This window comes from Pseudomonas sp. FP1154, from assembly GCF_030687245.1.
GTDB classification, from domain to species: Bacteria; Pseudomonadota; Gammaproteobacteria; order Pseudomonadales; family Pseudomonadaceae; genus Aquipseudomonas; species Aquipseudomonas rhizophila.
Genome location: NZ_CP117465.1, coordinates 3,960,560 through 4,421,932, shown reverse-complemented (window position 1 = coordinate 4,421,932; position 461,373 = coordinate 3,960,560). Strand labels below are relative to the sequence as shown.

398 protein-coding genes, 20 tRNA genes, 3 rRNA genes and 8 pseudogenes (1 of these 429 running past the window's edge) are annotated in these 461,373 nt (G+C 60.6%); 268 read left to right on the top strand and 161 right to left on the bottom strand.

What is annotated here, in order from left to right:
• The 3 genes from PSH91_RS19850 to PSH91_RS19840 all read right to left on the bottom strand — a co-directional run.
• A protein-coding gene (locus PSH91_RS19850; protein ID WP_305466555.1) for an OmpP1/FadL family transporter crosses the window boundary here: on the bottom strand, positions 1-709 show its 5' portion. 575 nt of this gene lie to the left of the window's left edge; only the first 709 of its 1,284 coding nucleotides appear in the window; the start codon lies at positions 707-709; its stop codon lies beyond the left edge, outside the window.
• Positions 710-853: 144 nt separating this feature from the next.
• Positions 854-1,336 (bottom strand): hypothetical protein, encoded by a 483-nt coding sequence (locus tag PSH91_RS19845; RefSeq protein ID WP_173406659.1) that lies wholly within the window; start codon positions 1,334-1,336, stop codon positions 854-856.
• 277 nt (positions 1,337-1,613) lie between these two features.
• The gene (locus PSH91_RS19840) at positions 1,614-1,838 is read right to left on the bottom strand and encodes a hypothetical protein (RefSeq protein WP_007898912.1); all 225 of its coding nucleotides are present in this window, start codon (positions 1,836-1,838) and stop codon (positions 1,614-1,616) included.
• 966 nt (positions 1,839-2,804) lie between these two features.
• Between PSH91_RS19840 and PSH91_RS19835 the strand changes: the two genes are divergently transcribed.
• Positions 2,805-3,128 carry a hypothetical protein gene (locus tag PSH91_RS19835; protein ID WP_076383767.1) on the top strand — a complete coding sequence of 108 codons (324 nt, stop codon included), beginning with the start codon at positions 2,805-2,807 and terminating at the stop codon, positions 3,126-3,128.
• A gap of 178 nt (positions 3,129-3,306) precedes the next feature.
• Positions 3,307-4,689, top strand: a complete 1,383-nt coding sequence (gene rmuC, locus PSH91_RS19830; protein ID WP_196304611.1) for a DNA recombination protein RmuC — start codon at positions 3,307-3,309, stop codon at positions 4,687-4,689.
• Positions 4,690-4,747: 58 nt separating this feature from the next.
• Here the strand turns inward: rmuC and PSH91_RS19825 are convergent, their stop codons facing one another.
• Both PSH91_RS19825 and PSH91_RS19820 read right to left on the bottom strand, forming a co-directional pair.
• Positions 4,748-8,218 carry a PAS domain-containing hybrid sensor histidine kinase/response regulator gene (locus PSH91_RS19825; protein WP_047228702.1) on the bottom strand — a complete coding sequence of 1,157 codons (3,471 nt, stop codon included), beginning with the start codon at positions 8,216-8,218 and terminating at the stop codon, positions 4,748-4,750.
• A gap of 252 nt (positions 8,219-8,470) precedes the next feature.
• Positions 8,471-9,010 carry a TetR/AcrR family transcriptional regulator gene (locus PSH91_RS19820; RefSeq protein WP_076383769.1) on the bottom strand — a complete coding sequence of 180 codons (540 nt, stop codon included), beginning with the start codon at positions 9,008-9,010 and terminating at the stop codon, positions 8,471-8,473.
• 103 nt (positions 9,011-9,113) lie between these two features.
• On the opposite strand from PSH91_RS19820, the pseudogene PSH91_RS19815 reads away from it, so the two are divergent.
• The 4 genes and pseudogenes from PSH91_RS19815 (at position 9,114) to PSH91_RS19800 (ending at position 13,856) form a co-directional block, all read left to right on the top strand.
• A pseudogene (locus tag PSH91_RS19815) lies at positions 9,114-10,300 on the top strand (MFS transporter).
• A gap of 37 nt (positions 10,301-10,337) precedes the next feature.
• The gene (locus PSH91_RS19810) at positions 10,338-10,649 is read left to right on the top strand and encodes a cupin domain-containing protein (protein ID WP_076383771.1); all 312 of its coding nucleotides are present in this window, start codon (positions 10,338-10,340) and stop codon (positions 10,647-10,649) included.
• A 103-nt stretch (positions 10,650-10,752) separates the two neighbouring features.
• Complete coding sequence (locus tag PSH91_RS19805; RefSeq protein ID WP_305466553.1) at positions 10,753-11,901, top strand: TDT family transporter; 1,149 nt, start codon at positions 10,753-10,755, stop codon at positions 11,899-11,901.
• 80 nt (positions 11,902-11,981) lie between these two features.
• On the top strand, positions 11,982-13,856 hold the full coding sequence (locus tag PSH91_RS19800) for an MFS transporter (RefSeq protein WP_160894119.1): 1,875 nt from the start codon (positions 11,982-11,984) through the stop codon (positions 13,854-13,856).
• Between the two features lie 145 nt (positions 13,857-14,001).
• On the opposite strand, the gene sugE is transcribed toward PSH91_RS19800, so the two are convergent.
• The 3 genes from sugE to rdgC form a co-directional block, all read right to left on the bottom strand.
• Entirely contained in the window at positions 14,002-14,316 is a 315-nt protein-coding gene (gene sugE / locus PSH91_RS19795) for a quaternary ammonium compound efflux SMR transporter SugE (RefSeq protein WP_047228696.1), read from the bottom strand.
• 118 nt (positions 14,317-14,434) lie between these two features.
• Positions 14,435-15,400, bottom strand: coding sequence for a bile acid:sodium symporter family protein (locus PSH91_RS19790; protein WP_274091112.1), 966 nt, complete (start codon positions 15,398-15,400; stop codon positions 14,435-14,437).
• Between the two features lie 145 nt (positions 15,401-15,545).
• Positions 15,546-16,466 (bottom strand): recombination-associated protein RdgC, encoded by a 921-nt coding sequence (gene rdgC / locus PSH91_RS19785; protein WP_047228694.1) that lies wholly within the window; start codon positions 16,464-16,466, stop codon positions 15,546-15,548.
• Between the two features lie 160 nt (positions 16,467-16,626).
• On the opposite strand from rdgC, the gene PSH91_RS19780 reads away from it, so the two are divergent.
• The 4 genes from PSH91_RS19780 (at position 16,627) to PSH91_RS19765 (ending at position 17,143) form a co-directional block, all read left to right on the top strand.
• Positions 16,627-16,702 (top strand) — tRNA-Val (locus tag PSH91_RS19780).
• Between the two features lie 20 nt (positions 16,703-16,722).
• Positions 16,723-16,799, top strand: a tRNA-Asp gene (locus PSH91_RS19775).
• Between the two features lie 174 nt (positions 16,800-16,973).
• Positions 16,974-17,049 (top strand) — tRNA-Val (locus tag PSH91_RS19770).
• A 17-nt stretch (positions 17,050-17,066) separates the two neighbouring features.
• Positions 17,067-17,143: transfer RNA gene (locus PSH91_RS19765), tRNA-Asp, on the top strand.
• Positions 17,144-17,302: 159 nt separating this feature from the next.
• Here PSH91_RS19765 and PSH91_RS19760 read toward each other — a convergent pair.
• Positions 17,303-17,812, bottom strand: a complete 510-nt coding sequence (locus tag PSH91_RS19760; RefSeq protein ID WP_047230462.1) for an Lrp/AsnC family transcriptional regulator — start codon at positions 17,810-17,812, stop codon at positions 17,303-17,305.
• Between the two features lie 198 nt (positions 17,813-18,010).
• Here PSH91_RS19760 and PSH91_RS19755 point away from each other — a divergent pair, with 198 nt between their 5' ends.
• A complete protein-coding gene (locus PSH91_RS19755) occupies positions 18,011-19,027 on the top strand; it encodes a 1-aminocyclopropane-1-carboxylate deaminase (protein ID WP_047230463.1) in 1,017 nt (338 codons plus the stop codon).
• A gap of 117 nt (positions 19,028-19,144) precedes the next feature.
• On the opposite strand, the gene PSH91_RS19750 is transcribed toward PSH91_RS19755, so the two are convergent.
• From PSH91_RS19750 to PSH91_RS19715, 8 genes are all read right to left on the bottom strand, one after another.
• Positions 19,145-19,609: a hypothetical protein gene (locus PSH91_RS19750; RefSeq protein ID WP_047230464.1), complete on the bottom strand. Its 465-nt coding sequence runs from the start codon at positions 19,607-19,609 to the stop codon at positions 19,145-19,147.
• Positions 19,610-19,645: 36 nt separating this feature from the next.
• Entirely contained in the window at positions 19,646-20,800 is a 1,155-nt protein-coding gene (locus PSH91_RS19745; protein WP_047230465.1) for a M20 family metallopeptidase, read from the bottom strand.
• The gene (locus PSH91_RS19740; protein WP_047230466.1) at positions 20,797-22,221 is read right to left on the bottom strand and encodes a M20 family metallopeptidase; all 1,425 of its coding nucleotides are present in this window, start codon (positions 22,219-22,221) and stop codon (positions 20,797-20,799) included. The genes PSH91_RS19745 and PSH91_RS19740 overlap by 4 nt, the downstream gene beginning before the upstream one ends.
• Positions 22,218-23,207, bottom strand: coding sequence for an ABC transporter ATP-binding protein (locus PSH91_RS19735; protein WP_076383777.1), 990 nt, complete (start codon positions 23,205-23,207; stop codon positions 22,218-22,220). Before PSH91_RS19735 ends, PSH91_RS19740 begins: the two co-directional genes overlap by 4 nt.
• Positions 23,204-24,220: an ABC transporter ATP-binding protein gene (locus tag PSH91_RS19730; protein ID WP_107321749.1), complete on the bottom strand. Its 1,017-nt coding sequence runs from the start codon at positions 24,218-24,220 to the stop codon at positions 23,204-23,206. The genes PSH91_RS19735 and PSH91_RS19730 overlap by 4 nt, the downstream gene beginning before the upstream one ends.
• Positions 24,221-24,242: 22 nt before the next feature.
• On the bottom strand, positions 24,243-25,145 hold the full coding sequence (locus tag PSH91_RS19725) for an ABC transporter permease (protein WP_047230469.1): 903 nt from the start codon (positions 25,143-25,145) through the stop codon (positions 24,243-24,245).
• 9 nt (positions 25,146-25,154) lie between these two features.
• On the bottom strand, positions 25,155-26,072 hold the full coding sequence (locus tag PSH91_RS19720) for an ABC transporter permease (protein WP_047230470.1): 918 nt from the start codon (positions 26,070-26,072) through the stop codon (positions 25,155-25,157).
• A 102-nt stretch (positions 26,073-26,174) separates the two neighbouring features.
• Positions 26,175-27,695 carry an ABC transporter substrate-binding protein gene (locus PSH91_RS19715; protein ID WP_047230471.1) on the bottom strand — a complete coding sequence of 507 codons (1,521 nt, stop codon included), beginning with the start codon at positions 27,693-27,695 and terminating at the stop codon, positions 26,175-26,177.
• 187 nt (positions 27,696-27,882) lie between these two features.
• Between PSH91_RS19715 and PSH91_RS19710 the strand changes: the two genes are divergently transcribed.
• Entirely contained in the window at positions 27,883-28,800 is a 918-nt protein-coding gene (locus tag PSH91_RS19710; RefSeq protein WP_076383779.1) for a LysR substrate-binding domain-containing protein, read from the top strand.
• A gap of 91 nt (positions 28,801-28,891) precedes the next feature.
• Here the strand turns inward: PSH91_RS19710 and PSH91_RS19705 are convergent, their stop codons facing one another.
• Together PSH91_RS19705 and PSH91_RS19700 are read right to left on the bottom strand one after the other, a co-directional pair.
• Positions 28,892-30,028: a catalase family protein gene (locus tag PSH91_RS19705; RefSeq protein ID WP_288913221.1), complete on the bottom strand. Its 1,137-nt coding sequence runs from the start codon at positions 30,026-30,028 to the stop codon at positions 28,892-28,894.
• Positions 30,029-30,059: 31 nt separating this feature from the next.
• Positions 30,060-31,865, bottom strand: a complete 1,806-nt coding sequence (locus PSH91_RS19700) for a di-heme-cytochrome C peroxidase (RefSeq protein WP_047230474.1) — start codon at positions 31,863-31,865, stop codon at positions 30,060-30,062.
• Positions 31,866-32,136: 271 nt separating this feature from the next.
• Here PSH91_RS19700 and PSH91_RS19695 point away from each other — a divergent pair.
• From PSH91_RS19695 to PSH91_RS19665, 7 genes and pseudogenes are all read left to right on the top strand, one after another.
• Positions 32,137-32,851, top strand: a pseudogene (locus tag PSH91_RS19695) (FKBP-type peptidyl-prolyl cis-trans isomerase).
• 292 nt (positions 32,852-33,143) lie between these two features.
• On the top strand, positions 33,144-33,599 hold the full coding sequence (locus PSH91_RS19690; protein ID WP_047230476.1) for a YkvA family protein: 456 nt from the start codon (positions 33,144-33,146) through the stop codon (positions 33,597-33,599).
• A 113-nt stretch (positions 33,600-33,712) separates the two neighbouring features.
• On the top strand, positions 33,713-34,054 hold the full coding sequence (locus PSH91_RS19685) for a helix-turn-helix domain-containing protein (protein WP_047230480.1): 342 nt from the start codon (positions 33,713-33,715) through the stop codon (positions 34,052-34,054).
• A complete protein-coding gene (locus tag PSH91_RS19680) occupies positions 34,051-34,422 on the top strand; it encodes a hypothetical protein (protein WP_003179080.1) in 372 nt (123 codons plus the stop codon). Before PSH91_RS19685 ends, PSH91_RS19680 begins: the two co-directional genes overlap by 4 nt.
• A complete protein-coding gene (locus PSH91_RS19675) occupies positions 34,423-34,824 on the top strand; it encodes a hypothetical protein (protein WP_047230478.1) in 402 nt (133 codons plus the stop codon).
• A gap of 213 nt (positions 34,825-35,037) precedes the next feature.
• A complete protein-coding gene (locus PSH91_RS19670) occupies positions 35,038-39,837 on the top strand; it encodes an RHS repeat-associated core domain-containing protein (protein WP_305466548.1) in 4,800 nt (1,599 codons plus the stop codon).
• Entirely contained in the window at positions 39,834-40,253 is a 420-nt protein-coding gene (locus PSH91_RS19665; protein WP_274091327.1) for a hypothetical protein, read from the top strand. The genes PSH91_RS19670 and PSH91_RS19665 overlap by 4 nt, the downstream gene beginning before the upstream one ends.
• Positions 40,254-40,303: 50 nt before the next feature.
• Here PSH91_RS19665 and PSH91_RS19660 read toward each other — a convergent pair whose 3' ends face one another.
• Together PSH91_RS19660 and PSH91_RS19655 are read right to left on the bottom strand one after the other, a co-directional pair.
• The gene (locus PSH91_RS19660) at positions 40,304-42,085 is read right to left on the bottom strand and encodes a bifunctional diguanylate cyclase/phosphodiesterase (RefSeq protein ID WP_305466547.1); all 1,782 of its coding nucleotides are present in this window, start codon (positions 42,083-42,085) and stop codon (positions 40,304-40,306) included.
• 130 nt (positions 42,086-42,215) lie between these two features.
• A complete protein-coding gene (locus PSH91_RS19655; RefSeq protein ID WP_305468567.1) occupies positions 42,216-44,294 on the bottom strand; it encodes a carboxy terminal-processing peptidase in 2,079 nt (692 codons plus the stop codon).
• Positions 44,295-44,433: 139 nt separating this feature from the next.
• Between PSH91_RS19655 and PSH91_RS19650 the strand changes: the two genes are divergently transcribed.
• Positions 44,434-45,396 (top strand): zinc-binding dehydrogenase, encoded by a 963-nt coding sequence (locus PSH91_RS19650; RefSeq protein WP_305466546.1) that lies wholly within the window; start codon positions 44,434-44,436, stop codon positions 45,394-45,396.
• A 72-nt stretch (positions 45,397-45,468) separates the two neighbouring features.
• Here PSH91_RS19650 and PSH91_RS19645 read toward each other — a convergent pair whose 3' ends face one another.
• A complete protein-coding gene (locus PSH91_RS19645; RefSeq protein WP_155417192.1) occupies positions 45,469-47,052 on the bottom strand; it encodes a hypothetical protein in 1,584 nt (527 codons plus the stop codon).
• 487 nt (positions 47,053-47,539) lie between these two features.
• On the opposite strand from PSH91_RS19645, the gene PSH91_RS19640 reads away from it, so the two are divergent.
• Both PSH91_RS19640 and PSH91_RS19635 read left to right on the top strand, forming a co-directional pair.
• A complete protein-coding gene (locus PSH91_RS19640) occupies positions 47,540-48,175 on the top strand; it encodes a DUF1326 domain-containing protein (protein ID WP_047229653.1) in 636 nt (211 codons plus the stop codon).
• Between the two features lie 2 nt (positions 48,176-48,177).
• Positions 48,178-48,966, top strand: a complete 789-nt coding sequence (locus tag PSH91_RS19635) for a DUF2182 domain-containing protein (protein WP_305466543.1) — start codon at positions 48,178-48,180, stop codon at positions 48,964-48,966.
• A gap of 105 nt (positions 48,967-49,071) precedes the next feature.
• On the opposite strand, the gene PSH91_RS19630 is transcribed toward PSH91_RS19635, so the two are convergent.
• From PSH91_RS19630 to PSH91_RS19605, 6 genes are all read right to left on the bottom strand, one after another.
• Positions 49,072-49,725 (bottom strand): HAD family phosphatase, encoded by a 654-nt coding sequence (locus tag PSH91_RS19630; protein ID WP_107321754.1) that lies wholly within the window; start codon positions 49,723-49,725, stop codon positions 49,072-49,074.
• Positions 49,726-49,771: 46 nt separating this feature from the next.
• On the bottom strand, positions 49,772-50,761 hold the full coding sequence (locus PSH91_RS19625; protein WP_047229650.1) for an ABC transporter ATP-binding protein: 990 nt from the start codon (positions 50,759-50,761) through the stop codon (positions 49,772-49,774).
• Positions 50,758-51,558: an ABC transporter permease gene (locus tag PSH91_RS19620; RefSeq protein WP_047229649.1), complete on the bottom strand. Its 801-nt coding sequence runs from the start codon at positions 51,556-51,558 to the stop codon at positions 50,758-50,760. Before PSH91_RS19620 ends, PSH91_RS19625 begins: the two co-directional genes overlap by 4 nt.
• Positions 51,545-52,381, bottom strand: a complete 837-nt coding sequence (locus tag PSH91_RS19615) for an ABC transporter permease subunit (RefSeq protein ID WP_160893164.1) — start codon at positions 52,379-52,381, stop codon at positions 51,545-51,547. The genes PSH91_RS19620 and PSH91_RS19615 overlap by 14 nt, the downstream gene beginning before the upstream one ends.
• Before the next feature lie 5 nt (positions 52,382-52,386).
• Positions 52,387-53,193 carry an alkaline phosphatase family protein gene (locus PSH91_RS19610; RefSeq protein WP_047229647.1) on the bottom strand — a complete coding sequence of 269 codons (807 nt, stop codon included), beginning with the start codon at positions 53,191-53,193 and terminating at the stop codon, positions 52,387-52,389.
• A gap of 213 nt (positions 53,194-53,406) precedes the next feature.
• Positions 53,407-54,474, bottom strand: coding sequence for an ABC transporter substrate-binding protein (locus tag PSH91_RS19605; protein WP_047229646.1), 1,068 nt, complete (start codon positions 54,472-54,474; stop codon positions 53,407-53,409).
• 349 nt (positions 54,475-54,823) lie between these two features.
• On the opposite strand from PSH91_RS19605, the gene PSH91_RS19600 reads away from it, so the two are divergent.
• Positions 54,824-55,555 carry a UTRA domain-containing protein gene (locus tag PSH91_RS19600; protein WP_047229645.1) on the top strand — a complete coding sequence of 244 codons (732 nt, stop codon included), beginning with the start codon at positions 54,824-54,826 and terminating at the stop codon, positions 55,553-55,555.
• A 7-nt stretch (positions 55,556-55,562) separates the two neighbouring features.
• Here PSH91_RS19600 and PSH91_RS19595 read toward each other — a convergent pair whose 3' ends face one another.
• The 6 genes from PSH91_RS19595 to minC form a co-directional block, all read right to left on the bottom strand.
• Positions 55,563-55,745, bottom strand: coding sequence for a hypothetical protein (locus PSH91_RS19595; protein WP_047229644.1), 183 nt, complete (start codon positions 55,743-55,745; stop codon positions 55,563-55,565).
• 272 nt (positions 55,746-56,017) lie between these two features.
• Positions 56,018-57,307: a M18 family aminopeptidase gene (locus PSH91_RS19590; RefSeq protein WP_047229643.1), complete on the bottom strand. Its 1,290-nt coding sequence runs from the start codon at positions 57,305-57,307 to the stop codon at positions 56,018-56,020.
• Between the two features lie 207 nt (positions 57,308-57,514).
• Positions 57,515-58,150: an RluA family pseudouridine synthase gene (locus PSH91_RS19585; RefSeq protein ID WP_018612476.1), complete on the bottom strand. Its 636-nt coding sequence runs from the start codon at positions 58,148-58,150 to the stop codon at positions 57,515-57,517.
• Between the two features lie 105 nt (positions 58,151-58,255).
• Positions 58,256-58,510 carry a cell division topological specificity factor MinE gene (minE, locus tag PSH91_RS19580; RefSeq protein WP_003179111.1) on the bottom strand — a complete coding sequence of 85 codons (255 nt, stop codon included), beginning with the start codon at positions 58,508-58,510 and terminating at the stop codon, positions 58,256-58,258.
• Entirely contained in the window at positions 58,510-59,322 is an 813-nt protein-coding gene (gene minD / locus PSH91_RS19575) for a septum site-determining protein MinD (RefSeq protein WP_042728954.1), read from the bottom strand. Before minD ends, minE begins: the two co-directional genes overlap by 1 nt.
• Positions 59,323-59,522: 200 nt before the next feature.
• Entirely contained in the window at positions 59,523-60,260 is a 738-nt protein-coding gene (minC, locus tag PSH91_RS19570) for a septum site-determining protein MinC (RefSeq protein ID WP_047229642.1), read from the bottom strand.
• A 118-nt stretch (positions 60,261-60,378) separates the two neighbouring features.
• Between minC and PSH91_RS19565 the strand changes: the two genes are divergently transcribed.
• Together PSH91_RS19565 and PSH91_RS19560 are read left to right on the top strand one after the other, a co-directional pair.
• The gene (locus PSH91_RS19565) at positions 60,379-61,311 is read left to right on the top strand and encodes a lipid A biosynthesis lauroyl acyltransferase (protein ID WP_047229641.1); all 933 of its coding nucleotides are present in this window, start codon (positions 60,379-60,381) and stop codon (positions 61,309-61,311) included.
• Between the two features lie 35 nt (positions 61,312-61,346).
• Positions 61,347-62,507 (top strand): patatin-like phospholipase family protein, encoded by a 1,161-nt coding sequence (locus PSH91_RS19560; protein WP_047229640.1) that lies wholly within the window; start codon positions 61,347-61,349, stop codon positions 62,505-62,507.
• Positions 62,508-62,581: 74 nt separating this feature from the next.
• Here PSH91_RS19560 and PSH91_RS19555 read toward each other — a convergent pair whose 3' ends face one another.
• The 6 genes from PSH91_RS19555 to puuE all read right to left on the bottom strand — a co-directional run bounded on the left by PSH91_RS19555 (position 62,582) and on the right by puuE (position 68,370).
• Positions 62,582-63,367 carry an outer membrane protein OmpK gene (locus PSH91_RS19555; protein ID WP_107321760.1) on the bottom strand — a complete coding sequence of 262 codons (786 nt, stop codon included), beginning with the start codon at positions 63,365-63,367 and terminating at the stop codon, positions 62,582-62,584.
• 507 nt (positions 63,368-63,874) lie between these two features.
• On the bottom strand, positions 63,875-65,176 hold the full coding sequence (locus PSH91_RS19550) for a urate hydroxylase PuuD (RefSeq protein WP_107321761.1): 1,302 nt from the start codon (positions 65,174-65,176) through the stop codon (positions 63,875-63,877).
• A 52-nt stretch (positions 65,177-65,228) separates the two neighbouring features.
• Positions 65,229-65,732, bottom strand: coding sequence for an ureidoglycolate lyase (locus PSH91_RS19545; protein ID WP_305466536.1), 504 nt, complete (start codon positions 65,730-65,732; stop codon positions 65,229-65,231).
• Between the two features lie 121 nt (positions 65,733-65,853).
• Positions 65,854-66,849: an allantoicase gene (alc, locus tag PSH91_RS19540; RefSeq protein ID WP_139049413.1), complete on the bottom strand. Its 996-nt coding sequence runs from the start codon at positions 66,847-66,849 to the stop codon at positions 65,854-65,856.
• A 67-nt stretch (positions 66,850-66,916) separates the two neighbouring features.
• On the bottom strand, positions 66,917-67,432 hold the full coding sequence (uraD, locus tag PSH91_RS19535; RefSeq protein ID WP_047229635.1) for a 2-oxo-4-hydroxy-4-carboxy-5-ureidoimidazoline decarboxylase: 516 nt from the start codon (positions 67,430-67,432) through the stop codon (positions 66,917-66,919).
• Positions 67,429-68,370 (bottom strand): allantoinase PuuE, encoded by a 942-nt coding sequence (gene puuE / locus PSH91_RS19530; protein ID WP_305466533.1) that lies wholly within the window; start codon positions 68,368-68,370, stop codon positions 67,429-67,431. The genes uraD and puuE overlap by 4 nt, the downstream gene beginning before the upstream one ends.
• Positions 68,371-68,782: 412 nt before the next feature.
• On the opposite strand from puuE, the gene uraH reads away from it, so the two are divergent.
• Positions 68,783-69,136, top strand: a complete 354-nt coding sequence (uraH, locus tag PSH91_RS19525) for a hydroxyisourate hydrolase (RefSeq protein ID WP_139049414.1) — start codon at positions 68,783-68,785, stop codon at positions 69,134-69,136.
• 97 nt (positions 69,137-69,233) lie between these two features.
• Here uraH and PSH91_RS19520 read toward each other — a convergent pair whose 3' ends face one another.
• From PSH91_RS19520 to PSH91_RS19500, 5 genes are all read right to left on the bottom strand, one after another.
• On the bottom strand, positions 69,234-70,637 hold the full coding sequence (locus PSH91_RS19520) for a hypothetical protein (protein ID WP_305466531.1): 1,404 nt from the start codon (positions 70,635-70,637) through the stop codon (positions 69,234-69,236).
• A 266-nt stretch (positions 70,638-70,903) separates the two neighbouring features.
• Positions 70,904-74,620, bottom strand: coding sequence for a calcium-binding protein (locus PSH91_RS19515; RefSeq protein ID WP_305466529.1), 3,717 nt, complete (start codon positions 74,618-74,620; stop codon positions 70,904-70,906).
• Between the two features lie 138 nt (positions 74,621-74,758).
• Positions 74,759-75,388, bottom strand: a complete 630-nt coding sequence (locus tag PSH91_RS19510; RefSeq protein ID WP_305466528.1) for a LysE family translocator — start codon at positions 75,386-75,388, stop codon at positions 74,759-74,761.
• A 61-nt stretch (positions 75,389-75,449) separates the two neighbouring features.
• Positions 75,450-76,799, bottom strand: coding sequence for an NCS2 family permease (locus tag PSH91_RS19505; RefSeq protein ID WP_076383799.1), 1,350 nt, complete (start codon positions 76,797-76,799; stop codon positions 75,450-75,452).
• A 343-nt stretch (positions 76,800-77,142) separates the two neighbouring features.
• Positions 77,143-77,583 carry a MarR family winged helix-turn-helix transcriptional regulator gene (locus PSH91_RS19500; protein WP_160893128.1) on the bottom strand — a complete coding sequence of 147 codons (441 nt, stop codon included), beginning with the start codon at positions 77,581-77,583 and terminating at the stop codon, positions 77,143-77,145.
• 82 nt (positions 77,584-77,665) lie between these two features.
• Between PSH91_RS19500 and PSH91_RS19495 the strand changes: the two genes are divergently transcribed.
• Entirely contained in the window at positions 77,666-78,832 is a 1,167-nt protein-coding gene (locus tag PSH91_RS19495) for a PLP-dependent aminotransferase family protein (RefSeq protein WP_305466526.1), read from the top strand.
• A 143-nt stretch (positions 78,833-78,975) separates the two neighbouring features.
• Here the strand turns inward: PSH91_RS19495 and PSH91_RS19490 are convergent, their stop codons facing one another.
• The 5 genes from PSH91_RS19490 to PSH91_RS19470 form a co-directional block, all read right to left on the bottom strand.
• On the bottom strand, positions 78,976-79,347 hold the full coding sequence (locus PSH91_RS19490; protein WP_047229660.1) for a glutathione S-transferase N-terminal domain-containing protein: 372 nt from the start codon (positions 79,345-79,347) through the stop codon (positions 78,976-78,978).
• 104 nt (positions 79,348-79,451) lie between these two features.
• Complete coding sequence (gene folE / locus PSH91_RS19485) at positions 79,452-79,997, bottom strand: GTP cyclohydrolase I FolE (RefSeq protein ID WP_003204506.1); 546 nt, start codon at positions 79,995-79,997, stop codon at positions 79,452-79,454.
• 77 nt (positions 79,998-80,074) lie between these two features.
• Positions 80,075-80,632 (bottom strand): Smr/MutS family protein, encoded by a 558-nt coding sequence (locus tag PSH91_RS19480; protein ID WP_025214971.1) that lies wholly within the window; start codon positions 80,630-80,632, stop codon positions 80,075-80,077.
• Positions 80,633-80,706: 74 nt separating this feature from the next.
• Positions 80,707-81,027: a hypothetical protein gene (locus PSH91_RS19475; RefSeq protein ID WP_047229627.1), complete on the bottom strand. Its 321-nt coding sequence runs from the start codon at positions 81,025-81,027 to the stop codon at positions 80,707-80,709.
• 131 nt (positions 81,028-81,158) lie between these two features.
• On the bottom strand, positions 81,159-81,749 hold the full coding sequence (locus tag PSH91_RS19470) for a cysteine hydrolase family protein (RefSeq protein WP_047229626.1): 591 nt from the start codon (positions 81,747-81,749) through the stop codon (positions 81,159-81,161).
• Positions 81,750-82,015: 266 nt separating this feature from the next.
• On the opposite strand from PSH91_RS19470, the gene prmB reads away from it, so the two are divergent.
• Positions 82,016-82,924, top strand: coding sequence for a 50S ribosomal protein L3 N(5)-glutamine methyltransferase (gene prmB / locus PSH91_RS19465; RefSeq protein ID WP_047229625.1), 909 nt, complete (start codon positions 82,016-82,018; stop codon positions 82,922-82,924).
• A gap of 161 nt (positions 82,925-83,085) precedes the next feature.
• Here prmB and PSH91_RS19460 read toward each other — a convergent pair whose 3' ends face one another.
• Entirely contained in the window at positions 83,086-83,874 is a 789-nt protein-coding gene (locus PSH91_RS19460) for a hypothetical protein (RefSeq protein WP_107321767.1), read from the bottom strand.
• A gap of 99 nt (positions 83,875-83,973) precedes the next feature.
• Positions 83,974-84,939: an alpha/beta hydrolase gene (locus tag PSH91_RS19455; protein WP_107323240.1), complete on the bottom strand. Its 966-nt coding sequence runs from the start codon at positions 84,937-84,939 to the stop codon at positions 83,974-83,976.
• 143 nt (positions 84,940-85,082) lie between these two features.
• Here PSH91_RS19455 and aroC point away from each other — a divergent pair, with 143 nt between their 5' ends.
• Genes aroC through mtnC form a run of 5 tightly spaced genes read left to right on the top strand, consistent with a single transcriptional unit; the run spans position 85,083 to position 89,223 of the window.
• On the top strand, positions 85,083-86,174 hold the full coding sequence (gene aroC / locus PSH91_RS19450) for a chorismate synthase (protein WP_047229623.1): 1,092 nt from the start codon (positions 85,083-85,085) through the stop codon (positions 86,172-86,174).
• Positions 86,175-86,208: 34 nt separating this feature from the next.
• Positions 86,209-87,354 carry an MFS transporter gene (locus tag PSH91_RS19445; RefSeq protein WP_047229622.1) on the top strand — a complete coding sequence of 382 codons (1,146 nt, stop codon included), beginning with the start codon at positions 86,209-86,211 and terminating at the stop codon, positions 87,352-87,354.
• Positions 87,351-87,971, top strand: a complete 621-nt coding sequence (locus PSH91_RS19440; protein WP_107321768.1) for a methylthioribulose 1-phosphate dehydratase — start codon at positions 87,351-87,353, stop codon at positions 87,969-87,971. Before PSH91_RS19445 ends, PSH91_RS19440 begins: the two co-directional genes overlap by 4 nt.
• 18 nt (positions 87,972-87,989) lie before the next feature.
• Positions 87,990-88,535: an acireductone dioxygenase gene (locus PSH91_RS19435; RefSeq protein ID WP_047229620.1), complete on the top strand. Its 546-nt coding sequence runs from the start codon at positions 87,990-87,992 to the stop codon at positions 88,533-88,535.
• Positions 88,536-88,539: 4 nt separating this feature from the next.
• On the top strand, positions 88,540-89,223 hold the full coding sequence (mtnC, locus tag PSH91_RS19430) for an acireductone synthase (protein WP_274091340.1): 684 nt from the start codon (positions 88,540-88,542) through the stop codon (positions 89,221-89,223).
• Between the two features lie 42 nt (positions 89,224-89,265).
• On the opposite strand, the gene PSH91_RS19425 is transcribed toward mtnC, so the two are convergent.
• Positions 89,266-89,544 carry a DUF3509 domain-containing protein gene (locus PSH91_RS19425; protein ID WP_042732342.1) on the bottom strand — a complete coding sequence of 93 codons (279 nt, stop codon included), beginning with the start codon at positions 89,542-89,544 and terminating at the stop codon, positions 89,266-89,268.
• Positions 89,545-89,898: 354 nt separating this feature from the next.
• On the opposite strand from PSH91_RS19425, the gene PSH91_RS19420 reads away from it, so the two are divergent.
• The 4 genes from PSH91_RS19420 to PSH91_RS19405 all read left to right on the top strand — a co-directional run bounded on the left by PSH91_RS19420 (position 89,899) and on the right by PSH91_RS19405 (position 93,276).
• Positions 89,899-91,725: a long-chain-acyl-CoA synthetase gene (locus PSH91_RS19420; protein ID WP_305466522.1), complete on the top strand. Its 1,827-nt coding sequence runs from the start codon at positions 89,899-89,901 to the stop codon at positions 91,723-91,725.
• A 94-nt stretch (positions 91,726-91,819) separates the two neighbouring features.
• On the top strand, positions 91,820-92,338 hold the full coding sequence (locus PSH91_RS19415; RefSeq protein ID WP_047229617.1) for an ankyrin repeat domain-containing protein: 519 nt from the start codon (positions 91,820-91,822) through the stop codon (positions 92,336-92,338).
• Between the two features lie 144 nt (positions 92,339-92,482).
• Positions 92,483-93,013, top strand: coding sequence for a hypothetical protein (locus PSH91_RS19410; protein ID WP_274091342.1), 531 nt, complete (start codon positions 92,483-92,485; stop codon positions 93,011-93,013).
• Between the two features lie 71 nt (positions 93,014-93,084).
• Complete coding sequence (locus PSH91_RS19405; protein WP_047229615.1) at positions 93,085-93,276, top strand: PLDc N-terminal domain-containing protein; 192 nt, start codon at positions 93,085-93,087, stop codon at positions 93,274-93,276.
• Between the two features lie 63 nt (positions 93,277-93,339).
• On the opposite strand, the gene PSH91_RS19400 is transcribed toward PSH91_RS19405, so the two are convergent.
• From PSH91_RS19400 to gcl, 9 genes are all read right to left on the bottom strand, one after another.
• Positions 93,340-94,545 carry an MFS transporter gene (locus PSH91_RS19400; protein ID WP_305466520.1) on the bottom strand — a complete coding sequence of 402 codons (1,206 nt, stop codon included), beginning with the start codon at positions 94,543-94,545 and terminating at the stop codon, positions 93,340-93,342.
• A gap of 161 nt (positions 94,546-94,706) precedes the next feature.
• The gene (locus PSH91_RS19395; protein WP_047229613.1) at positions 94,707-95,705 is read right to left on the bottom strand and encodes a sulfate ABC transporter substrate-binding protein; all 999 of its coding nucleotides are present in this window, start codon (positions 95,703-95,705) and stop codon (positions 94,707-94,709) included.
• A 94-nt stretch (positions 95,706-95,799) separates the two neighbouring features.
• Positions 95,800-96,621 (bottom strand): ion transporter, encoded by an 822-nt coding sequence (locus tag PSH91_RS19390; RefSeq protein ID WP_047229612.1) that lies wholly within the window; start codon positions 96,619-96,621, stop codon positions 95,800-95,802.
• Between the two features lie 21 nt (positions 96,622-96,642).
• Entirely contained in the window at positions 96,643-97,545 is a 903-nt protein-coding gene (locus PSH91_RS19385) for an urea transporter (protein ID WP_305466518.1), read from the bottom strand.
• A gap of 124 nt (positions 97,546-97,669) precedes the next feature.
• Positions 97,670-99,085: a pyruvate kinase gene (gene pyk, locus PSH91_RS19380; protein WP_305466517.1), complete on the bottom strand. Its 1,416-nt coding sequence runs from the start codon at positions 99,083-99,085 to the stop codon at positions 97,670-97,672.
• Positions 99,075-100,355, bottom strand: a complete 1,281-nt coding sequence (locus PSH91_RS19375; protein ID WP_047229609.1) for a glycerate kinase — start codon at positions 100,353-100,355, stop codon at positions 99,075-99,077. The genes pyk and PSH91_RS19375 overlap by 11 nt, the downstream gene beginning before the upstream one ends.
• A gap of 150 nt (positions 100,356-100,505) precedes the next feature.
• Complete coding sequence (locus PSH91_RS19370) at positions 100,506-101,396, bottom strand: 2-hydroxy-3-oxopropionate reductase (RefSeq protein WP_047229608.1); 891 nt, start codon at positions 101,394-101,396, stop codon at positions 100,506-100,508.
• Positions 101,397-101,551: 155 nt separating this feature from the next.
• The gene (gene hyi / locus PSH91_RS19365) at positions 101,552-102,334 is read right to left on the bottom strand and encodes a hydroxypyruvate isomerase (protein WP_047229607.1); all 783 of its coding nucleotides are present in this window, start codon (positions 102,332-102,334) and stop codon (positions 101,552-101,554) included.
• Positions 102,335-102,471: 137 nt separating this feature from the next.
• On the bottom strand, positions 102,472-104,247 hold the full coding sequence (gcl, locus tag PSH91_RS19360) for a glyoxylate carboligase (protein ID WP_047229606.1): 1,776 nt from the start codon (positions 104,245-104,247) through the stop codon (positions 102,472-102,474).
• 266 nt (positions 104,248-104,513) lie between these two features.
• Here gcl and PSH91_RS19355 point away from each other — a divergent pair, with 266 nt between their 5' ends.
• Positions 104,514-104,951: a heme-binding protein gene (locus PSH91_RS19355; RefSeq protein ID WP_173406678.1), complete on the top strand. Its 438-nt coding sequence runs from the start codon at positions 104,514-104,516 to the stop codon at positions 104,949-104,951.
• 214 nt (positions 104,952-105,165) lie between these two features.
• Positions 105,166-105,624: a transposase gene (locus tag PSH91_RS19350; RefSeq protein ID WP_305466513.1), complete on the top strand. Its 459-nt coding sequence runs from the start codon at positions 105,166-105,168 to the stop codon at positions 105,622-105,624.
• Between the two features lie 215 nt (positions 105,625-105,839).
• Here the strand turns inward: PSH91_RS19350 and PSH91_RS19345 are convergent, their stop codons facing one another.
• On the bottom strand, positions 105,840-106,448 hold the full coding sequence (locus PSH91_RS19345; protein ID WP_305466512.1) for a TetR/AcrR family transcriptional regulator: 609 nt from the start codon (positions 106,446-106,448) through the stop codon (positions 105,840-105,842).
• A gap of 131 nt (positions 106,449-106,579) precedes the next feature.
• On the opposite strand from PSH91_RS19345, the gene PSH91_RS19340 reads away from it, so the two are divergent.
• Positions 106,580-107,494 (top strand): DUF808 domain-containing protein, encoded by a 915-nt coding sequence (locus tag PSH91_RS19340; protein WP_076383808.1) that lies wholly within the window; start codon positions 106,580-106,582, stop codon positions 107,492-107,494.
• A gap of 133 nt (positions 107,495-107,627) precedes the next feature.
• Here PSH91_RS19340 and PSH91_RS19335 read toward each other — a convergent pair whose 3' ends face one another.
• Positions 107,628-108,416 (bottom strand): VacJ family lipoprotein, encoded by a 789-nt coding sequence (locus PSH91_RS19335; protein WP_076383809.1) that lies wholly within the window; start codon positions 108,414-108,416, stop codon positions 107,628-107,630.
• A complete protein-coding gene (locus tag PSH91_RS19330) occupies positions 108,409-109,707 on the bottom strand; it encodes a serine/threonine protein kinase (protein ID WP_160893106.1) in 1,299 nt (432 codons plus the stop codon). Before PSH91_RS19330 ends, PSH91_RS19335 begins: the two co-directional genes overlap by 8 nt.
• A gap of 429 nt (positions 109,708-110,136) precedes the next feature.
• On the opposite strand from PSH91_RS19330, the gene PSH91_RS19325 reads away from it, so the two are divergent.
• The 3 genes from PSH91_RS19325 to PSH91_RS19315 all read left to right on the top strand — a co-directional run bounded on the left by PSH91_RS19325 (position 110,137) and on the right by PSH91_RS19315 (position 113,265).
• On the top strand, positions 110,137-110,991 hold the full coding sequence (locus tag PSH91_RS19325; protein ID WP_076383810.1) for a glycine betaine ABC transporter substrate-binding protein: 855 nt from the start codon (positions 110,137-110,139) through the stop codon (positions 110,989-110,991).
• Between the two features lie 307 nt (positions 110,992-111,298).
• Entirely contained in the window at positions 111,299-111,610 is a 312-nt protein-coding gene (locus PSH91_RS19320) for a DUF485 domain-containing protein (RefSeq protein WP_047229599.1), read from the top strand.
• Positions 111,607-113,265, top strand: coding sequence for a cation acetate symporter (locus tag PSH91_RS19315; protein WP_047229598.1), 1,659 nt, complete (start codon positions 111,607-111,609; stop codon positions 113,263-113,265). Before PSH91_RS19320 ends, PSH91_RS19315 begins: the two co-directional genes overlap by 4 nt.
• Before the next feature lie 306 nt (positions 113,266-113,571).
• Here PSH91_RS19315 and gltA read toward each other — a convergent pair whose 3' ends face one another.
• Positions 113,572-114,861, bottom strand: coding sequence for a citrate synthase (gene gltA / locus PSH91_RS19310; RefSeq protein WP_003204440.1), 1,290 nt, complete (start codon positions 114,859-114,861; stop codon positions 113,572-113,574).
• Between the two features lie 364 nt (positions 114,862-115,225).
• Here gltA and sdhC point away from each other — a divergent pair, with 364 nt between their 5' ends.
• The 12 genes from sdhC to PSH91_RS19250 all read left to right on the top strand — a co-directional run bounded on the left by sdhC (position 115,226) and on the right by PSH91_RS19250 (position 130,547).
• Positions 115,226-115,600: a succinate dehydrogenase, cytochrome b556 subunit gene (sdhC, locus tag PSH91_RS19305; RefSeq protein WP_024780620.1), complete on the top strand. Its 375-nt coding sequence runs from the start codon at positions 115,226-115,228 to the stop codon at positions 115,598-115,600.
• The gene (gene sdhD / locus PSH91_RS19300; protein WP_047230490.1) at positions 115,594-115,962 is read left to right on the top strand and encodes a succinate dehydrogenase, hydrophobic membrane anchor protein; all 369 of its coding nucleotides are present in this window, start codon (positions 115,594-115,596) and stop codon (positions 115,960-115,962) included. The genes sdhC and sdhD overlap by 7 nt, the downstream gene beginning before the upstream one ends.
• Positions 115,963-115,965: 3 nt before the next feature.
• Positions 115,966-117,738, top strand: coding sequence for a succinate dehydrogenase flavoprotein subunit (gene sdhA, locus PSH91_RS19295; RefSeq protein ID WP_047230489.1), 1,773 nt, complete (start codon positions 115,966-115,968; stop codon positions 117,736-117,738).
• Between the two features lie 11 nt (positions 117,739-117,749).
• Positions 117,750-118,454, top strand: coding sequence for a succinate dehydrogenase iron-sulfur subunit (locus tag PSH91_RS19290; RefSeq protein ID WP_047230491.1), 705 nt, complete (start codon positions 117,750-117,752; stop codon positions 118,452-118,454).
• Between the two features lie 262 nt (positions 118,455-118,716).
• Positions 118,717-121,548: a 2-oxoglutarate dehydrogenase E1 component gene (locus PSH91_RS19285; protein WP_047230488.1), complete on the top strand. Its 2,832-nt coding sequence runs from the start codon at positions 118,717-118,719 to the stop codon at positions 121,546-121,548.
• Between the two features lie 42 nt (positions 121,549-121,590).
• Positions 121,591-122,814, top strand: a complete 1,224-nt coding sequence (gene odhB, locus PSH91_RS19280) for a 2-oxoglutarate dehydrogenase complex dihydrolipoyllysine-residue succinyltransferase (protein WP_047230487.1) — start codon at positions 121,591-121,593, stop codon at positions 122,812-122,814.
• A gap of 109 nt (positions 122,815-122,923) precedes the next feature.
• A complete protein-coding gene (gene lpdA / locus PSH91_RS19275; protein ID WP_047230486.1) occupies positions 122,924-124,369 on the top strand; it encodes a dihydrolipoyl dehydrogenase in 1,446 nt (481 codons plus the stop codon).
• 196 nt (positions 124,370-124,565) lie between these two features.
• Positions 124,566-125,732 (top strand): ADP-forming succinate--CoA ligase subunit beta, encoded by a 1,167-nt coding sequence (gene sucC, locus PSH91_RS19270; RefSeq protein ID WP_003179235.1) that lies wholly within the window; start codon positions 124,566-124,568, stop codon positions 125,730-125,732.
• Positions 125,732-126,616, top strand: a complete 885-nt coding sequence (gene sucD / locus PSH91_RS19265; protein WP_014339581.1) for a succinate--CoA ligase subunit alpha — start codon at positions 125,732-125,734, stop codon at positions 126,614-126,616. The genes sucC and sucD overlap by 1 nt, the downstream gene beginning before the upstream one ends.
• Positions 126,617-126,932: 316 nt before the next feature.
• Positions 126,933-128,246: a branched-chain amino acid transport system II carrier protein gene (gene brnQ / locus PSH91_RS19260; protein WP_047230485.1), complete on the top strand. Its 1,314-nt coding sequence runs from the start codon at positions 126,933-126,935 to the stop codon at positions 128,244-128,246.
• Positions 128,247-128,391: 145 nt separating this feature from the next.
• A complete protein-coding gene (locus tag PSH91_RS19255; RefSeq protein WP_047230568.1) occupies positions 128,392-129,417 on the top strand; it encodes an IS110 family transposase in 1,026 nt (341 codons plus the stop codon).
• Between the two features lie 392 nt (positions 129,418-129,809).
• Positions 129,810-130,547 carry a DUF599 domain-containing protein gene (locus PSH91_RS19250; protein WP_047230329.1) on the top strand — a complete coding sequence of 246 codons (738 nt, stop codon included), beginning with the start codon at positions 129,810-129,812 and terminating at the stop codon, positions 130,545-130,547.
• A 74-nt stretch (positions 130,548-130,621) separates the two neighbouring features.
• Here the strand turns inward: PSH91_RS19250 and PSH91_RS19245 are convergent, their stop codons facing one another.
• On the bottom strand, positions 130,622-130,885 hold the full coding sequence (locus tag PSH91_RS19245; protein WP_047230330.1) for a hypothetical protein: 264 nt from the start codon (positions 130,883-130,885) through the stop codon (positions 130,622-130,624).
• A 158-nt stretch (positions 130,886-131,043) separates the two neighbouring features.
• Here PSH91_RS19245 and PSH91_RS19240 point away from each other — a divergent pair, with 158 nt between their 5' ends.
• The 4 genes from PSH91_RS19240 to PSH91_RS19225 all read left to right on the top strand — a co-directional run bounded on the left by PSH91_RS19240 (position 131,044) and on the right by PSH91_RS19225 (position 134,769).
• Complete coding sequence (locus PSH91_RS19240) at positions 131,044-131,520, top strand: PaaI family thioesterase (RefSeq protein ID WP_047230331.1); 477 nt, start codon at positions 131,044-131,046, stop codon at positions 131,518-131,520.
• Positions 131,517-131,978 (top strand): PaaI family thioesterase, encoded by a 462-nt coding sequence (locus PSH91_RS19235; protein ID WP_107322000.1) that lies wholly within the window; start codon positions 131,517-131,519, stop codon positions 131,976-131,978. Before PSH91_RS19240 ends, PSH91_RS19235 begins: the two co-directional genes overlap by 4 nt.
• 87 nt (positions 131,979-132,065) lie before the next feature.
• A complete protein-coding gene (gene htpG, locus PSH91_RS19230) occupies positions 132,066-133,970 on the top strand; it encodes a molecular chaperone HtpG (protein WP_047230356.1) in 1,905 nt (634 codons plus the stop codon).
• A gap of 70 nt (positions 133,971-134,040) precedes the next feature.
• Positions 134,041-134,769 (top strand): dienelactone hydrolase family protein, encoded by a 729-nt coding sequence (locus PSH91_RS19225; RefSeq protein ID WP_047230333.1) that lies wholly within the window; start codon positions 134,041-134,043, stop codon positions 134,767-134,769.
• Between the two features lie 160 nt (positions 134,770-134,929).
• Here PSH91_RS19225 and PSH91_RS19220 read toward each other — a convergent pair whose 3' ends face one another.
• Entirely contained in the window at positions 134,930-135,790 is an 861-nt protein-coding gene (locus PSH91_RS19220) for a pirin family protein (protein WP_305468565.1), read from the bottom strand.
• Positions 135,791-135,923: 133 nt separating this feature from the next.
• On the opposite strand from PSH91_RS19220, the gene PSH91_RS19215 reads away from it, so the two are divergent.
• Both PSH91_RS19215 and PSH91_RS19210 read left to right on the top strand, forming a co-directional pair.
• Complete coding sequence (locus tag PSH91_RS19215) at positions 135,924-136,934, top strand: amidohydrolase family protein (protein ID WP_047230335.1); 1,011 nt, start codon at positions 135,924-135,926, stop codon at positions 136,932-136,934.
• Between the two features lie 151 nt (positions 136,935-137,085).
• Positions 137,086-137,550: a DUF3859 domain-containing protein gene (locus PSH91_RS19210; protein ID WP_047230336.1), complete on the top strand. Its 465-nt coding sequence runs from the start codon at positions 137,086-137,088 to the stop codon at positions 137,548-137,550.
• A 188-nt stretch (positions 137,551-137,738) separates the two neighbouring features.
• Here PSH91_RS19210 and fabB read toward each other — a convergent pair whose 3' ends face one another.
• The 5 genes from fabB to PSH91_RS19185 form a co-directional block, all read right to left on the bottom strand.
• The gene (fabB, locus tag PSH91_RS19205) at positions 137,739-138,959 is read right to left on the bottom strand and encodes a beta-ketoacyl-ACP synthase I (protein WP_047230337.1); all 1,221 of its coding nucleotides are present in this window, start codon (positions 138,957-138,959) and stop codon (positions 137,739-137,741) included.
• A gap of 11 nt (positions 138,960-138,970) precedes the next feature.
• Positions 138,971-139,486: a 3-hydroxyacyl-[acyl-carrier-protein] dehydratase FabA gene (gene fabA, locus PSH91_RS19200; RefSeq protein WP_047230338.1), complete on the bottom strand. Its 516-nt coding sequence runs from the start codon at positions 139,484-139,486 to the stop codon at positions 138,971-138,973.
• A 248-nt stretch (positions 139,487-139,734) separates the two neighbouring features.
• A complete protein-coding gene (locus PSH91_RS19195; protein ID WP_076383815.1) occupies positions 139,735-141,642 on the bottom strand; it encodes an ATP-binding protein in 1,908 nt (635 codons plus the stop codon).
• Entirely contained in the window at positions 141,639-142,571 is a 933-nt protein-coding gene (locus tag PSH91_RS19190) for an ABC transporter substrate-binding protein (RefSeq protein WP_281459940.1), read from the bottom strand. The genes PSH91_RS19195 and PSH91_RS19190 overlap by 4 nt, the downstream gene beginning before the upstream one ends.
• Positions 142,572-144,731 carry a TonB-dependent siderophore receptor gene (locus PSH91_RS19185; protein ID WP_230682659.1) on the bottom strand — a complete coding sequence of 720 codons (2,160 nt, stop codon included), beginning with the start codon at positions 144,729-144,731 and terminating at the stop codon, positions 142,572-142,574. It abuts the gene before it with no gap.
• Between the two features lie 164 nt (positions 144,732-144,895).
• Between PSH91_RS19185 and PSH91_RS19180 the strand changes: the two genes are divergently transcribed.
• The 8 genes from PSH91_RS19180 (at position 144,896) to PSH91_RS19145 (ending at position 151,213) form a co-directional block, all read left to right on the top strand.
• Positions 144,896-145,921 (top strand): NAD(P)H-dependent glycerol-3-phosphate dehydrogenase, encoded by a 1,026-nt coding sequence (locus PSH91_RS19180; protein WP_047230341.1) that lies wholly within the window; start codon positions 144,896-144,898, stop codon positions 145,919-145,921.
• A 30-nt stretch (positions 145,922-145,951) separates the two neighbouring features.
• Positions 145,952-146,299, top strand: coding sequence for a DUF4389 domain-containing protein (locus tag PSH91_RS19175; protein WP_047230342.1), 348 nt, complete (start codon positions 145,952-145,954; stop codon positions 146,297-146,299).
• Positions 146,296-146,748, top strand: coding sequence for a phosphohistidine phosphatase SixA (gene sixA / locus PSH91_RS19170; RefSeq protein WP_047230343.1), 453 nt, complete (start codon positions 146,296-146,298; stop codon positions 146,746-146,748). Before PSH91_RS19175 ends, sixA begins: the two co-directional genes overlap by 4 nt.
• Positions 146,749-146,802: 54 nt before the next feature.
• Positions 146,803-147,246 (top strand): hotdog fold thioesterase, encoded by a 444-nt coding sequence (locus tag PSH91_RS19165; protein WP_047230344.1) that lies wholly within the window; start codon positions 146,803-146,805, stop codon positions 147,244-147,246.
• Between the two features lie 274 nt (positions 147,247-147,520).
• Complete coding sequence (locus PSH91_RS19160) at positions 147,521-148,315, top strand: alpha/beta fold hydrolase (protein ID WP_047230345.1); 795 nt, start codon at positions 147,521-147,523, stop codon at positions 148,313-148,315.
• Positions 148,312-149,163: an alpha/beta hydrolase gene (locus tag PSH91_RS19155; RefSeq protein WP_047230346.1), complete on the top strand. Its 852-nt coding sequence runs from the start codon at positions 148,312-148,314 to the stop codon at positions 149,161-149,163. Before PSH91_RS19160 ends, PSH91_RS19155 begins: the two co-directional genes overlap by 4 nt.
• Before the next feature lie 143 nt (positions 149,164-149,306).
• Positions 149,307-150,113, top strand: coding sequence for a DUF4892 domain-containing protein (locus PSH91_RS19150; protein ID WP_047230358.1), 807 nt, complete (start codon positions 149,307-149,309; stop codon positions 150,111-150,113).
• A 62-nt stretch (positions 150,114-150,175) separates the two neighbouring features.
• Positions 150,176-151,213: an AI-2E family transporter gene (locus tag PSH91_RS19145; RefSeq protein ID WP_047230347.1), complete on the top strand. Its 1,038-nt coding sequence runs from the start codon at positions 150,176-150,178 to the stop codon at positions 151,211-151,213.
• Between the two features lie 117 nt (positions 151,214-151,330).
• On the opposite strand, the gene xopAW is transcribed toward PSH91_RS19145, so the two are convergent.
• The 3 genes from xopAW to PSH91_RS19130 all read right to left on the bottom strand — a co-directional run bounded on the left by xopAW (position 151,331) and on the right by PSH91_RS19130 (position 154,003).
• The gene (xopAW, locus tag PSH91_RS19140; protein WP_139049443.1) at positions 151,331-152,056 is read right to left on the bottom strand and encodes an EF-hand domain-containing protein; all 726 of its coding nucleotides are present in this window, start codon (positions 152,054-152,056) and stop codon (positions 151,331-151,333) included.
• Positions 152,057-152,201: 145 nt separating this feature from the next.
• Positions 152,202-153,245: a HAMP domain-containing sensor histidine kinase gene (locus tag PSH91_RS19135; protein ID WP_047230349.1), complete on the bottom strand. Its 1,044-nt coding sequence runs from the start codon at positions 153,243-153,245 to the stop codon at positions 152,202-152,204.
• Positions 153,245-154,003, bottom strand: a complete 759-nt coding sequence (locus tag PSH91_RS19130) for a response regulator (RefSeq protein WP_305466504.1) — start codon at positions 154,001-154,003, stop codon at positions 153,245-153,247. The genes PSH91_RS19135 and PSH91_RS19130 overlap by 1 nt, the downstream gene beginning before the upstream one ends.
• Positions 154,004-154,294: 291 nt before the next feature.
• Here PSH91_RS19130 and pyrF point away from each other — a divergent pair, with 291 nt between their 5' ends.
• A complete protein-coding gene (gene pyrF, locus PSH91_RS19125) occupies positions 154,295-154,993 on the top strand; it encodes an orotidine-5'-phosphate decarboxylase (protein ID WP_160893102.1) in 699 nt (232 codons plus the stop codon).
• A gap of 121 nt (positions 154,994-155,114) precedes the next feature.
• Here the strand turns inward: pyrF and PSH91_RS19120 are convergent, their stop codons facing one another.
• Positions 155,115-156,119: an NADP-dependent oxidoreductase gene (locus PSH91_RS19120; protein ID WP_305466502.1), complete on the bottom strand. Its 1,005-nt coding sequence runs from the start codon at positions 156,117-156,119 to the stop codon at positions 155,115-155,117.
• Positions 156,120-156,345: 226 nt separating this feature from the next.
• Between PSH91_RS19120 and PSH91_RS19115 the strand changes: the two genes are divergently transcribed.
• The 4 genes and pseudogenes from PSH91_RS19115 (at position 156,346) to PSH91_RS26820 (ending at position 160,786) form a co-directional block, all read left to right on the top strand.
• A complete protein-coding gene (locus tag PSH91_RS19115; RefSeq protein ID WP_047230352.1) occupies positions 156,346-157,107 on the top strand; it encodes an SDR family oxidoreductase in 762 nt (253 codons plus the stop codon).
• Positions 157,108-157,313: 206 nt separating this feature from the next.
• The gene (locus PSH91_RS19110; protein ID WP_076383818.1) at positions 157,314-158,711 is read left to right on the top strand and encodes a PLP-dependent aminotransferase family protein; all 1,398 of its coding nucleotides are present in this window, start codon (positions 157,314-157,316) and stop codon (positions 158,709-158,711) included.
• 110 nt (positions 158,712-158,821) lie between these two features.
• Positions 158,822-159,877, top strand: a pseudogene (locus PSH91_RS26825) (HAMP domain-containing protein); the annotation flags it as partial.
• A 27-nt stretch (positions 159,878-159,904) separates the two neighbouring features.
• Positions 159,905-160,786: a methyl-accepting chemotaxis protein gene (locus tag PSH91_RS26820; RefSeq protein ID WP_370695205.1), complete on the top strand. Its 882-nt coding sequence runs from the start codon at positions 159,905-159,907 to the stop codon at positions 160,784-160,786.
• Between the two features lie 79 nt (positions 160,787-160,865).
• On the opposite strand, the gene PSH91_RS19100 is transcribed toward PSH91_RS26820, so the two are convergent.
• On the bottom strand, positions 160,866-161,624 hold the full coding sequence (locus PSH91_RS19100; protein ID WP_076383820.1) for a hypothetical protein: 759 nt from the start codon (positions 161,622-161,624) through the stop codon (positions 160,866-160,868).
• Positions 161,625-161,995: 371 nt separating this feature from the next.
• Between PSH91_RS19100 and PSH91_RS19095 the strand changes: the two genes are divergently transcribed.
• The 4 genes from PSH91_RS19095 (at position 161,996) to PSH91_RS19080 (ending at position 162,409) form a co-directional block, all read left to right on the top strand.
• Positions 161,996-162,071: transfer RNA gene (locus tag PSH91_RS19095), tRNA-Glu, on the top strand.
• A 2-nt stretch (positions 162,072-162,073) separates the two neighbouring features.
• A tRNA-Gly gene (locus tag PSH91_RS19090) sits at positions 162,074-162,149 on the top strand.
• A gap of 105 nt (positions 162,150-162,254) precedes the next feature.
• Positions 162,255-162,330, top strand: a tRNA-Glu gene (locus tag PSH91_RS19085).
• A 3-nt stretch (positions 162,331-162,333) separates the two neighbouring features.
• Positions 162,334-162,409 (top strand) — tRNA-Gly (locus PSH91_RS19080).
• 59 nt (positions 162,410-162,468) lie between these two features.
• Here PSH91_RS19080 and PSH91_RS19075 read toward each other — a convergent pair.
• Positions 162,469-163,338: a DNA-binding response regulator gene (locus PSH91_RS19075; protein ID WP_047228158.1), complete on the bottom strand. Its 870-nt coding sequence runs from the start codon at positions 163,336-163,338 to the stop codon at positions 162,469-162,471.
• 292 nt (positions 163,339-163,630) lie between these two features.
• Between PSH91_RS19075 and PSH91_RS19070 the strand changes: the two genes are divergently transcribed.
• The 12 genes from PSH91_RS19070 to PSH91_RS19015 all read left to right on the top strand — a co-directional run bounded on the left by PSH91_RS19070 (position 163,631) and on the right by PSH91_RS19015 (position 173,915).
• A complete protein-coding gene (locus PSH91_RS19070) occupies positions 163,631-163,825 on the top strand; it encodes a Flp family type IVb pilin (RefSeq protein WP_008070254.1) in 195 nt (64 codons plus the stop codon).
• 156 nt (positions 163,826-163,981) lie between these two features.
• Entirely contained in the window at positions 163,982-164,176 is a 195-nt protein-coding gene (locus PSH91_RS19065; protein WP_047228300.1) for a Flp family type IVb pilin, read from the top strand.
• Positions 164,177-164,202: 26 nt separating this feature from the next.
• A complete protein-coding gene (locus tag PSH91_RS19060; RefSeq protein ID WP_047228159.1) occupies positions 164,203-164,733 on the top strand; it encodes a prepilin peptidase in 531 nt (176 codons plus the stop codon).
• A 2-nt stretch (positions 164,734-164,735) separates the two neighbouring features.
• Positions 164,736-166,064, top strand: a complete 1,329-nt coding sequence (locus tag PSH91_RS19055; protein ID WP_047228160.1) for an ATPase AAA — start codon at positions 164,736-164,738, stop codon at positions 166,062-166,064.
• A 15-nt stretch (positions 166,065-166,079) separates the two neighbouring features.
• Positions 166,080-166,892, top strand: a complete 813-nt coding sequence (gene cpaB, locus PSH91_RS19050) for a Flp pilus assembly protein CpaB (protein WP_047228161.1) — start codon at positions 166,080-166,082, stop codon at positions 166,890-166,892.
• A gap of 76 nt (positions 166,893-166,968) precedes the next feature.
• The gene (locus PSH91_RS19045) at positions 166,969-168,306 is read left to right on the top strand and encodes a TadE/TadG family type IV pilus assembly protein (RefSeq protein ID WP_370695166.1); all 1,338 of its coding nucleotides are present in this window, start codon (positions 166,969-166,971) and stop codon (positions 168,304-168,306) included.
• 8 nt (positions 168,307-168,314) lie between these two features.
• Complete coding sequence (locus PSH91_RS19040; RefSeq protein ID WP_047228162.1) at positions 168,315-168,794, top strand: TadE/TadG family type IV pilus assembly protein; 480 nt, start codon at positions 168,315-168,317, stop codon at positions 168,792-168,794.
• Positions 168,794-169,288: a TadE family protein gene (locus tag PSH91_RS19035; protein WP_305466496.1), complete on the top strand. Its 495-nt coding sequence runs from the start codon at positions 168,794-168,796 to the stop codon at positions 169,286-169,288. The genes PSH91_RS19040 and PSH91_RS19035 overlap by 1 nt, the downstream gene beginning before the upstream one ends.
• Complete coding sequence (locus tag PSH91_RS19030) at positions 169,282-170,502, top strand: AAA family ATPase (RefSeq protein WP_047228164.1); 1,221 nt, start codon at positions 169,282-169,284, stop codon at positions 170,500-170,502. Before PSH91_RS19035 ends, PSH91_RS19030 begins: the two co-directional genes overlap by 7 nt.
• Before the next feature lie 3 nt (positions 170,503-170,505).
• Entirely contained in the window at positions 170,506-171,939 is a 1,434-nt protein-coding gene (locus PSH91_RS19025) for a CpaF family protein (protein ID WP_047228165.1), read from the top strand.
• Positions 171,936-172,922 (top strand): type II secretion system F family protein, encoded by a 987-nt coding sequence (locus PSH91_RS19020; RefSeq protein WP_047228166.1) that lies wholly within the window; start codon positions 171,936-171,938, stop codon positions 172,920-172,922. Before PSH91_RS19025 ends, PSH91_RS19020 begins: the two co-directional genes overlap by 4 nt.
• A 27-nt stretch (positions 172,923-172,949) precedes the next feature.
• A complete protein-coding gene (locus PSH91_RS19015) occupies positions 172,950-173,915 on the top strand; it encodes a type II secretion system F family protein (RefSeq protein ID WP_047228167.1) in 966 nt (321 codons plus the stop codon).
• Between the two features lie 585 nt (positions 173,916-174,500).
• Here PSH91_RS19015 and PSH91_RS19010 read toward each other — a convergent pair.
• From PSH91_RS19010 to PSH91_RS18995, 4 genes are all read right to left on the bottom strand, one after another.
• On the bottom strand, positions 174,501-174,770 hold the full coding sequence (locus tag PSH91_RS19010) for a DUF3613 domain-containing protein (protein WP_047228168.1): 270 nt from the start codon (positions 174,768-174,770) through the stop codon (positions 174,501-174,503).
• Positions 174,771-174,792: 22 nt separating this feature from the next.
• Positions 174,793-175,503, bottom strand: coding sequence for a tetratricopeptide repeat protein (locus PSH91_RS19005; protein WP_047228169.1), 711 nt, complete (start codon positions 175,501-175,503; stop codon positions 174,793-174,795).
• A 56-nt stretch (positions 175,504-175,559) separates the two neighbouring features.
• Positions 175,560-176,783, bottom strand: a complete 1,224-nt coding sequence (locus PSH91_RS19000; RefSeq protein WP_305466492.1) for a type II and III secretion system protein family protein — start codon at positions 176,781-176,783, stop codon at positions 175,560-175,562.
• A 407-nt stretch (positions 176,784-177,190) separates the two neighbouring features.
• Positions 177,191-177,829 (bottom strand): LysE family translocator, encoded by a 639-nt coding sequence (locus PSH91_RS18995; RefSeq protein WP_305466491.1) that lies wholly within the window; start codon positions 177,827-177,829, stop codon positions 177,191-177,193.
• A gap of 163 nt (positions 177,830-177,992) precedes the next feature.
• Here PSH91_RS18995 and PSH91_RS18990 point away from each other — a divergent pair, with 163 nt between their 5' ends.
• On the top strand, positions 177,993-178,949 hold the full coding sequence (locus PSH91_RS18990; protein ID WP_139049453.1) for a LysR family transcriptional regulator: 957 nt from the start codon (positions 177,993-177,995) through the stop codon (positions 178,947-178,949).
• A gap of 30 nt (positions 178,950-178,979) precedes the next feature.
• On the opposite strand, the gene PSH91_RS18985 is transcribed toward PSH91_RS18990, so the two are convergent.
• Positions 178,980-179,387, bottom strand: coding sequence for a PA2817 family protein (locus PSH91_RS18985; RefSeq protein ID WP_047228173.1), 408 nt, complete (start codon positions 179,385-179,387; stop codon positions 178,980-178,982).
• An 88-nt stretch (positions 179,388-179,475) separates the two neighbouring features.
• Positions 179,476-181,923: an acyl-CoA dehydrogenase gene (locus PSH91_RS18980; RefSeq protein ID WP_305466490.1), complete on the bottom strand. Its 2,448-nt coding sequence runs from the start codon at positions 181,921-181,923 to the stop codon at positions 179,476-179,478.
• 382 nt (positions 181,924-182,305) lie between these two features.
• On the opposite strand from PSH91_RS18980, the gene PSH91_RS18975 reads away from it, so the two are divergent.
• The 4 genes from PSH91_RS18975 (at position 182,306) to PSH91_RS18960 (ending at position 185,476) form a co-directional block, all read left to right on the top strand.
• The gene (locus PSH91_RS18975) at positions 182,306-182,965 is read left to right on the top strand and encodes a transglutaminase family protein (RefSeq protein ID WP_076383822.1); all 660 of its coding nucleotides are present in this window, start codon (positions 182,306-182,308) and stop codon (positions 182,963-182,965) included.
• 45 nt (positions 182,966-183,010) lie between these two features.
• Entirely contained in the window at positions 183,011-183,634 is a 624-nt protein-coding gene (locus PSH91_RS18970) for a glutathione S-transferase family protein (protein WP_047228176.1), read from the top strand.
• A gap of 133 nt (positions 183,635-183,767) precedes the next feature.
• Positions 183,768-184,700, top strand: a complete 933-nt coding sequence (locus PSH91_RS18965; protein WP_047228177.1) for an ABC transporter ATP-binding protein — start codon at positions 183,768-183,770, stop codon at positions 184,698-184,700.
• Positions 184,697-185,476, top strand: a complete 780-nt coding sequence (locus PSH91_RS18960) for an ABC transporter permease (protein WP_047228178.1) — start codon at positions 184,697-184,699, stop codon at positions 185,474-185,476. Before PSH91_RS18965 ends, PSH91_RS18960 begins: the two co-directional genes overlap by 4 nt.
• Before the next feature lie 100 nt (positions 185,477-185,576).
• Here the strand turns inward: PSH91_RS18960 and PSH91_RS18955 are convergent, their stop codons facing one another.
• On the bottom strand, positions 185,577-186,092 hold the full coding sequence (locus PSH91_RS18955) for a DUF2062 domain-containing protein (RefSeq protein ID WP_047228179.1): 516 nt from the start codon (positions 186,090-186,092) through the stop codon (positions 185,577-185,579).
• Between the two features lie 145 nt (positions 186,093-186,237).
• Here PSH91_RS18955 and PSH91_RS18950 point away from each other — a divergent pair, with 145 nt between their 5' ends.
• From PSH91_RS18950 to PSH91_RS18895, 12 genes and pseudogenes are all read left to right on the top strand, one after another.
• The gene (locus PSH91_RS18950; protein ID WP_305466486.1) at positions 186,238-188,478 is read left to right on the top strand and encodes a DNA internalization-related competence protein ComEC/Rec2; all 2,241 of its coding nucleotides are present in this window, start codon (positions 186,238-186,240) and stop codon (positions 188,476-188,478) included.
• Positions 188,479-188,580: 102 nt separating this feature from the next.
• Complete coding sequence (locus tag PSH91_RS18945) at positions 188,581-189,216, top strand: MotA/TolQ/ExbB proton channel family protein (RefSeq protein ID WP_160893079.1); 636 nt, start codon at positions 188,581-188,583, stop codon at positions 189,214-189,216.
• Positions 189,213-189,641 (top strand): biopolymer transporter ExbD, encoded by a 429-nt coding sequence (locus tag PSH91_RS18940; protein ID WP_047228182.1) that lies wholly within the window; start codon positions 189,213-189,215, stop codon positions 189,639-189,641. Before PSH91_RS18945 ends, PSH91_RS18940 begins: the two co-directional genes overlap by 4 nt.
• Positions 189,641-190,651 (top strand): tetraacyldisaccharide 4'-kinase, encoded by a 1,011-nt coding sequence (lpxK, locus tag PSH91_RS18935; protein WP_305466482.1) that lies wholly within the window; start codon positions 189,641-189,643, stop codon positions 190,649-190,651. Before PSH91_RS18940 ends, lpxK begins: the two co-directional genes overlap by 1 nt.
• A gap of 23 nt (positions 190,652-190,674) precedes the next feature.
• Positions 190,675-190,860 (top strand): Trm112 family protein, encoded by a 186-nt coding sequence (locus tag PSH91_RS18930; RefSeq protein WP_003179363.1) that lies wholly within the window; start codon positions 190,675-190,677, stop codon positions 190,858-190,860.
• A complete protein-coding gene (gene kdsB / locus PSH91_RS18925) occupies positions 190,857-191,621 on the top strand; it encodes a 3-deoxy-manno-octulosonate cytidylyltransferase (RefSeq protein WP_076383826.1) in 765 nt (254 codons plus the stop codon). The genes PSH91_RS18930 and kdsB overlap by 4 nt, the downstream gene beginning before the upstream one ends.
• Positions 191,621-192,085, top strand: coding sequence for a low molecular weight protein-tyrosine-phosphatase (locus tag PSH91_RS18920; RefSeq protein ID WP_092400061.1), 465 nt, complete (start codon positions 191,621-191,623; stop codon positions 192,083-192,085). Before kdsB ends, PSH91_RS18920 begins: the two co-directional genes overlap by 1 nt.
• Positions 192,082-193,101: a UDP-N-acetylmuramate dehydrogenase gene (gene murB, locus PSH91_RS18915; protein ID WP_305466480.1), complete on the top strand. Its 1,020-nt coding sequence runs from the start codon at positions 192,082-192,084 to the stop codon at positions 193,099-193,101. Before PSH91_RS18920 ends, murB begins: the two co-directional genes overlap by 4 nt.
• A 256-nt stretch (positions 193,102-193,357) precedes the next feature.
• Entirely contained in the window at positions 193,358-193,828 is a 471-nt protein-coding gene (locus PSH91_RS18910; protein WP_047228187.1) for a (2Fe-2S)-binding protein, read from the top strand.
• A pseudogene (locus PSH91_RS18905) lies at positions 193,825-196,142 on the top strand (molybdopterin cofactor-binding domain-containing protein). Before PSH91_RS18910 ends, PSH91_RS18905 begins: the two are co-directional and overlap by 4 nt.
• The gene (locus PSH91_RS18900) at positions 196,142-197,113 is read left to right on the top strand and encodes an XdhC family protein (protein ID WP_305466478.1); all 972 of its coding nucleotides are present in this window, start codon (positions 196,142-196,144) and stop codon (positions 197,111-197,113) included. Before PSH91_RS18905 ends, PSH91_RS18900 begins: the two are co-directional and overlap by 1 nt.
• A 20-nt stretch (positions 197,114-197,133) precedes the next feature.
• Positions 197,134-197,724, top strand: a complete 591-nt coding sequence (locus PSH91_RS18895; protein ID WP_107322015.1) for an NTP transferase domain-containing protein — start codon at positions 197,134-197,136, stop codon at positions 197,722-197,724.
• 308 nt (positions 197,725-198,032) lie between these two features.
• Here PSH91_RS18895 and rne read toward each other — a convergent pair whose 3' ends face one another.
• Positions 198,033-201,227 carry a ribonuclease E gene (gene rne / locus PSH91_RS18890; RefSeq protein ID WP_305466476.1) on the bottom strand — a complete coding sequence of 1,065 codons (3,195 nt, stop codon included), beginning with the start codon at positions 201,225-201,227 and terminating at the stop codon, positions 198,033-198,035.
• A 699-nt stretch (positions 201,228-201,926) separates the two neighbouring features.
• Here rne and rluC point away from each other — a divergent pair.
• From rluC to PSH91_RS18875, 3 genes are read left to right on the top strand one after another with little or no spacing between them, the layout of a single operon-like run.
• Positions 201,927-202,883, top strand: coding sequence for a 23S rRNA pseudouridine(955/2504/2580) synthase RluC (rluC, locus tag PSH91_RS18885; RefSeq protein WP_047228192.1), 957 nt, complete (start codon positions 201,927-201,929; stop codon positions 202,881-202,883).
• Positions 202,873-203,535: an HAD-IA family hydrolase gene (locus PSH91_RS18880; protein WP_047228193.1), complete on the top strand. Its 663-nt coding sequence runs from the start codon at positions 202,873-202,875 to the stop codon at positions 203,533-203,535. The genes rluC and PSH91_RS18880 overlap by 11 nt, the downstream gene beginning before the upstream one ends.
• Before the next feature lie 21 nt (positions 203,536-203,556).
• On the top strand, positions 203,557-204,546 hold the full coding sequence (locus tag PSH91_RS18875; RefSeq protein WP_076383829.1) for a S49 family peptidase: 990 nt from the start codon (positions 203,557-203,559) through the stop codon (positions 204,544-204,546).
• A 159-nt stretch (positions 204,547-204,705) separates the two neighbouring features.
• On the opposite strand, the gene PSH91_RS18870 is transcribed toward PSH91_RS18875, so the two are convergent.
• A complete protein-coding gene (locus PSH91_RS18870; RefSeq protein ID WP_139049462.1) occupies positions 204,706-205,284 on the bottom strand; it encodes a nucleoside triphosphate pyrophosphatase in 579 nt (192 codons plus the stop codon).
• Between the two features lie 105 nt (positions 205,285-205,389).
• On the opposite strand from PSH91_RS18870, the gene PSH91_RS18865 reads away from it, so the two are divergent.
• The 23 genes from PSH91_RS18865 (at position 205,390) to araH (ending at position 225,587) form a co-directional block, all read left to right on the top strand.
• Positions 205,390-205,917, top strand: coding sequence for a YceD family protein (locus tag PSH91_RS18865; RefSeq protein ID WP_003204262.1), 528 nt, complete (start codon positions 205,390-205,392; stop codon positions 205,915-205,917).
• A gap of 13 nt (positions 205,918-205,930) precedes the next feature.
• A complete protein-coding gene (rpmF, locus tag PSH91_RS18860) occupies positions 205,931-206,113 on the top strand; it encodes a 50S ribosomal protein L32 (protein WP_003179396.1) in 183 nt (60 codons plus the stop codon).
• 3 nt (positions 206,114-206,116) lie between these two features.
• A complete protein-coding gene (gene plsX, locus PSH91_RS18855) occupies positions 206,117-207,127 on the top strand; it encodes a phosphate acyltransferase PlsX (protein ID WP_076383831.1) in 1,011 nt (336 codons plus the stop codon).
• Between the two features lie 123 nt (positions 207,128-207,250).
• Positions 207,251-208,189, top strand: coding sequence for an ACP S-malonyltransferase (gene fabD, locus PSH91_RS18850; protein WP_305466474.1), 939 nt, complete (start codon positions 207,251-207,253; stop codon positions 208,187-208,189).
• 15 nt (positions 208,190-208,204) lie between these two features.
• Positions 208,205-208,948 (top strand): 3-oxoacyl-ACP reductase FabG, encoded by a 744-nt coding sequence (gene fabG / locus PSH91_RS18845; RefSeq protein WP_107322019.1) that lies wholly within the window; start codon positions 208,205-208,207, stop codon positions 208,946-208,948.
• 191 nt (positions 208,949-209,139) lie between these two features.
• Positions 209,140-209,376 carry an acyl carrier protein gene (gene acpP / locus PSH91_RS18840; RefSeq protein ID WP_047228199.1) on the top strand — a complete coding sequence of 79 codons (237 nt, stop codon included), beginning with the start codon at positions 209,140-209,142 and terminating at the stop codon, positions 209,374-209,376.
• Positions 209,377-209,485: 109 nt separating this feature from the next.
• The gene (gene fabF / locus PSH91_RS18835; protein ID WP_047228200.1) at positions 209,486-210,730 is read left to right on the top strand and encodes a beta-ketoacyl-ACP synthase II; all 1,245 of its coding nucleotides are present in this window, start codon (positions 209,486-209,488) and stop codon (positions 210,728-210,730) included.
• Positions 210,730-211,545 carry an aminodeoxychorismate lyase gene (gene pabC / locus PSH91_RS18830; RefSeq protein ID WP_305466472.1) on the top strand — a complete coding sequence of 272 codons (816 nt, stop codon included), beginning with the start codon at positions 210,730-210,732 and terminating at the stop codon, positions 211,543-211,545. Before fabF ends, pabC begins: the two co-directional genes overlap by 1 nt.
• Positions 211,546-211,548: 3 nt before the next feature.
• A complete protein-coding gene (gene mltG, locus PSH91_RS18825; RefSeq protein ID WP_274090959.1) occupies positions 211,549-212,643 on the top strand; it encodes an endolytic transglycosylase MltG in 1,095 nt (364 codons plus the stop codon).
• 19 nt (positions 212,644-212,662) lie between these two features.
• Positions 212,663-213,295: a dTMP kinase gene (gene tmk / locus PSH91_RS18820; RefSeq protein ID WP_047228202.1), complete on the top strand. Its 633-nt coding sequence runs from the start codon at positions 212,663-212,665 to the stop codon at positions 213,293-213,295.
• Positions 213,288-214,274, top strand: coding sequence for a DNA polymerase III subunit delta' (locus PSH91_RS18815; protein ID WP_092458737.1), 987 nt, complete (start codon positions 213,288-213,290; stop codon positions 214,272-214,274). Before tmk ends, PSH91_RS18815 begins: the two co-directional genes overlap by 8 nt.
• Before the next feature lie 42 nt (positions 214,275-214,316).
• A complete protein-coding gene (locus PSH91_RS18810; protein WP_047228204.1) occupies positions 214,317-214,673 on the top strand; it encodes a PilZ domain-containing protein in 357 nt (118 codons plus the stop codon).
• A gap of 11 nt (positions 214,674-214,684) precedes the next feature.
• Complete coding sequence (locus PSH91_RS18805; RefSeq protein WP_047228205.1) at positions 214,685-215,479, top strand: TatD family hydrolase; 795 nt, start codon at positions 214,685-214,687, stop codon at positions 215,477-215,479.
• Between the two features lie 384 nt (positions 215,480-215,863).
• Positions 215,864-216,502 carry a TetR/AcrR family transcriptional regulator gene (locus tag PSH91_RS18800; RefSeq protein ID WP_003204240.1) on the top strand — a complete coding sequence of 213 codons (639 nt, stop codon included), beginning with the start codon at positions 215,864-215,866 and terminating at the stop codon, positions 216,500-216,502.
• Positions 216,503-216,640: 138 nt separating this feature from the next.
• Positions 216,641-217,609 (top strand): GTP 3',8-cyclase MoaA, encoded by a 969-nt coding sequence (locus PSH91_RS18795; protein ID WP_047228206.1) that lies wholly within the window; start codon positions 216,641-216,643, stop codon positions 217,607-217,609.
• A 185-nt stretch (positions 217,610-217,794) separates the two neighbouring features.
• Entirely contained in the window at positions 217,795-218,400 is a 606-nt protein-coding gene (locus PSH91_RS18790; protein ID WP_047228207.1) for a DUF4823 domain-containing protein, read from the top strand.
• A gap of 16 nt (positions 218,401-218,416) precedes the next feature.
• Entirely contained in the window at positions 218,417-218,977 is a 561-nt protein-coding gene (locus tag PSH91_RS18785; RefSeq protein WP_047228208.1) for a DUF1285 domain-containing protein, read from the top strand.
• Between the two features lie 168 nt (positions 218,978-219,145).
• Entirely contained in the window at positions 219,146-219,892 is a 747-nt protein-coding gene (locus PSH91_RS18780) for a FadR/GntR family transcriptional regulator (RefSeq protein ID WP_047228209.1), read from the top strand.
• Entirely contained in the window at positions 219,889-220,764 is an 876-nt protein-coding gene (locus PSH91_RS18775; protein ID WP_305466469.1) for an SMP-30/gluconolactonase/LRE family protein, read from the top strand. The genes PSH91_RS18780 and PSH91_RS18775 overlap by 4 nt, the downstream gene beginning before the upstream one ends.
• A 226-nt stretch (positions 220,765-220,990) precedes the next feature.
• Complete coding sequence (locus PSH91_RS18770; protein ID WP_047228211.1) at positions 220,991-221,809, top strand: SDR family oxidoreductase; 819 nt, start codon at positions 220,991-220,993, stop codon at positions 221,807-221,809.
• Between the two features lie 175 nt (positions 221,810-221,984).
• Entirely contained in the window at positions 221,985-222,989 is a 1,005-nt protein-coding gene (locus PSH91_RS18765) for a substrate-binding domain-containing protein (protein ID WP_047228212.1), read from the top strand.
• Between the two features lie 75 nt (positions 222,990-223,064).
• Positions 223,065-224,609: an L-arabinose ABC transporter ATP-binding protein AraG gene (gene araG / locus PSH91_RS18760; protein ID WP_047228213.1), complete on the top strand. Its 1,545-nt coding sequence runs from the start codon at positions 223,065-223,067 to the stop codon at positions 224,607-224,609.
• Positions 224,610-224,618: 9 nt separating this feature from the next.
• Complete coding sequence (gene araH, locus PSH91_RS18755) at positions 224,619-225,587, top strand: L-arabinose ABC transporter permease AraH (protein ID WP_076383836.1); 969 nt, start codon at positions 224,619-224,621, stop codon at positions 225,585-225,587.
• A 178-nt stretch (positions 225,588-225,765) separates the two neighbouring features.
• Here araH and PSH91_RS18750 read toward each other — a convergent pair whose 3' ends face one another.
• Positions 225,766-226,146: a Rho termination factor N-terminal domain-containing protein gene (locus PSH91_RS18750; RefSeq protein WP_107322024.1), complete on the bottom strand. Its 381-nt coding sequence runs from the start codon at positions 226,144-226,146 to the stop codon at positions 225,766-225,768.
• A 67-nt stretch (positions 226,147-226,213) separates the two neighbouring features.
• Positions 226,214-226,555: a hypothetical protein gene (locus PSH91_RS18745; protein WP_047228216.1), complete on the bottom strand. Its 342-nt coding sequence runs from the start codon at positions 226,553-226,555 to the stop codon at positions 226,214-226,216.
• 179 nt (positions 226,556-226,734) lie between these two features.
• Between PSH91_RS18745 and PSH91_RS18740 the strand changes: the two genes are divergently transcribed.
• Positions 226,735-227,217 (top strand): GNAT family N-acetyltransferase, encoded by a 483-nt coding sequence (locus PSH91_RS18740; RefSeq protein WP_047228217.1) that lies wholly within the window; start codon positions 226,735-226,737, stop codon positions 227,215-227,217.
• A 5-nt stretch (positions 227,218-227,222) separates the two neighbouring features.
• Here the strand turns inward: PSH91_RS18740 and PSH91_RS18735 are convergent, their stop codons facing one another.
• The gene (locus tag PSH91_RS18735) at positions 227,223-227,855 is read right to left on the bottom strand and encodes a glutathione S-transferase family protein (RefSeq protein ID WP_305466464.1); all 633 of its coding nucleotides are present in this window, start codon (positions 227,853-227,855) and stop codon (positions 227,223-227,225) included.
• Between the two features lie 187 nt (positions 227,856-228,042).
• Between PSH91_RS18735 and PSH91_RS18730 the strand changes: the two genes are divergently transcribed.
• The 5 genes from PSH91_RS18730 to PSH91_RS18710 all read left to right on the top strand — a co-directional run bounded on the left by PSH91_RS18730 (position 228,043) and on the right by PSH91_RS18710 (position 233,224).
• Positions 228,043-229,026, top strand: a complete 984-nt coding sequence (locus PSH91_RS18730; RefSeq protein ID WP_076383839.1) for a 2-dehydro-3-deoxygalactonokinase — start codon at positions 228,043-228,045, stop codon at positions 229,024-229,026.
• Between the two features lie 17 nt (positions 229,027-229,043).
• Positions 229,044-229,664 (top strand): 2-dehydro-3-deoxy-6-phosphogalactonate aldolase, encoded by a 621-nt coding sequence (locus tag PSH91_RS18725; protein WP_047228220.1) that lies wholly within the window; start codon positions 229,044-229,046, stop codon positions 229,662-229,664.
• Positions 229,665-229,713: 49 nt separating this feature from the next.
• Complete coding sequence (gene dgoD, locus PSH91_RS18720; protein ID WP_047228221.1) at positions 229,714-230,862, top strand: galactonate dehydratase; 1,149 nt, start codon at positions 229,714-229,716, stop codon at positions 230,860-230,862.
• A 188-nt stretch (positions 230,863-231,050) separates the two neighbouring features.
• Positions 231,051-232,361 carry an MFS transporter gene (locus tag PSH91_RS18715; protein ID WP_047228222.1) on the top strand — a complete coding sequence of 437 codons (1,311 nt, stop codon included), beginning with the start codon at positions 231,051-231,053 and terminating at the stop codon, positions 232,359-232,361.
• A gap of 59 nt (positions 232,362-232,420) precedes the next feature.
• Positions 232,421-233,224: an IclR family transcriptional regulator gene (locus PSH91_RS18710; protein ID WP_013693986.1), complete on the top strand. Its 804-nt coding sequence runs from the start codon at positions 232,421-232,423 to the stop codon at positions 233,222-233,224.
• A 6-nt stretch (positions 233,225-233,230) separates the two neighbouring features.
• On the opposite strand, the gene PSH91_RS18705 is transcribed toward PSH91_RS18710, so the two are convergent.
• On the bottom strand, positions 233,231-234,283 hold the full coding sequence (locus PSH91_RS18705; protein WP_047228223.1) for an NAD(P)-dependent alcohol dehydrogenase: 1,053 nt from the start codon (positions 234,281-234,283) through the stop codon (positions 233,231-233,233).
• 179 nt (positions 234,284-234,462) lie between these two features.
• Between PSH91_RS18705 and PSH91_RS18700 the strand changes: the two genes are divergently transcribed.
• Positions 234,463-235,353 (top strand): AraC family transcriptional regulator, encoded by an 891-nt coding sequence (locus tag PSH91_RS18700; RefSeq protein ID WP_107322025.1) that lies wholly within the window; start codon positions 234,463-234,465, stop codon positions 235,351-235,353.
• Positions 235,354-235,536: 183 nt separating this feature from the next.
• Here the strand turns inward: PSH91_RS18700 and PSH91_RS18695 are convergent, their stop codons facing one another.
• Positions 235,537-237,201, bottom strand: coding sequence for an electron transfer flavoprotein-ubiquinone oxidoreductase (locus PSH91_RS18695; protein WP_076383842.1), 1,665 nt, complete (start codon positions 237,199-237,201; stop codon positions 235,537-235,539).
• A gap of 546 nt (positions 237,202-237,747) precedes the next feature.
• On the opposite strand from PSH91_RS18695, the gene PSH91_RS18690 reads away from it, so the two are divergent.
• The 11 genes from PSH91_RS18690 (at position 237,748) to PSH91_RS18640 (ending at position 245,682) form a co-directional block, all read left to right on the top strand.
• The gene (locus tag PSH91_RS18690; protein ID WP_007908338.1) at positions 237,748-238,497 is read left to right on the top strand and encodes an electron transfer flavoprotein subunit beta/FixA family protein; all 750 of its coding nucleotides are present in this window, start codon (positions 237,748-237,750) and stop codon (positions 238,495-238,497) included.
• 1 nt (position 238,498) lies between these two features.
• Positions 238,499-239,428, top strand: a complete 930-nt coding sequence (locus PSH91_RS18685) for an electron transfer flavoprotein subunit alpha/FixB family protein (RefSeq protein ID WP_107322026.1) — start codon at positions 238,499-238,501, stop codon at positions 239,426-239,428.
• A 90-nt stretch (positions 239,429-239,518) separates the two neighbouring features.
• Positions 239,519-240,343: an ABC transporter substrate-binding protein gene (locus tag PSH91_RS18680; RefSeq protein WP_076386580.1), complete on the top strand. Its 825-nt coding sequence runs from the start codon at positions 239,519-239,521 to the stop codon at positions 240,341-240,343.
• A 9-nt stretch (positions 240,344-240,352) separates the two neighbouring features.
• A complete protein-coding gene (locus PSH91_RS18675; protein WP_047228227.1) occupies positions 240,353-240,712 on the top strand; it encodes a DUF4398 domain-containing protein in 360 nt (119 codons plus the stop codon).
• Positions 240,709-241,518 carry an OmpA family protein gene (locus PSH91_RS18670; protein ID WP_047228228.1) on the top strand — a complete coding sequence of 270 codons (810 nt, stop codon included), beginning with the start codon at positions 240,709-240,711 and terminating at the stop codon, positions 241,516-241,518. Before PSH91_RS18675 ends, PSH91_RS18670 begins: the two co-directional genes overlap by 4 nt.
• Before the next feature lie 201 nt (positions 241,519-241,719).
• Complete coding sequence (locus PSH91_RS18665; protein WP_305466460.1) at positions 241,720-243,159, top strand: PLP-dependent aminotransferase family protein; 1,440 nt, start codon at positions 241,720-241,722, stop codon at positions 243,157-243,159.
• Between the two features lie 89 nt (positions 243,160-243,248).
• The gene (locus tag PSH91_RS18660) at positions 243,249-243,725 is read left to right on the top strand and encodes a translation initiation factor 2 (protein WP_107322028.1); all 477 of its coding nucleotides are present in this window, start codon (positions 243,249-243,251) and stop codon (positions 243,723-243,725) included.
• 138 nt (positions 243,726-243,863) lie between these two features.
• The gene (locus tag PSH91_RS18655; protein WP_107322029.1) at positions 243,864-244,118 is read left to right on the top strand and encodes a YkgJ family cysteine cluster protein; all 255 of its coding nucleotides are present in this window, start codon (positions 243,864-243,866) and stop codon (positions 244,116-244,118) included.
• Between the two features lie 37 nt (positions 244,119-244,155).
• A complete protein-coding gene (locus tag PSH91_RS18650) occupies positions 244,156-244,764 on the top strand; it encodes an START domain-containing protein (protein WP_047228232.1) in 609 nt (202 codons plus the stop codon).
• Between the two features lie 138 nt (positions 244,765-244,902).
• Positions 244,903-245,139 (top strand): hypothetical protein, encoded by a 237-nt coding sequence (locus PSH91_RS18645; protein WP_047228233.1) that lies wholly within the window; start codon positions 244,903-244,905, stop codon positions 245,137-245,139.
• 201 nt (positions 245,140-245,340) lie between these two features.
• Entirely contained in the window at positions 245,341-245,682 is a 342-nt protein-coding gene (locus PSH91_RS18640) for a ribonuclease E inhibitor RraB (protein ID WP_047228234.1), read from the top strand.
• A gap of 95 nt (positions 245,683-245,777) precedes the next feature.
• On the opposite strand, the gene PSH91_RS18635 is transcribed toward PSH91_RS18640, so the two are convergent.
• Positions 245,778-246,590 carry a cytochrome c gene (locus tag PSH91_RS18635; protein ID WP_047228235.1) on the bottom strand — a complete coding sequence of 271 codons (813 nt, stop codon included), beginning with the start codon at positions 246,588-246,590 and terminating at the stop codon, positions 245,778-245,780.
• A 617-nt stretch (positions 246,591-247,207) separates the two neighbouring features.
• Here PSH91_RS18635 and PSH91_RS18630 point away from each other — a divergent pair.
• From PSH91_RS18630 to PSH91_RS18620, 3 genes are all read left to right on the top strand, one after another.
• The gene (locus PSH91_RS18630) at positions 247,208-248,413 is read left to right on the top strand and encodes an acetyl-CoA C-acetyltransferase (RefSeq protein ID WP_107322031.1); all 1,206 of its coding nucleotides are present in this window, start codon (positions 247,208-247,210) and stop codon (positions 248,411-248,413) included.
• 25 nt (positions 248,414-248,438) lie between these two features.
• A complete protein-coding gene (locus PSH91_RS18625; protein WP_107322032.1) occupies positions 248,439-250,583 on the top strand; it encodes a 3-hydroxyacyl-CoA dehydrogenase NAD-binding domain-containing protein in 2,145 nt (714 codons plus the stop codon).
• 90 nt (positions 250,584-250,673) lie between these two features.
• Positions 250,674-251,408 carry an amidotransferase gene (locus PSH91_RS18620; protein ID WP_047228238.1) on the top strand — a complete coding sequence of 245 codons (735 nt, stop codon included), beginning with the start codon at positions 250,674-250,676 and terminating at the stop codon, positions 251,406-251,408.
• A 99-nt stretch (positions 251,409-251,507) separates the two neighbouring features.
• On the opposite strand, the gene PSH91_RS18615 is transcribed toward PSH91_RS18620, so the two are convergent.
• The 3 genes from PSH91_RS18615 to PSH91_RS18605 form a co-directional block, all read right to left on the bottom strand.
• Positions 251,508-252,479 carry a magnesium and cobalt transport protein CorA gene (locus PSH91_RS18615; protein WP_047228239.1) on the bottom strand — a complete coding sequence of 324 codons (972 nt, stop codon included), beginning with the start codon at positions 252,477-252,479 and terminating at the stop codon, positions 251,508-251,510.
• A gap of 213 nt (positions 252,480-252,692) precedes the next feature.
• Positions 252,693-253,415 carry a 1-acyl-sn-glycerol-3-phosphate acyltransferase gene (locus PSH91_RS18610; protein WP_281459956.1) on the bottom strand — a complete coding sequence of 241 codons (723 nt, stop codon included), beginning with the start codon at positions 253,413-253,415 and terminating at the stop codon, positions 252,693-252,695.
• Between the two features lie 214 nt (positions 253,416-253,629).
• A complete protein-coding gene (locus tag PSH91_RS18605; protein WP_047228241.1) occupies positions 253,630-254,319 on the bottom strand; it encodes a crotonase/enoyl-CoA hydratase family protein in 690 nt (229 codons plus the stop codon).
• Between the two features lie 307 nt (positions 254,320-254,626).
• Here PSH91_RS18605 and PSH91_RS18600 point away from each other — a divergent pair.
• Together PSH91_RS18600 and PSH91_RS18595 are read left to right on the top strand one after the other, a co-directional pair.
• Positions 254,627-254,716, top strand: a tRNA-Ser gene (locus PSH91_RS18600).
• Positions 254,717-254,985: 269 nt separating this feature from the next.
• On the top strand, positions 254,986-255,486 hold the full coding sequence (locus tag PSH91_RS18595) for a nuclear transport factor 2 family protein (protein WP_274090953.1): 501 nt from the start codon (positions 254,986-254,988) through the stop codon (positions 255,484-255,486).
• 77 nt (positions 255,487-255,563) lie between these two features.
• Here the strand turns inward: PSH91_RS18595 and PSH91_RS18590 are convergent, their stop codons facing one another.
• From PSH91_RS18590 to PSH91_RS18580, 3 genes are all read right to left on the bottom strand, one after another.
• A complete protein-coding gene (locus PSH91_RS18590; RefSeq protein WP_274090952.1) occupies positions 255,564-256,631 on the bottom strand; it encodes an alpha/beta fold hydrolase in 1,068 nt (355 codons plus the stop codon).
• 179 nt (positions 256,632-256,810) lie between these two features.
• Complete coding sequence (locus tag PSH91_RS18585) at positions 256,811-257,287, bottom strand: GNAT family N-acetyltransferase (protein ID WP_305466452.1); 477 nt, start codon at positions 257,285-257,287, stop codon at positions 256,811-256,813.
• Between the two features lie 104 nt (positions 257,288-257,391).
• Positions 257,392-257,742, bottom strand: coding sequence for a hypothetical protein (locus tag PSH91_RS18580; RefSeq protein WP_047228245.1), 351 nt, complete (start codon positions 257,740-257,742; stop codon positions 257,392-257,394).
• Positions 257,743-257,879: 137 nt separating this feature from the next.
• On the opposite strand from PSH91_RS18580, the pseudogene PSH91_RS18575 reads away from it, so the two are divergent.
• The 3 genes and pseudogenes from PSH91_RS18575 to dapF all read left to right on the top strand — a co-directional run.
• Positions 257,880-258,263 (top strand): annotated as a pseudogene (locus PSH91_RS18575) (GNAT family N-acetyltransferase); the annotation flags it as partial.
• Positions 258,264-258,359: 96 nt separating this feature from the next.
• Entirely contained in the window at positions 258,360-258,923 is a 564-nt protein-coding gene (locus PSH91_RS18570; RefSeq protein WP_305468561.1) for a GNAT family N-acetyltransferase, read from the top strand.
• A 63-nt stretch (positions 258,924-258,986) separates the two neighbouring features.
• Positions 258,987-259,808: a diaminopimelate epimerase gene (dapF, locus tag PSH91_RS18565; protein ID WP_305466450.1), complete on the top strand. Its 822-nt coding sequence runs from the start codon at positions 258,987-258,989 to the stop codon at positions 259,806-259,808.
• Here dapF and PSH91_RS18560 read toward each other — a convergent pair.
• Complete coding sequence (locus tag PSH91_RS18560; protein ID WP_107322040.1) at positions 259,790-260,527, bottom strand: GntR family transcriptional regulator; 738 nt, start codon at positions 260,525-260,527, stop codon at positions 259,790-259,792. The genes dapF and PSH91_RS18560 overlap by 19 nt on opposite strands.
• A 167-nt stretch (positions 260,528-260,694) precedes the next feature.
• Here PSH91_RS18560 and PSH91_RS18555 point away from each other — a divergent pair, with 167 nt between their 5' ends.
• Together PSH91_RS18555 and PSH91_RS18550 are read left to right on the top strand one after the other, a co-directional pair.
• On the top strand, positions 260,695-261,519 hold the full coding sequence (locus PSH91_RS18555) for an amidohydrolase (RefSeq protein WP_076386584.1): 825 nt from the start codon (positions 260,695-260,697) through the stop codon (positions 261,517-261,519).
• A 34-nt stretch (positions 261,520-261,553) separates the two neighbouring features.
• Positions 261,554-262,852: an SLC13 family permease gene (locus PSH91_RS18550; protein ID WP_047228249.1), complete on the top strand. Its 1,299-nt coding sequence runs from the start codon at positions 261,554-261,556 to the stop codon at positions 262,850-262,852.
• Between the two features lie 266 nt (positions 262,853-263,118).
• On the opposite strand, the gene PSH91_RS18545 is transcribed toward PSH91_RS18550, so the two are convergent.
• Positions 263,119-263,280, bottom strand: a complete 162-nt coding sequence (locus PSH91_RS18545) for a DUF2986 domain-containing protein (protein ID WP_139049487.1) — start codon at positions 263,278-263,280, stop codon at positions 263,119-263,121.
• A 102-nt stretch (positions 263,281-263,382) separates the two neighbouring features.
• A complete protein-coding gene (glcC, locus tag PSH91_RS18540; RefSeq protein ID WP_047228250.1) occupies positions 263,383-264,156 on the bottom strand; it encodes a transcriptional regulator GlcC in 774 nt (257 codons plus the stop codon).
• Positions 264,157-264,407: 251 nt separating this feature from the next.
• Between glcC and glcD the strand changes: the two genes are divergently transcribed.
• The 12 genes from glcD (at position 264,408) to PSH91_RS18480 (ending at position 278,579) form a co-directional block, all read left to right on the top strand.
• Complete coding sequence (gene glcD, locus PSH91_RS18535) at positions 264,408-265,907, top strand: glycolate oxidase subunit GlcD (protein ID WP_305466447.1); 1,500 nt, start codon at positions 264,408-264,410, stop codon at positions 265,905-265,907.
• Between the two features lie 5 nt (positions 265,908-265,912).
• Positions 265,913-266,971 (top strand): glycolate oxidase subunit GlcE, encoded by a 1,059-nt coding sequence (glcE, locus tag PSH91_RS18530; protein WP_171061339.1) that lies wholly within the window; start codon positions 265,913-265,915, stop codon positions 266,969-266,971.
• Between the two features lie 2 nt (positions 266,972-266,973).
• Entirely contained in the window at positions 266,974-268,191 is a 1,218-nt protein-coding gene (gene glcF, locus PSH91_RS18525; RefSeq protein ID WP_047228252.1) for a glycolate oxidase subunit GlcF, read from the top strand.
• A 12-nt stretch (positions 268,192-268,203) separates the two neighbouring features.
• Positions 268,204-268,605: a heme-binding protein gene (locus PSH91_RS18520; RefSeq protein ID WP_047228253.1), complete on the top strand. Its 402-nt coding sequence runs from the start codon at positions 268,204-268,206 to the stop codon at positions 268,603-268,605.
• A gap of 79 nt (positions 268,606-268,684) precedes the next feature.
• A complete protein-coding gene (locus PSH91_RS18515; protein WP_305466443.1) occupies positions 268,685-270,862 on the top strand; it encodes a malate synthase G in 2,178 nt (725 codons plus the stop codon).
• 250 nt (positions 270,863-271,112) lie between these two features.
• Positions 271,113-272,810, top strand: a complete 1,698-nt coding sequence (locus PSH91_RS18510) for an L-lactate permease (RefSeq protein WP_047228255.1) — start codon at positions 271,113-271,115, stop codon at positions 272,808-272,810.
• 505 nt (positions 272,811-273,315) lie between these two features.
• A complete protein-coding gene (locus PSH91_RS18505; RefSeq protein ID WP_305466441.1) occupies positions 273,316-275,508 on the top strand; it encodes a response regulator in 2,193 nt (730 codons plus the stop codon).
• A 681-nt stretch (positions 275,509-276,189) separates the two neighbouring features.
• The gene (locus PSH91_RS18500) at positions 276,190-276,606 is read left to right on the top strand and encodes a glycine zipper domain-containing protein (protein WP_047228264.1); all 417 of its coding nucleotides are present in this window, start codon (positions 276,190-276,192) and stop codon (positions 276,604-276,606) included.
• Between the two features lie 192 nt (positions 276,607-276,798).
• Positions 276,799-276,966 (top strand): hypothetical protein, encoded by a 168-nt coding sequence (locus PSH91_RS18495; protein WP_171061338.1) that lies wholly within the window; start codon positions 276,799-276,801, stop codon positions 276,964-276,966.
• Positions 276,967-277,035: 69 nt separating this feature from the next.
• Complete coding sequence (locus PSH91_RS18490; protein WP_305466439.1) at positions 277,036-277,239, top strand: hypothetical protein; 204 nt, start codon at positions 277,036-277,038, stop codon at positions 277,237-277,239.
• An 89-nt stretch (positions 277,240-277,328) separates the two neighbouring features.
• Entirely contained in the window at positions 277,329-277,688 is a 360-nt protein-coding gene (locus PSH91_RS18485) for a hypothetical protein (RefSeq protein ID WP_305466437.1), read from the top strand.
• 195 nt (positions 277,689-277,883) lie between these two features.
• Entirely contained in the window at positions 277,884-278,579 is a 696-nt protein-coding gene (locus PSH91_RS18480) for an HAD-IA family hydrolase (protein ID WP_305466436.1), read from the top strand.
• A 208-nt stretch (positions 278,580-278,787) separates the two neighbouring features.
• Here the strand turns inward: PSH91_RS18480 and PSH91_RS18475 are convergent, their stop codons facing one another.
• Entirely contained in the window at positions 278,788-279,516 is a 729-nt protein-coding gene (locus PSH91_RS18475) for an aspartate/glutamate racemase family protein (RefSeq protein ID WP_305466434.1), read from the bottom strand.
• Between the two features lie 143 nt (positions 279,517-279,659).
• Positions 279,660-280,400 (bottom strand): phosphoadenylyl-sulfate reductase, encoded by a 741-nt coding sequence (locus PSH91_RS18470; protein WP_047228271.1) that lies wholly within the window; start codon positions 280,398-280,400, stop codon positions 279,660-279,662.
• A 173-nt stretch (positions 280,401-280,573) separates the two neighbouring features.
• Between PSH91_RS18470 and thrH the strand changes: the two genes are divergently transcribed.
• Positions 280,574-281,191, top strand: a complete 618-nt coding sequence (thrH, locus tag PSH91_RS18465; RefSeq protein ID WP_047228272.1) for a bifunctional phosphoserine phosphatase/homoserine phosphotransferase ThrH — start codon at positions 280,574-280,576, stop codon at positions 281,189-281,191.
• A 138-nt stretch (positions 281,192-281,329) separates the two neighbouring features.
• On the opposite strand, the gene pabB is transcribed toward thrH, so the two are convergent.
• The 4 genes from pabB to PSH91_RS18445 form a co-directional block, all read right to left on the bottom strand.
• On the bottom strand, positions 281,330-282,673 hold the full coding sequence (pabB, locus tag PSH91_RS18460) for an aminodeoxychorismate synthase component I (RefSeq protein WP_305466431.1): 1,344 nt from the start codon (positions 282,671-282,673) through the stop codon (positions 281,330-281,332).
• Positions 282,674-282,943: 270 nt separating this feature from the next.
• Positions 282,944-283,930 (bottom strand): alpha-L-glutamate ligase-like protein, encoded by a 987-nt coding sequence (locus PSH91_RS18455; RefSeq protein ID WP_047228274.1) that lies wholly within the window; start codon positions 283,928-283,930, stop codon positions 282,944-282,946.
• A complete protein-coding gene (locus PSH91_RS18450; protein ID WP_047228275.1) occupies positions 283,930-285,462 on the bottom strand; it encodes an inactive transglutaminase family protein in 1,533 nt (510 codons plus the stop codon). Before PSH91_RS18450 ends, PSH91_RS18455 begins: the two co-directional genes overlap by 1 nt.
• A gap of 5 nt (positions 285,463-285,467) precedes the next feature.
• Positions 285,468-286,004, bottom strand: a complete 537-nt coding sequence (locus tag PSH91_RS18445; protein WP_047228276.1) for an ATP-dependent zinc protease — start codon at positions 286,002-286,004, stop codon at positions 285,468-285,470.
• A gap of 284 nt (positions 286,005-286,288) precedes the next feature.
• Between PSH91_RS18445 and PSH91_RS18440 the strand changes: the two genes are divergently transcribed.
• The 5 genes from PSH91_RS18440 (at position 286,289) to prpF (ending at position 293,083) form a co-directional block, all read left to right on the top strand.
• A complete protein-coding gene (locus PSH91_RS18440) occupies positions 286,289-287,002 on the top strand; it encodes a GntR family transcriptional regulator (protein ID WP_139049499.1) in 714 nt (237 codons plus the stop codon).
• Positions 286,999-287,883, top strand: a complete 885-nt coding sequence (prpB, locus tag PSH91_RS18435; protein ID WP_047228278.1) for a methylisocitrate lyase — start codon at positions 286,999-287,001, stop codon at positions 287,881-287,883. The genes PSH91_RS18440 and prpB overlap by 4 nt, the downstream gene beginning before the upstream one ends.
• 43 nt (positions 287,884-287,926) lie before the next feature.
• Positions 287,927-289,054 carry a 2-methylcitrate synthase gene (gene prpC, locus PSH91_RS18430; RefSeq protein ID WP_047228279.1) on the top strand — a complete coding sequence of 376 codons (1,128 nt, stop codon included), beginning with the start codon at positions 287,927-287,929 and terminating at the stop codon, positions 289,052-289,054.
• A gap of 200 nt (positions 289,055-289,254) precedes the next feature.
• Positions 289,255-291,846, top strand: coding sequence for a Fe/S-dependent 2-methylisocitrate dehydratase AcnD (gene acnD, locus PSH91_RS18425; RefSeq protein WP_305466428.1), 2,592 nt, complete (start codon positions 289,255-289,257; stop codon positions 291,844-291,846).
• A 43-nt stretch (positions 291,847-291,889) separates the two neighbouring features.
• Complete coding sequence (gene prpF, locus PSH91_RS18420; protein WP_305466426.1) at positions 291,890-293,083, top strand: 2-methylaconitate cis-trans isomerase PrpF; 1,194 nt, start codon at positions 291,890-291,892, stop codon at positions 293,081-293,083.
• A gap of 305 nt (positions 293,084-293,388) precedes the next feature.
• Here the strand turns inward: prpF and PSH91_RS18415 are convergent, their stop codons facing one another.
• The 10 genes and pseudogenes from PSH91_RS18415 to soxR form a co-directional block, all read right to left on the bottom strand.
• Positions 293,389-294,288: a metal ABC transporter solute-binding protein, Zn/Mn family gene (locus tag PSH91_RS18415; RefSeq protein WP_305466424.1), complete on the bottom strand. Its 900-nt coding sequence runs from the start codon at positions 294,286-294,288 to the stop codon at positions 293,389-293,391.
• Positions 294,289-295,188: a metal ABC transporter permease gene (locus tag PSH91_RS18410; RefSeq protein ID WP_047228283.1), complete on the bottom strand. Its 900-nt coding sequence runs from the start codon at positions 295,186-295,188 to the stop codon at positions 294,289-294,291. It lies immediately after the preceding gene.
• Positions 295,188-295,941, bottom strand: a pseudogene (locus tag PSH91_RS18405) (metal ABC transporter ATP-binding protein). The gene PSH91_RS18410 and the pseudogene PSH91_RS18405 overlap by 1 nt, the downstream one beginning before the upstream one ends.
• Positions 295,938-296,864, bottom strand: a complete 927-nt coding sequence (locus tag PSH91_RS18400) for a metal ABC transporter substrate-binding protein (protein WP_047228285.1) — start codon at positions 296,862-296,864, stop codon at positions 295,938-295,940. Before PSH91_RS18400 ends, PSH91_RS18405 begins: the two are co-directional and overlap by 4 nt.
• Before the next feature lie 35 nt (positions 296,865-296,899).
• Positions 296,900-297,475: a DUF6162 family protein gene (locus tag PSH91_RS18395; RefSeq protein ID WP_139049503.1), complete on the bottom strand. Its 576-nt coding sequence runs from the start codon at positions 297,473-297,475 to the stop codon at positions 296,900-296,902.
• Positions 297,472-297,798 (bottom strand): hypothetical protein, encoded by a 327-nt coding sequence (locus PSH91_RS18390; RefSeq protein WP_173406721.1) that lies wholly within the window; start codon positions 297,796-297,798, stop codon positions 297,472-297,474. The genes PSH91_RS18395 and PSH91_RS18390 overlap by 4 nt, the downstream gene beginning before the upstream one ends.
• Positions 297,795-298,334 (bottom strand): hypothetical protein, encoded by a 540-nt coding sequence (locus tag PSH91_RS18385; protein WP_047228288.1) that lies wholly within the window; start codon positions 298,332-298,334, stop codon positions 297,795-297,797. The genes PSH91_RS18390 and PSH91_RS18385 overlap by 4 nt, the downstream gene beginning before the upstream one ends.
• The gene (locus PSH91_RS18380; RefSeq protein ID WP_047228289.1) at positions 298,331-299,545 is read right to left on the bottom strand and encodes a PepSY domain-containing protein; all 1,215 of its coding nucleotides are present in this window, start codon (positions 299,543-299,545) and stop codon (positions 298,331-298,333) included. The genes PSH91_RS18385 and PSH91_RS18380 overlap by 4 nt, the downstream gene beginning before the upstream one ends.
• A 267-nt stretch (positions 299,546-299,812) precedes the next feature.
• Entirely contained in the window at positions 299,813-300,274 is a 462-nt protein-coding gene (locus PSH91_RS18375; RefSeq protein ID WP_305466422.1) for a VOC family protein, read from the bottom strand.
• A gap of 105 nt (positions 300,275-300,379) precedes the next feature.
• Positions 300,380-300,832 carry a redox-sensitive transcriptional activator SoxR gene (soxR, locus tag PSH91_RS18370; protein ID WP_305466420.1) on the bottom strand — a complete coding sequence of 151 codons (453 nt, stop codon included), beginning with the start codon at positions 300,830-300,832 and terminating at the stop codon, positions 300,380-300,382.
• Between the two features lie 96 nt (positions 300,833-300,928).
• Here soxR and PSH91_RS18365 point away from each other — a divergent pair, with 96 nt between their 5' ends.
• The 4 genes from PSH91_RS18365 (at position 300,929) to PSH91_RS18350 (ending at position 304,311) form a co-directional block, all read left to right on the top strand.
• Positions 300,929-301,294, top strand: a complete 366-nt coding sequence (locus PSH91_RS18365) for an antibiotic biosynthesis monooxygenase (protein WP_047228291.1) — start codon at positions 300,929-300,931, stop codon at positions 301,292-301,294.
• A gap of 116 nt (positions 301,295-301,410) precedes the next feature.
• The gene (locus PSH91_RS18360) at positions 301,411-301,677 is read left to right on the top strand and encodes a hypothetical protein (protein WP_047228292.1); all 267 of its coding nucleotides are present in this window, start codon (positions 301,411-301,413) and stop codon (positions 301,675-301,677) included.
• 101 nt (positions 301,678-301,778) lie between these two features.
• Positions 301,779-302,393 (top strand): LysE family translocator, encoded by a 615-nt coding sequence (locus PSH91_RS18355; RefSeq protein WP_076383868.1) that lies wholly within the window; start codon positions 301,779-301,781, stop codon positions 302,391-302,393.
• A gap of 109 nt (positions 302,394-302,502) precedes the next feature.
• Entirely contained in the window at positions 302,503-304,311 is a 1,809-nt protein-coding gene (locus PSH91_RS18350; protein WP_305466417.1) for an aminopeptidase P family protein, read from the top strand.
• A 9-nt stretch (positions 304,312-304,320) separates the two neighbouring features.
• On the opposite strand, the gene PSH91_RS18345 is transcribed toward PSH91_RS18350, so the two are convergent.
• Positions 304,321-304,911: a 2-hydroxychromene-2-carboxylate isomerase gene (locus PSH91_RS18345; protein ID WP_076383870.1), complete on the bottom strand. Its 591-nt coding sequence runs from the start codon at positions 304,909-304,911 to the stop codon at positions 304,321-304,323.
• 35 nt (positions 304,912-304,946) lie between these two features.
• Positions 304,947-305,675: an SDR family oxidoreductase gene (locus PSH91_RS18340; RefSeq protein WP_047228296.1), complete on the bottom strand. Its 729-nt coding sequence runs from the start codon at positions 305,673-305,675 to the stop codon at positions 304,947-304,949.
• Positions 305,676-305,765: 90 nt separating this feature from the next.
• Here PSH91_RS18340 and PSH91_RS18335 point away from each other — a divergent pair, with 90 nt between their 5' ends.
• Positions 305,766-306,335: a TetR/AcrR family transcriptional regulator gene (locus PSH91_RS18335; protein WP_076383872.1), complete on the top strand. Its 570-nt coding sequence runs from the start codon at positions 305,766-305,768 to the stop codon at positions 306,333-306,335.
• Between the two features lie 8 nt (positions 306,336-306,343).
• Here PSH91_RS18335 and PSH91_RS18330 read toward each other — a convergent pair whose 3' ends face one another.
• The gene (locus PSH91_RS18330) at positions 306,344-306,625 is read right to left on the bottom strand and encodes a hypothetical protein (RefSeq protein ID WP_047228298.1); all 282 of its coding nucleotides are present in this window, start codon (positions 306,623-306,625) and stop codon (positions 306,344-306,346) included.
• A gap of 166 nt (positions 306,626-306,791) precedes the next feature.
• Complete coding sequence (rhtA, locus tag PSH91_RS18325; RefSeq protein ID WP_076383873.1) at positions 306,792-307,679, bottom strand: threonine/homoserine exporter RhtA; 888 nt, start codon at positions 307,677-307,679, stop codon at positions 306,792-306,794.
• Positions 307,680-308,351: 672 nt separating this feature from the next.
• On the opposite strand from rhtA, the gene PSH91_RS18320 reads away from it, so the two are divergent.
• The 5 genes from PSH91_RS18320 (at position 308,352) to rrf (ending at position 313,539) form a co-directional block, all read left to right on the top strand.
• A 16S ribosomal RNA gene (locus tag PSH91_RS18320) occupies positions 308,352-309,887 on the top strand.
• Between the two features lie 65 nt (positions 309,888-309,952).
• A tRNA-Ile gene (locus PSH91_RS18315) sits at positions 309,953-310,029 on the top strand.
• Positions 310,030-310,056: 27 nt separating this feature from the next.
• Positions 310,057-310,132 (top strand) — tRNA-Ala (locus PSH91_RS18310).
• A gap of 248 nt (positions 310,133-310,380) precedes the next feature.
• A 23S ribosomal RNA gene (locus PSH91_RS18305) occupies positions 310,381-313,273 on the top strand.
• A 150-nt stretch (positions 313,274-313,423) separates the two neighbouring features.
• Positions 313,424-313,539 (top strand): 5S ribosomal RNA (rrf, locus tag PSH91_RS18300).
• The 16S, 23S and 5S rRNA genes sit together here with 2 tRNA genes alongside, the layout of an rRNA operon.
• Before the next feature lie 102 nt (positions 313,540-313,641).
• On the opposite strand, the gene PSH91_RS18295 is transcribed toward rrf, so the two are convergent.
• Positions 313,642-314,043 (bottom strand): lysozyme inhibitor LprI family protein, encoded by a 402-nt coding sequence (locus PSH91_RS18295; RefSeq protein WP_047230566.1) that lies wholly within the window; start codon positions 314,041-314,043, stop codon positions 313,642-313,644.
• A 123-nt stretch (positions 314,044-314,166) separates the two neighbouring features.
• Here PSH91_RS18295 and PSH91_RS18290 point away from each other — a divergent pair, with 123 nt between their 5' ends.
• Positions 314,167-314,625, top strand: coding sequence for an SRPBCC family protein (locus PSH91_RS18290; protein ID WP_047230567.1), 459 nt, complete (start codon positions 314,167-314,169; stop codon positions 314,623-314,625).
• Between the two features lie 251 nt (positions 314,626-314,876).
• On the opposite strand, the gene PSH91_RS18285 is transcribed toward PSH91_RS18290, so the two are convergent.
• Both PSH91_RS18285 and PSH91_RS18280 read right to left on the bottom strand, forming a co-directional pair.
• A complete protein-coding gene (locus PSH91_RS18285; RefSeq protein WP_370695165.1) occupies positions 314,877-315,257 on the bottom strand; it encodes a hypothetical protein in 381 nt (126 codons plus the stop codon).
• A gap of 163 nt (positions 315,258-315,420) precedes the next feature.
• Positions 315,421-316,368, bottom strand: coding sequence for an AraC family transcriptional regulator (locus PSH91_RS18280; protein ID WP_076383875.1), 948 nt, complete (start codon positions 316,366-316,368; stop codon positions 315,421-315,423).
• Between the two features lie 202 nt (positions 316,369-316,570).
• On the opposite strand from PSH91_RS18280, the gene PSH91_RS18275 reads away from it, so the two are divergent.
• Entirely contained in the window at positions 316,571-317,308 is a 738-nt protein-coding gene (locus PSH91_RS18275) for an SDR family oxidoreductase (RefSeq protein ID WP_047230449.1), read from the top strand.
• 96 nt (positions 317,309-317,404) lie between these two features.
• On the opposite strand, the gene inhA is transcribed toward PSH91_RS18275, so the two are convergent.
• Positions 317,405-318,091, bottom strand: a complete 687-nt coding sequence (gene inhA, locus PSH91_RS18270; RefSeq protein WP_305466408.1) for an isonitrile hydratase — start codon at positions 318,089-318,091, stop codon at positions 317,405-317,407.
• 98 nt (positions 318,092-318,189) lie between these two features.
• Here inhA and PSH91_RS18265 point away from each other — a divergent pair, with 98 nt between their 5' ends.
• Positions 318,190-319,182: a GlxA family transcriptional regulator gene (locus PSH91_RS18265; RefSeq protein ID WP_305466406.1), complete on the top strand. Its 993-nt coding sequence runs from the start codon at positions 318,190-318,192 to the stop codon at positions 319,180-319,182.
• Here the strand turns inward: PSH91_RS18265 and PSH91_RS18260 are convergent.
• Both PSH91_RS18260 and PSH91_RS18255 read right to left on the bottom strand, forming a co-directional pair.
• Positions 319,151-320,053 (bottom strand): alpha/beta fold hydrolase, encoded by a 903-nt coding sequence (locus PSH91_RS18260; protein ID WP_274091399.1) that lies wholly within the window; start codon positions 320,051-320,053, stop codon positions 319,151-319,153. The genes PSH91_RS18265 and PSH91_RS18260 overlap by 32 nt on opposite strands.
• Before the next feature lie 28 nt (positions 320,054-320,081).
• Positions 320,082-320,459: a hypothetical protein gene (locus PSH91_RS18255; protein ID WP_305466402.1), complete on the bottom strand. Its 378-nt coding sequence runs from the start codon at positions 320,457-320,459 to the stop codon at positions 320,082-320,084.
• Between the two features lie 604 nt (positions 320,460-321,063).
• On the opposite strand from PSH91_RS18255, the gene PSH91_RS18250 reads away from it, so the two are divergent.
• Entirely contained in the window at positions 321,064-321,426 is a 363-nt protein-coding gene (locus PSH91_RS18250) for a DUF6124 family protein (protein ID WP_305466400.1), read from the top strand.
• Positions 321,427-321,593: 167 nt separating this feature from the next.
• Here the strand turns inward: PSH91_RS18250 and PSH91_RS18245 are convergent, their stop codons facing one another.
• From PSH91_RS18245 to tam, 4 genes are all read right to left on the bottom strand, one after another.
• Positions 321,594-323,417: a glycoside hydrolase family 15 protein gene (locus tag PSH91_RS18245; RefSeq protein WP_305466398.1), complete on the bottom strand. Its 1,824-nt coding sequence runs from the start codon at positions 323,415-323,417 to the stop codon at positions 321,594-321,596.
• On the bottom strand, positions 323,410-324,210 hold the full coding sequence (locus PSH91_RS18240; protein WP_305466396.1) for an SDR family oxidoreductase: 801 nt from the start codon (positions 324,208-324,210) through the stop codon (positions 323,410-323,412). The genes PSH91_RS18245 and PSH91_RS18240 overlap by 8 nt, the downstream gene beginning before the upstream one ends.
• A gap of 267 nt (positions 324,211-324,477) precedes the next feature.
• Positions 324,478-325,611, bottom strand: a complete 1,134-nt coding sequence (locus tag PSH91_RS18235; protein WP_047230457.1) for a cupin-like domain-containing protein — start codon at positions 325,609-325,611, stop codon at positions 324,478-324,480.
• 72 nt (positions 325,612-325,683) lie between these two features.
• Positions 325,684-326,454 (bottom strand): trans-aconitate 2-methyltransferase, encoded by a 771-nt coding sequence (gene tam / locus PSH91_RS18230; RefSeq protein ID WP_047230458.1) that lies wholly within the window; start codon positions 326,452-326,454, stop codon positions 325,684-325,686.
• Positions 326,455-326,599: 145 nt separating this feature from the next.
• On the opposite strand from tam, the gene PSH91_RS18225 reads away from it, so the two are divergent.
• The 5 genes from PSH91_RS18225 (at position 326,600) to PSH91_RS18205 (ending at position 359,960) form a co-directional block, all read left to right on the top strand.
• Complete coding sequence (locus tag PSH91_RS18225; protein ID WP_305466393.1) at positions 326,600-327,334, top strand: thioesterase II family protein; 735 nt, start codon at positions 326,600-326,602, stop codon at positions 327,332-327,334.
• A gap of 263 nt (positions 327,335-327,597) precedes the next feature.
• Positions 327,598-340,116, top strand: a complete 12,519-nt coding sequence (locus tag PSH91_RS18220; RefSeq protein ID WP_305466391.1) for a non-ribosomal peptide synthase/polyketide synthase — start codon at positions 327,598-327,600, stop codon at positions 340,114-340,116.
• Complete coding sequence (locus tag PSH91_RS18215) at positions 340,116-353,771, top strand: non-ribosomal peptide synthase/polyketide synthase (RefSeq protein WP_305466389.1); 13,656 nt, start codon at positions 340,116-340,118, stop codon at positions 353,769-353,771. Before PSH91_RS18220 ends, PSH91_RS18215 begins: the two co-directional genes overlap by 1 nt.
• Positions 353,768-356,998 carry an amino acid adenylation domain-containing protein gene (locus PSH91_RS18210; protein ID WP_305466387.1) on the top strand — a complete coding sequence of 1,077 codons (3,231 nt, stop codon included), beginning with the start codon at positions 353,768-353,770 and terminating at the stop codon, positions 356,996-356,998. The genes PSH91_RS18215 and PSH91_RS18210 overlap by 4 nt, the downstream gene beginning before the upstream one ends.
• A 493-nt stretch (positions 356,999-357,491) precedes the next feature.
• Entirely contained in the window at positions 357,492-359,960 is a 2,469-nt protein-coding gene (locus PSH91_RS18205) for a TonB-dependent receptor (RefSeq protein WP_305466385.1), read from the top strand.
• 1,209 nt (positions 359,961-361,169) lie between these two features.
• Here the strand turns inward: PSH91_RS18205 and PSH91_RS18200 are convergent.
• The 5 genes from PSH91_RS18200 to pvdM all read right to left on the bottom strand — a co-directional run bounded on the left by PSH91_RS18200 (position 361,170) and on the right by pvdM (position 370,786).
• Positions 361,170-365,327 carry an amino acid adenylation domain-containing protein gene (locus PSH91_RS18200; RefSeq protein ID WP_305466383.1) on the bottom strand — a complete coding sequence of 1,386 codons (4,158 nt, stop codon included), beginning with the start codon at positions 365,325-365,327 and terminating at the stop codon, positions 361,170-361,172.
• 14 nt (positions 365,328-365,341) lie between these two features.
• Positions 365,342-367,000, bottom strand: a complete 1,659-nt coding sequence (locus PSH91_RS18195; protein WP_305466381.1) for a cyclic peptide export ABC transporter — start codon at positions 366,998-367,000, stop codon at positions 365,342-365,344.
• A gap of 238 nt (positions 367,001-367,238) precedes the next feature.
• The gene (locus tag PSH91_RS18190; protein ID WP_047229293.1) at positions 367,239-368,114 is read right to left on the bottom strand and encodes a formylglycine-generating enzyme family protein; all 876 of its coding nucleotides are present in this window, start codon (positions 368,112-368,114) and stop codon (positions 367,239-367,241) included.
• Positions 368,115-368,138: 24 nt separating this feature from the next.
• Positions 368,139-369,419 carry an aminotransferase class V-fold PLP-dependent enzyme gene (locus tag PSH91_RS18185; protein WP_305466378.1) on the bottom strand — a complete coding sequence of 427 codons (1,281 nt, stop codon included), beginning with the start codon at positions 369,417-369,419 and terminating at the stop codon, positions 368,139-368,141.
• On the bottom strand, positions 369,416-370,786 hold the full coding sequence (gene pvdM, locus PSH91_RS18180; RefSeq protein WP_160891250.1) for a pyoverdine-tailoring dipeptidase-like protein PvdM: 1,371 nt from the start codon (positions 370,784-370,786) through the stop codon (positions 369,416-369,418). Before pvdM ends, PSH91_RS18185 begins: the two co-directional genes overlap by 4 nt.
• Before the next feature lie 313 nt (positions 370,787-371,099).
• On the opposite strand from pvdM, the gene PSH91_RS18175 reads away from it, so the two are divergent.
• Positions 371,100-372,716, top strand: a complete 1,617-nt coding sequence (locus tag PSH91_RS18175; protein WP_305466375.1) for a PvdJ/PvdD/PvdP-like protein — start codon at positions 371,100-371,102, stop codon at positions 372,714-372,716.
• A gap of 200 nt (positions 372,717-372,916) precedes the next feature.
• Here PSH91_RS18175 and PSH91_RS18170 read toward each other — a convergent pair whose 3' ends face one another.
• The 4 genes from PSH91_RS18170 to PSH91_RS18155 all read right to left on the bottom strand — a co-directional run bounded on the left by PSH91_RS18170 (position 372,917) and on the right by PSH91_RS18155 (position 377,846).
• The gene (locus PSH91_RS18170) at positions 372,917-373,222 is read right to left on the bottom strand and encodes a DUF6124 family protein (protein WP_305468560.1); all 306 of its coding nucleotides are present in this window, start codon (positions 373,220-373,222) and stop codon (positions 372,917-372,919) included.
• 96 nt (positions 373,223-373,318) lie between these two features.
• Positions 373,319-374,713 carry an efflux transporter outer membrane subunit gene (locus PSH91_RS18165; RefSeq protein ID WP_305466373.1) on the bottom strand — a complete coding sequence of 465 codons (1,395 nt, stop codon included), beginning with the start codon at positions 374,711-374,713 and terminating at the stop codon, positions 373,319-373,321.
• A gap of 10 nt (positions 374,714-374,723) precedes the next feature.
• Positions 374,724-376,694, bottom strand: coding sequence for a MacB family efflux pump subunit (locus PSH91_RS18160; protein WP_305466372.1), 1,971 nt, complete (start codon positions 376,692-376,694; stop codon positions 374,724-374,726).
• Positions 376,695-377,846: an efflux RND transporter periplasmic adaptor subunit gene (locus PSH91_RS18155; RefSeq protein ID WP_076383897.1), complete on the bottom strand. Its 1,152-nt coding sequence runs from the start codon at positions 377,844-377,846 to the stop codon at positions 376,695-376,697. It lies immediately after the preceding gene.
• Between the two features lie 122 nt (positions 377,847-377,968).
• On the opposite strand from PSH91_RS18155, the gene PSH91_RS18150 reads away from it, so the two are divergent.
• The 9 genes from PSH91_RS18150 to PSH91_RS18110 all read left to right on the top strand — a co-directional run bounded on the left by PSH91_RS18150 (position 377,969) and on the right by PSH91_RS18110 (position 388,273).
• Positions 377,969-378,286 carry a hypothetical protein gene (locus PSH91_RS18150; protein WP_155417191.1) on the top strand — a complete coding sequence of 106 codons (318 nt, stop codon included), beginning with the start codon at positions 377,969-377,971 and terminating at the stop codon, positions 378,284-378,286.
• Between the two features lie 27 nt (positions 378,287-378,313).
• Positions 378,314-378,796 (top strand): sigma-70 family RNA polymerase sigma factor, encoded by a 483-nt coding sequence (locus tag PSH91_RS18145; protein ID WP_047229286.1) that lies wholly within the window; start codon positions 378,314-378,316, stop codon positions 378,794-378,796.
• A gap of 145 nt (positions 378,797-378,941) precedes the next feature.
• The gene (locus PSH91_RS18140) at positions 378,942-380,276 is read left to right on the top strand and encodes a lysine N(6)-hydroxylase/L-ornithine N(5)-oxygenase family protein (protein ID WP_188251376.1); all 1,335 of its coding nucleotides are present in this window, start codon (positions 378,942-378,944) and stop codon (positions 380,274-380,276) included.
• 197 nt (positions 380,277-380,473) lie between these two features.
• Positions 380,474-383,758, top strand: coding sequence for a transporter substrate-binding domain-containing protein (locus PSH91_RS18135; RefSeq protein WP_305466367.1), 3,285 nt, complete (start codon positions 380,474-380,476; stop codon positions 383,756-383,758).
• A 128-nt stretch (positions 383,759-383,886) separates the two neighbouring features.
• Positions 383,887-384,321: a response regulator gene (locus tag PSH91_RS18130; protein WP_139049544.1), complete on the top strand. Its 435-nt coding sequence runs from the start codon at positions 383,887-383,889 to the stop codon at positions 384,319-384,321.
• Between the two features lie 115 nt (positions 384,322-384,436).
• Positions 384,437-385,051, top strand: coding sequence for a response regulator transcription factor (locus PSH91_RS18125; RefSeq protein WP_047229283.1), 615 nt, complete (start codon positions 384,437-384,439; stop codon positions 385,049-385,051).
• A 180-nt stretch (positions 385,052-385,231) separates the two neighbouring features.
• Entirely contained in the window at positions 385,232-386,098 is an 867-nt protein-coding gene (locus tag PSH91_RS18120) for a pirin family protein (RefSeq protein ID WP_047229282.1), read from the top strand.
• A 180-nt stretch (positions 386,099-386,278) separates the two neighbouring features.
• Entirely contained in the window at positions 386,279-387,721 is a 1,443-nt protein-coding gene (locus PSH91_RS18115; protein ID WP_047229281.1) for a mechanosensitive ion channel family protein, read from the top strand.
• A 111-nt stretch (positions 387,722-387,832) separates the two neighbouring features.
• A complete protein-coding gene (locus PSH91_RS18110; protein WP_047229280.1) occupies positions 387,833-388,273 on the top strand; it encodes a carboxymuconolactone decarboxylase family protein in 441 nt (146 codons plus the stop codon).
• Positions 388,274-388,285: 12 nt separating this feature from the next.
• Here the strand turns inward: PSH91_RS18110 and PSH91_RS18105 are convergent, their stop codons facing one another.
• Positions 388,286-389,050: a helix-turn-helix transcriptional regulator gene (locus PSH91_RS18105; protein ID WP_173406740.1), complete on the bottom strand. Its 765-nt coding sequence runs from the start codon at positions 389,048-389,050 to the stop codon at positions 388,286-388,288.
• Between the two features lie 95 nt (positions 389,051-389,145).
• Between PSH91_RS18105 and PSH91_RS18100 the strand changes: the two genes are divergently transcribed.
• From PSH91_RS18100 to PSH91_RS18085, 4 genes are all read left to right on the top strand, one after another.
• On the top strand, positions 389,146-390,288 hold the full coding sequence (locus PSH91_RS18100; protein WP_047229278.1) for an MFS transporter: 1,143 nt from the start codon (positions 389,146-389,148) through the stop codon (positions 390,286-390,288).
• A 170-nt stretch (positions 390,289-390,458) separates the two neighbouring features.
• Positions 390,459-390,959 carry a sigma-70 family RNA polymerase sigma factor gene (locus tag PSH91_RS18095; protein WP_047229277.1) on the top strand — a complete coding sequence of 167 codons (501 nt, stop codon included), beginning with the start codon at positions 390,459-390,461 and terminating at the stop codon, positions 390,957-390,959.
• 37 nt (positions 390,960-390,996) lie between these two features.
• Positions 390,997-391,980, top strand: coding sequence for a FecR family protein (locus tag PSH91_RS18090; RefSeq protein ID WP_305466362.1), 984 nt, complete (start codon positions 390,997-390,999; stop codon positions 391,978-391,980).
• Between the two features lie 98 nt (positions 391,981-392,078).
• The gene (locus PSH91_RS18085; protein ID WP_305466360.1) at positions 392,079-394,517 is read left to right on the top strand and encodes a TonB-dependent receptor; all 2,439 of its coding nucleotides are present in this window, start codon (positions 392,079-392,081) and stop codon (positions 394,515-394,517) included.
• A gap of 194 nt (positions 394,518-394,711) precedes the next feature.
• Here PSH91_RS18085 and PSH91_RS18080 read toward each other — a convergent pair whose 3' ends face one another.
• A complete protein-coding gene (locus PSH91_RS18080) occupies positions 394,712-395,863 on the bottom strand; it encodes an MFS transporter (protein ID WP_305466359.1) in 1,152 nt (383 codons plus the stop codon).
• Between the two features lie 177 nt (positions 395,864-396,040).
• On the opposite strand from PSH91_RS18080, the gene PSH91_RS18075 reads away from it, so the two are divergent.
• On the top strand, positions 396,041-397,033 hold the full coding sequence (locus tag PSH91_RS18075; RefSeq protein WP_160891267.1) for a diaminopimelate epimerase: 993 nt from the start codon (positions 396,041-396,043) through the stop codon (positions 397,031-397,033).
• 125 nt (positions 397,034-397,158) lie between these two features.
• On the opposite strand, the pseudogene codA reads toward PSH91_RS18075, so the two are convergent.
• The 5 genes and pseudogenes from codA to PSH91_RS18050 all read right to left on the bottom strand — a co-directional run bounded on the left by codA (position 397,159) and on the right by PSH91_RS18050 (position 402,294).
• A pseudogene (gene codA, locus PSH91_RS18070) lies at positions 397,159-398,408 on the bottom strand (cytosine deaminase).
• A 14-nt stretch (positions 398,409-398,422) separates the two neighbouring features.
• Positions 398,423-399,694: a cytosine permease gene (gene codB / locus PSH91_RS18065; RefSeq protein WP_305466358.1), complete on the bottom strand. Its 1,272-nt coding sequence runs from the start codon at positions 399,692-399,694 to the stop codon at positions 398,423-398,425.
• Positions 399,695-399,865: 171 nt separating this feature from the next.
• The gene (locus PSH91_RS18060) at positions 399,866-400,696 is read right to left on the bottom strand and encodes an alpha/beta fold hydrolase (RefSeq protein WP_305466357.1); all 831 of its coding nucleotides are present in this window, start codon (positions 400,694-400,696) and stop codon (positions 399,866-399,868) included.
• A gap of 78 nt (positions 400,697-400,774) precedes the next feature.
• Positions 400,775-401,131, bottom strand: coding sequence for a 6-carboxytetrahydropterin synthase QueD (queD, locus tag PSH91_RS18055; protein ID WP_047229269.1), 357 nt, complete (start codon positions 401,129-401,131; stop codon positions 400,775-400,777).
• A gap of 83 nt (positions 401,132-401,214) precedes the next feature.
• Positions 401,215-402,294: a patatin-like phospholipase family protein gene (locus tag PSH91_RS18050; protein WP_305466356.1), complete on the bottom strand. Its 1,080-nt coding sequence runs from the start codon at positions 402,292-402,294 to the stop codon at positions 401,215-401,217.
• 163 nt (positions 402,295-402,457) lie between these two features.
• On the opposite strand from PSH91_RS18050, the gene PSH91_RS18045 reads away from it, so the two are divergent.
• From PSH91_RS18045 to PSH91_RS26810, 7 genes and pseudogenes are all read left to right on the top strand, one after another.
• Positions 402,458-402,763, top strand: coding sequence for a PepSY domain-containing protein (locus tag PSH91_RS18045; RefSeq protein ID WP_047229267.1), 306 nt, complete (start codon positions 402,458-402,460; stop codon positions 402,761-402,763).
• Positions 402,763-403,074, top strand: coding sequence for a PepSY domain-containing protein (locus PSH91_RS18040; protein ID WP_047229266.1), 312 nt, complete (start codon positions 402,763-402,765; stop codon positions 403,072-403,074). Before PSH91_RS18045 ends, PSH91_RS18040 begins: the two co-directional genes overlap by 1 nt.
• Positions 403,074-403,742, top strand: a complete 669-nt coding sequence (locus PSH91_RS18035; protein WP_076383909.1) for a response regulator transcription factor — start codon at positions 403,074-403,076, stop codon at positions 403,740-403,742. Before PSH91_RS18040 ends, PSH91_RS18035 begins: the two co-directional genes overlap by 1 nt.
• Entirely contained in the window at positions 403,739-405,052 is a 1,314-nt protein-coding gene (locus tag PSH91_RS18030; RefSeq protein ID WP_305466354.1) for an ATP-binding protein, read from the top strand. The genes PSH91_RS18035 and PSH91_RS18030 overlap by 4 nt, the downstream gene beginning before the upstream one ends.
• A 248-nt stretch (positions 405,053-405,300) precedes the next feature.
• Positions 405,301-406,617, top strand: coding sequence for a Na+/H+ antiporter family protein (locus tag PSH91_RS18025; RefSeq protein WP_160891366.1), 1,317 nt, complete (start codon positions 405,301-405,303; stop codon positions 406,615-406,617).
• Positions 406,618-406,836: 219 nt separating this feature from the next.
• Positions 406,837-407,610, top strand: a pseudogene (locus PSH91_RS26815) (cache domain-containing protein); the annotation flags it as partial.
• 84 nt (positions 407,611-407,694) lie between these two features.
• Positions 407,695-408,516: a methyl-accepting chemotaxis protein gene (locus PSH91_RS26810; RefSeq protein WP_370695204.1), complete on the top strand. Its 822-nt coding sequence runs from the start codon at positions 407,695-407,697 to the stop codon at positions 408,514-408,516.
• A 269-nt stretch (positions 408,517-408,785) separates the two neighbouring features.
• Here PSH91_RS26810 and yegQ read toward each other — a convergent pair whose 3' ends face one another.
• Entirely contained in the window at positions 408,786-410,111 is a 1,326-nt protein-coding gene (gene yegQ, locus PSH91_RS18015) for a tRNA 5-hydroxyuridine modification protein YegQ (protein WP_076386590.1), read from the bottom strand.
• A 146-nt stretch (positions 410,112-410,257) separates the two neighbouring features.
• Here yegQ and PSH91_RS18010 point away from each other — a divergent pair, with 146 nt between their 5' ends.
• Positions 410,258-411,319, top strand: coding sequence for an AI-2E family transporter (locus PSH91_RS18010; protein ID WP_047229261.1), 1,062 nt, complete (start codon positions 410,258-410,260; stop codon positions 411,317-411,319).
• On the opposite strand, the gene PSH91_RS18005 is transcribed toward PSH91_RS18010, so the two are convergent.
• The 3 genes from PSH91_RS18005 to PSH91_RS17995 form a co-directional block, all read right to left on the bottom strand.
• Complete coding sequence (locus PSH91_RS18005) at positions 411,316-411,498, bottom strand: hypothetical protein (protein ID WP_139049555.1); 183 nt, start codon at positions 411,496-411,498, stop codon at positions 411,316-411,318. The two genes, PSH91_RS18010 and PSH91_RS18005, sit on opposite strands and share 4 nt — an antisense overlap.
• An 88-nt stretch (positions 411,499-411,586) precedes the next feature.
• Positions 411,587-411,781, bottom strand: coding sequence for a hypothetical protein (locus PSH91_RS18000; RefSeq protein WP_047229259.1), 195 nt, complete (start codon positions 411,779-411,781; stop codon positions 411,587-411,589).
• A 245-nt stretch (positions 411,782-412,026) separates the two neighbouring features.
• Positions 412,027-412,102 (bottom strand) — tRNA-Asn (locus tag PSH91_RS17995).
• Positions 412,103-412,336: 234 nt separating this feature from the next.
• Between PSH91_RS17995 and PSH91_RS17990 the strand changes: the two genes are divergently transcribed.
• The gene (locus PSH91_RS17990; RefSeq protein WP_047229257.1) at positions 412,337-412,564 is read left to right on the top strand and encodes a hypothetical protein; all 228 of its coding nucleotides are present in this window, start codon (positions 412,337-412,339) and stop codon (positions 412,562-412,564) included.
• Positions 412,565-412,672: 108 nt separating this feature from the next.
• Here PSH91_RS17990 and PSH91_RS17985 read toward each other — a convergent pair whose 3' ends face one another.
• A complete protein-coding gene (locus PSH91_RS17985; RefSeq protein WP_047229256.1) occupies positions 412,673-413,869 on the bottom strand; it encodes an amino acid aminotransferase in 1,197 nt (398 codons plus the stop codon).
• 332 nt (positions 413,870-414,201) lie between these two features.
• On the opposite strand from PSH91_RS17985, the gene uvrB reads away from it, so the two are divergent.
• The 11 genes from uvrB (at position 414,202) to PSH91_RS17930 (ending at position 422,484) form a co-directional block, all read left to right on the top strand.
• Positions 414,202-416,217 carry an excinuclease ABC subunit UvrB gene (gene uvrB, locus PSH91_RS17980; RefSeq protein ID WP_076383911.1) on the top strand — a complete coding sequence of 672 codons (2,016 nt, stop codon included), beginning with the start codon at positions 414,202-414,204 and terminating at the stop codon, positions 416,215-416,217.
• A 231-nt stretch (positions 416,218-416,448) separates the two neighbouring features.
• Positions 416,449-417,930 carry a glutamate--tRNA ligase gene (gltX, locus tag PSH91_RS17975; protein ID WP_076383912.1) on the top strand — a complete coding sequence of 494 codons (1,482 nt, stop codon included), beginning with the start codon at positions 416,449-416,451 and terminating at the stop codon, positions 417,928-417,930.
• 146 nt (positions 417,931-418,076) lie between these two features.
• Positions 418,077-418,152 (top strand) — tRNA-Ala (locus PSH91_RS17970).
• Positions 418,153-418,231: 79 nt separating this feature from the next.
• Positions 418,232-418,307, top strand: a tRNA-Glu gene (locus PSH91_RS17965).
• 53 nt (positions 418,308-418,360) lie between these two features.
• Positions 418,361-418,436: transfer RNA gene (locus tag PSH91_RS17960), tRNA-Ala, on the top strand.
• A 75-nt stretch (positions 418,437-418,511) separates the two neighbouring features.
• Positions 418,512-418,587 (top strand) — tRNA-Glu (locus PSH91_RS17955).
• Positions 418,588-418,767: 180 nt separating this feature from the next.
• On the top strand, positions 418,768-419,307 hold the full coding sequence (locus tag PSH91_RS17950) for a TetR/AcrR family transcriptional regulator (protein ID WP_076383913.1): 540 nt from the start codon (positions 418,768-418,770) through the stop codon (positions 419,305-419,307).
• A 28-nt stretch (positions 419,308-419,335) separates the two neighbouring features.
• Complete coding sequence (locus tag PSH91_RS17945; protein WP_047229252.1) at positions 419,336-420,169, top strand: alpha/beta fold hydrolase; 834 nt, start codon at positions 419,336-419,338, stop codon at positions 420,167-420,169.
• Between the two features lie 85 nt (positions 420,170-420,254).
• Positions 420,255-420,704 carry a thioesterase family protein gene (locus PSH91_RS17940; RefSeq protein ID WP_047229251.1) on the top strand — a complete coding sequence of 150 codons (450 nt, stop codon included), beginning with the start codon at positions 420,255-420,257 and terminating at the stop codon, positions 420,702-420,704.
• Positions 420,705-420,951: 247 nt separating this feature from the next.
• Positions 420,952-421,911, top strand: coding sequence for a tRNA-dihydrouridine synthase (locus PSH91_RS17935; protein WP_305466351.1), 960 nt, complete (start codon positions 420,952-420,954; stop codon positions 421,909-421,911).
• A gap of 120 nt (positions 421,912-422,031) precedes the next feature.
• Entirely contained in the window at positions 422,032-422,484 is a 453-nt protein-coding gene (locus PSH91_RS17930; RefSeq protein WP_047229249.1) for an Hsp20 family protein, read from the top strand.
• A 75-nt stretch (positions 422,485-422,559) separates the two neighbouring features.
• Here PSH91_RS17930 and PSH91_RS17925 read toward each other — a convergent pair whose 3' ends face one another.
• Both PSH91_RS17925 and PSH91_RS17920 read right to left on the bottom strand, forming a co-directional pair.
• Entirely contained in the window at positions 422,560-425,838 is a 3,279-nt protein-coding gene (locus PSH91_RS17925) for an EAL domain-containing protein (RefSeq protein WP_047229248.1), read from the bottom strand.
• Between the two features lie 69 nt (positions 425,839-425,907).
• Positions 425,908-426,798: a LysR family transcriptional regulator gene (locus PSH91_RS17920; RefSeq protein WP_047229247.1), complete on the bottom strand. Its 891-nt coding sequence runs from the start codon at positions 426,796-426,798 to the stop codon at positions 425,908-425,910.
• Positions 426,799-426,954: 156 nt separating this feature from the next.
• Between PSH91_RS17920 and leuC the strand changes: the two genes are divergently transcribed.
• From leuC to PSH91_RS17825, 19 genes are all read left to right on the top strand, one after another.
• Positions 426,955-428,373 (top strand): 3-isopropylmalate dehydratase large subunit, encoded by a 1,419-nt coding sequence (gene leuC, locus PSH91_RS17915; protein ID WP_076383915.1) that lies wholly within the window; start codon positions 426,955-426,957, stop codon positions 428,371-428,373.
• 11 nt (positions 428,374-428,384) lie between these two features.
• Positions 428,385-429,029: a 3-isopropylmalate dehydratase small subunit gene (gene leuD / locus PSH91_RS17910; RefSeq protein WP_281459986.1), complete on the top strand. Its 645-nt coding sequence runs from the start codon at positions 428,385-428,387 to the stop codon at positions 429,027-429,029.
• Between the two features lie 135 nt (positions 429,030-429,164).
• Complete coding sequence (locus PSH91_RS17905) at positions 429,165-429,929, top strand: class I SAM-dependent methyltransferase (RefSeq protein WP_076383916.1); 765 nt, start codon at positions 429,165-429,167, stop codon at positions 429,927-429,929.
• Positions 429,930-429,980: 51 nt separating this feature from the next.
• Positions 429,981-431,063 (top strand): 3-isopropylmalate dehydrogenase, encoded by a 1,083-nt coding sequence (leuB, locus tag PSH91_RS17900; protein ID WP_047229243.1) that lies wholly within the window; start codon positions 429,981-429,983, stop codon positions 431,061-431,063.
• 54 nt (positions 431,064-431,117) lie between these two features.
• Complete coding sequence (gene asd, locus PSH91_RS17895) at positions 431,118-432,230, top strand: aspartate-semialdehyde dehydrogenase (protein WP_047229242.1); 1,113 nt, start codon at positions 431,118-431,120, stop codon at positions 432,228-432,230.
• Between the two features lie 250 nt (positions 432,231-432,480).
• Positions 432,481-433,491, top strand: coding sequence for an aspartate-semialdehyde dehydrogenase (locus tag PSH91_RS17890; RefSeq protein WP_076383917.1), 1,011 nt, complete (start codon positions 432,481-432,483; stop codon positions 433,489-433,491).
• A gap of 208 nt (positions 433,492-433,699) precedes the next feature.
• Positions 433,700-436,264 (top strand): FimV/HubP family polar landmark protein, encoded by a 2,565-nt coding sequence (locus PSH91_RS17885; protein WP_047229240.1) that lies wholly within the window; start codon positions 433,700-433,702, stop codon positions 436,262-436,264.
• A 304-nt stretch (positions 436,265-436,568) separates the two neighbouring features.
• Complete coding sequence (truA, locus tag PSH91_RS17880; protein ID WP_047229296.1) at positions 436,569-437,393, top strand: tRNA pseudouridine(38-40) synthase TruA; 825 nt, start codon at positions 436,569-436,571, stop codon at positions 437,391-437,393.
• Positions 437,394-437,455: 62 nt separating this feature from the next.
• Positions 437,456-438,079: a phosphoribosylanthranilate isomerase gene (locus tag PSH91_RS17875; protein WP_076383919.1), complete on the top strand. Its 624-nt coding sequence runs from the start codon at positions 437,456-437,458 to the stop codon at positions 438,077-438,079.
• A 264-nt stretch (positions 438,080-438,343) separates the two neighbouring features.
• Complete coding sequence (accD, locus tag PSH91_RS17870) at positions 438,344-439,264, top strand: acetyl-CoA carboxylase, carboxyltransferase subunit beta (protein ID WP_047229238.1); 921 nt, start codon at positions 438,344-438,346, stop codon at positions 439,262-439,264.
• Positions 439,261-440,568, top strand: a complete 1,308-nt coding sequence (gene folC / locus PSH91_RS17865; RefSeq protein WP_305466346.1) for a bifunctional tetrahydrofolate synthase/dihydrofolate synthase — start codon at positions 439,261-439,263, stop codon at positions 440,566-440,568. The genes accD and folC overlap by 4 nt, the downstream gene beginning before the upstream one ends.
• Positions 440,552-441,220, top strand: a complete 669-nt coding sequence (locus tag PSH91_RS17860; RefSeq protein WP_047229236.1) for an SPOR domain-containing protein — start codon at positions 440,552-440,554, stop codon at positions 441,218-441,220. Before folC ends, PSH91_RS17860 begins: the two co-directional genes overlap by 17 nt.
• A 99-nt stretch (positions 441,221-441,319) precedes the next feature.
• Positions 441,320-441,880: a CvpA family protein gene (locus tag PSH91_RS17855; RefSeq protein ID WP_039593931.1), complete on the top strand. Its 561-nt coding sequence runs from the start codon at positions 441,320-441,322 to the stop codon at positions 441,878-441,880.
• A gap of 41 nt (positions 441,881-441,921) precedes the next feature.
• Positions 441,922-443,427 carry an amidophosphoribosyltransferase gene (purF, locus tag PSH91_RS17850; RefSeq protein ID WP_047229235.1) on the top strand — a complete coding sequence of 502 codons (1,506 nt, stop codon included), beginning with the start codon at positions 441,922-441,924 and terminating at the stop codon, positions 443,425-443,427.
• Positions 443,428-443,483: 56 nt separating this feature from the next.
• Entirely contained in the window at positions 443,484-444,695 is a 1,212-nt protein-coding gene (locus PSH91_RS17845) for an O-succinylhomoserine sulfhydrylase (RefSeq protein WP_047229234.1), read from the top strand.
• Positions 444,692-445,465: an SDR family oxidoreductase gene (locus PSH91_RS17840; RefSeq protein WP_047229233.1), complete on the top strand. Its 774-nt coding sequence runs from the start codon at positions 444,692-444,694 to the stop codon at positions 445,463-445,465. The genes PSH91_RS17845 and PSH91_RS17840 overlap by 4 nt, the downstream gene beginning before the upstream one ends.
• 102 nt (positions 445,466-445,567) lie before the next feature.
• Positions 445,568-445,643 (top strand) — tRNA-Val (locus PSH91_RS17835).
• Between the two features lie 58 nt (positions 445,644-445,701).
• Positions 445,702-445,778 (top strand) — tRNA-Asp (locus PSH91_RS17830).
• Positions 445,779-445,867: 89 nt separating this feature from the next.
• Positions 445,868-445,944 (top strand) — tRNA-Asp (locus PSH91_RS17825).
• 208 nt (positions 445,945-446,152) lie between these two features.
• Here the strand turns inward: PSH91_RS17825 and PSH91_RS17820 are convergent.
• Positions 446,153-447,436 carry an FAD-binding oxidoreductase gene (locus PSH91_RS17820; protein WP_047229232.1) on the bottom strand — a complete coding sequence of 428 codons (1,284 nt, stop codon included), beginning with the start codon at positions 447,434-447,436 and terminating at the stop codon, positions 446,153-446,155.
• Positions 447,437-447,619: 183 nt separating this feature from the next.
• On the opposite strand from PSH91_RS17820, the gene PSH91_RS17815 reads away from it, so the two are divergent.
• Positions 447,620-447,696 (top strand) — tRNA-Val (locus tag PSH91_RS17815).
• Between the two features lie 129 nt (positions 447,697-447,825).
• Here the strand turns inward: PSH91_RS17815 and PSH91_RS17810 are convergent.
• On the bottom strand, positions 447,826-448,113 hold the full coding sequence (locus tag PSH91_RS17810) for an antitoxin (protein ID WP_305466342.1): 288 nt from the start codon (positions 448,111-448,113) through the stop codon (positions 447,826-447,828).
• Positions 448,114-448,644: 531 nt separating this feature from the next.
• On the opposite strand from PSH91_RS17810, the gene PSH91_RS17805 reads away from it, so the two are divergent.
• The 14 genes from PSH91_RS17805 (at position 448,645) to PSH91_RS17740 (ending at position 456,871) form a co-directional block, all read left to right on the top strand.
• Positions 448,645-448,968, top strand: coding sequence for a DUF2388 domain-containing protein (locus PSH91_RS17805; protein WP_047230558.1), 324 nt, complete (start codon positions 448,645-448,647; stop codon positions 448,966-448,968).
• 71 nt (positions 448,969-449,039) lie between these two features.
• Positions 449,040-449,321 carry a hypothetical protein gene (locus PSH91_RS17800; RefSeq protein WP_076383936.1) on the top strand — a complete coding sequence of 94 codons (282 nt, stop codon included), beginning with the start codon at positions 449,040-449,042 and terminating at the stop codon, positions 449,319-449,321.
• A gap of 298 nt (positions 449,322-449,619) precedes the next feature.
• A complete protein-coding gene (locus PSH91_RS17795; RefSeq protein WP_107322247.1) occupies positions 449,620-449,751 on the top strand; it encodes a YHYH domain-containing protein in 132 nt (43 codons plus the stop codon).
• A gap of 541 nt (positions 449,752-450,292) precedes the next feature.
• A complete protein-coding gene (locus PSH91_RS17790) occupies positions 450,293-450,625 on the top strand; it encodes a transposase (RefSeq protein ID WP_237149625.1) in 333 nt (110 codons plus the stop codon).
• Positions 450,622-450,957 carry an IS66 family insertion sequence element accessory protein TnpB gene (gene tnpB / locus PSH91_RS17785; protein ID WP_158273383.1) on the top strand — a complete coding sequence of 112 codons (336 nt, stop codon included), beginning with the start codon at positions 450,622-450,624 and terminating at the stop codon, positions 450,955-450,957. Before PSH91_RS17790 ends, tnpB begins: the two co-directional genes overlap by 4 nt.
• Positions 450,958-451,039: 82 nt before the next feature.
• On the top strand, positions 451,040-452,566 hold the full coding sequence (locus PSH91_RS17780; RefSeq protein WP_159285544.1) for an IS66 family transposase: 1,527 nt from the start codon (positions 451,040-451,042) through the stop codon (positions 452,564-452,566).
• A 68-nt stretch (positions 452,567-452,634) separates the two neighbouring features.
• Entirely contained in the window at positions 452,635-453,123 is a 489-nt protein-coding gene (locus tag PSH91_RS17775) for a GNAT family N-acetyltransferase (protein WP_159285545.1), read from the top strand.
• Between the two features lie 208 nt (positions 453,124-453,331).
• Positions 453,332-453,715 carry a hypothetical protein gene (locus tag PSH91_RS17770; RefSeq protein ID WP_305468559.1) on the top strand — a complete coding sequence of 128 codons (384 nt, stop codon included), beginning with the start codon at positions 453,332-453,334 and terminating at the stop codon, positions 453,713-453,715.
• Positions 453,716-453,922: 207 nt separating this feature from the next.
• Positions 453,923-454,123: a hypothetical protein gene (locus tag PSH91_RS17765; RefSeq protein ID WP_007895617.1), complete on the top strand. Its 201-nt coding sequence runs from the start codon at positions 453,923-453,925 to the stop codon at positions 454,121-454,123.
• A 112-nt stretch (positions 454,124-454,235) separates the two neighbouring features.
• Positions 454,236-454,742, top strand: a complete 507-nt coding sequence (locus tag PSH91_RS17760; RefSeq protein ID WP_305466338.1) for an AAA family ATPase — start codon at positions 454,236-454,238, stop codon at positions 454,740-454,742.
• Between the two features lie 181 nt (positions 454,743-454,923).
• Positions 454,924-455,121, top strand: a complete 198-nt coding sequence (locus PSH91_RS17755) for a hypothetical protein (protein WP_047228562.1) — start codon at positions 454,924-454,926, stop codon at positions 455,119-455,121.
• A 204-nt stretch (positions 455,122-455,325) separates the two neighbouring features.
• On the top strand, positions 455,326-455,694 hold the full coding sequence (locus PSH91_RS17750) for a hypothetical protein (RefSeq protein WP_305466337.1): 369 nt from the start codon (positions 455,326-455,328) through the stop codon (positions 455,692-455,694).
• 161 nt (positions 455,695-455,855) lie between these two features.
• Positions 455,856-456,566: an AzlC family ABC transporter permease gene (locus PSH91_RS17745; protein WP_047228560.1), complete on the top strand. Its 711-nt coding sequence runs from the start codon at positions 455,856-455,858 to the stop codon at positions 456,564-456,566.
• Positions 456,563-456,871: an AzlD family protein gene (locus PSH91_RS17740; protein WP_076383940.1), complete on the top strand. Its 309-nt coding sequence runs from the start codon at positions 456,563-456,565 to the stop codon at positions 456,869-456,871. Before PSH91_RS17745 ends, PSH91_RS17740 begins: the two co-directional genes overlap by 4 nt.
• 49 nt (positions 456,872-456,920) lie before the next feature.
• On the opposite strand, the gene PSH91_RS17735 is transcribed toward PSH91_RS17740, so the two are convergent.
• Together PSH91_RS17735 and PSH91_RS17730 are read right to left on the bottom strand one after the other, a co-directional pair.
• Positions 456,921-457,127, bottom strand: coding sequence for a hypothetical protein (locus PSH91_RS17735; protein WP_305466335.1), 207 nt, complete (start codon positions 457,125-457,127; stop codon positions 456,921-456,923).
• A gap of 204 nt (positions 457,128-457,331) precedes the next feature.
• Positions 457,332-458,546 carry an MFS transporter gene (locus PSH91_RS17730; RefSeq protein ID WP_305466334.1) on the bottom strand — a complete coding sequence of 405 codons (1,215 nt, stop codon included), beginning with the start codon at positions 458,544-458,546 and terminating at the stop codon, positions 457,332-457,334.
• Positions 458,547-458,671: 125 nt separating this feature from the next.
• Here PSH91_RS17730 and PSH91_RS17725 point away from each other — a divergent pair, with 125 nt between their 5' ends.
• A complete protein-coding gene (locus PSH91_RS17725; protein ID WP_107322251.1) occupies positions 458,672-459,190 on the top strand; it encodes an anti-virulence regulator CigR family protein in 519 nt (172 codons plus the stop codon).
• 99 nt (positions 459,191-459,289) lie between these two features.
• On the opposite strand, the gene PSH91_RS17720 is transcribed toward PSH91_RS17725, so the two are convergent.
• Positions 459,290-461,134 (bottom strand): sigma-54-dependent Fis family transcriptional regulator, encoded by a 1,845-nt coding sequence (locus PSH91_RS17720; RefSeq protein ID WP_288912827.1) that lies wholly within the window; start codon positions 461,132-461,134, stop codon positions 459,290-459,292.
• Positions 461,135-461,373: the final 239 nt, after the last annotated feature.

Genomic DNA, 461,373 nt, shown 5'->3' with positions numbered 1-461,373 from the left:
TTACCTTGGTGTGGCCTTCAAGTTTGTACTTGACCTTGGAGTGGTAGGTCAGGCCAACACGAGTGGTGTCGGTCGCCTGGACCAGCACGCCGATATTGTAGCCATAGCCAATGTCGTCGCCCTTGATCTTCACTTCGCCATCGTTCGGTGAAAGCGGCGTGGTCAGGGTTGATTCCAGTGCGCCGGAAATGTGGTTGATGGTCGGGCCGAAACCGATCGACACCTTGTCGTTGAAGGCGTAGCTGACGGTGGGCTGGAAGGCGACGACTTTCACTTCGCTCTTGCTGCCGAAGTTGCGACCCTGGAAGCTGCTTTCGTAATCGGTGATCAGGCCGAACGGTGCGTATACACCCAGGCCGAAAGCCCATTGATCATCGATAGGCTTGACGTAATAGCCCATCGGAACGGCAGTGAACGGCACCATGTCGCCCTTGTTGGTGCCCGATTGGCTACCGCTGGCGTCGTTGATGTCGGTGGACGCGTCGATAGCGGCCATACCGCCCGTAACTTGCTGGCGCTTGAGGCGCGACATGCCGGCCGGGTTGCCAAACACAGTGCTTGCATCATCGGCAGAGGAAGAACGCCCAGCGAAACCGGTGCCCATGCCACTGATGCTTTGTTCGTTCAAGGCAAAGCCACTGGCGAAAATCTGCGTGGATGCCAAGGTAACGGCAAGGCCAAGGGTGGTTTTGAGCATCATTTTTTTCATTGTTAGAACTCCAGGTGATCACCGGGGCGAAAATTACCAACATTTTCGTTTAAGCGCTATAGGCTGTATGGCTTGATTTAGAGCGGTTTTGTAGGACAATCAGACCAAATTCGCGGCTGTTGTAGGAACTTTCCAGATCTGACCTTAGCAGGCGACCTGATTCAGCGGCGAAACACAACTTTGCCAGGCGCAGGTGAAATCCCGCAGGCGCCCTTGAGGGTGAAATGTCTGGCGCCAGATCCGGGCCATGCCTAACAGGTCATCGGCGTCAGGAAGCGCGAGGTTCTGTTCCTCCACCAAAAGCCAGGCAATGGCGGTGGCGTAACGCAGATTGACGGTCAATTCCAGGTGCGGGCCGCTGAGAAAGGCGTGCTGGCTGGCCAGGCCCCGAACCAGGCTGGCTCGTTCCGGATCCAGAGCCAGGTAATGGTCCCAGAGCGCCCGGTGGCGGGGTTCGGGAATGCGGTACAGGCCGTGCCCGCGACGGTCATGCAGGGCTGATCCCAGGGCGGACTGGCTGGCGGCAATCCCCAGCAACAAGGATTCCGCCGTTGCACTGTGGCGCTCCAGGTACAGGAGCGTCGGGCGGATCACATATCGACACAGTTCGCTGGCAGCGATACCCATAAAACCCTCGAAACGTGAAAGGGGCAGAGCCTGAAATGGGTGTGGGCTTGGCAGCAGTGGTTCGGTTCAGGCTCCGCCGGAAGCGGATCATGCCGCTTGACTTGAAGTGTAGTGTCATATTCCCGCTGTAAAGGACTGTTTTTAAAACATCTTCGCCGAACGGTTATAACCGTTATATCCCCCGGTGCTTAAGCCGTTGCGCTTTATCGAGAAATTCTGGGCAATAAAAAACCCCGCTTTTGGGGCGGGGCCTTAGGGTTTCAGCCTTTGCGGCGTATCAGGCAACCAGTGCCTGACGGGTACGCTCGATCACGGCCTGCAGCGGTTCTGCGCTGGAGTACTGATCGGGGTACAGGCGTTCGCTGTGACGGGCGATGCCATGTTCGTTGACCAGCGTGAAGCTGAAGCAGCCTTTGCGAGCGGCCATGATCAGGCAGTTCATTGGGGCAAAAGCGTTGGTTAGGGTGCGGATGGCATCCTGTGTATGGATTTGAGTCGACATGTTATGGGTGTTCCTACAAATGACACGGTTAAGAACCGTGCAACGTTAAAACGTTCCAGTAACGTCGACCACCATTGGTCGAACGAAGAACCCGACTGGAACAAAGCAGCCAGTTTGAGCGCTATATAAAGTGCGCGCTTGGGCTGGCAGGTAGGTACTTAGGAGGGCAGGCAACACATCAAGGGCAAAGGTTCTGGGCCCGGGGTGAAGATCCTGATCAATTTTGCAGGCTGGTTCGGTCAGAGTAACGAGTCTGGCAACATCCTTTGCAATCGATCAAAGGCAGTGTTGACGCAAGAATTACCTGGAAACCATCGAGGGGGTCGGTCTCTTTTTGTCGGTGAGGCTTCTCTTGAAGAAGGCTGACCGTGGAGATGTATTCGACCCGGAATTGACTTTCAGCTTGGTACTAACGCCGCGGATAGTAACGGATCGAGTGGTCGAAGGGAAGGACGATGGGAAAAAAAGATCCTGCCTGGTCGCCGACTGATCGTTTGTTTGCCCATCGGTGATCGGCCATAGCACAGGAACCGATCAATGGTTTTGCGCTTAGCCGACGGACAACGGCCCGCACGTCGTCAGGTTATCCCCAGGTTTTACCGCGCAAATGAGTCAAAACGGCGCAACCATATAACCATTTCACGTGTTACTTGTGCACACTCGATGCGGTGGTTGTCACCGTATTGTCATGTGGAAACAATCTGGGGTGGGTGCCTGTATCCAAAATTTAAGTCAATGAAAAACATCGCTTTTTTTTACTGGTGAAAAAATCGTCAGTTTGAGCGCAGGCCCCGTTCCACAGGGCTTACGGCGACTTCAGGGGGGGTTGTCCACTGAGTTATCCACAGCTTCTGTGGATTGTCCCAAGCGCTTGCTCTAGCACGGGCGTGCCGGATTTTTTCGACTTTACCCGTGCGAAAAAAGGAGTAGAGTGGCGCGCCTTCCTGATCTGTCCCACAGTGCTTTATGAAGTTTCGCTCAGTATCAAATCCTGTTACCTCCACACCCGCCGGTGTTACCCCACCCAAACGCATTTCGATGCGCGTGGCCGAATGGCTGCTCGACAGCCCGCGCCTTGGGGAAAACACCAGTGTCAAACACTTGGCCGGCCGTTTACTCAAGCAACCAGCCCGGGAAGGCGTGGTAGCTGCGCAAAGTCGCCTCGGTCAGCTGATGTGCCGTGAGTGCGGGAACGCGCGCGATCGCCGTATCGGCCAGGATCTGCTGCGTCAGGCTGCCAGGGCCGGGGATCATCGTGCGCGCCAGGCGCTGGGTGAAATCGAAGACTGAGCTGGGCATCCCCTGGCCGCTTGGTTAACCTGCGGGCTTTATTTCATCGGCGGGAATTGTCATGGCTATGGATTTGACCAGCCTGTTGTTTGGCCTGGCGGGTGCTGCGGTGCCGTTGCTCGCCCTGGCCTGGCACCTGCAACGCCAGGCCAGCGCCGCGCAAACCGAACTCGCGTTAATGGAGGAGCGTCTGGCCACCGCCCACATGGCCCACGACGGTTTGAACGCCCAGCTCGATGCGTGCCGCGATGAAATCAGCGACCTGGGCCAGGCCAACGCCGCCCGGCAAGCCGAGCTTGCCGCCGCTTGTCGCGAAGTCGAGTTGTTGCAGATCGAACGCGACAATGCCCGAGACGCAGCCCACGCCTGGAACTTGGAGCGTGCCGGAAAAGAAGCGGAATTGCGGCGTCTTGATGCCCAGGCGGCTTCGTTGCATGCCGAACTGCGTGAGCAACAGGAAAGTCATCAGCAACGTCTGGACGACCTGCAAGGTTCGCGAGACGAGTTGCGGGCACAGTTCGCCGAGCTGGCAGGAAAGATCTTCGATGAGCGTGAGCAACGCTTCGCGGAAACCAGTCAGCAGCGGTTGGGGCAGTTGCTCGACCCGCTGAAGGAGCGCATCCAATCCTTTGAAAAACGTGTCGAGGAAAGCTATCAAGCCGAGGCGCGGGAACGCTTCTCCCTGGGCAAGGAGTTGGAACGGCTGCAACAGCTGAACCTGCGCCTGAGCGATGAAGCGACCAATCTGACCCGTGCCCTCAAAGGCCAGAAGACCCAGGGTAACTGGGGTGAGCTGATTCTGGAGCGGGTGCTTGAACACGCCGGCCTGGAGAAGGGCCGCGAGTATCAGACCCAGGTCAGCCTCAAGGGCCCGGACGGCGAACGGTTCCAGCCGGACGTGCTGATTTACCTGCCCGGCGACAAGCAGGTGGTGGTGGATTCCAAGGTCAGTCTTACGGCCTATCAACAATATGTGGCCGCCGAGGACGACAGCATCGGCCAACTCGCTCTCAAGCAGCACGTGGTGTCTTTGCGGGCCCACGTCAAAGGTCTGGCCGGCAAGGATTACAAGCGCCTGGATGGTTTGCACAGCCTGGATTTCGTGTTGTTGTTCGTACCGATCGAGGCCGCGTTTTCTGCCGCGCTGCAAGCCGAACCGAACCTGTTCCAGGAAGCCTTCGACCGCAACATCGTGATCGTCAGCCCGACGACGCTATTGGCGACGTTGCGGGTGATCGACAGCTTGTGGAAACAGGAGCGCCAGAGTCAGAACGCCCGGGAAATCGCCGAGCGGGCAGGGTGGCTGTACGACAAGTTCGTACTGTTCATTCAGGACCTGGACGAAATAGGCAGCCGTTTGCAGCAACTGGACAAAGCCTACAGTGCGGCGCGCAACAAACTCACAGAAGGGCGTGGCAATCTGATCAGCCGCAGCGAACAACTCAAATTGCTCGGCGCCCGAGCCAGCAAAAGCCTGCCAGCCGAACTGCTCGAACGGGCAATGACCGATGTCGATGGGCTGCCCGAACTGCCTGAAGAGACCGAAAAGCCTCAGGCTTGATGTAAAAACCTGGGCTTGATGCCAGGCAGTGTGTGCCTGACAGTGGGAAATCGATTCTCTACAACGGCAAATGCCGACTCAACAACGCCCTCAATGCGGCCGGTTTCACCGGTTTGGCCAAGTAGTCCAGACCCGCCGCATGCACCTGCGCCACCGTCTCGGGGCGGCCATCGGCGCTGATCACCACGCCTGGTATAGGTTCACCCATACGGCTGCGTAACCAGGCCATCAGCTCGGTTCCGGTTTCTCCATTGTCCAGGTGAAAATCCACCAGGGCCAGTTGCGGTCGGCCTCCCTCGCTGAGCAAACGCTCGCACTCCTGGCGGTTGCGCGCCGTCCACACCTGGCAGCCCCAGCGAGTGAGCAGGCTGTTCATGCCGATCAGAATGCTGTCTTCGTTATCGACACACAGCACCTGGGCGCCTTTTGGTAAATGACCGTTGAGTTCGGCTGCGGGCTTGGGCAAGGCAGTCTGCGCCTGGGCCAGCGGTACGCTGACGCTGAAGACACTGCCGCGCCCCGGCCAGGAACGCACCCGCAAGGTGTGACCCAGCACGCGGCACAGCCCGTCGGCGATCGCCAGGCCCAGGCCCAGGCCTTTTTCCGCACGAGTCTGATGGCTGTCGAGACGTTTGAACTCTTCGAAAATGACCTGCAGTTTGTCTTCGGCGATGCCCGGGCCGCGATCCCACACCTCCAGGCACAATTCGCCATTGCGACGGCGAACGCCCAGCAGTACCGGGCCTTTGGCATAGCGGAAGGCATTGGTGAGGAAGTTCTGCAACACACGACGTAGCAACTTGATGTCGCTGTCGACCCGTAGTCGTGAGCCCCGCACCCGGAATTTGAGGCCTTGTTCCTGGGCCAGTACCTTGAACTCGGCGCCCAGGGTATCGAACAGTTCGTTGAGGGCAAATGGATTGCGGTCAGGGTTGATCTTGCCGTTTTCCAGGCGGGAAATGTCCAGCAGATCGGTGATCAGGTCTTCGGCCGAGCGCAGCGAACTGTCCAGGTGGTGTACCAGTTGCCGGGCCTCGCTCGGCAAGGCGTCGTGCTGATGGGACAGCGCTGCGGAGAACAGGCGTGCGGCGTTGAGCGGCTGCATCAGGTCATGACTGACTGCTGCCAGGAAACGGGTCTTGGATTGGTAGGCCGACTCGGCGGTGCCTTTGGCTTCGGTCAGGGCCATGTTCAGTTGCGACAGTTCCCGGGTGCGTTCCGCCACCCGTTGTTCCAATCCTTCATTGGCTTCCGTCAGGGCCTGTTCGGCTTCGCGGAAAGCGGTGATGTCGGTAAAACTCATGACAAAACCGCCGCCGGGCATGGGGTTGCCGATCAGCTCGATCACCCGGCCATTGGGAAACAGCCGTTCAGAGGTGTGTGCACGGCCCTGGCGCATCCAGTGCAGGCGTCGAGCGACATGGACCTCTGCTTCGCCCGGGCCACAAAGGCCGCGCTCGGCGTTGTAGCGGATGATGTCGGCGATGGGCCGACCCACACTGATCAAACCGTCCGGATAGTTGAACAGCTCCAGGTATCGGCGGTTCCAGGCCACCAGCCTGAGGGACTGATCGACCACGCTGATGCCTTGGGTGATGTTTTCGATGGCACCTTGCAGCAGTGCACGGTTGAATTGCAGCACTTCCGAGGCTTCATCCGCGATTCGGACCACATCCTCCAACTGCATCTCCCGACCTTCAATCGCGGCTTTTACTACTGCGCGCGTCGACGAAGCCCCCAGCACACCCGCCAGGAGCCGTTCGGTGTGGGCGATCCATTCGCTGTCGGCATTCTGGTTCGGGTTGAAGCCTTTGCCCTGGCGGTAGGCAAAGCGAATGAAACTCTGGCGCGCCCGTTCTTCGCCAACGAAGCGCGCGGCCAGTTGCAACAGGTCATCTATGTGCACCGCCAGCATCGAGCGGGGGTTGGGGCGGGCGCTGATTTCCTGGCCGATGAAGCGTCCGGCCTGCCAGTGTTCCGACACGCGGGTGCGCGACAGCACGGAGATCCAGGCAAACAGGGTGAAGTTACCGGCCAGGGATAACACGACCCCTTGGGTCAGCGGTGAAATCGGCAGGTTCAAGGGGTTGCCATGCAGCCACGCAAGCCCCGGGAAACTGTTCAGCGACCAGCCCAGGCTGTGGGCCGCGATCGGCAACACCAAGGTGTAGAACCACAGGAAAATCCCCATGGCGAGGCCGGCGAACACCCCGCGACGGTTGGCCTGTTTCCAGTACAGCGCGCCGAGCATGGCAGGCGCCAGTTGGGTCACGGCGGCGAAGGCGATCTGGCCGATGGTCGCCAGGCTCGCCGTCGACCCCAGCAGGCGGTAGCTGACATAGGCCAGCAGCAGGATCACCACAATGCTCACCCGGCGAACCGACAGCATCCACTGGCGAAACACTTCAAAGGGCCGCTCGGCGTTGTTGCGGCGCAACAGCCAAGGCAGCAGCATGTCGTTGGACACCATGGTGGAGAGCGCGACACTCGCCACGATGACCATGCCGGTGGCCGCCGAGGCGCCGCCAATGAACGCAAGCACCGCCAGCGCCGGGTGGGCCTGGGCCAACGGCAGGCTGATGACGAATGAATCCGGCAGCACCGAGTCGGGCAGCATCATTTGCCCGGCGAGGGCGATGGGCACCACGAACAACGCCGCCAGGGCCAGGTAGGCGGGGAATACCCACTTGGCCAGGCGCAGGTCCTGGGGCTCGATGTTCTCGACCACGGTCACGTGAAACTGCCGCGGCAAGCAGATGATCGCCATCATCGCCACCCCGGTCTGCACCACCATGGACGGCCAGTTGATGGTTTCTTTCCAGTATTGCTCCAGCCGCGGCGCGAGCATCGCCTGGTTGAACAGATCGTCGAATCCGTCGTAGAGCCCGTACGTGACAAAGGCGCCAACGGCAAGGAAGGCGAACAGCTTGACCAGCGATTCAAAGGCAATGGCCAATACCATGCCTCGGTGGTGCTCGGTGGCGTCCAGGTTGCGGGTGCCGAACACGATGGTGAACAGCGCGAGGATCAGTGAAACGATCAGCGCCGTGTCCTGGGCGCGGGTGCCCGTGGTGTCGGCCCCGGCGCCGATGAGCAGGTTCACCCCGAGCACGATGCCCTTGAGCTGCAAGGCAATGTACGGCAACACACCCACCAGGCAAATCAGGGCAATCACAATCGCCAGGGACTGGGATTTGCCATAGCGGGCGGCGATGAAGTCAGCGATGGAGGTGATGTTTTCCTGCTTGCTGATCATCACCATTTTCTGCAAGACCCACGGGGCCAGCACCAGCAACAGGATCGGCCCGAGGTAAATCGGCAGGAATGACCAGAGTTGTTCGGCAGCCTGGCCCACCGCGCCAAAAAATGTCCAGCTGGTGCAATAGACCGCCAGCGACAGGCTGTAGACCCACGCCCGCACCCGAGGGGGCAACGGTGTGCTGCGCCGGTCGCCGTAGAAGGCGATGGCGAACAGGATGGCCATATAGGCCAGGGCAACAACGGCAATCAGCCCGCTGGACAACGACATGGAAGCTCCTGAACGAAAGACCCCGGGGGCAGTGCCCGGCAGAACAGTCTCGCATGCCCGCTCGGGTTCGTCAGTGTCGACCAAGGTCGAGGCGTGTCGAGGTATCGCCGGTTGCGCTCAGCAATGGGGCATGGGGTGTGCTGGTCGGCCTCATCGCGAGCAGGCTCGCTCCCACACTGGATCTTCGGCGAAGATGGATTTTGTATTCACAACTGCTCAAATGTGGGAGCGAGCCTGCTCGCGATGGCGGTATTACTGGGCCAACGCGATATCCACCAACCGATACAACTCCTCAACCGCCAACGGCGCGGTGGCAAAGAGGATGCGAAACACCGTCGGCGCGACCACCACATTGATCAGTCGCTCGACCCCGGGGTTTGGCTCGTCAGGATAGCGATCCAGGATGGTCTGCAACTGGCCGCTGATGATTCCCACGCAATAGCCCGGGGTGGCGCAGGCCTGAATGTCGCGCATCATGTTGCGACCGGGCTCGGAGCTCATTTCGTCCAGGTACTGTTCGGCCCAGGCGCGAAGATCCCCGCGCAGGCTGCCGGTGTCCAGCGGTGCGCAGTCCGGGCGCATGCGGGCAATCGCGACGTCGCCCAGCAATGCCGGCAGGTCGCCCCAGCGCCGGTAAATGGTGGACGGGGTTACGCCTGCGCGGGCCGCGATTTGCGGCACGGTCAGGGTGGCGCGGTCCTGCTCCTGGAGCAGGCTGCGAACCGCCGAATGAATCGACTCTTGTACCCGGGCGCTTCTGCCGCCGGGACGTAAACCTTCTTTAATAGCCATGGATCGGACCTTAACACAAAGAATTTGCTTTAAGCGCGCGTCGATAGCACACTCCGCAAAAGCAAAAAATTAGCTTTTGTGGATCGCCTTGTGGAGTGTGCCCATGTCCCGTCCAGCTTCGACCCGTGCCAGTCTGATATTCCTGGCGATCACCCTGCTCGGTTTCCTCGCAGCGTCCAGTGCGCCAACCCCGCTGTATCACCTCTACCAGGAACAAATGCAATTTTCCCCTGGGGTCCTGACGCTGATTTTCGGTGTCTACGCGTTCAGTCTGTTAGCGGCGTTGCTGACCGTGGGTTCGTTGTCGGATTATCTGGGACGCAAACCGGTGATTTTCGTAGCGCTGTTTGCTCAACATGCTGGCAATGCTGCTGTTTATCAACGCCGACAGTATCGCCTGGTTGATCGGTGCGCGGTTGATTCAGGGCTTCGCGACGGGCATGGCCACCAGTGTGCTTGGCGCTGCCTTGCTGGACTTCGATCGTCGGCAAGGTCCGCTGATCACCAGCGTCGCGCCCTTGCTGGGCATGGCTTGCGGAGCATTTGGTTGCGGGATGTTGGCCGAGTTCGCGCCGTTGCCCCTGCAACTGACGTACTGGATTCTGCTGGGATTGTTCCTGATCCAGGCCATTTACCTCTGGTTTCTGGCCCGAGAGCGTCAGCCCGCAGCCGGGTGCCTGGCGATCTTTGCGCCCCACCTTGCATGTGCCGATCCAGGCACGGCGCGCCTTGTGGCTGATACTGCCCTTGAACCTGGTGGCCTGGGCGGTGGGCGGCTTCTACTTATCACTGGCGCCGTCATTGGTGCGGGCCGCAACCGGCACCACCTCCAACCTGATTGGCGGCGCGCTGGTGGCGGTGCTGACGCTCACCGGAGCGTTGAGTATCTACACGCTGCGCAACCAGATGGCCGACAAAATGCTGCGCCTGGCCGCCAGCCTGTTGATGGTCGGTCTGGTGCTGGTATTGCTCGCAGTGCACGCTGCTAGCTTGCCGTTGTTCTTCGTCGGCACGCTGGTCACTGGCAGCGGTTTCGGCGCGGGCTTTCTGGGAGCATTGCGCAGCATCATGCCGTTGGCCTTGCCCCATGAACGGGCCGGGTTGATGTCAGCGTTTTATGTCCTCAGCTATCTGGCTTTCAGCCTGCCGTCGCTGCTGGCGGGAAGCCTGACCCGGGTCTTTGGGCTGATCCCGACCACCGATGGCTATGGCGCGGTGTTGATTGTGCTGTCGACCGTCGCCTTGCTCGGGCTGTCGCGTCAGGCGCGGCCAGCGCCTGGTTTGGGTTAACCTTGGCGCCTGTGTGTTTCCTTTGGGGCGATCTGGGTTGAACATCATCCGCAGCAAATCCTTCACCGGCGACCGCGCCTGGGCGGCGTTGGATATCGCCGACATGAACGGCATTACCACGCGCCTGCACTGGACCGATCAGCCCTACAAATGGCACATCAATGAAGGTCAGGAAGTCTTCGTGGTGCTCGATGGGCAAGTGCAGATGTGCTATCGGGAAGACGGTATCGAAAAAGATACCTTGCTGAGTGCGGGGGATATTTTCTATGCATCGGTGGGCACCGAACATCTGGCCAAGCCATTGGGAGAGGCGAGAATTCTGGTGATCGAGACCAAGGGCAGTATCTGATCAATATTTGCATAATCGATAATATATAGAGAAATTACCCGTTATATAGATATTCGATTTGAATCTAGCATGGCTCTATCTCGTCCCAGAGCAGGAGTTCGCCATGCCATGCTGTGCTGCGCCCAACCGTTTGCGCCCACTCAGTCATTTGCCCAGGCCATTGGAAGCCATTCGCCAGTTCACACCTAACTGGTTTGCTGTCGTCATGGGCACCGGCGTATTGGCCCTGGCCCTGGCGCAATGGCCGGGGGATGTCCCAGGCCTGCGCGTCCTGGCCGAAGGGGTATGGTTGTTCAATGTCCTGTTGTTCATGTTGTTCACCGGGCTGTACACCGCTCGTTGGGTGTTGTTCTTCGACGAGGCCCGGCGGATTTTCGGTCATTCAACGGTTTCGATGTTTTTCGGCACCATTCCCATGGGGCTGGCAACCCTCATCAATGGTTTGTTGGTATTCGGTTTACCGCGTTGGGGCGAGGGCGTAGTGCTGTTGGCTGAAACGTTGTGGTGGATCGACGTGGCGATGGCCCTGGCCTGCGGCGTGCTGATTCCGTTTTTGATGTTCACCCGTCAGGAACACCGGATCGACCAGATGACCGCCGTGTGGCTATTGCCCGTGGTGGCCGCTGAAGTCGCCGCCGCCAGTGGTGGGTTGTTGGCACCGCATTTGGCAGACGCTCATTCGCAACTGGTGATGTTGGTCACCAGCTATATCCTCTGGGCATTTTCCCTACCCGTAGCGTTCAGCATCCTGACGATTCTGCTGCTGCGCATGGCCCTGCACAAACTACCCCACGAAAACATGGCCGCCTCGAGCTGGCTGGCCCTCGGCCCGATCGGGACCGGTGCTCTGGGTATGTTGTTGCTGGGAGGCGATGCGCCGCTGATTTTTGCCGCCAATGACTTGCCGGGCTTAGGTGAGGTCGCCGCCGGCTTGGGGGTGGTGGCCGGTATCACCCTGTGGGGCTTCGGGTTCTGGTGGATGCTGATGGCGCTGCTGATCACCGCACGCTATTTGCGCACTGGCATCCCGTTCAACCTCGGGTGGTGGGGCTTTACCTTCCCCTTGGGCGTGTATGCGCTGGCAACGCTGAAGCTGGCGAGCTTGCTGAGCCTGGGTTTTTTTACTGTGTTCGGTTGTGTACTGGTGGCGATGCTGGCGGTGATGTGGCTGATCGTCGGCCGCCGCACGGTGCTCGGCGCCTGGCACGGTGAGCTGTTCGTGTCGCCATGCATTGCGGGGCTGGCGAAATAATCGTTAAAGACAGGTAATGTGTGGCCTGGATCGAAAAACCTCATTCCAATAAGCGACCACGCCACTCAGGAACATGGAAGATGAGTCACCCCTCGCAGTTCACCTTGCTCCGCACGCGGCGTTTCCTGCCGTTTTTCATCACACAGTCCCTTGGCGCGTTCAACGACAACGTGTTCAAGCAGTCGTTGATCCTGGCGATTCTCTATCGGCTGACCATCGAGGGCGACCGCTCGATCTGGGTCAATCTGTGTGCGCTGCTGTTTATCTTGCCGTTCTTCTTGTTCTCGGCACTGGCAGGGCAGTTCGGGGAAAAATTCGCCAAGGATGCGTTGATTCGTCTGATCAAGTTCGGCGAAATCGCCATCATGGCGATCGGCGCGGTGGGTTTCCTGTTCGATCACTTGTGGTTGATGCTGGCGGCGCTGTTCGCCATGGGTACCCAGTCGGCGCTGTTCGGGCCGGTGAAATATTCGATCCTGCCGCAAGCGCTGCGCGAGGACGAACTGGTCGGCGGCAATGGCCTGGTGGAGATGGGCACATTCCTGGCGATCCTCTTGGGCACTATCGGCGCTGGGATCATGATGTCCTCGGCGCATTACGCGCCGGTGGTGGCAACGTCGATTGTCGTTATCGCCGTAGCCGGTTACCTGGCGAGTCGCGGCATTCCGCGGGCGGCGGCAGCTTCACCGCAGATGCGCCTGAACTGGAACATTTTCAGCCAGTCCTGGGCCACGCTTAAACTGGGCCTGGGACAAACCCCTGCGGTGTCCCGCTCCATTGTCGGCAACTCGTGGTTCTGGTTTGTCGGGGCGATTTATCTGACACAGATCCCGGCCTACGCCAAGGACTGGATGCACGGTGATGAAACCGTGGTGACCTTGATCCTGACGGTGTTCTCGGTGGGGATCGCCGTGGGTTCGATGCTGTGCGAGAAGCTGTCCGGGCGTAAAGTCGAGATCGGCCTGGTTCCCTTCGGCTCGTTCGGCCTGACCGTATTCGGGCTGCTGTTGTGGTGGCATTCCGGCGGAATTCCTGGCAGCGCCGAGGGCTACGGCTGGCTCGAAGTGCTCGGTTTCGGCCACGCCTGGCTGGTGCTGATCGACATCCTCGGGCTCGGTGTCTTTGGTGGTTTCTACATCGTGCCGCTGTACGCACTGATCCAGTCGCGCACCGCCGAGAATGAGCGGGCGCGGGTCATCGCCGCCAACAACATTCTCAACGCGCTGTTCATGGTGGTCTCGGCGATTGTCTCCATTGTCCTGCTGGGCTTGCTGGAACTGTCGATTCCCCAGCTGTTCCTGGTGGTGTCACTGCTGAACATTGGCGTGAACACCTACATCTTCAAAATCGTCCCTGAGTTCAGCATGCGTTTCATGATCTGGCTGCTGAGCCATTCCATGTACCGCGTGGAACATCGCAACCTGGATGCGATTCCCGATGAAGGCGCCGCACTGCTGGTCTGCAATCACGTGTCCTTCGTTGACGCGTTGCTGATCGGTGGCGCGGTGCGTCGGCCGATTCGCTTCGTGATGTACTACAAGATCTACAACCTGCCAGTGCTCAATTTCATCTTTCGCACCGCCGGGACGATTCCGATTGCCGGGCGCCAGGAAGACATTCATATCTACGAAAGCGCCTTTACGCGCATCGCTCAATACCTGCAGAACGGCGAGTTGGTGTGTATCTTCCCCGAAGGAAAATTGACGGCCGATGGTGAGATCAATGAGTTCAAGGGCGGACTGACGCGCATTCTTCAGGAAACACCTGTGCCGGTGATTCCCCTGGCGTTGCAGGGATTGTGGGGCAGTTTCTTCAGTCGTGACCCGAACAAGGGGCTGTTTCGCCGGTTGTGGTCGCGGGTGACGTTAGTGGCGGGGCCGGCGGTCGCCGTTGAGGTGGCGGAACCGGCGAAGTTGCAGGCGTTGGTGGGGGAGTTGCGCGGGGCTGTCAGATAACGAGAGACGCCTTGTGAAAGTAGGTATGTGAGAGCAAAGCTTGCTCGCGATAGCGTCGTTGAGACCGCCTCGCGGGCAAGCCTTGCTCCCACAGGTCCAGCCCTACAAGCCTCTGTGTCTACAGATATTGTTCCTGCAGGTGAGTTCAGGCGCTGGCCTTAAGTCCGATCAACCCGGCAACGATCAACGCCACACTGGCTAGCCGAACCAGCGCCATGGATTCACCAAACAGAATGATTCCGGCAATCACCGTGCCCACGGCACCGACACCGGTCCAGATGGCATAGGCCGTGCCCAGGGGCAACTCCTTCATCGCAAGGCCCAGCAGGCCAAGGCTGATAGCCATGGCCGCAACGGTCAATACGGTAGGGAGCGGGCGGCTGAAACCGTCGGTGTACTTCAGGCCGACAGCCCAACCGACTTCGAACAGGCCGGCAAAAAACAGAATGATCCAGGACATCACACACCTCCATCGATGGATGGGGTCGTCCCCGGATTTAGGTCGATCGAGTGGCGGGGTCGTCCCCGCGATGGGCATATAGATTGCCCATTATTGACCACTCGATCAAGTCTGTCTTTCAGTCCGCCGCTTGGCGGGCGAGCAGTTCACGGTCCTGCTTTTCGCTCATACGGCGGAAATACGTCGAGAGCAGCGCCCCGGAAATATTGTGCCAGACGCTGAACAGCGCGCTGGGCACCGCCGCCAGCGGCGAGAAATGCGCACTGGCCAGGGCTGCGCCCAGACCGGAGTTTTGCATGCCCACCTCCAGAGACAAGGTCTTGCGCTGGGCCAGTGGCAACCCGAACAGGCGAGCGGTGAAGTAACCCAACAGGTAACCGAAGCTGTTATGCAGCATAACGATCGCCATGATCAGCAGGCCGGACTCGGCGATCTTCGCCTGACTGGCCGCCACTACCGCAGCAACAATGATCACGATGCTCACTACCGAGATCAGCGGCAGCACTTCCACCGCGTGACGCACCCGCGCTCCCAGCAGGCGTTGAGCAACGATGCCCAGCACGATAGGCAGCAGTACGATCTGCAGGATCGACCAGAAAAGCGCCGAGAACGACACCGGCAACCAGGCGGAAGCCAGCAGCCAGATCAGCGCCGGGGTCAGCAAAGGCGCGAGCAGGGTGGTGATGGCCGAAAGCGACACGGCCAAAGCCAGGTCGCCGCGGGCCAACCAGGTCATGACATTGGAGGAGGTGCCGCTCGGACAGCAACCCACCAGAATCACCCCGACGGCAATCTCCGGTGGCAGGCTGAATACTTGGCAGAGCAGCCACGCCACGCCGGGCATGATGACAAATTGTGCAATCACCCCCAGGACCACCCGCCCTGGATGACGGCCCACTTCGGCAAAGTCCTCCAGCTTGAGCGCCAGGCCCATGCCGAACATCACCAGCCCCAGCAAGGGGACGATGGCGACTTTCAGGTCGACGAACCATTGCGGTAGCAAGAATGCCAGCACGGCAAAAAACAGCACCCAGTAAGCGAAGGTATTGCCGACAAAACGACTCAATGCAGCCAGTGCGCGCATGACCTGATCCTTATTATTAAGTAGCACCACAAAAACACTGTGGGAGCGAGCCTGCTCGCGATAGCGGAGTATCAGGCAACCTGTCGGTAACTGTCACTCTGCCATCGCGAGCAGGCTCGCTCCCACAAGGGTAATCATTGGGCTGTCAGATCCCCTGAGGCATCTCTTCACCACCCAACGCTTCTACCAGCGCCGGCAGGAACTCGCCAAACGTCAACATCATCAGCGTGAAGCTGGCGTCCAGTTGGCCGAGGGCCTCGTCGCCGCCGTCCTGTTCCGCCTGATCCTGCAGCAAGTCTTCGAATTTCAGGCGCTTGACCACCATTTTGTCGTCGAGCACGAAAGACAGCTTGTCCTGCCAGGCCAGCGACAGTTGGGTCACCACCTTGCCGGTGTTCAAGTGCAACTGGATTTCGTCGCTGGTCAGGTCCTGACGCTTGCAACGCACAATGCCGCCATCTTCGTGTGTGTCGCGCAGCTCGCATTCATCCAGCACGAAGAAATCGTCGGCGGCTTTCTGAGTCTTGACCCAGTCGGTCATGATGGCGGTGGGTGCGGTTTTCACGGTCAGTGGGCGCACCGGCAGCGAGCCGAGGACTTCGCGCAGGGTGGAGAGCAGGTCCTCGGCGCGTTTCGGGCTGGCGGAGTTGACCAGGATCAGACCCTGTTTCGGTGCGATGGCAGCGAAGGTGGACGAGCGACGAATGAACGCGCGAGGCAGAAACGCCTGGATGATTTCATCCTTGAGCTGGTCCCGTTCCTTTTTATAGACCTTGCGCATTTGTTCGGCTTCGATCTCTTCGACCTTTTCTTTCAGGGCATCGCGTACGACGCTGCCTGGCAGGATGCGTTCTTCCTTGCGCGCGGCGATCAGCAGGAAATCCTGGCTGATGTGCACCAGAGGTGCGTCTTCGCCTTTACCGAACGGCGCGACGAAACCGTAAGTGGTCAACTCCTGGCTTGCACATGGACGCGCCAGTTTGCTGGCCAGTGCAGTTTCCAACGCCTCGGCATCAAAAGGCAGATCTTGGGTCAGGCGATAGATAAGCAGGTTTTTGAACCACATGGGGTGAGTCTCTCCTTTATACAAAGGGGGGCATTATTCTCTTCGCGGCGCCATAGGCCAACCCTTCGCTAAGCCTTTGGAAGGCCTGAAAAAATTAAATTAAAAAGTGCTTGCCAGCTTTGAGGACGCTCCGTAGAATGCGCGCCACACCGAAAGCGAAGGGTGATTAGCTCAGCTGGGAGAGCGTCTGCCTTACAAGCAGAATGTCGGCGGTTCGATCCCGTCATCACCCACCATTCGCTCCAAAGTGTTACGCGCAGCGGTAGTTCAGTCGGTTAGAATACCGGCCTGTCACGCCGGGGGTCGCGGGTTCGAGTCCCGTCCGCTGCGCCATATTCGGTAATCTGGAACACTGAACGCCAGATCACCACAGAAAGCCCGCTAACGCGGGCTTTTTGCTGTTTGCAGTTCCTGCGGTGCACGTTAATCACATTTTTTGCTGAATAGTTAATTAAATCAGCACGTTACGAAAATTTGTGAGAGAATGCGCCCCGCATCGAAAGTGAAGGGTGATTAGCTCAGCTGGGAGAGCGTCTGCCTTACAAGCAGAATGTCGGCGGTTCGATCCCGTCATCACCCACCAAGCTTTCAATGTTACGCGCAGCGGTAGTTCAGTCGGTTAGAATACCGGCCTGTCACGCCGGGGGTCGCGGGTTCGAGTCCCGTCCGCTGCGCCATATTCGCTTCCACTTAGGCCCACTGAACGCCTGGAAGCTACCGAATAAGCGGCCTTTGGCCGCTTTTTTCGTTTATGGCGTTTCATCGCAATCCATCAGCAGCCCAGCAAACGGCACGGCCGTGATATAGCAGGTGCTGCCCCTCGGCGGATATGAGCATCAAATGGGTATGTGGGTCGTCGACAAGACCTGGCGCAACCCCATGAACGAGCGGATCTGCCGAACACCGGGCAGGTAAAGCAACTGTTCGGCATGCAGTCGATTGAAGCTGTGGCTGTCCTTGGTTCGCAGCAACATGAAATAGTCGAATTCTCCCGTCACCACATGGCATTCCATACAGCCGGATACCTTTTGTGCGGCCGCCTCGAAATCTGCAAAGGATTGCGGTGTGGAGCGGTCCAGTACCACGCCGATCAACACCACCATTCCCGCGTCCAGCGCCTCACTGTCCAGCAATGCGACGATGCCCTTGATCAGGCCGGCCTGCTTGAGCCGTTCGACGCGCCTGAGGCAAGCCGGCGCGCTCAGTTTCACCTTCTCTGCAAGCGCCACATTGGAGATGGAGGCATCGCGCTGCAGGGTCTTGAGAATCGCTCGGTCGGTTCGATCAAGCGGTTGCGGCGCCGCAGCTGTTTCTTCAGGCTTCTTGTGATTATTTGTTGCGCTCATCTCTCTTCCCGAACAACTAAAGTATGTTCTGTAATTGTTTGCGTAAATAATAGTTCTTTAAGTACCTTAAACTTGCAACACATATTTTTCATATTCTTCTTAATATTGAACTCATCGAAGCCCCCCTGAAATAGCCTGGAAGGCAGCCTTTGTCTTTCGGCCTGGTGCTTGGATATTCAATACACAAGGAGCAGAGTCATGAACCTGAATCGTTTCGAACGTTATCCGCTGACCTTTGGTCCCTCTCCCATCACCCCCTTGAAGCGTCTCAGCGAACATTTGGGCGGCAAGGTGCAGTTGTATGCCAAGCGTGAAGACTGCAACAGTGGCCTGGCTTTCGGCGGGAACAAAACCCGCAAGCTTGAATACCTGATTCCCGAAGCGCTTGAGCAAGGCTGCGATACCCTGGTTTCCATCGGCGGAATCCAGTCGAACCAGACCCGCCAGGTAGCCGCCGTCGCTGCTCACCTGGGCATGAAGTGCGTACTGGTGCAGGAAAACTGGGTGAACTACTCCGATGCGGTGTATGACCGGGTAGGCAATATCGAGATGTCCCGGATCATGGGCGCAGAGGTACGTCTGGACGCCGCCGGGTTTGACATCGGCATTCGTCCCAGCTGGGAGAAGGCCATGAGCGACGTGGTCGAGCGAGGTGGCAAGCCATTCCCGATCCCGGCGGGGTGTTCCGAGCATCCCTACGGCGGCCTCGGGTTCGTGGGTTTCGCCGAAGAGGTACGGCAGCAGGAAAAAGAACTGGGCTTCAAGTTTGATTACATTGTGGTCTGTTCGGTGACCGGTAGTACCCAGGCCGGCATGGTGGTCGGTTTCGCTGCCGACGGCCGCTCGAAGAACGTCATCGGTATCGACGCCTCGGCCAAACCGGAGCAGACCAAGGCACAGATTCTGCGCATTGCCCGGCACACCGCTGAGCTGGTGGAGCTGGGTCGGGAGATCACTGAAGAGGACGTGGTCCTCGATACGCGCTTCGCCTACCCGGAATATGGCTTGCCCAACGACGGCACGCTGGAAGCTATCCGACTGTGCGCGAGCCTTGAGGGCGTACTGACAGACCCGGTGTATGAAGGTAAATCCATGCACGGTATGATTGATATGGTGCGTCGTGGTGAGTTCCCTGAAGGCTCGAAAGTGCTTTATGCGCATTTGGGCGGGGTTCCCGCTCTGAACGCCTATAGCTTCCTGTTCCGCAACGGATGATTGCGCTTCAAGTCCGTAAAGCGTTGACGCTAGCGGTGAGTAAGCTGTGGCGGGGAGCAATCTCCCTTGCCACAGGTTCAATGTCGCACTTGCTGAGCAGCGCGGGACCCGGCTCCATCAGGCGCTATAGCGCTCTTGCAAGACACTTTTTGCCAGGTCCCTGGCCACCGACAAGATCTCCTCCACCTGCTTATCCATCGCGGCATCGGTTAACTCGACTTTACCCAGTTTAACGAAGCGCAATGTGTGGCCGCAGACAGATCCCAGCCAAGTCAGGCTGGGCAATGGGCTGACTTCGACATCAAGCAGGTAGCAGCCTTTCGATACTGAGCGCAGCAACTGGCTGGCATGACACAGGCTGGATGGATTCGATTCCGATGCCTCAGACCCGGCTCTGAGCCAGTCGAGCATGAACTCATGCGACTGCTTGACGACCAGATAGGCCACCTGGTCCCAGTCCTTGATCGCCAGCTGCAACGTGTCGATGAAGTATTCGGGCAGTTCGGCACTGGTGACAATAACGACACCCACATCCGTTAATGGCGCTTTTATCCAGACTGCGGATTGCGAAATCGTATGCATGAAAGTACTCCCGGTGATGGGTAGAGGCTAATTGCCTCAACGGTTCTCGCCGACGGCCAGAATGGTTGCCACCAAGGCCTGGGCGCGTGGAACCAGCGTGTCCAGTTCCAGGTATTCACGATCGGTGTGGACTTTGCCACCCACCGGCCCCAGACCACACAGGGTTGGAATGCCCAAGCTGGCGGTGAACCCGGAATCGGCGCAGCCGCCGGTGAATTCGCCCTCGACACTGAAGCCTAGCGCCAGTGCTTGTTGTTGATAGATGTGCAGCAGTTGCTCGCTGTGCCGTGCTTCCATCGGCAGGAAGGTCGTCGCTTCCTTGAGGATGGCGCTCGTGCCGGGCAGTTCCTCTTCAGCGACGATGCCTTGGATGGCGGCGAATATCTGCTCCCAGTGTTGCGACTCGATAAACCGTACATCCAGCTTGGCCGAGGCGTTGGGCGCGACAGTGTTGCTGGAGGTGCCGCCGGCGATCAGCCCGATATTGGTGGTGATGCCTGCGGGGTAATCGGTCAGGGCATGCAGTTTGACGATCTTTCGGGCCAGCGCCTCGATGGCGCTGGCCCCGTCGGCATGGTTGACGCCGGAGTGCGCAGCGCGGCCGCTGACTTCGATGACCAGTGTGGCCCCGCCTTTACGGGCGCTGACCACATTGCCGCTGGCCCGTCCCGGCTCGGTATTGAGTACGGCGCGGGCTGATTTGGCGGCGCTTTCGATATGGCTGCGGGCGCTGCCAGAGCCGATTTCTTCGTCACCGGTATAGAGCACCTGCACCGGGCAGGGCAAAGGACCGACGCGCTTGAGTGCCTTGAGGGCGAAGCAGTTGAGCACCAACCCACCTTTCATGTCGGCTACGCCGGGGCCGTAGGCGAGGTCGCCATCGCGGCTGAAGCCACGGGTGGTGGTCGTGCCCTTGGGGAATACCGTGTCGCGATGGCCCAGCAACAGCACCGGCTTGCCAGCCTCGCCGGGTACTTGGGCAAGCAGTACGTCGCCAAAACCTTCGACCGGCATACGCTTGAGCTCGATACCGTCGGCCTCCAGTTCCGCTGCGAGCAATGCGCCCACGGCATCGACCCCCGCCTTGTCATAGCTGTTGGAATCGGTATCGACCAGACGCTGCAACAACGACTCCATGGCGGGGCGCTGGCCGGCGAGCCAGTCCAGCGCCTGTTGGTGGGTCTCGCTCATTGCGCACGCTCCCGTGCCCGATGTTCCTCGCTCAGACGTGCCGCATCGTTGCCCAGGTCCCAGAACAGCCCGGCCATGATCTGCAGACTTTCTTTGACCACCGGTGCCAGCAAGTGCTCGTTGGGCGCATGTTGTGAACAGGCCGGGTACGAATGCGGCACCCACAAGGTCGGCAGGCCGAGCACGTCGGCAAACACGTCGTTGGGCAAGGAGCCGCCAAGGTTGGGCAGCAGCGCCGGTTTCTTTCCGGTGGTTTGCGTCAACGAGTCGAGCGCCCAGTTGACCCATGGGCTTTGCGGGTCCAGCCGGGTGGCGTGCATGACATCGATGCGGCTTTGCTTGACCTCGACATTGTTGAAACCATGGGCATCCAGGTGAGCGCGCACGGCGGGGATAAAGGTCGTGTAATCGCTGTTTACCACAAAGCGGATATGGCAGTGAGCGTTGGCCTTGCCGGGGATTGCATGCACCGGGGCGTCTGGATTGCCAGTCTTGAAGGCAATGACATCGAGGGTGTTCCAGCCAAAGACTTTCTCGCTCAGCGACAGATCCGGGTGGCCCCAGTTGGCGTCGATTTGCGGATCATCCGGCCCGCCACCGACTTCGATGTCGGCCAGCGCCTGTCGCACCGAATCCGGCAGTGCGCTGGGCTGCAAGCCCTCGACTTTTACCCGGCCATGTTCGTCGATCATGCTGGCGATGGCGTTGGCCAGGATGATGCCGGGATTGGCCAGCAGCCCGCCCCAATTACCGGAGTGGTGTGCGCCTTCGCGCAGATTGACCGCCAGCTCGAAGTTGAACACCCCGCGTGAGCCTAGAAAAATGGTAGGCCGTGTTGCGGCCAGACGCGGGCCGTCCGAGGCGATGAAGATATCCGCCGCCAGCTCCTTGCGGTGGGCGGCACAGAACGCATTGAGGCCGGGGGAACCTTCTTCTTCGCCCATTTCCAGCAGCAGTTTGACGTTGAAGCCGAGCTTGCCTTCGCGGGCCTTGAGGGTCTGCTCCAGCGCGGTGATGTTGATCAGGTGCTGGCCTTTGTTATCGGCGGTGCCGCGCCCGTACCAGCGATCACCTTCGACGGTGACTTGCCACGGTGACAAGCCTTCACGCCATTGTGCCGCATAGCCGCGCACCACATCACCATGACCATAGCTGAGTACGGTGGGCAGCTGCGGGTGTTCAATGCGCGTGGCGATCATGAATGGTCCGCGTTCCGCTACCGGGTTGTCGTAGATTTTTACGCTGAAACCCAGCGCCTCGACATGCGGAGTGATGAACTCGTTGAGGTAGCGATACAACTCAGGTTGGCTGTCTTGCGCCTGGCTTTCGGTGGGCAGGGCGACACTACGTTCGAGCAGGTTGAAAAAAGCACCGTTGTCGAACTGTTCGAGGGTGTTGCTGATGGCCTGGGAACGACTCATGAGTGGACAAGCTCCAGTGTTTGGGTGGGACTGTCGTGCAGGTGGCAACGTACGTTGCCGCCGATAATTGGATCGTTGGCCGGATAGGCCGTTTTGCAACGGTCCATGCAGTTCGGGCAGCGCGGGTGAAAGGTGCAGCCGGTTGGCGGGGACATCGGGTTGGGGAAGGCGCCGTGCAGGCCGATGTCTGGAATGCCCAAGCGCGGATCGGGGGTCAGCACCGAATCGAGCAATGCGCGGGTATACGGATGGCCGGGTTCGGCGAACAGCGACTGGCGGGTGCGTTCTTCGACAATACGCCCCAGATACATCACGGCCACCCGGTCGGCGAGGTGCTCGATAACCGCCAGGTTGTGGCTGATCAGCAAATAGGTCAGGCCGAATTCGCGCTTGAGGTCTTGCAACAGATTGAGGATCTGCGCCTGCACTGACACGTCCAGCGCCGAAGTCGGCTCGTCGCAGATCAACACATCAGGACGCATGACCAGCGCCCTGGCAATCGCCACGCGCTGGCGCTGGCCGCCGGATAACTGGGCTGGATAGCTATCGATCACGCGCTTGGGAAGGCCGACTACATCCAGCATTTGTTCGGTTTTCTTGCGGCGCTCGGTGGCCGTGCCGATGTCGTGGACGATCAACGGCAGGGTGATGATTTCGCGCAGGGTCTTGCGGGGGTTCAGCGATGAATACGGATCCTGGAAGATCGGCTGGATACGCCGGGACATCTCCTTGCGATCTGTCGCTGCCAGATGTTTGCCATTGACCAGCACGTCGCCTTGAGTGGGCTGTAGCAGGCCGAGCAGGATCTTGGCCAGGGTGCTTTTGCCGCAACCGGACTCACCCACCAGACCGAGGGTTTCACCGCGCATCAGGCGCAGTGATACGCCATCAACCGCTTTCAGTGTGGCGGCAGGTTTGAAAAAGCCTTTGCTGATACGGAACTCGCGACGGATATCGCACAGCTCCAGAGCGATGTCTTTTTTCATGAGCGGGCACTCTCTTTAACCAGCATCGGTTTCAGGCCGGAAGCCGCCAGCAGGCAGCGCGCCATATGTCCGTCCTGGTGCACTTCGGGCACATCCCGGGCACACGCCTGGACGGTGTGCGCGCAACGATTGCGAAAGGCACACCCGTGTTGTTCACCCACCAGGCTCGGCACCAGACCGGGAATCGAACCCAGCGCTTCGCCCGGTTTGGTCCGCCCTGGAATCGGGATGCTGGCCAGCAGGCCACGGGTGTACGGATGCCGCGGGTTCTCGAAGAGTTGTCGGGCGGGAGCGCTTTCGACGATTTCCCCGGCATACATCACGGCAACCCGGTCGGCGATGCGGGCCACCAGGCCAAGGTCGTGGGTGATAAAGATCACCGCCAGCCCCAGTTCTTTCTGTATATCGCGGATCAGGCGCAGGATTTGCGCCTGAATGGTCACGTCCAGTGCGGTGGTCGGCTCGTCAGCGATGATCAGGTCGGGCTCGCACATCAACGCCATGGCGATAATCACCCGCTGGCGCAACCCCCCGGAGAGTTGATGCGGGTACTGACGCAGACGCTCGCCGGCATTGCTGATGCCGACCTTTTCCAGCATTTGCGCGGCGCGGGCCAGCGCATCCTTGCGCGACACCTTGCGGTGTCGGGTCAGCACTTCACTGAGCTGGTCGCCAATGCTGTAGGCCGGGTTCAGCGCGGTCATGGGCTCCTGGAAGATCATCGCCAGGCGGTTGCCGCGCAGGTCGCACATGCTTCGCTCGCTCTGGCCGAGCAGGTCGATGCCGTCCAGTGTCAGTCGGCTGGCGGTGCGCTTGGCCTTGCGGGGCAGCAGGTCCATGAGTGCCAGCGAGGTCAGGGATTTGCCGCAGCCGGACTCTCCGACAATGCACAGCATCTCGCCGCGCTCGACCTGAAAATCCAGGCCGCGCACCGCATGCAGCATGTCATCCGCTGTCGGGTTATGGCCCATGGGAATGTCCACCCGCAGGTTTTCAACATGGAGTAGTGCCATGTCCGGTACTCCTCTATCAGTCTCAGTTGCGGCCATCGGGCAGGATCAGATCGCGCAGGCCGTCGCCGACCAGATTGATGCCCAGCACCAGAATCATCAGGGCGATGCCTGGGATGGCGATGACCCACGGGGAAAAGAACATGTAGGGTTTGCCCTCTGCGATCATCAGTCCCCAGGACGGCGTCGGCGGTTGTACGCCCACCCCGAGGAACGACAGCGCTGACTCCAGCAGGATCGCGTGGGCCATTTCCAGGGTCGCGACCACGATCAGCGCGCCAACCAGATTGGGCAGGATTTCACTGACCAGAATGCGCAGGGTCGAACAGCCCAGGGCTTGTGCCGAGGCAACATATTCGGCATCGCGAATTTGTTGCACCGAGGCCCGAACCACCACGGCGAAGCGGTCCCAGAGCAGGCAACCGAGCAGAATGATCACCACCTTCAGCGAGCCGCCCATCAACGAGGCAGAGGCCAGGGCCACCATGACCACAGGCAGCGCCAGCCGAGTGGTGATCAGGTAGCTGATAAACGCATCCACCTTGCCACCGTAGTAACCGGCCAGCAGACCCATGACGGTGCCGATGACGCCGGAAATCAGCGCCGCCGCAACGCCGATAAACAGTGAAATACGGGCGCCGTAGAGCAACCGTGAGAGGTAATCGCGGCCCAGCTTGTCGGTGCCCAAGACATATTCCCAAGTGCCGTTAGCCATCCAGACCGGAGGCTTCATGCGCAACATCACGTCTTGCGCATAAGGGTCATAAGGCGCCAGCCATGGCGCGAACAGCGCACCAGCAAAAATGATCAGCAGCAACGCACTGCCGATGGCGAAGCCGCGGTGGCGAAAGCTTTTGCCAAGCACCCGGCTCAGGCTACTTGGTGGGGGCAGGTAGTCGTTGATCGCGAGGGTAACGGGGGTACTCATGAAGGGCTCCTAGCGCACGCGAATGCGCGGGTCGAGCAGTGCGTTGAGCACATCGGCCAGCAAGGTGAGGATGATGTAGATCACCGCAATCAACAGGACCACGGCCTGGACTACCGGGAAGTCGTCACGGGCGATGGCGTCCCAGGCGAGTTGTCCGATGCCTTGCAGGGAAAACACGGTTTCGATCACCACCGAACCGCCGAGCATGAAGCCGAACTCCACCGCTGCCAGTGCGACGACCGGAATCAATGCATTGCGCAATGCATGCTTGAACAACACCTGCGCAGGGCGCAGCCCCTTGGCGCGAGCGGTGCGGATGTAATCGCAACTGAGCACATCCAGCATGCCTGCGCGGGTCAGGCGCATGATGGCCGGCGTTGCGTAGTACCCCAAGGCAATGGCCGGCATGACGAAATGCAGCATGCTTGAGTTGCCGGAGACTGGCAGCCACTTGAGCGTCACCGCAAACACTACGATCAACATCAGCGCAAACCAGAAGCTGGGCATTGCCTGGCCCAGTACCGCGATGCTCAAGGCCAGTCGATCAACCCAGGTGTCGCGTTTGATCGCGGCCAGTACGCCCAGGGGAATCGCCACCAGCAAGGCGATTCCCAGCGCCATGGCACCTAATCCGAGAGTAATCGGCAAACGGCTGGCGACGAGGTTATAGACCGACTCCTGAAAGAAAAAGGAGTTGCCCAGGTCCAGCCGCAGCAAACCGCCCAGCCAGTTGACGTACTGGGTGGGAAGCGGTTTGTTCAAGCCGTATTGCACACGGATCTGTTCGATCTGTTCGCTGGTGGCTTCCGGCCCGCCAATGGCCGTGGCCAGGTCGCCGGACAGATGCAACAGAGAGAAGCTGATCACCGACACGGTAATGGCGACGCAAAAAGCGATGCCCAGACGGCGTAGAAGGAACCCAAGCATGGCAAGTTTCCTCATGTTCAATGGATGACAGGTGGAGGACGTGGCCGTGGGGGGCTGGCCCACGCGCCACGGAATCGCTCGCTCAATCCGCCCGGTTGCGGATTACTTCCAACTGGACTGAACGAAACGCGGCAGTTCATCCGGATACGGCGTGAATGCCAGTTCGGAGGTGTAGGCGTAGTTCATCGAGTAGTTGAACAGCGGGGCCCAGTACGCCTGTTCGCTGATGCGCTGCAACGCCTTGCGGTAGTTGTCCTTGCGCACTTGCGGATCGAGGGCGTTATCGGCGCTCTGCAACCAGTTTTGGACTTGCGGGTCTTTGATGTTGTCGTCCGGATTGCCCTTGAACCAGGTGCCGGCCGACGCCGAAGTGTCGAGGATCGAGAACGAGCCCCAGGCCTGGAACGACATGGGCACCTTACCGCCACGTTGCTGATCTCGTAGGGCGGCGTACTTCAAGTAGCGCAGCTTGGCGTTGATGCCCACCGCGCGCAGGTTGCCGATGATGGCTTCGACGTAATCACGGTCGCGATAAGCGAATATTTCCGTCTCGAAGCCATTTGGGTAACCGGCCTCGGCGAGCAGCGCGCGGGCTTTGGCCGGGTCAAAGTTGTAGACAGTGGCCGCAGAGGTATCGCAACCGAACTGGCGTGGATAACACGCAACCTGTAAGGGCTTGGCTTCGCCACCCACCAACTGCGTCGCCAGTGCCTCGCGGTTGATTGCATGGTTGATCGCTTGACGCACCTTGAGGTTTTTCATTGGCGAGTTTTCGCTGGAGGTGCCTCGAGCATCAAGAATCAGGAAACCGATGCGCATGGTTTCGGCGCTGGTCACGGTGAGGTTCGGTATACCTTTGAGGTCGATTGCCTGATCCGAGGTGACGCGCCAGATCCAGTCGACACCGCCGGTCATCAACTCGGCCAGGCGAGTTTCTGCATCCGGGATTACCCGAAACTTGAGGTGAGCGATATGTGGCTTGCCTTGTGGGCTGTCCGCAAAGTAGTCCTTGTTGATCGCCATGCTCACGCCTTCGCCGGCCACCACCGACAGGGCCTTATACGGTCCGGTGCCCACTGGCTTGCGACTGAATTCGGCCAGGCCGACCTTCTCGAAGTATTGCTTGGGGAACATCGGAACGGCGTTGGACAGGTATTCCAGCGCAGGAGGGAAAGGCTTCTTCAAATACAGGCGGACACTGTAGTCACCGGTTTTTTCGGCGCTCTTGATCCAGTCTACGTTTTGCACGGTCACGACTTTCGCTTCGGGCGACACCACGTAGTTGAGGGTGAACACCACGTCGTCGGCGGTGAAGGGGTCGCCGTTGTGAAATTTGACGCCTTTGCGCAGCTCAAGGTCGATGGTGGTGTCGTCGACCTGTTTCCAACCGGTGGCCAGCATGGGTTTGTATTCGCCGCTGGTGGGATCGCGGTAGATCAGGTTGTCCCAGATCAGCCGGCCGAGAATCACTCCTTCGCGGAGATCGTTGTGATAGGGGCTGACGTTTTCAGGTTCGCTGTCGGAAGCGTAAACCAGGGTGTCGTTGGCTTTGTCGGCATGAGCCGCAAAGCTGTTGATCAAACCCATCAGCGCGATACTGCAGGCGAAACCTTTGATGCCCATGCCGTCGTCTCCGTTGGCGAGAGTGGTTGAATCAAAGGGCAGCGAATCGCAAATGCGGTAAATGAGGAGGAGAAGCTCAGGCGATGTTTTTTTTGGTCTGGACACGAATGTAGGGAAAGGCTATCAATGCCACAAGTACAATCTTTCGATACTTTCTTTGCCAAAAAGGCAATGCTCGGAGGTTCCGATGCAGCTGTATGGCGTGCAGTCCACGGCATTGCGCTATTTCCTGGAAGTAGCCAGGTGCGGATCGGTCAGTGAAGCTTCGCTGCGGCTCAATGTTGCGGCGTCAGCGGTGAGCCGACAGATTTCCAAGCTTGAGTTGGCTCTGGATGCCAGCCTGTTTGAGCGTCGTGCCCGAGGCATGGTGCTCAGCGAGGCCGGGACGCGATTGGCGGCATATGCGCGCAAGTCGCAACTTGAGGCAGAGCAGGTGGTGCTGGAAATTACCGAGCTGCATGGCTTGCAGCGGGGGCATGTGCATGTCGCCTGCTCGGAAGGTTTTGCATTGGAGTACATGCCCAGGAGCATCAGCGCATTCAGGCGTGAGTACCAGGGCATCCATTTCACATTGGAGGTTTGCGCGCCTGCGCAAGCGACTGAAAAAGTACGTTCCGGCGAAGCCGATCTGGCGATGACCTTCAGCTTGTCACCGCAGAAGGAAATCAAGGTTGAACATGTCTTGAGCGGGGCGATTTTTGCGGTGGTTTCCAATTCCCACCCCTTGGCCGGGCGTGAAGCGGTCAGCCTCGCCGAGTTGCAACCCTGGCCCATTGCGTTGCCCAAGGCCGATACCACGATACGGCAACTGTTCGACATTTGTTGTGGTGTACAGGGGTTGTTGTTCGATCCGGTACTGACCACCAATTACGTGGCCGCGCTTTACAGCTTCGTCCGCGAGGAAGGCGTCATTAGCCTGGCCAGCGAGATGACCTTGCACAAACAGGTGGCGGACAAGCAGTTGCAGTGCCTGCCAATTCTGGATGAAGGGATGCAGGCACGGCGCATCGAACTGCAAAGCATGGCTGGACGCAATTTGCCGGCGGCGGTTTCTGCGTTCAAGGATTTTCTGATTGCAGAACTGGTGAACACCAAGCACGGTTGAAGTGGCGAGGCAACGGCGCAAGGCTGTTCGCTTATCCCCGATGGGCTGCGCAGCAGCCCCAAAAAAAAGATTGAATCCCACGCTCCGTTATTTACTGCTCGGCATTGCGGCTATGACGGTAATCGCTGACCGCCTCATACACCGCTTTGCGCAAACGGTTGATGCCGCCGATGGGGCGATGGGCCTCAATGCCGAACCACGGGTTGAAGGACTGGTTGTCGCAGGCCAGGTTCAGCTTGGGCGTATCGAAATCCTGGGCCGGCACGGTGATTCGCGCCACTGTCTCGAACGGTGCGTCACTTTCTCGCCATTCAATACTGGTGTCTTCGATCGGCATGAACTTGCTCGGGTCCTGGCGCTGGATCTGCAGGACAAAACACGCCGGTATCCGGTCTGTGGATAACTGTTGCGTCAGTGCACTTCGCAAGAAATTCGGCAGTGCCTGGTTTTGTGCGGGCAGGGTGTAGCTCGGGCAGTTATCCGGGTCGGGCGCTACGCGAAATTTCGCGTTGGCCTCGCCAAACTTGTAGGGCGATACCGAAAAATACGTGGTCTGGGTCGGGCTGTCAGGGGCCGGTGAAAGTGTCTCCAGGGCGATGAACAGGTGGCGGATCTGCCAGCTCCGGGGATCCAGGCTCGGAAAGAACGCCATCGCCTTTTTTCCATCGGCCTGGGCGGCTACATTCTGACGATATTCGGCGACATCGCTGACGAAGAAGTTCGGATGATTGAACATCACAAAATCCTGTTCACCTTGTGACAGTCGGTCCCCCAGCAATTGTTTGCCCGGCACGCCCAGCAGCTTGATCGCCATCCCTCGCGCATCGCGCAGGCTGTCGAACTGTGGGTAGGCGTTGCCGTTGGACAAGCGAATCGTCGCTTGCCAGACCTTCCCCGGCTCGGCAAATACACCCTGGCGCAACGGTGCTGGCAGATTGTCCGGCACCTGCACTTGCGCCATGACGCAGCCGTGGGCTTTGGCATGGGCATCACGCAGGTAGCGCGTGCCTTCGCGGTGCTGATCGACGATACGGATGGCGGTCTGGATGATGTCCTGGGTCATGGCCGCTTCGCCGGGTGGAATCTGCTCTTTATCCGAGACCGGCCCGCTGTGTTGCCAGGCGAACCAGGCCGTGGCCAGCGCCCAGCCGAGCAGCCCGATGCCCAGCAACCACAGGAGCGTCTTGCCCAAAAAGGCGCCGAGGCGCAGCCAGAGCGTAATCAGCATGGGTCAATCCTTTTGCCTGAGGGGTTCATCATCACAGTTGCGACTCCAGCGGCCCGCCCAGTACCTTGAGGTACTCCAGCAACGCCCAGCGTTCCTGTGGCTGCAGCAGCCGACCGATCACGCCGTTACCCCGCTCACCAGCGCGAAACTCATGACCACTGTTGTGGTTGCCGGTAATCCGGGTGTCGAACAAAAAGCCATTCGTGAAGGCTTCTGTGCGATAGCCCAGGTGCCGTGGGTCGTATTCGAAGCTGCCTTTATAGAAGGTGATCGCCCGTTCGTCCTGAGGGGACAGCAACTGATAGATCGTCGGCACCGAGCCGTTATGCAGGAAGGGCGGCGTGGCCCAGACGCCAGCCAGGGGCCGGGCTTTGTAGGCGCGCAGCTCGCGCACGCCGATGGGCAGGCCAAAACCGTCCAGCGCCGGACGCTCCAGCGGTGTGACGCCCGCGTCACGGTAAGCCCGCTCTTCCACGAACGCGGTAACGTAGGCCAAGCCTTTGGCGACTGAAACCTGGCTCAAATCCAGCGGCGTCGTCGGGGTCGGATGCAGTTGTACGTCCAGTTTGGCCAGTTCGGCCGGATTCCATTGCAGGCTGGTCAGATCGAAACGGTGGTCGGCAATGTTGTTAGCGGTACCCGGATCGGTGCCGATCACCTTCACCGGCAACATGTTCAGGTGCTGGACGGGCCTGTCAGGACCTTGAACCACGTTGGGGACATGGCAGCCGGCACAGTTTTCGACGAACAGCGCCCGGCCTTGTGCGGCCAACGGCATATCGATAGCGCCAAGCAGTTCCTGAGGCCACTCCGGGGCCTTGAGCAACTGCAGGGTTTCTTCAATCTTGTGCAGATCGCGAACGCGCACGCTGGAGGGGTATCGCGCATCACCTTGCAATGGTTTGCCCTGGGCGTCGAAGAAATTCAACGTGGCGCCGACACCCAGTGCTTCGCCGACGTTGCGGGCCATCGGTTGCTGGGCCGAACCGTTCCACTGCACCCAGTCGAATGTCCATATGTCCCACAACTGCGGGTAATCCACAGGTGCGTTGGCGACCCGGTAATTCTTGTCGGAGATGGCATCGCCGAAGCTGGCATTGGCAATCCGTCCAAAGGCATCTGTACGGCCAGGTCCTTCTTCGGTGGGGTAGAGGCCGCGATGAGTGTCGTTCCAGGCCACGCGCAAGAATGTATCCAAGGAGGCTTTGAATGATTTGCGCAGCTGTTCATGGCGGGCGTCGTAGTCCTGCCCCAGTACCTGGCGGGCAAAGCGTTCGAATTTCCAGGGGTTGTAGTAGGTCGAGGCCAGGCTGGCGACCAATGCTTGTCCGAAACTGCCACCGCGTAATGTAGGAACGCTGGAAGGCAGGACGTGCTGGGCCGAGCCCCCGTCGATCCGTATCGCCTGGCCCTTGAAGCGCAGCTCACCGGTGTGACAGGCGGCGCAGGTGATATCCAGGAACTGGTCGGCGCTGCCCGGATTCTGGTGGCGGGTGAAACCTACGGGCAGATTGCCGGGATTGTCCGCCGAGGGTTTCTGCGCCGGGTCCACCAGAAAGCCGAATCGAGCCAGGTATTCAGGCGAAGCGAAGCGCTGTTGCGAGAACGGCAATTCGAGGGCGGTGAACCAGTCGTAGCGCAGGCCTTTGACTTGAGTGCCCTGAGGGGTGAAATAGTACGTCTGGCGTTCGGCGGCGCTCCATTGATCCAGATAATGCACCTGTTCCACCGGTGTATAGGTCGGCAGACGAGGATTGGCAACGTAATAGAGCACCACGGCCACGGCAATGACGAGCAGCGCAAGGAGCAACAAGAGAAGGCGAGATAGCAGGCGCACAGTAACGTCCTTGTTTTTTTTGATATGCCCTTATGCCTCAGTGCCGCGTGGCCGGCAAGTGGCCATTACCGATGGGGCTGCGGGGGAGTGGCAATTTGTCCCTGTACGTAATAGATGACAGATGCTTCATCCGCCCAGGATTAAAAAGCGTTTGGGACCGTGAACTTATCAGTGCTTTGCTGCTCACATGCCGGTAGCCATTGGTCGTGGCCGCCTGATAAGCTCGCGGCTTTACTCGATTGCCCTTTTGGCGCATGAACAAGGAAATAGCATGAAACAGCATCGGTTGGCGGCGGCGGTGGCCCTGGTTGGCCTGGTACTCGCGGGTTGTGACTCGCAGACCAGCGTAGAGCTGAAAACCCCGGCGCAGAAAGCTTCCTACGGCATTGGTCTGAACATGGGCAAAAGCCTGGCTCAGGAAGGTATGGATGACCTGGATTCCAAAGCAGTGGCCCAGGGCATCGAAGATGCCGTCGGCAAGAAAGAACAGAAGCTGAAAGACGAAGAACTGGTCGAAGCCTTTGCCGCACTGCAAAAGCGTGCCGAAGAGCGTATGGCCAAGATGAGCGAAGAGTCGGCAGCCGCCGGCAAGAAATTCCTCGAGGAAAACGGCAAGAAGGAAGGTGTTACCACCACCGCTTCCGGCCTGCAGTACGAAGTGGTCAAGAAAGCCGACGGCCCTCAGCCTAAGCCGACTGATGTCGTGACTGTTCACTACACCCGGTAAGTTGACTGACGGTAAGGTGTTCGACAGCTCCGTGGAGCGTGGCAGCCCGATTGACCTGCCGGTCAGCGGTGTGATCCCGGGTTGGGTCGAAGGCCTGCAACTGATGCATGTCGGCGAGAAGTACAAACTGTACATCCCGAGCGAACTGGCCTACGGCGCCCAAAGCCCGAGCCCGGCCATCCCCGCCAATTCGGTTCTGGTGTTTGACCTGGAACTGCTGGCGATCAAGGATCCGGCAAAAGAAGACGCAGCCAAGTAACCTCGGCTGCTATAACGACAACGCCTCGCTTATGCGGGGCGTTGTCGTATCCGGGCGTTGGTAAACGGCAAAAAACCGAACGCTCGGCGCGGGTTATAGTCATAGGCAATACAGACGCTGTGCTAGACCCAGTCGGGCCGTCAAGTCAATGAAATATTGGGTTTTTTTATGTGAGTAAAAAACGCCCGATCTGACTGGGGGCCTTATTTGACGGGGGCTTCAGCGCGTAAATGCAGCTCTGTTCACAAGGTTATCCACAATTTGTGTGGATAACATTTCAGTGGGAGAAAACATGAAGGCTCCGTGGAATTTTGCGCGTTTTCTGCCGCTGGCAGGACGACTGCTGGCCCGCGGTCGATTGCCGACGTTGTTGTTTGCCGTCGCCAGCAAAGGCGCCCGAGAGGGCGGTCGGTTAGGCAAGCTCAAGGAGGATCTGCGTTTGCTGCAGGCCCTGTGCCTGGCCTACTGGCGTGGCGAATATCGGGCCGTCAGCGCCAAGTCGCTGCTGTCGATCGTGGCCGGGCTGATGTACTTCCTCAGCCCCCTGGACGCGATTCCGGATTTCCTGCCCATGTTCGGCATGATTGACGATATCGCCGTACTGGCGTGGATCATGAAGACCCTCGACAGTGAACTCGAAGCCTTCCGCGCCTGGCGTTATCGGCAATCCCCCGAAAAGCTCGCTCAAGTCGAGCGGCTTCCCGACACCCCGGAACAGCTCCAGCTCCAAGGGCAGAAAAAGCACTGATCCGGTTGTGTTTGCCTTATGAGATTGATCGCCCCGCGACCTTAGCCGCTATTAGGATTACACTTCCAAGGAAAAAGCTGACTCGCTAAGTGTTGTTGTCCTACGGGGTAGACATGGATATTCAAATAATCACACGCGACGGAGAGCCCGAATACGCGGTTTTACCGTGGGATCAGTACCAGTCGCTATTGAAGGTAGCCGGCATCAATCAAGCTCCGCCGCAGGAAGCCACAGTCCGTCATGCGGCGGCACCCGGCCAGGTTCTTCCTGGTCTGGATCAACTACGCAGTTTGCGCGAAGGGAAGGGCATCGCCATTGAGGCGTTGGCCCGCACAGTAGGTATAAGCCCGTCTTATCTGGCCATGATCGAAAGTGGCGAGCGTCAGCCCGATGCCGCGATTCGGCGCAGTTTGGCCTGGGAGTTGACGGTGCCGGGTTGGAGGGATCAATCGTGAGTGTTCGTATCAGTCGGCAGCATTGGGATGGGTTGTTGGGTGAACTGGATCAGGCGCGTCGCCAGCGCCATTTGTTGACGTACCGGGCCTTGCTGGAGCGTTTGCAGCTTCCCAGCCCGGCCATGCAGACCTTGACTGCGGCCCTTGAACACTTGGCAGCACTGGATGCCCGGGCTGAACAGCCGCTGCGAAGTTCGTTGGTCATCAGCCAGGGGGCAAGCCGGTTGCCGCGTACCGGCTTCTTCGAGTGCGTTGAGCGTCTTGGGCGCTTTTCCGGGCCTTCCGATGGTGTCGCGGCCGCTTCCTGGCACGCCTCGGAAGTGGTCCGGGTATTCGAATACGAGTACCCCGAATCAGCGGAGGCCTGAATGCTCTGGCGCATCAAGGCGCGGGCCGGTTACTGGCTGGCGCGTCGATTGTTTCATTGGTCCTGGTTTGTTCGACAGCCCCGTGGCTGGTCCTGGCTGGAAGGTCAATTTGCCCGCATGGCGAACCTGGGGGACGTCGGCGCGCAAAGTTTCTATGGGCATATCCTGACGTTCCGCGGCCAGGGCCTGGGTGCCCGGGAAGAAGGTGTTCGCCTGTTGCGCCTGGCGGCGCTGGCCGGTGATGGCAAGGCTGCCTATCAAGTCGGTGTGATCAGCCTGGCCGGTTCCGCCAGCAAGGCGCCGGATCCGATAGAAGCGGCGCGCTGGTGGGGTTTGGCGGCAAAAGCCGGCCATCCGTTGGCGGAGGTCAAGCTCAAAGCGCTCGAAGGCTACGACCAGTAGTTTTATCCACAGGCATTTTTGAACCCTTCTTTCCTTTCGGCTGTTCGTTTGTCGAGTGGGGCTATTTAGCGAATCGCCCTACATTCACCGCCTCCTTACCTGACTTATTTCCCCAGGCATCCCCGGCAAAGTCTCGCGCTCCCTGAGTGCTGCGAGACGTCTGCCCATGTTCGATCGTTTTTCCCTGCCGGCCCCTGATCGAGCCGTGTCCTGATGGATCAGGTGCACCGTATCGAGCAGGAACTCGACAGCTTCAAAGACACCCTGACGCTCTACCGCGAGCAGCTCGACCGCTGGTACAGCCAGACGGCGGACCGCGCCAGCCATGCGGCCGACCTGCCTTCGCTGATGGGCATGGAGCGGCTGATTCGTTTCGGTGACAGCAGCTCCGCTGTCAGCATCGGCGATGATGATTTCCTCTCCACCGTTGTCCAGTGCCCCTCGGCCGGGCCGATGACCATCGAGAGCAAACTGGAGTCGGTGTACGACATTCCGCTGGGCGGCATCGTGGTGGATGTGGTGGCCGTGGACAGCGGCGAGGTCACGCCCGTCACCCTGAATGCCGAGGGCCTGGGGACTTTCCAGGGGACGGCGGGTAAGTCCTATCGGGTTCACGTCCAGGACAAAGTATCCCCCCAGACAATCGCCGACCTGTTTTCTTCCTACGACGGCCTGAACAACGATCTGACGCAGTGGCTGCGCGGGCAGTGGCAGGGCTTCAAGCCGCAGTGGGCGCAGCAATCATTGGCGACTTCGGCGGCCGCGGTGGGCAATGGTTTGCTCGCAGGCAGTTGGGCGGCGATTGAGGGGGTGTGGGACAGCATCAGTCTGCTGTCGGACATCCTCAAGAACCCTGGCGAGTTTGTAGACCGGCTGGGCGAAAGTGCGGATCAGCTAAGCGCCATGGCGGAAAAAACGCCGTTGCTCATGGCCAGGCTGCAATTGCTGGCCAGCGACGAAGCGGCGTTGTGCCTGCTGGTGCGCACCGCCAGCCTCTGGCTGGAGATGCTGCCGCCCAGTGAGGTTGCCGGTGAAACCGCTGAAGCGCTCGCTACGGCGGTGGTGCAACTGGTGATCGACTTGCTGATCGGCGTCGTCCTGACCTTCGCCGGGGCGGGGACCGGTGTTGCTTACCTGGCCATGCGTCTGGGCCAGTTTGGCGGGCGTCTGCTGAGCGCCGCGCAGCGATTCATCAACGCGATCTTCGCGGTGGTCAACGGTTTCATCACCTATGTGGACCGCTACAAAACCGTGGCGGCGCGGGGGATCGCGGCTGGAGTGAAGAAGGGCCGGATGCAACTGCGCTGGGACGCGCAGCGCAATACCACACTGCAAAAGGACGAATCCTACGACGACGCCCCCAGCCAATCGAAAAACCCCAACGGTGATAGCGCCGACACCGCGGCCCTGACCCAGACCAGCGGCTGCCCGGTGTCGATGGTCACCGGCGAGGAGCTGCTGACCCTGGACGACGGCACCCTCGATGGCCGACTGCCGTTTGTCTTCACCCGCTTGTACCGCACCAGCGCGGTGGACCTGGACATCGGCCTGGGCCGCGGCTGGAGCCATGCCCTGGCGCATCGCCTGTTGCTTGAAGGCGAGCAGGTCATCTGGATCGACCAGGAAAACCGCCGTACGACGTTTCCGCTGCCCAGCGAGCAACGCCCGGCGATCCACAACAGCCTGGCCCGCGCAGCGATTTACCGGGGGGCCGAGCCGGACGAACTGATCATCGCCCAGTCCGGCGAAGGTGCGCTGTTCCTACACTTTCGCGACGGCCATCTGACCGTCCTCAGCGACCGCTACGCCAACCGCCTGACGATCAAGCGCAACATCCACGGCGACATCAGCCGCCTGGACAACGGCGCCGGACGCGCCCTGCGCTTGCGTTACGCGCAGCGTCACCTGGTCGCCATCGACTACCAGAGCTTCCACCCGGCCCTGACCCTGGACGACGCCTGGCGCACCGAACAGACCCTGGTGGCTTACCGCTACGACGCCCGCTGGCGACTGATCGAAGCCACCAACGCCGCCGGCGAAAGCGAACGCTACGACTACGACGACCAGCACGTCATCCTGCAACGGCAACTGGCCGGCGGCGCGAGTTTCTTCTGGGAATGGCAAGGGGCAGGCCGCGCAGCCCGCTGCGTGCGGCACTGGGCCTCGTTTGCGCAGATGGACAGCCGCTACACCTGGGGCGAGGACGGGCAGGTCACGGTCCAGCACCTGGATGGCAGTCAGGAAGTGTACGTCCACGACGAGCGGGCACGGCTGGTGCGCAAGGTCGAGCCCGATGGCGGCGAGCACCTCAAGGCCTATGACCCCCAGGGCCGGCTGATCGCCGAACAGGACCCGCTGGGCGCCGTCACCGAATACCGCTACGACGAAGCCGGACGGCTGGTGGCGCTGATTCCGCCGGACGAGGAACCGACGTCCTACGAATACCGCCACGGTTTCCTGCACGCCCGCTCGCGCGGCAAAGCCGTGTGGCAATACCGGCGCAACACCCAGGGCGATGTAATCGAGGCCATCGATCCGCACGGCCAGAGCACCGGCTATGACTACGACGCCCAAGGACAATTGCTGGCGATCCGTTACCCCGACGGTGGCGAGCATCGGTTTACCCGCAATCAGCTGGGCCAACTGACCGAAGAAACCCTGCCCGACACGGGGCGCCGGTGTTTTTCCTACGACGCCCTGGGGCGTTTGCTGACCCGCCAGGACGAACACGGCGCCCTCACGCACTACCAGTGGGACGCGGTGGGCCGCCTGCTCGAAACCACCTTGCCGGGTGGTGCGACCCGCGCCTGGCACTACAACGCCTACGGCAAGGTCACCGCCGAGCGCGATGAGCTGGGGCGGACCACCCGCTATGAATACGCCGAGGACCTGCACCTGATCAGCCGTCGCCTCAACCCCGACGGCAGCGAACTGAAGTATCGCTACGACTCGGCGCGGCTGTTGCTGACTGAAATCGAAAACGAATCCGGCGAAAAATATCAGCTGGACTACACGCCTAACGGATTGATCCGACAGCAGATCGGCTTTGACGGCCAACGCACCGCCTACGCCTACGACCTCAATGGCCACCTGCTGGAGAAAACCGAGCACGGCGCGGACGGCGCCCAATGGGTCACCCGCTACCAGCGCGACGGGGCCGGGCGGCTGCTGGTCAAGACCTTGCCCGACGGCCAGGCCATCGAATACCGCTACGACGGGCTGGGCCGGCTGGTCCACGTCAACGACGGCACCGATCACCCGCTGGCCTTCGAATACGACGCCCAGGACCGGCTGATCAGCGAACACCAGGGCTGGGGCACCCTGCGTTATCGCTACGACGCCTGCGGACGCCTCAATCACCTGCGCCTGCCGGACAACAGCCAGCTCGACTACCACCACGCCCGGGGCGGCGCGCTGACGGCCATCGACCTGAACGGCTCGCGCCTCACCGAACACCAGCTCAGCGGCGGGCGCGAACGCCAGCGCCGCCAAGGCCTGCTGCTCAGCCAGTACGACTACGACGAACAGGGCCGGCTCAAGGCCCAGACGGTGTGGCAGAACCAGCAGCAACTGTTCTGGCGCGATTATGCCTACAGCGCCAATGGCAACCTGCAGTCCATTTCCGACAAGCGCAACCGCCGCCATTACCAATACGACCCGCTGGATCGCCTGATCGGCATCGACTATTCCCACAGCGAGCCGCCGGAACACTTCGCCCACGACCCGGCCGGCAACCTGCTGATGCAGGACCGCCCCGGCCCCACCCGCCTCAAGGGCAACCGCCTGCTGATGGAGGGCGACCGCCACTACGACTACGACGCCTTCGGCAACCTGATCCGCGAACGGCGCGGCAAGGCCCAGTGCCTCGTCAGCGAATACCGCTACGACAGCCAACACCGACTGATCGGCGTCACCACGGCGCACGGGCGCGAAACGTCCTACCGCTACGACGCCTTCGGCCGACGCATCAGCAAGACCGTGGACGGCCTGACCACGGAATTTTTCTGGCAGGGCGACCAGGTCGTCGCCGAAAGCAGCCCGCGCCACCACCGCAGCTACGTCTACGAACCGGGCACCTTCCGCCCACTGGCCCTGCTCGACGGCAAAGGCCCGAACGCCTGCCCGTTCTACTACCACCTCGACCACCTGGGCACACCCCAGGAATTGACCAACTACGGCGGCACCATCGTCTGGTCGGCACGCTACAGCGGCTACGGCAAAACCACCGAACTGGTCCACGGCGGCGGCGAACAGCTGGAACAACCGTTGCGTTTCCAGGGCCAATACTTCGACCCCGAAAGCGGCCTGCACTACAACCGGCACCGCTACTACAATCCGGAAACCGGCCGCTACCTGACGCCTGACCCGAGCAAACTGGCGGGTGGCCTCAACGGGTATCGCTACACCCTGAACCCGACGGGGTGGGTGGATCCATTGGGGTTGGTGGATTGTCCGGGGAAGGGTGGGTGCCGGTCGGCGGTTGGTAGTCAGGATCCGGCGGCTAAGGTTGGGTTGAATGAGGGTGAGCCGGCGCTGCCGATGACGGCGGAGCAGCGGCGGGCGCGGATTGACGCGTTTGGGGAGGCAAATGCTAAGAGACGGGTGGTTGCTATGGAAGAAAAATACCGTATGCACACTGTTGAAAAACACAGTTCGGAAATATCAGACGTAGCGCTAAAACAGCGTGCCATTAACGGTGCGAATCCGCACACGGGTGAAGTTCCCAAGGGAGCTAATGGAAGCCTAAGCTCCCAATTCAGCAACTGGCGAATTCATTTGAATGCGCTAAATAAAGCTATGACAAGAGAAAAGCTTGGACTGGATCCGTTTACTGGTGTGGACCACAAAAACGATAGAGTTGTCAGGCAGGAGTTGTCGGGAGCAGGGCGTGGCTACAAACCAAATAAAAAAGATAAGCAAAATCCTAAGTTGAACGAGGATTTAAATTGGTTTGAAGTGAAGTTTAGTAAAGATGGCGTACCTTACACTGGATTTCCTACGGAGAAAAAATGATGCTGATGCACCCTTTTATAAATGAGGAGTTTGTTCCTGATCTGACGTGGTTTATTGGTCAATTTGATGTGTATGACCGTGAAGAAACACTCGGGGCAATACTGGAAGTCTACAATCCTGAGAATAAGCGTGACAGATCAGAGTTGATTGTTAAATATGGCCTGAATTTAGAGTGCCTGTCCTATAGGCATAAATATGTATTGGTGAGGTTTTTGGGTGACAAGCTTAATGATCCGGATTTTGACTTTAAAAGTTTGTTTGAGATAGACGAAGATTGCGCGGGTAGCTGGCCTCGAGGGGAATGGTACAACTTACAAAGTCCTAAAGAATTTCTTCAGGATGTTTATGTGTTGGCAAAAGAAACTTGGAAAGAAGATCTCAGAAAAGCCGCTCTTGAAGATCCATCTACGTGGTAGGCCACAGGGTTAACGCCAAGCGTTCGGGCCGTGGTGAATGGGGAGTCCGCTCACACCGACAACCCCACCACAACCTCCCGCCCAGCCAAACCATCAACCAAGTACACGCTCCCCCCCAAAATCTCCTTGGCATGATGCTTGGCCTGCGAAGCCAGTTCCGCCAATTGGCTGGCATCCAGTTCCCCACAGGCTTCAGCCCGCAAATGCACCACCCCAATCGACAGCGACAGCAAGGCAAATTCCTGTCGAACGCCCTGCCGATTCAGCGCGGTGAAGCAGCCGGCTTCCAGATGCTCGGGGCGGTAGAAGCGGCGGCAGTGGGTCTGGAAGTCGCTCAGTAATTGATTCAGGCGTTTGCGCCAGTCTTCCGGACCGAGGACCAGCAGGAAGTCGTCGCCGCCGATGTGACCGACGAAGTCGCGGCTGGGATCGATGCGTTCGTTCAGGCATTGGGCCAGGCACAGCAGGACTTCGTCGCCGCGACCGTAGCCGTAGATGTCGTTGAAGGGTTTGAAGCTGTCGATGTCCACGTAGCAGATCACTGATTCCTGTCGTTGTTGCAGCAGGCGTGTCAGGCATTGTTGGATCGGCACGTTACCCGGCAGCAGGGTCAGCGGGTTGGCGTAGCGGGCCTGTTGGATTTTCAGTTCGGTGATGAGCTTGAGCACGTCGATCACCCGGCCCAGGCCCAGGTAACTGCCGTTGAGGGTGATGATGAAGTCTTCTTCGATGCGCTGTCGGGCGCGGCTGGTGATGAGGCGGCTGACCTGTTGCAGCGACTGGTTCAGTTCCACCGCCAGGAAGTCATCGCTCATCAGGCGGCTGATGGGTTTGCGGGCGAACAGGTCGGTGGCGAAGGGTTTGAGCAAGGCATCCGAAAGGGAGTGACGATGGACGATGCCGCAGGGCTGGTCCTGATCGTCCAGTACCGCCAGAGAGTTGAGGTTGGCCTGGCGTCGAAACGCCTCAAGCACGCTGGCCGTCGGCGTGTCGTGGGCCACCGCCGGTTGTTCGTTGAGCAGCGCCCCGAGGTCGTTGACTTCGTCGGTCAACGCCACCGCGCCGGCGTCCTGCCGGGGCATCAGCGCCCTGGCGTCACGGGAGGGCTGCTCCTGTGGGCGAGCGAGCAGATAACCCTGAACCAGGTCGACGCCCATCTCTATCAATACTGCCAGTTCTTCCGGCAGTTCGATTCCCTCGGCAATCACCTGGGCGCGGGAAGCCCGGGCGATTTTGAGGATCGAGCCGACAAATTCGCGCTTGAGGGCATCCTGGTGAATACCATCGATGAAGTGCCGGTCGATCTTCACATAATCGGGGCGCAATTCGGACCACAGCCGCAGGCTCGAATACCCGGCGCCCAGATCGTCCAGGGCGATGGAGAAACCCATGGCCCGATAATGATGCAGGGCGGTTTGCAGGAGTTGGAAGTCATCGATCGGCGTTTGTTCGGTCAGTTCGATCACCACCTGGCTGGGCGGGATGCCGAAATCTTGCAACAGTTGCAAGGTGCGTCCGGTCTGGTGGGCGGCTTCGAGCAGGGATTCGGGCGAGACGTTGAGGAACAGCTTGCCCGGCAGTTTCTGCTCATTGAAACGTTGGCAGGCGCTGCGTCGGCAGGCCAGTTCCAGCTCACTGAGGCGTCCGGCCTGGCGGGCCACCGAAAGTAGGGCGATGGGCGAGTGCAGCGGGCTGTTGGACGGGCCCCGGGTCAGGGCTTCATAACCGACGATGCGCCGTTCGGAAAGGCAAATGATGGGTTGGAACAGGCTGTGTAAACCGCTTTGAGCCAGGATCGAACTCAAGGCACTCAGCTGTTCTGTCGTGGTCATGGCAATCTCTGGCGATAAAAAAAGGACTGGGCGCCACCCGTTCAAGGGGGCGCCCGGTCCTGTATTTCACGACAGAATGATGTCAGTTTGATGACGCTCCGGGGAGCGTCAGCATTAAATGGCCATCATGTCAGTGCTTGGCAATCGCCGTGTTGAGTTTCAGGTAATCGATGAGGATACGACCGGTCTCGCTCAGGTAGGCATCGTCTTCCGGTTTGGTTTTTTCCGGCTCGGCGATCAGGTCTTCATCCTCTTTCTTCAGTTCCTTGAGCGGCTCTTCACCCTTGGCCTTGCGCCGCAGGTTTTCCATGGTCAGTTGCTTGGCTTCGATGTCGGCATGCTGTGCGCGACGCTCGGCTTCGTTGAGGGTGACGGTTTTCTCCAGCATCAACTTTTGCGCCAAAGCCAGCTTGTCGCGGATGAAGACAAACTCCGCGTCCTGGGACGTGCGAGCGTCATGATCGGACTTGAGTTGCGCCAGGAATGGCTTGAACGGATCCACGGCCGGCTTGATCGCAGGCCGGATGGTGTCCCACGGCATGGCCTCGGGCAGGGCGCTTTCACCGATTTCCTTGGTGTCGATGATCGACGGGTAATCGATGTCCGGCAGTACACCCTGGTGCTGGGTGCTCTGGCCGGAAACCCGGTAGAACTTGGCCAGGGTCAGCTTCAGTTCGCCATGGTTGAGCGGCTGGATGGTCTGCACGGTGCCTTTGCCGAAGGTCTGGCCGCCGATGATCAGTGCCCGGTGATAGTCCTGCATGGCGCCGGCGAAAATCTCCGAGGCCGATGCCGACAGACGGTTGACCAGCAAGGCCATCGGGCCCTTGTAGAACGCCCCCGGATTTTCATCCTCAAGCACATCCACGCGGCCATCGGCGTTACGCACGAGCACGGTCGGGCCCTTGTCGATGAACAGGCTGGTCAGTTCCGTAGCTTCCTGGAGGGAGCCGCCGCCGTTGTTGCGCAAGTCGATGACGACACCGTCGACTTTTTCCTTCTGCAACTCGGTCAGCAGCTTCTTCACATCGCGCGTGGTGCTCTTGTAGTTCGGATCACCGGCGCGGAAGGCCTTGAAGTCCAGATAGAAAGCCGGGATCTCGATCACACCGAGCTTGTAGTCCTTGCCATCCTGTTTCAGTTTGAGGACAGATTTTTTTGCAGCCTGCTCTTCCAGCTTCACCGCTTCACGGGTGATGGCCACGACTTTGCTGGTCTGGTCGTTCGGCGCATTGCTGGCCGGGATGACTTCCAGGCGCACTACCGAGCCTTTCGGGCCGCGGATCAGCTTGACCACTTCGTCCAGGCGCCAGCCGACCACGTCGACCATTTCCTTGTTGCCCTGGGCGACACCAATGATCTTGTCCGCCGGGCCGACCTGTTTAGTCTTGTCGGCAGGTCCTGCCGGCACCAGGCGCACGATCTTCACTTGATCGTTGTCGCTCTGCAGCACCGCGCCGATGCCTTCCAGGGACAGGCTCATGTTGATGTCGAAGTTTTCCGCATTATCGGGCGACAGATAATTGGTGTGCGGGTCGTAGGACATGGCGAAGGTATTGATGTACGCCTGGAAGATATCTTCGGCGCGAGTCTGGTCCAGACGGGCCAGTTGGTTCTTGTAGCGTTTGGTCAGGGTTTCCTGGATCTGCTTGGAGTCCTTGCCGGCGATCTTCATGCGCAACACTTCGTCCTTGACGCGTTTGCGCCACAGGTCGTCAAGTTCAGCGGTGCTTCTGAGCCAGGCGGCGTCCTTGCGATCCACCTGCAAGGTTTCCTTGGTATTGAAGTCGATCTTGTCGACGCCTTTGTTCAACTCGGCAAGGGTGTAATCCAGACGCGCCTTCACGCGATCCAGGTAGCGCTTGTAGATGATGAACCCGGCGTTCAGGTCGCCGCTCTTGAGGAAATCGTCGAACTGGGTTTTCCACTTGTCGAATTCAGCGATGTCGCTGGCCATGAAATAGCTGCGCGAGGGATCAAGCAGCTTCAGGTAGCTGTCGTAGATGATGACCGAGCGCGCGTCATCGAGCGGCGGCTTGCTGTAATGATGGCGCTTGAGCAATTCAACGACGTTGAGGCTGGCAATCACCTCGTCGCGATCGGGCTGAAGCTTGTCCCAGCTATTGGCTGCGAACGTATCGCTCGACAGCGGCAACAGACCGAGGCCAATGACAAGCGCGAGGGCGGTGCTGGGGAACAGGTGCTTCATGCTGATTCGACGCAGGGACAATTGATAACGCATATTAGGCCGTCTTTGAAGTCGCCGGTTCCATGTGGCCCGGGCGCATAATGCAAGAAAGCCCGGCGTTACAGCAGCGGGCCCAGTCGAGACTCACTATGGAGGCACCGTGAAAGCATTGCAAGGCGTTGAAGGCCAAGTGGTATGGGCAGATGAGCCAAGTCCGACGTGTGATGTAGGGCAAGTCCGCATCCGTGTGGCGGCCGCCGGTCTGAATCGAGCCGATTTGTTACAAAAGGCCGGACATTATCCGCCGCCGCCCGGTGCCAGTCAGGTGCTAGGCCTGGAGTGCGCCGGTGTGATCAGCGAGGTCGGAGCGGGCTCCTCGTGGCAGATTGGCGATCGCGTTTGCGCCCTGCTGGCCGGCGGCGGGATGGCCGAAGAGGTGGTGGTCGATGGCCGGCATGTCCTGCCGGTGCCCGAAGGGTTATCCCTGGCTGAGGCGGCCGCGCTGCCTGAGGTTTACAGCACCGCGTGGCTCAATCTGTTTCAGCTGGCTACACTCAAACCGGGGGAGAAAGTGCTGCTGCACGCCGGGGCCAGCGGTGTCGGTTCGGCCGCGATCCAGTTATGCAAGGCCTTTGGCAACCCGTGCTGGGTCAGCGTCGGTTCGGCTGATCGTCTGAGTTATTGCGAGGCGCTGGGGGCCCAGGGCGGCGTGATACGCACCGATGGCCTCGAGAGCCTGAACGACTTCGCCCCCTTCGATGTGATCCTCGATCCGGTGGGCGCGAACTACGCTGCATTGAACGTGAAACTTTTGTCAGTTGACGGCCGTTGGGTGTTGATCGGCCTGATGGGCGGGCGCTCGACCGAACTCGATCTGGCGCAGGTACTGGGCAAGCGTATCCAATTGCTCGGCTCGACCTTGCGCAGTCGTGACGATCAGTTCAAGGCCGACCTGATCAGTGAGCTGGGGCACCAGGTGTGGCCGCTGTTCACCGACAAACGCCTGAGCCCGCAACTGGCCAGGACCTTTGCGATCAAGGATGCCGAAGCGGCGTTTGCCGAGCTGGCGAGCAACAAGGTGTCAGGAAAGTTGGTGTTGGTGATCGATGAAAGCCTGGGCTGATTCCGGGGAGTCGAACCCAGGCTTTGCGGTACCGCCTGAATGTGGAAAACCACGTGCTGCTAAAGGGTTGACCTAGAGGTTAACCCTTAGGACCTGAGAGAACATCCGTTGCTCGTTGCTGTTTTTACGGACAATCGAGTAGTTGATCAGGACGGTTTTTCCGCTGTTTTCGGATACCCAGGCACTGGGAATGTCAAAAACGTTGGCTTGGCCGGACGTCACATCCTGGTTTTCAGTATCGTGGGTGGTGACACCGGCCCAACGAACCCTGACGGTGTAGCCTGTCTCACCGCCGTAGTTCACGCTAACCTTCAAGTTGGAATAACTCGGTGCCGGTAATGGATCCACCGCTTGCGGGTCGATATGCAGCGTCAACCTGTCTGACTCTATCGTCTCGCCAATCCCTTTTTCCTTGACGGAATAGCCGACCACGACAGATCGACCGATATTGTCGACGACTTCCAGACGAGGAATCGGGATCAGTCTTTTCCCGGGGGGATCACCCACTTCGATAATTGGACTGTTGTAGTTGACCCGACCCTGCCAGCGCGCCCGGATGGTATCGGTAGCATGCATACCGGTGTAGTGAGGTACTTCAACATCCACATACGTGTCGGTGTAGATATCACTCATTTTCAGATGGTCGCCCGCTGCGTTATAGGCTTTGGGAACCTTGGGTTTGAGTTTCCCCGGGGTGATGGGAAGGACAGCCTGGTCCGCGGCGTTATAGACAAACGTGGCATCTGCAGACGGGGTGCCGGGTATGGTCAGACGAATGATGGGGACCACCATGCCCCCGGTGCGGTCGTAATATTTCTGTTGGTCGATTTGGGCATTCGCCAGCCCTGTGTCGATGTAGAAGAAGGCCTGAATTGGCAATACTCCGGGCTCATTTTCAGGCCAGGCTTTGATGCGCAGCTCGTTGTGATCGGCAAAAGCCTCATCGGGGATCAATGAACGAACCCGAATGGCCTGGTTGAAGCCTTGGACTGCTTCTGCATCCAGGCTGCTCGTTACCATAAAGGCGCAGGAGTGCGCGGTTCTATATTGAGAGACCTTTCGATAATGGGCCACCCATTGTTCCGCGGTGGTAATGTTTTGTTCTCGACAAGGCGTGCTGTCAGCAAATACTCGCGGAGGCACGATACTGTCTCTGCATCCATACTGCCCCGCGGCATCGCGATAAAACGTAGCGCCGTCGAGTGGAAAGTAACAGATAACTTCGGGTTTTATTTTTCCGGCGGGGGCGTTGAGATAAGGATAGAAAATCAAGCCATTGACACCATACCAGGGGGTGCGAACAAACTTTGTATCGGCTCTCAAATAAGAAAATGAGACTGCGTCGGTTTTTCTTGAGAAGTCGCTATGATCCCATGGATCGTAATTATTGCTGGTTTTAGTGATGCGTAGCGTTACCCCTGAGCAGAGAAAGGCTGGTGTGGTGGGCGTGCCGCAGTTGGCGGCGGTATTGTGATACGCCGTGGTCAGCTTTCGGGCTGTTTCCTCACCGGAGCGTTCATAACTACTGGAAGACTGAATGTCGGGTGGTGGCGACGGCAGTTGAGTTGCGCAACCAAATAATACGGCGAGCGCGAGGGCCGTAAGTGCCTTTATGCTGGTGTGGGTAAAAATCCACTGTTCAAGGTACTTGTTCATGAGGGCTCCCGTCGCGGGGCGACTGTCGAGTAAAAACAGGGCGTGGAGTTATTAACCTGCGGATACAGCCATGCGTCTACTGTTAGAAATAACAGGTCAAAGGAAGAACAAGCGCCATCTGTCGGTTAGTCTGAGCGACCTGTAAAGTCTGACAGTAGACATCGCATAAAAAACGCTTTAGAGAAGTTTCGAGAGTAATAGATGTCTCTCTGATTAGTGTCCTGACAGAAGAGATGTTGTGATGACTGCAAAGTGACTCCGCATGATCCATGAACATATTGGCTCAGTAAAAAACGCATGCCCCAGCAGGCTTGAATGGCACCCTCATGCCTATCGCCGGAGGCTTCCACCTCTGACCGGCGAACCCAGGCAAACCGACCTTTGGTCGGCAGCCCATAGCCGATGCGCGCACCCTGCTAGCGTTAACTAATGGAGGGATGGGGGTAACCGCAGCTTTCATTTCACCCGCCAGGTGAAGAGGTTGATCATGACCATCGCCGAATGGCGCATGCAGGGCGTCGAATTCATTGCCTGCAACTGCAATTGGGGCTGTCCCTGTCAATTCGACGCGCCACCGACCCATGGCCACTGCCACGCGGTGGCGTCGATGCGAGTGGAACGCGGGTATTTCAATCAAGTGGCGTTGGGAGGCTTGTGTTGGGCCGCCACCTTCGCTTGGCCGGGCGCCATCCATGAGGGCAACGGCAGTTGTCAGGTGTTCATCGATGAACGCGCCGACGAGGCGCAACGCCAGGCCCTGCTGACCATCCTCTCTGGTCTGGAGAGCGACCCCGGGGCCAACGTGTTTCAGGTGTTCAGCAGCACCATGAGTGAAATGTTCGAACCGCAGTTCGTGCCCATCACCCTGTCCATCGATGTCGATCAGCGTTTGGCGCACCTGGACATTCCCGGCGTATTGCAGGCCAGCGGCGAGCCGATCCGCAGCCCGATCGACGGTTCACCTCATCGAGTCCGCCTGTCCCTGCCCAACGGCTTCGAGTTCCTTGAGGCTGAAGTGGCCAGCGGCAGCTACCAGACGCATTCAGCGCTCAAGCTTCAATCCCAGGACAGCCATAGCCACCTCGCCCACGTGCATTTCACCGGTCATGGCATAGAGCCGTAAAGATGGCAGAACCCCAGGCGGCGGCGCAGAGCAAGCGACTGACAGGCGAGCAGTTGTTGTTCCTGCTCTGCCTGCTCGCGCTGACCGCCTTGGCTTGGCTGGTGCTGCTGCAGATGGCCCGTGACATGAGTGCGCCGGGCGGCATGGCCGATGCGGCAATGGCCGGTATGCTCATGCCCTGGAGCCTGGGCGATGCGCTGCTGATGTTCGCCATGTGGGCGGTGATGATGATCGGCATGATGCTGCCCAGCGCCTTGCCCATGCTGCTGATCTACCAGCAGATGCTGCGCAAGCGTATGCCGGCACCGCAGCGACACCTGGCCCTGCTGCTGTTCTGCAGCGCCTATGGCCTGGTCTGGGTTGGTTTCGCCCTGGGCGCCACGGCGCTGCAATGGGCGCTCGAGCGGCTGGCCTTGCTCAGTCCGGGGATGCGCAGCAGCAGTACCGCGCTGGGCGCTGGCCTGCTGCTGGTCGCAGGCATCTATCAGTGGTCGCCAAGCAAGGCGGTCTGCCTTGAGCATTGTCGCGGGCCGCTGCATTTTCTTCTCGGCTACTGGCGCCCCGGCGTGCTCGGCGGCTGGCGCATGGGGCTGGCCCATGGCGCTTACTGCCTGGGCTGCTGCTGGGCCCTGATGGGCCTGCTATTCGTGGTCGGCGTGATGAACCTGCTCTGGGTGGCAGTGATCGGTGCCTTCATCCTGCTGGAGAAGAACCTGCCGCAGGGACTCTGGCTCAGTCGTATCTGCGGTGTGTTGTTGCTCTGCTGGAGCCTGTGGCTGCTGCTGGGCTAGGCTAAACCTGTGTGGGAGCGAGCCTGCTCGCGATTGCGATGGATCAGCAGGCATTGATTTAACTGACACACCGCAATCGCGAGCAGGCTCGCTCCCACAGGGGGCTTATTTCCAGGTATGAATCGGCCACCCGGCCGATTCGGCATGGGCCTTCAACACCGCATCCGGGTTCACCACATGGGGATAATCCACCCGCTGTAGCAGCGGCAGGTCGTTGCGCGAGTCAGAATAGAAACTTGCGCCCTCAAGGTTTTCTTCCTCGGCATCCAGCCAGTCCAGCAGCCGTGCGATCTTGCCTTCGCGATAGGTCAGGGTGCCGACGGTCTTGCCGCTGTACACCCCATGACTCACCTCAAGCTCAATCGCCAGGATCTCATCGATGCCCAGCCGTTCGGCAATCGGCTTGACCAGGTGCGTGCCGGAGGCGGAGATCACCAGGATCCGGTCACCGGCCTTGCGGTGTTCGGCGATGGTTTTGGTGGCGTCGCTGAAGATGATCGGTTCGATGAAGTCTTCCACCCACGGCGTCACCAGGTGTTCGATTTCTTCCGGGGTGCGGCCGATCATCGGTTCCAGGCTGAAGTCCATGTATTCTTCCATGCGCAGCTTGCCGTGGCTGTAGGCGTCCATCAGCTCATTGTTGCGACGCATGAACGACTCTGGATCGACCCAGCCCAGGCGCCCCATCTGCTCGCTCCAGAGGGTGGCGCAATCGCCGTGGATCAGGGTTTCGTCCAGATCAAAAATTGCCAGGGCCATCAGCGCGTTTCCCTTTTAAAAATCAACTTCAAAATCAATAAAGCCATCAGGCTACCTCACACAGCGCCGTCGAATCGATGGAAAGTGACAGTCGTGTGCCATCGGGGTGCAAATCGGCGGCGGAACGATTGAGCACGTCGACCACCAGCTCTACGCCGCGAGCCTCGACCCGGTAGCGGATCACGTTGCCCAGCAGGCTGTGGCTGCGGATCAGTGCATCGGGCTCGCCGCTGCGGCTCAGTTCAATGGCCTCCGGGCGAATGGCGATGCGACCGGTCACTGGCCGTTGCAGCAGTTTGCTGGCGCTGTCGGCGTCCAGCAGGTTGTAGTTGCCGATGAAGCCGGCGGCAAAGACATCGACCGGCGCAGTGTAAAGGGTTTCGGCATCGCCGCTTTGTACGATCTTTCCCTGGTTCATCAGGAAAATCCGGTCGGACATGGTCAGCGCTTCTTCCTGATCGTGTGTGACGAAGATCGTGGTCAGGCCCAGTTCGCGTTGTATCTGTCGGATCTGCTCGCGCAAATGTTTACGAATCCGTGCATCCAGGGCCGACAGCGGCTCGTCCAGCAGCAACAGGCGCGGGCGGGTCACCAGGGAGCGGGCCAGGGCCACGCGCTGGCATTGGCCGCCGGAAAGTTGATGGGGGTAGCGAGCGGCGAAGTCGTGCAGCTCCACCAGCCGCAAAATCTCCAGTACCCGTTGGCGGCTGTCCTCGGTCGCAACCTTTTGCATGCGCAGGCCGAAGGCGACGTTCTGTTCCACGGTCATGTTGGGAAACAAGGCGTAGCTCTGGAACACCATGCCGATCCCGCGTTTCTGCGGGCTCAGCGGGACGATGTCCTGTCCGTCCAAAAGGATCTGTCCGGCATCCACCGCGGTCAGGCCGGCAATGCAGCGCAGCAGTGTGGACTTGCCGCAGCCGGAAGGGCCGAGGAGGGTGACGAACTCGCCCTTGTGGATTTCGCAATTGATGTCGCTGAACACCGGTGTGCCGGCATAGCTTTTTTGCAGGTGTTGGACGCTGACGTAGCTCATTGGCTTTTGTCCTTGTTCAAGATGTTGGCCGCCCAGGTCAGGACCAGTACGAAGAAGAAGTAGGAAATCACCAGCGCACTGGTGAAGTGACCGCTGCTGTTGCGCATGTTGTTCAGGTACACCTGCAGGGTTTCATAGCGGGTGCCGACCAGGATGTTGGCAAACACGAACTCACCGAACAGAAACGAGAAAGACAGCAGCAGCGCCACCATCAAGCCCTTGCGCAAGTTCGGCAGTACCACCAGCAAAGCCGCCTGGAACGTGCTGGCGCCTAGCAGTTGGGCGGCGTCCATGAGGTCGCGCAGGTTGATGGCTTGCAGGTTGTTGGTGATCGCCCGATACATGAATGGCAGGGCAACGGTGAAGTAGCAACCGATCAGGATCCACGGCGTGCCCACCATCGCCAGCGGCCCGGAACCGTAGAGTTGCAACAGCCCCACTGAAGACACTACCGGCGGCACCGCGAAGGGCAGCAGGATGAGGATGTTCATCAGTGCGTCGAGCTTTGGAAAGTGGTAATGCACCACAAACAGCAGGGGCAGGATCAGTACCACGGACAGCACCAGCGCCCCGACGCAGACGATCAGCGATTGACCGAAGGCGTTGAGAAAACGCGGATCGCTCCACAGCTGCACGTACCACTTGAAGGTGAAACCGCTGGGCAGCACGGTGGCCGACCAACTGCTGGCGATGGAGTAGATCAGCGTGCCGGCCAGGGGCAACAGCAGGATGGCGAACAGCAAATACACCACCAGCCGATGATAGAGCCCGGCAGAGCTCGATTCAGCGCGAGACATGGTAGCTCCTCTTGAGCAGCAACTGATGGACGACGGTCACCAGGGTCATCAGCGCCACCAGCACCACGGCCAGGGCGCTGGCCATGTTCGGGTCAAGGGAGATGTCCCCGGAGACCATGGCGGCGATGCGAATCGGCAGGACGTTGAAGTTACCGGTGGTTAGCGCATACACCGTGGCGTAGGCACCGAGCGCATTGGCCAGCAGGATCACGAACGTGCCCAGCAGCGCCGGGGTCAGCACCGGCAAGCCGATGTGCCGCCAGAACTGCCAGCCGTTGGCGCCCAGCAGCGCAGCGGATTCGCGCCAGTCCTCGCGCAGCGCGTCGAAGGCCGGGTAGAGCAGCAGTACGCCCAGGGGAATCTGGAAGTAGGTGTAGAGGATGATCAGCCCGGTTTTCGAGTACAGGTTGAAATCTTCAATGATCCCCGCCTGTTTGAGCATGATCGTGATGCTGCCGTTGAACCCCAGCAAAATGATGAAGGCGAAGGCCAGGGGCACGCCGGCGAAGTTGCTGGTCATGTTGGCGAAGGCGTTGACGAAGTTGCGCAGGCGCGAATCGACCCGACGCAGGGAATAGCTGCCGAGCACGGCGATGATGATGCCGAACACGCTGGACCAGAAACTGATTTCCAGGCTGTGCTGGATCGCTTGGCGGTAGAACTTCGAACTGAAAATCTTGCTGAAATTGGCCAGGCCCCAGCCGAACTCTTCCGATTCCAGGCTGTTGACCAGCACCCAAAGCAGCGGCGCGATCTGGAACACGATGAAGAAAATCGCGAAGGGCACCAGGCACAACGCTGCCAGCCATTTGCCGCGCGTCATGGCATTCACTTGAGCAACTCCTGGCAATAGGGTTTGTCGTGGGCAACGCCGAGCAACTGGCAAATGGTGCCGCACAGTTCGGTCTGTCGGGGTGCGGCGTCGGGGTTGAGGCTGAAGCCGTTGCCCAGCACAAACAGTGGCACTTCCCGTTCTTCAGCCAGCAGGCCGTTGTGGGAGCGGTCGTTGTTCATGCCGTGGTCGGATGTCACCAGCACCTGGTATCCGGCGTCGAGCCAGGCTTGCAGGTAAACCGCCAGGTTGATGTCGGCCGAGCGGGCGCTGTTGCGGTATTGCGGGGTGTCGAGGCCGTGCTTGTGGCCGGCATCGTCGATGTTCATGGGGTGCACCAGCAAAAAATTCGGCAGGTAGCGCTGACGCAGGTGTTCGGCGTCGGCAAACAGATGAGAGTCGGGGTAGTGGTCATTCCAGTAGAAATGCCCGTATTGAATCGGCAGCTCGGGGTTGTCGGTATGACGATCGCGACCGGCCACGAACGGCGAAGCGTTGTACAGCTCGCTGACCCAGTGATAGGCCGCGGCTGCCGTACTCAAGCCGCCTGCGGTGGCGTAGTGGAAGATGCTGCGCTGGTTCGACAGGCGCGAGACATTGTTGTGCACGATCCCGCTGTCGAGGGGCACGACGCCGGTGAGAATGCATTCATAGAGCGGACGGGACAGGGCGGGCAGTTCACATTCCAGTGTGTAGAGCGCCGCGCGTCCTGCGCCGACATAGGCCTGCAAATGCCCCATGGCATGCCGGGCGACCTCGTAGTTGAGGCCGTCGAGCACCACCAGGATGACGTTGTGCTTCATGGGTAGCGGGACTCCGGACAGATACCAGGAAACTCGGATTCACCAGGGACCTGATGTGGAAGCCAGCTTCTGTGGGAGCCGAGCTTGCTCGCGATGAAGGCGACACGGTTCAACTGCAAGACCGTGTCATCGTTCATCGCGAGCAAGCTTTGCTCCCACAGTGCTCGCTCCCACAATTGGATCTCCAGTGGATTTCCAGCGGGAGCTATTGCCTCACTCCATATTGATGATCACTTCTTCCTGCCACTTCTGCGGCAGTGTCTTGGAGGTTTTTTCCCACGCATCCGCATCCTTGATCGGGGTCACGCCTTTGTACTGCTCGTTGGGCAGCAACTTGGCCTTGACCTCTTCAGGCAAGGTCAGGTGCTCGGCGCGGATCGGACGGGCGTTGCCCTTGGCCAGGTTGATCTGGCCGGCATCGCTGAAGATGTACTCGCGAGCCAGTTTGGCGGCGTTCGGGTGCTTGGCGTATTTGTTGATGATGGTGGTGTAGCCGGAGATGACCGAGCCGTCGGATGGAATCAGTACGACGTAATCATCCGGGTTGGCCATCTTGGCCTTGTAGCTCAGGCCGTTGAAGTCCCAGACCACGCCGACCTCGACTTCACCTTTCTCCATGGTGGCGATGGTCGGGTTGGCCATGGACAGACGCCCTTGCTTGGCGATCTCGGCGAACATCAACAAGGCCGGTTGAACGTTTTTCTCGTTGCCGCCATTGGCCAGGGCCGCTGCCAGCACACCGTTGGCGGCTTGGGCGGCGGTGCTCACGTCACCAATGGAAACCTTGTATTTGCCGGTTTTCAGGTCGGCCCATTTGGTTGGCACTTCGGAGCCGTGCAACAGCTTCTTGTTGACGATGAAAGCAATGGTGCCGGTGTAGGCCAGGGCCCAGTTGCCGTCCTTGTCCTTGGCCCAGTCCGGAACCTGTTCCCAGGTGCTCGGCTTGTAGGGTTGAACCACGCCTTGCTTGACCGCGATCGGGCCGAAAGCTGCGCCGACGTCACCGATATCGGCGCTGGCGTTGTCTTTCTCGGCGGCGAACTTGGCGATTTCCTGGGCCGAGCTCATGTCGGTGTCGATGTGTTTCAAGCCATAGATTTTGGCCAGGTCATCCCAGGTGGCTTTCCAGTTCGCCCAGTCATCGGGCATGCCGACGCTGTTCACGGTGCCTTCCGCTTTCGCAGCGGCTTCCAGTGTTTTCAAATCGGTGTCAGCGGCCATGGCAACAGTGCACATGGCAATGGTCGAGCCTAACAGTGATGCCAGGAAAAACTGTTTCATCCGAAGCTCCTATGGGCGTTTTCAACGCTGCGATTGCGGTTGTGTTGGTCTAGGTCAGCAATACCTGAGCCAATGTAGGCGAGCCCTGTGACATTTTGATGTCGGTGCAGGAGATGCCGGCATGTGTCAGGCGGGGGCAAAGTGGCTGCCAACTAAGCGTAGACCATGGTTAACCGGCTGATCTGCAAGGAGTTGGCCGCTAACTTGCAGGGATGGCAATGAACCGTTCGGCGGTTCTGTCATCTATCAGTCATGTGCAGTGCCTAGGCTTGCAAGCATGAGAAACGGATGGATGCTCCATCGATTTCGCCCCGAAAGAGTGCTGGTCTAGTCCAGATAGGTAACGTTGATGCGCATCGAGACAACCAAAGCGGTGACAACCATTGGGCAAGTCCTGCAGGAGCAGCTCGACCATGGCTTGCTGGCGCCCGGTAGCAAGTTGCCGGCCGAGCGCAAGCTCAGTGAATTGTTCGGCACCACACGCATCACCGTGCGCGAAGCGCTGTTACAGCTCGAAGCCCAGGGGCAGATCTATCGCGAGGAGCGCCGTGGTTGGTTTGTCTCGCCGCCACGCTTGGCCTATAACCTGATGCAGCGCAGCCATTTCCACGCCATGGTGACTGCCCAGGGGCGAGTGCCTTCCACTCAAGTGATCTCGGCCCGTCTGCAGCCGGCTTCGGCAGCAGTGTGTGCCTGGTTGCAATTGCCGGCACTGTCCAGTGTGATCCAGATCTGCCGCGTGCGGCGTATCGATGAGCGGCTGGTGCTGTATGTCGAGCACTACCTGAACCCGCAGTACTTCCCGGACATCCTCGAATTCGACCTCAATCAGTCCATCACCGAGTTGTACGCCCGTCATTACGACTTGCACTACGGCCGGGTGAAGTTCGAGATTGTGCCGACCTCGCTACAGCCTGAAGCGGCGGCGGCGTTGAAAGTCTCGGTTGGCAGCCCTGGCTTGCGGATTGCCCGGGTCAATTATGACCAGCATCAGCGGTTGATCGATTGTGACCTGGAGTTCTGGCGTCACGATGCGATTCACGTGGGGGTGGACGTGCCGGAGCAACCGTCGGCTGCCTGAGGTGAGGTCAGATCGACTCGTTGAGTTTGGCCAGGATCCTGAACACCACCGTGGCGAGGATCAACAACATGCCGATCCACATGGCAAACACCCCGACGTTCTTGTCTCGGAAGTTGAAGCCGATGGCCAGCAGGATCATGCCGGCGATGATGGGCACCAGCATGGCATTGAACGCAGACATCGGAATCATGGCGACGGCCTTGTCGGAGGGGATAAGGTCAGTCTAGTTGGGGTTTTGCCGGGGTGTGATGATGTATGTCATGGCTCCCCCCAATCCGGAGGCGAGCACTGTTGTGGCGAGGGGATTTATCCCCGCTCGGCTGCGCAGCAGACGCACTTGGGCCGTTACTGACATGTGAAGTATTGCGGTGACTGGGCAAAGGGCTGCTCTGCAGCCCTACGGGGATAAATCCCCTCGCCACAGGGGTAAGCATTTCCCGGTTCAAACAGGTGCTGCTGTGGTTACGGCAACTCACGACAGGCATAAAACGCGCTCAACACCTTCACCAGGTGCGCCAGGTCATGACTGCCGCACAGCTCGCGGATCGAGTGCATGGCGAAGGTCGGCAAACCGATGTCCACCGTGCGTACACCCAACTGACTGGCGGTGATCGGGCCGATGGTCGAGCCGCAGCCCATGTCGCTGCGCACCACGAAGCTCTGCACCGGTACTTCCTCGGCCATGCACAGGTGACGGAAGAACCCGGCGGTTTCGCTGTTGGTGGCGTAGCGCTGGTTGGTGTTGACCTTGATCACGGGCCCGGCATTGAGTTTCGGGCCGTGGTTGGCGTCGTGTTTGTCGGCGTAGTTGGGGTGCACGCCGTGGGCGTTGTCCGCGGAAACCAGCAGGGATTTCTGGATGGTCCGTACGAACTCTTCACCTTCAGGCAGCAAACGACGCAGGGTTTGTTCCAGCATCGGACCGTCGGCGCCACAGGCCGAGCAAGAGCCGACTTCCTCGTGGTCGTTGCACACCAGCACGCAGGTCTCTTCGGTGTCGGCGTTCAACAAGGCTTGCAGGCCGGCGTAGCACGACAGCAGATTGTCCAGGCGCGCGCCGGCAATGAAATCACCATGCAGGCCGATGAGCGCGGCGCTTTGGGTGTCGTAGAAACTCAGCTCGTAATCGAGCACCACGTCCGCATTCAGGCCGTGTTCGCGGGCCAGTTGATCGGTGAGCACGGCGCGGAAGTCGACGCGCTCATCACCGGCGAACTGGGCGAGAATCGGTGGCAGCTCATTCTGTGGGTTGATCGCCCAGCCCTGGTTGGCTTCGCGATTGAGGTGGATGGCCAGGTTCGGAATCGTGGCGATCGGCGCCTTGAAATCGATCAGCTGGCTTTCGACCTTGCCATCGCGGCGGAAGGTCACGCGCCCGGCCAGGGACAAGTCGCGGTCAAACCACGGCGCCAGCAGCGCGCCGCCATAAACTTCCACGCCCAGTTGCCAGAACCCGTGGCGTTGTAGTTCCGGCTGGGGCTTGACCCGCAGGCAGGGGCTGTCGGTGTGGGCGCCAACCAGGCGGATGCCGTCGTGCAGCGGTGAGTTGCGCCCCAGTTTGAAAGCGATGATTGAAGAGTCGTTGCGCGTGACGTAGTAACGACCGTTGGCCTCGGTGGCCCAGGTCTCGCGTTCGTCAAGACGCTGATAACCCTCTGCCTCCAGACGTTGGGCAAGGCTGGCGGTGGCGTGGAACGGGGTGGGGGAGGCCTTGAGAAAGTCGATCAGGCCTTGGTTCAACTCTTCGCGCATAAATAACTCCAGACAGCAATGCGCGGGAGTTTACCGTATTGGGGGGCGATGAGGAGGGTGGCCAGTGATTGATATACGCGTTGAATGTGCCGTCCCCTTCGCGAGCAGGCTCGCTCCCACAGGGGACTCAGGGTGAACACAAAACTTGTGTAAGCCTGCAATCCAATGTGGGAGCGAGCCTGCTCGCGATGGGGGGGACGCGATGCCTCAGAACGGCGCCGGGCACTCGAAGCGTAGGCGTTCGCCGCTTTGCGGGTGCGTGAAGCTGAGCATGCTGGCGTGCAGGCACAGCCGTGGCCACGCAGCGAGGGCCTGGGGGTGGGCGTAGAGGCCGTCGCCCAGGAGCGGATGACCAATGGACAGCATGTGCACGCGCAACTGGTGCGAGCGTCCGGTAATCGGCGTCAGTTCGACCCGGCACCAGTCGCCGCAACGCTCCAGCACGCGCCAGAAGGTCAGGGCGTGCTTGCCCTGCTCATGATCCACCACGTGGCGCGGTTTGGTCGGCGGGTCGTAGCGCAGGGGCAGGTCGATGCTGCCGCTGTCCAGCTCCGGTTGGCCCCAGCACAATGCTGTGTAGGCCTTTTCGGTTTCCCGGTCATGAAACTGCCGAGACAGTTCGCGATGGGTGTCCGGATCCCGGGCCAGCAGGATGATGCCAGAGGTTTCCCAGTCCAGCCGGTGCACGATTCGCGCTTCCGGATAGCCGTTTTCCTGCAGGCGGGTGATCAGGCAGTCTTTGTTGTCGTCGGCCCGGCCGGGCACGGACAGCAGCAGGGTCGGCTTGTCGACCACCAGGACGGCGGCGTCCTGATGGATGATGCGGATGTTGGACAGGGGCATTCAAACAGTCTCGTAACAAACGCCAACGGCGGCTCGGGCCCTTTTTCCTAACCCTGTGGGAAGGACTTTGGGACCCGGAGCCGCCGTGGGCACCTGCAGGATCGATCAGCGATCCGGCAGGGTGATATTGAGTTCCAGAATCGAGCAACTGCCCTGGCTTTCCAGCGCCACATGCACATCATCGGACCCGATGTTGACGTACTTGCGGATCACTTCCACCAGTTCTTTCTGCAAGGCTGGCAGATAATCAGGGGTACTGCGCTGGCCGCGCTCGTGCGCCACGATGATCTGTAGACGCTCTTTCGCGACCGAGGCGGTACTTGGCTTTTTGTTGGCACGAAAGAAGTCAAAAAGATTCATTACCTACCTCCAAACAGGCGCTCGAAGAAACCTTTCTTCGTTACATCGAGGAATCGATGCTCTACGGTTTTGCCCAGCAGGCGATCGACCGCATCGCTGTACGCCTGACCGGCGTCGCTCTGATCGTCGAGAATCACCGGCACACCCGAGTTGGAGGCCTTGAGTACCGCTTGGGATTCAGGAATCACACCCAGCAGGGTAACAGCGAGGATTTCCTTGACGTCTTCGACGCCCAGCATTTCGCCATCGCTGACCCGTTGCGGGTTGTAGCGGGTCAGCAGCAGGTGCTCCTTGATCGGCTCTTCGCCGTTCTCGGCGCGACGGGATTTGCTCGCCAGCAGGCCGAGCATGCGATCGGAGTCGCGTACCGACGAGACTTCCGGGTTGGTCACGACGATCGCTTCGTCAGCGAAGTACATCGCCAGGTGGGCACCTTTCTCGATACCGGCCGGGGAGTCGCACACCACGAACTCAAAGTCTTCCTTGAGCTGCATCAGCACTTTTTCCACGCCTTCCTGGGTCAGCGCGTCTTTGTCGCGGGTCTGGCTGGCGGCCAGCACGTACAGATTCTCAAGGCGCTTGTCCTTGATCAGGGCTTGCTGCAGGTTCGCTTCACCGTTGACCACGTTGACGAAGTCATAGACCACGCGACGCTCGCAACCCATGATCAGGTCCAGGTTACGCAGGCCGACGTCGAAGTCGACGATGACTGTTTTGTGGCCGCGCAGAGCGAGGCCGGTACCGATAGCGGCGCTGGTGGTGGTCTTACCCACACCACCCTTGCCGGATGTAACCACGAGAATCTTGGCCAAGGTGTTTCACCCCTAAGGAAAAAGGACTTTTTCAGCCCCTGAAAAACATCTCTTGAAACTGCTGCAATTGGACAGGCTTGGCTGGAATCGGATGCGGGACGGGGTCTACCTCCGGTAAACACTGCCTTATCCTTTTTCCTACGTCGTTTAAGCCGTTTTCGCTACGTTTTAGAGATGCTTGGAAAATGCGGCAGTATCCGTTAAAGCCGAATGATGTTCAACACGTCGCCCGACAGGCTGACCTGGACACCGGCCCCCCACAGCGGGTCGCGACGCAGATCCTCGGAAACCTTGTACTGCCCGGCGATAGAGACCAGTTCAGCGCTTAACTGCTGACAGAAAATCCTGGCTTTCGTATCGCCCTTGACACCGGCCAGGGCACGGCCACGCATCGGGCCGTATACATGGATGTTGCCATCGGCCAGAAGTTCCGCGCCCGGGCTGACCGAGGACACCACGACCAGATCGCCACCCTGGGCATAGATCTGCTGCCCGCCACGTACCGGAGAGGTGATGACTCGGGTCGGCTTGATGGTCGGTTCTGGTGGCTTTTCCGGCTTTTTCCTGGTCTCGACCGGGCTCAGTTCCAGCACCCGTTCCCGGGCGCCGGAGGGCGGCAGCACCGGAATGTCCACGGCGATGGCGGCGGCGATGTCTTCGATACGGCTGGCCCGGATCGCCAGGGTGCGCAGGCCGTGCTGGCGACAAACCCGCATCAGGCCCGGCAGATCCACGGCACCTTCGCCGGCCGGCAGTTTGTCCAGCGCCAGCACCAACGGGGCATTGCTGAAGAAATTCGGGGCCTGGGCGACTTTTGCCGCCAACTGTCGGTCAAGGCTCTCCAGGTCGTTGCGGGCCAGCTCCAGCACCGTAATGGCGAGCATGCTGCCCTTCAGCTGGAACACGGGATCTTGGTCTAGCGATTCGGTTTGGCTCATGGTCGGCGTACAACGGCTTGTCACTAAAAGTGCCGAGACTTATAACGAGATCGTCCCCGGGCCGCAAGCCGGGTCGAACGATGTAGAATGCGCGGCCCATGTCTTTATGGAAGCTGTAATGGATCGCCCGCGTTTTCGAGCTGCATTTTTTCATCCGCGTTTCTGGCTGCTGTGGTGCGGTCTGGGGCTGTTGTGGCTGATCGTTCAGCTGCCCTATCCGCTGCTGCTGCGCGCCGGTCGTGTATTGGGTGCGCTGATGTATCGTGTGGCCGGCGACAGACGGCGCATCGCCCAGCGCAATCTGGAACTGTGTTTTCCTGAAAAGTCCGCTGCCGAGCGCAAGCGCCTGCTCAAGGAAAATTTTGCCTCCACCGGTATCGCCTTCTTCGAAATGGCCATGAGCTGGTGGTGGTCGCGCTCGCGCCTGGCGAAGCTGGCCCATGTCGAAGGGCTGGAGCATCTCAAGCAGGCCCAGCGCGAGGGCAAAGGGGTGATCTTGATGGCGCTGCACTTCACCACGCTGGAAATCGGCGCGGCATTGCTCGGCCAGCAGCACACCATCGACGGCATGTACCGCGAGCACAAGAACCCGCTGTTTGACTACATCCAGCGTCGCGGGCGCGAGCGGCACAATCTTGATTCCCTGGCGGTGGAACGCGACGACGTGCGTGGCATGCTCAAGCTGCTACGGGCGGGGCGGGCGATCTGGTACGCGCCGGACCAGGACTACGGCGCCAAGCAAAGCGTCTTCGTGCCACTGTTCGGCATCCAGGCCGCGACGGTCACGGCCACCAGCAAGTTCGCTCGCCTGGGCAAGGCACGGGTGGTGCCATTCATCCAGGAACGCCTGGCTGATGGCAGTGGTTACCGTTTGGTGATCCAGGCGCCGCTGGAAGATTTTCCAGGGGAGACCGAAGAGGCCGATTGCATCCGTATCAATCGATGGGTGGAGGAGTCGGTCAGCAGATGCCCCGAGCAATACCTCTGGGCTCACCGGCGCTTCAAGAGTCGTCCGCCGGGCGAGCCGAAGCTGTATGACAAACGCGGTTAAGCCTGTAGTCCACTTAATGAACACGGAGTGTTGCGATGACCCCACTTGAACCGGTGACAGGTTTGATTCTTTCCGGCGGCGGGGCTCGGGCAGCGTATCAAGTGGGGGTATTGGCCGCGATTGCCGAACTGTTGCCGGACGGGGCGGATAACCCGTTCCCGGTGATTGTCGGCACCTCGGCCGGGGCAATCAACGCGGTCAGCCTGGCCAGCGGGGCGATGGACTTCAAAACGGCCATCGAGCGCCTGACTGCCTTCTGGCAAGCGGTGCGCAGCCATCAGGTGATGCGCAGCGACTGGTGGGGCGTGATTGCCCAGGCGACACGTTTTATCAGCCACAGCCTGCTAGGCCTGGGCGCCCGGTTACCAGTGGCGCTGATCGACAGTTCGCCGTTGCGTGAACTTCTCCAGTCTCAATTCCACGCCTCGGGCATCGAACAGGCGATCGCGCAGCAGCAACTGCGGGCCGTGGCGGTGACTGCGTTCGGTTATGAGTCCGGCCAGGCCGTGACCTTCTACCAGGGCCGCGGCACCATCGAATCCTGGCTGCGGCACCGGCGCATCGGCGTGCCGACCCAGTTGTCGGTGGAACACCTGCTTGCCAGTTCGGCGATCCCCCTGCTATTCGCGCCGGTCAGGATCGGCCCGGAATATTTCGGCGACGGCGCGGTGCGTCAATCGGCTCCCATCAGCCCGGCCCTGCACCTGGGGGCCAATCGCGTGCTGGTCATCGGGGTCAGCGGCAATCCGCGTGGACTTGGTTCGCCAGAGCCGTTGCAGCGCAGTTACACCGGCCAGCAACCGACGCTGGCGCAGATCGGTGGCCACATGCTCAACAGTACGTTCATTGACAGCCTGGAAAGCGACATCGAACTGCTGGAGCGTCTGAATGGCTTCAGTCATCTGCTGCCCGATGACGTGCCGGCTCATGCGCTGGGCGCGGCGCCGGTGGAGGTGTTGGTGATTTCGCCGAGCCAGCCGATCGACGAAATCGCCGCCCGCCATCGCCTGGAATTGCCCCGCGCGCTGCGCATGTTCCTGCGCGGGCCGGGCGCGACCAAGACCAGCGGCGCCGGGGTGCTGAGTTATCTGCTGTTCGAAGCGGGCTATTGCAGTGAACTGATCGAGCTGGGACGCCAGGATGCGTTGGCCCAGCGCGAGGAGTTAAGCCGGTTCTTGCGGGTGACGGCGGGGTGATGCAGTAGCCTCCAGCGCCATCGCGAGCAGGCTCGCTCCCACAAGATTCCCTGAGCATCGAGGATCGATGTGGATCAGAAATGATACTTCAGCAAGAAGCTGGTATTGCTCTGATTGGTCTTGAAGCCTTCGCTGTCTTCGATCCCGTATTTGTTCTTCCAGTAGTCGTATTCCACACCCACATACAACTGTTTGGCGCCCAGCTTCAGTGCCTTGCCCAAGTCATACTTGATCTGCGGGTTGATGTGCAGGTTGGCGTGGTAGGTGCCTTTGGAGTTGCTGTCGTTGTCCACCACCCAGTCGATGAAGCCGTCGATCAGGATGTCGGATGAGCCCACCGGGAGGGTGTAGGCCCAGGTCGGTGTAATCTGCCAGACGTTGTCGCCAGCGCGCGGACCTTCGGTCTGGCGGTTGTAGAAATTCAACTGGAAGTAATCGAAACCGGGAATCGCCAGGTCGAAGCCCGGACCGATCAGGTATGACTCGTTGTCACCCTCACCGAACTCATAGGTCATGGCCAGCAACACATCTTTGATCGGACCCAGTTCCAGCTTCTGGTCGAAGATTTTGCCGAACGACAGGCGTGGGCTGAACTCACCGTAGTAGGTGTTCGGGCCGGAATTGCTGTCGTCCTGGCCGTTGTAGAAAATCCGGTCGAGGAAGAAGAAGTTGTCGCCGTATTTCCAGGCATCGGCGTGCTCGAAGGTCACGGTTTGCTGGATGCGCGGGTTGACCTGGAAATCCTTGCCATAGAGGTAGGTCAGGCTGTTGTTCTGCCATTGGAACAGCTCGTCGGCCATCGCTTGGCCAGCGGTCAGCAAAGATCCCGCAAGTATCAGGCTGGTGCACGTATGTTTCATTCGGTTTGCTCCCAAAGGTAAGTGGTACTGCATTTTTTTTAAGATCAGCGCTCTGGTGTGGCGCTTTTTTCTACGGAAAAACCATCCGTTCGGTCAGCTTTTTGTTTGTGGCAAGCGCTGACAGCAAGAGCTGAGCCAAGACCGGGATAAATCGGAAAAATGGCTTGTTCAGTGGTTTGAAACGCTCGAAAAAGTGTGTTCAGCGCAAGCCGATATCTGCCAACACTGCAATAGTTGGCGTATCGGTCAGGATCTGCTGGTTTTACGCGGCACCGGACTCAAACGGCCGCGCAGGATACGGCCCTGCATTCATGGGCTCAAGTGCCCTGCAACGGCGCATTCGTGGCGAATTTGGGGCGTGATGGCGGGGCTGGGTCATCTGGTGCTTTCCTCTTGTTTTTATTGTTGAGGCGCAGGCAGTCGCTGACGGGCGACCGGTCGTGTGCCGGTCTGCCTGTCAGCGGTATTACGTGTAGCGGGTGATGTCAGGTTTGATGTCGGCGGGACTCAGTTGGTCCGCGCCCCCTGGCTGATCCACGCGCCGATCAGGTCGCGTTCCTGTTGGGTCATCTGGGTGATATTGCCCAGGGGCATGATCTGCGTGGCCACGGCCTGGGCCTGGATGCGCGCGGCTTGTTGCTGGATCTGCTGCGGGGTATCGAACATCACCCCGCCCGGCGCGGCGCTGAACAACGGGCTGGTGGGTTTTGCCGAATGGCAGACCGAGCAGCGCTCCTGAATCACGCTGTGGACCTTCTCGAACGAAGGGCCTTGGGCATTGGCGGTCTGGGCCGGCGTCGATGCCGGTGCGGCCGCTGCCGTCGCCGGTTTTGCGCCGCCGCCCACCGCCGTTTCCGGCAACGGTTGGTACTCGATCACACCAGGGGTTTTGGCGACTTCCGGCGCTGTGGTCATGGGTTTTGGACCCGTGACATAAGCCAGGCAGATCATCGCCAGAGCGCCGACCGGCAGCGTCCAGGCATACTTGTTGCTGTCGTGGCGGGTATTGAAATAGTGCCGCACCAACACCGCCGCCACGGCGATCCCGGCCAGGATCAACCAGTTGTACTGGCTGCCATAGGTGCTCGGGAAATGGTTGCTGATCATGATGAACAGCACCGGCAGGGTGAAGTAGTTGTTGTGGCGCGAGCGCAGCAGGCCCTTGGCCGGCAGCGCCGGATCCGGCGTGCGGTTCTCGGCAATGGCCGCCACCAGCGCGCGTTGGGCCGGCATGATGATGCGGAACACGTTGCCGACCATGATCGTCCCGATGACCGCCCCGACATGCAGGTAGGCACCGCGACCGCTGAACACCTTGCTGAACCCGTAGGCCGCGGCGATCAGCAGCACGAACAGGATCAGGCCGAGCAGGGCAGGGCGTTTGCCCAGGGCCGAGTCGCAGAGAAAGGAATACACGAACCAGCCGACGAACAATGAGCCGATGCCCAGGGCGACGCCTTCGGGCCCGCTCAGGCTGCTGCCCGGTGCCAGCAGGTACAGGGTCGGGTTCCAATAGAACACCAGGCACAGCAGGGCGACGCCCGACATCCAGGTGAAGTAGGCTTCCCATTTGAACCAGTGCAGGTTGTCCGGCATGGACGGCGGCGCGAGTTTGTATTTTTCCAGGTGGTAGATGCCGCCACCGTGGATGGCCCACAAATCACCGGCCAGACCGCTTTTAGGGTTGACGCGATTGAGGTTGTTTTCCAGCCAGACGAAGTAGAACGACGCGCCGATCCAGGCCACGCCAGTGATCATATGAACCCAGCGCACGCTCAGGTTCAGCCATTCCAGCATATGTGCTTCCACAGTCTTTACCTCTCGCCCGTCACGCTTGTTTTCGCGTGATCGGACGCTTCTCTTATTGGTGGGGGGCGAGGATCAACAACTCATCCTCTTTGAAAAAATGCTCATCGCAGTTATTGCCTGTGCCACTGCGATCAACCACCAGGAAGTCATCCCGCTTTTCGATCGTCAGCACCGGGTGGTGCCAGACGCCGCGATGGTAATTAATGCCCTGCCTGCCGTTGGTGACGAAGGCGCGGACCAAGCCTGATACAGGTACATCGCCAAGTGGCGCGACCACGATCAGAAAGGGGTTGCCGAGCAGCCCGATGAAAGCCTGGCTGCCCAGCGGATGGCGCTCCAGCATGCGTACGGTCAACGGCATCTCCAGCGCCTCGGCGCGGAAGATGCTGATGATCGCCTTGTCGTCCGGCTCGGCGGTTTCAACCGTCGCCAGGCGATGGAAGCGCATGGTCGAACCATTGTTGATCATGAAGCGATCGCTGCCGTCGGTTTCGATCACGTCACCGAACGGGGCGAAGGCTTCTTTGGTCAACGGTTCGATCTTGAGTGTGCGCATGCTGGTCTTCTTACCTTGAATTCTGTGTTGTTTGTTGTGCCGCCATCGCGAGCAAGCTCGCTCCCACAGGGGAATGCATTTCAAATGTGGGAGCGAGCTTGCTCGCGATTCGGGTTCACTCTTATTTCGACACCTTGCCAAGCACCCGCAGGCGACTCACCCCACCATCCGGAAACACATTCAGACGGATGTGGGTGATCGGCCCCAACGCCTTGATCTGCTCGGCGAAGGTGTGTTCGGCGTGCATCTCCAGTTTCTGGCTGGGCAGTAATTCGCGCCAGAACAGCGACTGGGTTTCGATCTGGCTGTCGGTGCCGCCCTTGACGAATGCGCCCTGGATCGAGCAGCTGTCCGGGTAGTTGCCCTTGAAGTGCAGGGTGTCGACGATGACTTTCTCGACCTCGCCGGCATGGCCTAGGGCGACGATCACCCAGTCATTGCCCGGGGTGCGACGTCGGGCGGTTTCCCAGCCGTCGCCCATGTTCACCCCGCGACCGGGGTTGAGGATGTTGCTCATGCGACCGAAATGTTCGTCGGAACAGGCCAGGGCGCGACCGCCATTGAGGGCCGCGGCGAGGTCGATCTGTTCGTTGTCGCCCACGGCCGACCAGTCGCGGTACGGAATGCCGTAGACCCGCAGGCGGGCCACGCCACCATCGGGGTAGATGTTGAAGCGCAGGTGGCTGAAGGCCTGGTCATTGCTGATTTCATGGTAGTGGTGGCTGTTGCCTTGCAGTTCCACGGCCGACAGCACTTCAGTCCATTGGGTATGTTCGTCTGGCTCGCCGGAGGCCAGGAAGCAGGCTTCCAGGGACGCCGAAGGCGGGTAGTTACCGGTGAAGAATGAAGTGTCGATGTCCACGCCTTTGATCGAACCCGGCACGCCCAGGCGGATCACCGCGCTGTCGTAGCCTTCGAAGCGCTTGCGGCGCGACTCCCAGCCGTCCATCCACTTGCCGTTGTCATCGAACACGCCCTCCTTCCATACGGCCGGAGTCGGCTGGAACAGACGGTTGGCGTCGGCGAACCAGTCATCGGTGACCGAAATGATCTTGGTGCCCAGGCGGGCGTCGGCCAGGTTGACGAACTTCTCGAAGGGTACGGCGTAAGCTTTCATTCTTCTTGTCTGCCTTTAATAAGTTGGCTGGGGATGCTTGCAGGGGCCTGGGCCTCAGGGCTGCTTGCTAAAGAGTCAGTAATCGGAACAACGCGATCTTGTTGATCTCTGCCAGCGCGCATTTGAACTCGGTATCTGCCGAGTGGTGAATGCGCGTTTCGAACGCCGCGAGGATCTGATGCCGGTTGCTGCCTTTTACCGCCATGATGAAGGGAAACTTGAACTTGGCTTTGTAGGCCTCGTTCAGCTCGGTGAAGCGTTGGAACTCATCGCTCGAGCATTGGTGAATACCGGCGCCAGCCTGTTCGTTGGTGCTGGCCTCGGTCAGTTGGCCCTGGACGGCGGCTTTACCGGCCAGGTCCGGGTGTGCGTTGATCAGCGCCAGTTGGCTGGCGTGATCGGCGCACAGCAGGATGTCGCTCATGCGCTGGTGCAGGGTTTCGATCTGGTCGATCGATGGGTCCTGGCCCAGGTCGAAAGCCTTTTCGGCCACCCACGGCGAATGTTCGTAGATGTCGGCGAAGGCTTTGACGAACGCTTCGCGGCTCAAGGTCGAAGGCTTGAGGGTCTGGAATGCGGTCATTTCGAAGCCCCTGATTTCAAAGCGCCCGGATGTGGGTGGGTCTGCTGCCAGTGGCGGGCGATGTCGACGCGACGGCTGAACCAGACCTGCTCATGACCCTTGGCGTATTCAAGAAACCGCTTGAGGGCCGCGAGACGGGCAGGCCGGCCGATCAGGCGGCAGTGCAGGCCGATGGAAAGCATCTTCGGCGTCTCGCTGCCTTCGGCATACAGCACGTCGAAGGCATCCTTGAGGTATTGGAAAAAATCGTCGCCCTTGTTGAAACCCTGGACCTGGGTGAAGCGCATGTCGTTGGTGTCCAGGGTGTACGGAATCACCAGGTGCGGCTTGCCGGTGGGGGTGTTCGGTTCCCAGTAGGGCAGGTCGTCGTCGTAGGTGTCGCTGTCATAGAGAAAACCGCCTTCTTCCATGACCAGCCGGCGGGTGTTGGGGCCTGTGCGGCCGGTGTACCAGCCCAACGGACGTTCGCCGGTGATTTCGGTGAGGATACGGATCGCTTCGAGCATGTGCTCGCGTTCCTGGGCTTCATCCATGTATTGATAGTCGATCCAGCGATAGCCATGGCTGCAGATCTCGTGACCGGCGGCGACCATGGCACGGATCACATCCGGGTGGCGCTGGGCAGCCATGGCCACCGCGAAGATCGTCAGCGGAATATCGAATTCCTTGAACAGCTTGAGGATCCGCCAGACACCGGCGCGGCTGCCATATTCGTAGAGCGATTCCATGCTCATGTTGCGCTCGCCCTGCAGCGGTTGCGCCGAAACCATTTCCGAGAGAAACGCTTCGGACTCCTTGTCGCCATGCAGCACGTTGCGCTCGCCGCCTTCCTCGTAGTTGAGCACGAAGGACAGGGCGATACGGGCGTTGCCCGGCCACTGAGGGTGGGGAGGGTTACTGCCGTAACCGATCAGGTCGCGTGGGTAGTCAGCGCTCACTGCAGTTTTCCTTCTTGTTCGAACCATGTAGGTGGCGCCTGGGCGATGAATCACAGGCTGGCGTCACAGCGATGGGTTGATTGTATACAACTTTATGCGCACTTTGTAAGCCTGATTTTTTGCATTTTTCACTGCTGCCTCTGGCGTGTCTACACTGCAAGAAACCTGCCCATTTGGTCAGCTAAGGTATGACAATCCTGTGTGTCTGTTGGTTTTATTACTGATCGGGTCTGAACCCTTCTCGAATATGGCAGGCGATAAATTTCTGTTTTTTATTGTGTACAATTTTCATTTAAAGTGTCTTAATTCGCTCATCGCCGCAGCGTTTCGTGCTCCGAAACGGTGCGGCCTGTCTTTCAACTGATTCAGGAGGCGTCGGGCCGAACTGCTTGCAGCGAGGCGCGCACAATCAATGGGACGTTTGACTACTCACGTTTTGGATGCCGCGCACGGCTGCCCGGGCAGCTCGATCAAAGTCGAGCTGTACCGCGTCGAAGGTACGCAACTGCAATTGGTCGCCAGCGCGCTGACCAACAGCGACGGCCGTTGCGATGCACCGTTGTTGCAAGGGGATGACTACCGTAGCGGCGTCTATCAGATTCAATTCCATGCCGGCGATTACTACCGTGCCCGTGGCGTCCAGCTGTCCGAGCCGGCGTTCCTGGATGTGGTGGTGCTGCGCTTCGGCATTTCGGCCGAGCAGGAGCATTACCACGTGCCCCTGCTGATTTCGCCCTACGCCTACTCAACGTATCGAGGCAGCTGATCCCCCAAGCAGTTGCCTTGTCCTGGAAGCGACTGCGCATGTAGCTTCTTTGGTTTTTCGCCCGCTCACACTGCGGGCTTTTTTTTGGGCCATGTATTTACAGCCTGGAATTGTCATCCCGGATGATAAAAATCGTGTCTGCAACGCCGGGACGGATTTCAGTACCGCCCTTGAGCCAGATGATTTTATTGGCACTGTGGGCATCGTTGACGGCTTTCGCAGCGACTCCGCCAACCTGGGTTTCCAGGCGCAGCTCGGCTGTCTTGGGATCCATATACATGGGGAGGGAAATCTTCGGAATTCTGGTGCGGTGCAGGCTCATGAAAAATACATAGTCATGCCCTGTGCGGCGAAATACCAAAGCGGGAAAACTGTTGAAAGAGTTGGGCTCAATGACTGTATAGCCATTACGCGTCAGAAGGGCGGCCATAAAGCGTTTGAATTCCACTGGCGAGTACGACGTCAGATAAAGAAGCCACTGTCGCTGGAACCGCAGGGGATCAAAATCCAACCGATTCAATATTCCTGTTGAGAAGGGGTTAGGCAAGGCTATCGAGCGGGCAGCGCCTCGGGACGCCGAAGAGGTTGGAAGAATCGGAAGCATCAACAGTGGATCGGACCATTGCGGATGTGGCGAGTGGGTCGCGTTTTCCCAACTGCTGTAAATCTGCCGGAGTGCGGTCAAACCCGCAGAGTCGGCGAACGGCGAATCATTGCTGAGTTCAAATTGCCTTCTTGCGATATTTTCCAGGGTGACGGTCGTGACTTCTGGAAAAAAATCCCTGACGTAGGCCGTCAGTGTTTTTTCAAAGGGTAGCCTGGCGTCAATTTCCCAATGGTTGTCCGGCGGAACTTGTATTGCGCCTCGGGGTTGCTCGTCAGGCAGATGCCTGAGGGTGGCTTCCAGCAAGTCAAAATCATAGATGGGATGAGCGGGTGATTGAATGTAGGTGATCGGGGATTCTCGCGCGTCGGAACGTGTCACCACCTTATAGTGAACATTGTTTATGGTGATCAATTCGGACAGCGTGAATCTTGGGTCAACCCCCCAGTTTTTCCTGAATGCCCGTGTAGGCGGGAGATTGAAGTCGCCCTGCTGCGTCTCACGGTGTGCAAGTCGACGCCATAGGAGGCTGCCCTCCACTTGTTCCAGGCGTGGTCCGGAGGCAACAAGTTCAGTGCCTGATCGGGCTCTGTAGTTCTGTTCGGAATCGCGTCCAAGCAGCACCGTCCCTCCCTCTGCAAGCTCAACGTAGGTGCGTGTCTTGAACGTGCGGATCCCAGAGGTTGCGTCCGGCTCCGATAACAGGGGCACCAGCTCGGGTGAAAGGTAATAATTGTCCAGCGATACCGACAGGGAGCCATCACTGATGGCTGTTGCGGATGCGATTTCGGATACCTGAACGGTCGGGCGCCGCGATTCAGTCGCTTCAGTTTGGCGTCCGGTTGGCGAGCCGGACGCCTGATCGGTTTCTGCGCCTCTCAGGGGATTGCCGAGCATTGTGTCCAGTGACGTATCGCGACTGGAGTGAGGCGTATCAGGGGACGACTTTGTAAGCGTGGGTCGGGTGTTTCGTCTTGGACTCATTGAAAATGTCTGCTCTTGAGTTTGAATATTGATGATTCAAGTAGGTATCAAGCTAATGGCCTGTCGTAGAGCCGGAGGCTGACAGGCCCTGGGTTCCAGGATGTTCGTGGAAAACCAGCAGACAGGTGCACTACATATGTATGGCGTGTGAAAGAAACCGTCGAAGACGTTCTTCAAGGTCAGGTAGGTTCGGGAGACGCCTCAGCCAATGAGAGGAACCAGCTCAATTGCGAGAGCCTTATGCCGAAGACCGCGCTCAGCGCTAACGCCCGCGCAAACATCACTGAGTTGTCCAAAGTGAAGCCTTCTATCAGCTCCACGCATTTTTCCCGCAACAGACGAAGTGTGTCATCACTCAGGGGCGGCGTCTGATTGAGCCCCTCGCGGGCCAGATCCTGATAGATCTTGAGGGCGTGGTCACACAGGTCCGTTTTTCTCAGGTTCGCCGCCTCAATGACTCGGGACTTATCGGTGTCAAGGATCCATTTACGGGTTCTGAGGTTGTAGCTCAGTGTGCCGGGAGACCCATCTTTGACAGCAACGTGAAGAACCTTCAGTTCTTCGGATGTCAGGCTCGACAGTTCGCTGGGCAATGGGATGTTGGGGTCAGTGAGCGGGGCAAAATACCGGCCATCAAGCGCTTCTACATAAACCCGCTCAAACAGGCTGTCGACAGCATGAACAACGCCTTGTGCAGTGATGACTCGTATCGGGTCGACAAGGTCATCAGCTTCATAGACGGGAAGATGGATGGTCGTTCCACCTATTTGCAGCAGGTTGGAGGACAGTTTTATCTCGACTTGGCCCAGGCGCGTGGCATCCAACTCCCATAGGGAGGCACGGGGTAACCGAGGATTGGCGCCGGCCAATGCACCTGGCGTGGACAGGCGTAACGTCATGTTCGGGCTCAGGTGAACCAGGTAGGTGGCGCCTTCGCCAATCAGGACTTCGATACCCGTTTGTTCCGTGGGCGATGTCAGCAGGGCGCAGGTTGCCCAACTGCGCATGTAATAAGGTTTTTTGTCCAAGGGTTGTAGATAGGCGTACTTCTTTTTGGTAGGCGTCAATGGCAATGGAACGTCTGTTTTCCATTCCACCGGATCTTTCCCTATGAATGTTTCGTCCAGCAACAGGCCATAGTCGGGCGAGGGTTGGACCATACGGTACGACGAGCCGTCGTTCAGGGTGAGGATAAAAGTATGATGCGAACCGAGGGCGGAAAATGCACGCCGACCGGTCTTCGCGTTTTGCGCGCTATAGCGCTCATCGGAACTTGCCAGATTTTTCAATACGACTTGGCGAACACCAAAGTGCAAGGTCAGGCCACATTCGCCATATTTGATGCTGTCCCCTTCATCTTTCTGAGTGACATGAGCCTTGTAGTAGGCCTCGATACGGGTCAGCTCGGCGTTGGCGTAGTTAAGATGAAGGGTGGTGGAAAATTCGCTTTTTTGTTTGACCTTGAGTGTGGTCAGTTCATTGAGATGTGAAACATAGTAGCTGGTGTCTTTGTCATGGCTGATCGGCTGCTCGCTTCGATCAGGCAGGATAGCCGGGTTGCGGGGTGTGCCTGGCTGCACCACAACTGTTTCAATGTCGAGCGGGCTGCTGGATTCGATCGTATCGGGCAGGTCGGGTACCAAATGGTAGCCATCCTGGGTGATGAACGTCAGTCTGTTGTTTTGTAAGGCTCTTGGAAAAGCAGAGTCTTCATAGACTTCCCTGATGGTGACTTTGCGAAACTCCCGGTCGCTTGCATCAAAGCATGAAGTAATGACCAGATGACCGTCTTCAATTCGCCAGCTTTCAATCAGGTCAGCTCTCCAGTCCAGTGCGATGACGCTATTGTCCACACCATTTTCGGTGATGGAAACGTGGCCGGGTTTATGAGCGATGGCATAGATATCCTCACCCGGTCCGCCGTCTGCGTTGCGGTTATTTCCATTGAGAATGAAAATTCGGTCATCTCCCGCGCCGGCGTCGATTGAATCGTTGCCGCGGGACCTGATGATGTTTGGGCCGGCTGTCCCCTTGATGATGTTGGCACCACCCTCGGGAATTTCTACGTTTTCAATGCTTTCAAGGTCCGCATGGCGATGAGGCTTGCTCTGCGTGTCATGACTTTTTTGAGTGATGATGGACACTTGCCCGGCGTCCAGGTCGACCTGGTAACCCAGACGCGGCTCCTGATGACTGCTGCTACGGCCCGACAACACCACGGTGTCGTTGCCCAAGCCACCCACCAGGTTATTTGCTGACGTTTCACTGAGGGTTTCCGTGGAGCCTTCAAAGATAAACACGTCGTCTTTTGTGCCCCCGGTCAGTTTTTTAACGCCCGCCCCGTAGTGAAAGACGTTTGGCTTGTTTTCGACGCCTTCAACGATGTCGTTGCCGCCGCCGATGTACCAATGGATAGCTTTATGTTCGGCCGACGTTTCAATGACTGCGCCGGGCGTCTGAGCCGTAACGCCTTTACGCGCATCGATCCGGTCGTCGTTGTCTTTGATCTTCGGACGGACTGTCGTCGCCCGGTACCTGGCACCGGTCCACCAGTTCCAAGTGTTGTAGGGCACCGGTTCAAGCTCCACGGTGAATGTACCGTTTACGATTGCCTCAGTGCTGTCTTTCAGTGGGCCTTTGAGCAAGTGCGAGGCATTGGCCTGCAGCAGCTTTGTATGTTCGGCGGTAGCCTTGGCGATGGTGTAGCGATCCTGGATATCTTTATCAGGGCCCATTGCCCAGAAGGCCAACCAACCAGTGCGCAGACGCTCGTGTACGGTGAGTTCTATGTAGTCGTCGATGTCATCGACTTGACGAACCGCGCCCCAGATTTGTGAGCCAACCACCAGGATAAGTCCGGCGGCAAGGCCCGCAGGACCGGCTGAACCAAACCCCGCCAGCGCCGCTATGCCAATGGTTAAGGTCATCGCGGCGCTGGTGACGCTCAAGGCTGCGCTGACATAGTGGTCGGTGGCTTCTTTGCCAGTGGCGTGGGCAGCCGCCTTGAAAGAATCGACCGCGGCGATGATATCGAAAGGAAGTGTCAGGACGCTGGCAATCAGCCCACTTCCACGGGCGAGGCGCGTGGCAAAGGTCGTTTTGGCAAAGCCCTCGAGGGAGCGTTGGCCGGCCCTGATCATCTGAGAGGCTTGTCTGGTCACCGCAGCTTCGACACCGATTGAAGCGACTTCGGCGGCCACGCTGGTCCCATTGAAAATGGTCTGGTAGGAGTCCTTGTTACGGATGGCGTCTTGCAGGCCGCGCAGACCGCTATAGATTCCGAAGGCCTGAAGTCCAAGCCCTGTAGGGATGAGGATATTGCTCTTGGTTGTATTTGCCCAACTGAATGCTCCATGGCTAAGCCCTTGTATATCGAGCCTTTGGGCCGATTTCAGGAGTTTTTCCAGCGTTCTCCGATGGCTGGCGGGTTCGGCCTGTGTTTCAGGCGTTTGCCTCAATAATGGGGGCGCGGCGGGTGAGCGCTGGCTCGCCATTTCAAACAGCAACGTGGGCAGCCGATAGTCGTTTGCGTCGGCGGTCAGTTTGAGCCGTGTTTCAATATTGTTTGCGTTGAACTGTAACGAGTTCACGAAAAAACGATTGAGGCTGCGGAAAAAAGTATTGTCGCCGTTCAGCGGCTGTCCATCGGTGGTTGCGCCTAACGTATCCAGGGCTGAACGGGTGACAGTCACGGAACCGATGTGCAGCGGGCCGTAAAGTTTGTCGACGATTTCGAGTTGGGCTTGTCTATGTTTGTGCTCCGAACTCAGCTGCGTCCCATCGGCAGTCTTGAAATCGAGTGTTTCGATGGTGTGCTTATTTGTAGGCACGCCTAAGTCGGTAATGACTACGGCATAGTCGTCGGGCACCGGGCCGGGCTGGAAAATCTGGGCCATTGTGAACGTCCTTGTTCAACGATGATTGAGTGGCCCTATATGTAAGATGCTTCCTGGCGGGGTGTATATCGATGGGTTGTTTCTACGTTTTGCGAAAGCCTCGAGTAAAAGATGAGGCTGTTTCGCAAAGTCAGGGACTCAGTGAGTGGACATCAAAGAGGCCGCGCCCGCACTGCCAAAGAGTCCTGCGCTGATGCGGTTGAACCAACTCTGGCCTTTACCCGTTCGCAGATACCGCGCCGCGCCGTGGGCGCCGAGACCGTAAGCCAGCTTGCAGAGCAGGTCAAGAACGGTCCAGGTGGCGATCATGATCAGCAGTTGCGGCAGGAACGGTTGTTCGGCGCTCAAGAACTGCGGCAGGAAAGCGGCGAAGAACAGAATGTCCTTGGGGTTGCTGGCACCCAGCACGAATGCCCGGCCGAACAGGGCGCGAAAGCGCGGGATGGCTGCGGCCTGGGGCACTTCGGCACCCTGGGACGGCTGGCGCGATTGCTGCCAGCTCTGCCAGGCCAGGTAAAACAGATACAACGCGCCGACCATCTTCAGGGCGCTGAACAGTTGCTCTGACGCCAACAACAGTGCGCCGAGGCCCAGCGCCGATGCGCTCAGCAGGCAAATCGAGGCGATCACGCCACCCAGAAACGCCGGATACGAACGGCGCAGGCCATAGTTCAGGCTGTTGCCGATCATCAGCAACGACAGTGGGCCGGGGATGAGGATCACCACCAGAGCGGCGCCGCTGAACAACAGCCAGGTTTCCAGATTCATTGCTTTGCTCCTGATGCAAGAACGCCTCACCCGACGGGGTGAGGCTGATGAATAATCCCGCCTACAAGAAGATGAACTTGGCGATGAAGATCGCGCAGAGCACCCACAGACTGACAGAAATTTCCTTGTGTTTACCCGTGCCGGCCTTAAGCACCACATAGGTGATGAAGCCCAGCGCAATACCGTCGGCGACCGAAAAGGTCAGGGGCATCATGATGGCCGTGACGATGGCCGGGATGCTGTCGGTCGCTTCGTCCCATTCGATGTGGGCCATGCCCCCCATCATCAGCATGGCGACATAGATCAAGGCCCCCGCGGTAGCGTAGGCGGGGATCATCCCGGCCAGGGGTGCGAAGAACATCGCGGCAATAAATAGCACACCAACCGTCACGGCGGTAAGCCCTGTACGGCCACCCGCCGCGACACCGGCGGCGCTTTCCACGTAGCTGGTTACCGGCGGCACGCCGACCATGGCGCCGAACACGCTGGAGGCGCTGTCGGCTTTCAACGCCTTGGACAGGTTCTCGATCTTGCCATCAGGTTTGACCAACCCGGCACGCTGGGCAACGCCCATCAGGGTGCCGGCGGTGTCGAACATGTGCACGAACAGGAAGGCCAGCACTACGCTGATCATGCTGACGTTGAATACGCCGACCACATCCATCGCCATCCAGGTGGGCGCCAGGCTCGGAGGCGTCGACATGACCCCGTTGTATTGCACCAGTCCCAGGCCCCAACCGGCCAGGGTCACGGCGATGATGCTGATCAGGATCGCGCCGAACACGCGGTGATAGCTGAGCACGGCGATCATCAGGAAACACACCGCAGCCAGTAACGGGCCGGGCTCGTGCAGGGAGCCGAGCTTGATCAGGGTAGCGGGGCTGTCCACGACGATGCCGGCGGTCTTCAGGCCGATCAGTCCGAGGAACAACCCGACTCCCGCACCCATGGCATAACGCAGGCTCACCGGAATGCTGTTGAGCAGCCACTCACGCACCCGCGACAGGGTCAGGAACATGAACAGCACCCCGGAAACAAACACCGCGCCCAATGCGGTTTCCCAGTTGTAGCCCATGGTGCCGACCACGGTGTAGGTGAAAAACGCGTTCAGGCCCATGCCCGGTGCCAGGCCCACCGGCCAGTTGGCGTACAGGCCCATCAACAGGCAACCCAGGGCGGCGGCGATGCAGGTCGCGACGAATGCGGCGCCGTGATCGATGCCGGCGTCGGCCATGATGTTGGGGTTGACGAAAATGATGTAGGCCATGGTGATGAAGGTCGTCAGACCGGCAATCAGCTCGGTCTTCACCGTGGTGCCATGCAAGCTGAGTTTGAAGATGCGCTCCAGCCAGCCAGTGCGTAGTGGCGGCGAGAGGTCCAGCGTCCGGGCTTCGGGTTTGCGGCTTTCCACAGCGAGTACTCCTCAAGAGTTTTATTGTTATTTCCAGCACGCCCGCCCCCTGAGGGTGGCGGCGTTGCTTTGAGGCAGGTAAGGCCGGCGAGGTTTTTTGACCTTATGGTCAAGAACTCGCACGAAGCGAATTATGCTTTTGTATACAAATAAAGCAAATAATGTTTTCTATGTTGTCGACGAAAAGTCTGGGAGGTAGGGATATATCGACTGTGAAGACGCCATCGCGAGCAGGCTCGCTCCCACAGGGGAGCTGCGTCGTTCACAAAATTTGTGCGCATGGGGGATCCATTGTGGGAGCGAGCCTGCTCGCGATGGCGCCGGTTCTGACGCTACAAATCCCTCAGCTCGCCGAACCCTTGCCCAATCCCAGGTTCACCGCCAACCACCCATCCACCGCCTCCTCCCCAGCCTCGGCAAACACCCGCTCGAGCAATTTCACCTGCTCGCGACGCAACGCCTGTTCGAAGCGCTCGCCCTCGGCCGTCAGTTCCAGCAGCCGCTTACGCTTGTCGGTCTCGGACGCGACGCTGTTCACCAAATGCATTTCCATCAGCTGCCGCAACGGCATGTTCAACGCCTGTTTGCTCACGCCGAGCAGCGTCAGCAATTCCTTCACGCTCAGGGATGGGTAACGGGCGATAAAAAAAACGATGCGCTGATGCACCCGGCTCAGCCCGCGACGCTCAAGCATTTCATCGGCCTTGGCGGTAAACGCCTGGTAACCGAAGAAGAACGCTTCCATGGCCATTTGCTGGGAGGCCGGGTTTTTAAGGTCAAGCATGTTGACGTATCCAGAGAGGTCGGAGTAATTTCGGTCAACTAGTTTGACTCATTTTTCCAGTGACCCGCTACAGGTGACCCCCATGGCTTTTTCCGAACGTGTCTCGCGCCTCAAAAGTTCTTTGATTCGAGAAATCCTCGCCGCCGCGCAGCGTCCTGAAGTGATGTCGTTCGCCGGTGGCCTGCCGGCCGAAGCCATGCTGCCGAAAGTCGAATGGGCGGCCATGCCGGTGTCCATGGGCCAATACGGCATGAGCGAAGGTGAACCGGCCTTGCGCGAAGCCCTGGCGGCACAGGCGCGGTCATTGGGCCTGGCGTGTGAAGCCAGTCAGGTGCTGGTGGTCAGCGGCTCCCAGCAAACCCTCGACCTGGCGGCCAAGCTGCACATCGATGTCGGCACTCAAGTCATGCTGGAAGCGCCGACCTACCTGGCCGCGTTGCAGATTTTCCAGCTGTTTGGCGCCGACTGCATCACGGTGCCCCTGGAGGCCGATGGGCCTGATCTGAAACAGTTGCGAGCCCGACTGGAACAGTATCGCCCCGCGTTTATCTACCTGATTCCCACCTTCCAGAACCCTTCGGCGGTGCGCTACAGCGAGGCCAAGCGCGATGCCGTGGCGGCGCTGCTGGATGAGTTCGGCGTGACCTTGGTGGAAGACGAGCCCTACCGCGAGCTGACCTTCGACGGCGGCAGCGCCACGCCGATTGTCAGTCGCTTGAAGAAGGCCAGCTGGATCTACACCGGCACTGTGTCGAAAACCTTGTTGCCCGGGCTACGTGTGGGTTACCTGATCGCCAGCCTGGATCTGTTCCCACACCTGCTGCGGCTCAAGCAGTCGGCGGACCTGCACACCAATCGCATCGGTCAGTGGCAGGCATTGCAATGGATCGGTACCGAGCAGTACCAAAGCCATTTGAGCGAGTTGAGGGATTTTTACCGGGATCGTCGGGACCGGTTCCAGGCGGCGCTGCAAACACATTTTTCCGATATCGCGCATTGGAACGTGCCTCAGGGCGGGCTGTTTTTCTGGCTGACCCTCAAGCAACCGCTGGACACCCGCACCTTGCTCGACGCCGCGCTGGCTGCCGACGTCGCGTTCATGCCGGGAGAGCCGTTCTTTCCCGAGCCGGACAAGCATCCGGGGCACCTGCGGTTGAACTTCAGCCACATTGACCCGGCGCGGCTGGATGAGGGGCTTAAGCGGTTGGCGGGGGTGGTGCGGGAGGCTTTGGCGGTAAAAGCAGCCTGACTTATGTGGTGACTGGACTGGCCCCATCGCGAGCAGGCTCGCTCCCACAGGGTTCAGAGTCGATCACAAAACCCAGTTATCCACAGTTCCATTGTGGGAGCGAGCCTGCTCGCGATAGGGCCCGCAAATACACCATAAAACTATCAGACTGCCGCAAACCGCTTATCCAGATAATCAATGATCACCTTGGACTCATACATCCAGGTGGTCTCGCCGTTCTCTTCGATGCGCAGGCACGGTACTTTGATCTTGCCGCCTTGCTCCAGCAGCGTCTGGCGATCCTGCTCGTTGTTTTTTGCATCCCGCAAGGCCACCGGCACGTTGAGGCGGTGCAGGGTGCGGCGGGTCTTCACGCAGAACGGGCAGGCGTGGAACTGATAGAGCGTCAGGCTGCGGGCGGCCTGATTGACTTGCGCCTGGGCTTCGGCCGGACGTTGCTTCTTGCCGGGGCGGGTGATGAAGTCGATGAAAATAATCAGCTGGCCCAGGCCAACTCGCAGCGCTTTGACGATCACGGTATTAAGCCTCACGACAGGGAAGAAGAGGGCGCGCAGCTTACCTGATTTTTCACGGGCGAAAAAAAACCGGCGATCAATGCCGGTTTTTTTCATGCGGGGGGTTACTTGATCAGGCTGAGGAACTCGCTGCGGGTCGCGGCGTTTTCGCGGAACTCGCCAAGCATCACCGAGGTGATCATCGAGGAGTTCTGCTTTTCCACACCGCGCATCATCATGCACATGTGCTTGGCTTCGATCACCACCGCCACGCCCAGGGCACCGGTCACCTGTTGGACCGCGTCGGCGATCTGGCGGCTGAGGTTTTCCTGGATCTGCAGGCGACGTGCGTACATGTCGACGATGCGTGCGACTTTCGAAAGCCCCAGCACCTTGCCACTCGGAATGTAGGCCACATGGGCCTTGCCGATGAAGGGCAGCAAATGGTGCTCGCACAGCGAGTACAACTCGATGTCCTTGACCAGCACCATTTCGCTGTTGTCGGAGCTGAACAAGGCACCGTTGGTGACTTCTTCGAGGGTCTGTTCGTAACCGCGGCAGAGGTACTGCATGGCCTTGGCAGCGCGCTTGGGCGTGTCGAGCAGGCCCTCGCGGGAAACGTCCTCGCCCAGTTGGCCGAGAATCGCGGTGTAATTCTGTTCCAGAGACATGAAACTACCTGTGGGATTTTACGCAAAGGGCAAGGGTACGGTGGCGGACACGGCGCTGCAAGCTCGGCAATCGGGTGCTACTCGTCGCGGCCTTCCATCATGGTGCGCTTGAGCATCACGTACACCGCCCCGGCGCCACCGTGTTTCGCCTGGCAGGAGGTGAAACCCAGCACTTGCGGGTGCTGGCGCAGCCAGGTGTTGACGTGGCTCTTGATCATCGGCCGCTTGCCGTCCAGCCGCACGGCCTTGCCGTGGGTGACGCGCACGCAGCGGATTTCGAATTTGGTGGCTTCGGCCAAGAAGGCCCAGAGGGTTTCCCGGGCCTTTTCCACGGTCATGCCGTGCAGGTCGAGGCTGCCTTCGAAGGGAATCTGGCCAACCTTCAGCTTGCGCATCTGGCTTTCCTGAACGCCGTCGCGAGCCCACATCAGCTCGTCTTCAGGACCTACGTCGATCACGAACTGGTCGGACAAGCCATCCACGGTGGTGGCGTCGGTGCGCACCGTGGCGGCCTGGCGCAGCTTGGCGATTTGTGCGCGATCCGCCTTGGGTTTGCCGGTTTCGGCACGGTCGTGCTTGATCGGTTTAACACCCTGGATCGCACTTTTGAACAGGGAAAAGTCGTCGTCTTGCATGTCAGCCTCCGCGAAGGCCGGCCAGTTTACCCAACTCCTGCGGGATCCGGCGCGACAAAACGTCGGGCGGCGGGTCAGTCGTGCTTTTTCATCAAGTGCGGAGCCATGGCCAGCTCCAGGGATTGGCGGGCCCGACGGCGGCAAAGACGCCACAGCCACACGCCCAACAGCAGTACCAGCAAGCCGATCACCAGAATGATCGTTGAGCCGAGCGGGGTTGCGTTCAACTCGCCCAGGGCGGGCGGGCGACCCAGCAGGCTGGCGGCGCCGGCCATCGACAGCAGTACACCGAGCGTTGCCAGGAGCGCCGCGAGCGCGGCACCGAAACGCAAGCGCCAGTTGCTCGGGCCTTTGGGCCGCAAGCGACGTGCGTCAAAACCATCGGATAACTTCATTCCGACCTTCCTCAATGGGTATCGGCCCTTCGACCGGAAGATGTTCGGGTTGTTCCTGACACTACGGCAATTGCGGCAAATGAGAGGCTTTTGCGGATAAGCGGCGCAACGGGCCGCTTATCGAAGGGGTGTCAGATGAAATCGCGGGTCAGGGCCAGGGTGGCGAAGTTGTCCGCCATGATCGCCATTTCGGTCTGGTGCACGTGTTCGGCGCTCAGGACTCCGCCCTTGTGCGGCAGATCGCGAGTGGCGCAGGCGTCTTCGACCAGGGTGCAACGAAAGCCCAGGTTCTTGGCGGCACGCACGGTGGTGCTGACGCTGGAATGGCTCATGAAACCACAAACGATCAGGTCCAGGGGGCCGAGGTCCTCCAGGCGCTTTTTCAGTTCGGTGCCGTGAAACGCGCTGGGCAGCAGTTTTTCCACCACGGTTTCGTCCCCCTGGGGTTCCAGGCCGCTAATGAACTCCCCGCGTTCGCCCTGTGGGTCGAACAGCCCGCCATGGGTGCCCAGGTGACGCACATGCACGATCGGCCGGCCGGCAGCACGGGCCGCGCCGAGCAATTGCTTGATGTTCGCGACCGCCGCATCCATGCCACTCAACGCCAGGGGGCCGGCGAGGTATTCTTTCTGGGCATCGATGATGATCAGCGTCGCTTGACTCAGATTGGCCGCCGCGTAACCGCGACCGCTGAGTTGAAACATCGTTTTTGGAACGGACATTCTGGGGCTCCTTCGAGTGGGGCTTTTGCGACATTCTCCTCTGGCTGAGCGGTTCTGTGAATCGCTTCCATCGCAAGGGCCGTCGTTGCTGGCCTACAGCCTTGTCAAGATGTCTGTCTTGTTCAATAGTCAGCGCGAAAAACGGATAAATCCTACATCTGCCCCGTCCTTTTTCGTGCGTGTTTGAGGTGTGTTTGAGGCGTGCTTTGGTGAGGGGAGTGTTTGGCTGGTAGACTCGCCAGTCGTTTTTTCTGGAGTTTGCCGCCGTGATCACTTCCCGTCTCCGTACCCTGCGCGACCATATACGTTGGGCCGTCAGTCGTTTCCATGGAGAGGATCTGTTTTTCGGCCATGGCACCGACAATGCGTGGGATGAAGCCCGGCAACTGGTGTTGGGCGCGTTGCATCTGCCGTGGGAGATTGCCGATAGCTACCTGGACTGCCGTCTCGAAGATGAAGAGCTGGTCCATGTGCAACGCCTGCTGCGCCGACGCATCGCCGAACGCATCCCGGCGGCCTACCTGCTGGGTGAAGCCTGGTTCTGCGGAATGTCTTTCATCGTCGACGAGCGCGTGCTCATTCCACGCTCGCCCATTGGTGAACTGATCGAAAACCGTTTTGCGCCCTGGCTGGGTCAGGAACCGGCACGGATTCTCGACCTCTGCACCGGTTCCGGCTGCATCGGCATCGCGTGCGCTTTCGAATTCCCGGAGGCGGAGGTGGTGCTGGCTGACCTGTCGTTCGAAGCGTTGGAAGTGGCCAACCAGAACATCGAGCGTCACGGCGTCGACGAGCGCGTGTTCACTGTCCAGGGGGATGGTTTCGAGGGCTTGCCGGGCCAGCGTTTCGACCTGATCGTGTCGAACCCGCCCTATGTCGATGCCGAAGATTTCGCCGACATGCCCCAGGAGTATCAGCACGAGCCGGAGCTGGGCCTGGCCTGTGGCGATGATGGCTTGAACCTGGTACGTCGGATGCTGGCCGAGGCCGCCGACCATCTGACCGAGAAGGGTTTGTTGATTGTCGAGGTGGGCAACAGCCAGGTCCACGTCGAGGCGTTGTATCCGGAAGTCGATTTTGCCTGGCTGGACTTCGAACGCGGCGGGCATGGTGTGTTCATGCTCAGTGCCGAACAGTGCCGTCAGCATCAGGCGTTGTTTGCTTCGCGGGTTTGACGACAATTGATCTGACGGGCGCGCCCGGGTCTGTCACCGAGGATGCAAACCTGTGGGAGCGAGCCTGCTCGCGATGAGGGGGTGTCAGTCAGTTTGAAGACTGCTGACACGACGCCATCGCGAGCAGGCTCGCTCCCACAGGGGTTAGGCGGTGTTCAGTCTTAGCTACGCGTCGCAATCCAGATCAACAACCCGGCCTGGAACATGGCAAATGCCACCAGGCAGGTGATGGTGAAACGCAGGCCGTTGTCTTCGCGTTTGAACTTGGCGACCTTTTCTTCCTGCTGCTTGAGTTTGACTTCCTGCTCCGCCAGGTTCTGCTCGGCTTGCTGGAGCATTTGCGCGGCTTCGAGAATTTCCACGAACTGCAGTTTTTCGGTGTTCCAGTCCCCCAGCAGATTGCCAACCTGGGCTGGCTTGACGCTGCCTTTGAGGTGCTGGGCGTCGGCGTAGACCACTTCGAAACCATGAGCTTTCAGGAAGTGGTCGCGGCGCAGGCGGGTGTCTTCGTTCAGCGCGTCCTTGTTATTCAGGTCGCTGCCATCGACCCGGTAGCTCGACCAGCGCTTCTTGGCCCAGGTAATGCCCTGTGCGGCGAGGAAGCGGCCAATGCCACGGTTCAGCGGCTCGACCTGCAAGCTGTCCGGGGAAAAATACAGGCGTTTATCGACGTGGTCGGCCCAGACGTCCAGGTGATTCTGTTCCTTGCGCACCCGCTGGCCCGGCAACTGGATGCTCATGCGCAGCAAACTGCGCTCCTTGCTGTGGCGCTCGGCATAGCTGAATTCGACAAACCGCAGCGGCCGCGCACCCGTGGCACGGTCGGTCTTGAGCGGTGCCAGCCGGAGCATTTTATGGTGCTCGGCCTGCACATCCGCCCAAGGCAGCTCCGCCGCTGGAGCGGCGGGCGTTTCGGCGGGGGTGTCGGGTGAAGTTTGAGTGTCAGTCATAACGGCAAAATCCTGTCCAGGCCGGCCCGTCGGCAGCCATGGCGCTGTCCGACACCGGTCTATCGGCCGTTTTTGCCAGGACTGGAGGGGAAAAACCGCTTATCGAGCGGGTAATGAGCTAATAAAACCCAGAATGTGTGTGCCCAGTTCGGCCGCCAGGGGCAGGTTTGGATTTTTGTAGGAGGCCAATTGCAGCTCCATGTCGTTGGGGACGATGCGCATGACATGGTTCATGCCCTTGATCAGCGCCAGCTCGGCGTCGGGTTTGGCGGCTTGCAACTGCCTGGCGTCATCGACGCTGACTTGAATGTCATGGCTGCCCTGGATAATCAACGCTGGCATCTTCAGCGCCGCGAAAGCCTGGGCCGGCGTCTGGCGGAACAGCGAGATCAGGTAGGGCTGCACGCTAGGGCGAAAGATGACCTGCAGTTGCGGCGGGACATTTGGGTCGAGCCGACCGGCCTTGAGGCTGTCCAGCAGCTCATTGGCGCGCACCATCAGGGGGGGAGGGAGGCGGCTGCTCAGTTGTTGACGCAGCACCTGGTCGATCGGCCGGGCACTGCCGGACAGCGAGATGACCGCAGCTGCATTGGCCTGGGGCGCGGCGAGACTGGCGATCAGTGCGCCTTCGCTATGACCCAACAGGATCAATGGACCCATTCGCGGATCGGCAGCCAGTTTGCGGCTCCAGGCCACGGCGTCGGCCACGTAGGCTTCGACGCTCAGGTTGCGTTCGTCCGGGGTCGCCGCAAGGCTGGCGGCCACCCCGCGTTTGTCATAGCGCACGCTGGCGATGTTGTGCTTGGCCAGCACCCAGGCCAGGCGCTTGAGGCTATCGTTGCGCCCGCCGTCGGGGTTGTTTCCGTCACGGTCGGTAGGACCCGACCCGGAAATGATCAGGACAACCGGCACCGGTGCGTCGGATTTGGGTAACAGCAGCGAGCCGAAAAGCTCGCCGTTGCCGGTGTCGAGGCTGATCGGTCGTTGCAGGACGGTGGCCTGGGCCAGGCTGGAAAGCAGGCCGGTCAACAGGGCAAGGCTCAAGGCAAGCAGTTTTAACATCATCACGCCATTAGTTACGAAGGTGCCGGTTGGACTGACAGGCATCGATAAGGTTCGAGGATGAACTCGTCGGGGAGCCTGCGTATACTGGCGCCCACTACGAATCCAAGGTTGAGTCTCTCAGCGTTTTTCACGGAGCACCCTGCATGTCCGGCAATACCTACGGCAAGCTGTTCACCGTTACCACCGCGGGCGAAAGCCATGGCCCGGCGTTGGTCGCCATTGTCGACGGCTGTCCGCCGGGCCTGGAGATTACCCTGGACGATCTGCAGCGTGACCTGGACCGGCGCAAGCCGGGCACCAGCCGCCACACCACCCAGCGCCAGGAAGCCGATGAAGTCGAAATCCTCTCCGGCGTGTTCGAAGGACGCACCACCGGCTGCGCCATTGGCCTGCTGATCCGCAACACCGACCAGAAGTCCAAGGACTACTCGGCCATCAAGGATCTGTTCCGCCCGGCCCACGCCGACTACACCTACCACCATAAATACGGCGAGCGCGACTACCGTGGCGGCGGCCGCAGTTCGGCCCGGGAAACCGCCATGCGCGTGGCGGCCGGCGCGATTGCCAAGAAGTACCTGGCCAGCCAGGGCATCGTGATTCGTGGCTATATGAGCCAGTTGGGTCCCATCGAAATCCCGTTCAAGACCTGGGAGTCGGTGGAACAGAATGCCTTCTTCTGCCCCGACCCGGACAAGGTGCCGGCCCTTGAGGCCTACATGGACCAATTGCGTCGCGACCAGGATTCGGTCGGCGCGAAGATCACCGTGGTGGCCGAAGGTGTGATGCCGGGCCTGGGCGAGCCGATCTTCGACCGGCTCGACGCCGAACTGGCCCACGCGCTGATGAGCATCAACGCGGTGAAGGGTGTGGAAATCGGCGCCGGTTTCGCTTGTGTCGCCCAGCGTGGCACCGAGCACCGCGACGAGCTGACCCCGCAAGGTTTCCTCAGCAACAATGCTGGCGGCATCCTCGGTGGCATTTCCTCGGGCCAGCCGATCGTGGCGCACCTGGCATTGAAGCCAACCTCCAGCATCACCACGCCGGGGCGCTCCATCGACATCCATGGCAACCCGGTGGACGTCATCACCAAGGGCCGTCATGACCCGTGCGTCGGCATCCGCGCCACGCCAATCGCCGAGGCGATGATGGCGATCGTGCTGATGGACCACCTGCTGCGTCATCGCGGCCAGAACGCCGATGTGCGAGTCAGCACCCCGGTGCTGGGCCAGCTTTGATGGCTGACCTGCCGACCGCCGTGGCCTGACGACCATGGCGGCTCTGCCGTACTGGCGGCTCTCCAGTTTCTATCTGTTCTATTTCGCGCTGCTTGGTTCGACGGCGCCGTTTTTGGCGTTGTATTTCGATCACCTGGGGTTCAACGCGGCGCGCATCGGCGAGCTGGTGGCTATCCCCATGCTGATGCGCTGTGTGGCACCGAATATCTGGGGCTGGCTTGGGGATTACACCGGTCAGCGCCTGGCGATCGTGCGTTTTGGCGCCATTTGCACGCTGCTGACGTTCTCGCTGATCTTCATCGACCAGAGCTACGCCTGGCTGGCGCTGGTCATGGCGCTGCACGCGTTCTTCTGGCACGCGGTGTTGCCGCAGTTCGAAGTCATTACCCTGGCCCACTTGAGCGGGCAAACTTCGCGCTACAGCCAGATCCGCCTGTGGGGCTCCATCGGCTTCATCATTACCGTGGTCGCGCTTGGCCGGCTTTTCGAATGGTTGAGCCTGGACATTTACCCGGTGGCGCTGGTGCTGATCATGGGCGGCATCGTGCTCGCCAGCTTCTGGGTCCCCAATGCCCAGCCGACACAGGGGCCGCGAGTCGCGGGGGAAGGTTTTCTGCGGCAACTGCGCAACCCTGGGGTGCTGGCGTTTTATGGATGTGTGGGGCTGATGCAGGTCAGCCACGGGCCGTATTACACCTTTCTGACGCTGCACCTGGAAGGCCTGGGTTACAGCCGCGGGTTGATCGGTATGCTCTGGGCCATTGGCGTGGTCGCGGAAGTCTTGATCTTCCTGCTGATGAGCCGGATCCTGGCGCGGTTTTCCGTGCGTCGGGTGCTGCTGGTGAGTTTCCTGCTGGCGGCGTTGCGTTGGCTGCTGCTGGGCTCACTGGCCGAATTTCTCTGGGTCCTGTTGTTTGCCCAGGTGCTGCACGCGGCGACCTTCGGCAGTTTTCACGCCGCTGCCATCCATTTCGTGCAACGTAGCTTCGGCCCACGCCAGCAAGGCCAGGGCCAGGCGTTGTACGCCGCCCTGGCCGGCATGGGCGGGGCGTTGGGCGCGTTGTATTCCGGCTACAGCTGGAACGCCCTGGGTGCCAGTTGGACTTTCAGCATCGCCAGCCTCGCAGCCTTCGCTGCAGCCGTTATCATTGCCACACGTATGCAAGAGGACAGGCCATGAGCCTTACCCGTGAACAGCTCGCCCGGGAAATCATCGACGCCGGGCGTTTTTTGTATGGCCGCGGCTGGTCCCCGGCCACCAGCAGCAACTATTCGACCCGGCTTGCCCCTGATCAGGCCTTGCTCACCGTGTCCGGCAAGCACAAGGGGCAACTGGGCCTGGATGATGTGCTCGCCACCGACCTGGACGGCAACAGCCTGGAGCGCGGCAAGACACCCTCCGCCGAAACCCTGCTGCACACCCAGCTGTATCGCTGGCGCCCGGAGATCGGCGCGGTGCTGCACACCCATTCCGTGAATGCCACGGTGTTGTCGCGCCTGACCCACCAGGCTTTCATCGACTTTGAAGACTACGAACTGCAAAAAGCCTTCAGCGGTGTGTCGACCCACGAATCCTGTGTCCGCGTGCCGATTTTCGACAACGACCAGGACATCGCGCGCCTGGCCGGCCAGGTGCAGCCGTGGCTCGAGGCTCACCCCGATTGTGTCGGCTACCTGATTCGCGGGCATGGCCTGTATACCTGGGGGCCGAGCATGAACGATGCCCTGCGCCAGATCGAAGCGTTCGAGTTCCTGTTTGAGTGTGAGCTCAAGACCCGCGCACTCCTGAACCGTTAATTTGCTGGAGCCCTAACCATGAGCAGCCTGTCCGTCTATCACGTCTCAAGCCCCGACATTCCGAACAAGGTGCTGACCCATTTCGAAGACATCGCCGCGACCCTGGCCGATAAAGGTGTTCGCTTCGACCGCTGGGAAGCGGCAACGAAAATCCAGCCAGGCGCCGGCCAGGACGAAGTGATTGCCGCCTACAAGACCCAGATCGACCGGTTGATGACCGAGCGCGGCTACGTCACGGTCGACGTCATCAGCCTCAACAGCGATCACCCGCAAAAAGCCGAACTGCGGGCCAAATTCCTCGATGAACATCGCCATGCTGAAGACGAAGTACGATTTTTCGTCGCCGGTCGTGGCCTGTTTACCCTGCACATCGACGATTACGTCTACGCCGTACTGTGCGAAAAGAATGACCTGATCTCGGTGCCTGCGGGCACGCCGCACTGGTTCGACATGGGCGAGCATCCACATTTCGTTGCCATTCGCCTGTTCAACAACCCGGAAGGTTGGGTCGCGAAGTTCACTGGCGACGACATCGCCAGCCGTTTCCCGCGCCTGGAGGACTGAGCCTGTGTCGATCAAAGCCATTCTCACTGACATCGAGGGCACCACCAGTGCGGTGAGTTTCGTGTTCGATGTGTTGTTTCCCTATGCCGCCAGGCATCTTCCGGATTTCGTTCGTCAGCATGCCAACCGCGCCGACGTCGCCGAGCAATTGGCAGCGGTGCGGCAGGACAATGGTGAGCCGGGGGCTGACACCGAGCGCGTCATCGCGATTCTGCTGGAGTGGATCGCCGAAGACCGCAAGGCCACGCCGCTCAAGGCGTTGCAGGGCATGGTCTGGGAGCAGGGGTATCAGGCGGGGCAGTTGAAAGGGCACGTTTACCCGGACGCGGTGCAGTCACTGCAGCGCTGGCATCAGCAAGGTTTACGGCTGTTCGTTTATTCCTCGGGCTCGATCCAGGCACAGAAGCTGATTTTCGGCTGTTCCGAGGCTGGCGATCTGTCGCCGTTGTTCAGTGGTTATTTCGACACCACATCGGGACCCAAGCGGGAAGTCCAGTCCTACCAGCGCATCAGCGCGGCGGTGGGCGTAGCCCCGGAGGAGATTCTGTTTCTGTCGGACATCGTCCAGGAACTGGATGCGGCCCGTGATGCCGGCATGGCTACGTGCGGAGTGGCGCGCGAGGGCGGTGAGCTGCAAGGGCATGTCACGGTGGACAGTTTTGCCCGGATCGATCCTGCGCGTTTTTGATAGAGGACTGTGGGAGCGAGCAAGCTCGCTCCCACAACACGATCAGGCGCTGTGATAGGTCGGCAGCGCAAAACGATGCTGGCTTTGCAGCATGGCGATCTGCGGCAACTCGCTGGCCTGTTCCGCCAGGTCGCGACGGATTGCGCTGATTGCCCAGGACAGTTGGTCCCCGGCGTGCAACTGGGCGTAGGAAATTGTGCGTTTAAACAGTTTGCCTTCGCTGTTGCGCAAGGTCAGCAGGATACCGCCATCCGGGCGGGCCTGAGTGGTCACTTCGTAGTTGGAGAAGAGGGACGCAAACTTTTCTTGAATCATGTTCATATTTGACTGCTCCATGGTGGTGGCAAACCGTGGAGAGGTAGTTGCAGTGTCTGTGCCAGCGTTGGGCTTGATTAAAAAACGTTATAAAACAATCAGTTAACAATTCCTCCTATTTTTGCTTTCGTGCAACTTGCATGAATGGCCATCGTGCATCCTGCATTTTGCGTGGTCGGCTGATCTTTTGTTGAACCAAATGGATTTCTGGCGCTCATGCTCCGCCTGTCCGGAACGGTGGATACAAAACATTGCAAAAACCGCATGTACAGCGCCGGAATCGCTGGCGTAATTTCGAGCGCAATTGAGCTCCAGCCCGACAACAAGAACCCAGACCCACGAGGTCGAACGGGAGTGACCATGAGTCGTACATCCAGCGACGCCATTACCTGGGGCAAGATGCTGCGCAAGCTACCCACTATTGCCAGGGCCATTCCCCGTATCGTCAAAGGCATGAAGCTCGCCAACGTCCAGGACCCGACCCAGCCTTGCGGCCTGGGCTGGTGTTTCGAACAGGCCACCCAGCGCAATCCCCAAGGGCCGGCGTTGTTGTGTGGCGACACGGTATTGAGTTACGCGCAGGCCAACGAACAGGCCAATCGCATCGCTCATTACCTGTTGGCACAGGGCATCGGCAAGGGCGACTGCGTGGCGATTTTCATCGAGAATCGGCCAGAGATGCTGGTGACGGTGCTGGCGGTGGCGAAGGTCGGGGCGGTCAGCGCCATGCTCAACACCTCGCAGACCGGGGACGCGCTGGTGCACAGCCTGGCGTTGGTCACGCCTGTCGCGGTGGTGGTCGGGGCAGAACGGGTCGCGGCCTTCAACGACGTGCGAGCCCGCACCTCACTGTCCGGCCACCGAACCTGGTGGGTAGCCGACCAGGACGGCGCCGCCGCCCCTTCCGATTACCTTGACCTGATAAGTAGCAGCGCCAGCCATCCAGGTGACAACCCGGCCAGCAGTCAGCAGGTTTTTTTCAACGACCCATGTTTTTATCTCTACACCTCGGGCACTACCGGGCTGCCCAAGGCCGGGGTGTTTCGCCACGGGCGCTGGATGCGCACTTCCACCAGTTTCGGCCTGATCGCCCTGGACATGCAGCCCGCGGATGTCTTGTATTGCACGCTGCCGCTGTACCACGCCACGGGCCTGTGCGTGTGCTGGGGAGCGGCGATCTGCGGCGCCTCGGGGTTTGCGATCCGGCGCAAGTTCAGCGCCAGCCAGTTCTGGAGTGACGTTCGCCGTTACCGGGCCACCACCCTGGGCTATGTCGGTGAATTGTGTCGCTACCTGGTCGACCAGCCCGCCAGTGCCGAGGACCGGCGGCACGAGGTCCGGAAGATGATCGGCAACGGCTTGCGCCCCGGGGCATGGTCGGCCTTCAAGACGCGTTTTGGTGTCGACCATATCTGCGAGCTGTACGCGGCCAGCGACGGCAATATCGGCTTCACCAATGTGCTGAATTTCGACAACACCGTCGGATTTTCCCTGATGGGCTGGGAATTGGTGCAGTACGACCATGACAGCGGGGCGCCGTTGCGCAACCTGCAAGGCCGGATGCAGAAAGTACCCAAGGGAGAACCGGGCCTGCTGATGGCGCGCATTGACGACAAGGCGCCGCTGGACGGTTACACCGATCCGGCCAAGACCGAAAAAACCATCTTCAAGGACGTCTTCGTTCCTGGTGACCGTTACTTCAATACCGGTGACCTGCTGCGCAACATCGGCTTCGGCCATGGGCAGTTCGTTGATCGCCTCGGTGATACCTATCGCTGGAAGGGCGAGAATGTCTCCACCACGGAAGTTGAAAACGTATTGCTACAGCACGCGCAAATCGCCGAGGCGGTGGCTTATGGCGTCGAAATCAATGGCACCAATGGCCGCGCCGGCATGGCGGCGATTACTCCGTCCGAATCCCTGGCTACCCTGGATTTTGCTGAGCTGTTGCAATTTTTGCAGTGCAAGTTGCCGGCCTATGCGGTGCCGTTGTTCTTGCGCATCAAGGTAAAAATGGACACCACCGGCACCTTCAAATACCAGAAAAACCGCCTCAAGAGCGAAGCCTTCGACCCGTGCGCCACGGACGATGAGCCGGTCTACGCCTGGCTGCCCGGCACCGCGACCTATGTGCGGGTCGACCGGCAACTGGCGGCGCAGATTCAGCAGGGACAGTACCGTTATTGATTCTGACTATGCACGGTGCAGAGAAAAAAGGGATGACAGGCCTGGAGTCCCTCGGGAAACTAGTCGCTTTGCGAAGACTTAAGTGGAGTTTCCCATGTCCGATACAAGCCGCCAGATGACCCCGGAAGAGGCTGCGGAGTTTGCCGAACAGGTGTTCAATGTCGCACGCCAGGGTGACGCCGCCATGATGGCCGCCTTGCTGAGCAAAGGTTTGCCCCCCAACCTGCGCAATCACAAGGGTGACACCTTGCTGATGCTGGCCGCTTACCACGGGCATGTGGAGACGGTGAAGGTATTGCTGGAAAACAAGGCCGATCCGGAAATCCGCAATGACAATGGCCAGAGCCCGATTGCCGGTGCGGCGTTCAAGGGCGACCTGGCCGTGGTCACCGCGCTGGTAGACGGCGGGGCGCAGGTGGAAGGCTCGTCCTTCGATGGTCGCACCGCGTTGATGATGGCGGCGATGTTCAATCGTGTGGAGATCGTCGATTACCTGATCAGCAAAGGCGCCGACCCCAAGGCCAAGGATGCAAACGGCGTCTCGGCGCTGGATGCAGCCAGGACCATGGGCGCGGTGGATACCACGGCGCAGTTGGAGAAGTTGTTGGGTTGATCCCTATCTTTTAGGGCTGCTTTGCAGCCCAGCGGGGATAAATCCCCTCGCCACAAAAGCTCCCAGGCCACAGCTTTCTGACTCAATCAATGTGATGCGCTATCCTGCGCGCCCTCAAAACCCAATCGCCACAGGATTTTCCCCATGAAAGCCGCACTCGTCGAACTCATCAGCAAAATAAGCTCCGGCTGCCTGGGCGATGCGGACGTTGCGAAAATCGCTGACGAAGCGGCCCAGGCCTACGCCGACCCGGCGGCTTTTCTGGCGGCCAACCCGGACATCAACTACGACGACAGCTTCCCGATTCCACTGGGCGAGTGGGTGGTGGTGGGTAGCCTGCCGGACACCGTGTTGTTTCAGGCCGACACTTATGTAGAGCTGTTCGAACAGATCGTTGCCTCGTTCGGCCCCGGTGTGGCCTTCAACCTCAAGCCCAAGCAACTGGCGAAAACCGAAGCCCTGACGGCGCTCAATCGCATCCAGATCCAGATGAGCAGTCTGAACAAGGAAAACGGCGCTTATGTGCTGATGAATTTCAGCCAGTTGCTCGACGATGAACTGCAAATGGTTCTGGTGTATGGCAACGACGTGCCGCGCGTGCTGGAGCTGTGCGCCGAAGTCGGCATCGCCGCCGCGCCGGCCCTGGAAGCGTTGAAGGTTGCGATCCACGTCTGACGCAATAAAACGGAACCCTCGCCGGGCCCCCGCTATCCTAAGTGGGCATATCACCATCTGGGAGCGACACCATGGGTTCCACCTTCAACGGCCTGATTGGCCTGATCATCCTGGCGCTCGATATCTGGGCGATCATCAATGTGCTCAAGAGTGGCGCGGGAACGGGGGCAAAAGTCCTGTGGGTGCTGTTGATCCTTCTGTTGCCGGTGCTGGGCCTGATCATCTGGGCGATTGCCGGGCCGCGAGGCAACGTGCGGATCTGACCGCTTTTTGATGTTGCCCGGCAGGCCTCGGCCGCCGGGCATTGCGACCCTGTCGCGACGGTATCAGGCCGTCGCCAGTGCGTGTTTTTTCGAGGTCTTCAGGAAACTCAGCAAGGCCAGCAGCGGGAAGCCGCTGCCGACGATCACCACCCATAACCAGCCGCCGCGCTCGTACACCGCGCTGGCAATCGATGAACCAAACGCGCCGCCGACGAAGATGCTGGTCATGTACAGCGCATTGAGACGACTGCGGCTTTTGGCATCGAGGGCATAGATGGTGCGCTGGCCCAGGACCATGTTCATCTGCACACAGAAATCCAGCACCACGCCCGTAACCGCCAGGCCGATGACGCTGTAGAGCGGATGGATGAACGCTGGCAGAAAACTCAGGCTGGCCAACAGCATTGCCAGCAACGAAGCGATGCGGGTATGACCGGCATCCGCCAGGCGACCGGCAATGGGCGCGGCGATGGCGCCAATGGCACCGACCAGGGCGAACAGGGCGATTTCAGTTTGCGACAGGCCATGATTGCGCGACAGCTCCAGCGGCACGGCGGTCCAGAACAGGCTGAAGGTGGCGAACATGCAGGCCTGGTAAAAGGCTCGTTGGCGCAACAATGGCTGCTGGCGCAACAGGGTGCCGAGCGAGCCCAGCAGCTGGCCATAAGAGGCGCTGTGGTCGGGTTGGCGCTTGGGCACGGTCAATGCGAGGACGATGCTGATCGCCGCCATCAAGGCGGCGGCGATCATGAACATCGCCCGCCAGCCGAAGTGATCGGCCACCACGCTTGAGATCGGCCGCGCCAGCAGAATCCCCAGCAGCAGGCCGCCCATGATCCCGCCCACGACCCGCCCTCTGGACTCTTCCGGGGCCAAGTGCGCGGCCAGCGGGATCAGGACTTGCACCGACACCGAACTGAACCCCACCAGCAGCGAGACCAGCAGGAACACGTTCGGCTGGTCGGTGAACGCTGCCGCCAACAGACTGGCAATCGCCACAACGGTGGTGAGGATCATCAGGCGCCGGTTTTCCAGCAGGTCCCCCAGTGGCACCAGGAAAAACAGGCCCAGGGCATAACCGATCTGAGTCAGCGAGACGATCAGGCTGGCCATGGTGCTGCTCAGGCCGACGTCGGGTGCAATCAGTTCGATGATGGGTTGGGCGTAGTAGATGTTGGCGACAATGGCGCCGCAGCAGAAGGCGAAGAGCAGGACCATGCCGCGAGTCAGGCTTGTACCGGCGGGCACGGAGGAGGGATGGGCACTCATGGCAATCTCATTAGTAGCTTGAAAGGATGGCGTGAGGCTAAAGAGTTAGCGGGCTCTGGAACAGGCTTTGTGGCTGATATCGGACATGCTTGCTATTGATGATGAAACAGGCGTGATCGTTCCCACGCGGGGCCTGGGAACGATCAAATGTGGATAGGACGTTATTGCCCGCTGTAGATCTGGTCGAAAACCCCACCGTCATTGAAGTGAGTCTTCTGCACTGTGCGCCAGTCGCCGAAGGTTTTTTCCACGGACAGGAAGTCCACTTTCGGGAAACGGTCGGTGTATTTGGCGAGTACCGCAGGGTCCCGTGGGCGCAGGTAGTTGGCGGCGGCGATTTCCTGGCCTTCGGGCGACCACAGGTACTTGAGGTAGGCCTCGGCGGCCTCGCGAGAACCTTTCTTCTCAACCACTTTATCGACCACGCTCACCGGTGGCTCGGCTTCGGCAGAAACGCTCGGGTAGATCACCTCGAACTGGTCGCGGCCAAATTCGCGGGCGATCATCTCGGCTTCGTTTTCAAAGGTCACCAGTACGTCGCCGATCTGGTTGGTCATGAAAGTGGTCGTCGCGGCACGGCCACCGGTATCCAGTACCGGCGCCTGCTTGAACAGTTTGCCGACGAAGGCTTTGGCCTTGTTCTCGTCACCGCCATTCTTGAGCACATACCCCCAGGCCGACAGGTAGGTGTAGCGACCGTTGCCGGAGGTCTTTGGGTTGGGCACGATCACCTGCACGCCGTCCTTGAGCAGGTCGGGCCAATCTTTCAGCGCTTTCGGGTTGCCCTTGCGCACGATGAACACGGTGGCCGAGGTGAACGGGGCACTGTTGTTCGGCAAGCGGGTGACCCAGTTTTCGGGCACCAGTTTGCCGTTATCCGCCAGGGCATTGATGTCGGTGGCCATATTCATGGTGATGACGTCAGCTGGCAGCCCGTCGATCACCGAGCGTGCCTGCTTGCTGGAACCGCCGAAAGACATCTGCACGATGATGTTTTCGTTGTGCTCGGCCTGCCAGTGTTTCTGGAAAGCCGTGTTGTAGTCCTTGTAGAAATCGCGCATCACGTCATAGGAAACGTTGAGCAGGGGCGGGGCGGCGTGGGCCAGGCTGCCAAAGGTCAGGCCAGCGGCGAGAAGGGAGGCACCAAAGAAGTTCTTCACTGCGAATTCCTTTTTATTTGAAAGGGGTTCCGGGCAATTAGCCGGCACACTAGCGGCAAGCCAATAGGCCATCAAGCATTAAAAAGTGCTTTGCTTATTCCAATTTCTTAAACAGCGCATTGCCGCAACGGGAGCAGAACGCAGCTCCATGATCGTGGTTGTTTTTGCTGCAGACCGGACAATCATGCTTGAGCTGGTCACCGCGCATGGCCGTGGCCAGCTCAGCGGTGAAAATGCCCGTCGGCACGGCGATGATCGAGTAACCGGTGATCATCACCAGGGACGAAACCACCTGGCCCAATGCCGTCTTGGGCACGATGTCGCCAAAGCCCACGGTGGTCAGTGTGACGATGGCCCAATAGATGCCCTTGGGAATGCTGGTGAAACCGTTCTCGGGACCTTCGATGACGTACATCAAGGTGCCGAACACGGTCACCAGGGTCGAGACGCTGACCAGGAACACGATGATTTTCTGCTTGCTGCCCCGCAGCGCCGCCAGCAGGTAGTTGGCTTGCTTGAGGTAAGGGCTGAGCTTGAGCACGCGGAAAATCCGCAGCATGCGAATGATGCGAACGATCAGCAGATACTGGGCGTCGCTGTAGTACAGCGCCAGGATCCCGGGCACGATCGCCAGCAAGTCCACCAGGCCGTAGAAGCTGAACGCATAGCGCAGGGGCTTGGGCGAGCAGTACAGGCGCAGGCCATATTCGACGATGAAGATGAAGGTGAACCCCCATTCGATGGCGGCCAGCAGGGAGGCGTAGTTCTGGTGCACGCTGTCGATGCTGTCGAGCATCACGATCACCAGGCTGGCGAGGATGATCAACAGCAGTGTGCTGTCGAAGCGCCGGCCGGCCACGGTGTCGGTCTGGAAAATGATCACGTAGAGGCGTTCACGCCAGTTGCTGCTATCCATAACCTTCGCCTGAACCAATAGTCAGCGAAGCCTAGGGTGATTGCCCCGCAAAGCGCAAGGCGCAGTGTCCCGACTGGCCTGTTGCCACACGCGGTGGGTGGCATGAACCAGCCAGCCGGCCAGGATGAAGGGCGCGGTCAGCGGCGCCAGACCGAGGGCAAGAAAGCCCGGTGTGAGCATGACCGCCAGCACAATACCCGCCAGCGGCAACCATCGCTGGCGGCGTTGTTGGCTGAGGGCCAGCGCCACCAGGGCCGGGTTATAACCGCCGAGCCCCGACAGGGCTTGGGTCGTGTCGTGATGCAGCAGGGAGAACGCCAGGCCTGCGGCTGAACCCAGCATCGCCCACCCGGCGGCGCGTGGATTGGCAATCAACAATCCCACAGCGATCAGCGCACCGGCGAATGGCTGGTCGAGAAACATGACCTGACCGAGTCCGCTCCAACAAGCGGCCAGCAAATCGGGCATCGTCAGTTCAACTGAAATGGGTGAGGGCTGTGCCGGGGCAAAACTCAGCAGCAACCAGCCCAGCGCCACGAACGGCGCGGTGTAGGCGGGCAGGCACTGAGGGCCACGGCTGCGCTTGAGCCATTGCTCGGTCAACATCGCGCTGAGGCCGCCGCTGGCAATAATCAATGGCGGCAACACGGCTGACCAGGGTAACGCGAGGCTCAATAACAGGCCCAGCAGGATGCCGTTGTAACTGAACAGTCCGGCCTGTCGATCAACCTTCGCATAACCGCGTCGCTGGGCGGTGAGCAACCCGGCCACGCCGCCGAGCAACGCACCGCCAAACAAGGCGGGTGCGGTGAAGAGAATCGCCAGCAGGCACAGCAGACCGCACAGCGGATGACGCTGGAGGAAAATCTGGCTGAAGCCGTTGAGCAGGGCTGTGGCCCAGTCGGGGCAGTGGGTGTAGGGCATGGCTAGGCGTGTCTGAGAGACCGAGTGGGTTTCATCGCGAGCAGGCTCGCTCCCACACTGGATCTGTGGTGTTCACAAAACCCCTGTGGGAGCGAGCTTGCTCGCGATGAGGCCAGTACAAACGCTAGATCAACGTCTCGATGCGCAACGAATTGGTCGACCCCGGCTGCCCGAACGGCACGCCGGCTGTGATCAGCAGGGTGTCGCCACGCTGGGCCATGCCCTGGGCCTGGGCAATTTCCAGGGCGGTGGAACAGACTTCATCCACTTGCTTCAACCGGTCATTGACCACCGAGTGCACGCCCCAGGCCACGGTCAGACGGCGGGCTGCTTGCAGGTTGGGCGTGAGGTTGAGGATCGGCACCGTCGGCCGCTCCCGCGCCGCCCGCAGGCTGGAGCTGCCCGATTCGCTGTAGTTCACCAGCACCGCTACCGGCAGTACATTGCTGATACGCCGGATTGCGCAACTGATGGCGTCCGACGCCGTGGCTTCGGCCTTCGGCCGGCTGACATCCAACTGCGCCTGGTAATCCGGGCCGTTCTCCACCTGGCGGATGATCTTGCTCATCATCTGCACGGCTTCGAGGGGGTAATCGCCCGACGCGGTTTCCGCCGACAGCATCACTGCATCGGCCCCTTCAGCCACGGCGTTGGCCACATCGGTGACTTCGGCTCGGGTGGGTGCGGGAGAAAAACGCATGGATTCGAGCATCTGCGTGGCCACCACCACCGGTTTACCAAGGGCGCGGCAGGTGCCGATGATGTTCTTCTGGATCTGCGGCACGCTTTCGGCCGGCACTTCGACACCCAAGTCACCCCGGGCAACCATGATCGCGTCGCTCAGTTCGGCGATCTCCCGAAGCTGGGTCACCGCCGACGGTTTCTCGATCTTGGCCATCAGGAATGCCTTGTCGCCAATCAACGCACGCGCCTCGCGGATGTCCTCGGGGCGCTGCACGAACGACAGCGCCACCCAGTCCACGCCCAGCTCCAGGCCAAAGCTCAAGTCGCGACGGTCCTTGGCGGTCAGCGGGCTCATGTCGAGCACGGCCTGGGGCACATTCACGCCTTTGCGGTCTGACAGTTCGCCGCCGTTGAGCACTTGGGTGTCGATGGCATCGGCGTGTTTGGTGGTCACACGCAGGCGCAGCTTGCCGTCGTCCAGCAGCAGGTCCATGCCCGGCTCCAGGGCCGCGATGATCTGTGGGTGGGGCAGGTTGACCCGCTGTTCGTCGCCGGGCGTGGCGTCCAGATCCAGGCGCAGGGCCTGGCCGCGTTGCAGCTGCACTTTGCCGTCGGCGAATGTGCCTACTCGCAGTTTCGGGCCCTGCAAGTCCATCAGAATGCCCAGTGGGTAGTTGAGTTGCTGCTCGACGTCACGAATCCACCGGTAGCGCTGGGCGTGGTCGGCATGCTCGCCGTGGCTGAAGTTCAGGCGGAAAATATTCACACCGGCCTGCACCAGTTCACGGATGTCATCGATCCCACGGGTTGCGGGGCCAAGGGTCGCGAGGATCTTGACCTTTTTATCAGGCGTCATGTTTAGGGTTCTCAAGAATCAGGATGGCGCGAAAGTCGTTGACGTTGGTACGCGTGGGCTCGGTGACGATCAACGCCTCCAGCGCGGCGAAGTAGCCGTAGCCATTGTTATTGTCCAGCTCGTCGCTGGCGCTCAGGCCCAGTTCGGCGGCTCGGCGATAGCTGTCCGGGGTCATGATGGCGCCGGCGTTGTCTTCGGAACCGTCGATGCCGTCCGTGTCACCGGCCAGTGCGTAAATGCCGGGATGGCCCTTGAGGCTGTCGGTCAGGCTGAGCAGGAATTCTGCGTTGCGTCCGCCCCGGCCATTGCCGTGCACGGTGACTGTGGTTTCGCCGCCGGAGAGGATCACGCATGGCGCCGCCAGAGGCTGGCCGTGCAGGGCGATTTGCCGGGCGATACCGGCGTGGACTTTGGCCACTTCCCGGGATTCGCCTTCCAGGTCGCCGAGGATCAACGGGCTGAAACCGGCCTGGCGGGCTTTCACCGCCGCCGCTTCCAGTGATTGTTGGGGACGGGCGATCAATTGGAAGTGACTGCGGGCCAGGCGCGGGTCGCCGGGTTTGACGGTTTCCGATTCCGGGCTTTGCAACCAGTTGCGCACCGAGGCCGGTACTTCAATGTTGTAGCGCTTGAGGATCGCCAAGGCTTCGGCCGACGTACTGGGGTCGGCCACGGTGGGGCCGGAGGCGATGACCGTGGCGAGGTCGCCGGGCACATCGGAAATCGCGTAGGTGTAGACCGTCGCCGGCCAGCAGGCCTTGCCCAGGCGCCCGCCCTTGATTGCCGAGAGATGTTTGCGCACGCAATTCATCTCGCCGATGGTGGCACCGGACTTGAGCAAAGCCTTGTTGATCGATTGCTTGTCGGCCAGGGTGATGCCAGCTGCCGGCAGCGCCAGCAACGCCGAGCCGCCGCCGGACAGCAGGAAAATCACCCGGTCGTCTTCGTTGAGGTTGCTGACCAGCTCCAGCACCCGTTGGGCCACCGCCAGGCCCGCCGCATCAGGCACCGGGTGAGCGGCTTCCACTACTTCGATCTTCTGGCAAGGCGCGCCATGGCCGTAGCGGGTCACCACCAAACCGGTGACGTCGCCCTGCCAGCAGCGCTCGACCACCTGCGCCATCGCCGCGGCGGCCTTGCCGGCGCCGATGACGATCACCCGGCCGCTGCGATCGCTGGGCAGATACTGTTCAAGGACATGCTGCGGATGGGCCGCATCGATGGCTGTGGCAAACAGCTCGCGCAGCAATTGTTGCGGATCGACCGACATGGCGGACTCCCGATTTTTATTATTGGATGAAGCGACTCGATTCCCTGTGGGAGCGAGCCTGCTCGCGATGGCGTTAATCCAGTCACTTTATGTGTTGAATGTAAGACCGCTATCGCGAGCAGGCTCGCTCCCACAGGGGTTAGTGCAGGTTTACTTGTCGCGAATCGAGAAATTCGCCATGTGCTCCAACCCCTTGATCAACGCCGAGTGATCCCAGTTGCTGCCGCCGATGGCCGCGCAGGTGCTGAAAACTTGCTGGGCGTTGGCGGTGTTGGGCAGGTTGATGTTCAGCTCCTTGGCGCCTTGCAGGGCCAGGTTCAGGTCCTTCTGGTGCAGGCTGATGCGGAAGCCCGGATCGAAGGTGCCCTTGATCATGCGCTCGCCGTGTACTTCCAGGATCTTCGAAGAGGCAAAACCGCCCATCAACGCTTCGCGAACCTTGGCCGGATCGGCGCCGTTTTTCGCGGCGAACAGCAGGGCTTCGGCCACGGCCTGGATGTTCAGCGCGACGATGATCTGGTTCGCCACTTTCGCGGTCTGGCCGTCGCCGTTGCCACCCACCAGGGTGATGTTCTTGCCCATGGCCTGGAACAGCGGCAGGGCGCGCTCGAAAGCGCCGCTGTCGCCGCCGACCATGATGCTCAGTGTGGCGGCTTTGGCGCCGACTTCACCACCGGACACGGGGGCATCGAGGTATTGCGCGCCTTTTTCATTGATCCTGGCCGCGAACGCCTTGGTGGCGGTGGGGGAGATCGAGCTCATGTCGATGACCACCTTGCCCGTGCCCACGCCCGCCGCGACGCCATCGGCGCGAAACAGCACGTCATCGACCTGCGGGGTGTCCGGGACCATGACGATGATGAACTCGGCTTCCTGGGCGACTTCCTTCGGGTTGGCCAGCGCCACCGCGCCGCCGGCCAGCAGATCGGCGGGGGCCGGGTCGTGGTGCTGGCTCAGGAACAGACTGTGCCCGGCCTTTTGCAGGTTCATTGCCATGGGGTGGCCCATGATGCCGGTGCCGATGAATCCGATTTTAGCCATGAGAAAATCCTCTTGTTTTTATTGCCGCTTCAGCAAATGAGACTGCTTTTCTGTGGGAGCGAGCCTGCTCGCGATGTCGGTTTCACATTCAACGAATAGGTTGGCTGGACTACAGCTATCGCGAGCAGGCTCGCTCCCACAGGGGATTTTTTGGGTCAGACTGCGTTATGGCTTTTCAGCCACCCCAGACCCGCTTCCGTGCTGGTCAGCGGCTTGTATTCGCAGCCGACCCAGCCCTGGTAACCGATGCGGTCCAAGTGTTCGAACAGGAAGCGGTAGTTGATCTCGCCGGTTCCCGGCTCGTTGCGTCCCGGGTTGTCGGCCAGTTGCACATGGTTGATCTGACCCAGGTGCGCCGACAGGGTCCGGGCCAGGTCGCCTTCCATGATTTGCATGTGGTAGATGTCGTATTGCAGGAACAGGTTGGCGCTGCCCACCTGCTCGCGGATCGACAGGGCCTGGGCGGTGTTGTTCAAGTAGAAACCGGGAATGTCGCGGGTGTTGATGGCTTCCATCACCAGCTTGATGCCTTTGGCCTGCAGCTTCTCGGCAGCGTATTTCAGGTTGGCGACGAAGGTTTTCTCCACCAGGGCCTTGTCGCAGTTCTGCGGACAAATGCCGGCCAGGCAGTTGACCTGGGTGTTGCCCAGCACCTGGGCATAAGCGATCGCCAGGTCAACGCCCGAGCGGAACTCTTCAACCCGGTCCGGCAGACAGGCAATGCCGCGCTCGCCCTTGGCCCAGTCGCCGGCCGGCAGGTTGAACAACACCTGGGTCAGGCCATTGGCCTGGAGCAGCGCCTTGAGCTCGGCGGAGCTGTAGTCATAAGGGAACAGGTATTCGACACCCGTGAAACCGGCCTTGGCGGCCGCTTCGAAACGGGCGAGGAAATCCTGCTCGGTGAACAGCATGGACAGGTTGGCTGCAAAACGCGGCATGGTGGTCTCCTATAAATAGTTGGCAGGCCCCCTGTGGGAGCGAGCTTGCTCGCGATAGCGGTGTGTCTGCTTGCATCCATGTTGAATGTAGCGCCGTCATCGCGAGCAAGCTCGCTCCCACAGGAGTGCGTCGGCATTCAATCGAGCAACGAAATCGCTGTCGGCGCATCGTTGCCCACCAGCGCCAGGTCTTCGAATTCGTTGACTGCGTTGATCTCGGTGCCCATGGAAATGTTGGTCACCCGTTCCAGGATGATCTCGACGATCACCGGCACCTTGAACTCCTCGATCAACTCCTGGGCCTTGCGCAGCGCCGGCTGGATGCCGGACGGTTCGAACACCCGCAGCGCCTTGCAACCCAGGCCCTCGGCCACGGCGACGTGGTCCACGCCATAACCGTTGAGTTCCGGGGCGTTGAGGTTGTCGAAGGACAGTTGCACGCAATAGTCCATGTCGAACCCGCGCTGGGCCTGGCGGATCAACCCCAGGTAGGAGTTGTTCACCACCACGTGGATGTACGGCAGCTTGAACTGCGCGCCTACCGCCAGCTCTTCGATCATGAACTGGAAGTCATAGTCGCCCGACAACGCCACGACCTTGCGGCTCGGGTCGGCCTTGACCACCCCCAGTGCGGCCGGAATGGTCCAGCCCAACGGGCCGGCCTGGCCGCAGTTGATCCAGTGGCGCGGTTTGTAGACGTGCAGGAACTGCGCCCCGGCGATCTGCGACAGCCCGATGGTGCTGACGTAGCAGGTGTCCTTGCCGAAGACCTGGTTCATTTCTTCGTACACACGCTGGGGTTTGACCGGCACGTTGTCGAAGTGGGTCTTGCGCTGCAGGCTGGCCTTGCGCTGCTGACAGTCCTGCAGCCAGGCGCTGCGGTTTTTCAGTTTGCCGGCGGCTTGCCATTCGCGGGCGACTTCGATGAACGCCGTCAGTGCCGAAGCGGCGTCGGACACGATGCCCAGGTCCGGGGTAAACACACGGCCGATCTGGGTCGGCTCAATGTCCACATGAATGAAGGTGCGGCCTTCGGTGTAGACATCCACCGAACCGGTGTGGCGGTTAGCCCAGCGGTTGCCGATACCCAGCACCACGTCCGATTTGAGCAGCGTCGCATTGCCATAGCGGTGGGAGGTTTGCAGGCCGACCATGCCGACCATCAGCGGGTGATCGTCAGGGATGGTGCCCCAGCCCATCAAGGTAGGGATGACTGGGATGCCGGTCAGCTCGGCGAACTCCACCAGCAGCTCGCTGGCATCGGCGTTGATGATCCCGCCGCCGGCCACCAGCAAGGGGCGCTCGGCCTGATCGAGCATGGCCAGGGCCTTTTCGATCTGTACGCGGTTGGCGGCGGGTTTGGCCAGGGGCAGCGGTTGGTAGGCGTCGATGTCGAATTCGATCTCGGCCATCTGCACGTCGAACGGCAGGTCGATCAACACCGGGCCCGGGCGACCGGAGCGCATCTCAAAGAAGGCTTTCTGGAAAGCGTACGGCACCTGGCCCGGTTCCAGAACGGTGGTGGCCCACTTGGTCACCGGTTTGACGATGCTGGTGATATCCACAGCTTGGAAATCTTCCTTGTGCAGGCGGGCGCGGGGCGCTTGGCCGGTGATGCACAGGATCGGGATCGAGTCGGCCGAAGCGCTGTAGAGCCCCGTCACCATGTCGGTCCCCGCCGGCCCCGAGGTGCCGATGCACACGCCAATGTTACCGGCCTTGGTGCGGGTGTAGCCCTCGGCCATGTGGGAGGCGCCTTCAACGTGGCGAGCGAGGACATGATCGATGCCACCCACCTTTTGCAGGGCAGAGTACAGCGGGTTGATCGCGGCACCCGGGATGCCGAAGGCGGTGTCCACGCCTTCACGGCGCATCACCAGAACGGCGGCTTCGATTGCTCTCATTTTGCTCATTGTTTTGTGCCTCTTACGTTTTGTAATTGTATACAAGTGGCTTTGCGCTGAGTGTATTCACGGCGGACGGCGCAGGTCAATCCATTTCCTCAAGCACCTGTTTCATTCGTCGGAAGGCCGTAAATGCTGTGGCTTTTCGTCGATAAGGTTACGTTGTTGGATTTATTGTATACAAAAAATATTATCATTGTGTTCTATTGTTTGCATCTGGTTTTGCCAAAGGCAATGCCAGGAACGTTTCCCACAACAAAGAAAGGACAGCACCCATGAGCGCTTTAACCTTGAAAGTCGCCGTCAGCCTGACGGGGCAAGCCCTTGCCGCAGGCCGTGAAATCAGCGCTGCACCGCTGACCATTGCGGTCCTGGACAGCGGCGGCCATCTGATTGCCTTGCAACGCGAAGACGGCGCGAGCCTGCTTCGCCCTCAGATCGCTTTCGGTAAGGCTTGGGGCGCCATCGCCCTGGGCAAGGGCTCACGCTTGCTCGCCCAGGACGCCCAACAACGCCCGGCGTTCTTTGCCGCTTTGAATGGGTTGGGCCAAGGCAACGTCGTACCGGCCCCGGGTGGGGTGTTGATCAGGGATCAGGAGGGGAGGGTGCTGGGCGCCATTGGCATCAGTGGCGATACCTCGGATGTTGATGAGCAGGTTGCGATCAGGGCCGTGGAGGGAGTGGGGTTGATGGCGGATGCGGGGGTGGCTTGATTTTGTATTGACTGACCTATTGCTATCGCGAGCAGGCTCGCTCCCACAGGTGGACTTGGGCGGACACAATATGTATGGGCACCGCAAATCCCCTGTGGGAGCGAGCCTGCTCGCGATAGCCATCCAGCAGACACATCCAGCTAAAAGTTTGCCTCCTATCCAGGCATGCACAGATCTAGCCTTCTTCATGAGTCAATCATCAAAGGGGCAAGGAATGCCTGGTTCACCTGCTTCACATAGACTGCGCCTCGGTCGCTACGCCGAATCCAGTCGGGTCTATTTACTGACCACCAACACATTTGGCCGCATACCAATTTTTAAGGACGTTATCCTGGGTAGATTGGTCGTTGAGCAATTTCGAAAAGCTCAGGAGCAAGGCTGGGCCGACTCATTGGCTTGGGTGGTCATGCCTGATCATTTCCATTGGTTGATCGAGTTGCGAAGGGGATCTTTGAGTGAGTTGATGCAAAGGATCAAATCATTGAGTACCAAAGCTGTAAATCTGCGCCTGGGTAATAAAGTCAGCCTTTGTCAGCAAGGATTTCATGACCGCGCACTGCGGCGGGAAGACGAGTTGATCATAATGGCGCGCTATGTCGTCGCTAACCCGTTGCGGGCAGGTCTCGTGAAGCGGCTTGGCGATTATCCGCTGTGGGATGCCATTTGGCTTTGACTCGAAATCGAGTTGCCGCTATCGCGAGCAGGCTCGCTCCCACAAGGGATTTAGGTTGCTCGCAGAATCTACATTCACAGCAGAACCCTGTGGGGCGAGTCTGCGCGAGAAAGCCCGTTCCCACAGGGTTTATGTGATGGACACAAAATGTCTGAACACAGAAAATCCCCTGTGGGAGCGAGCCTGCTCGCGATGGCCGCGGCACGGTTCTGAGCCTAGCGATCCACCTCACACCCCTTCAACACCAACCGAATAATCGTCTGCGCCGCCGCTTCGTAATCCGCCTCAACCAGCTTCGCCTTGCCGGTCACGGCGCTGATCTGCCAGTCGAAATCGGCATAGGTCTGGGTGGCCGCCCAGATGCTGAACATCAGGTGGTTGGGGTCGATGGGGGCGATCTGGCCGCGGTCGATCCAGGTCTGGATGCAGTCGATGTTGTGCCGGGCCTGGGCGTTGAGTTGTTCCACCAGGTCGGCGCTCAGGTGCGGGGCGCCGTGCATGATTTCACTGGCGAAGACTTTTGAGGCGAAGGGCAGGTCGCGGGAGATGCGGATCTTGGAGCGGATGTAGTGGCTCAGCACTTCGCCGGGCACGCCGTCGGCGTTGAACGGGGTCGAGGCCTGGAGGATTGGCTCGATGATACTTTCCAGTACCTCGCGATAGAGGTTTTCCTTGGATTTGAAATAGTAGTAGACGTTGGGTTTTGGCAGGCCCGCCTTGGCCGCGATATCGCTGGTTTTGGTCGCCGCGAAGCCCTTGTCGGCAAACTCTTCGCTGGCGGCACGCAGGATCAGTTCTTTGTTGCGCTCGCGGATAGTGCTCATAAACCCAGGGGTTCCTTGCCTGTTCTGGCGGTTGCGCATGGTAGCACCGGCCTCGCGAAGCGCTCAAGAATGCCCCGCGGCCACGTCGGGCGCGCTATGCTGCGCAGCATTATTGTTCAAGGAGTTCCTCCATGGCCGGAAGCAGTTTGCTGTTACTGATCGACGATATCGCCACAGTGCTCGACGATGTTGCATTGATGACCAAGATGGCCGCCAAGAAAACCGCCGGCGTGCTCGGCGATGACCTGGCGCTCAATGCCCAGCAGGTGTCAGGCGTGCGTGCCGAGCGGGAAATACCGGTGGTCTGGGCGGTGGCCAAGGGGTCGTTCATCAACAAACTGATCCTGGTGCCGTCGGCGTTGGCCATCAGCGCTTTCGTGCCCTGGCTGGTGACGCCACTGCTGATGGTGGGGGGCGCCTACCTGTGCTTCGAAGGGTTCGAGAAACTGGCCCACAAGTTCCTTCACAGCAAGGCGCAAGACCAGGCCGAGCATGCGCAACTGGTCGAGGCCGTGGCGAATCCGGCGGTCGATCTGGTGGCCTTCGAAAAGGACAAGATCAAAGGTGCGATACGCACCGACTTCATCCTCTCGGCGGAAATCATCGCCATCACCCTCGGCACCGTCGCTGATGCACCGCTGACCCAGCAGGTGATCGTGCTGTCGGGTATCGCCATCGTCATGACCGTCGGCGTCTATGGTTTGGTGGCCGGGATCGTCAAGCTCGATGACCTGGGGTTGTGGCTGACGCAGAAGCCGGGGCAATGGGCCAAGAGCGTCGGTGGCGCCATCCTGCGCGCCGCGCCCTACATGATGAAAGGCCTGTCGGTGATCGGCACGGCGGCGATGTTCCTGGTGGGCGGCGGCATCCTGACCCATGGCGTGCCGGTGGTGCATCACTGGATCGAAGGTGTGACGGCCAGTGCTGGCGGCGCCGGGTTCATTGTGCCGTTGCTGCTTAATGCGGTGGCCGGGATTGTGGCGGGGGCGCTGGTGTTGGCGGGAGTGATGGTGGTTGGCAAGGTCTGGAAGGCGCTGAAAAGCTGAATCTGACAACACATGACAACTGTGGGAGCGAGCCTGCTCGCGATAGCGGTCTACCAGCCAACATAAATGTTGAATGGCAGGCCCTCATCGCGAGCAGGCTCGCTCCCACAGTGGGTTTTGGGGTGGCCGGGAGTTACTCGGCAATCTGCAACTTGCGCGACTCGGTATACACGTAACGCACCTTCTCATATTCGAATGGCGAGTTCAGTTGGCCATAGCGGAAGCTGGTCTGGTGGCGCTTGTCCACGGCGCGCAGGAGCAGCAGTTCCGGGTGGTTGCCGCTGACTTCTGAAACGTTGAGGAAGTTGATCGCCGATTCAGCCGTGTAGTCCACCAGCAATCCCGAGGTGTCGCGAAGGTTCGAAGGGCCGAAGATCGGCAGTACGAAATACGCACCGCCGGGCACGCCATAGAAGCCCAGGGTCTGACCGAAGTCTTCGCTCTGGCGCGGCAGGCCCATGGCGGTGGCCGGGTCCCACAGGCCGGCGATGCCGACGGTGGTGTTGAGCAGCAGGCGTGCCGTGGTTTCCATCGAACGCTTGCCCTTGAATTGCAGCAGGCTGTTCATCAGGTTCGGCACGTCTCCCAGGTTATTGAAGAAGTTGCTCACCCCGGTGCGCAGGAAACCTGGCGTGATGTAACGGTAACCATCGACGACTGGCAGGAAGACCCACTGATCGAATCGATAATTGAAGTGGTAAACGCGGCGGTTCCAGGACTCCAGCGGGTCATAGACGTTCAGGGCGTTGAGGGTCGAGCGCTCGAATTCGCGCTGGTCCAGCCCGGGGTTGAACTTGAGCTTGCTCAACGGTTCCTTGAAACCGTCGGAGTCCACCACCACAGGCGCGTTGGCCTTGCTGTTATCGGCGTGGACCATGCCAGCACTCATTAACGCGGCGATAAGCAGGAGATATTTAGCCACGGAAGAACTCCAGCATGGCGTCGCTGTTGACGCGGTAGTTTAGGTTGCCGCAGTGGCCGCCCAATGGGTAAACCGTCAGGCGGTCGCCAAAGGTCTTGCGCAAGAAGCCCAGATCGCCCGGGCCGAGGATGACGTCGTCGGCGTTGTGCATGACGGCAATCTTCGGACTGTCGTGCAGGTAATCCTTGAGCGCATAAAGGCTGACCTGATCGATCAGTTGCAACAGGCTGCCGCCGTCGGTGCGCGCGCGCCACATCGGAATCACCTGCTCGGTGAGATAGCAGTCGAAATCGCATTGCAACGCGCGCTTGAGGAACGGCGTCAGGCTGGTGCTTTCGGTAATCGGGAATTTGGGCGGGATGATCAGGCCGCGACGGTTGATCAGGTCCGAGGTGAATGCAATGTCGGCCGCCGAGAAGCGGAACGAAGTGCCGATCAGCATCGCCATCTGCTCGTTGGTCAGGTGTTGCTTGGACTGCTGGAAGTCATAGAGCAGGGCATCGTTGAGATCGATGTAGCCTTTTTGCTGGAAGTAACGAGTCAGCTTGTTGAGCACCAATTCATAAAAAGTGGTGGTGTTGTTGATGCCCTTGACCTCGGTCTGGACCAGTTTGTCCAGGTTGGTGATCGAGGTATAGAGGTTGACCGGCGGGTTGAGCAACAGCACTTTCTTGAAGTTGAAGCTGCGTCGGGTTTCGTCCAGATGGGCGACGAAGGCCGCGTCCAGGGCGCCGAGGCTGTAGCCGGTGAGGTAATACTCGGTCACGGGCAACTTGGGGTTCTGCGCCCGCACGGCCTGCATCACCCGGTACATGTCTTCGGCGTCTTCCTTGGTGATGCCGGGTGTGGCGAAGCGCGAAGCGGCACTCATGAAGTCAAAGCTGGTGGGCGACGACAGCTGCACCACGTGGTAACCCGCCTTGTAATAGAGGCGCTTGAGGTATTCGTTGAGGCTGCTGTCGTATCGCGCGCCGGTGCCGGCGATCAGGAAGATCAGCGGCGCGGGCTTGTCCTGGGTCGCCATGCGGTAGGTGAGGCTTTTCACCGGCCAGAAATTGTCTGGCAGGATGAACTCGCGTTCCGGGCGCAGGGTCAGGCTGTGGTCCGCCTGGTCGATATCTTCGATCGGGGGCAGTTCCGGGCGCAGGTCCGGTGGCGTAGTGGCGATGGTCGCCTCGAACGGGTTGGTCAAGGGGTAGCCATAGCTGGCGGCATCGATGTCCACCGCCAGCGCGGACGCACTCAGAATAAGGCCGCCGGCGAGGGCAGCGAAGCGCAAGGAATGGAGCATGACTGGATCCCTTAAAGGAAGATGCCGATTGAAGTTCGCAGGCTATGACCGCCGAAGTGAAGCCAAGTGCCATGATTGGCACAAAACAGGCACAAACGGGGCGCGATAGTAGCGCGAAGATACACGTTCACGCGTGGTAGCGGCTAGTTATCTGGCGGTTTGCCGAATTCGGGCGTGACCGGCAGGAGAGCATTTTTGTTGGCCCGAATGGCGCAGGCAGGTAGCTGGCGTTCTGATGTCGTTTCTCGTTGCTTCAACGTCGCAGGCAGAGCAGGTTCCAGATCGGCGCAGGTTGATGATCAACGAGTCAGTACTCCACTGACGTTCGAACCGGTTTTGCAGGCGAGCGTGATGGGGGCGCTGTGCACCATAACAATACGTTGACGCCGCTCGGCATCCGTCGGGCGCAGCACTTTCGGGGAAGTAACGATGAGAATGCGACGACTCTTGGGCGCAGGTGCCGCACTGGTACTGGCGATCAGCTCCACACTGGCCAGCGCCGAAACCAAAACCCTGAGCATCGGTTATGTCGATGGCTGGTCCGACAGCGTCGCGACCACCCATGTGGCGGCCGAAGTCATCAAGCAGAAACTGGGCTATGACGTGAAGCTGCAAGCGGTTGCGACCGGGATCATGTGGCAAGGCGTAGCCACTGGCAAACTCGACGCGATGCTCTCGGCCTGGCTGCCGGTGACCCATGGCGACTACTGGACCAAGAACAAGGATCAGGTGGTCGATTACGGTCCGAACTTCAAGGATGCAAAAATCGGCCTGATCGTGCCGGAGTACGTCAAGGCCCAGTCCGTGGCCGACCTCAAGACCGATGACAGCTTCAAGAACCGCATTGTCGGTATCGACGCCGGTTCAGGTGTCATGATCAAGACCGAGCAGGCCATCAAGGATTACGACCTGACCGGGTATCAACTCAAGGCCAGTTCCGGCGCCGGCATGATTGCCGAGCTGACCCGTGCCGAGAAGAAAAAAGAATCCATCGCCGTCACCGGTTGGGTGCCGCACTGGATGTTCGCCAAGTGGAAACTGCGCTTCCTGGAAGACCCGAAAGGCGTTTACGGCGCGGCTGAAACCGTGAACAGCATCGGCAGCAAGGAGCTGGACACCAAGGCGCCGGAAGTGGTCGCGTTCCTGAAGAAGTTCCAGTGGAACTCGAAAGACGAAATCGGCGAGGTCATGCTGGCGATTCAGGAAGGCGCCAAGCCGGACGCCGCTGCCAAGGATTGGGTTGCCAAGCACCCGGATCGCGTGAAGGAGTGGACCGGCAAGTAATCCGCCCGGTTTAACATCCTCGAAACCGCATGACGTGGCGTCATGCGGTTTTTTTATGCCTGCGTTTTTTAGCCTCGCCCACGTCCTTGTGGGAGCGAGCCTGCTCGCGATGACGACGGTACATTCGACAGGTGCACCCACAGACCCACCGCTATCGCGAGCAGGCTCGCTCCCACAAGGGGTAACGGTGCTCGTCATCAATCGATAAACGTCATGTCGTTCTAATACTAAGGTCGTCTGGAACCTGGCCTTCAGCCGCATAGAGTAGAGCTGTTCCAATTAAATCTGTGCTGCGAGGATAAAAACAATGAACGACAGCATTTACCTCTCGATTCAAAACAGCCCGCGCTTCAAGGAGCTGGTGAGAAAAAGAGAAAAGTTCGCCTGGATTCTCTCGGCGATCATGCTTGGGTTGTATTCAGGCTTCATTCTTCTGATTGCCTACGGGCCGCATGTTCTCGGGGCCAAGATTTCGCCCGAGTCCACCATTACCTGGGGTATCCCCATAGGTGTCGGCCTGATCGTCTCGGCCTTCATCCTGACCGGTATCTACGTGCGACGCGCCAACGGTGAGTTCGACGATCTGAACAATGCGATTCTCAAGGAGGCTCAGCAATGATCCGGCGTCTAATGGCTCTGTTGAGCATCGCAGCTTTCGCACCGGGGGCCTGGGCGGCTGAAGCCCTGACCGGTGCCGTGCAGAAACAACCGCTTAACGTTTCGGCCATTGTCATGTTCGTGGCTTTCGTTGGCGCGACCTTGTGCATTACCTACTGGGCGTCCAAGCGCAACAACTCGGCAGCCGACTACTATGCTGCGGGCGGGCGGATCACCGGTTTCCAGAACGGCCTGGCGATTGCCGGTGACTACATGTCGGCCGCGTCCTTCCTGGGGATTTCCGCGCTGGTGTTCACGTCTGGCTACGACGGTCTGATCTACTCCATCGGCTTTTTGGTCGGCTGGCCGATCATTCTGTTCCTGATCGCCGAGCGCCTGCGTAACCTGGGTAAATACACCTTTGCCGACGTGGCGTCCTACCGCCTGGGGCAAACCCAGATCCGCACCTTGTCTGCCAGCGGCTCGCTGGTCGTGGTGGCTTTCTACCTGATCGCGCAGATGGTGGGTGCCGGTAAGCTGATCCAGCTGCTGTTCGGCCTGGATTATCACGTTGCGGTGATTCTGGTCGGTATCCTGATGTGCCTCTACGTGCTGTTCGGCGGCATGCTGGCCACTACCTGGGTACAGATCATCAAGGCGGTGCTGTTGCTGTCGGGCGCTTCGTTCATGGCGCTGATGGTCATGAAGCACGTCAACTTCGACTTCAACATGCTGTTCTCCGAGGCGGTCAAGGTTCACGCCAAGGGTGAAGCGATCATGAGCCCTGGTGGCCTGGTCAAGGATCCGATCTCGGCGTTCTCCCTGGGTCTGGCGCTGATGTTCGGTACCGCTGGCCTGCCGCACATTCTGATGCGCTTCTTCACCGTGAGTGACGCCAAGGAAGCTCGCAAGAGCGTGCTGTACGCCACTGGCTTCATCGGTTACTTCTACATCCTGACCTTCATCATCGGCTTCGGCGCGATCCTGCTGGTCAGCACCAACCCGGCCTTCAAGGACGCGGCAGGTGCCTTGCTGGGTGGCAACAACATGGCGGCGGTGCACCTGGCTGACGCGGTGGGTGGCAGCATCTTCCTGGGCTTCATCTCGGCCGTAGCCTTTGCCACCATCCTGGCGGTAGTGGCGGGTCTGACCTTGGCCGGTGCCTCGGCGGTGTCCCATGACCTGTATGCCAGTGTCGTCAAGAAAGGCAAAGCCAACGAGAAGGATGAGATCCGCGTGTCGAAGATCACCACCATCGCCCTGGCGGTGCTGGCGATCGGCCTGGGCATCCTGTTCGAGAAGCAGAACATCGCGTTCATGGTGGGCCTGGCGTTCTCCATCGCGGCAAGCTGCAACTTCCCGGTACTGCTGCTCTCGATGTACTGGAAGAAGCTGACTACCCGTGGCGCCATGATCGGCGGCTGGCTGGGCCTGGTCAGTGCGGTGGGCCTGATGGTGCTCGGTCCGACCATCTGGGTGCAGATCCTGGGGCACGAGAAGGCGATCTTCCCGTATGAATACCCTGCGCTGTTCTCGATGGCCATTGCCTTCGTCGGCATCTGGTTCTTCTCCGTCACCGACAAGTCGGCTGAAGGCGTGAACGAGCGTGCACTGTTCTTCCCGCAGTTTGTGCGTTCGCAGACTGGTCTGGGGGCGAGTGGGGCGGTTAACCATTGATGTAGCGAGAAGTGCTTGAAGAAATACCCCGGTCGAGAGGCTGGGGTATTTTTTTGTGCCGGGTTTAAGGATGGCAGGGCTGCCGTCATCGCGAGCAAGCTCGCTCCCACAGGGGATTTTCAGTGAGTACAGGTTCTGTGTTCACAACAGGTCAACTGTGGGAGCGAGCTTGCTCGCGATGACGTCGGACCTGTCAATGCCGCTTCTGGATCAGATGAAAAGAGGCACAAACAAAACAGCCCCTGCTCTTATATAAGAAGCAGGGGCTGTTTCGGTGCAGCTCAAGACCTCATTGCAAGGCAGGTCTTACTTGCGGTCTTCCAGCTGGGTGATGTCACGCGACTCGTAGCCGGTGTACAACTGGCGCGGGCGGCCGATCTTGTACGGGCTGGAGAGCATTTCCTTCCAGTGGGAGATCCAGCCCACGGTCCGCGCCAGGGCGAAGATCACGGTGAACATGCTGGTTGGAATGCCAATCGCTTTGAGGATGATCCCCGAGTAGAAGTCGACGTTCGGGTACAGCGAGCGCTCGATGAAGTACGGGTCGGTCAGGGCGATCTCTTCCAGGCGCATGGCCAGTTCGAGTTGCGGATCGTTCTTGATCCCCAGTTCCTTGAGCACTTCGTCGCAGGTCTGCTTCATGACGGTGGCGCGCGGGTCGCGGTTCTTGTAGACCCGGTGACCGAAGCCCATCAGCTTGAACGGATCGTTCTTGTCCTTGGCCTTGGCGATGAACTTGTCGATGTTCGAGACATCGCCGATTTCATCGAGCATGGTCAATACCGCTTCGTTGGCACCGCCGTGGGCTGGGCCCCAGAGTGCGGCGATACCGGCGGCGATACAGGCGAACGGGTTGGCACCCGAGGAGCCGGCCAGGCGCACGGTGGACGTGGAGGCGTTCTGCTCGTGGTCGGCGTGGAGGATGAAGATCCGGTCCATGGCCTTGGCGAGCACCGGGCTGATCGGTTTGATCTCGCACGGGGTGTTGAACATCATATGCAGGAAGTTTTCTGCATAAGTCAGGTCGTTGCGCGGGTACATCATGGGCTGGCCCATGGAGTACTTGTAGACCATGGCTGCCAGGGTCGGCATCTTGGCCACCAGGCGGATCGCGGAGATTTCGCGATGCTGGGGGTTATTGATGTCCAGGGAGTCGTGGTAGAAGGCCGAGAGGGCGCCGACAACGCCGCACATGACGGCCATCGGGTGGGCATCGCGACGGAAGCCGTTGAAGAAGGTCTTCAACTGTTCGTGAACCATGGTGTGGTTCTTCACGGTGCTGACGAACTGGGCCTTTTGCTCTGCGGTTGGCAGCTCGCCGTTGAGCAGCAGGTAGCAGGTTTCCAGGTAGTCCGACTTTTCAGCCAGTTGTTCGATCGGGTAGCCGCGGTGCAGCAGGATGCCGTTGTCGCCGTCGATATAGGTGATTTTCGACTCGCACGAAGCGGTCGACATGAAACCCGGGTCAAAGGTGAAACGGCCCGTGGCCGTCAGGCCCCGTACGTCGATTACATCGGGACCAACGGTGCCGGTTAAAATGGGCAGCTCGACGGGGGCTGCGCCCTCGATGATCAACTGCGCTTTTTTGTCAGCCATGTGGCCTCCTATTAATGCTTGGAATCATCAGACAGACCCCCCACGCAGGGCCCGCACCACTATAGTGAGATAAATTCGAATGTCAATTTGCCTAAAGTCTTGCTCCAGAAGGCTTTAACCGGACTTTTTCCGCGAAATTGCCTGCCGTTTACGCCTTTTGCTTCATATGTGCAATGCGCTATTAGGGGAAGGTGAACGCGTTGTCATTAGTAGCCTAACTGTCTATACTCGGCCACCGACCGCCAGGGGCTTTTGGGCCTGCTTTCTTGGGGGTCGTCACTCCCTGGGTGGTGAGTACCTGACCAGTGCGCGCCCCAACAACTTTGCCCTGATTGTTAGGGGCTCTTCAGTGTGAAAAAAAGCCGTGAAAAGCCAACGACCTGTAAACCTAGACCTAAGGACCATCAAACTCCCAGTCACTGCTTACACGTCCATTCTTCACCGTATCTCCGGTGTCATTCTCTTCGTCAGCCTGGCCATCATGCTTTATGCATTGGACAAGTCGCTCGACTCGGAAGAAGGCTTCGGTCAGGTGAAAGCGTGTCTGACCAGTCCGCTAGCCAAGCTAGTGATTTGGGGCATCCTGTCCGCCTTGCTGTATCACCTGGTTGCCGGTGTGCGCCACTTGATCATGGACATGGGCATCGGTGAGACGCTGGAAGGCGGCAAACTGGGCTCGAAAATCGTTATCGCCGTTTCCGTGGTGGTAATCGTTCTGGCAGGAGTCTGGATATGGTAACCAACGTCACGAACCTTTCCCGTTCGGGCCTCTATGACTGGATGGCGCAGCGTGTGTCTGCGGTCGTTCTCGCGGCTTACTTCATTTTCCTGATCGGATATGTCGTAGCAAACCCTGGCCTTGGCTATGCCCAATGGCACGAACTGTTCGCAAACAACTGGATGCGTATCTTCAGTCTGCTGTCGCTTGTCGCACTGGGCGCTCACGCCTGGGTCGGCATGTGGACCATCGCGACCGACTACCTGACGCCGATGGCGTTCGGCAAGTCGGCGACTGCCGTACGTTTCCTCTTCCAGGCAGTATGCGGCGTCGCGATGTTTGCGTACTTCGTCTGGGGTGTGCAGATTCTTTGGGGTATCTGATTCATGGCTAACATTCCTACGATTTCTTTCGACGCCATCATTATTGGTGGCGGCGGTGCCGGCATGCGCGCTGCGCTGCAACTGGCACAGGGCGGTCACAAGACTGCCGTGATCACCAAGGTTTTCCCGACCCGTTCGCACACTGTTTCCGCCCAGGGCGGCATCACCTGTGCCATCGCTTCGGCTGACCCGAACGATGACTGGCGCTGGCACATGTACGATACCGTCAAGGGTTCCGACTACATCGGTGACCAGGACGCTATCGAATACATGTGTCAGGAAGGTCCGGCTGCGGTTTTCGAACTGGACCACATGGGCCTGCCGTTCTCGCGTACCGAAACCGGCCGTATCTACCAGCGTCCGTTCGGCGGTCAGTCCAAGGACTACGGCAAGGGCGGCCAGGCTGCGCGTACTTGCGCGGCGTCCGACCGTACCGGTCACGCACTGCTGCACACCCTTTATCAGGGCAACCTGAAAGCCGGTACCACGTTCCTGAACGAGTACTACGCCGTTGACCTGGTGAAAAACCAGGATGGCGCTTTCGTCGGGGTGATCGCGATCTGCATCGAAACCGGCGAAACCACCTACATCCGCGCCAAGGCTACCGTGTTGGCGACTGGCGGTGCCGGCCGTATCTACGCGTCCACCACCAACGCCCTGATCAACACCGGTGACGGTGTCGGCATGGCGCTGCGTGCTGGCGTGCCGGTACAAGACATCGAAATGTGGCAGTTCCACCCGACCGGCATCGCCGGCGCCGGTGTACTGGTCACCGAAGGTTGCCGCGGTGAAGGCGGTTACCTGATCAACAAGCACGGCGAGCGTTTCATGGAGCGTTATGCTCCGAACGCCAAAGACCTTGCCGGTCGCGACGTAGTTGCCCGTTCGATGGTGAAAGAAATCATCGCCGGCAACGGTTGCGGTCCGAATGGCGACCACGTGATGCTCAAGCTCGACCACCTGGGCGAGGAAGTGCTGCACAGCCGTCTGCCAGGCATTTGCGAACTGTCGAAGACCTTCGCTCACGTCGACCCTGTCGTTGCGCCGGTTCCAGTAGTTCCAACCTGCCACTATATGATGGGCGGCGTTGCCACCAACATTCACGGCCAGGCGATCACCCAGAACGCCGAAGGCGTGGACGAAATCATCCCTGGCCTGTTCGCAGTGGGTGAAGTGGCTTGCGTATCGGTTCACGGTGCCAACCGTCTGGGCGGCAACTCGCTGCTCGACCTGGTGGTATTCGGTCGCGCTGCCGGCCTGCACCTGGAAAAAGCGCTGACCGAGGGTATCGAGTATGACGATGCCACCGACGCCAACATCGAAGCCGCCCTGGCGCGTCTGTCCGCTCTGAATGAGCGTACCGAAGGCGAAGACGTGGCGACCCTGCGTCGCGAGCTGCAAAACTGCATGCAAAACTACTTCGGTGTGTTCCGTACCGGCGAGTACATGCAGAAGGGTATCGCTCAGCTGGCTCAATTGCGTGAACGAATCGCCAACGTGAAGATCAACGATAAGTCGCAGGCGTTTAACACTGCACGTATCGAAGCGCTGGAACTGCAGAACCTGCTGGAAGTGGCCGAAGCCACCGCCATCGCGGCAGAAGTGCGCAAAGAGTCCCGTGGTGCCCATGCCCGCGAAGACTTTGAAGACCGTGATGACGAAAACTGGTTGTGCCACACCTTGTTCTTCCCGGGTGAAAAACGTGTCGCCAAGCGTGCGGTGAACTTCTCGCCGAAGACCGTTCCGACGTTTGAACCCAAGATCCGGACTTACTAAGGGTGGCCGCCATGTTGCAAGTCAGTGTTTATCGCTACAACCCTGATCAGGACGCCGCGCCGTTCATGCAGGATTTCCAGGTCGATACCGGTGGTAAAGACCTGATGGTGCTGGACGTGCTGGCCCTGATCAAAGAGCAGGACGAAGGTTTTTCCTACCGTCGTTCCTGCCGCGAGGGCGTTTGCGGCTCCGACGGCATGAACATCAACGGCAAGAACGGCCTGGCGTGCATCACGCCGCTGTCCGCCGTGGTCAAGGGCAACAAGCTGATCGTTCGTCCGCTGCCAGGTTTGCCGGTTATTCGTGACCTGGTCGTCGATATGAGCATCTTCTACAAGCAATACGAGAAGGTGAAGCCATTCCTGCAGAACGATTCGCCGGCTCCGGCCATCGAACGTCTGCAGTCCCCGGAAGAGCGTGAAAAGCTCGACGGTCTGTACGAGTGCATCCTGTGCGCCTGCTGCTCGACCTCGTGCCCATCCTTCTGGTGGAACCCGGACAAATTCCTGGGCCCGGCCGCTCTGCTGCAAGCGTATCGCTTCCTGGCAGACAGCCGCGACACCAAGACGTCCGAGCGTCTGGCTGCACTGGATGACCCGTTCAGCGTATTCCGCTGCCGCGGGATCATGAACTGCGTCAACGTCTGCCCGAAAGGCCTGAACCCGACTAAGGCCATCGGTCACGTACGTAACATGCTGCTGCAAAGCGGCGTGTGATTCAGCTGCTGTACCCGTAGAACCGCTGTACCCGTACAGGTCGGGGCGTGGGCTTCAACCCGCGTCCTGGCTATAACCAGAACCGCCGCTCACAAAGCGGCAGTTCTTATTTTGAAGAAATGAGACAAGCAGGGGCATCCGGGCTGGTACCCGGACTATCAGCGTGATCCTAAGTGGCTTGTTTTGGTCGCTGCATTCGGACTTCTGCAAGTTTGCTCGGTGTTTTCGCCGATGGTGTTCCCCAAATCGAGGGTGACCAAGCATGCAAGAAAGCGTGATGCAGCGCATGTGGAACAGTGCCCACCTCTCCGGTGGTAACGCTGCCTATGTGGAAGAGCTCTACGAGCTCTACCTGCACGACCCTAACGCTGTGCCAGAAGAGTGGCGCACCTACTTTCAGAAGTTGCCGGCTGACGGTAACTCTGCCACTGATGTTTCGCACTCGACAATTCGCGATCATTTCGTGCTGCTGGCAAAGAACCAGCGCCGCGCTCAACCGGTGTCTGCCGGCAGCGTGAGCAGTGAGCACGAGAAGAAGCAAGTTGAAGTGCTGCGACTGATCCAGGCCTACCGGATGCGCGGCCACCAGGCAGCCCAGCTGGACCCGCTGGGGCTGTGGCAGCGTCCTGCACCTGCAGACCTGTCGATCACTCATTACGGCTTGACCAATGCCGATCTTGATACGACCTTCCGTGCCGGCGACCTGTTCATCGGCAAAGAGGAAGCGAGCCTACGCGAAATTCACGAAGCGTTGCAGCAGACATATTGCCGCACCATCGGTGCCGAATTTACGCACATCGTCGATTCCGAGCAGCGCCAGTGGTTCCAGCAGCGTCTGGAAAGCGTTCGTGGCCGTCCGACCTTCTCCGCTGACGTCAAGAGCCACTTGCTCGAGCGCGTCACTGCCGCCGAAGGCCTGGAAAAGTACCTGGGCACCAAATACCCGGGCACCAAGCGTTTCGGCCTGGAAGGTGGCGAAAGCCTGATCCCGCTGCTGGACGAACTGATCCAGCGCTCCGGTTCCTACGGCACCAAGGAAGTCGTCATCGGCATGGCCCACCGCGGCCGTCTGAACGTGCTGGTCAACACCTTCGGCAAGAACCCGCGCGAGCTGTTCGACGAGTTCGAAGGCAAGAAGAAGGTCGAGCTGGGCTCCGGTGACGTCAAGTATCACCAGGGTTTCTCGTCCAACGTGATGACCACCGGTGGCGAAGTTCACCTGGCGATGGCCTTCAACCCGTCCCACCTGGAAATCGTTTCTCCGGTGGTCGAGGGTTCGGTCCGTGCCCGTCAGGATCGTCGCAACGACCCGACTGGCGAAAAAGTCCTGCCGATTTCCATCCACGGTGACGCTGCATTCGCAGGTCAGGGCGTGGTCATGGAAACCTTCCAGATGTCGCAGACTCGCGGCTTCAAGACCGGCGGTACCATTCACCTGGTGATCAACAACCAGGTCGGCTTCACCATCAGCAACCCGGAAGACTCGCGTTCCACCGAGTACTGCACTGACGTTGCGAAGATGATCCAGGCGCCGATTCTCCATGTGAATGGCGATGACCCGGAAGCCGTGCTGTTCGTGACCCAGTTGGCCATCGACTACCGCATGCAGTACAAGCGTGACGTGGTGATCGACCTGGTCTGCTACCGTCGTCGCGGCCACAACGAGGCCGACGAGCCAAGCGGCACCCAGCCTCTGATGTACCAGCAGATCGCCAAGCAGCGCACCACCCGTGAGCTGTATGCCGAGCGCCTGACCCAGAGCGGTGTGCTGGACGCTGAGCGCGTCCAGGAAAAAGTCGATGAATATCGCAATGCCCTGGACAATGGCCTGCATGTTGTAAAAAGCCTGGTCAAAGAGCCGAACAAAGAGCTGTTCGTCGACTGGCGCCCGTATCTGGGTCATGCCTGGACCGCTCGTCACGACACTCGTTTTGATCTCAAGACCTTGCAGGAACTGTCCGCCAAGCTGCTGGAAATTCCGGAAGGCTTCGTGGTTCAGCGTCAGGTCGCGAAAATCTACGAAGACCGGCAGAAGATGCAAGCCGGCGGCCTGCCGATCAACTGGGGTTATGCCGAAACCATGGCATACGCGACCCTGGCGTTCGAAGGTCACCCTGTGCGCATCACCGGCCAGGACGTAGGCCGCGGCACTTTCTCGCACCGTCACGCGGCGTTGCACAACCAGAAAGACGCCAGCACCTACATCCCGCTGCAACACCTGTACAAAGGCCAGCCACGTTTCGACCTGTACGACTCGCTGCTGTCCGAGGAAGCCGTCCTGGCGTTCGAATATGGCTACTCCACCACCGAGCCGAATGCGCTGGTGATCTGGGAAGCCCAGTTCGGCGACTTCGCCAACGGTGCCCAGGTGGTTGTCGACCAGTTCATCACCAGCGGCGAGCACAAGTGGGGCCGTCTCTGCGGTCTGACCATGCTGTTGCCACACGGTTATGAAGGGCAGGGGCCGGAGCACTCTTCGGCACGTCTGGAGCGTTACCTGCAGCTGTGCGCCGAGCACAACATCCAGGTGTGCGTACCGACGACCCCGGCTCAGATCTACCACTTGCTGCGCCGTCAGGTGATTCGCCCGCTGCGCAAGCCGCTTGTAGTGCTGACACCGAAGTCATTGCTGCGTCACAAGCTGGCGATCTCGACTCTGGAAGATCTGGCCGAAGGCTCGTTCCAGACCGTTATCCCGGAAATCGACGCTCAGGATCCGGCCAACGTCGGTCGCGTGGTTCTGTGCAGCGGCAAGGTCTATTACGACTTGCTGGAAAAACGCCGTGCCGAAGGCCGTGACGATATCGCCATCGTGCGTCTCGAGCAGCTGTACCCGTTCCCGGAGGACGACCTGGTCGAAATCCTGGCTCCGTACAAAAACCTGAAGCACATCGTCTGGTGCCAGGAAGAGCCGATGAACCAGGGTGCGTGGTACTGCAGTCAACATCACATGCGCCGCATCATCAGCGCTCACGACAAGTCGCTCGTACTTGAGTACGCCGGCCGTGACGCTTCTGCTGCACCTGCTTGTGGTTATGCATCGATGCACGCCGAGCAGCAGGAACAACTGCTGCAAGATGCCTTTACCGTTTAATGCCTTCGCGCACCTGAAACCGAATTTAAGGAACCACAGATAATGGCTATCGAGATCAAAGCCCCCACTTTCCCGGAATCGGTTGCCGATGGCACGATTGCCACCTGGCACAAAAAACCGGGCGACGCGGTCAAGCGCGACGAACTGATCGTCGACATCGAAACCGACAAAGTTGTCCTGGAAGTGTTGGCCGAAGCTGACGGCGTCCTGGGCGCCATCGTCAAGAACGAAGGCGACACCGTTCTGTCGGCCGAAGTGCTGGGCTCCATCGAAGCGGGCGGCGCTGCTGCCGCTGCTCCGGCTGCTGCTGCCGCACCGGCCGCCGCTCAGGCTGCTGCTCCTGCCGCTGGCGGCGAAGACGATCCAGTCGCCGCTCCCGCTGCTCGCAAGCTGGCTGAAGAGAATGGCATCAACATCGCTTCCGTTGCCGGCACCGGCAAGGGTGGTCGTGTGACCAAGGAAGACGTGGTTGCCGCGGTTGCCGCCAAGAAAGCCGCTCCGGCCGCTGCGCCAGCCAAGGCTGCCGCGCCTGCCGCTGCCGCTCCGGTGTTCGCTGCCGGTGATCGCGTTGAAAAACGCGTTCCGATGACCCGCCTGCGCGCCAAGGTTGCCGAGCGTCTGGTTGAAGCCCAGTCGAACATGGCGATGCTGACCACCTTCAACGAAGTCGACATGACCGAAGTCATGGCCCTGCGTTCGAAGTACAAGGACCTGTTCGAGAAGAGCCACAACGGCGTACGCCTGGGCTTCATGTCGTTCTTCGTCAAGGCTGCCACTGAAGCACTCAAGCGCTTCCCGGCCGTCAACGCGTCGATCGACGGTTCCGACATCGTTTACCACGGTTACGCCGACATCGGTGTCGCGGTCTCCAGCGACCGTGGCCTGGTGGTTCCGGTCCTGCGTAACGCCGAACTGATGAGCCTGGCTGAAATCGAAGGCGGCATCGCCACCTTCGGCAAGAAAGCCCGTGACGGCAAGCTGTCCATCGAAGAGATGACCGGCGGTACGTTCACCATCACCAACGGTGGTACATTCGGTTCGATGATGTCGACCCCGATCGTCAACCCGCCACAAGCGGCGATCCTGGGCATGCACAACATCCTGCAACGCCCGATGGCGATCAATGGTCAGGTCGTGATTCGTCCGATGATGTACCTGGCATTGTCCTACGATCACCGTCTGATCGACGGTAAAGAAGCCGTGACTTTCCTGGTAACCATCAAGAACCTGCTTGAAGATCCGGCTCGTCTGCTGCTGGATATCTGATTCGCCGCAAGGGCCGGTCGGTTGACCGGCCTCTTGCTGAAATAACCGGTTTCGTCCCACGACGGTCTCCACAAGTGACCGTCCGGTTTGATTCGAGAAGGAATGACTCATGACTCAGAAATTCGACGTGGTAGTGATTGGTGCGGGCCCTGGCGGCTACGTAGCGGCCATCAAGGCTGCGCAACTGGGCCTCACCACTGCCTGCATCGAGAAATACACCGACAAGGAGGGCAAACTGGCCCTCGGCGGTACTTGCCTGAACGTCGGTTGCATTCCGTCCAAGGCGCTGCTGGACAGCTCCTGGAAGTTCCATGAAGCGCAGGATGGCTTGGCCATCCACGGCATTGGCGGTGTCAACCGCGAAAACGTCACCATTGACGTACCTGCCATGGTTGGCCGCAAGGCCAACATCGTCAAAGGCCTGACCTCTGGCGTTGCCACCCTGTTCAAGGCCAATGGCGTGACCTCGATCCAGGGCCACGGCAAGCTGCTGATGGGCAAGAAGGTCGAAGTGACCAAGCCAGACGGCTCGGTTGAAGTGATCGAAGCCGAGAACGTCATCCTGGCACCGGGCTCGCGTCCGATCGACATTCCGCCGGCTCCGGTGGACCAGAACGTGATCGTCGATTCGACCGGCGCTCTGGAGTTCCAATCCGTGCCAAAACGCCTGGGCGTGATCGGCGCGGGTGTTATCGGTCTGGAGCTGGGTTCGGTCTGGTCGCGCCTGGGCGCGCAAGTAACCGTCCTCGAAGCACTGGACACCTTCCTGATGGCCGCCGACACCGCGGTTTCCAAGGAAGCGCTGAAAACCCTGACCAAGCAAGGCCTGGACATCAAGCTGGGCGCTCGCGTGACCGGCTCCAAGGTCAACGGCGAAGAAGTCGTGGTGAACTACACCGACGCCAACGGCGAACAGACCATCACCTTCGACAAACTGATCGTTGCGGTTGGCCGTCGCCCAGTGACCACTGACCTGCTGTCCGCCGATTGCGGCGTGACCCTCGATGAGCGCGGCTTCATCGCGGTTGACGAGCAATGCGCAACCGACGTTCCGGGTGTCTACGCCATCGGTGACGTGGTACGCGGCATGATGCTGGCGCACAAAGCGTCCGAGGAAGGCATCATGGTGGTCGAGCGCATCAAGGGCCACAAAGCCCAGATCAATTACGACCTGATCCCGTCGGTTATCTACACCCACCCGGAAATCGCATGGGTTGGCAAGACCGAGCAAACCTTGAAAAACGAAGGTGTTGAAGTTAACGTCGGCACCTTCCCGTTCGCAGCCTCCGGCCGTGCCATGGCAGCCAACGATACCGGTGGTTTCGTGAAAGTCATCGCTGATGCCAAGACGGATCGCGTATTGGGCGTTCACGTGATTGGCCCAAGCGCTGCCGAGCTGGTACAGCAAGGCGCGATCGGCATGGAATTCGGCACCAGCGCTGAAGATCTGGGCATGATGGTCTTCTCCCATCCGACCCTGTCCGAAGCCTTGCACGAAGCGGCCCTGGCCGTAAATGGCGGTGCCATCCACGTGGCCAACCGCAAAAAGCGTTAATAGACAATAAGAAACCACGGCGGTATGGCCCGTCGTGAGCCTTGCGAGCAAGACTCACCGCGGAATATCCGCTGGACGCAGCCTTGCGTAGCGGCACCGGTCAACCGGAACGCTACGCAAGCAGCAGTCACAGGTGGTGCGGCACCATAACGGTGCAGCACCGAATGCGCAGTACCTAACGAAGACGGTAATAAGCATGAATCTTCACGAGTATCAGGGTAAGCAGCTGTTCGCTGAGTACGGCCTGCCAGTATCCACCGGCTACGCGGTAGACACCCCGGAAGCGGCAGCAGAAGCTTGCGACAAAATCGGCGGCAGCGAATGGGTTGTCAAAGCCCAGGTTCACGCCGGTGGTCGCGGTAAAGCGGGCGGCGTCAAGCTGGTTCGCAGCAAAGAAGACGCCAAAGCCTTCGCACAGCAGTGGCTGGGCAAGCGTCTGGTGACCTACCAGACTGACGCCAACGGTCAGCCAGTCACCAAGATCCTGGTTGAATCGTGCACTGATATCGCTAAAGAGCTGTACCTGGGCGCTGTCGTTGACCGTTCGAGCCGCCGTATCGTGTTCATGGCTTCCACCGAAGGTGGCGTGGACATCGAGAAAATCGCTCACGATACCCCTGAGAAAATCCTCAAGGCTACCATCGATCCACTGGTTGGCGCCCAGCCATTCCAGGGTCGCGAGCTGGCATTCCAGCTGGGCCTGGAAGGCAAGCAGGTCACTCAGTTCGCCAAGATCTTCGTAGGCCTGGCCAAGCTGTTCCAGGACCACGACCTGGCGCTGCTGGAAGTGAACCCGCTGGTGATCAAGGCCGACGGCGATCTGCACTGCCTCGATGCCAAGATCAACATCGACGCCAACGCCATGTACCGTCAGCCTAAGCTGAAGACTTTCCACGATCCGTCGCAAGACGATCCGCGCGAAGCGCACGCTGCCAAGTTCGAACTGAACTACGTGGCCCTGGAAGGCAACATCGGCTGCATGGTCAACGGTGCTGGCCTGGCCATGGGTACCATGGACATCGTCAACCTGCATGGCGGCAAGCCAGCCAACTTCCTCGACGTGGGCGGTGGTGCTACCAAGGAACGCGTAACCGAAGCGTTCAAGATCATCCTGTCCGACACTAACGTCGCTGCAGTACTGGTCAACATCTTCGGCGGCATCGTTCGTTGCGACATGATTGCCGAAGGCATCATCGGCGCCGTGAAAGAAGTCGGCGTGAAAATCCCGGTTGTTGTTCGCCTCGAAGGCAACAACGCTGAGCTGGGCGCTAAAGTACTGGCAGAAAGCGGTTTGAACATCATCGCTGCTACCAGCCTGACCGACGCTGCTCAACAAGTCGTTAAAGCTGCGGAGGGCAAATAATGAGCGTCCTGATCAATAAAGACACCAAGGTTATCTGCCAGGGTATTACCGGTTCGCAAGGTAGTTTCCACACCCAGCAAGCTCTGGAATACGGCACCAAGATGGTTGGTGGCGTAACGCCGGGCAAAGGCGGCACCGAACACCTGGGCCTGCCTGTCTTCAACACCGTCAAAGACGCTGTTGCTGCCACTGGCGCCACCGCCAGCGTGATCTACGTTCCAGCTCCTTTCTGCAAGGATTCCATCCTTGAAGCAGCGTTCGGCGGCATCAAGCTGATCGTCTGCATCACCGAAGGCATCCCGACCATCGACATGCTGGAAGCCAAGGTCAAGTGCGACGAGCTGGGTATCACCCTGATCGGTCCTAACTGCCCAGGCGTGATCACTCCAGGCGAATGCAAGATCGGCATCATGCCAGGTCACATTCACTTGCCAGGCAAGGTCGGTATCGTTTCCCGTTCCGGCACCCTGACTTACGAAGCCGTCAAGCAGACCACTGACGCCGGTTTCGGTCAGTCGACTTGCGTCGGCATCGGCGGTGACCCGATCCCGGGCTCCAACTTCATCGACATCCTGAAGCTGTTCCAGGAAGACCCGAAGACCGAAGCGATCGTCATGATCGGTGAGATCGGCGGTTCGGCTGAAGAAGAAGCGGCTGCCTACATCAAGGCTAACGTGACCAAGCCGGTTGTTTCCTACATCGCGGGTGTGACTGCTCCTCCGGGCAAGCGCATGGGTCATGCTGGTGCAATCATCTCTGGCGGCAAAGGCACTGCGGACGAGAAATTCGCCGCTCTGCAAGACGCAGGCGTGAAAACCGTGCGTTCGCTGGCAGACATCGGCAAGGCCCTGGCCGAGCTGACTGGCTGGGAAATGAAGAAGTAAGCTTCGGCTGACTTTTTTGTTCCAGCAACAAAGGCCACCTTCGGGTGGCCTTTGTCGTTTTCGGATGAGGGAATTGCAATCAGCAACCCATTTAGATGCAAAAACGCGACACGGAAATGTCGTGTATCGGATAGTTCGCCCTGTAACAGTGCGTTATTCGCACTAATTCGTTAGGCTAGCCGCCATTTTTGCGACTGTGGCTCACAAGGACGCGGTGCGCTAAACGGGTTGGTCTTATACGGATCGGCAGCATTTCCCTCCACCCTCAAGGGAAGTCCCTCTCTAAATTCCGATTCAGCAGTGTGGTTTCCTTAAAATGAAAGTGTTGAAAGGCCAGGACATCCTGGCGCTTGGTTTCATGACCTTTGCCCTGTTCGTCGGGGCTGGCAACATCATCTTCCCGCCGATTGTCGGTTTGCAGTCCGGGCCCCATGTCTGGATGGCGGCGCTGGGCTTTCTGGTCACGGCGGTCGGGCTACCGGTCATCACCGTCGTTGCGCTGGCCAAGGTCGGTGGGGCGATGGATGCCTTGAGCAGTCCTATCGGCAAGGTGGCCGGTGGCCTGCTGGCGGCTGTGTGCTACCTGGCCGTCGGGCCGCTGTTCGCCACTCCGCGCACCGCCACAGTCTCCTTCGAAGTCGGGCTGGCGCCGTTGACCGGTGAAAGCCCGCTGGCGCTGTTTCTCTACAGTGCGGTGTATTTCCTGCTGGTGTTCTTCATCTCGCTCTATCCCGGTCGCTTGCTGGACACCGTCGGGCGATTCCTTGCCCCGCTGAAAATCATCGCCCTGGCCGTGCTGGGCATTGCCGCGTTTGCCTTGCCCGCCGGCGATATCGGCGTGGCGACACCGCAATACGTGGCCGCGCCATTCTCCCAAGGGTTCATCAACGGTTACCTGACCATGGATACCCTGGGCGCATTGGTGTTTGGCATCGTCATCGTCAATGCGATCCGTTCCCGGGGCGTTGAATCGCCTGCCTTGATCACCCGCTACGCCATCATCGCCGGGCTGATCGCCGGGGTCGGGCTGGCGCTGGTCTATGTCAGTCTGTTCCGCCTGGGGTCTGGCAGCCATGAAGTGGCTGCGGGCGCGACAAACGGCGCGGCTGTGCTGCATGCCTATGTGCAACACACGTTCGGCAGCCTGGGCAGCGGTTTCCTCGCAGTGCTGATTTCCCTGGCGTGCCTGGTCACTGCAGTTGGCCTGACGTGTGCCTGTGCCGAGTACTTCAGCCGTGTCTTGCCGCTGTCGTACAAAACATTGGTGGTCATCCTGGCGGCGTTTTCGCTGCTGGTGTCGAACCTCGGACTGACCAAGCTGATCGCTTTCTCGATCCCGGTCCTGACCGCGATTTACCCACCGTGCATTGCCTTGGTGGCCCTGAGCTTCTGCAAGGACTTCTGGCATGAGCAGGGGCGCATTGTCGGCCCGGTCATGCTGGTGTCGTTCCTGTTCGGCCTGATCGATGCGCTTAAAGGCGCCGGACTGGCGGATTGGATGCCGACGCAAATGGCCCACCTGCCATTGAGCGAGCAGGGCCTGGCCTGGCTCGTGCCGTCGGTGATGACCCTGGCGGTTGCGTTGGTGTGTGATCGTCTGCTGGGCAAGCGCAGCGAAGCCTTGGCCTGAGTTGCCGCGGCCTGCCACGAGTGGGCCCACCGGTAAAAAACCAATGCCCCGTATCCATCGATACGGGGCATTAATGAGATGGTCACCCCCACACCCTGCGAGGGCTACGCTTTCGCAGGGTGTTTTGTTTTCGGAGGCCATCATTATGAGCGAGTCAGCGCTGATCGGGATCGATCTCGGTAAACACAGTTTCCACCTGCACGGCCAAGACAAATTGGGCCGAGAGGTGTTTCGCAAGAAGTTCTCGCGTCAACAGATGATGACGCTCTTCGGCAATCTGCCGGCCTGTACCGTGGTGATGGAAGCTTGTGCCGGGGCGCATTTCGTCGCTCGCCAGCTGATGGCCATGGGGCATGAAGCCAAACTGATTTCCCCGCAATTCGTCCGCCCCTTCGTCAAAGGCAACAAAAATGACTTCGTGGATGCCGAAGCCATTTGCGAGGCGGCTTCGCGTCCATCGATGCGCTTCGTTTCGCCTAAAACCGAGGCACAGCAGACGCTTTCCGTTCTGCATCGCCTGCGCGAGTCGCTGGTACGCGATCGCACCAAAACCGCCAATCAAATGCATGGTTTCCTACTGGAGTTCGGCATCAGCCTGCCCAAGGGCCTGGCGATCATGAAGCGGTTGGCGAGTATTTTGGCTGAGCATGAGTTGCCCGTTCGGTTGACAGTGCTGTTACAGCGCTTGCATGAGCATTTCTGTTATCTGGATGAACAGATCAAGGCGCTGGATAAAGAGCTGGCAAGCCAACTGGCCGACGATGATCTCGGCAGCCGCTTGCTGAGCTTGCCGTGTGTCGGGCCGATCACCGCCAGCCTGCTGGCTGTAGAGATGGGGGACGGCAGGCAGTACCGATGCAGCCGTGACTTCGCCGCCTCCGTGGGCTTGGTGCCCAGGCAGTACAGCACCGGCGGCAGGGCTAATTTGCTGGGTATCAGCAAGCGCGGCGACAAGCACCTCAGGCAGTTGCTGGTTCAATGTGCTCGGGTCTATATGCAGAGGCTAGAACACCAGAAAGGGGCTCTGGCCGACTGGGTGCGCTCATTGCTTGGGCGACGACACTCGAACGTGGTGGCCTGCGCCCTGGCTAACAAGCTGGCGCGGATCGCGTGGGCGCTAGCGGCTCACCATACGCAATATGAAGCAGGGCCAGACGCGCTGAACGCCTGACCCTGCGGTTGTTGCAGTACCACGAATCACCCTTCAGGTTTTGCGATAGCTGAACAACGGATGACGTGAACGGCCCACCGGCCTGACGAAGAACCTGACATAAAAATCGGCTTCAGAAGCCGCGGCATTTTTCAGGATCGTCAGGCGCGACTCTCATCGTGGCGCGGGGCATGCCCTGGATCGACGCCGGATAGATTTAAGCAAGCCAACCACTTCACCCATTAATCAGTATTGCAAAAATGGGGGTGACCATAGATTTTTATGGCGCGAGTGCAGTGTCTTTTTCCTTGGACTAACGTCGAAGCATTGTCTTGAAAGGCTTGTGCCGGCCCTGTGGACTGAGCAAGGTCAATCGCAAGCTGCTCCATGTTCTTCGTCAGATAAGGAATTACATGTCATTCATCCAAGCCAATCTGATCCATCTTCTGGCCGCGGTCTGGTTCGTCGTCTGCTGGGGCGGCTACACCCGTTATGCGTCGTTGAAAGCTCGCGATACGGCCTGTCTGGCCAGCGTCATGCACTTGTATCGCGAAGACTGGATGCGCCGCATGTTGCTGCGCGAAAACCGTATCGCCGACGCCAGCGTGATCGGCAACCTGGAGCGCAACGCGTCCTTCTTCGCCTCCAGCACGCTGATCATCCTGGCGGGCATCCTGACGGTGCTTGGGGCGTCCGATCGTGCGGTGTCGTTGTTGGCCGACTTGCCGATGGTGCAGCAGGCGTCCCAAGGCATGTCCGAGGCCAAGTTGCTGTGCCTGGCGCTGGTGTTTGTGTATGCCTTCTTCACCTTCAGCTGGTGCATGCGCCAATACAACTTCGCAGCGGTTCTGGTGGGGTCGGCGCCGATGATCGGTGAGCGACATGTAACGGCGCAGGAGCGCAAGGCCTTCGCGCTCAGGGCGGCGCGGGTGATCTCCATGGCGGCCAACCAGTTCAATTTTGGCCTGCGCGCTTATTATTTCGGCATGACCATGTTGGCGTGGTTCGTCAGCCCCTGGTTGTTCATGTTGATGAGTGCAGGCGTGGTGTTGGTGCTGTACCGCCGGGAGTTTCACTCCGACGTGCTGCAGGTCATGGTTTACACCCCCACCGAGGCGCCATTGCCTGATGTAGGCAAGGACCCGGCCTGACAGAACGGTTACTACCAAATCGCAGACAAAAGAAAACCCGCGCTAGGCGGGTTTCTTTATATGCCCAAACCGTATTAGTTGGTTGCCGGTGCGGTGGCGGGCGCTGTTGCAGGTGCTTGTTCCTGTGTAGCAGCTTCGTTCGATTCGGCCTGATCTTTGGCGGCTTCGGCGTTTTCTTTCGCTGCGTCGTTCACTTTATCCTGTGCTTCGCTCATTTTTTCCTGAGCTTGCTCAGCGTGTTCGTTGGCATCTTGAGCTTTGTCCTCGGATTTTTTATCGCAGGCAGCGAGACCGAGGGAGGCGGCCAACATCAAGGCAATAGCTAAAGTCTTACGCATGGGGTGTTTCTCCTTATGGAAATAACTACTGGCCTTTTGAACGCCCCCCCTTGGATTAAGTTCCTCTTTTGCTACAGATATATAACTTTGTATGGGAACGGAACTTTACAGGGCATGCTTGTTACCGCGACTGCTCATTAATAAAGGCGTTAAATCCAATGGCGCAAGACCCCGTTTTTGAGCGTGCGACACGCTTTCTGTCCGCACTGCGACATTGTCAGGTGCTGGGCTTGAAGTTGCACAGTGCCAGTCCCGAGGGGCTGACTGTGATCCTGCCTTACAGCCCCCAGATCGTCGGCAACCCCCTTACGGGCATCATCCATGGTGGCGCGTTGACGTCGTTGATGGACACGGCGTGTGGCATGTCGACGTTGTGTGTGTTGCCGCAGTTCGAGGTCTGTCCGACTTTGGACCTGCGCATCGACTACATGCACGCCGCTGAACCGAACAAGGATGTCTATGGCTTTGCCCAATGCTATCGGGTCACTCAGGACGTGATCTTCAGCCGTGGATTTGCCTATCAGGACGACCCCGAACAACCCATCGCCCATGTGGTGGGCACCTTCATGCGCCTGGGCCAGCACGCCAAGGGAATCAAAAGGGGTGGCCCGCTGGCTGCCGTAGACAAACCATGAGCGATATCACTCAGGAACAACTGCGCCAAGCCTGCGAGCGGGGCGACTACGCGCTGCTGCTGGCCTCGATTCCTTATGCGCGGTTGATCGGCGTGGAATGCTCGCGTCAGGGCGAGGAGCTGCTGTTTCGCCTGCCGGCCAACAAGGACAACATTGGTAACCCTTTATTGCCGGCCATCCACGGCGGCGTCATCGCCGGTTTCATGGAGTTGTCGGCCGCGGTGTATCTGTTGATTGCCACCCGTGCGACGGGCGTGCCGAAAATCATCGATTTCTCCCTGGATTACCTGCGCGCCGGGCAGTTTCGCGACACTTTCGCCAGATGTCAGGTCTGGCGGCAGGGGCGCCGGGTAGCCAATGTTGCGATCACCGCCTGGCAGGATCTTGAGGCCGAACCCATTGCCACCGCCCGGGCGCATTTCAAGATTCAGGAGTCTTCAAAAGCGCATAGCCCTTGAAATCATCAGCGTTGCCCCCACCTTGAGGACATCCCGCCGCCAATCTCAGCGAGGCGGACACCACCATCCACTTGGAGTTTGATGACCATGAGCGTGGAAACTCAAAAGGAAACCCTGGGCTTCCAGACCGAGGTGAAGCAACTGCTGCACCTGATGATTCACTCGCTGTATTCGAATAAGGAAATTTTCCTTCGCGAGCTGATTTCGAACGCCTCTGACGCTGTCGACAAATTACGTTTCGAAGCGCTGTCTAAGCCAGAGTTGCTGGAAGGCGGCGCCGAACTGAAAATCCGCGTGAGCTTCGACAAGGACGCCAAGACCGTCACCCTCGAAGACAACGGCATCGGCATGAGCCGCGAAGAGGTGATCACTCACCTGGGCACCATCGCCAAGTCCGGCACCGCCGATTTCATGAAGAACCTCTCCGGCGACCAGAAAAAAGACTCCCACCTCATCGGCCAGTTCGGTGTCGGTTTCTATTCCGCGTTCATCGTCGCTGATCAGGTCGAAGTGTTCAGCCGCCGTGCCGGCCTCGCTGCGAGCGAAGGTGTGCATTGGTCGTCCAAGGGCGAGGGCGAGTTTGAAGTCGCCACCGTCGACAAGGCTGATCGCGGTACCCGCATTGTGCTGCACCTCAAGTCCGGTGAAGACGAGTTCGCCGATGGCTGGCGCCTGCGCAACATCATCAAGAAGTACTCCGACCATATCGCGTTGCCGATCGAGCTGCCGAAGGAAGTCGCCGCTGCCGAAGGCGAAGAAAAGCCCGAAGTGGAATGGGAAACCGTCAACCGCGCCAGTGCCCTGTGGACCCGTCCGCGCACTGAGGTGAAGGACGAGGAATACCAGGAGTTCTACAAGCACGTTGCACATGATTACGAGAACCCGCTGAGCTGGAGCCACAACAAGGTCGAAGGCAAGCTGGAGTACAACTCACTGTTGTACGTGCCGGCCCGTGCGCCGTTCGACCTGTACCAGCGCGAAGCACCACGCGGCTTGAAGCTGTACGTGCAGCGTGTATTCGTGATGGACCAGGCCGAATCGTTCCTGCCGCTGTACCTGCGTTTCATCAAGGGCGTGGTCGATTCCAATGACCTGTCCCTGAACGTTTCGCGGGAAATCCTGCAGAAAGACCCGATCATTGACTCCATGAAGTCGGCGCTGACCAAGCGTGTTCTGGACATGCTGGAAAAACTGGCGAAAAACGAGCCCGAGCAGTACAAGAGCTTCTGGAAGAACTTCGGCCAGGTGATGAAGGAAGGCCCTGCCGAGGACTTCGCGAACAAAGAAAAAATCGCTGGCCTGCTGCGCTTTGCTTCGACCCAGGGTGATGATGGCGAACAGATCGTTGGCCTGGCCGATTACCTGGCCCGCGCCAAGGAAGGTCAGGACAAGATCTACTACCTGACCGGTGAAACTTATGCACAGGTCAAGAACAGTCCGCACCTGGAAGTCTTCCGCAAGAAAGGCATCGAAGTGCTGCTGCTGACCGACCGCATCGACGAATGGCTGATGAGCTACCTCAGCGAGTTCGACGGCAAGAGCTTTGTCGACGTGGCCCGTGGTGATCTGGACCTGGGTAACCTGGACTCGGAAGAAGACAAGAAAGCCGCCGAAGAAGTCGCCAAGAGCAAGGAAGGCCTGGTTGAGCGGATCAAGACTGCCCTGGGCGATGCCGTCAGCGAAGTGCGGGTTTCTCACCGCCTGACGGACTCCCCGGCGATCCTGGCCATCGGTGAACAGGACCTGGGCCTGCAGATGCGGCAGATCCTTGAAGCCAGCGGCCAGAAAGTCCCGGACTCCAAGCCGATCTTCGAATTCAACCCGGCTCACCCGCTGGTGGATAAGCTCGACAACGAGCAGAGCGAAGAGCGCTTCGGCGACCTGTCGCACATCCTGTTCGATCAGGCCGCCCTGGCGGCGGGTGACAGCCTGAAGGACCCGGCGGCCTATGTGCGCCGCCTGAACAAGCTGTTGGTTGAACTGTCAGCTTAATCAAGTGCAGGAAAAACCCGCTTCGGCGGGTTTTTTCATTTCTGGTGTTCCGTTTCAAGAGGAGTCCGTCATGAGTCAGGTTACGGTTAGTTCGCTGGAGTATCAGATCGATGGTCGAACCTATGAGGGCCGCCTGGCCTTCGACGTTAGCCAGCAGGGCTCGCGCCCGGGTTTGCTGATGGCGCCCAATTGGATGGGCGTAGGGGCGGGGGCCGAGGAAATCGCCAGGTCGGTGGCGGCCAACGGCTATGTTGTGTTGATCGCCGATCTTTACGGCCAGGACGTGCGCCCGACCAATGCCGATGAAGCCGGGGCTGCGATGATGCCGCTCAAGAATGATCGTGCCTTGTTGCGCAAGCGCATGCAGGCGGCATTCGAGCAACTGCAAAGTCAGGGTGAGGCGCAGGTCGATGCGTCGAGACTTGCTACGTTCGGTTTCTGCTTTGGCGGCTGCTGCTCCCTGGAGCTAGCACGCACAGGCGCACCGTTGAAGGCCGCTATTTCGTTCCATGGCACCCTGGACACACCCAATCCGGCGGATGCGCAGAACATCAAGGGGGCGGTGCTGGTCATGCATGGCGCCTCGGACCCATTGGTGCCCAAGGAGCAACTGCCGGCTTTCGAAGACGAAATGAACGCCGCCGGGGTGGATTGGCAACTGCTGAGCTACGGTGGTGCGGTGCATTCGTTCACCGATCCACAGGCCAATGTCCCGGGCAAGATGATGTACGACGCCAAGGTTGCCGCACGGGCGTTCAGGTCGATGCATAATTTGCTGGATGAAGTGCTCAGGGGCTGAGATCGGGCCTGGTGCTGAATAGGCTGTCGCCTGCCAGACTGCTATCGCGAGCAGGCTCGCTCCCACATTTGACCGAGGTGTTCGCGCCATTTGCGAATGGCAACGATCCAGTGTGGGAGCGAGCCTGCTCGCGATGGCGGCCTGTCAGACACCGCTGAATTCAGGGCAATTCGATCCGCTCACTTTCCCCCGGCACGGTCGGCCAGTCCCCGGCCGCCCAACGCTGGCGGGCTTCGTCTATTCGCGCCGGATCGCTGGAGACGAAATTCCAGTTGATCCGACGTGGCCCATCCAGCGGCGCGCCGCCGAACAGCACCGCATGGCAGTCGCTGTCGGCGAACAGTGTCATTTGTTCCCCGGCCGGGAGCACCACCAACGAGTGGCGCTCCAGCGGTTCACCGTCCAGCTGCGCCTCGCCGCTGAGCACATACAGTGCCCGCTCTTCATGCTCGGTGGGAATCAGCAGGGTCGTTGCGGTTTGCAGGTTCAGTTCGGCGTACAGGGTCGGGGACAGCGTCGGCACCGGTGATTCCAGGCAAAAACCCGACCCGGCGATCATCCGGATCTTTACCCCCAGGTTATCGCTGACCGGCAGGGTGTGCGCCGGATGATGGCTGTAGTGTCCAGGCCCCTGTTCGTGGGATTGGGGCGAGGCCAACCAGACTTGCAAGCCGTGCATGACGAAGTCGCTGCCCAGCAGTGATTCGGGCGTGCGCTCGACATGGGCGATGGCGCTGCCCGCGGTCATCCAGCTGACGTCCCCGGCGTCCACCACTTGATCGGAGCCAAGGCTGTCCTTGTGCTGGAGCTGCCCTTCGAACAGATAGGTGAGGGTCGACAACCCGATATGGGGATGCTGACGAATGTTCATGCCTTGACCGGCTTTGTAGGAGGTTTGCAGCATGTGGTCGAAAAAAACGAACGGTCCGACGCTGCGACACTTGGCGGACGGCAGCGGGCGAAGAATCGGCTGGCCTTCCACATCTTCTGCGCGTGGGCGAATGGTCAGGGGCGTGATCATGATGTCTTCCAGGTTGAGCAACGGATGGGCAAAGCATAACCCGCCGTGACAACTGACGGCACATGCGCCGTGAACCCGGACGCGACGGTCGGGGTCTATCCTGTTCATAACTTTCTGGAGTCCGCCCGTGCCCATGACCCGTCTGATCTTCGCCTGGCTGCTGGCCGTTTCGAGCAGTGGCGTCATGGCCCGCGAATATGCCTACAGCGATGCACACCTGCATTACGTCGATTTCTTTCAGGAAACCGCCGGCATGCCCGAGTTACTGAAGGCGATGGCCGACAATCGCATCGAGCATGTGATGATTTCAGGCATACCGGTGGCCAAGAAATGGCATGAGGATGAGCCCAAGCGCCCGCGTTACTACGCCGGTGACGATGCGGACGCCTATTGGTACAGCGCCACCGATGTGATTGTCGCGGCGGCGGTGAGCAAGTTGACCGCTGAACAGCGCCAGCACTTTCATCCTTTTTTGTCCGGTTTCAACCCCAACGACAAAAACTCCGCCATGCACATCCAGCGCATGCTCGATCTGTATCCGGGTTTGTGGCAAGGCATTGGTGAGGTGTTCACCCGCCATGACGACCTGACGGCACTGACGTCGGGGGACACCCCGCGGGCCAACAACGAGGCCATGACGCGGATCTATCACCTGGCGGCGGAGAACGATCTGCCGGTGCTGCTGCACTCCAACATCACCTCCAAGCGTGAGAAAAACGCGCTGTATTTGCCGGAAATTGAAGAGCCGTTGCGCAACCATCCCCACACGCGGTTCATTTGGGCCCATGCCGGCACCAGCATGGAGATCCATCGTCACCAGACGCGGCTGGATTTTCTGTTGCCGACACTGACCCGGATGCTGGAGACCTATCCGAACCTGTACATCGACCTGTCCTGGAGCGTGCTCACGCCTTACCTGCTGGACGAGGCGGGCAAACCCCGCGAGGCGTGGCTCAAGCTGGTGGAGCGCTTCCCGGAGCGTTTTATGTTGGGGTCGGATGTAGTGGGGCGTTTCGACAATGTCGGTAAGGAATTACGCAGCTTCGATCCGTTCCTGGATGCGTTGCCGGAAGAGGTGGCGAAGAACGTAGCTCGGGATAATTTCCTGGCGGTGTTGTGTGGGAGCAAGGCTTGCCCGCAATGAAGGTATTGCAATTTCGCAATTGAGGGCGCCTGCAGCGCGAGCAAGCTTTGCTCCCACAGAAGCTCTCAGTGCACAAGGTGACCATCGCCTTGTCATCAGCCTGTCACCGCCGCGTCATACCCTCGCGCTCATCACAATCAAGGAGCGCACTATGCACCTCACCCGTTCAAGCGCACTGGTCGCGCTGTTGTCGGTCTGCGGCCTGGCCCAGGCGGAAGTCCGTGTCGAAGGCCCGGTGGAGTACGGTATCTTCGAAGGGCCCCAAGCCGAACTGCAATCAGGGGAGCGGGTTCTGCGCCGCAGCAACGAGCAGATCCGGCAGACTGAAAGTGTACCGGCCAAGCTGGGCACCAAGTTCGGTCTGCGCTACCGCTTGGCGGACAAGGTGGCTGACGACCAGCCATTGACCTTGTTGTATTTCACCCCAGGCATTCGCACCCCCGATGGCGTGCGCCACGATAAATTCGAAGTCACCCAGAAACTGGTGCCCGGTGCACCGCAGGATGTGATGGCCTACGAGTTCACCGAAAGCCACGAAGTGGTGCCGGGGGAGTGGCGGTTCATGGTGTTCCAGGGCGATCGATTGCTGGCGCAGCAACGGTTTGTCGTGCGCTGAATCTGTGAGAGCGAGCCTGCTCGCGATAGCAATCTGTCAGCCAACATAGATGTTGAATGTCAGGGCCTCATCGCGAGCAGGCTCGCTCCCACAAGGGAATTATCCACAGGGAATGTGGTGTGCAGAGCAGACAAAAAAAACGCCCCGAACCAGTCGGGGCGTTTTTGTGTGTGGCGTTGCGGCGGGGCTTACTTGCCCTGCCAGCGCTTCAATACCAGGGTGGCGTTGGTGCCGCCGAAGCCGAAGCTGTTGCTCATCACGGTGTCGATCTTGGCGTCTTCGCGAGTCTTGGTCAGGATCGGCAGGTCGGCCACTTCCGGGTCCAGTTCGTCGATATTGGCCGAGCCGGCGATGAAGTTGCCTTCCATCATCAACATGCAGTAGATCGCTTCGTGAACGCCTGCGGCGCCCAGGGAGTGACCCGACAGGCTCTTGGTGGAGCTGATGGCCGGGGCGTTGGCACCGAACACTTCGCGCACGCCTTTCATTTCCGCGACGTCACCGACCGGGGTCGAAGTGCCGTGGGTGTTCAGGTAGTCGATGGGCGTGTCGACGGTGGACATGGCCATCTGCATGCAGCGGATGGCGCCTTCGCCGCTTGGAGCGACCATGTCATAGCCATCGGAAGTGGCGCCGTAGCCGACGATTTCCGCGTAGATTTTCGCGCCACGGGCCAGAGCGTGTTCCAGCTCCTCGACCACCACCATGCCGCCGCCGCCAGCGATGACGAAGCCGTCACGGTCGGCATCGTAGGCGCGGGAAGCTTTTTCCGGGGTGTCGTTGCGCTTGCTGGACAGGGCGCCCATGGCGTCGAACAGGAACGACTGGCTCCAGTGTTCTTCTTCACCACCGCCGGCGAACACGACGTCCTGCTTGCCCATCTGGATCTGCTCCATGGCGTTGCCGATGCAGTGCGCACTGGTGGCGCAGGCAGAGGCGATGGAGTAGTTCAGGCCCTTGATCTTGAACGGCGTGGCCAGGCAGGCGGAAACGGTGCTGCTCATGGTCCGAGTGACGCGGTACGGGCCGACGCGCTTGACGCCTTTTTCGCGCAGGATGTCCAGCGCTTCCATCTGGTTCAAGGTCGAGGCACCACCGGAACCGGCGATCAGGCCGGTGCGCGGGTTGGACACCTGCTCTTCGGTCAGGCCGGAGTCAGCGATGGCGTCCTTCATGGCCAGGTAGGCGTAAGCCGCCGCATGGCCGACGAAACGGTAGATCTTGCGATCGATCAGCTCTTCGAGGGGAAGGTCAATGGAGCCGGAAACCTGGCTACGCAGACCCATTTCGGCATATTCCGGATTGAACCGGATGCCAGGGCGACTTGCACGCAGGTTAGCGGAGACGGTCTCTTTGTCATTGCCCAGGCACGAAACGATGCCCAGACCAGTGATAACGACGCGGCGCATGCGGATAACCCTTAGAAGTTGTCAGTGGAGGTGAAAACGCCGACCCGAAGGCCTTCGGCGGTGTAGATCTCGCGACCATCCACAGCCACTGAACCATCGGCAATGGCCATGTTCAGCTTGCCCTTGAGGACGCGTTTGATATGAATGTTATAGGTAATCTTCTTCGCGCTCGGCAGAACCTGACCGAAGAACTTCACTTCGCCCGAACCCAGGGCGCGACCGCGGCCCGGCAGGCCTTGCCAACCGAGGAAGAAACCGACCAATTGCCACATGGCATCCAGGCCCAGGCAGCCCGGCATCACCGGATCACCTTCGAAGTGGCAGGCGAAAAACCACAGGTCAGGAGTGATGTCCAGCTCGGCGACCAATTCACCTTTGCCGTACTTGCCACCCTCTTCGCTGATATGGGTGATGCGATCCACCATCAGCATGTTCGGGGCGGGCAGTTGCGCGTTACCTGGGCCGAACAGCTCACCGCGACTGCAGCGCAGCAGGTCTTCCCGAGTAAAGGCGTTTTGTTTGGTCATGCGAGCTCCTCAATAGTCCCATGCGGCAGGGTGGGGCAAATCTTCCCGGCCGATCGAAGCGTTCATGCCTCGAATCGACAGCCTACTCATAGACTATTGCGTTGTAGTGAAAGTCACAGCACACGGGAAATGAATGTACACCTGTGCACTGAAATTTTTATTCAAGCCCCAATCGGGACTTGTTCGGGTGGTTAAGACTGCCGCACTTTCGCCTTTCACGCCAGTCGCAGATGGTCGAAACGCCTGCACTAACGCACCCAGCGCTGCAGAATTTGCTGCAGGTCAGCTCTTTTGAACGGTTTGGCCAGGTAATCGTTCATGCCCGCCGCGAGACAGGCTTCGCGATCGCCCTGTAGCGCATTGGCCGTCAGAGCGATGATGGGCACCTCGCCGCAGCCGGGTAACTGGCGGATCTGTCGCGTGGCTTCGTAGCCATCGATGATGGGCAACCGGCAATCCATCAGAATCGCCTCGAAAATCAGACTTTCGGCACTGCGGATGGCTTGGGCGCCGTCGGCGGCGATGCTGACGGTGAAGCCCAGGCTGCGCAGCATGGCTTCGATCACGGTCTGGTTCACCGGATTGTCTTCTACCAGCAGCACGTTGCGGCCCTCGCCATGACCGCTGCCGATGCCGTCGGGGAGCTTTGGCGCCAGGGCTATCGGTGCCTTTTTCGACAGGGCCAGAGGGATCTCCAGGGTAAACACCGACCCCTGGCCTTCTTCGCTCTGGGCGCGCAATGTGCCCCCCATGCGCTCAGCCAGGGTGCGGGCAATCGGCAGCCCCAGGCCGGTGCCACCGTAGCGCCGGGAAATCGAACTGTCGGCTTGCTGGAAGGCATCGAACATGCGCTCCAGGCTTTCGGTCGCGATCCCGATGCCACTGTCGCGCACCGTGCAGGTAAACCACAGGAGTTCGTGATCCAGTGCCTGCCACTGGCATTGCACGGTGACGCGGCCTTGTTCGGTGAATTTCAGGGCATTGCCGATCAGGTTGACCAGGATCTGCCGGATCCGCGTCGGGTCGCCTTGCACCTGCAAGGGCTGCATGTCATCAGGGATCAGCAGGTCCAGGCCCAGCTTGCGTTGCGCGGCGCTGTGCTGGAACGACTGGGCGCAACTGGCGACCAGCTCCGCCAGATTGAACGGGATGTGTTCCAGTTCCAGGGCCGAGCGTTCGATGCGCGAGAAGTCGAGGATGTCGTTGATGACTTTCAGCAGGTGCTCGGTGGATTCGCTGGCCAGCGCCGTGTACTCGAATTGCTCCTCCGTCATTTCGGTGGTTTCCAGCAGTTGCAGCATGCCCAGTACACCGTTCATGGGGGTGCGCAGTTCATGGCTCATCATCGCCAGGAATTCGGACTTGGCGCTGTTGGCCTTCTCCGCTTCTTCCCGGGTTTTGATCAACTGCGCCATGGCCTGGTGCTGTTCACGGCTGGCTTGCTCGAGACCGTCGGCCAGATTGTTGATATGCCGCGACAAGGCCCCCAGTTCGGCATCGTCGACGATGGGCAGCGGCGTGCCGTAGTCGCCTTGCTGGATCGCCATGACTGCGTTGCCGATGTCGCGGATCGGCCGGGACAGGTTGGACGCCAGGCGACGCGCCACCAGGAAGGTGAACAGCAGGGCGAACAGCGCCAGGATCGCGGCCTTGAGGAGGATTTCCTGCTGCCGCTGGCTGAAGGCGTCACTGGACATGCCGACGATCACCCGGCCCAGGTAATCCTCATCGGGCGCCTCGATGGTCATGCTGTTGCCTTGCAGGAAATCATTGTTCAAGGCAATGCGCTGCAAGCGAACCGGCGCCTGGAAAACTTCGATCTGCTGGGAATGCTTGCGGCCTTGCGCGGGCTGCTCGACATACACCACAACCCGGTCCGTGCTGTCTTGCACCTCCAGAAAACGCACATGAGGCGTGGCCAGGGTGGCAGTGAGCAGATTTTCCAGCACCTCGTTATTGCCCGATATCACCCCATATTCCGTGGCCGGGGCCAGTTGGTTGGCGATCAACTGCCCGGTGTGGTTGAGTTCCTGGCGCAGGTCCTGGATTCGCACGAAGGTAAAGAAGCTGATCAACAGCACCGTCAGCAGCAAGGCCGGGCCGAGGGCGATAAGCTGGGTGCGGGTATTGATGTCCCAGCGGCGACGCAAGGTCATGGGCGTTGTTCTCCTTCGGCCAGCTGTGCAGCGACGGATTCGGCGTCAATCGGCTCGATCCCCAGTGAGCGGGCGACCTGCTGGTTGCTCAGGACTTTGAAGCGGGCCGGATACAGGGTGCGGGGCCAGGTGGCGGCGGGGCGGTCCAGCAAATCGTCGAGAATTGCCAGCCAGTCCTCCTGGTCGCTGTAGGTGCTGGCCAGGCTGCCGGCCTTGACGAAAGCGGCGTTGGGCCCGATCAGCGCACGTTGCCGGGCGTAGCTGCTGAGCAACAGATTCTTTACCGTCTTGGGGTTGTACAGATCGGGGTCGTCGAGCCCCAGCAGCACATCGCTGCGGCCCAACAGCTTTTGCAGAGGGCGACTGTCACTGGTGTCGTCCCAGCGTTCACTCACGATCTCCAGCCCCAACGGCGTCGCTGCCTGGCGGATTTCCTTGAGCAGGAACTCGCTATGCCCGTCGAACAGCACGCCGACCCTGCGCATTTGCGGAAGGATCGCGCTAATCAGGCGCAATTGCCGCGTCAGCGGCGGATCGCTCCACAACAGGCTCAGGTGATCGGGCGTTGTCTCGCCCAGGCGGTCCCTGGCTTGTTGGCGGCTGATTCGCAGTACCAGGGTGGCGGGCCCGTGGGTTTCCTGCAGGCGCCAGTCAAGGCTGGGCAGGTCAAGCAAGATCAGGCGGACATTGCGGGGCAGTTTGCCGGGCGCCGGCAGGCTGGCCAGCGGAGTAAAGCTGACGTTGTCCTCGGGGCGCAGGGCCTTCAGGGCCTGGGTGAATGACTGAGCGCCAGGGCTGTTATGGGCACCGGTCAATAGAATGTCGGCGGCGCGGGCCTCGATCGTTGCCAGCCAGCCTGCAAACACCAGGCACAGCGCCAGCGGCAGGCGGCCACGAAAGGGCGTCTTGCGCGATTGACCCCGGAACATCTAGAACGACAACTCCGCAGTGAAATACAGGACGTGACGGGAGTCGTAGTGGTTGTCGACAAACGTAGTGGGCTGGTTGTCGAGACGCTGCTGCAGGATGCCCGCCAGTTCCAGGTTGGCCTTGCCCAAAGAAATGCGTTTGGCCAGGCGGGTGTCGACTCGTTCAAAGCGATAGCCGTTAAGGTCGTCGGCGCCATAATAGAACACCGCACTGTTCCAGCCTCGGCCCCAGTCTCGCAGCCAGCCGGCCGAACCGCTATTGCGGGCGGTCGGCTGTTCGTCGAGGGCATTGCTGGCCAGCGCATCGACGTAGGCATAGGTCAGGCGCAGGCGGTCGGCGCTGGTGATGCGCCAGTCGAACTGGGTTTCGGCCCCGGAAAACTGTGATTCATTGGCGTTGCTGGCAATGTACTGATTGTTGCGCAGGGGTTCGCTGATCATGCCGGTGATTTCGTCATGGAACAGCTTCACATCGACGCTCAGCCCCAGGTTCATGAAATAACCGTTGTAGCCCAGTTCCCGGGAGCGCATGTGCTCCTGGTCCAGGTTTCCCGGCCCTCGGGTCTGGACAAAATAACGGGCACTGCTCTGGCCGAAGGCGGTGGGCTTGAGGTTGGTGACCTGATAACTCCAATTGACATTGTTCTCGAACATGTCCGGCGAGCGCACCGCCTCGGAGTACACCGCCCGCAGGCCATGGCGTGGCGTGATCAGGTAGTTGACCGCCACCCGCGGCGTCAGCGAGCTGCCGGTCAGGTGGGTGTCTTCGAACATCGCACCGCCCTGTACCAGCCAATGTTCGCTGGCCCGCCACTCCAGTTGGCCGAACAGGCGCCAAGTGGTGTCGTCCAGCGTGCCGTTGAAGTACGTCTCGGAGTCGGCCCGGTCGTAGCGATAGTTTGCCCCGGTGACCAGTCGCAGGCTGTCGGACAGGCTCAGGGTGTCCTGGATTTCCAGGTCGTAGCGCGACTCACGGGCGCTCTGGTCGATATCGCCGCACAGGGTTTGCGAGGCGCCGTTGCGCCATTGATCGAGCACCTGATTGGCCAGCGCCTGTTCTTGCGGGGTGCCGGGCGGCGCACCGGTGCCGGTGAAGCTGGGAATATTGCGCGCCAGCTTCTCGGCGTAGTTAGGGTTGAGCAACCACAGATCGGTCAACTGCGGGCTGAAGGAGACCTCGGCATCGCAGGCGCGCCAGGTCTGCTGGCGATCCCAATGCTGGAGCGAGCCTTGTACATAAAGGCTGTGGTTGGGGTTCAGGTCCAGGTTCCAGCGCAGCGAACCGGCGTAGTCCTTGGCGACGACATCGGAGTTATCCCCGGCGGCCGTAATCCCGGCGAACACTGGACGGTAGGTATAAGGCCGCTGATTGGTCCCGTCCTTGGCGTTCAGTTGCCAGTCGATGCTCTGCTGTTCGTTCAGGGTCTGGCTGACGGACAGGTTGAAACGGTTCAAGCGTCGACTGTCGCGGTAATCGGCGCCGGTGCGGTTGCTGTCAAAGCCGTCGTCTTCCTGGCCGGACAGTGACAGCCGCAGGTCACCGCTCTCCCAACCGCTGCCCTGGCTGGCGTACCAGTCGCTGATGCCACGCTGGCCTCGGGTGATTTTCAGGCGGGTGCCGTGGCTGTCGGCCGGAGCGCGGGTGATGATATTGACCACCGCCATCAGTGCATTGGCGCCGTAGCTGACGGTGTTGGGGCCGCGGAAAACTTCGATCCGCTCGATGTCTTCCATGGCCACTGGAATATCGCTCCAGTCCACCGTGGCCAGGCCGGCGCGATACACCGAACGGCCATCGATCAGCACCTGCATGCGCCGCGCTTCGGTGGCGTTGGTGCCGTGGTAGTTCACGGCGGCCTGGTTCCCGCTGATATTGCCGACCATCATGCCCGGCACCAGGCGCAGCAGTTCGCTGATGTCCCGGGCGCCACTGGCCTTGATCAATTCGCTGTCCAGCACGGTCATGCTGCCGGGGACCGCCGCCGGCGATTGTTTCAGGCGCGTGGCCGTCAACACTTGGGGCAGGGGCTGACTGTCGACGAACAAGTCGTCGGCCAGCACTGGCGGGCTGATGAACAGCGCCAACACGAGCGACGAACCTGAACGGGAAGGGCCAACGAACACGGCACAGCCTTTGATTAGGGAAAGGATGGCCGGCATGTTAACCGAGGTGAGCGACTTTTCCATTCACGTTGACAGCATTTTCCTAGGAATTGATGGTCAGCTTCCTACAACTGCCGGTAATTGTAGTCGGGGCTGGTCGCGGTGTGGCCGCTCCGTATAATGCCCGGCATTGCCACTTGGTATGGATGAACGGATTGCATATGACTGAACAGCGCCCGATTGCGGTCCTGGGGGGTGGGAGTTTCGGTACCGCCGTGGCCAATCTGCTGGCCGAGAACGGCCACCCGGTGCGCCAATGGATGCGTGACCCGGAGCAGGCCGAGGCCATCCGGGTCAATCGCGAGAACCCGCGTTACCTCAAGGGCATCAAGATCCGCCCTGAAGTTGAACCGGTGACTGATTTGCAGGCCACCTTGCAGGACTGCGACCTGTTTTTCGTCGCCTTGCCGTCCAGCGCCCTGCGCTCGGTCCTGGCGCCCCATGCCGAACGCTTGAGCGGCAAATTGCTGGTGAGCCTGACCAAGGGGATCGAAGCCCAGACCTTCAAGCTGATGAGCGAGATTCTCGAAGAAATCGCCCCAAAGGCTCGAATCGGTGTGATTTCCGGGCCGAACCTGGCGCGCGAGATCGCCGAGCATGCGCTGACCGCCACCGTGGTCGCCAGTGAAGACGAAGAACTGTGCCAGCGGGTCCAGGCCGCGCTGCATGGGCGAACCTTCCGGGTCTACGCCAGTGCCGACCGTTTCGGTGTGGAACTGGGCGGGGCGCTGAAGAACGTCTATGCCATCATCGCCGGCATGGCGGTGGCGCTGGGCATGGGGGAGAACACCAAAAGCATGCTGATTACCCGGGCGCTGGCGGAAATGACCCGTTTTGCCGTCAGCCAGGGTGCCAATCCGATGACCTTCCTGGGGTTGGCCGGGGTCGGCGATTTGATCGTCACCTGTTCCTCGCCTAAAAGCCGCAACTACCAGGTCGGTTTCGCCCTCGGTCAGGGGTTGAGCCTGGACGAGGCTGTGTCGCGCCTGGGTGAAGTGGCCGAAGGAGTGAATACGCTCAAGGTGCTCAAGGCCAAGTCTCAGGAGTCCGGGGTCTACATGCCACTGGTCGCGGGGCTGCATGCGATTCTGTTCGAAGGGCGCACGCTGGAGCAGGTGATCGAACTGTTGATGCGCGGCGAGCCCAAGACCGACGTCGATTTCATTTCCACCAGTGGCTTCAACTGAGCCTCTATTGATCAGAAGCGGGAGCAAACCATGAGCGATCCAAAAGAGCAGGCCCGATACGAGTCCATCCTGCTGCGTGTGTTGTGGATGGTGATTTATCTGCTGGTCTGGCAGGTGGCGCAGTTCATCCTGGGCGCGGTGGTATTGGTGCAACTGATCTACCGGCTGATCTATGGCGCGCCCAGTGCCAGCCTGATGAACTTTGGTGACAGCCTGAGCCAGTTCCTGGCGCAGATCGGCCGTTTCGGCACCTTCCACAGCGACCAGAAACCCTGGCCATTCGCTGACTGGCCCACCCCGCGCACGCCGGAAGGTGAAGCGCCGCACGTGGTGGCGCCGGCTCCGCATCCGGTCCGGGACGAGGAGCCCAAGCTATGAAATTGTGGGTATTGCGTCATGGGGAAGCCGAGCCATACGGTGCCCGTCCCGACCCTGAGCGGGCGCTGACCGCTCACGGTCGCGAAGAAGCACTGCGCAGTGCCGCCGCGCTGATCGGCCAGCCGCTGAGCGCCATTTATGCCAGCCCGTACCTGCGCGCCCAACAGACCGCCCAACTGGTGCGCGAAGCCTTGGGCTTCGCGCCTGAGTTGATCACTGTTGATTGGCTCACGCCGGAAACCCGCCCGCAAAAAGTCCTGGAACAGCTGGTTGATCAGGGCGACGTGCTGCTGGTCAGTCATAACCCGCTGGTGGGCAGCCTGCTGGGCTTTCTGCAACACGGTCACCTGCAACAACCCGAACAGGTTAAAACGGCTGGCCTGGCCGAGCTGGAGGGTGACCTGCCGCTGGCCGGGGCGATGCAGCTCAAGGGCATTCAGCATCCCTGAGAGGTCTCTGGTCGCAGGGTTGAGCACAACAAAAAACATAAAGGAAGGACAACGATGAGTCTGTGGCGCACCACCCCCAACATCGAGCAACTGAACGCCGCCGGTAAAAACACCATCAGCGAAGTGCTGGACATTCGTTTCGAATCTTTCGACGACGAGTCCCTGACCGCCAGCATGGTGGTCGATCACCGCACCCACCAGCCATTCGGCCTGTTGCATGGCGGTGCATCGGTGGTGCTGGCTGAAACGGTCGGGTCCATGGCGGCCTATCTGTGCGTGGACACCAGCAAGTTCTATTGCGTGGGCCTGGAGATCAATGCCAACCACTTGCGCGCTGTGCGCAGCGGTCGGGTGACGGCCACGGCCCGGATGGTCCATCTGGGCCGCACCACCCAGGTCTGGGATATCCGCCTGACCAACGACGAAGGCAAAGTCAACTGCGTGTCGCGCCTGACCATGGCCGTGGTGCCGCTGGGTGAACAGCCGCCGGCGCGTTGACGCTCTAGCTGGACGCAATCCTGCGGTGAGGGATCTTCTGTGGGAGTAAGGCTTGCCCACGATGGTGTCGACGCGCAACACCTGATCCACCCCAGCGCCTGCATCGCGGGCAAGCCTTGCTCCCACACGTCTCCTTCGCCACATGGGGCAGTGCTTACAGCTAGATAGCCTCATAGCCCAAGCCCGACTGTCATCATTGCTGTCAGTTACGGTCATTGCCGCGCCACCGGGATGTGCGGACAATCGGTTCCAGTTTCCCCATGGATCCACTGTCATGTCGCAACAGGTGTTTTTCGCCCACGCCAATGGTTTTCCCTCGGCCACTTACGGCAAGCTGTTCGCCGCGTTGGCGCCGCAGTACGAGGTCGCGCATCTGGAATTGCACGGCCATGACCCGCGTTTTCCGGCAGACGATAACTGGCACAACCTGGTGGACGAGCTCATTCATCACCTGGAACAACAACCTGAACCGGTGTGGGGCGTCGGCCATTCCCTGGGTGGCGTTCTGCATCTGCATGCCGCATTGCGCTGTCCACAGTTATATCGTGGCGTGGTAATGCTCGATTCGCCGGTGCTGACCCGCGCCGATCAGTGGGTGATCCTGGCCGCCAAGCGCCTGGGGTTCATCGATCGTCTGACTCCAGCGGGACGGACGTTGGGCCGGCGTGAAGAGTTCGCTGACCTGGAGTCGGCCCGGCAGTATTTTTCCGCCAAGACGCTGTTCCGCGGGTTTGACCCGGAATGCTTCGACGCCTACCTGCAACATGGCTTGCAGCAAGTCGGCGACCGCTTGCGGCTGCGCTTCGATCCGGCCACGGAGATCAGCATTTACCGCGGCGTGCCGCACACCAGTCCCGGCCGGGCCCGTATGCTCAAAGTGCCGCTGGCGGTGGTGCGCGGTCGGCAGAGTCGCGTGGTGATGCGCCATCACACCCGTTCGGTGGGTCGAATGCCCCATGGTGAATCCCTGAGCATGCCCGGCGGCCACATGTTTCCCCTGGAACGTCCGCAGGACACGGCCAGGTTGCTCAAGGATCTCTTTCAGCGCTGGGAAGGGCGCAGCTTATGAGTGGGGTTGAAGAAGTCCGTCTGAGCCTGCCCCACATTGAACTGGCGGCCCACCTGTTCGGGCCGGAGGATGGCCGGCCGGTCATCGCCTTGCACGGTTGGCTGGACAATGCGAACAGCTTCGCCCGGCTGGCTCCACGGCTTGAGGGCCTGCGGGTCATTGCACTGGACATGGCCGGTCACGGTCACTCCGGGCATCGCCCACCCGGTGCTGGCTATGCCCTGTGGGACTATGCCCATGATGTGCTGCAAGTCGCCGAACAACTGGGCCTGGCGCGTTTCGCCCTGCTGGGGCATTCCATGGGCGCCATCGTCTCGCTGGTGCTCGCCGGAGCCTTGCCCGACCGGGTCACGCACCTGGGGCTGATCGACGGGGTGATCCCTCCCACGGACAAAGGCGACAACGCCGCCGAGCGCATGGGCATGGCCCTGCAGGCGCAGCTGGATTTGCAACAAAAACGAAAACCGGTCTACAAAACCCTCGACCGGGCCATTGAGGCCCGCATGAAAGGCCTGGTGGCGGTCAGTCGCGAAGCCGCCGAATTGCTGGCCCAGCGCGGCCTGATGCCGGTGCCGGGAGGGTACACCTGGCGCACCGACAATCGCCTGACCTTGCCATCGCCGCTTCGCCTGACCGATGAGCAGGCCATGGCCTTCGTGGCGCGGGTCGCTTGCCCCGCGCATCTGGTGGTGGCTGCTGACGGCATGCTTGCCCGACACCCCGAGTTGCTGGAGCGTCTACCCTTCAGTCATGAACGGTTGCCCGGCGGTCATCATTTGCACCTGAACGACGAGGCTGGCGCCGCGCTTGTAGCAGACTGTTTCAATCGGTTCTTCACCGTTTCTTGACTTGCGCCTGGCAACTGTCGAGGCTGGGCGGGTTGAAAAAGGGAGACAACCATGACAGATCTCTGTTTAGCGGCCTCGCAGTGCATCGATGACACCGGCCTCACCCCAGAGACCCAGGCCATGCCGATCCGATGAAATTATCCATTCATTCACTCGCCTTGCTTACGCTGGCCTGCTTCAGCCCGGCATCGTTTGCCGCCGATGTTCCCGGCAGCCGGGACCTGGAGCGGGTGCCCCGCATGCCCGACGCGCAAATTGTCGATTACCGGCAAACCACTGACCTGGAACGAATTTATCCCCTGGGTTCGATCCGCAAGATCAGCGGCCAGTTGCGCTTCGATGGGCAGGTCGATGCCCGTGGCAACACCACGTCGGTGACTTACGAACTTCCGCCGGAACACTCCGCCATCCAGGCCTTTACCGCTGCCCGCGAAGCCTTGCAGAAGCAGGACGCGCAACTGTTGTTCTGGTGCCAGGCTCGTGATTGCGGCGAAAGCAGCCTGTGGGCCAACGAAGTGTTCGGCAATGCCAAGCTCTATGGTGCCGATAACGGTCAGTCTTATCTGCTGCTGCGCCTGGCGCCGCCCGCGGATAACACACTGATTGCGCTGTATGGCATTACTCGCGGCAATCGTAAGGCTTACCTGCATGTCGAGCAGTTCGAGGCAAACGCCTCGCTGGGGAACCTGCTGCCCACATCGGCCACGCTGTTGCGCCAGCTCAAGGACACCGGCGTGCTGGACTTGCCGCGTCTGGTCGGCGAACCGGACGAAACCTGGTTGCGCCTGCTATCCCGGGCGCTGAACCTGGACACGGGTCTTCGAGTCACTGTCGCCGGACCCCAGGCCGAGGCCTGGCGGCAAGCATTGATCGATCAGGGTGTCCGGGCGGCGCGAATGGAGGCCGCCAGGGGCGATGCGGCGGGCCTGCATCTTGAGCTGTTGCGTTAAGCTGTTTCGGGTGACGTGCTTCACGCCGTCAGCCCGGCCCTGTTTTTTTTTCGAGACCTGACATGCTCAATAACGATCGGCTGTTGGTGCAGATCCTGCTCCTGGTGTTGTTCGGTGCAAGCTTCTGGGTGATGGCTCCGTTCTGGTCGGCGCTGTTCTGGGGCGCGGTGCTGGCGTTTGCCAGTTGGCCGCTGATGCGCCTGTTGACCCGCTGGGTCAATGGTCGTGAGTCGCTGGCGGCGGCTTTGCTGACCGTAGGCTGGATGGTGCTGGTGGCGGTGCCGCTGGTGTGGCTGGGCTTCAACCTGGCTGATCATGTACGCGACGCCACGGCATTTATCAAGAACGTGCAGGTCGATGGCCTGCCTGATCCCCCGGTATGGCTGGCGGGCTTACCGCTGGTGGGGGGGCGGTTGGTGGGCATCTGGAACAGCATCGATCAGCAAGGTGCAGCCATGATGGTGTCCGTCAGGCCGTACCTGGGTCAGGTCGGCAACTGGCTGCTGGCTCGCAGTGCCCAAATCGGCGGTGGCATTCTCGAACTGACCCTGAGCATTGTGTTTGTGTTCTTTTTCTACCGTGACGGCCCGCGTCTGGCGGTGTTCGTGCACGGGTTGCTGGAGCGTCTGATCGGCGACCGTGCCGGTTACTACATCGAACTGGTGGCCGGTACGGTGCAGCGTGTGGTCAACGGCGTGATCGGCACCGCGGCGGCCCAGGCGGTGCTGGCGCTGATTGGTTTCCTGATCGCTGGCGTACCGGGGGCATTGGTGCTGGGCATCGTCACCTTCCTGCTCAGCCTGATTCCCATGGGGCCGCCCCTGGTCTGGATCCCCGCCACGGCGTGGCTGGTGTGGAAGGGCGAATACGGGATGGCGGTGTTCCTGGGGATCTGGGGCACCTTCATCATCAGCGGTGTGGACAACGTGCTCAAACCCTACCTGATCAGCCGTGGCGGAAACCTGCCGTTGGTGATCGTATTGCTGGGGGTGTTCGGTGGCTTGATTGCCTTCGGCTTCATCGGACTGTTCATTGGCCCGACCCTGCTGGCGGTGGCCTACAGCTTGCTGACGGACTGGAGCAAGAGCCAGGCGCGATAACCCCACTCCTGAGACCAGCAGCAACCTTTTTGTAGTGAGGGGATAGATCCCCTCGCCACCAATGGGCTTCGATCCAGCAGGCAAGCCTGGCTCTGAAAAACCAGGCTTGCCGGTCAATCACGTCGCCACGTTCAGGTATTTCCCCACGGGGGCGACATCATCCAGCGAGTATTGTCGACTGAGGTTGGCGATCATCCTGTTCAGCGCTTCACTGACATTGGTCTGGTCGGTGGAGCTGTCGCTGGTGCGGTTGGCCTGTACCGCGCTGGTCAGTTCGCTGGTGCCGGTGTTGCTCTGACCATCGGCGTCGAGCTGGCTGAACAACGCCTCACTGGAGGCCTGTTGTGGCGGTGGCGGGGGGAGGCTGGCGGCGAGTTCGTCGAGGCTGACGGTACCGTCTTCATTCTCGTCCAGGGCCGAGAACAGTTCCTGGCTGTCGGCAGTGCTGCCGGCGCTCGCCAGACCATTGCTCAGCTCCTCGCTACTTACCTCGCCATCACCGTCGGCGTCCAGGGCGCTGAGCAGCGCATCGGCCAGTTCGGTCGTCGGCGCCTGGTCCCGTGGCGGCGGAGGCGGTGGCGCCATCGCGGCTATCTCATCACTGCTCAGGTCGCCGCTACTGTCGCTGTCCAGGTCGCTGAAATTGTCGCTCAGGCTGACCAGGATGCCGTCGTCACTCTTCTGCGACAGGGCCGTGCTCAATTCTTCCTGATCGACCGAGCCGTCGGCGTTGCTGTCGAGTTTGCTGAGCAGCTCCTTTTGAAACTGCTGGCTGCGGGCACTGCTGGTCGCGGTACTGCTGGTGCTGGTATAGGGCGAGTAACTGCTGACGCTACCGATCATGGGCGCTCTCCTTGGGCTGGAATGCCGGTGGGTGCACCGGCTTATGCAGCGTCGGCGGGGCAGTTGTCGTGGGTGTGTGGAGTTTGTACCGGCGGGTGTACAAACTCAGCCCCCGACGCGGCTCCCACATGGGATTGAGGTGGTTTCAGGCGCGGGGCAAACGGATCACCGCCGTCAATCCGCCCCCTGGCGTTTCTTCCAGGCTCAATTGCCCGCCCAAGCGTTCGGCGGCTTCCCTGGCGATGGTCATGCCCAGGCCGACACCGCCGGAGTTGCGGTTGCGTGAGCCTTCCAGGCGATAGAAGGGCTCGAACACTGCTTCGCGTTTATCCGCCGCAATCCCGGGGCCGTGGTCAATCACCCGAATCACTACCTGGTCGCGCTGGTCTTGCAGCGTAATCAACGCATGGCCGGCGTAGCGCAAGGCATTGTCCATGAGGTTGTTGATACACGAGCGCAACGCCATCGGCTGCACCTGTAACGGCGCGCAACCACCGCTGGCTTGCACGTCGGCACCCTGGTCCTGGGCGTTTTCGCTCAGCGATTCCACCAACGCCTGCACGTCCATCCATTGCAGCGCTTCGCTGGTGCGTTGCTCGTGCAGGTAGGTGAGGGTGGCGTCGAGCATGCCAATCATATCGTTCAGGTCCTGACGCATCTGGCCCTGCAGCTTGATGTCATCGATCTGTTCCAGGCGCAGCTTGAGTCGTGAAAGCGGAGTGCGCAGGTCATGGGATACCGCACCGAGCATGCGCGAACGCTGCTGCACCTGCTCGCGAATTCGCTGTTGCATGAGGTTGAACGTATGAGCAGCCTGGCGGGCCTCCCGAGGGCCGGTTTCTTCCAACGGTGGGCTGTCGAGGTTTTCGCTCAGGCGTTCGGCGGCATCGCTCAGGCGCTGGATAGGCCGGGTCAGCAGTTTGGCGCCGTACCAGGCGGCGACGATCAGGCACACAAACTGAAACGTCAGCGGTACCACCGGCCCACCGAACCATGGGCGCGCAGGGCGGTTGGGTGGGGGCCCCGTGGGCCCAGGGTGCTGGCCTTGCCGGGAAAATTCGGGGGGTGGCCCCAAAGGCGGTTTGTCGTATTGAGAAAACCAGGCAAAGGCCAACAGGTGCGCCAGGACGATCGCCAGTAACAGCACGCCAAACAGGCGGCCGAACAAGGTGTCGAGGCGCAAGCGCATCAGCCGATGTCCCGGGCGTCGAACAGGTAGCCTTCGCCGCGCACGGTCTTGATCAGTTGCGGCGCCTTGGGGTCGTCACCCAGCTTTTGGCGCAGGCGCGACACCAGCAGATCGATGCTGCGGTCGAACGCCTCGATGGAGCGCCCACGGGCGGCGTCCAGCAACTGTTCGCGGCTCAGTACCCGGCGCGGTCGTTCGATGAATACCCACAACAGCCGGAACTCGGCGTTGGACAGCGGCACCACCAGTCCGTCGGCGGAGATCAACTGGCGCAGTACGCTGTTGAGTCGCCAGTTATCGAAGCGAATATTGGCCCGTTGCTCGGTGCGGTCGTCGCGTACCCGGCGCAGGATCGTCTGGATCCGCGCCACCAGTTCCCTGGGTTCGAACGGCTTGGCCATGTAATCGTCGGCGCCCAGTTCCAGGCCGATGATGCGGTCGGTGGGCTCGCACCGGGCGGTGAGCATCAGGATCGGGATGTCCGATTCGGCGCGCAGCCAGCGACACAATTGCAAGCCGTCTTCGCCCGGCAGCATCAGGTCGAGCACAACCACGTCGAAATGCTCGGCCTGCATCGCCCGGCGCATGGCCGCGCCATCGTTCACGCCGCTGGCGCGTATGTTGAAACGGGCCAGGTAGTCGATCAGCAGCTCGCGGATCGGCACATCGTCATCGACGATCAACGCCCGGGTACTCCAGCGCTTGTCATCGTCGGGCACTTTTTGATCGTCAGAATTTGCAACAGGGGTGTTCTGCATGGATGCATCATCTGCCAGATAGGCTGCCAACCGCAAAGAAGGCGGCGAGGTTGAGGCTTCAGCATAGGCTTCGTGCCGCTAGGCGTGAAGCGCTGAAAGGACGGGGGTGCGGCGCCAGACGGTAGCGTGCCGGCGTGTTGTGCGCGTGTCATGAGTGTATCGACTTCGACACAAAGGCCGGCATCGTCCATGCTGTCCGGGCGCGATGAGGATTTACCGATCATCGGGTCCCGCACGGGCGCTGGTTCCGCTACAATGCGCGCCGATTTCGACTTGCCTGAGAGCCCGCTCATGTCCGCCTGCCAGACGCCCATCATCGTTGCCTTGGATTTCCCTACCCGTGACGCCGCCCTGAAGCTGGCCGACCAGTTGGACCCCAAGCTATGCCGGGTCAAAGTCGGCAAGGAGCTGTTCACCAGTTGCGCTTCGGAAATTGTCGGGACCCTGCGTGACAAGGGTTTTGAAGTATTCCTGGATTTGAAATTCCACGATATTCCCAATACCACCGCCATGGCCGTCAAGGCGGCCGCCGAAATGGGGGTGTGGATGGTCAACGTGCATTGCTCCGGCGGCCTGCGCATGATGGCGGCCTGCCGTGAAGTGCTGGATCAGCGCAGCGGGCCGAAGCCGTTGCTGATCGGCGTGACCGTGCTGACCAGCATGGAGCGCGAGGACTTGGCCGGTATCGGCCTGGATATCGAGCCTCAGGAACAGGTGCTGCGCCTGGCGGCGCTGGCGCAGAAGGCTGGCCTGGACGGTCTGGTCTGCTCGGCCTTGGAGGCCAGCGCCCTGAAAGCGGCGCACCCGTCGCTGCAACTGGTGACGCCGGGGATTCGCCCGGCGGGCAGCGCCCAGGACGATCAACGCCGCATCCTGACCCCGCGTCAGGCACTGGATGCCGGTTCCGACTACCTGGTGATCGGCCGACCGATCAGCCAGGCGGCTGATCCGGCCAAGGCACTGGCGGCCGTAGTCGCCGAACTGGCCTGATCAGACCTGAAGATCCCTTGTGGGAGCGGGCTTGCTCGCGAAAGCGGTGTGTCAGTTGGCAAAAATGGCGCCTGACAATCCGCCTTCGCGAGCAAGCCCGCTCCCACAGGTGTTTTTGTGACTAGACCTTCAATACCAACTTCCCGAAATTCTCCCCACTGAACAATTTGGTCAGCGTCTCGGGGAATGTCTCCAGTCCTTCAACGATGTCTTCCTTGCTCTTGAGCTGCCCCTTGGCCATCCAGCCGGCCATTTCCTGCGCGGCGGCGGCGAACTGAGAGGCGTAGTCCATGACCACGAAGCCTTCCATGCGCGCCCGGTTGACCAGCAGCGACAAGTAGTTGGCCGGGCCTTTCACCGCTTCTTTGTTGTTGTACTGGCTGATGGCACCGCAGATCACTACGCGAGCCTTGAGGTTCAAGCGGCTGAGCACCGCATCGAGGATGTCGCCGCCGACGTTATCGAAGTACACATCCACGCCTTTGGGGCATTCGCGCTTGAGACCGGCATGGACGTCTTCATTCTTGTAGTCGATGGCGCCATCGAAGCCCAGTTCATCGATCAGGAATTTGCATTTGTCGGCCCCGCCGGCGATGCCCACCACGCGGCAACCTTTGATCTTGGCGATCTGCCCGGCGATGCTGCCCACCGCACCGGCGGCGCCCGAGAGCACTACTGTCTCGCCGGCCTTGGGCGCGCCCACGTCCAGCAGGGCGAAATAGGCGGTCATGCCGGTCATGCCCAATGCTGACAAGTAGCGCGGTAATGGCGCCAGTTTCGGATCGACCTTGTAGAAACCTCGCGGCTCGCCGAGGAAATAATCCTGCACACCCAGCGCACCGTTGACGTAGTCACCGACCGCGAAGGCCGGGTTGTTCGAGGCGACTACCTGGCCTACGCCCAAGGCGCGCATCACTTCTCCAATGCCTACCGGCGGGATGTAAGACTTGCCTTCGTTCATCCAGCCGCGCATGGCCGGATCCAGGGACAGATATTCGTTCTTCACCAGAATCTGGCCGGCTGCCGGCTCGCCGACCGGTACTTGCTGATAGGTGAAAGTCTCGCGGGTCGCAGCGCCTACCGGGCGTTTGGCGAGCAGGAACTGGCGATTGGTCTGGGCAGTCATGGCTGGCACTCAAGATGAATGAAGCCTTGTTGATAGACCTTCGAAGCGTTTGTCGCAAGGTTTGCTGATGCAGCGAATGCAGTTTGATCGAGCCCAGTGATAATGGCGCCGGGGCTGTTATCACTGGCACCCATGAATACTCAAACGGCAATTGGATAGTGCTGCCGCATCGTCCGGACCTGTGACTAGACTGGCGTCATCTCCCGCACTCTTCGAGGATTTGACAATGAGCATGACGTTTTCCGGACAGGTCGCCGTGGTCACGGGCGCAGCCGCGGGCATTGGCCGTGCGACCGCCCAGGCATTTGCGGCAGAGGGCCTGAAAGTGGTGGCGGCCGACCTGGACGTGGCGGGCGGCGAAGGCACAGTGCAGTCGATTCGCGAGGCGGGCGGTGAAGCGCTGTTCGTGCGCTGCGACGTAACGCTGGAAAGCGACGTGCAGAACCTGATGAGCGAAGTAATCAATGCCTATGGCCGGCTTGATTACGCCTTCAATAACGCCGGGATCGAAATCGAAAAGGGCAAGCTGGCCGACGGCACCCTCGATGAGTTCGACGCCATCATGGGCGTCAATGTGAAGGGCGTCTGGCTGTGCATGAAGTATCAATTGCCTTTGCTGCTGGCCCAAGGGGGCGGTGCCATCGTCAATACCGCCTCGGTAGCGGGTCTGGGGGCGGCGCCGAAGATGAGCATTTATGCAGCGTCCAAGCACGCGGTGATCGGCCTGACCAAATCGGCGGCGATTGAATACGCCAAGAAGAAAATCCGCGTGAACGCGGTTTGCCCGGCGGTAATCGACACCGACATGTTCCGTCGTGCCTATGAAGCGGATCCGAAAAAAGGTGAGTTCGCCAACGCCATGCACCCGGTAGGACGCATCGGCAAGGTCGAGGAGATCGCCAGCGCGGTGCTGTATTTGTGCAGCGATGGCGCTGCATTCACCACCGGTCATTCATTGGCGGTGGACGGCGGCGTCACGGCTTTCTGAAGAACGTTGTATTTAGCGTGTAGGACTAGGCCCGCACTCGTTGTGGGCTTTTTCTTTGGGGGTTAAAAATGCCCCGTGTCAGCCCCTGAATGTGTTTCAAAGGGTGAGAATCGACCGTTTTGGCGACGTTGTCGTACATCGTCCAGAGACGGCCTGTGCTTAACTGTTTCCAGAGATAAAACAGTTGCTTAGGAGCTTGGTTACTCATGGAGTTGAGAATCGACCGGCAGGCCCTGGTGCCTGTCGTGCAGCAAATTGTCGACGCGCTGGCCGGCTGGATTCGACAGGATGCGGTGCAACCGGGAACCCGACTGCCCTCCATTCGCCAATTGGCCCGGGAGAATTTGCTCAGTCAGTCCAGTGTCAACGAGGCGTGTGAACGCCTGGTGGCCCAAGGGGTGTTGGCGGCGCGCCATGGTTCGGGTTTTTTTGTCGCGCCGCCTCCGTCGTCCAGCTACGAGCCCTCCGACAAAGACTGGCTGGAAGACACGCAGATCACCCAGGAAAGCGTGCCCCATAGTTCGCAGTGGGAACTGACGCTGGGCTGTGGCGGGCTGCCCGAGAGTTGGCGCGAAAGCGATGATCTGGGCTACGCGATCCGTCAGGTCACCCGCACCGATATGGCAGGGCTGTTCAGTTACAGTACGCCGATGGGGCTGCCCGCTCTGCGGGAGCAACTGTCCAGGCGCCTGAAACAATTCAATATCCACGCCGATAAAAACCTGATCCTGACCACCACGGGCGCGACCCACGGTCTGGACCTGATTGTGCGCACACTGCTTGAGCCTGGATGCTGCGTTGTGGTGGAGAGTCCGGGGTATTCGAAGCTGTTCGACCTGCTCAGGTTTCATGGCATCGACATGATCGAACTGCCCAGGACTCCGCGCGGCCCGGACGTCGATGCACTCCAATGTCTCTTGGCGACGCATCGGCCCAGCGCTCTGTTCGTCAACAGCGCCTGCCACAACCCGACCGGCAGCAGCCTGGCCCCGGTCGTGGCCCAGCAACTGCTGCAACTGGCGAAAAAGCACGCCATGTTGGTGGTCGAAGACGATGTCTATGCCGACTTCCAGAACTCAACCCGGACCCGACTGGCAGCGCTGGATACCGACGTGGTGTACGTGGGCAGCTTCTCGAAAACCCTGAGCAGCTCATTGCGAGTCGGTTTCGTCGTGGCCGGATCGTCTGTCATCGCACGCTTGAGGGACGTCAAGGGCATTACCAGCATGGGCAGTTCACGCTTCTGTGAGTCAGTGCTGGCCAATCTTCTGGCCAGCGGCGCCTATCGCAAACTGGTCCAGCGTCAGCGCCAGCGTTTGAGTGCCGACATGGCAGCGGTGTTGCAGGTGCTGGAGGATGCGGATTGGGAAGTCTTTGGCCGGCCGGCCGGCGGACTGTTCATTTGGGCGCGTCCACCGTTATGCGACTACGCTGCATTGCAGCGCTTGGCCAAGCGGTTCGGTGTGGTGCTTTCTTCTCGTACAGCGTTCAGCCCGTCGGGTGCTGTCAGCGACTGGCTGCGGATCAACGTGGCCCACGCCTGCGATTCGAGGGCCCAGGCATTCTTCCGCGCGGCGGCTCTGGATCGACCTCAATTGTCCTGAAAACGACGGCGCTGTAGCTTTTTGCCATTATTCCGACGCCAGCATCTTGTGTTACAGGGCATCTCGTTGCGAATCTGCAATCAACACACACTGGCAGAGGACTGGGCGCAATGATTTCGGCCGTGCAAAGACGTTTTGCCAACCTGGGTATGGCAAAGAAACTGGGCCTGGGGTTTGTCCTGGTGCTGCTGCTTACCGCCGTGGTGGCGGCCATCGGTGTCTGGTCCCTGCAGACCATCAGCTATCGTTTCGATGGCCTGAAACAGATGTCATCCCTCAATAGCGGCTTGCTCAAGGTCCGCCTGCTTGAGCAGGAATACGCCTTGCGCTCGGACCCGAAAACGGTCGATGCCTTGCGGCTGGGCGTGGACGGACTGATTGCCCAGGCCAACGAGCTCAAGGCGCAATCGGCGGCCAACGTGCCGGTGATGAACGACGTGGAGCAAGCCTTGGCGGCTTATCGCAAGGCGTTCGACGAATTCGTCGAGTTGAGCCAGAGCAAGGATCTGGCACTGGAAATGGCCAGTTGGTCAGTGTCCAGCGTTGCCAATAACCTGGATGTGCTGCAAGCGGGCCTGGCAGATGATGGCGCTTATACCCTGAAAGAGTCCGAAGGCAAGGAGGGCGGCGATTTCATCGAGCAAGCCAATCAGGTCAGCGAAGTGTCACGGTTGATGTTGCAGGCCATGAACGAAGCGCGGGTACGCCTGGATCAAAGCCGCAAAGGTTCTGAAGAGGGCGGCCAGGGCACTATCGAACAGGCCGAGCAAGCCATGAAGCAGGCCGAGGTGCTCAAGACCACCGTCAAGGACCCGGGATACCAGACCGTGCTTAACGAAGTGGCCGGGCATATCGCTGGTTTCAACGAAAAACTCGCTGAATACACCGGCCTGCTGGCCCAGGAGAAAATCGTCTACCAGCAACTGCACGAGCGTGCCTCCCAGGTAGTGGAGCGGGTTGACCAGGCTTACACCGCCGAGGACGGTGCCATGCAGACGGAACTGAAGAAGAATTCGCTGCTGATCATCGGCTCGTCGGCCCTGGCGCTGCTGGTGGGACTGATTGCGGCCTGGGTCATTACCCGGTTGATCGTCGGGCCGTTGCGCAGCGTCATCCGTGTTGCACAGCAGATTGCCTCGGGCGACTTGAGTGCAACGGTGCAGGTGACGCGCCAGGATGAGATCGGTCAACTGATGCTCGCCATGCAACAGATGGGGGCGGGCCTGAGCAGTATCGTCAGCGGTTTGCAGGCCGGTATCGAACAGTTGGCCAACTCTGCCCAATCGCTGTCGGCCGTGACCGAGCAGACCAACCTGGAGGTCAGCAGCCAGAAGGAGGAGACCGAACAGGTCGCCACGGCCATGAACCAGATGACCGCCACCGTGCACGACGTGGCGCGCAATGCCGAAGAGGCGGCCCAAGCGGCCCAGACCGCCGACGATAAGGTTGAAAGCGGTCAGCAGGTGGTGCGTCAGAGCATGGTGCGCATTGAACAATTGGCCGACTCGGCCACTTCAGCCAGCAGCAGTATCGAAAGCCTCAGCGCTGAGATCCAGAACATTGGCACGGTGTTGAGCGTGATCAAGAGCGTGGCTGAGCAGACCAACTTGCTGGCGCTCAATGCGGCCATCGAAGCGGCCAGGGCCGGTGAGCAGGGCAGGGGCTTTGCGGTGGTGGCCGATGAAGTGCGGGCCTTGGCCAAGCGCACGCAACAGTCCACCGAGGAAATCGAACGCCTGGTGAGCGCCTTGCGCTCAGCAGCCCAGACCTCCGTGCAGCAGATCCAGAGCAGTGGCGAGCTGGTGAAGATGGCGGTCAGTGATGCCCTGCAAACCGAAAGCGCCCTGGGGAGCATTGCGGCGGCGGTGTCGCTGATCCAGCAGATGAATCAGCAAATTGCCGCGGCGGCCGAGCAACAGAGTTCGGTGGCTGAAGAGATCAACCGCAGTGTCACCAGCATCCGCGCCAGTGCCGATCAATCTTCCCTGGCGATGCAGGGCAATGCCGCGTCGAGCATTGAGCTGGCGCAGCTAGGGGTTGAGCTCAAGGGGATGGTGGGGCATTTCAGGCTGTGAGCTGTCGACAGACCCTGTGTAGCGAGGGGATAAATCACCTCGCTACACAGGAGTCAGGCTTAAGAGCCCAACCCGAATATCAGTCGTAAACCTTCTTCTTCTTCCACTCGTCGTTTACTTCGGCGTCCTTCAGCCCTTCGGTCAACTGGTTGACTTCGCCTTCGACCGGCTGGGTGCTGGCCAGAACCATGGCATTGGCGCGGGCCAGGAGTTTTTCCAGGTAGTCCAGTTGTTCGGCATAGACCTGCGGTTCCTGTTGCTTGCGCAGGTACTGCACACCCCGTTCGAACGCCAGGCGGGCCTGCCCCGGTTGTTCTTGCTGCAAGGCGTGTTGGCCGAGATTATTGAAGAACTCGATGTGCAACAGCACCAGGATGTGTCGCACTTCGCGGATCCAGCGCTTGGCTTCGTTGGGCGGCAGGAAGCCATCCTGGGCGGCGCGGGTAATCTGACCGTGAAGGGCCTCGAGCAGAAACCGCACATCCTTGGCCTTGGCTTCGGTCTGGATCGGTGCCGGTGGGTTGTTCACCGGAATCGATTCACCCTGGGCGGCGAGTGCATTCAGTTCGTCCAGGCGCGCCTTGACCGCCGTATTGGTTTTCTCCAGGTTCAGCAGGCGCTGACAGACGTTGATCTCAAGACGCGTGATCAACAGCTTCAGGGCCGGGGTCATCAATTGTCCGGGAAAGGTCTCGGTGAGCTCGCCACAACGACGTAAACGGTCGTTGAGTTCAATCTTGGTACGGGCCTTTTCCAGCTTGTTGTTTTCCACCACATGGTTCATGTAGCCAATGGCGATCAACAGTGCGATCCCGGCTACGACGAGCAGGGTGATCATGAGTGGTGTCACCGGTAAGACCTCTTTATTGGGGTTCGCATATCAAGAGTGTAGTGGCTTGGCTTTTAAGCGCATAGGCCTGCGCGATGCGATTAGACAGGCGTGGCGCTGCGTATGGAAGTGCGGCGAATATGGATGCACATTGCCACTATTTGTCGGACACGACTATAACGTCTTGGCGGATGACAGAATATAGGCGCCAGAGACTGGACGGGCAAAATGTGCGAACAGCCCCTAAACCGGGCGAAGTCATTGATTTAAATAAATTTATATCTGGGGGTTGACGACCCAGCAATCCATCCATAGAATGCGCGCCACTTACAGCGTAAAGCACTTAGCCAAACGCGATAAGCAGTGAATGTTGTACGTGTGTCCCCTTCGTCTAGTGGCCTAGGACACCGCCCTTTCACGGCGGTAACAGGGGTTCGAGTCCCCTAGGGGACGCCAATGCGGGAATAGCTCAGTTGGTAGAGCACGACCTTGCCAAGGTCGGGGTCGCGAGTTCGAGTCTCGTTTCCCGCTCCAATTTTAAACAGCGTTGCCTTCGGGCAGGGCTGAGTGAAACCAGAACCGATATCTTCGGGTACGGATCTGGGCACTGGAACACACACCATGTGTTCCGGGCAGCGTGTCCCCTTCGTCTAGTGGCCTAGGACACCGCCCTTTCACGGCGGTAACAGGGGTTCGAGTCCCCTAGGGGACGCCATTTGCGGGAATAGCTCAGTTGGTAGAGCACGACCTTGCCAAGGTCGGGGTCGCGAGTTCGAGTCTCGTTTCCCGCTCCAAATTCAAAAAAACGCCGCTCATTGAGCGGCGTTTTTTTTCGTCCGTGAAAAAGCGCGCTTCAATCTTCGAGGCTCTCCACCAGGCTCTCAAGTGCGTCTGCACGCTCGTTTTCCGGCAGATCGGGAGCGGGAATCATTGTTCGCATCTGCCGCGCCAGGCGGTATTCACTGGGTGTGCAGTTGGCGTACTGCTTGAAGGCGCGGGCGAAGTAGGAGGGATCCTTGAACCCTGCCTCATAGCCGATGCTGGTGATAGGCATCTGGCTATTGTCGAGCAGTTCCTTGGCAAAGCTCATGCGTTTGTTCAGCACGTAATCGGTGAAGCCAAGCCCGTTGGCTTCCTTGAACACACGGCTGAAGCGAAACGTGGTCATGCCGCATCGCTTGGCCAGGTCCCGCTGATCGATGCTGTCGCGAAAATGCTGGTCGATGTACAGCATGATATGGCTCAGGGCCTGGTGTTTCTGGTGCCCCGAGGTCAGGCGGATGCTGTCTGGCAGGGTTGGCGCGTGGTCGATCAACGAAGTCTTGCGCGGGCCACAGGTGTGGCGGCGTAACTCGCATAATTGCACCAGGGCAGTCAGGTAGCGCTTCCTCTCTGTGGCTGACAGGGGCAGTACCATGTATTCCCACACACTCGAGCGCATGGCCCAGACGGCCAGTTCTTCGGAGTGCTGCACGGTGAACATGGTGATGGGAGTGGCAGGGACGGTGCGTTTGATCTCCAGCAACCGCCTCAGGCCCGGCGTATCCGGGCGATCGAAATGGATGCAGATCATGTCCGCCTGTTCCCCGCCGGGCAGCAGGGCATCTTTTGCCTGGGTGCAGTCGCAAGTGTCCTCGAACTGGCTGACAAGTTCCGGGGTGGACCGATCGTGAGTCAGATCGAACCACAACAGCTTTGGCTTTCTAGTCAGATTCGATGGCATGTGCTTACCACTCAGCGTTGCGACTGCCCTTAAGCTAGCAGTATTGCCAATGTGCCATCACTTCGCCGAATAATTTTTTATAAAAAGCCGGTTTTTTAAGCGCCGTATGCTCAGAACGCCAGAGCGCGAATCGTTGCGAGTTGCAATCGCAAGGCATGCCTGGCTCCCCCCGCAAAATAATCCTAGCGATGTGCAAAATCCTCCTAACGGCTATCCCCACCCGCTGACTAGGGTTGCATCAGGCAGTTGCAAATGTACTGCCTCTGAAAACAACCCTGATGAGGTGCGCAAAATGACTCTTCAAACAATCAAGGCTTCGGTGCTGAAGTTCGCCAAAGATGAAGACGGCCTGACCATTGTGGAATACGCCGTGGCCGGTGGGTTGATTACGGTGTTGGTGGCCGCCGCCTTCGTTCTTCTGGGCGGTGCCGTGAATACCAAGATCCGCGCGCTGTGCCAGGCCGTCAACGGCAACGTTGCCTGCTGATAGCGATAACTGCGCGGGGACACGGCCGCTTTCAAGGAAGCCTCGCTTGCGACTCTTTTGCTGTGAGTACAACGATACATTCAAATGGACTTGGCGTTGTCCCCGACAACTCAGTTCATGGCGTTACAACCTTTATTCAAAGGTGAGGTGAAAAAAATGACTCTGCACACAATAAGAACTTCGATCAGCCGGTTCGCCAAAGATGAAGATGGCCTGACCATTGTTGAATACGCCGTCGCGGGAGGTTTGATCACGGTGTTGGTGGCGGCAGCCTTCGTTCTTCTGGGCGGCGCGGTGGACACCAAGATCCGTGCGCTGTGCCAGGCCGTCAACGGCAACGTGGCCTGCTAACGATAACTGCAACAGGGAGACGCGCCATGTCCATGGAATTGCTGGTGTCGACGGTGCTGCTGCTAGGACTGCTGGGTGTGGCGGTGGTGAGCGATTTGCTTCGCCACCGCATCCCCAACACGCTGGTCCTGTTGGGCCTGGCCTTGGGTTTGGCCGGTCAGACTTATACAGGCGGGATCAGCGGAACGGGCGACAGCCTGCTGGGCATGCTGGTCTGTTTTGCGCTGTTTTTGCCCATGTATGCGGTGGGTGGCATGGCCGCCGGAGACGTCAAGTTGATGGCCATGGTGGGCAGTTTCCTGCCGGTTCATTACGCATTGTGGGCTGCGCTGTTCAGTCTGATTGCTGGTGGCGTGTGCGGTTTTCTGATCGTGCTGGCCCGCGGTCAGTTGCTCCAGACCCTCCAGCGTTACTGGCTGATTGTGCGGGCCCAGGCTTACCTGGCACCTACCGCGGATGAAGTGGCCGGCAAACCTTTTCCTTATTCGATCGCGATCCTGATCGGCACCTTGAACAGCGTCTACTGGCAGCTGATTGCCGATGGCTGGGGAGTCTAGTCATGCACGTCATCAACGATAGTGATGCCTACCCCAGTGAACGGGAAGCGGTGCAACGCCTGGCACCTCAGCCATGCACGATTCAAGACACCGGCCTGACCGACAGTTTTCTCGGCGAGCTGGTCTGCAAGCATCTGCACGACGCCGGTGTGTTGGACCTGCCGCGGCTGGTGGAACGCCTGGCGCTGACCGGCGCGGTACTGGAAGAAGTCCTGGCGTTCCTGCGCAAGGACGGTCGTGTCGAAGTGCTCGGCCAGCTCGGGCAAACAAGTGTGCAGGCCTTGCGTTACGGCCTGACCGAACGTGGCCGCAGTGCCGCCCGCGATGCCCTGTCTCGCAGTGGCTATATCGGTGCGGCACCTTTTCCGGTGAGTAGCTATCGGTCCCTGATCAAGATCCAGACCATTCACCATGGGCGTATCACCGCCACCGACATGCAACGGGCCCTGGCCGGCATGGTGCTGTCGCAAGGCATGCTCGATCAGTTGGGCGTGGCACTGAATTCAGGGCGGGCGATCATGATTTACGGCCCGGCGGGCACGGGCAAGACCTATGTCAGCAGTCGTCTTATCCGGCTGTTCGCCGAGGCCATCTGGGTGCCCCATGCCATCGTCATCAATGAGTCGGTGATCGAGATCTATGACCCGCAAGTGCATCAGCGCCTGGATGACAAGAGCCAATCGAACAATCTGATGCTCAACGAAGGCATCGACCGTCGGCTGCTGTGCTGCAAACGCCCGATTGTCATCACGGGCGGCGAGTTGAACATGGAGCAGCTGGACGTTCGCTATGACCCCTTTACTCGCCAATACCAGGCCGCGTTGCAGCTCAAGGCCAGCAACGGCCTGTTCATCATCGATGACATGGGACGCCAGCGCATGGCCCCGGCCGAATTGCTCAATCGCTGGATCGTGCCGATGGAAGAGAAGCGCGACTTCATCAACCTGGGCGGTGGTCGCCATTGCGAGTTGCCGTTCGATCTGGTCCTGGTATTTTCCACCAACCTCAACCCCCTGGAACTGGCTGACGAGGCCTTTCTGCGCCGCATTGGCTACAAGGTGCAGTTCGGTTACCTCAAGCCCGAAGAATACGAGCGCATCTGGCGCCAGGAGTGCGAACGTCTGGGCATTCCCCATGACCCGCTGCTGGTGCGCTATGTGCTGCAGCAGCTTTATGCCGGCGAGGGCATGCCGCTGGTGCCTTGCCATCCCCGTGACCTGTTGAACATGGCGCTCGACCGCCAGCGTTACCTTGGCGGTTCCGGGCCCCTGTTGCCGCAAGAGCTGGAATGGGCCTGGCACAACTACTTCGTTCAGCTCGACTTCCTTTGAATCGGAGATACCGACATGAGCTCTCGTACGCTTTCGCTGATTGGCGTTTCCCTGGTAATGGGCCTGGGTGCCGCATGGATGGCTGACTCCTGGCTGAGCGCACGACTTAACGCCAAACCCGATGACCACTTGCGAAGTGTGGTGGTCGCCACCGTACCAATTCCCTTCGGGCAGATGGTCGAGGCCCAACAGGTCACGACCGTGCGCATGCCCATGGATACGATCCCGGACGATGCCTTTGACTCAAGCGAACAGGCCGTGGGCAAGATCGCAACGTTCGACATTCTGCGCGGTGACATCGTGCGGGGCGCGCGTCTGAGTGAGCACCTGGGTGGCAGCACCCTGGCGTCTCTGATCGATCCTGACAAACGCGCCATATCGGTACGGGTCGATGATGTGGTCGGTGTGGGTGGGTTCCTGTTGCCGGGGAACCGGGTCGACGTGCTGGCAACCAAGACCACCAGCGCCGGCAGTAACAACGCCGTGTCCCGGACCATTCTTGAAAACCTGCGGGTGCTGGCGGTGGATCAGACGGCGGGCACCGACAAGACCCAGCCGGTGGTGGTAAGGGCCGTGACGCTGGAAATGTCGGCCACTGAAGCGGAGGCCCTGGTGACTGCGCAGACCGAAGGCAAGTTGCAACTGGCCTTGCGTAACCCGCTGAACCTGGAGAAAAAAACCGTGGTCGTGGCGCCCCCTCCGGCTCCGGTGATGGCGGTGGCGACTGCTGCGGTGCCAAAGCCCGTGGTGCAGCGCAGCCCCAAAGCGCAGGCCAGCGGGATCACGGTGATCCGTGGAGTTGAAAGCAGCGTCGTCAACGTTCACTGAAACGCGTAGAAAAATGCCTGGTCCCTTCGGCCATGGCGATGCCGATCCTCACGTGTCGGCAAACGAGGGCTCGATCATGAATCCCAGTATCCGGCAGCCTGTCACTGCGACGTCTCGGCGCCAGGAAGGAGCAGTGAGTGTATTGATGGTGATCGCGTTAATGGCGATTTCCATGATGGCGGCATTGGCCCTGGATGGCGGACACATGCTGCTGAACAAGACCCGTCTGCAAAATGCCGTGGATGCCGCGGCCCTGAGCGGCGCCAAGACCCTGAGCCAGGTGACGGGAGGGCTCAACATGGCCAGCACGACTCGGGCCGCTGCCCTGGACACGCTGACACGCAATGCCGACGCTGCGGGCAACGCTGAACTGGCAACCGCTGTCGCCGGCAACCCGGCTGCGTTCGCCGCAGTGGAGCTGGCCAGCAGCGTTTATGGCCCGTTCTCCTATCCTGGGCCGGCGGATGCCAAATACGTGCGAGTGTCTGTGTCCAGCTATCGGTTGAGCGGTTTTTTCTGGAGTTTCGTTCAAACGATGGGTACTGCCGGCCTGGGCAACAAGGCCGTGGCGGCGATCGCCACCGCAGGCCCCAGCCCGACGGCTCCGTGTGATCTGGCGCCCTTGATGGTCTGCGGCGACACCAGCCAATACGACCCGGCTGCCGGGAATTTCTGGAGTTACCGCTTTGGAGACCTGACGGTGCTGAAGACGGCCGCGGGCAACACGTCGCCCATTGGCCCGGGCAATTTCCAACTGCTCGATTTCGGCTCCGGCGGCAGTGCCGTGCGCGAAGACCTGGCGGGCGGCGGTTCGGTCTGCCGCAGTGTCGGGGACAACGTCCAGACCGCACCGGGCAACAAAGCCGGCCCGACTTCCCAGGGCTTGAACACGCGATTCGGTATCTATAACGGTCCGGTCAGTTCTTCGGACTATCCACCCGACCTGGTCACCACTTCGAGCAACCCGGCGATGACCTATAACGATTCGCTCTCCCAGGCGCAATACAAAGGACAGCCCATTACTTCGAGCAGCGGTGATCTCTCGGCCGGCGGCGAGGCAATACTGGACTACAACGACTGGCGAACAGCAGTTGCCGCCTGTGTGGCCGGAGCTGGCAATGGCTGTGAGAGCAACGGGGTTTTCGAACGGCGGATGCTCAAGATCGTGATCGGTGACTGCACCGGCAAACTGAGCGGTTCTACCTCGATTCCCGTCCTGGGTTTTGGCTGCTATTTCGTCGTGCAACCGGTGAATGGCGGAGGTTCGGACTCCATCATCTTTGGCCAGTTCGTCCAGGAATGCGAAGGCGATAATGTGCCCGGCCCCACGCCGGTCAGCGATACCGGGCCGCAGGTCATTCAGCTCTACAAAACCTATCTCAACGGCAGCGGCACTCCGAGCACCGACTCGTAGGAGGCGTCATGAGACTTGCCCATTTCAAACCCGCGCAGGCCCAGCAAGGCGTGGCGCTGGTGGAATTCACCCTGGTGCTGCCGTTGTTGTTGCTGCTGTTGCTGGCTTTTGGCGAGTTCGGCCGCATGCTCTTCCAATACAACGTGCTGCTACAGGCCAGCCGTGATGCCAATCGATTCGTCGCCAGCCAGGCCTGGAATACCACCCTGGGCACCATTGCCCTGAACAACACGCTGCAGACCCAGACGAAAAACGTCGCGGTGTATGGCACCCCGAGCCAGGCCGGCACCGCTGTGGTGGCCGGGTTGACCACGGCTAACGTGGAGGTCGCGGCGGTGGGGGCTGACCATGTGCGTGTCACCATCACCTACACCTTTTGCCCGGTGATTGGAGCGGGCAATTGCGGCGGAACAATTCCCGGTTTTTTCGGCAGTGCCATTGCGCTGGGTATCCCACTGGTCGCGACCACCGTCATGAGGGCGTTGTGATGAACAACAAGCACATGCAAGGCACCTATATCGTGGAGTTCGCCTTCGTTGGCCTGCTGGTGTTCATCCTGCTGTTTGGCGTGGTGGAGATGGGCCGGCTGTATTTCACCGCCAATGCCTTGGATGAGGCCGCGCGGCGCGGCGCGCGTCTGGCGGCGGTGTGCAACATCAACGATCCGGTGGTGTTGCGCCGGGCCATCTTCAACGCCGCGACGGACGCAGGCACCAGCCAACTGATCAGCAGCCTCGCCACCTCGAACCTGGCGCTGACCTATCTGGATGTGAACGGCGCGGTGGTGGCGAGCCCCGCCGACACGGTCAGCGCCAACGGCTTCCGCGCTATCCGTTACGTCCAGTTGAGCGTGCAGAACTTCGTTTTCAATCTGTTCATTCCTGGGTTTGGCGTGCCCATTACCTTGCCCACATTCAGGGCGACCTTGCCACGCGAAAGCCTTGGGCGTCATTCCGATTCCGGGGAGATCACACCATGCTGAATACCAGGGAAACTCCACTGTCGACCGTCACCGGCAAAGCCGGGCTGCGGTTACTGATCAGCAGCCGTGACGCTTCGTCCCTGCGCGACTTGCAATGCGTCTGCCAGCGCATGCCTTGCCTGGAAGTGAGCACGCGCCTGGTGAGCAACGGCCATGTCGATCCGCTCTATGGCCTGGAGCGGATGCCCGATCTGCTGTTGTTGCGGGTCAGTCACTTGTGGCGCGAAGAGCTGGCGGCGTTGCTGCAGCGGCCTGCCCATGAGCGTCCACCGATGCTGGTGTGCGGTCTGATGGGCGAGCAGGAAGGCATGCGGCTGGCAATGCAGGCCGGTGCCCGGGACGTGCTGCCCGAGCCTTTCGCCGAGACGGAACTGGTGGCCGCCCTGAATCGTCTGGTTGCGGAGGTCCGTGTCGGCCATGGCGCCGAAGGCAAGCTGGTCGCCGTGATCGGCGCCAAGGGTGGTTCCGGTGCAACGCTGGTGGCCTGCAACCTGGCCCAGCAACTCAGCGCCCAGGCAGGTACCACTCTGCTGCTGGATATGGACCTGCAATTTGGCAGCGTGACCCACTATCTGGATGTGGCCCAGTCCCATAGCCATCTGCAAGTGCTGCAACAGGTCGAGGACCTGGACAGTATCGCCCTGCGGGGTTTTTGCAGCCACTTCAGTCCGACCCTGCACGTGCTGGGTGGCCGTAGCGGCGAGTTGTGCCTGCCACAGGACGCCCAGCCGGAACAACTCGACGCCTTGTTGCAATTGGCCCGTGCCAGCTATGACTGGGTGGTAGTGGACCTGCCGCGTCAGATCGACCACCTCACCGGCTCTGTGCTGGAGCAGGTCGACCGGGTCTACGTGGTGGTTCAACAAAGCGTCAGCCATCTGCGCGATGCCAGCGCCCTGGTGCGGATTCTTCGCGAGGACCTGGGCGTGCGCGGGGACCAGTTGCAGGTGGTGGTCAACCGCTATGACAAGGCGGCTGCGGTCAGCCTCAAGGATGTCGCAGAAGCCCTGCGGTGCACCAATCTGTCGAAATTACCCAATGACTTCAACCTGGTCAGCCAGAGTCAGAACACTGGCGTGCCGTTGGGGCTGCATGCGCCGAGGGCGGCCATCACCGTTGCCCTGCGCGATTTGACCGAAGACCTGGTCGGTCACCAGATGGCCGCAGACAAAGGCCTGCTCAAACGTGCCTTCAACCGTTTTTTCGGGGGATGACCCATGATCAGCGACTTCCGCAACCGCTTGCGTAAACAGTCCGGTAAACCGGCCATTGAACTGGCTGGCGACAGCCTGCCGGATCCGACAGAGCAATTGATGGCCTGGGAGCATGCCATCCCCGACGTGCTCTACGAAACCCGTAGTCAGGTCACCCCGGTGGAAGCCCAATGGCGGGAAAAAATCTACCAGCAACTGCTCAAGGTCATGGACCTGTCCTTGCTCGACTCCCTCGAGCAGGCCGAGGCGGCGAGGCAGATACGCGATATCTGCCAGCGTTTGCTCGATGAGCATTCGGCGCCGGTAAGCTCCGCCAGCCGTCAGTTGATCATCAAGCAGATCACCGACGAAGTGCTCGGGCTGGGGCCTTTGGAGCCGTTGCTGGCCGACCATAGCGTGTCCGACATCCTGGTCAACGGTTTTGCCTCGGTCTATGTCGAGCGCTTCGGCAAGCTGCAAAGAACCGACGTGCGCTTTCGCGACGACCAGCATCTGCTGAACATCATTGATCGCATCGTCTCCAGCCTGGGCCGGCGTATCGACGAGTCGTCCCCTTTGGTGGACGCCCGGCTCAAGGACGGCTCGCGGGTCAACGCAATCATCCCGCCACTGGCCATCGACGGTCCGAGCATGTCGATCCGTCGTTTTGCGGTGGACCTGCTCAACACTGACAGCCTGATCCAGGTGGGCACCATGACCCCAGCCATTGCCTTGTTGCTCAAGGCGATTGTCCGTGGGCGCTTGAATGTGCTGATTTCCGGCGGCACCGGCAGTGGCAAGACCACCATGCTCAACGTACTGTCCAGTTTCATCCCTCACAACGAACGCATCGTTACCATCGAGGACTCGGCCGAACTGCAACTGCAGCAACCTCACGTGGTGCGCCTGGAAACCCGTCCTTCGAACATCGAGGGGCGCGGCGAGGTCAGCCAGCGGGAACTGGTGCGCAACAGCCTGCGGATGCGTCCGGACCGCATTGTCATCGGCGAAGTGCGCGGCGCCGAAGCGCTGGACATGCTCACCGCCATGAACACCGGCCACGATGGCTCGTTGACCACAATCCACGCCAATACCGCGCGCGATGCCTTGGGGCGAATCGAGAACATGGTGTCGATGACCGGCGCGACTTTTCCGATCAAGGCCATGCGTCAACAAATTGCCTCTGCCATCGATGTGGTGATCCAGCTGGAGCGTCAAGAAGACGGCAAACGTCGTGTGGTGAGCATGCAAGAGATCAACGGCATGGAAGGGGAGATCATCACCATGACCGAAATTTTCTCTTTCACTCGCCAAGGCATCGGGGAAAACGGCGAGGTGCTGGGGGATTATCGGCCCAGCGGCATGATCCCGGCCTTTCGCGACGTGTTGGCCAGGCGCGGCATCGAGTTGCCGCTGACCCTGTTCCGCCCTGAGTGGATGGAGGCTCGGACGTCATGAACAACATCCCCAGTGAGTTCATCCTGATTTTTCTCGCCATGGTGTTCATCGCCGTCTTCCTCCTGTCCCAGGGCGTGGTGGTGCCGGTGTTCGGCGAGGCCGGCAAAATGCGCAAGCGCATCCGTGGGCGCCTGCATGTGCTGGAGAAAGCCAACCATCTGCCCAACATGCAGACCGTGTTGCGGCAGAAGTACCTGACACGCTTGTCGCCCCTGGAAGCCCGGCTTGAACAATTGCCGTTCATGGCCAACCTGACCCAGTTGATCGAGCAGGCCGGCCACGAATACCGGGCCTATCGGGTAATGGCGCTCGGCCTGGCCCTGGGCGTAGCGGCCGGTGCCGTGGTGTTGATGTTCTGGCCGGTGTGGTGGATGGCGCTGCTGGCGGCCTTTGCGGTGACCTGGCTGCCGGTGCTGAAGATCATGCGTGATCGTAGCAAGCGCTTCGCCGCCTTCGAGGAAGGCTTGCCGGATGCGCTGGACGCCATGTGCCGGGCCTTGCGCGCCGGGCACCCGTTCAACGAAACCCTGCGCCTGGTTGCCGAGGAGCACAGGGGGCCGGTCGCCCAGGAGTTCGGCATGACCTTCGCCGACATCAACTATGGCAACGATGTGCGCCGGGCCATGCTCGGGCTGTTGGAGCGCATGCCGAGCATGACGGTGATGATGCTGGTGACCTCCATACTTATCCACCGCGAAACCGGCGGCAATCTGACCGAAGTGCTGGAGCGCCTGAGCCGCTTGATCCGCGGACGCTTCCGCTTCCAGCGCAAGATCCGGACCTTGTCGGCGGAAGGGCGCATGTCGGCCTGGGTGCTGGTGGCGATCCCTTTCGTGCTGGCGATCGCCATTGTGCTCACCAGCCCCAGCTACATGCCGGTGCTGATCAACGACCCTATAGGCCACAAGCTGATCATGTTCGCGTTCGGCGCCATGTTGCTGGGGATTCTCTGGATCCGAAAAATCATCCGGATCCAGGTTTAAGCGCCCTTGCGGCGAGAGGTATCAGTCATGGATTTTCTGCTCGGGTTGTTCAGTCGGTTTACGGGAAACGAGGAGGCGGCACGGCTGTTGTTCATCGCCGTGATCGGTCTCAGTACGGTACTGGCGGTCGTCGCCATGATCTTGCTGATGCTCGGCCTGCAGGACCCGGTGCAACGGCGTCTGGCGCTGATCAAACGGGGATATTCCGGCAGCACGCAAGGGCAGGAGGCGCCAGGTAACCTGCAACTCTTGCTGGAGCGGGTCGGCCAGCGGTTCGCAGCGACTGACCCGGCCCAGGCCAGCGCCACCCTGACCCTGCTCACACACGCCGGCTACCGTTCCGCATCGGCGGTGCAGATGTACTGGGCCGTGCGCCTGATGCTGCCGTTGCTGCTGCTTGGCGTTACGTTACTGCTGCTGCCGCTGATCAAGGTGTCCTTGATTGTCGGTTTGCTGGTGGCGACCTTGATGGCGGGTATCGGATGGTTGCTGCCGGCGCTGTACGTCGGCAAGCGTAAGCAGGCGCGACAAGCGCGGCTGCGGGCGGCATTTCCCGATGCGCTGGACCTGATGGTGGTGTGCGTCGAGTCAGGCCTGGCTCTGCCCACCACCATAGAACGGGTGGCCGAAGAGATGTCGGTCAGCCAGGTTGAGCTGGCCGAAGAGCTGGCCCTGGTGAACGCGCAGATCCGCGCGGGTATCACCAGCACCGACGCTCTCAAGCAACTGGCCCTGCGCACCGGCCTGGATGATATCCAGGGCCTGGTCAGCCTGTTGGCCCAGAGCATCCGCTTCGGCACCAGCGTGGCCGATACCCTGCGTATCTACGCTGATGAGTTTCGTGACCGGCGCACCCAGGCGGCCGAGGAGATGGGGGCCAAAATCGGCACCAAGCTGATCTTTCCGCTGATCTTCTGCCTCTGGCCAAGCTTCTTCCTGGTCGCCATCGGCCCCGCCATGATTGGCGTGTTCAGGGCCTTTGGAAATATGTAGAGGGACATACGGTCCCGGTTGTACAAGCCTGTGGCGAGGGAGCCTACTCCCGCTCGAGCAGCGCTGCAGCCCCGGTTTGCGGCTGCTGCGCAGCCCAGCGGGAGCAAGCTCCCTCGCCACGATAGTGACAGTCTGAAAGCCAACACTCAGCCAGGGGTTATTTTTGATCGTTCCCACGCTCTGCGTGGGAATGCATCCCGTGACGCTCTGCGTCACCTTCCAGAAGCGGAACGCGTAGCGTCCCTGGCGACATTCCCACGCAGAAGCGTGGGAACGATCGAAGTCCATACCCAACCGAACTCCAACGCCCGTGGCGAGAGGGTTGATCCCCGCTGGGCCGCTTAGCGGTCCTGAAACCGGGGATTGGCGTCTCACCCATTGGCCGGACCTGCGCAAGACTCAGTTCGCATGGGCGGTTGTTTCCTGAAGGGCTGCGCAGTCCCGCGGGGATAGGGTCTCGCGCCACAAACAGGCGCGTTCAGCTTTATGCAAGGCAGAGCAAAAGATCGCAGCCTTCGAAAAGGCCTACACCGGATCGGATGTAGGCATTGTCGAAGGCTGCGATCTTTTGTTTTCCACTGTGTTTCAGTTGCTGCTGGTGATTTCCCCACCCGAGTCCTGTTCGAAGAATTCCGGGATCGGGTAATTGAAGCTATTGAGCCAGCGCTGCATGGCCAATTCCCGTTCGGTGGCCGAGGCGGTTTGCAGGTGGGTTGAGGCCACCACCCCGCGAATCTGCAGCTGCATCCAGCTCTCCGTGCCCTGTTGCGCAGCCGAAGAGGGGCCGGGTTCAATGGCCCAGGCGGTGGCGGACAGGCAAGTCATGCACACGATCAACAGTTGTCTGGTTTTCATCTCTTGGACTCCTCGTAAGGCGCTACTTGACCGCATCGGATGAGGCGTCGGCCACATCGCTCAAGCGGTTCGCGGGGGATGTCGCCCCGGCAGGGGCCGAGCCTCTGATTTTTTCCGCCCGGGCTTGAGCATCTGCCACTTGTTTGGGGCTCAGATTGGCCATGTTTGCCAGTTCGGCTGCCTGCTTCCAGTTGTCCTGGTAAATCAGCAGCGTCACCATGTTGAAGGCGGCCAGCGAGTCTGACTGTCTGAGCTCCATGGCGGTCATGAACTCGAAGCGGGCTTCAGGGATCCGTCGCTGATTGAGATAGACAACTCCCAGGTCATTGCGGATTTTTCCTTCGGTGGGGGACATTTTCACAGCGCGCTCAAGGTGTTCGGTGGCGCCAGCATGATCATGCCTGGCGGCAGCCAACTGGCCGAGGCCATGCTCGCCATCAGCGGCCAGGCAAGTGCCGAGCAGGCTCTGGTACAACGGCTCTGCCTCGTTACGTCCCATCAGACGCAGCACTCGCGCCTTGCGCAGGCGGACCTGGACCAGATCCTCCGGCAGACCTTCGAGGTTCGCCAGGCTGGCATACAAACGTCCGTCATTGGCCATGTCATCGGCCAGGTTCAGCGCCAGTTCCTGATCGGAGCCTGGCTTGGCGCAACTGGTCGGACGTGAAGCCACGCCGTTGCTGGCGCAGCCGACCAGCAGCACCGTTGCGGCTATCGCGATCACCGCTTTCATTGAATGTCCCCTCGTATCAGGTTGAACACGTGGACGCTTGCACTTCAGGCCCCGGCTCATTGGGACAGCCCGTTACGGTTGTCGAAATCGCCGTTTTCAAGGAAGTACATGCGGTAGAAATTCGGGTCGTAATTGCGCAGCTGTTCGCCCGGCAACGTCGGCAGTTGTGCGTCGGCGGCCAACGGTTGGACCAAGTGCGGCGTGACGATCATCAGCAGCTCGCGTTCTTCGCGATTGATGGAGTTATCGCGAAAGAACGCACCGAGAATCGGAACATCGCCCAACCCCGGTAATTTGTTCACCTGAGAGGCATTACGCGTGCTGATCAGGCCGCTGATGACAAAGCTTTCGCCATCGGCCAGGGCAATACTGGTATCGGTACGGCGTACGGTGAGCGCCGGAACCAGCGTGCCGGCGATGTTCACCGCGTTGGTGAAATCCAGTTCACTGACTTCCGGTGCCACCTTGAGCATGATGCGGTTGGTTCCGACGACGGTGGGCGTCAAGGTCAGACGGATACCGAATTCCTTGTACTCAATGGACACGTTGTCGCTGCCGGCACTGGGCACCGGGATCGGCACTTCGCCGCCGGCCAGGAAGCTCGCGCTCTGCCCGCTCAGGGCCACCAGGCTCGGCCGCGCCAGGGTGTAGGCAAAGCCACTGCCTTCCAGCGCATTGATCATCAGCAGGGTTTGTCCGGTGGCAAAGGACAGGTTGAACATGTCGTTGTTGACCGGCAATGAGGGCCGCACCACGCCACCGATGGTGGGCAGGGTTCTCGGCGCGCCGAACAGGAAGTTGCCACGGCTGCCGAAAATAGAGGTTGAAGCTTCCTTGAGCTTGGTCCGACTGACTTCGACGAAACGGATGTCGGTCTGCACCTGGGCAAGCAGCATGGGGTCTTCGGAGGGTACGCTCGCGGCGCTGGTCAGTGCCGAGGTGGCTCTGCCTTTGACGAAGATCATGCTCTGGCGGGGGATTTTTGAGCAGGCCGTCCAGACCATCAGGCTGGTGGCCCCGGGCGCCAGGCCCGTAAGGATGAAGGCATCGCTGCCGCTGGGTTGCACGTCGGCAATTTTCGGGTCGCCCACTGCCAGCTTCGTTACGGGGGCCAGGATACGCAATTCGTTCTGAAGCCCTTGGCCAACCTCGAAGGTCGCCGGCAAATTGTCCAACTGAGCACAATTTGCCGTTGCGGCCTGGGCCGCTTCCAGGCCAAGGCCCATCCAGAACAGACCATGGATCAAGTGCTTTAAAGCGGGCGGGGTACGATAGCTCATGAAGTGATCCTCGACAGAGAGGCCGTCCCTAGGCTTAACAAATGCCTCGGATCACTTAAGGGGCCCGGGCTGCCCCTTGTATTGCACCAGACCATTGAGCGGCGGTGGTGAGCGCCTCGTCGCTACAAGCGAGCGAGCGCATCCCACCGGCCTGACTGAATGGCAGGCAGCTTTCGAAAAAACTGTTTGAGCCCCGCGATACCGGGGTGACGAGCAGGGTGACCGGTGTTGATCGGGTCGCCCTAGGGGTGATTTATTCACCGCCGTGCCCGCTTCTTTTTGAAGGTAGTTCATGCATGGCAAAGCGCCACGCCATAAACAAAAAAAACGACTAAAAAGTGACGGGAGGGAAATTCTCGGCAAAGTCGCCGTCAATAATTTGTCTTTTGTGCGATTTCGGGACGTATTTACAGCGAAAGGATCAACCGTCCGGCAAACAGAATCAGGATGACGCCCATGGTCCGTTCGAACCAATGACCCATGCGCATGAACACTTCCCGTACCCGGGCGCTGGAAAAAAACAACGCGACGACGACAAACCACAGGGCATTCACCAGGCACATCCAGACCCCGTACAACGCCTGGATCTGCAGCGGTGTGGTGGTGCTGATCAGGGTGGTGAAGATGGCCAGGAAAAACAGCGTGGCTTTCGGGTTGGTGGCGTTGGTCAGAAACCCGGTGACAAACGCTTTGAGTGGCGTTTGCCGGGCAGCGTTTTGAGCGATGGGGTGTTCACCTTCAAGCGTGGATTTGGGTCTGCTGCGCAGCAGGCTGACGCCCAGGTAAAGAATGTAGGCACCGCCCACCACCTTGGCGACCATCAGCAACCAGGGGAAGGTGTGCATCAGCGCACCCACCCCGAGCAAGGTGTAGATCACATGCACCGAGATACCGGCGCCTATGCCCAACGCTGTGCAGATCCCGATCCAGCGGCCAAAACGGACGCTTTGACGGATCGTCACCGCGAAATCAGGGCCGGGTGCGACCACCGCAAGAAAATGAACGGTGGCCAGGGCCAGGAATTCGCCCAGGTAGCTCGATAGCATTTCAACTCCGAACGGTCAGGGGCGCGGCAACGCGGCGCTAACCGATTAAAAAGAGAAAAGGCTCAGGTGCGGATATTCCATACCCGCATCGGAATGTGTGCGGGATTATAAGTTGTGTGTAAATTGATGATAATCCGTTCAAATTTCACAGGGCTTTTGCTCCATGAGCACAAATCAATCACTGGCCTTGCTCGCCGAAATGGCCATTTTCGTCAAGGTTGTGGAGACCGGCAGTTTCTCCGAAGCGGCCAGGCAATCAGGCGTGTCACCGTCGGCTGTCAGCCGAAGCATCTCGCGTCTGGAAAAAGCCTTGGCGACCCGATTGCTGCAACGCACCACCCGCAAGCTGCGCTTGAGCGATGGCGGGGAAGAAGTGTTCAAGCGTTGTCGGGAAATGGTCGCCGCCGCCCGATCGGTGATGGAAATCAGTGGCCAGTTCGCCCATGAAGCCGAGGGGCGGATCCGGGTCAGCGTGCCCAAGGCGGTGGGGCGCTTTGTCATTCATCCCCACATAGCCGAGTTCTTGCGTCGTTACCCCAAGGTCGATGTGGAGTTACTGCTGGAGGATCGACAGGTCGATCTGATCGACGATCACGTTGACCTGGCGCTGCGGATCACCGACCAGCCGCCGGTCGGGCTGGTGGGACGTCAGTTGTTGACCATTGACCACCTGCTCTGCGCCACGCCGCGCTACCTGGCCGAGCACGGCATCCCCGAGCATCCCCACGACCTGCTGGAGCACAGCTGCATCTACCTGGGAGAAACCCCACACGACGCTCGCTGGAAATTCAAGAAAGGCACCAAGTCCGTCCATGTGGGCGTGCGCGGACGTTATGCCGCCAATCATACGGGCGTGCGGTTGGAAGCTGTCTTGCAGCACATTGGCATCGGCAGCTTGCCGTACTTCACCGCCCGTCATGCGCTGGAGCAAGGCTTGATCGTGCAGGTGCTGGCGGATTGGACGTTCCTGGCCTCTTACCAAGGTGGTTTGTGGCTGCTGCATTCGCCCACCCGTTACCTGCCGCCGAAGTTGCGGGTGTTCATTGATTATCTGGTGGAGTGCCTGGAGAAGGAGCCCACTTTGAACAAGGCGGGCCACAAAAAAGGCCCGCCGGATTAACCGTGCGGGCCTTTGCATGACTGATCGCAATCAGTGCTTGCTGTCCTGATCCGACATCGCCAGCAATTGCTTTTCCTGGTTCCAGTCGAAGGGTTCGTCATTTTGCTCGGCTTCGAAACGACGTTCTTCCAGAGCCTGGTACAAGGCGATTTCTTCATCGGGCATGTAATGCAGGCAGTCACCGGCGAAGTACCACAGCAGGTCACGAGGCACCAGGTGGGCGATCTGTGGATAACGGACGATGACCTGGCACATCAGGTCCTGGCCCAGGTACTGGCTTTCGATCGGATCAACGGGCAACTGCGCGCGCAATTCGTCGAAGCGCTCCAGAAACAGGGCATGGCTTTCTTCGGGAACCTGGTCTGCCTCACCCACGGCGACCAGGATGCTGCGCAAGTGGTCAAGCAAGACAAGGTGATCGGCAACGACGTTGGACACGAGATAAGTCCTCAAGAGCAAAACGGGCGCAGGAGTATAAAGCGCTTGCGCCCGTTTTTACATGGCACAGAGCACAGGGTCGCCAGGATCAGCGGACCTTGTCCTCGGCGAGCGTGAGTTCCTCCTTGTCGAAATCATCCACGTCGATCACTTTACGTCGGGCCGTTTCGGCCTCGCGCAGGGTCTGGGCTTCGCCGGCCTGTAGCACGCCGGCTTCGAGGGCTGCGTCGATGACCTGTTCGCCAGGGGCGGGGTTGAGCTGACCCTGTTTGAGCGCGCCGTGCAGTTTTTTGTGCAGCGGATGAGCCGCGGCCAGCAGGTCGCAAGCGTGCTGCAGCGCGCCCACCGGATCGTCGACCGATTGCGGGCGATAGCAACCCTGCAGCAGCTCCTCGAGGGTCGGGTCGCCTTTGCCCCGGCCGATCACTGCAGCCACTTCAGCGTCCAGCCTGTCGCTCGGACCTTTGTGGCGACGACCGAAGGGGAACACCACCACGCGCAACAGACCACCCAGCACCCGGTTCGGGAAGTTGTCCAGCAGTTCGTCCAGGGCCCGCTCAGCCTGGCCCAGGCTTTCTTCCATGGCCCAGGTGAACAGCGGTTCCATATGGTCCGGCGAGTCCAGGTCGTGGTAGCGCTTGAGCGCGGCGGAGGCGAGGTAGAGGTTGCTCAATACATCCCCAAGGCGCGCCGACAAGCGTTCGCGACGTTTGAGTTCACCGCCCAGCAGCATCATGCTCAGGTCCGCCAGCAGGGCGAATGCCGCCGCCTGCCGGTTGAGGGCGCGGAAATAACCCTGGCTCAAGGCGTTGCCGGGGGCTCTTTCGAAACGCCCCAGGCCCAGGTTCAGCACCAGGGTGCTGGCGGCGTTGCTGATGGCAAAACCGATGTGTTTGAGTAGCAACCCGTCGAATTCGATCAGCGCCTGGTCTTTGTCTTCACGCGTGGCCAAGGCCATTTCCTTGAGCACGAACGGATGGCAGCGAATCGCACCTTGGCCGAAGATCATCAGGTTACGTGACAGGATATTCGCGCCTTCGACCGTGATGAAGATCGGTGCACCTTGCCAACTGCGTCCCAAGTAGTTGTTGGGCCCCATGATGATGCCCTTGCCGCCGTGTACGTCCATGGCGTGGCTGATGCATTCGCGACCGCGCTCGGTCAGGTGGTATTTGAGGATGGCCGACAGCACCGAAGGTTTTTCTCCCAGGTCCACCGCGTTGGCGGTCAGCATACGGGCGGCGTCCATCATCCAGGCGTTGCCACCGATACGGGCCATGGCCTCCTGAATACCTTCGAAGGCCGACAATGGTACGTTGAACTGCTCGCGTACCTGGGTGTACTGGCCGGTCACCAGGCTGGTGAACTTCGCCGCCCCGGTGCCCACAGCCGGCAGGGAAATCGACCGACCGACCGACAGGCAGTTCATCAGCATCATCCAGCCCTTGCCGAGCATGGGCTGGCCGCCGATGAGAAAGTCCAGCGGGATGAACACGTCCTTGCCCCAGTTCGGTCCGTTCATGAAAGCGGCGCCAAGGGGCAGGTGACGACGGCCGATATTGACGCCAGGGGTGTCGGTGGGAATCAGGGCGAGGCTGATGCCCAGGTCTTCTTCATCCCCCAGCAGGTGATCGGGGTCATAGGCCTTGAAGGCCAGGCCGAGGAGGGTGGCCACCGGTCCCAAGGTGATGTAGCGCTTTTCCCAGTTCAGGCGCAGGCCCAGGGTTTCCTGACCTTCCCATTCGCCCTTGCAGATGATGCCGGTGTCGGGCATCGCCCCGGCGTCGGAGCCAGCCAGTGGCCCGGTCAGGGCGAAGCAGGGAATATCGTCGCCACGGGCCAGCCGTGGCAGGTAGTGGTTGCGTTGTTCGTCGGTGCCGTAGTGCAGCAACAGTTCGGCCGGGCCGAGGGAGTTGGGGACCATCACGGTGGAAGCCAGATCGCCGCTACGGGTGGCCAGTTTCATCGCCACCTGGGAGTGGGCATAGGCGGAGAAGCCCTTGCCTCCATATTCCTTGGGAATGATCAGCGCAAAGAACCCGTGCTCCTTGATGTGTGCCCAGGCGGCGGGTGGCAGGTCCATGGCCTGACCGATCTGCCAGTCGCTGACCATGGCGCAGAGTTCTTCGGTGGGGCCGTCGAGGAAAGCCTGTTCCTCCTCGGTCAGTTGCACCTTGGGATAGGCCAGCAGCGTGTCCCAGTCCGGCCGGCCACTGAACAGTTCACCGTCCCACCACACCGTACCGGCGTCGATGGCGTCGCGCTCGGTTTCTGACATGGGGGGCAGGGTCTTCTGGAACCAGTTGAACATCGGCGCGCTGAAATACTTGCGGCGCAGGTCCGGCAGCAGCAGTGGAGCCGCGACGGCGGCGAGCGCGATCCAGAAGATCAGCATCAGCCAACCGGGAGCGGGGCTGAACAGGCTCATGGCCAGCAGGTAGGCTGCGATGATGCCCAGCGCGGGCAGCGGGGCGGTACGCCGATGCGCCAGCCAGGCTTTCCCGACAACCAGAACCAGTATCCACAACAACAGCATATGTAATCCTCCGTGAACCAGGGCAAAACCGACCCTCAGAGCTTAGACGGCATCTGCAAAACCGGCGGTCGGCGCGATGTGATTGATTTCGTGGGAAACCCTGGATGCATTGCGCCAGTCTGGTTGGCAACATCCGTGGGAAATCGTTCGTTAACAAAGTGAGAAAGCGCCATTGTTTGGCGTAAACGCCGTTATTACCGAGGGTGGGCTTTGGATAGACTCGAAGCAAGCCCTATAGGCGCTGCCGAAGGTGCGGGCCGCGTTCGGACGATCTCTTGATCTGTCTATCTTTCTCTCAGGGCTCGATGGTCCGGGAAAGATCGCCGCCTCGTTGCACTCGGCAGCTCCTACGGACGCAGGCGTTTTCCGTGAGGTCCTGACCATGCAGCAATACCTGAACCCCAGCCGCTTCATCGACAGCGATCACCCTGCGGTCATTGAGTTCGCCGAAACTCATCGCGGCACTGATCGCGACCCGCAGGCACAAGCAATCAGCCTGTATTACGCGGTGCGCGAGGCCGTGCGCTACAACCCCTATACCTTCAGCCGCGATCCGCAGACCCTGCGTGGCAGTTACGCACTGGCCTGCGGTGAAAGCTATTGTGTGCCCAAGGCGACCTTGCTGGCCGCTTGCGCCCGCCATTGTGGTATCCCGGCGCGCATCGGCCTGGCGGATGTGCGTAATCACTTGTCCACTGCACGCCTGCTGGAGTTGCTCAAGAGTGACGTGTTCGCCATGCACGGTTATACCGAGTTCTATCTGAACGAGCGCTGGGTCAAGGCCACGCCGGCCTTCAATCAAGGCTTGTGTGAGTTGTTCGATGTGGCACCCCTGGAATTCGATGGCCGCGAGGACAGCGTTTTCCACCCGTTCAATCGACAGGGCGCCAAGCTGATGGAGTACGTCACCGACCACGGCCAATTCGCCGATGTGCCCGAAGCGTTCTTCTTCGAGCACCTGGAAAAATGCTACCCGCACCTGTTCGGCGAGCAACTGCCGCCCCTGCTTGGCGACATGCAGGGCGATTTGAGTCGCGGCTGATCCGGCGTATGCTGCTGCGGCATTTATCCATCGGAGCAAGCCGTGATGCTGAAGATCTGGGGTCGGAAAAACTCATCGAATGTGCGCAAGGCGCTGTGGTGCGCCGAGGAGCTGGGGCTGGCCTACGAGGCCATCGACGCAGGGGGTGCGTTCGGCGTGGTGGACACGCCCGAGTATCGCGCCAAGAACCCCAACGGCCGTGTCCCGATGATCGAAGATGACGGTTTCGTGCTCTGGGAGTCCAACACCATCGTGCGTTATCTGGCGTCTCGCCATGCTCCGGGTTCTGCCTGGTATCCGGCAGATCCCCAGGCTCGCGCCAGGGCTGAAAAATGGATGGACTGGACCACCTCCTCGTTTGCCGATCCGTTTCGCACCGTGTTCTGGGGCGTCTTGCGCACTCCCGCCGAGCAGCAGGACTGGGCGGCCATCCATGCGGCGATCAAGGTCTGCGATGGTTTGTTGGCGATGGCGGACCAGACGTTGAGCGAGCAACCCTACCTCTCCGGGGATGAAATCGGCATGGGCGATATTCCCTTGGGCAGTTTCATTTATGCCTGGTTCGAGATGCCCATCGAGCGGGCTGCGCTGCCTCATCTACAGGCCTGGTACGCCCGGCTGCAGCAGCGTCCGGCGTATCGCAAGGCGGTCATGACCGCGTTGACTTAATACTTACTATCGACACGCTTGACTGTACTTGTGCGGCGACGCCACGCACCATTGCCTTCGTGCGCCGTGGTTGTATTGCTCGCCGTGCGCCCTTATCTAATTGTTTCTTCCCCTTCTTGGTGCGTAATCCGATATGAGTTCCGCTCTGTCCATCCGGCAGCTAACCAAAACCTACGGCAACGGTTTCCAGGCCTTGAGTGGTATCGATCTGGACGTCGCCGAAGGTGATTTTTTCGCCTTGCTCGGCCCCAATGGAGCCGGCAAATCCACCACCATCGGCATTCTTTCAACCCTGGTGAACAAAACCAGCGGTACGGTGAATATCTTCGGTCATGATCTGGACCGTGAGCCCGCCGCTCTCAAGCGCTGCATCGGCGTGGTGCCCCAGGAGTTCAATTTCAACCAGTTCGAAAAGACCTTCGACATCGTCGTGACCCAGGCGGGTTACTACGGTATCCCGCCGAAGATCGCCAATGAGCGCGCCGAGAAATATCTGACTCAACTGGGTTTGTGGGACAAGCGTGATGTGCCGTCCCGTTCATTGTCCGGCGGCATGAAGCGGCGCCTGATGATTGCCCGTGCCCTGGTCCATGAGCCGCGCCTGCTGATTCTCGACGAGCCGACCGCGGGTGTCGACATCGAGTTGCGTCGGTCGATGTGGACCTTTCTGACCGAGCTGAACCAGAAAGGCATCACCATCATCCTCACCACCCATTACCTGGAAGAGGCCGAGCAGCTGTGCCGCAACATCGGCATCATCGACCACGGCACCATCGTCGAGAACACCAGCATGCGACAGTTGCTCAGCCAACTGCATGTGGAGACGTTCCTGCTGGACCTGAAAAACGATCTGAAGGCCGCGCCGCAACTGATCGGCTATCCGGCCCGGCTGGTGGACCACCACACGCTGGAAGTCCAGGTGGATAAAACCGTCGGTATTACCGGCTTGTTCTCCCAACTGGCGCTGCAAAACATTGAAGTGCAGAGCCTGCGCAACAAAACCAATCGCCTCGAGGAGTTGTTCGTGTCTCTGGTGGAGAAAAATCTGGCGAAGGTGGCTGTATGAGTTCCGAACTGCGACCCAACCTCATCGCCCTCAATACCATCGTTTATCGCGAAGTCCGACGCTTCATGCGGATCTGGCCGCAGACCCTGCTGCCGCCGGCCATCACCATGGTTTTGTACTTCGTGATTTTCGGCAACCTGATCGGTCGGCAGATCGGCGACATGGGTGGCTTCACGTACATGGACTACATCGTACCGGGGCTGATCATGATGTCGGTGATCACCAACTCCTACGGTAACGTGGTCTCGAGTTTCTTCGGCAGCAAATTCCAGCGCTCGATCGAGGAACTGATGGTCTCGCCGGTTTCGCCCCATACGATCCTGATCGGCTACACCCTGGGCGGTGTATTGCGCGGGTTGGCGGTGGGCTTGATCGTGACCTTGCTGTCACTGTTCTTCACCGATCTGCAAGTGCACCATTTGGGCGTGACGATATTGGTGGTGGTGTTCACCGCCACGATCTTTTCGCTGCTGGGGTTCATCAATGCCGTGTTTGCGCGCAACTTCGATGACATTTCCATCATCCCGACGTTCGTGCTCACGCCACTGACTTACCTGGGCGGAGTGTTCTACTCGATTTCCCTGCTGCCACCGTTCTGGCAGACCGTGTCCCTGGCCAACCCGGTGCTGCACATGGTCAACGCGTTCCGCTACGGCATCCTTGGGGTGTCGGACATCCGGATCAGCGTCGCGATCACCTTCATGCTGGTGGCAACCGTGGTGCTCTATGTGGGATGTGCACGGCTGTTGGTCAGTGGGCGAGGGATGCGTACTTAGAACTCGGCAGGCGTGCTGACTGGTATACCGCTATCGCGAGCAGGCTCGCTCTTACATCGAAATGCAAAAGGCCTCCATTCACTGGAGGCCTTTTTGCATTTCACATCCGGCTTTTCTTGCGCCGTTTCCATTGCCGCGCCACCCACCAGCGCCAATAGATCATGGTCATGAAATAGGCGAGGGCGCCGAGCACCAGACCCGTCACCACCGACCCCAGCAAAAACGGCTGCCACAAGGTAGACAACTGGGTGGTGATCCATTCCCAGGTCAGTTCATCCGGTAACGTGCGGGCAGGCACATCCATCAACCAGGCCCCGGTCTGGTAGGTGCAGAAAAACACGGCGGGCATGGTGATGGGGTTGGTCAGCCAGACCAGGCTCACCGCAATCGGTATGTTGCCGCGTACGGTGATGGCCAGTGCCGCGGCCAGCAGCATCTGCAAAGGAATCGGCAAAAAGGCAGCGAACAGACCAACGGCCATGGCGCGTGCCACGGAGTGTCGATTGAGGTGCCAAAGGTTGGGGTCGTGCAGCAAGGAACCGAGAAAACGTAAGGACTTATGTTCCCGAATACTCGCTGGGTCAGGCATGTAACGTTTGAAAAGGCGCCGGGGCATAAGGCTTCTCGGTCGGTTCAAAGCGGTGAGGCCGCAAGTATGTCCGCATTCTACGGCTGACTGATTCAGACTTTGTGACAATTGTTAACGCGCACCGTGCCGTAGACCGACTATGCCTGAAGAGAAGACTCTCAAGGACAGGCTTATGCGCACAGGGATGGTCGCGCTTGCACTCGGGCTGCTGACCCCGGTTTTTTGCCCGGCGCTGCCGCCGCTGTGGCTGATTGCGGTCATGCCTGTGCTGGCGCTGATGGTTTTGCCGTTTCGAACTCATCCGCTGGGTTTTTTCCTGATCGGGCTGGCTTGGGCGTGTCTGTCGGCGCAACTGGCCCTGGACGATCGGTTGCCTGCCGCGCTGGATGGAGAAACCCGCTGGCTCGAAGGGCGCGTCGTCGGTTTACCGCAATATAACGAAGGTGTGGTGCGCTTTGAACTGACCGATGCCCATTCCCGCCGCACACGGCTGCCGTCGTCGATGCGCCTGGCCTGGTTCGGTGGACCGCCTGTGAGCAGCGGCGAACGTTGGCGATTGGCGGTAAAGCTCAAACGCCCCACCGGGCTACTGAACCCCCATGGCTTCGATTACCAGGCCTGGCTGTTGAGCCGCGGCATCGGCGCGACTGGCACGGTCAAGGACGGTCATCTCCGGCAACCTGCCCAAGGTGCCTGGCGCGACGGCGTGCGTCAGGCGCTGGCGCAAGTCGACGCCCAGGGCCGCTCCGGGGCGCTGGCGGCATTGGTCCTGGGGGACGGAGCTGGGCTGAGTCGTGATGACTGGCAGGTACTGCAAGACACCGGTACGGTCCATCTGCTGGTGATCTCCGGGCAGCACATCGGCCTGCTTGCCGCACTGGTGTACCTGCTGGTGGCAGGTGCGGCGCGCTATGGCATGTGGCCGGTGCGTCTGCCGTGGCTACCTTGGGCCTGCGCTCTGGCCTTTATCGCAGCCTTGGGTTACGGCTTGCTCGCCGGCTTCGAGGTGCCGGTGCGGCGCGCTTGCGCGATGATCGGCCTGGTGCTGCTGTGGCGTTTGCGTTACCGGCATCCGGACCCCTGGTGGGCGTGGCTGCTGGCTTTCAATGGGGTGCTGGTGTTCGATCCATTGGCCAGCCTGCGGCCAGGGTTCTGGCTGTCGTTCGCCGCGGTGGCGATCCTGATGTTTACTTTCGGCGCACGCTTGGGGCCCTGGCGCTGGTGGCAAACCTGGACCCGTGCCCAATGGTTGGTGGCAGTCGGACTGTGCCCGATCCTGTTGATATTGGGTTTGCCGATCAGCCTCAGCGGGCCTCTGGTGAACCTGGTGGCGGTGCCTTGGGTCAGCCTGCTGGTGTTGCCGCCGGCGCTGCTCGGTACGGCGTTGTTGCCGATGCCGCTCGTGGGTGAAGGGCTGCTTTGGATCGCCGGCGGGTTGCTCGATCTGCTCTTCAAGGGGCTGGCGCTGGTGGCCGGGCGAATACCGGCATGGGTGCCTGCGGCTATCCCCCTGTGGGTGTGGTGCATGGCCGCTCTGGGGGCTTTGTTACTGTTGCTGCCCAAAGGCGTGCCACTGCGGGTACTGGGATGGCCCATGGTACTGCTGGTGGTTTTCCCTCCGAGGGAGGATGTGCCTCCGGGGCAGGCCGAAATCTGGCAACTGGACGTGGGTCAAGGGTTGGCGGTGCTGGTACGCACCCGTCATCATGCCTTGCTTTACGACGCGGGGCCGCGCTTTGGCGAGGCCGACGCGGGTGAGCGCGTGGTGCTGCCGACCCTGCGCAAGCTGGGTGTCGCCGGGTTGGACCTGATGCTGCTCAGCCATGCCGACGCCGATCATGCCGGCGGCGCCCAAGCCGTGCGCAATGGCTTGCCAACGGTCCGGGTGGTCAGTGGCGACCCCGCCGCGTTGCCTGCCACCCTGCAGGCAGAGGCGTGCGACAGTGGCGCGCGCTGGGAGTGGGACGGGGTCAGGTTCGAGCTGTGGCAATGGTCATCTGCCCTTGAAAGCAATCAGAGGTCCTGCGTTCTGCTGGTCGAGGCCGGCGGTGAGCGGTTGTTGCTCACCGGAGACATCGATAGCCATGCCGAGCGCGCGTTGCTCGACGGGCCCCTGGCCGTGCCGGTCCAGTGGCTGGCGGCGCCCCATCACGGTAGCCGCAGTTCATCGTCGATGTTGCTGTTGTCACGGCTCAAACCCCATTCGGTGTTGATCTCCCGAGGGCAGGGCAATGCATTCGGCCATCCTCATCCGCGAGTGCTGGCTCGTTATCGCCGCTTGGGCATGGCGATCTACGACAGTGCCGAACAGGGTGCCATTCGTCTGCAACTGGGGGCTTTCGAAGCACCGCGCCTTCAGGCCGGCCAACGGCGCTACTGGCGCGACCCGCCGTCTGCGGGACCATGGCCGTAACCTTGACCCGGGTCATCCTCGACGACGGTGTTATCGGCGGGGCGGGCCTGCAAGGCGAGTCTGTATGATAAAGTGGCGCACTTTTTCGAGGGGGCTGTCACTGTGTGGGAATTGGTCAAATCCGGCGGCTGGATGATGTTGCCGATCATTCTGAGTTCCATCGTGGCGCTGGGAATCGTTGCCGAACGCCTGTGGACCCTGCGGGCCAGCCGCGTGACCCCGGAGCATTTGCTCGGGCAGGTCTGGGTCTGGATCAAGGACAAGAAACTGAACAAGGAGCGGCTCAAGGAGCTGCGGGCCAGTTCACCGCTGGGTGAAATCCTCGCCGCGGGGCTGGCAAATTCCAAGCATGGTCGCGAGATCATGAAGGAATGCATCGAAGAAGCCGCCGCCCGGGTCATCCATGAGCTGGAACGCTACATCAATGCCCTGGGCACAATTGCCGCCATGGCCCCGTTGCTGGGCCTGCTGGGCACGGTGCTGGGCATGATCGACATTTTCAGTTCGTTCACCGGCGCCGGCATGACCGCCAATGCCTCGGTGCTGGCAGGGGGGATTTCCAAGGCGTTGATCACCACGGCCGCCGGGTTGATGGTGGGGATTCCTTCGGTGTTTTTCCATCGCTTCCTGCAACGGCGCATCGATGAGTTGGTGGTGGGCATGGAGCAGGAGGCCATCAAGCTGGTCGAGGTGGTGCAAGGCGACCGTGACGTGGACCTGGCCGAGGGCAAGAAGTGAAATTCCGCCGCAAACCACGGGAAACCGTCGAGATCAACCTTGCGTCGCTGATTGACGTGGTGTTCATCCTGCTGCTGTTTTTCGTCGTGACCACCACCTTCACCCGGGAAACCCAGCTCAAGGTGGAACTGCCGGAAGCGGTCAGCGGCTCGCCTGCCGAAGACCAGCAACTCAAGAACCTGGAAGTCACGATCAGTGCCGAAGGGACGTTTTCGGTGAACAATCAATTGCTGCCCAAGAGCGACCTGGCGAGCCTGATCGATGCGTTGCAGAAGGAGTCCGGCGGCGACACCAGCTTGCCGCTGTCCATCAGCGCCGACGGCAAGACCCCTCATCAATCCGTCATCACCGCCATGGACGCGGCCGGCAAGCTCGGCTTCAGCCATCTGCGCATGACCACCGTCGAGGCGGCGCCGGCACCCTGATGGCCATGTCCGATCGATTGCTCGCCGCCTGGTACGAAGGTCACCCGGCCCTGACGCTGTTGCGGCCACTGGAGTGGTTGTACCGTCGGGTGGTGATGGGCAAACGCGAGCGCTTTCTGGCGGGCGAGGGTGAGATTTACCAACCGCCCGTGCCGCTGGTGGTCGTGGGGAACATCACGGTTGGCGGCACCGGCAAGACCCCATTGATCCTGTGGATGATTGAGCATTGCCAGCGCCGTGGCCTGCGGGTCGGCGTGGTAAGCCGGGGTTATGGCGCCAAACCACCCCATTTGCCCTGGCGAGTCGAAGCCGGGCAGGGCGCCGACATCGCGGGTGATGAGCCACTGCTGATTGTCCAGCGCAGCGGCGTGCCATTGATGATCGATCCGGATCGCAGCCGGGCGGTCCAGGCGCTGCTGGAGACTCAACCGCTGGACCTGATCCTGTCCGACGACGGCATGCAACATTACCGCCTGGCTCGGGATCTTGAATTGGTGCTGATCGACAACGCCCGCGGCCTGGGCAATCGACGTTGTCTGCCTGCCGGTCCGCTGCGTGAACCCGTGGAGCGTCTGCAATCGGTCGATGCCGTGCTATTCAACGGCGCCAGCGCCGACCGCGAAGACGGCTTTGCCTTCGAGCTGCGACCCACAGCCCTGGTGAACCTGGCCAGCGACGAACGGCGGCCACTGGACCATTTCCCACCCGGCCAGGCCCTGCATGCCGTGGCCGGGATCGGCAATCCCCGGCGTTTCTTCAACACCCTCGAAACGCTACACTGGCGACCTATACCGCACGGGTTTGCCGACCACGCCCAATACAGCGCCCAGGCATTGAATTTCACGCCATCGTTGCCGGTGGTCATGACGGAAAAGGACGCGGTCAAATGCCGTGCCTTCGCCGAGCCCCATTGGTGGTACCTGGCGGTGGATGCCATGCCGTCGCCAGCCTTCGCGGACTGGTTCGATACCCAGTTGATGCGCCTGTTGCCGGATCGGCTTTTGCCTTAAACCATTTATCCAGGGAAATGTTCATGGACACCAAACTGCTCGACATTCTGGCCTGCCCGGTCTGCAAAGGCCCCCTCAAGCTCAGCGCCGACAAAACCGAGCTGATCAGCAAAGGCGCCGGCCTGGCCTATCCGATTCGCGATGGCATTCCGGTGATGCTCGAAAGCGAGGCCCGTACCCTGACCACCGACGAGCGCCTGGATAAATGACCGCAGCCTTTACCGTTGTCATTCCGTCGCGCTTTGCCTCGACGCGCCTGCCCGGCAAACCGTTGCTGTTGATCGCTGGCAAACCGATGATCCAGCACGTATGGGAACAGGCCTGCAAAAGCAGCGCCCAGCGCGTGGTAGTGGCGACCGACGATGCGCGCATCGTGGAAGCCTGCAAGGGCTTTGGCGCCGAAGTGGTACTGACTCGCGAGGATCACAACTCCGGAACTGATCGCCTGGCGGAAGTCGCCGCCAAGCTGGGCCTGGAACCCGACGCCATCGTGGTCAATGTGCAGGGCGATGAACCGTTGATCCCGTCCAGTGTGATCGATCAGGTTGCAAACAATCTGGCAGCCCATCCCGAAGCGCGCATGGCCACCCTGGCCGAGCCGATCGAGGATGTGCAAACCCTGTTCAACCCCAACGTGGTCAAGGTCGTCAGCGATCTCAATGGCCTGGCGCTGACCTTCAGCCGCGCCACCTTGCCCTGGGCTCGTGATGCATTCGCGCAAAGTCGGGACGTCATGCCTGACGGCGTACCGTACCGCCGCCACATCGGCATCTACGCTTACCGCGCCGGTTTCCTCCAGGATTTCGTCGCCTGGGGCCCGTGCTGGCTGGAAAACACCGAATCCTTGGAGCAACTGCGTGCCCTGTGGCACGGCGTGCGAATCCATGTCGCCGATGCGCTGATTGCTCCGCCGACAGGCGTCGACACCGTGGAAGACCTCGAGCGCGTTCGTCGCCTGCTGGAGGCCTGATGCGGGTTCTGTTTGTCTGCCTCGGCAACATTTGCCGATCACCCACCGCCGAAGGCATCCTGCGGCACAAGCTGCGCGAGGCCGGGCTGGCCGAGCAGGTGGAAGTCGCCTCCGCCGGTACCGGTGACTGGCACGTCGGCAAGGCCCCGGACAAGCGCAGCCAGGCTGCGGCCCTGCGACGCGGCTATGATCTGTCGGCCCAGCGTGCCCGCCAGGTCAGCCGGGCCGATTTCGCCACTTATGACCTGATCCTGGCGATGGACGGCAGCAACCTGCGCAATCTGAAAGCCCTACAACCGAGCAATGGCAGGGCCGAACTGGATCTGTTCCTGCGCCGCTACGAGGCTGAACTCGATGATGTGCCGGACCCGTACTACGACGGCGAACAGGGTTTCGAGCAAGTGCTGGACCTGATCGAGCGGGCCACGGACCGCCTGGTGATCGAATTGAAGGGGCGGCTATGACCTTGCAGGTGCGGGCCGGCGTCAGCCTCAAGCCGTTCAACAGCTTTGGCGTGGACGTCACTGCCCGGTTATTCGCCGAAGCTCACAGCGACGCCGATGTCCGCCAGGCGCTGGCCTATGCCAGCGCCAATGACGTGCCGTTGCTGGTGATCGGAGGCGGCAGCAACCTGCTGCTGACCGGTGATATCGACGCGCTGGTGTTGCGCATGGCCAGTCAAGGGATTCGTCTGCTCAGCGATGATGGCGAGCGGGTGCTGATCGAAGCCGAAGCAGGCGAACCGTGGCACCCCTTCGTCCAGTACACGCTGGCGCAAGGCTGGTCGGGGCTGGAGAACCTCAGCCTGATCCCAGGCACGGTGGGGGCCGCACCGATGCAAAACATCGGTGCCTACGGTGTGGAGATCAAGGATGTGTTCGCCGGCCTGACCGCCCTGGATCGGCAAACCGGCGAGCTGCACGATTTCACCCTGGAAGAATGCCGTTTCGCCTACCGCGACAGCCTGTTCAAGCAGCAAGCGGGTCGTTGGCTGATCCTGCGGGTGCGCTTTGCCCTCAGTCGCGCCGCGCATCTGCACCTGGAGTACGGCCCGGTCCGCCAGCGGTTGGCCGAACTGGGCATCGAACAGGCGACTCCCTCGGATGTCAGCCGGGCCATCTGCAGCATCCGCAGTGAAAAGCTCCCTGACCCGGCCGTGCTGGGCAATGCCGGCAGTTTCTTCAAGAACCCGCTGGTGCCGGCTTCGCACGTTGCGCAACTCAAGCTGCAATACCCGGATCTGGTGGCTTATCCACAACCCCAAGGGCAGATGAAAATTGCCGCCGGTTGGTTGATCGAGCGGGCCGGCTGGAAGGGCTTTCGCGAAGGCGACGCCGGGGTGCATAAGTTGCAGGCGTTGGTGCTGGTCAACTACGGCTGCGCCACCGGGCCGCAATTGCTGGATCTGGCCCTGCGTATCCAGAAAGACATTGCCGAGCGTTTTCAGGTCAATCTGGAAATGGAGCCCAATCGGTACTGAACCTGGCTTTCACCGAGCGCCCTGCACAACCTCGCACAAGGATCATTTGTGCAGGATTGTGCAGGGCGTTTTGCTTAATCCTGGGTTAATTTAGTGAGCTAACGATGCGACCATCGCATCATTGAAGGCCCGGTGCAGACGTCTGCGTGTTTGCACAAGAGAGCCCGATTAGCCTGAGTCAGTCTGCGCCAACCGAACCGTTGTCCAAACGGCAGATTGCTCGACCCCATAATTCGATCACCGTGCGGGCGTGCCCATGATTACCTTGAAACTCAATGGAAAAGATCACCAACTGGATGTGACCGAGGACATGCCGCTGCTCTGGGCCATCCGAGATGTGGCCGGTTACAACGGCACCAAATTCGGCTGCGGCATGGGCCTGTGCGGCGCCTGTACCATTCACATCGACGGCGCCCCGGCGCGCAGTTGCATCACCCCGATTGGCTCGGTGAAAGGCCAGAACGTCACCACCATCGATGCCCTTCATGTCGACCCGGTCGGGCAAATTGTCCAGAAGGCCTGGCTCGATACCGCCGTGGCCCAGTGCGGCTACTGTCAGGGTGGGCAGATCATGTCCGCGACCGCCTTGCTCAAGACCAATCCCAACCCGAGCGATGAGCAGATCGAAGAGGCCATGGTCGGCAACATCTGCCGTTGCGGCACTTATAACCGGATCAAGACTGCGATCCGCCAGGCTTCCACCCACCTGAAGGAGGCCAAGGCATGAGCCGCTTGCCCAATGATTTTGTGCTGAGCAACCTCAGCCGCCGTGGTTTCCTCAAAGGCGCGAGCGCCACGGGTGTGTTGGTGCTGGCCGCCAGTTGGGGCCTGCCGGACGCTTTTGCCGAGGACAAGAAGTTCGGCGGTGAGGGCATGCCCAATGGTGTGATCGACGACCCGCAGGTGTACGTGAGCATCGCCACCGATGGCAGCGTGACGGTGATCTGCAACCGTTCGGAAATGGGCCAGGGGGTGCGCACCAGCCTGACCATGGTGGTGGCCGATGAACTGGACGCTGACTGGGCGCAGGTCAAGGTGCGGCAGGCACCGGCGGATGAGGTGCGCTTCGGCAACCAGGACACCGATGGCTCGCGCAGTATGCGCCACTGGTACGAACCAATGCGTCGTTGCGGGGCCGCTGCCCGGACCATGCTGGAGCTGGCCGCCGCTGCTCAGTGGAATGTCCCGGCGAGTGAGTGTCGTGCTCAATTGCACAAAGTCGTGCACCAGCCTTCCGGTCGGGAACTGGGGTATGGCGCGTTGGCCGCCGCGGCCAGTGCCTTGCCAGTTCCCGCCCGTGACAGCCTGCGCCTCAAGCAACCTTCGGAGTTTCGCTACATCGGTAAGGAGTCGAGCCGGGCCATCGATGGCGAAGACGTCGTCAACGGGCGTGCCGTGTTCGGCGCCGATGTACATTTCGATGGCATGCTCTATGCCGTCGTGGCTCGCCCGCCAGTCTATGGTGGCAAGGTCAAGCGCGTGGACAGCAGCGCGGCGCTGAAAGTACCGGGTGTGGTCAAGGTGCTGCAGATCGAAGGACGTCCGTTGCCCTCCGAGTTCCAGCCTCTGGGCGGCGTGGCGGTAGTGGCGAAAAACACCTGGGCGGCGATCAAGGGCCGCGAGGCGCTGAAAATCGAGTGGGATGACGGCCCGAATGCCGGCTATGACTCCGTCGCCTATCGCAAGGAACTGGAAGCCGCGGCCCTCAAGCCCGGGAAAGTCTTGCGCAACACTGGTGATCTGGACGACGCGCTGGCCAAGGCTGACGCAACCCTGGAGGCGTCCTATTACCTGCCGCACCTGTCGCAGTCGCCGATGGAGCCGATGGTCGCCGTCGCCCGGTTCAAGGATGGCCAGTGCGAAGCCTGGGCACCGAGCCAGGCGCCGCAGGTCACCCGTGAACGCGTCGCCGAACGGTTGGGGATCCCTTTCGACAAGGTTACCGTGCACATCACGCTGCTGGGCGGTGGTTTCGGGCGCAAGTCCAAACCCGATTTCGTCCTCGAGGCGGCCGTGTTGGCCAAGGAGTTTCCAGGCCAGGCGGTGCGGGTGCAATGGACCCGCGAAGATGACATCCATCATTCGTATTTCCACACCGTATCGGCCGAATACCTCAAGGCTGGCCTGAACCAGGACGGGATGCCGTCCGGCTGGCTGCATCGCACCGTAGCCCCGAGCATTACCGCACTGTTTGCACCGGGCATGACCCACGAAGCGCCGTTCGAAGTGGGCATGGGCGTGACCAACATGGCCTACGCAATTCCCAACATGCGCCTGGAGAACCCCGAAGCGGTGGCCCATACGAGGGTTGGGGCTGGTACCGCTCGGTGTCGAATATTCCCCACGGTTTTGCGATTCAGAGTTTCATCGACGAATTGGCCCACAAGGCCGGCCAGGATCCACTGGCGTATCACGTCAAATTGCTTGGCCCGGACCGTAAGATCGATCCGCGCACCTTGAATGAAGAATGGAACTACGGCGAATCCCCCGAGCTTTATCCCATCGATACGGCGCGGATCCGCACCGTGCTGGAAACCGCCGCCAAGGCCGCCGGGTGGGGCCGCAAACTGCCCAAGGGCCGTGGCCTGGGGCTGGCGGTGCACTACAGCTTCGTCACCTATGTGGCGGCAGCGCTGGAGGTGGAGGTCAAGGACGATGGTACGTTGATCGTGCACAAGGCCGATATTGCCGTGGACTGCGGCCCGCAGATCAACCCCGAGCGTATCCGTTCCCAGTTCGAAGGCGCCTGCGTCATGGGCCTGGGCAATGCGGTGGTGGGGGAGATCAGCTTCAAGGACGGCAAGGTCCAGCAAGACAACTTCCACATGTACGAAGTGGCGCGCATGTCCTTGGCTCCCAAGGAGGTCGCGGTGCACTTGGTCACGCCGCCGGGCGAGGTGCCGTTGGGCGGTGTGGGTGAACCGGGTGTGCCGCCGATTGCGCCGGCGCTGTGCAACGCGATTTTCGCCGCCACCGGCAAGCGCATCCGCGAGCTGCCCGTGCGTTATCAGTTGCAGGGCTGGCAGCAGGCCAAAACCTGATGGACAGCGTTGATCTGAACGTCCTGCGCAGCGTGCTTCAATGGCGCCGCGCCGGGCAGCGGGTGGTGTTGTTCACTGTGGTCCAGACTTGGGGCACGGCGCCGAGGCCGCCGGGGGCGATGCTGGCCCTGCGTGAAGACGGCGTGGTGATTGGCTCGGTATCGGGCGGTTGTGTCGAGGATGACCTGATCGCCCGGCTGCACGACGGGCGTATTCCGGCGGACGGTCCGCCGGTGCAGCTCATCACCTATGGCGTGACTCGTGAGGAGGCGGCGCGCTTCGGCCTGCCGTGCGGCGGTACCTTGCGCCTGACCGAAGAACGGGTCGGCGATCCGCAATGGGTCGCGCAACTGCTGGAGCGCTGCGATGGCCATGAGATTGTCGCCCGTGAGCTGACCGTCGGCACAGGCGAAGTGCTGCTGACGCCGGCCAGCAAAACCGAAGCGCTGGTATTCGACGGTCAAGTCCTGCGGGCCATCTACGGCCCGCGCTGGCGGCTGCTGTTGATCGGCGCGGGGCAACTGTCGCGTTATGTGGCAGAAATGGCCCGGTTGCTGGATTTCGAGGTGTTGATCTGCGATCCGCGCAAGGAATTTGTCTACGGTTGGGAAGAGCAGCATGGCCGCTTCGTTTCCGGCATGCCTGACGAAGCGGTGTTGAGCATCCAGACCGACGAGCGTACCGCCATTGTCGCCCTGACCCATGATCCACGATTGGACGATATGGCGCTGCTCACGGCCCTGGATTCCAAGGCGTTTTATGTCGGGGCCCTGGGCTCTCGGGTGAACAGCCAGAAGCGCCGGGATAACCTGGCTCAGCTAGGCTTGTCTGCACAGGCTATCGAACGGCTGCATGGGCCGATCGGTTTGCACATCGGCAGCCATACGCCGGCGGAAATTGCCTTGTCTTTGCTGGCTGAAATCGTGGCGATCAAGAATGGCGTCGAGTTGCGTCAGAAAAAGCCGCTGTAATCGACGGGCGAGGAGACGGGATGACTGAATCGATTGGTGTGATCATTCTCGCGGCAGGATCGGGCAGCCGTTTCCGTCAGGTTGCAGGCCAGGACAAAGATAAGCTGCTGGCCGATTGCACGGGGCGTGACGGCGCCGTCCGATCGGTCATCGAGCAGGTGCTGGTGAACTTGCCGCCTTCTCTGGAAAAACGCGTGCTGGTGACCCGTGAGGACCGTCCACAGGCTATTCGCATGGCCCAGGCTTACGGGTGCGATTTTGTACAACTGGACTCGCCTGGGCTGGGTGACAGTATCGCTGCGGGTGTCCAGGCTTGCCCGGACCTAGATGGCTGGTTGATCGTGCTCGGTGATATGCCGTTCATCCTGCCGTCAAGCATCGAGCAGGTAGTGGCGCAGATCAGCGAAGAGGGCATCAGTGTGCCGGTCCTGGCGGGTGAGTATGGGCATCCCGTGGGGTTCGGTCGTGCGTTTGGCCCGCAATTGATGGCATTGACCGCTGATCGCGGCGCCAAGGGGTTGTTTACCGGGGCGCGGGTGGTCGAGGTGGCAGTGGACGATCCTGGGGTGGTTTGGGATGTGGACGTGCCTGAAGCGCTGATCTTTAAGTAACAGCCGACGCGGATTCCTGTGGGGCAGGCAACATTGATACAAGCCGGGCCCGCGCTATCGCGAGCAGGCTCGCTCCCACACTGAATTTCGATGGTCGCCAGATTTATGCCCGCCGCCAATCTCCTGTGGGAGCGAGCCTGCTCGCGATAGCGCTGCGTCAGCTTGCATCAAGGGTGGACGCCGGGCCATGTTCGCCAGCAAGCCCGCTCCACACCATCCAGCTTCCAACACTCATGTAACTAAGTCTGAAGACATAAAAAAGCCCCGCCTGGCGTCAACCAGGCGGGGCTTTTTACTGGGCGGTGGAATCAGGCGTGAGGTTTAGGCTCGTGCTCTTTTTCCAGGGCTTCAGTGTGGCGAGGTGCGACTTCTTCAGCGGAGTGCTGAGGTTCGTCGATCACCGGCGCCGATTCAGCGGGAGCGGGTTCGCTGGTGGTTTCAGCGACCGGGGCAGGGGCTGCCTCGATTGCTTGCTCCACGGGTGCTGGCTCAGCGGCAGGCGCTTGAGCAGCGGCAGCGGCAGCTTGTTCGGCTTCCTTCTGCAGACGCTCGGCTTCACGCTTGCGACGACGCACTTCACGCGGATCGTTCGGAGCACGACCGTTGGGGGTCAGGGCGCTGGCAGGGGCAGGCGCCTCCACCTCTACCGGGGCTGGAGCTTCGGCAACCACAGGCGCTTGAACCGCTGGAGCTGGCTCGACCACGACCGGCTCGGCTGCTTTCACGGCTTCTGCTGCCGGCTCGGCTTCGACGACGGCTGGCTCGGCGTGCCAGTTGAACGCGGTCTGTTCTTCGCGAACCGGCTCCGGCGCTTTTTCCTCGATCACAGCTTCGATCACAGGTTCAGCGGCAACCACAGGTTGCTCGATGACAGGTGCAGGCTCGGAAACTGCTTCTGCCTGAGGCTCGGCTTCACGAACCGGGGCGAGTTCCACTTCTGGCGAAGCGGTGGTTTCTACCGGGGTAGTGGCTTCGACCACAGGCGCTTCAACCGGGGCGTTTTCCACCACGGCGGTAGCGCGTTCGGCCTGTTCGTGAGCCTCGGCTTCAGCGGGGGCGCTGATCGAGCTGCTGGCAACCGCGGCGGTGACGGCCAGGCCGGCAGCCAGGTCGGCAGCGCTTGGCGCTTCGGCGTTCTCGGCGGATTCGGAGGCTTCCGAACCTTCGATCACATTGCCGTTGGCGTCGCGTTGACGCTCACGACGGTTGCTGCGGCGACGCTGCCCACGGGAGCGGCGGCGTGGACGATCGCCTTCGGCGTTGTCCTGACCGTCTTCCTGCAGTTGCTCTTCGCTGTTCAGTACTTCCTCTTCGCTGGCAACGGCAGCCTGCTCGGCGCGTGGTTGACGCTCTTCACGTGGCGGACGCGGTGCGCGCTCTTCGCGAGGCTGACGGGCCGGACGCTCTTCAGCGGTGGCGGCAGCAGCGGCGGGAGCGGCATCCAGCGGTTCGCGCAGCTCGCGAACACGTTCTTCACGCTCGCCACGTGGCTTGCGATCTTCACGAGGCGCGCGGGGTTGGCGCTCTTCACGCGGCGGACGCGGCGCGCGTTCTTCGCGGGCTACGGCTGGCACTTCCTCACGGGCTTCGCGAGGCTGGCGTTCTTCACGTGGCTCACGTGGTGCGCGCTCTTCACGCGGTGCACGCTCTTCACGGGGTTTGCGCTCCTCGTCACGACGACCGTTGCGGTTGCGGGTCTGCTGACGACCATTGCGACGTTCTTCGTTGCGGGCTGGACGCTCGGTAGCCGCTGGCTTGGCGACAACGGTCGGCGCAGCCGGCTCTTCCTTGGTGGCGAACAGGCTGACCAGGGATTTCACAAGGCCTTTGAACAGGCTTGGTTCAGGTGCGGCGGCAGGTGCCGGTGCCGGCGCGGCTGCTTCGGTCGGAACCGGTGCATTGGCGCGGGCTGGAGCCGTCTTGACCGCAGCTTCCTGGCGAACCAGGGTGCGAGTGGCAGCAGCCGGCTGCACTTCTTCCACTTCGGCAGCGGCAGCAGCGATTTCGTAGCTGGACTGATTGGTGTGGGCTTCCGGGCTGTCATCACGCAGGCGCTGCACTTCGAAGTGCGGCGTCTCGAGGTGATCGTTCGGCAGGATGACGATACGGGCGCGGGTGCGCAGTTCGATCTTGGTGATCGAGTTGCGTTTTTCGTTGAGCAGGAACGCAGCCACCGGGATCGGCACCTGCGCGCGAACTTCGGCGGTGCGGTCTTTCAGGGCTTCTTCTTCGATCAGGCGCAGGATCGCCAGGGACAGCGACTCGACGTCACGGATGATGCCGGTGCCGTTGCAGCGCGGGCAGACGATGCCGCTGCTCTCGCCCAAGGAAGGACGCAGGCGCTGACGGGACATTTCCAGCAGGCCGAAGCGCGAGATGCGACCGACCTGTACGCGGGCGCGGTCGGCTTCCAGGCACTCACGGACCTTCTCTTCCACGGCGCGCTGGTTCTTGGCCGGGGTCATGTCGATGAAGTCGATGACGATCAGGCCGCCGATGTCGCGCAGGCGCAACTGACGGGCGATTTCTTCGGCGGCTTCAAGGTTGGTCTGCAGGGCGGTTTCTTCGATGTCGCTGCCTTTGGTGGCGCGCGCCGAGTTGATGTCGATGGACACCAGGGCTTCGGTCGGATCGATGACGATGGAGCCGCCGGACGGCAGTTCTACGACGCGCTGGAACGCGGTCTCGATCTGGCTTTCGATCTGGAAACGGTTGAACAGCGGAACGCTGTCTTCGTAGAGTTTGATCTTGCTGGCGTACTGCGGCATGACCTGGCGGATGAAGGTCAGGGCTTCGTCCTGGGCTTCAACGCTGTCGATCAACACTTCGCCGATGTCCTGGCGCAGGTAATCGCGGATCGCGCGGATGATGACATTGCTTTCCTGATAGATCAGGAACGGCGCGGAGCGATCCAGCGAGGCTTCCTTGATGGCGGTCCACAGTTGCAGCAGGTAGTCGAGGTCCCACTGCATTTCTTCGCTGCTGCGGCCAAGGCCGGCGGTGCGAACGATCAGGCCCATGTCGGCTGGGGCAACCAGGCCGTTGAGGGCTTCGCGCAGTTCATTGCGCTCTTCGCCTTCGATGCGGCGGGAGATACCACCGGCGCGAGGGTTGTTCGGCATCAGGACCAGGTAACGGCCCGCCAGGCTGATGAAGGTGGTCAGGGCTGCGCCCTTGTTGCCACGCTCTTCTTTTTCGACCTGGACGATGACTTCCTGGCCTTCGCTCAGGACGTCCTTGATGTTGACGCGGCCTTCAGGGGCCTTCTTGAAGTATTCGCGGGAGATTTCTTTGAGGGGCAGGAAGCCGTGGCGCTCGGAGCCGAAATCGACAAAGGCAGCCTCAAGGCTTGGTTCGATGCGAGTAATCCGGCCTTTATAGATGTTGGCCTTCTTCTGCTCGCGTGCACCGGATTCGATATCCAGGTCGTAGAGGCGCTGGCCGTCTACCAGTGCAACACGCAACTCTTCGGGTTGAGTTGCGTTAATCAGCATTCTTTTCATGTAGTACCGTCGGTTTCCGGGCTGCCGGAAACGGCGTTCGGCACACACGACTTCTCACGGTCGGTGTCAGGTGCGTCATGGAAGTGGCCGGGCCATTCCAGTGTCCAGCGAGTTCGACCCAATGATGGCGAAGTCGCGACGGACGCGTCCTGCTTGCTGGCTGTTCAAGCACTCAGTCAGGAGGAGGAATCAACCGGCGCCTGTGGACGAGATGAAGCGTCTAAATATAAGCCTAGTGCTACACAGTCCGACGGTTGTACATCTCCACCCTACACGTATCCCTGATAATCGGGTGCTGCCGCGCGCAGAATCCGCAGCGGGTTGGCATTTACCGTGAGCTCCGAAAGGGGAGGTCACGCATCATGGCTAATTTAGGCGTTGTTTCCGAAGCTCTCGCTCGGGGTCGTCTACCGGTGACTGCACTTTGTGAACTGGCCGTGAATGTGGCGCGCAAGGCGAGTCAAAACTCTGCTTTGCCGCGTATTTCAGGCCTCATGTCACCTGCGCTCGTTACACCTGCAAACTCTGCCGTTATCTAGCAAAAGCCCCGTAGGACGGCCTCTCGTCCTCGTGAATTGCGTTGGTCAGGGCCGGTTTTTGACCGTTAGTCCGCTGTCCGGCCGCTTTTGGCGGCGTTCGCGACTATAGCAGCAATGATTAAGTGCTTCAATTCCATAAAAAATTGTTATCATCGCCGCCATGACGACTACTGCCCCTTCGACCCCTGGCGTTCAACTGCTCGAGGTCTCGCCGGAATATGCCGGCCAACGAATCGATAACTTCCTTCTAGCCCGACTCAAAGGCGTGCCCAAGACCTTGATCTATCGCATTTTGCGCAAGGGTGAAGTGCGGGTGAACAAAGGACGGATCAAGCCCGAATACAAGCTTCAGGCGGGCGATATCGTGCGCGTGCCGCCGGTTCGCGTGCCCGAGCGCGATGAGCCCGTGCCCCTGGCCCAAGGCCTGTTGCAGCGCCTGGAAGCCTCGATCGTCTTCGAAGACAAGGCGCTGATCGTGCTCAACAAGCCTGCGGGCATTGCGGTTCACGGCGGCAGCGGCCTGAATTTCGGCGTGATCGAGGCCTTTCGTCAGTTGCGCCCCGACGCCAAGGAGCTGGAGTTGGTCCATCGCCTGGATCGCGACACCTCCGGCCTGCTGATGATCGCCAAGAAACGCAGCATGTTGCGGCATTTGCATGAGCAATTGCGCGGCGATGGCGTCGACAAGCGCTACATGGCGCTGGTGCGGGGACGTTGGGATACCTCCATCAAGCAAGTTCGGGCGCCGTTGCTCAAGAGCAACCTGCGTTCCGGCGAGCGCATGGTGGAAGTCAACGAAGAAGGCAAGGAGGCCTTGACAGTGTTCAAGGTCCTGCGCCGCTTCGGTGATTTCGCCACCATGGTCGAAGCCAAGCCGGTGACTGGCCGCACCCACCAGATTCGCGTCCATACGCTACATGCCGGGCATTGCATCGCTGGGGACAGCAAGTACGGCGATGACGACTTCACCCGGGAAATCCGTGATCTGGGTGGCAAGCGCCTGTTTCTCCATGCCTACATGTTGACCGTGCCGTTGCCCGATGGTGGTGAGCTGAAATTGCAGGCTCCCGTGGATGAAATGTGGGCCAAGACCGTGGAGCGGTTGAGTGCATCCTGAATACAAGCTGCTGATCTTCGATTGGGATGGCACTCTGGCGAACTCCATCGGTCGGATCGTGGAGGCAATGCATGCCGCCTCTGATCGTGCGGGTTTTGCCAGGTGTGATGATTTTGCCGTGAAGGGCATCATCGGCCTCGGCTTGCCGGAAGCGATCCGCAGTCTGTACCCGGAGATCAGTGACCCTGAGCTGCTGGTTTTTCGCCAGTATTACGCTGATCACTACATTGCGCTGGAGGCTGAGCCTTCGCCGTTGTTTGACGGTGTGGTAGACACTCTTGAAACCTTGAGGGGCGAGGGGTATCGCTTGGCTGTCGCCACCGGCAAGGCGCGTCGCGGGCTGGATCGAGTGCTGAAGTCCCATGGCTGGGACGATTATTTCGATATCACCCGGGCTGCGGACGAAACGGCGAGTAAGCCGCATCCGTTGATGCTTGAGCAAATACTGGCTCACTGCGGCATGCAGCCGGAGCAGGCGTTGATGGTGGGGGATTCCTCGTTCGACCTGCAGATGGCGCGCAACGCCGGCATGGGGTCGGTTGCGGTGAGCTACGGCGCGCAGACGATTGCGGCGCTGCAAGCCTTCGAGCCGCAGTTGGCGATCGATCATTTTCCTGAGTTGCACGCCTGGCTGAGCCGGCGGGCCAATTAAGTTTTTGCTGGGGATACTTGCATGACCGACGAATGGAAGGCACCGGCCAAGGCGAGCGCCGAGAACGGTGACGACAAAAGCTGGAAGCTGTTGGAGAAGACCTTGCTGGCCGGTGTGCAGGAGCAGCGTCGTTCCCGCCGCTGGGGCATTTTCTTCAAGCTGCTGACGTTCGTTTATCTCTTTGTCGCGCTATTGCTGTTCACGCCCCTGTTCGACATGGAAAAAAGCGCCGTGCGGGGTTCTGCGTACACCGCATTGATCGACATCGAAGGCATGATTGCCCATAAGGAGCCTGCCAGCGCGGACAACATCGTCGGTAGCCTGCGGGCTGCTTTCGAAGATCCCAAGGTCAAGGGTGTGATCTTGCGCATCAACAGTCCGGGTGGCAGCCCTGTGCAGTCGGGTTATGTCTATGACGAGATCGTCCGGTTGCGCGCGTTGCACCCGAACACCAAGGTCTACGCGGTCATTTCCGATCTGGGGGCTTCCGGTGCGTACTATATTGCCAGCGCGGCCGATCAGATCTATGCCGACAAGGCGAGCCTGGTGGGCTCCATTGGCGTGACGGCGGCTGGCTATGGTTTTGTCGGGACGATGGAGAAACTGGGCGTGGAGCGCCGGGTGTACACCTCCGGCGAGCATAAGTCGTTCCTTGATCCGTTCCAGCCGCAAAAACCTGAAGAAACCGCGTTTTGGCAGGGTGTGCTCGACACGACCCATAAGCAATTCATTGCCAGCGTCAAAAAAGGCCGGGGTGAGCGCCTCAAAGACAAGGAGCATCCCGAGCTGTTCTCTGGGCTGGTCTGGTCTGGGGAGCAGGCCTTGCCGCTGGGCTTGATCGATGGCCTGGGCAGCGCCAGTTCGGTGGCGCGGGACGTGATTGGCGAAAAAGAGCTGGTGGATTTCACCATCGAAGAGTCGCCGTTTGATCGCTTCTCGAAGAAGCTGGGAGCGAGCATTGCCGAGCATCTGGCGATGTGGATGGGGTTCCAGGGGCCGGCATTGCGCTAATTCGTTGGTTTGCGCGATCCCCTTTGGCTTGGCTGTGGGGGCAAAGTTTGCTCGCGATGAGCGATAACCCGGCTGGTCTGCATCATCGCAGCGCCTGCATCGCCGCGGGCAAGCCTTGCTCCCACAAATAAATGCCCTCGCTACACGTTGTATGTTGGCTTAGGGAACCTGCACGCCCTCGGCCAGCAACATATCCACAAGGCGAATCAGTGGCAGGCCAACCAGGCTGGTGGCGTCTGGCCCTTCCGTGCTCTGGAACAGGCTCACGCCAAGCCCTTCGGCCTTGAAGCTGCCCGCGCAGTCATAAGGTTGCTCGGCCAGCAGGTAGCGTTCGATGCGTGCAGGGTCCAGCGTGCGCATGTGGACGGTAAACGGAACGCAATCGACCTGGCAGGCGCCGGTCTGGCTGTTAAGTACCGCCAGGCCGGTCAGAAAGCTGATCCGGGCGCCGCTGGCGGCCAGCAGTTGTTCGCGGGCGTTCTCGAATGTATGGGGCTTGCCCAGGATGCGCTCGCCGAGCACGGCCACCTGGTCCGAACCGATGATCAGATGCGCCGGATGGCTGCTCGCCAGGGCCTGGGCTTTTTCCCGGGCCAGGCGTTTTACCAGGTCGAGTGCTGGCTCGTCAGGTCGACGGCTTTCGTCGATGTCCGGTGAGCTGCAGACGAACGGTAGCCCCAGACGGGCAAGCAATTGCCGGCGATACACTGAGCTTGAGGCGAGTAATAAAGGCAGCATGGGCATCTCCAAAAGGCAGGGGCGAATTCTAGCGAGGCGCGCAAGTGACGGACAGGGCTGAATTTCCTTTGACATGGCCGGGGGCATCCCTATAATGCTGCGCCTATGTTGAATGACCCGATTCCACCTCACGTTGACCCGCGCAAATTGGCTGACCGTGGCACCACCCTTCAAGGTGAACTGCTGCTGGCCGATTTGAAGAGACTCTGCGACCCGCTTTCCGACGATGTCGGTACGGTCCAGGCCAAATTCGTTTTTGAACGAGATGAACGTAAATCTGTGGTAATCCACAGCTTTATCGACACTGAAGTCAAAATGGTTTGCCAGCGTTGTCTTGAGCTGGTCACCCTGCCGATCCACAGCGAATGCAGTTACGCCGTGGTGAAGGAGGGTGCGAATACCCAGTCGTTACCGAAAGGTTATGACGTGCTGGAACTGGGCGAAGATCCATTGGATCTGCAGTCACTGATCGAGGAGGAGCTTCTGCTCGCCTTGCCCATTGTGCCTGCTCATCATCCGGAAGAATGCCAGCAGCCGGCGGGAGCAGATGAGCCCGAACCGAGCGAGGACGAGGTAACGCGGTCCAACCCGTTCAGTGTATTGGCGCAGTTAAAGCGTGACCCAAACGTTTAGGAGTTAATCAATTATGGCTGTTCAGCAGAACAAAAAATCCCGCTCTGCCCGTGACATGCGCCGTTCGCACGACGCTCTCGAGGCTAGCACCCTGTCTGTAGAAAAAACCACCGGTGAAGTTCACCTGCGTCACCACGTATCGCCAGAAGGCGTATACCGTGGTCGTAAAGTGATCGACAAGGGCGCTGACGAGTAATCCTTGTCCGCTCAAGTCATCGCGATTGACGCAATGGGCGGGGACTTCGGTCCCCGCAGCATTGTTCAGGCCAGCCTTGCTTGTCTGAATGCTACACCCTCGTTGCACCTGACCCTCGTCGGTCAACCCTCCCTTCTAGAAGAAATGCTCAACGGCCAATCGGCTGTGGATCGTTCGCGCCTGACGATCGCACCTGCGTCCGAAGTCATCACCATGGACGAAAAACCTGCCCAGGTCCTGCGTGGCAAGCCTGACGCCTCGATGCGTGTAGCCCTTGAGCTGCTGCGCGATGGCAAGGTCCAGGCGTGTGTCAGTGCAGGCAATACCGGTGCACTGATGGCGCTGTCGCGTTACGTGCTCAAGACCTTGCCGGGCATCGACCGGCCGGCGATGGTCGCGGCCATCCCCACCCAGCGTGGTTTTTGCCAGCTCCTTGATCTGGGCGCCAACGTCGATTGCAGTGCCGAGCATCTACTGCAGTTTGCAGTGATGGGCTCGGTAGCGGCTGAAACCCTGGGTATCGTGCGCCCTCGTGTAGCGCTGCTGAACATCGGTACCGAAGACATCAAGGGTAACCAGCAAGTCAAGCTGGCAGCCACGTTGTTGCAGGCTGCGCGAGGTATCAATTACATCGGCTTCGTTGAGGGCGATGGGTTGTACCGGGGTGAGGCGGACGTGGTGGTGTGTGACGGTTTTGTCGGCAATATTTTGCTCAAGTCCAGCGAAGGCCTGGCGACCATGATCGGCGCGCGTATCGAGAAGCTGTTCAGGCAGAACCTGGCCTCGCGGATGGTCGGTGCCCTGGCGTTGCCGTTGATGCGTCGGTTGCAGGCGGACCTGGCGCCGGCGCGGCATAACGGTGCAAGTTTTCTTGGGCTGCAGGGCATTGTGATCAAGAGTCATGGTTCGGCGGGCGTGCAGGGGTTTCAAAGTGCGATCAATCGCGCGCTGATCGAAATCCAGGAAAACCTGCCGGAGCGTCTTCATGGGCGCCTCGAAGATTTGTTAACTTAGGCGTTTTCGTCTGACAATGCTTAAATGTGACCGGTCGGTTCAAGCCGCCATCCAACTGTCAGTTTCCTAGCGCCCCCTGGGGCGTCAATTTTTGACGACAAGATCATTAGGGGCTTTGTTTTCATGTCTGCATCTCTCGCATTCGTCTTTCCTGGGCAGGGTTCGCAGTCCCTCGGCATGCTTTCCGAGCTGGGCGAGCAATACCCGTTGATCCTCGAAACATTCAAAGAAGCTTCCGATGCTCTGGGCTATGACCTGTGGGCACTGACCCAGCAAGGGCCGGAAGAGCAACTCAATCAAACCGACAAAACCCAGCCAGCCATCCTGACCGCCTCGATCGCACTCTGGCTCCTCTGGCTGGCCGAGGGCGGTGCGCGTCCGGCGTTCGTTGCCGGACACAGCCTGGGCGAATACAGCGCTCTGGTGGCTGCTGGCAGTCTGAGCCTGGGTGACGCGGTGAAGCTCGTGGAGCGTCGTGGCCAGTTGATGCAGGAGGCCGTTCCGGCCGGGCAGGGCGGCATGGCTGCGATTCTCGGCCTGGAAGATGCCGATGTGCTGGCAGCCTGCGCCGAAGCCGCGCAAGGCGAAGTGGTCAGCGCTGTGAACTTCAATTCACCTGGCCAGGTGGTGATTGCCGGTGCCAAGGCTGCTGTGGAGCGCGCCATTGAAGGGTGCAAGAGCCGTGGTGCCAAGCGTGCCATGCCGTTGCCCGTCAGCGTGCCGTCGCACTGCGAACTGATGCGTCCGGCCGCTGAGCGTTTTGCCGAATCTATTGCTGCCATTGACTGGCAGGCGCCACAGATTCCAGTGGTACAGAACGTCAGCGCCGATGTGGCTGCGGATCTTGAGACCCTCAAGCGTGATCTGCTGGAGCAACTCTACAAACCGGTTCGCTGGGTCGAATCGGTGCAGACCCTGGCGGCCAAGGGCGCGACCGAACTGGTCGAGTGCGGTCCTGGTAAAGTGCTGGCCGGTCTGAACAAACGCTGCGCCGAAGGCGTATCGACTTCCAATCTCAATACCCCAGATGCTTTCGCTGCCGCCCGTGCAGCGCAGGCCTGAACAGGAGAAGCTTGCATGAGTCTGCAAGGTAAAGTTGCACTGGTGACCGGTGCAAGCCGTGGCATCGGCCAGGCCATTGCCCTGGAACTGGGTCGTCAAGGCGCCATCGTTGTTGGTACCGCGACTTCCGCTTCGGGCGCCGAGCGCATCGCCGCTACCCTGAAGGAAAACGACATCCAAGGCACCGGTCTTGAACTGAACGTCACCAGCGATGAATCCGTTGCGGCGGTGCTGGCAAACATTCAGGAACAGTTCGGTGCGCCGGCAATCCTGGTCAATAATGCCGGCATCACCCGCGATAACCTGATGATGCGCATGAAAGATGACGAATGGTTCGACGTGATCGATACCAACCTGAACAGCCTGTACCGGCTGTCCAAGGGCGTTCTGCGTGGCATGACCAAGGCTCGCTGGGGTCGAATTATCAGTATCGGTTCGGTTGTGGGTGCCATGGGCAACGCAGGCCAAGTAAACTATGCTGCGGCCAAAGCCGGTCTGGAAGGTTTCAGTCGTGCGCTGGCGCGTGAAGTGGGTTCGCGCTCGATTACGGTAAACTCGGTAGCCCCGGGTTTCATCGATACCGACATGACCCGTGAACTGCCGCAAGCGCAACGTGAAGCCTTGTTGACACAAATTCCGCTGGGTCGTCTGGGGCAAGCTCAAGAAATCGCGTCCGTGGTCGCTTTTCTTGCGTCGGATGGTGCGGCATACGTGACTGGGGCTACAATCCCGGTAAACGGCGGGATGTACATGAGTTAAATGTGACGGATTGCTTCAAAAAAATGTCATACGAGCTGTCTAAAATCCGTTATAAAGCTGCAATCTATTTATAGGCGGCGGGCTGCTGGGTTTGAGGAGTGAAGCTTTCGGTTGAAAAACCGAAAAGTCTTTCTATACACTTACCCACCGGCCAGCTGCCTGAATTTGTCCATTAGGAGTGAAAACAAGGTATGAGCACCATCGAAGAGCGCGTCAAGAAAATCGTTGCCGAGCAACTGGGCGTCAAAGAAGAAGAAGTGAAGAACGAAGCTGCCTTCGTTGAAGACCTGGGTGCCGACTCCCTTGACACCGTTGAGCTGGTGATGGCTCTGGAAGAGGAATTCGAGACCGAAATCCCTGACGAAGAAGCTGAAAAAATCACTACTGTTCAGCTGGCTATCGACTACATCAATAAGCATCAGGCTTAATTATTTTTAGTCGTCGCTAGCTGTCATGGAAAAACCGCACTGCCATCATGGCGTGCGGTTTTTTCTTTAGGCCTGATGCAAAGTCGTCATTAGAATAAAGGAGAGTGCTGTGTCGCGTAGACGCGTCGTAGTCACCGGTATGGGTATGTTGTCGCCACTGGGCACGGATGTGCCGAGCAGTTGGCAGGGCATTCTGGCTGGCCGTAGTGGCATTGGTCTGATCGAACACACCGACCTTTCTGCCTATTCCACCCGTTTTGGCGGCTCGGTAAAGGGTTTCAATGTCGAGGAGTACCTGTCGGTCAAAGAGGCCCGCAAGCTCGACCTGTTCATTCAATACGGCCTGGCAGCCGGATTCCAGGCCGTACGTAATGCCGGTCTTGAAGTCACCGATGCCAACCGTGAACGTATCGGCGTGGCCATGGGGTCGGGTATTGGCGGCTTGACCAATATCGAAGAAACCAGCCGTACGCTGCACGAGTCGGGGCCGCGACGGATTTCTCCGTTCTTTGTGCCGGGCTCGATCATCAATATGATTTCCGGTTTCCTGTCCATCCACCTGGGTGTGCAGGGGCCTAACTACGCTATTGCTACGGCGTGTACCACGGGCACCCACTGCATTGGCATGGCTGCGCGCAACATCATGTACGACGAGGCCGACGTGATGATTGCCGGCGGTGCCGAGATGGCGGCCTGCGGGCTGGGCATGGGTGGCTTCGGCGCATCCCGTGCGCTGTCGACCCGCAACGACGAACCGAGCCGCGCCAGTCGGCCGTGGGACAAGGGCCGAGACGGCTTCGTATTGTCCGACGGTTCCGGTGCGCTGGTACTCGAAGAGCTGGAGCATGCCAAGGCGCGCGGCGCGACCATTTATGCCGAGCTGATTGGCTTTGGCACCAGTGGCGATGCCTACCACATGACCTCGCCACCCGCCGACGGTGCCGGTGCTGCCCGCTGCATCACCAACGCACTGCGTGACGCGAAGGTCAACGCCGAGCAGGTGCAGTACATCAATGCCCATGGCACTTCGACCCCGGCGGGCGATCTTGCCGAGGCCCAGGCCATCAAGACCGTGTTCGGTGAGCACGCCTACAAACTGGCGGTCAGCTCGACCAAGTCCATGACCGGCCACCTGCTGGGTGCCGCGGGCGCGGTGGAAGCGATCTTCAGCGTACTGGCGATCAACAGCCAGGTCGCGCCACCGACCATCAACCTTGACGAGCCGGACGAAGGCTGCGATCTGGACTTCGTGCCACACACGGCGCGTGGCATGGACATCGATGTGGTGCTGTCCAACTCCTTCGGCTTTGGCGGTACCAACGGCTCGCTGGTGTTCCGCCGGTTCGCTGGTTGATGGAAAGCTGGGTCGACGGTCAGCCTGCCGACGTTCTGTCGCTCAAGGACCGCGGCCTGGCTTACGGCGATGGGTTGTTTGAAACCATCGCTGTGCGCAATGGCAAACCGGTGTTGCCTGAGCGTCACCTGCAGCGTCTGGCGCTAGGTTGTCAGCGGTTGACGCTCCAGGTTGACATGGGGGCGTTGGAGGCTGAGTTGCGCGCCTACGCGCAATGCCTGGGTGACGGCGTACTTAAGTTGATCGTGACCCGCGGTGATGGTCTTCGCGGTTATAGCGCTGATCCCTCGGCGCCGTCCCGGCGCATCCTGCAGGGCAGTCCGCCGGCCGCCTATCCTCTAGTGCATGCCGAGCAGGGCGTTCGCCTGTTTCCCTGTGCCACCCGCCTGTCCGAGCAACCCTTGCTGGCCGGTCTCAAGCACCTCAATCGTCTTGAACAAGTGATGGCCCGCGCCGAATGGCGCGATGCCGAGCACGCCGAAGGCTTGATGCTGGACACGTCCGGGCGAGTGATCGAAGGCGTCTTCAGTAACCTCTTTCTGGTGCGCGATGGTGAATTGGTCACGGCGGACCTGAGCCGTTGTGGCGTGGCCGGCGTGATGCGGGCCGAATTATTGTATCAAGCCGAGTCTCAAGGCATCGCCACGCACATCACCGACATCCGCCTCGAACAGCTGCACCAGGCCGACGAAGTCTTCGTCTGCAACAGCGTTTATGGCGTATGGCCGGTACGTGCATGCGGTTCGGCGCGCTGGTCGACCGGGCCGCTCACCCGTAAACTGCAGACCCTTGCCCGCACGCTATTGGATGTTTGATTCGTGAGACGTAAATTCTTGCTTCTGCTGGAAACCGGACTGGTTCTGGCGGTGCTGCTGTTGGGCACTTGCGCCTGGAAAATTCATTCGGCGTTGCAACAACCGCTGAACATCACCCAGGAAGAACTGCTGGACGTCCCCAACGGGACCACCCCCACCGGAACCCTCAAGCGCCTCGAAGCGGACGGCCTGATCAAGGACGCTTTCTGGTTGCGCGTCTATTGGCGCTTCAATCTGGCCGGCCAACCGTTGCATTCCGGTGAGTACCGGATGGTGCCGGGCATGACGATGGAAAGCCTGATCGAGGTCTGGAAGCGCGGGGAAGTGGTGCAGTACAGCGTCACCCTGGTGGAGGGGTGGAATTTTCGCCAGGTTCGTGCGGCGCTGGCCAAGGATGAAAAACTCCAGCAGACCCTCGCCGGTCTGAGTGACAGCGAAGTGATGGACCGCCTGGGCCATTCCGGGATATTCCCCGAGGGACGGTTCTTCCCGGACACCTATCGCTTCGTGCGTGGCACATCGGACGCTGACCTGCTGAAAATTGCCTACGACCGGCTCGAAGACGTGCTTGCCAAAGAGTGGGCGCAACGCGCCGCCGATTTACCTTACTCCCAGCCCTATCAGGCGCTGATCATGGCATCCCTGGTGGAAAAGGAAACCGGCGTGCCTGAGGAGCGTGGGCAGATCGCCGGTGTGTTCGTGCGCCGTATGCGCCTGGGCATGCTGTTGCAAACCGACCCTACCGTGATCTACGGGCTGGGCGAGCGCTACAACGGCAAACTCACCCGTGCTCACTTGAGGGAAGAAAACCCCTACAACACCTACCTGATTCCTGGCCTGCCGCCGACACCGATTGCGATGGTGGGGCGCGAGGCGATTCACGCCGCGTTGAACCCAGTTGCCGGCAACAGCCTTTACTTCGTTGCCCGTGGTGATGGTAGCCACGTGTTCTCCGATGACCTGGATGCGCACAATAACGCCGTGCGCGAATATCAGCTCAAGCGCCGAGCCGATTATCGCTCCAGTCCGGCCCCGACTGTGCCGGACGAGGAGTCTGTCGACGAACCGAATGCCAGCGAGCCGCCGCGCTCGCAATGACTTTGTTTAAGGATCGCCCGTGACTGGCTTGTTTATAACGCTGGAAGGCCCTGAAGGCGCCGGCAAGAGCACCAACCGCGAATACCTGGCCGAACGCCTGCGAGCCGCCGGCATCGAGGTGGTGTTGACCCGCGAGCCCGGAGGTACACCGCTGGCCGAGCGGATTCGCGAGGTGCTGCTGGCGCCGATCGAAGAAGTCATGAACCCTGACACCGAGCTGTTGCTGGTGTTCGCCGCCCGGGCACAACACTTGGCCGAAGTGATTCGCCCGGCGCTGGCCCGTGGCGCGGTGGTGCTCTGCGATCGTTTTACCGATTCGACCTATGCCTATCAGGGCGGTGGAAGGGGCTTGTCCCTGGAGCGCATCGCCGCGCTGGAAACCTTCGTCCAGGGTGACCTGCGGCCGGACCTGACCCTGGTGTTCGATCTACCGGTGGAAATCGGCCTGGCCCGCGCCAGCGCCCGGGGCCGGCTGGATCGTTTCGAACTGGAAGGCCAGGCGTTCTTCAACGCGGTGCGCAATGCCTTTTTGAGTCGGGCCAAGGCCGATCCGGCGCGTTATCTGTTGATTGATGCCGCTCAGCCGTTGGCGCAAGTCCAGCAGGCGCTGGACGGTTTGTTGCCGCGTTTGTTGGAGCGTGCCCGTGGCTGAAGCCTATCCCTGGCAGGACGGACTCTGGCAACAACTGGCCGGAAGGGCACAGCATGCCCATGCCTATCTGCTGCACGGCCCGGTCGGTATCGGTAAGCGGGCGTTGGCCGAGCGTCTGATGGCCAGCCTGCTTTGCCAGCGCCCGGGTGTCTCGAACGCGTGCGGTGAGTGCAAGTCTTGCCTGTTGCTCAAGGCTGGCAGTCATCCTGACAATTACGTGTTGGAACCGGAGGAGGCGGACAAGGCGATCAAGGTCGACCAGGTCCGGGATCTGGTCAGCTTCGTGGTCCAGACCTCGCAGATGGGCGGGCGCAAGGTGGTGCTGATCGAGCCGGTGGAATCGATGAACATCAATGCCGCCAACGCCTTGCTCAAGAGCCTTGAAGAGCCTTCCGGCGATACCGTGCTGTTGCTGGTCAGTCACCAGCCGAGCCGCTTGCTGGCAACCATCAAAAGCCGTTGCGTACAGCAGGCCTGTCCGTTGCCCAGTGAGGCGATGAGCTTGAAGTGGTTGGCCGAGGCCTTGCCTGACAGCAGCGACGAAGAACGCGTCGAGTTGCTGACCCTTGCCGCCGGCTCGCCGTTGGCGGCCGTCAGCCTTCAGGCCCAGGGTGTGCGTGAACAACGGGCGCTGGTGGTGGATGGGGTGAAGAAGCTGCTCAAGCAGCAACAGTCTCCCACGCAACTGGCAGAAGGCTGGAACGCCATCCCGCTGCTTCTGCTGTTCGACTGGTTCTGTGACTGGTCGAGTCTGATCCTGCGCTACCAGCTCACCGAGGACGAAACCGGGCTGGGACTGGCGGACATGCGCAAGGTGATTCAGTACCTGGCGCAAAAAAGCAGCCAGGATAAAATCTTGAACATTCAGGACTGGATTCTTGCCCAACGTCAGAAGGTGCTGAGCAAGGCGAACCTCAATCGGGTGCTGTTGCTCGAGGCGCTGTTGGTGCAATGGGCGAGTTTGCCTGGTCGAAACTGACAGACACTGCCTAAACTCAGCTCAATCGCAGCGGAGATCAGCATGAACGAACCTGTCAGTCCCGGGCCACGCAACGGCATCCTGTCCCTGACCATCAAGGACAAGTCGGTGCTCTACGCCGCCTACATGCCCTTCATCAAGAACGGCGGCCTGTTCATCCCCACCAACAAGAATTATCGCTTGGGCGATGAGGTGTTCATGCTCTTGAGCTTGATGGACGAAGCGGAGAAGATCCCGGTCGCCGGCAAGGTGATCTGGATGACGCCCAAAGGCGCCCAGGGTAACCGGGCTGCCGGTGTCGGTGTGCAGTTCAACGACGGCGACCATTCAGCCCGTAATCAGATCGAAACCCACCTGGCCGGAACCCTGAAATCCGACCGTCCCACCCATACGATGTAGCCCGGCCCTTTATGCTTGTAGATTCCCATTGTCACCTTGATCGTCTCGACCTCGCCGCCCACGACGGCTCCCTGGATGCTGCACTGGATGCCGCCCGCCAGCGTGGTGTGGGTCACTTCCTGTGCATCGGCGTCAGCGCCGACAATGCCGCCGACGTCAAAGCCCTGGCCGAACGCTATGCAGATGTCGATTGTTCAGTCGGCATCCATCCTCTGGACGTCCAGCCCGACGCTACGCCTGCCCTGGATTGGCTGTTGCGCGAGCTCGACCATCCACGGGTGGTCGCCATTGGCGAAACCGGCCTGGACTATCACTACGAACCACAAGCCGCCGAGGTCCAGCAGGCTTCGTTCCGGCTGCATCTGGAGGCTGCGCAACAGACTGGCAAACCGGTGATCATCCACACCCGCGGCGCCCGGGCCGACACCCTGGCCTTGTTGCGTGACGCCGCGTTGCCCCAGGCGGGGGTGCTGCATTGTTTCACCGAAGACTGGGACATGGCCAAGACCGCGCTGGACATGGGCTATTACATTTCCTTGTCCGGCATTGTCACGTTTCGCAATGCCGACGCGCTGCGGGATGTGGCCAGCAAAGTGCCGGCAGATCGCCTGTTGGTGGAAACCGACTCACCGTACCTTGCGCCGATTCCGTATCGTGGCAAGCCGAACCTTCCGCAATACGTGCGGGAAGTGGCGGAGTTCCTGGCGATGTTGCGGGGCGAGTCCTACGAGCGATTTGCCGAGCAGACTACGGAGAACTTCAAGCGGCTGTTTCCGCTGGCCCATGTCCGCGCGGTGTCTGCCTGAGTTTCAGGCAAAAAAAACCCGGGTTCTGGGGGGTGAATCCGGGTTAAGACCATTAGGAGTAAAACAAAGGCACGCGGTCCGTTGGTACCTTTACCGGCGCGTCACTTGGGGGAGATGTCGCGCCGACAGTTCAAGTATTGATCAGTATGCTGACGCGTCCAGTTTAGCCGGGCTGGTTTTTAAACAAATTTGGAATACGCTCGCTTCGGATAAGTTCTCACTGCCGTCAAAGCCAGTCGTTACGGTGCGGCGAAGCGAATGACAGGAAGCTGGAGCTGCACGGTTTTGTGAAGAACTGTGGTTGGGAACGGATGATCCGTGCATTTTTGCGTAAGTTAGGCATAATACTCGGCTTCGAATTTTGACCCTTCAGACCTTTTTCTTATGCACAAAGAACCCCGTAAGGTCCGTGAGTTTCGTCGCCGCGAGCAGGAAATTCTCGACACCGCGCTCAAGTTGTTCCTCGACCAGGGTGAAGACAGCGTCACCGTCGAGATGATTGCGGATGCCGTGGGTATCGGCAAAGGCACGATTTATAAACATTTCAAATCCAAGGCGGAGATCTACCTGCGCCTGATGCTTGATTACGAGCGCGATTTGAATGAGCTGCTGCATTCGGCCGATGTGGACAAGGACAAGGAGGCCCTGTCCCGGGCCTACTTCGAATTCCGCATGCGCGATCCGCAGCGTTATCGCTTGTTCGACCGCCTGGAAGAGAAGGTGGTCAAGGGCAACCAAGTGCCGGAGATGGTCGAGGAACTGCACAAGATCCGCGCCTCGAACTTCGAGCGCCTGACCCTGCTGATCAAAGGCCGGATCAGTGAAGGTAAGCTCGAAGACGTGCCGCCCTATTTCCACTACTGCGCCGCCTGGGCGTTGGTGCACGGTGCGGTGGCGCTGTATCACTCGCCGTTCTGGAGCAACGTGCTGGAAGACCAGGAAGGCTTCTTCCAGTTCCTGATGGACATAGGCGTTCGCATGGGCAACAAGCGCAAGCGTGACACCGACGTTCCGAGCAGCTAAGTCATTCAGCTGCCTGATTGCGCCATGTCCGCTTACATGGCGCAGTGTCCCAGGAATATACTCAGGCTTGGGCCTTGCGAAAACTTGAGTTCTGGGTCAAGTTTCGTAAGTCCGATTCTTCTTTCGCCGGAGTGATCCATGATCGTTGACCGTCAAGGCAGGCGTTTCCGCAATTTGCGAATCAGCCTGACTTCAGCCTGCAATTACGCCTGTACCTACTGCGTGCCCAACGGCAAGCGGCTGGTGGCTGCGCAGGATGAACTGTCGGCCGAGGCCATGGCGCGCGGTGTGGCCTACCTGATCGAAGCTGCCGGTATCGAGCGGCTGCGCATCACCGGCGGCGAGCCGCTGGTCAGCCCCAAGCTTGAAAGCTTCATGACGGCGGTGGGGCAGATGGGCCTGGAGGACATCAGCCTGACCACCAATGGTCAGTTACTGGCCAAAAAGTTGCCTTTGCTGGTAGATGCCGGCATTCGCCGCATCAACGTTTCCCTCGATACCCTGGACCCAGGGGCGTTTCGCAGTATCGCCCGCGGTGGCGATCTGGCAACCGTGCTCGACGGGATGGATCAGGCCCGTGCTGCGGGAATGAAGATCAAGGTCAACATGGTGCCGTTGCGCGGGCAGAACCTGGATCAGGTGATGCCACTGCTCGAGTACTGCCTGGAGCGCGGCTATGAGCTGCGCTTCATCGAGCTGATGCGCATGGGGCACCTGGCCAGCGACTCCAACGCGTTCCTGCAGCAATTCGTCAGCCTTCAGCAGTTGCTGAGCCTGATCGGCGACCAGTACGAGTACCTGCAAGCCGACGCTCCAGTGGATGCCACCGCAGTGCGCTATGAAATTCCGGGCCTAGGGCATTTTGGCGTGATCGCTAACGAAAGCGTGCCATTCTGTCGTACCTGCTCACGGTTGCGGCTGTCCTCCACGGGTTGGCTGCATGGCTGCCTGTCGTCGAGTAACCGACACTTTGTCGGCGATCTGCTGGACAAACCCCGTCATCAGGCCTTGCCGGCTCTGCAGCGCTTGCTGGTCAAGGCGTTGGGGGATAAGCAGGAAGTGGCGTTCTCTGGCGGCGCAACCATCATGAAAATCATCGGCGGTTGACGAATGCTATCGCGGGCAAGCTTTGCTCCCAGGTGAACACCGTACCTGTGGGAGCAAGGCTTGCCCGCGATAGCAATTTCCCCTTCACTTGGATGTGTCTGACACCTCCATTTCGATGAGCTGGCGCAAAAGCTGCATCCAATGGCCATTCGCCGGTTTTCCGTCACCGGTTTTTGGAGGGTAGGATGCGTAGCCTGGTTTTGCTGCTGGCCGTTTTGGCGCTCGGTGGCTGCATGAATGTCAGCGACATGGGGGAGGGCGTTCGCTACCACATGAGCGACGCCGGTTTGCTGGACCACAGCGACAGCCGGCGTGTGAATAACCTGCGCATCCAGCCGGATTCGTTCATCTACATTGCTCAGGGTGCCTTCGCGCCTCCCGGCAGTGCCTACCCGCGGCCCAATGTCGTCGCCGAAGAGGCCTTCAACGGTTTCATCGAGTATTTCCCCATGGTGCGTCGTGCCCGGGTTCCCGAGGGTCTGGACCAGGCCATGGGCGAAGCCCGAGCCGCCGGTGCTCACTACTTGCTGTATACGCGGTTCGCCAAGGCCGACAACCGTATCGGCAACACCGACGAATGGCTGGATGAAGAGGCCGTGGACCGTTTGGGTGTCGACACCAGCGTCATTCAAATCATGTTGATCGAGACCAGCACCCAGTATTTGATTGATACTGCACGCATCAAGAGTCGTGGCGGTTTACTGACGTTGCACGACAAACAGCCAGAAGACCTGATCGCTCCCCCTTTGCGCGAGTATGCCCGCAGCCTGTTGGGAGTGAGCGACCAGTAACATTCAAGGAGTCACCATGAGCGGACCGCAAAAAGCCAATGACCTGCTGGGGCAGATCCCCAAGACCAAAGGTTTGCCGCCAGTCCACTTGTGGAATCCTGACTTCTGCGGCGATATCGACATGCGCATCGCCCGTGATGGCACCTGGTATTACCTGGGTACGCCAATCGGGCGCAAGCCGATGGTCAAGCTGTTCTCCACTATCATCCGCCGCGACGGCGATGATTACTTCCTGATCACTCCTGTGGAAAAAGTTGGCATCAAGGTCGACGATGCACCGTTTGTGGCGGTGACCCTGGAGGTTGAAGGGCAGGGTGAGCAGCAGCGACTGCGCTTCACCACCAACGTCGAGGAAACCACTGAGGCCGGCGGCGAACATCCGATGCGGGTGGTGATCGATCCGCAAACCCAGGAACCCGCGCCCTACGTGCACGTACGCAGCAACCTCGAAGCGCTGATCCATCGCAATGTGTTCTACCAGTTGGTGGAGCTGGCGGTCAGTCGCGAGATCGACGGGCAGAGGTGGTTGGGGGTATGGAGTGGTGGGGTATTTTTCCCGATAGGCCTGGAACCCTGATCCCTGTGGGGGCGAGCCTGCTCGCAGCATGGCCAACCTTGTCTTAACTGATCCACCGCTATCGCGAGCAGGCTCGCTCCCACCCGGGTGAAGCCGTAAAATTCAAATTGACACCCAATCATATGATGATTAGTTTGGGCCTCTATAGAAAGTGGCCCCGGGGTGTTCATGTCCAGCAGTTTTCACGCATCGACCGTCGATTGGCTGGGGGGCTGGATAGCCGCCGGTCAGGTCAAGCCTGGGCAGACCATCAAGGTTGAGGCCGACCTCGGCCAGCAATTGGGCGTCAGCCGCACGGTGATCCGCGAAGCGATCAAGACCCTGGTGGCCAAAGGCATGCTGGAAGTCGGCCCGAAAGTCGGGACACGGGTGCTGCCGGTGCGTCGCTGGAATCTGTTTGACCCGCAGGTGGTCGGTTGGCTGTCGCGCAGTGGGCTGCCGGAAAATTTCGTCGATGACCTGCTGGACCTGCGGCGTACCATCGAACCGATGGCGGTGCGCTGGGCCTGTGAGCGCGCGACGGCCGATCAGGTGCAGGCGATCCGCCTGGCCTACCATGCCCTGGAGCGGGCGGTGGACAGCGGGGCCGATTACAACCGTGCCGACCAGTTCTTCCATGAGTGCATCCTCGCTGCCAGCCATAATCAATTTATTGAGCAAATGGTCCCGGCCCTGGGCGCGCTGCTGGCGGTGTCGTTCGAGGTGTCCGCCGCCGACCCGGATGAGCTGCGCCGCACGTTGCCGATCCACAAGGATATCGCCGAAGCCATCGCTGCCCGTGACGCGGCGCGGGGCGTCTGGGCCTGCATGACCTTGATCGATAACGCTGACCTGGCGATCAAGCGTTTTTACCCTAACGTCATGGCCGGGCGGACAGAGATTGCCGGGCAAGCAGGAAACAGGAGTGTTCAATGATGTGGACGGCTGTGACGGAACACCGGGCGATATTGGGAGAGGGTCCCTTCTGGGACGAGCTGACCCAAGCACTGTATTGGGTCGACATTGCTGGTAAACAGGCGCTGCGGCTGATCGGCGCGAATGTGCAAATCTGGCAGATGCCCGAGCATGTGTCCGCTTTCATTCCGACACAAAGCGGCGACGCCTTGGTGACCCTGAGCAGCGGTGTCTATCGACTCGATCTGGATTCGCCGGGACTGGAACCGAGCCTGAAATTGCTGTGCGTGGCCGATCCCCGGCCAGGGAATCGCGCCAACGAGGCTCGTTGCGATGCCCTGGGCCAGCTCTGGCTCGGCACCATGCAGAACAACATCGGCGAAAACGCAGAAGACCTGCCCATTGAAGGACGATCCGGAGGGCTGTTTCGCATTGGCGCCGATGGCCGGGTTCTGCCGCTGCTGCGCGATCGGGGCATTCCCAACACGCTGTTATGGAGTCCTGACGGCACTACGGTGTATTTCGGCGAAAGTCTCGACGGCACGCTTTACCGACACTTCATCTATCCCGACGGCAGCCTGGCCCCCGCCGAGGTCTGGTTTGGCCCTCACCCGCGTGGCGGCCCCGACGGCTCGGCAATGGATGCCAGGGGCTATGTCTGGAATGCTCGCTGGGACGGTAGCTGCCTGCTGCGACTGGACCCGCAAGGTCAGGTTGATCGGGTGATCGAGCTGCCCGTCAGTCGTCCCACCAGCTGTGTGTTTGGTGGTGAGGACCTCAAGACACTGTACATCACCAGTGCGGCGAGCCCACTTAACCATCCACTCGACGGCGCGGTGTTGTCGATGCGAGTCGATGTACCCGGTGTGGCTTGTACGCGGTTCGCGGGCTGAATCCCAAAATATGGGATGTAAATATATATATTGAGATTATTTGACGAGCGGGTTTATAGTCGGTCCCATCAGCGACACGCACTCACACTAAAAAAACAAGACAGGTGAAGTGATGCAACGATCTTCCTCCGTACCGCCCGACGGCGTACGCGATTCCAAAAGCCTTTCGACCGGCCATCTCTGGATGTCCGGTTTTTGTCGTGCTTGCGGACAGGAGTCTTGAGTCATGGCCCACACCCTGTCCTTGTTACCGATGCCCGAACCCCCGAAAGGCGAACGCCTGAAAAACAAAGTGGTGCTGCTGACCGGGGCTGCCCAAGGCATTGGCGAGGCGATTGTCGCCGCGTTCGCCTCGCAGCAGGCACGCTTGGTCATCAGTGATATCCAGGCCGAGAAGGTTGAGACAGTCGCAGCCCTCTGGCGTGAACGCGGGGCGGATGTGCAGGCACTCAAAGCCGATGTATCCAACCAGCAGGACCTGCATGCCATGGCCCGTCGTGCCGTCGAGCTGCACGGTCGCATCGACGTTCTGGTGAACTGCGCGGGCGTGAACGTATTTCGTGACCCGCTGGAAATGACCGAGCAAGATTGGCGGCGTTGTTTCGCCATCGACCTGGATGGCGCCTGGTACGGTTGCAAGGCTGTGTTGCCGCAGATGCTTGAGCAGGGCGGGGGCAGCATCATCAATATCGCCTCGACTCATTCATCCCACATCATTCCCGGCTGTTTCCCTTACCCGGTGGCCAAGCACGGACTGCTCGGCCTGACCCGCGCATTGGGTATCGAATACGCGCCCAAAGGTGTGCGGGTGAATGCCATTGCGCCGGGTTACATCGAAACCCAATTGAATATCGACTACTGGAACGGCTTCGCCGATCCACATGCCGAACGCCAGCGTGCGCTGGATCTGCACCCGCCACGCCGAATCGGCCAGCCGATCGAAGTGGCAATGACGGCGGTGTTCCTGGCCAGCGATGAAGCACCTTTCATCAACGCCTCGTGCATCACCATCGATGGTGGACGTTCGGTCATGTACCACGACTGAATATTTCGGGATTTCAGTCGGAAACTTCGCCTGTAATCCAATCATCATACGATATGACTATTTGGACCTATGCTGTACAGCAACATGTTTGACCGCCCAGCCTGCGCATTTCCACTGATGTTGGAGCAGGGCCCTGGACGTTTTGGCTTTCAATAAAAAAAACAAGGAGACAGCTATGAATCATCGTCGTGGGATCCGTTCCCTGTGCCGTGCCGCCCTGGCGGTTACTGCCGTCAGCCTCAGCAGCACCTTGCTGGCGGCCGAAGAAGTGAAGATCGGTTTTCTGGTCAAGCAGGCCGAAGAACCCTGGTTCCAGACCGAATGGGCGTTCGCCGAAAAGGCCGGTAAGGACCGGGGCTTCACGGTGATCAAGATCGCCGTGCCCGACGGCGAGAAGACCCTCTCGGCCATCGACAGCCTCGCCGCTAACGGCGCCAAGGGCTTCGTGATCTGCCCACCGGACGTGGCTCTCGGCCCGGCCATCGTGGCCAAGGCCAAACTCAATGACATGAAAGTGATTGCCGTGGATGACCGCTTCGTCGGCTCCGATGGCAAGTTCATGGAAGACGTGCCGTACCTGGGCATGGCCGCGTTCGAAGTGGGCCAGAAGCAAGGCGACGCGATGGCCGCTGAGGCGAAAAAGCGCGGTTGGGACTGGAAAGACACCTATGCCGTGATCAACACCTACAACGAGCTGGATACGGGCAAGAAACGTACCGACGGTTCGGTCGACGCCCTGAAGAAGGCCGGCTTTCCAGACGATCACATCCTTTATACCGCGCTGAAAACCCTCGACGTGCCGGGCAGCATGGACGCCACCAACTCGGCCCTGGTGAAACTGCCCAGCGGGGCGAAAAACCTGATCATCGGCGGCATGAACGACAACACAGTGCTGGGCGGCGTGCGCGCCACCGAAAGCGCCGGGTTCAACGCGGCCAATGTGATCGGGATCGGCATCAACGGCACCGACGCCATCGGCGAACTGAAAAAACCCAACAGCGGTTTCTTCGGTTCGATGCTGCCAAGCCCGCACATCGAAGGCTACAAGACCGCCGAGATGATGTACGAGTGGATCACCACCGGCAAAGAGCCACCGAAGTACACCGCCATGGACGAGGTGACGCTGATCACTCGGGAGAACTTCAAGCAAGAACTGGAGAAGATCGGCCTGTGGAACTGATGGTCGGTTGATTCAAAAGCGGCCCTGGCCTGACGAGTGCCGGGGTCGCTTGATCTCTGTGAGTTCGAGGTGGTTATGCAAGCGCAAACAGCGACACAGCAACACAACATGGGCGGCAGCTTGCGGTTCAACGGGATTGGTAAATCCTTTCCCGGTGTGCAGGCGCTGGCCAATATCAGTTTCGTTGCTCATCCGGGACAGGTCCATGCTTTGATGGGCGAGAACGGCGCGGGCAAGTCCACGTTGCTGAAGATCCTCGGCGGTGCCTACATCCCCAGCAGCGGCGACCTGCAGATCGGCGAGCAGACGATGGCTTTCAAAGGCACCGCCGACAGCATTGCCAGCGGCGTGGCGGTGATCCACCAGGAGCTGCACCTGGTGCCGGAAATGACCGTTGCCGAAAATCTGTTCCTTGGGCATTTGCCGGCCCGTTTCGGTCTGGTCAATCGTGGGCAACTGCGCCAGCAGGCGTTGGCGTTGCTCAAAGGCCTGGCCGACGAAATCGACCCCCAGGAAAAAGTCGGTCGCCTGTCCCTCGGCCAGCGCCAACTGGTGGAAATCGCCAAGGCCTTGTCCCGTGGCGCCCATGTCATTGCCTTTGATGAACCTACCAGCAGCCTCTCGGCGCGGGAAATCGACCGCCTGATGGCGATCATCACCCGCCTGCGGGACGAGGGCAAAGTGGTGCTGTATGTCAGCCACCGCATGGAAGAGGTGTTCCGCATCTGTAACGCGGTCACGGTGTTCAAGGACGGCCGTTATGTGCATACCTTCGAGAACATGAGCGAGCTGACCCACGATCAGTTGGTCACCTGCATGGTCGGTCGCGACATTCAGGACATCTACGATTACCGTCCCCGCGAGCGCGGCGATGTGGCGTTGCAGGTCGAGGGGCTGCTCGGCCCGGGCCTGCGGGAGCCGGTGAGTTTCCAGGTGCATAAAGGTGAAATCCTCGGCTTGTTCGGGCTGGTGGGTGCCGGCCGTACCGAGTTGCTGCGGTTGCTCAGTGGGCTGGAACGCCAAACTGACGGGCGGCTGGTTCTGCATGACCAGCAGTTGAAACTGCGTTCACCCCGGGATGCCATTGCCGCGGGCGTATTGCTCTGCCCGGAGGATCGCAAGAAGGAAGGCATCATCCCGTTGGGCAGCGTGGGCGAGAACATCAACATCAGCGCTCGCGGCGCTCATTCCACCCTGGGGTGCCTGTTGCGGGGCGACTGGGAACGGGGTAACGCCGACAAGCAGATCAAGGCGCTGAAAGTGAAGACGCCATCGGCGGGTCAGAAAATCATGTACCTGTCTGGCGGCAATCAGCAGAAAGCGATTCTCGGTCGCTGGCTGTCGATGCCGATGAAAGTCCTGTTGCTGGACGAGCCCACGCGCGGTATCGACATCGGCGCCAAGGCCGAGATTTATCAGATCATCCACAACCTGGCGGCCGATGGCATTGCGGTGATTGTGGTGTCCAGCGATCTGATGGAAGTGATGGGCATATCCGACCGAATCCTGGTGCTCTGCGAAGGGGTTATGCGCGGCGAGCTGCCGCGTGACCAGGCCAACGAATCCAACCTGCTGCAACTGGCGCTGCCACGCCAACGCGTTGCCGACGCGGCGAACTGAGAGGTAAACATGACCATTCAAAACAATGCACTGCCAACGGCACGCAAACCCCTGGATCTGCGGCGCTTCCTGGACGACTGGGTCATGCTGCTGGCGGCTGTCGCAATCTTTGTGCTCTGCACCCTGATGATCGACAACTTCCTGTCACCCCTGAACATGCGAGGCCTGGGCCTGGCGATTTCCACCACGGGCATCGCGGCCTGCACCATGTTGTATTGCCTGGCTTCCGGGCACTTCGACTTGTCGGTGGGCTCGGTGATTGCCTGTGCCGGTGTGGTCGCGGCGGTGGTGATGCGTGACACCAACAGCGTGTTCCTCGGCGTCAGCGCCGCGTTGGTGATGGGGCTGATCGTCGGGCTGATCAATGGCATCGTCATTGCCAAGCTGCGGGTCAATGCGTTGATCACCACGCTGGCGACCATGCAGATCGTCCGGGGCCTGGCCTACATCTTTGCCAATGGCAAGGCGGTGGGCGTGTCCCAGGAATCGTTCTTCGTGTTCGGTAACGGCCAGATGTTCGGCGTGCCGGTGCCGATCCTGATCACCATTGTCTGCTTTCTGTTTTTCGGCTGGTTGTTGAACTACACCACCTACGGGCGCAACACCATGGCCATTGGTGGCAACCAGGAGGCGGCGTTGTTGGCAGGGGTGAACGTTGATCGGACCAAGATCATCATCTTCGCCGTGCATGGTGTGATCGGTGCCTTGGCGGGTGTGATCCTGGCCTCACGCATGACCTCGGGCCAACCGATGATCGGCCAGGGCTTTGAACTGACCGTGATCTCGGCTTGCGTGTTGGGCGGGGTGTCGTTGAGCGGCGGTATCGGCATGATTCGCCATGTCATCGCCGGGGTGCTGATTCTGGCGATTATTGAAAACGCGATGAACCTGAAGAACATCGACACCTTCTACCAGTACGTCATCCGTGGCTCGATCCTGTTGCTGGCGGTGGTGATCGACCGAATGAAACAACGCTGAAACCTGCCCCGACCGGGCTGGACCCAATCGCGAGCAGGCTCGCTCCCACAGGATTTGTGCCGGATTCCGAACCCGAGCACGGCGCAGATCCCCCTGTGGGAGGTTCCGAACTCCGGCACAGCGCAGAACCCTGTGGGAGCGAGCCCGCTCGCGATGGCGTCATTCCTGACGCCCGCGATCAACCGACCTTGCGCAGCGCTTCAACCAATTCCTGCTTACGCATTTTCGAACGTCCGGGAATGTTCTTCGCCCGGGCCTCTTTCATCAGGTTATCCACAGTCTGGGTCGCGCGGGAGGCCTTGCTGGTGCGCGGCTGACCTTCGCGGGTCTTGGCTGCGCGACGGGCCGATTCCTTGCGGTCGGTTTTCTTTTCTGCTGCCGGTTTTGTCTTCCCCGACCCACCGGAGCGTTCGCCACCGCCAGACTGCTTGTTGACCGTCGCCCAAGCACGAGCCTCGGCCTTGTCCTCGGATAACCCCTTTTTCTCATAACTTGCTTCAATGTGTTCGGCTTTGCGCTTTTGCTCGGCTGTGTATTTGTCTTTGCTTCCACGAGGCATGGGAATCTCTCCTCAAGTGTGTGAGCAGAGCCACCCGCCAGGAGCGCGTCGCTCGCTCCCTGGGGGGTTACTGGCTGGCGCCGCCCTCGGAACCCGACCCGCCGGTGGTGGTTTTCGAGCCCGTGCCGGTTTCGGCGTTATCGGGGGTATTGGAGTCCGGCGTATTCATGCCGCCCTGACGACCCGCATCATTGCCCTGCACCCGCGGATCGGTGCCGTTGGCGGGAGGCTGACCATTGTTCAGGCCGCCACCGGTGCCATCGGTGTTCAGCTTGGGCATGCCTTCGGTTGCGGGGGAATTGGGCGCCTGTACCGGATCGGTCGGACCGGTGCCGTCGGTGGTGGCTGCGAAAGCCGCCGAAGACAGCAGCGTGGCGAATGTGAATGCAGTCAGCCTTGATGAGATCATGGTGTCGCCTCCATTTTTTAGAATGCTTGCCTGATTTTGGGCTGTCCTGAATCCGGGTTGGTGCCTGACAGGCGACGAATGGTGCCGTAGGGACCGTCACTCAAAATTTGTCTTCGAGGTGTGACGAGCGCAGCGTGGCGGCTTAGTATGGCGCTTTCAATTGGCTACAAGGCCCGTTCATGTCGATCCAGATTCGTCCTGCGCAACCCAGCGATGCGCCTCAAATCCTTGCCTTCATCACTGAACTTGCCGATTACGAAAAGGCCCGCCACGAAGTCATCGCCAGCGTGACGGACATTCAGCGCAGCCTGTTCAGCGAGGGCTCCACTGCCCATGGACTGATCTGTCTGCGTGATGGCGTGCCCATCGGTTATGCGGTGTTTTTCTTCAGTTATTCCACGTGGCTGGGCAGCAACTGCCTGTACCTCGAGGACCTGTACATCACGCCTGACCAGCGCGGCGGCGGGGCAGGGAAGACGCTGCTGCGTCACCTGGCGAAAATTGCCTGCGACAACGACTGCGGTCGCTTCGAGTGGAGCGTGCTGGACTGGAACACGCCGGCGATCGAGTTCTACAAGTCCCTCGGCGCGCAACCCCAGGAAGAGTGGGTGCGCTACCGGATGGACGGCAAGGTGCTACGGGATTTCGCTAACGGCAATTGAGCACTTCATGAGTGGGCGTCGGATGCCCACTCGGCAAACCCCGGTCGTGGTTCGAGTCGTTTGCAATATGCGGCCACGGCCGGGTAGTCCGGGCGTTCCATGGGCGTCTGGCGCCAGCGATGCACCGACAGACCGATGAGCACATCCGTGAGGGAAAAATCCGCACCGGCCACGTAGGCGCCAGTGCGGCTCAACTGATCCTCCAGCAACCCCATCTTTTCGTTCCAGCCTTTGACCCCGGCGGCGATGCGTTGTGGGTCCTGAAACTCCGGGTTCTTGCGCACCAATGCATGAAACGCATAGCCCCATGACGGGTTGAGTTCGGTCGCTTGCCAGTCCATCCACTGTTCGATTCGGGCGCGCGCGGCCGGTTCGACGGGCAGTAGATCGTTGCCTCCATGCTTGCCCACAAGGTAGCGACAAATGGTGTTGGACTCCCACAGCACACCGTTTTCATCAATGATCACCGGCACTTGGGCGTTGGGGTTGAGCGCCAGAAACTCGGGGTCATGGGTCGAGGCAAAGCCGATGCCCCAGTCTTCGCGCTCGTAGGCGATCTCCAGCTCCTGACAGGTCCACAACACTTTTCTGACGTTGATCGAAGAAGTGCGGCCGAGGATTTTCAACTGTTGTCCCATCCCTTTTTCCCTGAGTTGTTTGGCGTCCGATCAGAAACGTAGCAGGGTCTTGGGCGAATGGCGATTGGCTTTGTCGTCGATGTATTTAATCCCAATATATGGGAGTGATATTTATATATTGAGATTTTGTTGCGCCCAGGTTTATAGTCCGTGCACTCACTGCCAAAAAACAAAACAGGTGAAACGGATGCAGGCGCAATTGATTGCGCTCGATTGGGGGACCACCTCATTACGGGCTTACAAACTCGCCGCCGGGGGCGAGGTGCTCGAACAGCGTTCGCTGTCGTCGGGGATCATGCAGTTGCCCTCCGGGCCGCGAACGGTGGCCGGTCAGGTGTGCATCGACGGTTTTGAACTGGCCTTCGACGAGGCGTGCGGCGATTGGCTCGACGCCCAGCCAGGCCTGCCCGTGATCGCCTGCGGCATGGTCGGCAGCGCCCAGGGCTGGCGCGAAGCGCCTTACTGCGACACACCCGCCAACGTCGCCAATCTCGGACATTCCCTACAAATCATTCGTAGTCTTCGCGGTGTCGATGTGCACATCGTGCCGGGGGTGATCCAGCGTTCGCGGTTACCCAATGTCATGCGCGGCGAAGAAACCCAAGTGCTTGGCGCCTTGCACAGCCTGCCGGATGAAGCGGTACTGATCGGCTTGCCCGGCAGCCATTCGAAATGGGTGGAAGTGGCCAACGGTTGCATCGTGCATTTCGATACGTTCATGACCGGCGAGATCTTCGCCGTGCTCAGTGACCACAGCATTCTGGGCCGCACCCAGCAACGTGGCACGGCGTTCGATAGCCTGGCTTTTGATCGCGGCGTGCAGGTGGCGTTGTCGGTGGACGGCCAGATCGGCCCGTTGTCCACCGTGTTCAGTGCCCGCAGTCTGGGCTTGACTGGCGAACTCAGTGGCAGCGCCCAGGCGGATTACCTTTCCGGCCTCCTGATCGGTCATGAGCTGACGGCCCTGGCTACCGTGCAACGCCGACGGCGCGACACCATTCATCTGCCGACGGTGGTGTTGATCGGCAATTCTCAACTCTGCGTCCGTTATCAACGGGCCCTCGATGCCTGCGGTTTTGCCCGGGTGTCCCTGGCCGAACAGGCCACCGAACGTGGTTTGTGGCAACTGGCCGTGGCGGCCGGGCTGCTCGATTCCACCGCATCGCGTTAAACGACTGGAGGTCTGACATGCTCACACAAGCACTGGCGCACAACGGGCTGATCGCAATTTTGCGCGGTCTGCGTCCGGAGGAGGCCGCCGCTATCGGCGAAGTCCTTTATGGCGCCGGATTTCGCGTCATCGAAGTACCGCTCAATTCTCCCGAGCCGTACGAAAGTATCCGCATCCTGCGCAGTACCTTACCCGCCGATTGCCTGATCGGGGCCGGCACGGTGCTCACGCCGGAACAGGTCGAGCAAGTGAAAGCCGCCGGCGGTCAAGTCATCGTTATGCCCCATAGCGATCCTAAGGTGTTGCGGGCGGCGAAAGCCGCGGGCTTGTACCTCTCGCCCGGCGTCGCCACGCCCACCGAAGCCTTTGCTGCACTGGCCGAAGGTGCCCATGTGTTGAAGATGTTTCCTGCCGAGCAAATGGGGCCGGCGGTGGTCAAGGCGTGGCTCGCGGTATTGCCGGCCGGAACCGTGCTGGTGCCGGTGGGCGGGATTACCCCGGACAACATGGCGGTGTTCGTCGAGGCCGGCGTCAAGGGGTTCGGCCTGGGTTCCGGGTTGTTCAAGCCGGGCCTGACGGCTGACGAAGTGGCGGTGCGCGCCAAGGCCTACGTGGCCGCGTGGAATGCCTTGAACTGACGACTTTTCCAGCGCCCCGCGCGCTGCATCTGATAAGAGAGACAACAAGATGAAAATCACCAAACTGACCACGTTTATCGTTCCGCCGCGCTGGTGCTTCCTCAAGGTCGAAACCGACGAAGGCGTCACTGGTTGGGGCGAACCCGTGGTTGAAGGCCGCGCCCACACGGTGGCGGCCGCCGTTGAGGAATTGTCCGACTACCTGATCGGCAAAGACCCACGCAACATCGAAGACATCTGGACCGTGCTGTATCGCGGCGGCTTCTACCGCGGCGGGGCGATTCATATGAGCGCCCTGGCCGGTATCGACCAGGCGTTGTGGGACATCAAGGGCAAGGCCCTGGGCGTGTCAGTCAGCGATTTGCTTGGCGGGCAGGTACGCGACAAGATCCGCGTGTATTCGTGGATCGGCGGCGACCGCCCGGCGGACACCGCCCGAGCGGCGAAAGAAGCCGTGGCGCGGGGTTTCACGGCGGTGAAGATGAACGGCACCGAAGAACTGCAGTTTCTCGACACCTTTGAAAAGGTCGACCTGGCCCTGGCCAATGTCGCGGCGGTACGGGATGCAGTCGGGCCGAACGTCGGCATTGGCGTGGACTTCCACGGTCGGGTGCACAAGCCGATGGCCAAGGTGCTGATGAAGGAGCTCGATCCGTACAAGCTGATGTTCATCGAAGAACCGGTGCTCAGTGAGAACTACGAAGCCCTGAAGGAATTGGCGCCGCTGACCAGCACCCCGATTGCCCTGGGCGAGCGGTTGTTCTCGCGCTGGGATTTCAAACGGGTGCTCAGCGAAGGTTACGTGGACATCATCCAGCCGGATGCGTCCCACGCCGGTGGCATCACCGAAACCCGCAAGATCGCCAACATGGCCGAGGCCTACGACGTGGCGCTGGCACTGCACTGCCCGCTGGGCCCGATCGCCCTGGCGGCGTGCCTGCAACTGGATGCGGTCTGCTACAACGCGTTCATCCAGGAGCAGAGCCTGGGCATCCATTACAACGAGAGCAACGACCTGCTGGATTACATCAAGGATCCGCGGGTGTTCGACTATGACAAGGGTTTCGTGAAAATCCCTAACGGTCCAGGCCTGGGCATCGAGATCAATGAGGAGTACGTCATCGAACGCGCCGCCATCGGCCACCGCTGGCGCAACCCGATCTGGCGGCATGCCGATGGCAGTTTTGCTGAGTGGTGAGTGGGTTCTGATTTCACCCGATCCCCTTGTGGGAGCGAGCCTGCTCGCGATGGCGATTTGTCCGCTGCACATGAGTCAACTGACACACCGTCATCGCGAGCAGGCTCGCTCCCACATTTGATCTCCCCTGCTGGGAGATCCGCTCAACGTCCCCGATTCCTCAATAAACATAAAAAGAGGCACCTCACATGCAAGCGCACACCCTGAGCGCGCAAGCGTCGTTGGTGACGCCCAGCCGCAAGCGTTTTTTCATCATGGTCCTGCTGTTCATCACCGTGGTGATCAACTACCTGGACCGCAGCAACCTTTCGATCGCCGCCCCCGCGCTGACCAGTGAGCTGGGCATCGATCCGATCCACGTCGGGCTGATTTTCTCGGCGTTCGGCTGGACCTACGCCGCCATGCAGATCCCCGGCGGCTGGCTGGTGGATCGGGTGCCCCCGCGTATTCTGTATAGCGTTGCACTATTGCTGTGGTCGGTGGCCACGGTGATGCTCGGTTTTGCCGCCAGCTTCATCGCGTTGTTCGTCCTGCGCATGGCGGTTGGCGCCCTGGAGGCACCGGCCTACCCGATCAATAGCCGCGTGGTGACCACCTGGTTTCCTGAGCGCGAACGGGCCACGGCCATTGGTTTCTACACCTCGGGGCAGTTCGTCGGGCTGGCCTTCCTGACGCCGGTATTGGCGTGGCTGCAACACGCCTTCGGTTGGCACATGGTATTTGTCGCCACGGGCGCGGTGGGCATCATCTGGGCGGTGATCTGGTACGCGGTGTATCGCGAACCGCGGGATTTCAAAGGGGTCAACGCCGCCGAGATCGAACTGATCCGCGAAGGCGGCGGGTTGGTGGATATCCAGGCCGATACAGCCAAGGCCAAGGCCAAGTTCAGTTGGGCGGACCTGGGTATCGTCCTGACCCAGCGCAAGCTGTGGGGCATTTACCTGGGCCAGTTCTGCCTGAATTCCACACTGTGGTTTTTTCTGACCTGGTTCCCGACCTACCTGGTGAAATATCGCGGCATGGACTTCATCAAGTCCGGCCTGTTGGCGTCATTGCCGTTCCTCGCCGCGTTTGTCGGTGTGTTGTGTTCCGGGTTCTTCTCCGACTGGTTGATCCGTCGCGGTTCCACGGTGGGGTTCGCCCGCAAACTGCCGATCATCGGCGGGCTGCTGATCTCTACGGCGATCATCGGCGCCAACTTCGTTGAGTCGACACCGCTGGTGATCGCTTTCCTGGCCCTGGCGTTTTTCGGCAATGGCCTGGCGTCGATCACCTGGTCGCTGGTCTCGACCCTGGCGCCCGCGCGGTTGCTTGGCTTGACGGGCGGGGTGTTCAATTTCATCGGTAACCTGGCGGCCATCGCCACGCCCATCGTCATCGGTTTCCTCGCCAGCGGCGATTCGTTTGCCCCAGCCATCACCTATATCGCCGTGCTGGCGTTGATTGGCGCGCTGTCCTACATCCTGCTGGTAGGGAAGGTCGAGCGCATCGAGTTGTAGTCCGACGGGGCGGGCGACCATAATGCCGCCCGTTCCCCGCTCACTGTTGAAGGCCGGATATGCAGCAAGACGATCCAAAAATCACCAAGGACGCGGCGCCCACAGGCACCCAGACACTGCTGCGTGGTCTGGGTGTGGTCCAGGCGGTCGCCAGCGGCGCCCGTGACCTGAAGGAAATCGCCCGGTTGATCGGCACCACTCGCAGCACCACCCATCGTTTGGCCAGTTGCCTGGTGGATGAGCGCTACCTGCGGGTGGTGCCGCAAGTGGGTTATCTGTTGGGGCCGAAGCTGATCGAGCTGGGTTTTCAGGCCCGGGAAGAGTTGCCGCTGGTGAGCCTGGCGGGGCCGTACCTGGACGAGTTGTCGGCGCTCACCGGTGACACTGTTCACCTGGCGATTCGCGAGGGCGACGAGGTGTTGTACCTGCTGAAAAATCCAGGGCGCAATGGCCCGGAAATGCGTTCGCGCGTGGGCCATCGCATGCCGCTGGCGCGTACCGGGATCGGTAAGGCGCTGATGCTCGATGATTCTCAGGAACAATGGAAAAGGCTGTATGAAATCAGCTTGCCGGCGGGAGGGAAGAATCAGTTCTGGCCCCAGCATCAGGAGCAATCCTGGGAGCAGTTCCAGCAGCGGATGGTGGAGTATGTAGCGGGTGGTTATGCCTTCGATCTGGAAGACAACGAGCCGTCGATTCGTTGCGTGGCGGCGCCGATCCGCGACGCCGGCAAGCGCATCGTCGCCGGTATCAGCATCGCCAGCACCGTACCGTATATGCCGCTGGAAAAAATGGCCGAGCTGATTCCCCTGGTCAAAGGGGTCACAGCCCGGCTGTCGGCGGAACTAGGCGCGAAGGTCTGACGAACGTCAGGCTTTGAGCGTCGCCATGTCGATGACGAAGCGGTACTTCACGTCGCCTGCGATCATGCGGCTGTAGGCCTCGTTGATCTGGCGGATGTCGAGCATTTCAATGTCGCAGCTGATGTTGTGTTCGGCGCAGAAATCCAGCACTTCCTGGGTTTCGGCAACACCGCCGATCAGCGAGCCGGCCAGGACCCGACGGCCCATGATCAGTTTGGCCGCGTGTACCGGCGGATCGATCGGCTCGACCAGACCCACCAGGATATGCACGCCGTCGAAACGCAAGGTGTCGAGGTAGGGATTGAGGTCGTGCTGCACCGGAATGGTGTCCAGCAGGAAGTTGAAATGTCCGGCGGCAGCAGCCATCTGTTCTGCGTCGGTAGACACGATCACGTGGTCGGCGCCCTGGCGTCGGGCTTCCTCAGCCTTGCTCGCCGAGCGGGTGAACAGCGTCACTTCCGCGCCCATGGCCTTGGCGAACTTGATGCCCATGTGGCCGAGGCCGCCCATGCCCAGCACGCCGACCTTGTCACCGGCTTTCACGCCATAGTGCTTGAGGGGCGAGTAGGTGGTGATGCCAGCGCAGAGAATCGGTGCGGCGCCGGCCGGGTCGAGGGTTTCCGGGATGCGCAGCACAAAGTGTTCGCTGACCACGATGCTGTTGGAGTACCCGCCCATGGTGTGGCCGCCGCTGATACGGTCCGGGCTGGCGTAGGTCTGCGTCATGCCTTGGTAGCAGTATTGTTCCAGGTCAGCGCGACAGGCTTCGCACTCGCGGCAGGAGTCGACCATGCAGCCAACGCCCACCAGGTCGCCAATCTTATAGCGGGTGACATTCGCACCAACGGCGGTGACTTTTCCGACGATCTCATGGCCGGGCATCAACGGATAAACGGCAATGCCCCATTCATTGCGGGCCTGGTGGATGTCGGAATGGCATACGCCACAGTAGAGAATGTCGATCGCCACATCGTCGGCTCGCGGGCTGCGGCGTTCGAACTTCATTGGGGCGAGGGGAGTGGTGGCCGATTGGGCGGCATATCCGATAGCAGTGTACATAATGGACCTCGCTAAGCAGTGAACGGTGAGGTGGACCATTGTGGGAGTCATGTCGCTTCGCGGCGATGGCGATTCCTACGCGTGTCGTGCCTATTCCTCCGACATTGACTATGGTTTGATCCTACGAAGCATTAGACCTGCGATGATGCTTTCATCCCTTTTTTCGTGAAGTTTTTCCCATGTTGTTGACCCGTCATCTTGATGCCAATGCCCCTTTGGTCTCGCTGATTGAACCCCTGGCGACCCGCGACGGATTCTTGCCCACGCAGTTGCCGGGCGTACAGGTGCTCAGGGCCAGCCAGGACGTTGCCCGTGGTCCACAGCTCTACGAGCCGAGTCTGGTGATCATTGTCCAGGGCAGCAAACTGGCGTTCCTGGGGCCACGCACGCTGGAGTACGGTGCGGGGCATTATTTGATCCAGGCGCTGCCGGTGCCGTTCGAATGCGAAACCTACGCCATGCCCAATGCTCCGTTGCTGGGGGTTTCCGTGGCAATCGATCGGGCGATACTGGGGGAGCTGGTGCTGGCCATGGGACTGGTGCCGGGGCGCAGCCTTGCGCCGCAGACCCCGGAGTCGATGACGTGTGCGGTGCTCGATGACGCCATGCGTGGATGTGTCGAGCGCTTGTTGCACTGCCTGCACGATCCGTTGGAATGCCAGGTCATGGGGCAGGCGCGGCTGCGGGAGCTGCTGTTTGTCGCCTTGCGCGGGCCCCAGGCCGACGTGCTGCGCGCGCTGGTGGAGCAGCAAGGACAGTTTGCCCGGATTGCCGCTGCCCTGAGCCATCTGCACGCGCATTTCACCGAGCCGTTGAACGTCGAGACGCTGGCCAGCTGCGCGAACATGAGTGCTTCGACCTTCCATGAACATTTCAAACGCAGCACGCTGTTGTCGCCGGTGCAGTACCTCAAACGACTGCGTCTGCTCAAGGCTCAGCGGTTGCTGCTGATCGAGGGCATGGGCGTGGCCCAGGTTGCGCACCAGGTGGGGTATCAGAGTTCGTCGCAGTTCAGCCGGGAGTACAAGCGTTACTTCGAGCGCAGTCCCGGGGAAGAGCGCGTCGCTTGATCACTCAGGATTCCTTGTGGGAGCGAGCCTGCTCGCGATAGCGCCTTGTCATTCAAGATGAATGTCGACTGACGCGCCGCTATCGCGAGCAGGCTCGCTCCCACATGGGTTCGGTATGGTTGACAGAATCGCAGGCAACAAAAAGGCCCCCATGTCGGGAGCCTTGATGTTCAGCGAATCGGCTTACATATTCGGGTAAGTCGGCCCGCCGGCGCCTTCCGGCGAAACCCAGGTGATGTTCTGTGCAGGGTCCTTGATGTCGCAGGTCTTGCAGTGAACGCAGTTCTGGGCGTTGATCTGGAAGCGCTTCTCGCCGTCTTCCTGGGTCACCACTTCGTACACCCCGGCCGGGCAATAGCGTTGGGCCGGTTCGTCATACAGCGGCAGGTTCTTGCTGATCGGGATGCTCGGATCGGTCAGCTTCAGGTGGCAGGGCTGTTCTTCTTCATGGTTGGTACCGGAGATGAACACCGAGCTGAGTTTGTCGAAGCTGATCTTGCCGTCCGGTTTCGGGTAGTCGATCTTCTTGCAGTCAGCCGCCAGTTTCAGGCAGGCGTAGTCCGGTTTGGTGTCATGCAGGGTGAACGGCATCTTGCCGGCGAAGATGTTCTGGTCGAGCCAGTTGAAGCCGCCGCCGATGATAGCGCCGTACTTGTGAATCGCTGGGCCGAAGTTACGACTGGCGAACAGCTCTTCGTACAGCCAGCTGTTCTTGAAACTGTCGACGTAGGCGGTCAGTTCATCGCCGCCTTCGGATTCGGCGAACAGGCGATCGGCCACCGCTTCGGCGGCGAGCATGCCGGACTTCATGGCGGTGTGGCTGCCTTTGATCTTGGCGAAGTTCAGGGTGCCGAGGTCGCAACCGATCAGCGCGCCGCCCTTGAAGACCATTTTCGGCAGCGAATTCAGGCCGCCCTTGCAGATGGCACGCGCACCGTAGCTGACGCGCTTGCCGCCTTCCAGGTACTGCTTGAGCACCGGGTGATGCTTGAGGCGCTGGAACTCGTCGAACGGCGACAGGAAAGTGTTGCTGTAGGACAGATCGACGATCAGGCCGACGACCACCTGGTTGTTTTCCAGGTGATAAAGGAAAGAGCCCCCGGTATTTTCGGTGCCCATGATGTCCAGCGGCCAGCCGGCGGTGTGCACCACCAGGCCCGGTTGATGCTTGGCCGGGTCGATTTCCCAGATTTCCTTCAGGCCGATGCCGTAGTGCTGGGCGTCGGCGTCGCTGTCCAGGTTGAAGCGCTTGATCAGTTGCTTGCCGATATGACCACGGCAGCCTTCGGCGAACAGCGTGTATTTGCCACGCAGTTCCATACCAGGGGTGTAGAGGCCTTCTTTCGGCTTGCCTTCACGGTCGACACCGAGGTCGCCGGTAATGATCCCGCGTACGACGCCGTTCTCGTCGAACAGCGCTTCCTGGGCGGCGAAGCCCGGGTAGATTTCCACGCCCAGGTTCTCGGCCTGCTGGGCCAGCCAGCGGCACAGGTTGCCCAGGGAAATAATATAGTTGCCTTCGTTGTGCATGGTCTTGGGCACAAAGAAGTCAGGGATTTTGCTCGCGGTCTCGGCGTTTCTCAGGACAAAAATGTCATCGCGCACGACGGGCGTGTTCAACGGTGCGCCGAGTTCTTTCCAGTCCGGGAACAATTCGTTCAGGGCGCGGGGTTCGAATACCGCACCGGAGAGAATGTGCGCACCGACTTCGGAGCCTTTTTCGACCACGCAGACGCTGATTTCCTTACCGGCTTCGGCGGCCTTCTGTTTCAGTCGGCAAGCGGCAGACAGGCCAGCGGGGCCGGCACCGACGATGACCACGTCGAATTCCATGTATTCGCGTTCCACAGGCTATCTCCTACTCAAGGCTCAACAGTTTTTTCTAATTGGAGGTTTGGCGTTGCATCCACGATCTGCTTCGCGAAATCGACGAAAGCGGCAATGAATGACCCGCGGTTCTCTCTTAAGCGGCGCATTATATCTACACCACTCTCAGGGTCCAATACAAACGTTTGTTTGAAATAGCCGCAGGCCAGATAAATCACTGACGTACGGCTTATGACTGACCATTTTGCCGTATTGACCGGAATGGGCGTTCCGGTCAAGATACGGGCGGTTTTGCGCTCGCCGTAGGCTGACTGTTGGTTCCAAGAGCACCTCTAAAGACAGGGCGAAGGCAGCACAAAGTGACGTATTGCGTGGTTCGGACGCGCAGTTTACACGCCACGATAATGAATGACTCGTCGGTCATCACTGACGAACGGTCTTCACTCCCGTGAGCAAGGTCATGTGTGGTTCATGCCGGCGTTTTTAGAGGTGCCCTTGCGCCCATGAGCATCAACCGCCAGGTTCGCCTAGGCGACTTTCTTTTCACCGGAGAGTAACGAGGAATCCATGAAGGTTCTTGTAGCTGTCAAACGAGTGGTCGACTATAACGTCAAGGTTCGCGTCAAGGCGGACAACTCCGGCGTCGACCTCGCCAACGTCAAGATGTCGATGAACCCTTTCTGCGAAATCGCCGTAGAAGAAGCCGTACGCCTGAAAGAAAAAGGCGTGGCGACTGAGATCGTCGTCGTCTCCATCGGCCCGACCACTGCCCAGGAGCAACTGCGTACCGCGCTGGCGCTGGGTGCTGATCGCGCCATCCTCGTCGAATCCGCCGAAGACCTGACTTCCCTGGCCGTGGCCAAGCTGCTCAAGGCCGTTGTCGACAAGGAACAGCCACAGCTGGTGATCCTCGGCAAGCAGGCCATCGACAGCGACAACAACCAGACTGGCCAGATGCTCGCGGCATTGAGCGGCTACGGTCAGGGCACGTTCGCGTCCAAAGTTGAAGTGTCCGGCGACAGCGTTGCCGTGACTCGCGAAATCGACGGCGGCGCGCAGACTGTTTCCCTGAAACTGCCGGCCATCGTCACCACCGACCTGCGTTTGAACGAGCCGCGTTATGCGTCCCTGCCAAACATCATGAAAGCCAAGAAGAAGCCGCTTGAAGTGCTGACTCCGGACGCTTTGGGCGTTTCCACCGCCTCCACCAACAAGACCCTCAAAGTCGAAGCGCCGGCTGCACGCAGCGCGGGCATCAAGGTCAAGTCGGTGGCTGAACTGGTCGAGAAACTGAAAAACGAAGCGAAGGTAATCTGACATGACTATCTTGGTAATCGCCGAACACGATAACAAGGCGTTGGCTCCGGCCACGCTGAACACCGTTGCTGCCGCTGCGAAAATCGGTGGTGATGTCCACGTTCTGGTGGCCGGTCAAGGCGTTGGCGCCGTGGCTGAAGCCGCTGCGAAAATCGCGGGTGTGGCAAAAGTGTTGTCGGCCGACAACGCTGCCTATGCGCACCAGTTGCCGGAAAACGTTGCACCGCTGGTGGCCGAGCTGGGCAAGGGCTACAGCCACATCCTGGCTGCCGCCACGTCCAACGGCAAAAACATCCTGCCGCGCGTTGCCGCTGCGCTGGACGTCGACCAGATCTCCGAGATCATCTCGGTGGAAAGTGCCGACACCTTCAAGCGCCCGATCTATGCCGGTAACGCCATTGCTACCGTGCAGTCCAATGCTGCGGTCAAGGTCATCACCGTACGTGCTACCGGTTTCGACCCGGTTGCCGCCGAAGGTGGCTCCGCTGCTGTTGAAGCGGTGGCTGCTGCTCACGACGCCGGTATCTCCAGCTTCGTCAACGAAGAACTGGCCAAGTCCGATCGTCCGGAACTGACCGCTGCCAAGATCGTCGTTTCCGGCGGTCGCGGCATGCAGAACGGCGACAACTTCAAACACCTGTACGCCCTGGCCGACAAGCTGGGTGCTGCCGTCGGTGCTTCCCGCGCCGCGGTCGACGCAGGTTTTGTACCTAACGACATGCAGGTCGGCCAGACCGGCAAGATCGTTGCGCCACAGCTGTACATCGCCGTCGGTATCTCCGGCGCGATCCAGCATCTGGCCGGCATGAAAGACTCCAAGGTGATCGTCGCGATCAACAAGGACGAAGAAGCGCCGATCTTCCAGGTGGCTGACTATGGCCTGGTAGCGGACTTGTTCGAAGCCATCCCTGAGCTGGAGAAGCTGGTCTAATCCGGCGTCTTCACTTATAAAGAGCCCGGCCCTTTGGCCGGGTTTTTTATTATCTGCACGTTGTTGTCACTGCAAGGGGAGCATATCGCCATGGATCTTCGCCGTTTGGCTGGCGTGTCGTTGCTGTGGGCGCTGGCCGTCGTGCCAGGTCTGTCTGTCGCCGCCGGCAAGTGTGAACGTCTGATCGCCACCGGTAGCCCGGATGCGCCGCCCTACCTGTGGCAAGACCCCCAGGATCCCAAACACCTGATCGGTGCCAGCGCCGACCTGCTGGCGCAAGTGGCGACGGAGCTGGGGATCAAGATCGAATTGCTCTATGCCGGCAAGCGTGCTCAGGCCCTGGACGAAGTGCGCAGCGGACGCATGGACCTGCTCGTCGACGCCGCGCTGACCATCAGCGAGCTTGAAACCCTGGACTATGTTCATCCGCCCTTGCTGAATAACGATTACCTGGTGTGGACCCGCAAGGATTCGACATTGGTGATCGCTCAGCCCGAGGACCTTCATGGTCATCCCGGGGCATTGTCGCAAAAGGCGCGAATGACCCAGGCATTTGGCGTATTTGCCGAGCAGCAATTGTCCCTGACCCGTACCCCCAACCTGACTGAAGCCTTTCAGAAACTGCTGCTGGGGGAGGTGGAGTATGTCCTGGCAGGGCGTTACTCGGGCCTGGCGATGGCCCAGACATTGGGCATGGCCAATGACCTGCAGGCCGCGCCGCAACCAGTGGATACCCCGGGGCTGTTCCTCGCGGTTTCCCATAACTCCGCCTGCAATGACCCATGGTTGCGCGGACAGCTGGCGCAAAAGATGACAGAATTGGCCGCGTCCGGCCTGACGGAGGCTGTGTTGCAGCGCAATATCGAGCGTTGGAAAACACAGTTGCAGCCACCTGTTGGTGCCCCAAAACAGTAGGGAACATTAGTGACTATTCGACCTCTTTTCGCTGCCCTGGCCGTACTGGCTCTGGCGGGTTGCGCAGCCGATCCGGCGCCGAATGAACAGATTCGCCTGACTGAACAGGCGCTGGAGCAAGCCCGCGCCGTGGGCGCCACATCCGAAGAAGTGCCCGAGTTGAAACTCGCCGAAGAAAAGTTCGCCCGCGCCCAGTCCAACATGGCCGACGAGTCGTTCAAGAAGGCCCGCATGCGCGCTGAGCAAGCCGAACTGGATGCACGCCTGGCCGAAGCGAAGGTGCTGACCCTCAAGGGCGAGGAACACCTGAACGTGCTTAACACCCGCATCGAGCGCTTGCGCAAACAGTTGAGAGATGATGCCCAATGAAGCAGTCCCAAGTATTTGGCGGCCTGATTCTCGCGGGCCTGGCCAGCTTGTACGGTTGCGCGGGTCAGCGCAGCGAAGTGGCGCTGGAAAAGGCAGGTGCCGACTTCCAGAAGGTCAAGGAAGACTCCAACGTATTGCGAGCCGCGCCCAAGGATGTCATCCGCGCCGGTGAATCCCTGGCCCGGGCCGATCGCTTGTCCAGCTACTGGGGCAGCAGCGAAGATGTGCTGCATTACGCCTACCTGAGCCAGCGTTACAGTGAGATTGCCCGTGAGCACAGCAATCAGGTGCTCAATGAAGAGCGCGCGGCGAAGCTCGAACTGGAGCGCCAGCGCCTGCAATTGGCCCTGCGCGAGTCCAAGTTGCTGAGTGTCCAGCAACAGGGCAAGTGGCTTGAAGAGCAGATCATGGCGATGGCGACCACCCAGACCGATCGCGGCCTGGTGATGACGCTCGGTGACGTGCTGTTCGACACCGGCCAGGCGCAGTTGAAGAACTCGGCAAACCGGGTGGTGCTCAAGATCGTGCAATTCTTGCAGCTCAACCCCAAGCGTGTGGTGCGCATCGAAGGTTACACCGACAGCACCGGCGGCAAGCAGGAAAACCTCAAGCTGTCCCATAGCCGGGCCCAGGCGGTGGCGGACGTGCTGGTGGACCTGGGGATCGACGAAAAGCGCATTCAGGTCGAAGGCTACGGTGATGAGTTCCCGGTCGACGTCAACGCTTCCGAGCGTGGTCGGGCACAGAACCGTCGGGTTGAAATTGTGTTCTCCGACGAGAAAGGCCAGCTCGGCGCCGCCCGCTAAGGGCTGCGTTGCTGGAAAACCCGGCCCCTTCAGAGGCGCCGGGTTTTTTTGGGCCTGCGAATCAGTGATTCATGAGTACAGTTGGGGGCTGTCACTGCCCTCTAGGGTCGGGTAATCTGGCAACTGTCCCAGTACACTTCTAAACTGTTCCGGTACTATCTCTCACAAAAATAAAATGCCCGTGAAATCGAGTGCTGCGTCATGACCAACCTCTTGCTCTATCAACGTATTGCCCAACAACTGGCTGAAGACATCCGGCGCGGTGTGTATCAGCCCGGCGAACGTGTGCCTTCGGTGCGCAAGATGAGCTCGCAGCTCAACGTCAGCCATGCGACGGTGCTGCAGGCCTACGCCAACCTTGAAGATCAGGGGCTGATCCGTGCGCGGCCGCAGTCCGGTTACTACGTGCATCAAACCCCGGCCCTGACGGCGCCGACGCCGGACATCGCGCGGGTCGAGCGTCCGGGGCTGGTTACGCGCAGCAGCATCATCCAGCAAGTGTTGGTTGAGTCGCGCCGCGAAGGGGTATTTCCCCTGGGCGCGGCGGTGCCGAGCGTCGACTACCTGCCTGTACGAGCGCTGCACCAGCAACTGGCCAAGGTCACGCGCTTCCACAGCCCGCGGGCGTTCAGCTACATGTTCAGCCCGGGCTTCGAACCCTTGCGCCGCCAAGTGGCGATTCGCATGCGCGATGCCGGGGTCGTGGTGGATCCCTCCGAGGTGGTGATCACTCACGGTTGCGTGGATGCGCTGCAAATGTCCTTGCGGGTGCTGACCCGGCCAGGAGACCTGATCGCCGCCGAGTCGCCGACCTACTACGGCTTGCTGCAACTGGCGGATCTGCTGGGCCTCAAGGTCATCGAGATCCCCAGCGACCCGGTCACCGGCATGAGCCTGGAAGCCCTGCAACTGGCGGCCAATCAGTGGTCGATCAAGGCGCTGGTGCTGACCACGCGCTTGAGCAATCCCCTCGGTGGGACGATGCCCGAGGAGCGGCAAAAGCAACTGTTGCGCCTGGCCTCGGATTTCGACATCCAGATCGTTGAAGACGATATTTATGGCGAGTTGATGTTCGAGCAAGGACGCACCAAGGCGCTCAAGGCCTATGACCGGTTGGACCGAGTCATTTACTGTTCGAGTTTTTCCAAGACGTTGTCACCGGGCGTGCGCATTGGTTGGATGATTGCCGGTAAATTCCAGCAGGAAATCCAACGGCTCCAGACCTTCAGCACGCACTCGGCATGCAGCGTCACGCAGATGGGCATCGCGGCGTACCTGGAAAATGGCGGCTATGATCGGCACTTGCGTTATATCCGCCAGGAGTACCGCAAAAACCTCAGTGCCTTTCAGTTGGCAGTGCAGCAATACTTTCCCGAAGGTACGCAAATGAGCCGGCCTAATGGAGGCTTCATTCTGTGGGTCAGTCTGCCGGGGCGGGTCAACACCCAGGAGTTGCATGTACGGGCGTTGCAGCAAGGTATCAGCATTGCACCAGGGCTGATTTTCAGTAACACCGAACAGTTCAACCATTGCATCCGCCTCAATTGCGGTACGCCTGGGAACCGCGAAGCTGAACGGGCCTTGATGACGCTCGGCTTGCTGGCCACCCAACTGTGCCAGGAGACCACCAGCGGTTTTTGATAGAAACTGGCGGCTCCTGCCTGATGTGCTTGTCAGCGGCTGAGTAACAGGCGAGCATGGGGATCTCTGCCGTAAGTGCCGTAGTGTCTATGAAAGCCATTGCTCCTGCCGCCTGGGTTTTGATCGGCCTGTTGACTGCCTTCCCTTCGGAAGGTGTCGTGGCTGCGTCGGCGCAGGAGAAACCGGCCGCCAGTGCCACTAAAAGCGCCTCGAAGAAAAAACCGGCAGTTGTTAAAAAAGCGCCGGCTAAAAAAGCTGCGGTAGCGAAGAAAAAACGGGCCCCTGTCGCCTCCAAGAGTCAATCTGCCCGCGAGGTCGCCAAAACCCGGTTACCGCCGGCCAAGCTGGATTTGAGCCTGCCTCAAGACATGGTCGAGGATCTGCAGCCTCCGGGGGCGGTGCCGTTACCCAAGCGTGAGCCTTTGTTGCCCTCCATGTTTGGGGAAAAACCGGGCCCGTTCCAACTCAATGGCCGTTTGCTGAGCAATGAAATGCAATTGCCGTTGCGCAATCAGGAGCGCAATGAAGTCGAAGGCGCGGCGTTGGATTTCGAATTCAAGCAGTAATCCTCCCATCTCGCCGCTGACTGTAGGGTCATCCTGGCGTACAAGAAAAAACACACGGACGGTAATTTAAAACGAGTGTTTTAGCCGTTACTCTGTGTTCTGTTACCAATCATTACTTGTCGTGAGGATGTTGTCGTCATGAAATGCCGCGAAGGCTGTGGCGCCTGCTGCATCGCCCCTTCCATCAGTTCGCCGATTCCTGGCATGCCCCACGGCAAGCCGGCGGGCGAACGTTGTGTGCAGCTGTCAGTCGATAACCTGTGCCAGATCTTCGGCCAGCCGGAGCGGCCGAGGGTGTGCTCGGCGTTCGAGGCCGACATCGAGGTCTGCGGCAACAGCTCTGAAGACGCCATCCGGCTGATCGGTTGGTGGGAGCAAATCACGGCAGCGTAATGGGCCAGTTCGGAACTTCGATAACAAGGAAAAAACTATGGGTTCGCTGCATCGTATGGCTGTGTTGTGTGGTTTGACCGTGCTGCTGGCAACGGCTACCGCCCAGGCAGAAGACTGGAAAGTCGCCAAGGAAGAGGATGGCATCAAGGTTTCCCTCAGTGAAGTGGCCGGTTCCAAGTACAAGGCCTACCAAGGCGTGACCGTCATGAAAACCACCATGGCCAAGCTGCAAGCGCTTCAGGAAGACGTTTCGGCTGCCTGTGCCTGGATTCACGAATGCAAGAGCCAGGAGCTGCTCAAGCATGAAGGGGACCAGAGCTGGACCTACACCCAGTTCAACACGCCCTGGCCGGTTACCCCGCGGGACTCGGTGTTGCAAGTGACCACCGTCAAAGGTGCCGATGGCAGCCTGACCCGCAACCTCAAGGGCGTGCCAACCTACCGGCCTGAAAAAAAGGGTTTTGTGCGGGTCACTCAAGTTGAAGGCTTCTGGAAATTCACGCCCAAGGACGCCGGTCAGGTCGAAGTGATCTATCAGGTCCACACCGAACCAGGTGGCGATGTTCCTTCCTGGCTGGCCAACAAGTTCGTGGTGGATGCGCCGTTCAATACGTTGAAAGCCTTGAAAGCACGTGCCGAGAAATAATCGCCGACGCTGCATGAAAAACCGCCCGTGAGGCGGTTTTTTTTATGGCAGCCGTCCAACGACTGAGCGGAACGATTGTTCAGCCCTGAATGTCGAGATAGAGGTAAGCCAGGCCCTGAATTGATCGAGGAGACACCGATGCAAAAGTGGGAAATCACTTTCGTTGATGATCACGGCGAAGCCATCGCCGAGCGGTTCGACTATGAACAGGAGCCCACGATGGAGCAGGCTGCGCAGTTGATTCGCCAAAAGCTGCTCCCCGTACCCGCCAAGCTTGATCTCAATGACCTGGAGGGCCGCACCGCAGACCCTACGGTCAAGAATCTCAAATCCCAGCACAGTATCGAAATCATCAGCATTACACCGATTTCATGAAGTCACTGCCTGGCCCCGCTTGGCAGTGACCACTACTTGCAGCTACTCTGCAATTGAGATCAGCGAAAGGATCGCTTAGGTCCGGTCTTGTCAGCTACATGCTTGTGTCCCGACGGTAATTTGATGCCGTATCGCTGCAACCCAAGGGTTGCCCGCACGGGAAGACGGAAAGTCTATCCATCGGTTTGAGGAGGACGTTTCATGAGCACAGCCTATCAAGAAGACATCAGCACCAGTGTGCTTCGCCGCATGAAAGAAGGCGGTTTCGATTTCTCACAATTCCATCCCATCGAGTTCTACGCCATTTTCCCGGATGAGGAGCGGGCGCGCAGGGCGGCAGGTCAATTTCGGGGTGAGTCATTGAATGCACAGATCAGCGCACGGGATGACGGCGCCTGGTCATTGGAGTTGAGCCGGGTGATGTACGCCACCTACGATGACATTGGAGACTTCGAACAAAACTTCGAGGCGGTAGTGGAACCTTTGGGTGGCATCATCGAGGGGTGGGGCGTCAAACAGGAAATACGGCGCCTGCACGCCTGACCGTTCATTCACGCAACCCGAGCAACGGCTGACCCATGTGTCGGCCGTTTTCATAGGTGTGCTCCCACCGGGTCACCTCAGGCACAAAACCGACTTCATGGGGCCAACGGCTGTTTACGCCCCGCCATGTGCTTGAGATACCCCACCAGCAGATCCAGCTCCGCATCCGGCAGCACGGTGGCCGAGAACGCCGGCATCTTCCCTTGGGGCCAGCGACGCAGGCTTTGTGGGTCGCGGATATAGCGCTTGAGGAAATCCCCGGAAAAGTACTCGGTAGGATTGAAGGGGATGTTCAGGTCCGGGCCAAACTGCGCGTCGCCTGCGCCGTTGAGCCGATGGCAAGCCAGGCAGTTTTTCTGGAACAGTTCAAAGCCCTTATAGACCGGGTCATCCTGGGTCACCGTGGGTGCTGGCAGCAGGGCAGGGAAGCGCTCGGCTACCGCTGACAGGCGCTTGATGGTCGCCACCGCGTACGGCCATTGTTCGGGGCTGATGTGACCTGCCTGGGGGTTGGTCCAGACCAGATAGAAGGGCCCGGCGCTGCCCTTGCCTTCACCCAGTGGGGGCCAGGGGTGGGCCGGGTCTTCGATCGCCAGCCAGGCTCGCGCGCCGTTTGTGTTGAGTAACGGTGCTGCGGGCAATTCGGCGGCAAATCCGTCCAGCGCCACGGCCTGGAGATGGTCGTCGGGCTCGACGCCAGTCAACAGCGCTGTCAGCGGCACGGCGCGATAATTCATCGGTTTTTTGTAGGAAACGTCTTCAGCGATCTGGATCGTTCGAGCGTCAGGATGCTGGAGCAGTTCTTCGGTCTGCCAGGTGCGGGCAGTCGTGCCCAGCTCCAGCACCAGCTGCGCGGCAAACAAGGGCGTGCTGAGCAGCAGCGCGCCGAACACAATGAGAACTTTCACGAGGGTCGTCTTCCATGTCGAGGGAGTGCCGCAAAGGTTGGCACAGCCACCGCGACTCGAACAACGAACTCGTCACATTTTTTGATGATACAAGCGCTACCGCTTGCCGATGGTACAGGCACCCGCGCGCCGGATTCAGCCGATCACCTTGGTGATATTCGGCACAATCAACAGCAGCGTCGTGGCGAAGAGAATGAGTCCGGCTTGGCGAACTTTCGAATGTTTGAACATGGCTGACCCGCCTTTTTTGTTATTTCCTGAGGCCAGCCTGCATATCTCCTGACGGCTGGCGTTGCACTTCCTGTCTGACAAGCGCCTCGGCAAAACCCGACGACTATCTTGTACAAGGATTACATTAGGGGCCGCAGCCGCCTTGGCTTAGATCCAATTCGTATTAGTTTGCTGCCGTCCGCTCTTAAAGTGATATGAGGCCTAGTGCCACCTTCGTGAAGGCCCTTTTGCTAGACACTTTGCTCACCTGAATCGGTTAACCCGATAGCATGCTACCGTTCGTCTGAGCGTGGCCGTCAACGTCGTTGAGCACTGCGGTCATTGAATCTCGGGCCGCTGGGCTTATGGTTGGAGCCATTGCATTGTCCCAGTGGTTTGAGGATGTCATGACCGAAGCTTTGATTTTTGACGCATTACGCACCCCCCGTGGCAAGGGCAAGGCCGATGGCGCTTTGCACAGCGTCAAGCCGGTGAACCTGGTGGGCGGCCTGCTCACTGCCCTGCAGCAGCGCATGGGCCTGGACACCAGTCAGGTTGACGATATCGTGCTCGGTTGCGTGACGCCGATAGGTGATCAGGGCGCCGACATCGCCAAGACCGCCGCGCTGATCGCCGATTGGGATGTCAGCGTGGCAGGCGTGCAGCTCAACCGGTTCTGCGCCTCGGGCCTGGAAGCGGTGAACCTGGCGGCGATGAAAGTGCGCTCCGGGTTCGAGGATCTGGTGGTGGCCGGAGGTGTCGAATCCATGTCTCGCGTGCCCATGGGCAGCGACGGCGGCGCTTGGGCGCTGGATCCTCAATCCAACCTGCAGGGCCACTTCACACCTCAGGGCATCGGTGCTGACCTGATCGCAACCCTGGAGGGCTTCAGCCGCGAGGACGTCGATGCTTTCGCGCTGCACTCCCAGCAAAAGGCCGCCCGGGCCCGGGCCGACGGTTCGTTCAACAAATCCCTGGTGGCGGTGCGGGACCAGAATGGCATCGTGCTGCTGGATCACGACGAATTCATCCGTGCGGACTCGACTCTGGAGGGCCTGGGCAAGCTCAAGCCGAGTTTCGAAGCCATGGGCCAGATGGGCTTCGACGCTACGGCGCTGCGGGTCTACAGCCATGTGGAACGGATCAATCATGTCCACACGCCGGGCAACAGTTCCGGCATCGTCGATGGGGCGGCGCTGATGCTGATCGGTTCCGAAGCCAAGGGGCAGGCGCTGGGGCTGCAACCGCGGGCGCGGATCGTCGCCACGGCTGTCACCAGCACCGATCCGACCATCATGCTCACCGGCCCGGCGCCGGCTACCCGCAAGGCTCTGGTCAAGGCTGGGCTGCGGGTGGAGGACATCGACCTGTTCGAAGTCAACGAAGCGTTCGCCTCAGTGGTGCTCAAGTTCATCAAGGACATGGCCATCGACCCCGCCAAGGTCAACGTCAACGGCGGCTCCATCGCCATGGGGCATCCCTTGGGGGCTACAGGCTGCGCAATTCTCGGCACCTTGCTCGATGAGTTAGAGGCGCGTCACCTGCGCTATGGCCTGGCGACGCTGTGTGTCGGCGGCGGCATGGGCATTGCCACCGTTATTGAACGTCTCTGAGCCCCGATTTCAAGGAATACTTTTCATGAGCGATGCCATCCGTTACGAAACCGGCCAGGACCGGATCGTCGTCCTGACCCTGGACATGCCAGGCCAGAGCGCCAACACCATGAATGCGACGTACCGCGAGGCCATGGCTGCCTGCGTCGCTCGGTTGACCGCCGAAAAAGACTCGATTGCCGGGGTGATCATTACCTCGGCCAAGAAGACCTTCTTCGCTGGCGGTGACCTCAACGAACTGGTCAAGGTCGGTAAACCCCAAGCCAAGGCATTCTATGAAATGGTGCTCGGCCTCAAGGCGCAACTGCGTGCCCTGGAAACCCTGGGAAAACCGGTGGTGGCGGCCATCAATGGCGCGGCCCTGGGCGGCGGCTGGGAAATCTGCCTGGCTTGCCATCATCGTGTGGCGCTGGATCACCCGTCGGTGCAGATTGGCTTGCCGGAAGTCACCCTGGGCCTGTTGCCAGGTGGCGGCGGGGTGGTGCGGATGGTGCGGTTGCTTGGCTTGGAGAAAGCCTTGCCGTATTTGCTCGAGGGCAAGAAGGTGCGCCCGCAACAGGCACTGCAGGCCGGTCTGATCGATGAGCTGGCGGTGGATCGCGAGGACCTGCTGAGCAAGTCCAGGGCCTGGATTCTCGCCAACCCCAGCGTGGTCCAACCTTGGGATGCGAAAGGCTATCAGATCCCGGGTGGCACGCCGTCTCACCCGAAAGTCGCGCAAATGCTGGCGATAGCACCTTCCATCCTGCGCAACAAAACCCAGGGTTGCCTGCCCGCGCCGGAGAAAATTCTCTGCGCGGCAGTGGAAGGTGCCCAGGTGGATTTCGACACCGCCCACGTGATCGAAACCCGCTACTTCACTGAGCTGACCACTGGCCAGGTGGCCAAGAACCTGATCGGCACTTTCTGGTTCCAGCTCAACGAAATCAAGGCCGGCGGTTCGCGCCCGCAGGGCTTTGCACCTTATCTGACTCAAAAAGTCGGGGTGCTCGGCGCTGGCATGATGGGGGCTGGTATCGCCTACGTCAGCGCCATGGCCGGGATTGCGGTGGTGCTCAAGGACGTCAGCCTTGCCGCCGCCGAGAAAGGCAAGGCCCGTACGGCGGCGCTGCTGGATAAGAAGGTCGCCCGCGGGCAGCTCACCGTCGAGCAGTGCGAAGCCACGCTGGCGCGGATTCAAACCACTGACAGCGACGCGGACCTGGCCGGTTGCGATCTGGTCATTGAGGCGGTGTTTGAGGATCGCGCCCTGAAAGCCAGCGTCACAGCCGCTGCCCAAGCGGTTGTTGGGGCGGACGCGGTGCTCGCCTCCAACACCTCGACCCTGCCCATCACCGGTCTGGCGACGGCTGTACCGGATCAGACGAAGTTCATCGGCCTGCATTTCTTCAGCCCGGTGGAGAAAATGCCTCTGGTGGAAATCATCAGGGGCGCCCGTACCAGCGGCGAGACCCTGGCACGAGGTTTCGATTTCGTTCTGCAAATCAACAAGACGCCGATCGTGGTCAACGACAGTCGTGGTTTCTTCACCTCTCGGGTATTCGGCACCTTTACCAACGAAGGCATCGCCATGCTGGGTGAGGGCGTGAGTGCGCCGATGATCGAGACCGAGGCGCGCAAGGCCGGGATGCCGGTGGGGCCTCTGGCGATCTCTGACGAAGTTTCCCTCAGCCTGATGAGCCATATCCGCGCGCAAACCGCCAAAGACCTGCAAGCGGAAGGGCAAACGCCGATCGAGCACCCGGCGTTCGCCGTGATTGACCTGCTGCTCAACGAATACAAGCGGCCAGGCAAAGCCGCCGGGGCCGGTTTCTACGAGTATCCGGCCAACGGGCAGAAACACCTGTGGCCGGAGCTCAAGCATCGTTTCGAGAAAGCCGACGGGCAGATTTCGCCTCAGGATATCCGCGATCGCCTGCTGTTCATCCAGGCTCTGGAAACCGTGCGCTGCGTAGAGGAGGGCGTGCTCACCTCCACGGCGGACGCCAACGTCGGCTCGATATTCGGTATCGGTTTCGCCGCCTGGACCGGCGGTGCGTTGCAGTTCATCAACCAGTACGGCCTGCGGGATTTTGTCGCCCGCGCTCAGTATCTGGCCGAGCAGTATGGCGAGCGATTTTCACCACCGGCCTTGTTGCTGGAGAAAGCCGCCAGGCAAGAACTGTTCTGACTGACAGGGGAAGGGGCTTGCCTTGGGACGGTATTTCAAGGCACGCTCAGGGGGTGTGCAATATTCCCATCATCGTGTCAGGTATTTTTTATGTCGCTGCGCATCTGCATTTTGGAAACCGATACCCTGCGTCCGGAACTGATCGACCAATATCAGGGTTACGGGCAGATGTTCCAGCGCCTGTTTTCACAACAGCCCGTCGCGGCTGAGTTCATTGTGTACAACGTGATGCAGGGGCAATACCCCAACGATGATGAGTCGTTCGACGCTTACCTGGTAACCGGCAGCAAAGCCGACTCCTTCGGCACCGACCCCTGGATTCAAACCCTCAAGACCTTCTTGCTGGATCGCTACCAGCGAGGCGACAAGTTGCTGGGCGTGTGCTTCGGTCATCAACTGCTGGCGCTGTTGCTGGGCGGCAAGGCCGAGCGCGCCACTCAAGGCTGGGGCGTGGGCACCCACCGCTACAAGCTCGCGGCCAAGGCGCCATGGATGAGCCCGGTGATGGAAGAGCTGACCCTGCTGATCAGTCACCAGGACCAGGTCACCGAGCTGCCGGAAAACGCCACGGTGATCGCGTCCAGCGATTTTTGCCCGTTCGCCGCCTACCACATCAACGATCAGGTGCTGTGCTTCCAGGGCCACCCGGAATTCATCCACGATTACTCCCGGGCGCTGCTGGAGATCCGCCAGCAACACCTTGGCGAGCAGATCTACCGCCAAGGCATGGCCAGTCTTGAACAGGCGCATCACGGCACCACGGTGGCTGAATGGATGATGCGTTTCGTCGCGCACAAGCCTGAAACCGCAGCGGCCCAAGACTAAAACACCATCGCCCCCACACTTGATAGACAGGTAATCAAGTGTGGGAGCGAGCCTGCTCGCGATAAATGTCACGCCAGCCTCAACCGCCTACAAGCGCGCTTACAACCACCCCGAGCGCTTGAAGCTCCCCCACAACGCGGTACAGCCCACCGCGATAAACCCCAGCACCAGAAAGTACCCGTAGTGCCAGGTCAACTCCGGCATGTTCTCGAAGTTCATCCCATAGATTCCGGCTACCGCCGTGGGGAACGCCAGGATCGCCGCCCACGCCGCGAACTTGCGCTGCACCACGCTCTGGCGCGACGCTTCGAGCAGCACGCCGACTTCAATGGTCTGGCTGGCGATGTCCGCCAAAGTCGCCAGGTCTTCCATCTGCCGCGTGACATGAATCTGCACATCGCGGAAGTACGGGCTCATGTTTTTGTCGATGAAGGGAAAGTCCAGTCTTTGCAGTTCTTCGCTGATTTCCACCATCGGTGCTGCATAACGGCGCAGGCGTAATACGTCACGGCGCAAGCTGTGCAAGTTCTGAATATCCCGCTCGTTCAGGGAGCTGCACAGTACGTTGCGCTCCAGCTCATCGATCTCGGCGTGAATGGCTTCACCCACCGGCTGGTAATTTTCAATGACGAAATCCAGGATGGCATAGAGAACGAAGTCTTCCCCGTGCTCCAGCAGAATAGGCCGCGCCTCACAGCGTTGTCGCACGTGGGCGTAGGACGCCGAGTGGCCATTGCGGGCGGTGATGATGTAGCCGTTGCCGGCGAAGATATGAGTCTCGATGAACTGTAGCTTGCCGTCCTTGCGCACCGGCGAATACGTGACGATAAACAGTGCATCGCCAAAGGTCTCCAACTTGGGACGACTGTGCTTCTCCATCGCGTCTTCAATCGCCAATTCATGCAGGTTGAATTGACGTTGCAGGTTGGTCAGTTCCTGGGCACTGGGCTCTTCCAGGCCGATCCATACAAAGTGGCCCGGTTTGGCTGCCCAGGCGCTGCCTTCGTCGAGGGTGATGTTGGTGACTTTCTTACCGGCGCTGTAAACCGCAGCAGCAACGACTCTACCCATGATGGTGGTTCACTTCTTCTTGGAAATGGCAGTGGCAGGCAATCTGTAGCTTAGTGTGCCCTGCTGCTTGAGAGTCAGCAAAATCCACCGAGTTCGCCGGTAGAGTCAAATGCCCTACAGGTGGAATCAGAATCGTGCGGGCTTTTGTGGGGAGGGGATAAACCCCCTCGCCACAGGGTTATGTGCCCGGCTGGCTATTGTTTAACGGGCTCGTTAAACAGCCTGCACCTGCCGGTCCATCACCGCGATGCACTCGCGCATTTGCTCACGGCACTGGGCGATGAGCTGGGGCATGTCATCCAGGCTCAACCCCGCCGTGGGAATGGCCGGTAGCGAGCGTATGAGGATGTCGCCGCCTCGCCAGCGATTGAGGCGCATGTGCTTGATGTAGCTGCTGACGCACACCGGAACAATCGGCACCCCGGCGGCGATCGCCATCTGGAACGCGCCTTTCTTGAAGGGCAGCAGATCCTCGCCAAGATTGCGCGTGCCTTCCGGGAATACCCAGATCGATGTGTCCTCGTGCTGCAACGTGTGAGTGGTGGTCAACATCGACTGGCGCGCCTTGATCGCGTTACCCCGGTCAATCAGCACATTGCCCGCCAGCCAGAACAATTGCCCGAACAACGGCACCCACTTCAGGCTCTTCTTACCGATGCACACGGTGCGGTAGGGCACCACGTTACCGAACATGAACAGGTCATAGTTGGACTGGTGGTTGGCAATGATCACGCAGCTCTGGGACTTGTTTACCAGGGTGTCGACCTCGGCCTTCACCCGCAGACGCAAAATGCACATGGCGGGCCACGCATACAATCTGGCGCATAAACGGCTGTTGTCTGGATTGAACGGCCGACACAACCCCAGGATCACCCCGAGCACACCCGCCAGCACAAAATGCACACCCATCAACAACATACGCAATAAAAACAGCATCTACAGGCCCCGTCGGGACAAAAGGTGGCGCAGTGTACGGATGTGCACTGTTTTCGGCAATTGCCGCTATAGAGGTAGGAGATGGGCGATGTTTGAGCGCATGTTTCCGATTAACGTGTCAGAAGCAGGCTAGAGCGGTTGTCGGTTTTTAAACGGAGCATGTAAGAAAAAGCCCGACACAGCGGTCGGGCTTTTCGTTTTGCGCTGAGGCAAGTTAACCCATGTGCTCCTGATCCAGCAGGATTGCACTGTCCAGCGTCTCCAGTAGGGCCTTGCGCACTTTCAGCTTGGTGTTCTTGTGGGCGGTCATGTTGATTTTCTTCAACTGACGCGCGGCCTCCAGCGCCGCACCCTGCAGCTCATCGGTCGACACCACCTTGTCGAGGAAGCCGGCGTCCACCGCGCTCTGCGGGTTGAACATCTCTCCATTGATCACCGAGCGATGAAACGCGGATTTGCGCAGGCGATCGCGGGCCAGCTCGATACCGGCGTGGTGCATGGTCATGCCGATCTGCACTTCGTTCAGGCCAATGCTGAACGGTCCATCGACACCGATGCGATAATCCGCCGACAGCAGCAGGAACGCTCCCTTGGCCACCGCATGCCCTGGGCACGCGACAACGACGGGGAAGGGGTGCGACAACAGGCGACGGGCCAGGGTCGAGCCGGCCGTGACCAGACTCACCGCTTCCTTGGGACCGGCGGTCATCACCTTCAAATCATAACCACCGGACAGAATCCCCGGTTGCCCGGTAATGATCACCACCGCCCGATCCGTCACAGCCTGATCCAGCGCAGTGTTGAACGCGGCAATCACATCCGGCGAGATGGCATTGACCTTGCCGTTGTTCAAGGTCAGGGTCGCGATACCGTCTTCGAGATGGTAGGCAATCAGGTCGCTCATGGCGCTATTCCTTGTAAGAGAAGTGACGCAGACGTTACCCACCGCCGCAGGCCAGGTAAAGCGCTGTGACTGACTCACCGGTCAGCCCCCAGCCCCGACAAACCGCCTGACCGCCCCATCGCCCGCGCCTTGCTCCATGGAACACTGCACACACAAACCCGAAGATTGGCCGGTTTGCCATGCCCGGACGCGTTTGAAATGCCCGACCACCTTAACCGCATGAAAATTCTGAAAAAAACCTTTGCCATCGGAAAAGCTTTCGACTACATTAGCGCGCCTCGACAGACTGAACAGTTTGCCGAGACACGGTGAAGTGTCCGAGTGGCTTAAGGAGCACGCCTGGAAAGTGTGTATACAGGAAACTGTATCGAGAGTTCGAATCTCTCCTTCACCGCCACATTCTGCAAACACAAACCCCTGATTTTCCTAGAGAAAGTCGGGGGTTTGTGGTTTTTGGCGTCTGGAAAAAGGCGATATGGGACCGGCGGGCGACTACCCGCGTGCTGGCGGCAACCCGGCATAGGAGCCAGGCTCAGGTGCCCACGCCGTTCCACCAAACAGCATCGGGCAATCTCACAGCAGTATCGAGCAAAAGCTTCCGAGCCCATGCCGTTAAGGTTCCTCTTGAAGAGGTTCCTATCAACGTATTGTTGTGAGAGAAAGATCATGACCCCATGGATGAGTTTGGCTGTGCGCCTTCAGGCTGTCGCGCTGTGTTTGGTGCTTTCAACGAACACGGTTTCAGCGTCGCAAGCCGCTGACCAAAACATCAATACCGACCTGGTGCGCCAAGCATTTACCCACTGGCAACAAGGCCAAGGCACGGTTTTCGATCTGCTGGCGCCCGACGCAACGTGGACCGTATCTGGATCAAGCCCGGTTTCTGGTGTGTATAACAGCAAGACGGATTTAATCGAACGAGCCGTACGACCGATCACCGCTCGGCTGGCAACGCCCATTTCCCCTACCGTGCAAAGCATTGTGGCTGAGGGCGATGTCGTAGTGGTTCTCTGGAAGGGAGAGGCCATGGCCCTTGACCGCAAGCCCTACAACAACACTTACCTGTGGCACATGACACTCAAGGATGGCCAGATCACAGAGGTAACAGCCTTTCTGGACACCTACGTGTTGAATGACCTTATGCGTCGGGTTGATCCTGTTCGGTAATAGCCCGCAAAAAGACGGCTCGTTGAATAAACGAGCCGTTTTTTTATGCCGGTGTTATCAAGGCAAGGGGCTGGCTATCAAAGATGATCCGCATCAATCACAGCCTTGGCAAACGCTTGCGGATCTTCCTGCGGCAAGTTGTGGCCGATGCCGCCGTTGATCAACCGGAATTCGTATTTGCCGGTGAAGCGCTTGGCGTAATCCTCGGGAGCTGGGTGCGGCGCGCCGTTGGCATCGCCTTCAAGGGTGATGGTCGGCACGCTGATGGGAGGCGCCGTCGCCAGTTTCTGTTCCAGGGCGTCGTATCGGGTCTCGCCCTGGACCAAACCGAGACGCCAACGGTAGTTGAATACGGTGATCTCGACGTGGTCGGGGTTTTCCAGCGCCTTGGCGCTGCGGTCGAAGGTGGCGTCATCGAATGCCCATTTGGGCGACGCCAGTTGCCAGATCAACTTGGCGAAGTCGTGGGTATTTTTCTCGTACCCGGCGCGGCCACGGTCGGTGGCGAAATAAAACTGATACCACCACTGCAACTCGGCCTTGGGTGGCAGCGGGTTCTGACCGGCGGCCTGGTTGCCGATCAGATAGCCGCTGACCGCGACCAGCGCCTTGACGCGCTCCGGCCACAGGGCCGCGACGATGTCCGCCGAACGTGCGCCCCAATCGTAGCCACCGAGCACGGCTTGCTTGATTTTCAGCGCATCCATGAAGTCGATCACGTCACTGGCCAGCGCGGCTGGTTGACCGTTGCGAAGCGTTTTTTCGGACAGGAAATGCGTATCGCCGTAGCCCCGGGCATACGGCATCAGCACGCGGTATCCCTTCGCTGCCAGCAAGGGCGCGACTTCGTCATAGCTATGAATGTCGTACGGCCAGCCGTGCAACAGAATCACCACCGGCCCATCGGCGGGGCCGGTTTCGGCATACGCCACGTCCAGCAGACCGGCCTTGATATGCTTCAGCGCACCGAACGGGGAGGGCGTTGTATGCGTGACGCCGGACTTGTTCGCGGTTGGCTGCGCGGCGCTGGTGGATTGCCCGTGGGCTACCCCGAGCGCGCCGAACAGACTGAGAGCGAGGATGGATGAGCCGAGCAGGCGGCGATGGGTTTTACCGGTTTTGCTGTGCTGCAGTGCCGTTTTCATGGTGATGCCTCCATTGCGAGCCATGGGTCAGGGGCTCTGGTTGATGCCCTTGAAACCTTGGGTGCATTTGAACGGGGCAACGTATCCGGGCTGTGTCGAATGGGAGGTAAAAGTGCAAGGTTATGTAGCGATGTATCCTCGGGATACACGAGGATACATCGCAGTAAGATTGTCGGTGGCTAACGATTTTGGCCAGCTGCAGGACCATTCTGTCGCAGATAATAATTGTCGAACTCGCCGCTTTCGATGAGTTGGAAACCGTGGCGGATGTAGAAGCGATTCGACGCGCTTTCTTTGAGAGCGCCCACTCGTAATGGCAGCGCAGCGGCATCCGCCTCTTTGAATATTTGGCTGAGAACAGCAGAGCCTATTCCTGATCCCTGCGCGTCCGGGCGCACGTACAAGTGGTCAAGCAAGAGTTCATTGCCGTGACGTTTGATGACTACGAACCCCACCCTCTGTCCTGTTACCACGATGTGGCGTGTGCAGTCTGGTTTAAAACCGCCTAGAAATCGCTCGCGTGCGCGCACGGGATCAAATCGCCCGACACGCTCAAGACTTTCGCGCATGGCTTCGATTCTGACGGCTACCAGATCGTCCAGATCGCTGTTTTGAGCGGGGACCAAGGTGACAAGCGAATGGGGTGTGAGGGGCATTATTTCGTGCTCTATCATTTTGCCGAAAGACGTTGATCAGTGTGAGATTGTTGCCTGACGAGTGCGGCATCCTGGGCGCGCGAGGGGCCGGATAAAAACCGGGATCAGGCATATCCCGGTGGAAGCCGGGTCGCCACATGGTTCCAGCATCTGGCGATCTCCACGGCAATACTGCCGCTGGGTTTTCGGACCTCGAGTTGATCATTTATCGTGAGCTGCTCCAGCAGCCACTCATCCGTCCATCCCGCCCATTCGCCTGCGACGGACCTGAGGTTGGCTTCCAGGACCGGGAACACTTCATTCCATAGGATGCTGTGGATTACCTTAGGTGAATAGCCGGTTTCAAGGATCACGCGAGCGATGTAGTCGTAGGTTAATTCGTCGATCTCGGTGTCGAGAAACAGTGATGAAAGGGCTTGCCAGATTTTCAGGCGATTGGGGTCAGCGGTTTTCATGCTTTGACTCTTTTTGTTGATGGCAAGGCTGGGCGTGTTCGTTTGAGTAATCGGCAATAGCATCCGTGGTTCAGCCTTCGGCCTGGACGTCTTGAAACTATCTTTCTGTCGTGGTTTCTGTCCATTGTCATGCGTCTATGATCACTGATCACCCGGAGCGAGAACTTGAAATGGATGCCTACATTCGCCTCGCAACAGTCGAGGACGCGCAAGCAATAAGCAACGTTGTGATCAGCGCTCTGCGTCAGTCCAATACGAAAGATTATCCGGCCGATGTAATCGCCCGGGTAGAGCAGAACTTTTCTCCACTGGCGATTGAGCGATTGATGGCGCGGCGTCGGATGTATGTGGCATCTGTCGATCAGCGTGTCGTCGCGACTGCTAGCCTCGATGGAGATGTGATCAGAAGTGTTTTTGTAGCGCCGCGGTATCAAAGAGCAGGCCTTGGCAGACGGCTAATGTCGGTCATTTGTTCAGCCGCTCTCGACATGGGTCTGGTCACTTTGCATGTGCCATCCTCCATCACGGCAGAGAGCTTTTACACAGAGCTGGGATTTCAGAAGGTACGTGACGAATTTGACGGTGCTGAACGCACGATCATCATGCGTAAATCCATGATGGAAACCACCCCCACGATTCAGACCCGCCGTCTTATCCTCACGCCTTTACAACTGGCCGATGCACCGGCTATCCAACAGCTGTTTCCTCATTGGGAAGTGATGCGTTATCTCGACAGTCGCGTGCCATGGCCCTATCCGGAAGACGGCGCGCTGACGTACGTTCGCGACCATGCGCTTCCCGCCATTGCGGCCGGGCGCGAGTGGCATTGGATGATCCGCACTTGCGAAGATCCGGCACATTGCATCGGCAGCATCAGCCTGTACGATCAACCGGGCAACAACCGAGGCTTTTGGCTGGCGCCTCAATGGCAGGGAAAGGGCTACATGCGCGAGGCCTGTGAGGTTATCAACGCCTATTGGTTTGAAACCCTGGGGCGTCCCGTCATGCAAGTCCCCAAGGCGGTGGGCAATCATGCTTCGCGTAAAGTTTCGGAACACGAAGGCATGCGCATGATTGCAACACGGCAGGGCGATTTTGTCTGTGGGTCGTTGCTAAAGGAAGTTTGGGAAATGACGCGTGGAGATTGGCTTGAGAAAAAGGCTGCGCTGGCGTCGCGTTGAGCAGAACTCCAATGGGCCAGGTCGCCTTTGAACGTGAGTCACTTCATTCCTCAGGATCTATTTATGCCCTTGAACTTTCACAAAATGCACGCCAATGGCGATGATTTTGTTGTCGTGGACGCGCGAAACTCAGCCAACCCCATAACCAGTGCCCTGGCCCGGCGGATGGGTGATCGCAACCGAGGCATCGGTTTCAATCAACTCGCGGTGATGCTCGATTGTGAGGATGCAGACGCACGCCTGATGTTCTGGAATGCAGATGGCTCCACGCTGGACGTTTGCGGCAGCGCGACGCGGGGCGCTGCGGATCGGCTGATGCGCGAATCGAATGTGACTTCGATAACGCTGCGCACGAACCGCGGTCTGCTCACGTGCGAACGAATTTCAACCGGTGCAATTTCCGTCAACATGGGGCAGCCGCTTTTCGGCTGGTCGGACATTCCCCTGGCTGGGGACCTGGACAGCGCTGTTCTGCCACTGGCGGATAGCCCGATAGCGTGCAGCATGGGCAACCCACACTGCACTTACTTTGTGGACGATCTGGCCGACGTTGATATCGCGACAGTCGGACCGGCAATTGAAACCAGCGCGCTGTTCCCGCTCAAGACCAACGTGCATTTCGTTCAGGTCATCAATCGAAAGCACATTCGTTTGCGCATATGGGAACGGGGCGGTGGCATCGCACTGGGCTCAGGTTCCTGCTCTTGCGGCGCCGCTGTGAACGGGATTCGTCGTGGCTTGCTGGATCATTGTGTTGAGGTTGAATGTGATGGTGGAAGCGTGACGGTTCAATGGGATGGCCGGGGACCGGTGTTTCTCATCGGACCGGTAGAGGCAACGTTTTCGGGAACTATCCCCGATAGTTTTCAGCAAATCTCCACCTGATAGCGAAAAGTGTCGGCTGCGCCGCGCGACAGTCGGTATTCCAGGGGTTGACGGTCGTAGCCCAGGGCCACCCGTTCGACTACCACCACTGGGCTGCCGGCGCTGACTCCCAGCGTGGCGGCCAGTGGCTCATCGGCCGAGGTGACGGTGAGGGTTTCCCGGGCTGATGCGACGCGCATGCCGCAGCGTTCTTCGTAGAAGGGGTAGAGCAGGGTGCCGAAGTCGTTCAGGTCGGTGTCGAGCAGGGCGCCGAATTGAGCGGCCGGTAGCCAGATCTGCTCGTGGAACAGCGGCCGGCCGTTCATGAGGCGCAGGCGCTCCAGGCGGATGGTGGCGTCGTGCTCGGTCAGATTCAGCGCCTGGCGCACGTGGGCGTCCGGGGTCTCCTGGGTGCGACTCAGGATGCGGCTTTGCGGCACTTGCGATTGACCGCTGGCATCGACCTGTCGAAAGAAACGAAACAGTGAACCGTCGAAGTTGGGTCGGCGCACGAACGTGCCACGGCCCTGGACGCGCAGCAGTAACCCTTCCCCGACCAGCGTTTCCACCGCTTTGCGTACCGTGCCTACCGCAACGCCGTAGTGGCGGGTCAGTTCTGCCTCGGTGGGAATGGCTTCACCGGGCAGCCATTCGCCTGCGGCGATTTTCGCCAGCATCTCTTCACGCAATCGTTGATAAAGCGGCAGTCGCTCGTCATGTCCAAGGTGTGTAAGGGCCATACCGTCAATCCAAATCCAAGCAATGCGCCACTTTACCTCACTGGGCGCGTTGACAGGGATGGTTGTTTATAGATATGGTCATCCAGTCATCTATATGAATTTCAGGTCTGTAATCACCTTACATGCCTGGCGGGCTCCCACAAAAAATCAACAAAGGCAGCTTCCTGATGTCCCTGTCGTTCGAAGGCATAGATACTCACGCCCACATATTCCGACATGACTTGCCCATGGCGAGTGATCGTCGCTACAGCCCTGATTACGACGCCTTGGCCGAGCACTATCTGGGGCATCTGGATCGCTGCAGCCTTGCCCAGGGCGTGCTCATCCAGCCGAGCTTCCTGGGAACCGACAACCGTTTCATGGTCGAGGCCCTGCAACGTTATCCGCAACGTTTGCGAGGCATCGCGGTGGTCGAACCGGACATCGAGGATGCACAGCTCCAAGCTTTGGCCAAGGCTGGCGTGGTAGGCATTCGCTTGAATCTGATCGGCAAGGCGCCGCAGGACTACATCGATGCACGCTGGCAGACGTTTTACCAGCGACTGGCCCGACTTGGCTGGCAGGTTGAAATCCAGTGCGGCTTCGACGCCTTGGTCCTGGTTGTACCGTTCGTTCTGGCGAGCGGCGTCACGGTGGTCGTGGATCACTTCGGTCTTCCGTCCAACGGTATCGACCCGAGTAACCTCGCCCATCAGGGCTTCCTGGCCTTGCTCGGCGAGGACCGGCTGTGGGTTAAGTTGTCTGCCGCCTATCGCAGTCAGTCAGACCTGCCCCGCGCGGCTTGCGTGTTGGCGCAATTGCGCCAGGCATGTGGCGGTATCGATCGTTTTGTCTGGGGCAGCGATTGGCCCCATACCCAGTTCGAGTCGCGCACCGGCTATGACGCGCAATTGGCCTTTGTGCATGCCTTGTTTCCCGACCCGGTGGAGCGCCGGCAGGTGTTGGTGGATAACCCCACAACCCTGTTCGGCTTTGCTGCGTCGACGCGTTGAACTCCCCATAACAAAATAATACGGAACACACATCATGATGAGCCTGTACGTCGTCGCCGCGATCGTTCTTGCTGTCGCGCTGGGATACACCACCAAAATCAACATCGGCCTGTTCGCCATCGCCTTTGCCTATCTACTGGGCTGTTTCGGCATGGGCTTGAGTCCTTCCGAAATCATCGCCATGTGGCCGCTGAAGATTTTCTTCATCATCTTCTCGGTCTGCCTGTTCTACAGCTTCGCCATCGTCAACGGCACGCTGGAGAAACTGGCCGAACACCTGCTCTATCTCTGTCGTAACGTGCCGCACCTGCTGCCTTATGCGGTGTTCCTGACCGCTTGCCTGATTGCCGGGCTCGGCGCGGGTTACTACACGGTGCTCGCTTTCATGGCCCCGCTGACGCTGCTGCTGTGCCAGCGCACGGGCATGAGCCTGATACTCGGTGGCATGGCGGTGAACTACGGGGCCCTGGGCGGTGCCAACTTCGTGTCCAGCCAGAGCGGTATCATTTTCCGAGGCCTGATGACCGGCCTGGGTGTCCCTGAAAGTGAAGCCTTCATCAATGGCCTGGCCATCTTTGCCAGCACCATGGTCATTCCGCTGGTGGTCATCACTGCGTTCGTATTCTTCGCCGGCCACGGCCGTGCGCTGAAGAGCGCGGCGGTCGCGATCGAGACGCCGAGCCCGCTCAACCGTGAGCAGAAAATCACCTTGTGGCTGACCTTGCTGATGATGCTGATTGTGTTGGCCGGTCCTATCGCGCACATCCTGTTCCCGGACAATGCTACGGTGACGTTCGTCAACTCGAAGGTGGACATTGGCCTGATCGCCAGCGTGTTCTCGGTGATTGCGCTGGTGCTCAAGCTGGGCGACGAGCGCAAAGCCATCGCCTCGCTGCCTTGGGGCACACTGATCATGATTTGTGGTGTGGGCATGCTGATTTCGGTGGCGATCAAGGCCGGCGCTATCGACGCTTTGGCATCGTGGATTGGCGGCAATATCCCACCGGTGCTGGTAGCCCTGGTGTTCGGTGTCGTCGCTGCGCTGATGTCGATTTTCGCCAGCACCTTGGGAGTGGTTACACCCGCGCTGTTCCCCATGGTGCCGCCGCTGGCCGCCGCCATGTCGATCGACCCCATGGTGCTGTTCATCAGCATCGTGGTTGGCGCCCAAGCCACCTCTATCTCGCCGTTCTCCTCCGGCGGCAGCCTGATCCTGAGCTCCTGCGCCGATGAGCAGAGCCGAACCCGGCTGTTTCCCCAATTGCTGCTGCGTGCCGCGCCCATCGGCTTCGTCGCGGCCATGCTGTTTAACCTTGCGCTGACTTTTATCTGAAGAGTTCGTTTTGGTAGGTCTGGGAAGTTGATCGTTCCCACGCTCTGCGTGGGAATGCATCCCGTGACGCTCTGCGTCATCTTCCAGAAGTGGAACGCGGAGCGTCCCTGGCGACATTCCCACGCAGGAGCGTGGGAGCGATCGAGGTGCAATTCACTCAAGACCTGCCTGAACCACTGTGGCGAGGGAGCTTGCTCCCGCTGGGCTGCGCAGCAGCCCCACTTTCACCGCCATTGCTGATGCGACTGGCGCTTAAGATCGAAGACTCAGCTCTCAGGGGTTATGACTGAATCCGGAGCGGGTTCGGCAGCCAGCTTCAATCGGTCAGCCTTGCTGATGTATTTGGATTTCTTCGGCGGGGCCAGTTTGGCACTCGCCTTTTTTGCGTGAGCTTTCAGTAACTGATTTATTTTTTTACGACGATTCATACTTCTCTACTCGGTTTGCAAAGTCTTGGATGATGGTAAAAGTTTGGGTGTGAAACCAAGCATTGATTTTGCGCTTCCCAGCCGGCCCTGCTACCCAGAAACCTACCCCCAACCCTCAAGCCGCATGGTTGCACGTACCAGGCGTTGCTCTTCCTGTTCGATTTCCTTGAGGTTGTCGCGGATGCTGTGGATGTGTTCGCGCGCAGCGCGCTGAGCTTGTTCTGGCAGGCGCTCGATGACGGCGTGATAGAGCCGGGTGTGCTGGCGGTCGATCTGGCGTTTTTGCATCGGGCGATGGTAGAGGTTGTTGACCGAGGCGAACACCGTACTGAGCATCAAATCGGTCAACGACTGCAGGGTGTGCAGCAACACCGGGTTGTGCGAGGCCTCGCAGATCGCCAGGTGGAAGGCGTGGTCGAGGCGGGCATGTTCGCGCGGCTCGGCAGGTACGGGTTGGCTGTGGGCGGCGAGCATTTCTTCGTAGCGCCGGGTGAGCAGGACAAAGTCTGCATCGGTGCCGCGCAAGGCGGCCAGGCGTGCTGATTCGGCTTCCAGCAGTGCGCGCACTTCCAGAAGATCAAACAGGGTGCGCGGCTGCGAATTGAACAGGTGCATCAGTGGGCTGGCATCGCGGTTCCCGTTCAGCGTGGCCACCCGTGAGTCACGGCCTTGGGCGGTCTCGATAATGCCGCGCCCGCGTAGCACTTTCAGCCCTTCACGCAGGGCCGAGCGGGATATTCCCAGTTTCTCGCACAGGCGGCGCTCCGAGGGCAGCGCCTGGCCCACCTTGAGCACGCCATCGACGATCAATCGTTCGATCCGCTCGGCGACCACATCACTGACCTGGCGGCGAACGGCGGATGTTTCTTCGAGCATGTCAGGGGCCTCGGCTAACTGGTAGTACCAGTTTTATATGGTCATTTACGCTGCGTCCAATATAGCCACTAACCCCTTTATAAGTAAGGCCCTTGGCAAAGACGGGTTAGAGGCGGGCTTGAATAAACTGGTCATACCAGTTCATCCGGTGATAGACGACCACCCTGCAAGGCTCTACATATAGCGCATAACAAGCAGCCCGGCTCGCTACCGGCGCGGCACAGAAGAACAATAAAGCGAGAAAGCCTGCCATGAGTATTTTGTACGACGAGCGCGTTGATGGGGCGCTGCCTGAAGTGGACAAATCAGCGCTGCTGGCGGAACTGCGCCAGCAGCTTCCTGATCTGGAAGTGCTGCACACCCAGGAAGACCTCAAACCCTACGAGTGCGACGGGCTCTCTGCCTACACCACCACGCCGATGCTGGTGGTATTGCCTGAGCGCATCGAACAAGTCGAACGCCTGCTCAAACTCTGTTACCAACGCGGTGTGCCTGTGGTGGCACGCGGGGCAGGGACGGGCTTGTCCGGTGGTGCGCTGCCATTGGTCCAGGGGATTTTGCTGGTGATGGCGCGCTTCAAGCACATCCTTGAAGTCAATCCAGAAGGGCGCTTCGCTCGCGTTCAGCCGGGCGTTCGTAACCTGGCCATCTCCCAGGCGGCCGCCCCTTACGACCTGTATTACGCACCGGACCCATCCTCGCAGATCGCCTGTTCGATTGGCGGTAACGTCGCCGAGAACGCCGGAGGCGTGCACTGCCTCAAATATGGCCTGACCGTGCACAACCTGCTCAAGGTGGAAATCCTCACGGTTGAAGGCGAGCGCATGACCTTGGGCAGCGAGGCCCTGGATTCGCCCGGCTTCGACCTGCTCGCCTTGTTCACCGGCTCCGAAGGCATGCTGGGGATCATCACTGAAGTCACGGTCAAGCTGCTGCCCAAGCCGCAGGTGGCCAAGGTGTTGCTGGCCAGCTTTGATTCGGTGGAGAAAGCCGGGCGCGCGGTGGGTGAAATCATTGCGGCCGGCATCATCCCCGGCGGCCTGGAGATGATGGACAACCTGGCCATTCGCGCCGCCGAGGACTTTATTCACGCCGGTTATCCGGTGGACGCCGAGGCCATCCTGCTGTGCGAACTGGACGGTGTGGAGGCCGACGTGCACGACGACTGCGAGCGTGTCCGCTCGGTGCTGGGCGAGGCCGGCGCCACCGAAGTGCGCATGGCCCGCGATGAGGTTGAACGGGTCAAGTTTTGGGCCGGGCGCAAGAATGCCTTCCCGGCCGTCGGGCGTATCTCGCCGGACTATTACTGCATGGACGGCACCATTCCACGTCGCGAACTGCCCGGGGTGCTCAAGGGCATCAGTGAGCTGTCCGAGGCGTTCGGCCTGCGTGTGGCCAACGTGTTCCATGCCGGTGACGGCAATATGCACCCCTTGATTCTGTTTGATGCCAACCAACCCAGCGAGCTGGAGCGGGCAGAGTCCCTGGGCGGCAAGATTCTCGAACTCTGCGTCAAGGTGGGCGGCAGCATTACCGGCGAACATGGTGTGGGGCGCGAGAAGATCAATCAGATGTGCGTTCAGTTCAACAGTGACGAACTGACCCTGTTTCACGCGGTGAAAGCAGCCTTCGACCCGCGCGGCCTGCTCAACCCCGGCAAGAACATTCCGACCCTGCACCGCTGCGCCGAATTCGGCGCCATGCACGTGCACCACGGCCAACTGCCCTTTCCTGAACTGGAGCGCTTCTGATGGTGATGCAGCACGACTGCGACGCCAGCGAGGCGTTGCTGGAACAAGTCAATCACGCCCTCAACAGTGCTACGGCGTTGCGCATTCAGGGGGGTAACAGCAAGGCGTTTCTCGGTCGCAAGGCCGAAGGCGAAGTGCTCGATACCCGTGCCCACCGCGGCATCGTCAGCTACGACCCGACCGAGTTGGTGATCACCGCCCGCGCCGGCACGCCGCTGGTTGAGCTGGAGGCGGCGCTGGACGCGGCCGGACAGATGCTCACCTGCGAGCCTGCGCAATTTGGTGGCGCCGCGACCCTCGGCGGGATGGTTGCGGCAGGTCTGTCGGGCCCGCGCCGGCCCTGGTCCGGCGCGGTTCGTGACCTGGTTTTGGGCACCCGCTTGATCACCGGAACGGGCAAACACCTGCGCTTTGGCGGTGAGGTGATGAAGAACGTCGCCGGCTACGACCTGTCGCGGCTGCTGGCCGGTAGCTTTGGCTGCCTGGGGGTGATTACCGAGGTGTCGCTCAAAGTGCTGCCCAAGCCGCGTCAGTGCCTGAGTCTGCGGCTGGAGATGGATGCCGCGCTGGCTTTGCGCAAACTGGCCGAGTGGGGTCAGCAACCCATTTCGCTGAGCGCCGCCAGCCATGATGGTCAGGCTTTGCACCTGCGCCTGGAAGGTGGTGAAGGCTCGGTCGCAGCGGCCCGCGAGCGTCTCGGCGGTGAGCTGCTTGAGAGCTCGTACTGGGTTGACCTGCGCGAGCAACGCCTGGATTTCTTCGCAGACCCGCGCCCGCTCTGGCGATTGTCGGTGCCGACCAACACCGACGTGTTGGCGCTGCCCGGTGAGCAACTGATCGACTGGGGAGGCGCCCAACGCTGGCTCAAGTCCGATGCCGATGTCGCGCTGATCCGCCAGATCGCCGCCCAAGCCGGTGGCCACGCCACCTGTTTCACCGCCGGCCACTGCGACAGTCCATTCCATCCGCTGGCCACCCCGTTGCTGCGCTACCACCAACAGCTCAAAACCCAGCTTGACCCCCAGGGCATTTTCAACCCTGGCCGAATGTATCGCGAGGTGTAGTTGTGCAGACCCATCTGAGTGAACAGGCCAAGCACCTGCCGCGCGCCGAGGAAGCCGAACGCGTCCTGCGCAGCTGTGTGCATTGCGGCTTTTGCAACGCCACCTGCCCGACCTACCAGCTTATCGGTGATGAGCTGGACGGCCCGCGCGGGCGCATTTACCTGATCAAGCAAGTGCTGGAAGGCAACGAAGTCACGGCCAAGACCCAACTGCACCTGGATCGCTGTCTGAGCTGTCGCAACTGTGAGACCACCTGCCCGTCGGGCGTGCAGTACCACAATCTGCTGGATATCGGCCGCGCGGTAGTCGATGCCGCCGTTCCGCGCCCGCTGGCTCAGCGCGTATTGCGTCAAAGCCTGCGTGCCGTGGTGCCTCATGCGCGGCTGTTCAAAGGGCTGATTGAGGTTGGCCAGGTTTTCCGTCCGCTGTTGCCGGCCAGCCTCAAGGCCAAATTGCCGCGTACTGCCAGTGCCGCCAAACCCCGCCCCGAGCCACGCCATGCACGCCGTGTGCTGATGCTTGAGGGCTGTGTGCAGCCTGGCCTGGCACCTAACACCAATGCCGCCACGGCGCGGGTGCTCGATCGCCTCGGCATCAGCGTCACGCCGATCAATGAAGCCGGTTGCTGCGGCGCAGTGGACTACCATCTCGACGCCCAAGAGCAAGGCTTGCAGCGTGCGCGGCGCAACATCGATGCCTGGTGGCCCGCCATCGAGCAGGGTGCCGAGGCCATTGTGCAGACCGCCAGCGGCTGCGGCGCCTTCGTCAAGGATTACGGCCATCTGTTGGCGCAGGACCCGGCCTACGCCGAGAAAGCCAGGCGCGTCAGTACGCTGGCCAAAGACCTGGTTGAAGTGCTCAGCGTCGAACCTCTGGAGCAACTGGGTGTGCATGCCGACAAGCGCGTGGCTTTCCATTGCCCCTGCACTCTGCAGCATGCGCAGAAGCTGGGGGGCGCCGTGGAAAGCGTGCTCGCTCGCCTCGGGTTCGGTTTGACGGCTGTGCCCGACAGTCACCTGTGTTGCGGCTCCGCCGGGACCTATTCGTTAACCCAGCCGCAGCTGTCCAGGCAGTTGCGCGACAACAAACTCAATGCCCTGGAAAGCGGTAAGCCGCAGGCGATTGTCACCGCCAACATCGGCTGCCAGACCCACCTCGACGGCGCCGGTCGCACCCCTGTGCGGCATTGGATCGAACTGGTCGAAGAAGCCCTGAATTAACCGGAGAACAGCATGCTTAGCAAAGCCGTATTGAGCCAGACCGAAGTCAGCAAAATCCTCGCCGCTGCCCGCAGTGAAGCGGAGAAAAACCACTGGGCCGTGAGCATCAGCGTGGTCGACGACGGCGGGCATCCGCTGGCCCTGGAGCGCCTGGATGGCTGCTCACCGATCGCCGCCTACATCGCCGCCGAGAAGGCCCGCAGCGCCGCCATCGGGCGTCGTGAAACCAAAGGTTATGAAGACATGGTCAATGGCGGGCGTAGCGCGTTCCTGTCCGCGCCGCTGCTGACTTCGCTGGAAGGTGGTGTGCCGGTGATTGTCGACGGCCAGGTGATTGGCGCGGTGGGCGTTTCCGGGGTCAAGGCCGATCAGGACGCCCAAGTGGCCAAAGCCGGTATCGCCGCATTGGGCTGATTACAAGGGCTAGGCGCCTGTTCAGTGAGCCGCGCTGACACCTGACGTCGGCCACCTACTGTTTTTTTGGAGAGTGAAAATGACTGATCGCGTGAACTGCCAGCGCCTGCAAGTGGCCGTCAACCTGCAACGTTTCGTCGACGAGCAAGTGCTGCCCGGCACCGGGATTGAACGCGAGGCGTTCTGGGCCGGCTTCGACGTCCTGGTGCATGACCTGGCGCCGCACAATCGTGCGCTGCTGGCCGAGCGCGATGCGCTGCAGGCGAAGCTGGACAGCTGGCACCGCGCGCACCCAGGCCCGATCAGCGACATGCCGGCGTATCGCGATTTTCTCGAGTCCATCGGCTACCTGTTGCCGCAGCCTGACACGGTGCGGGTCAGCACCGCCAACGTTGACAGCGAGATCACCCACCAGGCCGGTCCACAGCTGGTGGTGCCGATGATGAATGCCCGCTACGCGTTGAACGCCGCCAATGCGCGCTGGGGTTCTTTGTACGATGCGTTGTACGGCACCGATGCCATCGCTGAAGACGGTGGTGCTCAAAAGGGCCCGGGCTACAACCAGGTGCGTGGTGACAAAGTCATCGCCTTCGCCCGCGCGTTTCTCGATCAGGCCGCGCCTTTACGCATGGGCTCGCATGCCTACTCGGTCAATTACCGAGTCAGTGAGGGGCAACTGCAGGTGACCCTGGCTGACGGCACCCAGACCGGTTTGGCCCAGGCCGACAAGTTCGTCGGTTATCAGGGCCAGGCCAGCGCGCCGACAGCGGTGCTGCTGAAAAACAACGGCCTGCACGTGGAAATCCAGATCGATGCCGGCAGCCCGATCGGCGCCAGCGATGGCGCAGGGGTCAAGGATCTGCTGGTGGAGTCCGCGCTGTCGACCATTCTCGACTGCGAAGACTCCGTCGCGGCGGTCGATGCGGCCGATAAAGTGCTGATCTACCGCAACTGGCTCGGCCTGATGAAAGGCGACCTCAGCGAAGCGCTGGAAAAGGGCGGCAAGTCTATCGTGCGCCGTCTCAACCCGGACCGCGAGTACACCGCTGCCGCTGGCGGTGCGTTGAAGCTGCACGGCCGTTCGTTGCTGTTTGTGCGCAACGTCGGGCACCTGATGAGCAACCCGGCGATCCTCGACGGCGAAGGCCACGAGATCCCCGAAGGCATCCTCGACGGCGTGATGACCAGCTTGATCGCCCTGCATGACCTCCAGCGCCACGGTAACTCGCGTACAGGCAGTATCTATATCGTCAAGCCGAAGATGCACGGCCCGGCTGAAGTGGCCTTTGCCGATCAGTTGTTCACGCGCATCGAAGACCTGCTGCACTTGCCCCGGCACACCCTGAAGATGGGGATCATGGACGAAGAGCGCCGCACCAGTATCAACCTCAAGGCGTGTATCGCCAGCGCGGCGGCGCGGGTGGCCTTCATCAACACCGGCTTCCTCGACCGCACCGGTGATGAGATGCACACCGCCATGGAGGCCGGCGCGATGCTGCGCAAGGGCGACATGAAGAGCAGCGCCTGGATCCAGGCCTACGAGCGCAACAACGTGCTGGTTGGCTTGAGCTGCGGTCTGCGTGGTCGGGCGCAGATTGGCAAGGGGATGTGGGCCATGCCGGATCTGATGGCCGCCATGCTCGAGCAGAAGATCGCCCATCCCCAGGCCGGCGCCAATACGGCCTGGGTCCCGTCGCCGACCGCCGCCACCTTGCATGCCTTGCACTACCACCAAGTGGATGTGCAGGCGGTGCAGCGCGAGCTGGAAGCCATCGACCTCAACAGTCAGCGCGACGACCTGCTCAATGGCCTGCTCAGCGTGCCGGTGGTGGCCGAGCCTGACTGGAACGCCAGCCAGATCCAGCAAGAGCTGGACAACAACTGCCAGGGCATCCTCGGTTATGTGGTGCGCTGGGTCGAGCAGGGCGTGGGTTGCTCCAAAGTGCCGGATATCCACAACGTCGGCCTGATGGAGGACCGCGCCACCCTGCGTATTTCCAGCCAACACATTGCTAACTGGCTGCACCACAACGTCGTTAGCCAAGCTCAGGTGCGCGCAAGCCTTGAGCGCATGGCCAAGGTGGTCGATCAGCAGAACGCTGGCGATCCGCTGTATCGCCCGATGGCCGATGACTATGCCGCCTCGATGGCGTTCCAGGCCGCCTGCGACCTGGTGTTCAAGGGCCGCGAGCAACCCAGTGGCTACACCGAACCGCTGCTGCACGCCTGGCGACTGCGGTTCAAGCAACAGGCCTGAGGGAGGCACGCTCTTCAATCGTCGAGGGTGCTGCGGTGTACATCGTGACCGCAACCCCGAAAGCCCCTGCTTTAGCGGGGGCGTAATACAACAGGCCCCGACAGCCCATGGCTGCCGGGGCCCTTGAGCATGAGCGCGGCGATGGGTGATCCCCTGTCGACGCGGTTCGCGGAGCACCTGTGCTCTGGATGCGTGGCGCCGGATACCCCCGGCAAACTGTGGTTCACAACAATAAAAAGGAACCAAAACCATGAGTCAAACACTGCTGTCCATCCTGGCCTTCGTGCCGCTGGTACTGGCGGGCGTGTTACTGATCGGCTTTCGCTGGCCAGCCAAATACGCCATGCCCGTGGTCTTCGTACTGACGGCGCTGATCGGCCTCGGGGCCTGGGACATGACGTTGAATCGGGTCCTGGCGTCCTCGCTGCAGGGCCTCGTCCTGACGGCGGCGATTCTGTGGATTGTTTTCGGTGCCATTCTGTTGCTCAACACCCTCAAGCATTCCGGCGGCATCAGCTCCATTCGCCGTGGCTTTGCCAATATCAGCCCGGACCGTCGGGTCCAGGCGCTGATCGTGGCCTGGCTGTTCGGCTGCTTCATCGAGGGCGCTTCGGGCTTTGGCACACCTGCGGCGGTAGTCGCGCCGTTGATGGTCGCGCTGGGCTTCCCGGCCATGGCCGCGGTGGTACTCGGCATGCTGGTGCAGTCCACGCCGGTGTCTTTTGGTGCCGTCGGCACGCCCATGGTGGTCGGGGTCACAGGCGGCCTTGACCAGACCGGTCTTGGCGCGCAACTGGCTGCTGTGGGCAGCAACTGGGACGTGTTCTTCCATTTGATCGTCTCGCGGGTGGCGATCATCCATGCCCTTTGCGGGATTCTCATGCCGCTGATCATGATCAGCATCATGACCCGCTTCTTCGGCAAGAACCAATCCTGGCGCGAAGGCCTGGTCATGGCGCCGTTTGCGATCTTCACTGGCCTCGCCTTCGTCATCCCTTACGCCGCCGCTGGGGTGTTCCTCGGTCCGGAATTCCCTTCGATGATTGGTGCCCTGGTGGGCCTGAGCATTGTGATCCCGGCTGCCAAAGCGCGCTTCCTGTTGCCCAAGACCACCTGGGATTTTGCCCCGGCCAGCGAGTGGCCAGCGGAGTGGATGGGCAGGATCGAGATGAAGCTCGACGACATGGCCGGCAAAAAAGCGATTTCCGTCCCCATGGCCTGGGCACCCTATGTGCTGCTGGCCGTGTTGTTGGTGCTGTCGCGCAACATTCCACCGCTCAAGGCCTGGCTGCTGTCCCTGAGCTTCGGGGCCAAAGACATTCTGGGTGAGACGGGCGTGTCCGCCAGCCTGGAATTGCTCTACCTGCCAGGTGGTTTGCTCTGCGTGGTGGCGCTGATGACATTCTTCTTGCACCGCATGCGCGCCAGCGAATTGGTAGCGGCCGTGAGCGAATCGAGCAAAACCTTGCTGGGCGCCGGTTTCGTGTTGATCTTCACCATCCCGATGGTGCGTATCCTGATCAACTCAGGGGTGAATGGATCGGACCTGGTGTCGATGCCGGTGGCAATGGCGCGTCTGGTCGCAGACAGTGTCGGCAGCGTGTACCCGTTCTTCGCCCCGGCGGTGGGCGCACTGGGCGCATTCATCGCCGGCTCCAACACCGTGTCCAACCTGATGCTGGCGCAGTTCCAGTTCAATACCGCGCAACTGTTGGGCATCTCTGGCGCGCTGATGGTGGCGTTGCAATCGGTAGGCGCGGCGGCCGGTAACATGATCGCCATCCACAACGTGGTGGCGGCGTCGGCGACAGTCGGCCTGCTGGGTCGCGAAGGCATCACCCTGCGCAAGACCATGCTGCCGACGCTGTACTACATCGTCCTGGCCGGTATCATCGGCATGATCGGCTTCTATCTGCTGGGTATCAGCGATCCGCTGACGAAGTCCTGAAACCTGCAGGCTGCCCGCCGATGGGGCGGGCAGCCTCGGTCAGGCGAGTCCACCGGAGCTAAACCAGCGCATCTGTTGACAGGTTGTAAATGAAAGCCCCTGATTCGTGATGAATCAGGGGCTTTGTAGTGTCTGGCGTTTTATAGAAGGGTACCCGCTGGCGCCGCATCCAACCGCCTTGCAATCACATCCATCACGTCGCAACGGTCACGCAGCGGAATGCAGTAAAGCTGTGCCTAACCCCATCGCCATTTTGGGCGACGCTCAGACTATAGGCGCCACCACAAAAAATACGCAAGGGATTGATAGCGCGGAGGTTTCCCAATGACATGTGGGATATTTCCGTAGCTCAATCAGCCAATTCCGCCATTCCACCCCCATTTACAGCCCTACACGTCCCACAATCCAATCGCGCATTCCCCTCCGGCGCGGGATAATACGGCCCGGCTTGGGGTCACAACCGCTTCCCCCTGATTGTATTGGCGGCTGAGAAGGATCGATCGCAATGACAGACTGGCTGCAAAGCTATGGAGAGATGGCTGAACGGGTGCGCGGCCACGATTGGGACGCCAGCCCGCTCGGGCCGCCGAAACAGTGGCCCGATGTGCTGAAGACCACCGTAGCGTTGAGCCTCGCCTCGCATTTTCCCCAGGCCATCGTGTGGGGGCCGGACCTGATCACGTTGTACAACGATGCCTTCGTGCCCATCCTCGGCAATAAACCCCAAGCGCTGGGTCGGCGGTTCGATGAGGTGTGGAAGGAAGTCTGGAGCGACATCGGCCCGATTGTGCGGGCGGCCTTCGAGGGGCAGGCGACTTATATCGAGAATTTCCCCCTGATCATCGAGCGTGGCGGCGGCCTGGAACAGGCGTATTTCACGTTCTGCTACAGCCCCATCCGTGATCAGTTCGGCAAGGTCGTGGGCATGCTGGACACCGTCACCGAGACCACTTCCACGGTGTTCATGACCCAGCGCCTGGCGGTGCTGGATGCCATTGGCAATGCCGTGGCGAATGCCACCGACCCACAGGCCATCATGGCCACCACCACGCGGATTCTGGCGGCGCACCTGAACCTGTCCAATTGCGCCTATGCGGATATGGATGAGGACGAGGATGGCTTCACCATTCGCGGTGATTGGGCTCGGGCGGGGTCACCCAGTATTGTCGGGCATTACCGACTGGCGGATTTCGGTCGGCTGGCGGTTGCCAACCTGCGGGCTGGCAAACCCCTGGTGGTCAACGATAACCTCAAGGAGCTGGCGCCCGAGGAAGCGGCGACGTTCCAGGCGATCGGTATCGCCGCGACCATTTGCGTGCCGCTGATCAAGAACGGACGTTTGACCGCATTGATGGCCATCCACGACAAAACGCCGCGGGTCTGGTCCAGCAACGATCTGGCGCTGCTGATGGAAGTGACCGAACGATCCTGGGCTCACATCGAGCGGACCCGCGCGGACGCCGCCGTGCGTGAGGGGCTCGCGGCCCTGGCGGAACTGAACGCGACACTGGAGGAGCGGGTCGAGGAACGCACCACGCGCCTGAAACAGACCGAAGCGGCCCTGCGCCAGTCGCAGAAATTGGAAGCCATCGGCCAGCTCACCGGCGGCGTGGCCCACGACTTCAACAACCTGCTGACGATCATTCGTTCCTCCGTCGACTTTCTGCGCATGCCTAACCTCTCCGATGAGCGGCGCAACCGCTACATGACGGCGGTTTCCGAGACGGTGGAGCGTGCCGCCAAGCTGACCAGCCAGTTGCTCGCCTTCGCCCGGCGTCAGCCGTTGAAACCGCAAGTCATCGATGTGGGCAAGCAGGTGCAAAGCCTCGGCGACATGCTGCAGACCGTCACGGGGGCGCGGATTCAGGTCAAGGTCGAGCTGAGCGACCGGCCTTGTTACATCCGCGCTGACTTGAGCCAGTTTGAAACGGCGCTGATCAACATGGCCCTCAATGCCAGGGATGCCATGGATGGGCAAGGCACGTTGTCGCTGCGGCTCATTGGCGGTGCTGGCATGCCGCCGATCCGAGGTCACGCGGGAGCCGGGCAGTCTTTTGCCGCCATTGCCCTGGCGGACACCGGCACCGGCATTGCGGCAGAAGTCCTGGAGCATATTTTCGAGCCGTTCTTTACCACTAAGGAAGTGGGCAAGGGCACCGGGCTGGGGTTGTCCCAGGTGTTCGGTTTTGCCAAACAGTCTGGCGGCAACGTGGATGTTTCGACCGTGGTCGGGGAGGGGACGGTGTTTACCTTGTACCTGCCGGAAGTCGAGCCCGAAGAGATTGATGAGCCCAACCGGGAGGAAACCACGCCCCTGCTGCTGGAAAAGGGCAAGCGTCGGGTGTTGATCGTGGAGGACAACCTGGAGGTCGGGCGTTTTGCCAATCAGATCCTGCAGGATCTGGGCTACGAAACGGCCTGGGCGACCAACGCCGAGGAGGCTCTGGATATGGTTGGCCCGGATGCGATGGCGTTCGACGCGGTATTTTCCGACGTCGTCATGCCCGGCATCAGCGGCATTGCCCTGGCCAAGGCACTGCGCCGGCGCCGCCCGGATCTGCCGGTGGTCCTGACGTCGGGTTATAGCGAGGAGCTGGCCCACCGTGGCCATGAAGATTTCGAGTTTCTATCCAAGCCCTATTCGGCCGATCAGGTTTCCCGGATCTTGAGCCGCGCGATGGCGGGGCGGATTGAATAAAGCGGTCCGTGGGCAAGTCACGCAGCTCCATTCGTCGGCCAGACGCTTGCCTGAATAATCAGTCCTTTGATGACCGACTAGTCTGAAAGTCGTGAAGGCCTATATTTTTCAGGCAACGGGTTGTTGCCGGTGTGGGCCTCGACGAAAAGGGGAAAGGCGATGGGAGCACCGTACAGCGAGGATAACGGAGCCGCATATCCGATCAATGAAGGTTTGCAGTGTGGGCAATCGGCCTATAGGGCGGACTTTGGCGACGAGCCGATCAAATCCATCAGGACCAAGGTGTCCAAAGTGCCGCGAGGGGAAAAGGCCAAGTTCCTGCCCAGGGTCCCGGTCAGGAAGTAACGTTGCAACTCTACAATTCAGTCCTGTCATCGTGGCGAGGGAGCAAGCTCCCCGCCACGACACCATTCCAGCCTCTGGCATAAATATTCTTCATCTTTTTTTTCACGACGGTTTCTTTCACGTTTCTTTCACAAGCGGGCGCGTAATCTTGGCTCATCCGTTAGAAAGCAGTAACCGCAGTACCTGCCCGTTTCCCCAGCGGGCTTTTTTTTGCCTGTCATAAAACTACCCCTCCGTTTGTTGTCCAAGTGACATGGCCCGACGCTATCTGGCGTAGACTGACGCCCGCGCGTACCGGCCATCTTTCCCCGATGCGGCATTCTTGAGGTTTCTATCATGCGTTTGACTTTATCCACCTTGGTGCTTGGGCTTGTGGTTGCTCAAGGCGCGATGGCTGCCGGTGACGGTACTGCTGCGGTTGGCGGTGGTCTGGGCGGTGCGTTGGGTAACGTAGTCGGCCAACAGATGGGCGGCAGCACAGGCGCGGCCATTGGCGCCGGTGTCGGTGGTGCAGCCGGCAGTGCGGTGGGGGCGCGTAAGGGCAGCCGTACGGAAGCGGCCATTGGCGGTGGGTTGGGGTCGGCCGGCGGTTCGATTGTCGGCAATAGCCTGGGCGGCTCGACGGGCTCCACCATCGGCGCAGGCATTGGTGGCGCGGCGGGTGGTGCATTGGGTAGCAACCTGTCCAATGACAACGATGGTCATTCGGGTGGTAAGAAGCACAAGCACAAACATAAGAACAAACATCGCTAAGCGCATGTTTGGATGAGAAAGACCCGGCCTTGAGCCGGGTTTTTTGTTCGCCATGGGTTTGCGGCTTATCTGCTCACAGGGTTGTCTGGCCACAGGGCTGTCCGGCGTTTTCTTTACCGGGTTATTTACCCGGAACGTTTCCCCTCTGCGCACCTCGAATTCATACATCCATCAGCAATTGCGAGGTGCGTCATGACGCCGGAAACCGAAGGTACGGAAGAAAAAGGCCCGTCGGGCGTTCCTTTCGTCAATGATCCGGGCAATGAAGACCCCGGCTCACTGATGGACGACGCCCAGGTGCCCTTGATCGAGGGTGAAGAGGTGGAAGACGCTGAGATCGAGGACGAGTCCTACGATTGAAGTCGCTCAAGCTGACCGCCCGTGTTCTCAAAACTGCATGACGTGTTGTCCCGTCATCAGGAGGTTGCCATGACTGCCGATTCGCCTGTCCCTGACGACGATGAAACCCCGGAATACCCTCTGCCCTCGCCAACCGACTCGCTGAGCCGGGACCAGCGTCCGCCTGACGACGACGCCGGGGTAGAGCAGGTGCCGAGTGAGGATGTGGATATCGAGGCGAGCCCGGACGATCCGGACATTGCCGGTAACGACGCCTCCGGCGAACCGAGCTGATTACCGGCTCCGCCCGTCGATTTATCGGCACCATCGGCCAGTCACGATTGCCACACTTCAGGTAGGTAACCTTAAAAGGGAGACTCACCATGATGAAATCAAATGTGACCGCGCTGACCCTGGCCGGGATTCTGTCGGTCAGTTCCATGGCGGTTTTCGCCGAGTCTTCGGGCGGCAATCCCCCCGTAGACAAGGGCGGGATGCCACCTTCCACCGAGATGGAAGCCGGAACCCCGTCTGGCACGGGAGGCGCGTTGCCGCCGGGTTCCGTGGAGGGCGGTAATGGCAGCGACGCCAGTGGTAGCAGCACCAGTCCCGGTACGGGCAGCGGCTCAATGAGCGGCGGCAGTTCCATGGGGGGCGATGCCTCCAGCAGTGGAACCGGGGCCGGAACCAGCGACAGCGGTGGTAGCTCCGATGACGGCGGTTCGAGTGGTTCCAGCCAATAACGCATTGCTCATCATCCGAACCTGATCCTTGTTGCGGCGAGGGGGCAAGTGCCCTCGTTGCAACAGTCGCCCACACAGATTTCCCGTTGCCTGTGCCAAGCCACTCTCGTTATCCTGCTGAATCCTTTAAGGTGAACACTTGCCCTGGCCAAACCTGAGCCATCTCTGGAACCTTGTGATAACGGATCAGATGCGATGAAAGCACCGCTGCAAGAGTTTGGCCCGATCAAAGCTGTGATATTCGACATGGATGGGCTGTTGCTGGACACCGAGGGTATTTACACCGAGGTGACCTCCATCATCGCCGAGCGTTACGGGCGCACGTTTGATTGGAGCGTCAAGCAGAACATCATCGGACGTGGGGCCGGGGATCTGGCCCGCTATGTCGTTCAGGCGCTGGAGTTGCCGATCACCCCGGAAGAGTTCCTGGTGATCCGCGAGCCCTTGATGCGCGAACGCTTTCCGCACGCCCTGGCGATGCCCGGTGCTGAAGAACTGGTGCGGCATTTGAAGGCCCATGACGTTCCGATTGCGGTGGGCACCAGTTCGTCGAGCCAGTCGTTTGCACTGAAAACCACGCTGCACCGGGACTGGTTCGCGTTGTTCGATTTCATCGTCACAGCGGATGACCCAGAGGTGGGCGCGGCGAAGCCGGCACCGGATATCTTCCTCACTGCCGCCCGACGCCTGGGCGTTGCACCCCGCGATTGCCTGGTATTCGAAGATTCACCGTTCGGGGTGACCGCGGCGAAAGCGGCGGGAATGACTGCCATTGCCATTCCGGATTCGGCCATGGCCGACGAAAAATACGCCCATGCCGACGCGATCATTCGTTCCCTGAAGATCTTCCAGCCAGGCCTGTGCGGTTTGCCAGAGCTGGAGTGGGCCTGACGACACATCGCGGCACAACAGAACGCCGTTCATGGTATTACCCATGAACGGCGTTTTTTTATGGCCTGGATCAGGCGCCGCCCCCCCCATCGCGAGCAGGCTCGCTCCCACATTGGTTTTGTGGCGACCGCACATGTTGCGACCACCCAAAATCCCTGCGGGAGCGAGCCTGCTCGCGATGGGGGCGATGTGATTCAGAGCTGTGAATTCACCGCCCAAACCGCCCCGGCCAGCCAATAATGGTCTTGGGCCGAGGCGTGGCATAGGTGCGCACTTTCGAGGTGGACAAGCCCAACCGCACCAGGGCTTCGGCAATGGTCACCGCCGCCGTCACGCCATCGACCACCGGCACCCCGGTGCGCTGGCGGATCTGCTCATCGAGCCCGGCCATGCCACCGCAACCCAGGCAGATTACTTCGGCTTTGTCCTGACTGACTGCCAGTTCTGCCTGCTGCACGATGGCTTCCACCGCCCGTTGCGGATCTTGCTCAAGCTCCAGCACTGCCAGGCCACTGGCGCGTATCGAGGCGCAGCGATCGAACAGGCCGGAGAGCTTTAGGCGGTCCTCGATCAGCGGCACGGTGCGGTCCAGGGTGGTGACCACCGAATAGGCGTGGCCCAGGAACATCGCGGTGCTGGCGCCCGCGTCGGTGATGTCCACCACCGGTACATTGAGCAGTTCCTGCAAGCCTTCGCGCCCATGTTCGCCGTAACCGGCTTGGATCACCGCATCAAACGGCTGATCGTAGGCCATCACCCGATCCATCACCGCGATGGCGGCCAGGTAGCTTTCGAAATTGCCTTCGATGGAGTCGGCGCCGAAGTACGGCGTGAGCCCGACGATCTCGGTGCCCGGCGCGGCCACGGCCTGGGCTTGTTGGGCGATGGCCCGGGTGATCGATTCGGTGGTGTTGACGTTGACCACAAGAATTCGCATGAGCTGTCCTCTTCCATAAGCGCAAACAGGCGGCCCGGTCTGGCGGGCCGTTTTTACAATCAACGGCAGATGTTATCCATAGGAATGGACAAAATGGCAGGTTCTTGCGGTCCGCATGGTTTTTATAGGCGCTGTGGTTTTTTTCAGGCCTTGGATTTGCTGATGATATTGCCGGCGTGCAGCCCGCATTCTTTCTGCGTGGCTTCTTCCCACCACCAGCGGCCTTCGCGTTCGTGCTGGTTCGGCAGCACCGGGCGGGTGCAGGGTTCGCAGCCGATGCTGATGAAGCCGCGTTCATGCAGGCTGTTGTAGGGCAGTTCCAACATGCGGATGTAGCCCCAGACTTCTTCGCTGGTCATCTGCGACAGTGGGTTGAATTTGTACAGGGTGCGTTCCGGAGTGGAAAATGCCGTGTCGATTTCCAGTGCGGCCACCTGGCTGCGGGTGCCGGGGCTCTGATCGCGACGCTGGCCGGTGGCCCAGGCGCGGACATCGGACAGCTTGCGCCGCAGCGGTTCGATCTTGCGAATGCCGCAGCACTCACCGTGACCGTCCTTGTAGAAGCTGAACAGGCCTTTTTCCTTCACGAAAGGCTCGAGTTTCGCAGGGTCCGGCGAGATCAGTTCGATATCGATCTTGTAGTGTTCGCGCACCTGTTCGATGAACCGATAGGTTTCCGGGTGCAGGCGACCGGTGTCAAGGCTGAACACCTTGACGTTCTTGTTCAGCTTCCAGGCCATGTCCACCAGCACCACGTCTTCGGCGCCGCTGAAAGATATCCACAGGTCATCGCCGAATTCGGCGAAGGCCAGTTTGAGGATGTCCTGTGGGGACTTGTTGGCATAGGTCGTGGCGAGTTCCACGACGTCAAACGATGGGCTCATCAGGGCGGCTTCCTACAGGTCGGTGGCGCTGGGCGCTCTATATGGGGCTGATGGTAACAAAAGCTGTCGGGGCTGGCGCGCTCCTGTGCGTTGCGCAGGCATCGGCGAATGGCTAGAGTCGGCAGTCCTTTTGTTCGCTCAACCGATAAACATCAAAAAAATGGGAGTGTCTTGTGGAAATTGCCTGTCTCGACCTGGAAGGTGTGCTGGTCCCGGAAATCTGGATCGCCTTCGCTGAAAAAACCGGTATTGAATCCCTCAGGGCGACCACGCGGGACATTCCCGACTACGACGTGTTGATGAAGCAACGGTTGCGCATCCTTGATGAGCATGGCCTCAAGCTCTCCGATATTCAGGAAGTCATCGCCACCCTCAAGCCGCTGGACGGCGCCATCGAGTTCGTCGACTGGCTGCGCGAGCGCTTCCAGGTGGTGATTCTTTCCGACACCTTCTACGAATTCTCCCAACCCCTGATGCGCCAACTGGGTTTCCCGACGTTGCTCTGCCATCGTCTGATTACCGATGACAGCGGACGGGTAACCGGATACCAGCTGCGTCAGAAAGATCCCAAGCGCCAGTCGGTATTGGCCTTCAAGAGCCTGTACTACCGGGTGATTGCGGCGGGGGATTCCTACAATGACACCACGATGCTGGGTGAAGCCGATGCCGGGATTCTGTTCCATGCGCCGGATAATGTGATTCAAGAGTTCCCGCAGTTCCCGGCAGTGCACAGTTTTGCTGAGTTGAAGCAGGAGTTCATCAAGGCTTCGAATCGAAATCTAAGCTTGTAAACCCAATCCCCCTGTGGGAGCGAGCCTGCTCGCGATAGCGTTGGTCAGCAGCATTTGAGCCAACTGGCACACCGCTATCGCGAGCAGGCTCGCTCCCACAGGGTTCTGGGCCTGGTCAGGGGCTTGCCCTCGATGCTTTTAGAGGTTCTGCAAAGTTTCGAGCAACACCCGCACCTTGGTAATCGACTCCTGATACTCCGCCTGCCAATCCGAATCCGCGACAATCCCGCCGCCGCCCCAGCAACACACCTGTCCATCCTTGACCAGCAAGCTGCGGATGGCGATGGAACTGTCCATCTCTCCGCGTACGTCCAGGTACAGCAACGAGCCGCAATACAGCCCGCGCCGGGTCGGTTCGAGTTCGTCGATGATCTGCATGGCGCGGATTTTCGGTGCGCCGGTGATCGAGCCGCCGGGAAAGCTGCCTGCGATCAAGTCCAGGGCGTCCTTGGCGTCGGCCAGCTCGCCGGTCACGCTGCTGACCAGATGGTGGACGTTGGGGTAGCTTTCCAGGCTGAACAACTCCGGCACGCGCACCGAGCCGATACGGCAGGTACGGCCCAGGTCGTTGCGCAGCAGATCGACAATCATCAGGTTTTCCGCCCGGTCCTTGGGGCTGGCCAGCAACTCGGCGGCGTGTGCGGCGTCTTCGTCAGGGGTTGCGCCGCGTGGACGGGTGCCCTTGATCGGGCGGGTCTCCACATGACCTTCGCTGACTTTGACGAAACGCTCGGGTGACAGGCTCAGCACCGCGCCGCCGTCTGGCAAGCTCTGGAAACCGGAAAACGGCGTCGGGCAAGCCGTCCGCAGTGCCTGGTAGGCAGCCCAGGCATCGCCTTGGCACGGGGCGCGGAAGCGCTGGGCAAAGTTGACCTGGTAGCAGTCGCCGGCCTGGATATACGCCTGGATCCGTTCGAAGGCCTGGCGATAGGCATCGCTATTGAGGTCGGGCGTCATGGGCGCTTCAAGGCTGAAGGCGGTCACAGGCGCTGAGGTTGGCTGGCTGAAGAGCGCAATCAGGCGCTGGCGTTCGCTGTCGGCGCAGTGAGGGTGAAACACCAACTGGCTGGTCCCGGCCTGATGGTCGGTGACCAGCGCCCAGTCGTACACACCGAACCGCGCGTCGGGCAGGTGCAGATCGTCTTTGGCGTGGGACGGCAGGGTTTCGAGATGTCGGCCGAAGTCGTAGCTCAGGTAGCCGATCAGGCCGCCAGCGAAAGGCAATTGCACCGAGGCCGGCAGTACAGCACTCCCCAGTTGCGTCAGATGAATACGCAAGCGTTGCAGGAAATCGGCACCGGTCTCGTCTGACAGTACCGCCAGATGCTCCAGCGGCCAGGCACTGAGCAAATCATAGCGTCCGCGTTCGGCACTCGGCCGGCCGCTGTCGAGCAGCACACTGCCCGGGGCATGGCGGATCACCGCGAAATACTCGGCGGGGTTGGCGCGGTAAGGCAGCGGGTGTACAGAGCAGGTTGACATGGGCGGGGTGGGTCAGCCGTTCAGGCGGGGTGGCGATTGTAATCCCTCTGTAGGATTTGCTCCTAGAGGGATGTCGGAGATGAGTAAGTATGGGGCCATCGAAACATTTGGCTGTGAACACCTTGTGGCGAGGGGATTTATCCCCGCTGGGTTGCGCAGCAACCCTAAAACTTACCACCCCGGTGTATCAGGCTGACTGCATCTGCCTGTTTGGGGCTGCTTCGCAACCCAGCGGGGATAAATCCCCTCGCCACAGGGGTGTTTCAACCCTCAACCCTCAACCGGCGGAATATGCCCAAACAACTCCTGGGCAAACGCTACGCGCTCCTCGACGGTTTCAACCACGCCACGGGCCTTGAGCTCCTCCAGGCGGGCTTCCACCGCGTGGGTGCGCAGAGTCAGGCCGCAGTCGTTGGCGATCTGGATGTTCAGACCCGGTCGGGCGTTGAGCTCCAGGATCAACGGACCTTTTTCCTGGTCCAGCACCATGTCCACGCCGATGTAGCCCAGCCCGCACAGTTCATAGCAACCGGCGGCCAGTTTCATGAAGCCGTCCCAGTAGGGCAGCTGCACGCCGTCCACCGCGTTGGTGGTGTCAGGGTGTTTGGTGATGATGTTGTTCAGCCAGGTACCGCGCAGGGTCAGGCCGGTGGCAAGGTCGACACCCACGCCGATGGCGCCCTGGTGCAGGTTGGCCTTGCCACCGGACTGGCGGGTTGGCAAGCGCAGCATGGCCATCACCGGATAGCCCATCAGTACGATGATGCGAATGTCCGGCACGCCTTCATAGCTGATGCTCTTGAAGATCTGGTCCGGCGTCACGCGATACTCGATCAGTGCCCGGTCCCGGTGGCCACCCAGGGAGTACAGACCGGTAAGGATGCTGGACACATGGTGTTCGATTTCTTCGTGGCTGATGATCTTGCCGGACACCGTGCGATAGCGGCCCTCGAAGCGGTCGGCAATGACGATGATGCCGTCGCCACCCGCGCCCTGGGCCGGCTTGATCACGAAGTCGGTGCGCCCTCCGATGATCTCGTCGAGCTTGTCGATTTCCTTCTCGGTGGAGATCACCCCGTATAGCTCCGGCACATGGATGCCGGCAGCGATGGCCCGTTCCTTGGTGATGATCTTGTCATCGACGATCGGGTACAGGCTGCGCTTGTTGTATTTGAGCACATAGTCGGCGTTACGCCGATTGATGCCCATGATGCCCCGGGCCTCCAGGGCCTTCCAGGTCTTCCACAGGCCGAACATTATGAGTCAGCCTTGACGAAGGCCTTGAACCGTACCAGCTCGGTCAGGCGGTAGCCGCGGTAGCGACCCATGGCCAGCATGAAACCTACCAGAATCAGCAGGATGGCCGGGAAGGTGAACACGAAGTACACCAGCTCCGGCACGCTCATGATCAGGTGCGCCAGGGCGGCGGCGAACAGGGTGCCGATGGCCACCTTCATGGCGTGGCTGGCGCCGCGTTCTTCCCAGGTAATGGACAGGCGTTCGATGGTCATGGTCAGAATCACCATCGGGAACAGCGCGACCGACAGCCCGCGTTCCAGGCCCAGCTTGTGGCTGAACAGGCTGATGGCGGCGATCAGCACCACCACGAACGTCAGCACCACCGAAAGCCTTGGCAGCATTTGCAGCTTGAGATGTTCCAGATAGGAGCGCAGTGACAGGCCCAGCGTCGTGATGACTGTGAACAGGATGATGCCGAAGCCCAGCTGGGTTTCGCGGAAGGCCAGGGCGATCAACACCGGTGTGAACGTGCCCAGGGTCTGCAGGCCGATCAGGTTGCGCAGCACCAGAATCACCAGCACGCCGATCGGGATCATCACCATGATCATGAACGTCTGCTGGGTTTGTAGCGGCAGGCCGTAGAGCGAGTATTCGAGGAAGTTGGCGTCGGTGTTTTCGTCCGTCAGCTTGGCCAGGCGAATGGCGTTCATTTCGCTGTTGTTCATGGTGAAGGTGACGGTGGCTTTTTTGCCGCCATCGACGGTGATCAGGTTTTCATCACCGGTCCACCACAGCAGACGGTCGCTGGGCAGGCCCCGCTCAGCGGTATCCGGGTTGAAATACAGCCAGTCGGTGCCGTTGAAACTGCGCAGCCACAGTTCAGGCGACTGCGGTTGGTCGGCAACCAGGCGGATGGTATGGACCTTCTCCACCGGCACGTGGGCGATAGACAGCACCAGTTCGACGACTCTGGCCTTGCTGGCTATGGACGGATCACCAGCCAGCAGCAACTTGACGTTGTCGTCGTTGGGGTTGTTGACCCGTTTGATCGCTTCACTGATGAAGGTCTCGACGTCGGCCGAGTGCTGGCGGATCGGCGCGAGCAGGGCTTCGGCGGCCAGCTTCTCGGGGCCCTCGACGGCGATGCTGTCGCGGAAGGTCGGGCCCTTGATCTTGGATTTTTCCGAGGTGTAGCGCTTGGTCAGCACCAGGCGGTAGTACAGGGTCTGGTTGCCCTTGGCCCGACGGGCCGACCACGTGACCTTGCGGTTACCGTCCACCCGGTTCACCGCCACACCGTAGTTATTGGAGATGAAGCTCTCGTTGAGGCTGACGTAGTCCATGCTCAGCGGCGGCACGAACATCTGGATCTTCACCGGATCCTTGGCATTGGGGACGAACTCGATCTTGGCGTCGATGTTCCACAAGTCGTCGGTGGCGTCTTCGGTCACCGGAATGCCGAGCACGAAAATCTGATAGGCCGTCACCGACAGGCCCAGCACCACCAGGATGGCGATCAGCATTTTCAAATGGAGGGTAAGAGAGCGCATTGGAATTACTCTGCGGTTTGAGCGGCATTGGCGCAGGCGGGTTTGCCGGCAGCGTATTTGAGACTGGGGTCGACCAGCGCGTCGAAGCGTTTGAGGGCTTCGGAGCCGATCAGTAGCGGGTATTGGAAAGCGCTGCGGTCGGTGAGGTTCACTTCGATGCTGCGCAGGGCCGAGCCCATGCAGATGTCCAGCTCGATGACCGGCCGAGCCGTGTAGTTCTTGCCTTCTTCGGGGTCATAGTCACCGGCGCGGCGTTTGATCTTGCTGACCCGGGCCAGCGGACGTTCGATAGGGTGCGAATGCGCCGCGTCGATGGCCAGGTAAAAACGCACCCAGGATTCGCCATCGCGTTTGAAGCGCTTGATGTCCCGGGCGCTGAGCGAAGCGGTTTTGGCCCCGGTGTCCAACTTGGCGGCAACCTCCAGGTCGATGCCCTGCAGGGCGGCGTATTCATTGAGGCCGTACACGGTCTTTTCACCCGCCAGGACAAGCCCCGGCAGGCACGTGAAACAAAGGACAGCAGTTAAGGGCTTGAGTGTCATAAATCCTGATGCACAGTGTTCCGTTCGTCGGTTCAGGCCCTGGCATTGCTGCACAAGCTCCCTGGGTTGCCTTCTCTTAATAGATGCAGAGCGGCAAATTGCGGCGGCATTCTAGCACGGTGGTTTTCTGACGCCACCGCCGCCCGGACGCAACTGCTTATCCGACGCACTTGGTTATGGAGGAGGCCCTTATTAGACAATTGTCGACAATGTCTAATTTTACTTTGACGAAAGCGCCGTGATTGGTTAGTTTTTGCCTTATAGATTTATAAGGTGTCGACAATATGCTCGATCAGCTCGAATCACCGGTCTTGGCCCAAGAGGAATCGGAAACCCTTTCCGAGAACGTCTTCCGGCGTATCCAGGCCGCAATCGTGCGAGGCGATATCGCGCCTGGCAGCAAGATCTCCGAGCCCGAACTGGCACGCACCTACGGCATCAGCCGCGGCCCGCTGCGCGAGGCCATCCATCGCCTGGAAGGCCAGCGCCTGCTGGTGCGGGTGCCTCACGTGGGCGCCAGGGTGGTGTCCCTGAGCCACGCCGAGTTACTGGAACTCTATGAAATCCGCGAGTCCCTGGAAGGCATGGCCTGCCGTCTGGCGGCCGAGCGCATGACCCTGGAAGAAATCGACGAGCTGCGCCGGGTCCTGGAAACCCATGAGCGCGACGCGGCGTTCCAGGCCGGTGTCGGCTATTACCAGCAGGAAGGCGACTTCGATTTCCATTACCGGATCATCCAGGGCAGCGGCAACCGCACCCTGACGCAAATGCTCTGCGGCGAGCTGTATCAGTTGGTGCGCATGTACCGCATCCAGTTTTCCACCACGCCCAATCGTCCGCGCCAGGCCTTTGCCGAGCACCACAGGATTCTCGATGCCATCGCCGACCGTGACGGTGAACTGGCTGAATTATTGATGCGCCGGCACATCGGCGCTTCCAAACGCAACATCGCGCGTCATTTCCAGGACAGCGCCGCCACTGAACGAGGTGAGTCATGAGCAACAGCACTCCAGGCCAGCGTTTTCGCGATGCGGTCGCCAACGAGCATCCGCTGCAAGTGGTGGGCACGATCAACGCCAACCACGCGCTGCTGGCCAAACGCGCCGGTTTCAAGGCGATCTACCTGTCGGGCGGCGGCGTGGCGGCCGGCTCCCTTGGCGTGCCGGACCTGGGCATCACCGGCCTGGATGACGTGCTGACCGATGTGCGCCGTATCACCGACGTCTGCGACCTGCCGTTGCTGGTGGACGTGGATACCGGGTTTGGCTCCTCGGCGTTCAATGTGGCCCGCACGGTCAAGTCGATGATCAAGTTCGGCGCGGCGGCCATTCATATTGAAGACCAGGTCGGCGCCAAGCGTTGCGGTCACCGTCCGAACAAAGAGATCGTCTCGCAACAGGAAATGGTCGACCGCATCAAAGCCGCCGTCGACGCGCGCACCGATGACAGCTTCGTGATCATGGCCCGTACCGACGCCCTGGCCGTGGAGGGCTTGGAATCGGCCCTGGACCGCGCCGCCGCGTGCATCGAGGCCGGTGCCGACATGATCTTTCCGGAAGCCATCACCGAACTTGAGATGTACAAGCTGTTCGCCAGCCGGGTGAAAGCCCCGATCCTGGCCAACATCACTGAATTCGGCGCGACACCGCTGTACACCACCGAACAACTGGCGGGCGCCGACGTGTCCCTGGTGCTGTACCCACTGTCGGCCTTCCGCGCCATGAACAAAGCGGCCGAGAACGTCTATACCGCAATCCGCCGCGACGGTACGCAACAGAACGTCATCGACACCATGCAGACTCGCATGGAGCTTTACGATCGCATTGACTACCACACCTTCGAGCAAAAGCTCGATGCGTTGTTCGCGGCGAAAAAATGAACAGAGCGCAGCCTCTACAAATCTAAAAAAATGGAGACAGCAAATGGCCGAAGCAAAAGTACTCAGTGGCGCCGGGCTCCGTGGCCAGGTGGCCGGGCAAACCGCATTGTCCACCGTAGGCCAGTCAGGAGCCGGCCTGACCTATCGCGGTTACGACGTCCGCGAACTGGCGGCTGACGCGCAATTTGAAGAAGTGGCTTATCTGCTGCTGTACGGCGAGCTGCCGACCCAGGCGCAACTGGACGCCTACACAGGCAAACTGAGCCAATTGCGGGACTTGCCCCAAGCCTTGAAAGAGGTGTTGGAGCGCATTCCCGCCGACGCCCACCCAATGGACGTGATGCGCACCGGCTGCTCGTTCCTGGGCAACCTGGAACCGGAGCTGAATTTCTCCGAACAGCATGACAAGACCGACCGCCTGTTGGCCGCGTTCCCGGCGATCATGTGCTACTGGTATCGCTTCAGCCACGAAGGCCAGCGCATCGAGTGTGTGACCGACGAAACCTCCATCGGCGGCCATTTCCTGCACCTGTTGCATGGCAAGAAGCCGAGCGAGCTGCACGTCAAGGTGATGAACGTCTCGCTGATTCTGTATGCCGAGCACGAGTTCAACGCCTCGACCTTCACGGCGCGGGTGTGTGCCTCGACCCTGTCTGACCTGTTTTCCTGCATCACCGCCGCCATCGGTTCGCTGCGCGGCCCGTTGCATGGTGGGGCCAACGAAGCGGCGATGGAGATGATCCAACGCTTCCAGTCGCCGGAGGAGGCGATCAAGGGCACCCTCGGGATGCTCGAGCGCAAGGACAAGATCATGGGCTTCGGCCACGCGATCTATAAGGACAACGACCCGCGCAACGAGGTGATCAAGGGTTGGTCGAAAAAACTTGCCGACGAGGTGGGTGACACGGTGCTGTTCCCGGTTTCCGAGGCCATCGACAAGACCATGTGGGAGCAGAAAAAACTGTTTCCCAACGCCGATTTCTACCATGCCTCGGCGTACCACTTCATGGGCATCCCGACCAAGCTGTTCACGCCGATCTTCGTTTGCTCGCGCCTGACGGGCTGGGCCGCCCACGTCTACGAACAACGTGCCAACAACCGCATCATCCGACCGAGCGCCGAATACACCGGCGTCGAACAGCGCAAGTTCGTGCCAATCGAACAACGCTGAACTGGAGGGCGCTGACGCTGCAACTGAAGGAACCGAAAACCATTGTGGGAGCGAGCCTGCTCGCGATAGCGGTGGGCCAGACGACATCGATGTCGGCTGCGACTCAGTCATCGCGAGCAGGCTCGCTCCCACAGGGGAACAGGTTCACTTCAGTAGCTGCGCCAACCCCTTCTGAAACCACCGTGACCCGAGTGCTGACGATGAACACAGAATTTCGCAAACCGCTGCCCGGCACTTCGCTGGATTATTTCGACGTTCGCGGGGCCGTGGATGCCATCCGGCCTGGCGCTTACGATGGCCTGCCGTATACCTCCAGGGTGCTGGCGGAAAACCTGGTGCGTCGCTGCGATCCGGCGACGCTGGGCGAGTCGCTGCTGCAACTGATCGAGCGCAAGCGCGATCTGGACTTCCCATGGTTTCCGGCCCGGGTAGTGTGCCATGACATCCTCGGCCAGACCGCCCTGGTAGACCTGGCCGGCCTGCGCGACGCCATTGCCCTGCAGGGCGGCGATCCGGCGCAGGTCAATCCGGTGGTGCCGACCCAGTTGATCGTCGACCACTCCCTGGCGGTGGAAAGCGGCGGGTCCGATCCCCAGGCGTTCGCCAAGAACCGCGCCATTGAAGACCGGCGCAACGAAGACCGCTTTCACTTCATCAACTGGACCAAGAAAGCCTTCAAGAACGTCGACGTGATCCCGCCGGGCAATGGGATCATGCACCAGATCAACCTGGAAAAAATGTCACCGGTGATCCAGCAGCGTGACGGCGTGGCGTTCCCCGATACCTGCGTGGGCACTGACAGCCACACCCCCCACGTCGATGCCTTGGGCGTGATCGCCATTGGCGTTGGCGGCCTGGAAGCCGAAAGCGTGATGTTGGGGCGTGCCTCGTGGATGCGCCTGCCGGAAATCATTGGCGTCGAGCTGACCGGCAAGTTGCAACCGGGCATCACCGCCACCGACATGGTGCTGGCGCTGACCGAATTCCTGCGCAAACAAAAAGTCGTCGGTGCCTGGCTGGAGTTTTTCGGTGAAGGCGCCAGCGCCCTGACCTTGGGCGACCGCGCGACCATTTCCAACATGGCCCCGGAATACGGCGCCACGGCGGCGATGTTCTACATCGACCAACAGACTATCGATTACCTGAAGCTCACCGGCCGCGAAGACCAGCAGGTTCAACTGGTCGAGACCTACGCCAAGCAGGCAGGCCTGTGGGCCGACACGCTCAAGGGCGCGCAATACGAGCGCGGCTTGACCTTTGATCTGTCGTCGGTGGTGCGCAACATGGCTGGTCCCAGCAACCCCCACGCCCGCGTCGCGGTGTCGGATCTGGCCGCCAAAGGTATCTCCGGTCAGTGGGACGATGTGCCCGGGCAAATGCCCGACGGCGCGGTGATCATCGCCGCCATCACCAGTTGCACCAACACCAGCAACCCACGCAACGTGATCGCTGCCGGCCTGCTGGCGCGCAACGCCAACCGCCTGGGCCTGACCCGCAAGCCATGGGTCAAGTCGTCCCTGGCGCCGGGGTCGAAAACCGTGGCGCTGTACCTGGATGAAGCCGGTCTGACCAAAGAGCTGGAGCAATTGGGTTTTGGTGTCGTGGCCTTCGCCTGCACCACCTGCAATGGCATGTCCGGTGCGCTGGACCCGCTGATCCAGCGGGAAATCATCGACCGCGACCTGTACGCCACCGCTGTGTTATCGGGCAACCGCAACTTCGATGGGCGCATCCATCCGTACGCCAAACAGGCGTTCCTTGCCTCGCCGCCGCTGGTGGTGGCCTATGCCATCGCCGGGACCATCCGCTTCGACATCGAGAAGGATGTGCTGGGCGTGGTGGACGGTCGCGAGATCCGCCTCAAGGACATCTGGCCGAGCGACGAAGAAATCGATGCGGTGGTCAAGGCCTCGGTGAAGCCGGAGCAGTTCCGTCAGGTGTACATCCCGATGTTCGCCATCCAGGAGGACACCGGGCCAAAAGTGACGCCGCTGTATGACTGGCGCCCGCAAAGCACCTATATCCGTCGCCCGCCGTATTGGGAAGGAGCGCTGGCCGGTGCGCGGCCGCTCAAGGGCATGCGTCCGCTGGCGGTGCTGCCGGACAACATCACCACCGACCACCTGTCGCCATCCAACGCCATCATGCTCGACAGTGCCGCTGGCGAATACCTGGCGAAAATGGGCCTGCCGGAAGAAGATTTCAACTCTTACGCAACCCATCGGGGCGACCATTTGACCGCCCAGCGTGCGACCTTCGCCAACCCGAAACTGTTCAACGAGATGGTCCAGGAAAACGGCAAGGTCAAGCAGGGTTCTCTGGCCCGGGTCGAGCCGGAAGGCCAGGTCATGCGCATGTGGGAAGCCATCGAAACCTACATGGAGCGCAAGCAGCCGCTGATCATCATCGCCGGTGCCGACTACGGCCAGGGTTCGTCCCGGGACTGGGCGGCCAAGGGCGTGCGTCTGGCCGGTGTCGAGGCGATTGCCGCTGAAGGTTTCGAGCGTATCCACCGCACCAATCTGGTGGGGATGGGGGTGTTGCCGCTGGAGTTCCAGCCGGGCACCGATCGCAAGACCCTGGGCATCGACGGCAGCGAGGTCTATGACGTGATCGGCGAGCGCACCCCGCGTGCGACGCTGACTCTGGTCATCACCCGCAAGAACGGCGAGCGCGTCGAAGTGCCGGTGACCTGCCGTCTCGATACCGCCGAAGAAGTGTCGATCTACGAAGCCGGCGGCGTATTGCAGCGCTTTGCCCAGGATTTCCTGGAATCGGCGGTTGCCGTCTAAATCACAGCTGCGGGCACCCTTGCGGGCCCGCTTGAGGAGCATCATGGCTCACGCACCGCAAATCAGAATCCCCGCCACTTACATGCGTGGTGGCACCAGCAAAGGCGTGTTCTTCAGCTTGCAGGACCTGCCCGAAGCGGCCCGCGTTCCCGGCTCGGTCCGGGATGCTTTGCTGCTGCGGGTGATCGGCAGCCCCGATCCATACGAGAAGCAGATCGATGGCATGGGCGGCGCAACGTCGAGCACCAGCAAGACCGTGATCCTGTCCAAGAGCACCCGAGCCGATCACGATGTCGATTACCTGTTCGGCCAAGTGTCCATCGACAAGCCGTTCGTGGACTGGAGCGGCAACTGCGGCAACCTGTCGGCGGCGGTCGGTTCATTCGCCATCAGCAGTGGTTTGGTGGACGCCAGTCGCATCCCACAAAACGGCGTGGCCGTGGTGCGGATCTGGCAAGCCAATATCAGCAAGACCATCATCGCCCATGTGCCGATCACCGACGGCGCGGTGCAGGAAACCGGTGACTTCGAGCTCGACGGCGTGACCTTTCCGGCGGCTGAAGTGCAACTGGAATTCATGGACCCGGCGGCCGAGGAGGAGGGCGGTGGCGGCTCGATGTTTCCCACCGGCAACCTGGTGGACGACCTTGAGGTGCCTGGTGTTGGTACCTTCAAGGCGACCCTGATCAACGCCGGCATCCCGACGATCTTCATCAATGCCCGGGACGTTGGTTATACCGGCACCGAATTGCAGGGCGCCATCAATGGCGATCCCAAGGCCCTGGCCATGTTCGAAACCATCCGTGCCCACGGCGCCTTACGCATGGGCCTGATTCAGCATCTGGACGAAGCCGCCCAGCGCCAGCACACGCCGAAGGTGGCGTTTGTCGCACCGCCGGCGGACTACATCTCCTCCAGCGGTAAAGCCGTGACGACGCGGGACGTCGATTTGCTGGTGCGAGCACTGTCCATGGGCAAACTGCACCACGCGATGATGGGCACCGCGGCGGTCGCCATCGGCACGGCGGCGGCGATCAGCGGCACGCTGGTGAACCTGGCGGCCGGCGGCATCGACCGCAACGCTGTGCGCTTCGGCCATCCCTCCGGCACCTTGCGCGTCGGCGCCGAGGCCAGCCAGGTCAATGGCGAATGGACCGTGAAAAAAGCCATCATGAGCCGCAGCGCGCGGGTATTGATGGAAGGGTTTGTGCGGGTACCGGGGGATGTTCTGAACTGACACTTGACCCAGGCAAACCCGTGGTGAACGCGGCGTCTGCGAGCATCCGCGATCAAAACTGTGGGAGCGAGCCTGCTCGCGATAGCGATGGTACAGCCCGCAAAGAGGTTGGATGTGCCGGCCTCATCGCGAGCAGGCTCGCTCCCACAGTGGATTTGTGGTGAGCACAGAATCTGCGAACATCCGCGATTGAACCTGTGGGAGCGAGCCTGCTCGCGATGAGGCCGGCACAGTCAGCATTGATGTCGCCTGATACACCGCTATCGCGAGCAAGCCCGCTCCCGCAGGGGCGCGCATTCCTGCAATCAGCCCCCTGTCAACGCGGTGACGACCAGGTCCACATTGCTCTCCAGCTCCGCCACCGGGTCGGCGGCGTCGGTGCTCAGGACCAGTAACTGACTGCCGCCCTCAGTGATGGCTGCTTTCACGGCATTCGCGGGCTGGCGATGATGCAGCACCCGCTTCACATCGTTGTCTTTCAACGTGGCGGTCAATTGCTTGAGGGCTTCGGGTGTCCATTCGGCGTCGGGCCGGGCATCGGTGCTGATCCCGTCCAGATTCAAGCCGCTGATCAAGTAGCCAAAATGCTCGCTCAGGCTGACCACGCTCAGGTTGTCGGCACTGGCCAGGCGCTTTTCACTGTCGGCGCTGAGCTTGAGCAGGCGCTGCTTGAGCGCCGCCAGGTTGGCGTCGATCTTCGGTTTGGCCGTTGGTGCCAGGCGCACCAGGTCGGCGGCAATGACATCGGCCATCCGTCCCAGGTTATGGCTGGCCATCCACGGTTGGCTCGCCAGGCCATCGACCGATCCCGGTTGCACGGCGATGCCGGGCAGGGCGCCGTCCACCGGGCGGGCGGCATCGACTTCGACGATGCGGATATTGCTGCGGCGGGCCATGGGGTACAGCGGATCATCCGGCCACAACGAACGCAGCCCGATCACCGCGTCGGCATCGCTGGCCAGCTTGCTCAGGGCCGGCGCGCCACGGCCGCTGAAGTAGGCATTCTGGCGCGTACCGGGCAGATTGGCCGGCGCGGCGCGCTCCAGGCTGACATCGGTGCCCTTGAGCAACGCTTCACCCAAGCCGTAGGTGACCGGCAACGAAGCAAGCAGGCGCACCGGTGTGCCTTCGGCGGCGAAAGAAGGGCTGTTTACCAGGCCGCACAGGGCCACGGCCAATGCCAGTTGTCGCAATGAAAAAACCATTTATCCAAGATTCCCTTTGAGGCTGGGGACAACACCCCGGGCAATGGCGGCCAGGGCAAATGCGATGCCGGCCACGAGAATGATCGCGGCACCGGACGGGATCGGCAGGTCGAAGACAATCGGTGCGAGAATCCCGCACAGGGTGCTGACGGTTGCGATCAGCACGGAGCACCAGAAAAACCCTTTCAACGACTGGCTGAGCAGACGCGCCGCTGCTGCCGGAATCACCAGCAAGGCCCCCACCAGAATCGCGCCGATGACTTTTACCGCCGCCACGGTGATCAGCGTCACCAACACCACGAACAGGTAATCCAGCGTCTTGACCGCCACCCCGCGCACCGCCGCCAGTTGCGGGTTGAAACTGGCGAGCATGATGCGGTTGTACAGCGGCAACGCCAAAGCCATCACCAGTGAGCCGACCACCGCCAGCACCAGCAGGTCATTGCCATTGACCGTCAGCACCGAGCCGAACAGCACGTTTTCCAGGATGTGCACGTTGATCTTGCCCGCTAGGATCAGCAGCAGGCTGGCGCCCAGGGCCAGGGACACCGAGAGGAAAACGCCGATCAGCGTGTCCGGTGCCAGGCCGGTGCGGTTGCGCAGGTAATTGAGCAGGATGCCGAACAGCAGGCAATAGCCGAACAGGCTGCCGTAGGGCCCGGTGTAGGGTTCGCCGAGCAGGATGCCGACCGCCACGCCGGTCAGCGCCGCGTGGCCCACGGCTTCAGAGAAAAACGCGAAGCGCTTGACCACCACCAGCGTGCCGAGGCCACCCAGCACCGGGCCGATCAGCAGCCCGGCCAGCAACGCATTGACCACAAACCCGTAAGCCAGCGCTTCGGGCAGATAGCCGGACGACGCCCAGCCCTGGACCATCAAACGAAAGGCTTCGTAGCTCATCAGGCGGCGCTCCCGTTCGTGCGTGGATGGGTGGAAAACAGCGTCAGCAAGCGCTCCGGCGTCAGGGTCTGGCACGGCGGGCCATCGAACAGCACGCGGCGGTTCAGGCCGGTGACGCGGTCAGCCAGGCGTCCGACGGCTTCCAGGTCATGTTCGATCCACAGCACTGTGATGCCGGCCTGGCGCCAGTCTCGCAACAGGTGTTCAAAACACCTGGATGCCGGCCTCGTCCAGCGCCGACATCGGTTCATCCAGCACCAGCAGTTGCGGCGCAGGAATCAGCCCCTGGGCCAACAACACCCGCTGGCGTTCACCGCCGGACAGCGCGCCCATGCGACGCTTGCGTTTGTCCTGCATGCCGACCCGTTCCAGGGCCTGGCCGATAGCGCCGACGTAATGCTTGCTCAGGCCGAGAAAGGCCGGCCGGCGTTGGCACATCGCTGCCATGAAATCATCCACGGTCATAGGCAGGCCGCGGTCGAATTCCAAGGCTTGGGGCACATAGCCGATGACACCGGGCTCACCCGGCCATTGCAGGCTCAAGCGTCCCTGGTGGGGCATCTGCCCGAGCAAGGTCTTGATCAGCGAACTCTTGCCTCCGCCGTTCGGACCCACCAGCGCATGAATGCTGCCCGGCTGCACCTGGAAGGCCACGGCGTCGAGAATCGTGGTGCGGCCCAGGTCCAGGCTGACATCGTCGAACTCGATCAAGGGGCCGACGTGTTGCAAGGTGAGCGTTTCCTGGACAGTCATGCGCCGGACTCCTGAATGGCCCGGACCACGGTGTCGAGGTTGCCGGTCATTTCCTTTTCGTACTTCTCGGCGCTGTAGTCGCCGTAGGAAATGTGCGAGAGCGGGTACAGTTTTACCCCCGACTCCCGCTGGATGGTGTCGACGTAGGTGGACGGAAAGTCCATCTCCGAGAAGATCACTTTCACGTCCAGTTCGCGCAGTTGGTCGATGGTCTTCTTCAACTGGCTCGGGCTTGGCTCGATGCCATGGGCCGGCTCGACCACGGCGGTGACCTCCAGGCCGAATTCGCGCAGAAGGTAATCGTAGGCGGCGTGGACCGTGGCGACCCGCAACTCGGCATTGGGGGCCTGGGTCAACTTTGCCAGGGCCGCGGCACGCATTTGTCGCAGGCGCTTGCCATAGGCGCGGGCGTTCTGGGTGTATGCCTTGGCGTTGTCCGGATCAAGCTTGCCCAGCTCCCGGGCGATGTTATTGACCTGGGCAATGGAGGCGCTGATGGACAGGAAGGTATGCGGGTTCACGACCTTGCCGGCGCCCCGGGCAGCGATCCCGGTGGCAGCCAGCAGCGGTACGTTTTCATTGGCTTCGATCACGTTCACGTTCGGGGTTTCGCTGGCGGCGATCATCCGGTCGGCGAAATCGTCATGACCCACACCGTTGAGCACGATCACATCGAGCCCACTGATGCGCTTGATGTCCTCGGCACGAGGTTCGTAGGCGTGGGGGTTGAAGCCGGCCGGGATCAGCGGTACCACTTCGGCCTTGTCGCCGACGATGTTGGCCACGTAGCTGTAATAAGGATGCAGGGTGATGCCAATACGCAGGCGCTTGGCCGCTTCGGCGCTGGCCAGTGGTGTGAACAGACAGGCGAGCAGGCCGATCAGCAGGCCCAGCAAAGGGCGGCGTTGAAATGCAATAGACATGGGCAAACGGTCTTCTCTCGAATGAGGACGTGGGGTCAGTGCCGGTGCTGGCGGGTTACGCCGGCGTCGAACTGCGCGACGATCTGCTTCCAGCCGGCGGCGGACAAAGCGGTGTCGTCCAGATCGCTGGAGACGGCGACGCTGTTGCCGCGATTGAGCCAGATGTCCGGGACGGCGTCGGATGCTTCGCCGATGCGCATCAGAAATGAACCGGCGACGGATGGATTTGCACTGGCGCCGAAGTAGGCCCGGTTCTCCACCTGCTGCCAGACATGTCCGCCTCGGCTGACGGAACTGGCATCCTGAGCGAACGGGGCAAAGCCCTCTTCGGCCAGGATTTGCGGGGTGGGCAGGGACTGTTGCTCTTCGCGTAGCAGACGGATCTCATCCAGGGTCACCCGCAGGTCGGCATAGATGCCTTGCTCGGCAGCGCTGAGATCGCGGCGGGCGTCAACTTGATGGGCAGGCACCTCGCTGACGTCATGGGTTTCGCCGTGCCAGGCCACCACCGATCCGGCCACCAGAATGATGATCAGGCACAGCAGCAACACATACAGGGTTTCATGGCCGGCGCCGGCGGGACGGATCACTTGGGTGGTGGGATTGCTCATGGGGCCTCGATATCGGCTTGGTCGATTTCCACCACGTGGCCGGGGCCGGCGTCGAAGAGTACGTAGAACTCGGCGTTGGGCTTCTTGAATGTCAGCGTCGAATCGGCGCCGAGCTTGCCCGGCACCAGGATGGTTTCGTCGTAGCCGATCACATCCAGGGTCACGCCGGGCGCGCCACTGCCGTCGGAAAAACCGCCGGTGCACTGGATCTGCTCGGCGTCGATGGCCTTGCATTCACACATCGGGTTATGGGCCAGGGCGTTGCTGCTGGCACCTGCGCAGAACAGCAGCACCAGGCTGTTGAGATAGCCGCGGGCAGTCATGGTTGGGCTCCTTGGGTTTTCAGCCAGGCGATGGTGGCCGGCGAGGCCTGGCTCAGGGGTATGGAAGCCTGGTGCATCGAGCCGTCCCAGCCTTCAAGGGTGATCCACAGTTCGGCGTCGAGCCGGGTCTTTTGCGGCACCGGCAACAAGGCGCCCATGCGATAGGGCGAGCCGAAGAAAATCACCCCGGCGGCCCGCAGGCTGCGAGGTTTGCCGATACGTAGATAAGTAGCCTTGACCTGGCTGATGCAGCTTTGGCACAGCGCTGCGTTGAAGTGCTTCATATGGCCTGCCGGTCCATCGAGACGTGGCGCTTCGTCGCGAAACTCTGCAAGGCGCAGGCTCCAGGGGCCGACCTGGACTTCACCGACCTCCCGCTCACCCAGCCCGGCATCACCGCGGAACAACGCGGCTTCGGAGAAGTACTTGGGCATGAAACCCAGTGGGATCAGCAATAGCAGAACGTTGAGGTGAAAGCGCCATTTTTGCCAGAACACACTTAAACGCGATGGCTGCGCGGTGGTGGACGGGGTCACAGGTTGCCCTCCGGCGATTCACGGTGGATGGACGGCTGCAACAACGGCGCAGTTCGAGCTTGCCGGGAAGGTTTTTGGCTGCGCTTGAAGGCATTCGCGGTAGCCAGGGCGGTGCGTTTGGTCCAGATCAGCAGTCCGCTGAGGACCATCATGCTCATGATCAAACCGAAGAAGAACCAGATGAGCTTGATCCAGAGGCCGCCGAAGTCCCCGGTGTGCAACGGACGCATGGATTCGGTGACGAATTCCAGCGCTGTGCGGTCCGACAGCAGTCGCGAGGCGGCGACCTCACCGTTATAGGGATTGATGGTGGCGGTCTGGAACATCAGCGGATACCAACCGCGTCCACCGATTTCCAAGTGGCTGTAAGCGTTGCCGGGCAGGCTGACGAAGCTGGTTTCCAGGCCAGGGATTTGTTGGCGGGCGATTTCAATCGCGCGGTCCAGGTTCAGTTGTGATGGCGCGGTACCGTCGGCTGACAGTGGGACACTTTCACGTGACACCACCGGAATGACCGGTGCGCTGGAAATGGAAATCTGGTTGTCCGACAGCAACGCCTCGATCAGGAACCAGGTGCCGGTAATGGAAATGACCGCGATGAACCAGATCGACCAGATGCCGCTGAGCCTGTGGAAATCGCCCCAGAAAATGCGTGCGCCGTGGCGGATCCGCAGGGTCGGACGGAAAAAACCCTTCCAGAAACGCTTGTAGACCACCAGCCCGGTCACCAGGGATGCCAGCAGCGGCAGGCCGAGGAGTGACACCAGGTACCATCCCCAGCTGTAACCATTGGTGAACGGTACCAGCCACCAGCCATGCAGGGCACGGGTAAAACCTCTGAAATTGAACGTCGGCGCCGAGCCCTGGACGATGCCGCTGTATGGGTTGACGTAGATCTTGTCGGGGCGCCCGTCGGGGTAGGTCACGCCGACCTCCAGGGCAAAATGCGACTCATCCGGGCGTACGATGCTCTGCACCTGGGTTTGCGGCTGGGCTTGCTTGATGGCGGCGACGACCTGGTCGTAGCTGAGCAGCGCTGCGTCGTCCGAGGGTTTGCTGGCGCGCATCTCGGGATTGACCAGCCAGACGATCTCCTGGCTGACCACCGCCAGCGTGCCGGTGACGCAAACGATGAGGACGAAAAACCAGATGGGCAGTGCCAGCCAGCTATGAACCAGAAACCAGAGTTTGGAGCGGGATTTCTTCGACATGATTTGAACGTCTTGATTCGATGAAAGGCTCGGTATTACGGGCTTCGTAATCCCCTGAACCCTGAAAAGCCGGCCGTGGCTTTTGCCGACGCGACCTGCTGCATCTAATTAAGACGAACGAGCGATGGAAATCCCGAAGCGAAAGATGAAAGAAAATGTTTCGCGTTTGCGAACCGGATGTATTTCCCGCCCTGGCTCAAGCAAACCGCATGGACGGAAAACGCAAAACTGTGGCAAGGGGATAGGTCCCCTCGCCACCAGAGCAGGTCAGCCCTGCTGTTGAAACATCTCCCTGGCCCGCTGTTCAATCTGCTCCTGAGTCAGATCCTCCTTGTGCGTAGCCAGAAACCACACATGCCCAAAGGGGTCTTTCAAGGTGCCGCTGCGATCACCATAGAATTGATCCTTGACCTCGGAGATCACCGTGCCACCGGCGGCAATCGCTTGGGCGAACGCATTGTCCACATCTTCGACATAGAGATGCAGGCCTACCGGCACCGATTGCTCGGGGTTACCCAACGGCCCTTGATCACAAGGCGTGCCGAGCATGATCGGGCAATCGCCAATCCGCAGCTCGGCATGACCGACGCCCCCGTCCGGCATGTCCAGGCGCATGACCTCGGTGGCATTGAAGGCTTTTTTGTAGAACTCGATGGCTTCAGCGGCTTTTTGAATGCCCAGGTAGGGCGTGATGCTATGGAAACCTTCAGGAATGGCTTTGACACCCATGACGTTTCTCCTTGTTGTTATGGGGAGGCGAAGAGGGCCTCGCCGATTTGCGCCCATCCACTATAGGACAGCGACTTGGGGGCGGCGCATGACCCGACGAACGTTTCACGGCGCGTCCAGCAGATGCGCTCCCGGCCCGCGCTTGCCCAACACATCGCCCTGGTTACGCAGCGGGCACCCTTCCATCGACAGGCAGCCGCAACCGATGCAACCGTTGAGTCGATCGCGCAGCGCCATCAAGTGGTTGATGCGCTGATCCAGCTCGCGGCTCCACTGGGCTGAGAGGATCTTCCAGTCGTTCGCCGTTGGGGCGCGGTCGTCGGGCAAGGTTTTCAAGGCGCTGCCGATTTCGGCCAACGCAATGCCAAGGCCTTGGGCGACCTTGATCAGCGCCACACGTCGCAACACTTCCCGTGGATAGCGGCGTTGGTTGCCCTGGTTACGATTACTTTTGATCAGCCCCTTGGATTCATAGAAGTGCAGGGCGGTGACGGCCACGCCACTGCGGGCGGCCACTTGGCCGACGGTGAGTTCCTTGTGGACGTTTATCTGTGTCATCGCCTGCATTCTCTGCTTGACCTTGAGTTAACTAGAGGTTTTACCCTGCACGCCATCGGACCGCAAGATCCGCCCTACGTACAGCGAGGACCTTTCATGCAATCACCAAGGAACAATCAGAGTTTTACCCAGTTGATGGAGTTCGACATCGAACCTCAATGGCAACAGGCGCTGGTGACGGCCCTGTCAGAGCAGACCGAGCGGCTGGCCCGGGGGCATGCAGGATTTCTGAGTGCCAGTATCCAGGTCAGCGAGGACGGACGACGGGTTCTCAACTATTTGCATTGGCAAAACCGCGAGGCGGGCGAAGCGGCGTTTCAGAGTTTCGAGCGTGGTGAGCAGGATTTCTGGCGGCTGATCCAGGCCCACAGGGCCAAGGCCGTGACATTCGGCTCGTTCCAGGTGTTGCGCAACATCGAACGCAGTGCCGACAACGCCCTGCATTGCCAGTTGGTCGGTTAAGCGCAGCGGACGATCCGAGCCAGCAATACCCACTATCAAACGGGTTGATTTCTGCCGCGTGAAGGCGGCGGGTAGCCTTTGTTCATCGCCCCACTTCAGAACATTGGATACTTGCCATGAATCGGACTTTTGCTGTTTTGCTGCTGTTAACGGCCACTGTGTTGAGCGGCTGCGCCTCTTCGTCGCCGGAGTTGCGCCCCTACACCGCCGAAGAAACCCGTGAACTGGCCCTTGAAGCCTTGAATCGCCGGGGCCTGTCGTTTGAGGAATATCACGCGAAAAAAGCCGAGTTGCTCGGTCCTTCGCAGAAAAACGTGGGATTCGACGACCAGGGGCAAATGAGCGCCGAGCGAGCCATGAAGCGGTCTGGGCGGCCGAGCTGAGGACTGTACTGCTCGAAGTTTTGCCTAACTGTCCATGGGTTTGGCTCAGGACGTGGGGTAGGGTCATGACTTGACTGACCGTCCCATTGGATATGCCTGCCATGACCCTTTCGCTTGACCTGTTGCTGGGCTTCGCCCTGTTTGCCCTGGTGACCTCGATCACCCCCGGTCCCAACAACACCATGTTGCTGGCCTCGGGCGTCAATTTCGGTTTCAACCGCACGATTCCTCACATGCTGGGCATCACCTGCGGCTTCTTTTCCCTGGTGCTGGCGGTGGGGCTTGGCCTGGGCGCGGTGTTCCAGACCTACCCTCTGCTCTACACCGTACTGCGCTACGTGGGTGCGACCTACCTGTTGTACCTGGCGTGGAAAATCGCCCACTCCGGGCCGGTCTCTGAAAACCGGCCAGGGGACAGCACGCCCATCAGCTATTGGGGCGCGGCGGCGTTTCAGTGGGTCAATCCCAAGGCCTGGATCATGGCCATCGGCGCCATCAGCACCTACACGCCGCTTCAAGGTTATTTCTTCAATGTGCTGGTTATCGCTGCGGTGTTTGCCCTGATCAACCTGCCGAGCGTGAGCCTGTGGGTGGTGTGCGGCAGCCTGTTACGCAATCTTTTGCGTGATCGTCGCTGGCTGCGCCTGTTCAACTGGGGGATGGCGCTGTTATTGGTCGCCTCGTTGTATCCGTTGCTGCTCGAAAGCATCGGCTAAGGGCTGAGCTTGGGGCGGATGCCTGTTAAGCTCGCTGATCAGTCGCTGTGGTTGATATCCAGAGCCCTTGGTGCAAGCGAACAACACTATTTTACGAGCAGGAGAAACGATGAGTACCGAGCCTTTGACCCATGGACTGGTTCCCCAGCGCCTGGCCCGAATCCGCCAATTGATGAATCGCGAAGGCATTCACGCATTGCTGGTGCCATCGGCCGACCCGCATCTGTCGGAATACCTGCCGGGCTATTGGCAAGGACGGCAATGGCTGTCAGGGTTTCATGGCTCGGTTGGGACTCTGATCGTCACGGCGGACTTCGCGGGCGTCTGGGCGGACAGCCGTTATTGGGAGCAGGCCACCAAGGAGCTTGAAGGCAGCGGTATTGAACTGGTCAAGCTCATTCCCGGTCAGGCTGGCCCGCTGGATTGGCTGGCCGAACAGACGCCTGAAGGCGCAGCGGTGGCGGTTGATGGCGCGGTCATGGCTGTGGCCTCGGCCCGGACCCTGAGCGACAAGCTTCAGGCACGCGGGGCGCGGTTGCGCACCGACATGGATCTGCTCAAGGAGGCCTGGAGCGACCGCCCAAGCCTGCCGAGCCAACCGGTTTATGCCCATCTGCCGCCGCAGGCGACCGTCAGCCGGGTCGAGAAACTCGCCAAGCTGCGGGAAACCCTCAAGGAGCGCGGTGCCCAGTGGCATTTCATCGCCACGCTGGATGACATCGCCTGGCTGTTCAACTTGCGCGGTGCGGATGTGTCGTTCAACCCGGTATTCGTTTCCTTTGCCTTGATCAGCCAGCAACAGGCAACGCTGTTCGTGGCCCTGGATAAGGTCGATGCGTCGCTGCGTGCCGTTCTTGAACAGGACGGCGTGACCCTGCGTGATTACAGCGAAGCGGCGGCCGCATTACGGGAAGTGCCCAGTGGCGCGAGCCTGCAGATCGATCCGGCGCGGGTCACGGTCGGTTTGCTGGATAATCTGGACAGTGGCGTGAAGCTGGTCGAGGGACTCAACCCTACGACGCTGGCCAAGTCTCGCAAAAGCCTGGCCGACGCCGAGCACATTCGTCGGGCCATGGAGCAGGACGGTGCGGCGCTTTGCGAGTTCTTTGCCTGGCTGGAAAGCGCCTGGGGTCGCGAGCGCATTACCGAACTGACCATCGATGAGCACCTGACCGCCGCCCGTACACGCCGGCCGGAATTTGTCTCACTGAGCTTCAATACCATTGCCGCGTTCAACGCCAACGGCGCGATGCCCCATTACCACGCCACGGAGCAAGCCCACGCGGTCATCGAGGGCGATGGCTTGCTGCTGATCGATTCTGGCGGCCAATACCTGGGTGGTACCACCGATATCACCCGTATGGTGCCAGTCGGAACGCCTACCGTGGAGCAGAAGCGGGATTGCACTCGCGTGCTCAAGGGTGTGATTGCCTTGTCTCGCGCCAAATTTCCACGGGGCATTCTGTCGCCCTTGCTGGACGCCATCGCTCGCGCGCCGATCTGGGCCGAGCAGGTGGATTACGGGCACGGCACTGGCCACGGCGTCGGTTACTTTCTCAACGTTCATGAAGGCCCGCAGGTGATTGCCTATCAGGCCGCCGTCGCGCCGCAAACAGCGATGCAGGCGGGCATGATCACCTCTATCGAACCGGGCACTTATCGTCCGGGCCGTTGGGGGGTACGCATCGAGAACCTGGTGTTGAATCGCGAGGCGGGGAGCAGTGAGTTCGGCGACTTCCTCGAGTTCGAAACCCTGACCCTGTGCCCGATCGACACGCGTTGCCTGGAGCCGTCCTTGCTGACCCAGGACGAAAAAGACTGGTTCAACGCCTACCACGCCGAGGTTCAGCGTCGATTGAGCCCGTTGCTGGAAGGCGACGCGCTGCAATGGCTGAACACGCGGACGCTGGCGATCTGACCTAAGGCATCAGCCCAGGGCTTCACGGACGAAGTCCAGCCGATCCTGACCGAAGAACAGCTCGTCGCCGACGAACATGCTCGGGGCGCCGAACACGCCCCGTTTAATCGCTTCTTCGGTGGTGATCTTGAGTGCTTCCTTGACCTGCTCGTTGCTCGTCAGGGCCAGCACATGATCGGGATCAAAATGGCCCTGGTTCAACACCTCCGCGACTGTTGCCGGGTCGTTGAGATTGCGGCCGTCCACCCACAGGGCGCGAAACAGGCAATCGATGAAGGCCTCGAATCGTTCCGGATGGTGCAGTTGCATGCCGGTCACGGCGCGCATCAGTAACAGCGTATTGATCGGGAAGTGCGGATTGAGCTTGAAGTCAACGCCGTAGCGGTTGGCGAAGCGATTCAAATCCTTGAATAGATAAGGCCCCTTGGCCGGCACGGTAACCGGTGACGCATTGCCAGTCGCCTTGAAGACGCCGCCAAGCAGCATCGGACGGTAGATCAACTGGCTGTTGGTTTGCGCGCACAGGGTCGGTAGTTGGGTATAGGCCAGGTAGGTGGTCGGGCTGCCGAGGTCGAAGAAAAACTCCACGGATTTGCTCATGGTATCTGCGCTCTTGTTATTGTGAGGGGGGCGGTTTACCAGCGTTCGCTCCAGGGCCGCAGGTCCAGCTCGAAGGTCCAGGCGTCGCGGGGTTGGGCGTGCAGATACCAATAGTTGTCGGCGATGTGTTCGGGATTGAGAATGCCGTCCGCATCCTTGGTTGCATATTTTTCCGGAAAGTTATCGCGGATGAAGTCGGTGTCGATGGCGCCGTCCACCACCACATGGGCCACATGAATATTCATCGGCCCCAGTTCACGGGCCATGCTTTGGGCCAATGCGCGGATGCCATGTTTGGCCCCAGCGAAGGCGGCGAACCCTGAAGCCCCGCGCAATCCCGCCGTGGCCCCGGTAAACAGAATCGTCCCGCGCTGGCGCGAGGCCATGCGTTTGGCCACTTCCCGAGCATTGAGGAAACCGGAAAAACAGGCCATCTCCCAAATCTTGAAATATTTGCGCGCGGTCTCTTCAAGGATGCTGCAGGGCACGTTGGCGCCGATGTTGAATACAAAGGCTTCAATCGGACCGATCTGGCTTTCGATTTGCTCGATCAGCGCGACCACCTCGTCTTCCTTGCGCGCGTCACAGGCAAAACCATGCGCATCACCGCCCTGAGCCCGAATTGAATCGACCAATGGCGCGAGTTTGTCAGCGCTGCGGCGGGTAACACAGGCCACGAAACCTTCCTGCGCAAAACGTTTGGCTATTGCGCCTCCGGTGGCATCGCCTGCGCCAACAACCAGTACGACCTTCTTGTTATTCATGATTAGCCTCATTGGTAAACGATCGTTAGCTAAACGGACGTTATGCTAAGATCCGGCAAGCGTCAAGGTGGGCAATCAGAGGCCAGATATATGCGTTATTCAGCCAATCACAAATTGGAGACCCGAGAGAAACTGCTCGCCAGCAGTGCCATGTCCGCCAAGAAATCGGGGTTTTCCACTGTCGGTGTCGATGGCCTGATGAAGGCGATCGGCTTGAGCGGCGGGGCGTTCTACAGTCACTTCTCATCCAAGGATGAGCTTTTCAAGACGATCGTCGAGCGAGAGTTGGCGCAAAGCCTGGAGCGCTTGAGTGGTGAGAAGGTTCTGGACTCACAGAAACTGGAGCGATGTCTCAAGCAGTACCTGAGCATGAGCCACGTCGAACAGCCGGAGGCGGGGTGCGCGCTGCCGGTGCTGGGCGCTGAGATCGCGCGGTCCGACGTGCAGGTGAGGGAGGCGGCGCAAACATGGATCTGTCGTTTGCATGGAAGCTGGGCGCGGATATTGGGAAGCGAAAGCCTGGCCTGGGCCATTCTGTCGCAATGCGTGGGCGCGTTGGTTGTCGCCCGCATGCTGGCCACGCCAGAGGTCCAGCGTGATGTCCTCAAGTCCAGTCATGATGAGATCAGTCGTCGAATAGCCCAGCAGCGGCCGGACTGACCCGCTGCCTATTTACAGATGACGATCATGCTGCGACTGGTATAGCCGGCGGGGTTGAGTCCGAAAGGATAATCCCCCGGCTCCTCGACAGCGTCGCCCGACTTTGCGATCACCCTGTAACCTTTGGGGGCGCATGAGTTGGCGGCGCTGGCGGCGCATTGTTCCCAGGACGAGGACAAGCCGGAGCAGTTGATGTGCAAACCCTTTTTACCGCGTTTGACTTCAGTCTTTGTTGTCGCTGCGCAGCCCGCAATTGCAAGCACAACGATCAATATCAAAATTCGTTTCATTCCCGTCCTTATCACCGCCGCGGATCTTATGTCTGCTTGCGATTGTGTTCGCTTTTGCTTTAAGCGTTCGTGACGTCCTGTATGAAAATTCCATGTCTGACATTAGGTTACGGGCTAAACATGGCCTAAATGTGCGGTAAATACCAGAGCTTCGTTAAATCCTGCCTCAATCAACCGCGATGGCGGGCTTCGCGGCGCTACCCATCGTCAGCGTTGCGCCGACTGACGCCAGGATGATGCAGCCAATGGCGGCCCATTGAGCCAGGGATAAGTATTCCTGAAGAAACACCAGTCCTGAGAGCGCACCGAAGGCGGGTTCTATGCTCATGAGTGTGCCGAAAGTACGGGCTGGCATCCGTGTGAGGGAGATCATCTCCAGCGTGTAGGGCAGGGCAGTGGACAGAATGGCGACGCCAATGGCGATCGGAATCAGGCTCGGCGTCAGTAATGCGGCCCCTGCGTGGACGATACCGATGGGCGCGACGAAGAGGGCCGCGATCATTACCCCCAGTGCGGCGGTTTGCACGCCGTTGTCCGCGCCAGCCTTCTGGCCAAACAGGATGTACAGTGCCCAGCAGAATCCCGCACCCAGGGCATAACCGGCGCCGACCAGGTCAATACCGCTGCTGGTGGCTCCAGTGGGTATCAATAGAAGCAGGCCGGTGATCGCCAGGGCAATCCAGAGAAAATCGATGGCTCGCCGCGAAGCGTAAATGGCAACCGCCAGAGGACCGGTAAATTCCAGTGCCACGGCAATTCCCAGCGGAACCGTTTGCAGCGACATATAGAAAAGAAAGTTCATGCCGCCCAACGCCATCCCGTAAACGATCACGGTGCGCAGGGATTGAGCTGAGAGTTTGGCGCGCCATGGTCGCAGCAACAACAGCATGATGAGGCTGGCAAAGATAAGCCGCAGCGTCGTGGTGCCCTGTGCGCCCACAACCGGGAACATGCTTTTGGCAAGTGAAGCTCCCGACTGGATGGATGCCATGGCAATCAATAGAAGGGCGACCGGGTAAAGAGTGGTTGCCAGGCTGCGATGTGGGAGAGTCATTGCTAAGCGTCGTCCAAGATAAAAGCGGGGGGGAAGGCTGGTTTGCGCAATATACTGCGCAATCGCAGCGATTCCGTCTATATATAAGGAGGATTTCAGCGAGGTGCTTCTGGCTGGATAGAAAAATCAAATTAAGGGTTGACGGCAAATTCTGGAGGTCTATAATTCGCCCCACTTCCGGCGCAGTCGAAACGAAAACTCCTTGAGTTTCAATGAGTTAAACGATTTTAGGCAGCGCAGGGCTTCAGGTTATCGAAGCTTGGGAAGCAGTTAGTGGGGCGGTTTTTCTGGCTCCGTTAACGATTCGATCTTCTCGATCGAAAGCGGTCAAAAAGAGGTGTTGACAGCAGCGAGTAACGCTGTAGAATTCGCCTCCCGCTAACGAGAGATCGGAAGCGCAAGTGGTTGAAGTTGCAGAGGAAACTTTGAAAACTTCTTAAAATAACCGCTTGACAGATACACCGGGCGCTGTAGAATGCGCGCCTCGGTTGAGGCGAAAGGCTCAATCCACCGCTCTTTAACAACTGAATCAAGCAATTCGTGTGGGTGCTTGTGGAGTCAGACTGCTAGTCAACAGATTATCAGCATCACAAGTTACTCCGCGAGAAATCAAAGATGTAACCAACGATTGCTGAGCCAAGTTTAGGGTTTTCTCAAAACCCAAAGATGTTTGAACTGAAGAGTTTGATCATGGCTCAGATTGAACGCTGGCGGCAGGCCTAACACATGCAAGTCGAGCGGTAGAGAGGTGCTTGCACCTCTTGAGAGCGGCGGACGGGTGAGTAAAGCCTAGGAATCTGCCTGGTAGTGGGGGATAACGCTCGGAAACGGACGCTAATACCGCATACGTCCTACGGGAGAAAGCAGGGGACCTTCGGGCCTTGCGCTATCAGATGAGCCTAGGTCGGATTAGCTAGTTGGTGAGGTAATGGCTCACCAAGGCGACGATCCGTAACTGGTCTGAGAGGATGATCAGTCACACTGGAACTGAGACACGGTCCAGACTCCTACGGGAGGCAGCAGTGGGGAATATTGGACAATGGGCGAAAGCCTGATCCAGCCATGCCGCGTGTGTGAAGAAGGTCTTCGGATTGTAAAGCACTTTAAGTTGGGAGGAAGGGCATTAACCTAATACGTTAGTGTTTTGACGTTACCGACAGAATAAGCACCGGCTAACTCTGTGCCAGCAGCCGCGGTAATACAGAGGGTGCAAGCGTTAATCGGAATTACTGGGCGTAAAGCGCGCGTAGGTGGTTCGTTAAGTTGGATGTGAAATCCCCGGGCTCAACCTGGGAACTGCATTCAAAACTGTCGAGCTAGAGTATGGTAGAGGGTGGTGGAATTTCCTGTGTAGCGGTGAAATGCGTAGATATAGGAAGGAACACCAGTGGCGAAGGCGACCACCTGGACTGATACTGACACTGAGGTGCGAAAGCGTGGGGAGCAAACAGGATTAGATACCCTGGTAGTCCACGCCGTAAACGATGTCAACTAGCCGTTGGGAGCCTTGAGCTCTTAGTGGCGCAGCTAACGCATTAAGTTGACCGCCTGGGGAGTACGGCCGCAAGGTTAAAACTCAAATGAATGACGGGGGCCCGCACAAGCGGTGGAGCATGTGGTTTAATTCGAAGCAACGCGAAGAACCTTACCAGGCCTTGACATCCAATGAACTTTCCAGAGATGGATTGGTGCCTTCGGGAACATTGAGACAGGTGCTGCATGGCTGTCGTCAGCTCGTGTCGTGAGATGTTGGGTTAAGTCCCGTAACGAGCGCAACCCTTGTCCTTAGTTACCAGCACGTCATGGTGGGCACTCTAAGGAGACTGCCGGTGACAAACCGGAGGAAGGTGGGGATGACGTCAAGTCATCATGGCCCTTACGGCCTGGGCTACACACGTGCTACAATGGTCGGTACAGAGGGTTGCCAAGCCGCGAGGTGGAGCTAATCCCACAAAACCGATCGTAGTCCGGATCGCAGTCTGCAACTCGACTGCGTGAAGTCGGAATCGCTAGTAATCGCGAATCAGAATGTCGCGGTGAATACGTTCCCGGGCCTTGTACACACCGCCCGTCACACCATGGGAGTGGGTTGCACCAGAAGTAGCTAGTCTAACCTTCGGGGGGACGGTTACCACGGTGTGATTCATGACTGGGGTGAAGTCGTAACAAGGTAGCCGTAGGGGAACCTGCGGCTGGATCACCTCCTTAATCGACGACCGCAGCTGCTTCATGAGCTCCCACACGAATTGCTTGATTCATTGAAGAAGACGATTGGGTCTGTAGCTCAGTTGGTTAGAGCGCACCCCTGATAAGGGTGAGGTCGGCAGTTCGAATCTGCCCAGACCCACCAATTTCATGGTGTTCCCTGTAGAAATACGGGGCCATAGCTCAGCTGGGAGAGCGCCTGCCTTGCACGCAGGAGGTCAGCGGTTCGATCCCGCTTGGCTCCACCATTACAGATTGGCACCAACGTTTAAAGCTTAGAAATGAGCATTCCACCAAGACGGTGCTGAATGTTGATTTCTAGTCTTTTGATTAGATCGTTCTTTAAAAATTTGGGTATGTGATAGAAAGATAGACTGGACGTTACTTTCACTGGTAACGGATCAGGCTAAGGTAAAATTTGTGAGTTGCTCTTAGAGCATGCGAATTTTCGGCGAATGTCGTCTTCACAGTATAACCAGATTGCTTGGGGTTATATGGTCAAGTGAAGAAGCGCATACGGTGGATGCCTTGGCAGTCAGAGGCGATGAAAGACGTGGTAGCCTGCGAAAAGCTTCGGGGAGTCGGCAAACAGACTTTGATCCGGAGATGTCTGAATGGGGGAACCCAGCCATCATAAGATGGTTATCTTGTACTGAATACATAGGTGCAAGAGGCGAACCAGGGGAACTGAAACATCTAAGTACCCTGAGGAAAAGAAATCAACCGAGATTCCCTTAGTAGTGGCGAGCGAACGGGGACTAGCCCTTAAGTGGCTTTGAGATTAGCGGAACGCTCTGGAAAGTGCGGCCATAGTGGGTGATAGCCCTGTACGCGAAAATCTCTTAGTCATGAAATCGAGTAGGACGGAGCACGAGAAACTTTGTCTGAATATGGGGGGACCATCCTCCAAGGCTAAATACTACTGACTGACCGATAGTGAACTAGTACCGTGAGGGAAAGGCGAAAAGAACCCCGGAGAGGGGAGTGAAATAGATCCTGAAACCGTATGCGTACAAGCAGTGGGAGCCCACTTTGTTGGGTGACTGCGTACCTTTTGTATAATGGGTCAGCGACTTATTTTCAGTGGCGAGCTTAACCGAATAGGGGAGGCGTAGCGAAAGCGAGTCTTAATAGGGCGTCTAGTCGCTGGGAATAGACCCGAAACCGGGCGATCTATCCATGGGCAGGTTGAAGGTTGGGTAACACTAACTGGAGGACCGAACCGACTACCGTTGAAAAGTTAGCGGATGACCTGTGGATCGGAGTGAAAGGCTAATCAAGCTCGGAGATAGCTGGTTCTCCTCGAAAGCTATTTAGGTAGCGCCTCATGTATCACTGTAGGGGGTAGAGCACTGTTTCGGCTAGGGGGTCATCCCGACTTACCAAACCGATGCAAACTCCGAATACCTACAAGTGCCGAGCATGGGAGACACACGGCGGGTGCTAACGTCCGTCGTGAAAAGGGAAACAACCCAGACCGTCAGCTAAGGTCCCAAAGTTATGGTTAAGTGGGAAACGATGTGGGAAGGCTTAGACAGCTAGGAGGTTGGCTTAGAAGCAGCCACCCTTTAAAGAAAGCGTAATAGCTCACTAGTCGAGTCGGCCTGCGCGGAAGATGTAACGGGGCTCAAACCATACACCGAAGCTACGGGTATCACTTAGGTGATGCGGTAGAGGAGCGTTCTGTAAGCCTGTGAAGGTGAGTTGAGAAGCTTGCTGGAGGTATCAGAAGTGCGAATGCTGACATGAGTAACGACAATGGGTGTGAAAAACACCCACGCCGAAAGACCAAGGTTTCCTGCGCAACGTTAATCGACGCAGGGTTAGTCGGTCCCTAAGGCGAGGCTGAAAAGCGTAGTCGATGGAAAACAGGTTAATATTCCTGTACTTCTGGTTATTGCGATGGAGGGACGGAGAAGGCTAGGCCAGCTTGGCGTTGGTTGTCCAAGTTTAAGGTGGTAGGCTGAGATCTTAGGTAAATCCGGGATCTTAAGGCCGAGAGCTGATGACGAGTTACCCTTTGGGTGACGAAGTGGTTGATGCCATGCTTCCAAGAAAAGCTTCTAAGCTTCAGGTAACCAGGAACCGTACCCCAAACCGACACAGGTGGTTGGGTAGAGAATACCAAGGCGCTTGAGAGAACTCGGGTGAAGGAACTAGGCAAAATGGCACCGTAACTTCGGGAGAAGGTGCGCCGGTGAGGGTGAAGCACTTGCTGCGTAAGCCCACGCCGGTCGAAGATACCAGGCCGCTGCGACTGTTTATTAAAAACACAGCACTCTGCAAACACGAAAGTGGACGTATAGGGTGTGACGCCTGCCCGGTGCCGGAAGGTTAATTGATGGGGTTAGCTAACGCGAAGCTCTTGATCGAAGCCCCGGTAAACGGCGGCCGTAACTATAACGGTCCTAAGGTAGCGAAATTCCTTGTCGGGTAAGTTCCGACCTGCACGAATGGCGTAACGATGGCGGCGCTGTCTCCACCCGAGACTCAGTGAAATTGAAATCGCTGTGAAGATGCAGTGTATCCGCGGCTAGACGGAAGACCCCCCGTGAACCTTTACTATAGCTTTGCACTGGACTTTGAATTTGCTTGTGTAGGATAGGTGGGAGGCTTTGAAGCGTGGACGCCAGTTCGCGTGGAGCCATCCTTGAAATACCACCCTGGCAACTTTGAGGTTCTAACTCAGGTCCGTTATCCGGATCGAGGACAGTGTATGGTGGGTAGTTTGACTGGGGCGGTCTCCTCCTAAAGAGTAACGGAGGAGTACGAAGGTGCGCTCAGACCGGTCGGAAATCGGTCGTAGAGTATAAAGGCAAAAGCGCGCTTGACTGCGAGACAGACACGTCGAGCAGGTACGAAAGTAGGTCTTAGTGATCCGGTGGTTCTGTATGGAAGGGCCATCGCTCAACGGATAAAAGGTACTCCGGGGATAACAGGCTGATACCGCCCAAGAGTTCATATCGACGGCGGTGTTTGGCACCTCGATGTCGGCTCATCACATCCTGGGGCTGAAGCCGGTCCCAAGGGTATGGCTGTTCGCCATTTAAAGTGGTACGCGAGCTGGGTTTAGAACGTCGTGAGACAGTTCGGTCCCTATCTGCCGTGGACGTTTGAGATTTGAGAGGGGCTGCTCCTAGTACGAGAGGACCGGAGTGGACGAACCTCTGGTGTTCCGGTTGTCACGCCAGTGGCATTGCCGGGTAGCTATGTTCGGAAAAGATAACCGCTGAAAGCATCTAAGCGGGAAACTTGCCTCAAGATGAGATCTCACTGGGACCTTGAGTCCCCTGAAGGGCCGTCGAAGACTACGACGTTGATAGGTGGGGTGTGTAAGCGCTGTGAGGCGTTGAGCTAACCCATACTAATTGCCCGTGAGGCTTGACCATATAACACCCAAGCAATTTGCTGACCCGATACAGGGCACCAGATTGCGGTGTGTGAAGACGCTATGAACCGAAAGTTCGCACAACACACAAAGCTATCGCATACCCATTTGCTGGAACGTGACCGCAAGGCACGCGCTGGCTACCGAATTTCTTGACGACCATAGAGCATTGGAACCACCTGATCCCATCCCGAACTCAGTAGTGAAACGATGCATCGCCGATGGTAGTGTGGGGTTTCCCCATGTGAGAGTAGGTCATCGTCAAGATTAAATTCCGAAACCCCTATCTGCTGACGCAGGTAGGGGTTTTGTTTTTGTGCCGAAAAAAAAGGATGACCTGAAGAGGTCATCCTTTTTTTGCATCAATGGTTAAGCCCCAGGGACCGGGCAGCTCAGATCACCTTCTTCGCACTTGAGGTAGGTCTTGAGCGTCTCGACCCGGGCCTTGGTTACGGCTGTGGCGCAATTGCTGTGGACCAGCGGATAGACGCTACCCCCTTCGACTCCGGAGGCAGAAAAATTGCATTCGGCGTCACGGAAGCTGATCCAGGCCCGCTGTGCCTTGACCAGTAGCTGCTTGGCCTGCGGGTCATCTTTAAGGCGTGCAGTGATCTGCTTGTACAGACTGTTCAGCTCGTCGTCAGCGGCTTTGTTCTCTTGGGCTGCGCACTGGTTCATTGCTCCCTGGGTGCTAGCATTGGCGCAGTCATCGGCTTGGACAATACTGATAAAAAGCAGCGGCGTCAGGCCCAGAAACAAGCGTGGGAACATGGTCGATCTCTCCTTGATGGGATTTCTAAATGCCGAAGGAGTGTACCCAAACGCTGGGTCGATACAACTTTCTGGTTGGCCTCGTGGTCTTACAGGCCTAGGGTTGAACACAGGAGGTGACTCATGCATTCATCTGATCGCATCGAAAGAAAAATTCTGCTCAAGGCGCCGCGCTCTCAGGTCTGGCGGGCCTTGGCCAATGCCGAAGCCTTCGGTCAATGGTTCGGCGTCGCGCTTGAAGGCAGACGATTTGTCGCGGGCGAGCGTACCCAGGGGCAGATCACCTATCCTGGTTATGAACACCTTATCTGGGACGTTGCGGTAGAGCGGGTCGAGCCGGAGCGGGTTTTTTCGTTTCGCTGGCATCCGTACGCCATTGAACCGCAGGTGGACTACTCTCAGGAACCCGAAACGAGGGTTCAGTTCGAACTTGAAGACATGGATGGCGGCACCTTGCTCAAAGTGGTGGAGTCGGGCTTTAACGGTATCCCGGAGGCGCGTCGGCTTAAGGCTTTTCGTATGGACAGCCGTGGTTGGGACGAGCAGATGGCGAATATCGAAGCATTCCTGGCCAAGGCCTGATCCTCAGTGCCCGTGCATCTAAGGGTTTACGGAAGGGCTGCTATAGCGAATGTCTTACACGCCATGGTTGCTATATCGTCTGTTGCGCTTTGGATCCGATGCGTAATCTGTACTCAACCACTGAAGCACAGGGAGTGCTTCAGGATCAGGGACGATCGACCTTGCAAGGATGGCTATCGACAGGGAGTCGTGATGGTCTTGGAAAAACCCGCCTCGGCGGGTTTTTTTTCGTCTGCAGAAAAGCCGACCTATCAAGCCAGGCGTCGCGCCATGGTACGGTCGGAACCATCAGCGGCAAGTGCCTGCCCAGGTGTGCGGTCGGAACCATCAGCGGCAAGTGCCTGCCCAGGTGTGCGGTCGGAACCATCAGCGGCAAGTGCCTGCCCAGGTGTGCGATCCGAACCATCAGCGGCAAGTGCCTGCCCAGGTGTGCGGTCCGAACCATCAGCGGCAAGAGTCTGCCCAGGCGTGCGGTCCGAACCATCAGCGGCCACAGGCTGCTGATATCCGAGCGTTTGCGTAAAAAAACGGTCCTGCTGCTGGCTGGGCAGGGCAAAGGCACTGACGCTCAGGACGAAAGTGGTAACGGCGATCAAGGAACTGAAAGTTTTCATGGCGATGACTCCGGTCATATCAAAAGGGGTTGAGTGCCGGGTCGTCCAGATGTCGCGATCTGCTGAACCCGTTGCAGCCCGGACGGTAGTCTTGCTGCATGGGTTCAGAGTAGGGGCGAGGAGGGGGACGCCGTTAGACGGATACTGCCCTTGGTTTGCCTGATCCTGTTTGTGTGCAGGATCAGGCGCGACTCATCTGCAAGGCCTCGGCACGTAGCCGGGCGATGTCCTTGCTCGGCGAGGCCCCGAATAGACGGCTGTATTCGCGGCTGAACTGCGAGGGGCTTTCATAGCCCATTTTGTAGCCGATTGACGAAACGTCGCTGTTCTCCGCCAGCAGCAGCCGTCTGGCTTCCTGCAGGCGCAGCTGTTTCTGGTATTGCAGCGGGCTCATGGCGGTCACGGCTTTGAAGCGATGGTGCAATGCCGAAGGGCTGAGATTGATCATTTGTGCCAGGCTATCGATGCTCAGCGGCTCGGCATAATGGTTGTTGAGCCACTCGATTGCGCGACTGATACGGTGGGTTTGCGTGTCGGGGATGGCAATTTCGTGCAAGCGCTGGCCCTGTGCACCCCGTAGCAGGCGGTAGAAAATTTCCTGTTGGGCCAAGGGCGCGAGCGTGGCGATATCGTCCGGACTCTCCAACAGCCGCAGCAAACGCAACACCGCATCGAGCAGCGGCGCGTCGATGCGGTCCAGGAATAGTCCTCGATCGGTCCGTTGGGCCGGTACCCCAATGGGGCTTGCGTCGGCGATCAGACGGCAGATCTGCGCCGGGTCGATATCCAGGCGAATGCACAGGTAGGGGCGCTCGGGGCTGGCTTCGATCACCTGACCCGCCAGCGGCAGGGTGACCGAGACCACCAGGTAGTTGAGCGAATCATAGACGTAGCATTCATCCGCCAGCCGAACCTCTTTGCGCCCCTGGACGATCACGCACAAACCGGGCTTGTGGATCGTGTGCAGGGCTTCGGTGGGCTGGTCGCTACGGATCAGGTGCAAGGTCTCGATGGCGGTGGGATGAACGCCGAATTCCGGGGCGAAGCGCTTCATCAGTTCCGCCAGTTCGGTGCGGCGCTGGTTGACGCCGTCCTCAGGCGTTACGTGTATGGACGTGGATACCGACATGCCGATCTATCTCCCTGGCCAAATGGGTGGACCGCGCTAGTAAAGCCGATTGTGCGCCCGGCGACCAGAGGCGGTTTTATCGCTACAGGATCGTGCAAGGGCGCAGGAGGATCCGGCTAACCCAGACACGGATCTGCTCCCTAATCTGGACCTGTCAAAACGCTCCCATCGGGGGGCCATACATCCAGACGAGGAAACCATCATGTCCGCTATTCAAAACAAAGTTGTGGTGATCACCGGCGCCAGCAGCGGTATTGGCGAAGCCGCCGCACGGTTGCTGGCTGCCCGGGGCGCACGAGTGGTGCTGGGTGCGCGACGCGTCGATCGCTTGCAGGCGCTGGTGCAGGAACTTGAAGCCGACGGCCAGCAGGCTGCTTGCAAAGCCGTGGACGTGACGCGCCGTGATGATGTGCAGAGCCTGATCGACTTCGCTGTCGAGCGATTCGGCAAGGTCGATGTGATCGTCAACAACGCCGGGGTCATGCCGCTCTCCAAACTCGAGGCGCTGAAAGTTGACGAGTGGGATCGCATGATCGACGTCAACATTCGTGGCGTACTCCACGGCATCGCCGCCGGTTTGCCTTTGATGCAACGCCAGCGCAGTGGCCAGTTCATCAACATTGCTTCCATTGGTGCCTACACGGTCAGCCCGACGGCGGCGGTGTACTGCGCCACCAAGTTCGCCGTGCGAGCGATTTCCGAGGGGTTGCGCCAGGAGGTCGGTGGTGACGTGCGGGTGACGGTGATTTCTCCTGGCGTAACCGAGTCGGAGTTGGCCGAAAGTATTTCCGATGAAGGTGGGCGCGCCGAGATGCGCGAGTTTCGCCGGATCGCCATTCCCGCCGAGGCGATTGCCCGGGCGATTGCCTACGCCATTGAACAGCCGGACGATGTGGACGTCAGCGAACTGGTGGTGCGCCCGACGGCCAGCCCGTTCTGAATTGAATCGATGCGGCAGGAGATTCTTCATGTCTTGTGTGGTGAGGGGATAAAACCCCTCACCACCTTTTTTTGGGGGACTGATTGGCGTTAATCGTTATTGCAGTGCCAATCGCGCCGCTGCCCGTTGAGTAATCTGCGAGCGCACTCGAAACGACTCTGCTGCACGTCGGTTGGCTTCTGCCAACACTTGGGACGGTGCAGTGTCCGGGCCGCCGGCGGTGAACGGCGGGGCCGGGGCGTATTCAAGCTGTAGCTGGACCAGCTCGGCGGTGTCCTGGTCGAACAGTTCGGCCGCCAGGGTCAAGGCAAAATCTATCCCGGCGGTGATGCCACCACCGGTGAACAGGTTGCCGTCCCGTACCACACGGTCCTTGACCGGTGTGGCGCCCAAGGTTTGCAGCAGACTGTGATAAGCCCAATGGGTGGTGGCCCGTTTACCCTGCAATAAACCCGCCGCGCCAAGCACCAGCGAACCGGTGCACACGGAGGTGATGTACTGCGCGTGGGCCGCCTGTTGCTTGATGAACGCCAAGGTCTGCTCATCTTCCATCAACGGCCCGACGCCGCTGCCGCCTGGGATGCAGATCACGTCGAGCTTGGGGCACTTCTCGAACGTGGTGGTCGGTAGGAGTACCAACCCGGTGCTGGCGGTGACTGGGGCCAGGTCTTTCCAGATCAGGTGCACCTTCACGTCTGGCAGCGAGGCGAGCACGTCATAAGGGCCGGTGAGGTCCAGTTGTTGAACCTGGGGGAATAACAGAAAACCGATCTGCAACGCCATGGCGCTTTCTCCTGAAGTGATGCCTGAGGGGTGGACGGTTTAACTTTAGGCCCGTAGGCTCTGGCGTATACGCCAATAAGCCCACGAATTACGCCAATATGCCAAACCCACCGAAAACCGTTCATGTACTGGCCTTTGCCAACGTGCAGGTGCTAGATGTCACCGGGCCCTTGCAGGTCTTTGCTTCGGCCAACGACCTGGCACGCCAGCAAGGCTTGCCGTTGCCTTACGCACCCACCGTGATTGCTGCCGGTGGCGGGGCGGTGATGTCGTCGGCGGGGCTCGCGCTTATGGCCGAGCCGCTGCCGAGCGAGGGTAGCGACACATTGCTCATCGCCGGCGGTTGGGGAGTGTACGAGGCGGCGCAGGACGCGGCGCTGGTGGCCTGGGTCAGGGGCCATGGTCTGCGCTCGCGGCGCGTGGCGTCGGTGTGCACCGGGGCGTTCCTGCTGGCCGCCAGCGGTTGGTTGGACGGACGCCGAGTGGTCACGCACTGGACCCGTTGCGAACAACTGGCCCGGCAGCACCCGCAACTGCGGGTCGAACCCAACCCGATTTTTATCAACGACGGCCCGGTCTGGACTTCGGCGGGCGTTACGGCCGGCATCGACCTGGCGTTGGCCCTGGTGGAGGACGATTTGGGTCGCGCCATCGCCCTGGAAGTCGCCCGGCAACTGGTGGTGTTCCTCAAGCGCCCGGGCGGTCAATCGCAGTTCAGCGTGACCTTGTCATTGCAGAATCAGGGCAGTCGTTTTGACGATCTGCACGCCTGGATCGCGGAAAACCTCACCCAGGACCTGGGCTTGCCGAATCTGGCGGCAGAGGCGGGGATGAGCGAGCGCAGTTTCGTGCGTCACTACCGTGCCGACACCGGCCAGACGCCGGCGCGGGCGGTGGAGCTGATTCGCGTGGAGACCGCGCGCCGGCTGCTGGCCGACACAGCACTGCCGATCAAGCGGGTCGCGGTGCAATGCGGCTTTGGCAGCGAAGAAACCCTGCGCCGCAGCTTCCTGCGGGCCATGGGTGTGACGCCCCAGGCGTATCGCGAGCGTTTCGCGGTCAGCCCTCAAGCAGATCCAGCAACGCCCTGAGCGTGGCCTGGGGGGCTTCCTGGGGAATGTTGTGGCCGACACCGGCGAGCACTCGACGCTCGTAGACACCGCTGAAATGTTCGGCGTCTTCGTCGAACTCAGGTGCAGGTCCAACGCCGTCATCGGCACCGCACAGGGAGATGCTCGGCACGCTGATGGCCGGTTGCGCGGTCAGTCGTTCCTCCATCCACTCCAGCGTCGGGTCGCCCGGTGCGTACATGAAGCGATGACGGTAGGAATGAATCACCACCTCGACGAAATCCGGGTTGTCGAAGGACGGGGCACTGAGGGGATACAGCGCTGTGCCGCGTGTCCAGGTCGGTGACCACAGGCGCCAGAGCAACTGGCACAGTTCGCGCCGGTTCTGCGTCAGGCCCTCGACGCCCCGGGCGCTGTGGAAGTAATACTGGTACCACAATCTGTGCTCGGTCTCAGGGTCCAGCGGCTGAGTCGATCGGGGAATGTCCTGCACGTTATAGCCATCCCCGGTCACCAGGCAGCGAACCCGTTCGGGCCACAGCGCCGCCACGATGCACGCGGCCCGCCCGCCCCAGTCGTAGCCGCACAACGCTGCTTGGGGAATGGCGAGTGCCTGCATCAGGTCCAGCAGATCCTGGGCCAGCGCTGCTTGCTGACCGGAACGCAGGATGCTCGGGTTATTGAACCGGGTCGTGCCGTAGCCGCGCAGGTACGGCACGATGACCCAATAGCCGCGCTGGGCCAGGGCCGGTGCGACTTCATCAAAGGCCCTGGGGTCGTAAGGGAAACCGTGCAGCAGGATCACTGGGGCGCCGCTGGCGGGGCCGTGCTCTTCGTAGGCGATGCGCAGCAGAGGCGTCACCGCGAAGTTGATTCTGGGCGCCTGGTTCATGTCGGTCTCCTGCACGGCTCGGTTGCCGTTATGCGGGGTCCTGATTCACATATTTGGCCCGATCCGGCGTGAAGGTCACGATCATGTTCGTGCTGGAGCAGGTCAGGGTGCGGTCCTGGGACAGATCGATGTCCAGGTCTTCACCGCGCAGGCCCTGCCATTGGGCGAGGTACTTGAGGCAGCCGAACTTTTCGTTTTTCTTCAGGCTGCGACTGACACCGCCTTTCCAGCCGAGCACCGGCAATTCACCGGCCAGGCAACGCTGCGCCAGCTCGGGAAACTTCAGCGCCCGGTCGCGGCCGATTTCCCAGCACTTGATCAGGCCCTTGTCCTGGCCTTCCCAGAGGTCTTCCCGGGTCAGGCCTGTTCGGGGCGGGGTGGTGATAGAGCGTTTTACATGGGTCATGTCAGATCCTTGAATCGGGTTTTGTCGGGCAGCTCCGCTGCACCCTTGAGTGCATCGATCTTAGGAGGGGTTTACAGGGCTGGCAACCTGAAACCGGCGGCAGCGATAGATGGAGAAATGTTGGTGCCCGCTTCTGTGGCGAGGGGATTTATCCCCGCTGGGCTGCGTAGCAGCCCCGAAAACGGTCAACTCGGTCTGTCTGGCAAATTGGATTGGCCCATGGACGGGCTGCTACGCAGCCCAGCGGGGATAAATCCCCTCGCCACAAGGGTGTGGAGTTCCTACAAAAAAATAGGTGAACCGGAATTTTCCGACGAGTCGTGGCGGTTGCCGGTTCGGAAACGGCGGGGCTAGGCTGTGCCGGTCGCTGCAAAATCAGCGATCGGGTTTGGTCACCCGTCCAATGTCAGGCGCACACGCGCCAACCTCAGCATGTCGGCGCTTTTTTGTGTGCTTGTCGGTATGCTTTGCGGTGGGCTGTGCGCGGGGCACTTTCGAGTGCGCCGGGTGCCTGACTTCCCGGTTGACCAACCTGCGTATAGCCCACCACCCCTCGTTTGGTCACGAGGTGAGTGGGCTCAATTTCAAGTCAGGAGCTTCACAAATGGTCAAGATCACCCCCAACCCTCCACGCGCCGAAAACCTGTCCGCCTACACCACCCTCGACACCAAAAAACTCCGCGAAGCCGCTGACCGGGCGCTGAATGTCCACTTGTCTCCCCCAGCCAAACCCGACACCCAGGACGGCCAGATATTTTCAGTGGTCCCCGGCCTCAACACCGAATCCGTGCTGACCAGCCTCAGCGAAACCCTGGCTTCGGCCAACGCCATGGTCAGTGACCTGGCATTCGAGCTGGAAGGTTCCCGGCGGCATGTTGCGCTGGGGATTCAGCAGTTGATTGAGCTGGGTACGTTGCTGGCCAATCGAGCGTTGGATGATCTCGAACTGGCTGAGTCGGCGCGGTAGCAGATACACCACTTGTTGTACTGAGCTTTGGTGGTGCAGGGTGGGAGCAAGGCTTGCCCGCGATGAGGGCGACTCGATTTCACGACCGCGTCGCCTTCATCGCGGGCAAGCCTTGCTCCCACAAAAGCCCGTGCACAGCGGGGAATACGTTCACTCGCCAGCCCGGCTCACGGCTGCCAATGCGTTTTGTCCCCGCTCAATTTGCGGTCCAGGAAACTGGCGGCGCTGATCAGCGCCAGGTGGGTCAAGGCCTGGGGGGTGTTGCCCAGGTGGTAGCCGTGGCTGTCGAACTCCTCGGCGTACAAGCCCAGCGGGTTGGCGTAGCGCAGCAGTTGTTCGAACTCCAGCTGGGCTTTTTCCACACGGCCGGCGCGGGCCAGGCATTCGACGTACCAGAACGAACACGCGGCGAACGAGCCTTCAGTGCCCCTGAGGCCGTCGACGGGGCTTTCGTCGTTGCGGTAGCGGTAGACCATGCCATCGCGCACCAGGTCTTTTTCAATCGCATCGAGGGTCGAGAGCCAGCGCGGGTCGCGCGCGCTGACGAAGCGCACAAGCGGCATCAACAACATCGAACCGTCGAGGGCGGTGCTGCCCAGGCGCTGGATGAAATGCTGCCGTTCCTCGCTCCAGAAATTTGTCCAGATGTCTTCATAGATGGCCTGGCGAGTCTGGTCCCAGCGGGCGAAAGGCGCGGGCAAGGAGCGTTTGACCGCGAGGCGGATGGCGCGATCGACGGCGACCCAGCACATCAGCCGCGAATGCAGGAAGTGGTGCTTCTCCCCGCGCATTTCCCAAATACCCACGTCTTTGTCCTGCCAGATATCACAGACCTGATCGACCACATTGACGACGTGTTTCCAGCCCTGATGGGAAATGGCTTCGCCGTATTTGTTGACCAGGTACACCGCGTCCATCAATTCGCCGAAGATATCCAACTGCACTTGTTTGTAGGCCAGGTTGCCGATGCGCACCGGCTTGGCATGACCAAAGCCGCTGAGGTGTGGCAGTTCGACTTCAGGTAGCTCCAGCCTGCCGTCCAGGCCGTACAGGATGTTGAGTTTGATCGGCTGATCGCAGCAGTCGCTGACCCGGCTCCGCAGAAAACGCATGTAGGCGTTGGCTTCTTCAACGAAGCCCAGGCGCATGAACGCGTAAACGGTGAAGGACGCGTCGCGGATCCAGGTGTAGCGATAGTCCCAGTTGCGCTCGCCGCCACGGGTTTCCGGCAGGCCGAAGGTCGCGGCGGCGAGGATGGCGCCGTGTTTGCGTGAGGTCAGCAGTTTCAGCGCCAAGGCCGAGCGGTTGACCATCTCCCGCCAGCGCCCGCGATAGGTGGATTGGCCAATCCAGCCGCGCCAGAACGCCAGGGTTCGCTCCAGGCATATTGCGCTGATGTCATCCTGAAGCCGCGGGTCGTCAATACCGCCCAGCAGGAACTCGGCGCTCTGGCCTTGTTCCAGCCTGAACTCGGCCACCGCCGCCCGGTCGTCCAGGGTCATGAGCTGATCGGAACACAAACGCAGGCCAGGTTGCCCCGGTGCTTCGAAGCAGATGTGATCGCCGTCACGGCGTGCGCTGGTGAGGCTGCGGGCGTAGTCGTGGCGTACCGCGCAGCGCATGCGAAACGTCGCGCTGCCGAGGGTCATGCTCACTTTGCGGATCAATACCGGCAGGTCATCCTCGCTGTCGCCGATGGGCAGCAGGTCGGTTATTTCCACCACGGCGTCATCACTCAGCCAGCGGGTTTGCAGTACGTTGGTGTCAGGCAGGTAGATCTGCTGGCGACGGGCATTAGGCAGGTCCGGCGCCAGTTGAAAGATCCCCGCGTCCGGCGTGTCCAGCAGCGAGCAGAAAATTGATGGGCTGTCGAATTCCGGCCAGCAGAAAAAGTCGACACTGCCTCGGTCATTCACCAGGGCAGCACTGCGCATGTCGCCGATGATGCCGTGGTTCTCGATAGGGCTTTGGGTTTCGTGATAGTCAGCCATTGCCGTGGAACCCCGGATAAAGGCTCATCCCGCCATCGATGAACAACGTGGTACCTACCACGTAATCGGACAAGTCCGACGCCAGCCAGACCACCGCGTTGGCGACATCTTCCACATCGCCGATACGCCCGTAAGGAATCAGCTCCAGCAATTTCTGCTCCTGTTCGCCTTCAGTGACCTCGCGGTTGATGGCCGTGCGGATCGCGCCGGGCGCGATGCTGTTGATGCGGATGCGCTGGTGGCTGATTTCCTGGGCCAGACTCTGCATCAGCAGATGGACGCCGCCCTTGGAGGCAGCGTAGTTGATGTGACCGGCCCAGGGGATGCGCTGGTGCACTGAGCTCATGTGGATGATTTTGCCGGCGGCCCGGGACACGCCCTGGCGAATGCCCTGCTGATTGAAAATCCGCAGGGCGGCACGGGCGCAGAGGAACTGGCCGGTCAGGTTGGTGCCGATCACGGTGTTCCAGTCCTCCAGGCTCATGTCGACGGCGGCGGCGTCTTTTTGCAGGCCGGAGTTGGCGACCAGGATGTCCAGCGTGCCAAAGGCTTCGATAGTCTGGGCGAACAGTCGCTCGACATCCGGCTCCTTCGACACATCGGCACCGACGGCGATGGCGCGTCCACCGTTGGCGTTGATTTCACGGGCCAGGTCTTGCGCCGGGCCGGCGCTGGAGTGGTAGTTGAGCACCACCGCGGCACCGGCGTCTGCCAATGCCCTGGCCGCGCCTGCACCAATGCCGGAACTGGCGCCGGTGACCAGGGCAACCTGTCGGGCGAGGGATATCTGCATGGTCTAGCACCTTGAGTTGAGGGCTTTACCTGCTGACTGGTATGAGGTGCGTGGAGTTCATTTGGGTGAAGCAGTCTTCACGATGGAATGAACGCGCCACCCATGGCGAACACAAAACCTGTGGCGAGGGGATTTATCCCCGCTGGGCTGCACAGCAGCCCCAGAACCTGGCAACGGTGATGTGGCAGACAGTTTGAATGGGGCCGCTTCGCGCCCCAGCGGGGATAAATCCCCTCGCCACAAAGGCCGCTCGCCTCAAGTCAGCGCTCACCAACCCCGCCCCGAATTCACCCAGAAGTTCACTGACAACGAAGTGGACACCGACTCCACCTGATGGAACCAGCCTTCAGGCAGGAACAGCAGATCCCCGGCCTCCAGCGTCACCCGCAGGAAGGTCACGTCACGGGCGCGGGGGAAGCGCTGGTAGTCCGGCGCGTCCGGGTTGAAATCGCAACCGTCCAGGCCGCCTTGGGGCGCCGTGGACCAGGTGCCGAGGGCTTCGCGGTGATGGGGGGCGGCGAGGGTGAAGATTTTCTGGCCCCAGACCTGGGCGAACAGGTTGTCGGTGTCGTCGCGGTGCAGCGGGGTGAGGGTGCCCTTTGGGCCGATCCAGATGCGTGGCGGGATGAACAGCGACGGGTCGAAATAGGGCGGGTAGTTGATTTGCTCCATCAATTGCGCCGGCAGGATGTTGTTGCCCATGTAGGCCGGCGGTTCACCATCGGCGCCCTTGACCGCCGGGCTGTCCAGAGAAGCAATGAAATCGGCCATGGACGTGGAGCGGAAGTCCCGCTCGGTGGAGAAGGTTTTTTTCACGTAGTCGCCGTGGCGGGTGATGCCTTGCAGCTCGGCAAAATGCACCAGGGATTCTTCGCGACTGAGCTTGAACAACGGCCAGTCCTGCAAGGCATTGCTGATGACCACCGGAATGCCATGGGGCAGGTAGCGCGCTTGAAACTCTTGCACCGACAGCTCGCTGCGCGGGCGACGTTCCACGCTGCGCTGGGTCGGCAGGCTGGCGGTGAGCTTTTCGCTGAAGCGCGGCGGGGTGGGATAACGCTTGTTCATGTCGACCTTTTCCACCGCGCCACTGCCGTGGCGGGCATGCTCGATGATCTGCGGCAACAACGTCGCCAGGCCCATGTTGCCGCCGATCTTCAGGCGTCCGCTGGCAAACAGCTCCTCGACATTGGCCAGGCCGGCCATGATCCCGAGAAAGTCCTTTTCCGCCACTTCAATGGTCACGTCGGGGCTGCTGTGGCGACCGGCCTGGGTGCGGCTGCTGGTTCTGACCTCCGACCAGTACGCCTGCTGGGGGCCGAACACGAATTGGAAAACACCTTCGATACCAACGGCGCCCGCGTTGGCGAACAGTTTGCCCAGAATGGTTTGCAGGTCCACGGCGGTCACTCTTGTGGGTATTGGTCTGAGCAGGTAACGAGGGCCGGGACCGGAAATTTAACCCTCGCTGCTCTAGCGGGTCGCGACCATGAACACACGGGGAAATGGCAGCAGCACCGTTCCATCGTCCATGGCCGGATAAGCCTGTTCAACGGCGTTGAGATACTGTTGCAGGTATTGCCCGCGTTGCACCTCATCCAGCGGGTCGAGAAACGGCCGCAAGCCGCTGCCCTTGAACCACTCCACCACGCCGGCGGCGCCCCCGGCCAGCGGGTGATGGTAGGTGGTGCGCCACACGTCGACACGGGTGCAATGGGGCTTGAGGATCGAGTAGTACAGGCTGGCATCGGCCACTTCCGTGCGCGTATCGGCGGCTCCGGCCAGTTGGCTGGCCCAGGGCCCATTGGCGGCGATTTCCCGCATCAAGCGGTGGGACGGCTGGTGCAGGGTGTCGGGCATCTGGATCGCCAGGTTGCCACCCTCGGCCAGTTTGCTGACCAGTGACGGCAGCAGGGTTGCGTGGTCAGGCAGCCATTGCAGCACCGCGTTGGCGAAGATCACATCGAAGGGGCCGGGTTCGTCCCATTGGCCGATGTCTGCGGTGTCGAAGGCCACTTCGGGCAGGCGCTGACGGGCGGCCTGTATCATGTCGCTGGAACTGTCCAGGCCACGCACCGTTGCCCCGGGAAAGTGCTCCACCAATAATTCTGTGGAATTGCCGGGGCCGCACCCCAGGTCGATCACCGAGCGCGCCTGCCCCGGCGGGATGGCCGCCAGCAGGTCCCGGGCCGGACGGGTGCGTTCCTGTTCAAACGTGACGTATTGCTTGGCAGACCAGGTCATGGCGTTCTCCTTTGCGATGGGGCGAGCCGAGATGCCGCCAGTATAGGGGGCGTGTGAGGCCATGGGGCAGGTACGGCGACACTGACTAATTCAGACTGTCGCCAGTTCGTTATCTTCCATACACAACTGATCGGAGAAAACCGCAGTGACCCAACTGACCTTGCTATGCCTGCCGTATTCCGGCGCCAGCGCCATGGTTTACAGCCGCTGGCGGCGCAAGGTGCCGCAATGGCTGCAGGTGCAGCCGGTTGAGCTGCCGGGGCGCGGGGCGCGTTTCGGCGAGCCGCTGCACACCGACATGGGCCCGTTGGCGATGCAACTGGCCCGGGAGCTGCGCCCCACGCTCCAGGCCCCTTATGCGCTGTTCGGCCACAGCCTGGGCGCATTGCTGGCCTGCGAAATCGCCCATGCCTTGCGTGAGCTGGGCTGCCCGGAACCGGTAGCGCTGTTCGCCTCGGGCACCGCAGCGCCGACGATGCGCGCCGATTACGACCGCGGTTTTGCCACACCGAAAACCGATACCGAATTGATCGAACAACTGCGCACCCTCAATGGCACCAGCGAAGAAGTCCTGGCCAATGAAGAATTGATGGCCCTGACCTTGCCTGTGCTGCGGGCGGATTTTCTGCTGTGCGGGCGTTTCCAGCCGCGAACCCGAACGCCGCTCAAATGCCCGGTGCACGTGCTCGGCGGCACCACCGACAAGGCCAGCACCGAGCAACTGATCGGCTGGAGCCGGGAAACCTCCGGCAGCTTTTCGGTGGACATGCTGGCGGGCGGGCACTTTTTTATCCATGAGCACGAGGCCAGGGTGCTGCGCCTGATCAAGGATCAGTTGAGCGTGCATCATCGACGGTATGGGTTGGCAATCAGCGCCTGATGCATTGATTCACAAACAATCTGCTTTTGTGGCGAGGGAGCTTGCTCCCGCTGGGTTGCGAAGCGACCCCTACCAGGCGTCGGTTCTTTTGCGGCCGGGAGCTTCTGCGACTGCTGCGCAGTCGAGCGGGAGCAAGCTCCCTCGCCACGGATTTCCCTCTTTCCTGACCTCTATTCTCAAGCGCTAATTTTTCCGGTCTGCATTCGTTTTATAGGGACGACATGCCTTTGTGCCTTGTGCCCACTGATTCCGGATACCCAGAAATGAATGCTGAAGACGCCTTGAAACTTGCTCGCCGGTTTATCGGGTTGCCCCTGGACAAGCGCCGGATGTTCCTGGCGGCGCTGGACAAGGAGGGCGTCGAGTTCAGCGGTTTCCCCATCCCCCAGGGCGTTGAAGCCGAAGATCGCCAAGCCTTGTCCTACGCCCAGCAGCGGATGTGGTTCCTCTGGCAACTGGAGCCCGGCAGCGCGGCCTACAACCTGCCGGGGGCGGTGCGGCTCAAGGGCGCATTGAGCCTGACGGCGCTGGAGCAGGCCTTCGCCAGCCTCGTCGCGCGTCACGAAACCCTGCGTACGGTGTTCCAGCGTCAGGCGGACGATAGCCTGTTGCAAGTGCCGACCTGCGCGCCGCTGCTGATCGAGCAACAGGATTTCAGTGCCTTGCCGGCCGCCGAGCGCGAACAGGCGGTGGCCGAGGCGGCGCAGCAACAGTCACTGCTGCCGTTCGATCTGGCGGTCGGGCCGCTGCTGCGGGTCAAGCTGCTCAAGCTCGACGAGCAGGAACACGTGCTGTTGCTGACCTTGCACCACATCGTTTCCGACGGCTGGTCGATGAACGTGCTGATCGACGAATTCATCCGCTGCTATGACGCCCATGAGGCGGGGCAGTCGCCGCAACTCGCGCCGCTGCCGATCCAGTACAGCGATTACGCCCTGTGGCAGCGCCGCTGGCTCGAAGCGGGCGAGCAGGCGCGGCAACTCGAGTATTGGCAGGCGCAACTGGGCAGCGAGCATCCGGTGCTCGAACTGCCGACCGATCACTCGCGCCCGGCCATGCCGAGCTATCGCGGCAGCCGTCATGAGTTTGCCATCGATGCCGCTTTGGCGGAGCACCTGCGCAGCACCGCCCAGCAGCATGGCATCACGCTGTTCATGCTGTTGCTCGGCGCGTTCAACGTGCTGTTGCATCGCTACAGCGGCCAGTCCGATATCCGCGTCGGTGTGCCGATCGCCAACCGCAATCGCGATGAAATCGAAGGCCTGATCGGCTTCTTCGTCAACACCCAGGTGCTGCGCACCGAACTGGACGGGCAGACGCGGGTTGCCGATTTGCTGCGCGCAGTCAAAGAGACCGCGCTCGGTGCCCAGGCCCATCAGGACCTGCCATTCGAGCGTCTGGTCGAAGCCCTGAAGCTGGAACGCAGTCTCAGCCATACGCCGCTGTTCCAGGTGATGTACAACCATCAGCCGCACGTAGCCGACCTCACCACGGTCAGCACCGCGTCCGGGCTGGAACTCGGCATGCTCGACTGGCAGGGTCGCACCACCCAGTTCGACCTGACCCTGGACACCTACGAAAAGGCCGGCAAGCTGCACGCCGCGCTGACGTACGCCAACGACCTGTTCGAAGCGCCAACCATCGTGCGCATGGCCCGGCATTGGTTGCGTTTGCTGGCGGCGATGGTCGCCGATCCGTCGCAACGCATCGGCGAATTGCCGCTGCTCGACGCCGATGAGCACAAAACCCTGGTGCACGGTGGCAATGCCACGGCCCAGCGCTATCCGACCGACCGCTGCATGCATCACCTGATTGAAGCCCAGGTGGCGCGCACCCCGGATGCACCGGCGTTGTTGTTTGGCGAACAAAGCCTGAGCTACGCGCAACTGGATGCCCGCGCCAACCGCCTGGCCCATCTGCTGCGTGAGCGCGGTGTGCGGCCGGACACGCTGGTGGGGATCTGCGTCGAGCGTTCGGTGGAAATGGTGGTCGGTCTGCTGGCGATCCATAAAGCCGGCGGCGCCTATGTGCCGCTGGACCCGGAGTACCCGCAGGATCGCCTGGCCTACATGATCGAAGACAGCGGCATCGCCTTGCTGCTGACCCAGCGCTCGCTGGCGGCGGAGCTGCCAACTGATGGCGTCAGCGTGATTCTGCTCGATCAGCCGAGTGGCTGGCTCGACGGTTACAGCGAGCGTCGCCCCGAGGTGACGGTTGATCCGTTGAGTCTGGCCTATGTGATCTACACCTCCGGTTCCACTGGCAGACCCAAGGGCGCGGGCAACAGTCACGCGGCCCTGGTCAACCGTGTGTGCTGGATGCAGCAGGCTTACGGCCTGGATGACAGCGATGCGGTGTTGCAAAAAACGCCGTTCAGCTTCGACGTGTCGGTGTGGGAATTCTTCTGGCCGCTGATGGCTGGTGCGTGTCTGGTGGTGGCCGCGCCGGGTGCGCACCGCGACCCGCTGCAATTGATCGATATCATCAACCGTTACCGCATCAGCACGCTGCACTTCGTGCCGTCGATGCTGCAGGCGTTTATCCATGAGCCGGGCGTGCAAACCTGTGAAGGGCTAAGGCGCATCGTCTGCAGCGGCGAAGCCTTGCCGCTGGATGCGCAGAAACAGGTCTTCGCCAAACTGCCGAACGCCAGCCTCTACAACCTGTACGGGCCGACCGAAGCGGCCATCGACGTGACCCACTGGACATGCGTCGACGAAGGTGCCGATTGCGTGCCGATCGGTCGGCCGATCGCCAACCTGCGCACCCACGTGCTCGACGCCCAATTGGTGCCGGTGCCGTACGGCGTGCCTGGCGAGTTGTACCTGGGCGGAGCGGGGCTGGCGCGCAGTTATCACCAGCGCCCGGCGCTGACCGCCGAGCGTTTTGTGCCGTGCCCCTTCCATGACGGCGCGCGCCTGTACCGCACCGGCGACCGGGTGCGCCAGCGTGCCGACGGGGTGATCGAATACCTTGGCCGCCTCGACCATCAGGTCAAGCTGCGTGGCCTGCGCATTGAGCTGGGCGAAATCGAAACCCGCCTGATGCAGCACCCGCTGGTGCGCGAGGCGGTGGTGTTGGTGCAGGACGGCAAGCATCTGGTGGGTTATCTGGTGCTGGAAAACACCCACCCGCACGAGCAGTGGCAGCAGGACCTCAAAGCGTGGCTGCTGGGCAGTCTGCCGGAATACATGGTGCCGACCTACCTGATGCCGTTGGCCAGATTACCGGTCACCGCCAACGGCAAACTGGACCGCAAGGCCCTGCCGCAACCGGACGCGGCGCCGCAGCAGGCGTTCGTCGCGCCGCAGGATGCGCTGCAGATCGCGCTGGCTGAAATATGGCAGGACGTACTCGGGTTGGAGCGGGTCGGCCTCGAAGACAATTTCTTCGAGCTGGGCGGTGATTCGATCATCTCCATTCAAGTGGTGAGCCGTGCGCGGCAGGTCGGTATCGGCATCAATCCGCGTGATCTGTTCCAGTACCAGACCGTGCGCAGCCTGGCCCTGGTCGCCAGCCTCGACCATCACAGTGCGGTGGACCAGGGGCCTATCACCGGCGCGGCTCTCCTCGGGCCGATCCAGCAGCAGTTTTTCTCGCGGCCGATGAACGCCCGTGAGCACTGGAATCAGTCGCTGCTGCTGACCGCTCGCGAGCCCTTGAATGGGCAATGGCTCGATGCGGCGCTGACCTGCGTGATCAATCATCACGATGCCCTGCGCCTGCGCTTTGTGCCGGGCGCGGACGGCTGGCAGCAGAGCCACGGACTGCTGCGGCAAAGCGCTGATCTGTGGTTGCGCGATGCCCAATCCGCCGAGCAACTGAATGCGCTGTGCGACGAGGCGCAGCGCAGCCTCTCCCTGCAAGAAGGGCCGCTGTTGCGCGCCATGTTGGTGAATCTGGCCGACGGCAGTCAGCGGCTGGCGCTGGTCATCCATCACCTGGTGGTAGACGGTGTGTCGTGGCGGGTGTTGCTGGAAGATTTGCAGCAGGCTTACGAACAACTGGCGGCGGGTGGCGGCGTGACCTTGCCGGCCAAGACCAGCGCATTCCAGAGCTGGACCGCGCGTCTGAACGCCGAAGCGCCGCGCTTCGACGATCAGTTGGCCTACTGGAAAGCCCAGCACCAAGGCGCGCTGGACCTGCCGTGCGATCGGCCCCAAGGCAGCCTGGAAAATGCCCACGGCGCGAAGATCGAATGGCGTCTGGATGCCGAACTGACCCGACAATTGCTGCAACGGGCGCCTGCCGCGTATCGCACCCAGGTCAACGATCTGCTGCTGACCGCGCTGGCCCGCACCATCACTCGCTGGAGCGGGCAGCCGGACACGCTGATCGAACTGGAAGGTCATGGCCGTGAAGCGCTGTTCGATGACATCGACCTGACCCGGACGGTGGGTTGGTTCACCAGCCTGTTCGCGGTGAAACTGACGGCCAGCGACGATCTCGGTGGGTCGATCAAGGCGATCAAGGAGCACCTGCGCGGCGTCCCGGACAAAGGCCTGGGTTATGGCGTGCTGCGTCATTTGGCAGCACCTTCGGTGCGCGCCGAACTGGCGGATCTGGCGCCACCGCGCATTACGTTCAACTATCTCGGCCAGTTCGACCGGCAGTTCGATGAGGCGGCGTTGTTCGTGCCCTCCAGCGAAGGCAGTGGCGTCGCCCAGGACCCGACGGCACCCCTGGCCAACTGGCTGACCGTGGAAGGTCAGGTCTATGGCGGCGAACTGGCGATGAGCTGGGGTTTCAGCCGTGAGATGTTCGACCGCGCGACCGTGCAGCAACTGGTCGATCGATACGCCATTGAGCTCAAGGCGCTGATCGAGCATTGCGCCAACCTGGTCACTCCGCAAGCCACACCGTCGGATTTCCCGATGGCGTCTGTCACTCAGGCGCAACTCGACGAGCTGCCGGTGTCGGCCGGCCAGCTCGACGATCTCTATCCACTGTCGCCGATGCAGCAGGGGCTGTTGTTCCACACCCTCTACGAGCAGGCCGCCGGTGAGTACGTCAACCAGTTGCGGGTGGACGTGCAAGGCCTGGACACCGAACGTTTCCGCGCCGCTTGGCAAGCCACCGTCGATGCGCAGGACATCTTGCGCAGCGGCTTCATCTGGCAGGGGCAATTGCAGCAGCCGCTGCAGATCGTCCATAAAAAGGTGCAATTGCCGTTCACGGTGCTGGACTGGCGCGAGCATAGCGATCCGTCGCAGGCCCTTGCCGTGCTGGCCGATAGCGAGCGCGCGCAAGGTTTCGATCTGAGCCAGGCGCCGCTGTTGCGCCTGGTGCTGGTGCAGACCGGCGCCGGGCAATGGCATTTGATCTACACCTATCACCACATCTTGATGGACGGCTGGAGCAATTCGCAGCTGCTCGGTGAGGTGATGCAACGCTACAGCGGCCGCACGTCGGCCAGCGCCATCGGGCGCTATCGCGATTACATCGCCTGGCTGCAACGTCAGGACGGGCAATTGAGCGAGGCGTTCTGGAGCGCTCAACTGGCGACTTTGCAGGAGCCGACCCGCTTGGCGCGAGTGATGTCCGCCAGTGAAATCCACAGCGGTCATGGCGATCACTTCCAGACCCTGGATGTCCCGCGCACCCAGGCCCTGGAACAGTTTGCCCGCCAGCAGAAAGTCACCCTCAATACCCTGGTGCAAGCGGCGTGGCTGTTGTTGCTGCAACGCTATACCGGTCACGACTGTGTGGCCTTTGGTGCCACCGTGGCCGGGCGTCCGGCGGACTTGCCGGGCATAGAGCAACAGGTCGGCCTGTTCATCAACACGTTGCCGGTGATCGCCGCACCGCGCCCGGATCAGTCGGTCGGCGCCTGGCTGCAAGCGGTGCAGGCGCAGAACCTCAGCCTGCGCGATTTCGAGCACACGCCGTTGGCCGACATCCAGCGCTGGGCCGGGCAGGGCGGCGAAGCGCTGTTCGACAACATCCTGGTGTTCGAAAACTACCCCATCGCTCAGGCCCTGCAAGAAGGCGCCGGGCAGGGCGTGGTGTTCGGTGAGGTCACTCACCAGGAGCAAACCCATTACCCGTTGAGTGTTGCGGTGACCATTGGCCAGAGCCTGGCGCTGCACTACAGCTTCGACCGGGCGCATTTCAGCCCGGCGGCCATCGCCGGCATCAGCGAGCACCTGTTGCAACTGCTGGAACGCTTCGCCGAATCGGCGCTGCGCAACCTGGGGGAAATCGCCTTGGCCGGCGCCGAGGAGCAGGCTCGGCAACAGGCGGCCAACCATCCGCAGCCATACCCGACCGACATTGCCGTACACCAGCGCATCGCCCATCTGGCAGCGCTAAACCCACACAGCACGGCGGTGATCTTTGACGGTCAGCGTTTCAGTTATGGCGACATCGAGCGGCGGGCGAACCAATTGGCCCACGCACTGATGGCCCATGGTGTGGGCCCGGAAACCCGGGTCGGCGTGGCCTTGCCGCGCAGCGAAGGGGTGATTGTCGCGCTGCTGGCGGTGCTCAAGGCCGGCGGTGCTTATGTGCCGCTGGACACCGGCTATCCCCGTGAACGCCTGGCGTACCTGATCGAGGATTCAGGGTTGGCGTTGTTGCTCACCGACTCCCGGGTGTCGGCGCAGTTGCCGTTGGAAGGCGCCGCCCAGGTGCTGGAGCTCGATCGCCTGGACCTGAGCCTGCAACCGCTGAGCGCACCGTCCGTCCAGATCGACCCGCAAAACCTCGCCTATGTGATCTACACCTCCGGTTCCACCGGAAATCCCAAGGGTGTGAGTGTGGCCCATGGTCCGCTGGCGATGCACTGCCAGGCCATCGGCGAGCGCTATGAGATGCACAGCAGCGATTGCGAATTCCATTTCATGTCCTTCGCCTTCGACGGTGCCCATGAGCGCTGGCTTACCAGCCTGACCCACGGTGCCTCCTTGCTGATTCGCGATGACAGCCTGTGGACCCCGGAACAAACCTACAACGCCCTGCGCGAGCACGCTGTGACGGTGGTGGCGTTCCCGCCGGTGTACCTGCAACAACTGGCCGAACACGCCGAGCGCGAAGGCAACCCGCCGAAGGTGCGGATCTATTGCTTTGGTGGCGATGCGGTGGCCAACGCCAGTTTCGAACGGGTCAAGCGCGCCCTGAATCCAGATTTCATCATCAACGGCTACGGCCCGACCGAAACCGTGGTCACGCCGCTGATCTGGAAAGCGGGTCGTGACGAGGTGTGCGGCGCCGCGTATGCGCCCATCGGCAGCCGCATCGGCGACCGCAGCGCTTACGTGCTGGACGCCGACCTGAACCTGCTGCCCCAAGGCATGGCCGGTGAGCTGTACCTGGGCGGCAGCGGTCTGGCTCGTGGTTACCTCAACCGTCCAGGCTTGACGGCCGAGCGGTTTATCGCCGACCCGTTCAGTGCTGGTGGTGGCTTGCTGTACCGCACCGGCGACCTGGTGCGCCAGCGCGCCGACGGCACGTTCGATTACCTGGACCGCATCGACAACCAGGTGAAGATTCGTGGTTTCCGTATCGAACTGGGAGAGGTCGAAGCCAGCCTGCAAGCCCTCGAGGGCGTGCGTGAAGCGGTGGTGGTCGCCCAGGAAGGCAGCGCCGGCAGCGGCAAGCGTCTGGTGGCTTATGTGGTGGCCGATGAATCAATGGCGCCGCGTGCCGATTTCACCGAGCACCTGCGCGATCAACTCAAGGCTACCCTGCCGGCGCACATGGTCCCGGCCTATCTGCTGCTGCTCGAACGCCTGCCACTGACCCCCAACGGCAAGCTCGACCGCAAGAACCTGCCCAAGCCTGACGTCAGTCAATTGCAGCAACGCTACGTGGCACCGCGCAGCACCCTGGAGCAGCAACTGGCGTCCATCTGGCAGGACGTGCTCAAGCTCGGCCAAGTCGGCCTGCGGGATAACTTCTTCGAACTGGGGGGCGATTCCATCGTCTCGATCCAGGTGGTCAGCCGCGCCCGTCAGACCGGTATTCACTTCACCCCCAAAGACTTGTTCCAGCACCAGACCATCGAAGCGTTGGCGGTGGTGGCGCGTTCGGGTGAAACCACGCACGTCATCGATCAAGGGCCGGTGAGCGGTACGCTGACCCTGTTGCCGGTGCAACGGCTGTTCTTCGGGCAGGCGATCCCTGAGCGTCAGCACTGGAACCAGGCGGTGATGCTCAAACCCACGCACGCTCTGGATGCCCGCGTGCTGGCGCAAGCCTTGAGCGCGCTGGTGGTGCACCACGATGGCCTGCGCTTGAGCTTCAGCGAACGCAGCGAGGGCTGGCAGGCCACTTACCGGTCCCCGGCCAGCCACTGCGCAGAGCTGCTTTGGGCGGTGGACGTGCCTGACGCCCAGGCGCTGGAAAACATTGCCAACCGCGCGCAACGCAGCCTGGACCTGCAAGACGGGCCGCTGCTGCGGGCGGTGCTGGCGACGTTGGCCGATGGCAGTCAGCGGCTGTTGCTGGTGATCCATCACCTGGTGGTGGATGGCGTGTCGTGGCGGATTCTGTTCGACGATCTGCAAAGCGCCTACCGGCAACTGGCCGACGGCGGGATGCTGCAGTTGCCGGCGAAAACCACCTCGGCACAGGTCTGGGCCGAACGTTTGCAAGGTTATGCCCGCAGCGCGTCGTTGCAGGAAGAACTGGCCTACTGGCAGACCCGGCTGGAGGGTGTCGATGGGCGGTTGCCGATGGACAATCCCCAGGGCGGCCAGCACAACCACCTCGCGCTGACGGTACGCACCCGGCTCGATGCTTCATTGACCCGCCAACTGCTGCAAGACGCGCCCAAGGCCTATCGCACCCAGGTCAATGACCTGCTGCTTACCGCTTTGGCCCGGGTCATGGTGCGCTGGACCGGCACCGACAGCGCGTTGATCCAGCTCGAAGGCCATGGCCGCGAAGCGTTGTTCGATGACGTGGACCTGACCCGCACCGTCGGTTGGTTCACCAGCCTGTACCCGGCCAGACTGACGCCGTCGATGGACCTGGGGACCTCTCTCAAGCAGATCAAGGAGCAGTTGCGCTCGATCCCCAACAAAGGCCTGGGTTTCGGTGCCTTGGCTCATCTGGCGGATAACCCGACGCAGGCGATCCTTGCCCGGCTGCCGGTACCGCAGCTGACCTTCAATTACCTGGGGCAGTTCGATGCCAGCTTCAGCGAAGCGCAAGGTGCCTTGTTCGTGCCGGCCAGCGAAGGCGCCGGCGATGAATTGAACGCCCAGGCTCCGCTGTCCAACGTCCTGGCGCTGAACGGCCAAGTGTTTGGCGGCGAACTGAACCTGGGCTGGACCTTCAGCCGCGAGCAGTTCAACGAAGCCACCGTTCAGGCCCTGGCCGACGATTACGCCCGCGAGCTGCAAGGCTTGATCGAACATTGCTGCCACGGCGAGCATGGCGGGGTGACGCCGTCGGACTTCCCCCTGGCCCGCCTGAACCAGCAGCAACTCGATGATTTGCCGGTGGCGACGGCGCAGATCGCCGACCTGTATCCACTGTCGCCGATGCAACAGGGGATGCTGTTCCATAGCGTCTACGGCGACGCCACGGGCGACTACATCAACCAATTGCGCCTGGACGTTGAAGGCCTGGAGCCGCAACGTTTCCGTCAAGCCTGGCAGGCGGCGCTGGACGCCCATGACATCCTGCGCACACGGTTTGTCTGGCAGGGTGACCTGCCAGATCCGGTGCAGATCGTCAGCAAGCAATTGGACTTGCCTTACCGCTTGCATGATTTGCGGGACGATGCGCAGCGCGATGAAACCTTGCAGGCCCTGGCCGAAGCCGAGCGTCGGCAGCTGGACCTGAGCGCGCCGGCCCTGTTGCGACTGCTGATCGTGCGGCTCGATGAGCAGCGCTATCAGTTGATCTACACCCATCATCACATCCTGATGGACGGCTGGAGCAATTCCCAGTTGCTGGGGGAAGTGTTGCAGCGCTACAGCGGCCAGAGCGTCACGGTGCACGGCAGTCGTTACCGCGACTACATCGCCTGGCTGCAACGCCAGGATGGCGCCGCCAGCGAAGCGTTCTGGAGACCTGCGCTGCAACGTTTGGAGGCCCCGACGCGGCTGGCCGATGCCGTTGCTTCGCCGACCCAGACCGGCGCCGGTTATGGCGATCACGTGCAGGTTCTGGACGAGACGCTGACCCGCCGTCTGGAAGCTTTCGCCCGTGCCTCGAAAGTCACCGTCAACACGCTGGTGCAGGCCGCGTGGCTGCTGCTGTTGCAGCGTTACACCGGCAAAGACACCGTGGCCTTCGGCGCGACGGTGGCCGGTCGTCCGGCGGACTTGCCCGGTATCGAGCAGCAGATCGGCCTGTTCATCAACACCCTGCCGGTGATCGCCAGCCCTCGGGCCGAGCAGTCCCTGGACAGTTGGCTGCAAGCGGTACAAGCACAGAACCTGGCGCTGCGCGAGTTCGAGCACACCGCGTTGCTGGACATCCAGCGCTGGGCCGGGCAGGGCGGTGAAGCGCTGTTCGACAGTTTGCTGGTGTTCGAGAACTACCCGATTGCCCAGGCCCTGGAGCAAGGCGCGCCGGATGGCCTGCGCTTTGGTCCGGCGGCCACCCAAGAGCAGACCAACTACCCGTTGACGCTGTTGGTGGGCCTGGATCGGCAACTGTCGGTGCACATGAGCTACCAGCGGGCCAGTTTCGAACCCGCCACAGTGACGCGACTGGCGACCCATCTGGCTCAGTTGCTGGGACAGATGACCGATGGCGGCGAGCGTTGCCTGAGTGAACTGTCGATGCTGGAGTTCGATGAGCATCAGCGCCTGACCCACGACTGGAATCCGCTGGACGCGCCGTTCGAGCAAAACCTGTGCATCCATCAGATGATTGCTCGCCAGGCCGAGGCCACACCGGATGCCCTGGCGGTGACCTTCGCCAATACTCGACTGAGCTACAGCGAAGTCGATGGCCGCGCCAATCGTCTGGCTCACAAACTCATCGAAATGGGCGTGGGCCCGGAAGTGCGCGTGGGCGTGGCGATGCCGCGCTCCGAGCACCTGCTGATCGCCTTGCTGGCGGTGCTCAAGGCCGGTGGCGCCTACGTGCCGCTGGACCCGGATTACCCGGCCGAGCGCGTGGCCTACATGCTCGACGACAGCCGCGCGCGGGTATTGCTGACTGAACAATCGGTGGCGGCAACGCTGAGCGTGCCGGCCGAAACCGCTGTGCTCATGCTGGATCAGCTCGACCTGGCGCACTACCCATTGAGCGCACCCCACACAACCGTGACGCCCGACAACCTCGCCTACGTGATCTACACCTCCGGCTCCACCGGCCAGCCCAAGGGCGTGGCGATTGCCCATCGCAACGTGCTGGCGCTGATCGACTGGTCCAGATCGGTCTACAGTCGCGATGACATTCAGGGCGTGCTCGCTTCGACCTCGGTGTGCTTCGACTTGTCGGTGTGGGAGCTGTTCGTGACCCTGGCCAACGGCGGTTCGCTGATCATCGCCCGCAACGCCCTGGAGCTGCCGCAACTGCCGGCCCGCGATCAAGTACGGCTGATCAACAGCGTGCCCTCGGCCATTGCCGCGTTGCAGCGCAGCGGCGAGATTCCGGCCAGCGTGCGCATCATCAACCTGGCCGGGGAACCGCTGAAGCAAAGCCTGGTGGATGCGCTGTATCAGCACCCCATCGGTGGGAGCGAGCCAGTGGAAGCAAAACCAGTAGGAACAGAGCCTGTGGGAGCAAAGCTTGCTCGCGATAGCATCCTATCGGCTGGCCCATGTGTAACTGACCCACCGCCATCGCGAGCAAGCTTTGCTCCCACAGACTGTGCTTCCACAGGAGTGCTCCCACAAGGGATTGAGCACGTCTACGACCTTTACGGCCCCTCGGAAGACACCACCTATTCCACCTGGACCCGCCGCACTGCCGGCGGCACGGCGAACATCGGCCGGCCCGTCAAGCACACCGCCAGCTACCTGCTCGACGCCAACCTGCAAGCGGTGCCCCAGGGCGTTTCAGCCGAGCTGTACCTGAGCGGCGCGGGCATCACCCGTGGCTACCTCGGCCGCGCAGCGATGACCGCCGAGAAGTACGTACCCAACCCGTTTTCCACAACCGGCGAACGTCTGTACCGCACGGGTGACTTGAGCCGTTATCGCGCCGATGGCGTGCTCGAGTATCAGGGCCGCATCGACCATCAGGTGAAGATCCGCGGCTTCCGCATCGAGTTGGGAGAAATCGAAGCACGGCTGCTGCAACAGCCCCAGGTGCGTGAGGTGGCGGTGCTGGCCCAGGACGTGTCGGGCGGCCAGCAACTGGTGGCCTACGTGGTCGCTCCGTCCCTGAATCTGGATGACACCGAGGAGCAACGCGCACTGCGCGATGAACTCAAGGCCAGGCTCAAGGAGCACCTGCCCGACTACATGATCCCGACCCATCTGCTGTTCCTCGATCAATTGCCGCTGACCCCCAACGGCAAACTCGACCGCAAGGCCCTGCCGGCTGTGGACACTGGCTGGTTGCAGGCCGGTTATGTCGCTGCGGTCACTGAACTTGAGCAGCAGGTCGCGGCGATCTGGGCACAGGTGCTCACGGTGCAGCGCGTGGGCCTGAACGATCACTTTTTCGAGCTGGGCGGCCATTCGCTGCTGGCAGTCAATGCCGTCTCGCGCATGGCGCTCGAACTGGGGCTGACCCTGACCCCGCAACTGCTTTTCCAGCACCCCGTCCTGAGGGATTTTGTCGCGCAACTGGACACCGGGGATGCGCCAATCAATGAACAGAAACTCAGCAAGCTGCAAGCCCTGCTTGATGAAATGGAGGAAGTCTGATGGACAAGAGTGTTGCTTTGACGATTGCCAAGCGCTTTATCACTCTGCCGCTGGACAAACGTAAGCTGTACCTGGAGAAAATGCTCGAAGAGGGCGTCTCGCCGGCCAATCTGCCGATTCCCCAGGTCCGTCTCGGGCTCGAACACATCCCGCTCTCCTACGCCCAGGAACGTCAATGGTTCCTCTGGCAAATGGATCCCCACAGCTCGGCTTACCACATCCCCAGTGCCCTGCGCCTCAAAGGGCAGTTGGACGTGCCGGCCCTGGAGCGCAGTTTCAACGCACTGCTCGAGCGCCACGAAAGCTTGCGCACCACCTTCGGCGAGAACGGCGAGCAAACCGTGCAGGTCATCCACCGGCACATGCCCCTGGGCATCGCCGTGCAGGCCTTGACCGCCGCTCCGTCGGCCAGCGAGGACGACGCCATCAAGGCGTTCGTCGAGGCTGAAACCGCACGCCCGTTCGATTTGCGCCAGGGGCCGTTGCTGCGGGTTTCGCTGTTGAAAATCGCCGAGGACGACCACGTGCTGGCGCTGATCCAGCACCACATCATTGCCGATGGCTGGTCGATGCAGGTGCTGGTGGATGAGTTGGTGCGTCACTACGCGGCCGACACCGCCGGCCAGCCGTTGGCGTTGCCAGCGCTGAGCGTGCAATACGCCGACTATGCGATCTGGCAGCGTCACTGGCTCGAGGCCGGTGAGCGTGAGCGGCAGTTGGCCTATTGGGTGCAGACCCTGGGCGACGAACAACCGGTATTGGAGTTGCCCCTCGATCATCCGCGCCCGCCCGTGCAGAGTTTTCGCGGTGCGCGCCTGGACCTGAACCTGCCGCCGGAACTCGGCGCGGCGCTCAAACAGTTGGCCCAGCGCGAAGGCGCCAGTCTGTTCATGGTCTTGCTGGCCTCGTTCCAGGCCTTGCTGCATCGCTACAGCGGCCAGCCGCAGATCCGCGTCGGCGTGCCGGTGGCTAACCGCAATCGGGTCGAGACCGAGGGCCTGATCGGCTTTTTCGTCAACACTCAGGTGCTCAACGCCCATGTGGATGGACAACTGCCGTTCGACCGTTTGCTCGCGCAGGTCAAGCAGTCGGCCATGGCGGCCCAGGCTCATCAGGACTTGCCGTTCGAGCAGTTGATCGAGGCCCTGCAACCTGAACGCAGCCTCAGCCACAGTCCGATCTTCCAGGTCATGTTCAACCACCAGACCGCCAGCGACACCCAGGACCGGCAACAGCAACTGCCGCACTTGAGCGTCGAAGACCTGGTGTGGGAAGGGCGCACCGCCCAGTTCGATCTGACCCTGGGCACTTATGAAACCGGGCAGGGTGTCGCGGCGGAGCTGACTTACGCCACCGACCTGTTCGAACCCCACACCATCGAACGCCTGGCCCGCCACTGGCAGAACCTGTTGCAAGGCATCGTCGATGCGCCGCAGCAGCGCATCGGTGAGTTGCCGCTGCTCGACACCGCCCAGCAGCGCCGCACACAGCAAGACTGGCACCGTGTGGTCGACCATGGCAGCGATGCCCTGTGCGTGCACCAGCGCATCGCCGAACAGGCGCGGATAACACCTGATGCACTGGCGCTGAGCATTGATGGACAGACCTTGAGCTACGGGCAACTGGAGGCCCGCGCCAACCAGCTCGCCCACCGCTTGATCGGCCTGGGCGTGACGCCGGACCAGCCGGTGGGCATCGCGGTGCAGCGCAGCGCCGAGATGCTTGTCGGCCTGCTGGCGATTCTCAAGGCCGGCGGCGCTTATGTGCCGCTGGACCCGGCGTACCCCGAGGATCGCCTGGCCTACATGATCCAGGACAGCGGCATCGAGTTGCTGCTGACCCAGGCCCGCTTGCAGGCTCAACTGCCGATCCCGGCGACCCTGCGCACCCTGTTGCTGGACCAGCCGGACGCCGCGTGGCAGGCCGCACCGTCCACATGCCCGGCGGTGCCATTGACCACCGAGCACCTGGCCTACGTCATCTACACCTCCGGTTCCACCGGTAAACCCAAGGGCGTCATGGTCCGCCATGGCGCGCTGAGCAACTTCGTCACCAGCATGATCGCCCGGCCAGGCATCACGGCCAGCGATCGCATGCTGTCGCTGACGACGTTTTCCTTCGACATTTTTGGCCTGGAAATCTACGGGCCGTTGTCGGCCGGGGCCAGCGTGGTGCTGACCGGCCAGGACGTGCATCAGGATCCACAAGCGGTGCTGGCGCTGATCGAGCGTCACGATGTGAGCGTGCTGCAAGCCACACCTTCGAGCTGGCGCATGTTGCTGGATCATGAGCACTCGGCGGTGCTGGCCGGTCGCACGTTCCTCTGCGGCGGCGAGGCGTTGCCCCTGGAGTTGGCGCAACGACTGCTGGCGCTTTCGCCGAAGGTCTGGAATCTCTATGGCCCGACCGAAACCACGATCTGGTCGGCGGTGCATCCGCTGAGTCTGGAAAACAGCCGTCCGTTCCTGGGCAAGCCGCTGGACAACACCGCCCTGTACATCGTAGGCAGTGACCTGACGCTCAACCCTCCGGGCGCCCCGGGTGAGTTGCTGATCGGCGGCGACGGGCTGGCCCGCGGCTACTTTCAACGTCCGGCGTTGACCGCCGAACGGTTTGTGCCGGACCCGTTCTCCACCTCGGGTGAGCGGCTGTACCGCACCGGCGACCTGACCCGTTATCGGGCCGAAGGCGTGGTCGAGTACATCGGACGCATCGACCATCAGGTCAAGATTCGCGGCTTGCGTATCGAGCTGGGTGAAATCGAAGCCGCATTGCTGGCCCAGGACACTGTGCGGGAAACCGTGGTGGTGGCCCATGAGGCCCCGACCGGTGCGCAACTGGTGGGTTACGTGGTGCTCGCGATCGGTGAAGCAGCGGACGAGGCTTCGTTACGCGCTTCGCTCAAGGCCGCGCTCAAGGCGCAATTGCCCGAGTACATGGTTCCGGCGCACCTGGTGTTCCTGGTACAACTGCCGCTGACGCCCAATGGCAAGGTCGATCGCAAGGCGTTGCCGGCGCCGGATGTGGGCGATGTGCAGCGGCTTTACGTGGCGCCCCGCAGTCAGCGTGAGCAACAGGTGGCGGCGATCTGGCAGGAGGTGCTCAAGCTTGAGCGAGTAGGGCTGGAGGACAACTTCTTCGAATTGGGCGGGCACTCGCTGCTGGTCACCCAGGTGGTGTCTCGGGTCCGTCGAGCGTTGGCTATCGAAGTGCCGCTGCGCAGCCTGTTCGAACACAGTACGTTGCAGGATTTTGTCAATGCCCTCGACGCCGGCCAAGGCGAACTGGCGCCTGCGATGGTGCCGGTGTCGCGTGACGCACCGCTGCCGCTGTCGTTTGCCCAGGAACGCCAGTGGTTCCTGTGGAAAATGGACCCTGACAGTGCCGCCTACAATATTCCGACCGCGCTGCGGATGCGCGGTGCGCTGGACAAAATCGCCCTGCGCCTCAGTTTTGAAGCGCTGCTGCAACGTCACGAAAGCCTGCGTACAGCGTTCGTGGAGGACGATGGCCGCACCTGCCAGGTGATTCGCCCACAGGGGCAGGTCCACTTCGTCGAGCAACGCCTGGCAGTGGCTGACGAGGCCAGTATTCAGGCGTTCCTCGAGCAGCAGACGCAACGCCCGTTCGATCTGCTGAGCGAGGCGCTGTTGCGCGTGGCGCTGCTGGAGTTGAGCGAGCAGGAGCACATTCTGGTCCTGACCGTGCATCACATCGTTGCCGACGCCTGGTCGTTGCAGGTGATGGTCGACGACCTGATGAGCCTGTATTCGGCGTTCATTCAGGAACAGCCTGCGCAGTTGCCGCCTCTGGCGGTGCAATACGCCGACTATGCCGTCTGGCAGCGACAATGGATGGCCGCCGGCGAACGGGAGCGACAACTGGCCTACTGGACCGGGCAACTGGGCAGCGAGCAACCGCTGTTGGAGCTGCCCACGGACCATCCGCGCCCGGCGCAGCAAAGCCTGCGCGGCGCGCGTTTGCCGATTGTGCTGGATCGCTCGCTGAGCGACGCCCTCAAAGCCCTGGCCCGACGGGAAAACGTCACGCTGTTCGTGCTGTTGCTCGGTTCTTTCCAGGCGCTGCTACATCGCTACAGCGGTCAGGCCGACATCCGCGTCGGGGTGCCGATTGCCAACCGTCATCGCCTGGAAACCGAGCGGTTGATCGGTTTCTTCGTCAATACCCAGGTGCTGCGGGCCGAATTCCACCGTGATCTGACCGGTGCGGATTTGCTGCAACAACTCAAGCAGACAGCCATGGCGGCGCAGATGCATCAGGACCTGCCGTTCGAGCAATTGGTCGATGCCTTGCAACCGCAGCGCAACCTGAGCCACAGCCCGTTGTTCCAGGCCATGTTCAACCACCGCAACGAAACCGGTGCGGCACTGGCCAATGCCTTGCCAGGCCTGGCGGTCGAACCGCTTGGCTGGGAACAGCGCACCGCACAATTCGACCTGAGCCTGGATACCAGCGATAGCCCGCAAGGCCTGCACGCCGCCCTGACCTACGCCACGGATCTGTTCGAGCCGGCCACCATCGAGCGCATGGGCCGGCACTGGCTCAACCTGTTGCAAGGCCTGGTGCAGGACCTGCATCGGCCCGTTGCGCAGTGGGCGCTACTGGACGCTGACGAACGGCGGCGGATGCTGCTCGACTGGAACGCGACGACGGCGCAATACCCCCTCGATCGCAGTGTGCATGGGTTGATCGAAGAGCAGGTGCGGCGAACCCCGGACGCCCCGGCGCTGGTTTTCGGCGAGCAACGCCTGACGTATGCCCAGCTCAACGCCCGGGCCAATCGCTTGGCTCACCGGCTGATCGAGCAGGGTGTCGGTCCGGATGTGCTGGTGGGCATTGCCGTGGAACGTTCCGTGGAAATGGTGCTGGGGCTGTTGGCGATTCTCAAGGCCGGCGGTGCCTACGTGCCGCTGGACCCGGAATATCCGCAGGAGCGCCTGGCCTATATGTTCGAAGACAGCGGCATCGGTTTGCTGCTGACCCAAAGCCACTTGCTCGAACAATTGCCGATCCCGCCGGGGCTGCGCAGCCTGGTGCTGGATCTGCCCGATGACGAGCTGCAAGCAGGCCGCGACGCCAATCCGCACGTCAAACTCGACGGCGAAAACCTGGCGTATGTGATCTACACCTCGGGTTCCACTGGCAAGCCCAAGGGCGCGGGTAATCGTCATTTGGCGTTGGTCAATCGGCTGTGCTGGATGCAGGACGCGTATCGGCTGGAGGCGGACGACAGCGTGCTGCAAAAAACGCCGTTCAGTTTCGACGTGTCGGTCTGGGAGTTTTTCTGGCCGCTGCTGACCGGCTCGACACTGGTGGTGGCCGCGCCGGGCGCTCATCGCGACCCGACACAACTGATCGAACTGATCACCGCGCAGCGCATCACCACGCTGCACTTCGTGCCGTCGATGTTGCAGGCTTTCCTGCAAGACCCACACGTGGCCGAATGCACCAGCCTGAAACGCATCGTGTGCAGTGGTGAAGCCTTGCCGGTGGATGCGCAGCAGCAGGTGTTCGCCAAACTGCCGAACGCCGGCCTGTACAACCTCTACGGTCCGACCGAGGCGGCCATCGACGTGACCCATTGGACCTGTGTCGAGGAGGGGCGCGACAGCGTGCCGATCGGTCAACCGATTGCCAACCTCGGCACCTGCATCCTCGATGATGAACTGTCACCGGTGCCAGTGGGGGTGATCGGCGAGCTGTACCTGGCGGGCGAGGGCCTGGCCCGTGGTTACCATCGACGTCCGGCGCTGACGGCCGAGCGGTTCGTGACCGGCCCCTTTGGCAATGGTCAGCGCCTGTATCGCACCGGCGACCTGGCGCGCTACCGCGCCGATGGCGTGATCGAATACGCCGGGCGGATGGATCATCAGGTGAAGATCCGTGGCCTGCGCATCGAGTTGGGTGAAATTGAAGCGCGCCTGGCCGAGCACGACGACGTGCGCGAAGCCGTTGTCATCGCTCAGGACGGGAGCTTGCTGGTGGCCTACGTGGTGCCGGCGCGCGCCGAGTTGCTGGCCGCCGAAGACATCGTTCGCCAGACACTGCAAGGTCATCTCAAGGAGCATTTGAGCCAGGCCTTGCCCGACTACATGGTGCCGCAGCACTGGTTGTGGCTGGAAAAAATGCCCGTCAGCCCCAATGGCAAACTGGAGCGCAAGGCGCTGCCCAAGGTCGATATCACCGCCAAACCCAAGGCTTACATCGCACCGGTCACCGCCATCGAACAGGCGTTGGCCGGTATCTGGCAAAGCGTGCTCGGGCGCGGGCAAGTGGGGCTCAGCGACAACTTCTTCGAGCTGGGGGGCGATTCGATCGTCTCCATCCAGATGGTCAGCCGGGCCCGTCAGGCAGGCATCCATTTCAGCCCCAAGGATTTGTTCATACATCAGACCATCCAGGGTCTGGCCAGCGTGGCGACCCTGGGTGACAGCGGGCTGGCTATCGATCAGGGGCCGGTGACGGGAGAGACGCTGCTGCTGCCGTTCCAGCAATGGTTTTTCGACCAGCCCATGGCCGAGCCTCATCACTGGAACCAGTCGGTGCTGCTCAAGGGGTTGCGGCCTTTACACGCCGGGCATCTGGAGCAGGCGTTGCAGGCATTGGTTGTCCATCACGATGCCTTGCGCCTGGCCTTCAGGCGTGAGGACGACGCCTGGACCGCTCGCCATCAAACACTCGCTGAACAGCAGGCGATCTGGCGTCGCTCACCGCTGTTGTGGACGGCTGAGGTGGCAGATGCCCCGGCGCTGGAGCGCCTGGCCGAACAAGCCCAGCGCAGCCTGGACCTGGAAAGCGGCGCGTTGTTGCGCGGTGTCCTGGCGAACCTGGCCGATGGCAGCCAACGGCTGTTGCTGGTGATCCATCACCTGGTGGTGGACGGGGTGTCCTGGCGCATTCTGCTGGAAGACCTGCAACAGGCTTATGAACAATTGCAGGCCGGCCAGACCCCGAAACTGCCGGCCAAGACCAGCGCCACCCAGGCCTGGGCGCAACGCTTGAAAACCCATGCGGGCAGTGCAGCGTTCCAAACCCAGATGGCGTACTGGCAAGGGCAACTTGAGGGCGCTCGCGGCGATTTGCCCTGTGACCGGCCGCAGGGCGAACTGCGCAGGTGTCATGGGGCGCAGGTCCAGACGCGTCTGGATAAAAACCAGACCCGCCAGCTCTTGCAGCAAGCGCCAGCGGCCTATCGCACCCAGGTCAACGATCTGCTCCTGACGGCCCTGGCCCGGGTGATCGGTCGCTGGACCGGGGAGGACTCGACCTTGATTCAGTTGGAGGGCCATGGCCGCGAGGCTCTGTTCGACGACCTGGATTTGAGCCGCAGCGTCGGCTGGTTCACCAGTCTGTTTCCGGTCCGGTTGACACCGGCCGCGACCACCGAGGATTCGATCAAGGCCATCAAGGAGCAATTGCGCGCGATACCCGACAAGGGCCTCGGATTCGCCGTGCTGCGCTACCTGGGTGATGAGCCGACGCGGTGTGCCCTGCAGGCGTTGCCGGTGCCACGCATCACCTTCAACTATCTGGGCCAGTTCGACAGCGGATTTGCTGATGACGCCGCTGGGCTGTTTGTTCCGGCCGGCGAATCGGCGGGCGCGCCACAGAGCCCGCTGGCGCCGCTGGACAATTGGCTGACGCTCAATGGCAGCGTCTACGCGGGTGAGTTGAGCATCGACTGGACATTCAGCACGCAGATGTTCGATGAGTCGACGATCCAGGCGCTGGCCCTGGATTACGCTCAGGAGCTGCAGGCGTTGATCGAGCACTGCTGCCAGACCCGGCATCAGGGCTTCACACCGTCGGACTTCCCGCTGGCCGGGTTGACTCAGGCCCAGCTGGACACGTTGCCGCTGGCTGCGCGGCAGATCGAAGACATCTATCCGTTGTCGCCCATGCAGCAAGGCATGCTGTTCCATACGCTGTATGAGCAACAGGCCGGCAATTACATCAATCAACTGCGTGTTGATGTCGCAGGCTTGGACGTCGAGCGCTTCCGCCAGGCCTGGCAGGCGGCCATGGACACCCATGAAGTGCTGCGCAGCAGTTTCGTCTGGGACGGTGATTTCAAGCGGGCGTTGCAGGTTGTACACAAGCAGATGGAGGTTGCATTCCTGTTCCGCGATGGAGGCGCCGCAGCGAATCCATCCCAGGACCTGGACGCCCTGGCGTTGGCGCAGCGCCAGCAGGGTTTCGAGCTGGATGCGGCGCCGCTGTTGCGCTTGCTGGTGGTGCGCGTGGCAGAGGACCGCTATCACCTGATCTACACCAGCCATCACATCCTGATGGACGGCTGGAGCAACTCGCAGTTGCTGGGGGAAGTGTTGCAACGCTACGGCAGCCAACCCGTCGTTGCATCTGGCAGCCGCTACCGGGACTACATCGCCTGGCTGCAACGCCAGGATGGCGCCGCCAGCGAAGCGTTCTGGAAGCCCGCGCTGCAACGTTTGGAGGCCCCGACGCGGCTGGCCGACGCCGTTGCATCACCGACCCAGACCGGCGCCGGTTATGGCGATCATGTGCAGGTGCTGGACGAGACGCTGACCCGCCGTCTGGAAGCTTTCGCCCGTGCCTCGAAAGTCACCGTCAACACGCTGGTGCAGGCCGCGTGGCTGCTGCTGTTGCAGCGTTACACCGGCAAAGACACCGTGGCCTTCGGCGCGACGGTGGCCGGTCGTCCGGCGGACTTGCCCGGCATCGAGCAGCAGATCGGCCTGTTCATCAACACCCTGCCGGTGATCGCCAGCCCTCGGGCCGAGCAGTCCCTGGACAGTTGGCTGCAAGCGCTACAAGCACAGAACCTGGCGCTGCGCGAGTTTGAGCACACCGCGTTGCTGGACATCCAGCGCTGGGCCGGGCAGGGCGGTGAAGCGCTGTTCGACAGTTTGCTGGTGTTCGAAAACTATCCGATTGCCCAAGCCTTGGAACAGGGCGCACCGGACGGTTTGCGCTTTGGCCCGGCGCTCACCCAGGAACAAACCAGCTACCCATTGACGCTGTTGGTGGGGTTGGATCGGCAACTGTCGGTGCACATGAGCTACCAGCAGGCGAGCTTCTCGGCGGCCACGGTAGAACGGCTGGCGACCCATCTGGTTCAGTTGCTGGGCCAGATGACCGATAGCGGCGAGCGTTGCTTGGGTGAACTGTCGATGCTGGAGTTCGATGAGCATCAGCGCCTGACCCACGACTGGAATCCGGTTGATGCGCCCTTTGAACAAGCGCTGTGCATTCACCAGATGATTGCTCGCCAGGCCGAGGCCACACCGGATGCCCTGGCGGTGACCTTCGCCAATACCCGATTGAGCTACAGCGAAGTCGATGGCCGTGCCAATCGCCTGGCTCACAAACTCATCGAAATGGGCGTGGGCCCGGAAGTGCGCGTGGGCGTGGCGATGCCGCGCTCCGAGCACCTGCTGATCGCCTTGCTGGCGGTGCTCAAGGCCGGTGGCGCCTACGTGCCGCTGGACCCGGATTACCCGGCCGAGCGCGTGGCCTACATGCTCGACGACAGCCGCGCCAAAGTGCTGCTGACCGAACAGGCGGTAGTGGCAACGCTGAGCGTGCCGGCCGAAACCGCTGTGCTCATGCTGGATCAGCTCGACCTGGCGCACTACCCATTGAGCGCTCCACGCACAACCGTGACGCCCGACAACCTCGCCTACGTGATCTACACCTCCGGCTCCACCGGCCAACCCAAGGGCGTAGCGATTGCCCATCGCAACGTGCTGGCGCTGATCGACTGGTCCAGATCGGTCTACAGCCGCGATGACATCCAGGGCGTGCTCGCGTCGACCTCGGTGTGCTTCGACTTGTCGGTGTGGGAGCTGTTCGTGACCCTGGCCAACGGCGGTTCGCTGATCATCGCTCGCAACGCCCTGGAGCTGCCGCAACTCCCGGCCCGCGATCAAGTACGGCTGATCAACAGCGTGCCCTCGGCCATCGCCGCGTTGCAGCGCAGCGGCGAGATTCCAGCCAGTGTGCGCATCATCAACCTGGCCGGGGAACCGCTGAAGCAAAGCCTGGTGGATGCGCTGTATCAGCACCCCATCGGTGGGAGCGAGCCAGTGGAAGCAAAACCAGTAGGAACAGAGCCTGTGGGAGCAAAGCTTGCTCGCGATAGCATCCTATCGGCTGGCCCATGTGTAACTGACCCACCGCCATCGCGAGCAAGCTTTGCTCCCACAGACTGTGCTTCCACAGGAGTGCTCCCACAAGGGATTGAGCACGTCTACGACCTTTACGGCCCCTCGGAAGACACCACCTATTCCACCTGGACCCGCCGCACTGCCGGCGGCACGGCGAACATCGGCCGGCCCGTCAAGCACACCGCCAGCTACCTGCTCGACGCCGACCTGCAAGCGGTGCCCCAGGGCGTTTCAGCCGAGCTGTACCTGAGCGGCGCGGGTATCACCCGTGGCTACCTCGGCCGCGCCGCGATGACCGCCGAGAAGTACGTACCCAACCCGTTTTCCACAACCGGCGAACGGCTGTACCGCACGGGTGACTTGAGCCGTTATCGCGCCGATGGCGTGCTCGAGTATCAGGGCCGCATCGACCATCAGGTGAAGATCCGCGGCTTCCGCATCGAGTTGGGAGAAATCGAAGCACGGCTGCTGCAACAGCCCCAGGTGCATGATGTAGCGGTGCTGGCCCAGGACGCTCCGGGCGGTCAGCAACTGGTGGCCTACGTGGTTGCTTCGGCGTTGCAAGCGGACGAAAGCAGTGCGCGCGCCCAGCTCAAGGCAGGCCTCAAGGAGCATCTGCCCGACTACATGATCCCGACGCACCTGTTGTTCCTCGAACACCTGCCCCTGACCCCCAACGGCAAACTCGACCGCAAGGCCCTGCCAGCCGTGGATACCGGGTTATCGCAAAGTGGTTACGAGGCACCCGAGGGTGAGCTGGAGCAACAGATTGCCGGTGTCTGGCAAGAGGTGCTGGAGCTGGAACAGGTCGGTCGCAACGACCACTTCTTCGAGCGCGGTGGTCACTCATTGCTGGCGACCCAGGCCGTTTCACGCTTGCGCAAGCTGACCGGCTATCCGCTGAGCCTGCGTGACCTGTTCGATCATCCGCAGCTCAAGGCGCTGGCGGCGCTGATGGCCGGCACCGTCGATGGACCGGTCCGGGCGGGCGATTCCCGTGGGGTGCGGCTCCAGGCCCATGGGCCACGCCGTTCCGCGCCGCTGTCGTTGGTGCAGCGACGTTTGTGGGTCGCCGAACAATTGTCCGGCGGCACTTCGGCGTATGGCATGCCCATGGCGCTGCGCCTGTGCGGCGAGTTGTCGGTGGAGCGTCTGATGAGCAGCTTTGCCGACGTGGTACGCCGTCATGACGTATTGCGCACTGCGTATCGCCAAAACGAAGAAGGGGATCCGGTGGCGCTGATTGCCGATGAGGTCCGACTGGACTTCCCGGTGATCGACCTGTCTGGTCTGTCGCCCAGTGCCCGGCAGGAACAGGTGGCCCAGGCGACGCTGGAAAATGCCCGCACCCCGATCGATCTGGAGCAGGCACCGCTGCTGCGCGGGCGGATCCTGCACCTGGGGCCGACCGAACATGTGTTGCTGTACGCCATGCATCACATCATCTCCGATGGCTGGTCGATGGGGCTGCTGATCAACGAACTGGTGCAGGTCTACGAGGCATCCCTCAAGGCTGAGGCGATGCCGCTGGCGCCCCTGGAGATTCAGTACCATGACTTCGCCTTGTGGCAGCAGGCGCTGGAAGAGCAGGGCGTACTGGCGCGTCAGGCTGACTACTGGAAACACCGGCTCAGTGGCTACGAGGGGCGCCTGAACCTGCCGCTGGCCCGCCCTCGGGGCCAGACCGCCTCCTATGACGGCGATGCGCTGCAGTTCCAGCTTCCCACCGGGCTGACCGGTGCCTTGCGCCGGTTGTCCAGCGAAGCCGGGGTCACGCTGTACAGCACGCTGCTGGCGTCCTTCCAGGTGTTATTGCATCGGCTCTGCGCTGCGCAAGATCTGGTGGTTGGCGCCGACGTGGCGGGTCGTGAACAGCCGGAGCTGGAGCGGCTGATCGGTTTCTTCGTCAACGTGCTGCCCCTGCGTTCGCGTCTGGACGCCGATGCCTCGTTCGCAAGCTTTTTGGCGCAAACCCAGGACAACCTGCTTAGCGCCCTGGAGCATCAGGACTTGCCGTTCGACCAGATTGTCGAGGCCTCGGGCGTGCCACGACACAAGGGCATGAATCCCTTGCTCCAGGTGTTGTTCGTGATGAACAACGTGCCGGTGCGCACCCGCTCCATAAAGGGGTTGAGCGTGGAATTGCTGCCGGCGTTGGAGACCCATTCTAAATTCGACATGGCGTTGTTCGTTGACGAAGAAGAAGGGCAATTGCGCGGCACTTGGCAATTCGCCACAACCCTGTTCGGACATGAGCACATTCAGCACCTGATTCAGGCCTGGACCGCCCTGTTGGAACAGATCGTCGCTGATCAGGACATTCAATTGGGAGCTATCAGCATGCCAGTCGACAACTTGGCGGCCGCCGCCAAGCCTGCCACCGTCCCGGGGCCCAAGGCCGATAAGCTGGGCAAGTTTCTCAAACGCTCGGTGACACCGCTCGCCAAGCCTCGACCGGCGCGGGTGCGTGAATCACTAGTGGCAGCACCGCAGCGATTCCCGTTGATGCTGGAGCCGGGTGAACCCCAGCTGGATGTCATCGAGTGGATTCATCAGAACCGGCCGCTGATCGAGCAAAAGCTGGCCGAACATGCGGGCATTCTGTTCCGCGGTTTTGAACTGGATGGCATCCAGGGCTTTGAAGCGTTCGCCGAAGCGATCCAGCCCGGCCTTTATGGTCAGTACGGCGATTTGCCGAAGAAGGAAGGGGGCAAGAACAGCTACCGTTCCACGCCGTACCCGGAGCGCAAGATGATTCTGTTCCACAACGAAAGCTCCCATCAGGACCGCTGGCCGCGCAAGCAGATGTTCTATTGCGAGCAAGCCGCGCCTGTGGGCGGTGCGACTCCCGTAGTGGATTGCCGGTTGATGTACGAAAAACTGCCGTCGGACCTTCGCGAGAAGTTCGAAGACAAAGGGCTGCTGTATGTGCGCACCTTCACCGACAAACTCGACGTGTCGTGGCAGCACTTTTTCAAGACCGAGGACCGCCGCGAAGTTGAGGCCCGGTGTCGGGCGGGCGGTATCCAGTGGCGCTGGCTCGACAACGACGAGTTGCAGACCCGCACACCGGGGCCGGCGATCATCACGCACCCGATCACCGGGGAGAAGTCGTTCTTCAATCAGGTGCAATTGCATCACATCTATTGGCTGGAGCCGGATGTGCGGGAGGACCTGCTGTCGATGTTCGGTCTGGAGCGCATGCCTCGGCATGTGTATTACGGCGATGGCACACCGATTGAGGATGAGGTGATGGCGCGCATCGGTGATTTGTATGAAGCCTGTGCGGTGCGTTTCGACTGGCGCAAGGGCGACGTGATCCTGCTGGACAACATGCTGGTGGCCCACGCCCGCGACCCGTTCGAGGGCCCCCGCAAGATCGTGGTTGCCATGGGCGATATGTATGAGCGCAGCGCGCTGGAGGGCCAGGTCGATGCCGGGGCCGCCATCCAGGGCATCCGCAACCTGGAGGAAACCGGAGCATGAACGAGGTATTGATGGACCAGCAGGACCCCGGCTTTGCCTTGACCCCCGAGCAACAAGCGATGCTCGAACAACTGTCGAGCACGGCGACCTGTGGCGAAGCATTGCGTTGGCTGAATGTGGTCATCGACGGCGATCTCGATCCGCAGCGATTGCAGATCGCGTTCAATACGCTCCTGGCACAGCAGCCAATGCTGCTGGCGCGGCTGGACAAAGTGGCCGGTTTCCACGGCTTGCGTCAGGTCGCCAGCGACGCCGCTCGTTTCCCGCTGACGATACAGGCAGGCGAGCAACGGACCGAGGATGTCCAGGCGCAGATCAAGGATTCTCTGGGCTGTGCTTTTGTGGTGGGCGAATCGCCAAACGTCCAGGCCGTGCTTTATCGTCTGGCGCCGCAGCAATGGCAACTGGTGCTGGGTATCGCTCGCTACAGTGCCGATGCGCAATCGCTGAATCTGCTGCTGGAGCAAGTCCAGCAAGCGTACGCCGCAGTTCAGGCGTCGGAAGACGAAGCACCGGGCGAGTTTGCCCAGTACCTGGAATGGCGCAGTGAGGTGGTGCTTGATGAAGATGCCGCCACCGGACGAACCTATTGGCAGCATTACCTGCAAGGCGTGCAGACGGACATCGCCACACCGTGGTTGGCTGCGCGCAGCGCCGGCAGTGAGACGGGGGCCGCTGATACCTGTGTGTCGCTGACCCTGGAGCCGGCCCAGCGCGATGGGTTGCAACGGTTGGCCGAGCAGCTCGATCAGCCGCTTGCCACGCTGCTGCAAGGCGCATGGTGGGTGTTGCTGGGACGTTTGAGCGGCCTTGAGCAGGCGCTGGTGGGCGTGCGTCATGACAGCCGTGGCGACTATGAATACTTCGCCAATGCTGTGGGCGTGTTCGAGAAAACCCTGCCGCTTAGCGTTTCATTGCCCGCGACGGTGTCGTTCAGCGAGTGGCTGGACGAGCTGGCGGCGCGCCTGGAAGCCCATCGCACCTGGCAGGAATACTGGGCGCCGGAACTGTCGCCTGAGGCGGCGCGCCCGGCCTACGGCTTTACGCTGGGGCAGGCTAACCGGGCCGGCAACAGTGGCGGCCTTAACTGGGCTGTTGCAGAGTCCGTGCGGGTGCCGGCAGATCCATTCGAGTTGCTGTTGCAGGTGCAATTGAACGCTGCCCAGCAGCTTGCCGCGGTCAATCTGCATTACGCCAGCTCGCGTTACTCGCCGGCCTCGGCCAGCGCCGTGTTGGAACAGTACGGCGTGCTGTTGGCGTCGATCCTTGCCGCTCCACACACCGCATTGGCGCGGCTCGATCTGTTGAGTCGCACCGCAGAGCAGCGCTTGCTGGCAATCAACCCCGCCATGCACGCGTTAGCTGATGGCCGTTATCTGCCGCAGCGCATCGCCGATCTGGCGTCGCATACACCGAACGCCATTGCCCTGACCGACGCCCGTCAGCAAATGAGCTACGGCCAGTTGCAAGCCCGGGTTGACAGCATGGCGCAGGGCCTCAAGCAGCAAGGCGTGGGCGCCGGTTCGATGGTCGCGCTGGCGTTGCCGCGCTCGGTGGATCTGGTGATTGCAATGCTGGCGAGCTGGCGCCTTGGTGCGGCGTATCTGCCCCTTGATGTGCAGTGGCCCCAGGCGCGTCAGGCGTTGATGCTGGAACAGGCCGGCGCGGCGTTGTTGTTGACCGATGCGGCGCATCTGCCGGCCTGGCAGGATCAGCCGTATAAGGCGCTGACCGCGGCTGAGCTGAGCCATCCGGCTACGCCAATGCCGGCGCTCGCCACCCAGGGCAACGATATCGCCTATGTGTTGTTTACCTCCGGCTCCACCGGTGTGCCCAAAGTCGTGGTGATCGAGCATCGGCAACTGCTCAATTACACCGCCCAGGCCAGTCAGGCGCTGGGGCTTGCCCAGTGCAAGAACGTCGGTTTCAGTTCCAGCGTGGCGGCGGACCTGGGTAATACGGCGTTGTTTGGCGCGTTGTTCAACGGCGCGACCCTGCATGTGGCCAGCGATGAGCAGATGCAGGACGGCGTGTTGTTTGCCCAGTACCTGCAACAGCAGCAGATCGACTGCCTGAAAATCGTGCCCTCGCACCTCGCGGCGCTGCTCGACAGTGAGCGGGCGCTGCTGCCGGGCACCCTGGTGCTTGGCGGTGAGCCGATTGCGCCGACCTTGGTCGAGCGCATCGCCCGGTTGCGCAGCGATTGCCGGGTGTTCAACCACTACGGGCCGACCGAAGCCACGGTGGGGGTAATGATTCATCCGCTGTCACTGAATGGCGCGGCCGGCGACTGTTCGGCGCTGACCCAGGTGCTGGGCAACAACCAGGTTTACGTGCTGGACGCCGATCTGCGTTTGGCGCCGGTGGGCGTGCTGGGTGAGGTGTACCTGGGCGGAGCGCAGTTGTGCCGGGGCTATCTGAATGCCGAAGCCGATGCGCAGGCGTTCATCCAGAGTCCCTTTGATCCGGCGCAGCGGTTGTATCGCACCGGTGACCTGGCGCGTTATCGGCCGGACGGGGCGATCCAGCTATACGGACGGCGCGATCAGCAGGTCAAGGTGCGTGGGTTCCGTATTGAACTGGCGGAGATCGAGGCCGTGCTTGTGCGCATGCCGCAGGTGGCCGAAGCATTGGTGTTGCCGGCAACGTCGGCCGAGCAGGGGCTGTTGGCCTTTGTCGTGGCGCAGCAGGGACTGTCGACGGGCTTGCTCGACGCCGCGCGCGCTGAGCTGAGCGCCCGCTTGCCCAGCGTGATGGTGCCGCAGCACGTGCATCTGATCGAACGATTCCCGCGACTGGCCAACGGCAAGATCGATCGCCACGCACTGCAGCAGTTGGCGGTGGCTACAGCGGACGATGAAGACGCCGCGCCACGCGATGCGCTGGAGCAATTGCTCGCCGCGCGCATGGCGCAGTTGCTTGGACTTGAGCGATTGGGCATCGATCGCGACTTCTTCGCCGCCGGAGGTCATTCGTTGCTGGTGATCAAACTGGTGGCCGGTATTCGCAAGTTGTTGCAGTGCGAAATTCATCCGGGACTGGTCTTCGATCATCCGACCGTGGCGTCCTTGGCCCTGGCCCTGCGGGCTCTGGAGAGCAGTCCGGGGCAACTGGAAAAAATGGCCCAGGTGCGCTTGCGCATGGAGGCGATGAGTCCCGAGGAAAAGGCTCTCCTGACCGAACAGGCTCGGCAGCTGCAAGCCGCCAAGGCGGCCCAAGGCAGCTGACATGGCATGAACAAAAAGGCCTTTTTTAAGTTCTCGTTCCCCCGCTCTGCGTGGGAATGCATTCCGTGACGCTCTGCGTCACCTTCCAGGGGCGGAACGCGAAGCGTCCCTGGCGGCATTCCCACGCGGGAGCGTGGGAACGATCGAAAGGCAGCTGACACTCGCATGAAACAAAAGGCCGGCGCCCCTCTGCGCCGGCTTTTTTTTAACTTTTTTCACGAATGATAAATAAACTCATTCCGGTTTTTGGCAGGTGCTGCGTCTTACTTAGGTATGTGGACAAATCGGGTCGGGCAGGACGCTCAGGCACCGGATGTGTTCAGCAAAAATTTCGCCGTCGTCCAGCCGGATGACCGTGCCCGGGGAAGGGCCGGTCGGCCCCGCACTGACACATTGCCCTTGGGGCAATCGACCGTGCGGGTTCTCTCGTGCTGGCGAGCGGCGGGCCCTTCGGCCCCATGGACTTTTACTTCTACCAATAATAGAGAGCACGATGTCATCCATTCATGAGTTGAAACCTCTGTTCAAGGCACTCGTCATGTCCCGCGGCCTGCGTTCGCGTCGGGTGTTGACCGGTCTGGGGCTGGTCTGCCTGCTGCCACTCAGCGCTCAGGTGATGGCTGAAGACGTCAGCATCGACATCCCTGCGCAATCGCTGCCCCAGGCACTGCAAGCGTTCGGTCAGCAGACCAACCAGCAAGTGATCTACAACGCCGGCGATATGGCCGGGCTGAAAAGCAACCGCGTCAGCGGCAAGATGAGCCCGCAGGCGGCCCTCACCGAATTGCTCAAGGGCACGGGGGTGCGGTACAGCGTTGAGGGCAATACCCTGATGCTGCTGCGCGGTTCTGCCACTGGGTCCCTTGAGCTGGGCGCGACCACCGTCAAGGCACAGGAGCTGGTTGCGACGACCGAAGGCAGCAAGTCATACACCAGTAACGCCGTGACCATCGGCAAGGGCACCCATACCCTCAAGGAAATTCCTCAGTCGATCACCGTGATGACGCGTAAGCAGATGGATGACCAGAACCTGGTCAACCTCAAGGACGCCGTCAACCAGACCACCGGCATCGTCGGCCTGCAGGGCGTTGGCCAAGGCATGATCCTGTCGTCACGCGGCTTCCAGATCGACGATTGGCAATACGATGGTGTGCCGATCCTGCGTAACAATTATTCGCTGGGCAACTGGGCGACCCAGGACCTGATCTTCTTCGACCGCCTGGAAATCATGCGCGGCGCCTCCGGCCTGCTGCAGGGCACCGGCAGCCCCGGTGGTGCCGTCAACCTGGTGCGCAAGCGTGGCCAGAACGCACCGACCGTGACCCTGACCGGCAAGGCCGGCTCCTGGGATCACTACGGTCTGCAACTGGACGCCGGCGGCCCGCTGAACCAGGCCGGCAACATCCGCGGTCGCATCGTCGTCGACGAAGACCAGAGCAATTCATTCGTCGACCATGCGTGGAGCAAGACCCATTCGCTATACGGCGCGCTGGACGTCGACCTGAGCGAAGACACCACCCTGGGTTTCGCGGTCAGCCAATCCAACGGCGAATCGCGGGGCAACATCCGCGGCCTGCCACGCTACGCCGATGGCAGGATGCCGGACGTGTCGCGCTCGACCTACACGGGGGCGCGCTGGAACCGCTCCGAAATCGACGTCACCACCCTCTACGCCGATCTGGAGCACCGCTTCAATGAGGATTGGGCGTTCAAGGTCGGCGCGGTGCACATGAGCGAAGACAACCAGGCGAAAAACCAGCGCGTCCAAAGGGGGGGTGGTCTCCTGCCTGATGGCAGCGGCGTGCAATATGCCGACTTCCTGACCGATTTCCAGTCCACGAAGGTCGGTCTCGACATGAACCTGACCGGCAAGTTCGAAGCCTTGTCGATGGAGCAGGAAGTCATGCTGGGCGGCAACTACTCCCAGCTGGAAACCGATGACCGCTACGCCCGTACATTCAACAACACCAGCGACTCCATCTTCGACATCGACAATGACCGTCCGGACATCAGCTACGACAGTTTGATCGCCGCGGGCGGCCAAGGCACCCTCAGCAAATACGATATCCGCCAGAAGGGCGTGTACGGTACCTGGCGCGTCAAGCCGGTGGACGATCTGACGCTGGTGCTGGGTTCCCGGGTCAGCTGGTATGACTACAGCTACAAGTCGAAGACCGAAAACTCAGCCGGTATCACAGGCAACGCGCCAAGCACCGGAACTGAAACCGGAGTGGTCACGCCCTACGCGGGCATCATCTATGACCTGAGCCGCGAATGGGCCGTGTATGCCAGTTATACCGACGTGTTCCAGCCGCAGACCAATCGCGATGCCAACGGTTCGGTGCTCAAGCCGATAGTCGGCACCAACTACGAAGTCGGCCTCAAGGGCGAGTTGATGGACGGTCGGGTCAATACCTCCCTGGCAATCTTCCGCTACGACCATGAGAACCGTGCCATCAACGACGGTGGTTCGGGGTGTGGCGGCTCGGGTTGCTCGGTAGCCTCGGGCAAAGTGCGCAGCCAGGGTATCGACGCCGAAATCAGTGGTGAAGTGATAGACAACCTGCAGCTGTTCGCGGGTTACACCTACAACACCACCAAGTACCTGGAGGACCCGGACAATGAAGGGAGTATTTTCAGCACCTGGACGCCGAAACACATGCTGCGCGTGTGGGGCAACTACCAGTTCACCGGCGACTGGAGCCGTGTCAGCACCGGCTTGGGCTTCACCACCCAGAGCCACACGATGGTTTACGACTACGATCGTGAAGTCCCGGGTTATACCGTATGGAACGCCCGCGTCGGCTACCAACTGACGTCGGAAATCGCCTTGGCGGTCAACGCCAACAACCTGTTCGACAAGACGTACATTACGTCCGCCTACAACCAGCTCAATGGCAACAACAACTTCGGTGATCCACGCAACCTGATGTTCAGCGTGACGTACAAACCGCAGTTCTGATCCTCGCGGGAATGAATAGACCTGCCTTGTGGGTGGTGCTGTTCACTTAAGGAAACGGCGCTTTTCGAGACGGGAAAGCGCCGTTTTTTTGCCGAGGTGCCCACTGCGCAATGCCTGCGTTCGGCCAGCGTGGTTAACGGGGCGCCGAGATCAACGTCCGACGCGAGGCGGCCTTATAGCCGACCTGTTCTTACGGGGGAACTCAATCCAATTGTGGGAGCGAGCTTGCTCGCGAAAGCGGCGGGTCAGCTTGCGAGGATGTTGGATGTGCCGACGTCATCGCGAGCAGGCTCGCTCCCACATGAGTTTGCTGGTGTCCTCAGCATCTGCAAACGACACAAAAACCTGTGGGAGCGAGCTTGCTCGCGAAAGCGGCGGGTCAGTTTGCGTTGATGTTGGATGTGCCGACGTCATCGCGAGCAAGCTCGCTCCCACATGAGTTTGCTGGTGTTCTCAGCATCTGCAAACGACACAAAAATCTGTGGGAGCGAGCTTGCTCGCGAAAGCGGCGGGTCAGCTTGCGAGGATGTTGGATGTGCCGACGTCATCGCGAGCAGGCTCGCTCCCACATGAGTTTGCTGGTGTCCTCAGCATCTGCAAACGACACAAAAACCTGTGGGAGCGAGCCTGCTCGCGAAAGCGGCGGGTCAGTTTGCGTTGATGTTGGATGTGCCGACGTCATCGCGAGCAAGCTCGCTCCCACATGAGTTTGCTGGTGTTCTCAGCATCTGCAAACGACACAAAAATCTGTGGGAGCGAGCTTGCTCGCGAAAGCGGCGGGTCAGTTTGCGTTGATGTTGGATGTGCCGACGTCATCGCGAGCAAGCTCGCTCCCACATGAGTTTGCTGGTGTTCTCAGCATCTGCAAACGACACAAAAATCTGTGGGAGCGAGCTTGCTCGCGAAAGCGGCGGGTCAGCTTGCGAGGATGTTGGATGTGCCTGCGTCATCGCGAGCAGGCTCGCTCCCACATGAGTTTGCTGGTGTCCTCAGCATCTGCAAACGACACAAAAACCTGTGGGAGCGAGCCTGCTCGCGATAGCGGTGGTTCAGGCGCACCGAGCCTAAGTGAGGTGCCGAGTGGTCGGGCAGAAGCGCTTTGGCTACTTTCGCCTGGGCCGGCTTGCGGATTTTCGAAAGTGACCCGCCGTAACGGCGGAACCCTAAGTGGCGGTTACCTCAGCAACGGATATACACCGACCCCAAGCGCTATTCCCCTTCTATCGTACTGGCCCAAAAAGCCTCGACCAACGAATCAAGCAACCCATCATCAAAAATCATACTGCGGTGACGCAACGGCGAATGCATCGAGCATTGCAACTCCCCGGTCAGGCTGTAGCTCTTGATCAAACCTTCGCAGAATGCCAATTCTTCCGGGGTTTTTTCTACCTGCGTCCACCAGCAGCTAGGCCGAACCCGTACCGGTTTGAAGGTGAACCCGTCGAAGGCTTCCAGCAAACGATCATGCACCGAGAACGCCTGGGCGTTCATGACTTCATCCTTGACGCTCTGCACGATCGCCAGCAAGTCGCCTCGTCCCGGCTCGATCTGGCTGGCGGCCCACTCATGGAAGGCCTTGACCGTGCTTTCGGGTTGCTCACGCCGATAAGTCGCCGTGCGTTCCGTGAGGGTCGGAAACAGCAGGTCGAAGTACTCGATGGCCTCCAGCAGATCCTGAGAGGCCGGGTCGGCTTGTTCAGCGCCTGGTAAATGCCGATGACGCGACAACGTTGTCGGATATAGATGCTCCGGGATCGTGCTATCCACCAAACCGAGAAAACTCACGGTGTGGCCCAGGCTTTCCAGCGTCGCGGCGATGTCCAGCGCAATGGCGCCGCCCAACGACCAGCCCATCAGGTAATAGGGACCTTGCGGCTGGGCCTTGACGATTTCCTGGCTGTAATCGGCGACCATCTCGCGCCAGGCGTCAGGCCCGGCATGCGGTTCACTGAAGCCGCGATGCATGACGCCAAAGGTGCGCGCTCGCTGTTGGAGTTTGCGCGCCAGTGGCTGGTAACAGAACACGATGCCGCCGCTGGGGTGCAGGCAAAATAGCTGCGGTGCGCTGGCCGGTGCGTTGTTCAGTTCGACCAGGCATTGGGTCTGTTCCCGATGTTTTTGCGAGATGAACAAGGCCAGCTCGGCGACGCTCGGGTTGGCCAGCAACTCTTGCAGCCGCACGCTGATATTCAGGCGTGCCTTGAGGTTGGCAATCAGTTCGATCGCCAGGATCGAATGCCCGCCCAGTTCAAAGAAGCTGTCGTTGACACCGACGCGCGCAACCTTGAGGGACTGTTGCCAGAGCTGTGCCAGGGCTTCTTCCAGCTGAGTGCGAGGCGCCAGGTAATGGGAATGCCAAAGACCGGCGTCGGGTTCCGGCAAGGCCTTGCGGTCGAGCTTGCCATTGGCATTGAGCGGGAAATGATCGATGAACAGCAGGTGGCTGGGCACCATGTAGTCCGGTAACTGCGCTTTGAGTGCGCTCAACAAGCCTTCGCGTAACTCGGCCGTGGCCGCTTGGGCGGCAATCACGTAGGCGACCAGCTGCAGGCCGCCTGGGCCTTCATGGGTCAACACGACACCGTCTTGCACCGCCGGCAGCGTTTGCAGGCGCGTCTGGATTTCCCCCAGCTCGATGCGGAACCCGCGAATCTTGACCTGATGATCCAGGCGTCCGATGTACTCGATGCTGCCGTCGGTGCGGTAGCGGGCCAGATCCCCGGTGCGATAGAGGCGGCCACCCGGCAGCGGGTCGAACGGGTCGGGGATGAAGCGGGTAGCGGTCAGGTCGGCACGTCGGTGATAGCCGCGGGCCAGGCCGGCCCGGCCAACGTATAGCTCACCGATGCAACCCTTGGGCACCGGGTTCAGATGAGCGTCGAGCAAATACCAGGACAGGTCGACGATGGGTTCGCCGATGGGGCTAGCAGCCTCGCTGTGCAAGTCACTCATCGACAACGGCCGCCAGGTGACATGCACAGTCGTTTCCGTGATGCCATACATATTGATCAGTTGCGGCGTCTGGTCGCCGAAACGTTCGAACCAGGGGCGAAGACTCTGTACATCGATCGCTTCGCCGCCAAAAATTACCTGGCGTAACCGGTGGGCAAGAGGCTGCCCAGGCTCGCAGGCGACCTGCAGCAACGCTTTGAACGCCGAAGGCGTCTGGTTGAGCACCGTGACGTTTTCCTGGCAAAGCAGGGCATGGAAATCCTCCGGCGAACGGCTCACGGCGTGGGGCACGATGACCAATCGGCCACCGTGCAGCAGGGCGCCGAAGATCTCCCACACGGAAAAGTCGAAGGCATAGGAATGGAACAGGCACCAGACATCCTGATGATCGAAGCTGAACCAGTGGTCCGTGGCCTGGAACAATCGGCTGACGTTGTGGTGCGCCAGCAGTGCGCCTTTGGGTTGGCCGGTCGAGCCTGAGGTGTAAATCACGTAGGCCAGGTTATCCGGGTCCATCGGCACATTCGGATTGTGCTCGGGATAGGGACTATTGGTATCGACCGAATCCAGCAGCAGACAGTTGATGTCGGCGGGCAACGCCAGCGATTCCCGCAGATGAGCCAGGGTCAGGATCTGCGTGACGCCGCTGTCCGCGACCATGTAAGCCAGGCGGTCGGCGGGGTAGGCCGGGTCCAGCGGCACGTAGGCGCCACCGGCCTTGAGGATCGCCAGCAGGCCGATGATCATCTGTGGCGTACGCTCGACGGCGATGCCGACCAGCACATCGGGCCCGACGCCTTGCTCGATCAGCCGATGGGCCAGTTGGTTGGCCTGTCGGTTGAGTTCGGCATAGCTCATGTGCTGCCCTTCAAAGGTCAGGGCGATGGCGTCGCCTGTGCTGGCGGCGTGGGTTTCGATCAACCGGTGCAGACATTGTTCGCTGCGCAGTTGGGTCGGCTGACGGTTCCAGTCGCCCAGGGTTTTTCGGTGTTCATCGGCGCTCAACAGTTGCAGTTCGCCAAGCGCGCATCCAGGCGTCTCGACCAGGCCCCGCAGCAGGTTCTGCCAGTGGCCGGCCATGCGCTCAATGGTCTCTGCGCGGTACAGATCACGGCTGTATTCGAACGTTGCCAGCACCTGTTGCTGGGAATAATCGACATCCAGCGACAGGTCGAACTTGGCCTGGTTGTCACCGGTACTGAGAAACTCCAGCGTCAGTTGACCCAGGTTTGGCGCCGACGGTGAGGACGACCCGGTGCGCCAGTTGAACAAGACCTGGAACAGCGCACTGGCGCCCTGTGCGCCGGGACGTTGCAACTGATCCAGGATCAGTTCCAGCGGGTAGTCGGCATGTTCCAGCGCGGCGAGCGACTGCGCGCGCAGGTCCCGGAGGAAATCCAGCGCGCTGCGGGTCGAGTCGATCCGCGCCCGATACACCTGGCTGCTGACGAAAAATCCCACCAGCTCCTGGCTCTCGTGGCTGTTGCGGTTGGCGTTCGGGACGCCGACGGTGAAGTCGTTCTGGTTGCTGTACCGAGCCAATAACAATTGCCAGGCCGCCAGGGCCAAGACAAAAGGCGTAAGCCCCTCCCGCTGACAGAACGTATCCAAGGCCTGGACCATTGCCGGGTCAAGTGACACCTGCACGCGTCCGGCCATGTGTTGCTGATTGGCGGTGCGTGCAAACTCCTGAGGCAGTTCCAACGCAGGCAGCTCATGGCCCAGGTAGTCGCTCCAATAGGCACCACTGCGCTGGCAGGCCGGGCTCTGCACATAGTCGCCACGTTGCCAGCTCGCGTAGTCGGCGTATTGCAGGGGCAACGACGGCAGTGTTGACGGATCGCCCAGCAAGGCCTGGGCATAGGCCATGGTCAGGTCCTGCATGAGGATCGTGTTGGACCAGGCATCGGAAACGATGTGATGCATGTTGAGCAACAACACATGCTCGTCACTGCCCAGCCTGAGCAACGTTGCCCGCATCAGCGGCGCCTGGGTCAGATCGAACGGTTGTCGGGCGTGCTGTTCGATGCGCTGTGAAAGCGCCAGCTCCCGTGTTGGCTGATCGAGCGCGGCGAGGTTCTCCCGGTGCACGATCAGGCTGGCGTTACGCTCGATCACCTGGGTGGCGGCGCCGTCGATTTCAGTGAAGGCGGTGCGCAGTGTGTCGTGCCGGTCGATGACGCGATTCAATGCCTGTTCCAGGGCGTCGGCATTCAGTTCGCCGGTCAGGCGCAGGGCGCGCGGCAGGTTGTAGGCCGAACGGCTCGGGTCGCGCTGTTGCTCCAGCCACAAACGCTGCTGGGCGAAGGACAAGGGCGCGCGGTCCGGCCGGCTGCGGCTGGAGCGGGCTTGCACGGCGTCAGCGTCCTCCTCCAGCAGTAGGGTCAGCAGGTCATCATCTAGCAATGGGTTCATGGTGTTCTCGCGGTTCAGGCAAAGGCGGCGGGGGCTTTCTCACTGATGACCTGACCGGCCTGCATCCGGACCAGTTGATCGGCTATGTCGAAATAGCGGTCGTCGTGGGAAATGACGATGATGGTTTTGCCCAACGCCTTCAGCTCCGGCAGCAGTTCGGTATAGAAAACCCGTCGGAACACCGGGTCCTGGTCGGCGGCCCATTCGTCGAACACCAGCACTGGGCGCTCCTCAAGCCAGGCGTTGAGCAACGCCAGGCGTTTGCGCTGGCCGGTGGAAAGATCGGTAGTGCTGAAGGCGCCGTCCTGAATGCGAACCTTATGAGCGATTTCCAGGCGCTCCAGGTAGCGGTTGGCGTCGTCAGGCACCTGCTGGTCACCCTGAACCAGGTCATCGAACAGGTAATAGTCGGCAAAAATCGTGGTGAACAACTGGCGATAATCGTCCCGTTGCGCGGCCCCTACCGGCGCACCGTCGAGGAGGATTTCGCCGCCCTGGGGGAAATAGAGGCCCAGCAGCAGTTTGATCAGCGTGGTCTTGCCGCCACCGTTTTCACCGACGATGAACACAATGTCGCCCTGGGCGATGGACAGGTTGATCGGTCCCAGGGCGAAGGGTTGGCTGCCTTCGACCGCCGGGAAGGCGTAGTGCACATCACGCAGCTCAAGCTGCTGGAGCGCTGGTCTGGAAACGCTCTTGTCGTCCAGCAGCAGGTGCGGCTCCGGTGAGGAAAACTGCTCGTCCAGCTCGGCGATGCGCTTGAAGGCAATGTTTGCCCGGCTGATGACCGGCAAGGTCATCACCAGGTATTCCAGCGGGCCCTTCATGTACAGCAGCACCAGCACGAAGCCGCTAAGCACGGCCTTGTCGGTGCCCAGCCACAGCGATTGCAGGGCCAGCACCAGGCCAATGACCACAAAAAACAGCATCGAGCCGAAGGTCTTGGCCACCACGAAAGTGTTGACCGCGCGAATATTGGTGTCGCAAATATTATCGGCGGTGGCTTCGATGCGCTGGCTGAACATGCGCTGGCGGCGTGGGCGATGAATGCGCAGTTCCTTGGCGCCGGCGGCGATCGCGCTGTAGTGTTTTTGCAGCGCGTCTTCGGCCTCGCGGGCGGCTTCGAACCCCCTGATGCCACGAGCCCGGGCCAGGTATTGCACGACCGTGCCGATCACCAGCGCCACCAGCAGCAGCAAGAACATCGGCAGTGACAGGTAGGCCAGATAACCCAGGCAACCGAGGGTCACGGTGAAGGCGATGGCCAGCGGTGCGAACGAAAACGCGAAATTGCTGACGGTGTTGACGTCGTGGGTCAGTACCGGGATGAGCCGGTGGCTGCGATAACGTTCGATCTGTTCGATGGGCGCCAGCAGCACCTTCTTGCCCAGGGACTTACGCAACCCGGCGATGATGTTCTGACCGACGTGGTTGCTACCGATGTCCGAAAGAATCGAGGTCAGCAGCGCCACCGCGCAGAGCACCACGAACGTTACCAGCGTCTGGGCTGTGGGTTTGGCCGCGGCGTTCAGGGCGTCGTTGATGGTCGCCAGCAGGGCGGTGATGCTCAGGCCGCCAAGCATGCCCAAGAGGATGGAGCCTACGACAATCAGCCGGAAGGGTTTGAGCAGGATGAACAGTTCATTGATCACCCCGCGTGTTGGTTGGCTCATGGAGGTTTCCCTGCTTGATGAAAAGGGCGAAGGCCATCGCGGGTGGTCGCCGGGAGGGCTTTAGGACGCAGGCACGCTGGATTGGGTTGTGCCCATCTTTAGAACGATTGGAGGGCAGGGGAATTTATCCTGTGGGAGCAAGGCTTGCCCGCGATGAAGGCGACGCGCTTTTCTGTGAAATCGAGGTGTCTGCATCGCGAGCAAGCTTTGCTCCCACAGGGGCCGAGCTGTGCTCGGCCTACATATCCCGCGCCACCCGAAAACCAATCCAGTCACCCCGATTGCCCGGCACCAGCGCGTTGCGGTTGCCGGAGCGGGAGAACACCGGTGCCTCGCCCCAGTCGTTGCCGCGGATACGCTTGAACTCGCATTTGCCGGTCAACCAGGCGCTGCCATCGCTCGGGGCGCCGATGTAGTTTTCGTTATAGCAATCGGCCGTCCACTCGTAGACGTTGCCGTGCATGTCGTACACGCCGAAGGCGTTGGGCGCGAAGCTGCCGGCCGGGGCGGTGAAGTTGTAGCCGTCGGCCGCGCCATAGGTGTTGGCGTGTTGGGCGATGCTGTATTCCTTGCCCTCGTCGAACGGGAAGGGGAACGGGCCGCTGGTGCCGCCGCGTGCGGCGTACTCGCGCAGGGACTCGCTGACCAGGCGGTATGGCTTGCCGGTTTTTTTCGACAGCCAGGCCACGTAAGCGTTGGCCTCTTCGAAATTCATGCACACCGCCGGATGCCGGTCAGTGTATTGCTTGCGCGGGTCACTGCCCTGATAGTCCGGGATGCCGGCCTTGCACGCGCGGCCGGGACGTTTATCGCCGTCGGGCATCGAGTAGCCGGTGTCGCGCAGGTAGGCGAACCATTCGCCCTTCAAGACCTGGAAGCGGCTGATCGCCAGCGGTTTGGCGAAGGTCACCGGGTGCATCGGGCCTTCGTCGGGCTCGCGGCCCACTTCATCTTCCGGGGTGCCCATCTGAAAGGTGCCGGTGGGCAGCACGACCATTTCCGGGCAGTCCTTGCAGTCGCGAAAGACCTGGCCCGGTTGTGACGCCTGGGCGCCGGAGGGCAGCAGGGCGGCGAGGGCCAGTGCCGGGAATAGCTTCAACGAAAAACTGTTCATCCATCTCTCTCGATAAAGTCAGGTTCAGAGTGTCTTGCCCAGCAAGCCCATGAAGCGATCGATCTCGGCTTCGGTGTTGAGCAGGCCCGGCGCGGTTCGAATGACAGGCCCGGCGTCGCGATGCACGGCGTCGGCGATCACCCGGTTCTGCATCAGGTAGGCGGCGATCTCGTCGCTCTTGCGGCCCTTGACCCGGAAGAAGGTGAAACCGGCCGACACGTCCGGGCTCATGGGCGTGACCAGCTCGATTTGCGGCAACGCCAGCAGCTGTTTTTTCAAGTAGGTGTTGAGCGTGTGAATGCGCGCCTGCACCTCGGCCTTACCCAGTTGCAAGTGCAGCTTGAACGCCTCGTCCGCCGCCCAGCGATGCTCGAAGGCGTGGTAGCCGCCGGGCGTCATGGTGGTGGAAAACGCCGTGGCTTCGGAGAAGGTCGGGATGATCGGCGTGACGTACTTGAGCTCTTCGCTGCGGCTGCACACCAGGCCGGTGCCGCGGGGGCCGAACATCCATTTGTGGGTGCCGGCGATGAAGAAGTCGCAATTCATCGCTGGGAAGCTCAGGTCTTCAACACCGAAGCCGTGCACGCCGTCCACCACGTAGATGATACGTTGCGCATCGCTGCGGGCCTGGTTGTGCTTGTCCACCAGCGCGCCGATCTTGTCGATCGGCAGCTTCACGCCGCTGCCCGAATGCACCCAGGTCATGCCCAGTACGCGGGTTTCAGGACGGATGTTGCGGTCGATGGCGCGCAGGATTTCATCGTGGCTGGCGTTGTGGGCGTTCTCGAACAGTTTGATCTTGCGCACCCGGGTGCCGTCGCGTTGGTTGCGCAAGTCAAGGATGGTATGGGTGGCGTAATGTTCGTGGGTGGTGCTGAGGATTTCCTGGTCGGCTGCCACATGGACGCCGCCGTAGATCATCGCCAGGCCCTCGGTGGTGCTGCCGGTGAGGGCGATCTGCGCAGGGTTTGCTTGCAAGTAGCGGCCGGCCCAGGCCCGCACGTTTTCCTCGCGCTCCTCGGTGACGCCCAGGTCCCAGTCCATCAACAGTCCCGGGTTTTTATCCAGCGCGGCGCGATGCCGGTCGATGGCCTCACGTACCGGGCGCGGGTGGGTGGTGACCAGGAAATTGGAGAAGTGCAGATAGTCCGGGTCCTGGTTGAACAGCGAGCGCAACTGCGCCCATTTGTCCCGGGGCAATGGCGGCAGGGGATCGGCAATGGCCGGGGCGGGAAGACTGGCGGCCAGCGGCAGGCCGGCGGCAAGGATCCCGGCGTGCTTGAGAAAGGTCCGGCGCTCATTCATGGCTGGACGGCCCCCCGGGTCGAGGCCACGGCAGGCCGCGCGGCTTGCTGGACCTGATCCCAGACCCGCAGAAAGTTGCCGCCCCACAGTTTGGCGATGTCCGCTTCGGAGTAGCCGCGGGTCAGCAGTTCGGCGGTGACGTTGCGGATCTCGCCCACGTCTTCCCAGCCTTTGACTCCGCCGCCCTCGTTGAAGTCCGAACTGATGCCGACATGGTCGATACCGATCTTGCGTACGGTGTAATCGATGGCGTCGCCCAGGTCCTTGAGGCTGGCCTTGGGTTCCTCCTCCAGAATGCCATAGAGCTGGCCGGCGTATTCACCGAATTTCTGTTCCGGCCACGCGGCGATGATCGGATCGCCCGGCATCAGCGCCATGGCCAGGTTGGGCAGCGGTGGCAGGTCGAAACGCTTGCGCAGGTCGTTGAGTTTGTCCTGGGTTTTTTGCGTCAGCGGGCGCAGGTATTGGGAGAAACCGACGACCTGTACCACGCCACCGCTGGCCTTGATCAGCTGCATTTCTTTGTCGCTGAGGTTGCGCGGGATATCCACCATCGCCCGGGGTGCGGAATGGGAGGCCACCAAGGGTGTGCGGCTCAGTTGCGCAACTTGCTCCAGGGCCTGGGTCGACATCTGCGAGACGTCGATGATCACGCCCAGGTCGTTCAGGCGCGTCACCGCTTGCTTGCCAATGTCCGATAGGCCGCCGAGGGCGTCAGGTGAGTCGTTGAAGAACGGCAGAGGGCGCGAGGAGTCGGCCCAGTCGTTGTTACCGATGTAGCTGAAGCCGAACATGCGCATGCCCCGCGCCGTCCACAGATCCAGCAGGCTCAGGTCATGGCCCAGAGGATAGGCGTTGAGCATGCTGATGAAAATCGCGAACTTGCCTTCGCCGTGCAGGCGCCGGAAGTCATCCGGGGTGTAGGCGATGGCGACCTGGTTGGGAAAGTCGCGGACCATGCCGGTGATGATCTTGAAGCGCACTTCCTGCTGATTGCGCGCTTCCTCGACGAAGCCGGCGGTGGGCTTGTGCGGCGCGTTGGGGCCGTTCCACAGCTCCGGCCAGCCGAAGATCGTCAGGGCCGCGCCGGACAGGTGCCCGCGGTTGGCTTTGACCAGATCGAACTGGCCTTTACCGTCTTTGTCCGCCTCGTGACCGGCGGTGCCGAAATTCAGTGGCACGGAGATGTGGCTGTCGAAGGACAGCAGGCGCTCGTGCAGTTCCCTGGCCTCTTTCATCACCTTGACCGGGTAGCCAGGGTTGTCCCGCCACCAGTGGTCCCAGGCCGCCAGGCCGCCACCGACCGCCAGTGCAAGGGCCAGGGGCACGCCGATGAAGAGAGCTTTTTTCGAACGTGGTGTTGTCATTGCCGATCTCAGTCAGGTTCGCTGCGGGGGGCTTTGCTATCTGGGGAGAACGAGTGATCGGCGGGGAAATTTAGGTGCGGCCAATGGCCCTATCGCGAGCAGGCTCGCTCCCACATTGAACGCGCTCACCTGTGGGAGCGAGCTTGCTCGCGATAGCGGTCTGACGGTCGACCGATCTCTCGCGGATGTACCAGATCCATTGTGGGAGCGAGCCTGCTCGCGATGAGGCCCTCGCAGCCCCTATAAATTTGTCAGTCCCCCCATCGTTCTAGCTTGGATAAAGCCCGCTCCAGGGCCGAACACAGGTAAGGCAATGACGATTTCTCGACGATGGTTCATGGCGGGCCTGGCGCTGACCGGTGCCGCCGTGCCTGCGGTGTATTACGGGCATCGCGAACTGACCCGGCCGGACCCCACCATCACCCCCGGCGAGGCCTCATTCGATGTGGCGGACGTGGCGGGGCAGCGCCGGGCCGATACGCTGCGGGGTATCTGGACGATCCGTTTTTCAGGAAGCGACGCGGGCCTGGACGGTTTGCCCGGCGACGGTCTGCAAGTGTTCCTCGACATCGCCCACAAGGGCCGTGGGCTGGTGGGCTGTCTCGACACCGCCGAGCGGTTGCGCGCCGATGATGAGCCGCGTTATCGAGTGCTGGGCGACTTGGCGGGGGATGACAAGAAACAATTGAGCTGGCGCCTGATCGGGACCCGGCAGGACGCGCCGGTCTACGAATTCATCATGACCCTGGACGAAGTCTGGGCCGGCTTCGGCAATGCCGGCACTGCCACCCTAAGCGGTCGCGTGTTGCGCCTGGATCGCCCGCTGGCGCTGCCGGAACTCGACAATCAGTTCATCGCCCGCAAGCTGCCGTTCCCCGAAGCCCGGGAACGCACGCCGCTGAGCCCGCCATTGCTGGCCTGGCTGGTGTCGCCGGAGCATCGGTTGTTCCATCAGCTCTGGCACGCCTCGCGGGACAAATGGCACAGCCTGGACGAAGACAAGCGCAATGCCTTGCGAGGCATCGGCTGGCAGCCCGGCCCACGGGACCATGAACGTGACGCTCGTGGCAAGCGCAAGGATCGCAACGGCTCGGGCGTGGATTTCTTTTTCATGCACCGGCACATGCTCGGCACGGCCCGTTCGTTCCAGCCGCTGCCGTCGTGGCCGCGCTTCCCGTTGCCGCAACCGGAGCTGGAGCGTGATCGCCTGGGCTTTGCCCGGTATTTCGATAACCACGATGGCACAGCTTTGCCGCCCACCTGGCTGGCCAGCGGCGACGAGCAGTACGCCCAATGGGTGAGTGACATCAAGACTGCCGAGACCTATCACAGCAACTTCCAAGTCTGGGAATCGCGCTACCGCGACCCGCGCTACCTGTCGAAACTGACCCTTGGCCAGTTTGGCTCGGAAGTGGAACTGGGCCTGCATGACTGGCTGCACATGCGCTGGGCTTCGGTGCCCCGCGATCCTTCCAACGGCCACCCGGTGCCCTTCGCCCGCGACCCGGCGGACTTCGCCCAGCGCTGGTACGCCCCGGAAAACGACTTTCTTGGCGACCCGTTTTCCTCCCATGTGAACCCGGTGTTCTGGGCCTTCCACGGCTGGATCGACGACCGCCTCGAAGACTGGTTCCGCGCTCACGAACGTTTCCATCCGGGTGAAGTGAGCCGGCTGGAAGTCAACGGCGTGCCTTGGTTCGCCCCCGGCCGCTGGGTGGAAATCGCCGACCCCTGGCTGGGCCCGGTCACCCACGGCTGCAGCACCACGCCGGGTTTGCAGCCCGGACGTTCGGTGGAAATGGACCCGGAAACCATGAAACTGGCCCTGCGCATCACCTTCGGCAGCGACGACAAAAAACTCTCCGAACTGTTCCGCCGCGTGCCGCAGCGGCCGTGGTATGCGCGTAATCTCAAGAGTAAGCCGGTGTAAAGCGTCGCTTCCCAAAGAAAACCAAAGCGAACGCTGTTGTGGCGAGGGGATTTATCCCCGCTGGGGTGCGAAGCAGCCCCTTTAGCCGGCACCTCGGTGAGTCAGTTGCTTTGAGTGCGCTGGTTTGGGGCTGCTTCGCACCCCAGCGGGGATAAATCCCCTCGCCACAAATATCACTTGGCTTGAGAGGGCATGCGCCTTTAACGCGGCACTGCGATGTCCAGGGCGCGGTTCGCCAGCAGCTCACTCAGCTCGACCATCTGCTGGATCCCCAAGGCAAAACTCCGTCGCGCGCCGTCCAAATCAAATGCCAGGTCGCTGGCCATGACATTGACTGACGCAAGGGTTTCGCTGAGGTTGGCCAGCAGGCATTCCAGGTCCGCGCCTTCCGCAACGGTGAACAACTGGCCCGGCGGTGGAGTGGGGTTTTCAGGTTTGGGGTCGAGGTAGTAGGAGAGGGCGCGGTCGGCGGCTTCATCGTTCCTACGCTCTGCGTGGGAATGCAGCCAGGGACGCTCCGCGTCCCAAAGAGCAGAACGCAGAGCGTCAGTAGAGGCATTCCTTTGCTGCGCGTGGGAACGATAGAAACGTGTGTTCGACGCTCACATCACCCGCCAACCCCCACCCAGCGCCCTGTACAACGCCACGCTCGCCTGCACCCGCGCCAATCGCAATTGCACGTTCATGTCCTGGGCGGCGTACAGCGTGCGTTGGGTTTCCAGGACCGTGAGCAAATCTTCGGCGCCGGCCTGATAACGGCTCTGGGCGATGTCGAAGGCGCTCTGGGCCTGGTGCAGTTCTTCGCTTTGCCATTGTCGCTGCTGGTCGAGCCCGTGGATGCCGTTCAGGGCTTTTTCGACGTCGGCGAAGCCGTTGATGATGGCGGCGCGGTAGAGCTCCAGCAGTTCTTCCTGGCGCGCGGTGGCTTGGTCGCGTTCGGCCTTGAGGCGGCCATTGTTGAAGATCGGCGCGGCCAAACCTGCGGTGAGGTTGTAGACGTTGTTGCGCAGCAACTGCTCGGCAATGTCGGCGCCGGTGGCGAGGCTCAGGCCCAGGGTCACGGAGGGCAACATGGCCGCGCGGGCTACGCTGATGTCGGCCTGGGCGGCGGCGAGGCGGGCTTCGGCGGCGGCGATGTCGGGGCGGCGACTGAGCAGGTCGCTGGGCACCCCGGCGTCGATGGCGGGCCAGTGCAATCGGTCGAAATTTTCATCGTCGAGTGTGACCGACTGCACCGGTTGCCCCAGCAGCGCCGCCAGGCTGATCAAGGCTTCCCGGGCCTGCTGCTGCACTTGAGGCAACCTGCGCTGTTGCGCCGCCACCAGGCTTTTTTGCTGGGACAACTCCAGGGCCGTGGCACTACCGGCGTCGTAGCGGGTCTGCACCAGATCGAGTACACGTTGGGCGTTGTCCAGGTTCTGTTCGGCGATGCGCTGTTGCTCGCGCAGGGACAACGCCTGGGTGTAGCTGTTGGCGACGCCGCTGAGCAGGGTCAATTCCACGGTCGCCCGATCGAACTGGCTGGCTGACAGACTGCTCAGCGCGCTGTTCCGGGCCGCCCGTTTGCCGCCCCAGAAGTCCAGCTCATAGCTGGCGCTGAGGTGGGCGTCGTAGTAGTCGATGGTGCGGTTGTCCCGATTGACGTCCAGTTGGCTGTAACCCTTGCCCCGCAACAACTCTTGACGAGTGCCGTTGAGTCCGGCCGTGACCGCCGGCAGCAACGGCGCGCCGGCGATCACTGCGCTGGCCTGGGCCTGGCGCACCCGGGCCATGGCGGCAGCGAGGTCGTAACTTTCCCGGCGCGCCTGCTCGATCAAACGGTTCAATTGCGGACTACCAAAGTGCGTCCACCATTGCTGGTTATCGGTTCGAGCGGTGGCGGTGTCGAAACTTTGCCAGGCCGGTGGCGGCTGGATGCCGCTGTCCGGCGTCGGCGCGGGGGTGCCGCAGGCCGCCAGTAACAGGCCTGCGGCCAGGAGGGTCAGGTGCGCTTTCATAAGGTGAGGTTCATTCACTGGTGAGGGCCGCGACCGGGTCGAGGCGAGCCGCCTTGCGGGCCGGCATGAAACCGAAGACAACGCCGGTGACCAGGGCGCAGCCGAAAGCGCCGAACACCGCCAGCCATTCGAAGGCCACGGCGATCTTGCCTAGCAGCAACGCACCGCCCACCAGCAAGGCCAGGCCGATCCCGGCCAGCCCACCGACCACCGAGAGCATCACCGCTTCGGTGAGGAACTGGCGCAGGATGTCCCGCTGGCGCGCGCCGGTGGCCATGCGAATGCCGATCTCGCGGGTTCGCTCGCGCACGGTCATGAGCATGATGTTCATCACGCCGATGCCACCCACTAGCAGCGAAATCGCGGCAATGGCCCCGAGCATCAGCGACAGTGTGCCCTGGGTGCGCGCCTCGGCCTGGATCATCGCGGCGTTGTTGGTCAGTTCGAAATCCTGCTTGCCGTCATGCAGGCGCAACAGGGCGCGGGAGATGGCCTGTTCGGCCTCCCTGACCTTGCCCGCGTCCCGGGCGGCGATCACCACGTACTCGGGATGCCGGCTGCCGAACAAACGCACGCTGGCGGCGGAGTAGGGCACGGCGATGCGGTTGTCGGCGTCCGAATCCCCGGAGCTGGCACCTTTTTCCGCCAGCACGCCGACCACCTGAAAGGGCACGTTCTCAATCAGGATGTAGCGGCCGATGGGGTCGTCGACCTCCTTGAGTAGCTTGTGCCGGACCTTGTGACCGATCACTGCCACTGCCGCCGCACTGCGTTCATCGGCATCGGTGAAGTAGCTGCCCTGGGCCACCGGCCAATTGAAGATGGTCGGAAAGTTCGTATCGTTGCCGCCGACGTAGCTGGTGTGGTCGAGGTTGCCGAAACGCACGCTGGCGTCAGCGCCGTTGACCGGCATGATGCGCTGCACCTCGGGCAGGGCGGCGAGGGCCGCCAGGTCGTGTTCGCTGATGATGCCCTTGGCGGCGCGCGGGGTGGGCGCGGTGCCGTTGAGGTAGATGATGTTGGAGCCGAAGGCGCCCATCTGGGCCATGACCTGACGTTTGCTGCCTTCGCCCACGGCCAGCATCACCACTACCGAGGCCACGCCGATGACAATGCCCAGCAGCGTCAGGGCGGTGCGGAAGCGGTTGATCCACATCACCCGCCACGCCGCTTGCACGGCGTCGAGCAGTTCGCCTTTCCAGGCGCCGTTGTGTTCGCTGCCGGCGCTCAGGCGCTGGCGCAGGTCCACCGCTTGCAGTGCCTTCGGATTGGCTTGCACGTGGTGCGGCAAAGCGCCGGCGTTGTCGCTGATGATCAGCCCGTCGCGAATCTCAATGATGCGCTTGGCCCGCGCCGCCACCTCGCAGTCGTGGGTGATCAGGATCACCACATGACCCTGGCTCGCCAGTTCATCGAGCAACGCCATGACCTCGATGCCGCTCTGGCTGTCGAGGGCGCCGGTGGGTTCGTCGGCGAGAATGATGTGGCCGCCGTTCATCAATGCCCGGGCAATCGACACCCGTTGCTGCTGACCGCCGGACAGTTGATGAGGGCGGTTGCCGGTGCGGCTGGCCAGGCCCAGGCGTTCGAGCAGGGCGCTGGCCCGGGCGTGGCGCTCGGCGGCCGAAGTGCCGGCGTAGATGGCCGGCATCTCGACGTTTTCCTGGGCAGTGCCGGACGGGATCAGGTGATAGCCCTGGAACACGAAGCCGAAGGCTTCGCGTCGCAGCCAGGCCAGTTCGTCACTGCCCAGGCCGGCGACGTCTTCGCCGGCAAACCGGTAATCGCCGCTGGTGGGGCGGTCGAGGCAGCCGAGGATGTTCATCAAGGTGGACTTGCCGGAGCCAGACGCTCCGACAATCGCCAGGAATTCCCCGGCGTGAATGGACAAGTCGATGCCGCGCAGTACCTCCACCCGAGGGCTGTCGCCACCGCCGTAAACCTTGCGAATGTCCCGCAGTTCGATCAGGGGCGTGTCCATTCAGCCTCCGCTGCCGACGGCCGGACCGATCAGCACCCGGTCGCCTTCACTCAGGCCGTCGAGAATTTCGGTACGCAGCCGATCGCTGACGCCGGTGCGAACAGTGCGCGGCTGGACATCGCCATTGTCGGCCACCACCTGCACTTGCCTGGCGTTGGCCTGCAACGCAGCGCTGGGCACGGTCAGGACATCGCGTGCCTGGGCGGCAACAAAAAACACCTGGGCGGTCATTTCCGTCATCAGGGCGCGGTCGGCGTTATCCACATCCAGCAACACGGTATAGAGCACCACCCGTTCGCTGCCACTGCGCCCGCCCGTGAGGCTGCCGCCCTGGCTCGCTTCAAGCGGGCGCGGCGGCACCGGCAGGATCTGGCGCACGGTGCTGCTCCAGCGCCGGGCGCCGCCGGCCAGGGTGGTGAAGTAGGCGGTCATGCCCGGTTTGACGTGGCCGATGTCCGCTTCCGAAACTTCGGCCCAGACCGTCATTGGCGACAGGCGTGCGATGCGCAGAATCAACGGGGTTTGCTGCTGGGCGTTGAGGGTCTGGCCTTCCCGGGCACCGACGGCGACCACGGTGCCGCTCATGGGCGCGAAAATGCGCGTGTAACCCAGCTCGGCCTCGTCACTGCGCAGGTTGGCCTGGGCCTGGCGGATCTGGGCCTGGAACATGTCGATGCGCGCCTGGGTCGCCCGCACTTCGGCCTGGGCGGTCTGCACGTCTTCCTCGCGGGTGGCGCCGCCGGCCTTGAGTTGCTGCTGGCGGCGGAATTTCTGCTGGGCCAGATCGTGCTGGGCTCGTTGTTCCTGGAGCTGGGCCTTGAGGTTTTCAATGGAGAAGCGTCCGGCGTCCAGCTTGGCCTTTTGTGTGGAGGGATCGATCTCAACCAGCAATTGGCCTTCGCGAACTTCGTCGCCGGCTTCTACATGAATCTTGCGGATCTGCCCGGACGCCTGGGCGCCGACGTCCACGTAACGCCGCGGTTGCAGGGTGCCGAGGGCGGTGACGCTGTTTTCGATATCGCCACGGGTGACGGGGGCGGTAATAAGCGATTCACGGCTCGGGGCCACCGCTTGCCAGGCGGCAAAGGCCACGGCTGGAAGCAGGGCGAAGGTTAAAAGCCAGGCGCGTCGGGTAGGGCGGGGACGTTTCATGCAGGGTTCCGGCCGGTGGTGTCGGGCCCGTTCCATGAGGGGCAGGGACGGGAGGCTGTCTTGGTAAACGAGCGCTTCGGACGGGAATTTACTGTGTGAAACACTTGGTAGCAGGATGGCGGATGGGCAACGCAACAACCAAGACAGGTGATGTTGTGGCGAGGGGATTTATCCCCGCAGGGCTGCGCAGCAGCCCCAAAACCTGCTACTCAAAACATCTGGCACACCGAGTTGTTGGCTATGAGGGGCTGCTGTGCAGCCCAGCGGGGATAAATCCCCTCGCCACAACATCAGTGTCGGTGCCAGTAGAAATGAACGAATCAGCCTTGATACAAACCAAAGCTTTAAATCTATATGAGAATTACTATAAATTACGCGATGAAATCTGCCACTATCGTGCCATTGCCGATTTCAGGCACGCCGATCTGGCACAGGGATAGCTGTCGCAGCCATTGCGCAGGGGAGTCATGTTGGAAAACTACTATCGCGAGCTGGTGTGTTTCCTGAACGCCAGGCTAGGCAACCGCCAGGCGGCCGAGGATGTGGTGCATGACGCCTATGTGCGGGTACTTGAGCGCGCCAGTGACACGCCCATCGAACAGCCCAGGGCGTTCCTGTACCGCACCGCGTTGAACCTGGTGATCGACGGGCATCGGCGCAATACCCTGCGCCAGGTCGAATCCCTGGAGGTGCTGGACAGCGAAGAGCGTTTCTTCACGCCATCGCCCCATACCAGCCTAGACCACGGTCAGCGCCTGGACCTGCTCCAGCGCGCCCTGGCCGAATTGCCACCGCTGTGCCGGGAGAGTTTCCTGCTGCGCAAGCTCGAAGGCCTGTCCCACCCGCAAATCGCCGAACGCCTGGGCATTTCCCGGGCGCTGGTGGAAAAGCACATCGTCAACGCCATGAAGCATTGCCGCACTCGTATGCGGCAGTGGGACGCGCATTAATCCGTCCACGCCGGTCGCATCGCGGTAAATTTTTTTTCACTGTCCTCGTTCCTCTCAACAGACGACTTGCCGGCTTGCCAAAGATCGGTCGGGTCACCCCAGGCTTTTCGCGCCCTGTTGAGGGGCCCTCCAGAGGACACTGGACATGACACAGGCAATTGCTTCGCCCAACGTTCACGACTTGATCGGTATCGGCTTCGGCCCCTCGAACCTGGCGCTGGCCATCGCGCTGCAGGAGCGGGGCCCGGTCCAGGGCGAACTGGATGTGCTGTTCCTCGACAAACAGGCCGACTACCGCTGGCATGGCAATACCCTGGTGACCCAGAGTGAGTTGCAGATTTCTTTCCTCAAGGATCTGGTGACCCTGCGCAACCCCACCAGCCCGTATTCGTTCGTCAATTACCTCAAGCATCACGGCCGCCTGGTGGACTTCATCAACCTTGGCACGTTCTACCCGTGCCGTATGGAGTACAACGACTACCTGCGCTGGGTGGCCGGGCAGTTCACCAGGCAGAGCCGCTACGGCGAAGAAGTGCTGCGCATCGAGCCGGTGTTGCACAACCAGCAGGTCGAAGCCTTGCGGGTGATTTCCCGCGACAGCCAGGGCGAAGAGCTCGTGCGCAGCGCCCGCTCGGTGGTGGTCAGTGCTGGCGGTACGCCGCGTATCCCCGACGCGTTCACCGCCTTCAAGGAGGATGCTCGGGTGTTCCACCATTCCCAGTACCTGGAGCGCATGGCGACTCAGCCGTGCGTGAACGGCCAGCCCATGACCATCGCCATCATCGGCGGCGGGCAGAGCGCGGCGGAAGCCTTCATCGACCTCAACGACAGTTTTCCTTCGGTGCAGGTCGACATGATCCTGCGCGGCTCGGCCCTCAAGCCTGCCGATGACAGCCCGTTCGTCAACGAGGTGTTCTCCCCGGAATTCACCGATCTGGTGTTCCAGCAGCCCCACAGCGAACGCGAACGGCTGGTCAACGAGTACCACAACACCAACTATTCGGTGGTGGACATCGACCTGATCGAACGCATCTACGGGATTTTCTATCGCCAGAAAGTCTCGGGCGTCGCCCGTCATGCCTTCCGTACCCTCACCACGGTGGAGAAAGCCACGGCCACCGATGCCGGCGTGGAGCTGGCGGTGCGCAACAACGCCACCGGCGAGTTGAGCGTGCGCCGTTATGACGCGGTGGTGCTGGCCACCGGTTACGAACGGCAGATGCACCGCACATTGCTGGCGCCACTTGAGCAATACCTGGGGAATTTCGAGGTAGATCGCAACTACAAGTTGATCACCGACGAGCGCTGCAAAGCGGCGATCTACATGCAGGGCTTTTGCCAGGCCAGCCACGGCCTGAGCGATACCTTGTTGTCGATCCTGCCGGTGCGCGCCGATGAGATCGCTGGTTCGCTGTACGAGCACAGCAAGCATCGCGGACAGAGCCGTTCGGTGCGCGACCTGAAGCTGGCCACGGCGTAAGCAATCGGCAGTCTCGCCAGGAAATTCTTCAGAAACTTCCTACACTCACCTCACGTGTCCTGTCTTTCAGGCAGGCGCGTTGACGGTTCGCTGTTCCCTCGCTTTGGCAGTCTGAACCCATCAGCCGGTCTCCCTGACTTGACGTGAAGTCGGGGGTGTTCCGGGCCGACTACGCCAAACGAAACAACCTGAGCCAAATGACGCTGTTCTTACGCACAGGCCTGGTGGCGCTGTTGCTGGGCTTATCAAGTGTGACGCCGCAGGTTGGCGCGGCACCTGAGTCGCTGCAAGTGCTCGGGCGCTCCAGTGTGAGCGACTATTCGGTATCCCTGGGGGAGGCCGACTGGAACTGGCTACGCGGCAAGGGAACGTTGCTGTTGGGTGCCTCGGCGCCGGATTACGCACCGTTCGGTATCACCAGCAATGGCCGCGACTATGAAGGCCTCACTGCTGACTATGCCCAGTTGCTGGGGCAGATGTTGCACGTCGATGTGCGGGTGCAGCGTTACGCGTCACGGGAGGCATCGCTCCAGGCGCTGCGCAGCGGTGAGATCGACATGCTCGGCACGGCCAACGGCTTCGAAGCCAGCGACCCGGCGTTGGCGATGTCCCAGGCCTATGCCGATGACCTGCCCACCCTGGTGGCCCGCGTCGCGGATAGCCAGGACTTGCCCACGGACCTGGCGGGCATGCGCGTGGCGATGCTGTATCACTATTTGCCCACCGAGACAGTCAAGGCGTTTTATCCGGATGCGGCCTTGCAGTTATACCCCTCGACCTTGAGCGCTATCGGCGCTGTGGCGTTTGGGCAGGCCGACGTTTACCTGGGGGATTCGATCAGCTCCAATTACCTGATCAGCAAGAACTACCTGAACAACGTCCAACTGGCTGATTTCTCACGCATGGAAGTACAGCCGTTCGCCTTTGCGGTCAGCCGCGAGAACGCACGCCTGCTGCGCATTATCAATGCCGCGCTACAAGCTATCCCCGCCAGTGAACGCATGAGCATCCTGCGGCGCTGGAGCGCTGGCGGTGCGAGCATACCCGGTCAGCAACCCCTGCATTTCAGCGTCAAGGAACAGCGTTGGCTGAATGCACATCCGCGGATCACAGTGGCCGTCAACCAGAACTTCCCGCCACTCACGTTTATCGATGAACAAGGCCATTTGCGTGGTATCAGCGCCGATGTGCTGGCCCGGATCAGCCTGCGCACCGGCCTGAAGTTCGATATCCAGCGGGGTAACTCGCTTCATGATGTGATCGGGCGCGTCAGAAGCGGTCGGGCCGACGTACTGGCCGCCGCTCCACCGAGCACCGAGCTTGAGGGGGCGTTGCGTTTTACCCGGCCCTACCTGAGCAATCCGTTCGTGCTGGTGGCACCCTTGAGGGGCAAGGTCCCGTTGACGTTGGACCAGATGGAGGGCAAACGCCTGGCGCTGATCCGGGGCAATGTGCTGCGTGAGTATCTGCTGGAACAGTTTCCCCGGGTGCACCTGGTGCCGGCTGAAAACGCGGCGGATGCGATGTCCATGGTCGCCGCCGGCACAGTGGACGGCGCGGTCAATTCGCTGATCAGTGCCCGCTATATGATTTCCCGCCAGTACCGCGGCAAACTGCAAATCACCAGCACCGTGGGAACGTTTCCGGAGAGCGTGGCCCTGGCGACTCATCGTGATGCGCCGGAGCTGCATTCGATCCTGGACAAGGCGCTGCTGAGCATTTCTCCCGAAGAAATGGACGAGCTGACCAATCGTTGGCGCAGTGAAGTGGTGATCGACGACAACTACTGGTTGCGCAACCGCACCACCATCGTCCAGGGGTTCGCCATCGCCGCGCTGCTGTTGCTGCTGGCATTGGGGTGGGTCGTTTACCTGCGGCGTCTGCTGGAACAGCTGCGCGTGGCCAAGCAAAGCGCCGATGATGCCAACCGGGCCAAGACCACTTTCCTGGCGACCATGAGCCATGAAATCCGCACCCCCATGAACGCGGTGATCGGCATGCTGGAGCTGGCCCTGAAAAAAGCTGACCAGGGTGTCATGGACCGGTTCGCCATCGAAGTCGCGTCGGGCGCCGCTCGCGGCATGCTCGACTTGATCGGTGACATCCTCGACATTGCCCGCATCGAGTCAGGCAGGTTGTCGCTGACCCCGCAGCGGGCCAACCTGCGGGAACTGATCGAGTCGGTGGCACGGATCTTTGAAGGCCTGGCCTGGCAGAAACAACTGCACTTACAGCTTGAACTCGACGCCGCGATCAACCGCGACGTATTGATTGATCCGTTGCGTTTCAAGCAGATCGTGTCGAACCTGCTGAGCAACGCCATCAAGTTCACCGACCAGGGGCAGGTGCGCTTGAGTGTGCGAGCCGCACCGGGCGATGACGCGCAGTGCCTGCCGATCCGCTTGCGCGTCGAAGACACCGGCTGTGGTATTTCGGCCGAGGATCAGCGCCGCCTGTTCAGCCCCTTTACCCAGGCCAGCAACAACACCCAGTCGGCCCGCAGCGGCTCCGGGTTGGGGCTGGTGATCAGTCGCACGCTCTGCGAAATGATGGGCGGCACCCTGACGTTGAGCAGCGTGCCGGGGGAGGGCACGCAGATTGAAGTTCTGCTGAGCTTGCCGGCGCTCGATGCCTTGGCTCAAGCGCCGTCGGCGCAAGTCGAGGCGCTGGCACCGGTGCGGGCGCTGAACATTCTGGTGGTGGACGACTACCCGGCCAACCGTTTGCTGCTGTCCCAGCAACTGAGCTATCTGGGCCATCGCGTCCGCGAAGCCGACGATGGTGTCCAGGGGGTGCGCGCCTGGCGTGCTGAACGATTCGATGTCGTCATTACCGACTGCAACATGCCGTTGATGAGCGGCTACGAACTGGCCCGGGCCATTCGCGAGGCGGAGCGGGCCGAGGGTTTGTCGCCGGGGGTGATCCTGGGTTTCACGGCCAATGCCCAGCCCGAGGAAAAGGCCCGCTGTGTCGAGGCCGGCATGGACGATTGCCTGTTCAAACCCATCAGCCTCAAGGAACTGAACACCTGCCTGGCTTCGGTCACGCAGGATTGCGCCGCAGTGCCCGATGAGCGGGTGCCTGCGCCGACCACCGGCGACATCGACTTGAGCAGCCTTGAACTATTGAGCGCAGGTGACACGGGCTCAATCAAAAAACTGCTAGTGGAAATGGTCAACAGCAATGCCGAAGACCTGGCGCAATTGATGCGTCTGCTCGCCCGACAAGACCTGCCAGGGCTGGCGGATCTGGCGCACCGGGTCAAGGGTGGCGCGCTGATGATCAGGGCCCAGCGGCTGATTGCCGCTTGCGAAGCCCTGGAAAGTGCCTGCCGTGGCGGCGACCGGTCGTTGCTCGCCGCCGCGGTGGATGACGTGCGCCAAGCCATGGAGCACCTGACTGAACGACTGGAGGCCTATGTGGCGGGGGAGCTTGCTCCCGCTGGGGCGCGAAGTGGTCCCCGCGGGTCTTCTCATGGATAAGCGAGCCGCGTAGTCATCCCGAAGCTACATGCGAAGTACCTTTTTCCTCCCTTTTTTGGGATTCGTCCTACAGCGCCTCTCAAAAGCTTCCTCTAGCCTGACGCCCCTTAACGATTGGGATGCCTGTCATGCCGAACAAAGCATTACGTATCATGATTGCCGACACGCAACATGCTCATCGAATGAGGCTTGAGCACCTGTTCAATCAACAGGGTTATTTTCGGATCGCCCCCGTGAGTGGCCTGCAGGAGCTGTTGACGCTGGTGGAATACGGCAGCGAGCCGTTCGACCTGGTCGTGGTCAATGCCGGCCTGGCCAAGGGCGCGCTGAACCTGCACGATTTCATTCTCGATAACCCCCAGCTTCGTCACGCGATGATTTACAACACACCACAGGTCGGCCTGTCCTCGGCGGCGGTCGCGCGGCGGCCGGGCATGCACTTGAGCCCGGCCCAGTTGCCTGACCTTGCGTCACTGGCAAGTCTGATGGAGCGGATTGATCCCCAGGCCAGCGAGTTGACGCGACCCTGGCTTCGCCCTCTCAGGCAAGGTCACGCAGGGTGAAGCTGCACCGTTGGTCGGCACTGTCAGACCTGACAGGTGGCATGGCCCGGCGCCTGTGCAACAGTCCGAAGCAGTCATGGCATCGGCGCCGTTTGCATTTACGTGGGGAGTTGCCTTGAAAGACGTATTGATCGTGGATGACCACCCTGTCATACGAGGGGCATTGCGGCTCATTTGCCAGAACGAGGGGTTTACCGGAGTCAGGGACGCGAGCGGTGTCGCCGACGCCAGGGCGTTGATCAAGGAAAAGGCCCCAGACCTGGTGATTCTGGACCTGGTGATGAACGGATTCGATGGCATGGATCTGTTGGTCTGGATCATGACCCAGTTCCCAGAGTGCGGGGTGCTGGTATTCACTTCCCAGGACGCGCAGCACTTCTGCAACCGCTGCATCTCGGCCGGAGCCAGGGGCTTTGTGACCAAGAAAAGCGACCTGAAAGAACTGATCAAGGCCATTCATGCGCTGAAATCCGGCTACTCCTATTTCCCTCAAATGCCAGTCAGGCTGGATTTTCAACAACGCACTGAACAGCAGACCCTGGAAAGTCTCTCGACCCGCGAGCTATCCATTCTGCGAATGCTGGCCATGGGAATGCGCGGCAAGGACATCGCCGAGGCCTTGTTCCTGAGTCCGAAAACCGTCAGCACCTACAAGACCCGTCTGCTGGAAAAACTCGGACTCAAGACGCTGGTGGGTCTGTCGGATTTCGCCAAGCGCAATCATTTGTGATCCCTGTGTGCGGGCTCATTGCAGCCCCGTGCGATGGCATATCAGTGAAGTTGGGGGGCGATCGTTCTCTCTATAGAACGCTAAGACTGATTTTTGCAGTCTAGTGCGGCTGCGTTCGTGGTTTTAATCTGTGTCCATCGAATCGCAACGTCTGATTCGCAACACGATTGGAGCCACCGCATGAAAAACATCATCGGCGTCTACACCAGCCCCCGAGCCCATTGGGTCGGTGACGGCTTCCCGGTTCGCACGCTGTTTTCCTACGACAACCTGGGCAAGCACATCAGCCCGTTCCTGCTGCTGGACCACGCCGCTCCCACGCAATTCGAACCCACCGCCGAGCGTCGCGGTGTTGGCCAGCACCCTCATCGCGGTTTCGAAACCGTGACCATCGTCTACCAGGGCGAACTGGAACACCGGGATTCCACTGGCAGCGGCGGCAAGATCGGCCCTGGCGACGTGCAATGGATGACGGCGGCTTCCGGGATCATTCATGAAGAGTTCCACTCCGAGGACTTCGCTCGGCAAGGCGGGTTCATGGAGATGGTCCAGCTGTGGGTCAACCTGCCCGCCAAGGACAAAATGGCCCCAGCCGGCTACCAGACAATCCTCAAGAGCGACATTCCGAGCATCGACCTGAAGGACAACGCTGGCAGCCTGCGCTTGATTGCCGGCCGCTTCGAGGGGCATCAGGGCCCGGCGAAGACGTTTACGCCCATCGATGTCTGGGACATGCGTTTGAATGCCGGGAAAAACCTGACCCTCGACGTACACGAGGGCCACAACACCGCACTGGTGGTGCTGCGAGGCACGGTTCAGGTCAACGGTCGCGAGCGGGTCGAGGCCGGGCAACTGGCGTTGTTCGACCGGGCCGGCGAGCAGTTGCACCTGCACGCCAATCACGACGCGGTGGTGTTGCTGCTCAGCGGCGAGCCCATCGACGAACCCATCGTCGGTCATGGCCCGTTCGTGATGAACAGCGAGCAGGAAATTCACCAGGCCTTCAACGATTTCCACTCCGGTCGTTTTGGCGCGATGGACGACTGACCAGAGACAAGTCCTGTGGGAGCGAGCCTGCTCGCGATAGCGGTCTGACAGTCGATGCATCATTGACGGATACGCCGCAATCGCGAGCAGGCTCGCTCCCACATGAGTTTCTGCGGTGCTCTCTACGCCGTGTTCAATTTGTGCCAATCTTCGCCCCATGACCTTCCTGGAGCTGTCGCGATGCTGTCTCTGATCTCCGATCACCCACTGCTGAGTGCCTTGGTGCTGTTGGTGCTCGACATTCTGCTGTGGCGGCTGGTCAGCGCTGATCGGACTTATTGGAAGATCGGCGGGCGGCTGCTGATTTTTTCGTTGTTCAGCGCGCTGCTGTTCAACGAAGGCCTCAACCCCCTGCAACCGGCGCAGTGGGTTGACGACGTGCCACGCCACTTGGCGGCCACCGGTTTACAAATTGCCTGGTGGCTGTTCGCTGCGCGGACCCTGACGGTGATGATCGGCGCGGTGATGATGCAACGGGTGGGTCATACCGGGCGGCTCTTGCAGGATTTGATCGGTGCGGTGATCTTCCTGATCGCCGTCATCGCTGCCCTGGCGTATGTGCTGGACTTGCCGGTCAAGGGCGTCCTGGCAACCTCCGGTGCGATGGCGATCATCGTCGGCCTGGCCTTGCAGAGTACCCTCAGTGACGTGTTCTCCGGGATCGTGCTCAACACCACCAAGCCCTATCAAGTCGATGACTGGATTTCCATCGATGGCACCGAAGGCCGGGTCACCGACATCGACTGGCGCGCCACGCGGTTGCAGACCGCCCAGGGCAGCATGGCGGTGATTCCCAACTCCTTGGCGGCCAAGGCCAAGATCGTCAACTTCAGCCGGCCCAGCGATGTCCACGGGTTATCCATCAGCATCCCGGTCAGCCCGCATGCACGGCCACAAACCGTGATCGATGCGCTGGAGCGGGCGATGATTGGTTGTCGTTCCCTGCTTGCCAGCCCGGCTCCCTGCGTGACACTCAAGAGCACCGGCAGCACCGGGGCGGAATATGAAATCAGCGGGTTCGTCGCGTCCATGGGCCAGAAGCGCGAGGTGCGCAATCAGTTGTTCGACCTGGCGTTCCGGCATTTGCAGGCATCGGGCGTAAGCCTGTTGTCCACCAGCGAAAGCGCGTCCACCAATGGCGTGTCGCGGCCCCGTGCGTTGCTGGAAAGCTCGAGCATTTTCTCCACCTTGCGCCAGGATGAGAAAGACACCTTCAGCCAGAACATGACCCTGCAGACCTTCCGCGCCGGCGACATGATCCTGCCGGCCGGGGAGGTCAGCGATCATTTGTTCATCATCGAGTCCGGGGTGGTCAGCGTGACCTTGTTTCGTAACGGCCAGCCGTTCGAGGCCGGACGCATGGGGCCGGGAGAGGTTATTGGCGAAGCCGGGATCGTTTCCGACCAGGCCGCGCTGGCGAACTTTTCCGCCAAGACCTTCTGCACCCTTTATCGCATCGAGAAGAGCTACCTCAAACCCTGCCTGGACGCTCGCCGCGACATCAATGACGCGATGAAGAACCTGCTGGACGTGCGCATGCACCTGGCCCAGAACCTGACCCGCGACGTTCCCAAACCGGTGGCCAAGAAGCGCTTCCTGCAATGGTTGCGCAGTCGGGCCTGAGCAAGTATCAAGGGCGTGCATTGGCCCCCCGAACTTCCCAATAATTGGCTATTTGTACCGCGCCACCGCGAGGCTAACGTAGCGCCACACCCAATTGTTCTGGAGTTCACCATGCAACCGCGTATCGATTTCTACACTGCCTCCCCTGAAGCTTTCAAAGCCATGCTGGCGTTCGAAACCGCTGTTTCGAAACTGGGCCTGGAAAAATCCCTGCTGGAACTGGTCAAGCTGCGTTCCTCGCAAATCAACGGTTGCGCCTTCTGCATCGACATGCACACCGCCGATGCCCGCAAGGACGGCGAGACGGAGCGTCGCCTGTATGCCGTGACCGCCTGGCGCGAAGCCCCGTTTTTCACCCCTCGCGAACGCGCCGCGCTGGCCTGGACCGAAGCGCTGACCCGCTTGAGCGACACCCATGCGCCAGACGCCGACTACGAACTGCTGAACCAGCATTTCACGCCCAAGGAAATGGTCGACCTGACCGTGGCAATCAACGCCATCAATGGCTGGAACCGCTTGGCGGTGGGCTTTCGCAAGATGCCTGAGGCGTGAGTCCACCGGCAATCAATCCAGATAGGTCCTCGGTGTACGACCGGTCATGTGCTTGAAATAGGCGATGAAAGCGCTGTCACTGGCAAAGCCCAGTTCAAAGGCGCTGTAGCTCAGGCTGCGACCAGTGGCGAGCAGTTCAATGGCGCGCATCAGGCGCCATTGCTGGCGCCACTGTTGATAACCCATGCCGGTTTCCCGTTGAAAGATCCGTCCGATGGTTCGGCCGCTGGCACCGATCTTTTGCTCCAGCACCGCCAATGTTGGTGGCAGGTGGTCCAGGGTTGTGAGCAAAGGCGCGAGGCGTTTGTCCTGAGGCAGCGGTAGCAGCATCGGCTGTTCTGCCGCCTCACGGATTTCGTTCAGGCACAACCCCAGCAAGTGCAGGTTGCGACCTTGGGTCCAGTCGCTGTCGAACGCCGCGTCGGTGATCGGCTCGAGTACAGCGTGCAGCAGCGGCGAGACCTCAATGACGCAAACGCGTGAAGGCAGGTCCGCGCACAGCGTCGCCGTCAGGTAGATCGATCGGTAATCCACGCTCTGCTGCATCACCGCCCGATGGGGCGTCAGCGGTGGAATCCAGGCAGCTCGCGACGGGGGCAGCAGGCACAGCTGTTGCGCCAGTGTGATGCGCGCGCAGCCCTGTCGCGTAAATAGCAGTTGCCCGCGTTGATGCTGGTGTAGGCCAGAATCGTGGTGCCCCAGCGTCGCTGCAATGCCGATGACCGGCGCGCTATGACAGTCGGGGTCGAACCGGGCGTGAGCGCCGAGCCAAGCCATAAGTTGTCCGATTTCAAGGATCAGTTGTCAGGCTTTGGATAATACGACAGTCCTGGCTTCGTAGACTGCTCGTCGTTTTTCTAACGAGCGTGCCCATGACTTCTCGTCCGTTCCTCGGCCTGGCGATTGCCTTGGTGATGTTTCCGCAAATTGCCCAGACCCTCTATAGCCCTGCATTGGCAGACATCAGCCTGACCTTTGCCGTCAGCGCCGAAATGGCGGCGCAGATGTTGTCCGTATTTTTCCTGGGATTCGCCTTGGGTGTGGTGGTGTGGGGGGGCGTCTGTGACCGCATCGGCCGAAGGCCCGCCATGCTGGGTGGGTTGGCGTTGTATGCGCTAGGGACGGTGCTGGGCCTGAACGTCGACACCTTCGACGCATTACTGGCCGTCCAGGCTCTGGCTGCGTTTGGTGCGGCGGTCGGTTCGGTGGTCACCCAGACGATTCTGCGTGATCGCTACCAGGGCGCGGAACTGGGCAAGGTTTTTTCGATGATTGGCATTCCCCTCGCGGCCAGCCCGGCGATCGGTTTGTTCAGCGGTGCCAGCCTGGTTCGCTTCTTTGGCTATCAAGGCACACTCGGTGGCCTGTTGATGCTGTCGCTGATTCTACTGTGGTGGAGCGCGCGATCCTTGCCCGAGACGCTTGAGGGCAGTGTCCCGCCGCAACCCTTGTTGACGACTCTGTGGCGCATGCTGAAGGACCCGGACATCTGGCGCTCGTCGTTTTTGGTGGCGGCATTCAACGTCGCCCTGTTCAGCTACTACAACCTCGCTCCGTTCCAGTTCGAACGGCTCGGGTTGAGCCCTGAGCTGTTCGGCTACAGCGGGGCGATTCTGGCGTTGGGTTCGGGTCTGGGGGCGTGGCTGAACAAGCGTCTGCTTGCACGGGGTTTCGACGGCTCTCAGTTATCGGCTGTTGCGGCGATCGTGCTGCTGATGGGGGGGATAAGCGTTCAGGGCCTGCTCGACAGCGCTGGTTTTGTTGTGGCGATGCTGTTGATTGTCCTGGCGTTTGGCATGGCGATACCCAACGTGCTCGGTGCGGCATTGGTACGCTACGGTGATTGCCTGGGCACCGCTGGCGCGCTGTTTGGCCTGTTCTATTACTTGCTGATAGGAGGCGCGTTGATGCTAGCAGCCTGGTTCCAGGCGCTGGGCTGGACCCTGATTCTGTGCGGCTCACTGGCGGTGTGCCTGACGGTTCACCTGATGTGGGAGCGAGCCTGCTCGCGATGACGGTGTATCAGTCAACATCAATGTTGAGGGTCAGTCCGCAATCGCGAGCAGGCTCGCTCCCACAGGATTGTCTTAAGTTTGAAAGCTTCGGACGACAGGCACTGCAATAGGTTTGCTTCGGCTTAATAGGAAGCATTACTATTCACGCTCCGTCCTTACAGCGCAGTGCGATGACCCCCAAGCCGCCCCGCAGACCTGGCTTTTTCGAGCATTACGAAGAGTTGATCGGCACCTGGACCCGTCGTCTGCGCAATCGCCAGCAGGCCGAGGACCTGGCTCACGATACTTTCGTGCGGGTGCTCGAGTCCGATTCGGCTGATGTCCAGCAGCCGCGGGCCTATTTGCACCAGACGGCGCGCAACATTGCAGTGGATGGCTATCGGCGCGAAGATCGGCGGGGCGCCATGGAGGAGGTGGCGCTCGATCACAGCCAGTCGCTTTCGGGCGACCCGGAGCACTACATGCACGCGATCCAGTTGGCGGACTCCATCGAAAGGGCACTGGCCGAGCTGCCGGCCAATTGCCGTACGGTGTTTGTCTGGCAGAAGATCGAAGGCTTGACCCAGGCGGAAATCGCCGAGCGCCTGGGCTTGTCAAAAAACATGGTGGAAAAGTATATGATCCGCACCCTGCGGCATCTGCGCGATCGTCTGGACGGGGCTGGCCAATGATCCGTCGTTATCTTCCACCCGAGCCACAGGACCTTCCATGATGGATAACCGTGAATGCCCGTGCGGGCAGAACCGGGTTCGCGACGAGGCGGCGCAATGGTTCGTACGCTTGCAAGCTCCCGTCATGGGTGTCGATGAGCGCCAGCGTTACGAAGCCTGGCTGGACGAACATTCTAATCACCGCGACGAAATTCTACTTCTGCAGGGGATCTGGAGCGCCACGGATCTGCTGCCCAAGGAACGTCTGCAAGCGTTGTGCGAACCACCCGCCAAACGTCCCCAGCGTCGACCGCTGCTGCGCTTCGCCGTGGCCGCCGGGCTGTTGGCGATGGCGGTCGGGCTGGGGTTGTTCAGCGGCTTGGGTGCTTCCAGCGATTACAGCGCTGAATTTGCTACGGCCCTGGGCGAGCGCCGGCACATCGCGCTGCCGGACGGTTCGGTGATCGACCTCAACAGCCACAGCCGCGTGCGTGTTCAGTTCGTCCACCATCAACGGCGCGTGGAACTGGCCGAAGGCGAGGCGTTGTTTCGCGTCGAGCATGACGCTGGCCGGCCGTTTACGGTGGAGGCGGGCAACGGCCGGGTGACGGTGACCGGAACGCGCTTCGATGTGCGCCGCGATGCCGACTCAACCCGGGTGGCGGTGGAGCAGGGCAGTGTCAAGGTCCAGGGGCGCGACGCGGCGCAGGCCGAGTTCGTCAGCCTCACGGCCGGCCTTGGTACCCGTATCGATGCGCAGGGCAAGGTCGCCGCACCTTATGGCATCAACGCCGATGAACTCACCGCTTGGCGCCACGGCAAACTGGTGTTCAACAACGCTCCCTTGAGCGAAGTCGTCCAGGAGGTTTCCCGTTATCGCGCTAAACCCCTGCGCGTCGGCAGCGCGGCGGTGGGCAACTTGCGCCTGACCAGCGTGTTTCGTGCCGATAACCCCGAGGCGCTGCTCAAGGCTTTGCCCAACATCCTGCCGGTGGCCGTGCGCACCCTGGATGACGGCAGCCAGGAAATAATTGCGCGGTAAATTCAGGTTTTTTTCGAGTTCTTCGTCTTCTTGTCCAACTGCAACTGGTTTGCATTAACAGACGCGTATTCTTGCGATTCAACAGGACAAGGTTCGACGTGAAAACCACCTTCAAAAACAACAACCGCGCCCCCGCCCGCTGGCTGCCGCTGGCCCTGACCCTGGCCGTCAGTGCCGCATTGCCCCAGGCCTTCGCCGATCAGGCGGCCACGTCCATTCACATCCAGGCGCAGCCGCTGGGCCAGGCCTTGAGCCAGCTCGGCCAGCAGACTTCTTTGCAGGTGTTCTTCAGCCCGGAGCTGGTGGCCGGCAAGCAAGCCCCGGCGGTGGACGGCAACTTGTCCCCAGAAGCGGCCCTGGGCCAACTGCTGCAAGGCAGCGGCCTGCAATACCAGATCAATGAAGGTTCGGTGACCGTGCTGCCGGCGCCCTCGGCGTCCACTGGCGGCCCGCTGGAACTGGGGGCCACCGACATCCAGGTGGTCGGTGACTGGCTCGGCGATGCCAATGCCGAAGTGGTGCAGAACCATGCCGGCGCGCGCACGGTAATCCGCCGCGAAGCGATGGTGGAGCAGGGGGCCATGAACGTCGGCGATGTGCTGCGGCGCGTGCCGGGGGTGCAGGTGCAGGATGCCAATGGCACCGGCGGCAGCGACATCTCCCTGAACGTCGGCGTGCGCGGTCTCACTTCGCGCCTGTCGCCCCGTTCCACGGTGCTGATCGACGGCGTGCCGGCGGCGTTTGCGCCTTATGGTCAGCCGCAACTGTCCATGGCGCCGATTTCTGCGGGCAACTTGGACAGCATCGACGTGGTGCGCGGCGCCGGGTCCGTGCGTTACGGGCCGCAGAACGTCGGCGGCGTGATCAACTTCGTGACCCGCGCGATTCCGGAAAAAGCCACCGGTGAAATCGGCACCACCCTGGAAACCTCCCAGCGCGGCGGCTGGAAGCACATCGACAGCGCTTTTCTCGGCGGCACGGCCGATAACGGCATGGGCGTTGCGCTCCTGTATTCGGGGGTCAACGGTAATGGCTATCGCCGCAGCAACAACGACAATGACATCGACGACGTCATCCTCAAGACCCATTGGGCGCCCACCGAGGTGGATGATTTCTCGCTGAACTTCCATTACTACGACGCCAAGGCTGACATGCCCGGCGGCCTGACCCAGGCGCAATACGACGCGGACCCGTATCAGTCCGACCGTGACTGGGACAACTTTGCCGGCCGGCGCAAGGACGTGTCGTTCAAGTGGATCCGCGAGATCAGCGAACGCACCCAGGCCGAAGTGCTGACCTATTATTCCGACAGCTACCGTGGCAGCACCATCGCCTCCCGGGACCAGCGCAACCTGGCGTCCTACCCGCGTACTTACTACACCTTCGGCATCGAACCGCGGGTGTCCCATGTGTTTGACCTGGGCTCGACCACCCAGGAAGCCAGCGTCGGTTATCGCTACCTCAAGGAAGGCATGCACGAAGAGGCCAGTCGCCTGGCGCTGCGCGATAACCAGCCGGTGGTGCGGCCGGGGTCCGATGGTCACGTCTATCAGGACCGCACTGGTGGCACCGAAGCCCATGCGGTCTACATCGATGACAAGATTGATGTCGGCAAGTGGACCATCACCCCGGGCATCCGTTTCGAACGCATCAGCACCCAATGGCACGACCGCCCGGTGCTCGACACCGACGGCAGTCCGGTACAGGAAAAACGCCGCAGCATCGACAGCAACGAACCGCTGCCGGCCTTGAGCGTGATGTATCACCTGTCCGATGCCTGGAAGCTGTTCGCCAACTACGAGACGTCGTTCGGCAGCCTGCAATATTTCCAGCTCGGCCAGGGCGGCGACGGCAACAACACCGCCAACGGCCTGAACCCGGAAAAAGCCAAGACCTACGAGATCGGTACCCGCTACAACGATGACGTGTGGGGCGGGGAAGTGACGCTGTTCTACATCGACTTCGACGACGAGTTGCAGTACATCAGCAACGATGTGGGCTGGACCAACATGGGCGCCACCAAGCACCAGGGCCTGGAAGCCTCGGTGCGCTACGACATGGCCGCGCTGGACCCACGCCTGGAAGGCCTGAGCGCCAATGCCGGTTTCACCTACACCCGCGCAACTTATGAAGGTGATATTCCAAGCTTCAAGGGCCGTGACCTGCCGTTCTACTCGCGTCAGGTGGCGAACCTGGGGTTGCGTTATGAGATCAATCGCTGGACTTACAACCTCGGTGCCTTTGCCCAGTCCAAGCAACGCTCACCCGGCAACAGCGTGAACCCCGACGGCAGCTTCAGCGACGATTACATCACCGACGGCAGCGCCGATGGACGCTACGGTGACATGCCGGGTTACGTGCTCTGGAACGTGCGCGCTGGCTACGACTTCGGATCGCAACTATCGAACCTGAAGGTCGGCGCCGGGGTGAAGAACCTGTTCGACCATCAGTACTACACCCGCTCCAGCGACAACAACTCGGGCATCTATGTCGGCGCACCGCGTACGTTTTTTGTGCAGGCGAGCGTGGGGTTCTGATGAAAAACCAGGATTGACGCGTACTCCTGTGGCGAGGGGATTTATCCCCGTTGGGCTGCGCAGCAGACCCAAAGCGGCAGACTCAATCTGCCTGACACACCGAGTTGGTGATTTTAGGGCTGCTTCGCAGCCCAACGGGGATAAATCCCCTCGCCACAGATAAATCTCCTTTCCACAGAGAGGGGTGTAACGCCTCAAACCTTCAACACTTTCCCACTGACCGCCACCGCCACCAACGACAGCGCGATCAACCCGAACGCAAAGCTCAGGCTGCTGCCATGGGCGACGAATCCGATCAGCGCCGGGCCTGCGAGGATGCCGGCGTAGCCGATGGTGGTGATGGCCGGTACGGCGATCGCTTCAGGCATCAGCGTCTGCTTGCCGACCGCGGTGTACAACACCGGCACGATGTTCGAACACCCGGCCCCGACCAACGCATACCCCAACAGCGCCGCCTGCCACATCGGCGCCAGGGTCGCCAGCAGGAACCCGGCCGCAGCGGTCGCGCCGCCGTAGATAATCACGCGTCTGGCGCCCAGGCGATGCACCACCGAATCCCCCGTCAAGCGGCCAACGGTCATGGTCAGCGCGAACGCGGCATAACCGAGCCCGGCATAGGCGGTTTCCACTCCACGCTCGGCCGTCAGAAATACCGCGCTCCAGTCCAGCACCGCGCCTTCGGCCAGGAATACGATGAAACACAAGATGCCGATAAACAGCACCACGCCGTGGGGAATGGCAAACGCCGGGCCCGAACTTTCACTGCCATAGGGCAGCAGATGCGGCGCCGCCTTGAACAGCGCCACCAGCAACAGTGCATTGACCACCAGCGTCGCCCCCAGGGGCGAAAGGCCGAGGCCGAGCAGCGCGCTCACACCGGCCGCGCCAATGATCCCGCCGAGGCTGAACATGCCGTGAAAACCCGACATCATGGTCTTGCCGCTGGCCCGCTCGACGATCACCGCCTGCAGGTTGACGGTCGAGTCCACGGTGCCGAGGCCGGCGCCAAACAAAAACAAGGCTGCCACCAGCCAGGGCAAAGACGTCATCGTTGCCAGCGCGGGCAAGGCCAGGCAGATCAGAATCGTGCCGCCACTGAGCACCCGCCGGCAGCCAAATCGCGCCGCCAGTGCGCCGGAAATCGGCATCGCCAGAATCGACCCCACCCCAAGGCACAACAGCAGCAACCCGAGAGTGCCTTCGTCCAGGTTCGCCCGCACCTTGGCGTACGGCACCAGCGGCGCCCAGGCCGCGATCCCGACACCGGCGATGAGATAGGCAATGCGGGTGGACATCTGTTCCAGGCGTCCGGGGATGAAGGTTGGCGGTGGGGGAATGGCAGTCATGAAACGTCCTTGGTTTGGCGAGGCGATGGTGCGGGCGGGCCCTATGCTTGCACATCCACTGACCGCGCCGCGACCTCAAGGTGCCGAAGAGATGCGTGGGTGGCAAGCACGCTTTGCCTGCACAGCCTTGGCCGGAATAAAGTACCGGCTTTCGCTGGCTGAATCCGGGTCTGGTCCATGACGCAGTTCTATGATGCACGGGGCAATATTTATGGCGTGGTCTCACCGCAGCAGGTCCGTGCCCAAGGCATTGACCTGCCGCCGACAGCCGCCCAGGCTGCCCAGGCCCGCCAGGCCTGGACCCGCGCCGCAGTGCAGGCCTTCTGTAGTTGGGCGCCGGGTCAGGCGCCGCCGGATGCCAAGGCCCATTGCAGCGATGGTCTGCTGATCGGCCCGTTCCAGAATGAGCCACCTTTTGACCTGTTGATCGTCAACACCGACGGGACCCTGGCCGAGCGCAGCGGCAATGGCCTGACGATTTTCTCCCAGGCGCTCAAAGAGCAAGGTTTGATGCCGAGCGACGGCGAATGTGTGCTACAGGTTCATCACGACAAACGTGAAGGCGTGTCACCGCTGCAAACGGCGGTCCGCGTAGCGGAGTTCGAAGGTCTCTCGGGTTTCTGGCTGGACTTGGGAAAACCACTTTTCGGCCCCGGCGCTGTCGCGGCTCAAGGCGTGCAAAGCGTGATCGTCAACCAGCGCGAAGTCAGCCGTGTGGCTGCGCTTCATGCTTTGAATCCGGCCTGGGGCAGCAGTCAGTTCGTGAACATTGGCAACCCGCACTGCGTGACCCTGGTGGACAGCGCCGAGGCGTTGCCAAGTAACCCGCAGATGCGTGCCCCAGCGTTGGCCCAAAGCCTGACGCGCATTGCCTATGCGCCGCCCGGTGGGTCCGGGATTCCCTGCCCGGCGGGGGTGAATCTGCAGTGGGCCTGGCGCCAGGCCGAAGCAAGCATTGCCGCGCGGATTTTTGAACGAGGGGAAGGTCCCACCGCTTCTTCGGGCACCAGTGCCAGTGCGGTGGCGTGCGCCGCGTGGCGAGTGGGTTGGGTGACGGCGGGGGCGGTGAGTGTGGTGATGCCGGGTGGCACTGCACCGATTCTGCTGGAGGAGCAGGCGGGTGAGCTGCTGCGGGTCAGGTTGTTTGGTGTTGCGCGGTCTGTGTCATAGACGATCTGCGCCGCAGCCAATGACGCCATCGCGAGCAGGCTCGCTCCCACATTCGATCTTCAGCGGGCACAAAAATGCGCGTACGGCGCCGCTCCACTGTGGGAGCGAGCCTGCTCGCGATGACCTCAACCTGGCTGAACCGCAAACTCCACCATCGGCATCTGCCGCTTCATCAGCACTTCGCCATTGCGAATGGAGTAAAGCGGTAGGCCCTGGCTGCGGATCACTTCGTAGTCACTGTCGGCCGAGAGGATCAGCAGATTCGCCGGGCGCCCGGTTTCCAGGCCGTAGCGCTCGCCCAGGGCCATGGCCTTGGCGCTGTTATCAGTGACCAGGTCCAGGGCGCTTTGCAGGTTGCGGTAACCCAGCATGTGGCAGATGTGCAGGCCAGCTTCCAGCACCCGCAGGATATTGCCGTTGCCCAGGGGATACCACGGGTCGACGATGGAGTCCTGGCCGAAGCACACGTTCATCCCCGCTTCGAGCAATTCGTTGACTCGGGTGACGCCGCGGCGTTTAGGGAAGTTATCGAAACGTCCTTGCAGGTGGATGCTTTCGGTGGGACAGGAAACGAAGCTGATGCCCGAGTGCCCGAGCAGGCGAAACAGCTTGGCGCAGTAGGCATTGTCATAGGAGCCCATGGCCGTGGTGTGTGGCTGGCGGTGACGCGGGCGCCCATGTCGCGGCTGCGGGCTTCTTCGGCCAGCACTTCGAGAAAGCGCGAGTGCGGGTCGTCGGTCTCGTCGCAATGCACGTCCACCAGGCAACCGGTGCGCTCGGCCAGGTCCATCAGGAATTTCACCGAGCTTACGCCTTGATCCCGGGTGTACTCGAAATGCGGAATGCCGCCCACCACGTCGGCACCCATTCGAATTGCTTCCTCCATCAGTTCGCGGCCGTTGCGGTAGGACTCGATGCCTTCCTGGGGAAACGCGACGATCTGCAGGTCGATCAGGTGACGACTTTCCTCACGCACTTCAAGCATGGCTTTGAGGGCGGTGAGGTCAGGATCGGTGACATCGACATGGGTGCGCACATGCTGGATGCCATGGGCGGCCAATGCCTGGATGGTTTTTTTGGCGCGGGTCTTGGTGTCTTCCTGGGTGATGGTGGCCTTGCGCTCGCCCCAGCACTCGATGCCCTCGAACAGCGTCCCGCTCATGTTCCAGCGGGGTTCGCCGGCGGTGAGGGTGGCATCCAGATGAATGTGCGGTTCGACGAACGGCGGCACCACCAGATTACCGCCGGCGTCGAGGTCTTGCGAGCCGAGGCTCGGGGCTTCGGTCTGGCGTGCAATGCTGGCGATCAGGCCGTTTTCCAGGTGCAGTTCATGCAAGCCTTCGCGGTTGCGCAGGCGGGCGTTGATGATGTGCATCAAGCGAGTCCTTCTCAAAGATCTTGGAGGGGGGTATCGGTGGCGCGAATTCCCAATAGGCCGATCAATATCACATACGTTAGCGCGCCGGTGGCGATTCCTACCAGTGGCGCAACCCAAGGCGAAGTGAACGCCGCGAGGGTGCCTGCGCCGTACGCAAACAGCCCCGGCCAGTTGAAGGCTGGCAGCTGCGCTTGGGCCAGACGCGGATAGCGGCCGCGCCAGCGGAAGAAGAAATCGGCCATGATCACTCCGCCAATCGGCGGGATCACCGTGCCCAGCAAAATCAGGTAAGGCACCAGCAGATCGTACATGCCCACCAGGGCCAGCAGTGTGCCGATCGCCGCGCCGCCCAGGGTCACGGTTTTGCGCCGACGGGTGCGCAGCAGGTTGCAGCCGGCCACGGCAAAGTTATAGATGGTGTTGTCCTGGGTGCTCCAGATGTTGAGCAGCAGCATCGCCATCGCCGCCATGGCGAAGCCTTGCAACAGCAGCACTTCCACCACGTCCGGCTGTTGATAGACGATGGCTCCGTAGGCGCCGATCAATACCATCAGGCCGTTGCCGATGAAAAAGCCGATCAGGCTCGCCAGCACCGCGATCTTCGCCGAGCGGGAAAACCGCGTCCAGTTGGTCGCCTGGGTGGCACCGCTGACGAACGTGCCGAACACCAGCGTGATGGCGGTGGACCAATCGAGGCTGCCCGTCGGCACCACCGCCAGCAACCCATCCAGGCCACCGACCTTTACCGTCGCGACCCACATCGACAACATCAGCAACAACATCATGGTCGGCACGGCGATGTACGACAGGATCTCGAGCCCGCGATAACCAATGTAGGCGGTGACGCAGAACCCCAGGCCGAACAGCACCATCAGCCCCAGCACGGTGCCTTCGTTCAAATGAAAATACTTGCCCAGTACCACCGCCGCCGTCGCCGTGCCCCAGGCGTACCAGCCGATCTGGGTGAAACCCAGGATCAAGTCGCTGAGCTTGCTGCCCACCTCACCGAAACAGAAGCGACCCATCAGCACCGAATTGAGCCCGCTCTTGAAGGCGATATAACCCAGGCCGGCGGCGTACAGGCCCAACAGCAGATTGCCGATCACGATGACCGTGAGCATTTCGGCAAAACCGAACGCTACCCCCAGCTTGCCACCGGCAAACATCGTGGCGGTGAAAAAGGTGAAGCCCAGCAGCACCATGGCCGTGGAGGCCAGGCCCTTGCGGGCATGCATCGGGACTTCGCTCAAGGGATAGTCGTTGCCCGGATCGTTTTGAGTCATGCGGAGGTCCTTGCGCAGGAGGAAGATGTCGCAAGCGTGCAGCGCCCGTGCCAAGCGAGTGATCGCGAGGTTATTTATAGCCAATCCGTGGGATTGGGTAAGTGAAGAGAACGAAAGCGGTGCGGCGGTGGTTCAAGTTGGAACACAGTTTCCACTGCCTATGCGGTTTCTTCAGGTGGGAGAGTGCAGCGCTAGAAACCGCAACACTGCCGCGACGATGGCCTCCGGCGCGTCTTCCTGGACCAAATGCCCGGCATTGGGAACGGGATGAAACTGTGCGCCCGGTATCATCCGTTGCAACGCACGACCGCGTTCGATGGGGATCCACTGATCGTCCTCTCCCCAAAGGATCTGCGTCGGGCAGCGCACGGTTGCATACAGCGGTTCGACCTCGCGGGTATAGCGTTCGTCCATCTGCGCGATCTGCCGATAGAGCGCGGCCTGGCCGGTCTCGCCAAGCCAGGGCTGCACGTACGGCGCCAGTTCTTCATAGGGGATCTGCCTGTTGATCGCACCCCGGATATAGGTCGGTACGATGGCCCGCTGAATGTAATCGGGCAGGCCGCTGAACGCCGCTTCGTACTGGCGCACATGCTGGACAAAAGGTGAACCCCAGGGCGACAGCGCCACCGGATCGATCAGGGTCAGGCTGCGGTAGTGCTTGCCGTTGAGAAGGTGCGTGCGCAGGGCGGTTGCGCCACCAAAATCGTGGGCCACCACGTCCGGGCAATCCAGGCCCCAGTGGTCCAGCAACTGTGCGAGCAACTGGTTTTGCACACCGAGGGAAACGTCGGCGTCCGGTTGTGCGGATTGGCCGTAACCCAGCAGGTCAAAGTAATGCACCTTGCGAGTGGCCAAGAACAGCGGGGCGATTCGGTGCCACACGTAGGAAGAGAAGGGCGTGCCGTGGACAAACACCAGCGGCGGGCCGTCGCCGTGGACGGCGTAACGGATGCGGTGTCCGTTGAAGTCGTATTCGTGATCCAGGGGCCAGTGGCTCATGGTCGCGTCCTCTTGGCATGTTCGAGCCAAAAAGCATAGACACAAAAAAAGCCAATGCCACAGGTCCCTGTGGCCCGCTTACTCGCCGCGGTAGATGCAACCGCTGGTGCAGGTCTCATGGATGCGAATGGCACTGAGTTCCGGCAACAATGGCTTCAACTGTTCCCAGATCCACTTGGCCAGGACTTCGCTGGTGGGGTTTTCCAGGCCGGGGATGTCGTTGAGGTAGTTGTGGTCCAGGCGCTCGTAGAGCGGCTTGAAGATCGCCTTGATCTCCGAGAAGTCCCGAATCCAGCCGGTGTGCGGGTCGATGTCGCCGCTCAGGTGAATCGCCACTTTGAACGAGTGGCCGTGCAGGCGGCCGCACTTGTGACCGTCTGGCACGTGGGGCAGGCGGTGGGCGGATTCGAAGGTGAATTCTTTGAAAATTTCCACAGGTTCAGGCTCTTTAAGGTAGCGGTCGCGAGGCAGGCGGCGGAGTTTATCAGTTTGGTTCCGGCGTTGCGCGACCGTGCTGACTAAAGGGTCAGCAAACGCCCGCCCAGCCCACCGTTGGCCGCCAGTTCAAGGAACTCGTCACCGAGCCGGCGGCTTTCGTCCATCGCCGTGCGCCAGTATTTGCGGCGGCTGGTGTCATCGCCCATGAAACGCTTGAAGTCGTTACGGTCCGGCAGCTTGCCGAAGGGCAGGCGCGCCAGGTATTCACGGGACGGCGCCAGTAACAGCACGTCCTGCAGGCGCTCGACGTTCCCCCGGCGCCATGGCAGGCCCTTGTCGAACCAGCCGGGAATGACCCGGTCGGTGAAGTGCGGATACAGCACGATGTCTTCGCCGCTGTAGGGCAGGTCCAGGTGGTAGTCCAACAGGCCGCCGTCGCGGTAGGTGCCAACGCCGGCGCCGGGTAGGTCGCGCACGCCCTCCATCACCAACGGGATCGAGCCGGATGCCAGCAGCGCCTGGCGCAGATTACCGGCCTCCAGAGCGACGAAGCGTGACGGAAAGTCGTTCAACGGGTGCAACGGCGGCGCCCGGCGTGGGTCGTGGACGATCAGCCGTTCGAAATGCCGCGACAGGCGCGCTCGGCCCCGCAGGTTGTCGGCGATCACCGACGACAATCCCAGGCCGAGCCGCCCGCGATGATCCTGGGCCAGCAAACCGTGACTTTTGACCACCATGATATTGAGCCGGTAGTGCGGGTTTTCGAGGATCGACGTGTCGCGGCCCTGGAGCAGATCATCGAGCATGCGCTGCGAACTCTGGCTCACCCCGGCCATAGTCACGCCTTTGGCAAAGCTTTGCTCGTTGTACAAGGTGCCCAGGCGCCGGATCCCCTCGGCGGCATCCGGCAGGCAGGCGCTGGCGAAGCGCCAGGAGCCCACCGAAGCACCGATCAGCGAGCGCTCCCGGGGCGCGGCGGGCAGCCACTCGCCAAACAGCGCCAGGTCCAGCCCCTGAATGCCCAAGGCCTTGGGGCCACCGGCGGCGCCCGGCAGAATGCCGACATCGGCAGCGTTCAGGCCAGCCTGGCGAATGCGTGCCAGAGCACGAGGGCCGGCCTTGAGGGTCAGGGCAGGGAACTTGATGTGGATGGCGGTCATACCGGTCTCGAATGCTGCAACGGATAATTTAACGGCGTCAGCCCTGTGGCAGCGAGCAGGCTCGCTCCCACATTGATCTGTGTTCAATGATGGCAATTCAGTTTCAGTTAAGTTCGCCCCGATACAGTTCCCTGGTGAAGATTACAAAAAAAGGAGACAACCCATGAACCGCCTGACTGCCTTTTTCATCGTTACCCTGATGGCCATCAGTGGCCTGGCCAGCGCACGAGACCTCACGGCCGACGAAGCCCAAAAGCTGCAGGACGCTGGTACCATTCTGTCGGTTGAAAAACTCAACGCCACTGCCTTGTCCAAACACCCTGGCGCCACCTTGACCGATACCGAGCTGGAACAAGAATACGGCAAGTACATCTATCAGGTGGACTTGCGCGATGCCCAGGGCGTTGACTGGGAACTTGAATTGGACGCGGTTGACGGCAAGGTACTCAAGAATCATCAGGATCTGTAATGAAGCTTAATTTACGCCCCCGCAGCCGTTGGGGGCTGGCGCTGCTGGTGTTCTGTTCACTGGCCGTCGCCCGAGACCTGGACCAGGATGAGGCCCTGCAATTGCGGCAGCAGGGCGTGATCCTGCCCCTGGAACATTTGCTGCAACAGGCGCTGGATCGCCACCCCGGCGCCAAACTGCTGGAGGCCGAGCTGGAAGAAAAACACGGCGTCTATATTTACGAGGTCGAATTGCTGGCTACCGACGGCGTTGTGCGCGAACTGGACCTGGAGGCCGCGACCGGCCGTTTACTCAAAGATGAGGAAGACTGATGCGCCTGCTTCTGGTGGAAGATCATGTTCCCCTGGCCGACGAAGTGATGGCCGGGCTGACGCGGCAGGGTTACGCCGTCGACTGGCTCGCCGATGGCCGCGACGCGGTTTATCAGGGCAGCAGCGAGCCTTATGACCTGATCGTCCTCGATCTCGGCTTGCCGGGGGTGCCGGGGCTTGAAGTGTTGGCCCAATGGCGCGCGGGCGGCCTGAGCACGCCTGTGCTGATCCTGACCGCCCGCGGTTCCTGGGCCGAACGCATCGAAGGCCTCAAGGCCGGGGCCGACGATTACCTGACCAAACCCTTTCATCCCGAAGAGCTGCACCTGAGGATCCAGGCATTGCTGCGCCGCTCCCATGGCCAGGCCAACCAGCCGACGCTCCAGGCGGCCGGGCTGCATCTGGATGAAGGTCGCCAGTGTGTGAGCCGCGACGGCACCGAAATCCAACTGACCGCGGCCGAATTTCGCCTGCTGCGCTACTTCATGCTTCATCCTGAGCAAATCCTTTCCAAGAGCCATCTCGCTGAACACCTGTATGACGGTGAAACCGAGCGCGATTCCAATGTGCTGGAAGTCCATGTCAATCACTTGCGGCGCAAGCTGGGCCGCAGCGTGATCGAAACCCGTCGCGGCCAGGGTTACCTGTTCGGCGGGCAGGCGCAGTGAGATCGATCCAGCGGCGTCTGAGCCTGGGCCTGATCGGTGTGATGGTGGTGGTCGGCCTGGTTCTGGCGCAGACCAGTCTGTGGTTGTTCGAGCTGGGTCTGCAGCGGTATCTGGAGGCGGGGCTGCGCAACGACAGCGAGAACCTGCTAGTGGCCCTGGTGCGTGGTCCGCAAGGCCTGCAACTGGATGAACGACGCTTGTCGCCGGCTTATCTGCGACCGTTTTCCGGGCATTATTTCCGCATCGATTTTGCCGATACGCATTGGCGCTCCCGCTCCCTTTGGGACCAGGAGTTACCCCATCTCGACCATCCGGGGCTGCACAGCAACCTGCAACTGGGGCCTGAAGGTCAGAAACTGCTGGTCCTGCGTACCGACTATCGGCGTCTGGGCCAGGCGATTTCCATCAGCGTGGCCCAGGACTACACGCCCGTGCGGGACAGCTTCCTGCGCATGCAGCAGATCGGCCTGGGACTTGGGTTGGCGGGGTTGCTGTTGATTCTGTTGTTGCAACGCATCACGGTGCACCGCGCCTTGCGCCCGCTGGAAAAAGCCCGGGAGCAGATCGCCCAGTTGCAGCGCGGGCAGCGTTCGCAACTTGACGAACAGGTGCCGCGGGAACTGGAACCGCTGGTGGCGCAGATCAACCATCTGCTGGCCCACACCGAGGACAGCCTCAAACGTTCACGCAACGCCCTGGGCAACCTGGGTCACGCCCTGAAAACTCCACTGGCGGTGCTGCAAAGCCTGGCCTCGAATGAAAAACTCGACCCTTACCCCGAGCTGCGCAAGCTGTTGCTCGAACAACTGGAACAGGTCCGTCAGCGCCTGAACCGCGAACTCAACCGCGCCCGACTGTCCGGCGATGCCTTGCCCGGTGCCCATCTTGACTGCGACGCGGAACTGCCGGCGTTGCTGGCCACGCTGAACATGATCCATGGTGAGCACTTGCACTTGGCTTACGTCGCGCCGCCCGGCCTGCACCTGCCCTGGGATCGTGAAGATCTGTTGGAACTGCTGGGCAACCTGCTGGACAACGCCTGCAAATGGGCCGACGCGCAAGTGCGCCTGACCGTGAGCGAGACAGCCGAGGGGTTCAGCCTGGCGGTGGAAGACGATGGGCCAGGCATTCCCGCAGACCGCCGCGATCAGGTCTTCAGCCGCGGCACGCGGCTCGATGAGCAGACCGACGGCCACGGCCTGGGGCTGGGCATCGTGCGGGACATCGTCGACACCTGGGGCGGGACACTGGCGCTGGGCGACAGCGAGTGGGGCGGGCTGAAGGTCACGATCGGATTGCCTAAGCGCTGATCTCTGGTGGGAGCGAGCCTGCTCGCGATAGCGCCGGGTCAGCCACTTCAATATCAACTGACAGACCGCCATCGCGAGCAGGCTCGCTCCCACATTGTTTTGGGGCTGGACTCAAGATATCGGTGCGTTCCCGCTCTCATGCGGATATAAAACCCGCCGCATGACCCTTGCAGCTTCTCGCCGCTTCCTGCAAAGTCGCGACCTTTTTGTCCGGTGGCTCTCCATCGCTGTGCTTTGAGGTAATGATGATAAATGCAGTAATTGCCGCGGTTGGCGTGATGCTGGTGCTCAGTCTGTCCCGCGTGCATGTGGTGATCGCGCTGATTATCGGCGCTCTGGTGGGCGGTCTGACTGGCGGCCTGGGCATCGACGCCACGCTCAAGGCGTTCAATGCCGGCCTCGGGGGCGGGGCAACCGTGGCGTTGTCCTACGCTTTGCTGGGTGCTTTCGCCGTAGCGATTGCCAAGTCCGGCATGGCTCACGCCCTGGCCGACAAAGCCCTGGCCATGGTGGATCGCCAGGACGTCGCCGGTGGCTCGGGGGTCAAATGGGTCCTGATCGGCTTGCTGGGAACGGTAGCGGTCGCCTCCCAGAATATTCTGCCGATCCACATCGCCTTCATCCCGCTGTTGGTACCGCCGCTTCTTTATGTACTGACCAAGCTGCAGCTGGACCGCCGGTTGATTGCCTGCGTCATGACTTTTGGCTTGATCACGCCCTACATGTTCCTGCCGGTGGGCTTTGGCAACATCTTCCTCAACGAGATCCTGCTGGCCAACGTCGCCCGCAGCGGCGTGGACGTCAGTGACATCAACATCACCCATGCCATGGGCATTCCGGCGCTGGGCATGGTGTTTGGTTTGGTCATGGCGTTTTTCACGTATCGCAAAAAACGCATCTACGACCTGAAAACAATCGCCAGGGCCGAACAGGTGACCGTGCGCTACAACCCGTTGAGCCTGTTGGTGGCGGGACTGGCGATCGCGGCGGCGTTTGCCATTCAGCTCCTGCTGGATTCGATGATCATCGGTGCCCTGGTCGGGTTCCTGATTTTCTCGGTATCGGGGGTGGTGCGCTGGCGTGAAACCGACGACCTGTTCACCGAAGGCATGAAGATGATGGCGATGATCGGTTTCATCATGATCGCCGCCTCAGGCTTTGCCGAAGTGATGAAGGCAACAGGTGAAGTCCAGAGCCTGGTGGAAACCTCGGCGGCCTGGATCGGCCACAACAAGGGCATCGGCGCCCTGTTGATGTTGCTGGTGGGCTTGCTGGTGACCATGGGCATCGGTTCATCGTTCTCCACGGTGCCGATCCTGGCGACGATCTTCGTGCCGCTGTGCCTGCAATTGGGTTTCAGCCCGCTGGCGATCGTCTGCATCGTCGGCACCGCCGGAGCCCTGGGCGATGCCGGCTCGCCCGCTTCGGACTCGACCCTGGGCCCGACCTCCGGGCTGAACATCGATGGCCAGCACCACCACATCTGGGACACCGTGGTCCCGACCTTCATCCATTACAACTTGCCGCTGCTGGTGTTTGGCTGGGTGGCGGCGATGGTGTTGTAATCCGGGACCCAGTCGCCTTCATCGCGAGCAGGCTCGCTCCCACAGGGGTGTTCACAGGATATCCAATGTGAGAGCGAGCCTGCTCGCGATAAGGCCCCCAAAATCCAGCACCTCTTTAGCTGACCACTCGGCGCAAGCCCTTCACCTTGTCCTACAGTTTTCCCGCGCCGTGCCGTTAACACAGTTAACCACGCCATAAAACCGATAAGAGTGAACAGTATGCGCCTGAGCCTGAAGGCTAAAGTTCTGTCCTTGGCAATACTGCCTGTATTGCTATCCGCCGCTATTATCAGCCTGACCACGGCCTTCATTCTGAAGGAACAGGCCGGCAAAGAGGTTCAGCAAACCCGCGAGCGCTTGCTCAGCGACGCCAAGGCCACCCTGCAGAATTACGTCGCGGTGGGGCTTACTGCCATCAAGCCGTTGTACGACGCGTCGGCGCCCGGGGATAACGCCGCGCGGGCCGAGGCTATCAAGCTACTGTCGAACGTCACCTACGGCAAGGACGGCTATTTCTTCGGTTACGACTCCGAAACTGTTCGTCTCTTCAAGGCCAACAGCCCCGACGGTGTGGGCAAAACCTTCAAGGACAACCGCGATCCCAACGGTGTCTATGTCAACCGTGACCTGGTGAAAGTCGCCAAGGACGGGACACACTATCTGGAATACAGCTCGCCACTGCCAAACAGCAACGAACTGGTGCCAAAGCTCGGCTACACCGACTACTTGCCCAAGTGGGACATGGCGGTCGGCAGCTCGGTCAACCTGGACGGCATTGAAGCTCAGGTAGCACTGGTTGAGGCCAAGGTTCAAGAACGTCTGCAAGGCGTTCTGCTGAGCATCGTGGGTATTGCTGTGGTGGTATTGCTGGTGATTGCGGTGGTGGGCATGTTGCTGGCCAATGCCATCCTGCGGCCGCTGCACCTGATGAAAGACAACCTCGATGACATCGCGGCGGGCGAGGGCGACCTGACTCGCCGCCTGGCGATCACCAGCCAGGACGAACTCGGCCAACTGGCCGGCTCGTTCAACCGTTTTGTCGACAAGATCCACGGTCTGGTACGGCAGATCACCGAAATGACCTCGCAGCTGACTGGGCTGGTGGCGCAGGTTTCCGAGCAGGCACAGCGCTCCGAGCAGGCCATGGAGCGTCAGCGTCACGAAACCGACCAAGTCGCCACGGCGATCAACGAGATGTCTTCGGCCGCCCAGGAAGTGGCTCGCAGTGCCCAGGGTGCCGCCGTCGCGGCCCAGCAGACCGACGAAGAAGGCCAGTCCGCCAAGCGTGTGGTGGCCGGCAGCATCCAGCAGATTCATGCACTGGTGAACGATATTCGCAGCAGCGGCTTGTCCCTGGACAGTTTGCAACAGGACGTGGCTTCGATTGTCAGCGTGTTGGGGGTGATTCGCTCGATCGCCGAGCAGACCAACCTGTTGGCGCTGAACGCCGCCATCGAGGCCGCTCGCGCCGGGGAAGCGGGCCGCGGTTTTGCCGTGGTGGCTGATGAAGTGCGGGCCCTGGCCAGTCGGACCCAGCAAAGTACCCAGGAAATCCAGGGCATGATTGATCGCTTGCAGTCGGGCACCCACGCAGCGGTAGAAGCGATGCGCCGCTCCAGCGAAGCGGGCGATGGCACGTCGGTGCAGGCCAACGAGGCCGGGGCGTCCCTGGACACCATGGCGCAGTTGATCGGCACCATCAATTCGATGAACGCCCAGATCGCCAGCGCTGCTGAAGAACAGACCGCCGTGGCCGAGGAAATCAACCGCAGCGTGCACCAGATCGCCGTGGCGGTGGATAGCGTCGCCGACGAAACTCAACTCGGTGCCCAGACCTCCCGCAGCCTGGCCGATCTGGGCCAACGCCTGGGCAAACTGGTGGGGCAGTTCCGCATCTGAGTCGTGCAGCAGGAGCTGCCGAAGGCTGCGATCTTTCGTGCTCGATCCGGATGTTTCGCCTGGGCAACCGGGCCCTATCGGGAAAGGAGGATCGCAGCCTTCGGCAGTTCTTGCCGGGCGAAGGCAAACACGACCTTGTGGGAGCGAGCCTGCTCGCGATGGCGGTAGATCAGTCAATGACGATGTTGACTGTGAAGGCGCTATCGCGAGCAGGCTCGCTCCCACAATTGTTTGGCGGTGTCTGCATGATTGGGGAGGCCGTGCAGGTGCTACGCTTCTCGCACATCGCGCATCAACAACCCAAACCGCAAATCCACCGCATCCGGAATCGGCACGTACACCACATGCCCGTCTCCCGGAGCCACGTCGATGCCCTGGCCGTTGACGTTCTGCAGTTGATGCAGGTCGAAGTGAAAGTTGCCCTTGGGGGTCATCAATTCCATGTGATCGCCCAGGCCAAAGCGGTTCTTGACCCGGACTTCGGCCAGACGCTCGCGCCGCTGGCCGGTCAATTCACCGACGAACTGCTGGCGCTCCGACACTGAGCTGCCGTTCTGATAGTTCTGGTACTCATCATGAACATGCCGGCGTAGAAAACCCTCGGTGTAGCCGCGCTGGGCCAGGGATTCGAGATCGGTCATCAGGCTGCGGTCAAACTCCCGGCCGGCTACGGCATCGTCGATCGCCCGGCGATAGACCTGGGTGGTGCGTGCGCAATAAAAGTGCGACTTGGTCCGGCCTTCGATCTTCAAGGAATGCACGCCCATGCGGGCAAGCCGTTCCACGTGCTGTACGGCCCGCAGATCCTTGGCGTTCATGATGTAGGTGCCGTGCTCATCCTCAAAGGCCGGCATCGATTCCTCCGGGCGGTTCGCTTCCTGAAGCAGGAACACCTGGTCGGTGGGCGCGCCGAGGCCCAGGGTCGGTTCGGCTGGCCAGGTCTGCACGATATCGCCCACCGCGTTTTCCTGCGCCGGTTGCGCCGAATATTTCCAGCGACAGGCGTTGGTGCAACTGCCCTGGTTGGCGTCGCGCCGGTTCAGGTAGCCCGACAGCAGGCAACGCCCGGAATAGGCCATGCACAGCGCCCCGTGAACGAACACTTCCAGCTCCATGGCCGGCACCTGCTCACGGATTTCGGCGATTTCCTCCAGGGACAGCTCCCGGGACAGGATGATGCGGCTCAAGCCCTGCTGTTGCCAGAACTCGACGCTGGCCCAGTTCACGGTGTTGGCCTGCACCGACAGATGAATCGGCATCTGCGGGAAATGCCGGCGCACCAGCATGATCAAGCCGGGGTCGGACATGATCAGCGCGTCCGGTGCCATGGCAATCACAGGCTCCAGGTCTTTGAGGAAGGTGCGCAGCTTGGCGTTGTGGGGCGCGATGTTCACCACCACATAGAAGCGCTTGCCCATGGCCTGGGCCTCGCCAATGCCCAAGGCCAGGTTGGCGTGGTCGAACTCGTTGTTACGCACACGCAGGCTGTAGCGCGGCTGACCGGCATACACCGCGTCGGCGCCGTAGGCGAAGGCATAACGCATGTTTTTCAGGGTGCCGGCGGGGGCGAGCAGTTCGGGGGCAACGAAGGGCATGGTGGCGTCGGATCGCAAAAAGCGCCGAGAGTACGCCACGACGGGTACTGTGCAATTGATCTGGATCAACACCGGATGCAAAGGGAAAGGCACTCCGGCGAATCCTGGCTGACTAACGTTTATTGCGCCAAGGATATGGAAAAGAAATGAACCGAAAGACCCTGCAAGACAAGTCCCAGATGCTGATGTTGATTCTGGTCACCATCGCTTTCATCTGGATCCTCCTGCCGTTTTATGGCGCCGTGTTCTGGGCAGTAATCCTAGGGATCGTCTTTGCCCCGATGCAGCGCCGCCTGCAACTGAAACTCGGCTGGCAGCGCAACCTCACTTCGCTGCTTACATTGAGTATTTGCGTGGTGATCGCGATCTTGCCGGTGATCGTCATCAGTACGTTGCTGGTCCAGGAAGGGGCGGCGTTGTACAAGAGCCTGGAAAGCGGAGAGTTGGACATTGCCGATTACCTGGCCCGCTTCCGGGATGCCTTGCCGCCTTACTTCCAGAACCTGCTCGACCGTTTTGGCCTGGGTAACCTGAACGGGCTGCGAGAGCGGATCGTCAAAGGCGCGATGCAAGGCAGCCAATTCTTCGCCACCCAGGCGTTCAGCTTCGGCCAGGGCACGTTTCAGTTCCTGGTGAGCTTCTTCGTCATGATTTATCTGTTGTTCTTTTTCCTGCGTGACGGCCCTGAGCTGGTGCGCAAGGTCCGTACCGCCGTTCCCCTGGCGGAGTACCAGAAACGTCGCCTGCAGTTGAAGTTCAACCGTGTGGTGCGAGCGACCGTGAAGGGAAACCTGCTGGTGGCCATCACCCAAGGGGCGTTGGGTGGGCTGATTTTCTGGATCCTGGGGATTCCCACGGTGTTGCTCTGGGCGGTGCTGATGGCCTTTCTGTCGCTGTTGCCGGCGGTGGGCGCGGGCCTGGTCTGGGCGCCGGTGGCAGTGTATTTCCTGCTCTCCGGGGCCATCTGGCAGGGCGTGGTATTGACCCTGTTCGGGATATTCGTCATTGGCCTGGTGGACAATTTCCTGCGCCCCATCCTGGTGGGCAAGGATACGAAGATGCCCGACTACATGGTCCTGGTCTCGACGTTGGGCGGGCTGGCGGTGTTCGGGCTGAACGGATTTGTGATCGGCCCGCTGATCGCCGCGCTGTTCATGTCGTGTTGGGCGCTGTTCGTCGAAAGCAAGCCGCGGGTGCGGTTGCCCTAGGCGGTCAGCAGATAAGGGCCGATGCGTTGTGACAGGGCTTGGGCGGCGGGCAGAGAAGTCAGCGGACCGCTGATAGTGACGCCGTCCTGCACCAGATACCAGCAGGCCAACAGACCACGCTCCCTGAGTGGGGTGGGCACGGCGCTGCCAATGACAGACATGATTTGAACCTTGGGCATGGGAACCTCCATCAATCGATGGAGTTACCTTACGACTCAGCAGGGGGGAGGAAAAATCAACCGCTTCAATAGTAGGAATCGATGCTGCTCAATCGACGACCAGATCGAGCATGTGCACCACTTCCTGCTCGTTGAGCAAGCCCTTGCGCACCAGGTGTTGCGTCAGCAGCGAAAGGAATTTGGCGCTGCGGTGGCCTTCCAGGTGCTTGAGTTCAGTCAGCGCGGTGTACACCTTGCTGGAGGTACACAGATCATTGTTGCGGTGCGGGTGTTGCGTGGGCATGTCTTCGTCCTTGTTGTTATGGAGATGTTTGTTGGCGGACAACGCCAGTTTGCGACGTCCTCATGACGTGCACGTGACGGTCGGGCCTGGCAAATTCAAGCAGGATTCAGACCATGATGCCTGTTCGGGCCTGACTGATTGTTCCGCCAGCGACATCGGCAAGCCTTTTCAATCAATCAGCCCTTTCTTTCGCCAACAAAAAAGCCCCTGAATCTTTCAATTCAGGGGCTTGATTTGCTGCTGTCTGGCTCCACGACCTGGACTCGAACCAGGGACCCAGTGATTAACAGTCACTTGCTCTACCAACTGAGCTATCGCGGAATGACGCGTATGTTACTGATTGGAAAAGAGAAGTCAAGCTTCTCTTGCCGGCCGGCACATTCCTCAGGTCCGTTGGCGATTAATCGGCGATTGGCGGTTACCGCAACGGCAGGAGAGGGCTACCATGGTCCCCCGGAAGTGGCTGAACGCGCTACCGGCCATTCGCCAAACAAAGGTTTGCGCCATGAATCATCTGTTACCGCTTCACACAGGCAACCACACTGAGGTGCGCCTATGAGTACCGCCCAGATCAGCTTGCCCAAGGGCGTGGGACCGCACGCGGAGAAACTCTACGATGCCATCACCCAGGCCAGCACCGCTGACGAACTGAACCGTGCCGGTGGCAAGGCCGAGGGTTTTGTCCTGGGGCTGGAAAGCACCAAGGCCATCAAGAGTCAGATTGCCGAGTCGTTGTATGTGATCTACGACGATGCCGCGAGTCAGCGGGCGACGGAGCTGTAATTTCGACGAGTTGCTTTTGTGGCGAGGGAGCAAGCTCCCTCGCCACGGGGTCAGCGTGAACGCAAAAAAAGGGAAGCCTTGGCTTCCCTTTTTTCATTCCGGCGGCCTTCAGATCACCTGAACAATGGCCTTGGTCACTGCATCGATGTTGTTCTGGTTCAGCGCGGCCACGCAGATGCGGCCGGTGTCCAGGGCATAGATGCCGAACTCGTTGCGCAGGCGCGTCACCTGTTCAACGGTCAGGCCGGAGTAGGAAAACATCCCGCGCTGGCGTGCGACGAAGCTGAAATCCCGGTGCGGAGCGGCTTTAGCCAGCATGTCCACCATCTGGTTGCGCATGCCGCGAATCCGCAGACGCATTTCGGCCAGTTCTGCTTCCCATTGGGCCCGCAGTTCCGGGCTGTTGAGCACGGCTGCGACAATGCTGGCGCCGTGGGTCGGCGGGTTGGAGTAGTTGGTGCGGATCACGCGCTTGACCTGGGACAGTACCCGGGCACTTTCCTCTTTCGATTCGCTGACGATCGACAGGGCGCCAACGCGCTCGCCGTACAGGGAGAACGATTTGGAGAACGAGCTGGACGCAAAGAAAGTCAGGCCCGACTCGGCGAACAGGCGCACGGCGGCGGCGTCTTCGTCGATACCGTCGCCAAAGCCCTGATAAGCCATGTCCAAAAATGGAACGTGGTTCTTGGCCTTGACCACGTCCAGTACGTTTTTCCAGTCTTGCGGGCTCAGGTCCACGCCGGTGGGGTTATGGCAGCAGGCGTGCAGCACGACGATCGAGCGGTCGGGCAGGGCGTTGAGGTCTTCCAGCAGGCCGCTGCGGTTCACGTCATGGGTGGCGGCGTCGTAGTAGCGGTAGTTCTGCACCGGGAAACCGGCGGTTTCGAACAGCGCGCGGTGGTTTTCCCAGCTTGGATCGCTGATGGCCACGACGGCGTCAGGCAGCAGTTGCTTGAGGAAGTCGGCGCCGATCTTCAGTGCGCCAGTGCCGCCCACGGCCTGGGTGGTGATGACGCGGCCGGAGGCGATCAACGGCGAGTCCTTGCCGAACAGCAGGGTCTGGACCGCCTGGTCGTAGGCGGCAATGCCGTCGATCGGCAGGTAACCACGGGAAACGTGTTGGGCCACGCGGATCGTCTCGGCTTCGACAACGGCGCGCAGAAGTGGAATGCGCCCCTCCTCGTTGCAGTAAACACCCACGCCCAAGTTGACCTTATTGGTACGGGTGTCGGCGTTGAATGCTTCGTTGAGGCCCAGGATGGGGTCGCGTGGTGCCAATTCGACAGCGGAAAACAGGCTCATTATTGCGCGGCTCTGAATGGAGTGTGAGGGGACGTGTAGCGCTCCAGCCGAATGCACTAGAGCGGTGCACAAACGGGGAGCTAGTATAGAGGCCATCACCGGGCGCGGCGACAGGCGATTCGGTTTTTAAGGTAAGTATTTTCGTTTTTTTTCGACCGTTAGTCCCCTGGCGGCGTCAAAGACTTCAAGGCGTGTAGGACGTTCGTCTTGAAAGCGAAGGCATTCACCTCCACATTGTATGCATCCCAGTTTTTTCCTCGGGCGACATCAGTCGTTTCGGTCTTTCTCGTTCCTGTTGGCTGGCCGACAGGGGTGAACCCAGAGGTTATGTTATGTCTGAATTCCAGCTAGTCACCCGATTCCAGCCCGCCGGCGACCAGCCGGAAGCCATTCGCCTGATGGTCGAAGGTATCGAGGCCGGACTGGCGCACCAGACGCTGCTCGGTGTGACAGGCTCGGGCAAGACTTTCAGCATCGCCAACGTGATTGCCCAGGTGCAGCGCCCGACCCTGGTGCTGGCACCGAACAAGACCCTGGCGGCGCAGCTGTATGGCGAGTTCAAGGCGTTTTTCCCCAATAACGCGGTGGAGTACTTCGTCTCCTATTACGACTACTACCAACCCGAAGCCTACGTACCGTCTTCGGACACCTTCATCGAGAAGGATGCTTCGATCAACGATCACATCGAACAGATGCGGCTCTCGGCTACCAAGGCATTGCTCGAACGCAAGGACGCGATCATCGTCACCACGGTGTCGTGCATCTATGGTCTGGGTAGCCCGGAAACGTACCTGAAGATGGTCTTGCACGTTGATCGCGGCGACAAGCTCGACCAGCGAGCCTTGCTGCGCCGCCTGGCGGACCTGCAATACACCCGCAACGACATGGATTTCGCCCGGGCAACGTTCCGGGTCCGTGGCGACGTGATCGACATCTACCCGGCGGAATCGGACCTGGAGGCGATCCGCATCGAGCTGTTCGATGACGAAGTGGAGAGTCTTTCGGCGTTCGATCCGCTGACCGGCGAGGTGATCCGCAAGCTGCCGCGCTTCACCTTCTACCCCAAGAGCCACTACGTTACGCCCCGGGAAACCCTGCTGGGCGCTATCGAGGGGATCAAGGTTGAATTGCAGGAGCGCCTGGAATACTTGCGGTCGAACAACAAACTGGTGGAAGCCCAGCGGCTGGAGCAGCGGACCCGATTCGACCTGGAGATGATCCTGGAGCTGGGTTACTGCAACGGCATCGAAAACTACTCGCGCTACCTGTCGGGTCGCCCGGCGGGCGCGCCACCGCCTACGTTGTATGACTATCTGCCGGCCGATGCCTTGCTGGTGATCGACGAATCCCACGTCAGCGTGCCCCAGGTCGGCGCCATGTACAAAGGCGACCGGTCTCGCAAGGAAACCCTGGTGGAATACGGCTTCCGTCTGCCTTCGGCCCTGGATAACCGGCCGATGCGTTTTGACGAATGGGAAAGTGTGAGTCCGCAGACGATTTTCGTCTCCGCCACCCCCGGCAACTACGAGGCCGAGCATGCCGGCCGGGTGGTCGAGCAGGTGGTGCGACCCACCGGGCTGGTCGATCCGCAGGTTGAAGTGCGCCCGGCGCTGACTCAGGTCGATGATCTGCTCTCGGAAATCTCCAAGCGTGTGGCGGTGGAGGAGCGGGTGCTGGTCACCACGCTGACCAAGCGCATGGCCGAAGACCTGACTGATTATCTGGCCGACCACGGTGTGCGGGTGCGCTACCTGCACTCGGACATCGACACGGTGGAGCGGGTCGAGATCATCCGCGACCTGCGCCTGGGTACGTTCGACGTGTTGGTGGGGATCAACCTGCTGCGCGAAGGCCTGGACATGCCGGAGGTGTCACTGGTGGCGATTCTGGACGCCGACAAGGAAGGTTTCCTGCGCTCCGAGCGTTCGTTGATCCAGACCATCGGTCGGGCGGCGCGTAACCTCAACGGCCGGGCGATTCTTTATGCCGATCGCATCACCGGTTCCATGGAACGGGCTATCGGCGAGACCGAGCGTCGTCGCGATAAACAGATTGCCTTCAACCTGGCCAACGGCATCACGCCGAAAGGGGTGTTCAAGGACGTCGCCGACATCATGGAAGGCGCCACTGTGCCCGGCTCGCGCAGCAAGAAGCGCAAGGGCATGGCCAAGGCCGCCGAAGAGAGCGCCCGTTACGAAGCCGAACTGCGCTCGCCGAGCGAAATCAGCAAACGTATCCGTCAGTTGGAAGAAAAAATGTACCAGCTGGCCCGGGACCTGGAGTTCGAAGCGGCTGCGCAGTTGCGTGACGAGATTGGCAAGCTGCGCGAGCGGTTGCTGACTGTCTGAGGTTGTGTGGCCACGGTAATGGCCTTATCGCGAGCAGGCTCGCCCCCACAATGGACCGCGTCCAGTCCGGACAACTTGGTTCCCTGTGGGAGCGAGCCTGCTCGCGATTGAAGGTGCCTCGGTCTGACAGGTGCCACACAAATCCCCCTCTCACTGGAGCCCGCCCACCATCGCCTGTTACCATTCGCCCCCTGTTTCATCTTCGCTTTTATATTCTTTCCGAGACATGCCATGACCACCGTCCGCACCCGCATCGCGCCTTCGCCCACTGGCGATCCCCATGTCGGCACCGCTTACATCGCTTTGTTCAACTATTGCTTTGCCAAGCAGCACGGCGGTGAGTTCATCCTGCGGATCGAGGACACCGACCAGCTGCGTTCGACCCGCGAGTCCGAACAGCAGATCTTCGACGCCCTGCGCTGGCTGGGCATCGACTGGAGCGAAGGTCCGGACGTTGGCGGCCCGCACGGTCCTTACCGCCAGAGCGAGCGCGGTGACATCTATCAGCAGTACTGCCAGCAACTGGTAGACATGGGGCACGCCTTCCCGTGCTTCTGCACCGCCGAAGAGCTGGACCAGATGCGCGCCGAGCAGATCGCTCGCGGCGAGACCCCACGCTACGATGGCCGCGCGCTGCTGCTGTCCAAGGAAGAAGTCGCCCGTCGTCTGGCCGCCGGTGAGCCCCATGTGATCCGCATGAAGGTGCCGAGCGAAGGCGTCTGCGTGGTGCCGGACATGCTGCGCGGCGATGTCGAGATCCCGTGGGATCGCATGGACATGCAAGTGCTGATGAAGACCGACGGCCTGCCGACGTATTTCCTGGCGAACGTGGTCGACGATCACCTGATGGGCATCACCCACGTCCTACGCGGTGAAGAGTGGCTGCCGTCGGCGCCGAAACTGATCCTGCTCTACGAATACTTCGGCTGGGAACAACCGCAGCTGTGCTACATGCCACTGCTGCGTAACCCGGACAAGAGCAAGCTGTCCAAGCGCAAGAACCCGACGTCGGTGACCTTCTACGAACGCATGGGCTTCATGCCTGAGGCGATGCTCAACTACCTGGGGCGCATGGGCTGGTCGATGCCGGACGAGCGCGAGAAGTTCTCGCTGCAGGAAATGGTCGAGCACTTCGACCTGTCGCGGGTGTCGCTGGGTGGTCCGATCTTCGATGTCGAGAAACTCTCCTGGCTCAACGGTCAGTGGTTGCGTGACCTGCCGGTGGAGGAGTTTGCTGCGCGTGTACAGAAGTGGGCATTCAACCCTGAGTACATGATGAAAATCGCTCCCCATGTGCAGGGCAGGGTGGAGACGTTCAGCCAGATCGCACCCCTGGCCGGCTTCTTCTTTGCCGGCGGCGTGACGCCGGATGCGAAGCTGTTCGAGTCCAAGAAACTTTCCGGTGATCAGGTGCGCCAATTGATGCAACTGATCCTGTGGAAGCTCGAAAGTCTGCGTCAGTGGGAAAAGGACAGCATCACCGCGACCATCCAGGCCGTGGTCGAATCGCTGGAGCTGAAACTGCGTGATGCCATGCCGCTGATGTTCGCCGCCATTACTGGCCAGGCCAGCTCGGTGTCGGTGCTCGATGCCATGGAGATCCTTGGCCCGGACCTGACCCGTTTCCGTCTGCGCCAGGCCATCGATCTGCTCGGTGGTGTGTCGAAGAAGGAGAACAAGGAGTGGGAAAAACTGCTGGGCGCGATTGCCTGAGTGCTCGATGAGGCAGGACATACCCCGGTTTTCCGGGGTTTGTCGGTAAGTGATTGTTATCCCGGCAAAAAACTTTCAAATTTGTTGAAAATAAATTTGACAGCCCTCGGATACGCCCTTAAGATTCGCCCCGTCCTCAGCGATGAGGGGCTATAGCTCAGCTGGGAGAGCGCTTGCATGGCATGCAAGAGGTCGACGGTTCGATCCCGTCTAGCTCCACCAATTTACACTTCAAGGCCTGGCCACACCGGTCTTGAAGCGATCAACACTCAGCGTTGATCAGTTGTATAGAAGGGTTTGCGTCCCCTTCGTCTAGTGGCCTAGGACACCGCCCTTTCACGGCGGTAACAGGGGTTCGAGTCCCCTAGGGGACGCCAGTTTTACAGAAGCGATGTTGCAAGATGTCGCTCCGCCGCGAGGCGAAAAATCCGGGGCTATAGCTCAGCTGGGAGAGCGCTTGCATGGCATGCAAGAGGTCGACGGTTCGATCCCGTCTAGCTCCACCAATTACAGGTTCAAGGTTTGGCCACACCGACCTTGAATCGATCAGTTCTCAGCGCTGATCAAGTTAGAAGGTTTGTGTCCCCTTCGTCTAGTGGCCTAGGACACCGCCCTTTCACGGCGGTAACAGGGGTTCGAGTCCCCTAGGGGACGCCACGATTACCCGCTCTGCGGGATTTTATAAGGGTCATTCAATTCTTGAATGGCCCTTTTGTTTGTCTGGCGTTCGGCCAATCTTCAATTCCTTTAACGATGCTTCTGACCAGCGGTCAAAATTTCCGCTTGCGGAAAATTATTACATGGATAATATTTCAGTCGTAATATTCGGAGGTAACGATGAGCGATAAAAAAGCGCAAACCCGCGAACGCATACTCAAGGCCGCCAGTGCTGCGCTGATTCAGCGGGGTCCGGCCGAGCCGAGTGTCGGCGAAGTGATGGGCGCCGCCGGGCTGACAGTGGGCGGCTTCTATGCCCACTTCGAAAGCAAGGATGCCTTGATGCTCGAGGCATTCAAGCAACTGCTCAGCCAGCGTCGTGGCTTGATCGCTGACATGGATGCCGAGCTGAGCGGTGAGGAGCGGCGAACCCTGGCAGCCGCGTTCTACCTGTCGCGCAAGCACCGTGATACCACCGATCTGGCCTGCCCGATCCCGGCATCGGTCGGCGAGCTCGGGCGGCTGCCGGATGAGTTTCGTGAGGTGCTCAATGAGCATATTGAGCTGATGGTTGCGCAGTTGGCGGCCAGCCCGGAAGACGCCGACAAGGCCTTGGCTGACATTGCCCTGATGGTCGGCGGCCTAGCCTTGGCGCGAGCGTTGGGCCCGGGAGAGTTATCGGATCGGTTGCTGCGCGCTGCCAAGTCGGCGGTGCGATGAGCTAAGGCGCAAGCCCTGGAGATGAGCGATGAACAGGTTTAGCTGGATTCGTGGCGTCAATGGCACGCTGGGATGGGTGGCTCCGGGCCTGGTGGCGAAGAAGATGCGATCGCTGTTCATGCGTCCCCGGGACTTGCCGCCAAGGGATTGGGAGCTGCCATTGCTGGCGACCTCCGAGCGCATCACCTTACGCTTCGGTCTGTCCGCCTTGCGTTGGGGCAAAGGTCCGACCGTCTTGTTGATGCATGGCTGGGAAGGGCGACCCACGCAATTTGCCGCGCTGATCACGGCGCTGGTAGGTGCCGGCTACACGGTGGTGGCGTTGGACGGCCCGGCCCATGGCCGCTCACCTGGGCGCGAGGCCAATGTCCTGCTGTTTGCCAGGGCCATGCTCGAAGCCGCGGCGGAGTTACCACCTCTGCAAGCCGTGGTTGGGCATTCCATGGGTGGTGCCAGTGCCATGCTCGCGGTTCAGCTGGGGTTGCGGACCGAGACTCTGGTCAGCATTGCGGCGCCTGCGCGCATTCTTGGCGTGCTGCGTGGGTTCGCCCGGATGATGGGGCTGCCGCCCAAGGCGCGATCGGCCTTCATTCGCCAAGTGGAAAACGATGTGGGCATGCCGGCTTCGAGGATGGATGTCGCCCATTACCAACTGGACGTGCCCGGGCTGATTGTCCATGCCGAGGACGACACCTTCGTTTCGGTCAAGGAATCGCAACTGATTCACGAAGCCTGGTTCGACAGCCGCTTGCTGCGCTTGCCGCAGGGCGGCCACCAGCGGGTGCTGGCCGATCCTCGCGTCATTGATGGCGTGTTATCCCTGCTGGCCGGGCGCAGTCTGCAAGCACGGCAATCGGCTTGATCTGTGGGAGCAAGGCTTGGCCGCGATGGCGATCAAGCTCGGATCCGTTACACTGGCCCCCACCAAATTCGACCGGGAGAGGGGCATGGGCTGGGATAGGGCAACGCCGTTCATTATTGATCTTCAGGTAAATGCCGAAGACATCGACGGGCTGGGCCACGCCAATAACGCGGTATACGTCACCTGGCTTGAGCGCTGTGCCTGGCGCCATTCCCAGCGCCTGGGGCTGGATCTGGTGGAGTATCGGCGGCTGGACCGGGCCATGGCGGTTGTGCGTCATGAGATCGATTACCTGGCGGCGGCCTACGAAGGTGACGAGCTGCAACTGGCTACCTGGATCGTCGACTGGGATCAGCGATTGAAGATGAATCGGCATTTCCAGCTGATTCGCCCCAGCGACAACACCACGTTGCTGCGCGCCCAGACCACCTTTGTTTGCATCGAACTGTCCACTGGCAGACCCAAGCGCATGCCGCCGGAGTTCATCGAGGGTTATGGTCCTGCGCTGATGACATCCGGCATTCTCATAGACTGACCCAGCGCTATCGCGAGCAAGCTCGCTCCCACAGGGATCTGTGGTGGATGCAGAATCTGTGAACACGCGGGATCCAGTGTGGGAGCCGAGCTTGCTCGCGATGACGGCCGCACATTCGGTATCAATGCAAGCTGACCCAGCGCTATCACGAGCAAGCTCAACTCCCACAGGGGATTGGTGGTGAATTCCGATGTTGTGGGCAAAATCCGGTAAACTGCCGCACGTTTTTCGTTGAGTGTGTTTTTCCATGCAAATTGCCCTGGCGCCCATGGAGGGGTTGGTTGACAACATCCTGCGGGACGTTCTGACCCGTGTTGGCGGTATCGACTGGTGCGTGACCGAGTTCATTCGCATCAATGACCGTCTGCTCACACCGGCCTATTTCCACAAGCTTGCCCCTGAGCTGCTGACCGGTGCCCGGACCGCTGCCGGCGTACCGCTGCGGGTGCAATTGCTGGGTTCCGATCCGGTGTGCCTGGCGGAGAACGCCGCATTGGCCTGCGAGCTGGGTTCGCAGGTTATCGACCTGAACTTCGGCTGTCCGGCCAAGACTGTGAATAAATCACGGGGTGGGGCGGTGTTGCTCAAAGAGCCGGAGCTGCTCAACGAAATTGTCGAGCACGTGCGCCGCGCGGTGCCCAGGCACATTCCCGTTACCGCCAAGATGCGCCTGGGTTTCGACAGCCCGGATGGGGCGTTGGTCTGTGCCACGGCATTGGCCGAAGGTGGCGCGGCGCACATTGTGGTGCATGCGCGGACCAAGACCGACGGCTATAAACCACCGGCCCACTGGGAGTGGATCCCACGGGTTCAGGAGGTGGTCAAGGTCCCGGTATTCGCCAACGGCGATATCTGGAGCGTTGAAGACTGGCGCCGGTGCCGCGAGATCAGTGGTGTGGAAGACATCATGCTCGGCCGCGGCCTCGTTTCCCGTCCTGATTTGGCCCGGCAGATCGCTGCGGCCAGGGCCGGTGAAGAGGTGATCGAGCTGTCCTGGGCCGAGTTGCAACCGATGCTCCAGGACTTCTGGGTGCAGGTGGTCGAGCAATTGACCCCACGCCAGGCGCCCGGCCGGTTGAAGCAGTGGCTGGCGATGCTGACTCGCAATTATCCCGAAGCGGTGGAGCTGTTTACCGCCCTGCGCCGGGAAACCGACTTGGACGCGGTAGGCCATTTGCTCAGCGTGCAGCGCACCGAAGCGGCCTGAAAAAAATTTCAAAACAACCTCTTGAAAAGTTTTTGGCGGTCCCTAGATAGGGATTACGCGATGCCGAATTCGGGTCGCGGAGACAAAAAACCTTGCTGAACTTTTCAGGAGATTTGAATCATGAGTACTGCATTTTCCCTGGCCCCTCTGTTCCGTTCCTCGGTGGGCTTCGACCGTTTCAACGACCTGTTCGAAACCGCCTTGCGCAACGAACCGGGCAGTAGCTATCCACCCTACAACGTGGAAAAACATGGCGATGACGAGTATCGCATCGTGGTTGCCGCCGCCGGGTTCCAGGAAGACGACCTGGACCTGCAAGTGGAAAAAGGTGTGCTGACCATCAGCGGTGGTAAGCGCGAAGCGAGCAACGACAGCGTGACCTACCTGCACCAGGGTATCGCCCAGCGTGCGTTCAAGCTGTCCTTCCGGTTGGCCGATCATATCGAGATCAAATCCGCCGGCCTGAGCAACGGTCTGTTGAGCATCGACCTGTTGCGAGTGATCCCGGAAGAGGCGAAAGCCAAGCGCATCCCGATCAACGGGGCGCAGCAACAACCCGCGCTGCAAAACTGATGCATCGCAACTAATGAAGAAGGGCGCCATTGGCGCCCTTTTTCATTTGTGGAGCCCTCATTGCGGGCTCCTTTGTCAGGGCAACAGTCGCTCAAACGCGTCTAGCGGCAACGGCCGACTGTGCAGGTAGCCCTGGTACAAATGGCAACCCAGCCCCTGCAGGAAACTCAGTTGTTCCGGGGTCTCGACACCTTCGGCAATCACCTCCAGCTCAAGGCTGCGGGCCATGGCGACGATGGCGCGGATGATTTCGGTATCGTTGGGGTCGCTGGTGGCGTCGCGCACGAATGACTGATCGATTTTCAAGGTGTCCACCGGCAGACGTTTGAGGTAGGTCAGCGACGAATAACCCGTCCCGAAATCGTCCATGGCGAAGCTCACTCCCAATTTTTTCAGGCGACGCATCTTGGCGATGGTGTCGTCCAGGTTCTGGATCACGATGCCCTCGGTGATTTCCAGCTTGAGCATGGCGTAAGGCAGGCCATAGGTGGCGAGGCAGCTTTCGATGCGCTCGACGAAGTCGCTCTGGCGGAACTGCCGTGGGCTGATATTCACGCACAGGCTGAATTGCAGCGGATCGATCTTGCCCTTGGCGATCAGTTGTTTGAAGCCGTTGCAGGCTTCATCGAGAATCCAGGTGCCAACTTCCAGGATCAGCCCGCTGTCCTCCAGCACTTTGATGAATTCATTCGGTGATTGGGCGCCCAATTCGGGGTGATGCCAGCGCACCAGCGTTTCGGCGCCGATGATGCGGTTGTCCCGGGCGTCGACCTGAGGTTGGAAATGTACGCTGAACTCCCCGCGAGCCAAGGCCTGGCGCAGGTCGGTTTCCATGCGCAGCCGTTCGCTGGCGGCTTTTTGCATGGTGGTGTGGAACATCTGCGAGGTGTTGCGCCCCGAATCCTTGGCGCGGTACAGCGCAATGTCGGCGCGCTTGAGCAGGTCGGTGGGGGTAGAGCCATGGTCGGGAATCAGCGCCATGCCGATGCTCGGCGTGACCTGCAACCGTTGGCCATCGAGAAACATCGGCTCCGACAGTAATTCGCGCAGAGTGTCGGCCAGGTTCTGTACCTGTTGGCTGACTGCGCTGCGGGTGCCTTCCAAGCCGCTGAGCAGCACCACGAATTCGTCGCCGCCCAGCCTCGCCACGGTGTCTTCCAGGCGCACGCTGGCTTCCAGGCGTGCGGTGATGATTTTCAGCACCGTGTCGCCCACTGGGTGGCCCAGTGAGTCGTTGATGTGCTTGAAGTGGTCCAGGTCCAGAAACAGCAGGGCGCCCCGCAGGTTATGGCGCTTGAGCAAGGCGATCTGCTGGCTCAGCCGATCCATCAGTAAGGCGCGGTTGGGCAGGTTGGTCAGCGGATCGTGATAGGCCAGGTGGCGGATCTGTGCTTCGGCATTGCGCAACAGGCTCACGTCCCGGGCGGTCAGCAGCAGGCAGGCCGTCTCATTGAGCATGATCGGTTCGACCGAGACCTCCACCGTGAGGATCTCTCCGCGTTTATTGCGCCCGAGCATTTCCTGGTGATGCACCCGGCCCTTGAGCTCCAGTTCGGCCAGCAATGCCATGCGTTGTTTTTCTTCGGCCCAGATACCGACCTCGTAGACCGTATGCCCGATCACTTCGTCGGCGCGGTAGCCGGTCAGGCGGCAGAAGCCGTCATTGACTTCGAGGTAGCGGCCGCTGTCGCGTTCGGTGATGGTGATGGCGTCAGGGCTGGAATGGAAAGCCTTGGCGAATTTCTCCTCGCTGGCCTTGAGGGCCGCTTCAGAGCGCTGCTGCTGGGAGATATCCCGCAGGGTGGTGACAATGCAGGGCTGGTTGCCGACGTTGATCTGGCGACTGGAAATCACGCATGTCAGCGGCTGGCCGTTTTTATGGTGGACGACGACGGCCACGTTGTTCAGGGAGCGCTCGCGTATCACCCTTTCGATGCGTTGCAGGCTGCTCCCCGAGGCGTCCCACAGGCCGATTTCGTCGGCGCTCAGGCCGATCACGTCGGTGGCTGACCAGCCGAAGGTCTGGGTGAAGCTGGAATTGATTTCGAGGAACCGGCCACTATCCTGATGAGTTACGCAGATCGGGTCGGGGCTGACCTGGAACAGGGTGGCGAATTTTTCTTCCGACGCCGCCAGGCTCTGTTCGCGTTCTACCTGGTCAGTGATGTCCAGCAAGGTACCGGCCATGCGCAGCGGGCTGCCGTCGTCATTGCGATAGAGACGTGCGCGGCTTTCCAGGTATCGGGCGCTGCCGTCCGGCATTTGTACGCGGTAGGTCAGTTGATAATTCCCCGCCGGGCCTTCCCGCAGGCTGCGGTAGGCGTTGCGCATGTTGTTGCGCTCGTCATCGGGCACCCCTTCGAAAAACGCATCGAACGACTCGTGGAACGGCTTGGGCTCCAGGCCATGCAACTGCGCCGCCCGGGCCGAGCCGTAGAGCATGCCGCTGGGAATATGCCAGTCCCAGGTGCCCAGTTGCGCCGAATCGAGGGCCAGATCAAGGCGTTCCTGGCTGTCCTTGAGGGCCTGTTCGGCGAGTTTGCGTTCGGTGGTATCGAGGAAGGTGCTCAGCAGATAAGGTTGGCCTTCCAGCTCGACCTTCTGGGCGCTGAGCAGGCCGCTGTGGATCTGACCATTGCTGGCCTGCAGTTCCACCTCCATGCTCGCCATTTCGCCGTTGGCCTTGATGATCTCCACCAGTTTTGCCCGCTGTCCGGGGTCGACCCATAGGCCCAGTTCCAGCGTCGTGCGGCCGATGATGTCGTGCAGCGGCCAGCCAAACAGACTTTCGAAATACTGGTTGGCCTCGATGATCAGCCCGTCTTCCTGGCGGGTCAGCAACACCATATTCGGACATAGGTGAAAGAGCGTGGCGAAGCGTTTTTCCGAGTTGCGCAGTGCCTGCTCCCGTTCGCGCTGGTGCGTGATCTCCCGGATTACTCCGATCATCCGCGGGCGGCCGTGTTTGTCGGGTAATACGCTGCCGTTGATTTCCAGCCAGTGCAGGCTGCCGTCGGGCCAGACGATGCGATGGTGCATGGCCTGTTCCAGCGGCGCACCGGCCACAGCCGCATGAAAGGCGCGGATGGCCTTTGCTCGGTCTTGGGGGAGCAACAGGTCCAGATAGTCCACATCCGCCGGCAATGGCTGGCGCGGATCGAAGCCGAACAGCGCCTGGGTGCCCCGTGACCAACTGATCCGCCCGGTATCAATGTCCCACGACCAGGCTCCCAGGCGCGCGCCGTTCAAGGCGGCCAGCAACTGGGGGGCGCTGTCCCAGCTTTGCTCGGACCGTTTCGGGTCTAGCGCCTGAATGCGCGGCAGGGGCGGGAATTGGTCAGCGGATTTGGGCATTATCTCGCGAGCCTTGGGCAATTTGGGGCGTTGGGCGCAGGCGTTTCGGCTCTATAGGAGTAGCACAACCTATGCCCTTTTCCCTGGCAGATCGATTTGTGCATCCAGTAAGGACATGAAAGCCCGTGCAGCATTCGACAGCGTCCGTTCGGTGTGCAAGATATAGCCTAGCTGGCGACTGAGCTGTATGCCCGGCAAAGGAATGCGTGCCACCTGTTCATCGAGCATGGTGCGCGGCAGGACGCTCCAGGCCAGGCCGATGGAGACCATCATTTTTATGGTTTCCAGATAATTCGTGCTCATGGCGATGTTCGGCGTCAGGCCCTGGGCTTCGAACAGGCGTTGAACAATGTGGTGGGTAAAGGTATTGCCGCCGGGGAAAACCGCCGGATGCAAGGCGATGTCTGCCAGGCTGACCGGGCCGTTGTCCAACAGCGCGTGTTCCGGCGCCACCACGAAATCCAGGGGGTCGTCCCACACCGGCGTGGCGCGTACCAGCGTGTGCGGTTCCGGGGCCAGGGTGATGACCGCCAGCTCCGCCCGGCCGTGGAGAATTTCTTCGTAGGCCACTTCCGAATCGAGGAACTGAATATCCAGCGCCACCTCAGGGTAGCGTCGGGTGAACTCCCTCAATAGAGGTGGCAGCCGATGCAGGCCGATATGGTGGCTGGTGGCGAGCGTCAGGCGTCCGGTCACTTCGCCGGTCAGGTTGGTCAGGGCGCGGCGGGTGTCATCCAGCACGTTCAGAATCTGATAGGCCCGTGGCAGAAGGGCTCGGCCAGCCTCGGTCAGGCCGACTTCTCGACCGAGCCGATCGAACAGACGCACTTTGAGCTGTTGCTCCAGCCCGGCGATACGCTTGCTGATGGCCGGCTGGGTCAGGTGCAGGCGTTCACCGGCGCCGGAGAAACTGCCGGTCTCGGCGATGGCGATAAAGGCGTTAAGGCTGGCGAGGTCCATGGTCGTCCTGGTCGAATTCCAAATGGTTATGCAAAGCATGAAAAATATGAATTTGAGTTATTTAATGTAGCCTCATAAGATCAGCCTCACAAGCCAAGGGGTTATTGATTCACTCAAGACCCGGGGCATAGAAACAAGCTGATGAGGAACCGTCTGATGGCCGGCAAAACGCTCTACGACAAGCTCTGGGATTCGCATTTGGTCAAGCAGCGCGACGATGGTTCGGCGCTGATCTACATCGACCGTCACATCATCCATGAAGTGACTTCGCCGCAAGCCTTCGAAGGCCTGCGTCTGGCCGGGCGCAAGCCGTGGCGCATCGATGCCAATATCGCGACCCCGGACCACAACGTGCCGACCACACCGGAGCGCAAGGGCGGCATCGAAGCCATTGCCGATCAGGTGTCGCGCTTGCAGGTGCAGACCCTTGACGATAACTGTGACGAGTACGGCATCGTTGAATTCAAGATGAATGACGTGCGCCAGGGTATCGTCCACGTCATTGGCCCGGAGCAGGGCGCGACCTTGCCCGGCATGACCGTGGTCTGCGGCGACTCCCATACTTCCACCCATGGTGCGTTTGGCGCCTTGGCCCACGGCATCGGCACCTCCGAGGTCGAGCACGTGCTCGCTACCCAGTGCCTGGTCGCCAAGAAAATGAAAAACATGCTGGTGCGCGTCGAGGGCAAGCTGCCGTTTGGCGTGACCGCCAAAGACATCGTCCTGGCCGTGATCGGCAAGATCGGCACTGCCGGTGGTAACGGCCACGCCATCGAGTTCGCCGGCAGCGCCATCCGCGATTTGTCCGTGGAAGGGCGCATGACCATCTGCAACATGTCCATCGAAGCCGGCGCTCGTGTCGGGCTGGTGGCCGCCGATGAAAAAACCGTGGAGTACGTCAAGGGCCGTCCGTTCGCCCCCAAGGGCGCCGAGTGGGACATGGCGGTGCAAGCCTGGAAAGACCTGGTTTCCGATGCCGACGCGCAGTTCGACACCGTGGTCGAACTCGACGCGACGCAAATCAAGCCGCAAGTCAGCTGGGGCACTTCCCCGGAAATGGTCCTGGCCGTGGACCAGAACGTGCCCGATCCTGCCAAGGAGATGGATCTGGTCAAGCGAGACTCCATCGTCCGCGCCCTGAAATACATGGGTTTGAGCGCCAACCAGGCGATCACCGACATTCAGCTGGACCGTGTGTTCATTGGCTCCTGCACCAACTCGCGGATCGAAGACCTGCGCGCAGCGGCGGTGATCGCCAAGGGCCGCAAAGTCGCCTCGACCATCAAGCAGGCCATCGTGGTGCCAGGCTCGGGCCTGGTGAAGGCCCAGGCGGAAGCCGAAGGTCTGGACAAGATTTTCCTCGAGGCCGGTTTCGAATGGCGTGAGCCTGGGTGCTCGATGTGCCTGGCGATGAACCCGGACCGTTTGGAGTCGGGCGAGCATTGCGCCTCCACCTCCAACCGTAACTTCGAAGGCCGTCAGGGCGCCGGTGGCCGTACGCATCTGGTCAGCCCGGCCATGGCCGCCGCCGCCGCCGTCAACGGCCGTTTCGTCGACGTCCGTGAATTGATCTGAAGGAGCGCAGCATGAAAGCTTTTACCCAGCACACTGGTCTTGTCGCGCCTTTGGATCGTGCCAACGTCGACACCGACCAGATCATCCCCAAGCAGTTTTTGAAGTCGATCAAGCGCACCGGCTTCGGCCCGAACCTGTTTGACGAGTGGCGCTACCTGGATGTGGGCCAGCCCTACCAGGACAACTCCAAGCGCCCGTTGAACAAGGATTTCGTGCTCAACGCCGAACGTTACCAAGGCGCCAGCGTGTTGCTGGCCCGCGAAAACTTCGGCTGCGGCTCCAGTCGCGAACACGCGCCATGGGCCCTTGAAGAGTACGGCTTTCGCAGCATCATTGCGCCGAGCTACGCCGACATCTTCTTCAACAACAGCTTCAAGAACGGCTTGTTGCCGATCATCCTGAGCGACGCTGAAGTAGATGAGTTGTTCCAGCAGGTCGAGGCCAACCCCGGCTATCAACTGCAGATCGACCTGGCGGCCCAGACCGTGACCCGTCCTGACGGCAAGGTGTTGAGTTTTGAGATCGATGCATTCCGCAAGCACTGCCTGCTCAACGGTCTGGACGACATCGGCCTGACCTTGCAGGACGGCGAGGCGATTGCCACGTTCGAGGCCAAGCACCGGGTGAGCCAGCCTTGGTTGTTTCGGGATGCTTGATCTTGTGTAAGGCGTGAAGATGCCATCGCGAGCAGGCTCGCTCCCACATTGGATTTGCGGCGCTGACAAAATCCCTTGTGGGAGCGAGCCTGCTCGCGATGACGCCAGAACAGACCCAGCCAAAAGGAAGTCCCCATGACCAGCACCGCCCACAGTCAGGTCGTACAAAAGCAATTCGGTGAACAGGCTTCGGCCTATCTGAGCAGTGCCGTGCACGCCCAAGGCACTGAGTTCGCCCTGCTGCAGGCTGAGCTTGCCGGGCGCGGCGAGGCCCGTGTGCTGGACCTGGGCTGCGGCGCTGGACACGTGAGTTTCCATGTGGCGCCGCTGGCCGGTGAAGTGGTGGCCTACGACCTGTCCCAGCCAATGCTTGACGTCGTAGCTACGGCGGCAGCGGATCGTGGCCTGAGTAACATCACCACGGTGTGCGGCGCCGCCGAACGCCTACCGTTCGCTGACGCTGAGTTCGACTTCGTGTTCAGCCGCTATTCGGCGCATCATTGGAGCGACCTGGGCTTGGCGTTGCGGGAAGTGCGCCGGGTGCTCAAGCCGGGTGGAGTGGCGGCGTTCATTGATGTCCTCTCACCCGGCATGCCGTTGTTGGACACGTACCTGCAAAGCGTTGAGGTGCTGCGTGACACCAGCCATGTTCGCGATTATTCGGCCGGCGAGTGGTTGCGCCAGGTCAGCGAGGCGGGGTTGCATACCCGCAGCACCACGCGCCAGCGTCTGCGCCTGGAGTACCAGTCGTGGGTCGAGCGCATGCGCACCCCCGAAGTGATGCGTGGGGCGATCCGTGAGCTGCAGCGATCGATGGGTGTTGAGGTGCGTGAATATTTTGAGATTGAGGCCGATGGTTCGTTCAGTACAGACGTACTGGTGCTGTGGGCCGAGCGATAGCACTTTTTCCGGCCAGTCCAAGCGCGGGCCGACAGAGCAAACGAGGAAAACATGAGCAAGCAGATTCTGATTCTCCCAGGCGACGGTATTGGCCCGGAAATCATGGCCGAAGCGGTCAAGGTCCTGGAACTGGCGAACGACAAGTACGGCCTGGGCTTTGAACTCAGCCACGATGTGATCGGCGGCGCTGCGATCGACAAACATGGCGTCCCCTTGGCCGATGAAACCCTGGATCGTGCGCGTGCCGCCGATGCCGTACTGCTGGGCGCCGTGGGCGGCCCGAAATGGGACAAGATCGAACGCGACATCCGTCCTGAGCGTGGCCTGCTGAAGATCCGTGCGCAACTGGGCCTGTTCGGCAATCTGCGTCCGGCAATCCTCTACCCGCAACTGGCCGACGCTTCGAGCCTGAAGCCGGAAATCGTTTCGGGCCTGGACATCCTCATCGTCCGTGAACTGACCGGCGGTATCTACTTCGGCGCCCCGCGCGGCACCCGTGAGCTGGATAATGGCGAGCGTCAGGCCTACGACACCTTGCCGTACAGCGAGAGCGAAATCCGCCGTATCGCCCGGGTCGGTTTTGACATGGCACGGGTGCGCGGCAAAAAGCTGTGCTCGGTGGACAAGGCCAACGTCCTGGCTTCCAGCCAGCTGTGGCGCGAAGTGGTCGAGCAGGTGGCCAAGGATTACCCGGACATCGAACTGAGCCACATGTACGTCGATAACGCCGCCATGCAACTGGTGCGCGCGCCCAAGCAGTTCGACGTGATCGTCACCGACAATATGTTCGGTGACATCCTGTCCGATGAAGCCTCGATGCTCACCGGCTCCATCGGCATGCTGCCGTCGGCCTCCCTGGATGCCAACAACAAAGGCATGTACGAGCCATGCCACGGTTCGGCGCCGGACATTGCCGGGCAGGGCATTGCCAACCCGTTGGCAACCATCCTGTCGGTGTCGATGATGCTGCGCTACAGCTTCAGCCTCAATGACGCGGCTGATGCCATCGAGAAAGCGGTCAGTGTGGTATTGGATCAAGGTTTGCGCACGGGCGACATCTGGTCGACCGGTTGTACCAAAGTCGGTACGCAGCAAATGGGCGATGCAGTAGTCGCCGCGTTGCGTAATCTGTAATCTTTGCGGCCCACCGCTTCGACGGTGGCCCACTTTTGTATAGGTGTAGTTGCGATGAAACGTGTAGGTCTGATCGGTTGGCGCGGCATGGTCGGTTCCGTGCTCATGCAGCGAATGCTGGAAGAGCAGGATTTCGATCTCATTGAACCGGTGTTTTTCACCACCTCCAATGTCGGTGGCCAGGGCCCGTCCGTGGGCAAGGACACCGGTGCGCTCAAGGATGCCTACAGCATTGACGAGCTCAAGACTCTCGACGTGATCCTGACCTGTCAGGGTGGCGACTACACCAGCGAAGTCTTCCCAAAACTGCGTGAAGCCGGCTGGCAGGGTTACTGGATCGACGCCGCCTCCAGCCTGCGCATGCAGGACGACGCCGTGATCATTCTCGACCCGGTGAACCGCAAGGTCATCGACCAGCAACTGGACGCGGGCACCAAGAACTACATTGGCGGCAACTGCACCGTCAGCCTTATGCTGATGGGCCTGGGCGGCCTGTTCGAGGCCGGTCTGGTGGAGTGGATGAGTGCCATGACCTATCAGGCGGCCTCCGGGGCCGGCGCGCAGAACATGCGTGAACTGATCAAGCAAATGGGTGCGACCCACGCCGCTGTCGCCGATGACCTGGCCAACCCGGCCAGTGCCATCCTGGACATCGATCGCAAGGTCGCCGAGGCGATGCGCAGCGATGCGTACCCGACCGAGAACTTTGGCGTGCCGTTGGCCGGCAGCCTGATCCCGTGGATCGACAAGGAACTGCCGAACGGCCAGAGCCGTGAAGAGTGGAAGGCCCAGGCCGAAACCAACAAGATCCTCGGTCGCTTCAAGAGCCCGATCCCGGTGGACGGCATCTGCGTGCGTATCGGTGCCATGCGCTGCCACAGCCAGGCGCTGACCATCAAGTTGAACAAAGACGTGCCGATCGCCGACATCGAAGGGCTGATCAGCCAGCACAACCCTTGGGTCAAGCTGGTGCCGAACAACCGCGAAATCAGCATGCAGGAGCTGAGCCCGACCAAGGTCACCGGCACCTTGAACGTACCGGTGGGTCGTCTGCGCAAGTTGAACATGGGCTCGCAATTCGTCGGTGCCTTCACCGTCGGCGACCAGTTGCTGTGGGGCGCGGCCGAACCGCTGCGTCGCATGCTGCGGATTCTGCTCGAGCGTTGATCGGTCACTGCTGTGAAAGAACCCGTGCCTTGTGAGAGGTGCGGGTTTTTTTATGGGAACGGTGTCGTCCGTGACATCGCCATCGCGAGCAAGCTCGCTCCCACAGTGGATCTTCAGTGGCCACAACACCTGTGGGAGCGAGCTTGCTCGCGATGGGGCCAGTACAACCACTGCAAACTCCCCTGCCAATTGCCTGCATACCCCCCACCCGGTAAAGTGCCGCTCCCCACGTTTTACCTGAGGTAGACCCATGAGCCAGTCCTTTGATATTGCCGTGATCGGCGCCACCGGTACTGTCGGCGAAACCCTTGTCCAGATTCTCGAAGAGCGTGACTTCCCGATCGGCAACCTGCACCTGCTGGCCAGCAGCGAGTCGGCAGGAAGCTCGGTGATGTTTCGCGGCAAAAATGTGCGGGTGCGCGAAGTCGACGAATTTGATTTCGGCAAAGTCCAACTGGTGTTTTTTGCCGCCGGCCCGGCGGTGACCCTGAGCTTCGCCCCGCGTGCCACGGCGGCCGGTTGCGCGTTGATTGACCTGTCCGGCGCCCTGCCGCCTGAGCAGGCGCCGCAGATCGTGCCGGAAGCCAACGCCGGGCTGCTGGCGGGTCTGAGCAAGCCGTTTCAAGTCAGCAGTCCCAGTGCGTCGGCGACCGCGCTGGCCGTGGTGCTGGCGCCGCTGCGCCAATGCCTGGCGTTGCAGCGTATCAGCCTGACCGCCAGTCTCGCTGTGTCCGCTCAGGGCCGCGCCGCCGTCAGTGAGCTGGCCCGTCAGACTGCCGAGTTGCTCAATGCACGTCCCCTTGAGCCGAAATTTTTCGATCGGCAAATGGCGTTCAACCTGCTGGCTCAGGTGGGTACCCCGGACGAGCAGGGTCACACGCTGCTGGAAAAGCGTCTGGTGCGTGAATTGCGTCAGGTGCTGGAACAGCCTTCGTTAAAGATTTCCGTCACTTGCATTCAAGCCCCGGTGTTTTTTGGCGATAGCTTTAGCGTGACTGTGCAGGCAGCCGGCGCCGTCGACCTGGCGAAAGTCAACGCAGCCTTGGAGGCGGCACCCGGCATCGAGCTGGTGGAGGCGGGCGATTACCCGACCCCGGTGGGCGATGCGGTAGGGCAGGATGTAGTCTACGTTGGACGTGTGCGCGGGGGGATCGATGACCCGGCGGAACTAAATATGTGGCTGACGTCAGATAACGTACGCAAGGGCGCGGCGCTCAATGCTGTGCAAGTGGCTGAGTTGTTGATAAAAGACCTGCTGTAAAAGATACTTGGCAACAATTTGTCGAATGATTCTAGCTGGGCGCTATGCTTGGCCAGAGTGCTGAAGGCGAACCTCCCTCTCGGGGCTTTCCCCGAGCATGAGTGAAACGATCGCGCGCGCCGTTGCTTCGGGGGGCGCGCAATGCCTTACGGCAGCGGCATCAACACCTTCTCGCTGGCCGAGGAATGTTCAAACAAAGGAAGAGGCTATGGTTCAAGTTCGCAAACTGGTGTTAGCAATAGCGGCCGCCTCGGCGCTGTCCTCCGGTATGGCGCAAGCACTCGGGCTCGGGGAATTGACCCTGAAGTCGCCGCCGAACCAGCCTCTGGTCGCCGAGATCGAGCTGCTCGACGTCCAGCAATTGACCGCCGCCGAAGTCGTGCCGAGCCTGGCCTCGCCCGAGGAGTTTGCCAAGGCCGGAATCGACCGCCAGGCGTTTCTCAATGACCTGACCTTCACCCCGGTAATCAATGCCAATGGCAAGAGCGTCTTGCGGGTGACTTCCAGCCAGCCGCTGTCGGAGCCGATGGTCAAGTTTCTGGTGCAGGTGATGTGGCCCAATGGCCGTCTGCTGCGCGACTACAGCGTGTTGATCGACCCTTCCAAATTCTCCCCCCAGGCGGCTGACGCCGCCCGGACGAAGCCGTCCCAGGTCGTCTCCACGCCGGTGACGGGCGCCACCAAGCCTTCCCAATACACCACCACGCCGCGCGATACACTTTGGGAAATTGCCGCCAAGGTGCGCAACGGCGGATCGATCCAGCAAACCATGCTGGCGATCCAGGCGTTGAACCCGGACGCATTCATCAACGGCAACATCAATTTGCTCAAGACCGGCAAGGTATTGCGTCTGCCGGACCCGGTGCAAAGCACCGCGTTGCCGCAGCCCCAGGCTATCGCTGAAGTGGCTGCGCAGAATGCCGCCTGGCGTCAGGGGCGGCGGGGCGTTGCGCGTTCCGGCCAGCAGCAGTTGGACGGTACCAAGCGTGGTGGCAGTCAAGCTGCACCGGCCCAGGCGGCCGGTCGCGATAATCTGAGTCTGGTCTCCGCCGAGGCCGCGAAGGCCGGCGCCAAAGGCGCTGCCGGCGATGCCCAAGCCCTGAGCAACCAGCTCGCGGTCACCCAGGAAAGCCTCGATTCGGCTCGCCGCGACAATGAAGAGCTCAAAAGCCGCATGGCGGATCTGCAGAGCCAACTGGACAAGCTGCAGCGCCTGATCGAGCTGAAGAACAATCAGCTGGCCAAAATGCAGGCTGATGGTGTCGCCGTACCGCCGCTCGATGAGTCGGCCCCGGCGATGTCGGCAGAATTGACGCCGGACCCAACGGCACAAGCTCCTGCGCCCGCGCCTGAAGCGACGCCGCCCGCGACTCCCGTGGAGCCAGCTCCGGCAGCGTCCAGCGAACAAAAGTACAACGATCTGCTGACCAATCCGATCCTGTTGGGTCTGGTTGGCGGTGGCGCGTTGATCCTGCTGTTGTTGCTGCTGTTGCTGGCCCGTCGCCGCAAGGCGCAACAGGAAGCCGAGAAGCACTTGCGCATGGCCCGAGCCCTAGAGGAGGAGGCTGATTTCTCCCCGGAGCTCGATCTGCCCCCGAGCAGCTTCGAGGGCATTGAAGTTCCACCGCCAAGCGTAAAGCTCGAACCAAAACCCGCTCCTGCGCCAGCGCCCAAGCCAGCCCCGGTGATTGCGCCCGTGATCGTCACGCCGCCGATCGCCGCGCCATTGGTGGCTCCGGCTGCCGAGCGTTCCGACGATGTGCTAGGTCAGGCCCAGTCCCACATTGATCGTGGTCGTTTGAATCAGGCGGCCGATCTGCTTGAGCAAGGCATTAAGGCCGAGCCTCAGCGCAGCGACCTGCGCCTGAAACTGATGGAAGTCTACGGTCAGCAGGGCGACCGCGATGCTTTTGTTGCCCAAGAGCGCCAATTGGTGGCCAACGGCGAAAACTATGCCCAGGTCGAACAGCTCAAAAGCCGTTTCCCGGCCATGGTGGTCGCCACCACTGCCGGTCTGGCCGCCGCGGCAGTCGCTGCCGAGCTGGACGCCCAGTACGTCAAGGATTTGCTGGAAGATACGCCGCCCACCGATGAGGAGCTCGACAGCGCCTTCGACCTGAGCCTTGAGGATCTGGAAGCCGCACCGGCAACGCCTGAGCCAGAGCCTGTCGTCGAGCTGGATGCATTCCCGTCCGATGATGACCTGGACTTCGAATCGTTGCTCAAGCAGCAGACCGAGGCCAATGAAAGCCTGGATGACCTGTCGGAGTTCGACCTTGACCTGGGTGCCGACGCCCCGGCGCCGACGCCGGCCCTGGCCGACGAAGACTTCCTGCTGGACCTGGATGACGACCTCAAGGGCCTGGATGAGCCTGCCGTCCAAACCCCTGCGGTGGCCGACACCCCGTCTGACGACCTTGAGCTGCCGGAAGATTTCGACCTGTCCCTGGCCGATGAAATGGACGAGCAAGACAAACCCAAGGACGCCTTCGAGTCCGAACTGGACGATGTCAATGCCGAGCTTGAGCGCCTGTCCGACAGCCTCGCTCAGCCGACTTTTACTGCTGAAGACGCGTTGGCCAGTGCCGACGATGAGCCGGATTTCGACTTCCTCAGCGGTACCGATGAAGTGGCGACCAAGCTCGATCTGGCCCAGGCCTACATCGACATGGGTGACAACGATGGTGCCCGGGATATCCTCGGCGAAGTCCTCAGCGAAGGCGATGCCACGCAAAAGAGCGAGGCGCAGGAAATGTTGTCGCGCCTGGCCTGAGGTGATCGGGTAAACAAAAGCGGCAGCCGGTGAGGCTGCCGTTTTTGTTTGGGATGGAGTTTAGGGTGGCTGGCGGGCCTCATCGCGAGCAGGCTCGCTACCACAGAGGTTCTCGGGTATTCATAAATCCTGCGCCCAGCACAAATCCCTTGTGGGAGCGAGCCTGCTCGCGATGGCGCCAGTACATTCAACACATGACCACCGGTTGGACTGGCATCCCATCCCGCCGGCCTTATAATGCCCGCCTTTGCGTACTTCAGCAGGCTGTAATTCCTTGGCAAACATAGACAACCCGGCCGCCGAAATGGCGGCCGACGGCTTTTTCCGGATCGCCCTGGGCGTTGAATATAAAGGCTCGCGCTATCGCGGCTGGCAGCGCCAGGCCTCCGGTGTGGCGACGGTGCAGGAAACCCTCGAAAACGCACTGTCCAAAGTCGCTGATTCGCCCGTGTCGCTGCATTGTGCCGGCCGTACCGATGCCGGCGTGCACGCCTGCGGCCAGGTGGTGCATTTCGACACCCAGGTCGAGCGTTCGATGAAGGCCTGGGTCATGGGGGCCAACATCAACTTGCCTCACGACGTCAGTGTCAGCTGGGCCAAGGCAATGCCGGCGCATTTCCATGCACGCTTCAAGGCCATCGCCCGGCGTTATCGCTACGTGATCTACAACGACCAGATCCGCCCCGCGCATCTGAACGAAGAAATCACCTGGAACCACCGTCCGCTGGACGTCGAGCGCATGGCTGAAGCCGCGCAGTACCTGGTCGGTGTTCATGATTTCAGCGCCTTTCGCGCCGGCCAGTGCCAGGCCAAGTCACCGATCAAAGAGCTGCATCACCTGCGGGTGACCCGCCACGGCAAAATGATCGTGCTCGATATCCGCGCCAGCGCCTTCCTGCATCACATGGTGCGCAACATCGCGGGCGTGCTGATGACCATCGGTGCCGGTGAGCGGCCGGTGGAGTGGATCAAGGAAGTGCTCGAAAGCCGCATCCGGCGTTCCGGCGGCGTGACGGCGCACCCGTTTGGCCTGTACCTGGTGCAGGTCGAATACCACGATGAATTCGAGCTGCCGCAGCGTTACATCGGGCCACATTTCCTCACGGGCTTCTCGGAACTCGACGGCTGACGCCCTGCGCAGCATTTGCTACCATCCGGGACTTTCACGGATTTGCCTGAGGTTTTGACGACATGCCGGCCGTTCGCAGCAAGATTTGCGGGATCACCCGCGTCGAGGACGCGCTGGCGGCGGTGGAGGCTGGTGCCGATGCCATCGGGCTGGTGTTTTATGCCAAGAGCCCGCGCGCGGTGACGGTGCAGCAGGCGAGGGCGATCATCCGGGCCTTGCCTCCGTTCGTGACCCCCGTCGGCCTGTTCGTCAACGCCAGTCGTTGTGAGCTGGGCGAGATACTCGACGCGGTGCCGTTGGCCCTGTTGCAGTTTCACGGGGACGAGACGCCCGCCGATTGCGAGGGCTGGCATCGTCCGTACATCAAGGCGTTGCGGGTCAAGGCCGGTGATGACATCGCGGCCAGTTGCGATGCCTTTGCCGGTGCCAGTGGCATACTGCTGGACACCTATGTGGAAGGCGTTCCCGGTGGGACCGGTGAAGCATTCGACTGGTCGCTGGTGCCCCAGGGCCTGAGCAAACCGATTATCCTCGCCGGTGGGTTGACGGCGCAAAACGTGGCCGAAGCCATCCGTCAGGTTCGCCCTTACGCGGTCGATGTCAGCGGTGGGGTAGAGCAAAGCAAGGGCATCAAGGATCCGGCCAGGATTCGTGCGTTCATGGCCGCTGTACGCAGCAGCCAGTAGTCAATGTGACGGCTGGCAGACTGCCGCCGTCCATACCAGCACTGTACAAAGCAGGCAGGCGCCGCCTCCGGGTGGGCCGATAGCGTAGTGGTAGCCGCGGTGCCGCGGTTGCCGGGATGGCTGAGGAGGTTGGGCTGCCGCAGGTCATGCTTCGCGCTGATCGTGGTGGTCCCTCGACCCTCGCCGCACAATGAATTTAGCTCAAGGGCATACGCGGGGCCGCGAACCAGAGCGTTCGGGTCACCGGTACTGGAGAAAGAAAGCATGAGCAACTGGTTGGTAGACAAACTGATCCCTTCGATCATGCGTTCCGAGGTGAAAAAAAGCTCGGTGCCTGAAGGTCTGTGGCACAAATGTCCATCCTGCGAAGCGGTGCTGTACCGCCCCGAGCTGGAAAAGACCCTGGACGTTTGCCCCAAGTGCAACCATCACATGCGCATCGGTGCGCGTGCCCGTATCGACATCTTCCTGGATGCCGAAGGCCGTGTTGAGCTGGGTGCCGACCTGGAGCCGGTGGACCGCCTGAAATTCCGCGACGGCAAGAAGTACAAGGATCGCCTGACCGCGGCCCAGAAGCAGACCGGCGAAAAAGACGCCCTGGTGTCCATGAGCGGCACCCTGCTGGGCATGCCGGTGGTGGTTTCGGCCTTCGAGTTCTCCTTCATGGGGGGCTCCATGGGGGCCATCGTCGGCGAGCGCTTCGTGCGTGCCGCCAACCATGCCCTGGAAAACCGTTGCCCGATGATCTGCTTTGCCGCTTCCGGTGGTGCGCGTATGCAGGAAGCGCTGATCTCCCTGATGCAAATGGCCAAGACCTCCGCGGTGCTGGCGCGTCTGCGTGAAGAAGGCATTCCGTTCATCTCGGTGTTGACCGACCCGGTCTACGGCGGCGTTTCCGCCAGCCTGGCGATGCTGGGCGATGTGATCGTTGGCGAGCCGAAGGCGCTGATCGGTTTTGCCGGCCCGCGCGTTATCGAGCAGACCGTGCGCGAAAAATTGCCGGAAGGCTTCCAGCGCAGTGAGTTCCTGCTGGAGCACGGCGCCATCGACATGATCATCCACCGCCAGGAGTTGCGTCCGCGTCTGGGCAATCTGCTGGCGCAACTGATGGGCCTGCCGACCCCGAAATTCGTCGCCGCCCCCATCGAGCCGATCGTGGTTCCGCCGGTGCCAGCGAACATATGACCCAACGTACCCTGGGCGATTGGCTTGCCTACCTTGAGCAGTTGCATCCGTCAGCCATCGACATGGGGCTGGAGCGCTCGCAAGCGGTAATGTCCCGCATGGGACTGGCCAAGCCGGCGCCCCGGGTCATCACCGTTACCGGCACCAATGGCAAGGGTTCGACCTGCGCCTTCGTGGCCTCGCTGTTGCGGGCCCAGGGGTTGAGCGTAGGTGTCTACAGTTCGCCGCACCTGTTGCGCTACAACGAGCGGGTGCAGATCAACGGCGTCGAAGCCTCTGACGCCGAGTTGTGCGAAGCCTTTGCTGCGGTGGAAGCCGGGCGGGGCGAGATTTCCCTTACCTATTTCGAGATGGGCACCCTGGCGGCGTTCTGGCTGTTCGCGGGTGCCGGTCTTGATGCCGTGGTGCTTGAAGTCGGCCTGGGTGGCCGGCTCGATGCTGTCAATCTGGTGGATGCGGACGTTGCGCTGGTCACCAGCATCGGTGTGGACCATACCGATTACCTGGGTGACACCCGTGAGTCCGTCGCCTTCGAGAAAGCCGGCATCTTCCGCCCGGGCGCGCCTGCGCTCTGTGGTGACCTCAATCCCCCTCAACCGTTGCTGGACAAGGTCCGCGAGTTGAGCTGCCCGTTCTTTCTGCGCGGGCGGGATTTCGACCTGGCAATGACTGAGCAACATTGGCAATGGCGGGGCAGTGACGCCCGGGGCAATCCGGTGGAGTTGCGCGATTTGCCGCTGCTGGAGCTGCCGATGGAGAACGCCGCGCTGGCGCTCCAGGCCTACCTGTTGCTGGACCTGCCATGGCATGCCGGGCAAATTATCGAAGCGTTGCAAGCGACTCGCGTCGTCGGTCGTCTCGATCGCCGCCAGTTCGATTGGCACGGCAAACGCCTGAATCTGTTGCTTGATGTCGGCCACAACCCTCATGCGGCGCAGTATCTGGCCGAGCGCCTGGCGCGGCGGCCGGTAGCCGGGCGCCGCCTGGCGGTGTTTGGGCTGCTTGGCGACAAGGATCTGGATGGCGTTGTCGATGCGTTGGGTGCTAGTGTCCAGCATTGGGCGGTAGCACCGCTGGATTCTCCGCGCTCGCGCCCGGCTGCCGAACTACGGGAAGCCTTGCAGCGTCGCGGCGCTTGCGTAGAGACTTATGACAGCGTGGCCGCAGCGCTGGAAGGGCAGTGCGCCCTGGCGACGGTCGACGATGAGATCCTGCTGTTCGGATCATTTTTTTGTGTTGCCGAGGCCCTTCAATGGCTGGCCCGGCGCTCCACGGAGGAAGCTGCAGATGGCATTGCTGGATAAAGCGTACAAGCAGCGCATGGTCGGGGCCCTGGTATTGGTGGCCTTGGCGGTGATTTTCCTGCCGATGCTGTTTTCTCGTCAGGATGAGCAGCGCCAGGTTACGGTCGACGCTCCGGCTGCCCCCCAGGCGCCGTCTGTCGCGCCCGTGCAGGTCGAGCCGGTGCTGGTGCCTGAACCTGAAGCGCTACCCCAGGAACCCGTTCCGAGCGACGAGGAACTGGCCGAGCAACCTGCGCCTTCCCTGCCGATCGAGCCTGCGCCGGCGGCGCCCGCCACGGCAGCGCCGGCTCCGAGCAAGCCGGCAGTCGCTCCAGCCCCGGCAGCACCGGTGGCCAAGCCGGCCCCGACCCAACCGATTACCCCAGCCCCGGCCAAGCCGGATACCACGCAAAGCCGCGTGGACGCCAACGGTCTGTCGGTCAGTTGGTCCGTTCAGTTGGCCAGCCTGAGCAATCGTGAGAGTGCCGAAAAACTGCAGAAAACCCTGCGCAGCCAGGGCTACAACGCCTATATCCGCACCGCCGATGGCAAGAATCGCGTATTTGTGGGGCCGCTGATCGAGCGTGCCGAGGCTGATCGGCTGCGGGACCTGCTCAGCCGCCAGCAGAACCTCAAGGGTTTTGTGGTGCGTTTTCAGCCTGAGCGCGGTTGACGGCGGTTTGCCTGATTTGAATCACACTGACAATCGCAGCTTACCGACAGCTCTGGCCTCTGCTAAAATGCGCCGCCTTATCCGTCTGTAGGCTGCACCGTGCCATTTACCTGGGTTGACTGGGCGATCGTTGCAATCGTCGCCATCTCCGCATTGATCAGTCTGAGCCGCGGCTTCGTCAAGGAAGCCCTCTCGCTGCTGACCTGGATCATCGCGGGGGTCGTAGCCTGGATGTTTGGTGGTTCGTTGTCCCAGTACCTCGCCGGATACATTGAAACTCCGTCGGCCCGCGTGATCGCGGGCTGTGCCATCTTGTTTATCGCCACCTTGCTGGTCGGCGCAATGATCAACTACCTGATCGGCGAACTGATTCGCGTCACCGGGCTTTCCGGGACGGACCGGTTCCTGGGCATGGCCTTCGGCGCGGCGCGTGGCGCGTTGCTGGTGGTCGTGGCTGTCGGGCTATTGAGCCTGGGGCCGGTACAGCAGGATACGTGGTGGCAGGAGTCCCGGCTCGTGCCACAATTTCTATTGGTCGCAGACTGGTCCAAGAACCTGATCCTGGGTTGGAGCAGTCAGTGGCTTGCCAGCGGTATCAGCGTACCCGCTGAAATACCGTTCAAGGAACAACTCTTGCCGATGGCCAAAACGCCGCAGTGAGTGTTGTTCAGTTCAGATCCATTAAGTAGGGGTTGTGTCGCATGTGTGGCATCGTCGGTATCGTCGGTAAGTCGAACGTCAATCAGGCGCTGTATGACGCGCTAACCGTGCTCCAGCACCGCGGCCAGGACGCTGCCGGTATCGTGACCAGCCATGACGGCCGGTTATTCCTGCGCAAGGACAACGGGCTGGTGCGTGACGTGTTCCATCAGCGTCACATGCAGCGCCTGGTCGGTCACATGGGCATTGGCCATGTGCGCTACCCAACAGCGGGCAGCTCGACTTCGGCCGAAGCCCAGCCGTTCTACGTCAACTCGCCGTACGGCATCACGTTGGCGCACAACGGCAACCTGACCAACGTCGAGCAGTTGGCCAAGGAGATCTACGAATCGGACCTGCGCCACGTCAATACCAACTCCGACTCGGAAGTGATGCTCAACGTCTTCGCCCATGAACTGGCCCAGCGCGGCAAGCTGCAGCCTACCGAAGAAGATGTGTTCGCCGCTGTGACCGACGTGCATAACCGCTGCGTCGGCGGCTACTCGGTCGTGGCGATGATCACCGGTTACGGCATCGTCGGTTTCCGCGACCCCCATGGCATCCGCCCGATCGTGTTCGGCCAGCGTCACACCGACGAAGGCGTCGAGTACATGATTGCCTCGGAAAGCGTGTCCCTGGACGTGCTGGGCTTCACCCTGATTCGCGACCTGGCCCCGGGCGAAGCGGTCTACATCACCGAAGACGGCAAGTTGTTCACCCGTCAGTGCGCGACCAACCCGAGCCTGACTCCGTGCATCTTCGAGCACGTCTACCTGGCGCGCCCGGACTCGATCATCGACGGCATCTCGGTCTATAAGGCCCGCCTGCGCATGGGCGAGAAACTGGCCGACAAGATCTTGCGCGAGCGGCCGGACCACGACATCGACGTGGTCATCCCGATCCCGGACACCAGCCGCACCGCGGCCCTGGAGCTGGCGAACCACCTGGGCGTCAAGTTCCGCGAAGGCTTCGTGAAGAACCGTTACATCGGCCGTACCTTCATCATGCCCGGCCAGGCCGCGCGGAAAAAATCGGTACGCCAGAAGCTCAACGCCATCGAACTGGAATTTCGCGGCAAGAACGTGATGCTGGTGGATGACTCCATCGTGCGCGGAACCACGTGCAAGCAGATCATCCAGATGGCCCGTGAAGCCGGTGCCAAGAACGTATACTTCTGCTCGGCGGCGCCGGCCGTGCGTTATCCGAACGTCTACGGCATCGACATGCCGAGCGCCCACGAGCTGATCGCCCACAATCGCACTACCCAGGAAGTGGCCGACCTGATCGGCGCCGACTGGCTGATCTATCAGGACCTGCCGGACCTGATAGAAGCGGTGGGTGGTGGCAAGATCAAGATCGAGCAGTTCGACTGCGCAGTGTTTGACGGCAAGTACGTCACCGGTGACGTCGATGAGGCCTACCTGAACAAGATCGAGAACGCTCGTAACGATGCGTCCAAGGCCAAGACCCAGGCGGTCAGCGCGATCATCGATCTGTACAACAACTGAGTGACAAGCCGGCCCTGAGGGGCCGGTTTGCGTTTAATGACTACAGGAGCGACAGCATGAGTCAGGATTGGGATGCCGGTCGGCTGGACAGCGACCTTGAGGGTGTAGCGTTCGATACCCTGGCGGTCCGCGCCGGTCAGCACCGCACGCCGGAAGCCGAGCATGGCGATCCGATGTTCTTCACGTCCAGCTACGTGTTCCGTACCGCTGCCGATGCGGCGGCCCGGTTTGCCGGCGAGGTGCCGGGCAACGTCTACTCGCGCTACACCAACCCCACCGTGCGGGCTTTCGAAGAGCGCCTCGCTGCTCTGGAAGGTGCCGAGCAGGCTGTGGCCACCGCCACCGGCATGGCGGCGATCATGGCCGTGGTCATGAGCTTTTGCAGCGCTGGCGACCACGTGCTGGTGTCGCGCAGTGTCTTCGGCTCGACCATCAGCCTGTTCGAAAAGTACTTCAAGCGTTTCGGCGTGGAAGTCGATTACGTGCCCCTGGCGGACTTGTCCGGTTGGGATGCGGCAATCAAGCCCAATACCAAGATGCTGTTTGTCGAATCGCCGTCCAACCCCCTGGCCGAGCTGGTGGACATCGCCGCGTTGGCGGAAATCGCCCACGCCAAGGGCGCCATGCTGGTGGTCGATAACTGCTTCTGCACGCCGGCGTTGCAACAGCCACTGAAGCTGGGTGCCGACGTGGTGGTGCATTCGGCGACCAAGTTCATCGACGGCCAGGGTCGTTGCATGGGCGGCGTGGTGGCCGGTCGTGGCGAGCAGATGAAAGAAGTGGTGGGCTTCCTGCGCACCGCCGGGCCGACCTTGAGTCCGTTCAACGCCTGGATCTTCCTCAAAGGCCTGGAAACCCTGGGCCTGCGTATGAAAGCCCATTGCGCCAACGCCCAACTGCTGGCTGAGTGGCTGGAGCAGCAGGATGGCATCGAGAAAGTGCACTACGCCGGCCTCAAGAGCCATCCGCAACATGACCTGGCCGCGCGTCAGCAGCGCGGTTTCGGTGCGGTGGTGAGCTTCGAGGTCAAAGGGGGCAAGGAGGGCGCCTGGCGCTTCATCGACGCCACCCGGTTGATTTCCATCACCGCCAACCTGGGTGACAGCAAAACCACCATCACTCACCCAAGCACCACCTCCCACGGTCGCCTGACGCCCCAGGAGCGTGAAGCAGCGGGCATCCGCGACAGCCTGATCCGCGTCGCGGTGGGTCTGGAGGACGTGGCTGACCTGCAAGCCGATCTGGCCCGTGGGTTGGCCGCCTTGTGATCGAGCTGGCAACGCCGCACGGCGGCACTCATGGCCGGGTAGCTCTGGTGACAGGCGCCGCGCGGGGTATCGGCCTGGGGATTGCTACCTGGCTGATCTGTGAGGGCTGGCAGGTGGTGCTGACTGACCTGGATCGTGAGCGCGGCTCCAAGGTCGCCAAGACGCTGGGGGAGAACGCCTGGTTCATCACCATGGATGTGGCGGATGAGACGCAAGTCGCCACGGGAATCGCCGAGGTGTTGGGCCAGTTTGGGCGGCTTGACGCGCTGGTGTGCAACGCGGCCATCGCCGATCCCCACAACATCACCCTGGAAAGCCTGGATCTGGCCTACTGGAATCGGGTCCTGGCGGTGAACCTGGGTGGTCCCATGCTGCTGGCCAAGCATTGTGCGCCTTACCTGCGTGCCCACAATGGCGCCATCGTCAACCTGGCCTCGACCCGTGCCGCACAATCAGAACCCGACACCGAAGCCTATGCGGCGAGCAAGGGCGGCTTGCTCGCCCTGACCCATGCCTTGGCGATCAGCCTTGGGCCGGAGATCCGGGTCAATGCTGTCAGCCCCGGCTGGATCGACGCACGGGACCCGTCCCAGCGTCGCGCGCAGCCGCTCAGCGATGCCGATCATGCTCAGCATCCGGCAGGCAGGGTAGGCACGGTGGAGGATGTAGCGGCGATGGTGGCGTGGCTGTTGTCGCGCAATGCCGGTTTTGTCACGGGCCAGGAGTTCGTGGTGGACGGTGGCATGACCAAGAAAATGATTTATGAGTGAGAGCGGTTGTGCGTGCCGCTTGAACTGTTTTGAAAAAACTTCAACCCTGCTATTGACTTAGCTTCGGTACCTGCGTAAATTTCGCGGCCTCAACGAAGCAAAGGGTGATTAGCTCAGCTGGGAGAGCGTCTGCCTTACAAGCAGAATGTCGGCGGTTCGATCCCGTCATCACCCACCATGTTTTACGAGAGTTTTGCGAAAGCAAGACGGAAGCTGTCAAAAGCCTCCACCGACGCGCAGCGGTAGTTCAGTCGGTTAGAATACCGGCCTGTCACGCCGGGGGTCGCGGGTTCGAGTCCCGTCCGCTGCGCCATATTTTCCGAAGCAGGTTCGCCTGGTTCGAGATCCAAACCCAAGAGGTTGGATCAGACGAGTTAACTGGACGCAAGTCCATAGCGATACGCAGCGGTAGTTCAGTCGGTTAGAATACCGGCCTGTCACGCCGGGGGTCGCGGGTTCGAGTCCCGTCCGCTGCGCCATATCTGCTTCGAGGCCCACTGAACGCCTTGAAGCTAAGAAGAAAGCTGAAAAGCTACTTCTAGTCGATAGCAAAGACCCTGGTCGAAAGACCGGGGTTTTTTGTTTTCGGGATAATGACACTGAAAGGTTGGAACGCGCCCGTGGCGAGGGAGCTTGCTCCCGCTGGGCTGCGCAGCAGCCCTTTTCTATGAAGTCGTCCGACGAGTCTCAGAACCCAAGCCTATCCCGCAGCCCGTAATACCAAGCCCCCATCGCCGCAAACGGCGTGCGCAACAACTGACCGCCGGGGAAGGGGTAGTGGGGCAGGTCCGCAAACGCATCGAAACGCTCAGCCTGGCCACGCAGCGCCTCGGCCAGGACCTTGCCCGCCAGGTGCGTATACGTCACGCCATGGCCGCTGCAGCCCTGGGAATAATAAATGTTGTCCCCCAGGCGCCCGACCTGCGGAAGGCGCGATAGCGTCAGCAGGAAGTTTCCGGTCCAGGCGTAGTCGATCTTCACGTCCTTGAGCTGCGGGAATGCCTTGAGCATCTTCGGACGAATGATCGCTTCAATATTCGCCGGATCCCTCGCGCCATACACCACGCCGCCGCCGAAAATCAGACGCTTGTCGCCCGTGAGTCGGTAGTAATCGAGCAAGTAGTTGCAGTCTTCAACGCAATAGTCCTGAGGCAGCAGGCTGCGAGCCAGCTCATCGCCCAGCGGCTCGGTGGCAATAACCTGGGTGCCGCAAGGCATGGATTTGGCTGCCAGTTCGGGCACCAAATTGCCCAGATAAGCATTGCCCGCCACGATGATGAACTTGGCCCTGACCTTGCCCTGCGGTGTATGCACAACCGGGCTGGCGCCACGCTCGATGCGCACCGCCGGCGACTGCTCATAAATCACCCCGCCAAGAGACTCCACCGCCGCCGCCTCACCGAGGGCCAGGTTCAGCGGATGAATATGCCCACCGCTCATGTCCAGCATCCCGCCCACATACTCCTCGCAGGCCACCACCTCGCGAATACGCCGCTGATCGAGCAACTCAAGCTGGGTATGCCCGAAACGCTCCCACAAACGCTTCTGCGACTCCAGATGGCCCATTTGCTTGGCGGTAAGGGCAGCGAACACTCCGCCATCCTTCAAATCACACTGAATCTGATACTTCGCCACCCGCTCGCGAATGATCCGACCGCCCTCGAACGCCATATTGCCCAGCAACTGCGCCTGCTGAGGCCCGACACTGCGCTCGATCACGTCGATGTCGCGGCTGTAACTGTTAACGATCTGCCCGCCATTACGACCTGAAGCGCCAAAGCCAACCTTTGCCGCCTCAAGGACCGTGACCTTGAAACCGTTCTCCAGCAGAAACAGCGCAGAGGACAGGCCGGTGTAACCAGCGCCGATCACGCAAACATCCGTTTCGACATCATCCTGCAGGGCAGGGCGAGCTGGAACCGGATTGGCCGACGCGGCGTAATAAGATTCTGGATACGGTGTGTTCGCCATTCTGCAACCTCTGTTTTATATTTTTTACGAATGCGCCGATCCTACCCGAGATAAAAATCAGCCGCCAGCCACCGCCAAATCTTCGGCGCTTTGGCGAAATTAAATATTTTGCATATTCATAGGGTTAGGTGAAAAAAAGGTATTGACACCCCTTCGGAATTCCGTAGAATGCCGCCTCACAGCAGGCACGTAGCTCAGTTGGTTAGAGCACCACCTTGACATGGTGGGGGTCGTTGGTTCGAGTCCAATCGCGCCTACCAAACAAAATCCGCTCTGCTGGGCGGTCTAGAAGGGTCAACCGAGAGGTTGGCCCTTTTTTGCGTCTGGGGTTTGGGGAGGCTTGTTATAGTGGAAGCCACTGATAGCCGATACGCGGGCTTTGTCGCTACTCAACGGCCATTGGCGATATCTGCTTCGGCCTCGCCAATCAGATCGTCGAGAGATACTCGAACAGGTGTTTCGTTGGCGTCGAGACGTGCCTTGACCAGGTGTACGAGTTCCACTTCGTCCAGGCGCTCGACCATCGCCTCATAGACATTCGCCGGGACCATGTAGCCCACAACGCGGTTGTGGTTCAGCACGGCCACAGGTAAGCCATTGGTGCTGCTCAAGGCGGAAGATGGGTTCTTCATGAGTTCAGATACGCTGACGGCCACATCGGCCAGAATATTTTGCATGGATATGACTCCTGAATAGGTCTTTATTCTGGTCTTTTTATTCTGGAGTGACCACTGCCCAGAATCTCCATGCGAGGCCCAAGTCCAGTCAAACCACGGGACATCGCTCAGTCCGTCGTGCGTATGCCGCTGGCGTATTTGCTCCGCTACCTTCTTCACCAGTGAGCATCCCGACGCTTAGTTTTCGTCCTTGCTGATTTATGTCAAAAGCGGGCGACTTATGAGTCGCCCGCTTTTTGTAGGTCTCAGTTTCTAAAAGCAAGGACTCGGTCCGATTGTCTACCGCTTGCGCTGACATCAATCCGCAGTAGAAAAGGGGACAGATTTATTTTTACTTCGCTGCGCTGAGAGTTTTCATCGAATGTATTCGCTTGGATCAACTGGCAGCCGGCTAGAAAATAAATCTATCCCCTTTTAGCCCGTCCCCTTTCAGCCCTTCGCACGGCCCGGCCCAGCGCCGAGCTTCTTGTTTGTGGTGAGTACCTACTCTGCTATCGTGGTGCCCCTAGATCGAAATGGAAGCATCAAAGAATGGATTCATGGATGACTGTGGCCGTCGCCATCATGGTGTCGATCAGCGCTCAAGCGGTAGCGGAAGATAAGGGCTCGTATCAAAACTCGATGATGATGATAACGCTGGCACCTACCTTCCTTCTTGCAGGAACGACCGGGCTCTCTCTGCAGGCTACAAAGAACTTCAAGCCTGCCAAGGCTGATGCGCTCGCGTTTATGGGTTCAGATGGCGAGATCCGCGGTGCACAGTTCGAACAGGCTTGCCGATATTACCGCGCGACCTACACGTCACCTCTGATGTCTGATATGCAACTTGCTCAGGCAATCGCGACGTCCTATTGAAGAAAGATTGGGAAGAGCTGCACAGTTGTTTACTAAAGCGGACCTGGTTTCACTAACGATATGGAAATCTCATGAATAAAGTCATCACAATTTTCGCTATCTTCGCTCTTACCGGCTGTGCCTATCAGAAATCCCAGTACGTGCTGGACATAGAAAACGCGCCAGTGCCGACGACTCCTGAAGCAACGACCAGCGAGTGTGCTCGCATCTACGATGAAATCGATAAGAATAACCAAGCTATGGCTCGCAGCTACCAAGACGGTAGCTTCACCATGAAGGCTCAGAACGAAAAGGATGCGCGTAACGAAGCGTTATCCATTCGGACATTCAAGATAGGCTGTCCTCGACGGTAACGGCTTTCTCCTGAACCCCAGCTTTGAAGTGGAGGAAACGGGACATACCACGATTATGAATCGGGCCGATTACAAGAGGCCCCAAAACCGTGGCCTTTTCCCAGTTTTACCCCTGACCCTATGGCAAAGGGCAAGCCCTGTTATGCGGCTCGTAGTGGCGAAGTAATGGTGCTAAATTCTATGCATTCAGCATGTATGAATCGCCTGACGAGGCGGGGAGATATAGGCACCACGATCTACTCGCGTCGGTCAGCCAAATCGGCACAACCCAGGAACTCGCAATCACAGGAAGTGGACCATGAAAATCATCACCCTAGTACTGGCAGCAATTATTGCAGTCACCTCTGTATCCGCAATTGCTCATGGTGGCCGTACGGACAAGCAGGGCTGTCATAACGACAAGAAAGCTGGAACACGCCACTGCCATTGACCCGAACAGCACCGGGATCTGAAGAGGCTGCGGTCTTCTCAAGTGGATGGGCGTCGATCTGATCCCGTCTGTCGCGCGAATGTCGGAAGCCGGGCAGGAAAGACGAGGCCAATTGGAAAAGGGGGGACAGATATATTTCGCCGCGCTGAAAACCCTTTGTTTTGGTTGGTTCGGGAAAAAACTGGCTGCCGTTAAGTTTTCGGAAACCAGGCGGAAGACGGGACCCGCGAGTTGACCGCGACCGCTGCCAGTTTTCAAGAATTGTGCGTGCATCCTGCCTCCGGCATAGGAATCCTCGAGATTGTGGAAAAATGTGCATTGATCAACTACAAGTAAATAGTTGGACAGTTACGTTTAACGTATGGATTGATCGATTGGCTTTCCAATGAAAGGGAGTTCATATGGCATATGAAGGTGTCACTCGAGAAAAGTTTTTTTGTAACCGTCCGGGCAACACACCTTCCTGATGCCATCGCTTAGGGCGATGGTGTCCACCTAAAATTAAGTGGACACCATTTTTAGCCTTTTTAAGCGGACGCCCATGCCACAAGAACGCCGTTCCTATTCCAAGTCCTTTAAGGCCCAGGTCATCGCCGAGTGTGCGCAGGCTGACACCTCGATTGCCAAGGTCGCCTTGACCCACAACCTCAATGCCAACCTCGTCCATAAATGGATTCGGGTGCATGGGCAGAAAAACCTGGCACTGCAAACTGCCTTTATTCCGGTCAAGCCATTGTCTTCGACAGCAGCCCCTCAAGTTCTTCCGGCCACGATTCGAATCGAAGTGCCTCATTCAAAAGGCGTGGTCGTGGTGAGCTGGCCAGCAGAAAATGCAGCGACATGTTCCGCTTTCCTGCGAGACCTGCTGCGATGATCCGCATCGACACCATCTGGCTCGCCATCGAGCCCATGGACATGCGCGCCGGCACTGAAACCGCGCTGGCGCGAGTTGTCGCGGTGTTCGGTGCGGCGAAGCCGCACTGTGCTTATCTGTTCGCCAACCGCCGCGCCAATCGTATGAAAGTGTTGGTGCATGACGGCGTGGGGATTTGGCTTGCAGCCCGGCGCTTGAATCAAGGGCGCTTCTTTTGGCCGGGCGTGCGGCACGGCTCTGAAGTCGAGTTGGATGCAGAGCAACTTCAAGCCTTGGTGCTCGGTTTACCTTGGCAACGCGTCGGTTCCGGAGGAGCCATCACGGTGCTCTAACTCGTCGCCATGGCGCGCTTGCCAGCGCAAATGGCCCATCCGTCTATCGCCGCCACTAGCCCTCTCTGGCAAAATCGGCGGCATGACTTCGCATCCGAATCTCGATCAATTGAACCCTGAAGAACTGCGCGCCTTGGCGGCGCAGTTGATCCAGCGCGTCGAGACGATGGACAAGCAAATCACTCATCACAAGTCGGTCAACGAGAAGCTGGCCCACGAGATCGCGCTGCTCAAACGCTTCAAGTTTGCCAAGCGCAGCGAGCAGCTAAGTCCGGATCAAGCCAGCTTGCTCGACGACTTGATCGACACCGATATTGCCGCCATCGAAGCTGAGCTTGAAGCACTGCAACCGATGTCTGTCGAAGCCAAAATGCGCCAGCAGCCCAAGCGCGCTTCGCTGCCACCGCAGTTCCCTCGCACGCTAATCCATCACGAACCGGAAAACAGCCACTGCCAATGCGGCTGCGCCCTCAAGCGTATCGGTGAAGATGCCAGCGAAAAGCTCGACTACACACCGGGCGTCTTCACTGTCGAGCGTCATATCCGTGGGAAATGGGCCTGCGAGCAGTGCGAAACACTGATCCAGGCGCCGGTACCGGCGCACGTCATCGACAAAGGCATACCGACAGCGGGCCTGCTGGCCCACGTCATGGTGGCCAAGTTTGCCGATCATCTGCCGCTGTATCGGCAGGAGAAAATCTTCGGCCGCGCGGGGCTGCCTATTGCTCGCTCGACCTTGGCGCAATGGGTGGGCAACTGCGGCGTCCAATTACAGCCTCTGGTCGATGCACTGCGCGAAGCTGTGCTGACGCACGGTGTCGTCCATGCCGACGAGACGCCAGTACAAATGCTGACGCCTGGGGCGAAGAAAACTCATCGCGCTTACGTCTGGGCCTATGCCACCAGCCAGTTCTCCGATATGGCGGCGGTCGTTTACGATTTCAGCCCGAGTCGCGCTGGCGAACACGCCCGAAACTTCCTCGGCCACTGGAACGGTAAGCTGGTCTGCGATGACTTTGCTGGATACAAGGCAGGCTTTGAACTGGGCGTCACGGAAATCGGCTGCATGGCCCATGCACGTCGAAAGTTCTTCGATTTGCACGCGACCAGCAAGAGCCAGATCGCCGAAAAAGCGCTGCACTACATCGCGGCCTTGTACGAAGTTGAACGAGAAGTCCGCGAGCTGGAACCGGGTGTTCGGCAACAAATACGGCAGGAAAAAGCTGGGCCAATCATCGACGCACTTCATTCTTGGATGGTCGCCCAGAGACTCCTTGTGCCTGAGGGATCGGCCATTGCGAAGGCATTGGATTACAGCCTCAAGCGCTGGATAGCGCTAACGCGCTATCTCTATGACGGTGCTGTACCCATCGATAATAACTGGTGCGAGAATCAGATCCGACCGTGGGCTCTTGGACGCTCGAACTGGCTGTTCGCGGGCTCGTTACGCAGTGGTAAACGTGCCGCAGCGATTATGAGTTTGATCCAATCGGCACGGCTCAATGGGCATGATCCATATGCTTATCTGAAGGATGTTCTCACGCGGCTGCCGACACAGCGGGCGTGGGATATTGCAAACCTGCTACCGCACCAATGGGTGCCCCGGTAACCAGGCAAGGTGTTTGAGCAAATCTAGGTAAGCTAGAATGCCGGATGTATAGACCTCAAGGACGCGCGATGATATTGCAACACAGGCCAGTGAAGGCTGATGACATCAAAACTATCTGTAGCTTTCCCCTGAACGCTCGGGAACTGTTTTATATGTTCCCGAAAGCTCAATACCCTCTGACTGACGCTCAGCTGTCTAACGCTATTGCTCAACGATTCGACTCGACGGTTGTTGAGACCGAGAACAGCGTCGTCGGCTTTGCTAACTTTTATCGGGCTGAAACGGGTGGGGTGTGCTGTATCGGCAATGTCATCGTTGCCCAAGAGGCACGAGGAAAGGGGGTGGCGACCTTCATCGTGGAGACGATGACAGCTCTGGCGTTCGACCGCTACGACGCCACAGAGGTGCAGATCTCGTGCTTCAACGAAAATACAGCAGGCTTGCTGCTTTATCCAAAATTGGGCTTCTTACCATTTGCTGTCGAAGAGCGAATGTCCCTGGATAGTCGTAGATCAGCACTCATCCATATGGCCCGCAGGAGAGCGGCCCGACCATAACTCACATTGAAAGCCCGCTTAATGCAGCTGCTTTCAGGTATTCGGTTGGTTGCTTTGGTTCAGGTGCGTCAGTGCTGAATGGGCAGCGCTGTGCAGCCTAGGGATCTAGGGGTGGGATTACCGGACGCTTACGTTTTTTTCTATTTTTCCTAAGCTTGAGATACAAAAGGTGAGTCATAGTTGCTGGGCGGCGAGCTTTTCAGTGCTTATGCGATTAAATGATGTTCAGGTCTCGGAGCAGGCTGTAATTGGTTTCTATCCTGAATGGGTTCACGACGGGATAACTTTTCATCAGTTAGAAGAGCTGGCCAAATATTACAATACCTATCACTTTTCAAAGGAGACTGGACTTGTGCATGGGGCAAGAGAGCTTAAAGCTTATGCAAAGCTGGAGCCTATTTTGCAGTATGCAAGCCAATATTCAGGGTTCTTGGTGTTTGTTGAATCTCACTACGTGGTCGTATTGGGATATGATGATTCTGCTAATACAATCGATTATTATGACCCTAGGTTGGGCGTTATTGAGACGTGTGCCCTAGGATATTTTTTGGCATGGGGTACTCAGCAAACATTAGTTGTTGCAAAAGATTGATTCTTTCGTAATCAAAGCGAATAACGGGGCAGGTCACGATTTGAGACAGGTGGGTGATCAGAGACGAAGAATTGTGGTCTGGCCCTCCAGTTCTCTCTCCTTCGCCAAGAGGCAGGAGCGGCAGTTCTCCATTTTGAAGCAGGTGTTCCGGTTGGCGAAGTATTCGCATTGAAGCTGATGCAACACGCCCTGAGGAAGGGTTAACCAATGCCAAAGAAACATCAGGAAAGCAAAGCAGCGACGGCTGCTGACATTGAACGCTCTATCCAGGCACTGAACAAAATGGCTGAACGCCTCTGGGGTGATGGTCGGGAAGCTGAGGCCAAAGCTCTGCTCGATGCCTTGGATGCTTTAAACCGGGCGCTCGATAGGATCAGGATTGGGGAGAGCCGCAGGGTTCTTCATTGAGGCGTGAAGGAAAATGGGATACCTCCCACAATATGAAACGGGACGATTCCAAGGGTCCAAATCGTGGTCGGTCCCCGGTTTTCTACCTGACGCATTAATCGAAGGATATGGAATGCTCATCGTCTTCAGCGGCCTTCCCGGCACCGGAAAAACGACTATCGCCAATGATCTCGCCGCGACAACAGGCGCCATGTACCTGCGGATCGATACTATTGAGCAGGCGATTCGAAACTCGGGCGCTCTTGCGCAAGATGTGGGGCGCAGTGGCTACATGGTCGCCAATGAGCTTGCGCGGAGTAATCTTCGTTTGGGCCGCACGGTCATTGTTGATTGTGTCAATCCCGTCCTCGAAAGCCGGATCGCGTGGAGCGAAATCGCCTCACAGGCCAGTGTCCGATTAGCAAATATCCAAGTGGTCTGTTCCGATAAAGATGAACATCGACGCCGGGTCGAAACAAGGATGGTTGATGTTCCAGGGCTGACTCCACCAACCTGGCAATCGGTACTGGATCATGAATATGAGCCATGGCATGAAGCTTCGTTTTGCATAGACACAGCCTTGGTCTCTCCGGTGCAAGCGGTCTCGATGATCATCGACCGATTCCTGTCCCGTGAGTAACGTCGGCGCGCGGCGCAGTCCACTCAGAACTCCGTGTCCAGCGCCAACGCTCCCTGAATCCACCGATCCAAACTCCGTTTTTTCTGTACCTGCCGTTCATCCATTGCCCGGCACTTGCAGTTGCCCAGACATCTCTCATGTTTAAGCGTGGAAATCCCTCGCGTCAGAACGGAGAGCCATCATGGAAATCGACGAGAATGCCCCTGGGAACAAATCCCAGCAGGACGTAACCCGTGGCACGGATAATGAAACAGGCCACGATCCCAAGAAGGACGGCCCCGAGGTTCCATTGCCGGCGGATGATGAGGCTCCTGTCGAGGAGGATATGTCTGATGTGGAGGCCGCCGATTCGGTGGCCAGTGAGCATCCCGACGCTTAGCTTTCGTCCTTGCTGATTTATGGCAAAAGCGGGCGACTTATGAGTCGCCCGTTTTTTGTAGGTCTCAGTTTCTAAAGCAAGGACTCGGTCCGATTGTCTACCGCTTGCGCTGACATCAATCCGGGGATCTGCTTGATCTTGCGCGAAAAAATGATGCTGGTATGGTGGCGCCTCGTTTAAATCAGCGTTCAAGAGGGATCTTCTATGCACTCATTTTTCGCAAGACCTTTTGGGGGTCTTACTACCAGCTATTACATCCGTCAGTTCCTTTTTGGGCTGGTGTTCGCTGTGATGATCATCTCTTTGGCGGCCAATGGCCCTGGAGGAATCGGTGCCAAGCCTGGGCTGATTGTGTTGGCGGTCATCAACTCATTGCTCTATCCGTATTCTCGGTTCGTCTACGAAAGCGTTGTTGGCTACATCATGGGTAACAACGTTTTTTTCGTGAATGCGCTGTTCATGCTGATAGTGAAGGTTTTCACCATGGCGATGTGCTGGTCGTTGGCGATTTTCATAGCGCCGGTGGGGCTGGCGTATCTGTTCTGGCGTAACAGCCGGTCGGCGGTTGAGTAAGTCAGCAGTTCAGTGCGCTCGCAGTGATAACTGACGAGAATGGCTAAAGGAAGCCCTACATTGAATCGTAGGGCTCCCCATGACTTCTTTGCTGACACGGTTCCTGTCTTGCGGCCCTGGGTTGTTCAAGTGACGCAGCAAATATTTTAAGAGGCCATCTCTTGTCGAACGTAGAATCTCGTCTGCATGAACTAAAGCTCCATCACATCTACGACGGCTTCAAACAGCTGCTCCCCATTTCTCTGTTCGTCGTTGTATTCGGCGTCGCCTTTGGCCTGGCCGCAGCGCAGTCAGGGCTGAGTGATGTTTCAGCCGTGCTCATGAGCACGCTGGTATTCGCCGGCGCTTCTCAATTTGCTGCGCTGGATCTGTGGGGCCAACAGGTCCCGGTCGTTCCGTTGATGATCACCGTCTTTGCCATCAACGCCCGGCACCTGTTGATGGGCGCCACGCTCTACCCATGGCTACGGGAGCTGCCGGTTGCCAAGCGTTATGGGGTGATGCTGGTGGTCTCGGACGCCAACTGGGCCATGGCGATGCAAGCGTTCAGCCGTGGAAAACCTGGGCTGGGGCTTTTATTTGGCGGTGGCATCGCGCTCTGGGTCGCCTGGATCCTGGGCAGTTGGCTGGGGCTGCACTTTGGCAGCGCCATTGAAGACCCGGTCAGTTTCGGGCTCGACATGGTGATGGGGTGTTTCCTGTTGGCGATGGTCGTGGGCGGGAAGAAGAACCTGCGCATGCTCATCATCTGGACGGTGGCGGCCTGTTCATCGCTGTTGGCCTACTGGTATCTGCCGGCTAACAGTCATGTCGTGGTGGGGGCTTTGGCGGGAGGTATTCTGGGCGCGTTGTGGATGGAGAAAAAACAATGAATATCGACACGGCGGGCCATGGCACCCTGATGATCATCCTGATCATGGCCATCGTGACGTTGGCGACCCGCTGGGGCGGTGTTTTCGTGATGTCGTTCGTGCCGATCAACTATCGGGTGCAGCAATTCATCACGGCAATGTCCGGCTCGGTATTGGTGGCCGTGCTTGCCCCGTTGGCGATCGAGGGTGACAACGGCGCGCGCCTGGCTTTGCTGAGCACCGCTATCATCATGGTGATCGTGAAGAAACCTCTGCCGGCGATTGCGGCCGGGATACTTGCAGCCGCTTTGGTCAGGCAGTTCTGAAACCATGTCGCCCGCTCACAAGCGGGCGATGAATTCCAAGTAACACAGGTCAGAAGTTCAGGGTCAATGCCTCCCCAAACGAGTGGTCCTGAACGCCGGCCATGAAGTGCAGTGGCATCTTCTGTTTCGCCTCGACCGGCGCAATGTCAAAACTACCGACTATTTGACTGTGAAGTGCACGTAGCCGTATCGACTCTTCTTCCTTTGCCTTTGCCATTCTCGCGTGGTTCGCTGCGATTTCATTGAGAGTTGACACGGTACATCTCCGGTGACTGACCAGCAGTGATAAGACGGCCGCCGCGTCAGGGTTACGTCGCCCTGGGGCTGCCATGACAAGTCGGTGCAAACCCTGAGCCAGACGTGGCGGCGAAATGCGCGTCACCTTCCATTAGCGACGAATGGTGGGCACCGGGAAACTCTAACCGCCCACAGATGAATATTTAAAGACGCGGGGGACTTCTCAAGCGTCTGTGTCGGCGCCATAGCCGTCCGGCATGCCTGCCGTCTTGCTGAAGAACGCGACCACGGTGATGCCGATCAGGCTGGTGGCAAGCGCCAGCAGCAGGATCACCTGCTGCGTTCCGACGGGCGCTGCCAGCAGCGCGACCAACAGCCCCGCCAAGGGCTGTGACAGGTTGTTGAGCAGGGTAATGACGCCGACAGTCTTGCCAAAATCCCTGGCTGGAATGACCTGCTGGCGAATGCTGCGTATGTAGACGTTGAACATCTTGTCGAAGCCGACGATCAGCAGAAATCCGACGATGTAACCCCATACTGTCGGGCTGAGTGCTGTGATGAAGGCGCCGGCGGCGATCAGCGTGTAAGACACGCTGCCCAAGACTCTCAAGGGCAAGGTCACCCGCGCCAGGAAGAACAGAATGATGATGGTGGTCACGGCCCCGGCTGCCTGTAACCAGGCGTAGTAGTCCTTGCCGGCGCTGTACTCGCCGATCACCATGGCCGCCGAGGTGGCGAGGGTGACGCCGATGATCAGGTTGACCCCTACGGCCAGGCCGATGATTTTTTTCAGCTCGGCCAGGTTGCGGATGTGACCGAAGGCAATGCGCAGCGGGTTCAGCCAGACGTCGTGATGTTGTTCGAAGGTTTCCAGCGTCACCGCGCTGGTCCGCTGCCAGAACAGCATCGCCAGGTCCGCCAGCAGGAACAGTACGGCAATCGCCAGCACCACCCAGTGCCAGGCCCATACCTCCAGCATCAGCGCGGCGATCAGCGGGCCTAGCACCAGCCCGGTCTGGTCGGCGATCTGCGAGTACGACAAGGTCTTGGTGTAGGTGTAATGCTTGAAGATGTAGGGCATCACCACCTCGCGAGCCATGATGCCCTGGGTGGTCAATACACCGCAGACCGCCGAGAGGGCGACGATCCAATAAATGCCGCCAAAAATCATGAAGAGCACCACGGCGGCGATGCACATCACGGCGCGATAAACCTGGCTGATGTGTAGGATTCGAATGGGCGAGAACTTGTCGCACAGCGCCCCGCAGATCGGGAACGATAGAAAGCGTGGCAGGGATTCGACGAAGAAAGCCAGGCCCGCCCAGGAGACGCTTTGGGTGGTCTGGAAAACAATCAGCGGGACGATGAACAGCAGTATCTGGTCGGCCAGCCGTGAGAGGAACATTGAAACGAAAAAGGCCAGGTAATCCTTGCGCATGGAGCTCCTTGAAAACGTCGTTGTACGGTATCGGGCCTTGCTGTCAGCGCGCAGTATGATATGGAACTAATATCACTGTTAGCCTCTATATTCACAGGGATGTTCCCTTTTCAGTGAGAACCACCATGTTCAAATCGCGCTCGTTGATTGTTGCGGTTACCTGCTTCGCCCTCGTGGCGGGTTCTACCGCTGTAGTGGCGAACCCGGGTAACGACAAAGGGAACGCCAAATTCGATCAAGGCCAGGGTCAAGGACAAGGAAACAAAGGCGGGCAGGGCAACAAGGGCGGTCAAGGCAACCCAGGTAGCAATCAGGGCGGCAAAGGTAACCAGGGCGGCAAGGGCAACCCATCGGGTGGTGATTGGCACAACGGCCCCAGCATCGACCGCGGCGGCATTCTCGGCCTGGTGAGCGGTCACCGTGATTATTGGAGCCCCGGTCCGCCACTGCCGCCGGGTATCCAGAAAAACCTCGCCCGAGGCAAGCCGTTGCCACCGGGCATTGCCAAGAAGCTGGATGGGCGTTTGTTGGGGCGCCTGCCGCACTATGACGGGTACGAATGGCAGCAGGTGGGCACGGACCTGATTCTGGTGGCGATTGCCACCGGCATCATCTATGAAGTGCTTAACGGTGCGTTCGACTAAAGCGCCAATGGAATAAATAGCAGCCTCATTCGGAGTGATGCCAGTCAGTTAAGCGAATCGCCTGTGGGAGCGAGCAAGCCCGCTCCCACAGGTTTTGCATCAGCTTTCAAGTTGTCGCAGGCGCTTGTACAAGGTGTTGCGGCTGACCCCCAGCCGCCGCGCCAGGTGCGAAATGTTCCCGCCCACCGCCTGCAACTGGCGGTTCAGGTCCTCGACATCGTTCAGGTCGACCATCAGCGGCTCCGGTGTTTCCACCGGCTCCATTTCAAGATCAATGAAGAAGTCGTCTGGCAGATGTTCCGGGCGGATCGGCTGCTCTTCGGCCATTGCCAGGGCCACTTGCAGCACGCTGCTGACCTGGCGCAGATTGCCTGGCCATGGATGGCGTTCGAACAGATCCAGCACTTCGCGGCTCAGGCCGGCCCATTGTGTGGGTTCGCGGTGGTGTTCCCAAAGACGTTTGAACAGGGCCTGTTTGTCATTGCGTTCGCGCAGGGGCGGCAGTTCCAGGGTCAGGCCGCCGATGCGGTAGTACAGGTCTTCGCGGAACCGGCCCAGTTGCACCTGTTCGCGCAACGAGCGGTTGGTGGCGGAGATGATACGAATGTCCACCGCAAACAGCTCGGCGCTGCCCACCGGTTGCACGCAACGCTCTTGCAATACTCGCAGCAATCGGGCCTGGGTCGGGAGGGGCATGTCACCGATCTCATCGAGGAACAAGGTGCCGCGGTCGGCCTTGCGGATCAGGCCGATACTGCCTTTTTGATTGGCGCCGGTGAAGGCGCCTTTTTCATATCCGAACAGTTCCGATTCCACCAGCTCGGCGGGAATCGCCGCGCAGTTGACCGCAATGAACGGCTGCTTGCTGCGGGAGCTGGCCTGGTGAAGGGCTTTGACGAACACTTCCTTGCCGACCCCGGTTTCGCCGTGGATCAGCAGTGGAATGTCCTTCTCCAGCAAGCGCTCGGCCTGGCGTACGGCTTTTTCCACGCGGCTGTCGCCGAAGTGCAGGGTATTGAGGCTGATCACGTTCGCGGCGGGGGCGGACGAGGGCGCTGGCTCGCTGAAGACCCGGGCCTTGACCGTCACCTGTTGCGGGCGTCTGAGCAAACACTGGAAGCGATTGCTCCCCGACGCTTGCAGGGCGAACGGCAGGCCGTCGGGCTGGTTCAGCAGCTCCAGCAGCGAAACCTTGAACAGGCTTTCGATGCTCACCCGTGACAGGCGCAGGCCCAGCAGATTGTCGGCGCGGCGGTTGGCGGAGAGCACCTGGCCGGTTTCATCGAAAATCAGCAGCCCGGCCCATTGGCTGTCGAGGTTGTTCAAGCCGGTGTTGAAGGTCAGTTGGAAGTGTTCACCGCGAAACAGGTTGAGGATCAGCCGGTTTTCCACGGTCTGGCTCATCATCTTGACCATGCCCAGGGTGTGGGAGGGCGGCAGGTAGCTGTCGCTGGAAACGTCCAGCACTGCGATGACCTTGCGCTCGGCGTCGAAGATCGGCGCGGCGGAGCCGGTCATGAAGCGGTTGGCCTTGAGGAAGTGTTCATCGTGTTCAATGTGCACCGCCTGTTCACAGGCCAGTGCCGTGCCGATGGCATTGGTGCCGCTGCAGCGCTCCATCCAGCTCGCCCCGGCGCTGAAGCCATGGGCCAGTTTCGGTTCGATAAAGCGCTGGGTGCCCCACGAGGTCAGCACCTGGCCCTGGTTGTCGGCCAGCATGATCAGGCAATTGGAGTTGCTCAGGATATTCTCGTAATACGGCAGGACTTCCTGGTGGGTGGTCTGCACCAGCGAATGCTGGCTTTCCAGCAACTGGGCAATGCCTTCGGCGGGCAATTGATCGAAGGCAGGCACACTCTGGTGATTCAGGCCAAAGGCGCGGCAGCGGGACCAGGAGGCCTGGATGATGGCTTCGTGGGACAAGGCTGGAGCAGGTGCGGCCATGGGGCACTCTCGCAGATGTTGTTTTTATTGTTGTGATAAGTCTCGCACATCCTCCTTGTGCTGGGGCATGCCTGAATGTCACTTGATACACGAAACCTGTGGGAGCGAGCCTGCTCGCGATAGCGTTTGATCAGTAGCATTGATGTGCCTGACACAAAGCTATCGCGAGCAGGCTCGCTCCCACAGGATCGAAGTCAGGCCGGCCGAAAACCTTTATTCAGTGTTGTTCAAAATTGTTC

Bases quoted from the DNA above. Each gene is read 5' to 3' on its own strand.
- PSH91_RS19845 (WP_173406659.1), bottom strand. From the start codon at position 1,336: ATGGGTATCGCTGCCAGCGAACTGTGTCGATATGTGATCCGCCCGACG.
- PSH91_RS19840 (WP_007898912.1), bottom strand. From the start codon at position 1,838: ATGTCGACTCAAATCCATACACAGGATGCCATCCGCACCCTAACCAAC.
- PSH91_RS19835 (WP_076383767.1), top strand. From the start codon at position 2,805: ATGAAGTTTCGCTCAGTATCAAATCCTGTTACCTCCACACCCGCCGGT.
- rmuC (WP_196304611.1), top strand. From the start codon at position 3,307: ATGGAGGAGCGTCTGGCCACCGCCCACATGGCCCACGACGGTTTGAAC.
- PSH91_RS19825 (WP_047228702.1), bottom strand. From the start codon at position 8,218: ATGTCGTTGTCCAGCGGGCTGATTGCCGTTGTTGCCCTGGCCTATATG.
- PSH91_RS19820 (WP_076383769.1), bottom strand. From the start codon at position 9,010: ATGGCTATTAAAGAAGGTTTACGTCCCGGCGGCAGAAGCGCCCGGGTA.
- PSH91_RS19805 (WP_305466553.1), top strand. From the start codon at position 10,753: ATGCCATGCTGTGCTGCGCCCAACCGTTTGCGCCCACTCAGTCATTTG.
- PSH91_RS19800 (WP_160894119.1), top strand. From the start codon at position 11,982: ATGAGTCACCCCTCGCAGTTCACCTTGCTCCGCACGCGGCGTTTCCTG.
- sugE (WP_047228696.1), bottom strand. From the start codon at position 14,316: ATGTCCTGGATCATTCTGTTTTTTGCCGGCCTGTTCGAAGTCGGTTGG.
- PSH91_RS19790 (WP_274091112.1), bottom strand. From the start codon at position 15,400: ATGCGCGCACTGGCTGCATTGAGTCGTTTTGTCGGCAATACCTTCGCT.
- rdgC (WP_047228694.1), bottom strand. From the start codon at position 16,466: ATGTGGTTCAAAAACCTGCTTATCTATCGCCTGACCCAAGATCTGCCT.
- PSH91_RS19760 (WP_047230462.1), bottom strand. From the start codon at position 17,812: ATGAGCGCAACAAATAATCACAAGAAGCCTGAAGAAACAGCTGCGGCG.
- PSH91_RS19755 (WP_047230463.1), top strand. From the start codon at position 18,011: ATGAACCTGAATCGTTTCGAACGTTATCCGCTGACCTTTGGTCCCTCT.
- PSH91_RS19750 (WP_047230464.1), bottom strand. From the start codon at position 19,609: ATGCATACGATTTCGCAATCCGCAGTCTGGATAAAAGCGCCATTAACG.
- PSH91_RS19745 (WP_047230465.1), bottom strand. From the start codon at position 20,800: ATGAGCGAGACCCACCAACAGGCGCTGGACTGGCTCGCCGGCCAGCGC.
- PSH91_RS19740 (WP_047230466.1), bottom strand. From the start codon at position 22,221: ATGAGTCGTTCCCAGGCCATCAGCAACACCCTCGAACAGTTCGACAAC.
- PSH91_RS19735 (WP_076383777.1), bottom strand. From the start codon at position 23,207: ATGAAAAAAGACATCGCTCTGGAGCTGTGCGATATCCGTCGCGAGTTC.
- PSH91_RS19730 (WP_107321749.1), bottom strand. From the start codon at position 24,220: ATGGCACTACTCCATGTTGAAAACCTGCGGGTGGACATTCCCATGGGC.
- PSH91_RS19725 (WP_047230469.1), bottom strand. From the start codon at position 25,145: ATGAGTACCCCCGTTACCCTCGCGATCAACGACTACCTGCCCCCACCA.
- PSH91_RS19720 (WP_047230470.1), bottom strand. From the start codon at position 26,072: ATGCTTGGGTTCCTTCTACGCCGTCTGGGCATCGCTTTTTGCGTCGCC.
- PSH91_RS19715 (WP_047230471.1), bottom strand. From the start codon at position 27,695: ATGGGCATCAAAGGTTTCGCCTGCAGTATCGCGCTGATGGGTTTGATC.
- PSH91_RS19710 (WP_076383779.1), top strand. From the start codon at position 27,883: ATGCAGCTGTATGGCGTGCAGTCCACGGCATTGCGCTATTTCCTGGAA.
- PSH91_RS19705 (WP_288913221.1), bottom strand. From the start codon at position 30,028: ATGCTGATTACGCTCTGGCTGCGCCTCGGCGCCTTTTTGGGCAAGACG.
- PSH91_RS19690 (WP_047230476.1), top strand. From the start codon at position 33,144: ATGAAGGCTCCGTGGAATTTTGCGCGTTTTCTGCCGCTGGCAGGACGA.
- PSH91_RS19685 (WP_047230480.1), top strand. From the start codon at position 33,713: ATGGATATTCAAATAATCACACGCGACGGAGAGCCCGAATACGCGGTT.
- PSH91_RS19675 (WP_047230478.1), top strand. From the start codon at position 34,423: ATGCTCTGGCGCATCAAGGCGCGGGCCGGTTACTGGCTGGCGCGTCGA.
- PSH91_RS19670 (WP_305466548.1), top strand. From the start codon at position 35,038: ATGGATCAGGTGCACCGTATCGAGCAGGAACTCGACAGCTTCAAAGAC.
- PSH91_RS19665 (WP_274091327.1), top strand. From the start codon at position 39,834: ATGATGCTGATGCACCCTTTTATAAATGAGGAGTTTGTTCCTGATCTG.
- PSH91_RS19660 (WP_305466547.1), bottom strand. From the start codon at position 42,085: ATGACCACGACAGAACAGCTGAGTGCCTTGAGTTCGATCCTGGCTCAA.
- PSH91_RS19655 (WP_305468567.1), bottom strand. From the start codon at position 44,294: ATGAAGCACCTGTTCCCCAGCACCGCCCTCGCGCTTGTCATTGGCCTC.
- PSH91_RS19645 (WP_155417192.1), bottom strand. From the start codon at position 47,052: ATGAACAAGTACCTTGAACAGTGGATTTTTACCCACACCAGCATAAAG.
- PSH91_RS19640 (WP_047229653.1), top strand. From the start codon at position 47,540: ATGACCATCGCCGAATGGCGCATGCAGGGCGTCGAATTCATTGCCTGC.
- PSH91_RS19635 (WP_305466543.1), top strand. From the start codon at position 48,178: ATGGCAGAACCCCAGGCGGCGGCGCAGAGCAAGCGACTGACAGGCGAG.
- PSH91_RS19630 (WP_107321754.1), bottom strand. From the start codon at position 49,725: ATGGCCCTGGCAATTTTTGATCTGGACGAAACCCTGATCCACGGCGAT.
- PSH91_RS19625 (WP_047229650.1), bottom strand. From the start codon at position 50,761: ATGAGCTACGTCAGCGTCCAACACCTGCAAAAAAGCTATGCCGGCACA.
- PSH91_RS19620 (WP_047229649.1), bottom strand. From the start codon at position 51,558: ATGTCTCGCGCTGAATCGAGCTCTGCCGGGCTCTATCATCGGCTGGTG.
- PSH91_RS19615 (WP_160893164.1), bottom strand. From the start codon at position 52,381: ATGACGCGCGGCAAATGGCTGGCAGCGTTGTGCCTGGTGCCCTTCGCG.
- PSH91_RS19610 (WP_047229647.1), bottom strand. From the start codon at position 53,193: ATGAAGCACAACGTCATCCTGGTGGTGCTCGACGGCCTCAACTACGAG.
- PSH91_RS19605 (WP_047229646.1), bottom strand. From the start codon at position 54,474: ATGAAACAGTTTTTCCTGGCATCACTGTTAGGCTCGACCATTGCCATG.
- PSH91_RS19600 (WP_047229645.1), top strand. From the start codon at position 54,824: ATGCGCATCGAGACAACCAAAGCGGTGACAACCATTGGGCAAGTCCTG.
- PSH91_RS19595 (WP_047229644.1), bottom strand. From the start codon at position 55,745: ATGATTCCGATGTCTGCGTTCAATGCCATGCTGGTGCCCATCATCGCC.
- PSH91_RS19590 (WP_047229643.1), bottom strand. From the start codon at position 57,307: ATGCGCGAAGAGTTGAACCAAGGCCTGATCGACTTTCTCAAGGCCTCC.
- PSH91_RS19585 (WP_018612476.1), bottom strand. From the start codon at position 58,150: ATGCCCCTGTCCAACATCCGCATCATCCATCAGGACGCCGCCGTCCTG.
- minE (WP_003179111.1), bottom strand. From the start codon at position 58,510: ATGAATCTTTTTGACTTCTTTCGTGCCAACAAAAAGCCAAGTACCGCC.
- minC (WP_047229642.1), bottom strand. From the start codon at position 60,260: ATGAGCCAAACCGAATCGCTAGACCAAGATCCCGTGTTCCAGCTGAAG.
- PSH91_RS19565 (WP_047229641.1), top strand. From the start codon at position 60,379: ATGGATCGCCCGCGTTTTCGAGCTGCATTTTTTCATCCGCGTTTCTGG.
- PSH91_RS19560 (WP_047229640.1), top strand. From the start codon at position 61,347: ATGACCCCACTTGAACCGGTGACAGGTTTGATTCTTTCCGGCGGCGGG.
- PSH91_RS19555 (WP_107321760.1), bottom strand. From the start codon at position 63,367: ATGAAACATACGTGCACCAGCCTGATACTTGCGGGATCTTTGCTGACC.
- PSH91_RS19545 (WP_305466536.1), bottom strand. From the start codon at position 65,732: ATGCGCACACTCAAGATCGAACCGTTGACCAAAGAAGCCTTCGCCCCG.
- alc (WP_139049413.1), bottom strand. From the start codon at position 66,849: ATGAAAGCTTACGCCGTACCCTTCGAGAAGTTCGTCAACCTGGCCGAC.
- uraD (WP_047229635.1), bottom strand. From the start codon at position 67,432: ATGACCGCATTCCAGACCCTCAAGCCTTCGACCTTGAGCCGCGAAGCG.
- uraH (WP_139049414.1), top strand. From the start codon at position 68,783: ATGGGACGTTTGACTACTCACGTTTTGGATGCCGCGCACGGCTGCCCG.
- PSH91_RS19520 (WP_305466531.1), bottom strand. From the start codon at position 70,637: ATGCTCGGCAATCCCCTGAGAGGCGCAGAAACCGATCAGGCGTCCGGC.
- PSH91_RS19515 (WP_305466529.1), bottom strand. From the start codon at position 74,620: ATGGCCCAGATTTTCCAGCCCGGCCCGGTGCCCGACGACTATGCCGTA.
- PSH91_RS19510 (WP_305466528.1), bottom strand. From the start codon at position 75,388: ATGAATCTGGAAACCTGGCTGTTGTTCAGCGGCGCCGCTCTGGTGGTG.
- PSH91_RS19500 (WP_160893128.1), bottom strand. From the start codon at position 77,583: ATGCTTGACCTTAAAAACCCGGCCTCCCAGCAAATGGCCATGGAAGCG.
- PSH91_RS19495 (WP_305466526.1), top strand. From the start codon at position 77,666: ATGGCTTTTTCCGAACGTGTCTCGCGCCTCAAAAGTTCTTTGATTCGA.
- folE (WP_003204506.1), bottom strand. From the start codon at position 79,997: ATGTCTCTGGAACAGAATTACACCGCGATTCTCGGCCAACTGGGCGAG.
- PSH91_RS19480 (WP_025214971.1), bottom strand. From the start codon at position 80,632: ATGCAAGACGACGACTTTTCCCTGTTCAAAAGTGCGATCCAGGGTGTT.
- PSH91_RS19475 (WP_047229627.1), bottom strand. From the start codon at position 81,027: ATGAAGTTATCCGATGGTTTTGACGCACGTCGCTTGCGGCCCAAAGGC.
- PSH91_RS19470 (WP_047229626.1), bottom strand. From the start codon at position 81,749: ATGTCCGTTCCAAAAACGATGTTTCAACTCAGCGGTCGCGGTTACGCG.
- PSH91_RS19460 (WP_107321767.1), bottom strand. From the start codon at position 83,874: ATGACTGACACTCAAACTTCACCCGACACCCCCGCCGAAACGCCCGCC.
- PSH91_RS19455 (WP_107323240.1), bottom strand. From the start codon at position 84,939: ATGATGTTAAAACTGCTTGCCTTGAGCCTTGCCCTGTTGACCGGCCTG.
- aroC (WP_047229623.1), top strand. From the start codon at position 85,083: ATGTCCGGCAATACCTACGGCAAGCTGTTCACCGTTACCACCGCGGGC.
- PSH91_RS19445 (WP_047229622.1), top strand. From the start codon at position 86,209: ATGGCGGCTCTGCCGTACTGGCGGCTCTCCAGTTTCTATCTGTTCTAT.
- PSH91_RS19440 (WP_107321768.1), top strand. From the start codon at position 87,351: ATGAGCCTTACCCGTGAACAGCTCGCCCGGGAAATCATCGACGCCGGG.
- PSH91_RS19435 (WP_047229620.1), top strand. From the start codon at position 87,990: ATGAGCAGCCTGTCCGTCTATCACGTCTCAAGCCCCGACATTCCGAAC.
- PSH91_RS19425 (WP_042732342.1), bottom strand. From the start codon at position 89,544: ATGAACATGATTCAAGAAAAGTTTGCGTCCCTCTTCTCCAACTACGAA.
- PSH91_RS19420 (WP_305466522.1), top strand. From the start codon at position 89,899: ATGAGTCGTACATCCAGCGACGCCATTACCTGGGGCAAGATGCTGCGC.
- PSH91_RS19415 (WP_047229617.1), top strand. From the start codon at position 91,820: ATGTCCGATACAAGCCGCCAGATGACCCCGGAAGAGGCTGCGGAGTTT.
- PSH91_RS19410 (WP_274091342.1), top strand. From the start codon at position 92,483: ATGAAAGCCGCACTCGTCGAACTCATCAGCAAAATAAGCTCCGGCTGC.
- PSH91_RS19405 (WP_047229615.1), top strand. From the start codon at position 93,085: ATGGGTTCCACCTTCAACGGCCTGATTGGCCTGATCATCCTGGCGCTC.
- PSH91_RS19400 (WP_305466520.1), bottom strand. From the start codon at position 94,545: ATGAGTGCCCATCCCTCCTCCGTGCCCGCCGGTACAAGCCTGACTCGC.
- PSH91_RS19390 (WP_047229612.1), bottom strand. From the start codon at position 96,621: ATGGATAGCAGCAACTGGCGTGAACGCCTCTACGTGATCATTTTCCAG.
- PSH91_RS19385 (WP_305466518.1), bottom strand. From the start codon at position 97,545: ATGCCCTACACCCACTGCCCCGACTGGGCCACAGCCCTGCTCAACGGC.
- pyk (WP_305466517.1), bottom strand. From the start codon at position 99,085: ATGACGCCTGATAAAAAGGTCAAGATCCTCGCGACCCTTGGCCCCGCA.
- PSH91_RS19375 (WP_047229609.1), bottom strand. From the start codon at position 100,355: ATGTCGGTCGATCCGCAACAATTGCTGCGCGAGCTGTTTGCCACAGCC.
- PSH91_RS19370 (WP_047229608.1), bottom strand. From the start codon at position 101,396: ATGGCTAAAATCGGATTCATCGGCACCGGCATCATGGGCCACCCCATG.
- hyi (WP_047229607.1), bottom strand. From the start codon at position 102,334: ATGCCGCGTTTTGCAGCCAACCTGTCCATGCTGTTCACCGAGCAGGAT.
- gcl (WP_047229606.1), bottom strand. From the start codon at position 104,247: ATGAGCAAAATGAGAGCAATCGAAGCCGCCGTTCTGGTGATGCGCCGT.
- PSH91_RS19355 (WP_173406678.1), top strand. From the start codon at position 104,514: ATGAGCGCTTTAACCTTGAAAGTCGCCGTCAGCCTGACGGGGCAAGCC.
- PSH91_RS19350 (WP_305466513.1), top strand. From the start codon at position 105,166: ATGCCTGGTTCACCTGCTTCACATAGACTGCGCCTCGGTCGCTACGCC.
- PSH91_RS19345 (WP_305466512.1), bottom strand. From the start codon at position 106,448: ATGAGCACTATCCGCGAGCGCAACAAAGAACTGATCCTGCGTGCCGCC.
- PSH91_RS19340 (WP_076383808.1), top strand. From the start codon at position 106,580: ATGGCCGGAAGCAGTTTGCTGTTACTGATCGACGATATCGCCACAGTG.
- PSH91_RS19330 (WP_160893106.1), bottom strand. From the start codon at position 109,707: ATGCTCCATTCCTTGCGCTTCGCTGCCCTCGCCGGCGGCCTTATTCTG.
- PSH91_RS19325 (WP_076383810.1), top strand. From the start codon at position 110,137: ATGAGAATGCGACGACTCTTGGGCGCAGGTGCCGCACTGGTACTGGCG.
- PSH91_RS19320 (WP_047229599.1), top strand. From the start codon at position 111,299: ATGAACGACAGCATTTACCTCTCGATTCAAAACAGCCCGCGCTTCAAG.
- PSH91_RS19315 (WP_047229598.1), top strand. From the start codon at position 111,607: ATGATCCGGCGTCTAATGGCTCTGTTGAGCATCGCAGCTTTCGCACCG.
- gltA (WP_003204440.1), bottom strand. From the start codon at position 114,861: ATGGCTGACAAAAAAGCGCAGTTGATCATCGAGGGCGCAGCCCCCGTC.
- sdhD (WP_047230490.1), top strand. From the start codon at position 115,594: ATGGTAACCAACGTCACGAACCTTTCCCGTTCGGGCCTCTATGACTGG.
- sdhA (WP_047230489.1), top strand. From the start codon at position 115,966: ATGGCTAACATTCCTACGATTTCTTTCGACGCCATCATTATTGGTGGC.
- PSH91_RS19290 (WP_047230491.1), top strand. From the start codon at position 117,750: ATGTTGCAAGTCAGTGTTTATCGCTACAACCCTGATCAGGACGCCGCG.
- PSH91_RS19285 (WP_047230488.1), top strand. From the start codon at position 118,717: ATGCAAGAAAGCGTGATGCAGCGCATGTGGAACAGTGCCCACCTCTCC.
- odhB (WP_047230487.1), top strand. From the start codon at position 121,591: ATGGCTATCGAGATCAAAGCCCCCACTTTCCCGGAATCGGTTGCCGAT.
- lpdA (WP_047230486.1), top strand. From the start codon at position 122,924: ATGACTCAGAAATTCGACGTGGTAGTGATTGGTGCGGGCCCTGGCGGC.
- sucC (WP_003179235.1), top strand. From the start codon at position 124,566: ATGAATCTTCACGAGTATCAGGGTAAGCAGCTGTTCGCTGAGTACGGC.
- sucD (WP_014339581.1), top strand. From the start codon at position 125,732: ATGAGCGTCCTGATCAATAAAGACACCAAGGTTATCTGCCAGGGTATT.
- brnQ (WP_047230485.1), top strand. From the start codon at position 126,933: ATGAAAGTGTTGAAAGGCCAGGACATCCTGGCGCTTGGTTTCATGACC.
- PSH91_RS19255 (WP_047230568.1), top strand. From the start codon at position 128,392: ATGAGCGAGTCAGCGCTGATCGGGATCGATCTCGGTAAACACAGTTTC.
- PSH91_RS19250 (WP_047230329.1), top strand. From the start codon at position 129,810: ATGTCATTCATCCAAGCCAATCTGATCCATCTTCTGGCCGCGGTCTGG.
- PSH91_RS19245 (WP_047230330.1), bottom strand. From the start codon at position 130,885: ATGCGTAAGACTTTAGCTATTGCCTTGATGTTGGCCGCCTCCCTCGGT.
- PSH91_RS19240 (WP_047230331.1), top strand. From the start codon at position 131,044: ATGGCGCAAGACCCCGTTTTTGAGCGTGCGACACGCTTTCTGTCCGCA.
- PSH91_RS19235 (WP_107322000.1), top strand. From the start codon at position 131,517: ATGAGCGATATCACTCAGGAACAACTGCGCCAAGCCTGCGAGCGGGGC.
- htpG (WP_047230356.1), top strand. From the start codon at position 132,066: ATGAGCGTGGAAACTCAAAAGGAAACCCTGGGCTTCCAGACCGAGGTG.
- PSH91_RS19225 (WP_047230333.1), top strand. From the start codon at position 134,041: ATGAGTCAGGTTACGGTTAGTTCGCTGGAGTATCAGATCGATGGTCGA.
- PSH91_RS19220 (WP_305468565.1), bottom strand. From the start codon at position 135,790: ATGATCACGCCCCTGACCATTCGCCCACGCGCAGAAGATGTGGAAGGC.
- PSH91_RS19215 (WP_047230335.1), top strand. From the start codon at position 135,924: ATGACCCGTCTGATCTTCGCCTGGCTGCTGGCCGTTTCGAGCAGTGGC.
- PSH91_RS19210 (WP_047230336.1), top strand. From the start codon at position 137,086: ATGCACCTCACCCGTTCAAGCGCACTGGTCGCGCTGTTGTCGGTCTGC.
- fabB (WP_047230337.1), bottom strand. From the start codon at position 138,959: ATGCGCCGCGTCGTTATCACTGGTCTGGGCATCGTTTCGTGCCTGGGC.
- fabA (WP_047230338.1), bottom strand. From the start codon at position 139,486: ATGACCAAACAAAACGCCTTTACTCGGGAAGACCTGCTGCGCTGCAGT.
- PSH91_RS19195 (WP_076383815.1), bottom strand. From the start codon at position 141,642: ATGACCTTGCGTCGCCGCTGGGACATCAATACCCGCACCCAGCTTATC.
- PSH91_RS19190 (WP_281459940.1), bottom strand. From the start codon at position 142,571: ATGTTCCGGGGTCAATCGCGCAAGACGCCCTTTCGTGGCCGCCTGCCG.
- PSH91_RS19185 (WP_230682659.1), bottom strand. From the start codon at position 144,731: ATGCCGGCCATCCTTTCCCTAATCAAAGGCTGTGCCGTGTTCGTTGGC.
- PSH91_RS19180 (WP_047230341.1), top strand. From the start codon at position 144,896: ATGACTGAACAGCGCCCGATTGCGGTCCTGGGGGGTGGGAGTTTCGGT.
- PSH91_RS19175 (WP_047230342.1), top strand. From the start codon at position 145,952: ATGAGCGATCCAAAAGAGCAGGCCCGATACGAGTCCATCCTGCTGCGT.
- sixA (WP_047230343.1), top strand. From the start codon at position 146,296: ATGAAATTGTGGGTATTGCGTCATGGGGAAGCCGAGCCATACGGTGCC.
- PSH91_RS19165 (WP_047230344.1), top strand. From the start codon at position 146,803: ATGAGTCTGTGGCGCACCACCCCCAACATCGAGCAACTGAACGCCGCC.
- PSH91_RS19160 (WP_047230345.1), top strand. From the start codon at position 147,521: ATGTCGCAACAGGTGTTTTTCGCCCACGCCAATGGTTTTCCCTCGGCC.
- PSH91_RS19155 (WP_047230346.1), top strand. From the start codon at position 148,312: ATGAGTGGGGTTGAAGAAGTCCGTCTGAGCCTGCCCCACATTGAACTG.
- PSH91_RS19145 (WP_047230347.1), top strand. From the start codon at position 150,176: ATGCTCAATAACGATCGGCTGTTGGTGCAGATCCTGCTCCTGGTGTTG.
- xopAW (WP_139049443.1), bottom strand. From the start codon at position 152,056: ATGATCGGTAGCGTCAGCAGTTACTCGCCCTATACCAGCACCAGCAGT.
- PSH91_RS19135 (WP_047230349.1), bottom strand. From the start codon at position 153,245: ATGCGCTTGCGCCTCGACACCTTGTTCGGCCGCCTGTTTGGCGTGCTG.
- PSH91_RS19130 (WP_305466504.1), bottom strand. From the start codon at position 154,003: ATGCAGAACACCCCTGTTGCAAATTCTGACGATCAAAAAGTGCCCGAC.
- pyrF (WP_160893102.1), top strand. From the start codon at position 154,295: ATGTCCGCCTGCCAGACGCCCATCATCGTTGCCTTGGATTTCCCTACC.
- PSH91_RS19120 (WP_305466502.1), bottom strand. From the start codon at position 156,119: ATGACTGCCCAGACCAATCGCCAGTTCCTGCTCGCCAAACGCCCGGTA.
- PSH91_RS19115 (WP_047230352.1), top strand. From the start codon at position 156,346: ATGAGCATGACGTTTTCCGGACAGGTCGCCGTGGTCACGGGCGCAGCC.
- PSH91_RS19110 (WP_076383818.1), top strand. From the start codon at position 157,314: ATGGAGTTGAGAATCGACCGGCAGGCCCTGGTGCCTGTCGTGCAGCAA.
- PSH91_RS26820 (WP_370695205.1), top strand. From the start codon at position 159,905: ATGCTCGCCATGCAACAGATGGGGGCGGGCCTGAGCAGTATCGTCAGC.
- PSH91_RS19100 (WP_076383820.1), bottom strand. From the start codon at position 161,624: ATGATCACCCTGCTCGTCGTAGCCGGGATCGCACTGTTGATCGCCATT.
- PSH91_RS19075 (WP_047228158.1), bottom strand. From the start codon at position 163,338: ATGCCATCGAATCTGACTAGAAAGCCAAAGCTGTTGTGGTTCGATCTG.
- PSH91_RS19070 (WP_008070254.1), top strand. From the start codon at position 163,631: ATGACTCTTCAAACAATCAAGGCTTCGGTGCTGAAGTTCGCCAAAGAT.
- PSH91_RS19065 (WP_047228300.1), top strand. From the start codon at position 163,982: ATGACTCTGCACACAATAAGAACTTCGATCAGCCGGTTCGCCAAAGAT.
- PSH91_RS19060 (WP_047228159.1), top strand. From the start codon at position 164,203: ATGTCCATGGAATTGCTGGTGTCGACGGTGCTGCTGCTAGGACTGCTG.
- PSH91_RS19055 (WP_047228160.1), top strand. From the start codon at position 164,736: ATGCACGTCATCAACGATAGTGATGCCTACCCCAGTGAACGGGAAGCG.
- cpaB (WP_047228161.1), top strand. From the start codon at position 166,080: ATGAGCTCTCGTACGCTTTCGCTGATTGGCGTTTCCCTGGTAATGGGC.
- PSH91_RS19045 (WP_370695166.1), top strand. From the start codon at position 166,969: ATGAATCCCAGTATCCGGCAGCCTGTCACTGCGACGTCTCGGCGCCAG.
- PSH91_RS19040 (WP_047228162.1), top strand. From the start codon at position 168,315: ATGAGACTTGCCCATTTCAAACCCGCGCAGGCCCAGCAAGGCGTGGCG.
- PSH91_RS19035 (WP_305466496.1), top strand. From the start codon at position 168,794: ATGAACAACAAGCACATGCAAGGCACCTATATCGTGGAGTTCGCCTTC.
- PSH91_RS19030 (WP_047228164.1), top strand. From the start codon at position 169,282: ATGCTGAATACCAGGGAAACTCCACTGTCGACCGTCACCGGCAAAGCC.
- PSH91_RS19025 (WP_047228165.1), top strand. From the start codon at position 170,506: ATGATCAGCGACTTCCGCAACCGCTTGCGTAAACAGTCCGGTAAACCG.
- PSH91_RS19020 (WP_047228166.1), top strand. From the start codon at position 171,936: ATGAACAACATCCCCAGTGAGTTCATCCTGATTTTTCTCGCCATGGTG.
- PSH91_RS19015 (WP_047228167.1), top strand. From the start codon at position 172,950: ATGGATTTTCTGCTCGGGTTGTTCAGTCGGTTTACGGGAAACGAGGAG.
- PSH91_RS19010 (WP_047228168.1), bottom strand. From the start codon at position 174,770: ATGAAAACCAGACAACTGTTGATCGTGTGCATGACTTGCCTGTCCGCC.
- PSH91_RS19005 (WP_047228169.1), bottom strand. From the start codon at position 175,503: ATGAAAGCGGTGATCGCGATAGCCGCAACGGTGCTGCTGGTCGGCTGC.
- PSH91_RS19000 (WP_305466492.1), bottom strand. From the start codon at position 176,783: ATGAGCTATCGTACCCCGCCCGCTTTAAAGCACTTGATCCATGGTCTG.
- PSH91_RS18995 (WP_305466491.1), bottom strand. From the start codon at position 177,829: ATGCTATCGAGCTACCTGGGCGAATTCCTGGCCCTGGCCACCGTTCAT.
- PSH91_RS18990 (WP_139049453.1), top strand. From the start codon at position 177,993: ATGAGCACAAATCAATCACTGGCCTTGCTCGCCGAAATGGCCATTTTC.
- PSH91_RS18980 (WP_305466490.1), bottom strand. From the start codon at position 181,923: ATGCTGTTGTTGTGGATACTGGTTCTGGTTGTCGGGAAAGCCTGGCTG.
- PSH91_RS18975 (WP_076383822.1), top strand. From the start codon at position 182,306: ATGCAGCAATACCTGAACCCCAGCCGCTTCATCGACAGCGATCACCCT.
- PSH91_RS18970 (WP_047228176.1), top strand. From the start codon at position 183,011: ATGCTGAAGATCTGGGGTCGGAAAAACTCATCGAATGTGCGCAAGGCG.
- PSH91_RS18965 (WP_047228177.1), top strand. From the start codon at position 183,768: ATGAGTTCCGCTCTGTCCATCCGGCAGCTAACCAAAACCTACGGCAAC.
- PSH91_RS18960 (WP_047228178.1), top strand. From the start codon at position 184,697: ATGAGTTCCGAACTGCGACCCAACCTCATCGCCCTCAATACCATCGTT.
- PSH91_RS18955 (WP_047228179.1), bottom strand. From the start codon at position 186,092: ATGCCCCGGCGCCTTTTCAAACGTTACATGCCTGACCCAGCGAGTATT.
- PSH91_RS18950 (WP_305466486.1), top strand. From the start codon at position 186,238: ATGCGCACAGGGATGGTCGCGCTTGCACTCGGGCTGCTGACCCCGGTT.
- lpxK (WP_305466482.1), top strand. From the start codon at position 189,641: ATGGCCATGTCCGATCGATTGCTCGCCGCCTGGTACGAAGGTCACCCG.
- PSH91_RS18930 (WP_003179363.1), top strand. From the start codon at position 190,675: ATGGACACCAAACTGCTCGACATTCTGGCCTGCCCGGTCTGCAAAGGC.
- kdsB (WP_076383826.1), top strand. From the start codon at position 190,857: ATGACCGCAGCCTTTACCGTTGTCATTCCGTCGCGCTTTGCCTCGACG.
- PSH91_RS18920 (WP_092400061.1), top strand. From the start codon at position 191,621: ATGCGGGTTCTGTTTGTCTGCCTCGGCAACATTTGCCGATCACCCACC.
- murB (WP_305466480.1), top strand. From the start codon at position 192,082: ATGACCTTGCAGGTGCGGGCCGGCGTCAGCCTCAAGCCGTTCAACAGC.
- PSH91_RS18910 (WP_047228187.1), top strand. From the start codon at position 193,358: ATGATTACCTTGAAACTCAATGGAAAAGATCACCAACTGGATGTGACC.
- PSH91_RS18900 (WP_305466478.1), top strand. From the start codon at position 196,142: ATGGACAGCGTTGATCTGAACGTCCTGCGCAGCGTGCTTCAATGGCGC.
- PSH91_RS18895 (WP_107322015.1), top strand. From the start codon at position 197,134: ATGACTGAATCGATTGGTGTGATCATTCTCGCGGCAGGATCGGGCAGC.
- rne (WP_305466476.1), bottom strand. From the start codon at position 201,227: ATGAAAAGAATGCTGATTAACGCAACTCAACCCGAAGAGTTGCGTGTT.
- rluC (WP_047228192.1), top strand. From the start codon at position 201,927: ATGACGACTACTGCCCCTTCGACCCCTGGCGTTCAACTGCTCGAGGTC.
- PSH91_RS18875 (WP_076383829.1), top strand. From the start codon at position 203,557: ATGACCGACGAATGGAAGGCACCGGCCAAGGCGAGCGCCGAGAACGGT.
- PSH91_RS18870 (WP_139049462.1), bottom strand. From the start codon at position 205,284: ATGCTGCCTTTATTACTCGCCTCAAGCTCAGTGTATCGCCGGCAATTG.
- PSH91_RS18865 (WP_003204262.1), top strand. From the start codon at position 205,390: ATGTTGAATGACCCGATTCCACCTCACGTTGACCCGCGCAAATTGGCT.
- rpmF (WP_003179396.1), top strand. From the start codon at position 205,931: ATGGCTGTTCAGCAGAACAAAAAATCCCGCTCTGCCCGTGACATGCGC.
- fabD (WP_305466474.1), top strand. From the start codon at position 207,251: ATGTCTGCATCTCTCGCATTCGTCTTTCCTGGGCAGGGTTCGCAGTCC.
- fabG (WP_107322019.1), top strand. From the start codon at position 208,205: ATGAGTCTGCAAGGTAAAGTTGCACTGGTGACCGGTGCAAGCCGTGGC.
- acpP (WP_047228199.1), top strand. From the start codon at position 209,140: ATGAGCACCATCGAAGAGCGCGTCAAGAAAATCGTTGCCGAGCAACTG.
- pabC (WP_305466472.1), top strand. From the start codon at position 210,730: ATGGAAAGCTGGGTCGACGGTCAGCCTGCCGACGTTCTGTCGCTCAAG.
- PSH91_RS18810 (WP_047228204.1), top strand. From the start codon at position 214,317: ATGAACGAACCTGTCAGTCCCGGGCCACGCAACGGCATCCTGTCCCTG.
- PSH91_RS18805 (WP_047228205.1), top strand. From the start codon at position 214,685: ATGCTTGTAGATTCCCATTGTCACCTTGATCGTCTCGACCTCGCCGCC.
- PSH91_RS18800 (WP_003204240.1), top strand. From the start codon at position 215,864: ATGCACAAAGAACCCCGTAAGGTCCGTGAGTTTCGTCGCCGCGAGCAG.
- PSH91_RS18795 (WP_047228206.1), top strand. From the start codon at position 216,641: ATGATCGTTGACCGTCAAGGCAGGCGTTTCCGCAATTTGCGAATCAGC.
- PSH91_RS18790 (WP_047228207.1), top strand. From the start codon at position 217,795: ATGCGTAGCCTGGTTTTGCTGCTGGCCGTTTTGGCGCTCGGTGGCTGC.
- PSH91_RS18785 (WP_047228208.1), top strand. From the start codon at position 218,417: ATGAGCGGACCGCAAAAAGCCAATGACCTGCTGGGGCAGATCCCCAAG.
- PSH91_RS18780 (WP_047228209.1), top strand. From the start codon at position 219,146: ATGTCCAGCAGTTTTCACGCATCGACCGTCGATTGGCTGGGGGGCTGG.
- PSH91_RS18775 (WP_305466469.1), top strand. From the start codon at position 219,889: ATGATGTGGACGGCTGTGACGGAACACCGGGCGATATTGGGAGAGGGT.
- PSH91_RS18770 (WP_047228211.1), top strand. From the start codon at position 220,991: ATGGCCCACACCCTGTCCTTGTTACCGATGCCCGAACCCCCGAAAGGC.
- PSH91_RS18765 (WP_047228212.1), top strand. From the start codon at position 221,985: ATGAATCATCGTCGTGGGATCCGTTCCCTGTGCCGTGCCGCCCTGGCG.
- araG (WP_047228213.1), top strand. From the start codon at position 223,065: ATGCAAGCGCAAACAGCGACACAGCAACACAACATGGGCGGCAGCTTG.
- araH (WP_076383836.1), top strand. From the start codon at position 224,619: ATGACCATTCAAAACAATGCACTGCCAACGGCACGCAAACCCCTGGAT.
- PSH91_RS18750 (WP_107322024.1), bottom strand. From the start codon at position 226,146: ATGCCTCGTGGAAGCAAAGACAAATACACAGCCGAGCAAAAGCGCAAA.
- PSH91_RS18745 (WP_047228216.1), bottom strand. From the start codon at position 226,555: ATGATCTCATCAAGGCTGACTGCATTCACATTCGCCACGCTGCTGTCT.
- PSH91_RS18740 (WP_047228217.1), top strand. From the start codon at position 226,735: ATGTCGATCCAGATTCGTCCTGCGCAACCCAGCGATGCGCCTCAAATC.
- PSH91_RS18735 (WP_305466464.1), bottom strand. From the start codon at position 227,855: ATGGGACAACAGTTGAAAATCCTCGGCCGCACTTCTTCGATCAACGTC.
- PSH91_RS18730 (WP_076383839.1), top strand. From the start codon at position 228,043: ATGCAGGCGCAATTGATTGCGCTCGATTGGGGGACCACCTCATTACGG.
- PSH91_RS18725 (WP_047228220.1), top strand. From the start codon at position 229,044: ATGCTCACACAAGCACTGGCGCACAACGGGCTGATCGCAATTTTGCGC.
- dgoD (WP_047228221.1), top strand. From the start codon at position 229,714: ATGAAAATCACCAAACTGACCACGTTTATCGTTCCGCCGCGCTGGTGC.
- PSH91_RS18715 (WP_047228222.1), top strand. From the start codon at position 231,051: ATGCAAGCGCACACCCTGAGCGCGCAAGCGTCGTTGGTGACGCCCAGC.
- PSH91_RS18710 (WP_013693986.1), top strand. From the start codon at position 232,421: ATGCAGCAAGACGATCCAAAAATCACCAAGGACGCGGCGCCCACAGGC.
- PSH91_RS18705 (WP_047228223.1), bottom strand. From the start codon at position 234,283: ATGTACACTGCTATCGGATATGCCGCCCAATCGGCCACCACTCCCCTC.
- PSH91_RS18700 (WP_107322025.1), top strand. From the start codon at position 234,463: ATGTTGTTGACCCGTCATCTTGATGCCAATGCCCCTTTGGTCTCGCTG.
- PSH91_RS18690 (WP_007908338.1), top strand. From the start codon at position 237,748: ATGAAGGTTCTTGTAGCTGTCAAACGAGTGGTCGACTATAACGTCAAG.
- PSH91_RS18685 (WP_107322026.1), top strand. From the start codon at position 238,499: ATGACTATCTTGGTAATCGCCGAACACGATAACAAGGCGTTGGCTCCG.
- PSH91_RS18680 (WP_076386580.1), top strand. From the start codon at position 239,519: ATGGATCTTCGCCGTTTGGCTGGCGTGTCGTTGCTGTGGGCGCTGGCC.
- PSH91_RS18670 (WP_047228228.1), top strand. From the start codon at position 240,709: ATGAAGCAGTCCCAAGTATTTGGCGGCCTGATTCTCGCGGGCCTGGCC.
- PSH91_RS18665 (WP_305466460.1), top strand. From the start codon at position 241,720: ATGACCAACCTCTTGCTCTATCAACGTATTGCCCAACAACTGGCTGAA.
- PSH91_RS18660 (WP_107322028.1), top strand. From the start codon at position 243,249: ATGAAAGCCATTGCTCCTGCCGCCTGGGTTTTGATCGGCCTGTTGACT.
- PSH91_RS18655 (WP_107322029.1), top strand. From the start codon at position 243,864: ATGAAATGCCGCGAAGGCTGTGGCGCCTGCTGCATCGCCCCTTCCATC.
- PSH91_RS18650 (WP_047228232.1), top strand. From the start codon at position 244,156: ATGGGTTCGCTGCATCGTATGGCTGTGTTGTGTGGTTTGACCGTGCTG.
- PSH91_RS18645 (WP_047228233.1), top strand. From the start codon at position 244,903: ATGCAAAAGTGGGAAATCACTTTCGTTGATGATCACGGCGAAGCCATC.
- PSH91_RS18640 (WP_047228234.1), top strand. From the start codon at position 245,341: ATGAGCACAGCCTATCAAGAAGACATCAGCACCAGTGTGCTTCGCCGC.
- PSH91_RS18630 (WP_107322031.1), top strand. From the start codon at position 247,208: ATGACCGAAGCTTTGATTTTTGACGCATTACGCACCCCCCGTGGCAAG.
- PSH91_RS18625 (WP_107322032.1), top strand. From the start codon at position 248,439: ATGAGCGATGCCATCCGTTACGAAACCGGCCAGGACCGGATCGTCGTC.
- PSH91_RS18620 (WP_047228238.1), top strand. From the start codon at position 250,674: ATGTCGCTGCGCATCTGCATTTTGGAAACCGATACCCTGCGTCCGGAA.
- PSH91_RS18615 (WP_047228239.1), bottom strand. From the start codon at position 252,479: ATGGGTAGAGTCGTTGCTGCTGCGGTTTACAGCGCCGGTAAGAAAGTC.
- PSH91_RS18610 (WP_281459956.1), bottom strand. From the start codon at position 253,415: ATGCTGTTTTTATTGCGTATGTTGTTGATGGGTGTGCATTTTGTGCTG.
- PSH91_RS18605 (WP_047228241.1), bottom strand. From the start codon at position 254,319: ATGAGCGACCTGATTGCCTACCATCTCGAAGACGGTATCGCGACCCTG.
- PSH91_RS18595 (WP_274090953.1), top strand. From the start codon at position 254,986: ATGACCCCATGGATGAGTTTGGCTGTGCGCCTTCAGGCTGTCGCGCTG.
- PSH91_RS18590 (WP_274090952.1), bottom strand. From the start codon at position 256,631: ATGAAAACGGCACTGCAGCACAGCAAAACCGGTAAAACCCATCGCCGC.
- PSH91_RS18585 (WP_305466452.1), bottom strand. From the start codon at position 257,287: ATGCCCCTCACACCCCATTCGCTTGTCACCTTGGTCCCCGCTCAAAAC.
- PSH91_RS18580 (WP_047228245.1), bottom strand. From the start codon at position 257,742: ATGAAAACCGCTGACCCCAATCGCCTGAAAATCTGGCAAGCCCTTTCA.
- PSH91_RS18570 (WP_305468561.1), top strand. From the start codon at position 258,360: ATGGAAACCACCCCCACGATTCAGACCCGCCGTCTTATCCTCACGCCT.
- dapF (WP_305466450.1), top strand. From the start codon at position 258,987: ATGCCCTTGAACTTTCACAAAATGCACGCCAATGGCGATGATTTTGTT.
- PSH91_RS18560 (WP_107322040.1), bottom strand. From the start codon at position 260,527: ATGGCCCTTACACACCTTGGACATGACGAGCGACTGCCGCTTTATCAA.
- PSH91_RS18555 (WP_076386584.1), top strand. From the start codon at position 260,695: ATGTCCCTGTCGTTCGAAGGCATAGATACTCACGCCCACATATTCCGA.
- PSH91_RS18550 (WP_047228249.1), top strand. From the start codon at position 261,554: ATGATGAGCCTGTACGTCGTCGCCGCGATCGTTCTTGCTGTCGCGCTG.
- PSH91_RS18545 (WP_139049487.1), bottom strand. From the start codon at position 263,280: ATGAATCGTCGTAAAAAAATAAATCAGTTACTGAAAGCTCACGCAAAA.
- glcC (WP_047228250.1), bottom strand. From the start codon at position 264,156: ATGCTCGAAGAAACATCCGCCGTTCGCCGCCAGGTCAGTGATGTGGTC.
- glcD (WP_305466447.1), top strand. From the start codon at position 264,408: ATGAGTATTTTGTACGACGAGCGCGTTGATGGGGCGCTGCCTGAAGTG.
- glcE (WP_171061339.1), top strand. From the start codon at position 265,913: ATGCAGCACGACTGCGACGCCAGCGAGGCGTTGCTGGAACAAGTCAAT.
- PSH91_RS18520 (WP_047228253.1), top strand. From the start codon at position 268,204: ATGCTTAGCAAAGCCGTATTGAGCCAGACCGAAGTCAGCAAAATCCTC.
- PSH91_RS18515 (WP_305466443.1), top strand. From the start codon at position 268,685: ATGACTGATCGCGTGAACTGCCAGCGCCTGCAAGTGGCCGTCAACCTG.
- PSH91_RS18510 (WP_047228255.1), top strand. From the start codon at position 271,113: ATGAGTCAAACACTGCTGTCCATCCTGGCCTTCGTGCCGCTGGTACTG.
- PSH91_RS18505 (WP_305466441.1), top strand. From the start codon at position 273,316: ATGACAGACTGGCTGCAAAGCTATGGAGAGATGGCTGAACGGGTGCGC.
- PSH91_RS18500 (WP_047228264.1), top strand. From the start codon at position 276,190: ATGCGTTTGACTTTATCCACCTTGGTGCTTGGGCTTGTGGTTGCTCAA.
- PSH91_RS18495 (WP_171061338.1), top strand. From the start codon at position 276,799: ATGACGCCGGAAACCGAAGGTACGGAAGAAAAAGGCCCGTCGGGCGTT.
- PSH91_RS18490 (WP_305466439.1), top strand. From the start codon at position 277,036: ATGACTGCCGATTCGCCTGTCCCTGACGACGATGAAACCCCGGAATAC.
- PSH91_RS18485 (WP_305466437.1), top strand. From the start codon at position 277,329: ATGATGAAATCAAATGTGACCGCGCTGACCCTGGCCGGGATTCTGTCG.
- PSH91_RS18480 (WP_305466436.1), top strand. From the start codon at position 277,884: ATGAAAGCACCGCTGCAAGAGTTTGGCCCGATCAAAGCTGTGATATTC.
- PSH91_RS18475 (WP_305466434.1), bottom strand. From the start codon at position 279,516: ATGCGAATTCTTGTGGTCAACGTCAACACCACCGAATCGATCACCCGG.
- PSH91_RS18470 (WP_047228271.1), bottom strand. From the start codon at position 280,400: ATGAGCCCATCGTTTGACGTCGTGGAACTCGCCACGACCTATGCCAAC.
- pabB (WP_305466431.1), bottom strand. From the start codon at position 282,673: ATGTCAACCTGCTCTGTACACCCGCTGCCTTACCGCGCCAACCCCGCC.
- PSH91_RS18455 (WP_047228274.1), bottom strand. From the start codon at position 283,930: ATGTTCGGCCTGTGGAAGACCTGGAAGGCCCTGGAGGCCCGGGGCATC.
- PSH91_RS18450 (WP_047228275.1), bottom strand. From the start codon at position 285,462: ATGCGCTCTCTTACCCTCCATTTGAAAATGCTGATCGCCATCCTGGTG.
- PSH91_RS18445 (WP_047228276.1), bottom strand. From the start codon at position 286,004: ATGACACTCAAGCCCTTAACTGCTGTCCTTTGTTTCACGTGCCTGCCG.
- PSH91_RS18440 (WP_139049499.1), top strand. From the start codon at position 286,289: ATGCTCGATCAGCTCGAATCACCGGTCTTGGCCCAAGAGGAATCGGAA.
- prpB (WP_047228278.1), top strand. From the start codon at position 286,999: ATGAGCAACAGCACTCCAGGCCAGCGTTTTCGCGATGCGGTCGCCAAC.
- prpC (WP_047228279.1), top strand. From the start codon at position 287,927: ATGGCCGAAGCAAAAGTACTCAGTGGCGCCGGGCTCCGTGGCCAGGTG.
- acnD (WP_305466428.1), top strand. From the start codon at position 289,255: ATGAACACAGAATTTCGCAAACCGCTGCCCGGCACTTCGCTGGATTAT.
- prpF (WP_305466426.1), top strand. From the start codon at position 291,890: ATGGCTCACGCACCGCAAATCAGAATCCCCGCCACTTACATGCGTGGT.
- PSH91_RS18415 (WP_305466424.1), bottom strand. From the start codon at position 294,288: ATGGTTTTTTCATTGCGACAACTGGCATTGGCCGTGGCCCTGTGCGGC.
- PSH91_RS18410 (WP_047228283.1), bottom strand. From the start codon at position 295,188: ATGAGCTACGAAGCCTTTCGTTTGATGGTCCAGGGCTGGGCGTCGTCC.
- PSH91_RS18400 (WP_047228285.1), bottom strand. From the start codon at position 296,864: ATGTCTATTGCATTTCAACGCCGCCCTTTGCTGGGCCTGCTGATCGGC.
- PSH91_RS18395 (WP_139049503.1), bottom strand. From the start codon at position 297,475: ATGAGCAATCCCACCACCCAAGTGATCCGTCCCGCCGGCGCCGGCCAT.
- PSH91_RS18390 (WP_173406721.1), bottom strand. From the start codon at position 297,798: ATGACTGCCCGCGGCTATCTCAACAGCCTGGTGCTGCTGTTCTGCGCA.
- PSH91_RS18380 (WP_047228289.1), bottom strand. From the start codon at position 299,545: ATGTCGAAGAAATCCCGCTCCAAACTCTGGTTTCTGGTTCATAGCTGG.
- PSH91_RS18375 (WP_305466422.1), bottom strand. From the start codon at position 300,274: ATGGGTGTCAAAGCCATTCCTGAAGGTTTCCATAGCATCACGCCCTAC.
- soxR (WP_305466420.1), bottom strand. From the start codon at position 300,832: ATGACACAGATAAACGTCCACAAGGAACTCACCGTCGGCCAAGTGGCC.
- PSH91_RS18365 (WP_047228291.1), top strand. From the start codon at position 300,929: ATGCAATCACCAAGGAACAATCAGAGTTTTACCCAGTTGATGGAGTTC.
- PSH91_RS18360 (WP_047228292.1), top strand. From the start codon at position 301,411: ATGAATCGGACTTTTGCTGTTTTGCTGCTGTTAACGGCCACTGTGTTG.
- PSH91_RS18355 (WP_076383868.1), top strand. From the start codon at position 301,779: ATGACCCTTTCGCTTGACCTGTTGCTGGGCTTCGCCCTGTTTGCCCTG.
- PSH91_RS18350 (WP_305466417.1), top strand. From the start codon at position 302,503: ATGAGTACCGAGCCTTTGACCCATGGACTGGTTCCCCAGCGCCTGGCC.
- PSH91_RS18345 (WP_076383870.1), bottom strand. From the start codon at position 304,911: ATGAGCAAATCCGTGGAGTTTTTCTTCGACCTCGGCAGCCCGACCACC.
- PSH91_RS18340 (WP_047228296.1), bottom strand. From the start codon at position 305,675: ATGAATAACAAGAAGGTCGTACTGGTTGTTGGCGCAGGCGATGCCACC.
- PSH91_RS18335 (WP_076383872.1), top strand. From the start codon at position 305,766: ATGCGTTATTCAGCCAATCACAAATTGGAGACCCGAGAGAAACTGCTC.
- PSH91_RS18330 (WP_047228298.1), bottom strand. From the start codon at position 306,625: ATGAAACGAATTTTGATATTGATCGTTGTGCTTGCAATTGCGGGCTGC.
- rhtA (WP_076383873.1), bottom strand. From the start codon at position 307,679: ATGACTCTCCCACATCGCAGCCTGGCAACCACTCTTTACCCGGTCGCC.
- PSH91_RS18295 (WP_047230566.1), bottom strand. From the start codon at position 314,043: ATGTTCCCACGCTTGTTTCTGGGCCTGACGCCGCTGCTTTTTATCAGT.
- PSH91_RS18290 (WP_047230567.1), top strand. From the start codon at position 314,167: ATGCATTCATCTGATCGCATCGAAAGAAAAATTCTGCTCAAGGCGCCG.
- PSH91_RS18285 (WP_370695165.1), bottom strand. From the start codon at position 315,257: ATGACCGGAGTCATCGCCATGAAAACTTTCAGTTCCTTGATCGCCGTT.
- PSH91_RS18280 (WP_076383875.1), bottom strand. From the start codon at position 316,368: ATGTCGGTATCCACGTCCATACACGTAACGCCTGAGGACGGCGTCAAC.
- PSH91_RS18275 (WP_047230449.1), top strand. From the start codon at position 316,571: ATGTCCGCTATTCAAAACAAAGTTGTGGTGATCACCGGCGCCAGCAGC.
- inhA (WP_305466408.1), bottom strand. From the start codon at position 318,091: ATGGCGTTGCAGATCGGTTTTCTGTTATTCCCCCAGGTTCAACAACTG.
- PSH91_RS18265 (WP_305466406.1), top strand. From the start codon at position 318,190: ATGCCAAACCCACCGAAAACCGTTCATGTACTGGCCTTTGCCAACGTG.
- PSH91_RS18260 (WP_274091399.1), bottom strand. From the start codon at position 320,053: ATGAACCAGGCGCCCAGAATCAACTTCGCGGTGACGCCTCTGCTGCGC.
- PSH91_RS18255 (WP_305466402.1), bottom strand. From the start codon at position 320,459: ATGACCCATGTAAAACGCTCTATCACCACCCCGCCCCGAACAGGCCTG.
- PSH91_RS18250 (WP_305466400.1), top strand. From the start codon at position 321,064: ATGGTCAAGATCACCCCCAACCCTCCACGCGCCGAAAACCTGTCCGCC.
- PSH91_RS18245 (WP_305466398.1), bottom strand. From the start codon at position 323,417: ATGGCTGACTATCACGAAACCCAAAGCCCTATCGAGAACCACGGCATC.
- PSH91_RS18240 (WP_305466396.1), bottom strand. From the start codon at position 324,210: ATGCAGATATCCCTCGCCCGACAGGTTGCCCTGGTCACCGGCGCCAGT.
- tam (WP_047230458.1), bottom strand. From the start codon at position 326,454: ATGACCTGGTCTGCCAAGCAATACGTCACGTTTGAACAGGAACGCACC.
- PSH91_RS18220 (WP_305466391.1), top strand. From the start codon at position 327,598: ATGAATGCTGAAGACGCCTTGAAACTTGCTCGCCGGTTTATCGGGTTG.
- PSH91_RS18215 (WP_305466389.1), top strand. From the start codon at position 340,116: ATGGACAAGAGTGTTGCTTTGACGATTGCCAAGCGCTTTATCACTCTG.
- PSH91_RS18210 (WP_305466387.1), top strand. From the start codon at position 353,768: ATGAACGAGGTATTGATGGACCAGCAGGACCCCGGCTTTGCCTTGACC.
- PSH91_RS18205 (WP_305466385.1), top strand. From the start codon at position 357,492: ATGTCATCCATTCATGAGTTGAAACCTCTGTTCAAGGCACTCGTCATG.
- PSH91_RS18200 (WP_305466383.1), bottom strand. From the start codon at position 365,327: ATGAACCCATTGCTAGATGATGACCTGCTGACCCTACTGCTGGAGGAG.
- PSH91_RS18195 (WP_305466381.1), bottom strand. From the start codon at position 367,000: ATGAGCCAACCAACACGCGGGGTGATCAATGAACTGTTCATCCTGCTC.
- PSH91_RS18190 (WP_047229293.1), bottom strand. From the start codon at position 368,114: ATGAACAGTTTTTCGTTGAAGCTATTCCCGGCACTGGCCCTCGCCGCC.
- PSH91_RS18185 (WP_305466378.1), bottom strand. From the start codon at position 369,419: ATGAATGAGCGCCGGACCTTTCTCAAGCACGCCGGGATCCTTGCCGCC.
- pvdM (WP_160891250.1), bottom strand. From the start codon at position 370,786: ATGACAACACCACGTTCGAAAAAAGCTCTCTTCATCGGCGTGCCCCTG.
- PSH91_RS18175 (WP_305466375.1), top strand. From the start codon at position 371,100: ATGACGATTTCTCGACGATGGTTCATGGCGGGCCTGGCGCTGACCGGT.
- PSH91_RS18165 (WP_305466373.1), bottom strand. From the start codon at position 374,713: ATGAAAGCGCACCTGACCCTCCTGGCCGCAGGCCTGTTACTGGCGGCC.
- PSH91_RS18160 (WP_305466372.1), bottom strand. From the start codon at position 376,694: ATGGACACGCCCCTGATCGAACTGCGGGACATTCGCAAGGTTTACGGC.
- PSH91_RS18155 (WP_076383897.1), bottom strand. From the start codon at position 377,846: ATGAAACGTCCCCGCCCTACCCGACGCGCCTGGCTTTTAACCTTCGCC.
- PSH91_RS18150 (WP_155417191.1), top strand. From the start codon at position 377,969: ATGGGCAACGCAACAACCAAGACAGGTGATGTTGTGGCGAGGGGATTT.
- PSH91_RS18145 (WP_047229286.1), top strand. From the start codon at position 378,314: ATGTTGGAAAACTACTATCGCGAGCTGGTGTGTTTCCTGAACGCCAGG.
- PSH91_RS18140 (WP_188251376.1), top strand. From the start codon at position 378,942: ATGACACAGGCAATTGCTTCGCCCAACGTTCACGACTTGATCGGTATC.
- PSH91_RS18135 (WP_305466367.1), top strand. From the start codon at position 380,474: ATGACGCTGTTCTTACGCACAGGCCTGGTGGCGCTGTTGCTGGGCTTA.
- PSH91_RS18130 (WP_139049544.1), top strand. From the start codon at position 383,887: ATGCCGAACAAAGCATTACGTATCATGATTGCCGACACGCAACATGCT.
- PSH91_RS18120 (WP_047229282.1), top strand. From the start codon at position 385,232: ATGAAAAACATCATCGGCGTCTACACCAGCCCCCGAGCCCATTGGGTC.
- PSH91_RS18115 (WP_047229281.1), top strand. From the start codon at position 386,279: ATGCTGTCTCTGATCTCCGATCACCCACTGCTGAGTGCCTTGGTGCTG.
- PSH91_RS18110 (WP_047229280.1), top strand. From the start codon at position 387,833: ATGCAACCGCGTATCGATTTCTACACTGCCTCCCCTGAAGCTTTCAAA.
- PSH91_RS18105 (WP_173406740.1), bottom strand. From the start codon at position 389,050: ATGGCTTGGCTCGGCGCTCACGCCCGGTTCGACCCCGACTGTCATAGC.
- PSH91_RS18100 (WP_047229278.1), top strand. From the start codon at position 389,146: ATGACTTCTCGTCCGTTCCTCGGCCTGGCGATTGCCTTGGTGATGTTT.
- PSH91_RS18095 (WP_047229277.1), top strand. From the start codon at position 390,459: ATGACCCCCAAGCCGCCCCGCAGACCTGGCTTTTTCGAGCATTACGAA.
- PSH91_RS18090 (WP_305466362.1), top strand. From the start codon at position 390,997: ATGATGGATAACCGTGAATGCCCGTGCGGGCAGAACCGGGTTCGCGAC.
- PSH91_RS18080 (WP_305466359.1), bottom strand. From the start codon at position 395,863: ATGACTGCCATTCCCCCACCGCCAACCTTCATCCCCGGACGCCTGGAA.
- PSH91_RS18075 (WP_160891267.1), top strand. From the start codon at position 396,041: ATGACGCAGTTCTATGATGCACGGGGCAATATTTATGGCGTGGTCTCA.
- codB (WP_305466358.1), bottom strand. From the start codon at position 399,694: ATGACTCAAAACGATCCGGGCAACGACTATCCCTTGAGCGAAGTCCCG.
- PSH91_RS18060 (WP_305466357.1), bottom strand. From the start codon at position 400,696: ATGAGCCACTGGCCCCTGGATCACGAATACGACTTCAACGGACACCGC.
- PSH91_RS18050 (WP_305466356.1), bottom strand. From the start codon at position 402,294: ATGACCGCCATCCACATCAAGTTCCCTGCCCTGACCCTCAAGGCCGGC.
- PSH91_RS18045 (WP_047229267.1), top strand. From the start codon at position 402,458: ATGAACCGCCTGACTGCCTTTTTCATCGTTACCCTGATGGCCATCAGT.
- PSH91_RS18040 (WP_047229266.1), top strand. From the start codon at position 402,763: ATGAAGCTTAATTTACGCCCCCGCAGCCGTTGGGGGCTGGCGCTGCTG.
- PSH91_RS18035 (WP_076383909.1), top strand. From the start codon at position 403,074: ATGCGCCTGCTTCTGGTGGAAGATCATGTTCCCCTGGCCGACGAAGTG.
- PSH91_RS26810 (WP_370695204.1), top strand. From the start codon at position 407,695: ATGACCTCGCAGCTGACTGGGCTGGTGGCGCAGGTTTCCGAGCAGGCA.
- yegQ (WP_076386590.1), bottom strand. From the start codon at position 410,111: ATGCCCTTCGTTGCCCCCGAACTGCTCGCCCCCGCCGGCACCCTGAAA.
- PSH91_RS18010 (WP_047229261.1), top strand. From the start codon at position 410,258: ATGAACCGAAAGACCCTGCAAGACAAGTCCCAGATGCTGATGTTGATT.
- PSH91_RS18005 (WP_139049555.1), bottom strand. From the start codon at position 411,498: ATGCCCAAGGTTCAAATCATGTCTGTCATTGGCAGCGCCGTGCCCACC.
- PSH91_RS18000 (WP_047229259.1), bottom strand. From the start codon at position 411,781: ATGCCCACGCAACACCCGCACCGCAACAATGATCTGTGTACCTCCAGC.
- PSH91_RS17990 (WP_047229257.1), top strand. From the start codon at position 412,337: ATGAGTACCGCCCAGATCAGCTTGCCCAAGGGCGTGGGACCGCACGCG.
- PSH91_RS17985 (WP_047229256.1), bottom strand. From the start codon at position 413,869: ATGAGCCTGTTTTCCGCTGTCGAATTGGCACCACGCGACCCCATCCTG.
- uvrB (WP_076383911.1), top strand. From the start codon at position 414,202: ATGTCTGAATTCCAGCTAGTCACCCGATTCCAGCCCGCCGGCGACCAG.
- gltX (WP_076383912.1), top strand. From the start codon at position 416,449: ATGACCACCGTCCGCACCCGCATCGCGCCTTCGCCCACTGGCGATCCC.
- PSH91_RS17950 (WP_076383913.1), top strand. From the start codon at position 418,768: ATGAGCGATAAAAAAGCGCAAACCCGCGAACGCATACTCAAGGCCGCC.
- PSH91_RS17945 (WP_047229252.1), top strand. From the start codon at position 419,336: ATGAACAGGTTTAGCTGGATTCGTGGCGTCAATGGCACGCTGGGATGG.
- PSH91_RS17940 (WP_047229251.1), top strand. From the start codon at position 420,255: ATGGGCTGGGATAGGGCAACGCCGTTCATTATTGATCTTCAGGTAAAT.
- PSH91_RS17935 (WP_305466351.1), top strand. From the start codon at position 420,952: ATGCAAATTGCCCTGGCGCCCATGGAGGGGTTGGTTGACAACATCCTG.
- PSH91_RS17930 (WP_047229249.1), top strand. From the start codon at position 422,032: ATGAGTACTGCATTTTCCCTGGCCCCTCTGTTCCGTTCCTCGGTGGGC.
- PSH91_RS17925 (WP_047229248.1), bottom strand. From the start codon at position 425,838: ATGCCCAAATCCGCTGACCAATTCCCGCCCCTGCCGCGCATTCAGGCG.
- PSH91_RS17920 (WP_047229247.1), bottom strand. From the start codon at position 426,798: ATGGACCTCGCCAGCCTTAACGCCTTTATCGCCATCGCCGAGACCGGC.
- leuC (WP_076383915.1), top strand. From the start codon at position 426,955: ATGGCCGGCAAAACGCTCTACGACAAGCTCTGGGATTCGCATTTGGTC.
- leuD (WP_281459986.1), top strand. From the start codon at position 428,385: ATGAAAGCTTTTACCCAGCACACTGGTCTTGTCGCGCCTTTGGATCGT.
- PSH91_RS17905 (WP_076383916.1), top strand. From the start codon at position 429,165: ATGACCAGCACCGCCCACAGTCAGGTCGTACAAAAGCAATTCGGTGAA.
- leuB (WP_047229243.1), top strand. From the start codon at position 429,981: ATGAGCAAGCAGATTCTGATTCTCCCAGGCGACGGTATTGGCCCGGAA.
- asd (WP_047229242.1), top strand. From the start codon at position 431,118: ATGAAACGTGTAGGTCTGATCGGTTGGCGCGGCATGGTCGGTTCCGTG.
- PSH91_RS17890 (WP_076383917.1), top strand. From the start codon at position 432,481: ATGAGCCAGTCCTTTGATATTGCCGTGATCGGCGCCACCGGTACTGTC.
- PSH91_RS17885 (WP_047229240.1), top strand. From the start codon at position 433,700: ATGGTTCAAGTTCGCAAACTGGTGTTAGCAATAGCGGCCGCCTCGGCG.
- truA (WP_047229296.1), top strand. From the start codon at position 436,569: ATGGCGGCCGACGGCTTTTTCCGGATCGCCCTGGGCGTTGAATATAAA.
- PSH91_RS17875 (WP_076383919.1), top strand. From the start codon at position 437,456: ATGCCGGCCGTTCGCAGCAAGATTTGCGGGATCACCCGCGTCGAGGAC.
- accD (WP_047229238.1), top strand. From the start codon at position 438,344: ATGAGCAACTGGTTGGTAGACAAACTGATCCCTTCGATCATGCGTTCC.
- folC (WP_305466346.1), top strand. From the start codon at position 439,261: ATGACCCAACGTACCCTGGGCGATTGGCTTGCCTACCTTGAGCAGTTG.
- PSH91_RS17860 (WP_047229236.1), top strand. From the start codon at position 440,552: ATGGCATTGCTGGATAAAGCGTACAAGCAGCGCATGGTCGGGGCCCTG.
- purF (WP_047229235.1), top strand. From the start codon at position 441,922: ATGTGTGGCATCGTCGGTATCGTCGGTAAGTCGAACGTCAATCAGGCG.
- PSH91_RS17845 (WP_047229234.1), top strand. From the start codon at position 443,484: ATGAGTCAGGATTGGGATGCCGGTCGGCTGGACAGCGACCTTGAGGGT.
- PSH91_RS17820 (WP_047229232.1), bottom strand. From the start codon at position 447,436: ATGGCGAACACACCGTATCCAGAATCTTATTACGCCGCGTCGGCCAAT.
- PSH91_RS17810 (WP_305466342.1), bottom strand. From the start codon at position 448,113: ATGCAAAATATTCTGGCCGATGTGGCCGTCAGCGTATCTGAACTCATG.
- PSH91_RS17805 (WP_047230558.1), top strand. From the start codon at position 448,645: ATGGATTCATGGATGACTGTGGCCGTCGCCATCATGGTGTCGATCAGC.
- PSH91_RS17800 (WP_076383936.1), top strand. From the start codon at position 449,040: ATGAATAAAGTCATCACAATTTTCGCTATCTTCGCTCTTACCGGCTGT.
- PSH91_RS17795 (WP_107322247.1), top strand. From the start codon at position 449,620: ATGAAAATCATCACCCTAGTACTGGCAGCAATTATTGCAGTCACCTCT.
- PSH91_RS17790 (WP_237149625.1), top strand. From the start codon at position 450,293: ATGCCACAAGAACGCCGTTCCTATTCCAAGTCCTTTAAGGCCCAGGTC.
- tnpB (WP_158273383.1), top strand. From the start codon at position 450,622: ATGATCCGCATCGACACCATCTGGCTCGCCATCGAGCCCATGGACATG.
- PSH91_RS17780 (WP_159285544.1), top strand. From the start codon at position 451,040: ATGACTTCGCATCCGAATCTCGATCAATTGAACCCTGAAGAACTGCGC.
- PSH91_RS17775 (WP_159285545.1), top strand. From the start codon at position 452,635: ATGATATTGCAACACAGGCCAGTGAAGGCTGATGACATCAAAACTATC.
- PSH91_RS17770 (WP_305468559.1), top strand. From the start codon at position 453,332: ATGCGATTAAATGATGTTCAGGTCTCGGAGCAGGCTGTAATTGGTTTC.
- PSH91_RS17765 (WP_007895617.1), top strand. From the start codon at position 453,923: ATGCCAAAGAAACATCAGGAAAGCAAAGCAGCGACGGCTGCTGACATT.
- PSH91_RS17760 (WP_305466338.1), top strand. From the start codon at position 454,236: ATGCTCATCGTCTTCAGCGGCCTTCCCGGCACCGGAAAAACGACTATC.
- PSH91_RS17755 (WP_047228562.1), top strand. From the start codon at position 454,924: ATGGAAATCGACGAGAATGCCCCTGGGAACAAATCCCAGCAGGACGTA.
- PSH91_RS17750 (WP_305466337.1), top strand. From the start codon at position 455,326: ATGCACTCATTTTTCGCAAGACCTTTTGGGGGTCTTACTACCAGCTAT.
- PSH91_RS17740 (WP_076383940.1), top strand. From the start codon at position 456,563: ATGAATATCGACACGGCGGGCCATGGCACCCTGATGATCATCCTGATC.
- PSH91_RS17730 (WP_305466334.1), bottom strand. From the start codon at position 458,546: ATGCGCAAGGATTACCTGGCCTTTTTCGTTTCAATGTTCCTCTCACGG.
- PSH91_RS17725 (WP_107322251.1), top strand. From the start codon at position 458,672: ATGTTCAAATCGCGCTCGTTGATTGTTGCGGTTACCTGCTTCGCCCTC.
- PSH91_RS17720 (WP_288912827.1), bottom strand. From the start codon at position 461,134: ATGGCCGCACCTGCTCCAGCCTTGTCCCACGAAGCCATCATCCAGGCC.